Annotated in this window: 407 protein-coding genes, 23 tRNA genes, 1 other RNA gene and 1 riboswitch (2 of these 432 only partly in view); of the genes, 195 read left to right on the top strand and 236 right to left on the bottom strand. The window is 47.0% G+C overall.

The window, feature by feature from the left end; genetic code table 11:
* Together uvrC and uvrY are read right to left on the bottom strand one after the other, a co-directional pair.
* Positions 1-178 carry the 5' portion of an excinuclease ABC subunit UvrC gene (gene uvrC / locus AAA946_RS06010; protein ID WP_338164046.1) on the bottom strand. The gene continues 1,658 nt to the left of window position 1, outside the view, so 178 of the gene's 1,836 nt are visible here — the first part of the coding sequence; the start codon lies at positions 176-178; the stop codon falls past the left edge of the window.
* A gap of 13 nt (positions 179-191) precedes the next feature.
* On the bottom strand, positions 192-836 hold the full coding sequence (uvrY, locus tag AAA946_RS06005; RefSeq protein WP_006075673.1) for a UvrY/SirA/GacA family response regulator transcription factor: 645 nt from the start codon (positions 834-836) through the stop codon (positions 192-194).
* A 484-nt stretch (positions 837-1,320) separates the two neighbouring features.
* On the opposite strand from uvrY, the gene AAA946_RS06000 reads away from it, so the two are divergent.
* Entirely contained in the window at positions 1,321-3,699 is a 2,379-nt protein-coding gene (locus AAA946_RS06000; RefSeq protein ID WP_338164045.1) for a DNA polymerase II, read from the top strand.
* A 931-nt stretch (positions 3,700-4,630) separates the two neighbouring features.
* On the opposite strand, the gene AAA946_RS05995 is transcribed toward AAA946_RS06000, so the two are convergent.
* The gene (locus tag AAA946_RS05995; protein WP_338164044.1) at positions 4,631-5,410 is read right to left on the bottom strand and encodes a nucleotidyltransferase domain-containing protein; all 780 of its coding nucleotides are present in this window, start codon (positions 5,408-5,410) and stop codon (positions 4,631-4,633) included.
* A gap of 160 nt (positions 5,411-5,570) precedes the next feature.
* On the opposite strand from AAA946_RS05995, the gene efpL reads away from it, so the two are divergent.
* Both efpL and AAA946_RS05985 read left to right on the top strand, forming a co-directional pair.
* Positions 5,571-6,137 (top strand): elongation factor P-like protein EfpL, encoded by a 567-nt coding sequence (gene efpL / locus AAA946_RS05990; RefSeq protein ID WP_338164043.1) that lies wholly within the window; start codon positions 5,571-5,573, stop codon positions 6,135-6,137.
* A 3-nt stretch (positions 6,138-6,140) separates the two neighbouring features.
* Positions 6,141-6,458, top strand: a complete 318-nt coding sequence (locus tag AAA946_RS05985; protein WP_338164042.1) for an HI1450 family dsDNA-mimic protein — start codon at positions 6,141-6,143, stop codon at positions 6,456-6,458.
* Between the two features lie 57 nt (positions 6,459-6,515).
* On the opposite strand, the gene AAA946_RS05980 is transcribed toward AAA946_RS05985, so the two are convergent.
* From AAA946_RS05980 to AAA946_RS05970, 3 genes are all read right to left on the bottom strand, one after another.
* Positions 6,516-7,049, bottom strand: coding sequence for a phosphatase PAP2 family protein (locus AAA946_RS05980; protein ID WP_445206061.1), 534 nt, complete (start codon positions 7,047-7,049; stop codon positions 6,516-6,518).
* Between the two features lie 101 nt (positions 7,050-7,150).
* Positions 7,151-7,537 carry a DUF2750 domain-containing protein gene (locus AAA946_RS05975; protein WP_338164041.1) on the bottom strand — a complete coding sequence of 129 codons (387 nt, stop codon included), beginning with the start codon at positions 7,535-7,537 and terminating at the stop codon, positions 7,151-7,153.
* Positions 7,538-7,667: 130 nt separating this feature from the next.
* Positions 7,668-8,573, bottom strand: coding sequence for a manganese-dependent inorganic pyrophosphatase (locus AAA946_RS05970; protein ID WP_042477482.1), 906 nt, complete (start codon positions 8,571-8,573; stop codon positions 7,668-7,670).
* A 220-nt stretch (positions 8,574-8,793) separates the two neighbouring features.
* Here AAA946_RS05970 and AAA946_RS05965 point away from each other — a divergent pair, with 220 nt between their 5' ends.
* The gene (locus AAA946_RS05965) at positions 8,794-10,029 is read left to right on the top strand and encodes a putative manganese transporter (protein ID WP_338164040.1); all 1,236 of its coding nucleotides are present in this window, start codon (positions 8,794-8,796) and stop codon (positions 10,027-10,029) included.
* An 8-nt stretch (positions 10,030-10,037) separates the two neighbouring features.
* Here AAA946_RS05965 and AAA946_RS05960 read toward each other — a convergent pair whose 3' ends face one another.
* The 4 genes from AAA946_RS05960 to torE form a co-directional block, all read right to left on the bottom strand.
* A complete protein-coding gene (locus AAA946_RS05960; RefSeq protein WP_338164039.1) occupies positions 10,038-11,792 on the bottom strand; it encodes a glycoside hydrolase family 36 protein in 1,755 nt (584 codons plus the stop codon).
* Positions 11,793-11,895: 103 nt separating this feature from the next.
* Entirely contained in the window at positions 11,896-14,358 is a 2,463-nt protein-coding gene (gene torA, locus AAA946_RS05955; protein ID WP_338164038.1) for a trimethylamine-N-oxide reductase TorA, read from the bottom strand.
* 23 nt (positions 14,359-14,381) lie between these two features.
* Positions 14,382-15,563 (bottom strand): pentaheme c-type cytochrome TorC, encoded by a 1,182-nt coding sequence (gene torC / locus AAA946_RS05950; protein WP_112478214.1) that lies wholly within the window; start codon positions 15,561-15,563, stop codon positions 14,382-14,384.
* Between the two features lie 43 nt (positions 15,564-15,606).
* Positions 15,607-15,783: a trimethylamine N-oxide reductase system protein TorE gene (torE, locus tag AAA946_RS05945; RefSeq protein ID WP_042499363.1), complete on the bottom strand. Its 177-nt coding sequence runs from the start codon at positions 15,781-15,783 to the stop codon at positions 15,607-15,609.
* Between the two features lie 427 nt (positions 15,784-16,210).
* Here torE and AAA946_RS05940 point away from each other — a divergent pair, with 427 nt between their 5' ends.
* A complete protein-coding gene (locus AAA946_RS05940) occupies positions 16,211-17,005 on the top strand; it encodes an ABC transporter permease (RefSeq protein WP_338164037.1) in 795 nt (264 codons plus the stop codon).
* A 230-nt stretch (positions 17,006-17,235) separates the two neighbouring features.
* Entirely contained in the window at positions 17,236-17,409 is a 174-nt protein-coding gene (locus AAA946_RS05935) for a hypothetical protein (RefSeq protein WP_338164036.1), read from the top strand.
* 50 nt (positions 17,410-17,459) lie between these two features.
* Here AAA946_RS05935 and focA read toward each other — a convergent pair whose 3' ends face one another.
* Both focA and AAA946_RS05925 read right to left on the bottom strand, forming a co-directional pair.
* Entirely contained in the window at positions 17,460-18,302 is an 843-nt protein-coding gene (gene focA / locus AAA946_RS05930; RefSeq protein ID WP_338164035.1) for a formate transporter FocA, read from the bottom strand.
* A 231-nt stretch (positions 18,303-18,533) separates the two neighbouring features.
* Positions 18,534-19,718 carry a hypothetical protein gene (locus AAA946_RS05925; RefSeq protein WP_338164034.1) on the bottom strand — a complete coding sequence of 395 codons (1,185 nt, stop codon included), beginning with the start codon at positions 19,716-19,718 and terminating at the stop codon, positions 18,534-18,536.
* Between the two features lie 260 nt (positions 19,719-19,978).
* Between AAA946_RS05925 and AAA946_RS05920 the strand changes: the two genes are divergently transcribed.
* Together AAA946_RS05920 and AAA946_RS05915 are read left to right on the top strand one after the other, a co-directional pair.
* A complete protein-coding gene (locus AAA946_RS05920; protein WP_338164033.1) occupies positions 19,979-20,212 on the top strand; it encodes a TIGR02647 family protein in 234 nt (77 codons plus the stop codon).
* Between the two features lie 228 nt (positions 20,213-20,440).
* Positions 20,441-20,866 (top strand): hypothetical protein, encoded by a 426-nt coding sequence (locus AAA946_RS05915; protein ID WP_338164032.1) that lies wholly within the window; start codon positions 20,441-20,443, stop codon positions 20,864-20,866.
* Positions 20,867-20,886: 20 nt separating this feature from the next.
* Here the strand turns inward: AAA946_RS05915 and AAA946_RS05910 are convergent, their stop codons facing one another.
* Positions 20,887-21,333: a PACE efflux transporter gene (locus AAA946_RS05910; RefSeq protein WP_338164031.1), complete on the bottom strand. Its 447-nt coding sequence runs from the start codon at positions 21,331-21,333 to the stop codon at positions 20,887-20,889.
* Positions 21,334-21,430: 97 nt separating this feature from the next.
* Between AAA946_RS05910 and AAA946_RS05905 the strand changes: the two genes are divergently transcribed.
* Positions 21,431-22,315: a LysR family transcriptional regulator gene (locus AAA946_RS05905; protein ID WP_338164030.1), complete on the top strand. Its 885-nt coding sequence runs from the start codon at positions 21,431-21,433 to the stop codon at positions 22,313-22,315.
* 1 nt (position 22,316) lies between these two features.
* Positions 22,317-23,159 (top strand): NAD-dependent epimerase/dehydratase family protein, encoded by an 843-nt coding sequence (locus tag AAA946_RS05900; RefSeq protein ID WP_338164029.1) that lies wholly within the window; start codon positions 22,317-22,319, stop codon positions 23,157-23,159.
* A gap of 68 nt (positions 23,160-23,227) precedes the next feature.
* Here AAA946_RS05900 and AAA946_RS05895 read toward each other — a convergent pair whose 3' ends face one another.
* Together AAA946_RS05895 and cysS are read right to left on the bottom strand one after the other, a co-directional pair.
* The gene (locus AAA946_RS05895) at positions 23,228-23,806 is read right to left on the bottom strand and encodes a thymidine kinase (RefSeq protein WP_338164028.1); all 579 of its coding nucleotides are present in this window, start codon (positions 23,804-23,806) and stop codon (positions 23,228-23,230) included.
* Between the two features lie 60 nt (positions 23,807-23,866).
* Complete coding sequence (cysS, locus tag AAA946_RS05890) at positions 23,867-25,249, bottom strand: cysteine--tRNA ligase (protein WP_338164027.1); 1,383 nt, start codon at positions 25,247-25,249, stop codon at positions 23,867-23,869.
* Between the two features lie 239 nt (positions 25,250-25,488).
* Between cysS and AAA946_RS05885 the strand changes: the two genes are divergently transcribed.
* From AAA946_RS05885 to AAA946_RS05870, 4 genes are all read left to right on the top strand, one after another.
* Positions 25,489-25,983, top strand: coding sequence for a peptidylprolyl isomerase (locus AAA946_RS05885; RefSeq protein WP_042474457.1), 495 nt, complete (start codon positions 25,489-25,491; stop codon positions 25,981-25,983).
* Between the two features lie 39 nt (positions 25,984-26,022).
* Complete coding sequence (gene lpxH, locus AAA946_RS05880) at positions 26,023-26,754, top strand: UDP-2,3-diacylglucosamine diphosphatase (RefSeq protein WP_338164026.1); 732 nt, start codon at positions 26,023-26,025, stop codon at positions 26,752-26,754.
* Between the two features lie 90 nt (positions 26,755-26,844).
* Entirely contained in the window at positions 26,845-28,077 is a 1,233-nt protein-coding gene (locus AAA946_RS05875; protein WP_338165777.1) for an EAL and HDOD domain-containing protein, read from the top strand.
* 29 nt (positions 28,078-28,106) lie between these two features.
* A complete protein-coding gene (locus AAA946_RS05870; protein ID WP_338164025.1) occupies positions 28,107-28,595 on the top strand; it encodes a YchJ family metal-binding protein in 489 nt (162 codons plus the stop codon).
* Between the two features lie 53 nt (positions 28,596-28,648).
* Here AAA946_RS05870 and AAA946_RS05865 read toward each other — a convergent pair whose 3' ends face one another.
* Positions 28,649-28,849 carry a DUF4250 domain-containing protein gene (locus AAA946_RS05865; RefSeq protein ID WP_338164024.1) on the bottom strand — a complete coding sequence of 67 codons (201 nt, stop codon included), beginning with the start codon at positions 28,847-28,849 and terminating at the stop codon, positions 28,649-28,651.
* A gap of 77 nt (positions 28,850-28,926) precedes the next feature.
* Positions 28,927-29,610 (bottom strand): hypothetical protein, encoded by a 684-nt coding sequence (locus tag AAA946_RS05860; RefSeq protein ID WP_338164023.1) that lies wholly within the window; start codon positions 29,608-29,610, stop codon positions 28,927-28,929.
* Between the two features lie 200 nt (positions 29,611-29,810).
* Here AAA946_RS05860 and AAA946_RS05855 point away from each other — a divergent pair, with 200 nt between their 5' ends.
* From AAA946_RS05855 to AAA946_RS05770, 18 genes are all read left to right on the top strand, one after another.
* Positions 29,811-32,117, top strand: coding sequence for a YgiQ family radical SAM protein (locus AAA946_RS05855; RefSeq protein ID WP_338164022.1), 2,307 nt, complete (start codon positions 29,811-29,813; stop codon positions 32,115-32,117).
* Positions 32,118-32,371: 254 nt separating this feature from the next.
* On the top strand, positions 32,372-34,039 hold the full coding sequence (locus AAA946_RS05850; protein ID WP_338164021.1) for an asparagine synthase-related protein: 1,668 nt from the start codon (positions 32,372-32,374) through the stop codon (positions 34,037-34,039).
* A gap of 9 nt (positions 34,040-34,048) precedes the next feature.
* Positions 34,049-35,236: a glycosyltransferase gene (locus AAA946_RS05845; protein WP_338164020.1), complete on the top strand. Its 1,188-nt coding sequence runs from the start codon at positions 34,049-34,051 to the stop codon at positions 35,234-35,236.
* Complete coding sequence (locus AAA946_RS05840; RefSeq protein ID WP_338164019.1) at positions 35,233-36,651, top strand: lipopolysaccharide biosynthesis protein; 1,419 nt, start codon at positions 35,233-35,235, stop codon at positions 36,649-36,651. Before AAA946_RS05845 ends, AAA946_RS05840 begins: the two co-directional genes overlap by 4 nt.
* A gap of 11 nt (positions 36,652-36,662) precedes the next feature.
* Positions 36,663-37,598, top strand: a complete 936-nt coding sequence (locus AAA946_RS05835; protein WP_338164018.1) for a glycosyltransferase family 2 protein — start codon at positions 36,663-36,665, stop codon at positions 37,596-37,598.
* A 276-nt stretch (positions 37,599-37,874) separates the two neighbouring features.
* Entirely contained in the window at positions 37,875-38,207 is a 333-nt protein-coding gene (locus AAA946_RS05830) for an STAS domain-containing protein (RefSeq protein WP_338164017.1), read from the top strand.
* 46 nt (positions 38,208-38,253) lie between these two features.
* Positions 38,254-39,129: an OmpA family protein gene (locus AAA946_RS05825; RefSeq protein WP_338164016.1), complete on the top strand. Its 876-nt coding sequence runs from the start codon at positions 38,254-38,256 to the stop codon at positions 39,127-39,129.
* A 38-nt stretch (positions 39,130-39,167) separates the two neighbouring features.
* Positions 39,168-41,231: an SLBB domain-containing protein gene (locus AAA946_RS05820; protein ID WP_445206094.1), complete on the top strand. Its 2,064-nt coding sequence runs from the start codon at positions 39,168-39,170 to the stop codon at positions 41,229-41,231.
* On the top strand, positions 41,231-41,947 hold the full coding sequence (locus AAA946_RS05815) for a chromosome partitioning protein ParA (protein WP_338164014.1): 717 nt from the start codon (positions 41,231-41,233) through the stop codon (positions 41,945-41,947). Before AAA946_RS05820 ends, AAA946_RS05815 begins: the two co-directional genes overlap by 1 nt.
* A gap of 130 nt (positions 41,948-42,077) precedes the next feature.
* Positions 42,078-43,589, top strand: a complete 1,512-nt coding sequence (locus AAA946_RS05810; protein WP_338164013.1) for a sigma-54-dependent transcriptional regulator — start codon at positions 42,078-42,080, stop codon at positions 43,587-43,589.
* The gene (locus tag AAA946_RS05805) at positions 43,579-44,640 is read left to right on the top strand and encodes a glycosyltransferase family 4 protein (RefSeq protein ID WP_338164012.1); all 1,062 of its coding nucleotides are present in this window, start codon (positions 43,579-43,581) and stop codon (positions 44,638-44,640) included. The genes AAA946_RS05810 and AAA946_RS05805 overlap by 11 nt, the downstream gene beginning before the upstream one ends.
* Before the next feature lie 189 nt (positions 44,641-44,829).
* Positions 44,830-46,239 carry an O-antigen ligase family protein gene (locus tag AAA946_RS05800; RefSeq protein WP_338164011.1) on the top strand — a complete coding sequence of 470 codons (1,410 nt, stop codon included), beginning with the start codon at positions 44,830-44,832 and terminating at the stop codon, positions 46,237-46,239.
* Positions 46,240-46,350: 111 nt separating this feature from the next.
* Positions 46,351-47,079: an acyltransferase gene (locus AAA946_RS05795; RefSeq protein WP_338164010.1), complete on the top strand. Its 729-nt coding sequence runs from the start codon at positions 46,351-46,353 to the stop codon at positions 47,077-47,079.
* Between the two features lie 12 nt (positions 47,080-47,091).
* A complete protein-coding gene (locus AAA946_RS05790; RefSeq protein ID WP_338164009.1) occupies positions 47,092-48,213 on the top strand; it encodes a glycosyltransferase in 1,122 nt (373 codons plus the stop codon).
* Complete coding sequence (locus tag AAA946_RS05785; protein ID WP_338164008.1) at positions 48,210-49,634, top strand: GumC family protein; 1,425 nt, start codon at positions 48,210-48,212, stop codon at positions 49,632-49,634. Before AAA946_RS05790 ends, AAA946_RS05785 begins: the two co-directional genes overlap by 4 nt.
* 173 nt (positions 49,635-49,807) lie before the next feature.
* Positions 49,808-50,929, top strand: coding sequence for a glycosyltransferase (locus AAA946_RS05780; protein WP_338164007.1), 1,122 nt, complete (start codon positions 49,808-49,810; stop codon positions 50,927-50,929).
* A 30-nt stretch (positions 50,930-50,959) separates the two neighbouring features.
* Entirely contained in the window at positions 50,960-52,165 is a 1,206-nt protein-coding gene (locus AAA946_RS05775; protein WP_338164006.1) for a glycosyltransferase family 2 protein, read from the top strand.
* Positions 52,152-52,793: a sugar transferase gene (locus AAA946_RS05770; protein WP_338164005.1), complete on the top strand. Its 642-nt coding sequence runs from the start codon at positions 52,152-52,154 to the stop codon at positions 52,791-52,793. The genes AAA946_RS05775 and AAA946_RS05770 overlap by 14 nt, the downstream gene beginning before the upstream one ends.
* A 26-nt stretch (positions 52,794-52,819) precedes the next feature.
* Here AAA946_RS05770 and arnF read toward each other — a convergent pair whose 3' ends face one another.
* The 7 genes from arnF to arnB all read right to left on the bottom strand — a co-directional run bounded on the left by arnF (position 52,820) and on the right by arnB (position 60,396).
* On the bottom strand, positions 52,820-53,245 hold the full coding sequence (arnF, locus tag AAA946_RS05765) for a 4-amino-4-deoxy-L-arabinose-phosphoundecaprenol flippase subunit ArnF (RefSeq protein WP_338164004.1): 426 nt from the start codon (positions 53,243-53,245) through the stop codon (positions 52,820-52,822).
* Complete coding sequence (locus tag AAA946_RS05760; RefSeq protein ID WP_338164003.1) at positions 53,245-53,592, bottom strand: 4-amino-4-deoxy-L-arabinose-phospho-UDP flippase; 348 nt, start codon at positions 53,590-53,592, stop codon at positions 53,245-53,247. The genes arnF and AAA946_RS05760 overlap by 1 nt, the downstream gene beginning before the upstream one ends.
* The gene (gene arnT / locus AAA946_RS05755) at positions 53,592-55,244 is read right to left on the bottom strand and encodes a lipid IV(A) 4-amino-4-deoxy-L-arabinosyltransferase (RefSeq protein WP_338164002.1); all 1,653 of its coding nucleotides are present in this window, start codon (positions 55,242-55,244) and stop codon (positions 53,592-53,594) included. The genes AAA946_RS05760 and arnT overlap by 1 nt, the downstream gene beginning before the upstream one ends.
* 68 nt (positions 55,245-55,312) lie before the next feature.
* Positions 55,313-56,227, bottom strand: coding sequence for a 4-deoxy-4-formamido-L-arabinose-phosphoundecaprenol deformylase (gene arnD, locus AAA946_RS05750; protein ID WP_338164001.1), 915 nt, complete (start codon positions 56,225-56,227; stop codon positions 55,313-55,315).
* Positions 56,227-58,209 (bottom strand): bifunctional UDP-4-amino-4-deoxy-L-arabinose formyltransferase/UDP-glucuronic acid oxidase ArnA, encoded by a 1,983-nt coding sequence (arnA, locus tag AAA946_RS05745; protein WP_338164000.1) that lies wholly within the window; start codon positions 58,207-58,209, stop codon positions 56,227-56,229. The genes arnD and arnA overlap by 1 nt, the downstream gene beginning before the upstream one ends.
* Before the next feature lie 24 nt (positions 58,210-58,233).
* Entirely contained in the window at positions 58,234-59,232 is a 999-nt protein-coding gene (gene arnC, locus AAA946_RS05740) for an undecaprenyl-phosphate 4-deoxy-4-formamido-L-arabinose transferase (protein ID WP_338163999.1), read from the bottom strand.
* A 3-nt stretch (positions 59,233-59,235) separates the two neighbouring features.
* On the bottom strand, positions 59,236-60,396 hold the full coding sequence (gene arnB, locus AAA946_RS05735) for a UDP-4-amino-4-deoxy-L-arabinose aminotransferase (protein ID WP_338163998.1): 1,161 nt from the start codon (positions 60,394-60,396) through the stop codon (positions 59,236-59,238).
* Positions 60,397-60,841: 445 nt separating this feature from the next.
* On the opposite strand from arnB, the gene AAA946_RS05730 reads away from it, so the two are divergent.
* Positions 60,842-61,765, top strand: a complete 924-nt coding sequence (locus AAA946_RS05730) for a 1-aminocyclopropane-1-carboxylate deaminase/D-cysteine desulfhydrase (protein ID WP_338163997.1) — start codon at positions 60,842-60,844, stop codon at positions 61,763-61,765.
* A gap of 84 nt (positions 61,766-61,849) precedes the next feature.
* Here the strand turns inward: AAA946_RS05730 and AAA946_RS05725 are convergent, their stop codons facing one another.
* Positions 61,850-62,629, bottom strand: a complete 780-nt coding sequence (locus tag AAA946_RS05725; RefSeq protein ID WP_338163996.1) for a tetratricopeptide repeat protein — start codon at positions 62,627-62,629, stop codon at positions 61,850-61,852.
* Between the two features lie 300 nt (positions 62,630-62,929).
* Between AAA946_RS05725 and AAA946_RS05720 the strand changes: the two genes are divergently transcribed.
* The 3 genes from AAA946_RS05720 to AAA946_RS05710 all read left to right on the top strand — a co-directional run bounded on the left by AAA946_RS05720 (position 62,930) and on the right by AAA946_RS05710 (position 65,845).
* The gene (locus AAA946_RS05720; RefSeq protein WP_338163995.1) at positions 62,930-63,367 is read left to right on the top strand and encodes a dCMP deaminase family protein; all 438 of its coding nucleotides are present in this window, start codon (positions 62,930-62,932) and stop codon (positions 63,365-63,367) included.
* A gap of 119 nt (positions 63,368-63,486) precedes the next feature.
* Entirely contained in the window at positions 63,487-64,839 is a 1,353-nt protein-coding gene (locus AAA946_RS05715) for a DUF4397 domain-containing protein (RefSeq protein ID WP_338163994.1), read from the top strand.
* Between the two features lie 145 nt (positions 64,840-64,984).
* Positions 64,985-65,845 carry a TonB-dependent receptor gene (locus AAA946_RS05710; protein ID WP_338163993.1) on the top strand — a complete coding sequence of 287 codons (861 nt, stop codon included), beginning with the start codon at positions 64,985-64,987 and terminating at the stop codon, positions 65,843-65,845.
* 23 nt (positions 65,846-65,868) lie between these two features.
* On the opposite strand, the gene AAA946_RS05705 is transcribed toward AAA946_RS05710, so the two are convergent.
* The 3 genes from AAA946_RS05705 to AAA946_RS05695 all read right to left on the bottom strand — a co-directional run bounded on the left by AAA946_RS05705 (position 65,869) and on the right by AAA946_RS05695 (position 70,307).
* On the bottom strand, positions 65,869-68,280 hold the full coding sequence (locus AAA946_RS05705; RefSeq protein WP_338163992.1) for an MMPL family transporter: 2,412 nt from the start codon (positions 68,278-68,280) through the stop codon (positions 65,869-65,871).
* A 136-nt stretch (positions 68,281-68,416) separates the two neighbouring features.
* Positions 68,417-69,106, bottom strand: coding sequence for a YccT family protein (locus AAA946_RS05700; protein WP_338163991.1), 690 nt, complete (start codon positions 69,104-69,106; stop codon positions 68,417-68,419).
* 172 nt (positions 69,107-69,278) lie between these two features.
* Entirely contained in the window at positions 69,279-70,307 is a 1,029-nt protein-coding gene (locus AAA946_RS05695) for a porin (protein WP_338163990.1), read from the bottom strand.
* A gap of 534 nt (positions 70,308-70,841) precedes the next feature.
* Between AAA946_RS05695 and dinG the strand changes: the two genes are divergently transcribed.
* Genes dinG through rsmS form a run of 4 tightly spaced genes read left to right on the top strand, consistent with a single transcriptional unit; the run spans position 70,842 to position 74,387 of the window.
* The gene (dinG, locus tag AAA946_RS05690) at positions 70,842-72,917 is read left to right on the top strand and encodes an ATP-dependent DNA helicase DinG (RefSeq protein ID WP_338163989.1); all 2,076 of its coding nucleotides are present in this window, start codon (positions 70,842-70,844) and stop codon (positions 72,915-72,917) included.
* A 15-nt stretch (positions 72,918-72,932) separates the two neighbouring features.
* The gene (locus tag AAA946_RS05685; RefSeq protein ID WP_338163988.1) at positions 72,933-73,703 is read left to right on the top strand and encodes a sulfite exporter TauE/SafE family protein; all 771 of its coding nucleotides are present in this window, start codon (positions 72,933-72,935) and stop codon (positions 73,701-73,703) included.
* A gap of 25 nt (positions 73,704-73,728) precedes the next feature.
* Positions 73,729-74,232, top strand: a complete 504-nt coding sequence (priC, locus tag AAA946_RS05680) for a primosomal replication protein PriC (RefSeq protein ID WP_338163987.1) — start codon at positions 73,729-73,731, stop codon at positions 74,230-74,232.
* Positions 74,232-74,387: a pleiotropic regulatory protein RsmS gene (gene rsmS, locus AAA946_RS05675; protein WP_042474394.1), complete on the top strand. Its 156-nt coding sequence runs from the start codon at positions 74,232-74,234 to the stop codon at positions 74,385-74,387. Before priC ends, rsmS begins: the two co-directional genes overlap by 1 nt.
* Before the next feature lie 262 nt (positions 74,388-74,649).
* Here the strand turns inward: rsmS and pdxY are convergent, their stop codons facing one another.
* From pdxY to cmoM, 5 genes are all read right to left on the bottom strand, one after another.
* Complete coding sequence (gene pdxY / locus AAA946_RS05670) at positions 74,650-75,504, bottom strand: pyridoxal kinase PdxY (protein WP_338163986.1); 855 nt, start codon at positions 75,502-75,504, stop codon at positions 74,650-74,652.
* A gap of 167 nt (positions 75,505-75,671) precedes the next feature.
* Positions 75,672-80,120: a chromosome partition protein MukB gene (mukB, locus tag AAA946_RS05665; protein ID WP_338163985.1), complete on the bottom strand. Its 4,449-nt coding sequence runs from the start codon at positions 80,118-80,120 to the stop codon at positions 75,672-75,674.
* On the bottom strand, positions 80,117-80,860 hold the full coding sequence (mukE, locus tag AAA946_RS05660; protein WP_338163984.1) for a chromosome partition protein MukE: 744 nt from the start codon (positions 80,858-80,860) through the stop codon (positions 80,117-80,119). Before mukE ends, mukB begins: the two co-directional genes overlap by 4 nt.
* The gene (gene mukF, locus AAA946_RS05655) at positions 80,841-82,178 is read right to left on the bottom strand and encodes a chromosome partition protein MukF (protein WP_338163983.1); all 1,338 of its coding nucleotides are present in this window, start codon (positions 82,176-82,178) and stop codon (positions 80,841-80,843) included. Before mukF ends, mukE begins: the two co-directional genes overlap by 20 nt.
* A gap of 11 nt (positions 82,179-82,189) precedes the next feature.
* Complete coding sequence (cmoM, locus tag AAA946_RS05650; RefSeq protein WP_338163982.1) at positions 82,190-82,972, bottom strand: tRNA uridine 5-oxyacetic acid(34) methyltransferase CmoM; 783 nt, start codon at positions 82,970-82,972, stop codon at positions 82,190-82,192.
* Between the two features lie 114 nt (positions 82,973-83,086).
* Here cmoM and elyC point away from each other — a divergent pair, with 114 nt between their 5' ends.
* Complete coding sequence (gene elyC / locus AAA946_RS05645) at positions 83,087-83,995, top strand: envelope biogenesis factor ElyC (RefSeq protein ID WP_338163981.1); 909 nt, start codon at positions 83,087-83,089, stop codon at positions 83,993-83,995.
* A 64-nt stretch (positions 83,996-84,059) separates the two neighbouring features.
* Here the strand turns inward: elyC and AAA946_RS05640 are convergent, their stop codons facing one another.
* Together AAA946_RS05640 and torR are read right to left on the bottom strand one after the other, a co-directional pair.
* Positions 84,060-86,534: an Ig-like domain-containing protein gene (locus tag AAA946_RS05640; RefSeq protein WP_445206093.1), complete on the bottom strand. Its 2,475-nt coding sequence runs from the start codon at positions 86,532-86,534 to the stop codon at positions 84,060-84,062.
* Positions 86,535-86,929: 395 nt separating this feature from the next.
* Positions 86,930-87,640 (bottom strand): two-component system response regulator TorR, encoded by a 711-nt coding sequence (torR, locus tag AAA946_RS05635; RefSeq protein ID WP_338163979.1) that lies wholly within the window; start codon positions 87,638-87,640, stop codon positions 86,930-86,932.
* A 282-nt stretch (positions 87,641-87,922) separates the two neighbouring features.
* Here torR and torD point away from each other — a divergent pair, with 282 nt between their 5' ends.
* From torD to AAA946_RS05610, 5 genes are all read left to right on the top strand, one after another.
* Positions 87,923-88,576, top strand: coding sequence for a molecular chaperone TorD (torD, locus tag AAA946_RS05630; RefSeq protein ID WP_338163978.1), 654 nt, complete (start codon positions 87,923-87,925; stop codon positions 88,574-88,576).
* A gap of 329 nt (positions 88,577-88,905) precedes the next feature.
* Complete coding sequence (gene purR, locus AAA946_RS05625; RefSeq protein ID WP_338163977.1) at positions 88,906-89,910, top strand: HTH-type transcriptional repressor PurR; 1,005 nt, start codon at positions 88,906-88,908, stop codon at positions 89,908-89,910.
* Between the two features lie 179 nt (positions 89,911-90,089).
* Positions 90,090-90,179: riboswitch (cyclic di-GMP riboswitch) on the top strand.
* 115 nt (positions 90,180-90,294) lie between these two features.
* The gene (locus AAA946_RS05620) at positions 90,295-90,885 is read left to right on the top strand and encodes a TfoX/Sxy family DNA transformation protein (protein ID WP_338163976.1); all 591 of its coding nucleotides are present in this window, start codon (positions 90,295-90,297) and stop codon (positions 90,883-90,885) included.
* Positions 90,886-91,005: 120 nt separating this feature from the next.
* Positions 91,006-91,689 carry a TVP38/TMEM64 family protein gene (locus tag AAA946_RS05615; protein ID WP_338163975.1) on the top strand — a complete coding sequence of 228 codons (684 nt, stop codon included), beginning with the start codon at positions 91,006-91,008 and terminating at the stop codon, positions 91,687-91,689.
* A complete protein-coding gene (locus AAA946_RS05610) occupies positions 91,690-92,022 on the top strand; it encodes a DUF2007 domain-containing protein (RefSeq protein ID WP_338163974.1) in 333 nt (110 codons plus the stop codon). It abuts the gene before it with no gap.
* Here AAA946_RS05610 and AAA946_RS05605 read toward each other — a convergent pair.
* From AAA946_RS05605 to bioB, 7 genes are all read right to left on the bottom strand, one after another.
* Entirely contained in the window at positions 92,003-92,800 is a 798-nt protein-coding gene (locus AAA946_RS05605; protein ID WP_112462002.1) for an alpha/beta fold hydrolase, read from the bottom strand. The two genes, AAA946_RS05610 and AAA946_RS05605, sit on opposite strands and share 20 nt — an antisense overlap.
* A 148-nt stretch (positions 92,801-92,948) precedes the next feature.
* Complete coding sequence (gene glgA / locus AAA946_RS05600) at positions 92,949-94,406, bottom strand: glycogen synthase GlgA (protein ID WP_338163973.1); 1,458 nt, start codon at positions 94,404-94,406, stop codon at positions 92,949-92,951.
* A gap of 1 nt (position 94,407) precedes the next feature.
* Complete coding sequence (glgC, locus tag AAA946_RS05595; RefSeq protein WP_445206060.1) at positions 94,408-95,625, bottom strand: glucose-1-phosphate adenylyltransferase; 1,218 nt, start codon at positions 95,623-95,625, stop codon at positions 94,408-94,410.
* A gap of 568 nt (positions 95,626-96,193) precedes the next feature.
* Positions 96,194-96,871: a dethiobiotin synthase gene (bioD, locus tag AAA946_RS05590; protein WP_338163972.1), complete on the bottom strand. Its 678-nt coding sequence runs from the start codon at positions 96,869-96,871 to the stop codon at positions 96,194-96,196.
* Positions 96,868-97,671: a malonyl-ACP O-methyltransferase BioC gene (gene bioC, locus AAA946_RS05585; RefSeq protein ID WP_338163971.1), complete on the bottom strand. Its 804-nt coding sequence runs from the start codon at positions 97,669-97,671 to the stop codon at positions 96,868-96,870. Before bioC ends, bioD begins: the two co-directional genes overlap by 4 nt.
* Positions 97,672-98,826, bottom strand: coding sequence for an 8-amino-7-oxononanoate synthase (locus tag AAA946_RS05580; protein WP_338163970.1), 1,155 nt, complete (start codon positions 98,824-98,826; stop codon positions 97,672-97,674). It abuts the gene before it with no gap.
* Entirely contained in the window at positions 98,810-99,862 is a 1,053-nt protein-coding gene (bioB, locus tag AAA946_RS05575; RefSeq protein WP_338163969.1) for a biotin synthase BioB, read from the bottom strand. Before bioB ends, AAA946_RS05580 begins: the two co-directional genes overlap by 17 nt.
* Before the next feature lie 120 nt (positions 99,863-99,982).
* On the opposite strand from bioB, the gene bioA reads away from it, so the two are divergent.
* The gene (bioA, locus tag AAA946_RS05570; RefSeq protein WP_338163968.1) at positions 99,983-101,260 is read left to right on the top strand and encodes an adenosylmethionine--8-amino-7-oxononanoate transaminase; all 1,278 of its coding nucleotides are present in this window, start codon (positions 99,983-99,985) and stop codon (positions 101,258-101,260) included.
* A 51-nt stretch (positions 101,261-101,311) separates the two neighbouring features.
* On the opposite strand, the gene AAA946_RS05565 is transcribed toward bioA, so the two are convergent.
* The 6 genes from AAA946_RS05565 to lrp all read right to left on the bottom strand — a co-directional run bounded on the left by AAA946_RS05565 (position 101,312) and on the right by lrp (position 108,949).
* Entirely contained in the window at positions 101,312-101,578 is a 267-nt protein-coding gene (locus AAA946_RS05565; RefSeq protein ID WP_338163967.1) for a DksA/TraR family C4-type zinc finger protein, read from the bottom strand.
* A gap of 210 nt (positions 101,579-101,788) precedes the next feature.
* Positions 101,789-103,096: a serine--tRNA ligase gene (gene serS, locus AAA946_RS05560; RefSeq protein ID WP_042499271.1), complete on the bottom strand. Its 1,308-nt coding sequence runs from the start codon at positions 103,094-103,096 to the stop codon at positions 101,789-101,791.
* Between the two features lie 103 nt (positions 103,097-103,199).
* Complete coding sequence (locus AAA946_RS05555) at positions 103,200-104,489, bottom strand: replication-associated recombination protein A (RefSeq protein ID WP_445206092.1); 1,290 nt, start codon at positions 104,487-104,489, stop codon at positions 103,200-103,202.
* 77 nt (positions 104,490-104,566) lie between these two features.
* Positions 104,567-105,184, bottom strand: coding sequence for an outer membrane lipoprotein chaperone LolA (gene lolA / locus AAA946_RS05550; protein WP_445206059.1), 618 nt, complete (start codon positions 105,182-105,184; stop codon positions 104,567-104,569).
* 35 nt (positions 105,185-105,219) lie between these two features.
* Positions 105,220-108,294: a DNA translocase FtsK 4TM domain-containing protein gene (locus tag AAA946_RS05545; RefSeq protein WP_338163965.1), complete on the bottom strand. Its 3,075-nt coding sequence runs from the start codon at positions 108,292-108,294 to the stop codon at positions 105,220-105,222.
* Positions 108,295-108,454: 160 nt separating this feature from the next.
* Positions 108,455-108,949, bottom strand: coding sequence for a leucine-responsive transcriptional regulator Lrp (gene lrp / locus AAA946_RS05540; RefSeq protein ID WP_338163964.1), 495 nt, complete (start codon positions 108,947-108,949; stop codon positions 108,455-108,457).
* Between the two features lie 156 nt (positions 108,950-109,105).
* Here lrp and ald point away from each other — a divergent pair, with 156 nt between their 5' ends.
* Both ald and AAA946_RS05530 read left to right on the top strand, forming a co-directional pair.
* The gene (ald, locus tag AAA946_RS05535; RefSeq protein WP_042499269.1) at positions 109,106-110,230 is read left to right on the top strand and encodes an alanine dehydrogenase; all 1,125 of its coding nucleotides are present in this window, start codon (positions 109,106-109,108) and stop codon (positions 110,228-110,230) included.
* A gap of 133 nt (positions 110,231-110,363) precedes the next feature.
* A complete protein-coding gene (locus AAA946_RS05530) occupies positions 110,364-111,800 on the top strand; it encodes an IS1182 family transposase (protein ID WP_338163492.1) in 1,437 nt (478 codons plus the stop codon).
* Positions 111,801-111,922: 122 nt separating this feature from the next.
* Here the strand turns inward: AAA946_RS05530 and AAA946_RS05525 are convergent, their stop codons facing one another.
* Complete coding sequence (locus AAA946_RS05525) at positions 111,923-113,134, bottom strand: methyltransferase (RefSeq protein WP_338163963.1); 1,212 nt, start codon at positions 113,132-113,134, stop codon at positions 111,923-111,925.
* Between the two features lie 77 nt (positions 113,135-113,211).
* Entirely contained in the window at positions 113,212-114,186 is a 975-nt protein-coding gene (gene cysB / locus AAA946_RS05520; protein ID WP_338163962.1) for an HTH-type transcriptional regulator CysB, read from the bottom strand.
* Between the two features lie 264 nt (positions 114,187-114,450).
* Here cysB and AAA946_RS05515 point away from each other — a divergent pair, with 264 nt between their 5' ends.
* Together AAA946_RS05515 and miaE are read left to right on the top strand one after the other, a co-directional pair.
* Positions 114,451-115,212, top strand: a complete 762-nt coding sequence (locus AAA946_RS05515; RefSeq protein ID WP_338163961.1) for a DNA repair protein — start codon at positions 114,451-114,453, stop codon at positions 115,210-115,212.
* A gap of 56 nt (positions 115,213-115,268) precedes the next feature.
* Positions 115,269-116,039 (top strand): tRNA isopentenyl-2-thiomethyl-A-37 hydroxylase MiaE, encoded by a 771-nt coding sequence (gene miaE, locus AAA946_RS05510; protein ID WP_338163960.1) that lies wholly within the window; start codon positions 115,269-115,271, stop codon positions 116,037-116,039.
* 69 nt (positions 116,040-116,108) lie between these two features.
* Here the strand turns inward: miaE and pyrF are convergent, their stop codons facing one another.
* The 25 genes from pyrF to tagH form a co-directional block, all read right to left on the bottom strand.
* Positions 116,109-116,804 (bottom strand): orotidine-5'-phosphate decarboxylase, encoded by a 696-nt coding sequence (pyrF, locus tag AAA946_RS05505; protein ID WP_338163959.1) that lies wholly within the window; start codon positions 116,802-116,804, stop codon positions 116,109-116,111.
* Between the two features lie 69 nt (positions 116,805-116,873).
* Positions 116,874-118,043 carry a lipopolysaccharide assembly protein LapB gene (lapB, locus tag AAA946_RS05500; RefSeq protein WP_338163958.1) on the bottom strand — a complete coding sequence of 390 codons (1,170 nt, stop codon included), beginning with the start codon at positions 118,041-118,043 and terminating at the stop codon, positions 116,874-116,876.
* Between the two features lie 30 nt (positions 118,044-118,073).
* Positions 118,074-118,355 (bottom strand): LapA family protein, encoded by a 282-nt coding sequence (locus tag AAA946_RS05495; RefSeq protein WP_338163957.1) that lies wholly within the window; start codon positions 118,353-118,355, stop codon positions 118,074-118,076.
* Between the two features lie 206 nt (positions 118,356-118,561).
* Positions 118,562-118,846, bottom strand: coding sequence for an integration host factor subunit beta (ihfB, locus tag AAA946_RS05490; protein WP_338163956.1), 285 nt, complete (start codon positions 118,844-118,846; stop codon positions 118,562-118,564).
* Between the two features lie 195 nt (positions 118,847-119,041).
* Positions 119,042-120,712: a 30S ribosomal protein S1 gene (gene rpsA, locus AAA946_RS05485; protein ID WP_042499254.1), complete on the bottom strand. Its 1,671-nt coding sequence runs from the start codon at positions 120,710-120,712 to the stop codon at positions 119,042-119,044.
* Between the two features lie 119 nt (positions 120,713-120,831).
* The gene (cmk, locus tag AAA946_RS05480; protein WP_112461990.1) at positions 120,832-121,512 is read right to left on the bottom strand and encodes a (d)CMP kinase; all 681 of its coding nucleotides are present in this window, start codon (positions 121,510-121,512) and stop codon (positions 120,832-120,834) included.
* A gap of 120 nt (positions 121,513-121,632) precedes the next feature.
* Positions 121,633-122,496 carry a hypothetical protein gene (locus tag AAA946_RS05475; RefSeq protein WP_338163955.1) on the bottom strand — a complete coding sequence of 288 codons (864 nt, stop codon included), beginning with the start codon at positions 122,494-122,496 and terminating at the stop codon, positions 121,633-121,635.
* 54 nt (positions 122,497-122,550) lie between these two features.
* Positions 122,551-124,359 carry a type VI secretion system Vgr family protein gene (locus tag AAA946_RS05470; protein ID WP_338163954.1) on the bottom strand — a complete coding sequence of 603 codons (1,809 nt, stop codon included), beginning with the start codon at positions 124,357-124,359 and terminating at the stop codon, positions 122,551-122,553.
* A 130-nt stretch (positions 124,360-124,489) separates the two neighbouring features.
* On the bottom strand, positions 124,490-124,969 hold the full coding sequence (locus AAA946_RS05465; RefSeq protein ID WP_112461986.1) for a type VI secretion system tube protein Hcp: 480 nt from the start codon (positions 124,967-124,969) through the stop codon (positions 124,490-124,492).
* Between the two features lie 210 nt (positions 124,970-125,179).
* The gene (gene tssH / locus AAA946_RS05460) at positions 125,180-127,771 is read right to left on the bottom strand and encodes a type VI secretion system ATPase TssH (RefSeq protein WP_445206058.1); all 2,592 of its coding nucleotides are present in this window, start codon (positions 127,769-127,771) and stop codon (positions 125,180-125,182) included.
* Positions 127,772-127,791: 20 nt separating this feature from the next.
* Entirely contained in the window at positions 127,792-128,778 is a 987-nt protein-coding gene (tssG, locus tag AAA946_RS05455) for a type VI secretion system baseplate subunit TssG (RefSeq protein ID WP_338163953.1), read from the bottom strand.
* On the bottom strand, positions 128,775-130,601 hold the full coding sequence (tssF, locus tag AAA946_RS05450; RefSeq protein WP_338163952.1) for a type VI secretion system baseplate subunit TssF: 1,827 nt from the start codon (positions 130,599-130,601) through the stop codon (positions 128,775-128,777). The genes tssG and tssF overlap by 4 nt, the downstream gene beginning before the upstream one ends.
* A gap of 2 nt (positions 130,602-130,603) precedes the next feature.
* Positions 130,604-131,056, bottom strand: a complete 453-nt coding sequence (gene tssE / locus AAA946_RS05445) for a type VI secretion system baseplate subunit TssE (protein WP_338163951.1) — start codon at positions 131,054-131,056, stop codon at positions 130,604-130,606.
* Positions 131,056-131,865: a type VI secretion system accessory protein TagJ gene (locus tag AAA946_RS05440; protein ID WP_338163950.1), complete on the bottom strand. Its 810-nt coding sequence runs from the start codon at positions 131,863-131,865 to the stop codon at positions 131,056-131,058. Before AAA946_RS05440 ends, tssE begins: the two co-directional genes overlap by 1 nt.
* Before the next feature lie 3 nt (positions 131,866-131,868).
* Positions 131,869-133,269, bottom strand: coding sequence for a type VI secretion system contractile sheath large subunit (tssC, locus tag AAA946_RS05435; RefSeq protein WP_338163949.1), 1,401 nt, complete (start codon positions 133,267-133,269; stop codon positions 131,869-131,871).
* 31 nt (positions 133,270-133,300) lie between these two features.
* On the bottom strand, positions 133,301-134,794 hold the full coding sequence (gene tssC, locus AAA946_RS05430; RefSeq protein WP_338163948.1) for a type VI secretion system contractile sheath large subunit: 1,494 nt from the start codon (positions 134,792-134,794) through the stop codon (positions 133,301-133,303).
* A complete protein-coding gene (gene tssB / locus AAA946_RS05425) occupies positions 134,791-135,306 on the bottom strand; it encodes a type VI secretion system contractile sheath small subunit (protein ID WP_112461980.1) in 516 nt (171 codons plus the stop codon). Before tssB ends, tssC (AAA946_RS05430) begins: the two co-directional genes overlap by 4 nt.
* A gap of 47 nt (positions 135,307-135,353) precedes the next feature.
* Positions 135,354-136,472: a type VI secretion system protein TssA gene (tssA, locus tag AAA946_RS05420; RefSeq protein WP_338163947.1), complete on the bottom strand. Its 1,119-nt coding sequence runs from the start codon at positions 136,470-136,472 to the stop codon at positions 135,354-135,356.
* Between the two features lie 11 nt (positions 136,473-136,483).
* Complete coding sequence (locus tag AAA946_RS05415) at positions 136,484-137,287, bottom strand: PP2C family protein-serine/threonine phosphatase (protein WP_338163946.1); 804 nt, start codon at positions 137,285-137,287, stop codon at positions 136,484-136,486.
* A complete protein-coding gene (gene tagF, locus AAA946_RS05410; RefSeq protein WP_338163945.1) occupies positions 137,287-137,973 on the bottom strand; it encodes a type VI secretion system-associated protein TagF in 687 nt (228 codons plus the stop codon). The genes AAA946_RS05415 and tagF overlap by 1 nt, the downstream gene beginning before the upstream one ends.
* Positions 137,955-141,482, bottom strand: coding sequence for a type VI secretion system membrane subunit TssM (gene tssM / locus AAA946_RS05405; protein WP_338163944.1), 3,528 nt, complete (start codon positions 141,480-141,482; stop codon positions 137,955-137,957). The genes tagF and tssM overlap by 19 nt, the downstream gene beginning before the upstream one ends.
* Positions 141,483-141,501: 19 nt before the next feature.
* Entirely contained in the window at positions 141,502-142,791 is a 1,290-nt protein-coding gene (gene tssL, locus AAA946_RS05400) for a type VI secretion system protein TssL, long form (protein WP_338163943.1), read from the bottom strand.
* A 20-nt stretch (positions 142,792-142,811) separates the two neighbouring features.
* Complete coding sequence (gene tssK / locus AAA946_RS05395; protein ID WP_338163942.1) at positions 142,812-144,137, bottom strand: type VI secretion system baseplate subunit TssK; 1,326 nt, start codon at positions 144,135-144,137, stop codon at positions 142,812-142,814.
* A gap of 19 nt (positions 144,138-144,156) precedes the next feature.
* Positions 144,157-144,618 carry a type VI secretion system lipoprotein TssJ gene (gene tssJ, locus AAA946_RS05390; protein ID WP_338163941.1) on the bottom strand — a complete coding sequence of 154 codons (462 nt, stop codon included), beginning with the start codon at positions 144,616-144,618 and terminating at the stop codon, positions 144,157-144,159.
* A gap of 2 nt (positions 144,619-144,620) precedes the next feature.
* Positions 144,621-145,904: a type VI secretion system-associated FHA domain protein TagH gene (gene tagH / locus AAA946_RS05385; protein ID WP_338163940.1), complete on the bottom strand. Its 1,284-nt coding sequence runs from the start codon at positions 145,902-145,904 to the stop codon at positions 144,621-144,623.
* A 488-nt stretch (positions 145,905-146,392) separates the two neighbouring features.
* Between tagH and AAA946_RS05380 the strand changes: the two genes are divergently transcribed.
* Positions 146,393-148,444: a serine/threonine-protein kinase gene (locus tag AAA946_RS05380; protein WP_338163939.1), complete on the top strand. Its 2,052-nt coding sequence runs from the start codon at positions 146,393-146,395 to the stop codon at positions 148,442-148,444.
* 67 nt (positions 148,445-148,511) lie between these two features.
* On the top strand, positions 148,512-149,237 hold the full coding sequence (locus AAA946_RS05375) for a peptidoglycan-binding domain-containing protein (protein WP_338163938.1): 726 nt from the start codon (positions 148,512-148,514) through the stop codon (positions 149,235-149,237).
* A gap of 74 nt (positions 149,238-149,311) precedes the next feature.
* Here AAA946_RS05375 and AAA946_RS05370 read toward each other — a convergent pair whose 3' ends face one another.
* Together AAA946_RS05370 and msrB are read right to left on the bottom strand one after the other, a co-directional pair.
* The gene (locus AAA946_RS05370; RefSeq protein WP_338163937.1) at positions 149,312-149,887 is read right to left on the bottom strand and encodes a hypothetical protein; all 576 of its coding nucleotides are present in this window, start codon (positions 149,885-149,887) and stop codon (positions 149,312-149,314) included.
* A 208-nt stretch (positions 149,888-150,095) separates the two neighbouring features.
* Positions 150,096-150,512, bottom strand: a complete 417-nt coding sequence (gene msrB, locus AAA946_RS05365; protein WP_338163936.1) for a peptide-methionine (R)-S-oxide reductase MsrB — start codon at positions 150,510-150,512, stop codon at positions 150,096-150,098.
* A 338-nt stretch (positions 150,513-150,850) separates the two neighbouring features.
* On the opposite strand from msrB, the gene gap reads away from it, so the two are divergent.
* From gap to AAA946_RS05335, 6 genes are all read left to right on the top strand, one after another.
* Positions 150,851-151,846: a type I glyceraldehyde-3-phosphate dehydrogenase gene (gene gap, locus AAA946_RS05360; RefSeq protein ID WP_004748683.1), complete on the top strand. Its 996-nt coding sequence runs from the start codon at positions 150,851-150,853 to the stop codon at positions 151,844-151,846.
* Between the two features lie 138 nt (positions 151,847-151,984).
* On the top strand, positions 151,985-152,869 hold the full coding sequence (locus tag AAA946_RS05355) for a D-hexose-6-phosphate mutarotase (protein ID WP_338163935.1): 885 nt from the start codon (positions 151,985-151,987) through the stop codon (positions 152,867-152,869).
* A gap of 88 nt (positions 152,870-152,957) precedes the next feature.
* Positions 152,958-153,776, top strand: a complete 819-nt coding sequence (gene rlmA, locus AAA946_RS05350; protein WP_338163934.1) for a 23S rRNA (guanine(745)-N(1))-methyltransferase — start codon at positions 152,958-152,960, stop codon at positions 153,774-153,776.
* A 126-nt stretch (positions 153,777-153,902) separates the two neighbouring features.
* Entirely contained in the window at positions 153,903-154,847 is a 945-nt protein-coding gene (locus AAA946_RS05345; protein WP_338163933.1) for a ChaN family lipoprotein, read from the top strand.
* A gap of 148 nt (positions 154,848-154,995) precedes the next feature.
* A complete protein-coding gene (locus AAA946_RS05340) occupies positions 154,996-155,382 on the top strand; it encodes a hypothetical protein (protein ID WP_338163932.1) in 387 nt (128 codons plus the stop codon).
* An 89-nt stretch (positions 155,383-155,471) separates the two neighbouring features.
* Positions 155,472-157,346, top strand: a complete 1,875-nt coding sequence (locus tag AAA946_RS05335; RefSeq protein ID WP_338163931.1) for a BCCT family transporter — start codon at positions 155,472-155,474, stop codon at positions 157,344-157,346.
* Positions 157,347-157,422: 76 nt separating this feature from the next.
* Here the strand turns inward: AAA946_RS05335 and AAA946_RS05330 are convergent, their stop codons facing one another.
* Positions 157,423-157,860, bottom strand: a complete 438-nt coding sequence (locus AAA946_RS05330; protein ID WP_112461964.1) for a YcgN family cysteine cluster protein — start codon at positions 157,858-157,860, stop codon at positions 157,423-157,425.
* Between the two features lie 137 nt (positions 157,861-157,997).
* On the opposite strand from AAA946_RS05330, the gene AAA946_RS05325 reads away from it, so the two are divergent.
* Positions 157,998-158,246, top strand: a complete 249-nt coding sequence (locus tag AAA946_RS05325) for a YkgJ family cysteine cluster protein (RefSeq protein WP_338165773.1) — start codon at positions 157,998-158,000, stop codon at positions 158,244-158,246.
* Positions 158,247-158,356: 110 nt separating this feature from the next.
* Positions 158,357-159,052, top strand: a complete 696-nt coding sequence (aqpZ, locus tag AAA946_RS05320; RefSeq protein ID WP_338163930.1) for an aquaporin Z — start codon at positions 158,357-158,359, stop codon at positions 159,050-159,052.
* Between the two features lie 78 nt (positions 159,053-159,130).
* On the opposite strand, the gene recR is transcribed toward aqpZ, so the two are convergent.
* The 6 genes from recR to AAA946_RS05290 all read right to left on the bottom strand — a co-directional run bounded on the left by recR (position 159,131) and on the right by AAA946_RS05290 (position 164,874).
* Entirely contained in the window at positions 159,131-159,730 is a 600-nt protein-coding gene (recR, locus tag AAA946_RS05315; protein WP_338163929.1) for a recombination mediator RecR, read from the bottom strand.
* A 23-nt stretch (positions 159,731-159,753) separates the two neighbouring features.
* A complete protein-coding gene (locus AAA946_RS05310) occupies positions 159,754-160,083 on the bottom strand; it encodes a YbaB/EbfC family nucleoid-associated protein (RefSeq protein WP_042474318.1) in 330 nt (109 codons plus the stop codon).
* Positions 160,084-160,203: 120 nt separating this feature from the next.
* On the bottom strand, positions 160,204-162,381 hold the full coding sequence (gene dnaX / locus AAA946_RS05305) for a DNA polymerase III subunit gamma/tau (RefSeq protein ID WP_338163928.1): 2,178 nt from the start codon (positions 162,379-162,381) through the stop codon (positions 160,204-160,206).
* Between the two features lie 12 nt (positions 162,382-162,393).
* Positions 162,394-162,939 (bottom strand): adenine phosphoribosyltransferase, encoded by a 546-nt coding sequence (gene apt / locus AAA946_RS05300; protein WP_338163927.1) that lies wholly within the window; start codon positions 162,937-162,939, stop codon positions 162,394-162,396.
* 171 nt (positions 162,940-163,110) lie between these two features.
* Positions 163,111-163,470, bottom strand: coding sequence for a YbaN family protein (locus tag AAA946_RS05295; RefSeq protein WP_338163926.1), 360 nt, complete (start codon positions 163,468-163,470; stop codon positions 163,111-163,113).
* Positions 163,471-163,779: 309 nt separating this feature from the next.
* Positions 163,780-164,874 carry a response regulator gene (locus AAA946_RS05290; protein WP_338163925.1) on the bottom strand — a complete coding sequence of 365 codons (1,095 nt, stop codon included), beginning with the start codon at positions 164,872-164,874 and terminating at the stop codon, positions 163,780-163,782.
* Positions 164,875-165,229: 355 nt separating this feature from the next.
* Between AAA946_RS05290 and AAA946_RS05285 the strand changes: the two genes are divergently transcribed.
* Entirely contained in the window at positions 165,230-166,105 is an 876-nt protein-coding gene (locus AAA946_RS05285; protein WP_338163924.1) for a LysR family transcriptional regulator, read from the top strand.
* A gap of 77 nt (positions 166,106-166,182) precedes the next feature.
* Here AAA946_RS05285 and purF read toward each other — a convergent pair whose 3' ends face one another.
* From purF to fabB, 10 genes are all read right to left on the bottom strand, one after another.
* Positions 166,183-167,697 carry an amidophosphoribosyltransferase gene (purF, locus tag AAA946_RS05280; protein ID WP_338163923.1) on the bottom strand — a complete coding sequence of 505 codons (1,515 nt, stop codon included), beginning with the start codon at positions 167,695-167,697 and terminating at the stop codon, positions 166,183-166,185.
* A gap of 36 nt (positions 167,698-167,733) precedes the next feature.
* Positions 167,734-168,222, bottom strand: coding sequence for a CvpA family protein (locus AAA946_RS05275; RefSeq protein WP_338163922.1), 489 nt, complete (start codon positions 168,220-168,222; stop codon positions 167,734-167,736).
* A 61-nt stretch (positions 168,223-168,283) separates the two neighbouring features.
* Entirely contained in the window at positions 168,284-168,826 is a 543-nt protein-coding gene (locus AAA946_RS05270; protein WP_338163921.1) for an SPOR domain-containing protein, read from the bottom strand.
* 24 nt (positions 168,827-168,850) lie between these two features.
* Positions 168,851-170,122 carry a bifunctional tetrahydrofolate synthase/dihydrofolate synthase gene (gene folC, locus AAA946_RS05265; protein ID WP_338163920.1) on the bottom strand — a complete coding sequence of 424 codons (1,272 nt, stop codon included), beginning with the start codon at positions 170,120-170,122 and terminating at the stop codon, positions 168,851-168,853.
* 42 nt (positions 170,123-170,164) lie between these two features.
* Positions 170,165-171,091, bottom strand: coding sequence for an acetyl-CoA carboxylase, carboxyltransferase subunit beta (accD, locus tag AAA946_RS05260; protein WP_338163919.1), 927 nt, complete (start codon positions 171,089-171,091; stop codon positions 170,165-170,167).
* 175 nt (positions 171,092-171,266) lie between these two features.
* A complete protein-coding gene (gene truA / locus AAA946_RS05255) occupies positions 171,267-172,070 on the bottom strand; it encodes a tRNA pseudouridine(38-40) synthase TruA (RefSeq protein WP_042499217.1) in 804 nt (267 codons plus the stop codon).
* A 184-nt stretch (positions 172,071-172,254) separates the two neighbouring features.
* On the bottom strand, positions 172,255-176,514 hold the full coding sequence (locus AAA946_RS05250) for a FimV/HubP family polar landmark protein (protein ID WP_338163918.1): 4,260 nt from the start codon (positions 176,512-176,514) through the stop codon (positions 172,255-172,257).
* Positions 176,515-176,763: 249 nt separating this feature from the next.
* Positions 176,764-177,777, bottom strand: coding sequence for an aspartate-semialdehyde dehydrogenase (locus tag AAA946_RS05245; protein ID WP_338163917.1), 1,014 nt, complete (start codon positions 177,775-177,777; stop codon positions 176,764-176,766).
* The gene (locus AAA946_RS05240) at positions 177,774-178,907 is read right to left on the bottom strand and encodes a 4-phosphoerythronate dehydrogenase (RefSeq protein WP_338163916.1); all 1,134 of its coding nucleotides are present in this window, start codon (positions 178,905-178,907) and stop codon (positions 177,774-177,776) included. The genes AAA946_RS05245 and AAA946_RS05240 overlap by 4 nt, the downstream gene beginning before the upstream one ends.
* Before the next feature lie 242 nt (positions 178,908-179,149).
* Complete coding sequence (fabB, locus tag AAA946_RS05235; protein WP_338163915.1) at positions 179,150-180,361, bottom strand: beta-ketoacyl-ACP synthase I; 1,212 nt, start codon at positions 180,359-180,361, stop codon at positions 179,150-179,152.
* 175 nt (positions 180,362-180,536) lie between these two features.
* On the opposite strand from fabB, the gene mnmC reads away from it, so the two are divergent.
* From mnmC to dgcA, 8 genes are all read left to right on the top strand, one after another.
* Positions 180,537-182,537 carry a bifunctional tRNA (5-methylaminomethyl-2-thiouridine)(34)-methyltransferase MnmD/FAD-dependent 5-carboxymethylaminomethyl-2-thiouridine(34) oxidoreductase MnmC gene (gene mnmC, locus AAA946_RS05230; protein WP_338163914.1) on the top strand — a complete coding sequence of 667 codons (2,001 nt, stop codon included), beginning with the start codon at positions 180,537-180,539 and terminating at the stop codon, positions 182,535-182,537.
* A gap of 199 nt (positions 182,538-182,736) precedes the next feature.
* The gene (locus tag AAA946_RS05225) at positions 182,737-183,816 is read left to right on the top strand and encodes an ABC transporter substrate-binding protein (RefSeq protein WP_338163913.1); all 1,080 of its coding nucleotides are present in this window, start codon (positions 182,737-182,739) and stop codon (positions 183,814-183,816) included.
* Entirely contained in the window at positions 183,813-185,636 is a 1,824-nt protein-coding gene (locus AAA946_RS05220; protein ID WP_338163912.1) for a GGDEF domain-containing protein, read from the top strand. The genes AAA946_RS05225 and AAA946_RS05220 overlap by 4 nt, the downstream gene beginning before the upstream one ends.
* Positions 185,637-185,779: 143 nt before the next feature.
* On the top strand, positions 185,780-186,850 hold the full coding sequence (locus tag AAA946_RS05215; protein WP_338163911.1) for a DUF4056 domain-containing protein: 1,071 nt from the start codon (positions 185,780-185,782) through the stop codon (positions 186,848-186,850).
* A gap of 3 nt (positions 186,851-186,853) precedes the next feature.
* The gene (locus AAA946_RS05210; RefSeq protein ID WP_338163910.1) at positions 186,854-187,228 is read left to right on the top strand and encodes a diacylglycerol kinase; all 375 of its coding nucleotides are present in this window, start codon (positions 186,854-186,856) and stop codon (positions 187,226-187,228) included.
* 184 nt (positions 187,229-187,412) lie between these two features.
* Positions 187,413-188,306 (top strand): LysR family transcriptional regulator, encoded by an 894-nt coding sequence (locus tag AAA946_RS05205; protein WP_338163909.1) that lies wholly within the window; start codon positions 187,413-187,415, stop codon positions 188,304-188,306.
* A gap of 108 nt (positions 188,307-188,414) precedes the next feature.
* Positions 188,415-189,419: an N-acetyltransferase DgcN gene (dgcN, locus tag AAA946_RS05200; protein WP_338163908.1), complete on the top strand. Its 1,005-nt coding sequence runs from the start codon at positions 188,415-188,417 to the stop codon at positions 189,417-189,419.
* Positions 189,420-189,450: 31 nt separating this feature from the next.
* On the top strand, positions 189,451-190,416 hold the full coding sequence (dgcA, locus tag AAA946_RS05195; protein WP_445206091.1) for an N-acetyl-D-Glu racemase DgcA: 966 nt from the start codon (positions 189,451-189,453) through the stop codon (positions 190,414-190,416).
* Between the two features lie 235 nt (positions 190,417-190,651).
* On the opposite strand, the gene AAA946_RS05190 is transcribed toward dgcA, so the two are convergent.
* A complete protein-coding gene (locus AAA946_RS05190) occupies positions 190,652-192,034 on the bottom strand; it encodes an MATE family efflux transporter (protein ID WP_338163906.1) in 1,383 nt (460 codons plus the stop codon).
* 283 nt (positions 192,035-192,317) lie between these two features.
* Between AAA946_RS05190 and AAA946_RS05185 the strand changes: the two genes are divergently transcribed.
* Positions 192,318-193,718 (top strand): DEAD/DEAH box helicase, encoded by a 1,401-nt coding sequence (locus tag AAA946_RS05185; protein ID WP_338163905.1) that lies wholly within the window; start codon positions 192,318-192,320, stop codon positions 193,716-193,718.
* Between the two features lie 121 nt (positions 193,719-193,839).
* Here AAA946_RS05185 and AAA946_RS05180 read toward each other — a convergent pair whose 3' ends face one another.
* Positions 193,840-195,276 carry an IS1182 family transposase gene (locus AAA946_RS05180; RefSeq protein WP_338163447.1) on the bottom strand — a complete coding sequence of 479 codons (1,437 nt, stop codon included), beginning with the start codon at positions 195,274-195,276 and terminating at the stop codon, positions 193,840-193,842.
* A 150-nt stretch (positions 195,277-195,426) separates the two neighbouring features.
* Complete coding sequence (locus tag AAA946_RS05175; RefSeq protein ID WP_445206090.1) at positions 195,427-195,951, bottom strand: murein L,D-transpeptidase catalytic domain family protein; 525 nt, start codon at positions 195,949-195,951, stop codon at positions 195,427-195,429.
* 743 nt (positions 195,952-196,694) lie between these two features.
* Here AAA946_RS05175 and AAA946_RS05170 point away from each other — a divergent pair.
* Complete coding sequence (locus tag AAA946_RS05170; RefSeq protein WP_338163903.1) at positions 196,695-197,978, top strand: DEAD/DEAH box helicase; 1,284 nt, start codon at positions 196,695-196,697, stop codon at positions 197,976-197,978.
* A gap of 136 nt (positions 197,979-198,114) precedes the next feature.
* Positions 198,115-198,987: an aspartoacylase gene (locus AAA946_RS05165; protein WP_445206057.1), complete on the top strand. Its 873-nt coding sequence runs from the start codon at positions 198,115-198,117 to the stop codon at positions 198,985-198,987.
* Positions 198,988-199,045: 58 nt separating this feature from the next.
* Here AAA946_RS05165 and AAA946_RS05160 read toward each other — a convergent pair whose 3' ends face one another.
* The 3 genes from AAA946_RS05160 to AAA946_RS05150 are packed head-to-tail and all read right to left on the bottom strand — an operon-like array spanning position 199,046 to position 201,928.
* Entirely contained in the window at positions 199,046-200,080 is a 1,035-nt protein-coding gene (locus AAA946_RS05160) for a CobW family GTP-binding protein (protein ID WP_338163902.1), read from the bottom strand.
* Between the two features lie 21 nt (positions 200,081-200,101).
* Entirely contained in the window at positions 200,102-201,436 is a 1,335-nt protein-coding gene (locus AAA946_RS05155; protein WP_338163901.1) for a dihydroorotase, read from the bottom strand.
* A 27-nt stretch (positions 201,437-201,463) separates the two neighbouring features.
* Positions 201,464-201,928 carry a Fur family transcriptional regulator gene (locus tag AAA946_RS05150; protein WP_338163900.1) on the bottom strand — a complete coding sequence of 155 codons (465 nt, stop codon included), beginning with the start codon at positions 201,926-201,928 and terminating at the stop codon, positions 201,464-201,466.
* A gap of 457 nt (positions 201,929-202,385) precedes the next feature.
* Between AAA946_RS05150 and AAA946_RS05145 the strand changes: the two genes are divergently transcribed.
* The 11 genes from AAA946_RS05145 (at position 202,386) to AAA946_RS05095 (ending at position 216,904) form a co-directional block, all read left to right on the top strand.
* Positions 202,386-203,741, top strand: coding sequence for an MATE family efflux transporter (locus AAA946_RS05145; RefSeq protein ID WP_338163899.1), 1,356 nt, complete (start codon positions 202,386-202,388; stop codon positions 203,739-203,741).
* A gap of 149 nt (positions 203,742-203,890) precedes the next feature.
* Positions 203,891-204,646 (top strand): ATP-binding cassette domain-containing protein, encoded by a 756-nt coding sequence (locus tag AAA946_RS05140; protein WP_338163898.1) that lies wholly within the window; start codon positions 203,891-203,893, stop codon positions 204,644-204,646.
* Positions 204,646-205,500 (top strand): ABC transporter ATP-binding protein, encoded by an 855-nt coding sequence (locus AAA946_RS05135; RefSeq protein WP_338163897.1) that lies wholly within the window; start codon positions 204,646-204,648, stop codon positions 205,498-205,500. The genes AAA946_RS05140 and AAA946_RS05135 overlap by 1 nt, the downstream gene beginning before the upstream one ends.
* Positions 205,501-205,512: 12 nt before the next feature.
* Positions 205,513-207,018 carry an ABC transporter substrate-binding protein gene (locus AAA946_RS05130; protein WP_338163896.1) on the top strand — a complete coding sequence of 502 codons (1,506 nt, stop codon included), beginning with the start codon at positions 205,513-205,515 and terminating at the stop codon, positions 207,016-207,018.
* A gap of 5 nt (positions 207,019-207,023) precedes the next feature.
* Positions 207,024-208,760 (top strand): ABC transporter permease subunit, encoded by a 1,737-nt coding sequence (locus AAA946_RS05125; RefSeq protein ID WP_338163895.1) that lies wholly within the window; start codon positions 207,024-207,026, stop codon positions 208,758-208,760.
* A 112-nt stretch (positions 208,761-208,872) separates the two neighbouring features.
* A complete protein-coding gene (locus AAA946_RS05120; protein WP_338163894.1) occupies positions 208,873-209,127 on the top strand; it encodes a hypothetical protein in 255 nt (84 codons plus the stop codon).
* 239 nt (positions 209,128-209,366) lie between these two features.
* Positions 209,367-211,502 (top strand): chemotaxis protein CheA, encoded by a 2,136-nt coding sequence (locus tag AAA946_RS05115; RefSeq protein ID WP_338163893.1) that lies wholly within the window; start codon positions 209,367-209,369, stop codon positions 211,500-211,502.
* A gap of 147 nt (positions 211,503-211,649) precedes the next feature.
* Positions 211,650-212,162: a chemotaxis protein CheW gene (locus tag AAA946_RS05110; protein ID WP_338163892.1), complete on the top strand. Its 513-nt coding sequence runs from the start codon at positions 211,650-211,652 to the stop codon at positions 212,160-212,162.
* Between the two features lie 10 nt (positions 212,163-212,172).
* Positions 212,173-215,001 carry a methyl-accepting chemotaxis protein gene (locus AAA946_RS05105; RefSeq protein ID WP_338163891.1) on the top strand — a complete coding sequence of 943 codons (2,829 nt, stop codon included), beginning with the start codon at positions 212,173-212,175 and terminating at the stop codon, positions 214,999-215,001.
* Positions 215,001-215,825 (top strand): CheR family methyltransferase, encoded by an 825-nt coding sequence (locus AAA946_RS05100; protein ID WP_338163890.1) that lies wholly within the window; start codon positions 215,001-215,003, stop codon positions 215,823-215,825. The genes AAA946_RS05105 and AAA946_RS05100 overlap by 1 nt, the downstream gene beginning before the upstream one ends.
* A 5-nt stretch (positions 215,826-215,830) precedes the next feature.
* Positions 215,831-216,904, top strand: a complete 1,074-nt coding sequence (locus tag AAA946_RS05095) for a protein-glutamate methylesterase/protein-glutamine glutaminase (protein WP_338163889.1) — start codon at positions 215,831-215,833, stop codon at positions 216,902-216,904.
* A gap of 15 nt (positions 216,905-216,919) precedes the next feature.
* Here AAA946_RS05095 and AAA946_RS05090 read toward each other — a convergent pair whose 3' ends face one another.
* The 4 genes from AAA946_RS05090 to AAA946_RS05075 all read right to left on the bottom strand — a co-directional run bounded on the left by AAA946_RS05090 (position 216,920) and on the right by AAA946_RS05075 (position 220,327).
* Positions 216,920-217,774, bottom strand: a complete 855-nt coding sequence (locus tag AAA946_RS05090; protein ID WP_338163888.1) for a DUF3626 domain-containing protein — start codon at positions 217,772-217,774, stop codon at positions 216,920-216,922.
* 158 nt (positions 217,775-217,932) lie between these two features.
* The gene (locus AAA946_RS05085) at positions 217,933-218,673 is read right to left on the bottom strand and encodes a di-heme-cytochrome C peroxidase (RefSeq protein ID WP_338163887.1); all 741 of its coding nucleotides are present in this window, start codon (positions 218,671-218,673) and stop codon (positions 217,933-217,935) included.
* 116 nt (positions 218,674-218,789) lie between these two features.
* Complete coding sequence (locus AAA946_RS05080; RefSeq protein ID WP_338163886.1) at positions 218,790-220,013, bottom strand: HlyD family secretion protein; 1,224 nt, start codon at positions 220,011-220,013, stop codon at positions 218,790-218,792.
* Positions 220,007-220,327, bottom strand: a complete 321-nt coding sequence (locus AAA946_RS05075) for an MFS transporter (RefSeq protein ID WP_338163885.1) — start codon at positions 220,325-220,327, stop codon at positions 220,007-220,009. Before AAA946_RS05075 ends, AAA946_RS05080 begins: the two co-directional genes overlap by 7 nt.
* A gap of 122 nt (positions 220,328-220,449) precedes the next feature.
* Between AAA946_RS05075 and AAA946_RS05070 the strand changes: the two genes are divergently transcribed.
* Positions 220,450-221,460 carry an AraC family transcriptional regulator gene (locus tag AAA946_RS05070; RefSeq protein WP_338163884.1) on the top strand — a complete coding sequence of 337 codons (1,011 nt, stop codon included), beginning with the start codon at positions 220,450-220,452 and terminating at the stop codon, positions 221,458-221,460.
* Positions 221,461-221,905: 445 nt separating this feature from the next.
* Here the strand turns inward: AAA946_RS05070 and AAA946_RS05065 are convergent, their stop codons facing one another.
* The 5 genes from AAA946_RS05065 to AAA946_RS05045 all read right to left on the bottom strand — a co-directional run bounded on the left by AAA946_RS05065 (position 221,906) and on the right by AAA946_RS05045 (position 228,116).
* Entirely contained in the window at positions 221,906-223,717 is a 1,812-nt protein-coding gene (locus AAA946_RS05065; protein WP_338163883.1) for a trypsin-like serine protease, read from the bottom strand.
* 1,435 nt (positions 223,718-225,152) lie between these two features.
* Positions 225,153-225,887 carry a hypothetical protein gene (locus tag AAA946_RS05060; protein ID WP_338163882.1) on the bottom strand — a complete coding sequence of 245 codons (735 nt, stop codon included), beginning with the start codon at positions 225,885-225,887 and terminating at the stop codon, positions 225,153-225,155.
* 435 nt (positions 225,888-226,322) lie between these two features.
* Positions 226,323-226,964 (bottom strand): hypothetical protein, encoded by a 642-nt coding sequence (locus AAA946_RS05055; protein WP_338163881.1) that lies wholly within the window; start codon positions 226,962-226,964, stop codon positions 226,323-226,325.
* Between the two features lie 104 nt (positions 226,965-227,068).
* Positions 227,069-227,165, bottom strand: an RNA gene (gene ffs, locus AAA946_RS05050) — signal recognition particle sRNA small type.
* Between the two features lie 210 nt (positions 227,166-227,375).
* Positions 227,376-228,116, bottom strand: coding sequence for a hypothetical protein (locus tag AAA946_RS05045; RefSeq protein ID WP_338163880.1), 741 nt, complete (start codon positions 228,114-228,116; stop codon positions 227,376-227,378).
* Positions 228,117-228,166: 50 nt separating this feature from the next.
* Here AAA946_RS05045 and AAA946_RS05040 point away from each other — a divergent pair, with 50 nt between their 5' ends.
* Positions 228,167-228,469, top strand: coding sequence for an MGMT family protein (locus AAA946_RS05040; RefSeq protein WP_338163879.1), 303 nt, complete (start codon positions 228,167-228,169; stop codon positions 228,467-228,469).
* Between the two features lie 19 nt (positions 228,470-228,488).
* On the opposite strand, the gene AAA946_RS05035 is transcribed toward AAA946_RS05040, so the two are convergent.
* Complete coding sequence (locus tag AAA946_RS05035; RefSeq protein ID WP_338163878.1) at positions 228,489-228,941, bottom strand: YbaY family lipoprotein; 453 nt, start codon at positions 228,939-228,941, stop codon at positions 228,489-228,491.
* Between the two features lie 222 nt (positions 228,942-229,163).
* Between AAA946_RS05035 and tesB the strand changes: the two genes are divergently transcribed.
* Entirely contained in the window at positions 229,164-230,024 is an 861-nt protein-coding gene (gene tesB / locus AAA946_RS05030) for an acyl-CoA thioesterase II (protein WP_338163877.1), read from the top strand.
* 64 nt (positions 230,025-230,088) lie between these two features.
* Here the strand turns inward: tesB and AAA946_RS05025 are convergent, their stop codons facing one another.
* From AAA946_RS05025 to AAA946_RS05015, 3 genes are all read right to left on the bottom strand, one after another.
* The gene (locus AAA946_RS05025) at positions 230,089-231,537 is read right to left on the bottom strand and encodes a coniferyl aldehyde dehydrogenase (RefSeq protein WP_338163876.1); all 1,449 of its coding nucleotides are present in this window, start codon (positions 231,535-231,537) and stop codon (positions 230,089-230,091) included.
* Entirely contained in the window at positions 231,538-232,713 is a 1,176-nt protein-coding gene (locus AAA946_RS05020) for an iron-containing alcohol dehydrogenase (protein WP_338163875.1), read from the bottom strand.
* Between the two features lie 157 nt (positions 232,714-232,870).
* Positions 232,871-233,332 carry an Lrp/AsnC family transcriptional regulator gene (locus AAA946_RS05015; protein ID WP_445206056.1) on the bottom strand — a complete coding sequence of 154 codons (462 nt, stop codon included), beginning with the start codon at positions 233,330-233,332 and terminating at the stop codon, positions 232,871-232,873.
* A gap of 123 nt (positions 233,333-233,455) precedes the next feature.
* Here AAA946_RS05015 and AAA946_RS05010 point away from each other — a divergent pair, with 123 nt between their 5' ends.
* Positions 233,456-234,523 carry a PLP-dependent cysteine synthase family protein gene (locus tag AAA946_RS05010; RefSeq protein ID WP_338163874.1) on the top strand — a complete coding sequence of 356 codons (1,068 nt, stop codon included), beginning with the start codon at positions 233,456-233,458 and terminating at the stop codon, positions 234,521-234,523.
* Positions 234,524-234,609: 86 nt separating this feature from the next.
* Here AAA946_RS05010 and AAA946_RS05005 read toward each other — a convergent pair whose 3' ends face one another.
* Positions 234,610-235,353 (bottom strand): methyl-accepting chemotaxis protein, encoded by a 744-nt coding sequence (locus tag AAA946_RS05005; protein ID WP_445206089.1) that lies wholly within the window; start codon positions 235,351-235,353, stop codon positions 234,610-234,612.
* A gap of 627 nt (positions 235,354-235,980) precedes the next feature.
* Positions 235,981-236,319 (bottom strand): Grx4 family monothiol glutaredoxin, encoded by a 339-nt coding sequence (locus AAA946_RS05000; RefSeq protein ID WP_338163872.1) that lies wholly within the window; start codon positions 236,317-236,319, stop codon positions 235,981-235,983.
* 299 nt (positions 236,320-236,618) lie between these two features.
* Between AAA946_RS05000 and sodB the strand changes: the two genes are divergently transcribed.
* The 3 genes from sodB to AAA946_RS04985 all read left to right on the top strand — a co-directional run bounded on the left by sodB (position 236,619) and on the right by AAA946_RS04985 (position 238,692).
* Positions 236,619-237,203 carry a superoxide dismutase [Fe] gene (gene sodB / locus AAA946_RS04995; RefSeq protein ID WP_042499104.1) on the top strand — a complete coding sequence of 195 codons (585 nt, stop codon included), beginning with the start codon at positions 236,619-236,621 and terminating at the stop codon, positions 237,201-237,203.
* A 111-nt stretch (positions 237,204-237,314) separates the two neighbouring features.
* Positions 237,315-237,818: a VC2046/SO_2500 family protein gene (locus tag AAA946_RS04990; RefSeq protein ID WP_338163871.1), complete on the top strand. Its 504-nt coding sequence runs from the start codon at positions 237,315-237,317 to the stop codon at positions 237,816-237,818.
* Positions 237,819-238,017: 199 nt separating this feature from the next.
* Positions 238,018-238,692, top strand: coding sequence for an SDR family oxidoreductase (locus AAA946_RS04985; RefSeq protein ID WP_338163870.1), 675 nt, complete (start codon positions 238,018-238,020; stop codon positions 238,690-238,692).
* 114 nt (positions 238,693-238,806) lie between these two features.
* Here AAA946_RS04985 and adhE read toward each other — a convergent pair whose 3' ends face one another.
* Positions 238,807-241,506, bottom strand: coding sequence for a bifunctional acetaldehyde-CoA/alcohol dehydrogenase (adhE, locus tag AAA946_RS04980; RefSeq protein ID WP_338163869.1), 2,700 nt, complete (start codon positions 241,504-241,506; stop codon positions 238,807-238,809).
* 657 nt (positions 241,507-242,163) lie between these two features.
* Here adhE and AAA946_RS04975 point away from each other — a divergent pair.
* Both AAA946_RS04975 and AAA946_RS04970 read left to right on the top strand, forming a co-directional pair.
* Entirely contained in the window at positions 242,164-242,802 is a 639-nt protein-coding gene (locus tag AAA946_RS04975) for a YchE family NAAT transporter (protein ID WP_338163868.1), read from the top strand.
* Positions 242,803-242,937: 135 nt separating this feature from the next.
* Entirely contained in the window at positions 242,938-243,786 is an 849-nt protein-coding gene (locus AAA946_RS04970) for an ion transporter (protein ID WP_338163867.1), read from the top strand.
* A 69-nt stretch (positions 243,787-243,855) separates the two neighbouring features.
* On the opposite strand, the gene asd is transcribed toward AAA946_RS04970, so the two are convergent.
* From asd to yejK, 4 genes are all read right to left on the bottom strand, one after another.
* Positions 243,856-244,974 (bottom strand): aspartate-semialdehyde dehydrogenase, encoded by a 1,119-nt coding sequence (gene asd / locus AAA946_RS04965; protein ID WP_338163866.1) that lies wholly within the window; start codon positions 244,972-244,974, stop codon positions 243,856-243,858.
* Positions 244,975-245,149: 175 nt separating this feature from the next.
* Positions 245,150-246,352 carry a chemotaxis protein gene (locus AAA946_RS04960; protein WP_338163865.1) on the bottom strand — a complete coding sequence of 401 codons (1,203 nt, stop codon included), beginning with the start codon at positions 246,350-246,352 and terminating at the stop codon, positions 245,150-245,152.
* Between the two features lie 153 nt (positions 246,353-246,505).
* On the bottom strand, positions 246,506-247,876 hold the full coding sequence (locus AAA946_RS04955; protein ID WP_338163864.1) for an Hpt domain-containing protein: 1,371 nt from the start codon (positions 247,874-247,876) through the stop codon (positions 246,506-246,508).
* 96 nt (positions 247,877-247,972) lie between these two features.
* Complete coding sequence (yejK, locus tag AAA946_RS04950) at positions 247,973-248,971, bottom strand: nucleoid-associated protein YejK (protein WP_338163863.1); 999 nt, start codon at positions 248,969-248,971, stop codon at positions 247,973-247,975.
* Positions 248,972-249,055: 84 nt separating this feature from the next.
* On the opposite strand from yejK, the gene AAA946_RS04945 reads away from it, so the two are divergent.
* The 7 genes from AAA946_RS04945 to AAA946_RS04915 all read left to right on the top strand — a co-directional run bounded on the left by AAA946_RS04945 (position 249,056) and on the right by AAA946_RS04915 (position 254,710).
* On the top strand, positions 249,056-249,283 hold the full coding sequence (locus AAA946_RS04945) for a YejL family protein (protein WP_042474173.1): 228 nt from the start codon (positions 249,056-249,058) through the stop codon (positions 249,281-249,283).
* A gap of 28 nt (positions 249,284-249,311) precedes the next feature.
* Positions 249,312-251,132 carry a DUF3413 domain-containing protein gene (locus AAA946_RS04940; protein ID WP_338163862.1) on the top strand — a complete coding sequence of 607 codons (1,821 nt, stop codon included), beginning with the start codon at positions 249,312-249,314 and terminating at the stop codon, positions 251,130-251,132.
* 65 nt (positions 251,133-251,197) lie between these two features.
* A tRNA-Pro gene (locus AAA946_RS04935) sits at positions 251,198-251,274 on the top strand.
* Positions 251,275-251,434: 160 nt separating this feature from the next.
* Positions 251,435-251,525 (top strand) — tRNA-Ser (locus tag AAA946_RS04930).
* 136 nt (positions 251,526-251,661) lie between these two features.
* On the top strand, positions 251,662-252,156 hold the full coding sequence (locus tag AAA946_RS04925; RefSeq protein WP_338163861.1) for a peptidylprolyl isomerase: 495 nt from the start codon (positions 251,662-251,664) through the stop codon (positions 252,154-252,156).
* Between the two features lie 319 nt (positions 252,157-252,475).
* Positions 252,476-254,254, top strand: a complete 1,779-nt coding sequence (locus AAA946_RS04920) for a S8 family peptidase (RefSeq protein ID WP_338163860.1) — start codon at positions 252,476-252,478, stop codon at positions 254,252-254,254.
* 12 nt (positions 254,255-254,266) lie between these two features.
* Positions 254,267-254,710 (top strand): hypothetical protein, encoded by a 444-nt coding sequence (locus tag AAA946_RS04915; RefSeq protein WP_338163859.1) that lies wholly within the window; start codon positions 254,267-254,269, stop codon positions 254,708-254,710.
* A gap of 102 nt (positions 254,711-254,812) precedes the next feature.
* Here the strand turns inward: AAA946_RS04915 and AAA946_RS04910 are convergent, their stop codons facing one another.
* The 4 genes from AAA946_RS04910 to AAA946_RS04895 form a co-directional block, all read right to left on the bottom strand.
* Positions 254,813-256,471 (bottom strand): PKD domain-containing protein, encoded by a 1,659-nt coding sequence (locus AAA946_RS04910; RefSeq protein ID WP_338163858.1) that lies wholly within the window; start codon positions 256,469-256,471, stop codon positions 254,813-254,815.
* A gap of 503 nt (positions 256,472-256,974) precedes the next feature.
* Entirely contained in the window at positions 256,975-257,172 is a 198-nt protein-coding gene (locus AAA946_RS04905; RefSeq protein ID WP_338163857.1) for a DUF2986 domain-containing protein, read from the bottom strand.
* Positions 257,173-257,253: 81 nt separating this feature from the next.
* Entirely contained in the window at positions 257,254-257,748 is a 495-nt protein-coding gene (locus tag AAA946_RS04900; protein WP_338163856.1) for an NUDIX domain-containing protein, read from the bottom strand.
* On the bottom strand, positions 257,745-258,656 hold the full coding sequence (locus AAA946_RS04895; RefSeq protein WP_338163855.1) for a histone deacetylase family protein: 912 nt from the start codon (positions 258,654-258,656) through the stop codon (positions 257,745-257,747). The genes AAA946_RS04900 and AAA946_RS04895 overlap by 4 nt, the downstream gene beginning before the upstream one ends.
* A gap of 72 nt (positions 258,657-258,728) precedes the next feature.
* Between AAA946_RS04895 and AAA946_RS04890 the strand changes: the two genes are divergently transcribed.
* Positions 258,729-259,415: an SDR family oxidoreductase gene (locus AAA946_RS04890; protein ID WP_338163854.1), complete on the top strand. Its 687-nt coding sequence runs from the start codon at positions 258,729-258,731 to the stop codon at positions 259,413-259,415.
* A gap of 55 nt (positions 259,416-259,470) precedes the next feature.
* Here AAA946_RS04890 and AAA946_RS04885 read toward each other — a convergent pair whose 3' ends face one another.
* The 3 genes from AAA946_RS04885 to AAA946_RS04875 form a co-directional block, all read right to left on the bottom strand.
* Positions 259,471-261,435, bottom strand: coding sequence for a DNA topoisomerase III (locus AAA946_RS04885; RefSeq protein WP_338163853.1), 1,965 nt, complete (start codon positions 261,433-261,435; stop codon positions 259,471-259,473).
* 97 nt (positions 261,436-261,532) lie between these two features.
* A complete protein-coding gene (locus tag AAA946_RS04880) occupies positions 261,533-262,081 on the bottom strand; it encodes an NAD(P)H nitroreductase (protein ID WP_338163852.1) in 549 nt (182 codons plus the stop codon).
* A 162-nt stretch (positions 262,082-262,243) separates the two neighbouring features.
* Positions 262,244-264,247 (bottom strand): NADPH-dependent 2,4-dienoyl-CoA reductase, encoded by a 2,004-nt coding sequence (locus AAA946_RS04875; protein WP_338163851.1) that lies wholly within the window; start codon positions 264,245-264,247, stop codon positions 262,244-262,246.
* Between the two features lie 290 nt (positions 264,248-264,537).
* Here AAA946_RS04875 and sppA point away from each other — a divergent pair, with 290 nt between their 5' ends.
* Both sppA and ansA read left to right on the top strand, forming a co-directional pair.
* Positions 264,538-266,391, top strand: coding sequence for a signal peptide peptidase SppA (gene sppA, locus AAA946_RS04870; protein ID WP_338163850.1), 1,854 nt, complete (start codon positions 264,538-264,540; stop codon positions 266,389-266,391).
* A gap of 106 nt (positions 266,392-266,497) precedes the next feature.
* On the top strand, positions 266,498-267,511 hold the full coding sequence (ansA, locus tag AAA946_RS04865; protein ID WP_338163849.1) for an asparaginase: 1,014 nt from the start codon (positions 266,498-266,500) through the stop codon (positions 267,509-267,511).
* Positions 267,512-267,586: 75 nt separating this feature from the next.
* Here the strand turns inward: ansA and AAA946_RS04860 are convergent, their stop codons facing one another.
* On the bottom strand, positions 267,587-268,054 hold the full coding sequence (locus tag AAA946_RS04860; protein WP_338163848.1) for a low molecular weight protein-tyrosine-phosphatase: 468 nt from the start codon (positions 268,052-268,054) through the stop codon (positions 267,587-267,589).
* A 228-nt stretch (positions 268,055-268,282) separates the two neighbouring features.
* Here AAA946_RS04860 and AAA946_RS04855 point away from each other — a divergent pair, with 228 nt between their 5' ends.
* The 6 genes from AAA946_RS04855 (at position 268,283) to AAA946_RS04830 (ending at position 275,232) form a co-directional block, all read left to right on the top strand.
* Entirely contained in the window at positions 268,283-268,912 is a 630-nt protein-coding gene (locus AAA946_RS04855; RefSeq protein ID WP_338163847.1) for a glutathione S-transferase family protein, read from the top strand.
* A gap of 363 nt (positions 268,913-269,275) precedes the next feature.
* Positions 269,276-270,727 (top strand): YfcC family protein, encoded by a 1,452-nt coding sequence (locus tag AAA946_RS04850; protein WP_338163846.1) that lies wholly within the window; start codon positions 269,276-269,278, stop codon positions 270,725-270,727.
* A 559-nt stretch (positions 270,728-271,286) separates the two neighbouring features.
* Positions 271,287-272,507: an arginine deiminase gene (arcA, locus tag AAA946_RS04845; RefSeq protein ID WP_338163845.1), complete on the top strand. Its 1,221-nt coding sequence runs from the start codon at positions 271,287-271,289 to the stop codon at positions 272,505-272,507.
* A 36-nt stretch (positions 272,508-272,543) separates the two neighbouring features.
* On the top strand, positions 272,544-273,455 hold the full coding sequence (gene arcC / locus AAA946_RS04840; RefSeq protein WP_338163844.1) for a carbamate kinase: 912 nt from the start codon (positions 272,544-272,546) through the stop codon (positions 273,453-273,455).
* An 84-nt stretch (positions 273,456-273,539) separates the two neighbouring features.
* Positions 273,540-274,550: an ornithine carbamoyltransferase gene (locus AAA946_RS04835; RefSeq protein WP_338163843.1), complete on the top strand. Its 1,011-nt coding sequence runs from the start codon at positions 273,540-273,542 to the stop codon at positions 274,548-274,550.
* Between the two features lie 199 nt (positions 274,551-274,749).
* Positions 274,750-275,232 carry an arginine repressor gene (locus AAA946_RS04830; RefSeq protein ID WP_338163842.1) on the top strand — a complete coding sequence of 161 codons (483 nt, stop codon included), beginning with the start codon at positions 274,750-274,752 and terminating at the stop codon, positions 275,230-275,232.
* A 254-nt stretch (positions 275,233-275,486) separates the two neighbouring features.
* Here AAA946_RS04830 and AAA946_RS04825 read toward each other — a convergent pair whose 3' ends face one another.
* Positions 275,487-276,032, bottom strand: a complete 546-nt coding sequence (locus AAA946_RS04825; protein ID WP_338163841.1) for a hypothetical protein — start codon at positions 276,030-276,032, stop codon at positions 275,487-275,489.
* A 287-nt stretch (positions 276,033-276,319) separates the two neighbouring features.
* Between AAA946_RS04825 and cobO the strand changes: the two genes are divergently transcribed.
* Positions 276,320-276,928 carry a cob(I)yrinic acid a,c-diamide adenosyltransferase gene (cobO, locus tag AAA946_RS04820; RefSeq protein WP_338163840.1) on the top strand — a complete coding sequence of 203 codons (609 nt, stop codon included), beginning with the start codon at positions 276,320-276,322 and terminating at the stop codon, positions 276,926-276,928.
* A 100-nt stretch (positions 276,929-277,028) separates the two neighbouring features.
* Entirely contained in the window at positions 277,029-277,295 is a 267-nt protein-coding gene (locus AAA946_RS04815; protein ID WP_338163839.1) for a hypothetical protein, read from the top strand.
* A 62-nt stretch (positions 277,296-277,357) separates the two neighbouring features.
* Here the strand turns inward: AAA946_RS04815 and AAA946_RS04810 are convergent, their stop codons facing one another.
* The 3 genes from AAA946_RS04810 to apbC all read right to left on the bottom strand — a co-directional run bounded on the left by AAA946_RS04810 (position 277,358) and on the right by apbC (position 281,530).
* Entirely contained in the window at positions 277,358-279,457 is a 2,100-nt protein-coding gene (locus tag AAA946_RS04810; protein WP_338163838.1) for an AsmA family protein, read from the bottom strand.
* Positions 279,458-279,622: 165 nt separating this feature from the next.
* Positions 279,623-280,264, bottom strand: coding sequence for a uridine kinase (gene udk / locus AAA946_RS04805; RefSeq protein ID WP_338163837.1), 642 nt, complete (start codon positions 280,262-280,264; stop codon positions 279,623-279,625).
* Between the two features lie 189 nt (positions 280,265-280,453).
* Entirely contained in the window at positions 280,454-281,530 is a 1,077-nt protein-coding gene (gene apbC / locus AAA946_RS04800) for an iron-sulfur cluster carrier protein ApbC (RefSeq protein ID WP_338163836.1), read from the bottom strand.
* A 177-nt stretch (positions 281,531-281,707) separates the two neighbouring features.
* On the opposite strand from apbC, the gene metG reads away from it, so the two are divergent.
* The 3 genes from metG to AAA946_RS04785 all read left to right on the top strand — a co-directional run bounded on the left by metG (position 281,708) and on the right by AAA946_RS04785 (position 285,690).
* On the top strand, positions 281,708-283,768 hold the full coding sequence (gene metG, locus AAA946_RS04795; RefSeq protein WP_338163835.1) for a methionine--tRNA ligase: 2,061 nt from the start codon (positions 281,708-281,710) through the stop codon (positions 283,766-283,768).
* 204 nt (positions 283,769-283,972) lie between these two features.
* Positions 283,973-284,779: a hypothetical protein gene (locus tag AAA946_RS04790; protein ID WP_338163834.1), complete on the top strand. Its 807-nt coding sequence runs from the start codon at positions 283,973-283,975 to the stop codon at positions 284,777-284,779.
* Between the two features lie 122 nt (positions 284,780-284,901).
* Complete coding sequence (locus AAA946_RS04785; protein WP_338163833.1) at positions 284,902-285,690, top strand: hypothetical protein; 789 nt, start codon at positions 284,902-284,904, stop codon at positions 285,688-285,690.
* A gap of 45 nt (positions 285,691-285,735) precedes the next feature.
* Here the strand turns inward: AAA946_RS04785 and fadR are convergent, their stop codons facing one another.
* The gene (gene fadR, locus AAA946_RS04780; RefSeq protein WP_338163832.1) at positions 285,736-286,575 is read right to left on the bottom strand and encodes a fatty acid metabolism transcriptional regulator FadR; all 840 of its coding nucleotides are present in this window, start codon (positions 286,573-286,575) and stop codon (positions 285,736-285,738) included.
* A gap of 691 nt (positions 286,576-287,266) precedes the next feature.
* On the opposite strand from fadR, the gene nhaB reads away from it, so the two are divergent.
* Both nhaB and dsbB read left to right on the top strand, forming a co-directional pair.
* Positions 287,267-288,859, top strand: a complete 1,593-nt coding sequence (gene nhaB, locus AAA946_RS04775; protein ID WP_338163831.1) for a Na(+)/H(+) antiporter NhaB — start codon at positions 287,267-287,269, stop codon at positions 288,857-288,859.
* Positions 288,860-288,939: 80 nt separating this feature from the next.
* Positions 288,940-289,482: a disulfide bond formation protein DsbB gene (gene dsbB, locus AAA946_RS04770; RefSeq protein ID WP_338163830.1), complete on the top strand. Its 543-nt coding sequence runs from the start codon at positions 288,940-288,942 to the stop codon at positions 289,480-289,482.
* Between the two features lie 61 nt (positions 289,483-289,543).
* On the opposite strand, the gene AAA946_RS04765 is transcribed toward dsbB, so the two are convergent.
* On the bottom strand, positions 289,544-290,146 hold the full coding sequence (locus AAA946_RS04765) for a YecA/YgfB family protein (RefSeq protein ID WP_338163829.1): 603 nt from the start codon (positions 290,144-290,146) through the stop codon (positions 289,544-289,546).
* 122 nt (positions 290,147-290,268) lie between these two features.
* Here AAA946_RS04765 and dusC point away from each other — a divergent pair, with 122 nt between their 5' ends.
* Positions 290,269-291,231: a tRNA dihydrouridine(16) synthase DusC gene (gene dusC, locus AAA946_RS04760; protein WP_338163828.1), complete on the top strand. Its 963-nt coding sequence runs from the start codon at positions 290,269-290,271 to the stop codon at positions 291,229-291,231.
* A gap of 6 nt (positions 291,232-291,237) precedes the next feature.
* Here the strand turns inward: dusC and malZ are convergent, their stop codons facing one another.
* From malZ to AAA946_RS04740, 4 genes are all read right to left on the bottom strand, one after another.
* Complete coding sequence (gene malZ / locus AAA946_RS04755; protein ID WP_338163827.1) at positions 291,238-293,070, bottom strand: maltodextrin glucosidase; 1,833 nt, start codon at positions 293,068-293,070, stop codon at positions 291,238-291,240.
* 138 nt (positions 293,071-293,208) lie between these two features.
* Positions 293,209-294,003: an ABC transporter ATP-binding protein gene (locus AAA946_RS04750; protein WP_338163826.1), complete on the bottom strand. Its 795-nt coding sequence runs from the start codon at positions 294,001-294,003 to the stop codon at positions 293,209-293,211.
* Positions 294,000-294,941: an ABC transporter permease gene (locus tag AAA946_RS04745; RefSeq protein ID WP_338163825.1), complete on the bottom strand. Its 942-nt coding sequence runs from the start codon at positions 294,939-294,941 to the stop codon at positions 294,000-294,002. The genes AAA946_RS04750 and AAA946_RS04745 overlap by 4 nt, the downstream gene beginning before the upstream one ends.
* A 66-nt stretch (positions 294,942-295,007) precedes the next feature.
* Complete coding sequence (locus AAA946_RS04740) at positions 295,008-295,973, bottom strand: ABC transporter substrate-binding protein (RefSeq protein ID WP_338163824.1); 966 nt, start codon at positions 295,971-295,973, stop codon at positions 295,008-295,010.
* 381 nt (positions 295,974-296,354) lie between these two features.
* Here AAA946_RS04740 and AAA946_RS04735 point away from each other — a divergent pair, with 381 nt between their 5' ends.
* The gene (locus tag AAA946_RS04735) at positions 296,355-297,449 is read left to right on the top strand and encodes a PQQ-dependent sugar dehydrogenase (RefSeq protein ID WP_338163823.1); all 1,095 of its coding nucleotides are present in this window, start codon (positions 296,355-296,357) and stop codon (positions 297,447-297,449) included.
* A 122-nt stretch (positions 297,450-297,571) separates the two neighbouring features.
* On the opposite strand, the gene yfbV is transcribed toward AAA946_RS04735, so the two are convergent.
* Positions 297,572-298,024 (bottom strand): terminus macrodomain insulation protein YfbV, encoded by a 453-nt coding sequence (gene yfbV, locus AAA946_RS04730; protein WP_338163822.1) that lies wholly within the window; start codon positions 298,022-298,024, stop codon positions 297,572-297,574.
* A gap of 335 nt (positions 298,025-298,359) precedes the next feature.
* On the opposite strand from yfbV, the gene AAA946_RS04725 reads away from it, so the two are divergent.
* Together AAA946_RS04725 and pta are read left to right on the top strand one after the other, a co-directional pair.
* On the top strand, positions 298,360-299,556 hold the full coding sequence (locus AAA946_RS04725; RefSeq protein ID WP_112462262.1) for an acetate kinase: 1,197 nt from the start codon (positions 298,360-298,362) through the stop codon (positions 299,554-299,556).
* Positions 299,557-299,682: 126 nt separating this feature from the next.
* Positions 299,683-301,827 (top strand): phosphate acetyltransferase, encoded by a 2,145-nt coding sequence (gene pta / locus AAA946_RS04720; protein ID WP_338163821.1) that lies wholly within the window; start codon positions 299,683-299,685, stop codon positions 301,825-301,827.
* A gap of 72 nt (positions 301,828-301,899) precedes the next feature.
* On the opposite strand, the gene AAA946_RS04715 is transcribed toward pta, so the two are convergent.
* Together AAA946_RS04715 and AAA946_RS04710 are read right to left on the bottom strand one after the other, a co-directional pair.
* Positions 301,900-303,063 carry a BamA/TamA family outer membrane protein gene (locus AAA946_RS04715; RefSeq protein ID WP_338163820.1) on the bottom strand — a complete coding sequence of 388 codons (1,164 nt, stop codon included), beginning with the start codon at positions 303,061-303,063 and terminating at the stop codon, positions 301,900-301,902.
* 124 nt (positions 303,064-303,187) lie between these two features.
* Positions 303,188-304,069, bottom strand: coding sequence for a Tim44 domain-containing protein (locus AAA946_RS04710; protein WP_338163819.1), 882 nt, complete (start codon positions 304,067-304,069; stop codon positions 303,188-303,190).
* 341 nt (positions 304,070-304,410) lie between these two features.
* Between AAA946_RS04710 and AAA946_RS04705 the strand changes: the two genes are divergently transcribed.
* From AAA946_RS04705 to AAA946_RS04695, 3 genes are all read left to right on the top strand, one after another.
* Complete coding sequence (locus tag AAA946_RS04705) at positions 304,411-305,001, top strand: TetR/AcrR family transcriptional regulator (RefSeq protein ID WP_338163818.1); 591 nt, start codon at positions 304,411-304,413, stop codon at positions 304,999-305,001.
* 15 nt (positions 305,002-305,016) lie between these two features.
* Positions 305,017-306,891 (top strand): MFS transporter, encoded by a 1,875-nt coding sequence (locus AAA946_RS04700; RefSeq protein WP_338163817.1) that lies wholly within the window; start codon positions 305,017-305,019, stop codon positions 306,889-306,891.
* A 152-nt stretch (positions 306,892-307,043) separates the two neighbouring features.
* Positions 307,044-307,970 carry a YeiH family protein gene (locus AAA946_RS04695; protein WP_338163816.1) on the top strand — a complete coding sequence of 309 codons (927 nt, stop codon included), beginning with the start codon at positions 307,044-307,046 and terminating at the stop codon, positions 307,968-307,970.
* 168 nt (positions 307,971-308,138) lie between these two features.
* Here the strand turns inward: AAA946_RS04695 and AAA946_RS04690 are convergent, their stop codons facing one another.
* The 7 genes from AAA946_RS04690 to AAA946_RS04660 form a co-directional block, all read right to left on the bottom strand.
* Positions 308,139-308,339, bottom strand: a complete 201-nt coding sequence (locus AAA946_RS04690) for a hypothetical protein (RefSeq protein WP_338163815.1) — start codon at positions 308,337-308,339, stop codon at positions 308,139-308,141.
* Positions 308,340-308,417: 78 nt separating this feature from the next.
* The gene (menE, locus tag AAA946_RS04685; protein ID WP_338163814.1) at positions 308,418-309,866 is read right to left on the bottom strand and encodes an o-succinylbenzoate--CoA ligase; all 1,449 of its coding nucleotides are present in this window, start codon (positions 309,864-309,866) and stop codon (positions 308,418-308,420) included.
* Positions 309,866-310,870 carry an o-succinylbenzoate synthase gene (gene menC, locus AAA946_RS04680; protein ID WP_338165770.1) on the bottom strand — a complete coding sequence of 335 codons (1,005 nt, stop codon included), beginning with the start codon at positions 310,868-310,870 and terminating at the stop codon, positions 309,866-309,868. The genes menE and menC overlap by 1 nt, the downstream gene beginning before the upstream one ends.
* A 215-nt stretch (positions 310,871-311,085) precedes the next feature.
* Complete coding sequence (gene menB / locus AAA946_RS04675; RefSeq protein ID WP_338163813.1) at positions 311,086-311,952, bottom strand: 1,4-dihydroxy-2-naphthoyl-CoA synthase; 867 nt, start codon at positions 311,950-311,952, stop codon at positions 311,086-311,088.
* A gap of 12 nt (positions 311,953-311,964) precedes the next feature.
* Positions 311,965-312,819, bottom strand: coding sequence for a 2-succinyl-6-hydroxy-2,4-cyclohexadiene-1-carboxylate synthase (gene menH / locus AAA946_RS04670; RefSeq protein WP_338165769.1), 855 nt, complete (start codon positions 312,817-312,819; stop codon positions 311,965-311,967).
* The gene (gene menD / locus AAA946_RS04665; protein WP_338163812.1) at positions 312,806-314,530 is read right to left on the bottom strand and encodes a 2-succinyl-5-enolpyruvyl-6-hydroxy-3-cyclohexene-1-carboxylic-acid synthase; all 1,725 of its coding nucleotides are present in this window, start codon (positions 314,528-314,530) and stop codon (positions 312,806-312,808) included. Before menD ends, menH begins: the two co-directional genes overlap by 14 nt.
* The gene (locus tag AAA946_RS04660; protein ID WP_445206055.1) at positions 314,527-315,834 is read right to left on the bottom strand and encodes an isochorismate synthase; all 1,308 of its coding nucleotides are present in this window, start codon (positions 315,832-315,834) and stop codon (positions 314,527-314,529) included. Before AAA946_RS04660 ends, menD begins: the two co-directional genes overlap by 4 nt.
* Before the next feature lie 228 nt (positions 315,835-316,062).
* Between AAA946_RS04660 and AAA946_RS04655 the strand changes: the two genes are divergently transcribed.
* The 3 genes from AAA946_RS04655 to AAA946_RS04645 all read left to right on the top strand — a co-directional run bounded on the left by AAA946_RS04655 (position 316,063) and on the right by AAA946_RS04645 (position 319,310).
* Entirely contained in the window at positions 316,063-317,277 is a 1,215-nt protein-coding gene (locus AAA946_RS04655) for a pyridoxal phosphate-dependent aminotransferase (protein WP_338163811.1), read from the top strand.
* An 81-nt stretch (positions 317,278-317,358) separates the two neighbouring features.
* Positions 317,359-317,943: a 5'-deoxynucleotidase gene (yfbR, locus tag AAA946_RS04650; protein WP_338163810.1), complete on the top strand. Its 585-nt coding sequence runs from the start codon at positions 317,359-317,361 to the stop codon at positions 317,941-317,943.
* A gap of 14 nt (positions 317,944-317,957) precedes the next feature.
* Complete coding sequence (locus AAA946_RS04645; protein WP_338163809.1) at positions 317,958-319,310, top strand: anti-phage deoxyguanosine triphosphatase; 1,353 nt, start codon at positions 317,958-317,960, stop codon at positions 319,308-319,310.
* 12 nt (positions 319,311-319,322) lie between these two features.
* Here AAA946_RS04645 and AAA946_RS04640 read toward each other — a convergent pair whose 3' ends face one another.
* Complete coding sequence (locus tag AAA946_RS04640) at positions 319,323-319,937, bottom strand: tRNA-uridine aminocarboxypropyltransferase (protein ID WP_338163808.1); 615 nt, start codon at positions 319,935-319,937, stop codon at positions 319,323-319,325.
* Between AAA946_RS04640 and rrtA the strand changes: the two genes are divergently transcribed.
* The gene (gene rrtA / locus AAA946_RS04635; protein WP_338163807.1) at positions 319,936-320,493 is read left to right on the top strand and encodes a rhombosortase; all 558 of its coding nucleotides are present in this window, start codon (positions 319,936-319,938) and stop codon (positions 320,491-320,493) included. The genes AAA946_RS04640 and rrtA overlap by 2 nt on opposite strands.
* Here the strand turns inward: rrtA and AAA946_RS04630 are convergent.
* From AAA946_RS04630 to tig, 7 genes are all read right to left on the bottom strand, one after another.
* A complete protein-coding gene (locus tag AAA946_RS04630) occupies positions 320,483-320,776 on the bottom strand; it encodes a ComEA family DNA-binding protein (protein WP_445206054.1) in 294 nt (97 codons plus the stop codon). The two genes, rrtA and AAA946_RS04630, sit on opposite strands and share 11 nt — an antisense overlap.
* A gap of 176 nt (positions 320,777-320,952) precedes the next feature.
* Complete coding sequence (ppiD, locus tag AAA946_RS04625) at positions 320,953-322,812, bottom strand: peptidylprolyl isomerase (protein ID WP_338163806.1); 1,860 nt, start codon at positions 322,810-322,812, stop codon at positions 320,953-320,955.
* A gap of 185 nt (positions 322,813-322,997) precedes the next feature.
* On the bottom strand, positions 322,998-323,270 hold the full coding sequence (locus tag AAA946_RS04620; protein ID WP_006075676.1) for an HU family DNA-binding protein: 273 nt from the start codon (positions 323,268-323,270) through the stop codon (positions 322,998-323,000).
* 124 nt (positions 323,271-323,394) lie between these two features.
* Entirely contained in the window at positions 323,395-325,746 is a 2,352-nt protein-coding gene (gene lon / locus AAA946_RS04615) for an endopeptidase La (RefSeq protein WP_338163805.1), read from the bottom strand.
* Positions 325,747-325,863: 117 nt separating this feature from the next.
* Complete coding sequence (gene clpX / locus AAA946_RS04610; protein WP_042474030.1) at positions 325,864-327,144, bottom strand: ATP-dependent protease ATP-binding subunit ClpX; 1,281 nt, start codon at positions 327,142-327,144, stop codon at positions 325,864-325,866.
* A gap of 123 nt (positions 327,145-327,267) precedes the next feature.
* Positions 327,268-327,891, bottom strand: a complete 624-nt coding sequence (gene clpP, locus AAA946_RS04605; RefSeq protein ID WP_042474027.1) for an ATP-dependent Clp endopeptidase proteolytic subunit ClpP — start codon at positions 327,889-327,891, stop codon at positions 327,268-327,270.
* Between the two features lie 105 nt (positions 327,892-327,996).
* Complete coding sequence (gene tig, locus AAA946_RS04600) at positions 327,997-329,301, bottom strand: trigger factor (RefSeq protein ID WP_338163804.1); 1,305 nt, start codon at positions 329,299-329,301, stop codon at positions 327,997-327,999.
* A gap of 538 nt (positions 329,302-329,839) precedes the next feature.
* Between tig and AAA946_RS04595 the strand changes: the two genes are divergently transcribed.
* The 3 genes from AAA946_RS04595 (at position 329,840) to AAA946_RS04585 (ending at position 333,256) form a co-directional block, all read left to right on the top strand.
* Positions 329,840-331,645: a sensor histidine kinase gene (locus AAA946_RS04595; RefSeq protein ID WP_338163803.1), complete on the top strand. Its 1,806-nt coding sequence runs from the start codon at positions 329,840-329,842 to the stop codon at positions 331,643-331,645.
* Positions 331,642-332,985, top strand: a complete 1,344-nt coding sequence (locus AAA946_RS04590) for a sigma-54-dependent transcriptional regulator (protein ID WP_338163802.1) — start codon at positions 331,642-331,644, stop codon at positions 332,983-332,985. The genes AAA946_RS04595 and AAA946_RS04590 overlap by 4 nt, the downstream gene beginning before the upstream one ends.
* 85 nt (positions 332,986-333,070) lie before the next feature.
* Positions 333,071-333,256 (top strand): hypothetical protein, encoded by a 186-nt coding sequence (locus AAA946_RS04585; protein ID WP_338163801.1) that lies wholly within the window; start codon positions 333,071-333,073, stop codon positions 333,254-333,256.
* A gap of 33 nt (positions 333,257-333,289) precedes the next feature.
* Here the strand turns inward: AAA946_RS04585 and AAA946_RS04580 are convergent, their stop codons facing one another.
* The 21 genes from AAA946_RS04580 to lafA form a co-directional block, all read right to left on the bottom strand.
* Positions 333,290-334,651: a TRAP transporter large permease gene (locus tag AAA946_RS04580; RefSeq protein ID WP_338163800.1), complete on the bottom strand. Its 1,362-nt coding sequence runs from the start codon at positions 334,649-334,651 to the stop codon at positions 333,290-333,292.
* A gap of 2 nt (positions 334,652-334,653) precedes the next feature.
* Positions 334,654-335,307, bottom strand: coding sequence for a TRAP transporter small permease (locus AAA946_RS04575; protein WP_338163799.1), 654 nt, complete (start codon positions 335,305-335,307; stop codon positions 334,654-334,656).
* Between the two features lie 75 nt (positions 335,308-335,382).
* A complete protein-coding gene (locus AAA946_RS04570) occupies positions 335,383-336,381 on the bottom strand; it encodes a TRAP transporter substrate-binding protein (RefSeq protein WP_338163798.1) in 999 nt (332 codons plus the stop codon).
* Positions 336,382-336,589: 208 nt separating this feature from the next.
* Positions 336,590-337,759, bottom strand: coding sequence for a S8 family serine peptidase (locus tag AAA946_RS04565; RefSeq protein WP_338163797.1), 1,170 nt, complete (start codon positions 337,757-337,759; stop codon positions 336,590-336,592).
* Between the two features lie 202 nt (positions 337,760-337,961).
* Positions 337,962-339,074 carry an ABC transporter ATP-binding protein gene (locus AAA946_RS04560; RefSeq protein ID WP_338163796.1) on the bottom strand — a complete coding sequence of 371 codons (1,113 nt, stop codon included), beginning with the start codon at positions 339,072-339,074 and terminating at the stop codon, positions 337,962-337,964.
* 5 nt (positions 339,075-339,079) lie between these two features.
* Complete coding sequence (locus AAA946_RS04555; RefSeq protein WP_338163795.1) at positions 339,080-339,937, bottom strand: carbohydrate ABC transporter permease; 858 nt, start codon at positions 339,935-339,937, stop codon at positions 339,080-339,082.
* On the bottom strand, positions 339,934-340,863 hold the full coding sequence (locus tag AAA946_RS04550) for a carbohydrate ABC transporter permease (RefSeq protein WP_338163794.1): 930 nt from the start codon (positions 340,861-340,863) through the stop codon (positions 339,934-339,936). Before AAA946_RS04550 ends, AAA946_RS04555 begins: the two co-directional genes overlap by 4 nt.
* Positions 340,864-340,982: 119 nt before the next feature.
* Positions 340,983-342,236 (bottom strand): ABC transporter substrate-binding protein, encoded by a 1,254-nt coding sequence (locus tag AAA946_RS04545; RefSeq protein WP_338163793.1) that lies wholly within the window; start codon positions 342,234-342,236, stop codon positions 340,983-340,985.
* A gap of 138 nt (positions 342,237-342,374) precedes the next feature.
* Positions 342,375-343,829, bottom strand: a complete 1,455-nt coding sequence (locus AAA946_RS04540) for an ATP-binding protein (protein ID WP_338163792.1) — start codon at positions 343,827-343,829, stop codon at positions 342,375-342,377.
* Between the two features lie 3 nt (positions 343,830-343,832).
* Positions 343,833-344,561 (bottom strand): response regulator transcription factor, encoded by a 729-nt coding sequence (locus tag AAA946_RS04535; protein WP_338163791.1) that lies wholly within the window; start codon positions 344,559-344,561, stop codon positions 343,833-343,835.
* Positions 344,562-344,710: 149 nt separating this feature from the next.
* Positions 344,711-346,168, bottom strand: a complete 1,458-nt coding sequence (locus tag AAA946_RS04530; RefSeq protein ID WP_338163790.1) for a protein adenylyltransferase SelO — start codon at positions 346,166-346,168, stop codon at positions 344,711-344,713.
* Between the two features lie 388 nt (positions 346,169-346,556).
* Positions 346,557-346,847, bottom strand: a complete 291-nt coding sequence (locus tag AAA946_RS04525; protein WP_338163789.1) for a hypothetical protein — start codon at positions 346,845-346,847, stop codon at positions 346,557-346,559.
* Entirely contained in the window at positions 346,840-347,808 is a 969-nt protein-coding gene (locus AAA946_RS04520; RefSeq protein ID WP_338163788.1) for an OmpA family protein, read from the bottom strand. Before AAA946_RS04520 ends, AAA946_RS04525 begins: the two co-directional genes overlap by 8 nt.
* A 48-nt stretch (positions 347,809-347,856) precedes the next feature.
* The gene (gene motA, locus AAA946_RS04515; protein ID WP_338163787.1) at positions 347,857-348,723 is read right to left on the bottom strand and encodes a flagellar motor stator protein MotA; all 867 of its coding nucleotides are present in this window, start codon (positions 348,721-348,723) and stop codon (positions 347,857-347,859) included.
* The gene (locus AAA946_RS04510; RefSeq protein ID WP_338163786.1) at positions 348,711-349,421 is read right to left on the bottom strand and encodes a sigma-70 family RNA polymerase sigma factor; all 711 of its coding nucleotides are present in this window, start codon (positions 349,419-349,421) and stop codon (positions 348,711-348,713) included. The genes motA and AAA946_RS04510 overlap by 13 nt, the downstream gene beginning before the upstream one ends.
* 5 nt (positions 349,422-349,426) lie before the next feature.
* On the bottom strand, positions 349,427-349,861 hold the full coding sequence (locus tag AAA946_RS04505; protein WP_338163785.1) for a flagellar biosynthesis sigma factor: 435 nt from the start codon (positions 349,859-349,861) through the stop codon (positions 349,427-349,429).
* 2 nt (positions 349,862-349,863) lie between these two features.
* Positions 349,864-351,204 carry a flagellar hook-length control protein FliK gene (locus AAA946_RS04500; RefSeq protein ID WP_338163784.1) on the bottom strand — a complete coding sequence of 447 codons (1,341 nt, stop codon included), beginning with the start codon at positions 351,202-351,204 and terminating at the stop codon, positions 349,864-349,866.
* Positions 351,204-351,506 (bottom strand): hypothetical protein, encoded by a 303-nt coding sequence (locus AAA946_RS04495; RefSeq protein ID WP_338163783.1) that lies wholly within the window; start codon positions 351,504-351,506, stop codon positions 351,204-351,206. The genes AAA946_RS04500 and AAA946_RS04495 overlap by 1 nt, the downstream gene beginning before the upstream one ends.
* A complete protein-coding gene (locus tag AAA946_RS04490) occupies positions 351,490-351,894 on the bottom strand; it encodes a flagellar export chaperone FliS (RefSeq protein ID WP_338163782.1) in 405 nt (134 codons plus the stop codon). Before AAA946_RS04490 ends, AAA946_RS04495 begins: the two co-directional genes overlap by 17 nt.
* An 11-nt stretch (positions 351,895-351,905) precedes the next feature.
* Entirely contained in the window at positions 351,906-353,228 is a 1,323-nt protein-coding gene (fliD, locus tag AAA946_RS04485) for a flagellar filament capping protein FliD (RefSeq protein WP_338163781.1), read from the bottom strand.
* Positions 353,229-353,287: 59 nt separating this feature from the next.
* Positions 353,288-354,121: a lateral flagellin LafA gene (gene lafA / locus AAA946_RS04480; protein WP_338163780.1), complete on the bottom strand. Its 834-nt coding sequence runs from the start codon at positions 354,119-354,121 to the stop codon at positions 353,288-353,290.
* A gap of 167 nt (positions 354,122-354,288) precedes the next feature.
* On the opposite strand from lafA, the gene AAA946_RS04475 reads away from it, so the two are divergent.
* The gene (locus AAA946_RS04475; RefSeq protein WP_338165766.1) at positions 354,289-356,376 is read left to right on the top strand and encodes a flagellar biosynthesis protein FlhA; all 2,088 of its coding nucleotides are present in this window, start codon (positions 354,289-354,291) and stop codon (positions 356,374-356,376) included.
* Positions 356,377-356,398: 22 nt separating this feature from the next.
* Here the strand turns inward: AAA946_RS04475 and flgA are convergent, their stop codons facing one another.
* The 19 genes from flgA to AAA946_RS04380 all read right to left on the bottom strand — a co-directional run bounded on the left by flgA (position 356,399) and on the right by AAA946_RS04380 (position 372,466).
* Positions 356,399-357,088, bottom strand: coding sequence for a flagellar basal body P-ring formation chaperone FlgA (gene flgA, locus AAA946_RS04470; RefSeq protein WP_338163779.1), 690 nt, complete (start codon positions 357,086-357,088; stop codon positions 356,399-356,401).
* Positions 357,089-357,140: 52 nt separating this feature from the next.
* Complete coding sequence (locus AAA946_RS04465; protein ID WP_338163778.1) at positions 357,141-357,560, bottom strand: hypothetical protein; 420 nt, start codon at positions 357,558-357,560, stop codon at positions 357,141-357,143.
* Positions 357,550-357,837 carry a flagellar biosynthesis anti-sigma factor FlgM gene (gene flgM / locus AAA946_RS04460; RefSeq protein ID WP_338163777.1) on the bottom strand — a complete coding sequence of 96 codons (288 nt, stop codon included), beginning with the start codon at positions 357,835-357,837 and terminating at the stop codon, positions 357,550-357,552. Before flgM ends, AAA946_RS04465 begins: the two co-directional genes overlap by 11 nt.
* 60 nt (positions 357,838-357,897) lie before the next feature.
* Positions 357,898-358,905: a hypothetical protein gene (locus AAA946_RS04455; RefSeq protein ID WP_338163776.1), complete on the bottom strand. Its 1,008-nt coding sequence runs from the start codon at positions 358,903-358,905 to the stop codon at positions 357,898-357,900.
* Between the two features lie 43 nt (positions 358,906-358,948).
* Positions 358,949-359,953, bottom strand: a complete 1,005-nt coding sequence (locus AAA946_RS04450) for a FliG C-terminal domain-containing protein (protein ID WP_338163775.1) — start codon at positions 359,951-359,953, stop codon at positions 358,949-358,951.
* Positions 359,954-359,989: 36 nt separating this feature from the next.
* Positions 359,990-361,663, bottom strand: coding sequence for a flagellar basal-body MS-ring/collar protein FliF (gene fliF, locus AAA946_RS04445; protein WP_338163774.1), 1,674 nt, complete (start codon positions 361,661-361,663; stop codon positions 359,990-359,992).
* A gap of 14 nt (positions 361,664-361,677) precedes the next feature.
* A complete protein-coding gene (locus AAA946_RS04440) occupies positions 361,678-362,055 on the bottom strand; it encodes a flagellar hook-basal body complex protein FliE (protein WP_338163773.1) in 378 nt (125 codons plus the stop codon).
* A 48-nt stretch (positions 362,056-362,103) separates the two neighbouring features.
* Entirely contained in the window at positions 362,104-362,952 is an 849-nt protein-coding gene (locus AAA946_RS04435) for an OmpA family protein (RefSeq protein WP_338163772.1), read from the bottom strand.
* Between the two features lie 8 nt (positions 362,953-362,960).
* A complete protein-coding gene (gene flgL, locus AAA946_RS04430) occupies positions 362,961-363,842 on the bottom strand; it encodes a flagellar hook-associated protein FlgL (protein WP_338163771.1) in 882 nt (293 codons plus the stop codon).
* Between the two features lie 11 nt (positions 363,843-363,853).
* Positions 363,854-365,248 carry a flagellar hook-associated protein FlgK gene (gene flgK, locus AAA946_RS04425; protein ID WP_338163770.1) on the bottom strand — a complete coding sequence of 465 codons (1,395 nt, stop codon included), beginning with the start codon at positions 365,246-365,248 and terminating at the stop codon, positions 363,854-363,856.
* Complete coding sequence (locus AAA946_RS04420; protein WP_338163769.1) at positions 365,248-365,892, bottom strand: rod-binding protein; 645 nt, start codon at positions 365,890-365,892, stop codon at positions 365,248-365,250. The genes flgK and AAA946_RS04420 overlap by 1 nt, the downstream gene beginning before the upstream one ends.
* A complete protein-coding gene (locus tag AAA946_RS04415; RefSeq protein ID WP_338165765.1) occupies positions 365,889-366,977 on the bottom strand; it encodes a flagellar basal body P-ring protein FlgI in 1,089 nt (362 codons plus the stop codon). The genes AAA946_RS04420 and AAA946_RS04415 overlap by 4 nt, the downstream gene beginning before the upstream one ends.
* A gap of 68 nt (positions 366,978-367,045) precedes the next feature.
* On the bottom strand, positions 367,046-367,786 hold the full coding sequence (gene flgH / locus AAA946_RS04410) for a flagellar basal body L-ring protein FlgH (protein WP_338163768.1): 741 nt from the start codon (positions 367,784-367,786) through the stop codon (positions 367,046-367,048).
* 38 nt (positions 367,787-367,824) lie between these two features.
* Positions 367,825-368,610, bottom strand: coding sequence for a flagellar basal-body rod protein FlgG (gene flgG / locus AAA946_RS04405; protein WP_338163767.1), 786 nt, complete (start codon positions 368,608-368,610; stop codon positions 367,825-367,827).
* 11 nt (positions 368,611-368,621) lie between these two features.
* Positions 368,622-369,356 (bottom strand): flagellar hook-basal body complex protein, encoded by a 735-nt coding sequence (locus tag AAA946_RS04400; protein ID WP_338163766.1) that lies wholly within the window; start codon positions 369,354-369,356, stop codon positions 368,622-368,624.
* A gap of 4 nt (positions 369,357-369,360) precedes the next feature.
* Positions 369,361-370,587 carry a flagellar hook protein FlgE gene (flgE, locus tag AAA946_RS04395; RefSeq protein WP_338163765.1) on the bottom strand — a complete coding sequence of 409 codons (1,227 nt, stop codon included), beginning with the start codon at positions 370,585-370,587 and terminating at the stop codon, positions 369,361-369,363.
* Between the two features lie 153 nt (positions 370,588-370,740).
* Positions 370,741-371,409 carry a flagellar hook capping FlgD N-terminal domain-containing protein gene (locus AAA946_RS04390; protein ID WP_338163764.1) on the bottom strand — a complete coding sequence of 223 codons (669 nt, stop codon included), beginning with the start codon at positions 371,407-371,409 and terminating at the stop codon, positions 370,741-370,743.
* A gap of 46 nt (positions 371,410-371,455) precedes the next feature.
* Positions 371,456-371,908 carry a flagellar basal body rod protein FlgC gene (gene flgC / locus AAA946_RS04385; RefSeq protein WP_338163763.1) on the bottom strand — a complete coding sequence of 151 codons (453 nt, stop codon included), beginning with the start codon at positions 371,906-371,908 and terminating at the stop codon, positions 371,456-371,458.
* A 210-nt stretch (positions 371,909-372,118) separates the two neighbouring features.
* Complete coding sequence (locus AAA946_RS04380; protein ID WP_338163762.1) at positions 372,119-372,466, bottom strand: flagellar basal body protein; 348 nt, start codon at positions 372,464-372,466, stop codon at positions 372,119-372,121.
* A 226-nt stretch (positions 372,467-372,692) separates the two neighbouring features.
* Here AAA946_RS04380 and AAA946_RS04375 point away from each other — a divergent pair, with 226 nt between their 5' ends.
* From AAA946_RS04375 to flhB, 6 genes are read left to right on the top strand one after another with little or no spacing between them, the layout of a single operon-like run.
* Positions 372,693-373,454, top strand: a complete 762-nt coding sequence (locus AAA946_RS04375; RefSeq protein ID WP_338163761.1) for a FliM/FliN family flagellar motor switch protein — start codon at positions 372,693-372,695, stop codon at positions 373,452-373,454.
* Positions 373,447-373,836: a FliM/FliN family flagellar motor switch protein gene (locus tag AAA946_RS04370; RefSeq protein ID WP_338163760.1), complete on the top strand. Its 390-nt coding sequence runs from the start codon at positions 373,447-373,449 to the stop codon at positions 373,834-373,836. The genes AAA946_RS04375 and AAA946_RS04370 overlap by 8 nt, the downstream gene beginning before the upstream one ends.
* Before the next feature lie 10 nt (positions 373,837-373,846).
* A complete protein-coding gene (gene fliP / locus AAA946_RS04365) occupies positions 373,847-374,602 on the top strand; it encodes a flagellar type III secretion system pore protein FliP (RefSeq protein ID WP_338163759.1) in 756 nt (251 codons plus the stop codon).
* On the top strand, positions 374,599-374,868 hold the full coding sequence (gene fliQ / locus AAA946_RS04360; protein WP_338163758.1) for a flagellar biosynthesis protein FliQ: 270 nt from the start codon (positions 374,599-374,601) through the stop codon (positions 374,866-374,868). The genes fliP and fliQ overlap by 4 nt, the downstream gene beginning before the upstream one ends.
* Before the next feature lie 4 nt (positions 374,869-374,872).
* A complete protein-coding gene (gene fliR / locus AAA946_RS04355; RefSeq protein WP_338163757.1) occupies positions 374,873-375,655 on the top strand; it encodes a flagellar biosynthetic protein FliR in 783 nt (260 codons plus the stop codon).
* Positions 375,645-376,793: a flagellar biosynthesis protein FlhB gene (gene flhB / locus AAA946_RS04350; RefSeq protein WP_338163756.1), complete on the top strand. Its 1,149-nt coding sequence runs from the start codon at positions 375,645-375,647 to the stop codon at positions 376,791-376,793. Before fliR ends, flhB begins: the two co-directional genes overlap by 11 nt.
* On the opposite strand, the gene fdhF is transcribed toward flhB, so the two are convergent.
* On the bottom strand, positions 376,774-380,889 hold the full coding sequence (gene fdhF, locus AAA946_RS04345) for a formate dehydrogenase subunit alpha (protein ID WP_338163755.1): 4,116 nt from the start codon (positions 380,887-380,889) through the stop codon (positions 376,774-376,776). The two genes, flhB and fdhF, sit on opposite strands and share 20 nt — an antisense overlap.
* Positions 380,890-381,318: 429 nt before the next feature.
* On the opposite strand from fdhF, the gene AAA946_RS04340 reads away from it, so the two are divergent.
* On the top strand, positions 381,319-381,732 hold the full coding sequence (locus AAA946_RS04340; RefSeq protein WP_338163754.1) for a hypothetical protein: 414 nt from the start codon (positions 381,319-381,321) through the stop codon (positions 381,730-381,732).
* Between the two features lie 42 nt (positions 381,733-381,774).
* On the opposite strand, the gene AAA946_RS04335 is transcribed toward AAA946_RS04340, so the two are convergent.
* Both AAA946_RS04335 and AAA946_RS04330 read right to left on the bottom strand, forming a co-directional pair.
* Positions 381,775-383,112: an IS4 family transposase gene (locus AAA946_RS04335; RefSeq protein WP_338163367.1), complete on the bottom strand. Its 1,338-nt coding sequence runs from the start codon at positions 383,110-383,112 to the stop codon at positions 381,775-381,777.
* A gap of 239 nt (positions 383,113-383,351) precedes the next feature.
* Positions 383,352-383,428 (bottom strand) — tRNA-Pro (locus tag AAA946_RS04330).
* Positions 383,429-383,685: 257 nt separating this feature from the next.
* Here AAA946_RS04330 and AAA946_RS04325 point away from each other — a divergent pair.
* The 5 genes from AAA946_RS04325 (at position 383,686) to AAA946_RS04305 (ending at position 386,732) form a co-directional block, all read left to right on the top strand.
* Positions 383,686-383,826, top strand: coding sequence for a DUF3149 domain-containing protein (locus tag AAA946_RS04325; protein WP_042473952.1), 141 nt, complete (start codon positions 383,686-383,688; stop codon positions 383,824-383,826).
* A 140-nt stretch (positions 383,827-383,966) separates the two neighbouring features.
* A complete protein-coding gene (gene smrA, locus AAA946_RS04320; RefSeq protein ID WP_338163753.1) occupies positions 383,967-384,548 on the top strand; it encodes a DNA endonuclease SmrA in 582 nt (193 codons plus the stop codon).
* A 71-nt stretch (positions 384,549-384,619) separates the two neighbouring features.
* Positions 384,620-385,747, top strand: coding sequence for a 23S rRNA pseudouridine(2604) synthase RluF (gene rluF / locus AAA946_RS04315; RefSeq protein WP_445206053.1), 1,128 nt, complete (start codon positions 384,620-384,622; stop codon positions 385,745-385,747).
* A gap of 122 nt (positions 385,748-385,869) precedes the next feature.
* Positions 385,870-386,397 (top strand): hypothetical protein, encoded by a 528-nt coding sequence (locus tag AAA946_RS04310; protein WP_338163752.1) that lies wholly within the window; start codon positions 385,870-385,872, stop codon positions 386,395-386,397.
* On the top strand, positions 386,394-386,732 hold the full coding sequence (locus AAA946_RS04305) for a hypothetical protein (protein WP_338163751.1): 339 nt from the start codon (positions 386,394-386,396) through the stop codon (positions 386,730-386,732). Before AAA946_RS04310 ends, AAA946_RS04305 begins: the two co-directional genes overlap by 4 nt.
* A gap of 5 nt (positions 386,733-386,737) precedes the next feature.
* Here AAA946_RS04305 and ybaK read toward each other — a convergent pair whose 3' ends face one another.
* The 8 genes from ybaK to hemA form a co-directional block, all read right to left on the bottom strand.
* Positions 386,738-387,214 carry a Cys-tRNA(Pro) deacylase gene (gene ybaK, locus AAA946_RS04300; protein WP_338163750.1) on the bottom strand — a complete coding sequence of 159 codons (477 nt, stop codon included), beginning with the start codon at positions 387,212-387,214 and terminating at the stop codon, positions 386,738-386,740.
* An 83-nt stretch (positions 387,215-387,297) separates the two neighbouring features.
* Positions 387,298-388,962 (bottom strand): bifunctional UDP-sugar hydrolase/5'-nucleotidase UshA, encoded by a 1,665-nt coding sequence (ushA, locus tag AAA946_RS04295; protein ID WP_112462323.1) that lies wholly within the window; start codon positions 388,960-388,962, stop codon positions 387,298-387,300.
* Between the two features lie 380 nt (positions 388,963-389,342).
* Positions 389,343-390,194, bottom strand: coding sequence for a 3-deoxy-8-phosphooctulonate synthase (gene kdsA / locus AAA946_RS04290; RefSeq protein WP_338163749.1), 852 nt, complete (start codon positions 390,192-390,194; stop codon positions 389,343-389,345).
* Positions 390,195-390,211: 17 nt separating this feature from the next.
* Positions 390,212-391,021, bottom strand: coding sequence for a SirB1 family protein (locus AAA946_RS04285; RefSeq protein WP_338163748.1), 810 nt, complete (start codon positions 391,019-391,021; stop codon positions 390,212-390,214).
* A 3-nt stretch (positions 391,022-391,024) separates the two neighbouring features.
* Positions 391,025-391,408 (bottom strand): SirB2 family protein, encoded by a 384-nt coding sequence (locus AAA946_RS04280; RefSeq protein WP_112462325.1) that lies wholly within the window; start codon positions 391,406-391,408, stop codon positions 391,025-391,027.
* Positions 391,409-391,438: 30 nt separating this feature from the next.
* The gene (prmC, locus tag AAA946_RS04275; protein WP_338163747.1) at positions 391,439-392,293 is read right to left on the bottom strand and encodes a peptide chain release factor N(5)-glutamine methyltransferase; all 855 of its coding nucleotides are present in this window, start codon (positions 392,291-392,293) and stop codon (positions 391,439-391,441) included.
* 3 nt (positions 392,294-392,296) lie between these two features.
* Positions 392,297-393,385 (bottom strand): peptide chain release factor 1, encoded by a 1,089-nt coding sequence (gene prfA / locus AAA946_RS04270; protein ID WP_112478949.1) that lies wholly within the window; start codon positions 393,383-393,385, stop codon positions 392,297-392,299.
* 26 nt (positions 393,386-393,411) lie between these two features.
* Positions 393,412-394,671, bottom strand: coding sequence for a glutamyl-tRNA reductase (gene hemA / locus AAA946_RS04265; protein WP_338163746.1), 1,260 nt, complete (start codon positions 394,669-394,671; stop codon positions 393,412-393,414).
* Positions 394,672-394,843: 172 nt separating this feature from the next.
* On the opposite strand from hemA, the gene lolB reads away from it, so the two are divergent.
* The 25 genes from lolB (at position 394,844) to AAA946_RS04140 (ending at position 403,606) form a co-directional block, all read left to right on the top strand.
* Complete coding sequence (gene lolB, locus AAA946_RS04260; protein ID WP_338163745.1) at positions 394,844-395,464, top strand: lipoprotein insertase outer membrane protein LolB; 621 nt, start codon at positions 394,844-394,846, stop codon at positions 395,462-395,464.
* 11 nt (positions 395,465-395,475) lie between these two features.
* Complete coding sequence (gene ispE / locus AAA946_RS04255) at positions 395,476-396,348, top strand: 4-(cytidine 5'-diphospho)-2-C-methyl-D-erythritol kinase (protein WP_338165764.1); 873 nt, start codon at positions 395,476-395,478, stop codon at positions 396,346-396,348.
* Positions 396,349-396,375: 27 nt separating this feature from the next.
* Complete coding sequence (locus tag AAA946_RS04250) at positions 396,376-397,326, top strand: ribose-phosphate pyrophosphokinase (RefSeq protein ID WP_042503361.1); 951 nt, start codon at positions 396,376-396,378, stop codon at positions 397,324-397,326.
* A 121-nt stretch (positions 397,327-397,447) separates the two neighbouring features.
* Positions 397,448-398,038: an aminoacyl-tRNA hydrolase gene (pth, locus tag AAA946_RS04245; protein ID WP_103882732.1), complete on the top strand. Its 591-nt coding sequence runs from the start codon at positions 397,448-397,450 to the stop codon at positions 398,036-398,038.
* An 11-nt stretch (positions 398,039-398,049) separates the two neighbouring features.
* On the top strand, positions 398,050-399,141 hold the full coding sequence (gene ychF, locus AAA946_RS04240; protein ID WP_338163744.1) for a redox-regulated ATPase YchF: 1,092 nt from the start codon (positions 398,050-398,052) through the stop codon (positions 399,139-399,141).
* 293 nt (positions 399,142-399,434) lie between these two features.
* Positions 399,435-399,511: transfer RNA gene (locus tag AAA946_RS04235), tRNA-Met, on the top strand.
* 38 nt (positions 399,512-399,549) lie between these two features.
* A tRNA-Leu gene (locus AAA946_RS04230) sits at positions 399,550-399,634 on the top strand.
* 31 nt (positions 399,635-399,665) lie between these two features.
* Positions 399,666-399,740, top strand: a tRNA-Gln gene (locus AAA946_RS04225).
* 79 nt (positions 399,741-399,819) lie between these two features.
* A tRNA-Met gene (locus AAA946_RS04220) sits at positions 399,820-399,896 on the top strand.
* A gap of 84 nt (positions 399,897-399,980) precedes the next feature.
* Positions 399,981-400,065, top strand: a tRNA-Leu gene (locus AAA946_RS04215).
* A gap of 36 nt (positions 400,066-400,101) precedes the next feature.
* A tRNA-Gln gene (locus AAA946_RS04210) sits at positions 400,102-400,176 on the top strand.
* Positions 400,177-400,354: 178 nt separating this feature from the next.
* A tRNA-Leu gene (locus tag AAA946_RS04205) sits at positions 400,355-400,439 on the top strand.
* 36 nt (positions 400,440-400,475) lie between these two features.
* Positions 400,476-400,550: transfer RNA gene (locus tag AAA946_RS04200), tRNA-Gln, on the top strand.
* Positions 400,551-400,634: 84 nt separating this feature from the next.
* A tRNA-Leu gene (locus AAA946_RS04195) sits at positions 400,635-400,719 on the top strand.
* 38 nt (positions 400,720-400,757) lie between these two features.
* Positions 400,758-400,834 (top strand) — tRNA-Met (locus AAA946_RS04190).
* Between the two features lie 84 nt (positions 400,835-400,918).
* A tRNA-Leu gene (locus tag AAA946_RS04185) sits at positions 400,919-401,003 on the top strand.
* 36 nt (positions 401,004-401,039) lie between these two features.
* A tRNA-Gln gene (locus AAA946_RS04180) sits at positions 401,040-401,114 on the top strand.
* A gap of 162 nt (positions 401,115-401,276) precedes the next feature.
* A tRNA-Leu gene (locus AAA946_RS04175) sits at positions 401,277-401,361 on the top strand.
* Positions 401,362-401,396: 35 nt separating this feature from the next.
* A tRNA-Gln gene (locus AAA946_RS04170) sits at positions 401,397-401,471 on the top strand.
* Between the two features lie 178 nt (positions 401,472-401,649).
* Positions 401,650-401,734 (top strand) — tRNA-Leu (locus AAA946_RS04165).
* Positions 401,735-401,770: 36 nt separating this feature from the next.
* Positions 401,771-401,845: transfer RNA gene (locus tag AAA946_RS04160), tRNA-Gln, on the top strand.
* A 161-nt stretch (positions 401,846-402,006) separates the two neighbouring features.
* Positions 402,007-402,091, top strand: a tRNA-Leu gene (locus AAA946_RS04155).
* A 39-nt stretch (positions 402,092-402,130) separates the two neighbouring features.
* A tRNA-Met gene (locus AAA946_RS04150) sits at positions 402,131-402,207 on the top strand.
* 79 nt (positions 402,208-402,286) lie between these two features.
* Positions 402,287-402,371: transfer RNA gene (locus AAA946_RS04145), tRNA-Leu, on the top strand.
* A gap of 221 nt (positions 402,372-402,592) precedes the next feature.
* Positions 402,593-403,606 carry a lactonase family protein gene (locus AAA946_RS04140; protein ID WP_338163743.1) on the top strand — a complete coding sequence of 338 codons (1,014 nt, stop codon included), beginning with the start codon at positions 402,593-402,595 and terminating at the stop codon, positions 403,604-403,606.
* A gap of 4 nt (positions 403,607-403,610) precedes the next feature.
* Here AAA946_RS04140 and AAA946_RS04135 read toward each other — a convergent pair whose 3' ends face one another.
* A complete protein-coding gene (locus tag AAA946_RS04135) occupies positions 403,611-404,765 on the bottom strand; it encodes a 2-octaprenyl-3-methyl-6-methoxy-1,4-benzoquinol hydroxylase (RefSeq protein ID WP_338163742.1) in 1,155 nt (384 codons plus the stop codon).
* Between the two features lie 293 nt (positions 404,766-405,058).
* Between AAA946_RS04135 and miaB the strand changes: the two genes are divergently transcribed.
* The 9 genes from miaB (at position 405,059) to crr (ending at position 414,802) form a co-directional block, all read left to right on the top strand.
* Positions 405,059-406,483, top strand: a complete 1,425-nt coding sequence (miaB, locus tag AAA946_RS04130) for a tRNA (N6-isopentenyl adenosine(37)-C2)-methylthiotransferase MiaB (protein ID WP_338163741.1) — start codon at positions 405,059-405,061, stop codon at positions 406,481-406,483.
* A gap of 117 nt (positions 406,484-406,600) precedes the next feature.
* Positions 406,601-407,695 carry a PhoH family protein gene (locus tag AAA946_RS04125; RefSeq protein WP_338163740.1) on the top strand — a complete coding sequence of 365 codons (1,095 nt, stop codon included), beginning with the start codon at positions 406,601-406,603 and terminating at the stop codon, positions 407,693-407,695.
* A complete protein-coding gene (ybeY, locus tag AAA946_RS04120) occupies positions 407,695-408,159 on the top strand; it encodes an rRNA maturation RNase YbeY (protein ID WP_338163739.1) in 465 nt (154 codons plus the stop codon). Before AAA946_RS04125 ends, ybeY begins: the two co-directional genes overlap by 1 nt.
* 65 nt (positions 408,160-408,224) lie before the next feature.
* Complete coding sequence (gene corC / locus AAA946_RS04115; protein WP_112461267.1) at positions 408,225-409,121, top strand: CNNM family magnesium/cobalt transport protein CorC; 897 nt, start codon at positions 408,225-408,227, stop codon at positions 409,119-409,121.
* Positions 409,122-409,168: 47 nt separating this feature from the next.
* Entirely contained in the window at positions 409,169-410,674 is a 1,506-nt protein-coding gene (lnt, locus tag AAA946_RS04110; RefSeq protein ID WP_338163738.1) for an apolipoprotein N-acyltransferase, read from the top strand.
* 194 nt (positions 410,675-410,868) lie between these two features.
* Positions 410,869-411,837 carry a cysteine synthase A gene (cysK, locus tag AAA946_RS04105; RefSeq protein WP_042503316.1) on the top strand — a complete coding sequence of 323 codons (969 nt, stop codon included), beginning with the start codon at positions 410,869-410,871 and terminating at the stop codon, positions 411,835-411,837.
* Positions 411,838-412,128: 291 nt separating this feature from the next.
* The gene (locus AAA946_RS04100; RefSeq protein WP_338163737.1) at positions 412,129-412,386 is read left to right on the top strand and encodes an HPr family phosphocarrier protein; all 258 of its coding nucleotides are present in this window, start codon (positions 412,129-412,131) and stop codon (positions 412,384-412,386) included.
* Between the two features lie 137 nt (positions 412,387-412,523).
* Complete coding sequence (ptsI, locus tag AAA946_RS04095; RefSeq protein ID WP_338163736.1) at positions 412,524-414,251, top strand: phosphoenolpyruvate-protein phosphotransferase PtsI; 1,728 nt, start codon at positions 412,524-412,526, stop codon at positions 414,249-414,251.
* Between the two features lie 41 nt (positions 414,252-414,292).
* Positions 414,293-414,802, top strand: a complete 510-nt coding sequence (gene crr / locus AAA946_RS04090; protein ID WP_042476521.1) for a PTS glucose transporter subunit IIA — start codon at positions 414,293-414,295, stop codon at positions 414,800-414,802.
* Positions 414,803-415,068: 266 nt separating this feature from the next.
* Here crr and yfcE read toward each other — a convergent pair whose 3' ends face one another.
* The 5 genes from yfcE to AAA946_RS04065 form a co-directional block, all read right to left on the bottom strand.
* Entirely contained in the window at positions 415,069-415,614 is a 546-nt protein-coding gene (gene yfcE, locus AAA946_RS04085; RefSeq protein ID WP_338163735.1) for a phosphodiesterase, read from the bottom strand.
* 61 nt (positions 415,615-415,675) lie between these two features.
* Complete coding sequence (locus tag AAA946_RS04080) at positions 415,676-416,080, bottom strand: CBS domain-containing protein (RefSeq protein ID WP_338163734.1); 405 nt, start codon at positions 416,078-416,080, stop codon at positions 415,676-415,678.
* Positions 416,077-416,427, bottom strand: a complete 351-nt coding sequence (locus AAA946_RS04075; protein WP_338163733.1) for a P-II family nitrogen regulator — start codon at positions 416,425-416,427, stop codon at positions 416,077-416,079. Before AAA946_RS04075 ends, AAA946_RS04080 begins: the two co-directional genes overlap by 4 nt.
* Positions 416,417-417,259 carry a DUF1538 domain-containing protein gene (locus tag AAA946_RS04070; RefSeq protein ID WP_338163732.1) on the bottom strand — a complete coding sequence of 281 codons (843 nt, stop codon included), beginning with the start codon at positions 417,257-417,259 and terminating at the stop codon, positions 416,417-416,419. Before AAA946_RS04070 ends, AAA946_RS04075 begins: the two co-directional genes overlap by 11 nt.
* On the bottom strand, positions 417,256-417,990 hold the full coding sequence (locus AAA946_RS04065; RefSeq protein ID WP_338163731.1) for a DUF1538 domain-containing protein: 735 nt from the start codon (positions 417,988-417,990) through the stop codon (positions 417,256-417,258). The genes AAA946_RS04070 and AAA946_RS04065 overlap by 4 nt, the downstream gene beginning before the upstream one ends.
* 296 nt (positions 417,991-418,286) lie before the next feature.
* Here AAA946_RS04065 and AAA946_RS04060 point away from each other — a divergent pair, with 296 nt between their 5' ends.
* The 5 genes from AAA946_RS04060 to AAA946_RS04040 all read left to right on the top strand — a co-directional run bounded on the left by AAA946_RS04060 (position 418,287) and on the right by AAA946_RS04040 (position 422,908).
* Entirely contained in the window at positions 418,287-419,201 is a 915-nt protein-coding gene (locus AAA946_RS04060) for a TIGR01777 family oxidoreductase (RefSeq protein ID WP_338163730.1), read from the top strand.
* A 65-nt stretch (positions 419,202-419,266) separates the two neighbouring features.
* A complete protein-coding gene (locus tag AAA946_RS04055) occupies positions 419,267-420,094 on the top strand; it encodes an SDR family oxidoreductase (protein WP_338163729.1) in 828 nt (275 codons plus the stop codon).
* A 370-nt stretch (positions 420,095-420,464) separates the two neighbouring features.
* Entirely contained in the window at positions 420,465-421,319 is an 855-nt protein-coding gene (locus AAA946_RS04050; protein WP_338163728.1) for a co-chaperone YbbN, read from the top strand.
* Between the two features lie 204 nt (positions 421,320-421,523).
* Positions 421,524-422,459, top strand: coding sequence for an SPFH domain-containing protein (locus tag AAA946_RS04045; RefSeq protein WP_338163727.1), 936 nt, complete (start codon positions 421,524-421,526; stop codon positions 422,457-422,459).
* Positions 422,456-422,908: an NfeD family protein gene (locus AAA946_RS04040; protein WP_338163726.1), complete on the top strand. Its 453-nt coding sequence runs from the start codon at positions 422,456-422,458 to the stop codon at positions 422,906-422,908. Before AAA946_RS04045 ends, AAA946_RS04040 begins: the two co-directional genes overlap by 4 nt.
* A 33-nt stretch (positions 422,909-422,941) precedes the next feature.
* Here AAA946_RS04040 and AAA946_RS04035 read toward each other — a convergent pair whose 3' ends face one another.
* Both AAA946_RS04035 and AAA946_RS04030 read right to left on the bottom strand, forming a co-directional pair.
* Positions 422,942-424,138, bottom strand: a complete 1,197-nt coding sequence (locus AAA946_RS04035) for a DEAD/DEAH box helicase (RefSeq protein WP_338163725.1) — start codon at positions 424,136-424,138, stop codon at positions 422,942-422,944.
* Positions 424,139-424,240: 102 nt separating this feature from the next.
* Positions 424,241-424,317: transfer RNA gene (locus tag AAA946_RS04030), tRNA-Arg, on the bottom strand.
* A 205-nt stretch (positions 424,318-424,522) separates the two neighbouring features.
* On the opposite strand from AAA946_RS04030, the gene folD reads away from it, so the two are divergent.
* Both folD and AAA946_RS04020 read left to right on the top strand, forming a co-directional pair.
* Complete coding sequence (gene folD, locus AAA946_RS04025; RefSeq protein WP_042501001.1) at positions 424,523-425,386, top strand: bifunctional methylenetetrahydrofolate dehydrogenase/methenyltetrahydrofolate cyclohydrolase FolD; 864 nt, start codon at positions 424,523-424,525, stop codon at positions 425,384-425,386.
* A 216-nt stretch (positions 425,387-425,602) separates the two neighbouring features.
* Positions 425,603-425,854, top strand: a complete 252-nt coding sequence (locus AAA946_RS04020) for an HPr family phosphocarrier protein (RefSeq protein ID WP_112461249.1) — start codon at positions 425,603-425,605, stop codon at positions 425,852-425,854.
* A gap of 85 nt (positions 425,855-425,939) precedes the next feature.
* On the opposite strand, the gene AAA946_RS04015 is transcribed toward AAA946_RS04020, so the two are convergent.
* Complete coding sequence (locus AAA946_RS04015; protein ID WP_338163724.1) at positions 425,940-426,917, bottom strand: lytic murein transglycosylase; 978 nt, start codon at positions 426,915-426,917, stop codon at positions 425,940-425,942.
* A 24-nt stretch (positions 426,918-426,941) separates the two neighbouring features.
* The gene (locus AAA946_RS04010; protein WP_338163723.1) at positions 426,942-427,217 is read right to left on the bottom strand and encodes a YcgL domain-containing protein; all 276 of its coding nucleotides are present in this window, start codon (positions 427,215-427,217) and stop codon (positions 426,942-426,944) included.
* Between the two features lie 215 nt (positions 427,218-427,432).
* Between AAA946_RS04010 and minC the strand changes: the two genes are divergently transcribed.
* From minC to minE, 3 genes are read left to right on the top strand one after another with little or no spacing between them, the layout of a single operon-like run.
* Positions 427,433-428,095, top strand: coding sequence for a septum site-determining protein MinC (gene minC, locus AAA946_RS04005; RefSeq protein WP_338163722.1), 663 nt, complete (start codon positions 427,433-427,435; stop codon positions 428,093-428,095).
* A 20-nt stretch (positions 428,096-428,115) separates the two neighbouring features.
* Positions 428,116-428,928: a septum site-determining protein MinD gene (gene minD, locus AAA946_RS04000; protein ID WP_338163721.1), complete on the top strand. Its 813-nt coding sequence runs from the start codon at positions 428,116-428,118 to the stop codon at positions 428,926-428,928.
* Positions 428,929-428,931: 3 nt separating this feature from the next.
* Complete coding sequence (minE, locus tag AAA946_RS03995; protein WP_042476441.1) at positions 428,932-429,195, top strand: cell division topological specificity factor MinE; 264 nt, start codon at positions 428,932-428,934, stop codon at positions 429,193-429,195.
* 61 nt (positions 429,196-429,256) lie between these two features.
* Here the strand turns inward: minE and rnd are convergent, their stop codons facing one another.
* The 7 genes from rnd to AAA946_RS03960 form a co-directional block, all read right to left on the bottom strand.
* Positions 429,257-430,378 carry a ribonuclease D gene (gene rnd / locus AAA946_RS03990; protein ID WP_338163720.1) on the bottom strand — a complete coding sequence of 374 codons (1,122 nt, stop codon included), beginning with the start codon at positions 430,376-430,378 and terminating at the stop codon, positions 429,257-429,259.
* Between the two features lie 72 nt (positions 430,379-430,450).
* Positions 430,451-432,151 (bottom strand): long-chain-fatty-acid--CoA ligase FadD, encoded by a 1,701-nt coding sequence (gene fadD / locus AAA946_RS03985; protein WP_338163719.1) that lies wholly within the window; start codon positions 432,149-432,151, stop codon positions 430,451-430,453.
* Between the two features lie 160 nt (positions 432,152-432,311).
* Positions 432,312-433,178, bottom strand: a complete 867-nt coding sequence (locus AAA946_RS03980; RefSeq protein WP_338163718.1) for an alpha/beta fold hydrolase — start codon at positions 433,176-433,178, stop codon at positions 432,312-432,314.
* A 2-nt stretch (positions 433,179-433,180) separates the two neighbouring features.
* The gene (locus AAA946_RS03975; protein ID WP_338163717.1) at positions 433,181-433,735 is read right to left on the bottom strand and encodes a Slp family lipoprotein; all 555 of its coding nucleotides are present in this window, start codon (positions 433,733-433,735) and stop codon (positions 433,181-433,183) included.
* 38 nt (positions 433,736-433,773) lie between these two features.
* Complete coding sequence (locus AAA946_RS03970; RefSeq protein WP_338163716.1) at positions 433,774-434,082, bottom strand: chromosome partitioning protein ParA; 309 nt, start codon at positions 434,080-434,082, stop codon at positions 433,774-433,776.
* A 43-nt stretch (positions 434,083-434,125) separates the two neighbouring features.
* Positions 434,126-434,827, bottom strand: a complete 702-nt coding sequence (tsaB, locus tag AAA946_RS03965; RefSeq protein WP_338163715.1) for a tRNA (adenosine(37)-N6)-threonylcarbamoyltransferase complex dimerization subunit type 1 TsaB — start codon at positions 434,825-434,827, stop codon at positions 434,126-434,128.
* Positions 434,828-436,786, bottom strand: coding sequence for an ATP-dependent DNA helicase (locus tag AAA946_RS03960; RefSeq protein ID WP_338163714.1), 1,959 nt, complete (start codon positions 436,784-436,786; stop codon positions 434,828-434,830).
* A 321-nt stretch (positions 436,787-437,107) separates the two neighbouring features.
* On the opposite strand from AAA946_RS03960, the gene purU reads away from it, so the two are divergent.
* Positions 437,108-437,941, top strand: coding sequence for a formyltetrahydrofolate deformylase (gene purU / locus AAA946_RS03955; RefSeq protein ID WP_338163713.1), 834 nt, complete (start codon positions 437,108-437,110; stop codon positions 437,939-437,941).
* Positions 437,942-438,028: 87 nt separating this feature from the next.
* Here the strand turns inward: purU and AAA946_RS03950 are convergent, their stop codons facing one another.
* Complete coding sequence (locus AAA946_RS03950; protein ID WP_338163712.1) at positions 438,029-438,799, bottom strand: SDR family NAD(P)-dependent oxidoreductase; 771 nt, start codon at positions 438,797-438,799, stop codon at positions 438,029-438,031.
* A gap of 59 nt (positions 438,800-438,858) precedes the next feature.
* Positions 438,859-439,461 (bottom strand): VOC family protein, encoded by a 603-nt coding sequence (locus AAA946_RS03945; protein ID WP_338163711.1) that lies wholly within the window; start codon positions 439,459-439,461, stop codon positions 438,859-438,861.
* Between the two features lie 175 nt (positions 439,462-439,636).
* Between AAA946_RS03945 and argS the strand changes: the two genes are divergently transcribed.
* On the top strand, positions 439,637-441,370 hold the full coding sequence (gene argS / locus AAA946_RS03940) for an arginine--tRNA ligase (protein WP_338163710.1): 1,734 nt from the start codon (positions 439,637-439,639) through the stop codon (positions 441,368-441,370).
* An 84-nt stretch (positions 441,371-441,454) separates the two neighbouring features.
* Positions 441,455-441,883, top strand: a complete 429-nt coding sequence (locus AAA946_RS03935; protein ID WP_338163709.1) for an HIT family protein — start codon at positions 441,455-441,457, stop codon at positions 441,881-441,883.
* A 59-nt stretch (positions 441,884-441,942) separates the two neighbouring features.
* Here AAA946_RS03935 and AAA946_RS03930 read toward each other — a convergent pair whose 3' ends face one another.
* The 4 genes from AAA946_RS03930 to AAA946_RS03915 all read right to left on the bottom strand — a co-directional run bounded on the left by AAA946_RS03930 (position 441,943) and on the right by AAA946_RS03915 (position 446,177).
* Positions 441,943-443,280 carry an IS4 family transposase gene (locus tag AAA946_RS03930; RefSeq protein ID WP_338163708.1) on the bottom strand — a complete coding sequence of 446 codons (1,338 nt, stop codon included), beginning with the start codon at positions 443,278-443,280 and terminating at the stop codon, positions 441,943-441,945.
* Positions 443,281-443,452: 172 nt separating this feature from the next.
* Entirely contained in the window at positions 443,453-443,683 is a 231-nt protein-coding gene (locus AAA946_RS03925) for a FeoC-like transcriptional regulator (protein ID WP_338163707.1), read from the bottom strand.
* Positions 443,680-445,950: a Fe(2+) transporter permease subunit FeoB gene (gene feoB, locus AAA946_RS03920; protein WP_338163706.1), complete on the bottom strand. Its 2,271-nt coding sequence runs from the start codon at positions 445,948-445,950 to the stop codon at positions 443,680-443,682. The genes AAA946_RS03925 and feoB overlap by 4 nt, the downstream gene beginning before the upstream one ends.
* Positions 445,947-446,177 carry a FeoA family protein gene (locus AAA946_RS03915; protein ID WP_338163705.1) on the bottom strand — a complete coding sequence of 77 codons (231 nt, stop codon included), beginning with the start codon at positions 446,175-446,177 and terminating at the stop codon, positions 445,947-445,949. Before AAA946_RS03915 ends, feoB begins: the two co-directional genes overlap by 4 nt.
* Before the next feature lie 574 nt (positions 446,178-446,751).
* On the opposite strand from AAA946_RS03915, the gene AAA946_RS03910 reads away from it, so the two are divergent.
* Genes AAA946_RS03910 through AAA946_RS03900 form a run of 3 tightly spaced genes read left to right on the top strand, consistent with a single transcriptional unit; the run spans position 446,752 to position 449,149 of the window.
* On the top strand, positions 446,752-447,504 hold the full coding sequence (locus AAA946_RS03910) for a 5-oxoprolinase subunit PxpA (RefSeq protein WP_338163704.1): 753 nt from the start codon (positions 446,752-446,754) through the stop codon (positions 447,502-447,504).
* Positions 447,504-448,187, top strand: coding sequence for a 5-oxoprolinase subunit PxpB (gene pxpB / locus AAA946_RS03905; RefSeq protein WP_338163703.1), 684 nt, complete (start codon positions 447,504-447,506; stop codon positions 448,185-448,187). Before AAA946_RS03910 ends, pxpB begins: the two co-directional genes overlap by 1 nt.
* Positions 448,184-449,149, top strand: coding sequence for a 5-oxoprolinase subunit C family protein (locus tag AAA946_RS03900; protein ID WP_338163702.1), 966 nt, complete (start codon positions 448,184-448,186; stop codon positions 449,147-449,149). Before pxpB ends, AAA946_RS03900 begins: the two co-directional genes overlap by 4 nt.
* 9 nt (positions 449,150-449,158) lie before the next feature.
* Here the strand turns inward: AAA946_RS03900 and AAA946_RS03895 are convergent, their stop codons facing one another.
* Entirely contained in the window at positions 449,159-452,566 is a 3,408-nt protein-coding gene (locus AAA946_RS03895; RefSeq protein ID WP_338163701.1) for a helix-turn-helix domain-containing protein, read from the bottom strand.
* A gap of 242 nt (positions 452,567-452,808) precedes the next feature.
* Entirely contained in the window at positions 452,809-453,693 is an 885-nt protein-coding gene (znuA, locus tag AAA946_RS03890; RefSeq protein WP_338163700.1) for a zinc ABC transporter substrate-binding protein ZnuA, read from the bottom strand.
* 80 nt (positions 453,694-453,773) lie between these two features.
* On the opposite strand from znuA, the gene znuC reads away from it, so the two are divergent.
* Both znuC and znuB read left to right on the top strand, forming a co-directional pair.
* A complete protein-coding gene (gene znuC, locus AAA946_RS03885; protein ID WP_338163699.1) occupies positions 453,774-454,562 on the top strand; it encodes a zinc ABC transporter ATP-binding protein ZnuC in 789 nt (262 codons plus the stop codon).
* Complete coding sequence (gene znuB, locus AAA946_RS03880) at positions 454,555-455,340, top strand: zinc ABC transporter permease subunit ZnuB (RefSeq protein WP_338163698.1); 786 nt, start codon at positions 454,555-454,557, stop codon at positions 455,338-455,340. The genes znuC and znuB overlap by 8 nt, the downstream gene beginning before the upstream one ends.
* An 80-nt stretch (positions 455,341-455,420) precedes the next feature.
* Here znuB and sucD read toward each other — a convergent pair whose 3' ends face one another.
* The 4 genes from sucD to sucA all read right to left on the bottom strand — a co-directional run.
* Positions 455,421-456,293: a succinate--CoA ligase subunit alpha gene (sucD, locus tag AAA946_RS03875; RefSeq protein WP_234494376.1), complete on the bottom strand. Its 873-nt coding sequence runs from the start codon at positions 456,291-456,293 to the stop codon at positions 455,421-455,423.
* Positions 456,293-457,459, bottom strand: a complete 1,167-nt coding sequence (gene sucC, locus AAA946_RS03870; protein WP_042476405.1) for an ADP-forming succinate--CoA ligase subunit beta — start codon at positions 457,457-457,459, stop codon at positions 456,293-456,295. The genes sucD and sucC overlap by 1 nt, the downstream gene beginning before the upstream one ends.
* Positions 457,460-457,645: 186 nt before the next feature.
* Positions 457,646-458,851 carry a 2-oxoglutarate dehydrogenase complex dihydrolipoyllysine-residue succinyltransferase gene (odhB, locus tag AAA946_RS03865; RefSeq protein ID WP_338163697.1) on the bottom strand — a complete coding sequence of 402 codons (1,206 nt, stop codon included), beginning with the start codon at positions 458,849-458,851 and terminating at the stop codon, positions 457,646-457,648.
* 29 nt (positions 458,852-458,880) lie between these two features.
* A protein-coding gene (gene sucA / locus AAA946_RS03860; RefSeq protein ID WP_338163696.1) for a 2-oxoglutarate dehydrogenase E1 component crosses the window boundary here: on the bottom strand, positions 458,881-461,373 show its 3' portion. It continues 315 nt past the right edge of the window; the window shows 2,493 of its 2,808 coding nt (coding positions 316-2,808); its start codon lies beyond the right edge, outside the window — the gene reads right to left on this strand; it ends in the stop codon at positions 458,881-458,883.

Raw genomic sequence — 461,373 nt, 5'->3', positions numbered from 1 at the left:
ATGCGCGGGTTTTTTCACTATCAACGCGTTTGCGAAAATAACTGGAAAGGCGCTTTTTGAGGTCTTTGGCTTTACCGACGTAGATAACGACCGACTCGGCGTCGTACATACGGTAGACGCCGGGTTGGTTAGTTACGGTTTTGAGAAAGGATGTTGAGTCAAAAATGGGTTCTGACACGATACGGTCTCAACTACAACGTCTCAGTATCTAGCATTCCATGTCGAATCGCTAAGTGGGTCAGTTCAACATCACCGTTGATATCGAGCTTGCTAAACAATCGATATCTGTAACTATTGACGGTCTTCGGACTCAAGCTTAATTGCTCCGAGATATCCGTTACCTTTTGCCCTTTAGTAATCATCATCATGATCTGAAGTTCACGTTCAGAGAGATCTTTGAACGGATTTTCTGATGCAGAAGAAAATTGACTTAGCGCCATCTGCTGAGCAATCTCAGGAGAGATATAGCGCTGGCCGCTGTTAACAAGACGAATAGCATTCACCATTTCGTCTGGCGCAGCACCCTTGGTCAGGTAGCCCGCGGCTCCTGCCTGCATAACTTTTGTCGGAAATGGGTTTTCCGTATGCACAGTTAACACGATGATCTTTATGTCTGGGTTGTGGCGAAGGATTTTTTTTGTCGCTTCTAGTCCACCAATGCCAGGCATATTCATATCCATTAAAATGACGTCAACATGGTTGCTGCGACACCACTTTACGGCTTCTTCACCACTGTCAGCTTCCCCTGCCACATTCATTCCACGGACGTCTTCGATAATACGTCGTATCCCTGTGCGAACCAGTTCGTGATCATCTACAAGGAAAACATTAATCAAACTTGTATCTCCACACTTATCTATTGGCTCTGCGACCACTTGAGGTTAGTGGATAGCAGCATGGCTAACTATCATACCTCATGTTACGTTTAAATGCTCCCATGCAGATCGTGCACAGGCGCAAAGTTTGCGAAACACATTACGACGAAGACTCGACGCCGTCAATCAGAAAAACTTTAAAATCATTAGGTTACAATTTAAACAACCATTAGGCATCTCTAACGTAACCCCCCGTTTTATGGGCATAAATCCGCTTTGAGTCACTATGAAACCTCTGTCACACTATGCTCTAAGTAATTGCAAAATCTCGATATAAATCACTATTCTAGAAACATCGCGTTGCCACTAAAGTTTAGTCTATATGAAGAACTTTGGCTGTGATTCGACCTTTGTTACACTTGTTTATCACTCAGAGCTATCATTGAGTAAAATCTTGCACAAATTTTACTCAAACCAATGCAAGTCATGTAGGAATTCGTTTCATTTGGATATTCATCAAGGTTTTCTGTTAACCCGTCAAGCAAGAGACACTCGGTTTGGCCCTCAAATTGAGTTGTGGCTGTCAACGCCTCAGGGACCCGCTCAGGTTCTTATCGAGGGGCAAAAGCCGGTGTTTTTTGTGCCGCTCTCAGACAAAGAGTCCGTGCAGAAAACAGCAACGGATGCCGGGCTTAGTATCACATTTAATCCAGTGGACATGAACAGCTTTGATGGCCAACCTCTCATCGCAGTTTATAGCAACACCATAGCCGCGGCTCGCTCTCTAAACGATAAACTCAAGGAACAAGAGACCTTGGTTCTGGAAGCCGATATTAAGCTGGCTGACCGATTCTTAATGGAGCGCTTCATCCAAGGCAGTTTAGCCGCAGCAGGTCGTACTGAAATCATTAACCCTGGCCAGCCGAATCAATTCCTGCGTATTACCGACGCAAAATGTAAATCGCACGACTACCAACCGGAACTCAACGTGGTTTCGCTCGATATTGAATGTTCGGAGAAAGGCGTACTCTATTCTATTGGCCTCGACAGTCAAAAAGACCGTAGAGTCATCATGATAGGCGAACCCGAAGTGTGTGAAACGCCTACTCAGTGGGTCAAAGACGAGAAATCACTGTTGCTCGCGCTCAATGATTGGTTTCAAGCGTTCGACCCCGATGTGGTGGTTGGCTGGAGCGTGATCGATTTCGACTTCAAGCTGCTCAACAAGCGCGCCGAATTTAATAACGTCGTGCTGTCACTTGGGCGTAATGCACAAAAAATCTACTTTCGAACCTTACCTTCCAGTCAGCAGAGCTTTATCACTATGCCTGGCAGAGTGGTGTTAGATGGCATAGATACACTAAAAACGGCGACCTACAATTTTCGTTCTTGGTCGCTTGAATCCGTCTCGCGCGAGCTGCTCGGAGAGGGCAAAGCGATACACAACGTGCACGATCGCATGGATGAAATCAACACTATGTTTCGCCGTGACAAGCCATCGCTTGCTAAATACAACTTACAAGACTGTGTGCTAGTTAACCGTATCTTCGACCACACGCACTTGCTGCAATTTGCCATTGAGCGCACCAAATTGACAGGGGTCGAGCTTGACCGCGTAGGCGGCTCTGTCGCCGCATTTACCAATCTCTACTTACCGAGACTCCATCGGGCTCATTATGCCGCCCCAAATCTACATCCAGAAAATTGGGTAGCCAGTCCCGGCGGCTATGTGATGGATTCCATTCCCGGTTTGTATGATTCCGTCCTCGTGCTCGATTTTAAGAGCTTGTACCCATCGATTATCCGCTCATTTTTGATTGACCCTATGGGATTAATTGAAGGTCTGAAGCTCGACATCGGCAAAAATGACGACCAAGCCGTCGCAGGATTTCGAGGAGGTCAATTCCACCGAACGCAGCATTTTCTTCCAAACTTAATCCAAGATCTGTGGAAAGCGCGTGATGCCGCAAAAATCAACAACGAAAAGGCGTTTTCACAAGCCATTAAGATCATAATGAACTCTTTCTATGGGGTGCTAGGCTCATCTGGCTGTCGTTTCTTTGATACTCGTTTAGCCTCATCCATTACGATGCGCGGGCACGAAATCATGAAGACCACCAAAAAGCTTATTGAAGCTCAAGGTTATCAAGTGATTTATGGCGATACGGACTCCACGTTCGTCTCTCTAAACGCCGCTTTTACACCAGAAGAAGCTGACAAGGTGGGCAATGAACTGGTCACATCTATCAATCAATGGTGGACCGAGCACTTAGCACAAGAATACAAGCTCACCTCAATCTTGGAATTGGAATATGAAACGCACTACCAACGCTTTTTAATGCCCACCATACGTGGATCAGAAACGGGGTCGAAAAAGCGTTACGCAGGGCTTATCGGCGAAGGCGATACTGCTCGGCTTATCTTTAAAGGTCTGGAAAGTGCGCGAACCGACTGGACTGCGCTATCACAGGAGTTTCAGCAAACGCTTTATATGATGGTGTTTAACCACCAGGATCCTGCTGACTATGTGCGCGAGTTTGTTGAATCTACCCTTCGCGGCGAGCACGATACGCAGTTGGTTTATCAAAAGCGATTACGAAGAAAGCTGCACGAGTATCAGAAGAACGTTCCGCCGCAAGTGCGGGCAGCCAGAATGGCGGATGAGATCAACCAGCAGCTGGGGCGCCCTTTGCAATATCAAAATCGCGGGCGCATCGAGTACGTTATTACCGTTAATGGTCCGGAGCCAAAAGAGTATCAACGCTCACCCATTGACTATCAACACTACATTGATAAACAGTTAAGGCCCGTTGCCGAGGCTATCTTGCCGTTCATTGGCATGAACTTCGACGATTTGACTGCGCCACAAATGGGGCTGTTCTAACTGCTAGGTTTTGTTCAAACAATAGCATTTTGCAGGAGGACAACAAACTTTGATCGGAAACGCGCCTTTTCAAGAAATTATTGGGCTATTGAAAGCGAAAGTTTGATCACTTTCTGAAACGTTTTTGGACATAAATAGTCTACGTCCGCTCGTTTTTAACATGCCCCACGTAGCCGTCATCCTCACGAAAGTGAGGATCTCTTACCGCGTGTAGGCAACTGAAAATCTTCGACTAAATCACGTAAATCAGCTTCACGATGCGCTGAATGAGATCCCCTTTTTCAAGGGGATGACAGTGATTTTTTGAGGATGGTGTGAAACACGAAAAGGGGCAAAGACGTGTTTGCCGAGATAGGCGTCAGCACGTCCTTCGACAGAAGTTCTCTACATCCCTTCATTTCTAACATACCCCCATATAGCCGTCATCCTCACGAAAGTGAGGATCTCTCACCGCGTGTAGGCAACTGAAAATCTTCGACTAAATCACGTAAATCAGCTTCACGATGCGCTGAATGATATCCCCTTTTTCAAGGGGATGACAGTGATTTTTTGAGGATGGTGTGAAACACGAAAAGGGGCATTTTTGAGCTAGAGGTGCCCGTCACGAAGGTTCTGGATAGAAATGCTCTACATCCCTTCATTTCTAACATACCCCATATAGCCGTCATCCTCACGAAAGTGAGGATCTCTTACCGCGTGTAATTGACTGAAAATATTCGACTAAGTCACGTAATTCAGCTTCGCGACGCGCCGCATGAGATCCCCTTTTTCAAGGGGATGACAGTGATTTTTTGGGGGGAGGAAGCGCGAAATGAGGCAAAGGCGTGTTTGCTCTAGTCGATTCACATAAATCTCTGCCAAGTGAACTGACAGAGCAGAAGTGACAAACTTTATTGTCTTCCGATACATTTGTCCAAATGATAGCGCTCATTCAACCAATCTTAAACTCGGTCTTTTGATACTCTTTGACAAGCCAGGGAGCAAAGTCATCCACAAGGCCGACAACCGAGCGTTTTGGTATGACCCGTCTACCAAGCAAAATACCGAGGCGCTCAACGGTTTGCTCGCGCTGTGGGTAGTACTCAAGAAATACTCGACCGCTTTCCAAAGGGTCATCTAACCAGCGCTTGGTTTTATGGAGCACCAAACCATAGGCTGCTCTGAGTAGCTTCTTTGCCAGCCTACGCTGAGCATCGACTTGCGAGGACGGTTCTTCTGCCAAGGCGACGTCCTTTCTGAGCATGGCAGCGCTTTGCTCGATATCCATATTCCACTGCTTGGCAATTTCCCAGCTCGGCACGTAATCACCAAAGCACTCTGATAAATCCTCACCATAGACATTGGTGCAGCACTGTTTGAGCAAAAATCCCCAAGTGAATAGCGCAGAAAGTGAGGCCACTTCACTGACTAATGCCGTTCGAACTGCTAGGCCTTTCACGAAAGGAAAGTCTTTCTGAAACCGCCAGTTTATTGAGTTGAACAGTGATTTTTGGCTCGGTGAGAAAGGCGCATGCGTAACCAACACCACATCGAGATTCGACACATGCGGGATTGCCGTTCCGTTAGCCACCGAACCATAGACATAAATGCTATGCAGGTTCTCTTTCAGTCCCGACTTTAAACACGCGATTAAGTCTTCTATGACCGGAACATAGCTCTGCTGAGGAATAGAATGATGGATTGGCGATTGGGTTGATACTTGGTTTTGCACGTCGTTACTTAGCCAGTTTGGATATCTCCCTATTCTACGATTGCCTATTTTGGGATTCAACGTTGAATTGTGGTGGTTGAGACATCATTCCCTTCTTGAGCAAACCTAGATTTCGAACGTATAATTGACTGTCTAAACAAAAAAACGAAGGAAATAGTCCATGCCTAAGGCAAGTGAGCTTAAAAAAGGTTTTGCGATTGAGTCAAATGGCAAAACGTTGCTAATCAAAGATATCGAAGTCACCACTCCAGGTGGCCGTGGCGGTGCAAAGATCTACAAGCTACGTTGTACTGATTTAGCAACAGGCTCAAGAGTTGATGAGCGTTTCAAATCAGATGACACTCTTGAAACGGTAGAAATGAACAAGCGTAACGTGACCTTCTCTTACGTTGATGGCGATGAGTACATCTTCATGGATAACGAAGACTACAGCCAATTCACGTTTAAGCACGATGAAATCGAAGATGATCTACTGTTCATCAATGAAGACACGCAAGGCGTTCAAGTTATCCTAGTAAACGGCAGTGCAGTTGGCCTTGAGCTACCATCGTCTGTTGAGCTAGTGATCGAAGAAACTGACCCTTCAATTAAAGGTGCATCAGCTTCTGCTCGTACTAAGCCAGCTCGTCTATCAACAGGCCTAACTGTGCAAGTACCTGAGTACATCGCAACAGGTGACCGTGTAGTGATCAACACTGCAGAACGTAAATACATGAACCGAGCGTAATTTATGTCAGAACTAATTTCATACGATGACGTGATTGAAGCGGCATACGATATCTTCCTAGAAATGGCACCAGATAATCTGGAAGCAGCCGACGTGATCCTATTCACTGCGCAGTTTGATGACCGCGGTGCAGCGGAGATTGTTGAGACTGGCGCGGATTGGGTGGAGCACGTTGGCTTTGACGTTGACGAAAGCTATGCAGAAGTACGCATTGGCCTTGTGAACGAAGAAAACGATGTCTTAGATGATGTGTTTGCGCGCTTACTGGTAAGCCGTGATCCTGACAATAAGTTCTGCCATATCCTATGGAAGCGTGATTAACGCTATCTCCAATCGTTTAAAAGCTCAGCTATGCTGGGCTTTTTATTGGCTGGTAGATTACCAAACATAGGTCAACGACACGCCAGCCGAACGAGAGCTAGCATAAGGCACCACCTGCAAATTTTCATCTAACTTGTCGGTAAACACCCAGCCCGTCAATACGCCAAGAGCAGCACCGGCTGCTACGTCTCGCCAATAGTGCTTATCCGCTTGCACACGCCCTACGCCAACCATAGCGGCTACTCCATAAGCTGGTAGACCCACTTGCCACCCTTGACGGATATACAGTGTTGTAGCGGAAGCAAAGGCGTTCGCAGTGTGATTTGAAGGGAAGCTTTTGTTATCACTGCCGTCTGGACGAGGGGCGTCAATGGTATGTTTACCAATAAGGCCGATAGCAGAAGCCGAGCCCACGCTGAGACCAGCTTGCCAAACACCTTGCCAATCTTTTTGATAGGCAGGCATTGCCGCTGCAAGTCCCACTAGGCCATAGGCACCAATGTCGCTGAATGTATCCCAAGCTTCTTTACTTGAAGCATGAGTAAAAGAGGAGAACACAAAGGTAGAGAGAAGTAACAAAAGTCGCGACATAACAAACAGTAAGCAGAGAAATAGAACCGATAAGTCTACCCTATGTTTTATTTTCTGCCTACTGTGTGAAATGTCTGATTACGGTTTATTCACACCTGTAATTAACGCGCTTTGCTGGCTTGCTTTTTAAGCTCAAAATCAAACTCTTCTGGGAATAGCACAACGCCTTCCTCATTTTGATTTGGGAACACCACCACCGCTAGCTCATCGTCTTCTAAGCCATATGTCCAACGGCTGTGCCATTTGTTTAGAGAAATCGCTTCAGCTTTACAGTTATCCCATTCACCAGTGGCCCATTGCTCAGCCAGCTCTTGATGTGGCCATACTGGCACGCAATCTTCATCTTCGGTGTTGAGCATCACGCAACCGTGCTCGTCCGTCAGAATCCAGATTTGACGTTCTTGCACCATGGTTTTCACACTGTACTTCAGTCTCTTCTCTTCATCGTAACGAGAGATTTCATCAATTTGATGTTGTTCTAATGCCATTGCAGCGCGCCTTTTTGATTATTTATAACTCTAGGGATTAAGTTTAACTTTAGGATAGCGGAAATAAAAAGCCCCAGCACCTATGACGTTTCGTCACGGTAACTAGGGCTCTATCAAACTCAGTGAAAGATTACACGAGCTCGTTTTGCAGCCAAGGCCAGCCTTGCTTCTTACGGCTTAGTGTATTTTCCATCATCAGCATGCCATCTTTCTCATGCTTAACCAGTTTCTCAGCCCACTCACCTTTGTAGATTAGACGAGTTTGAGCGGTTGTGATGTCAGTAAGCATCACAGCAGCAAACGCCAGACCTTCTTCTTCACAGCGACGAGTTAGGTCAGCTTCTAGCGCTTCGATCATGCCATCAACTTGCTCAAGTGTCGCAAGCTCAACCTGACCAACAACCACATCGCGACCGTTGAATGGGTAAGCTTTAAGATCTTTTTCTACTAGTTCAGCAGCAGATAGACCTTCGATGTTTGTTTTAGCGATCAATAGATCTTTGATGAACGCGTCTAGATCTTCAACACCAGCGATTTGTGCTAGCTCTAGAACCGCATCTTTGTCTTTTTGAGTACAAGTTGGAGATGCGAAACCTACTGTGTCAGATAGGATTGCAGACATCATTAGAACCGCTAGTGGGCGAGTGATCTCTGCTTGCTCCATCTTGAATAGGTTAAATAGGATGGTACAAGTACAACCTACAGGCCAGATCCAAGCTTCAAGAGGGTTTACTGTCATCACATCACCTAGACGGTGGTGGTCAACAATACCTAGGATTTCTGCTTCGTTGATATCGTCTGGTGCTTGCGCTAGATCGGTGTAATCTACTAGCCAAACTTTTTCACCAGCAACGCTTGTGCGTAGTTCTGGTTGGTCAACGCCTGCTGTTGCAAGAATGTGTTGCGTCTCACGGTTAATCTCGCCTTGACGAACTGGCTTCGCTTCAAGACCGCGAGCTTTTAGAAGTTCTGCAGCAACAAGTGCACCACAAATGCTATCACTATCTGGGTTTTTATGACCGACAACTAAAATCATTTTGCTTCCTAACTAATTCTGATCATTCAGGCGAGTTCGCCTGTATTACTCTCACAGGGGCGATACTTTACCTGATTTTCTCGATTTGTCATCGGTTGATGCGTGATTCCCATGATTCTTTCGTCCTCACATTGTGTAAACAAACCCCATAATTACAATTGAGAATTATTATCATTAATATATACTCGATAATAATTCTCATTTGACTTTGGTGACGACAATGTTTCTGGTGAAAAGTCCCACTATCCTTAATGGTCTCAACATTGACCAGTTTAAACCTAAATACAAGCGCTTAGTGCTGCCCGTTGCACTTACGGCACTGCTTATTAGCAGTGCAACTCGTGACGCCACTATGAATGCCCTCGCCGATGCCTTCTGGGCAGTCTCTTGCTATGTCGCTTTCACTTTGGTTGTGTATCACCAAGTTGCGCGGATGATGTCGAGCAAAAACCGAGTTGTCGAACTCTATCATCAATCCCCTAGCTATCAGGTCTTGTTCTCCTCAATGTTGGGTGCATTGCCAGGTTGCGGCGGGGCAATTATTGTCACCACTCAGTTTGTTACTGGCCGAGTCGGGTTTGGCTCTGTCGTCGCGGTGCTCACAGCAACGATGGGCGATGCCGCCTTCTTACTGATCGCGAGTCAACCTGGGGTTGGTGCAGGTATGATGGTGCTCGGTGTCATCGTTGGCGCGATAACGGGGCTTGTCGTCAACCGCATCCATGCTGAAGATTTCCTAAGACCGCCTTCAGAAAGTCATGTCAGCACAATGGTGAGCCGTTTTACCTCATCCCAGAGCTGCTGCTCAAACGCTAGCAGCGACGCGACTCCGTTACAAAACAGAGCCATCAACTTGCAAGGTCTATTTTGGACCTGGCTCATTGTGCCTGCTACCGTGATAGCGTTTGCAATGTCATTTCAAGTCGATATCAACGCAGTACTTGGTATCTCCGACGGTAGCATTGAATGGACTGGCGCTATTCTCGCGGTCGTGATGATGTTTTTATGGGCATTTACCAAAGAAATCCATGACTATCAAAGTACGGTAGCCGAAGATGACAAAACCCCCACGTCACATCCTATGCAAAAAGCAGCGCAAGATACGCACTTTGTTAGCGCTTGGGTGATTGTTGCATTTCTCGCTTTCGAGCTGTCGATTCACTTCGCGCACATTGATATGGCAGCGTCGCTATGCGGATACGGCGTGTATATGCCATTGGTCGGCATGCTGGTGGGGTTACTTCCTGGCTGCGGGCCGCAAATACTGGTTACCAGTTTATATATTTCTGGTGTCATGCCAATGTCTGCGCAAATCGCCAATGCGCTTTCTAATGATGGTGATGCACTATTTCCGGCTATTGCATTAGCGCCAAAAGCAGCGCTGGCAGCGACCTTATATTCCGCACTACCAGCACTTATTGTTGGATACAGTTACTACGGCTTATTTGAAATGTAAGCCTGCATTCATGCTTGCGGCAAATGCACGATCGACACAACAGCTCGGCTACTTAAGCCTTGGCTTATGGGCACTATCTGTATTTGTACCGGCTCTTGATTGAGTTTCTCTCCTGTCCAAAAATCATACCAATCACTTGGAAACTCCGTGGTGAGGGTGTACTCACTCACCACGTCATTGTAGTGAAACAAACAGTGCAAACGGCGCTCTTCAGACAGTTTAAGCGTCGCATGATTAAGTGTCAGTGAACTGAATACCGAGGCGCGACTGGTTTGCTGCTGTCGAGTAATAAGGCGCGCTAATGTTTCTTTAGCAAATGGCGTCAGCTCTGGTAGCGGGTCTCCAGAAAGCAATAAACCACCAGCAGCAAGCAAGACATCACGATGGAACTCATACGCACTGCGATCGGCACCTTGATTCGCAAGCGAGGTGAACGTCGCACAATCAGGATCAATCAACCATAAACGCTGATGTTGCCAACTACGATAAAACGTCTCTTTGGCTATCTGTTCAAAACGGTGAACGTGACGCTCGACATCGTCAGAAACACGCATCGCATCCACCAAACCCAAAGATGGCCACATCGGCGCGTTGCACCCAAGCACTAGCGCATCGCCTGCCCCTTCATTGATCGCAGCCATACCAAGACGATAGGCTTCAATACCTGTCGCTCCTTTTTGATATCGACAGCCTTTCAACGTCCCCCAGTAATTGGCATCCAGCTTAAATAGTTCAACACCCCACTCCTCGCGCATGACTTTAACAACACGAGTGAGGTGTGCTTGTACTTCTGGATGAGTCGCATCCAAAATGTACCAAGGTGTGCAGCGCCAGCCGCCATAGGTGATGTCTTCCGCTTTCAACAATTCACCAGATGGGTGTCTTAAAAACCAATCAGGGTGCTGCTGAAAAACCTCCGATTCGGCTTGAGCAATAAATGGCGCCAGCCAGATCGCAGGTTTCTTACCGTTAGCACGGATCTCTGCGATCAGTGATTGCACGCCACCATCAAACTTATCTGAAGGTGACAGCCAGTCGCCCATAAACGCCTGATAGCCGTCATCGAGTAACACCCATTGCAGATCATTGAGTTGTTGGCTCATGATGCGTGTATTGTCGATAACATTCTCTTTGGTCACCTCAGCGTAATAGGCATACCAAGAGCACCAGCCGATGGGACTATTTTGGTTTGCACCATTTCGAACGGGATGATGGTTAGCAATTCGCTGCGCGTACTGTTCATAGACGCTATCTAAGCTACTACCATGAATGACCGTCAGTGATTCAAGCTGGTTGGTTTCCCAATACTGGGGCTCACTCTCTTCGCCATCCAAGTACGCCACGACATCTATTCCATGGCGTGTAGGTTCAATTAGGAAGTAACCCGCGAAGCGATGGCAAGAGGTAAAGCCGTAAAGCTGAAAGCCAGTTGACTGCTCCACCACCAAATAGTTGTAGAACCGTTTTGGAGCCTCTGATGGGTAGAGTCGGTAGCTGGCATTGTTGTCAGGACAACGACCCACATCCACTAAGGCATTTGGCGAGCCAGCGGTTTGGCACAACATTTGAAACCCATCACCCAATAACTGTGCGCGAGTCTCTACTTGATTTTCAAAGCGCAGTAATGCGGTTTGAGAAGACAAAGGTCGAGTTAGTACGCTGTGATAACAGCAAGTCAGCTCGCCGCTATCCAGTTTTATTTCAATGTCGGGGTTGATCGCTAGTGCATCTAGCTCTGGTAAAACAGAAATATACTCAGTCATAGGGTCTCGATATATTAACCAATTACCTAATGAGTATATTGTTAGGTATAAAAAAACCCATCGTTTCCGATGGGTTTTGTGTACTAGTTAGCACTTACTTGCGTTATACCACTTCGATAGGACCACCGAACGAGGTCACTGGTGGAAGTTTGCCTACAAACTTCTCAAAGTCGACCAAACAAGTGTTCGCAGACGTTGCCTGTGCAAGCTCCGAAGATGGAATATCTTGCGTCAACGTGTTTGGATCGCCATAGGTATCCAATGCGCCAATTTTCTCGTTAAGTGGGCCATACCATGCACCCTCTTCAATTCGAACCACGCCAGGTGCAAAGCTATCAGTGACAACCGCACCTGCTAGTAGCTGACCGCGATCGTTGTATACACGCACCACATCACCGTCTTTAATGCCTTTTGCTTTGGCATCTTTCGGGTTGATGTAAATCGGCTCACGACCTTGCACTGCGTAAGTCGCACGGAACTCTTCTGATTCACACATTTGTGAGTGCAGACGCTTATCCGGGTGACAAGACTGTAGCCAGTACGGATGTTTGTCTGAGCCTGGGCCGCCATGTGAACGCTCTGACTTTTCAAACCACATTGGGTGCTCTTGGCAGTGTTCGTAGTTCATGTTACCGATAGTACGGCTCGTGATCTCGATAAAGCCAGACGGTGTACCTAATGCATTGATCTCTGGGTCTTCACGGAAATCTGCGTGACGTACCCAAGGTTTACCTGTACCGAAATCTAAGAAACCTTTTTCCCAGAACTCAGCAAACTCTGGAAGTTCAAACTTGCCTTTGTTGGCTTCTTTACAGTTGTCGTAAAGTGATTTCACCCACTCCATTTCTGTCATGCCACGCGTGTAGTCTTCAGAGCGACCCCAACGACGAGTTAACTCCGTCATGATTTGGAAGTCAGTTTTAGACTGGAATAGCGGGTCCACCAGCTTATGCATCGCAATCAGACCACGGCCTGAGTACGCACCGTAACCGTCAATATCGTTACGCTCCCACTGAGTACATGCTGGTAGCACGATGTCAGAGTGGCGGCACGTTGCAGTCCACGCAAAATCAATCGCCACAACAGTATGAAGGTTGCGGAACGCTTTCTTCATGCGGTTGCGATCTTGGTGGTGGTGCCAAGGGTTATTACCACTAAATACCATCATCTTGATATCAGGCAGTGTTACAACCGAACCATTTGAGTTGATCTTCTTACCAGGCTCTAGCAGGCTGTCCACCCAACGAGCAACTGGGATTACACGGCTGTAGCCTTTAAAGTCTTGGTTGGTGTACTTAGGCGTTTGGCCTTGGTCGATGTTCAACGGGAATGAACCAGGAGCGGCAAAACCTGTTGAAGGAACACCGATACCTGAGTAGTGGTGACCATAAGACACACCACCACCTGGTAGACCGATCTGACCAATCATTGAAGCCAGTACTGCGCCCATCCAGTATGGTTGCTCACCGTGTTCTTGACGCTGAACACACCAGCCGAACAGGATTTGCGTACGACCGTTAACCAGCATACGAGCAAACTCGCGGATCTTATCCGCTGGTACGCCACAAATCTCAGCAGCCCATTCCGGCGTTTTCTCGACGCGGTCTTTGGTTTCACCTTGAACATACTTAATGAAATCTTCGAAACCTAGGCAATACGTCTCGATAAATTTCTTATCGTAAAGATCTTCGTTGTACAACACATGAGCCAGACCTAGCATAAAGGCTACGTCAGTTTGTGGGTTCACATACATGTGGTCGTTTTCTAGGTAACGCTGCGTTTTGTTTTTAACAGGGTCAACCGAGATTACGTTGATCTCTTTTTTAGCGACTTTTTCTTTAAGCTGCTCTAGGTATGCAAACGACTCATGCGTTTCACATGTCCAACCAACTTGAAGGTTTTTCACTGGGTCGTTTGCCCAAAGAATGATGTTGTCACTGTTCTCTAGGATAAGCTCCCAAGAGGTACCTTGAGCGTAAACTTCTGTCGAGCCCAACACGTATGGCAGGATGGTTTGACCCGCACCTGTTGAGTAGTCACCCACTTTCTTAACTGAGTAACCGTGCAGTCCCATTGCACGCATCATGTGGTTAGTACAGCTGTGCATTTGACCGGTTTGACGCCAACCCGTTTGACCGGTGTGCAGCGCAGACGGACCGTAGTCTTTTTGCACGCGCTCAAGCTCACGGTAGAAAAGATCTAAGGCTTCGTCCCACGTCACACGCACGAAACGATTGTTACCACGCGTTTCAGCTGCGTACTTGTGCTTCTTCAGCCAATCAAGGCGAACCATTGGGTAACGAACACGAGATGGGCTGTAGATAATGCCTTTAATACCGTTCAACATGTCTGTTGGGTATTTGTCCACTTCTAGCGGTTTGATCTCTTGAACTTTGCCGCCCCACACTCGGGCGCGAAACGCACCCCAGTGTGAACCAGATACTTTCCAAGTGCCGTCTGTTTCTGCTGCACTTGCCGTCGCTGATGCCAGTAGGCTCGGACCAATCAGTGTTGCTGCACTCGAGCCCGCCACGCCTTTAAGGAAGCTTCTTCTTGTAATTGCCATTTTTTAACTCCAATTGACGTTTATTAGTGGTGGCCTTCAGAGTAATCTGAAGAGTGCTTCTGTAGATACTTCAGAACCAGTGCTTCTGTATCTGTATCGAAGTTCACAAACGCGATCATACCGTCTAGCATGCCTACCCAGCCGTTTGCACTGAAGTGCGCAACGTCAGGTTGTGTATGACACGTAGAACAGTTGGTTTGATACGCTTCACCAGCTGCGTTCCAAATTGGAGTGAAGTCGGTCACCATAGACTCTTGTTTCATCCATAGGTCAACGGCAACTTCTTCCCAAGGAAGACCCGTTAGCTCGTCTTCTTTCTTCTCGCCCACATGCACATCAGCGCCTTGTGATACTTCACGAGAAAGAATAGCTGTTGAGATGTTCTTACCAAAGTCTTCTTGAATCACGCGACCAAAGCCTTTCGCTTTACGCCAGCCATCGATTTCAACTTTGATCATGTCACCTTTAACATCCAAGATTTCAACTTTACTTGCAGGGCTAAGTAGACCCGCTTCCGTTGAACCTGTTTCGTCGGTGTAAAGTGGTAGGTGACGAATAGAGACTACGCTCTGACCTTTCGAGTAAGATGTGCTGCTTGCTACTTGCTCTAGGTCACCAACAATACCGCTTGCCGCTGCCATATCTTTAGGCAGGTTATGTGCGATACCTTTGTGGCAGTCTACACAGCTTTGATCACGCTCTGCCGCAGACTTCATTTGAATGCGCGCTGTTGGTGACATTTGCTCGAAGTCCATAGACTCGTAGTTGTGACAGTTTTTACACTCTAGAGATTTGTTGGCAGAGAAACGGTCCCATTCATGGCGTGCTAGCTCTAGACGACGCGCTTCGAATTTTTCTGGGGTATCTAAATCGCCAAAAACCTGTGCGAATACTTCTTTTGAAGCCTGCATTTTACGTGCAATCTTATCTGTCCAGTTATGTGGAACGTGGCAATCTGGACAAGTTGCGCGAACACCTGAGTGGTTTTTCCAGTGAACGGTTTCTTGAAGTTCTACGTATACGTTGTCACGCATGGTGTGACAGCTGATACAGAACTCTTCTGTGTTAGTTGCTTCAAGCGCGGTGTTAAAACCACCCCAGAAAACCACACCAGCAACGAAACCACCCGCAGTCAGCACACCAAGGCTGATGTGTACGGCAGGGCGGCTGATGGTGCGCCAAAGTTTAATAAAAAAGGATTTCATGACTAACTCTCTTGAAACTTGTTGATTGGGTATTGGCTACGACTTAACCATGCACGCCTGGAGGGCCAAAAACGAACATTTGGAGCATCCAAACGATAAATCCGTAACCACCAACGATAGCCACACTCAACAGAGGGAAGAATACGGCACAGATGAAGAAAAACGACTTCCACTCCATCCCGTGCTTTTCCGCACTTTCTACTTTGTTAACATCACTCATACATTTGCCTATTTTGTATGTTGTCCAGACCGCGAGTAGTCCTTGACGGACACTCAATTATTTAAAACATCTATGGGAAAATGCTAAACCATACTATGAGTAGGGTTCAATCAATTCCGCACCTCCACCCCTTGTTAATCAACAGTTTTTTGAGTTCATCCAGAGTTGTATTTAATTAAAAATTGATGTGTAAAGTTATGAACAGATATGACAAATTAATACTGTTATCCACCTGTAAATATAGCTACATATCCACAACATTTACACGTGGGGAATGATCAAGCAAAGGATAAGTTTGATGTATTTTTCCCTTATTAAGAAACAATGATGTAATTTTTTTGTTAATCAACATGCACTTAAAGCGCGTGATTGATAACGTTAATTTGAGTACACTTTCAGTCTGGCTTTCACAAAAATAGAGCACGACATGCAGCAGGTTATCGATATCAGCTGGTGGCATATCATGCTGTTTGCTACCACCTTGCTCATCCCCTACGCCATCAACTACTACTACAAACTCGACATAGGTAGAGATGCGACCATTGGCCTGATCCGAATGGCGGTCCAGCTTGTCTTAGTCGGGCTTTACCTAGAATACTTGTTTTATTTAGACAGTTTAGCCGTCAATCTCGTTTGGCTATTGGTGATGATTGTCGTGGGAGCTAATGCCATTGCTTCTAAGGCAAAGCTCCCCAAAAAGCCTATCGTGGGATTTTTAATGGTGGCGTTATTTATTGGACTGTTTCCAGTCCTCGCGCTACTTTGCCTCGTGACCGTTCAACCCGATCCCTTTTACAGTGCGCAGTATGCCATTCCATTGTCAGGTATGCTGTTGGGTAATAGTTTGGGCGGCAACATCGTCGCTCTGCAAAACTTCTACAGCGCCCTTGAAGACCGGTGGAGTGAATACCAGGCCTCCATTGCACTTGGCGCGCCAATATCAATGGCCACACTGCCTTTCGTCCGCCTATCTTTACAAAAATCCCTCGCGCCTATTCTGGCAACCATGGCCACGACAGGGCTCGTTTCCCTGCCGGGAATGATGACTGGTCAAATTTTAGGCGGCGCGAGTCCCGTGGTTGCCGTCAAATATCAGTTAGTGATTATGATGGCTATTTGGGTCATGATGAGTATCTCTATCGTCGTCTGTTTGAACCTAGTGGTCTATCGAGGTTTTGACGCGAGCGGCAAGCCAACAATTCGCCCAAAAAGCACCTCATAATTTCACTGTTTTCTTGGTTACTCACTAGGTTTGAACCAGGTTATCCACAAGATATGTGGATAACCAAGTCACTGAAGTTACGTAATTTATCAATACACAAGCCTGTAAACGACCACTTGACGCTAAACGTCATCCTATTGTCATTAATAACGGATAATTTATCAGCAGAGCCGAGAGGCCGGAGATTTGCTCGAATTAACTATGTTGGTGAAACAGCAAGGATGATGAATATGATGGATGGATTGTACGTTGTGCCCGCGCAAGAAGATGTCGCTCGTAACTGGCTCATTGACACCCCTGAAGCATTGAATGATAGCAACGAGCAAGGTGAGTTCTGTCCACCCTACATGCACGCACAAGGCTGCAACCCTAGAGGTGAGACAGTAGCAGTGTATAGAGACTAAAAAAGGGCGCCACCGCCCTTTTTGTTTGCTATCTAGACGCGCGAGCTGAATTAGTCACGCAGATAGATAAGCCAGTACAACATACCAACAAACACGCCGCCACCAATGATGTTACCTAACGTCACTGGGATCAGGTTGTTGACAATAAATGTCATGAGGTTTAAGTCAGCAAAATCAGTTGGGGTTGAACCAATGGCCTGCCAAAATTCCGGTGACGCTAGGTTTTTAATCCCAATCGCCATAGGTACTTGGAACATGTTCGCAATGCAGTGTTCAAAACCTGCCGAGACGAACATGGCTACCGGCAGCACCATCACAATGATTTTGTCGGTCAACGTGCGACCACTGAAGGTCATCCAAACCGCCACGCATACCAGTACATTACACATAATGCCGAGCGCCACCGCCTGCCAAAAGTCATGATGCAGTTTGTGTTGAGCGATTTGCATGGTATTCAGGCCAACCTGACCACCGTCAAACATGTATTGCTTCGCCGTCAGCATGATGCCAACTAAGAACAGAGCTCCTAGCATGTTGCCAAGGTAAACCACGAACCAGTTTTTGAACAAGGCGCGCCAGGTAATTTTGCCACTCGCTCTTGCCACAAGGGTGAGAACAGAGCTGGTGAACAGTTCACCGCCGGTAATAATAACCAGAACCAAGCCCAAACTAAACGCAAGGCCACCGAGGAATCGTGTTAACCCCCAAGGTAAATCACCAGCCCCAGTCGTAATGGTGGTGTAAAAAATAAACGCAATACCAATGTGCAGACCCGCCGTGATGGCCAACAGGAAAGACTTCATTGGATCTTTTGTTGCTTTGCCTACGCCAGCTTCTGCCGCACGCTCTGCCATCTGTGGAGGCAGTAACGCGTCAAATTGATTGATTTCCATTTTTCTCTTACATATTTTGTGACAATTAAAACGGGCGCGGATAATCACTCCAATCCATCAATAAATCAAGACTTATTTGCCAGTAAAATGTTATTTACCAAATATGGTGGTATGCACAATGGGAAGAATAGGAAAAGCGCCACCCCATCTTTGTGGTAATGGCGTGATTAACGAAATGGAAAACTGGATCTCAGATACAAAAAACGCCGCATTTAGCGACGTTTTTGAGAATTATTCAGCTTGCTCTTGAAGGGCGGAGACCAACTTTTTCAGCGTCTCAATTTCAGCTCTGTTCCGCTCGGCAACATCCTGCGCAACCTGAGCGTCTTCTAGAGGCACGACGCTGTCTTCACGCTGTTGCTTAAGCAGCACAATTTGCTGTTTTAACAGTGCGTTTTCCTTTTTAAGCGCTTGGGTATTGTCTGCCGCTTTTAAACGCTCTACATCGTGAGCAATACGATTCGATTGTGCTGATAAAGACTGGTCTCGATAGTCGTTCCCTTTTGCAGCTGAAGAGATGCGATACATTCTTGATTCCGCCTCAAGTACGAAGGGTTCAAATTGAGACTTCTCAACATTGATCAGCTTAGTCACTTCTTGTACTACCGACTCTAAACGACGAAACTGAAAATCAATTCGCTCAACCTGCTCATCGATGTCAGTAAACGCACGCGGAGACTGTACAACAAATTCAGACAACTCGTGAATACCCTGCTCCACATAACCAAAGCTAACTGGTGCCAACACGTTATAACGTGCGGTCGCAAGGGTCGCGAGTCTCTGCTCTAATGGCTTAACATATTTAGCATCGATAACACGTACTTCTAACGCCTTTGCATGATCTAGAAAGCGCTCCTGATAACTGGTCGCCAAGTCGACTTCGGACACGACCAAGTGCTCGAATAAACGTCGATAGTCACGGTTTAAGGTATTCATAGCATGCTTAAAGTAGCGACCAGCTTCTATACTGTTTAAGTAGGCCATTTCTACCATCGCAGGAGCCAACAGCTCATCGGCTTGTTTTTTCAAGCCTTGTATAGCGCGGTAGTTGTACTCCACGGTGTTGATTCGGTCACGAAATCCTACCGCATAGGTTTCGCTAGAAAATACCGAATGCTTCTTGTCAATTTGATTGGGATCTTTGCGGATCTCAATAAACAGATCATGTGCGCTTTTCCAAGAAGACATCATTTCTCGGTAATTCTCTGGCGCATAAATACGTAACGACTCCGCTCCTTCTAAAGCCTTTGACCAATGAGCATAGGTCGCCGTTAACTGTTCAAATTCCTTATTACGCGTCAACTCCAGCTCTTCAGGGCTTAAATTCGCCCGAGCATCATTGACCGGTGGGGTACTCGCACAAGAGGCCACGCCCAAAACACACAGCAGTACCACAATTAATTTGCGCGTAGACATCTACTCTCCTAATTTGGGACACCACGTCCCCTCAAACCAGCTCAGCGCTGGTAACAAGCGAAAACAACTCACTATATTCAAATTCATCACTAAATACATCTCAGCGGCTTCTAATCGGTTATAATTCATTCACTTAGTAGCGAATTTTTACCATTTCTTACCAGAAGGCAGCGCAAGCTAACACTTTGCTCACTCAGCGATTGTCAATCTGCGGTTTCCACACTATGTTGATTGAAGAAACTCAACCAAGAGGCAAATCTATGAAATTCACGCCTGAGCATCTCGCAGAGATGAACCTACTACTGCAATTTGATATCAGCAGTGCGGCAACCGGTATAAAAGTGCACAATGATGCTAGTGAAGATATGCAAAAAGCAGTCCAAAGACTTTATGACAAAGGACTTTGTACTCTACCGGATGGTGGATACCTGACGGATGAAGGGATTGAAACCGCTGAGCATGCGGACAGAATCTTGCGAGTACTAAGCTCTTAGTCAATAAATAGGTTGCGGCGGCGACGAGCTGCCGCCATATTTCCGCTACTTATTATAAGTAACAGTAAGAACAAAAGCCGTTGACTGCCTACGAGGCTCCCTTCCAAACCATGCAGAGTGGATTTACAACGTAACACCATGTTTATATTGAGTATCTTCTAGTTTGTTACTTTCTACTCTTACGTACTAGGTTATGATAAGAGCAGATAAAACGTTGGAGGAAGATAAATGGATAACAATCAGTATAACCGTGAAACACTGACCGCAGGCTATTGGGTCTTACACAACTTTCATTATGGGCACGTAGCGGAAGCGCGTTGTAACCTTAAGCTAGTAAAGAGCGTTTCTATTCACAAAGCGCCGAGTGCGGAAAAGATCAACATTTCACTCGACTTGGTTGCCGAGCAAACTGTAGACGCAAACAAGATAGAACTGATACTCAATGATGGCGAGACTGTTACTCTGTCAGAATACATCGACTACCAATGCACTCGTGGATTAACAAGACTGGTTCGTTGCCTGATCCCTGCGACATTCGCACCCTCACTCATTAATGATCAAGGTTTCATTGTGCGTATTGATGGCGTCGATAACGTTATTAACACTCAAGATGCCGCAAACATCATCGACAATGCCATCCGCCACGCTCACTAGTTTGCCCGATATCCAGCACACTAATGTGCTGGATTTTTTACAAGCGCATTCCACCAAGCGGTGAAGCGCTGATAAGGCGCCCACTTGTCATACGCCCAATTAAATGCAGCGGTAAAGAAGAAAAAGAACACTAAAAAACCAGCTTCAATCATAAGTGCTGTCCAAAGCGTCACACCCAATGCCCATGCAATAGCAGGAATCGTAAAGAAAATCAGCCCACCTTCAAAGCCCAGTGCATGCCCGACTCTTACTGCAAACGTTCTTTGCGTTCGACACCCTGGAACTAGCTTGTCGAAAAGTACGTTATAGAAATAATTCCAAATAACGGTGAACACGCTCATACCAATACCCACGGCAATCATCGACGTTGACTTAACACCTGCTAGCATCAATGCAGCAGAAAAAATGATGGTTAAAGCCGTCACTTCAAACAACACGGCGTGGAAAACTCTTTCTTTCACATTCATATAATTACACCCTAACCTTGCCATAAGGACTAGCAATAGGCGTATTATCAATTATGCTTAACGTCCTAGACAGTTAGATAACATCAGGATAACTGATATGTTGAGTGTGGAACAAATAGAAGCCTTCATCACCACTGTGGAAACTGGGTCGTTCTCGAGCGCAGCGCGAAAATTAGGCAAGGTACAATCTGCCGTGAGTCAAAATATTATGAACCTAGAAATTGACTGCGGGGTTGAACTGTTTGATAGAAGAGGTCGTTACCCAGTTCTTACCGAAGAGGGAGAAAAGCTACTACCCTACGCTAGAGCCGCCATGGTTCAACACAGTCGGCTTGCCGAACGCGTCGATAGTTTGACGCAAAAAGAGATCCAACCTATCGTCCTGACCATTGACGAGGGCATTCCTTTTGGGTGGGTTACGCCTATCATTCGAGCGCTATCAGATGAGTTTCCAAGACTCGAGTTAGAGCTGTTGTTTGCTTCCAGCTGTGATGCGGTCGAAATGGTACAAACCGGAAGAGCCACTTCCGCCATCATTCATGAAGATCTTTCCGTGCCTTTTTCGCTCGATTTCGAGAGCATCGGGTCACTTCAGTTTGATGTGTATGTCTCAGCGTCTCATCCGCTAGCGAAAACCGTCGCCCCTCATCTTGAGATTTTGAGCTTACATCGTCAGTTGTCGATTAGTTCTCGCAACAACAAAACCAGCAGCTTACATCATGCGTTAAGTCCAGACATTTGGTATTCGGACAGCTACCAAATGCTACTCGAGTGGTGTATTGCTGGGTTTGGCTGGACATACATACCCACTTACCTTGCAAAGTCGGCGCTTGAGCAAGGAATCATCGTCCCTGTTCCGGTAGAGTTTGAGAAGATCTCTGCCATGATTAACGTCAGTATTATTCAGCATTCTAGTAAAAGTAATGATCTCGGCCATCGCCGTTTAAGGGAATTACTAAAACAGAATTTCAAGGAAGGTTAACATGAACCAAAATAATGTCGTCATCGTTGGCGCTGGTTGGCTTGGTTTACCCCTAGCAAAAGCGCTCAACAACAAAGACTACCGTGTCACCGCTACTCGTACTACGGAGCAAGGAGTCAGCGAGCTCGCTCATCATGGTATCGACGGCTTTGTGCTCGATTTGGCCGAGCTTACCAATGACGATAAAAAGCTCGCTACCCTAGACCACCTAAGAGGGTTGAATGCCAATACGCTGATTGGCTGCTTCCCGCCCGGTTTTCGCACCGGTGGCGGTGCACTCTACGCTTCTCAATGGGATACGCTTTGCCAGCTCGCCAAGGCAGCGGATGTCAGCAAAATCATTATGGTCAGTTCCACCTCAGTGTATCCAGACAGAGCTGAACTGATGACCGAAGACATGGCTCGCCTGCCCATTGCCAAAGGACGCGACGATTTTAGTGCGAAGGCCATTATCATGTTAACAGCGGAAGAATATGTCCGAAACTCCACGCTAGACTACGTCATCGTGCGCTGTAGCGGCTTATTTGGCCCCAATCGTCACCCATCACGTTTTGCTTCGAAGCTAAAAAGTGTCAGCGACCAAGCCACTGCCAACATGCTCCACCTCGACGATGCTATTGGTTCCGTGCTGTTTGCGCTTGAGAACATCAGCGCGAGTGTCGTCAACGCGACCACTCCTACATCCTGCGACAAGGTGACGTTTTATCGCGCTGCGCTGCGTGCGGCTGGCCTTGATACGTCATTGAATCTAGTCAACTCTACGCCAGATAAAACCATCTCCAGTGATAAGCTGCAAAGTCTTGGCTATCACTTTAAATATCAATCTACGCTCGACGCACTATAAGTCTTCCATGAAAAAAGGGAGCCACATAGACTATGTGGCTCCCTTTCCTATCTATTGAGTGACTTGGGTTACTTACCAAGTGCCTCTTTATAGTGCTGGCGACAAACAGACACATATTTGTCATTGCCACCAATAGACACTTGGTCACCCTCAGCAATCGCATTGCCGTGTTCATCGGTACGGATAACCATATTGGCTTTTCGGCCACAGTGGCAGATAGTCTTGAGTTCGACCAGTTTGTCAGCCCAGGCTAAAAGGTGCTTACTGCCTTCAAAAAGTTCGCCCAAGAAGTCGGTACGCAAGCCATAACACAGCACAGGGATATTCAACTTGTCGACAACTTCGGTTAACTGGTACACCTGCTGCTTGGATAAGAACTGGCATTCGTCGATAAGGATACAGTGCCTTGGTGTTTCGGCATTAATCGCAGCAATCTCATCGAACAAGTTAGTGTCCGGACGAAACAACTGGGCTTCTGACTGTAAACCAATGCGCGAACTCACTTTACCGACACCATAACGGTCATCCAATGCCGCGGTATAGATGAGTGGCGTCATACCACGTTCTTGATAGTTAAAAGAAGATTGAAGAAGAGTCGTCGATTTACCCGCATTCATTGCTGAGTAATAGAAGTACATCTGAGCCAAAACGTATCACCAAATTAGAAACTAAAAAGAAGCCCTAGCAAGCTAGGGCTATCAAAACGGTTATTTACGACGCCACGTCGTGCCTTCTGGACCATCTTCTAAGATGATGCCCAGCTCGTTCAGCTTATCGCGTGCCAAATCAGCATTCGCCCAATCTTTCGATGCACGAGAGTCGTTACGAAGCTTGATCAGCGCTTCGATTTCCGCCACTTCGTCATCATCACCCGCGTCACCTTTGAGGAACGCTTCTGGATCTTGATGCAAAATACCAATGATATCGGCCAATTCACGCATTAGCGCACCAAGCTGGCTCGCTTCTGCCATATCAACAGTCTTCAGACGGTTAATTTCACGCGCCATGTCAAACAGCACTGAGTACGCTTCTGGGGTATTGAAGTCATCATTCATCGCTGTCGTAAAGCGAGTCACATAGTCTTCACCGCCCGTAGGCTCAGCGTTGACATCCAAACCACGTAGTGACGTGTATAGACGCTCAAGAGCTGAACGTGCTTGGTTTAGGTTGTCTTCACTGTAGTTAAGCTGGCTACGGTAGTGGCCCGACATTAGGAAGTAACGAACCGTTTCTGCATCGTAATGACCAAGAACGTCTCGGATAGTAAAGAAGTTACCTAGTGACTTAGACATTTTTTCTTTGTCTACCATCACCATGCCACTGTGCATCCACGTGTTTACATACTGAGTGTCGTGTGCGCAGCAAGACTGAGCAATCTCATTCTCGTGGTGTGGGAACTGAAGATCCGAACCGCCGCCATGAATATCAAAATGGTCGCCAAGGATCGATGAGTTCATTGCAGAACACTCAATGTGCCAACCTGGACGACCTGCGCCCCATGGCGATTCCCATGTAGGTTCACCCGGCTTAGACATTTTCCAAAGTACGAAATCAAGTGGGCTACGTTTCGCGCTTTCTACGTCAACGCGAGCACCCGCTTGTAGCTGGTCAAGATCTTGCTTAGATAGCTTGCCGTATTCGTCAAATTTACCCACTTCGAACATCACGTCGCCGTTATCGGCCACATAAGCAAAGCCACGCTCGATTAGCTTCTCAACCAAAGCAATGATCTCTGCGATAAATTCTGTCGCACGCGGTTCAATGTCAGGACGCTTCATGTTTAGTGCGTCGAAGTCTGCGTGCATTTCACCAATTAGGCGCTCGGTTAACGACTCACAAGACTCGCCATTTTCGTTCGCGCGCTTGATGATTTTGTCATCGATATCGGTGATGTTACGTACAAATGTTAGGTCATAGCCGACGTAACGAAGGTAACGAGATACCACATCGAATGAAACAAAAGTACGACCGTGACCAATGTGACAGAGATCGTAAATAGTGACCCCACAGACATACATGCCGACTTTGCCTGCATGGATAGGTTTGAATTCCTCTTTTTGTCGTGTCAGTGTGTTGTATATTTTTAACATGATCTCTATCTGAACTATTACGTTTGAAATGTATCGGCGATTATAACCATAAAGCTTCACAGAATGGAGCCAATAAGCGAAGAAATCTCGGCTTTTTGCGGCAGTTTTTGCAGCTAACGGCATCCGTTGTACAAAAAGCGTTCCTTTTATTGCAGATATCCCGCTTTCTGCTATTGCTTGTACAGGGAGTTAGGCTAGAATCATGGCTTCAAAATAGAAAAATGGAATAGGTATTCATCATGATCACCCTTCACACTAATTTCGGCGACATCAAAATCCAATTGAATGAAGAAAAAGCACCAGAAACAAGTGCAAACTTCCTACAATACTGCCGCGATGGTTTCTACGACAACACGCTATTCCACCGTGTTATCGACGGTTTCATGATCCAAGGTGGTGGCATGACATCTGGCCTTAAAGAGAAGGCGACTCGTGCACCAATCAAAAACGAAGCAAACAACGGCCTAAGCAACAAAGTAGGTACTTTGGCTATGGCACGTACTATGGAACCGCATTCTGCGAGCTCTCAGTTCTTCATCAACGTAAACGACAACACGTTCCTAGATTTCCGCTCTGAGAGCCTAGACGGTTGGGGTTACTGTGTATTTGCTGAAGTTGTTGAAGGCATGGACATCGTTAACAAAATCAAAGGTGTGAGCACAGGTTCTATGGGTATGCACCAAGACGTACCTCTAGAAGAAGTGATCATCACTGGTTCTACGATTCACGAGTAATCGTTAAAAGGGAGGGCTTGCCCTCCCTTGCTGTATATTATGACAACACTATTCATTTCTGACTTACACCTTTCCCCTCAGTTACCCCAAACAACGGATTGCTTTGTTAAGTTCATGCGCGAAGAAGCGGTTCACGCCGACGCCGTGTATGTCTTGGGTGACCTGTTTGAATTTTGGATTGGCGACGACGACCCTTCTCCATTCGCAGCCCAGATCCAGCAAGAGTTCCTGACCTTGACCCAACATGGCGTCAAAACCTACTTTATCCAGGGTAATCGTGATTTTTTGCTTGGCCAACGTTTTTGCAAAGCAACCGGCGTCACTCTGCTTGATGAGCACACCGTCATCGACCTATATGGAAGAAGAGCGGTGATATTGCATGGAGATACTCTGTGTACCGACGATGTTCGCTACCAGAAGTTTCGTGCCAAAGTGCACCTGCCATGGTTACAGTGGCTATTCAATCGCCTCCCCTTCTTTACAAGACGCCGTATTGCAAATAAAATCCAGGGCGATATTCGTGAGGTGAAATCAAGTAAGTCGCTGGACATCATGGACGTAAATCAAGGTGAAGTGAAAGCGTTGTTGCGCGAAACCAACACTGATCTTATGATCCATGGCCATACACATCGTCCTAACACACATCAATTCATGGTTGAAGGCAAGCCTGCAACACGAATTGTATTGGGAGATTGGTACCAACAAGGTTCCGTTTTGGTGTGTAAACCAGGATCGCAGCGCTTAGAGGCTCGTTTTTTCAACAAACCATGAACTACCCCTCGAAATTCCAATAGTTTCATAGTCAAAGAAAGTAATTAAACGTTACTATGAGTCAACGTTTTTGAGATAACAATGCAAAATTTGAAATACTCGTACATCGCTAGACAACCGATATTGGATAGCGAACAAAAAACTGTTGGCTATGAGCTGCTATTTCGGGATGGGCCTAACAACACCTTTCCAGATATCGACCCAGAACTGGCAACCAACCGACTGCTGTCTGAGCATTTTCTTGCAACACATTACAGTACGATAGGCGATAAACTAGGCTTTGTTAACTTTCCTTACCAAAGCTTGGTGAACTTGGTTCCGACGCTGTTTCCAAAAGAAAACTTAGTCATCGAGATCTTAGAAAGTTGCGAGCCAACCGCTGAATTACTCTCTGCTATCAAAAAAATGTCGCAAGCGGGTTACACCATCGCTTTGGATGACTTTGTGCCACGCAAAGAATGGCTCCCCTTCTTGCCTTACACATCGATCATCAAAATTGATATTCGCCAGTACTCCCTAACCAAGGCGAAGGCGCTGATCGAAAGACTAAGACCACACAACATTACTTTCTTAGCCGAGAAGGTTGAAACTTATGATGAGTTCGAGCTTGCCAAGCAAGTTGGTTTTGATCAGTTTCAAGGTTACTTCTTTAGCCGCCCACAATTGATCCGCCGTAAGCAAATCAAGCCGTCTTTTTTGACTGTGGTCCAACTGTGTAAAGAGATTGCCAACCAAGACATCAATTACGACGAACTGGAGCGACTGATCTCTCTCGACGTCACTTTGTCCTATAAACTGCTTACGTTTGTGAACGCCTCTTACCTGATCCGCTCAGAGATCAAATCGTTCAAACAAGCTTTGGTATATCTGGGTGAAGAGCGATTACGCAAATTCATCTCACTCGTGGCCATTACCTCAACTCAGGATGACAAGCCAGACAGTCTCTATAGCTTATCGATTCAACGAGCTCGTTTTTGTGAATTGCTGTTAAGTGACATGAATACCAATCTTGATGAAGGCCTTGGCTTCCTGACCGGTATGTTCTCACTACTTGACTCCTTGTTTGACCAGCCTCTGGAAGAGCTGGTCGAGAAAATGCCGATAGACCATATGGTGAAATCAGCACTCGTCACAAAGCAAGGGACACTTGGCAACATACTTTCATTAGTCAAAGCCTACGAAAGTGCGGATTGGACCTCAGTTATCGCCTATCGTGATAAGCTGGAAATCAGTGACGAGAAGCTCGCTAAGTACTATGATGCCGCGATTAAGTGGACTGAAGACCTACTGGCCATCGAGTCTGAATATCACGCTCACATTTGAGCAACTGAACATCAAATCTAAGATCAAACATGAAACCATGCTATTGCGGCAGTGATCATAGCTATGAAACATGCTGCCAACCCATTCACCAAGACGTGACGTTAGCAACACGTCCCGAGCAGCTAATGCGCGCTCGTTACAGCGCTCACTTAACTAAAAACGTGGACTTTGTGGTGGCGACCTACCATCCAAGTTGTCACGCCGAAAACGAGCGCGATGCCATTGCGGATTCTATTAACAGCGACTGGCTCAAGCTCGAAGTGTTGAGCAGCGAAAGTGGCAGCCATGAAAACGAGGGCTACGTAAGCTTTCGAGCTTTCCTTAAGGACAACGGCTTTGAATATTGTCTGGCGGAGCGTTCACGCTTTCTGTTTGAACAAGGGCAATGGTTTTACGTCGATGGTGAAATCGATGACAGTATTCCACCTAAGCCGCTTACCGCCGAGTCAGTAAAAGTTGGCCGTAATGATCCCTGTCCTTGTGGCAGCGGTAAAAAACACAAAAAGTGCTGTGGCTAGAGGTTAAAGACAAAAAAGGTCGCTATGTGCGACCTTTTTCTATGGCTGTCGATTCAGCGTTCGTACGACTTAAACTGATTGGTAAGAGGGTCGTACTGGTAGCCAAGCATATCCAACTTACCCACGACGCCTTCGACGTCCATTTCATACATGCTCACCAACTCATCAAACGAGTCACACTCTAAACGCAATTTTTCGTTTACGATACCAAGCAAAATAATACTATCAAAGCCGCTGACATTACTTAGATCCATAATCGTACTCCATAAAAAAAGCTAGCCTTTAAAGACTAGCTCTAATTTACAGAATAGAAAGTGACTCGCGTGGCAAATCAGGCAAGCCAGTAGAGCTGTAACAAACCGACATTCGTCACCAACAAGCTTAAAAATGCCACGGCAAGCTGACCTTTAGCTGGTGTTTGGTGGCGAATAATGTGCCAACTCCAAATCACCACTCCCAGCATAAGCATGAACAGTGAAATTATTACCGCAGGCGTATATTCCGCGACTATTTTTTGATCCCACTGATAAGCATTAAACACAAAGCTCAGTGCCAGTAACATGGCAAACACGACTCCCGATACAGGTAGAATTCGATGGAAGGCTTGAAGTCGCGTTTTAGCGATAGTCAGAAGTAGATGAGCGAATACCGCACCCAACAATAAACCGGCACAGGCCAACGAAAGCGACTGAGCTAAGTTAGGCTGTTGAGCGACCAGAATCAGTGAAAAGGTACTTGCCATACCATTGGCCAAGTGCAGCGCCCAAAAAGGCCCTTTTTCGCGGGTTTTACCTGTTTGAACTTTGGAATAGAAATAAAACAGCGAAAATACGACCAAAAAGGCTTCAATTCTCAGCGAGGCAATCGCGAGCCAAAGTATACCGATGGCCGGAATTAGCTTATGAATACGCCCCCTTTGCCCTGGGCAAATATCGCCTTTTGCTAAAATGAGAGTAAGCACGAGCATGGCAACGGCCAGCGCCGGTGCAAGTAAAGTCAAAACAGCGGTAATCATGGGTATGAGGTCAAAGCAAAAAACATTGGCGCTGATGATATATCAGCTTGAAGAGGATTGCCATTGACTCATGATAAGCCCAGATAACCTTTAGTACTCCCTTAAGCGCGTTTACTTGGCTATACCCACACTTTGTTTGGGCTTTGAAGTCACTGGGATTGAAGTATATAATGCCCGCCTTCAAAACTAGAGGTTAAAATATGCACAACGACATTACCCCAATCCACGAGCACAAGAAATACTGGGCGGAATGCTTTGGTGTTGCTCCTTTTTTGCCCACCAGCAGAAAAGAGATGGACGCCCTTGGATGGGATAGCTGTGACATCATCATTGTCACGGGGGATGCGTATGTGGATCACCCTAGTTTTGGCATGGCAATCATAGGTCGTCTGCTAGAAGCACAAGGGTTTCGCGTCGGTATTATTGCTCAGCCTGAGTGGAGCAACAAAAACGACTTCATGAAACTGGGTAAGCCGAACCTGTTCTTTGGCATTACCGCCGGTAACATGGATTCGATGATCAACCGCTACACGGCAGACAAAAAACTGCGTCACGATGATGCCTATACCCCAAACAATGAAGGTGGTAAGCGCCCTGATCGTGCAACGCTTGTCTATTCACAGCGCTGTCGAGAAGCCTACAAAGAAACCCCTATCGTTCTAGGTGGTATCGAAGCCAGCCTGCGCCGTATTGCTCACTACGATTATTGGTCAGATAAAGTTCGCCGCTCAGTTCTATTTGATGCCAAAGCAGACATCCTACTGTTTGGTAACGCCGAGCGTGCACTCGTAGAGGTCGCACACCGTCTGGCTGATGGTGAAAGCGTCGCTAACATGACCAATATTCGTGGCACAGCCGTTAACTTAGCGGCAGAGCCAGAGCAATACACCATCATTGACTCATCGCGTATTGAGAAACCAGGTAAGGCATTCGTGCCACAAAACCCATATAAGGTGGAATCAAACTGCGACACCAACAAGTCAGAGACTGAAGCTGAAGCGAAGCCGATTAACATTCGCCCATCTCGTCATGATGCTGCCTCGACGGCTGTGCGCTTGCCACCATTCGAGAAGCTCAACAATGACCGTATTCTTTACGCTCATGCCAGCCGCGTGATGCACCTTGAGACCAACCCATACTCGGGCCGCGCACTGATTCAGCGTCATGGTAACCGTGAGCTTTGGGTAAACCAGGCACCGATCCCGCTCACCACAGAAGAGATGGATTACGTGTTTGGCCTGCCATACGCGCGTGTACCTCATCCTAAATATGGTAAAGCCAAGATCCCTGCCTACGACATGATCAAAACCTCGGTTAATATCATGCGCGGCTGCTTTGGTGGTTGTTCATTCTGCTCGATCACGGAACACGAAGGACGAATTATTCAAAACCGCTCCCAAGAGTCCATCATTAGTGAGCTGGAAGAGATCCGCGACAAAGTACCGGGCTTTACAGGCACCATCTCTGATTTGGGTGGTCCAACAGCTAACATGTATCGCTTAGGCTGCTCGGATCCAAAAGCAGAAGCGAACTGCCGACGTCCTTCTTGCGTGTTCCCTGGCATCTGTAACAAACTCAACACAGACCACAAACACACCATTGATCTGTATCGTGCCGCGCGTAAAGTCGACGGTGTGAAAAAAGTGATGATCGCTTCTGGTGTGCGCTATGACCTAGCGATTGAGTCCCCTGAATACGTACGTGAGCTCGTCACTCATCACGTGGGTGGCTACCTTAAAATTGCTCCAGAGCACACTGAAAAGGGGCCGCTGGATCTGATGATGAAGCCGGGTATGGGCACCTATGACCGCTTCAAAGAAATGTTTGAAAAATACAGCGCTGAAGCAGGTAAGAAGCAATATCTGATCCCGTATTTCATTTCTGCTCACCCAGGAACAGAAGATGAAGACATGCTGAACTTGGCATTGTGGCTGAAAAAGAACAACTTCGAGTGTGACCAAGTTCAGAACTTCTATCCATCTCCAATGTGTAATGCCACTTCGATGTATTACTCAGAAACGAACCCGCTTAAGCGCGTCAAATATAAAAAGCGCGAAGACTTACCCGTTGCAAAAGGGGAACGTCAGCGCCGCTTGCATAAAGCTTTGCTACGCTATCATGATCCAGATAACTGGCCAATGATCCGCGAAGCCCTAATCAGTATGGGCAAACAGTACCTAATTGGTGACAAGCCAAGCTGCTTAGTTCCTGCTGAAGACATAGACTCTCGCACGCCAGCACAGCGCCGAAAATCCGGCCGTCACGGTGCGAATCGATTTGCCACCAAACACACTAAAGGACAGCCGGATATTCGCACTGACGGTCAGCGCCGTAAAAAGCCAGGCCAGCGTCCGACAGGCGGTAGTCAAGGCGGCCAAGGTGCTAACAAGCAAGGCAACGGTGGTAAACCACACGCGAATAAGCCAAATGGCCAACAAAGGCCGGGCGGTAAGCCTAGTGGAAAAGCCAACGGCAAAGGTGCTCCAAAGCGACGTGCACGCGCTTAATCCCCACATCCACTACTTCTAGCGTTTCACTCATCGTTAGTATCATTAAAAAGAGAGTCAGTTTTTGACTCTCTTTTTTTATCTTCTCTTACAGCCTTTGTCTTTATTATTTCTCAATCCAAAATTGATTGTCAAAATGAAAAAAGCCATTCTCTCATTTTCATTTAACCTTTAACCCACTGTATTGATTAGACTTTTAAATTAGGCATGCCTGTTGCAGTGAAAGAGTATCAACCCAACTCTGAGGCAAGGTTATGGCACATTATCTCATTACAATTCCTAAAACGACGAGCCAGACAATCACGGTTAGCAACACCGCCAATGATAACGACGTAAACAGTGCGACGGTGTGGGAACTGGGATGCAAAACCGTCATTTGTTGGGGTGACCCGGCCTGTAGCTCAAGCGATGCGGACATTATCGCTGATGTGAGCTTAGAGCGTATTCAATCCTATTGGGGCCGCAGTTGGATTGTAATAGATAATGAACTTCGAAGTGTACAAGGTTGCACGGATCGCCTGGGTTTGTTTCCCATTTGGCTTGGCGAGCATGAACACAATACGTCGCTATATACCAGTCGCCAAGCGCTCAGCACCCATACCCAACACCAAGAAAAAAACCCCAGCGCCCAACGTACTTTGGTGGCTTTTGGTCAGTTATTCGATGAGCAGACACTATGGGAAGACGTACGTTGCCTGAATGGACAAACAAAAATAATACTCGACCCACAACACAATCAGGTCGAATCGCGTCAAGACTCCCCTATTCTCGGCAATGACGTCACCCGCTTTGATGATGCGCTGGAAGCCTTTGTTGAAGCCGTTCGAGAAGCATTTAACAATGATAGCGACCCAATAGTGTCACTTAGTGGCGGCCTCGACTCTCGACTCATTCTCTCCGCTGCAACCGCTCTAGGTAAGAAACCCACTACGCTAACATATGGCTCACCTCTTTCTAGTGACCACCAAATTGCTAAAGCACTTGCCGAGTGTGCGGAACTACGTTTGATCACCGGCAACGAATCCGCCACACCAACCGATCCGAGCACCATTCAGCGCGTGGCAGATTTAGGCAATGGAGAAGTCCCCTTGCACCACGCTCACTCTATACTTGACTCATCACTGCTGTCACAAACTTCAGGGCGCATGCTTCTTACTGGTACTGGCGCCGAAGTTGCTCGAGCGTTCTATTATGATCGTGGATTTCCAGGGTTTAGCGTATTTGGTCAAGGCATTCTCGGTCATGCATCGCTAATGGATCGCGCTAAGCGCTATATCCGCGAAGAGTATTCAAAATCAGCAACGCCGTTCTTTAATTATGCGCCGCAATATAGAGAACCAATGCTCAACGACCTCAAACAGATCATTGAGCGTCACGCTCAGCATTTCGACACAGCCGCGCGCTTTTTGGACAATTTCTATCTACAAAACCGAGTGGTTAGATTCGTAGCCTGTGGCCAACAAATGTTGGACTCACACTATCTTCGCAGCCACCCATTTCTAAATAAAGATGCACTTTATCAAATTGCCCATTTACCAGTGCGCTACAAACTGGCGAGTCGTTTCCACAGAAAAGCAATTCAAGCTTTATCGCCAAAACTGGCCAACATTCGCTGGGATAAAACGGATCAGCCCCTTAGCCAAGGCTTACCCCTAAGCTACCGTTACCCAGCTTTGACCAGCCGATTAGGTATGGAGAATTGGGGCAAAAACAACACCCCTATGTACAACTACAGTGAGCTGGCAAAACACTTATCCAGAGCTACGCTGGAGCGCAGCTTACGCCAAATGAACTGTCTCAACAGCATCAAAGACGATCAATCTTGGCAGCGAGTTCAGCAACACTTACCAACACTAGGTTTTAGCGCAGTATGGTCACAGGCGATGCCCCTCAACGCAATTCAATCCATCACCGGCGCATAGGAGAGCACAATGAAAACGTTAGGTTATGTACTCAGTGATTTTCCAGTTCTTTCGGAAACCTTCGTCGGTACAGAGATACGCGCCATGGAAGCGTTAGGCTATCAAGTCAAACCTTTTGCCTTTAATATTAATTACGAAGGCGGTCAGCCTGTAGACAAACCACTGCTTGATAAAGCCGTAGCACTTTCTACTGTCAACAATTTGCGTGCTATCGCCATTTGGCTACGAAACCCGCTAAGAAGCGTAAAAGCACTGTCGTTTATCCTGCGCCAAAATGGCTTACCGAAAAAATCACTGATACGTAGCGCGGGACAGCTGGCACAAATCACCCTTGCCCATAAGTGTGATCACCTCCATGCTCATTTTGCCCTCCATACGGCGGCGACAGCCATTGCCGCGAGTAAACTGTCTGGTTGCCAGGTTTCCTTTGTTGGCCATGGCTACGATGTATACGCTCGTCCGGCTGATCTGGCGCTCAAACTCGAATCTTCTGACTTTTCCGTCTGCGTTTGCGAAGACATGTGCGATCAATTCCTAGAGCTTGCCCCAAACCATCGCGTTCATATCGTTGAATGCGGTATTGAGCTTAGCCGTTACCCCTTCCACCCTCGCCGCCAGCATAATGGTCGTCTGCTTTTTGTTGGCCGCTTAACAGAGAAAAAGGGATTAGTTGATCTGCTCCAAGCCATCGCCTTACTTCCTGACGACGAGCGGCCAATGTTAGATCTGGTGGGGGATGGTGAGCAAAAATCACTGCTCATCGCGTTGGCTATCCAATTGGGCATACACAACCAAGTTCACTTTCTTGGCAGCCGCCCTTCTGAGTGGATCATCGACAATGCAGCTCACTACCTAGCACTCTGTACGCCCTTTTGCGAAGCGCGTGATGGTGATAGAGATACGGGCCCAGTGGTCGTCAAGGAAGCAATGGCTCTGGGGCTACCCGTCATTTGCAGCAACTTTATGGGATGTAAAGAAATGATTGTAAATGGAACAGGGCTGCTGGTACCTCCAAACGACCCACAAAGCTTAGCTGCCGCTATTGTCAGTACTTATTCAATGAGTACGCAGCAGCGAATGGCGCAGCTTGAAAAGGCACGTACTCGCGTCACTCGCCTTTACAGTGCACGCACCTCAGCCAAAAAGCTGGCCACCGCTATCGAAGGTAGCTACTGCTTTGAAGAGGCGACATTATGAACCGCGCCATCCAACAATCGCTCTACTATGCTGCTGGCCTAGTGTTAATGAAAGGGGTGTCTTTCATCATGCTCCCCATTGTCGCGGGGGCATTGTCTACCACCGACTATGGTCAACTTGACCTCTGGCTTTCGGTGTTAAACGTTGGGGGCATCATCCTTGGTTTTGGTTTAATCGAGGCACTCTATAAACAAGCCGGAGACGCCAAAGGCAACGCGTTTGATGTCCTCAATACCACTGCGACCCTTCAGCAACTCATCATTGCAGCTTGGGCACTGATTGCCGCACTTCCAATTGGTGTATTTGTACTCTCCACGTGGACAGAAATAAGCACGGCCGATTATGTCTTGGTCACATTGACTCTCATTGTCAGCTGCGCCATCAATATGCCGCTTACTTGGTTACGCCTTATTGATAACGCTCGGTTGTTTTTCTTACTTACCAGTAGCAAGGCGGTCATTCAAGCAGTGCTCACCTTTGTATTTTTGCAATACGGCCTCGGGCTCACTGGCGTTCTGCTATCTGGCTTCATTTCCTCGCTTTACCTCGCTGCGCTGTTATTAATCAAACAACGTCGCGCCCTGCGTTTTAACTGGGATGCCCAAATAGCCAAGCAAATGAGACACTATGGCCTACCGCTTATATTCTCTGGCTCACTATTATTTGTCGCAGCAGGCGCTGAGCGCTGGATATTAGCGGCAACTGTCGGCCTGGACACGTTGGCTCAATATGCCATCGCGATGCAGTTTGCTCTGATTATCGCGTTTCTCTGCGAGCCGCTCACCTTGTGGTGGTTCCCTAAACGTTTTCAGATACTCAATGAGCAAAATGGCAAGGCGAAAACTGTTCGCATCGCCGAAACCATCTGTCACAGCACCATTTGGTTCGCGATGAGCGTTGCACTGATCGCACCGGTGATCATTGAACACTGGTTCCCTGTTCGCTATCACGAGGCCTCTCAATGGATCCCATGGTTGGCACTAGGTATCGCCTTTAAGCAGATTTCTCACACATTGACCACGGGATGCTACATAGAAAAACAGCCCAAAGTCGTCCTTAAGATCAACAGCATTATGGCCATTGCAGCACTCGGACTGTTCACGTTAGCCAGTTTATTAGTCGGCATCCAAGGCGTTGTTATGGCATTTGTGATGCTTTACGCTCTGCGCGCCTTGCTTTTTGACCGAGCCAGCCAACAGCGTCTAGCACTTAAACATCGTTACTCGCAACTCATTATTCATTTGCTCTTGGTCATAAGCTTCATCGCTCTCAATCAGCTATCGCCGCTTTATCTGCTTGTTGGTTGGTTGATACAAACCGTCTTATTTAGCCTTTGGCTGGCGCAAAACTGGCGTCCACAGACTACGCAGGGCGGCAAATCCATCCTCGCGCAAACACTCGCTAAACGTTTATAAGGAATTCCAACATGACTTCACATTCAAACCCATCCGTCAGTATTGTCATTCCAAACTACAACTGTTTGGCGTACCTGCCTCAATGTTTGAAAAGCATCGAGCAACAAACCTATGTTGACTATGAGATCCTGTTTATTGATGATGGTTCGACAGACGGTTCGCGTGAATACCTTACTGACCTAAGCAATACCTATCCCCATATCTCACTCATTTTAAGTGAACGCACAGGGCCAGGTGCAGCGCGTAACCTTGGCGTCAAACAGGCAAAAGGGGAATGGATTGCATTTTTAGACGCCGATGATTTGTGGACCCACAGCAAACTTGCCGAGCAAGTGGCGTTTATGAATAACTATCCTGATTGTGTGTTGAGTTTCACCAATTATGAACACATTAATGAAGCAAACGAATTTATCATTCCTTGCTTCCAGTACTGGCCAGAGTTTCAACGTCATATTGAATCGCAACCTGACACCAAAAACTATCAGCTACTCAATAACGCCACTGCCATGCTATTTAAGGAAAACATTGTTGGTACTTCATCCGTGATGTGTCGACGTGACGCTTACCTGCAAGTGCACGGGTTTGACTGCGAACTGCCGAGTGCCAGCGATTGGGATTTGTGGCTTAAACTGAGTGAAGTGGGTGACGTCGCCTTTACTAATGAAATCCGCATGCATTACTTAATGCGCCAAGGCAGCGTCTCTTCCAATGTACCAAAACGCATTGAAGCGATGAAGATCATCGCCGAACGCCACGTAGCCTTCGCTCAAGCACAGTGCTCGAAGGCCAAGAGGTTTGTCGATGAACGTTTGATGGACGCTTATTGTGAATACGCTTCACAGCACAAGGGTTATCTACATCGCACCGCAAAGCACGTACAGACCTTTATCACCTACCCGAGTATTCGCCGTTTTAAAGCCATGGTGAAGTCAGCCATTATTTACTAACCATATCGCTCTGCCACTTACTCAGTGGTAGAGCTGATTCCCTAGCTCCACTTTTGGTTTGGTTACCGCCCTCTTCTCTACCACTACGCAACGCCTCTAACGCCCCACCTCATCTGCAAATTGAATTATCAAATTGAGAATCCTATCCTCATTATAAAAAAAACACACCCCATAACAGATTAAGACATTGAAATATAACAACTAAAAATCTTGGCACACTCCATGCAACCCTTTCAGTGTAGAAATACTTTGGCCATTAAGGACGAGGACAACATCATGGAACTACTTAGAGCTGAAACCACCCCCCATACCCTTCAAGTAAAAGTCTTAGGCGATTTCGACGCACGTGGAAGTCGATCTGCTCAAGCACAAATTGATGACATCATTCACAATGATGGTCACCAAGAAGTAGAAATAGACCTTGAGCAAGTGCGCTTTATGGATTCTTCTGGCATCGGTGCTATTGTTTATTTGTATAAGCGACTCGTTGAACGTGAACGAAAAATGCGTCTGGAAAATGTCACAGGACAGCCCCTGCAAATCATAAAGTTACTTCGAATTGGTCAGGCGATTCCAGTCAATACTCACGCCAGTAACGAGTACTTATAGCCTCAAAATATTAGACTATAAAGTTGGCAAAATAGGTGGTCACTACATGGAAGTAAACACGGGTATAAAACAAGCATTAACCTGTATTTTGGCAAGTCTTCTGGTTGCATGTACCAGTTATCCTGATGATGGAACCGGAGGCATTGCCGAACAATATGTAGGCTCCGATTTTTCACCTGTCATGCCAGACGAACCACTCGGCCCAGAGCATGGGCTACGCTTCGATTGGAAGCTGACCAAACTCCACTTAGATTCGCTAATACAAGAAGGTGCTCAATGGTGCTTTCCCGCTGCAGTATTGCAAGCTCAGGAGAAGCAAAACCGCATCGCACGAGAGCTTGAGGGAGGACTCTGGATTGACGCCGCCAACGACATCGTTATTCAGCGAAAAAAATTGAACGACCTAGAGCTACGACTAGACTACGTATTGAGCCAAGCAACCTGCGCGCCACCAGCAAAAGGGGCGGCATTTGATGACCAAATGTCGGTAGTAAGACGCATCTACAACCTTTTAAATGTCGACAATCAGTTTGCCTATGACTCTATAGAAGTGAACCCCAAGTACATGGGGCACTTAGCCGAGGCAGCGAACATTTTAAAACAGTACCCGAACATTCGATTGTCGGTCACGGGCCACGCAGATGCGACCGGAACGAAAGAATACAACGAGCGAATCGCCAAAGGACGCGCGCAACAGGTAAAACGTTACCTAACCATCTTTGGATTAGCACCAAATCGCATCGACACACACTCCTTAGGCGAAGAGTTGCCCTTATATGAGGGAAACACACCGGGCGTCATGCTCACCAACCGCCGCGTAAGCGTTGATGTCATTGCTGATAACTATAGCGCTACAGAAAGTTATAGCGCCACAGAAAGTAGCCGTACTGGACATGGAGCTGCTGACAAAGGAGCACAATGATGAAGCTTCTCAATACCCTAGCAACACTGTTATTAGCAATGTTCGTAGTTGTGTTCAGCCCTCCTGCACTCGCCGACGAAAAAAATGTCCAAGTTGGTGACCTCATCCAAGTTGATCTGCCCGGCGAGTCTAGCCTTAACCGAGCGTTTCAAGTCGACAAACGCGGTCGCATTAATCTTCCTGAAGTGGGACAAGTCTTCGTTGCAGGGTTTGATGAAACCCAGCTCGAGTCTGTTGTGGTTGATGCCCTTGGCACTATCTTTCGCGATACCAGCAACGTCAAAGTATTCATCGCCCAGCGTCAGATCCTGATTTCCGTGCAGGGTTACGTTGAGGCGCCTGGCGAATACACCATCCCTTACAACTCGAATGTACAAATGGCGCTACAAGCCGCTGGCGGCCTAAGAGCCGGGGCTCAACTCAATAAAATGATTCACCGAAGAGGCGCAGAGCGCAGTGAGTTTGATTACAAACAGTTCCTTGATACTGGAGATGACCGCGACTTACCCGCTTTGGAGTCCTTAGATATTCTCTTTGTACCAGCTTCGCCGCTTGTCGGTAATGTTGAGCAAGAGTTTGATGCGGCAAAGCTCGCTGACTCTGGTGACAGCGCCGATTCTCGCCAAGCGATCAAGGTGTTTGGTGAGGTCAATGCACCAGGCTCATTTTCTTACAAAGCCAATACCGACCTTGTCGATGTACTCATGCGCGCAGGGGGAGTTACGCGTTATGCCAGCGTCGAGCAAATTCGCGTTATCAGTAATAACTCCCCTATTCTATTCAACTTAAAACGCTACTTAGACAGTGGTGATACCTCACTACTGCCACCATTGCAGCCGGGTGCAACCATATTTGTTCCTAAACAAGAAGAAGAAATCAAATCCGGCTCGAACACCGTTTATGTTATGGGTGAAGTGGCTGCACCCGGTGCGTTCGAGGGTAAGCCCGGCGCGACATTTATGGATATACTCGCCAATGCCGGCGGTCCAACGCGTTTTGCCGAATCTCGTCAGATGCGAGTGATTAAATCTGACGGTTCAATCATACCTTTTGATATGACCGCTTATACCGAAGGCTTAAGCACAGCTCAAGCGCCACTTATCGAAGCTGGTGACGCGATTTTTGTACCTGAGAAGACAGATATCAATGAAAAGTCATGGTTAAAAATCTCACCTGACCGCGCAGTGAATGTCATTGGCGAAGTCGTCAGGCCCGGCCGTATCGAATGGTCAGATGAAATGGATTTGATGGATTTGCTGGCGCACGTTGGTGGCCCTAAGGGGCGTGCAGATACCTCTAAAATCGAAGTGGCAAACGGCGGAAAAACCGTGGTGTTTAACCTCGATGAGTTCATTAAAAAAGGCGCACCACAATCTGAGCTGCCTTTTATTGGCGCGGGCGCGGTAGTAAGGGTACACGATCTTCCGCAAGATCCGTCAGACAACAAAGCGCAATGGGTAAGACAGAGCTCTGATGCGTCCATTTACGTATTTGGTCAAGTCAATGCGCCTGGACGCTATCGCTTTACCAATGAGATGCATTTCCTAGACATTCTCTCAGCTGCAGATGGACCAACCAAAGACGCCGACATTCACAACATTCGTGTCACACATCGTGACAAACCTTATGCAAAAGTCAGTAGGCTCAATTTGTCGACTTACTTTGAAACAGGTGATGAGTCCATTCTACCGCTAGTGAAACCGGGGGATACTATCTATGTCCCGGAGAAAAACAAAAACTGGCTTGATACACCAAAAGAAAAAACGGTTCGAGTACTTGGCGCAGTGAAAAGCCCAGGCCGCTATGTGTTTAATGACAACATGACCATTTTGGATATTCTAGCCGAAGCTGGCGGCCCGGATGAGCGTGCTTACATCAGCAAAATAAGTATCGTCAATATGTCCTGCTGCCAAGGACAGGCTCGCTCATTTGATTTGGTTGAGTTTAGTAAAACAGCAGACATTCGAATGCTACCTGTACTTCGCGCTGGCGATACCGTTTATGTACCCGATCGCCGCAACAGCTTTGCTGAACAAGCACGATTGGGTCTCACCGATATTTTCCGAATCGTTTCGACCATTGCTATTATCGGAGCTCTGTGATGACGATACCTGCCACTCATGCTGAGATTGAAGAGCTGTATCTAAATGCTGAGTTAAAGCAGTGCCGCTCAATTTGCCTGACCGCTTGTAATAGTGGCGAAGGTACGACAACACTAGCAAAAGCGCTGACCGAACGTTATCTCTTGGCTGGCTACAAAACGCTGCTCGTCGACTTAAATATGTTTCGACCGAGTTTAGTACCCCTCGATTTTGATATGCCTTCGGACAACACTGATACCGCTAGTCAATTGCTTCAGGAGCAAGACAGTGATTCCTCGTCTCCCAAAGTGTTTTTGGGTGTCAGTGTGCCGAGCGACCCGAAAACACGTTTGCGGTTTAAAGACCCAATCCAACTTCGCAAGCAGACAGAGCGTTGGTTGGAAGAATATGACCGAGTCGTGTTTGATACTTCCCCCATTCTCAACGTCAATCAAAACAACATACCTGCTCAAGTGGTAGCTAATGCCTGCGACGGTACCTTTTTAGTGGTGCTTAGCGGCGTCACTATGACCAATCAGGTGACAGAAGCGACACAAATTTTGAACGACGCCACGTCCGTTCAGCTGCTTGGTTCCGTGCTCAACTATCGAGATCAACCTTCGCTTGCCAGCGAGATCTGTCGAGAAATCGATCGCTTGAGCTGGCTACCCAATCGTGTAACCAACTGGATGAAAACCAAAGTTCGCAACAACCGCTTCCTATCTCAATCGATTTAAGTCCTCATTTTGAGAGGTTCCTTGTCAAATTGTTATTATTCAGTACCTTAACAGGCGATACTTTGTTGCAAATTGACAATCTGTACTATCATTAAAAGAACAACGTCGAATAAAGCAAAGGATTGTAAGTATGACACCCAAGGTACTCTTGGTAGAGGACTCGTCTTCTCTCGCCGTTCTCTACAAGCAATACTTAAAGAATGAGCCGTTTGACCTGCTTCATGCCGCAACGGGCGGTGAAGCAAAGCGCATACTTGAACGCACGATCCCTTCTCTTATTATCCTCGACCTTCAGCTTCCCGACATGCAAGGCGAAGACATTTTGGAATGGCTTGAGGAGAAAAACATCAGCATTCCCGTTGTCGTTGTCACCGCACACGGCAGCGTAGATACCGCCGTTAAGCTGATACAAAAAGGCGCTAAAGACTTTCTAGAAAAACCAATCCGCGCCGACAGACTCAAAACCTCCATTCAAATCCACCTTAAACAGGCTGAACTCGAAACCATGCTGGACGATATTCAGCAAAAAATGGATCGCGAGCGTTTTCATGACTTTATCGGTGCGAGCATCCCGATGCAGGGGGTATACAAAGTCATTGATGCGGTGTCAAACACCAATGCCAGTGTGTTCATTATTGGCGAAAGTGGTACCGGTAAAGAAGTCTGTGCCAATGCCATTCACAATGAAAGTAACCGAAAAGACAACGCCTTTATTGCCATCAACTGCGGCGCGATCCCCAAAGACTTGATGGAAAGTGAAGTGTTTGGCCATGTTAAAGGGGCGTTTACTGGTGCAGCGACCGACCGAAAAGGGGCTGCGTCTCTTGCCGATGGCGGCACACTATTCCTCGACGAATTGTGTGAAATGGACTTAGAGATGCAGAAAAAGCTGCTGCGTTTTCTGCAAACCGGCACCTTTACTCCACTTGGCGCCACGAAGGAACAAAAAGTGGATGTCCGTATTATCTGCGCAACCAACCGCGACCCACTGTTAGAGGTACAAGAAGGTCGCTTTAGAGAAGATCTCTACTATCGAGTGCACGTTGTCCCCATCCACATGCCACCACTTCGCGAGCGCGACCGTGACATTGTCACACTTGCTGAGCACTTTCTGCGGATCTACTCTAAACAAGATGGACGCCGATTTGAAACCATCTCTAAAGACGCTCAACGCTACCTAAAGCGTTATACTTGGCCTGGTAACGTGCGTCAGTTGCAGAATATCATCCGCAATATCGTGGTGCTTAATGATGAGAAATCACTTGGTGTTCCCCATTTACCACCCGAAGTAATGGCATCCACAACCACAACATCTCCCGCAACACCTGTGTCTAAAAGCGTGCTATCGGTCGTACAGGAAACTCATTCTCCCACCATTACGGGCGCTGAAGTGACGCCAGAACTTCCCGCATCGTCGATGCCCACGGACAATGTCAATCCACCTCCATCAGTATCGATGGAGTCAACAAGCGGCCAATCAGTGACCATTCGCCCTATGTGGCAAATAGAGCGCGAAGCCATTCAACAAGCGATCGATTATTGCGATGGCAATGTGCTTAATGCAGCGGTTCTATTGGAACTCAGCCCATCCACCGTCTATCGTAAGAAACAAGCTTGGGAAGCCGAAGACAGTGCCTCTTAACCCGATGATTTGGTTGCTGCTCGATAGCCGCTCATTTGGCGGCATAGAGACCCATGTCTTGGAACTGGCCAAAGGATTACTAGCCCATAACTGCCAGGTGAAAGTGGTTTTTTCTAACGAATACCATCCGACGCCGCCGCTTGAAACTGCGCTGAACCAGTGTTCAATCGCGACGATGACACTAAGCCGTGACTATCCCAACATCCACCCACTTCTACGTCTAAAAGAGGCCATATCTAGCGCTGCGCACAACCAACGCCCTGCCGTCATTCACACTCATGGTTACAAAGGCAGCCTCTTAGCGCGAGTCACCCGCCTTCTTGGCTACACCGACTCAATCCGTATTGTCTCTAGCTTTCACGCTGGCGAAACGCCAAAAGGTCGCGTCAAATTTTATGATGCTCTCGATAGATTCAGTGCGTTCCTTAGTGAGCAGCGGATCTGCGTCAGTCGCACTATCCAGTCTAAGCTTCCATATAACAGCATACTGGTTAAAAACTTCGTCCCGAAAGCCTCTCTCGTCTCACTCTCCGCGCGCAACGTAGCCTTTGTCGGTAGATTAAGTGAAGAGAAAGGACCGGATACCTTTATTGAGATGGCCACTCACTTTCCAAACCATACTTTTGATATCTATGGCTCGGGTCCAATGGAATCGCTATTGAAAGAGATGGCCTCTGACAATGTCCATTTCCACGGCCACCAGTCCGACATGAATAGCGTATGGCAAAATGTCGACTTATTACTGATCACCTCTCGCTATGAAGGACTTCCAATGGCGGCTCTCGAAGCCATGTCACGAGGTATTCCGGTGGTAAGCTTTGAACTTGGAGAGCTCCCCAGCGTCATCGATACCGGTAGCAACGGCTGGATCGCGTCATCAAGAGAAGAGATGATCACCATTCTAGGCTCCTGGTTCTCCCTCTCGGAAGCCAAACGCTCGCAAATCAAGTATCACGCCCAGCAAACCATCGAACTCAATTACTCCACCGATGTGGTGATTCCAACGATGCTCGGCGTGTATGGTCTTAGCAACGCAAACGAAACACCATAAGCGCCACTTTTCAGCGGCTTACTATGCCATTCAATTTGATTCCCATAATGAGAAACGCGACCAGTCGTTAGTCGTCACTCTGCCCAATGCCACGCTAAGCCCTTACAGACAAAGGGGCTGGCGGTATTTGTCTCTTTGGCACTCTATTTGCGTAGTCATTACCAAGGATGCCCACTATGACAGGTAATCATGACGCACTTAACGAGTCAACCTTCACTCAGCCAAACTAAACACAGTAACCATATCGTACTGAGTTTAGTGCTGTGTGGGTTCGTCGGTGCGGCCTGGATGCTGGTTCCCCACCCTGTTATTGGGCTGGTGATTGCGTTGCTACCCATCGGGATTTTAGTGGTTCTTAGTCAAACGTTTTGGCTGGTGACTCTATTTATCGTCTTTTCCTTCTTTAGAATTCATGAAGTTTTCCCCGTGCTCTATCCTCTAAAAATCCCTTTGATGCTGTCAGCAGGAGCGTTAGCCGCTCTTATTTGGCATACGGTCTTCAGTCAGAAAATTAAGCTTTACTGGCACCCCACGTATTTTTGGTTATTGGTGTTTTGGGGGCTGGTGATTGTCGGGATCCCCCTTGCCTCAAATAAGGGGGTGGCCATCTCAATGTTTACTGGCAATTACGTTAAGATCATTATCATGACATTAGCGGTCTCTTGGCTAATCACATCATCAAAAGAGTTGTCTCGTTTTTCTTTTGCCATCGTTATCGCCGGTCTCATTGTCGGCTGCAAGGCAATTTTCAATTCGATCAATGGTATTGGATTGGTGGAAGGTTCACGTGTCACTATCGGACGCAGCTTTGGCTCCATGTTAGGCGACCCTAACGATCTGGCACTTGTACTCATGTTTCCCCTAGCGTTTACTGTTGCCACCGCAACCACGCGCGGAGTCGGGATTCCAATGCGATTGCTCGCAGCAGGCACCTCCATTCTCCTTTTTTTCGCAGTTCTAGCCACCCAAAGCCGTGGGGGTTTGCTAGGCTCTCTCGCGGTGTTTGGCGTATTTGGCTGGCGGTTTATCCAATCGAAAACCTTATTCTTCTCGCTAGGTATCATTGGTGCGGCCGTGCTGTATGTGGTGGCCGGGATTTCTAGCCGTTCTTCAGGTGGCGCTGCCGAATCGGGTATTGATGAGTCGGCCATGGGACGAGTTTATGCATGGGAAGCAGCCTTCAAAATGGCACTCGATAACCCCCTTTTTGGGGTCGGGCTGGACAATTTTTACTACAACTACTTCTTTTACAGCCCTCACTGGGATGGGTTGAACCACGCAGTACACAGTACTTGGTTTGGCGTGCTCGCTGAGTCTGGGTTTCTTGGTTTAGCGGTATTTCTGCTGTTTATCGTCAGTTTAATAAAATGCGCCAGGCATACCCTCAAAAACCTAGATGGCAACAAAGATATCCCTCCTTACCTTCGCTCTATGGCGATGGCGGTCTATAGCGGCCTTGTTGGCACCTTTGTATCAGGCACCTTCTTAACCCAAGGGTTTGTCTGGCCTATCTACATTCTTGCCGCCCTTACGATTGCCGTTTCACAAATCGCTTCTCAATTTGAGAAATCAGCAAACCCACAACAAGACAAACAATAAGCCACTGTTTTAAAAGAACATTAATTCTGGCTCAGTTCTTGAATTGCTTAACGTAACCACTTGGAACTGGCGGTATCTCACCCAGCCTTGGAATGCAAAAGGAACACGACTATGGCCACTGCAACTTCATTTGATTTTAAAACCTGGCTACGCAGCCATCCAAACCCAAAAATGCGACAGCTATTTGTGATGTTAAAAAGAGCGCGTGCGATGGGCATTCCGACACCTAGCATCTATAACAAGTTGATGTATCGACTCATCACCACCATAAAAGCTGGCTTCGATACTCTTACTCGACTGTTTATTTATACGCCTGCGTTCAAAGGACGTCTCGCAAGCTGTGGTCACTCACTTTACTTATACAGTGGTCTGCCCTTGGTCACCGGTCCACTCAAAATTGAACTCGGCAACGAATGCCGCATATCTGGCCACACAACATTAAGTGGTCGTACTACACCGCACCCAGATCCCAATGTAACCCCAACGCTCAAAGTCGGTAGTAATGTTGATATTGGCTGGCAAGTGTCCATCGCAGTGGCAGGAAAAGTCGAAATTCAAGATAACGTGCGTCTTGCGGGGCGATGCCAGCTCTTTGGCTACTCTGGTCACCCGTTAAATGCTGAGCAGCGCGCGCTTGGCGCGCCTGATGAAGACCACAGATTAGGTGATATCGTTTTAGAGCGTGACGTATGGCTAGCCACTGGCGTCACCGTTCAGCCGGGTGTCACCATTGGTCAAGGTACTATAGTCGCGGCTGGCAGCGTGGTAACGCACGACTTACCGGCTAATGTCATCGCCGCGGGTTCGCCCGCCAAAGTGGTTAAAAAGATCACTCAATAAGAGGACATGGCTATGCGAGACCTGATTGTTTTTGGTGAAGATTACGGAGCGTTGCCGTCAAGCACGCAGCACCTAGTAAAGCGTTTAGCGACAAAAAGAAAAGTACTTTGGATCAATTCTATCGGACTGCGACAGCCCCGCCTGAACACCAATGACTTCAAGCGTGCGCTAGGCAAAATACTCGGCAAAGGAAAAGCAGAACACTTTCAATCACACCGAGTAGAACATCCGCCCTCTATGACGATTGCAAATATTCACACCCTGCCAGCACCTCGCGCGACTTGGAGTCGAAAACTGGCGGCAAAAGCGATGGCCTACCAACTAAGGCCAATGATTGATGAACTCAATCTCAACGATCCGATTGTGTGGACCTCGCTGCCAACAGCTGCGGACGTATGCGCACTGCTCGAACAGCGTTCTGTCGTGTATTACTGCGGTGACGATTTTGGTGCATTAGCCGGAGTCGATCACGCGACCGTCCTCGACCACGAAAAAGGCTTAGTCGCCCAAGCGGATTTAGTCATCACTGCCAGCGAAAAACTCTGTGCTCGATTTCCTAGCCATAAGACGCGTCTACTTAGTCACGGCGTAGACAGCAAGCAATTCTCTACACCAGCTCCGCGCGCGACCGACCTCCCCGATCGCGGCAGACCTATTGCAGGTTTTTACGGAAGCCTTTCGAATTGGCTCGATTACGAGTTGCTTAATCAAACAATCGCGGCACTGCCAAACTGGGATTTTGTATTCATTGGTCAACTTGAGCTAAGTCGACTACCAATAACCGCTGCAGACAACGTGTTTTATTTGGGGCCTAAGCCGCACCACGAACTTCCTCGCTATAGTCAGCACTGGACCGTTAGCCTTCTACCCTTCGTTCTCAATGAGCAGATTAAGGCCTGCAACCCGCTAAAGCTCAAAGAGTATTTGGCGGCAAGACGACCTGTGGTGAGTACCGACTTTCCCGCCCTGTCAGGCTATCGTCAACATGTCAACGTCATCAGTGATGCTGATACTATGGTTGTAGCACTTAACCGCATTGCTCAGGAGAGCAAAATTTTACCAAAAGGGTTAGTCGACAACGAAAGCTGGGATAACAGGGCGAGTACCTTAGAGCTGTACTTGGAGGCACTATGAGTGAACTTAAGATACGCCTACTGGTGATGTTAACTGCGGCGTGGCGTCGCCGCTATGCGATTATCATCCCTATTTTGGTGATGCCCGTCATCGCCTATACCATTGGCGCCATGACGCCACCAAAGTATAAATCGCATACCAGTATGTTGATTCAAGAGACAGCGAAAATGAATCCATTTCTTGAAGACATCGCCGTATCTACCATGCTCAAAGAACGTTTATCAGCGTTGAAAACCTTACTCAATAGTCGTCACGTCCTTCAATCCGTCGCACGGGATTTAAATCTAATCAACGACACCATGAGTCCCTACGAGCAAGACTCTGTGATTGCGAACATTTCCTCCAATTTAACGGTCAGTCAGCTTGGCAAAGACTTTATTAAGATTGAGCACTCAGCGTCATCCCCCGATGGGATGAAAGCCCTGCTTGAGTCAGTCAGCGTGCACTTTATTGAAGAGCTGCTCGCCCCCGAACGATCGTCCATTCGTGACTCTAGCGAGTTTCTGACTATTCATATTGAGAAGCGCAAACAAGCTCTGGAACTGGCTGAACAAGCGCTGGCGGAGTATTACAACGCACACTCTGCTGCCACCCCTGAAATGCAAAGTGAAAACCTAAGTCGTCTGGCGAAACTCAAACAAAAACTGGCTGAGAAGCAAGCTGAGCTGGCGGGTATCGAGAAGAGTCTTGGTACTTTAGACCAACAGCTTTCGAAGACTAACCCGATTGTTGGGCGGTTAGAGGAACAAATTATTGAGATCCGCAGTGAACTGACGCTTCTCAAGGCAAAGTACACAACCTCTCACAGCGCTGTACAAGCAAAACTGCGTGAGCTGCAACGACTGGAGCAAGAGCGGTCGGTATTGTTAAGCAGCGAACAAACCGGACTGGATTCCGACCAACTATGGGACATTGCCAGCGCTGCGGGTGCAGGCAGCAGTCGTGAGTTTCAGCCACTGTTAATAACACAATTACAAAACCTTCAAGTCGTAAGAGGGCGCTATGAGTCACTGAAACAAGAAACATCCAGCTTGGAATCAATGATCTCTGAGCTCACTGCCAATGCAAAAAGCTACGGCAGCAATGCAAAGCAACTGCTGCGTTTACAGCGTGACGTAGCACTAAAGCGAGAGCTCTATGATGAGCTGGTAGAACGCTATGAAATGGCAGAGCTCACTGGCTCATTGGGTATCTTTGAGCAAAACAAGCGCGTTAAAGTGATTGATCTTCCTTACACACCAAGCAGCTCAACCAATCTACCAGCTATTGTCTTTGCCATAATAGGTGTGGTCGCAGGGATCGCTCTGGGTATCGGCACCGCTATTTTTCTTGAGCTGTTTGACACCACCATTCGCCGCCGACAACAGCTTGAAGATGCGAAATTGCCCGTCATCACAGCGATTCCTAAAATTACCTACTAGATTTTCAAAATTGCATGTCATTTCGAGAAATGGCATGCAACTAAGCTTAACCAATTGTATTTATTTAGCTTTTATTTCTGGCACGCTAAGTGCAATTCTCTTACTAACTACTGCTGCCATCGTTACTTTTAATCACAACGAGAACGGCGCAACTAATCAGTAAGGAGACTGTAATGATGGCGACTAAGCACAACACCCACAAGGCTCAGCATAACAAATCAACGCTCACTACCGTGCATATCGTCCAGCATCTCGCGCCAGGCGGTTTAGAAACCATGGTGATTGAGCTTCTAAAGCAAACGCCAGCTCATGAACGCTGCTACATCATCAGTTTAGAGGGCTCGCGAGAAGAAGCGATCCAAAACTGGTCAATCTTAAGACACTACCAACAGCAATTAGTGTTTCTTAATAAAAGCGAAGGCTTACAGTTATCCCTTATCAAACAACTTAGCACAGAGCTCAAACGCCTAAGTGCCGATGTCGTTCACACTCACCACATTGGTCCCCTTCTCTATGGTGGCATTGCAGCACGATTGAGCCGCGTGGCAACTTGTATCCATACCGAACATGATATGTGGCACTTGCAAAATACTAAGCGTCGACGTGTTGAAACTCTGGCATTAAAACTGGTTAATCCAATACTGGTTGCCGATGCAGACGAGGTGAGTAAACAACTTAACGAATTGTTTCCATTTACCGAATCAAAAGTGATCAAGAACGGTGTCGATTGCAACCGATTCGTACCAGCTAATCAAGCAGCAGCGAGACGCATTTTAGGCCTACCAGAGGACGCACTGCTGATTGGTGCTGCTGGCAGACTGGTTCCTGTTAAGTCTCATACCACACTCATCAAAGCGGTTTCACGCTTACCAAATACTACACACCTCGCTATTGCTGGTGCCGGGCCGTTAGAGCACGAGTTAAAGCAGCTTTGCCATCATTTGGGTATCAGCCAGCGAGTCCACTTTTTAGGGCTAGTCAGTGATATGCCAACCTTCTATCAGTCGCTGGATGTGTTCTGTTTGCCATCCAGTTGCGAAGGTTTCCCACTATCCCCCCTTGAGGCGCAAGCGTGCAATATTCCCGTCGTCGTTACCGACGTAGGTGCTGCGCGCGAAACACTCTGCCCTCTCTCAGGGCTAACAACCAAGTCCAAACGGGTATTTTCACTACTGGCAACATTAGAAAAAGCGATTGCCACCCGTCACCTATTTACACCGCGAGATTTTGTTGTCGAACACAACGATGTACGCACCATGAGCCGCGCCTATCGTGACCTCGCGATTAAGGCATAAAAAATGACTCACGCTACTCAAGGAATAGATATGCAAACACTACTTATGGCCTTATTTTGGACTTGCGCCTTCTTTATCGTCTACCATCACGCCATTTACCCTATGCTGCTCAAATGGTGGGCATCGCGCCACCCTCTGCCAAAGGCAAAACAGGTCAAACTCTATCAAACCGACAGTTGCGCTGCGTTACCATCAATAACCATCGTCATCCCTGCTTACAATGAAGAGAAGTGGATCGCCGACAAGATCCGTAATTGTGCGGTACTCGATTACCCTCGCGACAAACTTGAAGTAGTAGTCATTAACGATGGTAGTACAGACCACACGCTGACCATCGCCGAAGAGACCATTCAAGAGGCGATCTGCTGCGATACACTGTTCAGAATCATCGACAATAAAGACAATCAAGGAAAAGTATTTCGCCTCAATCAACACTTAGCAGAAATCACCAGCGATATAACATGTATCTCCGATGTATCCGCGCTGATTTCTATCGATGCTCTCAAACTCGCCGCGCACCACTTTCAGCGCAGCGATGTGGGTGTGGTTAATTCAACCTATCAGCTCTTGGAGCAAGACGAGCGCGGTGAATCCCTTTACTGGCGCTATCAGAATCAAGTGAAATATAGCGAATCTACCTTCGGCTCGACCATTGGCGCACACGGTGCACTCTACTTCATTCGAGCTGAGTTATTTGAAGCTCTGCCCTATAACACGATTAACGATGACTTCATCATTCCCATGAACATCGTTCGCCGCGGCTACCGAGCAGTATACGAACCTCACATGAATGCGGTTGAAATGGAAAGCAGTAGCACCAATCAGGATTTCAAACGTCGACTACGTATCTCTGCGGGTAATATGCAGCAAATCATTGCACTGCTCCCTCTGTTTGCACCGCAACATAAAGGCACGGCACTGACCTTTTTTTCCGGCAAAGCGCTTCGTGTCTTGACCCCTTATTTGATGCTTACCTGTCTAATAACGTCAGCGATATTGGCACCGACGAGTACGCTGTTTACCAGTTTTCTATTCCTGCAAGTCGCATTATATGGCTCTGTCACCATTAGCGTACTTGTTCCTAAACTACAGTCCTTCAAGCTTGTTCGTGCTTTCACTTACCTGGTCGTTGGACACACTGCAAATTTAATTGGTGGTCTTCGCTATTTAATAGGCTTAGAAAATGGCGCCTGGAAGCGTCTACCACAACAGGAGAATGAACATGAAAAAGGTTAATATGGAAAAAACACTGATCCGCATCTCTAAACGAATCTTCGATTTAGTTGGAGCCAGTGTAGGCATGCTCATCCTCGGGATCTGTTTTATTCCTGTCGCTATTGCTATTAAATCGACGTCAAAAGGCCCTATTTTTTATCAGCAACTGCGCGTCGGCAAATGGAGCCCAACTAAAATGGACTTTATTCATGTGCTTAAGTTTAGAACCATGTACATTGATGCCGAGTCTCGAACTGGCGCAACGTGGGCTACTGAAAACGACCCTCGAATTACGCCTGTAGGCCGATTTCTGCGCAAAACACGCCTAGATGAATTGCCTCAATTTATTAATGTACTGCGTGGCGATATGTCGCTTATCGGCCCACGACCGGAGCGTCCGGACTTTTACCAGAAGCTAGAAAATGACATCCCGTTCTTTGTTGAACGCACCTACGATGTACTTCCTGGTATTACTGGCCTTGCCCAAGTCAACCAAGGTTATGACACTTGCATTGAGGATGTACGCAGTAAAGTAGGCTTCGACCACAGTTATGCTCTGTCTTTGTCATCTTACAAATCTTGGTTGATGACAGATGTTCATATCGTGTTTAAGACATTGAAAATCATGGTTGATGGCAGAGGTCGATAGAGCTGGATACCAATAAAAAATCCAGCTTACGAGCTGGATTTTTTTGCGGTAAAAATGAGCGTTAGGCCAAGGAGAATGCAAGCAATGCCCGAAAGTTTAACCCAACTGAACGGCTCATTAAGCCAAGGTAACGTCACCGCTAATGCATAGACAATGACGTAACTGAGACTAAGTAGTGGATAAGCAACACCAAGCGGTAAATGTTTAAGCGCCATGACCCAACAGCCCATAGACAAAGCGTAACAGCCTAGACCTATCACAACACAGAGCAGCGCTGGCCAAAACTCACTCACTATCGTCAGTAAATCGATAGCCAACAACGCAGGTTGCAATGTCGACCAATGGTCGGATAACGCGCCCATGCCCCACTTCATCGCAAGTTGCGCGATGGAGATCAACATGACACTGACAAGAGCAATAGGAAGGCCTGCTTTCAAGTCTTTTAACACCATTAGTTCGCCCCTCCAATGATGCCAATACCAACCATAATCATCATCACACCAAGCCACTGCCTTGGCACAATCACTTCACCAAAAGCAAACTTAGACACCAACAGCATAATAACGAAGTTGACACTGAGCAGTGGATACGCCACGGAGACATCCCACTGGCTCAAGACACCTAGCCAAGTGATAGCACTGGTGCCAAGAAACCCAATCCCTAAAATCATAGGAAAGCTCAGAAGCTTGCCCACCATAGAGAGCTGTGGGTTCTCCTCGAAGTACATAGCAGCTCGCTTTTGCCAATATTGACTCAGCGAGCTAGCCAGTACAGAAATGATGTACAACAGTACCGTCATTACTCTGCCGTAACTTGGTTGAAGATCAAAGCATGGTAACGTCCGCGATCAAGGTGATCATCCGCTACTGGGAAATCGGCTGGCAAAGCAGGTAGATTTCTAAAGTGGAGAAGAACTGGTGCCGTCTTCTGTTTTTCTTTAATGAAATCACCAAGCTCGGCAAAGGGTACCCAACGATGATTGGCATCATCATAAGCCAAACCATAATCCACCTCACCCATGCCTTTTGTTAAGTAGACATCGGTACGTTTTAGGTACCAGTTAAGTGCAGACATGGTGTCTGGATAGTCAGCAATCAGCACCATTTCATCCGTGACTTTCGGTGCCAACTCTTCCATAAAGCGACCTGGCATTTTTGAATCAATGGTCGTATTTGGTACCACGGTTGAGAACAGCGCAAACAACGCCAATGGAGATAGCATATAGGCTGCAAATTTGTGCTCAAACGTCTTAGCTTTAGCGGCAAAAAATGCGCACGCTGCCCAGAAACCTAAAATAAACAATGCAACCCAAGGGCGGTACGATTCCGTCTCATCCAATGGTAGCTTGCCCATAAAGAACATAACCATCAGAGTGATCGCCACAATCGAGAAGAATGCACCGTTAATCAGAGAACCGATCTTTAGGCCTTTCGCTTTTTTGCTATACGCTTTAAGAATGCCGTGTGTCAGCAAAATCGCAATCGGTGCCATACAAGGCAGAATGTAGGTCGCCAGCTTACCACTTGCATAAGAAAACAATAGAAACGGCATCAATGCCCACAAAATTGAGTAACGGATCAGCGGCTTGCTAAGCTCGCCTTTCAACTGAACAGTCGCTGATGGTGCCCAGAATACCCAAGGAAGCGTGCCCAAGAATAGGAACGGGACGTAGTACCAAATCGGTGCTGCGTGCTGTGCATCTTCTGCCGAGAAACGGTGGATATGCTCTTCCCAGAAGAAGTAGTTCCAGTAGTCAGGTTCAGCCGCATGGATCGCAAGTGACCAAGGTAGGCAGGTGAGAAATGCCACCAGCATCACCCACCAGCCCCAACGAAGGATCTCTAGGAACTGCTTTTGCAAAATCATGTAAGGCACAACCACAATCACTGGTAGTGCTAGGGCAAGGAAACCTTTAGTCAAAACCGCACAACCACAGAAGAAACCTGCGAGACCATAGTGCAGCCAACGCTGCTTGGTGCTCGTTGCTTCTGTCGCAAAATAGAACGCGGCATAACAAGCCGTGAGCCAAAATGCCAGCATGCCATCAAGTACGCTGTAGGTACCAATCGCAGCCACCATGAACATGCTCAAGAACACGCCTGCAGTTAACCACCCTTGACGGCGATCAGCCATACGGCTTACAAGCGATACGAGGAACAGCGCACCACCGAGTGTCGCCAATGCAGATGCAATACGCACCGCGAAATTGGTATCACCAAATACAACTTGAGCAATGGCATTAAACCAGTAGCCCATGATCGGCTTTTCAAAATAGCGCAGGTCGTTGAAGGTAGGAACAATCCAGTTTCCAGACGCGACCATCTCTCGAGAGATCTCACCGTAACGCAGTTCATCAGGAGACCACAAAGGACGCAAGTCGAGCGGTAATATGTAAAGCGCAATAAAAAACAGCGGTACCCATACCGCCCAGTTAATTCGTGATTGTTGCATTCTTCATCCAATTGAATAAAAGCCCATGAAATCATGGGCTAATGTGTGACGAGCCATTTAGAGTGTAGTTATAGCCCCATGCGTTCTACAAAAGACGCTTGGTGCGTTAGCCACCCTTCTCGCCCTTCCATCTCGATGTTTTTTATCGAATCTTTAGGAAGTGGCGTCTCTGCTTCATGAAGCAGATCTATCATAGGCACGAATTCTATATTCTGTTGCTTAGCTCTGACAATCAATTCTTCGAACATGTCAGCACAAACAATCCCTTCTACTTCTGCATGAATAGTATAGACATTAAGAGCATCACGCTTGATAAGCCTAAGGATAGCGTCGTTGTAGTTGCTATTGTCGACACCATCTTGGCCGACTAACTCATCATAAGTAGGAAGTGTAACAGGAATTTGCGGTGCCATTCCCTCACCAGGAGAGAAGATAGAATCACCACGACAGTCGCTGTTATATTGGAAAGGAAACGCGTCTTTTTCGACCAAGGTTTGGTCTGTACAGCGCCAACCAGCTACCGCACTGCAAGGCAAATCACGACCGGTAATCGCCTTCAGCATTTCATAGCCTTTCCTGATCTCACCACGCAACTGCTCTGCTGACATAGTCTCAGTTTTCATCTGCCATTTGTGGTGATCCCAAGCATGAAGACCAATCTCGTGACCCGCAGTATCGGTCGCTTCAATGATGTGACGAAGCTTTTTGCCAATCACTGGCCCTGGCCAAATAGTGCCACGGATCAGGATATCGTAACCGTATAAGCTCGCCGCTTTTGAGCGAAGCATCTTCTTCAAAAATGCAGGACGCAAAAGGCGCCATATATGGCGCCCCATGTTATCAGGTCCAACAGTAAAGAAGAATGAAGCCTTCACTCCGTGCTTCTCGAAGATCTCGAGTAGCTTAGGTACACCTAATTTTGTACCTCGAAACGTGTCTACATCGATACGAAGACCGACTTTAGTGACTTCATTCTGTTCCATTACTTATCTTCTGCTACTGCACCTTTAAGGAAGAAATCTAGTGTCTCTTCGATTGTGTCGTTCATGTGAACTGTTGGTTCCCAATCAAGCAGTTTCTTCGCATTTGCGATGCTTGGTTTACGGTGTTGAACGTCTTGGTAGCCGTCACCGTAGAACGCTTTGCTTTCTACTAGGTTGTAGCCAGCAAATGGAGGGAACTGATCACGCAATGGGTGGTTCTCAAACTTCTCAACTAGTGTCTCAGCAAGCTCTTTGATGCTCGCTTCGTTTTCCGGTGCACCGATGTTGATGATTTGACCGTCACACAGACCTTCTTTGTTCTCGATGATGCGGAATAGCGCTTCAATCGCTTCAGAGATGTCAGTGAAACAACGCTTCTGCTCACCACCGTCGATAAGCTTGATTGGCGTACCTTCAACTAGGTTTAGGATAAGCTGAGTGATCGCGCGGCTAGAGCCGATACGTGCAGAGTTCAAGCTATCTAGACGTGGGCCCATCCAGTTGAACGGACGGAATAGTGTGAACTTAAGGCCATCTTTCTTACCGTAAGCCCAGATTACACGGTCAAGTAGCTGCTTAGATACAGAGTAGATCCAACGCTGACGGTTGATAGGACCAACGATCAGTGGTGATGTATCTTCGTTGAACTCAGGATCCGTCGACATACCGTACACTTCAGACGTCGATGGGAAGATGATGCGCTTGTTGTATTTCACACACGCACGAACGATCTTCAGGTTCTCTTCAAAGTCGAGTTCGAATACGCGAAGTGGGTTACGCGTGTATTCGATTGGTGTTGCGATAGCCACTAGTGGAAGAATGATGTCACACTTCTTAACGTGGTATTCGATCCACTCGTTATGGATGGTGATATCACCTTCAACGAAGTGGAAATCTGGGTGGCTTAGGTGCTCTTCGATTTGGTTCGAGTTCATGTCCATTGCATAAACTTCGTAACCGCCATCGTCTAGAAGACGCTTAGTTAGGTGAGTACCGATAAAGCCGTTAGCACCAAGGATAAGGACTTTTTGACGCTTCTTCGCGTTAATAAGTGCACTCGCTTGAGGACCGAAACGCATACCTTCAACAAGGTGAAGCTCAGCCGCTAGCTGCTCACCACCTAGGTAAAGACCGTTTTCCGCTTCACCAGACTTAACAATCAATGAGCCTTGAGCACAAGCGATTGTTAGTGGCGATGTTGCAACGATTGTACCTGGGGTTACATCGTAAGTTTTGTCGCTTGCTTCTGCGCTCCAGATGATAAGCTTGCGCTCACCTAGGAAAGTGAATGCACCAGGGAACGGTTCAGTCACAGCACGTACTAGGTTGAATACGGTGCGAGAATCGTTTGACCATTTGATTTCACCGTCAGCAGGCGTACGGCGACCAAAGTAAGTTGCTTTGCTCTCGTCTTGCGCTGTCGCTTTGAAAGAACCGTCAACGATAGTCGGTAGTACTTTGCTTAGCAGGTCGCTTGATGCTTGGTTCATACGCTTGTGTAGCGTTTCTGCTGTGTCTGCGTCAGTGATAGCGATCTTTTCTTGACCTACGATGTCACCAGCATCCGCTTTTTGAACCATTTTGTGTAGCGTCACACCTGTTTCTGTCTCACCGTTTACTAGTGCCCAGTTGATTGGCGCACGACCGCGGTATGTTGGAAGCAGAGAACCGTGTAGGTTAAAGCCGCCTTTTGGCGCAATATCCAGCACTTCTTGGCTGATCATGTTGCGGTAGTAGAATGAGAACAGTGCGTCTGGTTTCATTGCACGGATCTTTTCAACCCATAGTGGGTGGTTCACGTCTTCTGGTGCGTAAACTGGAATACCGTTTTTCGCTGCAAGTTTTGCTACAGACTCAAAAAACACATTCTCGTTGCTGTCATCAACATGGGTGAATACCGCTTCGATTTCCACACCTGCTTCTAGCAAGCTACGAACGCCAGTACAACCAATATTGTGGTAGGCAAACACGACTACTTTCATGGAATATTCCTCTGGATATAAATCTTATTCTTTATTCTTTAATTCATCAGTTTCACGTGCTTGCTTGGTGGCATCACCCACCAACACATCTTGCACGTAGAAACGCGGGCGCGCTCTAACATCCGAGTAGATGCGGCCAATGTACTCACCGAGTAAACCTAGACCGACAAACTGCGCACCCACAAATACAAATAGGATAGCAAATAGTGTAAACAAACCATCGCCTGCCCACTCAGAACCAAACATAATGCGCATCAGCATCAAAATGATACCAAACGCGATACCTGCCGCAGCGATACCGCCACCAACAATGCTCAGCAAACGCAATGGAGCGGTTGTCATACTGGTGATCAAGTCAAACATTAGGCTAATAAGCTTCATAAAGCTATATTTCGACTCGCCATCTGCACGCTCATCATGGTGAACGTCGATTTCTGTCGTGTGACGAGAAAAACCGTTCGCCAGAACAGGAATAAAGGTACTGCGCTCGTGACACTCAAGCATCGCATCAACAACATGACGGCGGTAAGCGCGTAGCATACAGCCATAGTCGTTCATCTCAACGCCTGTTGAACGTTTAACCATCTTGTTGATGAGTTTAGAAGGGTAACGACGAAGTGCACTGTCTTGACGGTTCATACGCACCGTGCCTACAGAGTCAAATCCTTCTTCTGCTTTGGCAACAAGGTTAGGAATTTCTTCTGGTGGGTTTTGCAGATCGGCATCAAGAGTAATAATCAAATCACCACGAACTTGCTCGAAACCTGCCATGATCGCATTGTGCTGACCATAGTTGCGGTTAAGAATAACGCCAACCACGTGGCTACCCTCTTTCGCTGACGCTTGCTCAATGATCTCTGCACTGCGATCACGGCTACCGTCATCAACCAGAATAAGCTCATAGTCTTTACCCAGACTATCACTGGCTTTAGTTGTACGATCGATCAGTTCTTGCAGACAGTTTTCTTCGTTGTATACCGGTATAACGATAGACACGAAGTTAATGGCTTCATTGTGTTTCATGGTTTATCCAATTATCTCTGACACGGCACTCACTACACGCTCAACATCATCCTGAGTCATATCAGGGAAGAGCGGCAACGAGCAGATTTGATTACTGTTTCGTTCGGTATTTTGTAGATTTGGGTTGATGTCCCCAAACAGCTTAGCGTAATTCTCGCGGTAGTATTTTTGAGTATGACAAGCTTTGAAGTGAATTCCAGCACCAATGCCTTTCTCTTTTAATGCTGCAATAAGATCATCACGCGTCAAACCCGCAACCGCAGGATCGACTCTAATAATCATAAGGTGCCAGCAGTGTTTGTGATCGTGAGAAGCTAAACCAAGAGGAGTGATGCCTTTGATCGACACTAGTTTTTCGCGGTACGAAAGCGCAAGTGCGGTGCGCTTAGCGGTGATCTCATCAATGCGATCCATTTGTCCCAGAGCAAGTACTGCACAAATGTCTGGCATGTTGTACTTAAAGCCAGGCTCCACCACCTCAGCTTGAGGAGCACGACCTTGTGTTTCGCGATCAAACGCATCCACACCTAGACCGTGGAATTTAAGACGACGTACTTTATCAGCCAACTCAGCATCGTGAGTGGTAAAGATCCCACCTTCTGCGGTCGTCACATTCTTAATTGCGTGTGTTGAAAACAAGCACGAGCCGCGGTGACCAATTGGCTGACCTTTGTATTCGGTACCAAGTGCGTGCGCCGCATCTTCAATTACCGGGATATTGTACTTATCACCTAAAGCATAAATAGGGTCTAGATCAAGCGCAGCACCCGCATAGTGTACAGGGATGATAAGCTTAGTCTTATCAGTAATAAGCGGCTCGATCTTCTCGGCGTCGGTCATTAACGTATCAGCATCAACGTCAACGAAAACTGGCGTCGCGCCAACCAAGGTGATCATGTTAACGGTAGATACCCATGTTAATGACGGTGTGATCACTTCATCGCCAGGTCCAATACCCATAGCAAGAAGAACCAAATGCATACCGGCAGTGGCACTGCTTAGCGCTACACTGTGTGGTGCGCCTGTGTGCTGAGATATCTTGGTTTCTAGTTCTGCGTTTTTAGGACCGGTGGTAATCCAACCTGAACGAAGGACATCGACAACAGACTGGATGTCTTGCTCGTCGACGGCAGGTCGACACAATGGAAGAAAGGACTGGCTCATTTTTTAAACTCACAGTTAGTTCGTGACGCTGTGCACGAAAATTTGACACTAAAGTTTACTAGGGCGTTCAAAGAATTAAAAGGCTTCATATCGACTTACGACACAAAACATTGACATTCTGTACATATATTCACCTACCATTAGCAGAATGAATTATTGTTCACCTATTTTCATTAGCAAATTAGCGCTAATAAAGCGTTTCGTCCAAGAAACCCCCACAACTGACCGTTTGCTCCGCAGTTTTTCAGTAAAAAACCGACTAATTCACGCAACGTCAAGTTTGTGTCAATTTAGCGAAAGTACAAGCTATCCGTATATCGGCTATTCTGGCACAGCAACCTGTTCGACTATGTAACGGTTTGTCATCTCTTCGTTTGTAACTATCGACATCAAAGAGTACACTTTCGCCCCTTTCTTCCACCAGTGTCCTTTGAAGGTAACGCTCATGAAACTTAATGACAGCCCTGTCACCGAACATCACTTTCTGGGCCATCACTTCTTTTTAAAACGCGATGACCTGCTGCATGGACACTTTAATGGCAATAAAGCACGTAAGTTTATGGCGACACTCGAGCAGCCGCTTACAGGGAAAACTCGGCTTATTGGCTGGGGGTCAGCGCAAGCCAACTCACTGACTTCACTTGCCGCCCTCGCGAAAATAAAAGGGCTTAAGCTTACCTACTATGTGGCACACAAACCTGCGTGGTTAGACCAAAAGCCGATGGGAAATTATCGTACTGCATTGGAACTTGGCGCCGACGTGATTTCACTTAAAGAGTTATTTGGAGAGTCAGCCCCACATCCTTCCGAGTTTATCGCGGAGCAACACGACAACGATCCTCAATGCTTGATCATTCCTGAAGGCGGACACTTTCAACAAGCCAAACAAGGCATCAACAAGCTAGCCAATGAAATACTCTCTTGGTCAAGGTTCGAAAAAGGCCGTGACATCAAAGTAGCATTACCATCCGGTACGGGAACAACGGCACTGTATTTAAGTCAACAACTCAAACCACAAGGCATAGAAGTTCTCACTTGCCCCTGCGTATCCGGTAAAGAATATCTGTTGTCACAGTTTAAAGATCTCGATGAAACTGAGCACTACCCAACCATACTTGAACTGCCGACCAAGCATCATTTTGGGAAACTGTACAAAGAAGATTATGATCTATGGCAAGCGCTACAAGAAGAGACGCACATCGAGTTCGACCTGCTTTATGACCCTATGATGTGGCGCTGTTTGCTGCCCTGGCTAAGTAATAACCCCGATACAACCATTATCTATGTGCACCAAGGTGGGCTACTCGGAAACGAAACGATGTTGGCGCGTTACCGACGTAAATACGGCGATCAACAAGCGGGTTGGTAGATACATTATTCGACAGTGCCCCTTTCCCCAAATAACAAAAAAGGAAGCAGTTAGCTTCCTTAGACGTCGTTTTAATCTTTTGATTTATTGATGCGAAGAGTACTCTGCCAAGTACTGAGCGGCTTTTTGCTGAGCAGTCGCAAGTTCCGCTTCAGAGAGCTTTGCAGCCAGATCATCGCGAAGCTTGTCAGCCGTAGTGTAGCCATTGGTTGATGCGACTGATGCCCATGCGTACGCTTCAACATTGTTCAGTTCCACGCCCTCACCGAGTGAGTATTTGTATGCTAAGTTGCGCTGACCGTATGCGTAGCCATTTTCAGCCGAGCGACGATACCACTTAACCGCCTCGTCATCATTTTTCTCAATACCCAGCCCTTTAGCGTACATAACGCCTAAACTGTTTTGAGCAACATCGAAGCCTTCTTCTGCCGCAAGACGATAGTAATCAACGGCTTTTTCGTTACTTTTCGGTACACCTCGACCCCACTTATACATACCAGCTAAGTAGTACTGTGCTTTTACGTTGCCTTTTTGTGACGCTTTTTCAAACCAAGCCGCCGCTTCTTTCGCATCGTAAGGTACACCATGACCGTTGTCGTACATCATGCCAAGTTTGTACATCGCAGTTTCGCTCTCTTGAGCCGCCGCTTTTCTGTACCATTCGACTGCGGTAGTGTCATCTTCTTTGAAGCCATTTCCGGTGGCATAACGATCACCTAACTCAATTTGAGCAAACAGATCGCCGCGTTTAGCTTCTAATGTCACTTCTTGGTTGCTTCGCTTTGACCAATCCTGAACAAACGCAAAGCTACTTGCACTAAAACACAGACCACATAGTGAAACCGCTAACAGTGTTTTTCGCATTATCTTTTCCCATCCTTAAAGAATTCATCAAATTTTGCCATATGATGGTTAATGTTCTCAGCAAATTATTGAGAATTGTCGATACTCTGACACAGAATTTCGACTAAGTCACAAAATCTCATCCTAAAGGTTACATTATAGTCAGCATGTTCCGCTTTTACTGCGCGATGCACGGAGCGTAGCAGCAGAATTGGCTGCAGCTGTAATCGTTTACAAATAGGACTCGTTTTCACTAGTGTTATTTTGTAGACTTACCCCTTCATTGGTCGTTACAGTAAACACAACAATATTGGAGAGATTATGGCGTCTAAATGGGCAAAACGATTTATTCAAATGGCTGAATTAGTCGGCTCATGGAGTAAGGATCCGTCTACGCAAGTTGGCGCAGTCATTACTAAACAAAATCGCATCGTCTCTGTTGGTTTTAATGGTTACCCACACGGTATTTCCGACAGTGCAGAGATCGACGAGAGAGAAACCAAATATCTTAAAACACTCCACGCAGAAGAGAACGCTATTCTTTTTGCTAAACGTGATCTCGATGGATGTGAAATATGGGTTACTCACTTTCCATGCCCAAACTGCGCTGCGAAAATAATACAGACGGGTATTTCTGTCGTGCACTGTCCTGCTCAAACAGATGATTTCCTATCACGCTGGGGTGAAAAGATTTCACTCAGCCAAGATATGTTCGACCAAGCAGGGGTAGCTGTAGACTGGTTACCGATAGAAAACTAACTCATTATTAATATGCAATATAATGCTTTACCAATAGTTTATTTTGCAATCAACTTTGAACTTATTTTATTTTGACGCCGTAAGCCTTTTTGCGAATAACATGAGCATAGAGGCTTACCATGAATATCATAAAAACATCAGTTATCGCAGCCGCAGCAATCACAATTGTCGGCTGTGGCAGCGACTCCGACCACCCTTCTGATCCATCTACTCAAGTACGTGTGACTCATGCCAGCTCTGATGCCCCACTGGTAAACATCAAAGCAAACGGCGCCATTTTGAGTGGTTTGACAGACGTAGACTACCAGCACGGCAGCGGTCTGATAACTGTCGACTCTGGAACGTATGACCTGTCAGTAGAGGCTATCGGTACGGACGGTAGCGCTAGCGAAGTACTTCCCGTACCCGGCGTAAACTTTGCCCCAGACATGCAATACGATGTTTTTGCACTCAACAAAACGTCTGCACTGCAGGGAATCATTTTGTCACGCTCTGGAATTAAACCTGATAGTAATTCAGTCCGCATTGATGTCTTACATGCGCACCCTGATGTTGGAGCGGTAGATATTCACCTGACCACCGATGCCAGTATCAGCGCTGCTACGGTAGGCGTTTCAGGTTTGGCATTTGCGATAGATTCGGCCGACCTACCGATTACAGTCCCAGCCAGCACCTATCGTATCCGCATAACCCCGACTGGCCAAAGTACTGATGCAGACGTCGTTTTCGACAGTGGTGATTTAGATTTACCTGGCGGCACAGATTTGATGGTCACTGCTGTTCCCAACGTAGTGAATAGCGCTATGGGTGACTCACCTGTGAATCTGTTAGTCGCGGACGGCAGTTCGATCACAGTACTCAGAGATACTGATGAAAAAGCCATTGTGCGTGCCGGCCATGCCATTCAAGATGCGCCAGCTGTAGATATCCTAGCCAATGACGCAGCCGTTGCAGGACTAACCAATCTGACGTATGAAAACGTGGCTGGAACAGCGATTGCACCGGGAACGGTGGACGTTGCCGTTGCACCTACTGGTACAACATCACCACAAGTTATCACCGTCCCGGGCGCCACCTTCTCCGCAGGTTCAGAAACCACCATTTTTGCTGTGGGACGTTTAGACGATAGCTCTCAGGAAGCATTAATTATTGAAGACGACCTTCGCGGCATTGCAACCTACGCGAAAGTTCGAGTAGTGCATGCCAACCCTACTGCAGCGGCAGCGCTCGTGGACATCCATGCTGTTGCCGACGGTGGTACGTTTTCAGCGGATACAGCAGTGCTCAAAGGCGTATCATTTAAAGATAGTGCTGTTCTCAAAATCGCGGCCGGTACTTACGACCTAGCAGTGGCAGAGGCTGGAACAACCAACATACTGCTTATTAACACAAATGTGCCAGCGCTAGCCAACGGCAATGTCGTTACGGCGTTCGCTACCGAAGATTCTATTGCGTTGAACATCGATAAATAATAGACGTCCTATGGTCTAAAGGTCGTGGTTTCAACCGCGACCTTTTCATAGTTAAAACTTCTTTCCATCAAGACTTTGCTCATCTACAATCCGCCAACCTATAATCTTGATGTATATCTTCAACTCTTTTAAGTAGACAACACCTATGACATTTAATGCCAAATTTTCCCTAAAAGCGCTCTCATTGGCAGCGCTGTTGCTACCTAGCCTAGCTTCAGCGATAGAGCTACCACTATTCAAAAAAGAAGCAGAAGAGCGAGGCTACACCCTGCCTGAAGCTTTTGGATTGAGTCTTGGCTATATGAATGTGTCTCAGGGTATCAATGTTGATTCTATCAAACTTTCTGGATTCGATTCATTTCTAGGGCCAATCATTAATAATCTAGACATAGCTACAAAAGGTGGATACCAAGAGAGCGAAGTTCTTACCCTTAAAGCGGACGTGTGGGTCTTACCATTTTTAAACTTTTACGCAATTGGCGGAAAGCTAAATGGATTTTCGGAAACAACTATAACCGACGTTAAGCTTGGTTCCACGACTCTACTCAGCGAATTAGCAGTGCCATTTCGCTTAGATCTGGATGGTTATACCTATGGTGCAGGTACAGTTATCGCAGGTGGCTATGAAAGTGTATTTGCATTAGTGGATGCTAGCTATACCAAAACCAGCTTAACCGTCATAAATGGGGAAATTGACTCTATCGTAGTATCGCCTCGTATCGGCTACGACTTTTCCCGCAATACTGATTGGCCGATAAGAGCATGGATTGGTGCACAGTATCAGAACATAGAACAGACTCTAACTGGAAACGTTAGAGATCTTCCGATAACTTTGCCTAGTTGGATAGGAGATAATGGCACTTTCACAGTGAACCAGTCTCTCGCCAACAACTGGAACAGCCTAGTCGGCGCGCAATATGAGTTCACCCCCAACTGGGTGCTAATAAGCGAGCTCGGCTTTGGTCAACGAAAGAGCTTCTTCGTCACCCTAGATGCTCGCTTCTAACCTTCTAAGAGTTATCAAGCCCATTATTCAATGGGCTTTTTCTTTGTCACTTCAAGCAATAGTGGCAATAGCGTGAGACTAAACACCAAAATACAGCTTAGTGCGATAGTGAGTACCAGACCAATGGAGTGCATCCCTTGGTGATCGGCAACAATCAAAGCTCCAAACGTTGCCAGCGTCGTTAAACAACTCACCAGCGACGCCTTCGGCGTTGACGTTTTAAAAAATGCCGTCAAACTTCTCACCGCACGAAAACGCTTCACAATGTGTATGCCATTATCTACGCCCAGACCAAAGATCAGAGGAATGACGATGATATTCGCCATGTTCATTGACAATCCTAGCCAATGCATAAGCCCCAGCGTCGTCAGTGATGCTAAAGAAAGTGGGATAAAGATAAGTAATACGTCACGCTTTTTTTCAACAGTCCATATCAGTATCAATGCAATGGCAAACACCGACATCATGATTGCTGCTTGAAAGGCACTGACGATAATGGCGCCCACTTCTTGCTCCGCAACCGCTCTGCCAGTTGCATTGGGTGCAATTTGTTTGCTTTCGCGGATAAATGTCTCCAATGCATCGACATTAGTCATGTCTTCTCTTGGAGAGATCACGACCAACCATTCACCTTTCTCGCTGATGTAACGTTCACTCAAAACCGTCGGTAATGCGTCAATGGTGACTAGCTGCGATTGAGTGAGATTACTTAAACTTCCTGACAAAGCTTCGAATAAGCGCGCTGCCACCGTCTGCGGTTCAATCACATCGGGTAAGCGCTCGCTACCTTGCCAATGACTTGCCTTAGCCTGAGCCACAAATTCAGAGTAACTCATCGGTCGCACATCCCCAGAACCAGTAAATAACGATTGGATCTTTTGCGTCCTTTCTTCAAGGTGTTTCGGCAAGAAATCGCTAACGACTCGCACCGAAGCCACTGAAGGTTGTTTGGTTAAACTTTGTTGCCACTGCTCTGCTTGCTGTTGGTTTTTCGCAACAGCGTATAATTGGTAACTGGAACCCAGCCCTTCTTGTTGCAACTGATTCAATGCCAATACAGATTCCGACTTAGGGTTCTTCAACACTAACGTTGAGAAGTCGAACTTGAACTGGGTCGCACCGTACCCCATCACTATCATCAACGCGATGGCTGCTGCGAACACCCCACTCTTATAACGTATTAACTGCATCCCGAACCAAGCGAAACGATGTGTATCTGCTTGATGGCGCACTCGCGGATAACCAAATAAGGTAAAGAAAAGAGGAATGACAATAAAGGTCGCAACAAGCCCAAGCACCATACCTAATGCAGAAACCACTCCTAGCTCACCAAGCCCTGTATAAGCCGTAGGATAAAAACTTAAAAAACCAAGCGCAGAAGAAAGAGCGCATAAAGAAAGAGGACGAACCGAATGAGCAATGGCATCACGCATCGCTACTATATTGCTCTCGCCTTTCAGTCTCAGCTCTTGAATATGAAGACATAGGTGAATCGAAAAGTCGACAGCCAAACCGATGAACATCACCATAAACACGATAGAGATGGTGTTGTAATGGCCGATGACAAGAAGACCTGCGGCAAACGTCCATGCCAAACCGACTAACACAGTCAAGTAGCACGCAACAATCACCCTCAACGAGCGAATACCAATCGCCAAAATTAGAATTAAACCAAGTAATGAAGCACTTCCTGCTATCGCAATACTGCTGTTGGCATCAACTATCTCATCAAAATCGAGGGCGGCTTGACCTGTCACTTTCACAACGACATCTGATGGTAAGTTGGCATTATTGATACTGGTATTAACCGCCTCAATAATCGCACGGTTAGGCTCTGTTGCCGATGCATCCGCTTCAGCGACTAAGGTGATAGCGTAGGCGGTCGGCGTTGTCAGATTATTCTGAACCAGTAGCTTCCAATCGACCACTTCATTGTCGGTCGCACTCAGAAGTGGTGCTAAATTAGGCTGCTTGCTAGTGGCGAGTTGCCCAAAATAAAGCTCAAGACTGTTCGCTTGTGCCGCTATTGCTGCTGGCTTAATGGTATCGCGCGTCACTGCCTCGACACGCTCAAACTCATCTTGGTTGATAAAACCGAGCGGGTATGTTTCAAACCAAGGCAGTAATTGCGGGACAAATATTTCTCGAATTATGGTCTGTTTCCGTAACTGTTCAACAATAGAAGCGACATGGCTTTTAAGCATAGAACCATCTACGCTCGTGACTAACAACGTTACGTTACCCGACTCGGGAAAGGTATCGCTTAAGTAATCAAGATCATCAACCCAAGCACCTTGTTGCTCAACTAATGAGGACAAGTCAGCATTCATTTTAAAATGCTGCTGCCCATACCAGCTAGCAACACCAGTAATGAAGACGACAAAGAGAAGAACAAGCTTTGGAAAGCGTTGAATCAGAGAAAATAGACGGTTCACAGATTAGACGTTAACAACAGGACAATAAGAGTAATGATAACCTAGTTCTGAGCAAACTAGGGTTAGTTTCCTGTTAGTTAGATACAAAAAAGGGGCATTTAGCCCCTTAATAAATAATTGAGATTCGACCGATCAATTAGTCTTGATCAATCATCCACTTACGAAATTCTTTACGTTCAGCTTTAGAGGCTTTTAGATACAGTGCTTGAAGCTGTTCCATATTCGTTGACTCAGCACTGGCCACTGCTGTTTTAGACTTAGAGACTTTCACAGCTTCAGCTTTAGGTGCTGACGAGGCAACTGCTGCGGTTGTAGCTGCTGCGGTGGTCGCGGCTACCCCTTCATTTGCTGGCTGGCCTGAGAATGTGATTCCACGTTGCTCATTGTAATCAGCAATTAGCTCACTGATCCCCGAATAAGGGAACGCTCCGTCACGACCTTTAAGCTTTTCGACGGTATAAGATAAGGTATTGCCATCTTGAGTAATGCGCCACTCTGGCTCAGGTAAACGAAATGCTGCGCTTGCTTCTTGCTTGCTGCGTGCCACAGGGTGGTTAATCTTAACTTCGTCACCACTGATATTAAAAGTGATGACATAAGGAGCGGACGTGTAAACCGATTGACTGCTTCCGCGTCCCACTTTTTTATCCATACGCACCACCACTTGAGTAGTGCCAGATTCAACGTCATTCGAACGTATTTTCGATTCAGCTTCCTGTCCATTGACATACAGCAACGACACACCATTCATTGGCGTTAAAGTGGCAGCGCTTACACCGAAAGCAGAACTTGCTGCCAATAAAACCGTGATAACAGACTTTTTCACGTGACTAACTCTCCTTAATTAGGCCTTTGCACCTACAAACACTCGGTACGCCTCCAATCATGCCACAGCATTTTTTTAACTAAAGCTTTTTTTAGCTTTATTGAGACATTTTATTCAGCGATCAAAAAAGCCACCCAATAGGGTGGCTTAGAGTATCTATATTAAAGCTGGATTAGAATTCAGCTTTAAGACCGATAGCGATACCAGTTTGGCTGTTGTCTGCATCGTTACCACCAACTTCCGCGTAAGCTTTAGTTGAAGGAGCTAGAGAGTAAGCTGCGTTTAGGTACCAGTTGTTTTGGTCTTCAGAGTTAGCAAGGTCCGTAGAAGAGCGGCTGTAACCAGCGCCTACAGTTACTGCATTGAATGTGTAGTCTGCAGATAGACCGAATGTATCAGTTTTAACGTCTACACCAGGAACTTTTGCGTCACCGTCTAGTGAGTAGTAACCTGCTGCTAGGTTTAGGTTCTCAACACCAGCGTAACGAGCTTCTAGAGCGTATAGAGTTTCGTCTGCGTCAAATGGAGTAGTTACAGTTTGGTTAATGATGTTACCTGTAGCATCACCGTTAGCGTCAAGCTCTACTTTTTGAGTCGTTTTAGAAGTAGTGCCTTTGAACTTAGCTTTACCTACGAAACCAGTAAAGTCAAAGTCAGCAACACGTGCACCTAGTTTAGCATCAAAGTAAGTGCCGTCTTCACCAAGACCGTTGTTTTGGTTCTTATCTTGTAGGAATGCAACTGTACCGTAGAAAGTGCCTTTGTCGATGTCGTAGCGAACTGCTTCGTCACCAGAGAATGGAGTACCATTGCTGAAGAAAGAGTTGATGCCGAACTGGTAGTCGCCGCCGATACCTGCATCATCAAGTGCAGTAGCAGTCTTACCAAACTTGATAGAACCTACAGACTGAGAGTAGAACGCCATGTAAACGTCACCAGTGTCCGCTTGGCCTTTGTCGCCAGAGAATTCCCAGTATGCGCCGATTTGTAGATCGTCGTTTACTGCGTAACGAGTGTCAAAACCGAAGTCTGCGTCTTGAATTTCTTGTTGGAATTCAGCGCCTTCAGTTTCAGCTTTCTTGTAAACAACCTCAACGTCACCTGTCATGTTAACAGTTACTTTGTCTTGGTTGTAAAGTTCGATACCTGCTTGCGCAGAACCAGCTGCTAGTACAGCTAAAGCTACTAGAGTTTTTTTCATGATAATCCACTGCCTTTTCTTAGATGGGAATTCCTTTTCGGTTCCCTTTTTTAATATATGTGACGTCTAAATCTTCCATAAGAACGACAACCTTTTGTCCTTTGGTTGACTTAGCGTCTTTAAATCTCGGAACCAAGAATGCAAAAGTTATAAGGACTTGTCAAACACTCTAAACAAAAAACTCAAAATTATATAAAACCTTAAATTTCATCAACTTAATAAAAACCCCGTGACTGAGCGCAAGTTTTTTGAACACCTTTCAATTACAAGCTCAGCAAGGATTTCAAAGCCCAAACCTATACAACACTCCAACAACACCTACTACAATAGCGTCAATTTAGAATAAATCACTAGCAAGATATATTTTTTGGAGTTTTATATTTTTTACAAAATGAAAAATATCCTCATCAATGAAAGTTCACTTAGATTTTGTGATTTCGATCTAAATATCCGCCGTAAATGTGCACTTACTTGCTGATATTTTTCGCACCTCGAAGTGTGGTACACTCGCCGCTCGTCTACATAGGGCTCATCATGCTGACCAGTAAAATCCAAACATCCATTCGCCAGAGTTATCAAAACTTACAAAACCAGTTAGATAACTTTGTTCCTAGGCGTGCCCAGAACTACCTTGTTTCAGAAATCGCTAAAACACTTTGTGGCCAATACCACAAATCGACACGCATGATCGTGGCCGAAGCCGGCACAGGAATTGGTAAAAGTCTCTCTTATTTAATGGCTGCGATTCCTGTTGCGGTTCAGAACAATCGTAAAGTGGTGATTTCTACCGCTACAGTGGCACTGCAAGAGCAATTACTGAACAAAGATTTGCCGCTATTCCGACGTATCACGGATCAAAACTTCTCTTTTATCATTGCTAAGGGTAGGCAACGGTATTGCTGTGCTGAGAAGCTGGCAGTCGCATGCGGTGCTGATGGTGGCCAAATGGCGATGTTTGAAGCTAAACCGAAAGCATCAGATATTGCTCAATTGCAGCTTATGTATGAGAAATTATCGCAAGGTAAATGGGACGGTGACCGAGACTCCTGGCCAAAACCGATTGATGATGCCATATGGCAAACCATCGTCAGTGAAAAGCATAGCTGCAATAACAGCTTGCCAGCACATCGTAGTTGTCCTTTTTCCAAAGCTCGCTCCGAGCTAGACAAAAACGATGTGATTATCGCTAACCACAGTTTGGTCATGGCCGATGCAGACCTAGGGGGTGGCGTTATTCTTCCCGAGCCAGAAAACACCATCTTCATCTTCGATGAAGCACATCACCTCCCTCACGTGGCAAGAGACCATGCCTCTGCATCTGCAACGTTAAAAAGTGCCGGCAGTTGGCTGGAAAGACTCAATCAGTCTGCTAGCAAGTTTTCAGGGTTAGCGGATGAAAAGCGCGTGAGTCGATTCAGAAACGAGCTACAAGATGCAATCCAGCAACTGATTCCACTACTTGGGGAGGTCAATACCTACTGCAGCGGCTTACCCTTCGAAGAAGGCAGCTGTCGATTTGAAAATGGCGAGCTGCCTTCATGGCTAGAAGAACAAGCGAAAGTACTTAAGCAATATTCGCAAAAAGGGGCTCAAGCCTCGGCCAAAATAGCCGACCTCATATCAGAGCGTCTAAAAGATGGTGAAGTCAGCGCTAAACTTGCAGAGCCAGCATTGGCCGAACTCGGCTTTTATATCCAAAGATTCGACAATCTCGCAGCTGTTTGGCGTTTAATGGCGGAGCCACAAAAAGAAAAAGGCGCCCCACTGGCGAGATGGATTGAGAAAAGCAAGGAGCGAGAAGGCGACCACCTCGTGAGTGTTGCGCCTCTCGAAGTGGGCTGGCAGTTAGACCAACAAATTTGGTCACGCTGCATTGGTGCTGTGCTGGTTTCAGCAACCATGCGTGCCCTTAACTCTTTCTCTTTTTTCTGTCACCAAGCGGGAATCAGCCAAAAAGACGACGATGGCGTGCAGTTCTTAGCCTTAGCGTCGCCGTTTAACTACGCAGAGCAAGCCGAGTTGATTGTGCCAAAAATGAACAATGAGCCACAAGCACCTCAGTTTACCGATGAACTGGTAGAAAAAATACCTACTATCATCGAAGAGGGTAAAAGCAATCTCGTACTGTTCTCTTCATATTGGCAAATGAACAAAGTCGCGGACGAACTCAAAACCAAATTCGCTCTCAAGGGTTGGCATTTGCAAACTCAAGGTGAAAAATCACGCTCAGAAATCCTAAATAAACATAAAACCCTGACTCAGTCAGGAAAAACCAGCGTACTTTTTGGAACAGGGAGCTTTTCAGAAGGACTGGATTTGCCTGGCGAACTACTAGAGAACTTAGTGATCACCAAAATACCGTTCGCTGTACCCACCTCTCCTATCGAGCAAGCTCATGCGGAATATATCGAAAGCAAAGGTGGTAATGCATTTCTCCAGATTACAGTTCCAGAAGCCAGTAAAAAGCTGATACAATCGGCGGGCCGTTTGCTGAGGAAAGAAAGGGACTGTGGCACCCTCTATATTCTGGATAGGCGAATCGTCACTAAAAGGTATGGCAAATCTTTGCTTGATTCCCTACCCCCATTTAAAAGAACAATAGAATACTAAGGGTCTTTCGTCTCGATGGAATTTATCGAACCAAGTATGTTGGTTATTTTGGCTATCGTCGCTTTTGCTGCGGGTTTTATTGATGCCGTCGCCGGTGGCGGTGGCATGCTCACTGTACCAGCATTGCTGTCTTTAGGCCTGCCTCCGCATATCGCCCTTGGCACCAACAAACTCGCGGCGACATTCGCTTCATCGACCGCGGCTTTTACTTATTACCGTAAAAGACTGTTTAGACCTGAGTGCTGGATGCGGGCTTTTGTGGCAACCTTAATTGGTGCCACGCTTGGAACTCTTGTCGTCGATATGATCAGCACCGAGTGGTTAGAAAAAGTTCTTCCGCTTGTGATTCTAGCTGCAGCGCTTTACACCGTTTTCCATCGCTCTCCTCAAGGGGAGCATAGCAAAGTGAACGTTGGATGCCCTAAATTCAATCGTAAGCAGTACCTTCAAGGGTTATCTCTTGGCTTCTATGACGGCGTAGCTGGCCCCGGTACAGGCGCGTTTTGGACGGTAAGCTCGATGGCACTTTATCGCCTAAACATCCTGTTTGCTTCTGGCCTATCCAAAGCGATGAACTTCACCAGTAATTTTACATCGCTTATCACCTTTGCGGTGCTTGGCCATATTAACTGGGTGCTTGGCCTAACCATGGGTGTCTGTTTAATGGTTGGTGCGTATATTGGCGCACATTCGGCCATTAAATTTGGTGCTAAATTTATAAGACCTATCTTTGTAACGGTAGTGAGTATCCTAGCAATCAAACTTGCCTATGACGCATGGCTATAGGCCACGGCATTAGAGTATACGGCGGATGAAACTCGAGCAACTCAAGTCACGATTACACATTCTCAAGCAAAAGGCCAAAGCATTTGATGAATCAAATAAGCAGGTAAAGGTACGACTGTTTGATGAACATCTATTTCAATCCAGTGGTTTTCGTATCTTACCTTGCGTCATTGAAACCGAGTCCTTACTGAATAAAATTGTTACGCTTAGCCAGATTTCAGCAAGCCATAGTACATCTGAAACACTCGTTGATAAGTTTTCATGCCAGTTAGAAGCGCTAGAAAGAGTACTCGCAACAACTCCTAATATTAAACAAGATTCGGCTCAGCAAAAATCATTGGCTGAACTTAAAGCGTCACTTGCTCAGCATAAGGTATGGGAGCAAAAACTTTGTCAGTTAGTTCGCGATAAAGAACAGAACCCACAAGATCAGCAATCACTGATCGAGACAGAGCAAAGACTGCAACGCTGCCGCAGTGCTATGAACCAGATTCAATATACGATCAATCAAAGGATGAAATTTATCTAATGTCGAATGAAACGGGCTTAGACAGTGCTCCAGAGGAAATCAAACTCGCTGTGGATCTGATCTTCTTACTGGAGAGCAATGAGATCGATCCGAAAGTGGCCTTAGAGGCACTTGAGATAGTGAAAGGTGATCTCTTAAAAAAAATTGAGAGCTAGTTTTCTACAAGTACCTTCCTCAACTGATCACTTTACATCGCGTCATCCTCACTGCCCATCGCATCATCCTCACGAAAGTGAGGATCTTCCACAGCGTGTGGAAAACTAAAAACATGTGACTAGTCGTTCAATTAAAGTACACAGTGCGCTGTGAAAGATCCCCTTTTTCAAGGGGATGACGATATTGTTGTCCTTCTGGTTGAAGAACAGATTGAAGTTCACTAAAAGCCCAGCTTTAAGCGATCAACAACGTATACCAGTTCTACACCTCTACAATGGGAAATCGCTCCGTTGGTGCCACTAACTCTCCCTGCGCCGCTATGGTCTGAAGTTCCCACTCTCCTCTTTGCTGTGTTTCCTTAAGCACTGCATAGCTCGCATTATTGGCATGCTCAAACGCTTGCTCGGCCGACCAGCCTTTTAAAAGTCCCGCAGTAAATAGCGCAGAAATAAGATCCCCTACCCCAACTGGCTGCTTTGCAAATTTGAGGTGTGGACGCTGCGCAATAAAACATCCCGATTCTGTCGCCAGCATCATGGTAAACTTGTCATCAGAAACACTATGTAGATGTTTGACCAACACCACTTTAGGACCCAGAGACAGGGCCTTTTGGCAAGCAACGACCGCACTCTCTAAGTCCGTAATTTCCATATTGGTAAACTGAGCCAGCTCAAATTGATTCGGCACAATGACATCGGCACTTGGCATCACATCGTTGACCAAGTATTCAGTCGTCCCTTGCGGAACAATGCAACCCTTCTCTGGATCGCCCATGACAGGGTCACAGACATAAATTGCGTCAGGATTTTGAGCTTTGACTTGGCGCACTGCATCAAGAACTGCGAGACATTGATCTGCACTCCCCTGATAACCAGACAATAGCGCTTGGCAGTTTTTGAGCTGCTCAATACTGGCAATGCCTGAAATTAACTCGGATATGTCATCTGCTGAAAATGCCTTACCCTTCCACCCTTGTTGATATTGGGTATGATTCGAGAACTGAACAGTATGAATTGGCCATACCTCAAACCCCATTCTTTGCATTGGGAAAACGGCCGAACTGTTGCCTGCATGCCCATACACGACATGAGACTGGATTGAGATAATACCTTTCATGAATGCTCCTCACTGCACAATAAATTATTTTGACTACCACTTTAATATGGGGAGAGTCCTACCTGCAGACAAGTTGTAAACTAAAAATAGAACCGTTAGTCCAGAACCAAAAAATCCGATATTGGAAACCAATATCGGATTTTACTTCATGGCTTAAACCTTGCTCACTAAACCGTTGCCTGTTCGACTAACTGCTCAGCTTGTTCCAATCGCTTGTTTTCACCAAAGCCTCGTAGACCGACAACGTGTACATGCTCATGGTCTTTGAACACCTTACGCACTAGCTTATACGTGGTCCCTTTCTCTGGACTGATGTTCTCAGGCGCTGCAATCAATAATTGCATACCCTGACGGTCACAAAGCTCAAACAAGGTCGCAATTGACTTCGCATCAAGACGTGCTGCCTCATCAAGGAACAACAGACGACATGGCAAAATGTCTTTGCTGCGCAAGCGTCGAGATTCTTCTTCCCAGCTCTGAACGACCATCAATAGAATTGACTGACCAGTACCGATCGCTTCACCTGTTGACAGCGCGCCTGATTCCGCTTGTAGCCAACCATCGGAACCACGGTTTACTTCGACGCTTAGCTCTAGGTAATTACGGTAATCCAACAGCTCTTCACCCAATACTTGTGGAGAGCGCTGACCCATATCGATATGTGGGTTTACACGTTGGAACAGTTTTGCCATTGCTTCAGAGAAGGTGTAGCGCGAAGTTTCAAACAGATCTTTGTGCTCATCAGTAAGTGCCACCAGCAACTGCTCATGACTTTCACGGATCTTCACATTCAGACGAACGCCCTTAACCTGACCGAAGTGAATGTTCGACAAACCTTGGTTAAGCATACGAATGCGGTTCTGCTCACGCTGAATCGTTTTCTTGATGATGCTCGACACCGACTCAGAGCTGATTGCTAGGCGGTTTTCGCGTTGAGTCAGCTCTTCCGTCAGACGAGCCAACTCCACTTCCATCTCTTCAATCGCTTCTACTGGATCGTCAGTACGGATGATATCTTGACGAATACGCTCACGAAGGTGCTGATAGACGGCAATGTAGAACAGAACCTTACGCTCAGGCTTCGAGGTATCTTCGGACTGACGCAGTGAATCGCGAAGATCTTCATTGTCCGCCACTGCAAGTCGCAATGCACCTAGAGATTTATCCGACATAGAGCGCAGTTCACCCGCACTCATGTACGCCAATTCACGCTTATGCAGACGGCGTTCAACATCGTTTGCTTTCGCCAAACGCAGTACGCTACACCAACCGGCTTTCGCGGCAACCACATAGGTGCGAAGCTCAATGTACTCTTTCTGTACCTTCTTAAGACGCTTCGCCAAACCTTTCATTTCAAGCTCAGTCGACGTCATGGTCTTCTCGTACTCAGACTTGCGAGTGCGAGAGGTTTGCAGTGCTAGGTGCAACTCGTCGCGACGCTTCTCAGCACGTTCTAACGCTGAGTCATCCGGGACAATGCCGTACTCTTGCAGTTCAGCTTTAAACTCTTGAACCGTTTCAAGCTTCGCTTGATGTGAACTCTTAAGTGACGCAAGCACTTGGTTATATTGGTTTGCTTGTTCTTGAACCTGCTTCAGACCTTCGCGAAGTCGTGCGCGAGTCGCTTCCGCTTGTACCAATTTGGCTTTTAGCTGCTCACTCAGTTCACTGCTTTGGTTAAGCATGTCCATGGAATCAGCATAGGCGAAGTAAGGACGACGCTCAGCCAGATCTGCAACGGCAAAGATCTGTGCTTTGAGTGCTTGCAGCGCTTGGTCTGCGTTTTGGTATTGATTGGTTAACGCATCAAACTGCTCTGGGTCACTGTCTAGAACATTGACGACAGTCGCAAGCTTATCCGCCGCTGCACCATACTGCTGAATGTAGCGCTTCGCACCGTTCAGATCGTCAATTTGTGCCTGAAGCTCTTGATGACGCTCAATGAGTGTCTCATCAAACAATACGTTCGCTGAAATCGATAGACGATCCAGAAGTGTCACACACTGTTTAGATTTCGAAAGCTGCGCACTGGCTTGCTGCTCGCGCTGTTTGTTGTCGTTAAGCTCACGCGCTACTTGACTACGAAGCTCACGTAAACGTGCCAATTCCACTTCAGGATCGGCCTCAAACGCTAATTGCATGTGTTCTGCGGCAAATGCATTGAACGCTTGATATAGACGCTGAAGTTTCTGCGCGTCAAACGCCGCTTTGGCATGCTTTTCAACGGTTTCTTCACGCTGCTCGCGAAGTAGCTCTAAACGCTGCTCGCGCGCTGCACGGCCAAACAATGGGATCGTAGGAAAACGCGAGTAACGTAGCTGGCGATCATTCAGTTGAACGCATACCGCCCCGTCCAGCTCATCGGCATCAAATGAACTGTCATCAAAGGCATCGATATCACCTTCAATGATATAAAGATCCTCTGGACAATCATCAAGCTCAACCAGCTTTTCTTTGATGCCGTCTAGGTTTGATACCACGATAGCATGACGCGCTGGGCCATACATAGCACTGAAGTAAGGGGCGTCATCGATGGTGATATCGTCATAAATTTCAGACAGAAGAACGCCGCCAAGCGTATCCGCAAGACCCTTTAAGCGCGGATCGTTGGAGCCACCCGGTGATGCTAGGCGCTCAATCTCAAGTTCTAGCTCTTCACGGCGTTTCGCCAGCGAGTCACGCTCGAAAGAGGTCTTACGCTCATTGTCATTCGTGGTTTGCATTGAACTAATGACATCTGCACGATCCACCAGCTCCATTCCGCTCTGCTCACGAAGATCTTCCAGAACATTGAAAGACTTGATCCATTTCGGCGCGTAACTCTCTAGCTTGCTGATCTCAGACACAAACTCTTGTTCGCGCTGTTTGATTTCGCCAGATGCTTCACGAAGAGCTTCCAACTGCTGCTCACACTCAAGGACGCGTTCGCGTTGGCTCTCCGCTTCCATTTCTAGATCAGCTTCGCTATCCACACGGATACCAGCCTCACCTAGATCATTTGCAAGCTTCTGCGCTTGCTGCTGGCGCTCAATGTTTTTCTCAAGTTCACGATATTGAGCGCGAAGCTGAGATTCATTTTTAAGTCGCTGACGATGCTCGTCCGCTTGCTTGATCGCTGCTTTCGCAACTTGGCTCGCTTCACTGCGCGCTACATCACCGGCAATCTGCTTCACCAACGATAACGCTTGTTCAAACTGCTGCGCCGCAGCCGATGACATGTCAAGGCGATGTTTCAGCTCAAGAAGCTCGGTTGTGCTTTGTGATTCTTGCGATTTTAGTTGGCTCAGCGTTTCAGTTGCGCCGTCTTGATTCAATGAATCGTTTTCAAGCAGGTTACGGGCTTTCTCAAGGGCTTGTACCGCTTGTTGATATTGAAGTGCACGAGTCTGCTGAACATCCAGCGCTTGCTGGTAATCGGCGAGCTGAGTCTTAAGGCTATCCACCTCTTCTTCAGCAAATGTTGCCTGCTCTTCAGCGGCAAGCTTACGCTCACTCGCTTCTTCCACAACCATCATCTGCTCTTCAAGACGCTCGTTTAGCTCTTCAAGATCTTCTTGGTAGCGCTCAATCTTCTCTTGCTGACGCAGCGCGTTTTGCACCAATAACAGGTGGTCTTGTGCTGCTTGATGGTCTTGCTCTAAACCTGATTCATTCTCAACCAACAGCGTCAGCTCTTGCTGAACCTTGTTAAGTAGTTCGTTTTGAGCGATAAGCGTTTGACGAGAACCAAACAGCTCGCCACGAAGCTTCATCGTTGTCTCAAGCTTATTGCGACGCTCGTTTGCATGGCGCATGTAATCAGCTGCCACGTAGTTAGTCGACTCGGTGATCAAATGCTTAAACAGATCACGGTCCGCTTGAGTGGTTTTGATCGCTTCTAGCGTTAAACGGTTTTCACGTAGTGCGGATTCCATATCTTGGAACGCTTTCTTCACGCCGCCGTTTTGTGGCAATAAGTAGTCACGAAGTGAACGGGTAATCGCACTTGAAATACCACCGTAAAGTGAGGCTTCAATTAGGCGATAGAACTTAGAGCGATCGCTGCTGTTACGCAGTTTCTTCGGTAGCACACCAAACTCAAACATCTGTGCGTGGTAATCCACAATTGAGTTGAAGGCTTTAAAATGTACGCCTTCCATTGCGCTTACTGCGTCTTTTACTTCATTGATTGGACGTACGCGAGCGTGGTTATCCGATACCGCTTCAATCAGAATGTCGGTTGGTTTTACGTTGCTTGGCAAGCCCTGAACAATGAATGGCTTGATATCCACTTTTTTATCACGACCCGCGACTTGTTGTAGCTTAACTACAAACAAAACGCGTTGGTTACGTGAGTTCACCACATCCAGGGCAGAGTAACAGGTACCCGGCTGCAGCTTACCGTACAAACCTTTGTCACGAGAGGCTTGAGAGCTCCCCGCTTCGGTCGTGTTTCTAAAGTGCAGCAGACTTTGGTCTGGAATTAGCGCGGTAATGAACGAAGCCATGGTGGTCGATTTACCCGCACCGTTACCACCAGAAAGCGTGGTGACTAGTGTGTCGATGTCAAAGGTACGTGCAAAGAAGCCGTTCCAGTTGACCATCGTCATCGATTGATACTTACCTCTTTCAATCATGCGTCAGCCTCCTGTTGATTGTTCTCTGTATCGTTGTCATTTGACTCAACTGAGTCGCTGCCTTCATCTGTTGGGATCAAGCTGCCTTGCGATGGGGCTTGTGTATGCACCACGGCTTCACCGTCACGGATGAGACGAAGCTGCGCTTCACGCATATCGTCACCAACACGAACGTCAGCACCAAAGCGGAACACAGCTTCACTGATGCGGAATTTGTCGGTATCGCCAATTGAGATCGTCATACCTAGGCGACGTAGACGGCGCAGTGAAGTACGCACTTTTTCAAACAGCTTTTCTTTGTCTAAATCAGAACCCGTTGCACGGTTAGTCACTAAGCGCATCAGCTTCTTTTCATCTGCTAGTGCTAGGATTTCTTCATAAAGCTCTTGGTTAGTAAAGATACCTTCATGGGCAAGACGCTCAGGGCTGAGGTATAGGAAACACAGAACCTTACCTACCAGCATATCAAGCTCTGATAACACACTTCGACCAATCAATGTCGTTGAGCGGGGGCGCAGATAGAAAAAGCCTTCCGGCGCTTTCACCAGCTCGGTGTTGTAGCGCTGATAGAAACTCGCCAGTTCAACCTCAAAATCACAAAGTAGTGCGTGATTATCTAGGTCTTCAGATGAAATATGCCTTCCCGCGCGCAGTGCACTATCCAGTGCTGGAAACAGCGGGTTGGTGATCGCTTTTGCCAGTTTCTCTGGCATGTATTCGTCAATATTTGTCGATGACATTTGCTTGTACCTTTGCGCCAAAATCGTTGATAGCTTGCCAGTCTGGCTGAATAGCCGAGTAATCGGACTGGGAGTAACCCAATCGAACGGCTTGGTCTACAACAATTCTTGCGAGATCAAAATGGTGAGTATGTGGGTGTGACGCGAGGTAATCGCGTAGCACCAAGCCAAGATCGATTGGAGTGCCTTGCTCTTTATGTACTTTCAGCATGTCTCCAATGCGCTCAGCGAGCTCATCATTTACTTGTTCAAATTCTTCGTATTCCACTTCAAGTGGTACGGCACCGGTCACTTCTGCATTTCGAAGCACAAGGGCTTCATCACGAAGGTCGGTGAGCTTCTCAGCATCGGCATAAGTGAGATACCAAGGAGCGTCAAAATAGTCTGTGACCGATTGGCGCAATCTTTGGCTAAAGGCGCGGTTTTGATCCATATCGATCGCAGTACGGATGAATTTGTGCACGTGACGGTCATAACCGATCCACAAATCAATCGCTTGCTGACCCCAGCTAATGATGCGATCGAGTTTCATCTGCAAGCCAAACAGCGCTTCACCAACGAACTCGAGTTCGTCATCGCCATAGACGATTTCTTGAATGTCTAAAATCTGGGTTTGCAGCTCATCGCCCGCCGCTTGCAACGTATCTTGCAGCTCTCGTAGCGTGGCTGAGGTTTCCGATAACAGCGTTTCACAATTATTGATGGCATCACGCCAATCTTTGTTAAGCAACTCAGCAATTTGAAGTTTCACCGATTGCTGCTGTTCATCCATTACACGCTGGTTAAGATCGATCTGGTCGAAAATCTCGCCCACGGAGTACTTCAACACGCCAAATACATTTTTGCGCCAATGGGCCACTGTCCCGCCTTCTTGCGCGGCTTCAATGGCTTTTGCCATCTCACCTGCCACCATTGAAAGCTGGATAGAGAGTCGTAACTTGGAAAATTCGCGATGTCTGACGTAATAATCGGTGATACCAATGGCAAGAGGGCTTAGCCTGTAAATGCTCGCCCCATCATTGATTTCACTGGTAAAGCGGCTCAATAGACGCTGCTTGACCAGTTCATTAATCGCATTGTTCGCACGAAACGCGGTGGCTTCGCCTGTTTGCTCAAACTGCCCGGTGACGATCTTAAATGCATCATGCAACTCGCCCTCGCCCAATTCTTCATCAAATCTTTCATTACTCAACACCGCGATGGAGATGAGAAACGCCAACCGTTCAGTGGAAAGATTCAACGCAAAGTCATGCTGTTTGACCCATCCGACTAGCTCGTCTATCGGTCGGTCGTCAGCATTGAGAGTGTTATCACTCATGGTCTTTCCTGTTATTGTTTTTTCCTAGCCCATACATGAATGTATCGACCCATGGAGAGATAAGGCTCTTGGCGACACAGCTGTTGTTCCAGTTTTAGAACATCCTCAGCGGTGTAATCTCCCATGTATTGCATATTGCCAATGTAATCACTGAATGAGCGAATGCCAGATTTGCCACAAATTTCAAACCCAGACTCTTCAATCCACTGATACACATCCTCAGGCTTCAACCCTTTTTGTGGTTGAAGCTTAAATCTTTTTCTATGTGGCATCCCATCCAATACATGAGGAATGTTGCCACAAATGACATTCTTAAATACCAACCCATGATGATTGTAAAACATGACAGAAGCGATACCGCCAGGTTTCACTTGCTGTAACACGGCTTCAAGTGCAGGCCTAGGGTCTGCTAGCCATTCCATCACTGCATGGAACAAAGTGAGATCAACCTGTTGTTCCATGTGCTCAGCAATACGCTGCACTGGACTGTGGATCCAGCGATATTGCGAGAGTAACCCGTTTTTTTCAACCTCTGCTTTGGCTAATTTGAGCATTTCAGAAGAAAGGTCACACAAGGTGATATGATGGCCGCGTTCAGCAATCCGCTGCGAAACTTGACCTAATCCACCACCAGCATCTAATACTTTTAGCGCTTTTTTAGTATCATCCAGCTCGGCAAGAGCCTGGGTTAAATCTTCCCAAACAATAGTTTGGCGGATTTCTCCCTTCTCGGAGCCGTAAATATTTTTTGCAAATTTGTGGGCGATATCGTCGAAATTACGGTCTTGCATCACGGTTTATTGAGTTAAGATAACCAGTCGTACAGCTATTCTGTCATATAAGTGACAGGAATAAAGGGGCAACTCCCTTTTTTAGCGTTAAGTGGTGTTTTTTCGGACTATTATTCTATGTTTGAGCTGAAAAAGCTGGTGTCTGCATTACTAATGCCTTTACCCGCTATGCTAATCCTTGGCTTTTTGGGATTGCTTCTTATCATGTTTACCGCAAGACGTAAGTTTGGCAGCTTGTTGGTTCTCGTATCGCTGTGTGGGACATTTCTTATTGCATTCCAGCCGCTCTCTAGTCGTTTATTGATGCCGCTTGAGCGTCAGTACAGCGCCTTTTTACCGATTAATGAATCTATTGACTATGTTATGGTACTTGGCGGCGGCCACGTGGTCGATGACGATATTCCTCCAACGTCAGAGTTATCTCGTACTTCTTTGATGCGCTTAACCGAAGGCATTCGCGTCATGCGCATGTATCCAGGAAGTAAACTGATTTTATCTGGCTATGCAGGTGGCACTGATGTCAGTCACGCTAGAGTCATGGCAAAAGTAGCGCTCGCGCTTGGAGTAGCCAAACCCGATATTATTTTGCTTGAAGCTGCAAAAGATACTTGGGAAGAAGCAAGACAAGCATCGGCGTTTGTGCAAAGCAAAAAGCTGGTTTTGGTGACATCGGCCAGTCATATGCAGCGAGCAATGTATGAGTTTGAGGCTGCCGGGCTCAAGCCTTACCCGGCACCAACAAACTTTTTAGCACATGAAAATGTTGAACAAGCTTGGCATCGCTATACGCCACAAGCTCGTTATCTTGAACAAACCGAGCGCTACTGGTACGAAACACTGGGCTCACTATGGCAACGTTTACGCGATTGGGTCGCGAACGAAAGCATGCAAGATCTGTCATTTTCAGTATCGGAGTTTGAGCCAGAGCAATCAAAACCCACTCAACTTGACCAACAAGAGTTAGAGCAGCAACTGGCGCCAAATGAAGATCCTGAGCAATCCAGTAATGGCCCCAGCTCTCAATAGAGTCAATCGCAACAAAAAAGAGCCTCACATATGAGGCTCTTTTTCGTTTTATTGCTCAGTGAAGTTATCGTGCGTTCAACTGATCAAGCTTTGCTTTCACCGGCACGGAGAAATTGAAACCATCATGCTGATCCCAGTTGATCGACCAGGTCATCACACCTCCAAAGTTCGGTGAAGTCTTCGCCGGTACCACAGTGTCACAGCGAGTGATTGAAATCATACAATCTAACGCAGCTTCAATATTGGCAATGGGTGCTTGCCCTGAGTTTGCACTGCTTGGGCCTGATGGCAACCCAATAGCAACTTGGTCATCTCGAAGTGGCAAGAACTGGCTACCATCTGCAAGCTCAAAACCTTCAGTGAGCATTCGGGATGCCGCCACCATCATATCCACCGACCCTTCAGGCGCGGCTCCTGTGGTATAAGGGTTGGCAAGCCCACCGTTGTTATAAAGCTGAACATGCAACAAATCGAGCGTGTCGCGCACTTCATTGATAAGGGGAATATAGGCCCCCCAGATCCCAGAATAAGCCACCATACCGCCTTGAACGTAAGGGTGCTCCGGAGCCATTGTCAAATACATGTCGCCACCAATGTTGGCTTCAATCGCTTTTAGCGCACGCGGTAAGCGAGCTTGGATTTCGCTACCATGGACGAGATTCGAACCGCTTTCGTAGTCGACGTCTAATCCATCAAATCCCCACTCTTTAATGATGGCCGTCAGACTCTCTACAAAAGCAGCTTCGTCGGCGTCCGTATTGAGCGTGATGGTCCCCTCAGCACCGCCAAGGGACAAAACAAAAATCTTCCCTTCCGCTTGCAGCGCCTTAATGTCTTGCTTGAACTGAACAGGATCGATAGGCGCACAACTCGAGCGAATATCGCCATTGTAGAGGTTGAAATGGACTCTGCCGGTACTGTTGCGATCGTTGTCAGCAAACGCGATATCAATGATGTCCCAATCTTTCGACATTTGATTAAGTGGAATTGGACAACCCGCACCATTAACGAAGTTATGCCAGTAACCGATCAGTTTGTGCCTAGGCTGCACCACTGATTTAGCTGATACCGTCGCGCTAGTTGAAGATACTGAGTTACCCTGTGCATCTTTACCAGTCACACTGAGCTGATAAGAGCCTATCGCTGCTGGTGTCCAGCTAAATTGATAAGGGGCCGCGTTATCCGTCGCAACTAACAAGCCATTGACGAAGAGCTCAGCACTGGTGACATCACTTTGTAGCGCGCTGACATCAGCATTCACCGTGACCGCTTTGCCTACCGCGACAACATCGCCTGAAGTCGGTGACGTGATCTCGGCAACCAAAGGCTGGTCAGTTATCGACAAAGTACGCTTAACTTGACTGGTATTACCCTCATTATCTGTCGCCGCAACCGTAACGGTTGTTTCTCCAGAGCCGATGGCATTCCACATCCACTGATAAGGCGCAGTGGAAATTAGACCCAATGAAGCGCCATTTACGCTCGCTTCGGCACTGACAACAGTACCATCAGCATCATTTATGCTAGCTTGAATGTTTACATCTGCACCTAGCAATACCGTTTGACCTTCACTTGGCGAGACCAGCGTAATTTCTGGAGCGGTTGCACAAGCTCCAAGGCTGTTCCACGCATCTTGCCAGTAAAGACCAGCTCCAGGCTCATACGCCCATGCCGAGTCTGATGAACACCATCCAGCCACCGAACATTGATACAAGCTGCCATTGTTGGTGACATTCTGTCCAGTTTGATAACTGTTACCTGCAACATACACAGCAGCGTCGGAACATTTACCACCTGCCACGGCTGTTGCTGTAACCGTTATCGCCGGCGATTGCGAACTCGCTCCGGCGTCATCCGTCACAACAGCTTCGATAACATAGTCACCAGCAGAAGCCGCACTCCAGTTCGACTGCCATGGCGGCGTGGTCAACGAGTCAACCACAGCGCCGCTGACCACAAAATCAACCTGTGCAATGGTGCCATCGCTATCCAGAGGCGAAGCCGTCAAAGTGACCGACTCTCCAACACTGATTTGAGAGCTCGAACTTTGCAGTGTCACACTAGGTGGCTGATTAGTCACATCAACAACACTAAACAGCTGAGAAACGGTTGTCGCGGCCCCGTCATCGTCTGTAGCGGTCACGGTTAACTGATAGTTACCCAGCTCGGTTAGCCACTCGGTGGTATAAGGTGCACTGGTTAACGTTGCAATCGACACACCGTCTAACGCAAAGACCACCTGGTTAACTGTGCCATCGGCATCACCTGCCGTCGCCGAAAAGGTGACCACATTTCCCACAGCGAGCTGCGCGTAGTTAGCAGGGGAAGTGATGGAAACGGACGGCGCGACATTGGCACCACCGTCGGTACAATCACCTACTTTCGACCATTCTTGATAAGGCGCGGAGTGTTGCTGAGGATCAACATTCACATTCCACCAATTTGCGTTGTAAGCAACAGACTGCCATTGAACTTGGTTGCCGCCATTGTAAGTCGTAGCCGGGTCCCAAACCGACAAAGTGCTGCACTGAACTGCCATGGCGGGTGCCGTATAAAAAGAGCTTGCTGCCAAAAATATAGCAGTGGGTAGCGCAGCGCGCCGTGCCCCGTTCAGGGACTTGGGTAGAGAAATCACATTGGTCATAGAACTTCCTTTTATTGAACCAAGTTTTAATGAGGTTGAATTGAGCTCGATAACACAAGCCAGCTGTCAATCAGCCTGCCATTATCGAAACAGCCAATTTCAAATTAGTTCAACTACAGGGGCAGCTTGGAAGTCCTAAAAGGGAAGAAAACGCTACGCGAGTCACCTAACAAAATTAATCGGTAACGCCGCAATTCGTTACTAAAGAAAGTAAACCTGCTCCCATAAAACAGCTCCAGTTACCTTTTTGGTAACTGGAGCTAATACAGGATTTTAACTGTCTATTAATCTTAGTCGCCAGCGAACATGTAACCTTCACCATGGACGGTAATGAAAATTTGCGGATTCTTAGGATCCACTTCCATTTTGGCTCTCATACGACGGATCAATACATCAATCGTTCGATCGTTTGGCGCATCAACGCGATGGCTGATCATATTCAAAATACGTTCACGACTGAGCACTTGGTTTGGGTAGGTGGAAAGCGCCACGAGAAGCTCGTACTCCGCCTTAGTCAGTTTCACCGGATCGCCACTGTTTGTTAGTGAACGTCGTTGTTTATCAAACGTCCATTCTCCAAAGTGAATAACGTGTTCACTCTCAACCGACTGCTCTAGCACCGGCTGTTTGCGCGCCAATGAGATGCGCCATAGTAAATTCTTAACTCTAACCAACAGCTCACGCAGCTCAAAAGGCTTAGTTACATAATCATCCGCGCCCATCTCAAGCCCAACGATACGGTCAATACTATCGGTGCGACCAGTGACGAGAATAATGCCAATATCAGACTGACTACGCAGCTCTCTCGTCAGCATTAGGCCGTCTTCTTTTGGCAGGTTAATATCAAGCATAACTAGGTCAATACTCGACTCTTGCAAAACTTGACGCATTTCATTGCCATCTTGGGCTTCACTAACCAAATACCCTTCATTTTCGAAATAGCCAGCGAGCTTACTGCGAGTGACTACGTCATCTTCTACAACCAAAACGTGATATTTCATATCGGTACTATCTCAATCTGTAATGACTGGGGCATTCTATTCATAACCATTCACAATTCTAGTCTACACCGCCGTCAATAAGCACAAACCTACTTTTTTTTTGATTCAAGACAACCAAAACCATCGAACGCCATATGCAACAAATACCCAAGTACAATTTGGGCGCGTAAATTAATTTTTATCATATTTTTTAATAAATTAACTTATTTATTCATATTATCCGTTATTGCTGTTCATCTTTATTGGCTAGAATAGAAGGTATCATTTTTGGAGACGATACAAATGCAAGAAATCAAAGCATTTAATGAACAACGTGCGGAAATCTATTGGTGGCTGTCCAGCCTATTTGCTTCAGAGCTGACCGAAGATGAGCTAAACAAATATCACAGCCCAGAGATACGTTCGTTTCTAACAGGCCTAGGTGAAAACCCATCCCTCTCTGAGCCGATAAAAACTTTCACCGATGCACTAAATCGCTTACAAGTTCGTGAAGATGCCCAGCTAGAGCTCTCAGCAGACTTCTGCGATCTCTTTTTGAAGTCCGATAAACATGGCGCACTGCCTTATGCCTCTATGTATATTGGTAAGTCCGGCTTGCTTAATGACCAACCAGCACAGGACATGACAGACCTTCTGACAAAGCACGGTGTTGCCGTTAATCAAGATCTGAATGAACCCGCTGACCATCTCGCAATTGAGCTCGACTTTTTGGGCAATCTCATAATCCGCTCCAACGAGCTGGAAAATGAAGCGCACATGAACACCGCGATGACCGAGCAAGCAGACTTCATTAATACCTATTTAATGAGCTGGTTGCCTCAGTTCGTTCAAAAATGCCAACAGTTTGATGAATTTGGTTTTTACGCAGCTGCGGCAAGTTTATTGCACGCTTTCTGTCAGCTCGACCTTACCTATCTTTTGGATGAAAACGACTAGCTAACATGTGGCGCAAAAGGGTTTTCCGCTCTCTATGAGTCAATTTTGCGCCTTAGTTATAAATTTCTAGGATAAATGATTGCCAGCTCACTAAGCTGCGACTACAATTCGCCGTTTAAATGCAATCACCCAACGGCATTACAATTAGACGCCCCTTTCCGGTGCCGACTTTGAGCCATACGCTCAAACTTTGCCTTGGCTTGCATACACTTGCCGGTTCCCGCCTTTAAATTCGTATTTTCACAAAAGTGCTGGAACCACTAAAATGAAAGCGGCACAAACGTTAATTCAACGTTAAACCTATAAGCCGCGACTAATAGGATATCACTATGGCAACCATTAAAGATGTCGCCCGACTTGCTGGCGTTTCAACGACCACAGTATCCCATGTAATTAATAAGACTCGCTTTGTTGCAGAAGCAACACAAGAAAAAGTGATGGCGGCGGTTAATGAGCTCAATTACGCCCCAAGTGCGGTTGCTCGTAGCTTGAAATGCAACTCGACCAAGACCATTGGCATGCTGGTTACGCAGTCGACCAACTTATTTTTCTCAGAAGTCATCGATGGTGTGGAAAGTTACTGCTATCGCCAAGGCTATACTCTCATTTTGTGTAACACAGGCGGTGTTTACGAGAAGCAACGTGACTACATCCGCATGCTTGCCGAAAAGCGTGTTGATGGCATTTTGGTGATGTGCTCAGACTTAACCGAAGAGCTCCTTGAAATGCTTGACCGCCATGCTGATATTCCTAAGGTAATCATGGATTGGGGCCCAGAGAGCTCGCAAGCAGATAAGATCATCGATAACTCGGAAGAAGGTGGCTATCTAGCAACTAAGTTCTTGATTGAAAAAGGTCATACCGATATTGCTTGCCTAAGTGGCCACTTAGAGAAAGCTGTCTGCCAAGAGCGCATCATTGGTTACAAGCGTGCACTGGTGGAAGCCGGTATCGAAATGAAAGAAGATCGCATTTTAGAAGGTAACTTTGAATGTGATACCGCTGTAATCGCCGCGAACCGAATTGCAGCAATGGAAGAAAGGCCCACTGCAGTATTTTGCTTTAATGACACAATGGCATTCGGACTAATGAGTCGCCTTCAGCAGCTTGGCGTTCGTGTCCCTGACGACATTTCTGTTATTGGTTATGACAATATCGAACTGGCTGAATACTTTTCACCTCCGCTCACAACGGTTCACCAACCGAAGCGACGCGTCGGTAAAAATGCCTTTGAGATTCTACTAGAACGAATCAAAGATAAAGGTCACGAAAAACGCATTTTCGAAATGCACCCAGAAATTGTAGAACGTGACTCTGTCAAACCTCTTACCTAATGCTGACAAAAGTGCCGATTTCGGCACTTTTTTTTGATCTCTATTCAAAGTTTTCCCTGCCCACTGTCAATTTTTTATTCACCTCTAGGCACAAATAGTCAACCATTATTTGAACCAGTGTCACATTTTGAAAAAACAGTAATCAATAACTTACATAGTTTTCCTATATGCTATATGTGTCACGCACAGGGCAAACCATCTGAAAGGGTGGGACGCAAAGCCTCCGGCCTAAACCAATTTTTTAATTGATAGGTAGCGGGGTTGCCGATGGCAAGGGGTAAGACTCAGTTATAGCAGTGGCTTAACAGAGCTCTGACACCCGTTTGCTATACTCTCGGACCTGATTTTGGTGACACAATCAATAACACCGAGAAAAGAATAAGCATGGATAATCCTATACTAAAAGATTCAATGCAGTTATTCGCTCAGCTTGGAAGAGTAAAGTCTCGCTCCATGTTCGGCGGATTTGGCATCTTCGTAGATGATACGATGTTTGCATTAGCAGTGAACAACAAATTACATATCAGAACAGACCGCAAGACCATATCTACCTTTAAGAAACTGGGTTACAAACCATACGTTTACAAAAAGCGTGGATTTCCTGTCGTCACTAAATACTTCGCATTACCAGAAGATTGTTGGCAAGACCAAGAGGCTATCTTGGTTCACGCTAAACAAGCGCTTGAATTTGCTAAAACAGAAAAAGCGCAGCAGTCTGAGGCAAAGCCAAACCGACTAAAAGATTTACCTAACTTACGTCTGGCAACGGAGCGTATGCTCAAAAAAGCCGGTATTGAATCTGTCGGTGATTTGCAGCAGCACGGCTCTGTTGAAGCGTTCAAAGCCATTCAAAGAACCCATTCTAGCTCAGTTGGTCTGGAGTTATTGTGGGCACTTGAAGGTGCAATCAACGGAACTCATTGGTCAGTGATCCCGCAAACCAAACGTGAAGAGCTCGCTAGCTCAATCAACTAACCTTTGGTTTTAATGAGAAAAAATCAGCCTTATGGCTGATTTTTTTCGTATTAGTTGAAAGGAAAAGTTCACTGCTCCTTTCTACTAAACTAATACTAAGACATCTCAAAGGATACCGTCATGAGCAAGAAGCTGATATTGGGGCTGGTACTGGTTGCCGTCATCGTATTTTTAGGCATTAATTTTGGTCAACACCTCACGCTCGAGAACGCCAAAGCGCAGCAAGCCGCGCTCGCTGAGTACATCGATGCTAATTTTGTAACGGCTGCACTCACCTACTTTTTTGCCTACATCGCGATTACTGCGTTTTCGATCCCTGGCGCTGCCGTTGTCACCTTACTAGGTGCTGCTTTGTTTGGTTTTTGGACCAGTCTACTGCTGGTTTCTTTCGCAAGTACTATTGGTGCAACATTGGCATTTTTGAGCAGCCGATTCCTGCTTCGTGATTGGGTGCAAAGTAAATTTGGTTCTAAACTCGACACCATTAATAAAGGTGTGGAAAAAGACGGCGCCTTTTACCTATTCTCACTCAGACTCATCCCGGTATTCCCGTTCTTTTTGATTAACCTATTGATGGGTCTGACACCAATCCGTGCATCAAAGTACTACCTAGTTAGCCAACTTGGTATGCTGCCTGGCACTGCCGTCTACCTAAATGCAGGTACGCAACTTGCCAACATCGATAGCCTTTCTGGCATTGTGTCACCAACTGTATTGGCGTCATTTGCACTGCTAGGTTTGTTCCCGCTCATCGCTAAATGGATCATGGCTCGACTGTCTCGCTCACCGCAGGTACAAGAATAGATGAAGATTTTTATCGGCAATAACCCACCAGAGACTCACATCGTGCAGCAACAACTGGCTTCAGAGGGTATCCACTGTGAAGTGCGCGGTGAGGGTGTGTTTGGACTTAGGGGGGAAGTGCCTTTTGACGAAAGTTCACTGCCTTATGTTTGGCTGTTCGACATCGAACAATCCATGATGGCAAAAGCCATTATTAAGCAGTGGGAGTTAAAAACTCAAAATGCCAATCACGCTGATTGGCATTGCTTTGCATGTGATGAACTCAATGAGGGACAATTTGAGGTTTGCTGGAACTGTCAAACCCCAAAACCAATTAAGATGCCACTGACTTAATGAAATCTATCGAATGCTTATTGAACTCATCTGGCCTTTCAACGTTGCACACGTGACCACAATCTTTAATCTCTAAAAGTCGGCTGGACTTGTGTTCAGCCACCATCTCTTTGACCGGCTTGATAAACATATAATCTTTATCACCCATCAGATACAAAGTCGGAATTGGCAGTTCACGATCTTTGAAGTAGCGATTAAGTGGGTTCACTTCTGTTGTCAGTTGATACCAGCGCTTAAACTCTTTCTGACACAGCTTTTTCGCTTCACGAACGAATAAGTGACGAGATTCTTTTTGACCCGGCTGCGGCATCACAATATAAGCAAATAGGCTGTATAACCACATGTAAGGAATCATGTGCTTACTCCAGTTACCTATCTTCACCAAGATCTGTGAACGAGTGTTAAAACGCGTTACAGCGCCGCCTAGTACCATAGAGCGAACTCTTGAGTGCGCGAGCTCAGCTATATTGCGAACAATGATGGTACCTAAAGACATGCCAACAAAATGCGCTGACTGAATTTTCAAATGATCCAGCACGCGCACTATGTCCATGGTTACCTCTTTAAAGGTGTACTTATTGGACATGATGTCTTTTAAAAACTGATTTGACTTGCCATGACCACGAAGATCAATAAACAACAGATTGAAGTGCTCACGGTAAGCACGGATTTGCTTGAACCAGATATTTGAGCTGCCGCCTGCACCATGCACAAAAACCACCCACTCGTTGCTCGTTGGATGCTGATAAGTTTTATGGAATAACAGACTTTCTGACATAGTACTCAATACGCAAAACCTAGATGAACGATACGTTACCATAATTCCCCTGGCGACAGTCAAAAACTATCACGAATTTTGGTAAAAATGATTAATAAGTGTAGCCAAAAATGAAAAAAAGCGGCTAACGCCGCTTTCTGTATCAGTCTTATTGCTCATTGAGCGCCAAGTCGTACATCTTGATGTATTCTTTTGCCGATTCAGTCCAGCTAAAGTCTTTACGCATCGAACGCAGCTGCATTTCCTGCATCTGCTCTGGGTGCTGAAGATAAAACAGTAGTGCACGTTGAAGAACAATCAGTAACGCGTCATGGCAAGGTTCATCAAAACCAAATCCTGTTGCGTTGCTCGGATCATCATCAAAGTCTATGACCGTATCTTTAAGCCCCCCTACCTTACGTACAATAGGCAGTGTGCCGTAGGCCATGCTGTAGATCTGATTGAGGCCACACGCTTCAAATTCCGATGGCATCAAAAAGAAATCTGAGCCCGCTTCAACAAGGTGAGCAAAGCGGTTGCTGTATGCTTCAACAAACTTAAGCTTATCCGAGAACTCTTCACCAAGATCATTGAGATGAGAAGCAATTTGTGGCTCGCCAGTACCAATAATGACCACTTGAACGTCATTCTTTAAGAACTTATCCAGAATAGGCAAGATGTAATGGAAACCCTTTTGATGGGTTAAACGACATACCATCCCCACCATAGGAATATTACGCTCAGGTAAGCCAAGTTCTTGTTGCAGCGCAGTTTTGGAGGCCAGCTTGCCCGACAGCATGCTCTCTAGTTCGTCGCCATAATTGACCGGCAAAAACTCATCATGTGTTGGATTCCACTCTGTATAATCACAGCCATTTACGATGCCATGCAAGTCTTTGGAGCGGTGTACAAAGTCATCAACGAGACCATGCGAGCCAAGTGGCGTCACCAACTCAGCAGCATAATTTGGGCTCACTGCATTGATTTTATCCGCGAAGGCAATACCGGCACGTAATGTGCTCACCCAACCGTCACCATATTGCAAGAACTCCATCCCAGAAAGATGCAGCTCAGGAATAATTTCTAGCTGGCTGTATGAGAAAATACCTTTGAAGATGGCATTGTGAACCGTGAGCACTGACTTCGTACCCTGAAAGCGCGCGTCTTCGGCGTAGCGTGTTTTGAGCAGGAATGGGATGAGTCCGGTATGCCAATCGTTGGCATGGACCACCGCCGGCTTAATGCCAAGCTTTGGTAACACATCCAAACTCGCCGCAGCAAAGAAACCGAAACGTTCGCCGTTGTCGGCATAAGCTCGGTTGTGCTCAGCGTATAGCTCGGCACGATCGAAATAACGATCGCACTCGATCACATACACTTCGACCCCATCGAGATAGGTTTTTTTGACTTGATAAGGGGTATGAGGCCAGTGCTCCAGCTCAGTCGCAAGAACAAACTCATACTGATCCTTATTAGGTAATTTTTGATAGCCTGGTAGCGTGATCGCTACCTCCTTGCCAAGTTCTTGGAGCGCTTTCGGCAGAGCCTTGGCGACATCCGCCAAGCCTCCACTTTTAATCAGCCCTTGAACTTCTGAAACTGGAAACCATACGTCTATGTTTCTCATTCTAGAATCCAACTTTTGTCCCTTTTTTGATGACAACAATGCCACCTGGAGACACATGGAAACGCTTCGCGTCTAGCTCGAGATCCTCACCGATCACTGTTCCAGGGGCAATTTCAACATTTTTGTCAATGATTGCGCGCTTGATGGTACAACCCGCACCAATCTTAACGTCACCTAGAATAACAGATTCACTCACTACAGAACCAGCAGCAATATTACTTCTAAAACCCAGTACCGATTTGTAGATAGAAGAACCACGAACGTAACTACCACCAGCAATTAAGCTGTCAGTCACTTTGATTTTTTGGTGCTCTGCATCAACGAAAGTCGCAGGTGGCAAAGGCGGGTAATAAGTATGCAGAGGCCACTTACGGTTATAAAGCGAGAACTCAGGGTCTTCATGGAGTAGATCCATATGCGCCGCCCAGTAAGAATCAATGGTACCTACATCGCGCCAATAGGTTGTCGCTTTCTCGCCGCTGATTTTGTTCGTCGAGAAATCATAAACATAGACTTCACCTTCTGGGAACATCTTAGGAATGATGTCTTTACCGAAGTCATGGCTTGAATTTTCATTCTCTGCATCGATGCGAAGCTCATTACACAAACTCTCTGCTTCGAAAATGTAGTTACCCATAGATACAAGCGCCATGTCAGGGTGACCTGGAATCGATTTAGGGTTTGCTGGTTTTTCTTCAAAGCCGATCATTTTGCCATTTTCGTCCACTTCGATAACACCAAACTCCGATGCTTCAGCCAGTGGCATACGAAGCGCAGATACCGTAAGTTTCGCTTCTGTACGCTTGTGGAAATCTAACATCTGACGAATGTCCATTTTGTAGATATGGTCAGAGCCGAAAATACAAACGTGTTCAGGGTTAGCAAGTTCAATAAAGCGAACATTTTGATAAATCGCGTCCGCAGTACCTTCATACCAACGCTTACCATCACGCATCTGAGCGGGAATCGGGTCGATAAATCTGTCGGTAATACCGGTCAGATTCCAGCCCTTTCGCATGTGTTGATAAAGAGATTGAGATTTAAATTGGGTAAGAACGTAAATTCTCATCAAGTCCGCATTAATAAAGTTATTAAGCGCAAAGTCGATAAGACGGTAACTGCCTCCAAAAGGCACTGCAGGCTTACTGCGAGATTCCGTAAGAGGACGTAGGCGAGAGCCTTCGCCACCAGCAAGGATCATTCCTAAAACACCAGCCATTGATTTCTCCGTTTTTATTTCAGCTTTCCATTGTGTTAGATACGTAAGTAACGCTTATTGTTTTGGGGGGTATCTAACGTCGTTGTTAACGGATGACAATGTCGATTACTACACCGATCATTCAAACGTTGAATCTTGTATATAATTCGTTTGACAGGCCTTGTTTTGCTTGTTTTTTGGCCTTATTAGCTCCATACCTTTCGTATGGTTTTTCACTAAATTATCGTTTTATAGGGAGATTACAATGCACTATCCCTCAATATTAAGCATTGAACCCAATTGCATTGAAACTCTTGTACTTCGTCACAGAATGCCATACTGAGATCACCCGTTCAACACATAGAGTTAACATTGATTTTACAAAACTGGATGAATTGATAAAACTTACTAAAAATCAGGAGGGTAAAGTGATACGACCAGTTAAAAAGTCTGAAAAGTGTTGCATTTGATTAAAAAGCAGACTGGAGTTGATAAATTATGTATGAAATGAATACAAAAAAGCCCCGAGCGCTAATGAATACACAAGGGGCTTTTTAGAGCGCAAAGCGCCTAATTTGTTACTCGTTGATTAACGAATGACTTCAAGATTAATGTACTTGCCTAAATCTCGTTTCTTGCAGCCAGGTACATAAGGAATTTCACCCAATTTCGGCGCGCCCATCGAGCCTTCCAGCATCTCGATGATCTCAGCATAATGCTCAACGCCCGGATTAACGCGATTCGCGACCCACCCGACAAGTTCAAGTCCATCCGCTTTGATGGCTTCAGCCGTTAGCATCGCGTGACTCAAGCAACCCAGTTTGATACCCACAACAAGCACGACTGGTAACTTTTCTTGCTTAACCCAAGTCGATAGGCAATCGTCTTTTGATACAGGTACACGCCAACCGCCTGCGCCTTCTACCAACACAAAATCACTGTTTTGTTTATGTTGCTCTAGCACGTTGGAGAGCACTTGGTAATCCACTTCAACGTCATCAGCAATCGCCGCAATATGAGGGGATGCTGGCAAAGACAACGCATATGGGTTAACGAGATCGTAATCAACATCTAGATTCGCTGCCTGCTGAAGATGCAACGCATCCGAGTTACGTAAACCTTGCTCAGTCTTCTCACACCCTGCCGCTATTGGCTTATACCCTATCGTCGTTTTTCCTTGTGCACCAACAGCACTTAATATCGCTTTTGATACAACGGTTTTCCCAACTTCAGTATCCGTACCTGCAATAAATAGTGCTTTCATCATAATGCAACTGATCCTAAACAAATTTGATAACTGGCGGGTAATAGGCCGCTTTGATTCGCGTACTGCTTGTATTCCAGTTCGAGCGTCTTCAATGAACGTCGACTGGTAAACCCTTTAGAGCGACCTTCAACATGCGTTGCTCCAATTCCTTTAAGGTCTTTCATCAAACCAAAAGCGGTCTCATACCACATAACTATTTTCGGCAAGTCTAGTTGATGGCGGATACACTCAGATTGCGCTAACGCAATTTTTACCTGATTGAGAGAGGTAAAGTCGTTGACATGTTGATATGCATCAATTTTACCCCACGAGCGCTTTAGCTCCAATAAGGAACCATCGAGAAGCGTTGAAAAATGCAAGCTTCCACCGAGTTTTGTTACTCGCTTCATCTCACTAAGCGGCACGGCTAAATCACTACACCACTGCAACGCTAGGCTTGATATCACGACATCAAAACACTTGTCTTCAAATGGCAGCGCTTCTGCATCCGCCACTTGATAGGAAACTCGCTTGGTACCGCAGCGCTGTTTGGCAACAGTAAGCATCTCACTGGACAAGTCAGCACATACAACATTCGCTCCCCGCTCCAGCAACGCCAAGGAACAATATCCGGTGCCACAACCTAAATCGAGAATACGGTACCCCGCCAAATCGGCTGGTAGCAAGGCCAACAAACGATCCGCAACGAGGCGCTGAAGTTCGGCGTGCTGATCATAGTGTTTTGCAGCGCGGCCAAACGACTCAGATATCGCCGCTTTGTTAGTCTGATAATCCACAAGATTTGCTAATACCTCTGACATTTAGCATCCCTCCGAATGTCGTTTTAAACTGATAGCGAGTTTTTGGACAGCTGTCGCTTCGTGGGCTGCTGACAGCGTAATTCTGAGTCGCGCTGAGCCTTTGGGTACCGTTGGTGGTCGAATGGCTGTCGTCCAACTCTGCTCGCGCTTTAACTCAGCGCACAGTGCTAAAACATCACTTTCCTCGCCCACCAACCAAGGTTTAATGGGTGTTTTGGTGGCAACAAAGCCCGCAGTTCCACTTAGCGTTTCATCATAGATAGCGCCAAGTTCAATCAGCTTTTCTCGGCGCCATTGTTGAGTTTGAATCATCTCGACTGCTTTGGTGATCGCCACAGCATGAGCAGCTGAAAACGCTGTTGAGTAAACATAGTGACGTGCAAATTGAGTTAAGTAATCTTTCATTTCTCGTGAGCACAAGATGGCGGCACCATTAAGGCCAAACGCCTTACCAAAGGTCACGACCAAAATATCTGCGCGTTTACTTGTCATTCCGACTGCGCCATTGCCCTGTTCGCCAATCACGCCGATACCGTGAGCATCATCAATCATGGATAATGCGCCCGCTTGCTCGCACAACGAGACAAAACCATCAAGGTCGGCAATATCGCCATCCATACTAAACACACTTTCTGTCACTGCCATCGTTGGCTTTTCAGCTTGCAGCAACTGAGTAAGGTGTTGTTGGTTACAGTGACGATAACGTTTCATTTCCGCGTCGCACAGCATCCCAGCTTCCATCAATGATGCGTGGTTTAGCTTGTCTTGAAGCAGCAAGTCACCCTTTTTCAGCAAGGCAAAAACCGCAGCTTGGTTGGCGGCAAAGCCGGAAGAAAAGAACAGAGCACTCTCATACCCTAGCCATTCCGTTAAAGCAGACTCGAGGCTTTGATGCTGATTTGAGTAACCCGTAACCAGCGGTGATGCTGCGCTGCCAACGCCATAGTCACTCACGGCTTGCTGATAGCAACGCTTAAGCTCATCACTCGCGGCCAAGCCTAGGTAATCATTGGACGAGAAATTATCAAACTGTTGACCACTGTTTTGAAAAACTGCTTGGTTGCCTCTTTCTAAGGCGATGACAGAGCGTAATAAGTCGCTCTGCTTTCTCTCTTCCAGCGCCTTTTGAATGCGCTGATTAAACGCTAGCGTCATAAAATAGGTCGTCTTTGGTAGGACGTGCAGCAACTCGGCTTACCACTTGGTCGAGAAGGTCATTTTCTTGCACCTCATCCGGTTTTTGAGAGGTTTCTTCTCGGTTGATCCCGAGCTTTTTGAACAGCTGAAGATCTTTATCTTCATCTGGGTTTGGTGTGGTAAGCAGCTTACAGCCATAGAACACAGAGTTCGCACCTGCCATAAAACATAGCGCCTGCATTTGCTCATTCATGTCCTCGCGCCCTGCAGACAGGCGAACCGCTGATTTAGGCATCATGATTCGTGCGATGGCAATAAGACGAATAAAGTCAAAAGGTTCGACATCATCCACTTCTTCAAGCGGTGTGCCTTTCACTTTAACCAGCATGTTGATTGGAACACTTTCCGGCTGGACAGGAAGGTTGGCAAGTTCCATAAGCAAACCCGCTCGGTCATTGGCGCTTTCACCCATACCAATAATGCCGCCTGAGCAGATTTTCATACCAGCATCACGCACGTGACTGAGTGTATCCAAGCGGTCTTGGTAGGTTCGGGTCGTAATGATATTGCCGTAAAATTCTGGAGAGGTATCAAGGTTGTGGTTGTAGTAGTCAAGACCAGCATCTGCAAGATGCGTAGCCTGATCTGGCGTCAACATACCTAGCGTCATACAGGTCTCTAGTCCCAAATCTTTGACGCCTTTGATCATGTCGGTAAGCAAAGGCATATCACGCTCTTTGGGGTTCTTCCACGCCGCACCCATACAAAAACGTGTCGAACCAGCGTTTTTGGCTTTTTGCGCCGCATCTAGCACACGTTCGACTTCCATCAGACGCTCTGCTTCAACATCGGTTTTGTAGCGTGCGCTTTGTGGGCAGTACTTACAATCTTCAGGGCAAGCACCGGTTTTAATCGATAACAGGGTGCTAACTTGAACATGGTTGGTTTGCTGATGTTGACGGTGCACAGTTTGCGCTTCGAACAACAGATCCATAAATGGCTTGTTCATCAGCTCTTGCACTTCGGCATGCGTCCAATCGTGTCGTACTTCCACAGTTAAATCCTTTGCTCTCATTGTTTTTAGTCTTGGCTAGTGTACCGACAAGCGATACACTGTCAACACCGACCACAAGAGCAAGTTTACACTTGGTTAATTTTTAAGCGATCATTATCCATGGATTTAGATTTCGACAGAAAACACATTTGGCACCCATACACTTCCACCCTTAATCCCCTTAGTTGTTATCCCGTAGTCTCAGCTAATGGCGTTCACCTCACTTTGGAGGATGGCACAGAGCTTGTCGATGGGATGTCATCTTGGTGGTCGACCATCCATGGCTATAACCACCCAAAACTCAACGCAGCGCTACAATCTCAAAGTGAGAAGATGTCACACGTAATGTTTGGTGGTATCACCCACCAGCCTGCCATTGATGTCAGCAAGAAGCTTCTTGAGCTTGCACCCGATAATATGGAACACATTTTCTTGGCCGATTCGGGATCGGTTGCGGTTGAGGTGTCACTGAAGATGGCGCTGCAATATTGGCACGCTCGAGGTGAACGTAGGCCAAAGTTTCTCACTCTCTCCCACGGCTACCATGGCGATACGTTTGCTGCCATGTCGGTCACCGACCCTAATAATTCCATGCATAGTTTGTACAAAGGCTTTTTGCCAGAGCATATCTTTGCTGACTCCCCAGAGATTGGGTTTTGGGACGAATGGGATGAAGCGGACATCAGTGATTTCAAATGCAAAATGGAAACTCATCACTCCGAGGTCGCTGCAGTGATCCTTGAGCCTATTGTTCAAGGGGCTGGCGGAATGCGTTTGTACCACCCTACGTTCCTAAAGCGTGTAAGAGAGCTTTGCGATCAATATGGTGTCTTACTTATTCTTGATGAGATTGCGACTGGCTTTGGCCGCACTGGGAAACTGTTTGCCAGCGAACACGCCAACATCCAGCCTGACATCATGTGCGTTGGTAAGGCGCTCACTGGTGGTTACATGACACTGTCAGCTACCTTAACCAGTAAGCACGTCGCAGATACGGTATGTGGCGGTGAAGCAGGATGCTTTATGCATGGTCCTACTTTTATGGGTAACCCGCTGGCCTGTGCTGTAGCAAGTGCGAGTTTAGATATCGTCGCAAGTAACGAATGGCAGTCTCAAGTGAGCAGTATTGAGTCCCTATTTGCGGAACTGTTGCCTAAACTTACAAGCTGCTCGAACGTGAAAGATGTACGTTGGTTGGGGGCAATCGGTGTAGTCGAAACTCATACGGCAGTTAACATGGAAGTGATTCAAAAGCACTTCGTTGAGCAAGGAGTCTGGATTCGCCCGTTTGGTAGGCTCATTTACATGATGCCTCCCTACATTAGCCAGCCAGAGCATATTGAAAGGCTGGTGACAGCAATCGAGACAGCTCTAGAAAATGAAGGGTGTTTTAGCTAACAGCAAAAGCGGCTGCTAAAGCAGCCGCTTTTCAATGTCCCCTGAGAAAAACTACCTGAGTTGGCTGTCCTTGCTTCCTCGGCGATTGAACAAAGCCTGACGGTAACTCTGATGTTCTTGGTTAGACTGACACTCAATACAGAACCTCACACCTTTGATAGCAGTTCGCCTCGCTAGTGGAATAGGCTCTCCACATTCTTCACAAAACTCGGCACTCACCCCCTGGTTTGAAAGACTGCGAACTCTTGAAATTTCGTCGTCTATGGTATTTTGAATTTGTTGGCTGACACTATCGTCATTTGCCCACCCTACGGCCATAACATCCCCTCCTCATTATGTTGAGAAACAAACACGCTCCGCAGCAGAGGTGGACATTATAATTGCTCAGGTTGGCTTGATAATCACATAAAATACATAAAGACTATTACAAATTGGTAATAATCCCATTGGTGCTCGTCGAGAGATAAGAATCACAAGGCAAAAAAAAGCTCGGCAATGCCGAGCTTAGAAACTTGTGTATCGCTAACATTAGCCGATGTGCGTAGCGCCGCCCATGTACTTCTGTAGCGCTGTTGGGATAGCAATACGGCCGTCCGCTTCTTGGTTGTTCTCAAGAATGGCTACCATAGTACGACCCACTGCAAGACCAGAGCCGTTTAGTGTGTGAACAAGCTCAGGCTTCTTCTCGCCTTTACGACGGAAACGAGCTTGCATACGACGAGCTTGGAAATCCCACATGTTCGAGCAAGAAGAGATCTCACGGTATGTCTCTTGCGCTGGAACCCAGACTTCAAGGTCGTAAGTCTTACGAGCACCGAAGCCCATGTCACCCGTACAAAGAACCACTTTACGGTATGGAAGTTCTAGTAGTTGTAGAACTTTCTCTGCGTGACCGGTTAGCTCTTCAAGCGCATTCATTGAATCTTCTGGCTTAGTGATTTGAACCAGTTCGACTTTGTCGAATTGGTGCATACGGATAAGACCACGAGTGTCACGACCGTAAGAACCTGCTTCTGAACGGAAACATGGTGTGTGAGCCGTCATCTTAAGCGGCAGGTCTGCCTCTTCAGAGATGGTATCGCGCACGAGGTTAGTCACCGGTACTTCTGCCGTTGGGATCAGAGACAGTTTACGTGGCTCTTCATCGCTTGCTTTTTCTGTCAGTGGCTCAGTGTGGAATAGATCTTTACCAAACTTAGGTAGCTGACCTGTACCAAATAGGCTGTCAGAGTTCACTAGGTACGGTACGTACATTTCTGTGTAGCCGTGCTCTTCAGTATGAAGATCTAGCATGAACTGTGCGATAGCACGGTGTAGGCGAGCGAACTGACCTTTCATTACGATAAAGCGAGCGCCAGTGATTTTAGTTGCGCTAGCGAAGTCTAGACCGCCACCCATCTCACCTAGGTCAACGTGGTCTTTTACTTCAAAATCGTAAGTCTTAGGCTCACCCCAACGAGAAATTTCTACGTTGTCATTTTCGTCTTTACCTTGCGGTACATCATCCGCTGGCAAGTTAGGCACAGAAAGCGTGATGTCTTCAAGCTGAGCCATTACCGCTGCTAGCTCTTCTTTCTTCGCTTCAAGATCGCTACCTAGTGTACCGATCTGCTTTTTGATCTCTTCAGCGCCTTCTTTGTCGCCGGCAGCCATCTTCTGGCCGATCTGCTTAGAAATGGAGTTACGCGTGGATTGTAAATTCTCAACTTCTACTTGAATCGACTTACGTTGCTCTTCAAGTTTACCGATAGTTTCTACGTCTAGCTTGAAGCCACGACGTGCTAATTTTTCAGCTGTTTCATCCAGCTCTGTACGAAGTAATTTAGAATCCAGCATTGCCAATCCTATGCTTTATAGTTGTGAAGAACTCTATCCTTGGGCGTTTTTTAACCAAGGACAGATATTGATTTGTTAACCGAGTAAAGATAACGAAAAGCCACTACTTTTCATAGCGCTTTTGTGGGCTTTTTGCGTCTAAATCCGCCAGATAATCTAACTTTTCACCAATTTTGGTTTCAAGCCCGCGATTTGTCGGCTCATAGTAGCGCGTGCCCGCCATTTCGGGTGGTAGATAACGCTCGCCTGCGGCGTATGCACCTGGCTCATCGTGTGCATAACGATACTCAGCGCCATAGCCCATATCTTTCATTAATGACGTTGGCGCATTTCTTAGATGGTGAGGGACTTCATACTCAGGGAGGTTATGCGCATCTCGCAATGCCTGCTTCCAAGCGGTGTAAACAGCATTGCTCTTTGGTGCACAGGCAAGATAAACAATAGCTTGAGCGATAGCACGTTCACCTTCCGCAGGACCAACTCGAGTAAAGCAGTCCCACGCAGATAGCGCGACCTGCATTGCTCTTGGGTCTGCGTTACCGATATCTTCCGATGCGATCGCGAGTAAACGCCTTGCGATATAAAGCGGGTCGCACCCTGCGGCAATCATCCTTGCGGACCAATAAAGTGCCGCATCGGGATTAGAGCCACGAATCGACTTATGAACCGCCGAAATAAGGTCGTACCAAATGTCGCCTTTATTATCGAAACGATTAACCTTCTCTCCCGCAACCTCCGCGAGCAGAGGCAGTGTTATCTCTTTCTCACCTTGAGCGTTGTCTTCTGCCATGTCATAAAGCAGCTCAAGATAATTGAGCGACATTCTCGCGTCACCATTGACCAATTCAGCAAGACGCTCAAGAACGTTGTCATGAAAGTTCGCGCTAATGGCGCCCAGGCCACGCTGCTCATCATTTTTCGCTTGTTCGAGTACCAGCAGGATATCTGACGTATCCAACGAGGTGAGCTTGTACACCCTAGCGCGTGAAAGCAGTGCGTTATTGAGCTCAAATGACGGGTTTTCAGTGGTGGCGCCAATAAAGGTGACCGTGCCGTCCTCGATGTGCGGCAAGAACGCATCTTGCTGGCTTTTATTAAAGCGATGCACCTCGTCAACAAACAAGATCGTGCGCTTGCCAGCAAGCTTGTTCTCTCGAGCTCTCTCAATCGCTGCGCGGATCTCTTTGACGCCAGACGTTACCGCAGACACTCGTTCCACTTCTGCATTGGCATAGTTGGCCGCGACTTCCGCCAGTGTCGTCTTACCGGTGCCGGGCGGCCCCCACAAAATCATTGAGTGCAGTTGCCCTGCCTCAAGCGCTCGCCTTAGAGGTTTCCCCGCCCCCAGAATATGCTGCTGACCAATATATTGCTCAACAGTTTCTGGGCGCATTCTAGCAGCAAGGGGACGAAAATCTTCGTCCCCTGAAAAATCAAAACTGAAATTACTCACGATAACGTCCTAGCTACCTAGTTCCGTTGGTCATCAATTTCGACACCATCCGGAACAACAAAGGTAAATCGGTCTGAGGCAGGTTTGCCCACTTTTATGTTGTCGAAAACAAAGCGGCCTTTTTGGCCATCTTGTTCAATCACGTTAAAGCCGTGAACAATGCCTTTACTATCGATGTTAATTTGAAATTGGCCTTGCGTTGAGTCGACTGCCGTTGGGATTAAGGTAAAGACATCGCCTTGTTGGTTGACGCTGTAATTGTCCCAATCACTAGCGCGATTTCGTGTCAGTAGCACGAATGGCGTCTGTTCTGTTGCTTGCTCTTGATTGTAAATACTGACCTGTTCAATAAATGGGCTGTAGTACCACAGATTTTGACCATCCGATACCAGCACATTTTCATCAGGCAGCGTCGTCACCCAACGAAACATACTTGGGCGTGAAATCTCAACATTGCCTTCCCCTTCCATAACGACGTCCCCATCAGGGCTGGTTACTTCTTGAGTAAAAGTAGCGCTAAATCCATCATTGAGCTGTAGCCTGTCACTCAGCTCTTGTTGCGGCGTTGCAAAAGCTAGGGCTGAAAAACCCATTGCTGAAACACTTAACATCGCGGCATTAAACCATTTCTTCATTTGATTTCCTCTTACCTCTTAAGGCGAATCGAATTCTAATCTTTCGGTGGCGCTGGCGCGAGAACTTCGCGGTTACCGTTATGACCCGGTGCACTCACAATACCTTGAGCTTCAAGCTGCTCGACAATGCGCGCAGCGCGGTTATAACCAATCTTAAATCGGCGCTGAACGCCTGAAACCGAACCTCGACGTGACTGCACAACATGTTCGACAACTTGATCGAACAATGGGTCCATTTCTTCGTCGCCTTCCATCTTCTCACCTGGCAACAGAGTCTCTGGAGACTGCTCGCCATTGGTGATTTCATCAATATAGTTCGGCTTACCACGTGCTTTCCAGTTGTTCACCACAGCATGCACATCATCATCAGACGCAAATGCACCGTGTACACGAGTTGTATGGCTAGAGCCAGGTGGCAGATACAACATATCACCCATACCAAGCAGGGATTCGGCACCGCCTTGATCGAGAATCGTGCGCGAGTCTGTCTTAGTCGAAACCGTAAAGGCCACACGAGTCGGAATGTTGGCTTTAATTAGACCGGTGATCACATCTACCGAAGGTCGCTGAGTCGCAAGTATCAAGTGAATACCCGCAGCACGGGCTTTTTGTGCCAAACGTGCGATCAGTTCTTCAACCTTCTTGCCCACAACCATCATTAGGTCGGCAAACTCATCGACCACCACCACGATGTATGGAAGTTTCTCAAGCAATGGCGGTTCTGGGTCCATGCTGTCGCCTTCTTGCCACAAAGGATCATGGATAGGGTGACCTGCTTCCGCCGCCATTTTCAGTTTGTCATTAAAGCCCTTAATGTTACGAACACCAAGCGCGGACATTAGCTTGTAGCGGCGTTCCATCTCACCCACACACCAGCGAAGTGCATTCGAGGCATCTTTCATGTCGGTGACGACCTCAGAAAGAAGATGAGGAATACCTTCGTAGATGGACAGCTCCAACATTTTTGGGTCGATCATGATAAAGCGCACATCTTCAGGTGTTGCTTTATAAAGCATGCTCAAGATCATCACGTTAACGCCAACAGACTTACCAGAACCGGTCGTACCCGCGACAAGCACGTGTGGCATTTTCGATAGATCCGCCACAACCGCTTCACCAGCGATATCCTGACCGAGCACTACTGTGGTTGGTGATTTTGAATCGATAAACGCTTGGCTACCCACCACATCAGAGAAGAACACCGTCTGACGCGTCATGTTCGGCAGCTCAAGACCTACATACGGCTTGCCTGGGATCACTTCCACGACACGTACCGCCATAGCAGACAGCGAACGTGCTAAGTCCATTGAAAGGCCAGAAATGCGACTAACTTTCACGCCTGGCGCAAGATCAAGTTCGAAACGGGTAATCACTGGACCTGGGAAAATATCCACCACTTCCGCTTTAATTTTGTAGTCCGCCAGCTTAGATTCGACCAAACGCGCGATGTTTTCCAACGCTTCTCGGTCAATGAAGTTTTCACGCTTCTCAGGGTGGTAAAGCAGCTCCAGCGTGGGCATCGGCTCTGCTGGTTTTGGTAGATTTTGCTCCTGCTGAACCAAGAACGGGTTCATTTTCGCCACCTGCGCTTTTTGCGCATCGGCCACCATGTTTTGGAACGCTTCGACGTCTTGATCAACGGGTTCGCTTTCCACTTCTGCATCGAGAGCATTCAGGTCAACCGTAGGCTCGATGTGTGATGTTGAAGGCTCGATTTCTATATCAGCGCTATCGACCCATGGAGGCGTAAAGTCTTCGACCTCTTCAACTTCTTCAAATACCTGAGGTTGTGTCTGCTGCACTGAGTCATCCACAGAATAGGCTGCTGATTCTGTCTGTGTGGTAGCTGGCTGCTCACTGCTTTGAGGCTCAGGTTGAGGCTGAGGATCAAACATTGTCTCACTATTAACTGGCTCGACAAATGGTTCAGAGATAGTAGGCTCCGCGTTTGCCATCGCTGCGCCTGACGTGGCAGCAGCCATTGGCGCAGAAATGCTTGACGCTGGCCACTCCGGCTCTTCTCCCTGATTCGCATAGTCATCACTTGAGCGAGCCGCATTTTCCAGCTCTTCAATCGTCGCGCCGAGCTGACGAGTGCGCTCAACCTGAGGTTGCTGAGGTTGCTGAGGTTGCTGAGGTTGCACAGTATTCTGTACGGCTGCTTCAACTTGCACTGGTTGAGACAACTCTTCGACAGGCTGTGCAGATTTAGCCACATTTACTTGTTGTGGAGCCTGCGTATCTAGTGAAGCGTCGTCTTCTGGTTTTGCAAACAGCGGGTCATAAGCAGTTTCAGGCTCTACGTCTGAAACTGAAGGCGTCGAGTCTGGGACATGGATGTTGTACTGCTTCTTGCTCGCTGGCGGTGCCTCTTGCACAGCGCTGTCTGCGCTAAAGCGAGGGAGCTCATCTGTGTCGTCGGATTCTTGGTCGTCAAGTACAGGCTCATACACTTCTTCTTTAGTACCGCGAACCTTATTTACTAGCGCTGCGCTCATCGATAGCACACTGTCACCAATCCACTCTACGATTCGCAGCCAAGAAATACCCGTTAGTAAGGTAAAGCCCGCCCCCCAAAGAAATAGCAGCACCAAAGTCGTACCAAGCACATTAAGCGTTGGTAAAGACAAGCTGGTTAGCACATCACCAATCACACCACCTGATGAGAAATACCAGATATCATCAAAGTTTATGTCAGCGAGACCACAGCTCGTTAGGATAAGTACGGTTAGGCCAAGTAGACGCGTACCCCAGATCATCAAATCAATAGGGTCATCTTCGTCACGATTACGAAAGAACACCCACGCACTGAATGCGGTAATGAAAGGAATGGGATAAGCCAGAGAGCCAAAAACAAAAAATAAAGTGTCTGCTAGCCATGCACCGACAAAGCCACCCGCATTTTGGATATCGCTGCCCCATGAAGTCTGCGACCATGATGGATCAGCGGGGCTAAAGGTGAACAAGGCAATAGCTAGTAGAATAGAGGTAAGTACAGCTAAGATAAAACAACATTCTCTTAACCGTTGAAATCCGTTCAGACGAATCGCTTGAGGCTCTTCGCTCGTCTTAATAATCGTTTCGACTCTTTTTTTGTCCTGTTTGAACATAACCAACATCTAATTATTGAAAACAGTCCGAGCGGCAAAAGCCGCTCGGTGTATTCATTGATTTAACCACAATGAGGATTAAAACCCAATCTGACTGGAGAATAAAGCATGCTTTATCATAACTTTAGTCAACTTCTTGTCAGAGTTGGAAGCGCTCTCTCTAGCGCGTTTTAATCACTAGCTGGTTAGTTTGTTTCACTTCTTCCATCACCACGTAGGTTCGTGTGTCGTTCACACCAGGAAGGCGAAGCAAAGTATCCCCTAAAAGTTTACGATATGCGCTCATATCCGACACCCTTGTTTTCAAAAGATAGTCGAAATCACCAGACACAAGATGACACTCTTGAATATCGTCCAGTTTTTGTACCGCTGTATTGAACTGCTCAAACACATCAGGTGCACCACGGTTTAGCGTGATCTCTACGAACACGAGTAGTGAAGCATCTAAGTACTGCGGATTGAGGAGCGCGGTATAGCCCGTAATATAACCCTGTCTCTCTAGGAGACGTACACGTTCTAAACACGGTGTAGGCGAGAGACCTACGCGTTTAGACAGTTCTACGTTTGAAATACGACCATCTTTCTGCAATTCATTAAGAATGTTGCGATCAATTCGGTCTAGTTCCTTGGACGGCTTCTTATAGTTGTCTGCCATTTTTTATTCCACCTTGTTACTTCCTTGCAAAAAAATATACTACAACTCTGTAATATACAGTATCAAATTTTGTTCATTAGCTTCTATACTAGATATTAATTCGACAATAACACCCTACAAACAGTTAATACAACCACAATATAATGAGGAGTCAGGATGATAATTGGCGTACCTAAGGAAATCAAAAACCACGAATACCGTGTTGGTATGGTCCCAGCAAGCGTTAGAGAGTTAATCTCACACGGCCATGAGGTTTACGTTGAAACTAACGCAGGTTCTGGTATTGGTTTTTCAGACGATGATTACATCGCTGTAGGCGCATCCATTCTTCCTACCGCTGCAGACGTCTTCGCGAAAGCAGAGATGATTGTAAAGGTCAAAGAACCCCAAGCTGTCGAGCGTGCTATGCTACGTGAAGGACAAATTTTATTCACGTATCTCCATCTAGCACCAGATTTTCCACAAACTGAAGAGCTAATCAAAAGCAAAGCTGTCTGCATTGCCTATGAGACTGTAACAGATAATATGGGTCGTTTGCCACTACTAGCACCAATGTCAGAGGTCGCTGGGCGAATGTCTATACAGGCTGGTGCACAAACACTCGAAAAGTCCAATGGTGGACGTGGTCTACTACTTGGTGGCGTACCAGGTGTTGAACCGGCGAAAGTCGTCGTCGTTGGTGGCGGTGTAGTGGGCTCTAACGCTGCTCGCATGGCTGTCGGTATGCGTGCAGACGTCACTATCCTCGACCGCAATATTGATACATTACGCGTTTTGGACGAAGAATTCCAGGGTCGCGCAAAAGTTGTTTATTCTACAGAAGACGCACTTGAGAAGCATGTTCTAGAAGCAGATCTCGTTATTGGTGCGGTTTTGGTTCCTGGTGCTGCGGCTCCGAAGCTAGTCACCAAAGAGCACATCGCTAAGATGAAGCCTGGTGCGGCAGTGGTTGACGTTGCAATCGACCAAGGTGGTTGCTTCGAAACCTCTCACGCTACAACGCACGCAGAACCAACTTACATCGTTGATGACGTAGTTCACTACTGTGTTGCTAACATGCCAGGTGCGGTTGCTCGTACATCTACATTTGCACTTAACAACGCGACGCTTCCTTACATCATCAAGCTTGCGAACAAAGGCTACCAGCAAGCACTGACTGAAGACAAAGGCTTCTTAGACGGTCTAAACGTGATTCACGGTAAAGTGACCTGTAAAGAAGTGGCTGAAAGCTTCGACCTTGAATACGTAGAGCCAGCAACGGCGATTGCGATGTTCAACTAATCAATGTTCTCGCAGAAACAGTCACATACAAATTGAAAACGGGCTTATTGCCCGTTTCAGACTGCTGACAAAGGTCTAGCTTTCAAGCTAGACCTTTGATCTAATAGGAGTATCGAAATATGGATACTCCGATATGCTTCAAAAACCTTCTCCTCAGCAATACGAACTCGAAATGGTAACCATGGAACAGCTCGTTCCACAGAATCATCTCGTTCGTAAAATTGATAATGCCATCGACTTCGAGTTCATCAGAGACGAAGTGGCACATCTATACTGCAAAGATAATGGCCGCCCACCCGTAGACCCTGTGCGTTTATTCAAAATCATTCTGCTTGGCTACCTATTCGGCATCAAAAGTGAGCGCCAACTGGTCAAAGAAATTGAAGTGAACGTCGCTTATCGTTGGTTCTTACGAATGTCACTGACCGAAAAAGTTATCCATGCTTCGACGTTAAGCCAGAACCGAATTCGACGCTTCAATGGTACTGACGTCTTTGAGCGCATCTTCAACAACATAGTGCTTCAAGCGATGGAGAAAGGCTTAGTCGCAGGACAGGAGCTCTTCACTGACAGTACACACCTTAAAGCCAATGCTAACAAGAACAAGCACATGAATCGTCTGCGTCCAGTTAGTGCAGGCGCTTATCTTGATATGCTGAATGAAGATGTGGCTGCAGACCGAGAATCTGAAGGTAAAAATCCATTCAAAGAGACGCCACCAAAGACAGACGTCAAAAACACTAAAGTCAGCACCACCGACCCTGAAAGTGGCTTTATGACACGAGACAATAAGCCTCAAGGCTTCTTCTATCTTGACCACCGAACCGTGGATGGTAAGCACGGTATCATCGTAGACACATACGCAACACCGGGGAATGTGAATGACTCACAGCCCTATATCCGTCGTCTCGATCACACACTAGAGCAGTTCAACCTCAATCCTATCGCAGTTGGTATCGATGCAGGTTACTTCACTGCGCCTGTTGCTGAATCACTCGAGCGCCGCAGTATATTAGGTGTGTTCGGGTATCGCCGCCCATCAAGAACTAAGAACAAATTTAAGAAGAAAGACTTCAAATACCAAAAAGAGACCGATACCTATCGCTGTCCAGAAGGGCAAGAACTTATCTATAAAACCACAACACGCGCAGGCTATCGCTCATACGCTTCAGACCCGAAACAATGTGCGTTTTGCCCCGTTCGGGACGACTGTACTAAGAGTGAAAATATGCAGAAGGTCATAACGCGTCACCTTTATAGTGAGACGGTGGAGCGAGCCAATCAAATGCGACTCTCTAGCTACGGAAAGAAGACGTATCGGAGGCGAAGTGAAACAGTAGAACGAAGCTTCGCCGATGCAAAACAACACCATGGCCACCGTTACGCGCGCTACCGCGGTCTCGCAAAAGTGCAAATGCAATGTTGGTTAGCCGCTGCCGCTCAAAACATCAAGAAGATAGCGTTGGTGGTGAGCTATCTGCGAAAAATGGGCCTAAATAAGGCAGAAATAAGTCAAATACTAGTCTCTGTATGCCGATTTAAGCCTTACTCACTTCAGAACGCTATCTAACAAAAAATATCGCGATCGCGGCCTACGGCCGCTCCGAAAAAAGAACCCCGCTTGAAAAAGCGGGGTTCGTCAGCAATCTGAAACGGGCTTATTGCCCGTTTTTTTGTGCCTGCGTTTTACGCTTAACTTATCAGATGTTTTGACTTAAACGCGTGCAGCAGTATGTTACGCGGAGTCGTTGCCGTATCGCAAAAGGTCGACAAACTCACCTGATAGCCGTGAGACTCCAAAAACAAAGCTTTGTCCAGCGCGAGCCATACCTCTAGTGGACGACGAAACACGCTTTGCACCAAGCTAAGCGCTTCCATCTTCCAAAAACGTGCCTGCCCTACCTGTTCATAATGCTCGAAATCGACGTGAGGTAAAGTGAGTGATTTCTGCGCCGCAGCCCAGTGACAGAAATGCTCAAACCCTTCAGAAAGCTGCGACTTTTTAATACTCGGTACAGGCTCATAGCCTTCGGTCACCTGATTTTGCTGACAGAGCGCATCAAAGCCAAGCCTAAACACCATCTCTTGCTCTCTGTGACGTTTAACGCGCTCGCCACCGGTGACGGTTTCCTGAAGCGGAATGCGCAGCTCTTGCTTAGTTAATGACAGATTGGCTTGTCTAGCTAGCTCAGATAACGGCTGGTATTGTTCATCTTGAATTAAGTGATAGCAACACGGCGATAGAGTGAGTGCTGGAAGCTTGGCATCTACCGTTCGCTGAATCAACGTAACGTGCAGATCACCACATGCATGCAATGCCACCGCATGTTGATTGGCATTGAATACCTGTTTTGAGCTCTCATCAAATGCATCGCCTTGTACGAACTGCATGGTTAAACCACGTTTATCAGCTTCGTGCTGCCCTGCATCACATAGAGCTTGCTGATACTCAAAGCTTGTCACTTTCTGATCGGTTTGAGAGGAAAGAATACGCCCAAGGAATCCCTTACCAGAGCACCACTCCAACCACTCATTGCCTTGATGATTATGAATACACGCAGAGCCCATTTGGCGAATTTGCTCAAGCTTACGCCCCGGAACGCCAGAGTCGAGGCCACGAGGAAGAATTAAAGGGGTCGCTTTCCCAATCGAATCAATCACAGCGGCCTGTTGCAGGTCATGCAACTCAGGTATGAACGGACTCAACGCCTCAACACACTTTGTCGGTGACTGCTTTAATGTTTGAACTTGCTCTGGAGAGCAGTCAGAAAGCCAGTCAGCCATGGCAGGATGTTGAGTTTGCCACGGGTAATGGTCACTAACTATTTGAATAAAGGGATCATGCCGCCAGTAATCTTGGTAGGCTTTGAGTATAGCGGTAAGTTGTTTGAATGGCTGACGCACGTCTCCCCCTATTCTTCATGCAATGCGAGACTGCATGGATTGTAGGGGGAAGTGAGTACTAACAAAAGTATTTTGTGTTAGCGAATCGGTAATTCGATGTCTCTGAACATCTCTTCTATTTCAGTATTCGACTTTAATGAGATGGCCTGTTCAACAACAGGGCGAGTTAAATGAGGGGCAAATCGCTCCATAAAGTCGTACATGTAAGAGCGTAAGAAGGTCCCTTTTCTGAACCCGATACTGGTGGTGCTGGCTCCAAAAATATGACTAGCATCGATGGCCACAAGATCAGTATCTTGCGAATTATCCATCGCCATACTCGCGATAACGCCAACACCAATACCCATGCGCACATAAGTTTTAATGACATCCGCATCAGTGGCGGTAAAGACAACTTTCGGTGTCAGTCCAACTTTGTTAAAGGCAGTATCAAGCTCAGAACGTCCAGTAAAACCAAACACGTATGTCACCAACGAATAGGCGGCAAGATCTTCAATCGATACATGATCTTTTTGAGCCAATGGGTGATCTTTAGGTACCACAATAGAGCGATTCCAGTGGTAACAAGGTAGCATGATCGCATCTTGATACAGGTGCAATGCTTCTGTGGCTATCGCAAAGTTCGCTGTGCCTTTTGCGATAGCTTCAGACATTTGTGAAGGCGTCCCTTGGTGCATGTGAAGCGAGACTTTCGGGTAACGCGCGGTAAAGCCTTTAATCACTTCTGGCAACGCGTAGCGCGCTTGGGTGTGTGTCGTTGAAATGTTCAATGTGCCCATTTCAGGGTGCGTGTGCTCACCCGCTACGGCTTTGATGCTTTCGACTCGAGAGAGAATTTCTTGAGAGATACGAACAATGTCCTCACCGGCATTGGTAACCTGAGTTAGGTGTTTACCGCTACGCTCGAATATTTGAATTCCGAGTTCATCTTCCAACAAGCGAACTTGTTTACTGATACCTGGTTGAGAGGTATAGAGACTTTCTGCGGTCGCTGACACATTTAGGTTGTGATTGACCACCTCGACAATGTACTTTAACTGCTGTAACTTCATCTGCTTGTCTTCATCCTTGTCAAAATTCTCGGCTCAGCTCACCACTGCCAGCCAAAGCATATAATCAATAGTTATAACGAATTACTAAACAGATTAACAGTTTTTTTGGATAGGAATTGTTCTAGCTCTCAAACCCGCTCAGAAAGTTTCCACGTTTTCCTCAGATTATGACCAAATCAACAACTTTGCTGTGTTGGTCAGATAGCCTTTGGTGTATCCTGTGCTATTAGACTGTAGGGAAACTCACTGTAGATACAAAACGTTATGAATATTGGTTTAATTATTGCGCTGGTCGCCCTTCTGCTGGTTTTGGTACTGGGCTATAACATCATGCTGCAATACAAACTAAAAGCCGAAGCTACTAGAAGGCAAGAATCGGCCAGATATGTCGCCTTGATAGATGCCACTGAAGAGCTTATCAGTGGTGCGAGCTATTTGCCTTACAGCAAAGAGCTGATGCTGTGTCTCCATAACCGCATTTTAGATGCCGTTACGAATATGCATGAGTTGGATCCTAAGAACAAACATTTGGCACAACGTGTCGAAGCAGCAAAAACGCAGATTCAGCATCTTCAAGAAAGCTACGAAGGCAGTGAAGCAACATCGTTCAAAGTACCAACCAGCGACAAACAAGCGATCATTATGTTGAAACTGGTCAAACGCCTGCGCGATACCGTTCGAACCGAGCACAACAAAGGACGTATGGATACCCAGTCCTACATGGTTGAAAATGCGCGCCTCGAAACAATCCAGATCCGCATCAACATCGAGAACGTCGTTAAACGTGCTCATGACTCTATGGCAAAAGGGCAGCCTGGTACGGCGGCACAGCTACTGAAAAAAGGCATTGATGCGCTTAGTTCGAAGAACGACAACTACTCTATTCAAGCGAAAGACAAGCTCACCGAGATGCTCGACAAGCTGCAAAACTCTCGACAAGCTAAAGCAGAAGAAAAACAGCAACAAGCCAACAGTGAACGCGACGATGACATCAATGCTCTGTTTGGTGAGAAGAAAAAATGGTAGAGTTAACGAAGGTCGCAAGCGCGGCCTTTTTTAATTCAACAACAACGAAAATAGCCATGATCAGTCCTTCTCAAATCGACGCCATTTTAGAACCTATCAATCAGTTTTTGCACTGCTCAACGCCTGATGCTTGGGTAGAAAAAGCCAAACACCCAGAAAACCTACCAGTGATCTTGATTGATCACCTATTGTGCGAGCTTAAAGCCGGCCAATCTGCAATGTACTTAATTCGCAAATATGCCGTGGATAAGCAGAGCAGCTCAGCACTGTTTGAATGGTTCAAACCCTATGAAGACTTTGCGTATCGCAACATTGGTGATATGACTTCTTTAAAGGGCAAAAGCAATATTTCGAAATCGATCATTGCCAAATCAGACTCACCTTACAGCCAAGATTTGATCGACAAAATGGTTCTACTGATCAAAGAAGAATTACATCATTTCTACCAAGTGTTAGAGATCATGGAGAAAAAAGGCATTCCCTACGAATCAATACCCGCGAGCCGCTATGCCAAGGGGCTGCTTAGCCACATGACAACACATGAACCAAACACACTCATCGACAAACTGATCATTGGGGCTTATATCGAAGCGCGCTCTTGTGAACGATTTGCCAAACTGGCACCGTTTATGGATGACGATATCGCTAAGTTTTATGTGTCCCTGCTGCGCTCTGAAGCTCGTCACTATCAAGACTACTTAACTTTGGCAGAGCAAGTGGCTGGCAAAGACATCAGTGAAAGAGTGGCTTACTTCGGCAAAGTAGAAGCTGAACTGATTTCCTCGCCAGATACCGACTTTAAGTTCCATAGTGGTATTCCCGCTTAATACAAAAATGCCAGAGCTATTAGCTCTGGCATTTTTAGTTTTACCCTATCGATTAACGTAGAGAGGCAATTAGCTCAAAGAAGCATTAATCTCAGCAAGCACCTTTGCCGGATCCGCTGCTTGCGTGATCGGACGGCCAATCACGAGATAGTCAGAACCTGCTTGGATCGCCATATCTGGCGTCATGATACGCTTTTGATCGCCCACTGCAGCGCCCGCTGGACGAATGCCTGGCGTCACCAGCTTGAACTCTGCTCCCAGCTCTGCTTTTAGCATGCTTGCTTCTTGCGCTGAACATACCACGCCGTCAAGACCTGCATTCTTGGTTAGGTTCGCCAAACGCAACACTTGCTCTTGAGGTGCCACGTCAATGCCGATACCTGCAAGATCCGACTGCTCCATACTTGTTAAAACAGTCACACCAATCAATAGTGGACGATCTTTGCCATAAGGCTCCAGGATCTCACGAGACGCAGTCATCATGCGCTCACCGCCACCTGCGTGTACGTTTACCATCCAAACGCCCATTTCCGCTGCAGCACGAACCGCTTTAGAACACGTGTTAGGGATGTCATGAAACTTAAGATCTAGAAATACTGAGAAGCCACGCTTGTGTAGCTCTCGAACGAACTCAGGACCAAATAGTGTGAACATCTCTTTGCCCACCTTTAGTCGGCAAGAGCTTGGGTCAATTCTATCGACAAAAGCTAATGCATCGGCTTGGTTATCGTAATCCAGTGCAACAATCACTTTTTGGTCAATCATTTTCGCTCCTCGTTTTACTCAAAAAAAGCAGCACCTAAGTGCTGCATTGCAATTCTATTTTGGTTATGGCTACTCGCCGTCCAACCCTCGAATGGGCTTGATCGTACCCCATCCCTTACATGAAGGACAATGCCAATATAATGAATGGGTTGAGAAACCACATTTGCGGCATCGATAGTGCGGTTTAGTTTTTAACTGCTCACCCACCAGCGACTGCAACGTAGTTAAACTCTCTTTCGCTTTACCCTCTTCAGCATTCGCTAGGTGGTAATCCATCAAGCGATAAAAGCCTTTCATCGTTGGGCTGCGAACCAGTTGTCTTGTTAGCAGCGCTTGGGCGGCCTCTGTACCGTCGTGCTGCGCAACAAGCTGAGCAAGCATTAGCTCTGCCGAAACACCAGCGCCTTTGTCAATACTGGCTCGTAGAAACTCTACTAAGCCCTGCTCTTGTCCCAGATGGTGATAACACTCAGCTAAGGTTGGCAGTACTTCACTGATAAAATCTTTATCTTGCTCCAGCACTGACTCAAGGTAGGAGATCGTTTTCGAGTAATCCTCGTCCTCCAAACAAAGCTTACCCAGTGCAATACTCGCTCGAGTACAACGCGGATCCACTGACAGTGCCTTCTTAAAATTCTGAACTGCTTTGTTGGTATTACCATCCGCTTTTTCGATCATAGCAAGCTCACACCAAAAGTGGGCGATGCTATTTCTGATGCGCTTTTTACCCATTTTGAACAGGGCATTTGCGACCTCGATGGCTTTGTGCCATTCACTGGTCTGTTGATAAATGGCAAGTAACTGAGTTAATGCGGCATCACGATGTTCAGGCTCATCAACAAGCTGGACAAATATCTTCTCGGCACGATCAAGGAAGCCCGATACCATGTAGTCTTTGGCCAGTTGCTGCAACGCAAGATTTTTCTGATCGATAGTTAAGCCCGATCGCGAGATAAGATTCTGGTGAATTCGGATAGCACGGTCTACCTCGCCACGAGAGCGGAATAGGTTACCGAGGGCAAGGTGAGTATCAATGGTTTCGTTGTCGACCTGAAGGAGCTCGATGAAGTGATCGACCGCTTTGTCTGACTGATCGGACAACAATAGGTTAAGGCCCGTCATATACTGACGAGAGATTTGATGCGATTGCTCTTGTCGATCATGCTTAGCGCTTCGCTGACCCATGTACCATCCATAGGCTGCTGCGATAGGCAAAAGCAAGAATAATAGCTCAAGCATTAATTAAATCGACCTTAACCCTTAATCTAATTAGTTGCTGCTAGTAACGACTTCTTTTGATTCAGAAGGCGTCTGTTTAGCCAGCTGCTTCTTTAGCTTACGTACCGTCATTTGAGACTTAAGGTGTAAGCTACCAAAAATTAGCCAAGCAACGACAAAACCAACAACGAATACACTGCCCAGCAGCGTCGATAGATGGAAGTCACCTTGCGCTAACAAATAGTTGAAGGTTACCACTTCCTGGTTTTGCGAACCCAGTGCTAGGGTTACCAGGAACAATGCGATGAGTACAATTATTTTTAGAATCTTCATATGCTCGTGCCACAGTTATTGGATAGCTCGATTATGCAGGAATTTGCCTCGGCACACCATCGTCTTAGGCAATTATCTTGATAATCTAAGTGATATTTAGAGCAACTAGCCTATTCTTTATCCAGCAGGTGAACCTCATCACTGCCACTCGCCTAAACGTAAAACGGCACACTAAAAAAGCATGCCGTTTCATTAAGATAGGGGCTCTACAGACTTTCGTTCACACGTTCACGAAGCTCTTTGCCTGGTTTAAAGTGCGGTACGTACTTACCATCCAGCTCCACTTTATCACCCGTTTTCGGGTTACGACCCACACGTGGCTCGCGGTAGTGAAGCGAGAAACTACCAAATCCGCGGATTTCAATACGGTCACCACTTTCCAGTGTAGAAGCCATATGTTCCAAAATATCTTTTACCGCATCTTCAATTTCCTTTGCGGATAAGTGAGTTTGCTCCGCGCAGAGTCTTTCTATAAGTTCAGACTTAGTCATAGGTAGTTACCCTCATTACTCTTAATCTTCAGTGTCTCTATCTTCGATGTCTCATACTACAGCGGACAGCGGTTTACATATATTCTATATCAACAATGCACTAACTGCCTGTATAAATTGATAATAGTCTAAATTTCTCAAAGATAGAAACAAAAAAAAGGAGCCTTACGGCTCCTTTTTCTCTAATGGCGTAAATTATTCGCCTTTAGCAGCTTTGAATGCGTCAGCCATAGCATTACCGAACGCGCCTTCTTCTTGCTTGTTCAGTGAAGCCATTGCTTCTTGCTCTTCAGCTTCATCCTTAGCTTTAACAGATAGGTTGATTACGCGGTTCTTACGGTCAACACCTGTGAACTTCGCTTCAACGCTGTCGCCAACGCTTAGGATTAGAGACGCATCTTCAACGCGGTCACGTGATACTTCAGAAGCACGGATGTAACCTTCTACACCTTCTTCTAGTTCGATAGTAGCACCTTTAGCGTCAACTGCAGTAACAGTACCGTTAACTAGAGCACCTTTCTTAGTGTCTGCAACGTAAGCATTGAATGGGTCATTTTCCATTTGCTTAACGCCTAGAGAGATACGCTCACGCTCAGCGTCTACAGCTAGAACAACTGCAGAGATCTCGTCACCTTTCTTGTACTCACGAACTGCTTCTTCACCAGCAACATTCCAAGAAATGTCAGATAGGTGAACTAGACCGTCGATGCCGCCTTCTAGACCGATGAAGATACCAAAGTCAGTGATAGACTTGATCTTACCAGTAACTTTGTCGCCCTTAGCTTGCATTTCTGCGAATGACTGCCATGGGTTAGCTTTACACTGTTTCAGACCTAGAGAGATACGACGACGTTCTTCGTCGATATCAAGAACCATAACCTCAACTTCGTCGCCAACATTAACAACTTTAGATGGGTGGATGTTCTTGTTAGTCCAATCCATTTCAGAAACGTGTACTAGACCTTCAACGCCTTCTTCGATTTCAACGAAGCAGCCGTAGTCAGTTAGGTTAGTTACGCGACCAGTTAGCTTGTGACCTTCTGGGTAACGCTTAGCGATTGCTACCCATGGATCTTCACCTAGCTGCTTAAGACCTAGTGATACGCGAGTACGCTCACGGTCGAACTTAAGAACTTTAACTAGGATCTCGTCACCAACGTTAACGATCTCAGATGGGTGCTTAACGCGCTTCCACGCCATGTCAGTGATGTGTAGAAGACCATCAACACCGCCAAGGTCAACGAATGCACCGTAGTCAGTAAGGTTCTTAACGATACCTTTAACTTCAGTACCTTCTTGTAGAGTCTCAAGAAGTTCGTCACGCTCAACACTGTTTTCAGATTCGATAACAGCACGACGAGAAACAACAACGTTGTTACGCTTCTGGTCTAGCTTGATAACTTTGAACTCTAGCTCTTTGTTTTCTAGGTGAGCAGTGTCACGGATAGGACGTACGTCAACAAGAGAACCAGGAAGGAAAGCACGGATACCGTTTAGTTCAACAGTGAAACCGCCTTTAACTTTACCGTTGATGATACCAACAACAGTTTCAGCTTCTTCGTAAGCTTTCTCAAGAACGATCCAAGCTTCGTGACGCTTCGCTTTCTCACGAGAAAGTTGAGTTTCACCGAAACCATCTTCAACAGCGTCTAGAGCTACGTCAACTTCAGCGCCAACTTCAACTTCAAGTTCGCCAGCAGCGTTCTTGAACTGTTCAGCAGGGATAGCAGACTCAGACTTAAGACCAGCGTCAACAAGAACGAAACCGTTCTCGATAGCTACTACAGTACCTTTAACGATGCTGCCTTGTTGGAATTCTGTTTCGTTTAGAAACTCTTCAAAGAGTTGAGCAAAAGATTCAGTCATTATTTAATCTTCAATAAGTAAACGTCCATGGGCATCCTACCGCATGGGGTTGATAATTTAGTCGGTCATCATCCTTGCGACCAACGGCTCAAAGCTCACCAAGTGTGTGCCAATAGAGGCTACTTAGTGAGTTTAGATTCGATATATTGTAGCGCTTTTTCCAACACTTGCTCGATGTTTAGCGAGGTTGAATCTAACACTAGAGCGTCATCAGCCGGACGAAGAGGGGCAACCGCTCGGTTGCGATCTCGGTAGTCTCGTTCTTCGATCTCGCTCAAAAGGTCGTCAAATCTAACATCTAAACCCTTTAGTTGCAACTGCTTAAAACGCCTTTGCGCTCTTTCTTCTGCGCTCGCATCAAGGAAGATTTTAACTGGCGCTTCAGGAAAAACGACCGTACCCATATCACGGCCATCGGCAACCAATCCAGGTTCAATGTTAAATGCACGTTGACGACGCAGTAACGCCTCACGTACTCGAGGCAAAGCGGCGATCTTAGAAGCAGCATTGCCCGTTTCTTCTTTACGAAGCTCACCGGACACATCTTCCCCTTCCAAAATCACTTTAACTAGATCGCCTTCAGCGACAAACTGGACATCAAGGTGCATTGCTAGCGGCACCAGTGCATCCTCTGACTCAAGGTCAACACCATGATGAATCGCTGCCAAAGCCAACACGCGGTAAATCGCCCCAGAATCCAATAAGTGATAGCCTAACTTTTCAGCCAACAGCATACACAGTGTGCCTTTACCAGCACCACTTGGTCCATCCACAGTAATCACTGGTGTACTTAAGGACATGTTCTACTCCACGTTGTCACATTATTGTTGTTAATTTTACGGCGCAGAATTATATACCCTATGGCCCTAAGTTGCTATGTCTTTGCTCGTTTGACTGTATGTTCTCATGCAATCCATTGATTACTGTGACCATCCTATAAGCAGAACACTTCGATAGCGCCGCTCAGCCACGTCGAGCTGCAAAGTGTACCCACTGTAATCGCATTTTTGGTACTGCTCCGACAAATGACACAAGCTATAGAGTCCCGCACAAGCCCCCAGATTGCCCAGCAATATATCGAGAAACACAAATTCCGTTTTTGAGGTGATCATAGACGAGAGCTGGTTAACATTACTCAAGATGCTTTGCTTTAGCTCATCATCAAAGGCGATGGGTAGGTAGCAATGTGCAAGAGCATTAATCCCACTTTGGTTTACTCGATTTAATAGCGACGCGATCGGCACACTTAGCGTTTTGTCTTTCGTATGTACTTCATAACCATTCCAATAGACTTGCAATCCATGGTCGCGTTTCGTCAATGTGGCGACGATAAGAGAATCACTAATGATACCTTCAACATTGTTTTTTATCTCGAATTGATTTTTGAGATGAATGCTCACAAAAGCAATACGACTTGCCTCTTTCTCGAACTGTTGTTTGGCGTGTCGCAGCGCCATCGCTATTGACGCACTGCCAAACGGAAACAAAAGCACATTCGAGTGCTCAAATATTTGAGGGGCAAGATCTTGTAAATACCGCACTTCAGCACAAAGACTTGGCTCTTCATCGCACTCTGGAAGCAAAATGAAAATACTATCGACATCTAACTGTAGATGTCTGAGCTGCTCAGCATGCCCCCCATCGAAACCGTATTCACGATAGCTTCGCTTATCATGATTAGCGACATGAGGTCTTAAAGACCAGTCTTTCGTGCTCGACAACGTTCCTTGCGCCAGACCGTACTGACCTAGCATGACTATGTTGGGCTCAATTGAGAAAATCATTTCAGCTCACCACCAGCTTCACATCGAAAACTCACGAAATAAGAAAACCACACGCTAATTCAATGCAATCGAGCCAGCGCTCAACGCAATGTCACTACCATTAATCTTGATTGATGAGCCCTTAATGTCTATCTCGCCCCCACTCGATAACGTAATTGAGGCGCTGCCAGTTTTGATCGTAATCGACTCTCCCGCCAACAGTTCTACTGACGATCCCGTCTCTACTTTCGAGCTATCACCCACGTTCAACGTCCAATTCCCGCCAACCCTAGATTGAAGATCCTTCTCTATCTGTTCAATACAACTCTCTTTTACTTGAGTTTGCATCGTTTTTTCAGCCTGAAGATAAAGTAATTCCTCTCCTTTTTTATCAACAAATCGAAGTTCATTGAAATTGCTTGCAGAGCCCTCAGCGGATCGAGTTTTGATCCCTGATGTAAACTTTTGGCTGGGCAGTGAGTACGGAGGATGCTGATTACCGTTGTGCAAAGTACCAGTGATCACAGGTTGATCCGGATCCCCTTCTAAAAAGCTCACTAATACTTCGTGACCAACTCTAGGCCAGAAGCTAGCCCCATAACCATTGCCTGCCCATGATTGAACCACGCGCACCCAACATGAGCTCTGATTGTTGGCGTTTCCTTCCCTATCCCAATGAAACAGCACTTTGATGCGGCCATACTCATCGACACACACCTCTTCGCCTTCTTCTCCGGTTACTAAGGCTGTTTGTACGCCCATAATCGTGGGCTTAGAGCACGTTGGAGTCGAGCGAAACAAAGTATCTGCGGGTATGCATCGAAAGTGATTCTCTATCACCTGCTTACTTGGCTTGTTAGCGCCAACTTGATTGGCAATTTCTACACGCAGGTTAAGGCTCGTAATCAGATAGCTGCGACCAACCAAACTTCTGTCTTCGTGATCAGAAAAGGTAAAATGGTGTCCCACCGCAAATGAACTGCAACTGCTCTTACCCTCAAAAATTTCATGCTCCAGTCGCAACCCTGCCAACTCAATATCCGATGCATGATTCAAGTCAGCCTTTTTTTCAGACTCAGCAACATAGCTAAACACTTCTGTCGAAGTTTGTTGCGAGGCCAAGGAAGAGTTGTTGGCATCGCCACTTGGCTTTACATCCGGATTTAAAAAGTCGTAGGCCTGGTGGGTGTTTTTTCCCGGGGGGATAGTTAAGGAATCAGACCAACTATGGATATGGTTCTCTGCAAGCGTCCCTGTAGTATAAGCAACGTAGCTTTCTTCTGCCTGCCGATACGCTGTCACAGAATCAGCCAAGACCAATATATGGTCCGTTTTCTTATGCTCAAAGAAATAGAATAAGCCCGCGTCCCTCAGCAGACGCTGAACAAAATCGAAATCCGATTCATCGTACTGTACTTTGTACTCAAGCTTTGGGTACATCGCTTTGGTATCTAGGGCAAATTTAACTCCATGCTCAGCCAAAAGCTCGGATACGATATCAATCACCGATTGCTTCTGGTAAATACGACAGTTTTTTCTCTGTCTTAGAAAAGCAAGCTGAGGCTGAATAACAAACTCATAATCCCGAAACTCAACACCTCCCGATCCACTTGGCGTGCGTCGCCCTAACCCTCGCACTTTATGAATCACTCCATGGAAATATCGCTCCACTGGAAGATGTCCTTGCTGATACTTGAGCGTGATATGAGCGCTTTTCCCGATAATGTCTCTTTGGTTAATCTCTACGCCACTAGTGAAGCATGAGACCGTTATTGAGAAAGGTGCTGACATTTGTTCGACAAGGTCAAACTTTGATAAGTAAAGCCTATCCTTTCCTAGCGACGTTTCAATTTGGATAGTATTAGCATCTTGGGTAAGTAGCATTGCCGAACCTATTACTGATAAACAACCGAAGTTTTGTAGAACGCCTCAAAATGCAGAGTGCGAAGTCACACCCTGCAGTTTGAGGACTTTTAGAGACAACAACGTTACCGAAGTGTCTCGTATTTATGACTTACATTTGTTGACCTTTCACACCGCTGTAGCCGTATACCAGTGGCGCTTGAACATTGTTCTGATCGTCCGTTGGCGTCACCGTCATCATCATCTCGGTATAAGAAATAGTGATGCTCTCCGTTGGACGATCATCTTGAATCGATACTGAATAGTTAGAAATCATTGCATCAGTTAGCTCGATCTTCATGATTTCTTCTACTTTTTCACCCTGCTTGGTGATATGAAAAACCGCTGGCTTGCCTTTACCAATTGTTGCTTCTTTAAACAGGTCAGGTGACGCTTTGTCCTGTAGTTTAGTAATGGTAATGTCACCCAAACGCGTAGCGCTGGCTTCACGATCTTGCGCTGTACCTGTGTACGACGTAATTTCACGATTTACGGCCCAATCCACTGACAACAAAGTGATAAGATCTTTATATTGCTCAGCCGTTGCTTCGCCTTTAATGTCACCGTACTTCAAATAAGTATTAGCTTGCATGCTAATCTCCTTTAGCTGCTATATTTAAATTAACTATCCATTACGGATATTTCATCATAAAACACAGACGTGTTTAATCGCTGCCCTACGTCTTCAACTAATAGCATCAGCATTCGACCTAGAACATAATCTTTAATATTGACTTGTATATTTATAAAACCTAAATTAGGCCTACGCTACTTCAACAACAGCATTCGATATTATTAACAATTAAGTATTTACAGAAACGTAAGTATCACCCTCAATTGATAATTGAATTGCAGGCATGTCTTTCTCTTCTACTAACCTTTCCATTAATAGTTCCGATAAAAATGGTAATAGTACATTCTGTATATGTAGTTGAATCGCCCTAGCTCCAACTCCCACATTATTTGTAGTTTTATTGATATGTAATATGACACTCTCATCAAAAGTAAGATCAGCCTGGTAGTGCTCTCGATATCGATTCGCCACTCTATCAAGTTGCAACTTAGTAATGGCCTCTATGTCACTTTGGCTTAAAGGCACATAAGGGATAATGTTCAGTCTTCCCAAAAAAGCAGGCTTGAATGCTTCCAGAAGATCGTTCTGCAACGCTTCGGTCAGTCCTTCTGCTCCCGGTGCTGTTTCTCTATCTTCAAATAAATTCTCCGTTGTTTCAGAACCAACATTCGAAGTAATGATAATAATGCAATTTTTAAAATCTATATCCGTCCCTTCGCCGTCCTTTATTATACCTTTATCGAAGATCTGGTAAAAAACATCTTGTACACTAGGATGCGCTTTTTCCATTTCATCGAGAAGTATCACACTGTAAGGCTTACGTCTAACCGCTTCGGTTAATACTCCTCCTTCTCCATATCCAACATATCCTGGAGGGGAGCCAAGCAATAAAGAAACTTTGTGCTCTTCTTTAAATTCAGACATATTAATAACAGTGACACTATCATCACTACCATAAATTTGCTGAGCGAGTGCTAACGCCGTTTCTGTCTTACCCGTACCACTTGGTCCTGTTAACAAAAATACCCCGTCAGGTTTATTTTCATCGCTCAGTTTCATGCGGGCAGTTTTAACCACTTGGCTAATTCGATCCAGAGCATGATCTTGACCTATGATGCGCTGTTGAAGGCGCGGCGTCAGTGCTCGTAGCGCTGCCAACTGGTCGACTCTCATTCGCCCAAGTGGTATTCCAGTCCAGTCTGAAATCACTTGCGCAACTAAGTTTTCATCAACCTCCAGATGAACCATACTCTGCTCGAACTCATTCAGTGATGCTTTCACTTCTGTCAGTTGCTGACAGACATCGGTTACGTCTGTATCTGCAGCAGATAGAATTTGATGCTTTAGGGCAATTGCCGATTCCAACTGCTCTCGTTGCCACTGCCAATTTGCATTAGCTAATTTTCGTTGCTTGCTAACCTCATCAAGCTGCTCAGTTAACACCGCAATTTTCCCACTATGATTTGAACCAGTAGCTTGCTCTTGTTCCAGCAAGCTTCGCTCTGCAATTAAGGCATCATATTGTCTATCGAGGCATTCAACATTGGCAGGGGTAGCAACTTGACTAATCGCGACTCTGGCGCACGCCGTATCGAGCAAGGCCACTGCTTTATCGGGAAGTTGACGACCATTAATATATCGACTCGACAGTTTGACCGCAGCTTGCAACGCTTCGTCTGTAATCGCGACGTTATGATGTGCTTCCATAACAGGAAGCAGTCCCCTGAGCATAGTAATCGCTAGCTCTTCACTCGGCTCTTCCACTTTTACGACTTGGAAACGACGAGTCAATGCCGCGTCTTTTTCAAAGTATTTTTTGTATTCCGCCCAGGTCGTTGCTGCAATTGTTCGAAGCTCACCTCGAGCTAATGCCGGCTTAAGAATATTTGCCGCATCATTTTGACCCGATCCACCTCCGCTACCAATTAACGAATGTGCTTCGTCAATAAAAATGACGATTGGTGCAACCGACGCTTTCACTTCTTTGATAACGTTTTTAAGCCTATTCTCAAACTCACCTTTCACACCTGCGCCAGCCTGAAGCAGAGCTAAATCTAGCGACAATACTCTGACATCACGCAGACTTTCTGGCACATCACCTTTTGCAATCCGCTGCGCAAAACCTTCGACTACCGCTGTTTTACCCACACCAGCTTCACCAGTGAGAATAGGGTTATTTTGACGTCGACGCATCAACACATCGATGATTTGCCGTATCTCATCATCACGGCCAAGTATGGGATCAAGGCCCCCTTCTTTAGCTATCTGTGTCAAATCAACGGTAAACTGCTCAAGGTTTGGAGACGATGAAGTCGCACTTAAAAGCGAAGTATCTTTTAGTGATAAATCGGAGCCCGTGTGACTACCTTGCCAGTTTTTAACCAGCTCCCCGGGATCAATCACAGACAGTTTCTGTAAGTAACCCGGGGTAAAAGGGATCAAGCTTTCATCGCTGAGCAAAGCATGAATCACGTGGATAGGCTCAATAGCAGTTTCACCAAATGCCAACGTTGAGCTCACCCAAGCCGATTCAATCAACGAGACCAACTGCTTCGATAAGCTAGGCGCGCTATCATGACCCGACTTTAACGATTCAAGATCCTGATTAAGGGCAAAAACGAGCCTGTCGACATTCACTTCATACTGCTCACACACAACCAACAAGTCACTACTCGACTGCTGGCACATAGCCAAAAGCCAATGTTGTATTTCAACGCTGCTATGACTTCGACTATTACAAAGCGACGCCGCCGCTTCGAGACTCACCGTTGCGGTGGGTGACAATTTTTCCACTAACGTTGTTAGGCTCATTGTTGACATAATTACGTCCTGTTTTCCTTTTAATGCCCAGTTCCAATTGAAATATTAATAATTTGATGTCCACGCTTAGCAGGGTAAGCCAGCAAAGTGCCGTGCCCTAAGCCAACGTCTGTCGCTCCGACAGTCGACACTGGCAAATCCCCTGTTTTCACCGCCAGTTGCCAAACAGAATGAATGTGGGTTGGCAAGTAGGCTTTGGTTATACCCTTAAGAATCTTCAAGGCAGGAGATTGAGGCATATAACGCTCAGCTTTAGCGCGACTATGGGGACGTAATGTAATGGCAATGGTCGAATTCACATCCCATACGCGCTTCCCCACCAAGACTCCTTCACCTAAACATGCAAACTGCCCGCGTTCCTCAATTCGACTAGCAAGCCGACTTTGCTGATCAGGTTCGACGTGCAACCATCGTCCCACTCGCTCCTCTATATCAACATCACACCCCGACATATGCTCAAGGATTTGTTTGAGGCTTTTAGTGTTTCGGTTAGGATGGGCCAAAAGCCCTGCATAACGTGCCTCAAGATCACTTTGGGCACCCGAAATAACAAATAACATTCGAGTAATCGCATCTGGCACGCCAGTTTGTAAATAATGCTGATACAGCGTTGGATGGTGATATTTTTCCCAGGCACGGTGATACAAAGCGATCAATCGGTGATGAAAAATGTCGAGAAAATCAGCGGTGGCCGCATCTCTCTTTTTCGTTTCCCGCAACACTCTCTCACTAAAGTGCCTTGGCATTACGCCGCTTGGACCGATCAGCCCCAAGAAGCCGACTAAGAGCTCATATTGGCTTCGCTCGCCATTCGGTTCGACAATTTTTTCAACCGCTTTGCCTGGGAAGCCTAAATGGGTACAAGATCGAAAATGCAGTAACTCAGAGCTTGGCAATGCATCTGTACCCACTCGACCCTCTTTGCCCGCTAGCGCATTTTCAAGTGCTGCGACATAGTGGTGAAACTGCTCAATGGTTTCCAGTCCTTGACCATTCAGTGCACTCACAGTAACTCCTGCGTACCCGACATTGCTGGCCAGCAGTGCACTGGCTCATGAGCTCCGGTCAATGTAATCGTTAACCGACAAAAACTATTTACCACCACATACTGTGCTAAAAAGTGCGCCAGTACTTGCCCGAAGAAAAACAACTGACTCCCAGACACATCTCGACCTGAGAACTCAACCACCATCTCGTTTCCTTGGCATATGCCAACTCTTCCAGACTGCCTTACTCTTGCTGTAGCACTTCGCAACTCAATCTTGCGAATAGATTCAACCAGAACTTTGGTTTGCGGCGCGTGAGTGAAATCATAGAGCTGCAATACTGTTTTCAGCATTGTCCCATCCGGATCATTAGCAAAGTGATTGAGGGATAGTTGACTGACCAATTGCCAACGCGACGACTCAAACATCTTCGGTCTCACCGGTTTACTAAAGGACTTCAAGCAACGTGTATTGGTTTTCAAAAGGTCTTGGTAACTAGAAATCAATAGTGTGAGCTGCTCTTTACGGGTCGGCAATTGGCTAGGCAGATTGCGGTTGCTGCACGTTGCACTCACATTCACCAACCAACGCTCTTGTCGATCCAGTTCTATAGGCTTAGCCGTGCTGCTTACCATTGAAAGAAACGAATCAGTACCCTGCTCCCCCCCCTCCTCGCTGCCATTTGTCACCTCTCGGCGCAACGACCAATACAAAGCTGAGGATTCATCATGACAAGCAGATCCATAGAAAGGCGATACATCAACTTGACTATCATGTTGGTCATAGGCCTCCACATGTCTTATAGAGATAATTTCCGAACTGTTAGTATCTTGATTGCGTGCCACCAACTTGTGCTCGAAGTAAGCCGGATTCAACCGAATAGGCTCAAGCTCAGTATCGAAGGTGTTCACTATCGGTACGCAGCCGAGCAGCACATTTTGAGCGGTCAGCTGTTTGACTAGCACTTCTGAATCGCGATCAAAATACAGATAAATATCGACCTCACTTTCATCGCCAAACCAATCCGGTTGCAACTCATTTAAATCGACAAATAAGAACTTTTCAGGACAAACAAAATACTCAACCAATAAACGGTAGCCATCAAACGACTTATCACCATAAGGCACCACTTTCTGGTTGCTTTCAAACCCAACTGGAGCGATATGTTTCGGAGAAAGATACGTAATAGGCTTTAAGCTGCTTACTGACGACAAAGCAATGCCGACCAATGATTGATTAAGCAGCTGATAGAGCTCATAGCTAAGCTGAGGCTGCCCATTTAAGTAGAGCCTCAGCCTATCTATACCAATATCTTTGAGTTTAATATCGGAATAATTGCTGCTTAGTCGCAGCTTGAGTACGGATAAAGCCGCAGCATCAAACGCAGGTTTAGGCGCCTCAAAAGGCGCACCTCTGAACTTTGCCAACGAGATTTCAGCTGGCCAAAGCTTAGTATCGTAACAAGTCTTAAATAAACAGTTTTTATAACCATCGGCTATAGACTCGACCTTTGTACCCGAAGGAATCGTTAGGCCGTTATCGGTCATATTTTCAGTCGTCAGCTTAATAATCGAGCTAGACGGAATGGGTGCGTGATAATCAGGAAAGAGTTTTCCGACTAAGGCCTCCGTTAACTCAGGAAAACTGTCATCCAATTTTTGCCTTATTTGAGCCGTCAGTAGAGCGACGCCTTCGAGTAATCGAGATACATGGGGATCCTCAATATGCTCACCGCTAATCTTTAGATTGCCAGCAATCTTAGGGTGTCGCTCAGCAAACTCACTTCCCATATGTCTTAGATAGGCGAGCTCTCGATTGTAGTACTTCAATAGTTCATCACTCATGACTACTCCGACACCGATATGCCAAGGCAAACTGGCTCCACTTGAGAATCGAACACAATGGGTTCCGCTTCATACTCCCCTACACATAGAGCATGAATTTTTATTTTTAGCACCCGCTCTAACGATGCTTCATCATCCACAGCTTCAACTGAAACCTCCGTCAGGCGAGGCTCAAACTTGGCGATCGTTTCTTCGATTGTGGCACACAGACGTTCACGACCATCCTGACTACTCAATGGCATCGAGGAAAAATCGGGCAGCCCAAAGCTCAGTAACGATTGGTCAAGTTGGTGATACCATTCAGGCCAAGTTAGCCAACTCACCTTGGCATTCAATAACCCTTCAAGGTCGCGTCGAATCGCATTGCGAAGTCGCTGGCGATGAGACTGTTCACTTCTGTCGGTGTGACTTTGTTCCAGTCGGTCAAATAACGGTGAACTCAACAGACTCGCCATTATTCCATCGCCTCAACAGTTTCTGATCTCAAAATCGATTTCAGCTCAAAGAGCTCCATTGCGCCATCATCGACCAACCATAGCTTTCGCCCTCTGCCCTGATAAACATCGGTATCTAGTACTTTCTGCCAGTCCGTCTCTCTAGCTAACTTCTCTGCCTCACTGTGACTCGCAACGTAAGTCAACGGAACAAAGACCTCTCCACAATCGCCGCTACTTATCTCAACCTTCGCTTTGCGCCAAATGAGCTCAAAAAGCGACTCCGCGGGCAACATCTCCAGATTCGAAACTTCCGAAATAGGGATAAGGTAATATTTGCCATTGGTACCAAACATCTCTATAAAACCAGCTAAGGTGTCATCCACATCCCGAATCAAATACCGGTGCAAGCCATTCACCTTTAGCGAAACATTGTCACGGGTTTGTTCCATCCTTTGAGTGCAGCTTTCCACCTCATCAGCGTTGTTCTCTCGCAGTGCTACCCTAAGCTTCAATAACGCGGAAAAACTCTCACCGGGGTTGCCGATAGTCGCTGCTGTATCTCCACCTTCGGCAAAGTCGAGTCTTGCTTGCGCGGCTCTCACTATTTGTCGGAGGTTTACCACACCCGGCAACATCTCTGGAGCTTGTTTGACAATCAGATCCAGCTGCTGGTCAGCGCGCTCTAGTTGGCCATCAATGCACAGCAACTCGATAAAAATGCTGCGTAACTCATGATTACTGGGCTCATGTTTGAGCTGCTCCGTAACCACTGATAACGCTTGGTTCAACTGCCCATCTTGAATGAGCCGATTAATGGTATTTTGCATCCTTTATCCTACTTGGGTAAAAATGGGTGATAACTCCGTAATCAACCGGATGTTGGAGACCATATGCTCCAACTGAAAATGGGGGCGAAGATGAATAACAGAGTAGTAATGACCGGGCTTTGCTTGCTGCTCTTTGACCTGAATTTTGGCCTCATTTAAGGGATACTTGGCTCGAATCTCATCCGATGCTTCATCTGATGCCGCAGTGTACTGATGCAGCCAGCGCTGCATTTCGTTCTCGATCTGCTGCGCCGTGTTGTACCCCCCAACTTTGTCGCGCCCCATAACCTTGAGGTAATGAGCAAAACGCGCCACACAAAGCATGTATTGCAACATGGAGGAAAGGCGGGCATTGACCGAAGCGCTTTGCTTATCGAAAGAGACGGGTAAGTTAACTGTGGTGTTGCTGTACAACACCAAATGAGGCGTATGAGGTAACGTCGAAATAGCGATAAAGCCATTGTCGGAGAGTTCTGCTTCCAGTCGATCGCCAATTTGTAAATTGACACTCGGCCTTGGCGAATGCGAGCTTCTCGAGTGCTCAAAGCCGCTGCTCGGGATTTCAACCATTAAGCCATGCTTCAGCTTACTGGGTTGCATGCCTCGTATTTGGCTAAACCACCCTGACTCTCGAAATGCTCGCACTGCAACGCCTGCCACCCCATAAGCCGCATTTCCCCAAAGATAATCTCGCTCGGAGCAACCAACCGTTTCTCTAAACTGAAAAGCCGTTAAACCAGAGCCACTTTGCTTGTGTGGCTCTCGCATCAATATATTTGGGGCAGCAATGGCAAGAAACCTTGAATCTTCCATCGCTCGAAGTGCTTGCCACTGACCGTATTCAGGCTGCGAGAACTGTGCACCGATATCTTGTACAGACGCAAGCTCACTGAAATGATTCACTCCAAAAAGTGATGCTTGCGCTGAGGTAATAAACGGGGCAAATGCCGCCGCGCAAACATGACTTATAGTTCTTAAAACTTGTAAATCAGCCGCTGGGTAGCCTTTTCTTGGACGGTGCGTTATTTGATAATCACCAATGACTAACCCAAACGGCTCGCCACCTGGCGTACTAAATTCAGCGGTGTAAAGGTGACGAAAGAGATCACTTTGATCAAAATCTATCGCCCGCGCAGAATCTCGGCACAAATCACGCCAGCTCACATTAAGTAGCTTAACTTTGCAAGTAGAGTGATTATCTTGCGTCCCAGCTTGACCACACAAATAACGTAATCCGCGCCAACTTGCTTCAATTTGTTGAAAGCGCTCATGATGCAAAATAGCGTTGATTTGCTCGTTGATCGCTTCATCTATATCGGCAATGGCTCGCAGCAGCAAGGCCTTGGCGACATTAGGCTTTACTGCGTTGGAGTCGTTAGCACTTCGATGTTTATGCATAGTCATCACGGCGAACTCTTTAGAGCTCGCCTACCCCTTAGCCGCCAATTTCCGGAATTTTGGCGACCAGTCTTAGCGACGTAGTCAGCTCTTCCATTTGCAACCATGGGCGAAGCCATGCGACCGCATTGTACGAGCCCGGAGCTCCAGGTATTTCTCGAACTTGAACTTTGGCATCAGCTAACGGGTATTTCGCCCTGATCTCTTGGCCGCCACCTTCAGAGGCATTCACATAACTCAAAATCCAGCGATTAAGCCAGTTTTCGACGTCTTCTGCTTCCATATAGCTGCCGATCTTGTCGCGAGCCATTACTTTCAAATAATGCGCAAATCGAGACGTGGCCATGATGTATGGAAGTCGCGCCGAAATAGCCGCGTTTGCCGTTACATCAGGGTTGTTGTATTTCTGAGGTTTTTGACAGGTTTGCGCACCAAAGAACACGGCATAATCGGTATTTTTATAGTGACACAGAGGTAAGAAACCAAGCTTACTCAGCTCTGCCTCTCGTCTGTCTGTGATACCGATTTCCGTTGGACATTTCAGATCCGGATCTCCGTCATCTGACACAAATACGTGAGAAGGAAGGTTGCTGACCTTACCGCCCCCCTCTGCGCCGCGAATTGCTGTACAGAATCCATAAGTAGAAAATGCTTCTGTCATTCGCGCTCCTAGCACATAAGAAGCGTTCATCCAGCAATATTTGTCATGTTCGGTGTTCTTCGCCATACCCGATTTGTCATCAAGGTCGAACTCTTCATATCGAAACTCTTCGATAGGTGTGGTCGATTCGCCATATGGCAGACGCGCAAGCACGCGAGGCATGGCAAGAGTGACAAAACGTGAATCTGGGCTTTCTCTGAATGAGCGCCACTTGGTGTATTCCAATGACTCGAAAACTTTTTCTAAGTCGCGCGGTTTAGACAGTTCAGTCCAATTATCAAACCCGAATAGCGCAGGCGACGCTGCTGACAAAAATGGGGTGAATCCGGCAGCGGCAACGTTGGACATCAAGCTTAGCGACTCAATATCTTCAGGGTGATTGGTAAATTCATAGTCGCCGACTAAGGCGCCATATGGCTCGCCTCCAGGCGTTCCAAACTCAGATTCGTACACCTTTTTGAATATTTGGCTTTGGTCAAACTCAACGGCTTTACTGAGATCTTTATAGAGCTCAGATTTGTTCATGCTTAGCACACGAATTTTGAGTGTTTGACTGGTATCAGAATTAACCGTCAAGTACTGCAACCCGCGCCAAGAGCCTTCTAACTTTTGAAAACTGGCGTGGTGCATAACTTCTGCCAGCTGTTTGGAGATCAGCTCATCAATCCCTGCAATCGCTTCACGGAATGTGACGGTTAAGTTCTTGTTCCAAGTAACAGTGCCATTGAGCGCTTCTTCGGTCAGAGTGCGAAGTAGCTCTTCAGAGCGAGAGGTATCGGTTTGCTTAGTCGCCACAATGGCCTGCTGCAATATCGTGGTGCTGGTTTCTTCAACTGTCGGTTCGAGAGTGGCTTGTGCTTCTGTACTCATTCGCTCGGCTCCTTCTCTTGTTTAGTGTCTAGCTGACTAGCAAGATCGTTCAGCGATTCGGTGTTGTTCAGTACTTGTTCGAGGATATTTTCCAGATCTTCTGAACGATCCACTTTGGTCATCAGATCTCTAAGTTTATTGCGGGTGTCCATCAGTTTACGAAGGGGCTCGACTTGGTTAACGACCGCAGCTGGGTCAAAATCGTGCATTGCGCTAAATTCCAAATCCACTTCAAGCTCAGTACCATCATTCGCAAGCTTATTGTCCACCGCGAATTTCAATTTTGGGTTCATACGTTTGAGCACATCATCGAAGTTATCGCGATCAATTTGAATGAAGCGACGCTCTTTTAAGGGCTTCAAAGCGGCTTGATTGTCGCCAGCAAAGTCTCCCATCACGCCAACCACGAAGGGCAATTCCTTTTTTACCGCTGTTCCTTCGGTTTCTACATCATAAGTAATATGAACTCTCGGCTTGCGCACCCGAGATAGTTTGCCGTGGATACTATCCATTACGTTCTCCTTTATCTTCACTTTCACGCCTTACTATCAGCGCCACGCTATTCTTGTTGCTCTGCACGAATTCCCGTTAATCGGAAGTATCCTGTGCGAGCGTCCTTATCAGAAATCAACTCTTGAAGCAGATCGGGCAGCGTCATCTCACTCCAGCGAACGACTTGTTCGATGCCATAAGCCATGGGGGAGTGAGGCTCTGTTTGCTTAAAAAACGAAGCAATTTTCTCGAGCTGCGCAATCGCGTCCATGCGGTTTTGGATCGCTGCATTGACCGAGACTTGTCCACTTTCGTTGTCTGGATTTGGCTCAGTCGTTCCTTCGCCAGTAAGCTCACTGCTATCATTTTGCTTGGCGTGTTCCACCAGCTTATCTTCAGCAAGAAATAACACCGCATCCTTGCATGCAGTTAACCGCCGGGTGATATGAGTGCTGGGTTGGGGCGTGCCTACCGCGCCATCTATGGCCATAGTCAAGCGCTGATAGGCACGCTGTGCTTGCTCAATATCTTCCAGCAACGAAGAAAAATAGTGGGCCGAGCTAGCCTTAACGTTGGCCTTGATGTCCTCAAGACTGACAGCGCCCGCGCTGTGTTTTTGCTCTCGTTTCTCTTTGTCTAAACGTTCAATGTCAGAGGCTTGTTCAAACTCCCACAGCGAATACTGTCGATCTTCAATAAGTTCCGTGAGAGGCAGCGATGCAATCGGCATCAATAGCGTCCCCTCTCCGTCCATGCCATTGAGCCCTAATAACGGCAGCACCTTACTTACCGGCCCATCTTCGTCTTGCTCTGGATAGAGCTCGTGCCAATGGTTTTCGATCAAGACACTGGCAACGTCACATCCAAGTGCCAAGCCTTTAAAACTTGAGCGGCGAATACTGGCTTCAATCAACCAAGCTGCTAGTTCAAGATCTCGACAATCATCGACTAAAGCGTTGGGTACTGACTCCATGATCGGATCCCATAAATGAGCAAGGCTCAATAAAGGCTCGTTGTCCACCAGCGCCGCTCTCTCCGCGCTGCGGGCGTGGCTGCGTACATCTTTCAATGAGAAGTAAACCGACAGCGGCGATAAATCCGTTCTAGGGTCAATTCCACACGGTAAGTCATTAGAAATTGGCGCTTTTAACTGCTCAAGGTCGATACTTGGCGGTTCAATAAACATCCTGTCTTCCTCTAGCTACGGTGAGCAAACACGGGTACCGTGTCGTCATCGCGGTTCCTTGTATTTGGCAGTGGTTCAAGCTCGACTTTAGTGACAACACACGACACATTGTCACTGGCTCCTTTTACCAATGCAGAATGCATCATTGCCAACCCTGACTCAGTAATATCATTTGCCGATAAGCACTTAGCTATTTCGTTATCCGATAGCTCTTTGGTTAATCCATCTGAACAAAGCAAAAAAACGTCGCCAATAAGCAACTGACCTGACACTTGTGACACCACCAAATCGCTTGATACGCCTAACGCTCGAGTAATCACATTTGAAAGAGGGTGGTTTTCTGCGTCTCGTTCCTGTATCAGCCCTTGATCTACCATCTCCATGACCTGGCTGTGATCTCGCGTTTTTCGCGCAAAGTGGCCGTGCCTCATCAAATACATTCTGCTGTCACCCAGCCACAAACAATGAAACAGTCCCTCTTTGATCAGCAGTACAACCACCGTGGTGCCCACAGTTTTTCCCAAGTGACATCGCTGCGAGTATTCAAGTATTGAAAGATTGATGCGCTCTAACGCTGCTATCAGTCCATCACTATCGACGAGTGAACTTGGTGTGAAATCTAAATATTCCTCTATCCCGTCAACCACCATTTGACTCGCAATATCACCAGCTTCGTGGCCTCCCATTCCATCAGCGACGACCCAAACACCAGATTCATCCCAACCGCTAGCGCGGTCTTCATTGTGTGGACGAACCTTGCCCGGGTGCGACTTAACAAAACTGGAAAACACGACGCCTTGATGTTGATTCCCCACTACCACCCCCACTGTGACCAATTGCCATCCAACATGGCTGAAAACTGGCTCACCATAGGCAAACTCTCAGAAACTATCGTGCACGCAGGAATGTGCTCTGAACCTTGAGTCCACCAGACACAAGGGCGCTGAAACCGTGACTTAAGCAGTTGACGATTTAGCTGGGACACTGTTACTGATTGATTGGCCACCAATATCATTTGCTCTGAGGCAGAAGATAAGTCTTGTACTGAGTCGCACTCTTCTATGTTCTCGACCCAGTCGACAGTTTTTAGTCCATCAGCCCACCGAACCACATCGGTATCATCTTCTAAAAGACGCAAGATTTTGCTTTCCGAGCTTTCGCTCCATTGCCTGTCTTCCCAAAACGCCAAATGATCACCTTGTACTGGCTTAGCAATCGTCATATAAAAATGCCGGCCAACCTGATCAACACTTGGCATCAAAGTGCCTATCACCGCAGGTTCACCACACACTTGTGGTGCGAGCGAAAAGTGCCAGATGGGGCTGATTAAATAGATCTCAAGCCAGTTTTCTGCCAATTGTTCACGACTGACCGCCGTCACCGCTTGCAACCACTCTCGCCAAGCGGAGACAAACTCTTCTGGTAACTGACTTTGAATAAAGTCACCACGAGTGGGCACTTTTCCAAAATAACCAAAGCCTTTCATAGCTTGCTGGGACATACAAACCTCGTTAAATCTGACGACCAAAATGGGTGTTGTGTCGTCGCTGGAATCAGTACTAGCTTGGCGCGATTACCTTTAATAACGATATCCAACACGTTGTCTGAGCGAGACTCCGGACGCTGCGCTGCAAGTTGGTCAAGCATCTTAAACAAGCCCCAATCTCCACGATAAGTTTCTGAAACTGCATGACCTGACTTAGGAGGAACAAACGACAATCGAGTATCCGATTTAGAGGGTGTTGGCCAAACAAATTGAGATACGCGCCGGGGACCGTGTCGGTAAATCAACGCTTGCTCGCCAACCTCGACACGTAAATTATTGATGTGCCCATCTAAGTAGAGAGGTTTAAGGCCAAATTCGAGACGCAGCTTTTGGGTTCCTGGCTCAAAAAACATGTTTCTAATTCGACGTGCTTGCTGAAACAAAGTGAGTGACGCTTGATCAATTCCGACGTTTTTTTCCAGCACCCAACGCTTACCCGTGGTGTCGACAGAAGCTTGTAAGTACTGATTAAAGAACTGATCAAACTTGCCACCGTAGCCAAAGAAACGAGCGAAGTCTTTGATATTCACTTCTTGTTTTGCTTTTGGGCTGAAGGGATACTTGCCGTAAATTGCACTCTGGTATTCTTGATAGATGGTCTGATGCCAAAGCTTGTTCACATGTACCTGAGCACCTCGGCTAGCCAATGCCGAAGTTTGAGCCGTCAACTGCGCAGTCCACTGTGAAAACGGCTTAGGCAATGATCGCTGGACACTTCGCATATCACTCATCACTCGAGAAATACTGCCGCCTTCGGCCAAACTCGCAAATGCGCCCTTCTGCCTAGATTCGGATAGCCCCTCTAAGTAATTGTCCACGGATACAATCGACTTAGACAACAACGCGAGATCGTCATCCGAGACGCTTAGCAAGTCGACAAATGCATCTTCAACTTCTTGCCCTGGTAAAGCCAATCTCAATTTGGCGGTATCGTTAGGGATAAAGCGATTGAGACGTGCTTTTTGGTTTCGAAGCGCCACATCTGCCACATTGCCTGCGACTTCTGCGGCCGCTTCAATGTTTTCATCCACCGACACTTGAGTTAGGCGAAGTTCTTTTTGCGCCGCAGTAATGACGCTTTGGATTGGTTGCTCCGAACTAGTAAGGGCTTGAGTGACTTCAAGGCCTTGCGGCACACTGGAAAAAGAAGCCAAACGAACGCCGCTTAACAGCTGTAGCCAATGATGAATATAGTCTTTGAAATAACGTTCATTAACCGAGTCAATCACCGCCTCACGGGTAGATTCATCTATCGTTAATTGATCGCCATATACCCAACTATCCTCCATCAAGCGTTTGACCACTCGACTGTTTTCTAGACGAAATATTCCGTGGTAACCGTTATAGGTATAGAAACCAGGAATCGTTTCAGGAACATCGTTATCAAGTGACAATACTTGACGTCCACGACGCCCTAATACATCTCGTAAGCTAAAATCAGGTAGATGACTTGATAAGAACTCTAACTTCAAGCGTTGATAGGCGCGCTCAGATAAGGACATGGCGGTAAGTACACTGCGTGCTTGAGCAACAGCGTCGTCATCGCGATTCACAGTGTTGGTTGGCAATGCTAGCAAGCTACGCACGTGTAAAAGCAGGTCACTGCGCAACACTTGATTGACCTCGCCGGTGTAGGCTCTTTCAAAATACACTTCGAACCAACTCATGATGACGTCTTCGTTGCGATGAGTGGTATCCACCAACATTAGGTAGGTTTTAAGCGTTTCGTAAAGATACTCAAGATAAGACTCATTGTGTCGCATCTCTGTGACCAGCACATCGGTCAGGTATTCAGAGAAGAACACCGACAAAGCGCGCTCGTAAGCAAGCTTTGAAGGCAGACCGATTTTGTCACCTTGGTATAGCCCCATATTAGCCACGCCCTCTTCGGGCATTTTATTCGAATATCCCGCAGGCAAATCACGAAGCGTATTCAATGCTTGAACAAGCGTAAAAATATCAGTTTGAGGCGTAAGTTCAGGCTCAACCAAATGTTGATACTTGTCGATAGCTGACGCAGAGCTATCAACCAATCGTTTGTTCCATTGGTAGCTGTTATACCAAAGCGCACTGCAGATGATTAAAAGCGCACTACATACAGCAATAACCGATCGCTGAGCCAATAAGGTAAATTTCTGGTGCTTGCGGTTTACCGTCCCGACAAACTGCTCTTTAAAAATGATGTTTTCAAACGCATCCTTTAGGAAAAAGCCCTTCGTAGCAGTGGCTTGCTGGGGCGTCACAACCTGCCCTAGCCCTAGGTGGTTTGATGTACCTTCTGCGACCTGATCTATCGGCTTACCTTGTTGAGCGGCACTGACTAAAAACACCCCACGAAGCATTGGCGCTTCTTCAAATGCATTTGGAATGAAAATCTCTTTTAAAAAGTCATCAATCACAGGCTGTAGCAACTGAAGCTGCTTGGGAAATTCAAAAATAAGGCTGCGTTTATCTACCACGCGCTCTTGATGTAACCGCTGGTTCAAGCGCGCCTGAATTTGCTCAAGTAGCTTTCGAAATTCACTATTAAACTCGCCGACCACACCCGCCTCTGGACTGTTTGCTTCCATTGGGAATGTCACGCCCCAAAGTTGCTCACGCTCCTTCGCACCTAGGTCATCAAAGTACTCGCTAAATCCAGCAACCAGATCCGCTTTAGTTAACATGACATAGACCGGAAACTGCAGCCCTAGTTGGTTTTTGAGCTCTAATATGCGCTGTTTAATCGTCCGAGCGTGAAGGTTTCGTTCAGTGCGAGTCTGCTGGATTAGGTCAACGAGGCTGATAGTGACAATCGCACCATTAATAGGTCGACGAGTTCGATATTTTTTAAGGAGCCCCAAAAATCCAAGCCAGGCTCTAGAATCTCTGACACTGTGACTATCTTGGGTGGTATAGCGGCCTGCTGTATCAATGAGCACGGCTCTGTTGGTAAACCACCAATCACAAAAACGAGTACCGCCAACACCCGATAGCGGGTCAGTGCCCAATTTATCTTTGAGTGGAAATTCCAATCCCGAGTTTTGCAAAGCCGTGGTTTTTCCGGTCCCCGGGGGGCCTATCATCACATACCAAGGAAGTTGATATATGCCAAGCCCACCGGTCAACTTCGACTTTTTCAAAACCTCTATAGCGGCTTGAATACGCTCACGTAGCGTATCTACCTCATGGACGCTGGCCTCATCCGTACTCTCTCCATCTTCCCCTTCGAGCAAGGTTTGTACCGCCGCTTGTTGATGCTTTTTATCTACAGCATGGCGCCCCCATTGATAGCCAACAACCAGCACTGCAAATACAGCAATAACAAACCAACGAGTTGCCGCATCTGCGAGTGGCGTTTTGCCAGCAATAGCGACAAGTGGGCCTCCAAACCAAATGATGAAAGCAAACGCGAAAAAACCTAATAGCAAAAGCGTCCACTTCGAACGAAGCACTAGCGCGATTTTTTTGAATACCAATCCCATCAACAACGTCCGCCCTTACCTAGTTCAACAAATCAATTTCAACACGACGATTCTGAGCACGCTCAGACTGCGTCGAATTACCCTGAACCGGCTCTGATTCGCCTCTGCCTTCCGGCCACAGACGCCCTCTCAATAATGTCCCAACAGACATGGTGTCAGCGACCGCGGTTGCTCTTGCAAGTGAAAGGTGCCAGTTTGAAGGAAAATGACTGGTGATGATCGGCTGACTATCGGTATGACCGGTAATGAGAATCCGTCCATCTGTAGACTCCAGCGCGCGTGATAACTTCTGCAGTATAGGGATAAAGGATGCTTTGATATCCGCACTTCCCGGAGCAAAAAGTTCATGTGAAGCAATAGTGAAACGCACTCTGTCTCTCATCGGCTCGATCCGAATAAGCCCTCTTTCCACTTCCGTGTTAAGACGCTGCTGCAGTAATAGCAACTCAGCTTCATCAATAAGACTCTCTGTCTCCTGCGCTGGCGCCCACTGAGCTAAAGATTGGATTTGATTAAACACGGGATTAGAGTGTTGATTGATGGTGTAACGACTGAATAGAAATAACGACAAAAGCAAAGCCCCAAATACACTCACAACTAACCATGTGGGTATGCCAATCTCACCCTCATTTTTGATTTCAACAACCGGATAGGTTTGGATGGACAAGCTTTCTTCGACTTCTCCATTTACCTGCTCTAGGGATGAAAAAACATGCTGTCGGTACTCCTCCAATTTTTGCTGCCCAACTTGCTCAAACTTATACTTACCAACAAACCCTAAGCTCAAACACACATATTGAAGCTCAAGCAATTGTGCATGTTGGAAAGGCGCACAAAGATGATCATCCAACAGCGTAAAAAAGTACTCACCACCTGATGTTTGTGAATGCAACATGGACAGCAAACTCTCTTGTCCCCACTCCGATTCTCCTCCCCACTGAGTATTCAGCACGGTTTCGTCAATCAAGCAGCACAAGCAAAACATCGCAGCATCCAAACTTGCTTGGTTTATCTGTGCATATCTAAGGCTCGACTCATACTCGTTCAAACGATCATTAAACGCTTGCTTGAGAACCTTGGTGTCTGCATGAGTCGGTGTACAACGAACCTGATTCACCATCGATAAAATGGTGCTCGCGCTCTCAAGTAGTGGGTTTGAACCCAACATCGGTAGCGGCATCAGCGTCGTCTTATTAGTTGTCGGTGTCGCGACCACCGTTGCATCAGCAGATATTTGTGGACTGGGAGCTGCCTTATTTTTACCTGTTCTCAAGCCAGGGCGCGGTTTGATAATGGTTGCGTCTGTCATACTAGTTATCCTGGCTCACACTATTGACGAATGGCCCACAGCTGCATGTCCAGCTCTGGATACAAACCTGAAAGATGAATGGCAATACCGCCGCTTGTTTTAAGTCGAGCCCAATACTGGCTCGTCTTGTCTAACTTGAAGTAGTGATAGCCTGCATGATATGGAACTTGCCTTGGCGCGGCTGGCAATGAAGCCACGGGCACACCTGAAAGCTGGTTATTAATAAGATCACGAATGTGCTCAACCGGTCCCACTTTGACTTGATTTGGGAATCGAGCGCGAAGCTCTTCGGTAGTGACGTCTGCTCTCACCGCAATAACGAACTCAGCTTGCTCAAGCAACTGCTTATCTTCTAGTCGACTGAATCTGATGCCATAGTGCGAACTCTCAAGTGGTAATTGATGCGCGGTTTGTTCAAGGACAGTGCCCATACTTTGGCTCAACGTCGTAAAGAGCTCACCAAGCGTTTGGCTGAGATTGTCGTGCTGATAAGATGGAAGTGTCGGCGTGCGCTTACTTTGATTGGAAAAGGTCGCTAGCTCACCCGCTAGCGCAGCGCACTGGGTATACAAAGATTCTGGATGAATCTGTTTGGTCGAAAGCACGTGTGACAGCACACCATCAAAGCGGTTAAGCACCTGTAACATGAGAAAATCAACGATAGAACTGGCACTACTTTGACTCGAACCAATACGACCAGCCAAAGAGTCAGCTCGCTGCTTTAACGTTCCATGTAAGTCGTTAAGCGAGCGCATGACTTCTTGATGAGCAGAACAGTTGAGCAACGGTGGGATATAGCGTTTATCGAGTACAACTGCTCCTTCTTCCGATACAGAGTGTATTCGTGCAATGGCAATAGTATCAAAACCTGCCAACGGCTCAGACTCTAACTTAAGCTCAGCATTCAGTCTTGCTATCTGAATGATTTCATTCGTATCCTCATTCAAGCTGGTATCGTTAACGCTCACCTCATCAACATAATATCGACATCGTGCTGTTTCGCGCTCTGCTAAGTTCTGCCCTGACGCAGTGGCAGACGGTACCGCTAAATAGATTACTTCATCGCGTACCTCACTCGTTAAAGACTTAGGTTTAGGCAATGAGTCACGCTCTGGCGACAGGACGCCCGCACCAGTTGGTAAGTAGCCATGAAAGCGGGTCAAAGCAAACTGGCCATTGGACAACAATGAATAGTCGATATCCAAATCATAGACCCCCCAAAAGTAAGGGTTCACAACTGCCAGACTTTGATAAAGGCGAGAATAAATGCTTCTCTCTTGCTGTTGAAAATGTTGAGGACGCAGAAACATACCTTCGTTCCATGCGACGCGGCAAAATTCACTCATACTGAAACCTAGTCAATGTTTAGTTGCTAATAAATACTGATAAATCACCGACATTTACGGTCACAGTGGAATAGCTAGTCGGGGATATCTCTACAATCTCTCTCCAACTCGCATTATCGATATCTTGATAAGCCACCAATATTCCGGCATATCTCACACCTGGTCTTAGAGAAATCGAATGTTTATATTCTTGCCCAGGTTCAAACTCAAACTCAGATTTTAAGATTAACTCCGGACCTAGAACACCGCTAGCATCATCAAATAATGTAAAGAAATCTTGGCTTTCAAACAGAGTCCTAGAAGAAAGCTCAAATACCCGCACAACAACAGGGGACGCTCGGCCATTAATATTAGGGTTCACATTTTCAGATACTTTAAAGTCCAATGTAGTATATGGATCGACCACATAATTAGCGACAGAGCAAGCGGATATAAAGTTCAAAGTTAAAATACAGATTACAAAACTTACTAGCTTATTCATTTTTATTCCTTTAACTCCGAGCTTTTAAGATATTGCTCATAGAACTTAGCAAAGTCTTCCATGTAGAAAGCATTAGTTTGATTTTCTATATCCTGCGTTATTTGCAAGTATGTTTTTTTGTAATACAACCATTGTTTGTTGCCTGAAAACAACGGCCAGCGATTAACACTCGATGACGACGAACTCAGCTTAGTATTGGCTTCGAGCTGCTTAGGATCGAGCAATTTCATCAATGCTGAGATTGCTCCGGTTACTCCGGCATGGAGCGCCTCTTCGTGACGTTCAAGATCGCGAAAGGCGGCTTTAATCGCTTTTTCAGGTGGTAGAAAACCGGTCGTTCTTCGAAGCAGTAAGTTATGCATTGCATCTTCAAAGTCTGAAGAGAATTTGAGTGGGTTGTTTTCTACTCTACGAAAGGTTGTTTGGTTGATCCTAGTGCTTTGTTTGAAAACAGAACGATTATGCAAAGTCGACATAATGCCCTCAACAGAGTCCCTAGTCACCACACCAAGTTGAAACCACCAACGCTCAGGGTTATCACTTGAAACGACACTTGGATCTATGCCTAGTCCTTTAAAAAACGCAGCTTGCGTGCTTTCTAATGTATGGTTTTCGGGTGACGAGATAGACTCAGCACGCCTTTGCGTTATGGGCGATAATAAAGTCATAGATTCCGACGCTACAGAGCTGTTATCTATCGAAGGCTCAAAATCTGGAAAACTGAACGCGTCGTCCGGAGCTGAATTGAGTACTGAATTTAAGCTCATCGTATCTGCGCACTCAAGCTCTTGCGGCTTCGGTTGGTCATGAACGTAGTGAGCTCTTTCATGGCAAAAAGGCTCATTTTTAGCCAACAAGTTGCTATCCGCCGCTGGTATAAATGCTTCATTGAACGGGATAGGCTGAATCGCCTGATCATTCCTCAAATGGTCAGTAGCACTGGCACTTTGATGCTGTGAAATAGCGGCTTCTATTTCGTAGTCACCAATCGCAATCACATCACCATGGGTAATGAGCTGTGGAAGGCCTTTTTTTATTGGCTCAACGGAGCGATTGAGAAAAACACCATTGGTCGACATATCATAGATATACGCACTATTATTAACGAGTTCTATTCGGGCATGATAAGAGGAAATAATCTTTTCTGGATCGCTCAACACCCAATCACAATTTTCACTTCGTCCCAATGTTAATTCCAGCTTTCCATCTAGAGCATTGAGAGTTTCACTTTCTACCACATTTGACGTGAAGCGATGATAACTCGTCACCGACAACCTTAATATCATTATTATTTTCCCATTCTGATAGTACACTGCTAGAAAGCATTAGCATGAAGTAATTAATGCAATACTAAATAATATTTATCTCGAAAAGCCCCTTAGATAATCAGCAGCGGCGACATTATTACATCAAGAATCTTTGCCAATCAACAATTGAATAACCTCTTTCATGCTGCTAGCATTTCCTTTAAATAATAATTCCAAGTTCAAATTACGAGTAGAACCTAAAAGTTGTAGAACTTAAAAATTGAAGCTAGACGACTTAAATCAATCATTAATATTTACCATTATAAATAGCACGCCAAATAGAGCCATAAATAACAATTTAGACATTTAAGCGCCACGGATAAAACGTCTAAATATTCATTATTGCTGATAATAAATTATGCGAAGTAAATCGCATTATTGCGTCCACAACTCACTATCGAGTCTAGGACAGCATCGAGGATTTTTGCCATTGACTAATAAGTGGCTAATTAAGTTGGATGTGAGGCATGGAAAAAGAAGAGACAAAAGCAACCAGTAGCGTTGGCTCAAATGAAGAGGCTAACAATATCAGTAAAGATAACAGCGATGAATCAACCCAGATACAATGCAGTACTAACACTCATGACACTTCCCCTCCCGTACACACGAGTACGAGTCAATTAGTAGGAAGAGTCATAAATGGGCGTTATGAACTGCTTGATTTAATTGGGCATGGCGGAATGTGTGATGTATACCGAGCAAAAGACTTGGTGCTAGAGGAAATGGGAGAAAACGACCCATATGTGGCGATAAAATTGTTGCAGCCCTCACTTCACGAATATGCTGATGCGACATCATTGCTCATTCGAGAAGCTCGAAAGACCCAACGCCTTAGCCACGACAACATCATTCGGGTCTTTGATTATGGGTTTGACGAGGAGTTGTGTTATTTAGTAATGGAATGGTTAGATGGTCAAACACTAGACAATGTGATCAAAAGCCATCGACCGAATGGACTTCCTTATCAGCAGGCTATGGCAATTCTCAGCCAAATTCTGTCTGCACTGATCTATGCCCATAAACATGGCGTGATCCACGCCGACCTGAAACCAGGCAACATAATGCTTAGCCGTGATGGAAGTATAAAGATCTTTGATTTTGGGGTATCTCACACAGTTTCCAATCCCGTTCACCCCTCATGCACTAACGATTCAGTACCTTCTGATGTTAGCGGCTATACCCCTATATACGCGACTCCCGAATTACTTAAAGGGCAAACCCCGTGCTCTGATGATGATGTTTTTGCATTTTGCTGTATCGCCTATGAATTACTATCGAGTCGCCATCCCTTTGGCCGAAAAACCATCGAACAAGCGAATCGTGAACAATGGATCATTTCCAGGCCCAAACATATATCACGTCTCAAATGGCGAGCTCTTCGTTCTGGTCTCGAATACACTAAGAACGACCGTGAACGTTCACTTGATGCGTTGCACTCCGAGCTTACCAAACGACGCCTACCTAAATCATTAGCTATATTGGTTATGGCTGCTGTTTTGGTTGGTGGGGGATACGTCTACTCAGTTCAGCAAAAAACCGTTGGTGCACTACAAGCTAAAGTCAATCAGCAAGCAGGCCATTTAACATCGCTCGTTAATGTCTTTGATATGCCTACAGATGCCTTTTTTGCATCCTACTCGACAATGAGCGAAGCATTCACAATGCCAAAACAAGCATGGCTGCGTCAAAATCAGGCGACGGTCGTTGAACACTACGAAAGACTCGTTGAACAGCAACTTCGTAGCCGTGAGTCTCGATACCCGAATTATTACGCTATCGAAGATATCCTAACCGAAGCCAAGCAGTTTTATCCTGATTCGCACATGCTTAATAAGCTTACTAACTCCATCAATCAAAGTCTGCTGCGTACATTAGAAAGCCTGAAAAACAAACTTAACCAAGCGCTTGAACAAGGTGAGTTCCAATCGCAAGGTACTACCAACATCTATCAACTTCTCGATGACTTAAAGACGCTGCGCCATGATTACGTATTTGCACCTTCGTTATTGGCCCAACAAACCTTCGAGCAACAACTGGATAAAGCACTGTTAGAACGTAATGCGGAGTCTTTGGCAGATCTGATCCCAGCCGGTGAAACGTTTTTTAATCATAGCGAGCAGCAGCAGTCCTCACTTGCTGGCGCATTAGCATTAAAACAAGCCATCCTAGATTTGTCGGACTACAAATCAAACGTATCGAAGGGAGAGCAGCCCTTATTTCCTCATCACTCGGCATATTTGGTTTATCGCCCTCAATTAGAGACTTTCCACAAGCGTCTAGCTGAGCTGACACTCGTTTCACAGCTTGACGCTTTGGCCAGTGACGTTGAACGATTCGCCGAAAAAGTCCCTGATAATTTCTCACATCTCATCGATCTCAAACAAAACATGGCCAATCAATATCTCGCATTTTCTGAGTTACTGATTAAGAAACGCCTGACCAGAGAAGCGGCAAAGACGATGCAAAAAGCCCAAACATTACTCACTAACGTGCAGCAATCAAGAGTCAATGTTTACTGACAGTAAGGATTCGATTGCCACACAGCGAGCACTAACAAATACCTATGAACCACAAGGAATGATCTTCATGAAACTGTCACCGCTCTTTCTTACCCTGACAGCCTTAACTGTTGTTGGCTGTGCCAGCGACTCTAACACACTGACCTATACCGACCGATGTCTCACGCAAGACGCTTATGAAGCTCAGCTACCTGAACTTGTACTCTATGGCAGCCAAGCCGGACTCGTCAGTGACTACAGACAAACCAACGAAGCGCTTACCTCGATTTACAGTTCGCAAATTGATGATGCGACGCTCAACATTCAGTTTGATCAGCAAAGCAAGCAACTCTTTACGCGTAGTTACCAAAACCAATATGAGAGAGTTCTCGAACGTACTTATGCCGTTACTTGTAGCGATAAGGATTCATATTACGGAACCGGGTTTGTGGCTCGGAAAGTAGAGGGGGGATTACTAATATGGGAAAAAAGCTCTGAGATGACGGCTTTGCCAAACGACATGTGGGTGTTCTACCAGAGTGGCTACTTCCCTATCCCGTCAGCCAAACTATCTCGCTCACTCTTCAAAGAAAGCAAAGGTGCCGATGTTGCCGAACTTCAACGAATACTCAACTTAGTTCTAAACTCTGAAAAGAAACTCACCCCAGATGGCAGTTTCGGTTGGCAAACACGACAAGCTGTAAAGGAATTCCAGCAAACACATGAGCTCTACCAAGATGGTGTTGTTGGTCAAAAAACCTGGGAGGCCATCGTTAATGAGATAGACAAGCTTTCCAATTCCGCTATCGATTGATGGGGTTCTTAATCGACCAGACGAATGAGGGAATGCCACCTTTTAAAGCACGCTCATAAAGGTGGCAGTCAAACTTAGAAGCTATAACGAACGCCAATACCCGCGCCAATGCCTAACTTAAGATCGCTGTTATCAAACATTAGGTTTGGTGTGAGCTGTGCGTAGCCGTCCCAGTTTCTGGCGAACGGAAGTTCCACACCGAGTGCGATACGAGGACCAAATTTATCTGAACGCTTGATCTGACCACCGACACCGGCATACCAATTGAATGGTACGTCACCACCGAAACTGCCACGGTTAAAGATATAGTCTGCTGCGATGCCATCGTTGCCTACAGCAAAATTAACCGTGTTATTAATCTGACCTACGATACTCAATCCTTGGTCAAATCCCATACCTAGCTTAAAGCCAGAGCTGCCACCACGACGAGAGGACGATTTAGCACTTGATTTTGACTTCTGAGCAGACGCCGTTTGCTTCGGTGCTGATTGCTTTGATGTTGACGTCGTCGTAGACGTTGTAGCTGGCGCTTGATCTTCTTCAACGATTTGCCATTGCTCTTCACCACCCGCGGTAGTATTAGCAGAAGCAAAAGAGGGGCTAAGGATAAGCATTGCAACGGTCGCTACAATACATGCTGTGTTTTTCATACTCGTAATCTTATGTTTGCTGCTCTTAGTTCTGGTAAAGAGCTTGTGAATGTAATGTTGGCCGCATTCTAGAAGCTAGAAACATTGCTATGTCAACGTAGAGCAAATATAGAGCAAGAATAATGAAGAACAAGTTGGGCACGTACAGCACCCAACTGATACGGTCGAACAAACCAATATGAAAGAATGGTACAACTGACTTTAATATTTAACAGTCTTGATCGGTTTTGTTGAAAATTAACGACACTGAATTGACACAGAAACGCTGTCCAGTAGTCTGTGGTCCATCCTCAAAAACGTGACCTAAATGACTATCACAGGCACTGCAACGTATCTCTACACGCACCATACCGTGACTGTGATCATCTAAATAGCGAATTGCGGACTCACTTACTGGTGCATCAAAGCTCGGCCACCCACACCCAGAGTCGTACTTATTAGCAGAGTGAAACAAAGCCGCCTGACAGCAAGTACAGTGATAAAGCCCGGTATCCTTATTGTGGAGCAGCTTACCGGTAAATGGGGCTTCGGTACCTTGCTGACGACAAACACGATATTGCTCTTCGGTAAGAGTCTCACGCCAGTGTTGGTCTGGCTTAGCTCTGTTTTTGTTTTCCCCAGTCATCTCCTTTACACCCTCTTTTTTATTGTCTACATTTTAATCAGTGCACACTTATTACGCGAAATAAACTTGGTTGTAGCACATTGTTGTCAATTACCAACGCAAGTGTGTCTAACATGTTAACCCACCTTGTCCCCAAGGTTAAATACATCAAGCAAATCATTACAGAGTCACGGGCTAAGTTCAAAAAAACGTCATTTAATACCGAATGTTAAGAAAAGCGACACTTTTTTTTGACTTTAGACAAATTAATTTCGATTATCTATTGAAGTTAGTGACTGGATTCTGTAATTTTACTACCAGTTATCTTTAAACAGAAATTAAGTTGTGGAGCAACTATAATGACTATCAAAGTAGGTATTAACGGTTTTGGCCGTATCGGTCGTTTCGTATTTCGTGCAGCGCAAGAGCGCAACGACATCGAAGTAGTAGGTATTAACGATCTAATCGACGTTGAGTACATGGCATACATGCTTAAGTACGATTCAACTCACGGCCGTTTCAACGGTACTGTTGAAGTTGAAGGCGGTAACCTAATCGTTAACGGCAAAACTGTACGTGTAACTGCAGAGCGCAACCCAGAAGACCTAAAATGGGACGCAATCGACGTTGACGTTGTAGCTGAAGCAACTGGTCTTTTCCTAACTGACGAGACAGCACGTAAGCACATCACTGCTGGCGCGAAGAAAGTTGTACTAACTGGCCCTTCTAAAGACGCTACTCCAATGTTCGTAATGGGCGTTAACCAAGACACTTACGCTGGTCAAGACATCGTTTCTAACGCTTCTTGTACTACTAACTGTCTAGCGCCTATCGCTAAAGTTCTTAACGACGAGTTCGGTATCGAATCTGGTCTTATGACTACAGTTCACGCTACTACAGCGACTCAAAAAACTGTAGACGGTCCTTCTGCTAAAGACTGGCGCGGTGGTCGTGGTGCTTCTCAGAACATCATCCCATCTTCAACTGGTGCTGCTAAAGCTGTAGGCGTTGTTCTTCCAGAACTAAACGGCAAACTAACTGGTATGGCTTTCCGCGTACCAACTGCTAACGTTTCTGTAGTTGACCTAACTGTTAACCTTAAGAACGGTGCATCTTACGAAGCTATCTGTGCAGCTATGAAAGCAGCATCTGAAGGCGCTCTTAAAGGTGTTCTAGGTTACACTGAAGACCAAGTTGTTTCTCAAGACTTCATCGGCGAAGTTCAAACTTCAGTATTCGATGCTAAAGCTGGTATCGCTCTAACTGACAACTTCGTTAAAGTTGTATCTTGGTACGACAACGAAATCGGTTACTCAAACAAAGTTCTAGACCTAATCGCTCACATCTCTAAGTAATGTAAGCTTTTAGCTGAATATTTGTAATAAAGGCGACTCATAGGGTCGCCTTTTTAGTATCTGTTTCTGGGTCCATTCGACACCTGGGAGCTATCCCCTCTCCCTAGGAACCAGAGACTTAACCTAGGAAGTTACACTATGGATTTGTCTGTTTTACCTACCCTGACCGTTCTCTCTGACTATGTCACTATCACTCAAATTGGTGACAATAAAGTGGTTCGCGTTCTTCATCCTAAAGCTTCAGCTGCCATCTCTCTTCACGGCGGTCATGTCATTTCATTTAAGCCAGAAGGCCAAGAAGATCTGATTTGGATGAGCAAAGACGCTATCTTTGATAACAAAGCGGCCCTACGCGGCGGTATTCCAGTTTGTTGGCCTTGGTTCGGCCGAGCGGCAGCACCGGCTCACGGTTTTGCGCGCAACAGTACTTGGGAGCTCATCGAGCACCGCGAAAATGAACAAGGCGTGATTGTTAGCCTTGGCCTTACCGACAGTGACGCTACCCGTGATATCTGGCCACATAAATTCCAGCTAGTCTTAAACGTGGAAGTGAGCGATTCATTAAATGTGTCTCTAAATATCACCAACACTGACTCCACTTCATGGCGTTTCTCAGGCGCTCTGCACACCTACCTCAATCTAGGTGATATCGAAAAGATGGAAGTCACGGGTATGGGCTCTAGCTACATTGACGGTCTACTTGATGGCAAAGTGTGTGAAGGCCAAGAGGTGCTGACACTTACCGATACCATCGACCGCGTTTACACCGCCCCATCTGATGAAATCGTACTGCATGACAACGCATTTGATCGCAAGCTGGCAGTCTGCAATAGCGGAGACAACTCAGCAGTACTTTGGAACCCTTGGAAACAAGGCGCGGAGTCTATGGGTGACATGAACAACGATGGCTACCTCAACATGTTCTGTATCGAGTCGACGCTTCATGCTGACTCGCTCGAAGCTGGCAAAGAGCTCGCACCGGGCGAAAGCCACCAACTAGCAACACAGATTTTCATCAAGTAATCTGCGAACCTGAAGGAATTCAGACGACTGAATTGCTTCCCTTCCTTGATATGGTTAGACTTACGAAAATTTTCGTTGAGTCTAACCTATGTCTTATCAATGCCCGCTGTGTCAGCAGCCGCTCGCTCTAGACGAGCGCAGTTATCGCTGTAGCAATAATCACCAGTTCGACAAAGCCAAAGAAGGTTATGTCAATCTTATGCCCGTGCAACACAAGCGTTCAAAAGATCCTGGTGACAACAAAGAGATGATGCAAGCAAGACGCACCTTTTTGGCTCACGATTTCTACGCGCCGATGAGAAACAAAGTCGCCGACACATTACGCGCATCGTTGAACGTAACCAAAGGTAATATTCTCGATATCGGTTGTGGCGAAGGGTACTACACCAGCTACTTTGCCGACGAGCTAGCTGGCGATAACCCTGAGTTTTCTGTCTATGGTCTCGATATTTCCAAAGTCGCGGTTCGCTACGGAGCAAAGCGCTACGATAAGGTTAACTTTTGCGTTGCCTCCAGTCATAAGCTACCTTTTTCTGAAGAGAGTCTTGCCGCGGTGATTCGTATTTACGCGCCGTGCAAACATGAAGAGTTGCGCCGCTGTATCGAAGCTGATGGGCTGATGATCACCGTCACTCCGGGTAGCCATCACCTATATGAGCTGCGCGAACTAATCTATCAAGATGTGAGACTTCACGATGAAGCCGCTGAAGTGATTGAGGGTTTCGACCTAGTTTCTGAAGCTAAGCTCGACTACACAATGAACCTTAACGGCCAGCAAGCGTATGACCTTTTGCAAATGACACCATTTGCTTGGAAAGCTAACCAAGAGTTAAGAGAGAAGCTGAAACAAACCGAGCACTTCGACTGTCGTGCCGATTTTATGGTAAGAGTATATCGCAAGGGTTAAACTAAAGACGCCAATTGGTAATGATATTAATTTTCAATTGCATTGAGTCACATGTGGATCTCGTTTACCATACTGCTTCCAAGATAGCCTTCCATTGAAGGCTATTTTTTATTAAAGAGAGTCCCTATGAAAGCTTACCCTATCGCACTGTCACTCGCTCTGCTCGCCGGTTGTAGCAGCGCGCCCTCAAATGACCTGTCCAAACCAGCTCAAACCGTTGATTCCTTCTACGATTATCAACTGTATTCTCCACAAGGTTTAGCTGTGTCGCTTTCATCATTGCCGGACCAACTAACAAACGCCGATGTTATCCTCGTTGGCGAGTGGCACACCCACAGTGGCGTGCACCGCTTTCAGACCGATCTTCTAAAGCAGCTTGTAAATAATAACGAAAAGCTTGCGCTTTCGATGGAGCAGTTCACGCGCGATAAGCAGCCTATCGTGGATCAATATTTGAAATCGGAAATTGGCGAACAGATGCTGATCCGCGAAGGAAAGGCTTGGCCAAACTACGAAAGCGATTATCGCCCGCTTGTGGAATTTGCCAAAAACAACCAACTCGACATTATTGCCAGTAATGCCCCCAAAAACTTTGTCCGTTGTATTGGGCGTGAAGGTCTTAACTACTTGGAAAAGTTAGACGCTGACGAGCGAGCGTTTGTTGCAAAACGCATTGATACCTCTTCTTCAGCATACAAAGACAAGTTCATGGCCTCGATGCACCATGGCGATAGCGAGCAAACCGAGCGCCAATATGCCGCTCAATTGACATGGGACGCGACGATGGCTGAGAGCATCGTCAACTACATCAGCCAGCACCCTGGCACGCAAGTCATGCACATTGCTGGTAAATTTCACACTGAGCAGGGACTCGGTACGGCAGCGCAAATACAAGCGCTAGCGCCAAATCTTAGCGTCGCTGTAATAACCCCGGTCGCCGATATAAACGGTGAATCAAAAGACTTTCAGCTAGCGGTTCTTGCTCCACCTGTACGTTACGTCCAAAAAGAGAATCAAATGCAAGCCTACAAGCACCTATATAAACGCAGCGACACACTGACTTGCGACTAGCTCATATGACTCAATAGGCACGCTTTTTGGCGTGCTTATTGCTTGGCTATCAATGATAAACAGGTTCTATGTCTCAACCAGAGAAATTTTTATAAAGATTTTGCCATGAATGACGACATAGTAATTGATAGCACTAATGGAGATAGCTATGCAGAGCGTCAATTCCGGCATGTCTGCGCCAACCAGCCAGCTTGGCAATGCCGCAGCAAACACCATCAAACCAGCAGACTCAGATGGCAATGCTTTGCCGACACCGCAGGGTGAGCGCGGCAGCGACAGTGTATCTATCTCACCTCAAGCCAAGGCACTGTTTGCACAAGAAAAGTCAGCGCCAGAAAAACCAGTGGCGGGCGACAAACCAGTTAAGGAAGACCAAGACGAAGGGATGAGCAAATCTGTCACCTCTTTTGCTCACGGTGCGTTGGGTATGGATCACCCTGATGATCTGGAAGAACAAAAAGACACATCCTATTCTGCAGGTCAGTATGCCTCGGCAGCCGTTACCATAGGTGCGTTGATACTTGCATTGGTATAACCGACGTTTGTGGTCACGATAGAGAAGTCGATTTGAGCGTTCGATGTTAGTCAAATGATAATGATGTTATTTGACTTAGAAAACATCGAATGGAACGTTACTTTAAACTCATTGATAAGCCGACCTTTTTTGGGGCTATCGCTCTTTTACTCGCAGTCATCATTCCGCTGATCCTCTTCCCAGAGCAAGGCGCTGACATCATTGCACAAGCAAAACTGATTATGACCGACAAGTTCGGTTTCCTATATCTAGCACTTGGTCTCGCTGCCCTCTTTTTCATGATATTCATCATTTTCAGCGATATTGGCCAAATCAAACTCGGTGATCCTGACGAAGCTCCGGAGTTTAAGACCTCATCTTGGGCTGCCATGCTGTTTTGTGGCGGTATCGGTGCCAGTATCCTGTACTGGGGCTGCATTGAATGGGCATACTACTATCAGTCCCCACCCTTTCAACTAGAGCCAGGCAGTGAAGAAGCGATCCGCTGGGCTGCAACCTACGGCATCTTCCACTGGGGGCCTATCGCTTGGGCAATCTACCTGATCCCTGCACTGCCTATCGCTTACTTCTTCTATGTTCGTAAGCAGCCTGCACTTAAGGTATCGAGCGCACTTATTCCCGTCATTGGCGAGAAACATACCAATGGCGCGCTGGGTAAATTGATTGATGTGTTGTTCATTTTCGGTCTTCTTGGCGGCGCAGCAACGACTTTGGGTCTGGCGGCACCGCTTATCAGTGAAGGTCTGAGTGTTCTGTTTGGCTTGCCACAAACGACTTATACCCAAATTGGTGTGTTAGCTATCTGTACTGCAATTTTTGCTTACTCTTCGTTCGCGGGTATGGAAAAAGGCATCAAGATCCTCAGCAACATCAACTTCTGGGGGGCGATGCTATTGCTCGCTGTCGTTTTGCTGCTGGGTCCAACCATTTTCATCCTGGAGACTGGCCTAGACTCAATCGGCCGCATGATGTCGAACTTCTTTGTGATGGCAACATGGGCGGAGCCTTTCGGTGGCTACGGCAGCTTTGATGATACCCATTTTCCACAAGACTGGACTATTTTCTATTGGGCTTGGTGGTTAGTATTTGCACCAAGTATGGGGCTGTTTGTGGCCAGAATTTCACGAGGACGCACCATCAAGCAAATGGTCGCAGGCTCGCTATTCTTTGGTTCATGCGGCTGCTTCTTGTTCTTTATTATCCTAGGCAACTATGGCTTGTCGCTGCAGCTTTCTGGACAACTCGACATTGTCAGTATTTTGAATGAACACGGCGCAACTAAAGCGATCTTCTCGATGCTTTCGGAGCTGCCATTCTCTTGGTTCATCATTCTACTATTCACGCTGCTGTGTATAATTTTTACCGCAACCACGTTCGACTCTATCTCTTATATTCTGGCGTCTGTGGTGCAAAAAGATGTGACCCAAGAGCCGATGCGTTGGAACCGTCTATTCTGGGCATTCACGCTAAGCTTTATGCCTGCGGTACTGATGTTCTTAGGTGGATTAAGTACACTGCAAACCGCTGCCATTGTTGGCGGTCTGCCGCTACTTGGTATCGCTGTGATGCTGATGATTTCTGCCGTGAAAGCCACGACGCTGGACATTCGTCACCAAGAAGATTACGTCGAGCCAACCATCAATATTGAAGATCTGCCTGAGTTTGATCCTTGGTCTCATGAAGGTGTTGCGTTGGCACATTTTGAGAAATGCCGCGACGTTGCACAAGTCGCCGCCGACGAAGAGCGCGCGGCAATGCAAACACTGTTTAAAGTGAAAAAACGCATCCGCGCCTACGCACTTGAGCATTCTTCAGACGAAAACAAAGCGATCCCTGAAGAACTCCAACAACAGCTCGAAGAAGCGCTATGTGCACTCACTGAAGCACAAGACCACAAAGAGCAATCATCGCTAGCGGCGCAAGATGCTCGCTCACGCTTTACTGAAGTGTGTGCTGGTGCTTAAATTATCGATGACTAAAAATCAAAAAAGCAGGCTGTCTAGCCTGCTTTTTTATTGGATGAAACCTCACCATCGACAACTAGCGTGAAGGGTGATTGATAATGTGGTCTTCCCAGTCAACAACATCAATTTCATACACGACTTTGTTGCGAACACTTTCGCCTGCCGCGTGCATCGCTGACTTAGAACCGGTGATCAGAGGGTGCCACTCAGGGATCGACTTACCTTCTGAAAGCAAACGGTAAGAGCAGGTCTCTGGTAGCCAGTTGAACTCACTGATTTTGTCGCGAGTGAGCTTCAAGCACTCTTCGCCTGATTCAAAACGATTCGGGTAGTCTTTGCACGAGCACGTTTTGCTGTTAAGCCAGCTACAAGCAACATTGGTGTAGTAAACTTCATCGCTATCTTCATCCATGAGTTTATGCAGGCAACATTTACCGCAACCGTCACATAGAGATTCCCATTGTGATTCGCTCATTTCTTCAAGTGGCGTGGTTTCCCAAAACGCATTGCTCATTCGTGTTACCCTTTTCATCATTGGACGCGTTTTATACCTCTAGAGGCTAAAAACTGCAAGCATTGATGCATGATTCACATATGTACAATTCTAGCGCATCTGGTAAACTCGCCGCCTTCATTATCGAGGGTGTTAAGATGGATTGTCGATTAGGCTGCGGTGCGTGTTGTATCGCCCCAAGTATTTCTTCTGCTATTCCTGGTATGCCAAATGGCAAACCGAGTGGCGTACGCTGCGTTCAACTTGATGAAAACAACCTTTGTAAATTGTTTGGTAAGCCTGAACGTCCCGACGTTTGCTTGCGCTTCAAAGCCTGCCCTGACGTCTGCGGAGACAATGATCGTAAAGCGTTAGAAAACATTCTAGAGTTAGAGCGTTTGACTTAGCGCAGCCTCGCTTTCGCTTCATTTCCTAGGGACTTCCCCCTCTATCCGATTCGCGATTTTCGCCAAATAGACTATGGTCAGATAAACCTCCTAAGCATAGGGTATCTGAGATGAACAAATATTTGGCAGAGCTGTTTGGCACATTTTGGTTAGTACTTGGCGGCTGCGGCAGTGCTGTATTAGCAGCAGCCTTCCCTGACGTCGGCATTGGCTTACTTGGCGTCTCGCTTGCGTTTGGCCTCACCGTATTAACGATGGCATTTGCCGTAGGCCACATTTCAGGCTGTCACCTCAACCCAGCTGTGAGTATCGGTTTGTGGGCGGGTGGTCGCTTTGATGCCAAAGAGTTGTTGCCATATATCATCGCGCAAGTGATAGGGGGTGTCTTAGCCGGTGGCGTGCTTTATGTAATAGCATCAGGCCAAGCTGGCTTTGATGCCGTCAGCTCAGGGTTTGCATCCAATGGCTACGGTGAACACTCCCCTGGACAATATTCTTTAAACTCAGCCTTGGTTACAGAAGTTGTCATGACTGCTATGTTTCTGCTGGTCATCATGGGGGCCACCGACAGCAGGGCACCGCAAGGCTTCGCCCCTATTGCCATTGGTCTTTGCTTAACGCTTATTCACCTTATCAGCATTCCAGTGACTAACACTTCAGTAAACCCAGCAAGAAGTACCGGCGTTGCTCTCTACGTAGGCGATTGGGCCATCGCTCAATTGTGGCTATTTTGGGTAGCTCCAATTATTGGTGCCATCATTGGTGCTTGGGTGTATCGCTCTCTAATCAGCAATAACAGTGACTAAGCCCACTTCTGCGCAGCCAGAAACAATAAAGGCGCGATAAATCGCGCCTTTGACATTGCTGTTCGTCTGCACAAGAGCTTAGATCTTTTGTCGCCCCATCAAAGAGTGTGACAATGTTGTGCCATCGACTAATTCAAGCTCACCGCCAACAGGCACACCGTGAGCAATTCGACTGGCCGACACTTGGTGTTCATGACAAAGCTCAGCAATATAGTGTGCCGTCGCCTCGCCTTCTACCGTTGGATTGGTGGCGAGAATCACTTCTCCGATGTCACCTTGTCTCAAACGGTAATCCAAAACATCTAAGCCGATATCACTAGGACCGATACCATCGAGCGGTGACAAATGCCCCATTAAAACAAAGTAACGACCAGAAAACTGACCTGTTGCTTCAACCGCTGCAATATCCGCAGGGCTTTCCACCACACACAATTGACCGTTCTCTTTGCGTTTTGGGTTGTTGCAGATGTGACAAATTTCTTCTTCCGTAAAGGTTCGGCACTGCTGACAATGACCTATCTCGGTCATGGCACTAGAGAGTGCGTCGGCCAGCTGTAGGCCACCTTTTCGGTCACGCTGTAACAAATGAAAGGCCATGCGTTGTGCTGATTTGGGACCCACCCCAGGTAAGCATCGCAAGGCCTCCATCAAATGCTCCAGCATATGGCTAGTTCGCATTAATTATGTCTCTAATCTTCCAATTAGAAAGGCATTTTCATGCCTGGTGGAAGTTGCATACCACCAGTTACTGACGCCATTTTTTCCTTTTGAGTTTCCTCAACACGACGAGCTGCGTCGTTGAATGCTGCTGCAATCAAGTCTTCTAGCATCTCTTTGTCGTCTTCCATTAGACTCTCGTCAATTTCGACACGACGCGTGCTGTGGCTACCAGTGATAGTCACCTTAACAAGGCCAGCACCAGACTCGCCAGTTACTTCCATGTTCGCGATTTCTTCTTGAAGCTTTTGCATGCGGTCTTGCATTTGCTGGGCTTGCTTCATCAGGTTGCCCATACCACCTTTACCAAACATAGGTTTCTCTCGGTTTATTCATAGTTCAATTAATAACATGGGGTCTCATTCATCAAATGCAACCCCTACCCACCGACAAAGCCGCTAGCCACAAGGGCATTGGCTCTGTCCGCGAGCGGCTTATAGCGGTCTAATACTCTCTTCGTCCAGTTGCGCTGCAAAGCGCGTCAACATGAACTGCACGTTGGGATCGGTGTGCAAGCTTTGCGCCGCATCGGTAAGCTTTTGCTGATACAAATGCTCACGTAGCTCCAGTGGCGTTGTGCCTTGCTCAGAGATCTCAATCGACAAATGACACTCTTGTTGTAATAAGACATTTAACCCTGCGAGTAGTTCGGATTGGTTTTTATCCGAGTTTAAATGCGCGTGGGTCGGTCTTAATCCAAGTTGAATTGAAGTGCCATCTATATTGTAAATCGAGTTAAGCGCAAGCTGCTGAACCAGCTTACCCACTTCAAGTTTCTCAATCATTTCCGCCCACATATCTTGTGCGGCGGCCTCAGCGGTCAAGCGTTTCGCCATCTCTGGCGTTTTCTCATGCTCTAACGCTTTTTTTAGCGTCGACGGTTTAATCGTCGGTTCGCTCTGCTGCAAAGCTGCATTGTTCGAAGGGCGCCATTGATATGGCTCATTCGAGGTCGGTTGTTGCGCTTGTTGCGCCGCGACATCTGACACCTGAGCCGAGCTTGGTGCTCGCCCCTGAGTGCGCATAGCAACTCGCTCTAATACAGAGCTTGGTTCAGATGACGCTTTAGGCTTTTTTCCAGGGGTCGCTCCAGAGCTTGACGTATTTTGCCCTGTCGACTGCCTGCGAGAACGAAGTTGATGACGCAAACCACCTGCAGGGCGCGTTGGTGCGCTTTGCGGCTGACCCGTAGACGAAGTCTGAGTGGGTTCAACTTGGTGCTGCGGCGCTTGGTTCTGCGGCGGGTGAGCGGCTGGTGCTGAGCGCTGAGGTGCCCCTTGCGATGCTCTTAACGGTGCGTGACCAGATGCACTTGGCGGCGCACTCATTTGCGAAGTATCAATGTACGGTTCAGGACTCTCCTCGTACTGAGGAATTGAACCAGCGTACTGCGGCGCACTTTGCGTATGTGACATTGGTGGAGTCGACATAGTTTCAACCGGTGCAGGCTGCGGCGGTACGTGATTCGTTGCCGCTACTGACACCGCTTGTGAAGGCGCAGCTGTAATTTCGCTCGCTTGAAGTTGGGCGACAGGTCTAAAGGCCAACATTCTGAGCAACGTCATTTCCACCGCAACTCGTTGCGACGGTGAAAATGGCAAATCTTGGCGACCTTTCAACGTAATCTGGTAGTAGAGCTGTACATCTGTCGCAGGCAATACACTGGCAAGATGGCGCACTTTGTCACCATCTGCGACGTCTCCGTCAATACTGGTTGGAAGCGCTTGAGCCATAGCGATACGATGTAACTGCGTCGCTAACTCGGACAGCAAAACATCCCAATCAACGCCGTTATCCGCTAATGCCGATAACGTCGTCATCACTTGCTGAGCATCGCCCGTTACGATGGCATCAAGTAATTGCAATGCTTGAGCAGTATCGAGGGTGCCTAGCATTTGGCTCACAACCTCGGTGTTCACATGCCCGTTACCCAGTGCAATAGCTTGGTCGGTCAAACTTAATGCATCACGCATACTGCCGTCAGCGGCATGAGCCAGTAGCGACAAGGCTCTGTGTTCCTGCGCGACGTTTTCATGGCTCAACACATGCTCGAGCTGCTGATGAATGTTATCAACCGTAATCGGCTTGAGATGAAACTGCAGACAACGCGATAAAATGGTCATCGGCAGTTTCTGAGGATCGGTCGTCGCCAACAAGAACTTCACATACTCTGGCGGCTCTTCTAGCGTTTTCAGCAGTGCGTTAAAGCTATGACGAGAGAGCATGTGCACTTCGTCGATCAGGTAAACCTTAAAGCGCGAACGCGCAGGCTTGTACTGAACATTGTCCAGGAGCTCACGAGTATCCTCTACCTTAGTGCGAGAAGCGGCATCAATCTCTAACAGATCAACGCTGCGCCCTTCATCGATTTCCTTACAACTCGAACATTCGCCACACGGCGTCGCAGTGATACCGGTTTCGCAATTCAAGCCTTTAGCAAACAATCGGCCTATCGTAGTTTTACCCACACCACGCGTACCACTGAACAGATAAGCGTGATGAAGTCGATTTTGGTCTAAGGCATTCTCAAGAGCAGTAAGCACATGCGCTTGCCCTACTACTTCAGAAAATTTCTTTGGTCGCCATTTTCTGGCTAACGCGAGATAACTCATGAGGCGTCCTAATTAGTGACCTTCAAATTCACACAGGCTGTATACATCGATACCTAGCGCTTCAAGTCGCTTATCACCACCAATCTCTGGCAGGTTAATAACAAATGCAGCGTGTGCGACTTCACCACCTAGCTGACGAATCAGCTTAGTTGTTGCTTCAATCGTGCCGCCAGTCGCCAGTAGGTCGTCCACCATCAGCACTTTATCGCCTTCAACAATAGCGTCTGTGTGAATTTCCAGGGTGTCCATGCCATACTCTAGTTCATAAGACTGTCCTACCGTTTCGCGCGGCAATTTACCTGGCTTACGAACCGGAACAAAACCCAAACCTAGCTCAAGCGCTAACGGTGCACCAAACAGGAAGCCACGCGCTTCTGTACCAACAATTTTAGTAAAGCCTTGGTCTTTGTATTTCTCTACCATTAGCTCAATTGTCGCTTTATACGCCGCCGCATCTTCCATCAGACTGGTCACGTCACGGAACAAGATCCCCGGTTTTGGGTAATCTGGAATGCTTTTGATGCTTGCTTTGATAAGGGAAATTTTATCGATAGTCATAGTATTGATCTCTGGAAAGGTCTTTGGGTGCCTGTCGTGCAGAGTACGGGTCTAAGCTTGTCGCGTGTCAAATCAACGGCAACTAGCTAGATACGTTCATTCTGTAGGTATTAAGTAAAACGCCCACATCTAAGGTGGGCAGACAACCTTCTAATGTTAGTGATTTTCGCGCTATTCAGCAACGGGCGGTTTCACAGGAATCCGCAAAAAGAAGGTAAAAGTAACAACAAACAGCGTTAACAGCATAAGTTTTAACCAAAGCGGTTCAACGACAAAAATGGACAGGGAAAAACTGGCGATAATAAGCAATGCACCTCGGCGCTTAACCGTTTTGGTCACGCAGCGGTCTTGCTCCCAGTCGGTAATCACTGGCCCAAGTTTGGGGTGCGACTGTAGCCATTGATGAAAGGCGGGACTACCACGAAAAAAACACGCACTAGCCAGTAGGAGAAAAGGTGTCGTTGGTAACAGAGGAAGAGCGATGCCAACCACACCTAAAACAACAGAAATACCACCCACTGTATTCCACATTAGACGCTTTACAGTGGTTAAATTCGTTCTGGTCAAAAACCTGCGTACCCGTTCATTACTCTAATCCATGTCAGAGTAGCGGGAAGCGTTGGGATTAGCAATGCAGCAATAAAGCCTAAAAAGTAAAAAATGTTGTAAGGTTCTTTGAATTCTTGATCGGACATGACTTTAACTCTTGGGTTGGGCTGAAAAAGTGTACTAAAAAGGGAGGCAATTGCCTCCCAAAGCGTTAACATTTTCACTATAACTCAATTACATTCCATCAAAAACCGATTAATTGTGGGGGTATTATCCCTCGTGTCGTGGCATTCAAACCATCAAGCTGATGTCCCAACTGAAACTGCTAGAACCAATACGATTCAGGGTCAGTTTGCCCGCCTCATGTAGCGCTAGATCTTTAGTCATAAAGTTACTCAAGCAGTTATCTCCCAGTCGCTTGCCTCCAGCGATATTAAAATGCGCCTGGCCATTATCCCAGCGACAATCGAGTCCAGCCGGCAAAATAGACACGGAACCCTCGGAGAGATCAATGGTACCAAACAGTGCCTCAACAGTACTTGTTCCATTAGAACATGCCATGCCCTTTTCTAGGTTTCGCGCCAACCCTTTGAGATCCACTGTGTTGTGCTGCAAACGACGCACATAATCATCAAACAAAGTTCGCACTAGAAGTGTACTGGCTACTCCGCCTTGGTCGGCCGAATCAGCATCAACTAAGTAAAATGCCAATTGCCCACTCATCAGCCAGCTATAGTCGAATACCAATGGCAAGCTACTCGCCGATTGCAATAGTCGGTAGCTGCTGCGCCAAGCCCCTAGCGAAGAATCTTTTTCTGGTAGAAGCGCCGTCAGTAGCTCTCTCGCTGCGTTGGGGTTTTGCTGTAAGTACTCCAGATGCCAATGAAGCTCTTGCTCTTGCTGCTCTCCATCGTTACTTTCATCATCCAATCGAAACCAACGGCTCACAAAGTCCGATTGTTCGGCCGCGCTCGAGCTCTCTTCAAGCACAACCTCTATGGCCTCTGCCAAATAGCGATAGTCACTTAGTGGCTTGGTTAGGAAGTCTTTCACCCCCATTCGCAATGCTTTTGCTACATCGCCCATATCCCCAGTTGCTGAAATCACGATCACTGGCAGCGACGGATACTCCACTCTCACCTCTTCAGTAAACTCCATGCCGGTCAAAAGCGGCATCGCCAAATCACAGAGAACAAGATCAGGCTGAACTTCACCAAGCATTTTGAGGGCTTCAAGGCCATCACCGGCCTCAACAACTTGGTGACCAATCGCTTCCAGGAACTTTCTGGTTACACTTCTAAATACTGGGTCATCGTCAACGACCATCACCCTAGCACTGTGTTGCTGCTCGATAGCCACAGCAACTTGACTGTCAGTTTTAGACATAAGACTACGCCTCACAAATTCCATTGAGCGTGTAATTGTTATTATTTTTGGTTTACATCAAACGTCGTATCGTAAGGAAACGCTACAATGATGCAATTCATTGACTATTGAAAACAGGACATACTCCATTCCTGAGTACTTTAACTGTAGGCAGAAATCCATTTTTATACAAATGCCCCCAATTGTGGCATTATCTTGTGCTCTCGGTTTTGCTATAAAAGTGTTCAATTCGCTGATTTCCCAATATTTACTGCCTGAATAAGCGAATGAACTTGAGACGGTCTGACTGGAAAACAGAGGGCTTTTTCAAGTTTTGGGCTATATTGAAAACCAATAATTACAAATAGTTGAATATATGAAACTCGATGATTTAAATCTGTTCCGACTTGTTGTGGAAAATGGGAGTTATACAGCAACTTCTCGTAAGACCATGATACCTGTTGCAACAATTACTCGACGCATTCAGGCACTAGAGGATTCGTTGAACCTTCGCTTGCTTAATCGTCATGCGCGCAAACTGTCACTCACCGAAGCGGGCGAGCGCTTTTACAATGAGTGCTCACCTTTACTGCAACGACTAACGTCTACGTCAGAAGAAATTGCCGACGAGTGTAAAGGGGCATCGGGTAAACTGAAGATTTCCTCACCATCAAACCTCACCAAACGTTTGATGATGCCTATGTTCAATGACTTTATGGCTCAATACCCTGATATCAGTCTTGATTTGACGATGAGCAACCACGCCGATCAGCTAGACCCAACCGAGTGGGATGTCATCTTCCGCGTTGGACCGCAGCGCGACTCTAGCCTTATTGCCCGCAAACTCAGCACAGTCAAAGATGTTTTGATCGCAACCCCAGAGTACTTAGCAAAGCATGGCGAGCCAAAACATGCTGAAGAGCTTTCGTCTCATCGACTACTCAAAGGTGCGCCACTGATTAAATGGCAACTTAAGAACGTCAGTGGCGAGTCTATCATCAACAATACTAAGGCACGATTTGAAGCCAACAGCCTCAATGTTGTGCGCCGCGCCTGCTCGGCTGGACTGGGTATTACCTTGATGCCAGATGTGATGATTCAAGAGCACATCGACAATGGTGATTTGGTGCGAATTTTACCAGAGTGGAGCGCCAACCCGCGTGACATCTACATGCTCTACAATCATAAAGATCATTTGCCAGAAAAAGTGCGTTTGTTTATCGATTTTGTCATCGACTACGCACTTCATTAATTCGCTAGATAAGAAAAACCAGAGCCGAGGCTCTGGTTTTTTTGTGCGTGCTTCTTTGCTTCTCTTAGAAAAGCGGCTTAGATACCTTCGTTATGAAGCTCTAAGTTAGCCAAGTCTTGCTGAATATCGCGCTGGACTTTCGCATCATCGTTACGCAATGAATCAAGGTAATCCAAGTAGGACTGATCGATATCGCCAGTCACATACTCACCATTGAACACTGAAGCTTCGAACTGTTTAACATCTGGATTGCCCAGACCCACCGCTTCCAAAAGGTCTGGAACTGTTTGGTAGATAAGCGCATCAGCACCAATTTGCTTACAGATTGCATCATTATCGCGGCCGTGTGCAATAAGTTCATTAGCACTTGGCATATCGATACCATATACGTTCGGGAAACGAACTTCTGGCGCAGCCGATACCATGTACACTTTGTTAGCACCAGAGTCACGAGCCATCTCAATGATCTGCTCTGATGTTGTGCCACGAACGATAGAATCATCAACGAGCAGTACGTTCTTACCTTTAAACTCAGAGCGGATAGCATTGAGCTTGCGACGTACTGACTTCTTACGCTGTTGTTGACCAGGCATGATGAAGGTGCGGCCTACGTAACGGTTCTTAACGAAACCTTGACGATAAGGTTTATCAATCGCTTGAGCAATTTGCAGTGCGATATCGCAAGATGTCTCTGGAATAGGGATAACAACGTCGATATCTAGATCTGCGAATTCATCTTTAATGCGCTCACCAAGCTTCTTACCCATTTCAACGCGAGCACTGTATACCGAAATCTTATCGATGAATGAATCTGGACGCGCAAAGTAAACGAATTCAAAGATACAAGGGTTTAGTGAAGGGTTGTCTGCACATTGGCGTGTGAATAGCTCACCATCAAATGTCGCGTAAATCGCTTCACCTGGCGCAACGTCACGTACAAAATCAAAACCTACCGCATCAAGTGCAACCGACTCTGATGCCACCATGTACTCAGTTTTGCCTGCTACTTCACGTTTACCCAAGCAAAGAGGACGAATGCCATTTGGATCACGAAATGCAATCATACCGTGCCCGATGATCATCGCTGCTACGGCGTAAGCACCTTTAATGGCACGGTGCACGTTAGTCACTGCACGGAACACGTCATCCGATGTCACATTACCTTTGACGGTATCAATTTCGTGCGCAAGAACGTTCAGCAGCACTTCTGAATCCGATGTCGTATTGACGTGACGACGATCTTTCTCAAACAACTTTTCACGAACTTCGTGTGCGTTGGTGAGGTTACCATTGTGTGCCAGGGTAATACCAAACGGAGAGTTTACGTAGAATGGCTGCGCTTCAGAAGCGCTAGAGCTGCCAGCTGTCGGGTAGCGAACATGTCCAATACCTACGTTACCTTGGAGGCGCTGCATGTGCTTCGCTTCAAAAACGTCTTTAACTAGACCATTCGCCTTACGCAGACGAAAACGATTGCTTTCTATGGTAACAATACCAGCGGCATCTTGGCCACGATGCTGTAAAACGGTCAAAGCGTCATAGATAGACTGATTCACAGGCGTAGAGCCAACGATTCCAACAATACCACACATGTCCTAATCCTCGATTTGCGACATTAGCTGGCGCCGCTAAGCGCCAGACAAGAAACTAGAAGTTGCTTCGATGTGTTCAAAAAACGGCTCAATGACCAATTTAAAGTGTGGAACCAGTTCTGAGGTTTCCCACCACTCGCTGTTGTTCAGCGTGGTAAAGGTATCAACAAAGAACAGTACCGCTGAGACGATAAGCACTCCTCGCAAACCGCCAAATACGATACCCAGTACTCTGTCTGTACCCGAGAGTCCCGTTTTCTGAACCAACTGCCCTATGACATAGTTAATGAGAGCTCCGACAATCAAAGTCGCAACAAACAAGGCAGCGATTGCGGCGCCATTACGAAACATGTCGTCTTCGATATTAGTAAAGTACACCGCAAGTTTTGCGTAGTACTGGCTGGCGATAAAGAACGCGCCAAACCATATCAAAAGCGACATTGCCTCTTTGGCAAAACCGCGAACTAAACTGATCAAGGCCGATAGCCCAATCACACCCAAAATGACAAAATCTAACCAATTCATGAATTCTTCATCTCAAGTTGGCGCGCATTTTAACAGAAAAATACGCGACGCAAACGTTTTCTTATGGATTTAGTGGTTTAAATTTGAGCAGTTGACCTCTTGAGCCGGTAATTTGCTCCAATTCAATCAATTGCTTCTCTAATTTACTTTTTGAAACATCAGGACCAATAATTACTCGAGTAAAGGTCTCCTCCTGCTTCACGTGAGCTTGATAACCGCGCTTTTGCAGATCTTTCACTAAGGCGTGTGCATTGTCGGCGTTTTTTAATGCCATCAATTGAATGATCCAAGCACTATCGGCGTAATCGTTGCGCTCAGGAACCTCTTGTGCCTTTACTGCCACTACATCGGCCTCTGGCTCTTCGACCACGTCTTCACCGACTGTCGCTTGCACAGGCGCTTCTGGAAGCACTGAGATGTCCTCTTCGGGCTCTAGCACCTCAAACGATTCCACATCGGCGTTGATTTCTGGCTTTAATGGAATGCTGGCAAATTCTTCTTTGTAGTGCAGCTTTTTACCATCAAGCAGGTCAGGCAGGATAATCACCCCGACCGCCACCAGTACGATGGTACCCACTAAACGGCTTTGGAATTTACTCGCCATGATTTCTCCTAGATTCGTATTTGCTTAGCAGCCTGATCCACTGCAGTGTGCCAGCACCTCACCAACCGTATGGAACGACCCCACAACCAGAATCAGATCGTCTGATTTGGCGTCCGATTTGGCTGCCTCATAGGCTGAAACTGGCGAATCATATCGGGTTAAAGTTTGGTTGGAATCAAGATGCGTGCATAGCTCATCCGCAGAGGCCGCTCTTGGGCCGCTTAATGATGCAGGATACCAATGCTCTGTCAGGGGATTCAAAACTCGAATGGTTTCGGCAATATCTTTGTCGTGCAGCATACCTATCACGACTTTAAATCGAGTGTTGGGATGCAAGCGATTAAGCTGAGTAACAAGGTACTCTGCCGAATGCGGGTTATGCGCGACATCGAGAATAGTTGTCGGTGTACCTTCCATTACCTGCATACGCCCTGCCAAGCGAGCGTTTTTAAGACCGTTGACGATGTTAATATCGGTAATATCAAGATTGGCTGTACCCAGTGCCATCAACGCGGTATTCGCATTCATCAGGGGTAATACTGGGATAGGCAAGTCTTCTAAAGCAAAGGTGCCGTGTTGCCAGCTCCAAGTGGAGTCTGAAGTTTGCGTGTAGTCAAATTGAATGCCAGTTTGATAGAACTCTGCACCAATATCGTCAGCATGCGCTGGCACTGTTGCTGGTGGCTTTGGTTGACCACAAATCGCTGGTTTACCCGCGCGATAAATGCCCGCCTTTTCAAAACCGATAACGTTAATGTCATCCCCTAACCAGTCAACATGATCCACTGCAAGACTCGTAATCACTGACACATCATGGTCGACAACATTCGTCGCATCGAGTCGACCACCAAGACCAACCTCTAAAAGTACGACTTCAACTTTCTGTTCTTGGAACTGCTTGAGAGCGGCCAAGGTCGCATACTCAAAAAAGCTCAGGCTAACATCACCACGCAGCTGTTCAATATAGGCAAAAGCCTGAGTGTGAGACTCATCTGGCAGCTCTTGGCCGTTAATACGAACACGTTCGTTGTAGCGAATTAAGTGCGGTGAGCTGTATACACCCACGGAGTAGCCTGCATCAAGCAAAATGGCTTCCATCAATGCACAAGTCGATCCCTTGCCATTAGTGCCGGCAACGGTGATAACAGTAGGAGCAGGTTTGGTAAGTTGACCTTTTTGCGCCACGACGGACACTCGGTCTAGGCCAAGATCAATGGCACTGGTATGGATACTGGTTAAGTAATCAAGCCACACCTGTAGTGAAGATGTGGCTTGTGGAATGGATTGTGAACTCATTTAGCCGTCAATATGTTAACGTTTGATAACTTAGTGAGTACTTTACCCTTTTTCGTCCGCTTCTGGTACTTCATATGTAGGTTCTTGTGGAGAATCTTCCACAGAGACCACAAGTGGTGACGCTTGGTTGGTCATTTTCGCTAGCATGCTGCCAACGCGCTGACGCATTTCACGACGATCAACAATCATATCAATCGCACCATGCTCTAGCAGGAACTCACTACGCTGGAAGCCTTCTGGAAGATCTTCACGAACCGTTTGTTCGATAACACGACGACCCGCAAAACCAATCAGTGCTTTTGGCTCACCGATGTTGATGTCACCTAGCATGGCTAGACTCGCTGATACACCGCCCATCGTTGGGTCTGTCATCACTGACACAAACGGCAGGCCTTTTTGCGATAGACGCTCAAGTGCAGCACTGGTTTTCGCCATCTGCATTAGCGACATTAGCGCCTCTTGCATACGCGCGCCGCCACTTGCTGAGAAACAGACAAGGCCACAGTTGTTTTCCATTGCAGCTTCTACGGCGCGTACAAAGCGAGCACCAACTACAGAACCCATCGAGCCACCCATGAAGGAGAACTCAAATGCACACGCCACAACAGGTTGACCTAGTAGTTCACCTTGCATGACAACCAGCGCGTCTTTCTCGCCACTGTTTTTCTGTGCGGTAGAAAGGCGCTCTTTGTAACGCTTAGAGTCTTTAAACTTAAGCTTATCTTGAGGCTCAAGCTCAGTTGCCAGTTCAACACGGTTACCTTCGTCTAAGAACGTTTCTAGACGACGACGTGCTTTCATTCGCATGTGGTGGTTACACTTAGGGCAAACCTCAAGGTTACGCTCTAGTTCTGCGTGATAAAGTACTTGCTCACATGAAGTACATTTAGTCCAGATACCTTCTGGGATAGATGCTTTGCGCGAGCTAACGATGTTGCTTTTTTCTAAAATCTTTTCAAGCCAACTCATGGAAGACCTTTTCTCTTGTTACCCCCGCCAATATGGCGAAAGTGTGAAATTCTAATTAATGCCGTGGGATTAAACCATATTACAGCCAAACTGTAGATAAAAAACTGGTTGTACCTATCCTTGTGACCAAGCCATAACTCTTGATCACGCTAACTTTTCACTGTTTGGAACCTAGTTACCAACCAGAGTTCAAATCATTCGGCAAAAATAGCGGACCAATTGGCATTTCTGGGAGCTGGTACTCATCTGGATAGTCGACGTCGACCAAATACAGACCGTCAGCTTTAGCCGTAGCGCCAGCCAGTTTGCGATCTTTTTGTGCTAGTAACCACTCTATCCACTCAGGTGGCTGCTCACCTCTACCGACCACAATCAAGCTACCGGTAATGTTTCGCACCATATGATGGACAAAGGCGTTCGCTTTAATATCAATCACCACGTAAGGGCCGTGGCGAGTCACGTTTAAGTGCATGATATTGCGCCAAGGGCTACGAGATTGACACTGCACGGCACGAAAGGACGTGAAATCATTTTCACCAAGTAGGTACTGCCCTGCTTGATGCATTTTTTCTACATCCAAGTCGCCATGATAATGACTGATACCAGAAGATAAAATTCCAGGACGTAAATCGTGATTGAAGATCACATAACGATAGCGACGAGCGGTTGCAGAAAAGCGTGCATGGAACGCTTCTGGGACTTCTTTTGCCCAGCGTACCGCAATGTCTTTAGGTAGGTTTGCATTAACGCCCATCGTCCAAGCAACAGGCTTTCGGATCGCAGATGTTTCAAAGTGCACCACTTGCCCTGTACCGTGTACACCGGCGTCGGTACGCCCCGCACACTGAACCTCTATAGGTTCATTGGCAACAATAGATAGCGCCTTTTCCAGTTTTTCTTGAACACTGGTAACTTCGCGCTGTCTTTGCCAGCCGAAGTATTTTTCACCGTTATATTCAATACCTAATGCAACTTTCATAGTTAACTCTGCATCTGTGATTTGTCAAAGGGGGCAAAGTATATACGCAACTCTACTTGGTATAAAGTCACAGCCTGTGAAAGCTTGGTCATTTCTTGATGCTTTGCGCCTTTAGGATTTAACCTTTGATTGACGCAGCAAACGCTTGAGATAAAAAAACGGTGGCAAGCCACCGTTTTCGATTCTATTGATGCTCTGAGAGTTTACTCAATAGCTGCCTCGCTTCTTGCTCAATCTGGCCTGAACCCTCGAGCAGAACTTTCTCTAGCAGCTTAACCGCTCCCTGGTAATCATTCATTTCAATATAGATTTTCGCCATATCAAGATTACCTGCCGCTTCTGAGTCGCAATCCACATCCACCTCAGAAATAGGCCCAATAACATCAGGAAACTCATCAAGGCCGACATCCAGCTTAAGCTCTTCCTCTTCTTGATCAGCCGCATCTCCATCATCGACTTGGGCCATGAGCTCATCGATGGTCATAAACGACTTCTCTTGACCATCAAAATCAGCCACAGGATCTTGTGAAGACCAATCTTCATCCGATGCATTCGCAAGTGATCCAACGTCTTCACCACTCCAAATCGCCTGCTCTTCATCAGGAATATCGTTGTTGATGGCAGCGCGCTGCTCATCGGTCAGCGTAAATCCATTCCAATCTTCGCCAGCATCAGAGTTAGAGGTTTCTTGCAGCATTGCGTCAATATCTAGGCCTGCGCTGTCTGCCGTCGTCTGATCTACAGGCGAGATGTTTGAGAATGTTGCACCGTCACTGTCTTGTAAAAGCTCGTCAAGATTGCCTTCTTGTTCAATCGCTGACATGTCTACCATGCTAAAGGCATCGGCAAGCGCATCTATTTCCGAATGATCCAGCGTTTCACCAATCATTTCTGACGTCGCGGCCACCGGCTCCTGCATCGGCGCCAAGTCCATCGCAGCTTGTTGCTCATCGTACTCTGGCAGTGATTCTAACGAGAGAGCTTCTTCAAACTCTGCGCTGTGAACCGCAGGCTCCATTGACTCACTTGACGGCTCAACATCGCTCTCATCGAGATCAAGTAAGGCGTCTTGCTCGGTAAACTCAGGGAACTCAAAATCTTCTAAAGGAGCGTCAGGTGCCTCCAATGAGGCTGGCTCCGCACTCTCATCTGCAGACGCATGACTGTCATTCGTTTCTTCGGTGCCATTTGCGCCCGGCTCCGTAACAGAATCAAACGTTAAGTCATGTTCTGTCTCTTCACTAGTTAGCTTGCTTGCCGGTTCAGCCGTCAGCTCAGGTTGCACGTTTTCCTGAGTGAGATTGGCATCGGCAAACGCGTGTTCTTCGCTGTACTCTGGCAGTTCAGCATCGTCAAACGTTAACTCGCTATCCGATGAATCCTCAGACATTGGCTGATCATCGTTATCACCCTCTGCATCAGCAAATGCTTGCTCTTCACCGTACTCACTTTGCAGTGCATTGGCGAGAAACTCCGCATCCTCTTCATCATCTGGCGTTTCAACAAGCGTGTCCAAACTGCTAGGTCCGGCATCATCCGCCACTGGCTCATCTACTAGCCAATCATCATCTGACGGCACTCCAAATTCATTGGCAACCAAGGCATCAAGCTCTTTACGCGCCTGTTCGCTGTCATCTCCTTCGTGAGAAAGTTGACTGCCACCTTCAATTTCTGGAACAAATTCAAATTCAGAGTTAGACGCTATATCTGACTCCGCGCTTTTTTCTGCCTGAGGGTCGACAGTATGAGGCTCAGTGGCGGCCTCAAGACCGGCGGCTACCTGCGCGTCAAACATTTCGTCTTCTTGTGCTGACGCGAGCGATTCAGGTTCAATATTAAACTCTGACGGTATATGGTCCTCAAACGCAGGCAGCTCAGGGTCAAGCGCATCGGATATAAGCGGTTCAAGTTCGGTATCTAGCGCCTCGCTTGCCTCCAGCTCCGGTTGCTGCACATCCAGTTCAGCATCACTTACAGCCGCTGCCACTTCATCTGTTTGAACGTCAGGCGCGATGTCGGTTTCATCACTAAGATCAAACGCATCGTCCACCTGCAGTTCATCATCAAGATTAGGCTCATCATCAAGGCGTAGCTCATCTCCTGACAGGAGCTCGTCATCAAGGTCAGTATGTTCAGAAGAAATGACATCTTCATTATCTAGCTCTGCCAATGTTGACGTACCCACCTCGGCAGCACCCTCTAGCGACACGTCCTGCATTGGCGTATCTGCTAGTTCCTCATGGTTGGTGTCTTCAGGTGATGATTCTAGTGCTGTCTGCTCTGGCGCATTCGCCGCAAATAGAGCGTCCATTTCATCATCACTGATTTCAGAGCCTAATAAGTTATCCGCACTGAATGGGTCAAGGTCGAAGTCATCCTCAGATGGTTCATCACTGCTACTTGATAGGCTGCTCTCAAACAGCACCTCATCCAAGAGCTCTGTACTGTTTTCATCCAGTTCAGTTTCTTCATCCGCTAGAAGCTGAACCTCATCGTCATCCCCAGCAGCGGGTGGCTCTGCAGATAGCATTTCATCCAGCGTTAGATCGGAGTCGTCAAGCTCCGAGAGCTCAAAGTCATCCGTGAGCATCTCGTCGAGTAACTCGACATCGTCACTCTCAGTGTCTGGTTTAATTGAGTTCTCAGCCTCGGCATCAATTTGCGAGAACTGCGCAAACAGATCATCAATATCGTCATTATCGACGTTGTCAGAAACCGTGCTATCGGAAACAGCACTCTCTAGTGAAGTGTCAAAGCTTGTTGTCGCATCGTCACTTTCCTGTGCATTGTTGACCTCTTCCTCTGCAATCAGTTTTTCCAGCGATGCTAATGGCGAATCAGCAGACAGATCGTCTAAATCGATCTCCCCTTCATCAAGATCAAAATCGTCACCCGCTAGGAGCTCATCCATTTGCGCTTGGTTAAGGGCGCTATCTTCATCCAACCCGCCTTCAGCAACATTCTCTTCAGCTGCACCTTGAGTGTCTAAACTAAAGTCAGCAAACAAACTATCAAGGTCGTCTTGAGACACGACATCATTGCTGCTGTCTGTATCGTCATCGGATAGGTTTAAATCCAACTCTTCGTCATCACCAGGAACCGCAACGTCATTCAGAGCGCGCTCCATTTCTTCAAGACCAAGTGCTTTCTCACCATCTTTGACGCTGATGCCATTGTTACTGGTGTCAAGATCAACAACACCAATGTCCAACTCACCATCGTCATCGATACTCGCAAACGGGTCGTCCTCATCATCAAGGTTGAAGTCAAAGTCCGCTTCATCAAGATCAGCAAATACATCATTCGCATCACTCTCTTCGTTGTCACTTTGTTCGGTTTCATCGTCAAGACCAGCCAGAAGATCATCTGAAAACAGATCATCTTCTTCGCTAGCAACTGCGGCAGCGGCCATAGCGGCGCCACCACCAGCAGCAGCGGCAGCCATGTCAGACTTATCTGTCGTCTCCGTCTGAGAGTCCGTTAGTTGCTGCTTAGCAGGCTCATCATTGCGGCGTTTACGCGAACGTAGTAGCGCCATAACAAGTAGGCCAAGGAGCAGAGCAGGGACAAAAGCAAGTAATGCCACAAACCAAGGCTTAGCAAGCCATACATCGAGCTGGCTTGGTGCCAGTCGTGCCATTTCTACTTGCTTACGCTTTTCCTCACTGAGCTGACGCTCAACTTCCGTGCGGATGCGCTCTTCATTATCAACTTCTGTTTTTAACGCTTCCACTTCATGCTGAACTTCAGACAGCATAAGTCTTAGTTGGTGGTTGCGCTCTTCTAAAGACAGGAGTTCACTCTCTGAGCGACTCAGCTCTTCGCGAAGTGCCTCAGTGACATCGGGGGCTTGAATTTTCGGCGCTGACACTTCAGGTGTCGAAGGTTGCGGCGATGTTTCTACGGCAGGCGTAGGCTCAGCTTTCGCCACTGGAGGCGCTGTCACTACTTCTGTTGGTTTTGGCTGCGGTTTTTTCGGCTCGGGACGTGGCGGAGCTTCCACCACTGGCGAAGGTTGATTCAGTTTGTTCTGATGTGCCGCCAACACCGCCAATGCTTCTTGCAAGTCAACGCGATTAATCAATGCATTGGATGGAATTCGCAGCTCACTACCTGGCAATAATTGATGGATATTGCCTTTTTCAAACTGCCCTGGGTTTAGCTCATAGAAGGCATAAATGGTTTGCTGAACACTCGCACCTGCTGGCTTAAAACGAGATGCTATTGACCACAAGGTTTCATTTTGCGCAGTCGGGCCATAATAACGCGAGGGTGCGCTACTCTCATCGTTAGCGAGTTGACGGACAGGTTGCGAATATTGCGGAGCCGAGATGACCTCGCCGTTAGGACCGGTTAATCGAATAGTATCAGCGCTGATAGATAAAGATGTTGTCGCTCCTGCTAGTGCTAACGTCACTAGCAAAGGCTTTAAAATTTGATGCATGGAAGGCTCAGCTGTCTGCGATATAGATTACAAAAATTATCTCGTTACTATATCGGATATTGAGTCCAAAACTATAGTTCAGCCTTTAAAAAACTTGATTCAAGCATGATATCGGTACCAATTTTACATTGGTTAACAGCACAAAGGCCCCTAAAAAGGAGCCTTTGATTAAAAAGTAACAGCAACGGTGTATAAAGCACCACTCTTGCCCAGCAGAGGCCGCTGAACAAGAGTTGAGCAAGCTACCGTTTAGAAGTAGTCTCGGATAAGTACTTCTGCAATTTGTACCGCGTTGGTTGCCGCCCCTTTACGGACGTTATCTGCTACCACCCACAAGTTCACACCACTGTGGTGACTAATGTCATTGCGAATACGACCTACCATTACGTGGTCTTTGCCACCTGCGTCACGAACTTGCGTTGGCATATCTTCACCGTGGAAAACTTCGACGCCTTCCGCTTGTTCGAGTAGTTGCACCACTTCCTCAGCAGAGATTGGCGAGCTAGTTTCTAGATGCACGGCTTCCGCATGTCCGTAGAATACTGGCACTCGAACGCAGGTTGGGTTAACCATTAGATTTGGATCATTGAAGATTTTTTGCGTTTCCCACACCATTTTCATTTCTTCTTTGGTGTAGCCGTTATCCATAAATTGATCAATTTGTGGAATACAGTTAAATGCAATTTGCTGACCAAACGCTTTTGGCTCAACAGGTTTACCATTTAGCAGCATCGCCGTTTGACCTGCGAGCTCATCAATGCCGCTCTTACCCGCACCAGAGACGGATTGGTAAGTGGTTACGTTGATACGCTCAATGCCTACTGCATCATGAATAGGCTTAAGCGCCACCAGCATTTGAATGGTAGAACAGTTTGGATTAGCAATAATGTTGCGGTTTCTAAACTCCGCGATTGCCTCTGGGTTCACTTCTGGCACCACTAACGGTACATCGTAGTCGTAACGGAAATTAGAAGAGTTGTCGATAACCACCACACCTTCATCAGCGGCGATAGGTGCCCATTTGGCCGACTGTTCACCACCTGCAGAAAACAGAGCGATGTGGACTTGTGACCAATCGAAGTTTTCTACGTTCTCAACTTTCACTGTTTTGCCGTTGATACGATAGGTCTTGCCCTCACTGCGCTCACTCGCTAGCAGGTAGATATCACCCATCGGAAACTCACGTTCTTGCAGCACTTCTACCATAGTTTCACCTACAGCGCCTGTTGCTCCAAATACAGCGATATTAAATTGTTGGCTCATTTAGTTACCTCGATTTGAAATCCTAATTCTGCTAAAGGTGCTAAGTTACATGACTCATCACCTTTAACAAGGACAGCGCCATATTCGCGTCTATCCCAATAAAACTTACGCATTTTGTCGAAGCCATTTTCGTTGTGGATCTCACGACGGAAAATTGCATCGTCCTTGCGTACATCATAGATTATCTGCGTCATACTGTGCAGCGCAGCTTCATCCCAAGCTCGATCCAGTTTCAGTTCTGGAATAGGGGCGACCGGAAGAAGTGCATCTGGATTTGCACGTTCAGACAACCCTAAGAACTCACAATAGCTATTGAAAATCATGGTGGTGCCACGGGCTTTACCTTCCAAACCATAACCCGCTATGTGGGGGGTCGCGAACGTTAACAGAGGTAGCAACTCAAAATCAACTACTGGTTCAAACTCAAACACATCCAGCACAGCAGTAAAGCCATCTTTTTTAAGCAGGCGTTGCTTTAACGCTTCGTTGTCAACAACAGGTCCACGAGCAGCGTTAATCAGGATCTGATCGCTTCGGAAGTTTGCAAGACGTGCTTCGTTAATTAAGTGATGAGTCGGATAATCACCGTCGCGAGTGATCGGTGTGTGCGTCGTCACTACATCCGACTGCTCAAGCAGAGTATCCAATTCGGTGAAGGTCCTTGTATCGCCCTCGTTTTGCTTAATCGGATCATTGAGCAAGACTTTGATGCCAATACCTTGCAGACAAGTTTGTAGGTAACTACCAACCTGACCACAGCCGACAATGCCAACCGTCTTGTCGAAGATAGAAAAACCCTGTTGCTGAGCAATCACCATCAAACTGCTAATTACATACTCAGCGACACCTACTTTGTTACAGCCAGGAGCAGCGGTAAAGAAAATGCCGCGCTGCGCTAGCAGAGCTTGGTCAACATGATCCATACCCGCAGTCGCGGTACCAACAAACTTCAATTTGTTCGCTTTTGTCAGTAGCGCTTCGTTAACCTTAGTGATGGAACGGATCATCAATGCATCCACATCAACAAGATCGTCAGCCGTCAGTTCACGACCAGGTTTTGCGACGACTTCACCTAGCTGACTAAACAGCTCGACAGCATAAGGCATTGCCTCATCTACAATAATCTTCATGGGAGTATCCAAAGGGGTTGTCCTTACAATAGGCTGAATTGTGCAAGATATAGCACCATGTGTCGAGTGGGCGATACATAAAGATAGCGTAAGGCAAAATTCAGGTACAAAAATGCCCAGCCATTTGGCTGGGCAAGATCCAGAACAAAAGGATTTTAACCCGCTCTCCAGGGATTAAAACTTGCGTCTGCGACTGGTTTTCACCAGTCAGCTCTGGAAATCATAGAACTGATTAACCAGGATTAACCTTGGTACTTTTTCAGTACTAGCGTTGCGTTGGTGCCACCGAAACCAAAGCTGTTAGACATCACTGTGTTTAGCTCTTGTTCACGAGTTTCAGTTACGATGTCTAGACCTTGTGCCGCTTCATCTAGCTCATCAACGTTAATGCTTGGAGCAATAAAGCCGTGGTGTAGCATTAGCGTTGAGTAAATCGCTTCGTGTACACCTGCCGCGCCCAGTGCGTGACCGGTCATTGCTTTGGTTGCTGAAATAGCCGGGCTGTTGCCGCCAAAGACTTCTTGGATAGCGCCAAGCTCTTTAACATCACCTACAGGTGTTGAGGTACCGTGCGTGTTCACGTAATCGATCACTTCAACGTCTTGCATTGCCATCTTCATACAACGTACTGCGCCTTCACCAGATGGTGCTACCATGTCGTAGCCGTCTGATGTCGCGCCGTAACCTACGATTTCACCGTAGATCTTCGCACCACGTGCAAGCGCGTGCTCTAGCTCTTCAACAACAACCATACCGCCGCCGCCAGAGATTACAAAACCATCACGGTTCGCATCGTAAGTACGAGACGCTTTTTCTGGAGTCTCGTTGTACTTAGTAGACAGTGCGCCCATGGCATCAAACATCATTGTTTGCGACCAATCTAGCTCTTCACCACCACCAGCAAATACGATGTCTTGCTTGCCTAGTTGAATCAGCTCCATCGCGTGACCGATACAGTGAGCTGACGTTGCACACGCAGAGCTCATTGTGTAGTTCACACCGCGGATTTTAAATGGTGTTGCCAGACACGCTGACACAGTTGATGACATAGTACGAGGTACCATGTAAGGACCAACACGCTTCACGCCTTTTGCGCGTAGTGTATCCACTGCAAGCGTTTGGTTAAGTGCCGATGCACCACCAGAACCAGCAACGATACCTGTGCGGTCATTTGAAACTTGATCGTCTGTCAGACCTGCGTCTTCGATCGCTTGCTCCATTGATAGGTAAGCGTACGCAGCTGCGTCGCCCATGAAGCGCATTTTTTTACGGTCGATATGCTCAGCTGGGTTAATTTTCAAATCACCCCATACTTGAGAACGAAGGCCCATCTCTTTGAATTGCTCAGAGGCGTTAATACCAGACTGGCCTGCTTTAAGAGACGCTAAAACTTCTTCAACGTTGTTACCGATGCTCGAAACAATACCCATACCGGTAATTACGACTCGTTTCATGTGACATTCCTATAAATTCAAAAACGGCTAAATGATAACGAAGATACAGGATAAAAGTGGTCAGCTTTCCCATAAATTCGTACAATTCGCATCAATAAATGCTACTGATGCCCCACTAAATGTAGTTGTGTTAATTTTCTACCTAGGGGTATAACACGAGATAAGTGTCAAAATTATGACTTCCATCACTCATGCGCAACTCGACTGGAATGAGTCGGGCACCCCGGTATCCGATCAATTTGACGACGTTTACTTCTCCAATGTCAATGGTTTAGAAGAAACTCGTTACGTATTCTTGAAGCAAAACCGACTTCCAGAGCGTTGGCATGACTTTGAGCAGCGCCGTTTTGTCATTGCAGAGACAGGATTTGGCACCGGACTGAACTTTCTTGCCGTCTGGCAGTGGTTTGATCAATTTCGACAACAGAATCCAGACGCCACGTTACAAGAACTGCATTTTGTCAGTTTTGAGAAGTATCCCCTATCACAGCAAGATCTGATCAAAGCGCATCAATCATGGCCCGAACTTGCGACCTACGCAGAGCAGTTGCAAGCCCACTACCCTATCGCCGTACCAGAATGCCACCGCATTGTGCTTGCTGATGGCGCTATCACACTCGATCTCTGGTTCGGTGACATTAAAGACTGCCTACCAAATGTTCCGACACCAGAGCAAGGTGTCGTCGACTGTTGGTTCCTCGACGGCTTTGCACCAAGCAAAAACCCTGAAATGTGGAATCAGGAGCTGTTCAATGGCATGGTGAAACTTGCCAAGCAAGACTGTACTTGCGCTACGTTTACCGCCGCTGGATTTGTGCGTCGTGGACTTATCGAAGCGGGTTTTGAGATGAAAAAAGCCAAAGGCTTTGGCACCAAACGAGACATGATTGTTGGCCATGTTGCTAATAAGCAGCCGTATAGCAATTATGCCCCGCTCTATACCCGAACCAGCAAACCACGCCCTAAACACGTTGCCATCATTGGTGGCGGTGTTGCCAGCGCAACGTTAATTGCCGCTCTCGATCAGCGAGGCGTTAAAACAAGCTTATACTGCAAAGATCCCGAGCCCGCACACGGCGCATCAGGAAATCGTCAAGGTGCGGTTTACCCTCTTCTCAACGGCGAGCATCGCGGCGTCTCTCGCGTCTTTGCTCCTGCCTTCCTTTACGCCAGACAATTTGTCCAGCAAGCGGCAACACGATTTAAGTTTGATCATGACTGGTGCGGTGTCACTCAATTAATGTGGGATGATAAGTCCCAACAAAAACTCGAGCGTATGTTAGAAGCTGACTTCCCAAGCCAGCTCATTCATAAACTCGACGCCGAAACAACCAGTCAAGTAATTGGGGTAACGTCGCCGCACGCCAGTGTCCACTACCCGCTAGGCGGATGGCTCTGTCCTGCAGAGCTCACAAAGGGCCTGATCGATTATTACACCAGTAACGGTAATCTTAGCGCCCATTTTAACGCTGCTATTACCACCATAGAGCAAAGCGAGGACGGTCTGTGGACGCTAAACGGCGTCAATCTCGCTGCTGAAGGATTTGATGCCGTCATCGTTGCGAATGGCCATGAATTTAGCCAATTGGCACAAACCAAGGCACTGCACCTGACGGCAGTGAAAGGACAAGTCAGCCATATTCCTACGACAGCAGCACTCCAAGACATCAAATCGGTGTTGTGTTACGACGGCTATATGACACCGCATAACCCCAACACCATGACTCACTGTATCGGCGCTAGCTACGATCGTAAACATATCGATACTGATTTCGACTCAAAAGCCCAGCAAGAAAATGGGGATAAACTCAAAGCCTGTGTGCCTAATGTGGCGTGGGTAGATGAGGTCGACACCAGCGGCAACGAGTCACGTCAAGGTATACGTACCGTCAGTCGAGACCATTTGCCTTTTGTTGGCCAAGTTGCGGACTTCGACGCACTCAACCACGCCTATGAGGAGCGAGGCAACAAACTTGAACAGTTAACGCAATACTCAGGGATATATTGCTTGTTGGGTCTGGGCTCCCGTGGTCTAAGCTCGGCACCACTGCTTGGCGAACTGCTTGCGTCAGAAATCTGTGGTGATCCGCTGCCATTACCCGTCAATCTGTTGTCTGAGCTCCATCCTTCAAGAACTTGGATTAAGCGCATCAATAAAGCTAAGCCATTGAACTAGCTGCACAATATAAGAGAGTGTACCCTGCACACTCTCTTAGCCTGCAAAATAGGTACAAAAACGTGCTTCCTTCCCCTCTGCAGCCTACGCCACCGTTTTATAAATGAGAATCCTGACTCATTTGTGTGATTTAACTCACAACTATTCGACGTTTTAACGAATCACTTCCATAATTTTTCTTAACACAGGGAGTGTTGATATGAAAGTGATTTGGGCGCTTTGCGTCTGCTGTTTATGTTTGTTGTTGACCCCAGCCATCGCGTCAGAAGACGGTGATACACCTCATGCGACTAATAGTCGGGTGCTCTTCGTCAGCCCTGGCTTTGCAACTGAAAGCTTTTGGCACGATGTCGATCTCTACGCGCAAGCTGCGGCGCATTCGCTGGGCTTACAACTCGAGATCATTCACGGTGATCGTGACCGACTGTTGACTCGCCAAAAAATCGCCGAAAGGATGCAACAACAGCCTGAGCCAGACTTTGTTATCCTCGTAAACGAGAAAGGCATTGGGCTGACTTTACTCGAGTCCATTAACTCACCACACATCAAAGTCACTTTTGTCCTCAACGATTTATCGCCCCTCGACAAAAGGACAGTCTACAGCAACCCCAAATGGACACATCGCCTGTTACCCGGCGTCTTTGCTGATAATTACCACATCGGCTATTTGAGCGCCCAAAACTTATTCATCGAAGGAGGTGAGAAAGCCGGTGACTTTTTGTTAATTTCCGGCGACAAAAACACCCCAGCATCTATTAACCGTGAAGCGGGTGCGACTTCGTTTATTATGCAACAAGATAGCTTAGCAATAGCCCAACGCGTGCATGGTGACTGGAACGAGTCAACTGCTTATCAACAAACTAAAGTGCTCATAAAACGCCATGACAACATTCGCTATATTTGGACCGCGAATGATCACATGGCATTTGGTGCTATCGCGGCGCTAAAAGAAGCCAATAAAGCGATCGGTAAAGAGGTGTTTGTCGGCACAGTAAATACCTCGAATCAAGTACTAGATGCGTTGGCAAAAGGTGAAATATCATCCTTAGCGGGAGGACACTTCACCGCCGTTGGTCTTGCGTTAGTCAAAATTCATTACTACTTGCACAATGAATCTTGGCCACAGCGCACTAAGTACAACTTATTTCGACCTATCTCTTACCCATCTGAGTTCTACGACACGCTGAAAGTTAAAGACTGGCAACAGATTGATTTCCGCGACATTGATATACGAGCTAACCCTATCGACCCGTTTGCCCGCAAAGAGGAGCTCAAGTGACATCGCTCCCCATGAAGACGCTACGGCACAAAATCATCGCCATCATGGTCGTCGCCACGGGTGTATTGGCCATAGTAAATATCTCCATTCAGGCTTACGTCGACTATCAGCAGGAAATGGCGCAAGTCGAAGACAACACTATGCGTCACGTTCGCTCCCTCTACTACCCCATTTCAGAAGCACTGTGGGATCTGGATTTGCGCCAGCTAGAACAGCTATTAATTAGCATTAGCAAGGACAGCAATATTCAAAACATTCAACTTAATGGCATCGAGGGCACTCAACTGAAAGCTAACGTCACGGAGCCATTGGATGTCATGACACACAGCTATGACTTACGCTACAACGGACGTCTGCTTGGGACACTGTCGTATCAAATAGACGATTCGATGATTCAAGAAGAAGTGTTATCGAGACTGACATTGGGGTTTGTATTAAACACTATCGAGGCTCTAGTGATCATCTCAATTGTGGTTATCGTGGTGTATACATTGGTCACCAAACCCCTTAACGAGCTCTATACGATATCTAAAACCATCAACCCCAAAGCATCGAGCAAGCTAAAATTGCCCGACAGCCTAACTGAAAGGCAAGACGAGTTATCCTACGTCGCCAAAGCGCTACAAAACCTCAATAACGCCTCACGCCGTGCCATCGCTGCACAGCGGCGAACCGAGCGACAATTGCTCCATCACCAGAATCAACTGGAACAAAGTATCGACATTCAGACCAAGGCCTACAAAACCCAAAGTAAGCTACACAGAATATTGGCCGATATGTCACTTAACATACTCACCTGTAACGAAGAAAACATGGCGGTGGTCATGTACCGTGCCTTTGAACCGATAGGCCGCCTACTCAATATTGATAGGCTTAGCGTGTTAACAATAGAGAACGACGTCGCCCGTTATCAGTATTCTTGGCGAGCAGACGGCAGCGATAATCCCTACCCCCAAGGCATTAATATTGAATCTATGGTGCTACTGCAACGTCGTTTGCTCTCTTTAGAGCCCATCGTCATTCACGATATTGAAATCCTTAAGAGCCAAGCCGACCCCGAATATAGGATGATGAAAAAGCTTGGTATTGCCTCAGTCGCTATCTTTCCTCTTATCGATGGAAAATCGATATTTGGTCTTCTTATCGCTTCAATTACGGATGGCGCACACGCGTGGAGCGATACTCAAACCGCCATATTAAGCAGGCTATCAACGACGGTCAGCGAAATGCATCTAAGGATTCGCAATCAGAAAGAGATGACAGCACTTCAAGAAGAGTTAATTGAAGCGAACCAGCGCTTACATATCGCTGCAGAAACTGACGAGCTTACGGGCCTACCGAATCGCCGTCCTTTTATGAGCGAACTCGAACATCATACTCATAGCCTGTGCGTCAGTACTATTTCTACCATGATGATCGATGTCGATCACTTTAAGCAATACAACGACCTATATGGGCACGTTCAAGGCGACTTCGCTCTGCGCTACGTGGCCAACACCTTAAAGCAGGTACTGGCTCCGTGTGGCCATTTAGTTGCGCGGATTGGCGGTGAGGAATTTTGTGCCTTATTAGTCAATATTTCTGCTCAAGAAGCGATGACGCTAGCGGAGAAAATGCGTCAAGAGATCATTGCACTGAACATTCCCCACTCAGGAAACGAGCCATTTGGCGTGCTCTCAATATCCATCGGCGTAACACATCAGGTCATCGAAGAACAAGTGACAGCACAACAACTATTAGAAAACGCCGATTCCGCCTTATACCGAGCCAAACAACTCGGTCGCAATCAAGTTCAATCGGAGCCTCCAGAGCTCGATTAGCCTCATGGCGGAAAAAGGTAAATGCAGCTTATACAAACCGTTATTATCGAAACGATAAATTATTGCATTGTTTTGACAAACTGCAGATGCGTACACTGCACAATCTTGCGCTTTTTTGTTCCACTCACTGATTTGGTTCACTTATGAAAAAACTACTATTGCTACTTAGTCTTGCTCTATCTGCAGCACCCAGCTTCGCGGAATCCGAGACTGTACCAGTAGGGATCAGACCATGCTGCGCCTTTGGAACGGGCCTTAAAGCAGAGCTAGGAAGCGTCCCTGTTCCTTTCTACTCCATTAAGAACGTCCTCAATACCGAAGATGTGGATGCACATGTATTCAATGATGGTTCTGCAAGTGTTGTCGGCAGCCTGTTTGGCGCATCCGATGAAGTGAATGGACTCATTTTTACCAATAAAGGCGGCTTTATCGATACGGCGCACGTCAGAGACACCGCGGATTTCGCCTTTTATCTGTATCACTCTCTCAAACAGCGTGACAGCGACAATTATCAAGTTAGCCTGACACCTGAGCTACGTGACCGTCGCATTGTGTTTAGCAACCTCGACAAACTCAATACGGAACAAGATGACGAAGCTAAGCTAGCGGCACTATTGGCGTTTCGTCTCGCCCAGTGGCATGAGATCGCTCAATGGTACGGTCTGGTATCTGTCGGTGGGTTCAAAGAATACCCATCTGCTTTTTCGCCAGAAGATCTGTATTCCAACATGCTTGGTGCGCTTATCGCTTATGAGATCTTCAGAATTAACCCAGACATCACCCAAGATGCATTCGTAGTATTGTTCCCGCAATATTTTCGCAAGCATCTCAACATGCTTGATGCACAAGACGATGACACCAGTATCGAAAAACTCGAAGAGCTTGATGGCATTTGGTGGGACAGCGACAAGCGTCTGCCGAACAAATGGGTAGTAAAAACTCGTGACTATCACTTCAGCCTCGATTTGATACCAAATGTCGTTTCTAATGGTACGCCACTTAGCTTGTCAGCCTTTGCTGATCTTGAACAATACGGACAATTGCAGTTAGTAAAAGCTGACAAGATCCAATCGTTTGATATACTGCCAGCCACATTGACAGACAAAGCTGTGTGGACTCATGAGGAGTTTCAAGCGATTGGCGATATTTCCAAGTCTGTTGACGATAAACACGAGAATAATCGCAACGATGCGCTCACTTTAAAGTTGAACTAAACCATGACTGAGATCCAAAAAAATACCGGCATTAAACGAGTTATTTATGCTGCTCGCTACTCTTGGTACGGCCTTATCGCAGCTTGGAAAAACGAGGCAGCCTTCCGCCAAGAATGTGCTGCACTTGTGTTGGCGGTTATCGTCGCAGCAATGTTAGACGTATCTTTGTTTGCCAAAGCCGCCCTAGTCGGCAGCGTCATCTTTGTCATGATTGTTGAATTGATGAATTCAGCCGTCGAAGCCGTGGTAGACCGCGTTGGTCTAGAGCGCCATGAACTCTCTGGCCGCGCCAAAGATCTTGGCTCTGCAGCGGTATTTCTCGCCATTGGTTTGGCGATGATGGTTTGGGGCTCAATTCTTTGGGTTCACTTTAGTTAGGCATAATTGCCCAGCTTGCAAACAGTTATTGACCTTCGATAGATAGGCTTGAGCATACTTTGTTCAAGCCTTTTTTCATCCTAGCGCCCTATTTTCAATCTCGCTTTTCATAGACTCTGCCAATTTTCATTGACCTCATTTTGCTATACAGTGGCGATTCCAACTCACCGTTACTGGAGCCACTGTGAACCTTCGACAATTGGAAGTCTTCTACGCCATCATGCAAGCCGGAACGGTATCGGGAGCGGCGAGAAATTTACATGTTTCCCAACCCAATGTGACACGTGTATTGGCTCACACCGAACAGCAGCTCGGCTTTTCACTGTTTGAGCGCATCAAAGGGCGGCTGGTTCCGACCCTAGAAGCACAGACACTGCTGCCAGAAGTTGAAAAAATCTATCGCCAGCTTGGCCAGTTCCAAACCTTGACCTACAAAGTCAAAGCTGGGCATCAACACATTCGTATTGGCGCACCTCCCGTGTTGGCCACTAAGTTGCTCACCCCTTTAGTATCTGAATTTGCCCAGCGAAACGCCTGCTCTATTGACCTGACTACCGGTAATCACGCCGAACTATGTCAGGCACTGCTAAATAATGAGCTCGATCTCGCGGTCACGTTTGGTCGTGAAACACCTGCGGGCATATCACATCGCCTATTACTGCAGCAATCGATGACCGTCCTCCTTACCCGTGAGCATCATAAAGCGCTGAGCCCTGAGCTTTCCTCACTCTCACTTTCAACATTGCTTAGCAGTGACATCGGCCTAATCGCACTCGATGAACGCGACCCACTGGGCATGCGCTTGCATGATGCGATAACCGCTCTTAGGGATGACTTTGCACCGACGTTTCGCGTCAGAAGCTACAGTGCAGGCGCCGAACTTGCCAAACTCGGCAGCGGCATCGCCATTGTTGATCCTTGGACTGCGCAGCAATACGCGCTAGAACCCAATTTGGCGCGTATCGCGTTAACTGACGACATTGATTGCTCAATCTCGTTGCTTACCAGCGACGTTCACCCTATGTCTATAGCAAGTAAGCAGTTTCTAGAAACGCTCACCACGACCACCAGCCCATAACCTAATGTTATAGGTTACGCACATTTGAGTATTCGATTGTGCTCGTCGTCCCCGCTATCTTGATAATCCTGATTTACCAATCATTTATCCAGATTCATGAGGGACGATATGAACATTGCTCAGCCTTATCTACTTTTCCTTGGGGACGTGACCGACCCTCTCGCAGCAAAAACAGCACGCGGCATCGTTAAATGGCGACCGGATGCCTGTTTGGGTGAGTTGCGACTGACTGAGCAAACCGTGTCGCTCGGCCTTGAGCCTCTATCATTGGCAGACGCCAAAGCGATGGGGGCCAAAACACTGGTCATTGGTACCGCAAATGCTGGCGGTGTTATCCCGCCAAGTTGGGTCGAGACGCTTGTGCACGCGGCGCAGCTTGGATTTAATATTGCTTCTGGTATGCATCAACGCCTTGATAATATTCCCGAACTAGCGTCACTAGCTCCCCAAAACGCCATTGAGCTGTTTGATGTCAGGCATTACGATGCGCCGCTCGACGTTGGCACTGGCAAAAAGCGTCAAGGAAAACGTCTCTTGACCGTTGGCAGCGATTGTTCAGTTGGCAAAATGTTTTCCGCACTTGCGATCGAAAAAGCTCTCATCGAGCAAGGCTGCCAAGCACGCTTTAAAGCCACAGGTCAAACCGGCATTCTGATTGAAGGTCACGGTATTTCAGTCGATGCTGTGGTCGCAGACTTTATTTCTGGCGCCGTTGAAACGCTTAGTCCAAGCTTTACTGAACATGAGTGGGACATTATTGAAGGCCAAGGTTCGCTGTTTAATCCTTCTTTCGCTGGCGTAAGCTTAGGTTTACTGCATGGTGCTCAACCTGATGCGCTGGTACTGTGCCATGAAGTCGGACGCGAGCACATTCGCCATTTACCTCACGCAGCACTGCCAAGCATTGAGCAGACCATCGAGGCCAACTTAATGGCAGCGCGAGTCACCAATCCATCGGTGCAGTTTGTTGGCATTTGTCTCAATACCTCAAACATTTCTGACAAAGAAGCGAAAGCGCTGTGTCTAAAATGGAGCGAAGAGTTCGGCATGCCCGTCACCGACCCTGTTCGATTTGGTGTCGATGCAATCGCAGATCGTGTTCGCTCACTTTAACCTTGGCCACAGTAAGGAAGCTCACCACATGCTGTCTATTAGCGCTCATCATCACTCAATTAAACTGGAACGACCGTTTAGCATCTCTCGCGGTACGAGAACACATGCAGAACTAGTTCGTGTCACCGTGCGCTATCAAGACTTTGAAGCAGAAGGGGAATGTACGCCTTATCCAAGGTATGGTGAGTCTGTCGATTCTGTCATCAGTCAAATAACGGAGTTTGCTAAAACGCTGACTTTAATGACGCCAAATGAGGCAAGACTTAGCCTGCAATCTTTTCCAGCCGGTGCTGCTCGTAATGCCGTGGATTGCGCATTGTGGGCTCTAGAGGCTCAACTTGCCGACAGTCACTTTCCTTCCCCACTATTTAGTATCGCTCCAAGCATAGAAACAGCAATGACGGTGTCGGTAGCAGAGCTGTCCGACATGGCTGAGCAGGCGAAGGGCTATGTGAGCCAAGGGGCAACACTGCTTAAAGTAAAACTTGACGATCAAGCCGTTGTAGAGAAGATCGCTGCGATCCGTGCTGTAGCGCCAAACGCAAAGATCATCGTCGATGCAAATGAAGCTTGGGCTCAGCTTGACCTTAATACACTGTTTGCTTCACTGAAACCGTTCAATATCACCATGATTGAACAACCAGTGCCAAGTGGCCAAGACCATCTACTCAAAGGGATTGAGCACCCTATTCCTTTGTGTGCTGATGAAAGCTGTCATACCCGAGAGCAACTCTCCGACTTGGTTGATTGCTACGAGATGATCAATATTAAACTCGATAAAACCGGCGGCCTTACCGAAGCACTGGCGCTAGAGAAAGAGGCTCGTACAGCAGGGCTCAGTATTATGTGTGGCTGTATGCTGGGCTCATCACTGGCCATGAAAGCGGCATTACCAATAGCGACCAACGCGGAAGTTGTTGACTTAGATGGCCCGGTGCTACTTGGGAGTGATGTGGAGAATGGTTTAACCTATGATCACGGTCAGTTGAAGTTGTAATTGAATATTTACTTCCACACCGTCATCTTCACGAACACCCGTCATCTTCACGTAAGTGAAGATCTCCCAAAGCGCGTAGCCAACTGAAAAATAATGACTAAGTCACGTGAATCCAATTCGCGGCGCGCATGAGATCCCCTTTTGCAAGGGGATGACGACACTTTTGATACATATTTATAAACAAATCGGGCGCGATAAATCACTTTATCGCGCCCGTTTTCAATCAAAAAATGGTCTATACATCACTTGCCAATTGCGCATCACGACGCTTAATCACAGAGCGTAAGCGCAGCAGCATCAATATGGCCGCAACCGTCAATCCAGTCAGGATGCCGATCCAAAAACCTTTCTCGCCCATCGCTGGCACTATATGATCGGTCAGTCCTAGCACCACACCAAGCGGCAGTGCTAAACCCCAATAAGAGGCAATCGCCAAAATCATTGGCACCTTGGTATCTTTATAACCGCGCAGCGCACCGTTAGCAGAAGTCTGCAGCGCATCACTAAATTGATACATCGCCGTAAAGACTAGCAAGGTAGCCGCCGTCGCACTCACCGCCGGATCCGTGGTATAGAGGCGAATGATCCAGTCCGGGAACAGCAAGAACATCGCCACCGAACACAGTGACAACATCGCCGCCACCACGATACCAATTTTACTGCGTTCCACCGCGCCTAAATCGTCTTTAGCTCCTAACGCGTGACCAACACGGATAGTAATACCAAACGAGATACTCATCGGGATCACATAGGTCATGCTCGAAATGTTGAGCGCAATCTGTGCCGCTGCGACGTTTTCTGCGCCAATGCGACCAATCAAAAGTGCAATCACGGCGAAGATGCTGCCGCACACCGCAATGTTCATCCCAATCGGCAGGCCTAACTTTAATAGGTTGAAGATCTCAGCAATTCGTGGCTTTGCATCGCTAAAGCGAATGATGGTTTTGAAATGATGATGACCGCGAATATAAGAGTACAGTAATCCCGACATCAACCAATACACAAGGCTTGTCGCCCAGCCGCAGCCCACAGCACCAAGTTCAGGGAAACCGAATTTACCGTAAATTAGCACATAGTTAACTGGTATGTTCACCAATAGACCAATCACTGAAATGATCATGGGTGCCTTAGTGTTGTTCATACCTTCACAAAAGCCGTTTAAGGTATAAAACAGCGCAATCCCCGGCACGCCAAACGCCAATGCGTAAGCGTAGTCACTGGCAATCGGGATGATCTCCGATGCCACACCTATCCACTCTAAAATTGGTTTCGCGCTCACCAAATAGGCAATCAATAATGCACTGGAGGTAAGTGCTAACCACACCATTTGAAAGAACTCGATAGAGATACTATCAAAATCACGAGCACCACGATGAAACGCCACCACGGGCGTTAAAGCCATTATAACGCCGCGCAAAAGCAGCAATACAGGGATCCACAAGCTCGCACCAAGAGCAATAGCAGCAAGGTCGGCGGCACTAACTTGGCCAGCCATGGTGGTATCAACAAAACCCATCGCTTGAGTTGCGAGCTGGGTAAGAATAATAGGAACCGACAGGTTCATAAGCGCCCCCGATTCACGGGTAAAGCGAGTTAAAGGACGGATTGTCGTTTGCATGGGAAAGTTCTAACACCAATATAAATGCACCAATATAAATGCACCAATGGAGGCGGGATGGCGAGTGTGCATTTTAGGGTGTGCCTGTCTAAGGCGGCGACAATATAAACACCTTAACGGGTAAATTCAATACTGCTTTAGCCCTAAATCGCTGAAATAATGCAACCAAAATTGTATTGAACTTCATCACAAAAGCACGCAGAATAGCGCGCCTTGCCCTATCCTAGGGTTTACGGCACGTCACGGCGATCTGCCCTCCTCTTTTCTTAAACTGAGTACCACTATGAGTTTTGATTCTTTAGGTCTTTCCCAACCTATTCTTCGCGCAATTAAAGAATTAGGTTATGAGAAAGCATCGCCTATTCAAGAGCAAGCAATCCCAGCTGTCATCGAAGGTAAAGATGTCATGGCTGCTGCTCAAACAGGCACAGGCAAAACTGCAGGCTTTGCTCTGCCATTGATCCAAAATCTCGATTCCGGTACTCGTGTAAAGAGCAACCACATTCGAGCACTCATTTTGACGCCAACTCGTGAGCTGGCAGCTCAAGTTCACGAGAGTGTGTTCAAATACAGTGTCCACCTGCCAATCACATCGCAATGCGTGTATGGCGGTGTGAAAATCAATCCGCAAATGATGAAGCTTCGCAAAGGCTGCGACATCATGGTGGCAACACCAGGCCGCCTTCTGGACTTATATCAGCAAAACGCGATCAAATTTTCTCAGCTCGAAGTACTGGTACTGGACGAAGCTGACCGAATGCTAGATATGGGCTTTTATCGTGACATCAAAAAGATTCTGGATCTGCTGCCTGAAAAGCGTCAAAACCTATTATTTTCAGCCACCTTCTCAAACGAGATCCGTGACCTAGCCAAAGGCTTAGTCAACGATCCGGTAGAAGTATCAGTGACGCCGCCAAACTCAACCACAGCATTAGTTGAGCAAAGCATTTACCTTGCCGACAAAAAGCAAAAGCCGGCTATGCTTGCCAAGCTTATTCACGATGGTAACTGGAAGCAGGTACTGGTATTTAGTCGAACCAAGCATGGTGCAAACCGTCTTGCTCGTTACCTAGAAGGCCAAGACATTACGGCTTTGGCAATACACGGTAACAAGAGCCAAAGTGCTCGTACAACCGCGCTGGCTAACTTTAAAAGTGGTGAAGTCCGCGTATTGGTCGCAACCGATATCGCCGCGCGCGGTTTAGACATCCCTCAGCTGCCACAGGTTGTGAATTTCGACTTACCCAACGTATCTGAAGACTACGTGCACCGTATCGGCCGTACTGGCCGCGCTGGTGAAACGGGTAACGCTTACTCACTGGTTTGTGCAGACGAAGCAAAAGAGCTGTTTTCTATCGAGCGTTTGATTGGTAAGTTGCTACCAAGACATGAGCTGGAGGGCTTCAAACCCGTTCATGAACTGCCAGAATCAAAACTCGATACTCGCCCAATCAAGGCGAAAAAGCCTAAGAAGCCGAAAAAGCCTAAGCCGCAGCAAGCACAAGGTCAGCAAAAGCAAGGCAACAGCGCAGCTTCAAAGGAAAACAAAGGTTCAGACAAGCCACGCAAGCCAAGAAAGTTCAATTTCAAGCGCAAACCAAATAGTGGTGGTGAACAAGCAGCGAACAAGTCTCGCAAACCAAGACCAAATCGCTCTCGCCCTAATAAAGCGAAACCAAGTTAATTCGCGAAATACAAAAAAGGCTCACAATATATGTGAGCCTTCAGATTGCTGACGAACCCCGCTTTTTCAAGCGGGGTTCTTTTTTCGGAGCGGCCGTAGGCCGCGATCGCGATATTTTTTGTTAGATAGCGTTCTGAAGTGAGTAAGGCTTAAATCGGCATACAGAGGCTAGTATTTGACTTATTTCTGCCTTATTTAGGCCCATTTTTCGCAGATAGCTCACCACCAACGCTATCTTCTTGATGTTTTGAGCGGCAGCGGCTAACCAACATTGCATTTGCACTTTTGCGAGACCGCGGTAGCGCGCGTAACGGTGGCCATGGTGTTGTTTTGCATCGGCGAAGCTTCGTTCTACTGTTTCACTTCGCCTCCGATACGTCTTCTTTCCGTAGCTAGAGAGTCGCATTTGATTGGCTCGCTCCACCGTCTCACTATAAAGGTGACGCGTTATGACCTTCTGCATATTTTCACTCTTAGTACAGTCGTCCCGAACGGGGCAAAACGCACATTGTTTCGGGTCTGAAGCGTATGAGCGATAGCCTGCGCGTGTTGTGGTTTTATAGATAAGTTCTTGCCCTTCTGGACAGCGATAGGTATCGGTCTCTTTTTGGTATTTGAAGTCTTTCTTCTTAAATTTGTTCTTAGTTCTTGATGGGCGGCGATACCCGAACACACCTAATATACTGCGGCGCTCGAGTGATTCAGCAACAGGCGCAGTGAAGTAACCTGCATCGATACCAACTGCGATAGGATTGAGGTTGAACTGCTCTAGTGTGTGATCGAGACGACGGATATAGGGCTGTGAGTCATTCACATTCCCCGGTGTTGCGTATGTGTCTACGATGATACCGTGCTTACCATCCACGGTTCGGTGGTCAAGATAGAAGAAGCCTTGAGGCTTATTGTCTCGTGTCATAAAGCCACTTTCAGGGTCGGTGGTGCTGACTTTAGTGTTTTTGACGTCTGTCTTTGGTGGCGTCTCTTTGAATGGATTTTTACCTTCAGATTCTCGGTCTGCAGCCACATCTTCATTCAGCATATCAAGATAAGCGCCTGCACTAACTGGACGCAGACGATTCATGTGCTTGTTCTTGTTAGCATTGGCTTTAAGGTGTGTACTGTCAGTGAAGAGCTCCTGTCCTGCGACTAAGCCTTTCTCCATCGCTTGAAGCACTATGTTGTTGAAGATGCGCTCAAAGACGTCAGTACCATTGAAGCGTCGAATTCGGTTCTGGCTTAACGTCGAAGCATGGATAACTTTTTCGGTCAGTGACATTCGTAAGAACCAACGATAAGCGACGTTCACTTCAATTTCTTTGACCAGTTGGCGCTCACTTTTGATGCCGAATAGGTAGCCAAGCAGAATGATTTTGAATAAACGCACAGGGTCTACGGGTGGGCGGCCATTATCTTTGCAGTATAGATGTGCCACTTCGTCTCTGATGAACTCGAAGTCGATGGCATTATCAATTTTACGAACGAGATGATTCTGTGGAACGAGCTGTTCCATGGTTACCATTTCGAGTTCGTATTGCTGAGGAGAAGGTTTTTGAAGCATATCGGAGTATCCATATTTCGATACTCCTATTAGATCAAAGGTCTAGCTTGAAAGCTAGACCTTTGTCAGCAGTCTGAAGGCTCACAATATATGTGAGCCTTTTTCTTACTAATCAATAAATTAAGATATTCAACTAGACGATTTATTATATTAAGCACTTGCGTAAATAACGCTTCCGCCTTTAATCGTGTCGATGATTTCTCGTGACAAATGCTCCGGCAATGCAGGGCAACCCCAACTGCGTCCTAGATAGCCGTTTTGTTTGAGAAACGACTCATTCGCGTAATCTGCACCATGAACAACAATATAGCGCTCACGAGCATTATCGTTAACCCCTTTGCTCAATCCATCTAGGCGTAAAGAGTAACCGTTCGAACCATAGTAAGTAGAATCAGTCAAAAAGGTGCCCAGCGATGTCTTGCGAGAATTAATAATATTAGAGAACTTAGTCGCTGTTTTCTCACCACTATTAACACCGTGCGAGACGTAAGTGTTGAACACCAATGATTTCTTATCCATATCAATGACATAAAAACGTTTTTCTGTCGATGGCTTAGAATAATCAATAATGGTTAACAGCGATTTACTGCGGTTAGTGGTTTTCTCATAAGCAAGGTATGCATCCTTAAATAATTGAAAATCCAGCACTCCCTCTAATTGTGCACTGCTATACATACGTTTAATCGTACCTGATTCTAATTTTACTTCGCTACGTGCGCTGTGGGAAAACAGTACAATGGCCATTAATGCCAACACCCACAACGGCGAAAAAATACTTTTTACCATTATTACAACAAGTTAAGCTAAGTTAAATCTATTTACTGGACGCCAATGTCCCTAATAAGCTGCCAATAATAGCTTAATCATTCGCCAAATAGAAACGCATTTAATGATTTTTACATCATTATTTGAATGTGATCGTGAAACTAATATAGTCTAAAAAATTAAAGCCTTTCACATCAATTGTTTACTAAATTCCATTAAACAATTTCATTAAATGAAAGTAGTTAAATACTCATCCAATTTCAGACATTACATTTCCTACATCATAAATTTAGCAAGGGAATATAGTCGCTAATATCTTTTATCTTCAATAACTTATTTAAACTTTCTGCTAGCGATTACAACAAGTGCTAGAACACGACTCAGTGACTTTGATTCACTTCGACTGCTTTGAATGGCGTCACCCAAGCGTTTGCTTACAGCAAGCCGATGATCAGATCCCGCTTTAGCGTAACAACAAGCCCCACTCACCCCCCTTCTCTGAGTCGTTAGATTCTATGAAGAACAAAAGATCCGAAATTAGTCCCACACGAGCACAGATTTCCCTTATAATCAGCGGCCATCTTTGCCACGACACCCTAAACTTACATTGTTGTGGTCAAGAGAACACGGTCATCTGCTTTTAGGAACATAGAATGTCATTTTCATCACAAGGTTTTTCACCAGAGATAGCACAAGCCCTCACTGAGTGCGGCTATGAAAAACTCACCCCTGTTCAGCAACAGGCGATCCCTCATGCACGTCGCGGACACGATATCCTAGCTCATGCACAAACGGGAACGGGTAAAACGGCTGCATTCTCTTTGCCAATCATCCAACAGTTGCTGGATGCACCAAAGCAAGTTGGCCGTGCAACGACTCGAGCACTGATTCTGGCGCCTACGCGCGAGCTCGTCGATCAAATTGCTAATAATATTGCGGACTACACTAAGTATGTCGACCTCACGGTCACTGCTGTTTACGGCGGTGCTAAAATGTCCTCTCAAGAGCGTAAACTTGAGAATGGTACCGATGTGTTAGTGGCCACACCGGGTCGTCTGATTGAGCACATTGAACTAGGCAATCTCAACCTCGCAAACCTTGAGTTCCTGGTTTTCGATGAAGCTGATCGCATGCTGGACATGGGCTTTATTAGCGCTATTCGCACTATCATGAGTGGTGTGTCTGGTCACCCACAAACTATGCTGTTCTCTGCTACTTCTTCAGCGCAAATGAACGCGTTGGCACAAGATCTTCTTCGTAAGCCGAAGCGCGTTATTGTTAATGAAGAAAACTCAACGGCCGCGACGGTTTTCCACGTAGTTTACCCTGTTGATGAAGAGCGTAAGCTAGAGCTTCTTTCTGAACTTATTGGCCGTAAAAACTGGCAGCAAGTTTTGGTATTCGTAAACTACAAAGAAACCGCAAACGAAGTTGTTAAAGAGCTTAAGCTAGATGGTATCAAGGCGGTTCTTTGCCACGGTGATAAAGCGCAAAGCTCACGCCGCCGTGCTCTGGAAGAATTTAAATCTGGCAAAGCCCGTGTCATGGTTGCGACAGAAGTAGCAGCGCGCGGTCTTGATATCCAAGGTCTGCCACACGTTGTGAACTACGACATGCCGTTCCTTGCAGAAGATTACGTTCACCGCATTGGTCGTACCGGTCGTGCTGGACAACAAGGCCATGCTGTTTCTTTTGTAAGTCGCGACGAAGAGTTGACGCTGGTACAAGTTGAAAACCTCATTCAGCAGCGTATCAAACGTATCCAACTTGCCGGCTACGAGCCAAAAAGTCGTGATGCCCTGCTGACTAAGATGCACAGCAAACCGGCTTACAAAGATCGTCAAGGTCGTAAGAACAACCCTCAGCAAGAGCAAAGTTCTGCCGAGCGACGCCTGAAGATGATGCGTGCAATCCGCAATAAATCGAAAGGCGCGTAATAACGCCGCTGTCTTTTAAAAACGCCGCTGACGTGATACGTCAGCGGCGTTTTTTTATCGTTACTAAGCCAACGCTAGATCTTGCTTTTATTGTTATGTTATAACATCTTATTATTTGAATTTGGCAGATATCGATATGACAATTCCCTCAATCAATCAGGTACTTCTGGTTGCTGGAACACATGGCAACGAGCTTTCAGGCCTTTACTTACAAAAACTCATTCGAGATGGCGTGTACCAAGCTGACCGCTCGACCTTTCAGGTCAAAAGCACAGTGGGCAATCCTCCAGCAGTAAAGAACAATACCCGTTTCATAGACATAGACCTAAATCGCGCCTTCTCATCTGCGGACTTAGAATCGGACACCAACGAAAGACGTTTAGCGGCGGAATTTGTTAAGCAACATGCCAACAACGAAAATCAATTGATTATCGACCTACACAACACCACCAGCAATATGGGTGCAACGCTGATTCTGCTGTCAAACGACCCTTACTACACAAAGATGGGTGCCTACGTCAAACAGCGCATGCCAGAAGCGAATATCCTGTTTGAAGACCGTAAACCTTGGCAAGACCAACCGTATTTGTGTACGACTGGTCAGCATGGACTGATGCTAGAGGTCGGTGCGCAAGCCCATGGCTCACTCAAGTACGAGACTCTAGAGCTAATGAAGAACTTGCTCACCGCAGTACTCGACTATATTGAGAACAGAAACTTAAACAATACAGTCCAGCTCAACGATTACGAGGCTTATGGCTATATCGAAGAGGTCATGTTTCCTCTCGATATCGATGGAATGCGCCTTGCGACCGTCCACCCAACGCTTTGTGGTAGAGACTTTGTCGCCGTTGAGCCAGGCGAGCCTATTCTAGCCACCTTCCTTGGCTACGATGTGCACTGGCAAGGTAAAGACACCGTCTATCCACATTTCATCAATGAAAGTGCTTATTGTCAGAGTAATATTGCTATGGCGGTGGCAGAGAAACGCCTCGTTCGCGTGAGCTAGAGATCAAAAAGGCGGGACTAGAATCCCGCCTGTTTAGTTAATTAGAGAGTGATTACGTTTAAACACTGGTGACACAAGCAAGGAGTCGCTGTTCGATGGTCTCATCAAACTTATGCGCAATAAGCTCAATTCGACTTTCCGCACAATCATCCAGCTCCATTTCGGTTATCCCATCTGATGTCAGGTTATAACCAAAAATCCCCATATTGGTAATAAACACCGCCTTCATGCGCTCGACGTCCAAGTCTAGAAGAAGCAGCGCGAGTTTTTGGCGATCAAACACTTTGTCTGGGGCAAATCGCCAGCCGATACTCTTAAACCCTTCCCCTTCATTTTCTGCCTTGATTATACCGCTCTCCGGCATTGGCAACTCTGAGGCTAGCGGTTTTGACGAATGATGATGGTGATGATGGTGGTGATGCTGTTCATTGGCTAGCGTCGCTCCTTCAAAGGCTGAAAACGGAATATTGCCGTGCTCTGCAAATATCACCTGAGCATCGGGGTGGCCGACCTGCTCAACATATGCTTTCAGCAACTGCTTCTCATCAGCTTGATACAAATCGATTTTGCTGCCGACGATGGTATCCGCAATCGCAATCTGCTGATTGAATGTCTCATGGTTGGTATAGCGAGTATCGGAGAGCTTTCTGGCATCAACCAACGTCAGTGTCTTTTGCAACGATAACACTGTTTGATAATGTTCAGAGGACAGCACTTCGAGTACTTCTTTTGGATGCCCGAGGCCTGTTGGCTCAATAAGTAAACGATCTGGCCTTGCCTCGTGCAATAGCTGGTTGAGTGCAATTTGCATTGGAAGTCCCGCAGCACAGCACATACAACCACCAGGAACCTCGCGAATGAAGACCTGTTCGGCCTCACCGGATTGTCCTTGTACTAAGCTGCCATCGACTCCAATCTCTCCAAACTCATTGACGAGCACTGCCCAGCGCTCATCGGCAGGTTTATCCTTGAGTAGATGTAAGATTGCCGATGTTTTTCCGACACCAAGAAATCCAGTGATGATGTTGGTTGGTACCGCTTCAATACGATTGCTCTTTTCGTTCACTGTGAAATTTTCCTCAAACTGGTTCATTTACTGTCGCGTCTTTAAAGACTATCGTCTAAAGCACAGTCGCATCGCGTTACTATCAATGAAAGCGGGCTTAGTATCATCAAACACCATTTGACCGTTAACCCAAGTGCGCTTCACTCGAGAGGCAAATGAATGACCTGCAAATGGCGACCAGCCACAGTGATAAAAAGTGTTGTCATGAGTAACCGCAGTCACTGAATCATTGTCTATAAGCACAAGATCGGCAAAATAACCTTCACGGATAAAACCTCGACTCTCAATACCATAGCGCAGCGCGGGGTTATGCGCTGTTTTCTCTACTACATCAGTGACGCTCAACCTGCCGTAATGGACATGATCCATCAGTGTAAGCAGTGCGTGCTGCACCAATGGCAAACCCGCTGGTGCTTTGTCGTATTCAACTTGCTTCTCTTCAAACGTATGTGGGGCATGGTCGGTCGCGATGATATCGATTTGACCCGTTTTGATCGCTTCAATTATCGCATCACGATCGCTTTGATATTTTACCGCTGGATTGCATTTAATCAGGTTACCCTTCTCTGCATAGTCTTGATTAGTGAACCACAAATGATGCACACAAGCTTCTGCTGTAATACTTTTGTTTGCTACCGCTCCGGCCTCGAACAAGCTCAGCTCTTCTTCTGTTGTGATGTGCAAAACATGCAGCTGACTTTGATGTTTCTTAGCCAGATCGACCGCATAAGATGAAGAGGCATAACACACTTTGTCATCACGCAGTATTGGGTGATCGTGAATAGTGAACTCAGAACGAGACTCAAGCAAACGCGCGCGATTCTCAGCGATCACCGCGCCACTTTCACAGTGCGTCACAATCAATACTGGTGAATCTCGGAAAATCTTATCTAACGCTTCCGGATGCTCCACCAAGAGGTCACCGGTCGATGCCCCCATAAACACTTTTACCCCGCAGTGTTTAGTAGGATCCAGCCTTTTTATTTGCTCCAAGTTGTCTTCTGTCGCACCAAGATAGAAGGCGTAATTGGCAGCGGAGCTTTTGGCCGCAATGGCATACTTCTGCTCAAGCGCCTCAATGGTTGTTGTGGATGGACTCACGTTTGGCATCTCCATATAACTCGTGATACCACCAGCGACAGCCGCGAGCGACTCTGTTGCAATTGAGCCCTTATGAGTTAGCCCTGGCTCTCTAAAATGTACCTGGTCATCAATCATGCCAGGCATCAAGTAGGCCCCTTGTGCGTCAATCACTTGCTCGTTAGGCAAAGCACTAAGATTTGGCGCTACCTGCTCGATGCGTAGTCCTTTAATACGCACGTCCGTCTCTCGAACTTCGCCTTCGTTGACGACTTTTGCGTTGATGATTAGTGTTGATGACATGGGGTTACTTAATCTCCTTGGTATGTTCTATTTGTCTGGTTTCACGAAACAGTCATCGCAAACACAGTTAATTTCCAACTGAGGGCTCACGACGGTAAAGCCCTCTTGCTCGGCATTGGATTCCAGATTAGTGATCGTCGAGGGGGGAATAGTTTGCTCAACAATTTTGTCGCATTTACAGCAAATCAAGAACTGTGGAACTCCATGTTCGCAGTCGCGATGAATGTGGGCACAGGCGATAAACTTATTTGAGGTGTTCAGCTTGTGAACTAAATGTTCACTCTCCAAAAACTCGAGAATACGATAAACAGACATGGCCTGAAGGGTTTCTCCAAGCTCGGTTTTGGCATAATCGATGAGCTCGTAAGCGGACAACGCACGTTTTGAATGAAGTAGAGTCAAAAGCACCTGTTTACGTTTTGTCGTCAGACGCTTCCCTTGCTGCGAGCAATGCAGCTCTGCATGCTGAATCAAACTGTCAATGGTGTTCATAGTTCACTCGAGATAACACTGGAAATCACACAAATGTTATAACATAACATTTGTGTAGTGCAATCTTTACTAGTGCAGCGTGAAAAGCATAGTCACTCAAGCGTAACATTTGTCACGTACGCTTCTTTGATAATCAAGGAAGAACTATGCTCAAAAACGCCCGCATTCAAACCAATGAACTGATGAGTTACTTATGTGAGTCTGTGCTCGCAGGCGAAGAGTATGCACGTGTCACTTTTGGGCGGCTACTGGTTTAAAGGTTAATTTCGCCCCTAACGTATTGAGTACCATCGCAAACACCGCCTAATGCCAACGCTTAGGCGGTATTCTGCTTGCTGGTTTTTTAACCTTTCGACCAATCCCCACAATTATTTTAATGACACCGTTCATAGAAACCACTACCATTCACTATCGCAAATCAATCTCATTATCACCGCTGCACGCTCTGTTTTCTACTATGACTATCTCTCACAAAGACTATTACAAGATTGCCCTACCCTTCATTATCTCGACTGTCACGCAACCACTGCTTGGGGCAGTTGATACTGCTGTCATTGGCCAACTCGGCGTTGCAGAGCTTATCGCAGGGGTCGCCGTCGGTACGGTGATTATGAACACCTTGTATTGGTTGTTTGGCTTCTTTCGTGTCAGCACGACGGGTCAAAGTGCGATGGCATTAGGTAAAGGTGATCAAAGCCTGCTGGCAAGCAGTCTGATGCGGCCATTTGTGCTCGCAGCGTCTGTTGGACTGATATTTATCCTGTTGCAATCTTTGCTCTGGCAAGGGGCCCTTTGGATCATCGAACCCGAAACGGACGTAGCCCAACAAGCAGAAATCTATTTCTCGATTCTTATATTTGGTGCCCCATTTGTTTTGCTCAACTACACCGTTATCGGCTGGTTGATGGGGCAAGCAAAAGCGAAAGAAACGCTCTACACCCAAGTCTTTGGCAACGCTCTGAACATCGTACTAGATGCCGTTTTTGTGCTCTACTTTGACCTTGGCGTTGCAGGGGTTGCCTATGCAAGCTTGATCTCTCAAGTCGTGATGTTCGCCATTGGTATGAGCTTGGTTTTGAGAACATCAGGAATATCGTTGTCATCACTTATGACAGCTTCAAAGATGACCAAAAGCGATCTTTCGACCATAATCTCATCAAACACCGACCTGCTGCTGCGCACGGTGTGCTTGCTGACATTCTTCAACATGATGGCACGAACGGGCGCTCAACTTGGTACTGATACACTCGCGACCAACGCTATCTTGATGCAGATTACATTTATCGTCAGCTACCTTTTTGACGGGGTGGCGAATGCATCGAGTGTCTTTGCTGGCAAAGCCGTCGGGGAGAAAAATCCATCAATGCTGGAGCGCGTTTTGACCCTCAATTTCCAATGGACTGCGGGTTTAATCGTTTTGCTCACGCTCGTTGTCGCTCTATTTCAAGCTCAATTGGTTTACCTATTTACAAGCCTAGAGACCATCGTAGACTTGTATCAGGAGATGACACCGTGGCTATTGGTGTTCCCTCTTGTGGCAGGGTTCGGCTTGACTGTTTACGGCATCTTTACCGGTACCGGAACGACAAGACCTGTGAGAGATTCGAGTATTGCGACGCTAATTGTGTTTCTTGCCGTGCAAGCATTGAGTGTCGATTTATGGGGTAATCACGGGCTGTGGCTCGCCTTTACACTGTTCTACTGTGGCCGTATTGGCTTCTTGTATCCATTTATTGGTCAAGTAAAAAAGAAGTGTATTGAGTCTAAAACGCCCATCAACCTATCCACAGTAAAAATGGCTAAAGTACATTGATAAAAGCGCTCATTAAGAGCGCTTTTTAATTAAACAGTTAGCTTATTTGATGCTGAGAAGAGGCAAAATCAGCTTGGGATCCCACTTCTCATCGAACGGTGTCGATGTTACTATTGTTACGTTATAACATCAGCAATTAGAGCCGTTCTGTGAACACCCCAATCCTTACCGTTAATCAGCTTTCCATCCAGTCGCAAGAACGAACCTTGTTCCAAGATATTCAGTTTGAAATCGCCTGTGGCGAAATACTGGCGGTTATGGGACCTTCTGGTATTGGTAAGTCTATGCTTTCAAAAGCGATTGCTGGGTTTACTCCGAAGTCGATGTCGGTCTCTGGTGACATCTTCTTGGCGAATGTCAACGTATGCAATGTGCCTTTGATCGAACGCCCACCAGAGCAGCGCGCTGCCTTTATTTTTCAAGATGCGCTCCAAGCACTCAATCCACTTGTAACGGTTGAAGCTCAACTGACGCTAGCGCATACCCGTTGGCGAACCAAGCCTAAAGCAGACGACCGAGACACCATCGTAGCCTTACTCACACGACTAGGTTTTTCTGATCCTTCAGCAATCCTCAAGCTATTGCCAAGCCAACTTTCTGGCGGTCAAAGGCAACGAGTCTGTATTGCGATTGGCTTGTTAAGCAAAGCATCACTGTTGATTGCTGATGAACCAACGAGTGCACTGGACCCTGTGACTGAACAAGAGATCCTGACTTTGATCCGAGAAAGTGTGCGCGAGGCTAACATGGCTGGCATTCTCATTACACACGACCTCCATAGTGCACTCGCTTGCGACAAAATGGTGGTTATTGATGAAGGTCGCGTGATTGCTTACGGCGAACCACGGCATGCCCTAGAGTGCAGTACTCATGATTTCTGTAAATCTCTGAGAGGGCTGATGTAATGCAAGTCTGTACTTTAGAGTCTACAGACTCGCCTGAAAATACTACGACATTGGATATCGAGTTTGTTCACGTTAGCGTGCACCACTACTCACTACCCAAATGGCTGGGTGGCAAACCATTTAAAGCACTAGAAAAGGTGTCACTCAAGGTTGCTGATCGCAGCGTCGCCATAGTCGGGCCTTCTGGCGCAGGCAAATCAACCATGATTGAGCTCTTGTTTGGACTGCGAGCACCACAAGAGGGGCACATCAATGTATTGGGACACACTCTGCCAATCGCCTCGAGCAAAGAGCGCCTTGAACTATGTAAGCAGATCCAACTGATTCCACAAGAGCCGCATACCAGCCTGAACCCTTATTACACCGTCGCTCAAATATTAGTTGAGCCGCTAGAAAGTCTAGGTGTTAAAGGCCACCATCAACAAAAAGCAACAAGAGCACTGGAAGAAGTTGGACTTAGACCTGAACTTTTGACTCTAACGCCAAGCCAGCTTTCCACGGGTCAAGCTCAGCGTGTCGCCATTGCACGAGCGCTTATTGTCGAGCCCGAACTACTGGTTGCCGATGAACCAACCAGCAGCCTTGACCCTGTCAACCGCCAGCGGCTTATTGACCTGCTCAACACGCTTAAGCAGCAAAGAAAATTAAAACTTATTTTAGTTACGCACGACCTTGGCGCAGCCAATGCGTTGTGTGATGACATTATGGTCTTAGACCGGGGTCAGGTAGTGGAGCATGATGACGCAAAGCGCATTATGAACTCCCCTACTCACCCAACAACCCAGGCGTTAATCCACGCACAATCGCTGTCCTCAGCGGTAAATAAACACAACACCAACTCACAAATACTATAGAGAACACTCACAATGCGTATCCATTCCATTAAATTAGCCTGTGCGCTTGCTTTAGCTTTGCCATTAACAGGCTGTTTTGATTCTAAACAAGAAGCTCAAGATACAGCAGCTAACACCGAGGTAAAATCAGAGATTCGTGTTGCTATGATGCAGCCGCCGCGCACTGGCCTATCGCCACTTTCAGACGATGCTTTTAAACTCTCTCGTTGGAGCACGGCGGAAACGCTTATCAACCTAACGCCAAAATCAGAAGCCGAGCCAATGCTGGCAACGGCATGGGAACAAGTTGACCCACTAACGTGGCACTTTACGATTCGTGAAGGTGTTAAGTTCCACGACGGTTCAATGCTGGATGCCAATGCAGTGGTAAACTCACTTCAAAAAGCACTCGATGCTGCGCCTAAGCCGCGCATTCTTGACGGTGTCGACCTCGAAGTGACCGCATTGGATGCAAACCACGTTGAGATCAAAACGACCTTTAACGATCCACTGCTTCCAAGCCGACTATCAAGCCCTCAGTTGGCAATTCTGGCAACCAGTGCATATCAAGATAACGGTCGCGTCATCCCAACGGGTGCGGGTACCGGTCCATTCGAGCTAGTAGAAATCAACGGTACCACCAGCGCGAAACTAGAGCGCTTCGATGGTTACTGGGGCGAGAAAGCCAACATTGAAACCGTTATCGCAGAATACGTACCAAACGGCTTCGCTCGTGCAGCAGCACTTCGCACCGGTACTGCAGATGTGGTAGAAGCCGTGCCAGTTTCTCAAATCGCGACACTGGATGAAAACCTGCTACACGAAGTAGCTATGCCGCGCACCAACACTCTATACCTCAACAACAAGTCTCAGGTATTCAGTCAGCTTGAGCTTCGTAAAGTAGCGGCGGCTGCCGTTGATCGCGAGCAGATCATCCGTACCGTTTACGAAAACCATGCTGATATCGCAGAAGGCCTACTAGGTCCTGCTCTCGCTTGGGCTGCACCAATCCGTCCAGAAGTGACACCTCTCGAAGAAGGCAAAAAAGCCAACGGTGAGAAAATCGTTATCGGTACCTTTACCGACCGCGCAGAGCTGCCAGAAGTGGCGGCACTACTGAAGCAGCAACTAGAAACAGCAGGTTTCCAAGTTGAGCTTGATATCCGTGAATACGCGCAAATCGAAAACGATGCACTGTCCGGCAAATTCGATGCGTTCATCTTGTCACGTGCAACTGTATTAGACTCGGGTGACCCGGTTGCTTACATGCAAAGTGACTTTGGCTGTAAGGGTTCATTCAACCTAGGTCAATTCTGCTCTGAAACCGTAGATGAAGCACTGACTCACGCAGACTTACAACCTCTTGGTGAACAGCGTCAAAAGGCTATCATTGCTGCCGAGCAAAAAATTCTTGGTGAGTTCGCTGCGATCCCACTGCTGCACGAGCGTGTGGTTCAGGGCGAAAGCACAAGAGTAACGGACGTGGTTCGTGACCCAAGCGAGCGCCGTCTAATCAACGCTCAAACCAAGGTAAACTAAACCCAATGATGTCTGTTGGTGCCCCTAGACTGTCGTTGAGCGCGATTGCCCCTTGGCTATCGCGTTTAGCTTCTCTTATTGTCGTTGTGATTCTTGTTGGCTTGATGCCAGATATTGCCGGTATCGATCCAAGCCAATCCATTCTCCGAGCGCGAGCAGGTCAGCAGCATATGTTGACGCCTGAAGCACTTGCGGCGGTTAGAGAGGATCTTCAACTCGACCGTTCTGCCACAGAAAGGCTACTCGATTGGCTGGGAGAGGCTCTTCACGGCAACCTCGGTGTGTCCTGGATAGATGGCACATCGGTCTCAGACGGCATTCAGCAGACATTGTCCACCTCTCTTCTCTTAATGTCAGTCGCACTTGGGCTGACGTTTTTACTGTGCGGTATTGGTTTACTGCACACGCTCTATCGATGGAAAGCGAATAAGCTCAATCAAACCCACAATAGCTTAAGCACGGTACTCATATCGCTGCCAGAGTATGTGGTAGCCTCAGTGCTGATCCTTATTCTATCTATTTGGTTAGGTCTTTTCCCGCCTTATGGATGGCAAAGCTGGCAACACATTTGGCTACCTAGCTTCGCATTAGCGCTGCCGGCAAGTGGACTGTTTAGTCGATTGCTTAGAGACAGCTTGCAGCGGGTACTGAATGAACCTTGGGTCATTACTTGGTTGAGCGCGAATGTGAGTCCAAACCAAATTTTGCGGTTTGCAATAAAGCGAGCCATAAGCAGCCTGATTCCACAGATTTCGATGATCATGATTGGTTTGACTGGCGGGGCGGTTGCGGTTGAGCAGATTTTCTCAATTCCCGGTATTGGTCGGCTGATTCTTGGCGCGGCAAAAGCACAAGACTTACCGATGCTACAAGGTGGGCTTTTAGTCCTTCTCCTTATCTCAATCTTTATCAGCAGTGTCGGCCTGCTCATCCAGCAATGGCTTCTTGGTCACAGCGTAAAGAGCGGAAAATTAATTAGCAGCCACTCAACGTTCTCGTTTACTTCGAGTAAAGGAAAGCGCCTTACTGCCTACTCAATTTTTGCCGTGCTGACCCTTATTGTCTGTTGGTCACTGGTTGCTGACCCTTTTACCAGTCAATACGTCAGGTTAGCCGCGCCGAGTTTTGAAGCGCCACTCGGTGCCGATGGTATCGGAAGAGACTTAATGGCGCGCATTGGCGCAGGCATGTTATCGACCTTCAAAGAAGGCTTCATTGCCACTTTACTGAGCCTACTCGTTGGTATTCTATTAGGTTTCAACACCCGTATTAGCCAAGGCCTTATCGAGATTACCAAAGGGATACCGTACATCATTGCGGGTCTGCTGGTTGCGGGTTTGACCGGGATGCATCCGAGTAGCGCCATGATCGCCATCGTCTTTGTATCTTGGGCTCCGCTAGCGGCACATTGTTCAAGCCTCATTACCGAAGCCAAAGCACAACCCTACACCCACTTAGCACCGATTTGGGGAACAGGGCGCGTAAAAGTGTTGAGACACTACATTTTACCTTACGTTCTTCCGCCACTACTTAGACACGCATTGCTAAGACTACCAGTGATTACCTTAAGCCTGACTGCACTTAGCTTCATTGGTCTTGGAGCCAAGCCTCCTTCACCAGAGTGGGGGTTGATGATTGCTGAGAATTTGCCCTATATAGAGCGAGCACCCATGGGTGTGATGGGACCGATAGCAGGCCTTGTTATGATGGGCGTTGCCATCAATTTGTTGTTTGATGATTAAGCTGTCCATGATCCGAATCAAGGTAAAAGGCGTGCAACAAGATTAACATCTCGCAACACGAAATCTTGAGATCATTAAGATCTAACATCGCTCTCAATATAAAAGCCTGATAATGAACAATAACAACTCTCACATTACCCTCGAAATGATCGACGGTGCGATCGCTAAAGTCGAATCAGCGAACCACATTTCCCTAGACGCTTTGAAAGCGCTTCTCAGCCTGCAGCCAGAGCAAACGGTGGAAATGTTTGGAGCGATGCGTGCTCTTGAGTCCATAGATGACAAATACAAACAATTGATGACCAAGTATCCACAGCTACTGGACAATGCCCAGCACGTTTTGGAAACCTCCATCCTGCTTGGGTAAGTTGACCAACACATAGATTCTGCGCGCCGTACTCTCTTAAATGGCGCGCTCAATTGCCTCCATTTTGCCGCCATACTAGCGTAACTCCAACGCCCTCGCCTACCCCTTGATAATGAACGCAATTGAACATCTCCCTATTGCCAACCATACTGATATGTAACCTTTTTCCTTTTTGCTGAAGACTGTTCATCACTATTTTGAACGCTCACAGACTCTCAGAATGCAGGAAGCAATGTGCGATGTCAGAATCTAACCAACAATTCGAACTCATTTTCTTTGAAGAAATGGCTGAACATCTTGAAGAGATGGAATCCCTGTTACTTGAAATGAACCAAAATGATGACGAGTCTGACTTGGCAGATAAACTCAACGCTATTTTTCGGGCAGTTCACTCGATAAAAGGTGGCTCTGGTATTTTTGGTTTTGACGATATTACTCACGTCAGCCACGTTCTCGAAAACTTACTTGATAAGCTACGCAATCATCAAATTACCCTCACCCAAGCCGTTGTTGATGCTCTGCTCAATGCCCGTGACTTGCTCGACGTACTCAAAGGCTCATATCAAGCCGATCACGACTCAGCGTCATTCAAATCGCAAATCGTTACTCTGTGTGATGAGCTGCAACGCGCAACCGTGTCGCCAGAGACTCCACCAGCAAATTCAGAAGCCGCCCCTTTCTCCACCAACGCCCCCTTGTCCGCGGCGGAGAAATCGACCATCAAAATCCTGTTGGTTGAAGACAGTAAGGTGATACAAAAAGTCGCCAGTTTCACTTTAAACAAGATTGGCTTTAGTTCCGTCGAGGTTGCAGAAAATGGCGAGCATGCTCTAGAGATCTTAAAGGCCTCGAAAGACAAGCCTATCCAACTGATTCTCCTCGATTGCCAAATGCCGGTTATGGATGGATATCAAGCGACTGAAAAGATACGACAAGGCGCGGCGGGAGAGACACACAAGAGCGTAACTATTATCGCCATGACCGCAATGACGGGAGAGGAAGAGCAGCAAAGATGTATAGAAACAGGAATGGATGATTACCTGTTAAAGCCAATGAAAGCCGAACTCGTGGAGAAAAAAATAAACCAATGGCGCGGCAAAATACTCCCTAACCCTGAACCAGCACCGTCCCCTACGCCCTCCTCACAGCCGAAAAAAACCGCCAGCAATCAACGCGCAATCCCTGCGACCAAATCTCTGGAGTCAACCTCAATTCGGGTGAGCACGCAAAAAGTCGATCAGCTCATCAACCAAGTGGGAGAGCTCATCATCACTCAGTCTATGTTGCAAAAGCTGACCTTCGATTTGGGGCTAAACAGCAACGAACTGCTCGCTGGTAGACTCAACCAACTAGAAGCAAACACCAGAGATCTTCAAGCCACCGTCATGTCGGTACGCATGATGCCTATCGGCACCGTATTTGGCCGCTTTCCACGTATCGTAAGAGATCTTTCCCACGCCCTGAATAAAGAGATTCAGCTCATTATCGAAGGTGAGCAAACACAGCTCGACAAAGGCTTGCTCGAAATGCTGGTCGATCCGCTCACTCATTTGGTTCGCAATAGCATTGACCACGGCATCGAGGCGCCTGAGCAAAGAGCAGCACTCAACAAGGCCTCCCATGGCACGATTACCTTGTCTGCGGTGTATCGCGGCGGTGACGTTATTGTCCATGTCGATGATGACGGTACAGGCATCGATCCACAAAAAATCCTCGCCAAGGCCAAAAACAACGGGCTGACACTGCCTCAAAACATGAGCGAGCAGGACATATTTCAACTGATCTTTTCTGCCGGTTTTTCAACAGCAGAACAAGTCACCGAAGTCTCTGGTCGAGGCGTCGGTATGGACGTAGTCAAACGTAATATCGCGAGTATGGGGGGCACAGTAGAAATAAGCTCAACTCTAGGGGTGGGTACCAGAATGTCGATCCGATTGCCGCTCACCCTTGCCATACTCGAAGGGATGTCGATCAGTGTCGGTGAGCATGTCTACATCATTCCATTGTCGAATATTGTCGAGTCGCTGCAACCGAAACAGCACGATCTCAAAAAACTTAATAGCGGCGAAACCATGATCAAAGTACACGATGATTACATCCCAGTGCTTCGATTGCATAACTTCTTCAATCTAGACACCGACATCACCGAACTTAGCGATGGCATTATGGTGCTGCTCGAACACGGAAGCAAAACCATTGCCTTATTTGTTGATAGCCTACTCGGGCAGCAGCAAGTGGTGGTTAAAAACCTAGAAAACAACTTTCGCAAAATCCCTTGTGTTTCCGGCGCCACCATCATGGGGGACGGGCGAGTCTCGCTTATCTTGGATGTCGCCGATTTGGTTCGCCAGCCCGATACCTTGCACAGCAAATAACCGCTATCAACAAGTTAACTTGGTATAAGCCAACTATTTCCTAGACTATTTTCAACACTATCCGTTCATTGCTCATAATGTGCTCGCCTAAAGAGTGACATTCGCCCAATGCAACAGATAACCACTTTGGAGATAGGAGCGAAAATAGTGAACGGCGCCTCCGACAACGACAACCAATCTGACGCCAAAGGCTACTTAACCTTTTGGCTTGGTGAAGAATATTACGGCATCGATATTCTCACGGTTCAAGAGATCATCACATACAGTCAAGTGACTGCCATCGCCAACATGCCAACCTACATCAAAGGGGTCATGAACCTCCGTGGCGTGGTGATACCCATTGTGGATATGCGGATCAAGTTTCAGCTTGAAGACGTACGCTATCACGACATGACCGTCGTTATTATTCTCAATATCGGAGAGCGTATCGTTGGCATTGTGGTCGATAGCGTCGCCGATGTGGTTGCCATTGATGCCAACGACATACAACCCGCCCCAGACTTCGCTGGTGCGCTTGATACCAAATACATTCAGGGGCTCGCTTCGCAAAACGAGCTCATGCTTATTCTCATTCACATCCAAAAACTGATGACCAGCCGTGACATGGCACTGTTCGAACAACTCGATAGTGACGCTTCGCTTGTCCACGACAATCAGTAAGGTTATGCCCATGAGTAACAATGACCAAGAATACCTTATCAAAGAAAACGAGATACTGGTGTCAACCACGGACATGTCTGGGCGCATTACCTTTGCCGATGACAATTTTGTCCGCGTCAGCGGTTTCTCAAAAGAAGAGTTAATCGGAAGTCCGCACAACATTGTTCGCCACCCAGACATGCCGAAAGAAGTGTTTGAAGATCTTTGGCGCGAGATCAAAGCCGGAAACTGCTGGTCAGGGATCCTCAAAAACAAACAGAAAAATGGCGGCTTCTACTGGGTAAAATCCGATGTAACTCCCCTTTACAAAGACGGGAATCAACTTGGTTTCATGTCTGTTCGCTCCATGCCCGATAAAGCCGAACTCGATAATGTCAAAGCGCAGTACGCAAAATTCAAAGACGGCGAACAAGATGACCACGTCATACAAAGTGGCAAGGTGGTGAAAAAACACCGAACCAACCCACTGCGTGCACTTACCATTAAGCAGCGTCTGTTTGGCTTAGTCGCCATAGCTACCGTTGCCCTGCTTACTGTTCTCGGTATCGGCATACACAGCTCCTACACCGAAAAAGAAGCCGTTGAGCATCTTTACAACAACCATATAGAGTCCTATAGCCGACTACATAGCATGGACAAACTCTGGATAGAGAATCGTTTATTGCTGCAATCTCTACTGCTACCCAACAGCTTCGACTATCACGTCACCGCGGGGCAACAGCTCAAGCAAAACACGACCGAGTTAGAGCAGCTAAGCGCAGCACTGATCAACAAATTTGATACTGAACACGCCTCCACCATTGAGAAGTATCGAGCTATCGCCAACCAAAGCACTCAGCTTGCAACCACAACCCTACCTGAAATTTACAGCACTCTGATGTCAAGCGATGCCAGCCTTCACGACAGTGAACTGTTCAGAACTCGCGTTTCTGTCGCCATTTCAGAAATTGCCAGCTACGAAGACAATCTCGGCGCTCTGATTAGCGAGAATCGTGTTCAGTCTGCTGACATCTATGATCAAAGTAAGCAGGTGTTCTGGTTTGAGGTCGCCTTGGCCTCGGCTATCACCCTGCTGTTTATCGGCATCTACTTAGTGTTTGCGTATCTGTTTAGCCACGATATCAATCGTCGACTCAAAGACATCCGCCGTTACTTTAAACGACTCGTCAAGCAAGACTATCTGTTTGATATTGATGTCAAAAACAACGACGAAATCGGCCAAGTTCTCCATTCTCTGAAAGTCATGAAAGTACAACTCGCCTATAGTATGGAAAGCGTACGCCAAAAAGCAGTCTCGGCAACACGAATCAAAATCGCGTTAGACAACGTGAGTACTAACATGATGATCGAAGACAGTGACCACACCATTATCTACGTTAACCCAGCCATCGAAGGCATGTTTGAGCAAGCTGAGCAAGAATTCCAAACCTTAGCCCCTGATTTTGATGCAACAAAGCTTGTGGGAACCAAAATCAAAGATCTGAATATCCCAGGGCTTTGTGCTCCACACCATCAGCTCAGCCCTGTGAGTGGATTCGAGCAAGAGCCGCATTCTGCCAATAAAGAGCTAGTGCAGGAGGTGGATATCAACGGCCGCATTTTCCGCATCGTCAGCAATCCCGTCATCGATGCGACAGGCCAGCAAATTGGTTATGTCACCGAATGGTCGGATCGCACCACAGAGATCGCGGTCGAGAAAGAGATTGAGCATGTCATTGCCTCTGCCGTTGATGGTGACTTCACCAAACGCATGGCGCTTGATGGCAAGAACCCGTTCTTCACCATGCTGTGTGGCAACATGAATCGCTTGCTAGAAATTAGCGAAGTGAGTTTGGCTGACATTGTTTCCGTGCTGTCTGCGTTAGCCAAAGGCGATCTTACCGCGCAAATTGGCGCCGATTATTCAGGTGCGTTTGGCGAGCTTAAAACTAGCTCGAACCTTACTGTCAGCAAGCTCAAAGAGATGATTCAGCACATCAAAATCTCGGCAGACACCATCAATACTGCGACCAAAGAAATTGCCATTGGCAACATCGATCTCGCGCAGCGTACTGAAAAGCAAGCGCGCAGTCTTGAAGTGACTTCATCCAGCATGGAAGAGTTAACCATCACCGTCAAACAAAACTCCGAGCACTCCAAACAAGCCAACCTACTAGCGAAACAGACCTCAGACAATGCACGTAAAGGCGGCGAAGTTGTTAAGCAAGTGGTTGATAACATGTCAGAGATCCATACCAGCTCACGAGAGATCATGAACATTATCTCCGTCATCGACAGTATTGCTTTTCAGACCAATATTCTCGCGCTTAATGCTGCCGTCGAGGCTGCTAGAGCGGGAGAGCAAGGACGTGGATTCGCGGTTGTTGCTACCGAAGTTCGTAACTTAGCACAGCGCTCTGCCGCGGCGGCCAAAGAGGTAGAGAGCCTGATTAATTCTTCAGTGAATAAGATTGAGACTGGCTCGAAGCTGGCCTCACAAGCCGGTGATTCTATCTCTGGCGTGGTCAATTCCATTCAAGATGTGGCACAGCTGATTGAAGAAATCACCCAAGCCTCAGTTGAGCAAAGCACGGGGATCGATCAGGTGACTCAAGCAATACTGGAAGTCGATGATGTGACCCAGCAAAACTCCGCTTTGGTGGAAGAAGGCTCTGCGGCAGCCAGTTCGCTCGAAGAACAGGTGGCTAACTTAGCGCTTTATGTCTCGGTGTTTGATACCGGGGATCAAAATGTCAGTGACATTGGAGAGGTGCAACTTCCCGCTCAGGAGAGCCATTTAAGACCCGTCAGCCCTCGTCTACTTTCTAACAGTGACAATGAGGACTGGGCCGAGTTTTGATGATTGTACATACTCATTTTGAATATACTGATGATGACTTTGCTGCGATCGCTTCCCTTATCTACAAAAGAGTGGGTATTGACCTTCACAGCAACAAAAAAAAACTGGTCTACAATCGGTTAGTCGGAAGATTAAGAGCACATCAACTGAGCCGTTTTGCTCAGTATATTGCCTTGCTCAACGACCAGTACCACGTTGAGTGGGAGTACTTTGTCAACGCGCTCACCACCAACTTAACCTATTTCTTCCGCGAGCCTTATCACTTCACGCTTCTCAAGCAGCATGTTCGTGACCATTACGTTGGCAATAGAATCACAGAGCCAATTCGGATCTGGTGCAGTGCCTGTTCAACCGGTGAGGAAGCTTACAGCATCGCCATCACCATGGCAGAGGCATTTGAAAGCTATCAGCCTCCGGTCAAGATATTGGCGACGGATCTCAACACGCAGGTACTCGCGACCGCAAAGCATGGACGCTATACATTGGAGCAATTAGGCAGCGCGAGTGAGGAGCAAAAAAAACGCTTCTTTCACTTTAATAAAGCATCAAAGATGTATGAAATAAAACCAGAGATACAAGCGTTAGTACACTTTAAACGACTGAATCTTATGGATCATCAATGGCCGATGCAAAAGCAGTTTCACGCCATTTTTTGTCGCAATGTACTGATCTATTTCAACAGGGAGACCCAGCACTCTATCCTGACTAAGTTCGCGAATTATTTACCGAAAGACGCCTTGCTGTTTCTCGGTCATTCTGAAAGCTGCCCTGCGGAGCAAACGCCGTTCAAGCTACTAAAACAAACCGCTTACCGACGAGTATAACAACGATGCTAAAAGTACTGATCACCGATTCTAATAATAGTACCTGCCAAAATCTAAAAAGCATCATCAGCAGTCAGAGCAACATGACGGTGGTTGGCGTCGCCCATGACGCTCACCAAGCCAGAGCGTTGATTAAAGAAGTCGAGCCCGACGTGGTCACGCTCGCCATCGAACTGGTTGGCATGAACGGTCTTGCGTTTCTTGGCAAAATTATGGCCCTGCGCCCTATGCCAGTTGTCGTCATTTCTCAGCTTTTCTCCAATAACCCATTGCTCGCCAAGCAAGCCATCAAACTGGGCGCTGCGTCCTACATTCAAAAGCCAAATTTATCCGCAGTGTCATCAAGCCATTTTGATTCCTTCGCCCGAGAGGTAATCAAAAAGCTAAGAGAAGCGGAGTCTCAGTTCAAACGCGCGCAACAAACAACGCTTACTCAAAGCCACTCATCACCGCTAAGACCGACATTGCAGCAAAAGCCAGCATCAGTATTGACAGGGCAAGTATCCCATCGACTCATTGCCATTGGCGCTTCAACCGGGGGAACCGAAGCCATTACCACACTACTTCGATGCCTGCCCGAAAATAGCCCAGGCATTGTCATTGCTCAGCACATGCCTTCAGGCTTTACCAGTTCATTTGCTGCACGGCTACAAGGTCTATGCTTGGTTCAGGTACAAGAAGCGCGCCATGATGAAGTGATCAAATCTGGCCACGTCTATATTGCGCCCGGCGGCTACCATCTAAAAATACAAAAACGCGCCGGCTGTTTTTACACACAGCTCAACGATGACGAGCCAGTCAATCTCCATAAACCTTCGGTTGACATTCTATTTGAGTCCGTTGCTGAGCAAGCAGATAAAAGGGGCATCGGTATCATTCTTACCGGGATGGGAAAAGATGGTGCGCGCGGCCTATTAAAAATGAAGCAAGCAGGCGCTATGACCTACGCGCAAGATGAGCAGAGCAGTGTGGTATACGGCATGCCTAGAGCTGCCAAGAACTTGGGAGCCGTGTCGAAAATACTGTCGCTTGAGGCCATCACGGCTGAGCTGATTAATATTGAACCGGTAGCCAGTTAATAGTGAATACCTCGGTTACCGATCTACGCCGCTATAGCCCTTGTAACCAAAGCGCGCTAAATAGTGCCAAACTTTCTTGACGTCTTGTTCATCATAACCATCATGCACCACAGCATGCCCCAAAGCTCTGGCATTGATCATTCCATCTGTAGCAAGCTGTTTCGCCAGTTCAACAAACTGTGCGCCTCGATAGTCTGGATAAAAACTCATGGTTTCGATGCTGAGCTCAAAGCCTTCGTGCCATAGTATTGGTACGCCAAGTTCTCTCGCATACTGTTCCACATCGGTGGCTTTAAATATTGGATCGAGCACTAAGCTTTCAATATCCTCGATTAACTTCAGCTCTCCATGGATGTGCGCTTCAATATAGTCATCCAGCATGTCAACGTTGGCACTGCTGGCTTTATCGATCAAATCACTTAAGCGGTCATTGGTAGCAAAATCGTCCGGTTGAAAGAAGCTATCCGGATAACAAAATGTGCTGCGCTCTAAAACATGAGGTTTGAGTTTGAAATAGGAAGAGCCAAACCTCGGCGAAGCTCCCATTGGGTATTGACGGTAGTTGAGCGCGCCGTATTTAGGTCTGAGTTGATTAGGTGCATCGTCATAAGCTCCATCAAATACTCTCTGTTCCCATTGCCAGCGAGCACCGCCTTGAAAAGCCGTTAATCCACCATTACTCGTTTGGGTTTCAAACTGGGATTTGATGAGACCTGATTTCGCCATCGCCAAAAGCAGCGGCGTGTTGTCTTCGGTAAGTCTATCAGGATGGAAATTAATCGTGATGGAAAGAGGTCTCTGCAAGGGGCCTCCTGTCGCTTTTCGACGTATATTGCTGAGGGCTAAATCGACCGAATTCATGCTGCTCATCTACTGCTCCGTAGCCTACTCTGAAACTTGCTAGAGCCAATTAGTCTCTGATATTTCTACAAGCAACGCAACGCATACGCCACCTATGACGAGCAGTTTTCCACCACTAAAAGGTAATATTGTAATTGCGAGCCCCCTAAGGAGCCCGCCTAGTTGTATTACAGCGTCTTCATATACTCCACTAACGCTTGCTTTTCCTGCTCTGTCAGTTGGGTGCCATAGTCATGTCCCCAATTGCTGTTTCCTAGCAAAGTAGTATCCAGTAGCGTTGAATTTTCCGTCTCTTCGTTCATCAAGCCGACATTGACGGGATCAAGCTCTCTGCTGCCAACATAGAAACTTTTCAATCGCTCCTCCGACGGTTTGAGTAACTCCATCAAACTGAGTACCGAACCATTGTGCAAATATGGCGCCGTCGCCCAAATGCCATTTAATGGCCTCGCTTTGTAAACCTGCCCTGTGGCTTGCTCCGCGTCGACCAACTGCTGCTCAGGTGACTTAAAGAACTCATCAATTTGACGGTCGATGTCTTTGGCTAACGTGTTAGCTTCAAGGAGTTTAACCAAAAGATTAAAAGCGCCTACACACTTTAACTCACTCGCTTTGTAGGCATGACATTTGTCGTACAGCTTTATTAACTCATTATACGCAAGCGTTAAGCCAGCAAATGCTTCGGCATCTTCCTTGATTCGCACGTCACGCGGGACATTGATGCCATTATTTGGCTGCGCGGCGAGCTCGCCTCCCATGTATTGCTCGTAAGCGGCTAACGCGGATTCATCCAGCTTTTTAACCGCACTGCCAACAACCGAGTTCACCAAAGGATCGAGGCCCTGAGTGGTATAGCCATTGGTTGGCCCATCGATAATCGCTACGCTTGTACAAATAGCCGTTACCACCTTTTTGTGACAGAGTCTCTGATGATAATTGAGCCAGCGGTTTTAATACGCTCGGGGATATGCATGCGCTAAAAGTAAGCCAAGAAAGCAAACTTCTAACGCATGTATCTGCGTATTTAGATTGAATAGAAAAAGTACAACTGCGACTTCATTCTCAGAATAATTCCACGAATCACATCAAGAAATGCTAGAAAACCAATCGGCTTATCACCACTAACCCAGGCCAGCCCCACTGCCCCAACCGGAATGTCGTAGCCATCTGTTTCATGGATCTTCAAACGTACAAAATGATGCTTGTTGTTGACGTTTTGACCCGTCGTTGTGCGCACCGATTGATCCAGCGCTAGCAGTGTCCCTTGTGACTCACCTGTCGCTTCAACAATACCTTCCACTTCTGCTGCAAAGACATGTCCAGGGTAGACCGAAGTTGAAAACTCGGCTGCTTGTCCTTGATGAATATTACGAATGGCCTGATGGTTGACTCGCATCAGCACGTACTTCTCATTGGTGTACATCTGCAAGCGAGGCACTCGCGACAAAAGCTGACCTTCTCGCAGAATGAAGTTAGTTACAAAGCCATCTGCTGGCGCATAAACCTTGGTGCTGTCCAAGTCCCATTGAGCTCGTTCTACATTTTCTTGAATGTTACGAAGCTCTGCACGTTTACTCTCAACAGCAAGCGCTGATTTATTGATAGCCAACTTAGCTTTATCGGAATCAACACGCTTCTTCTCAAGTTGAGCTTCGATAGTCGTCACCTTATGACGTGCGACTTCCACTAAGCTCATCTGCTTATCTATATCGCTCTCCGTGATGGTGTTGCTCACCACAGAGTTCTGCTCTTGAAATCGCTTGAGCATTTTTTGCTGCAACTGATAGTCGACAACGGCTGCATTAAGCTGACTCTGAGAAGTCTCTACCGCTTTAAGTGATGATAAGTAAGTCGACTTAGCAATTTCAACATCTTGAATGGCGCTGTCGAGAGACACTTCAGCGGCATCGTGTTGAATAACCGCTTGATCTAAGGCAATCTGGTAAGACTTTGGATCGATCTCATAGATAAGCTGACCTTTGCTAATCTGCTGATTAGGCTCAATGTGAAGTTTGATGACCTTGCCTGAAACATTGGATGAGTCTGGGCGTAAATGGATATGCGGCGCCTGAACCAAAGACCCTCCAGAGAGATCCATCGGTGTATAGTTAATTAGGCCGACCCAAACAAACATTAACCAACCTACACCACCAACATACGCAAAGCTCTTGGAGAACTTATTCCAAGGCATGCCGATTAGCCTAAGTAAGTAGATGAACAGAGCCCAAACAGCTAAACCTTCTAACATGCATCACTCTCCGATTTTTCGCTGTCACTGCTCCAAATATCGCGCAGGCGAATAATGGCTTTCTCCATATCTACAAATGCGATAATCACAGCCAACACCCATACCCAATGCCAGATAAAGCCAATCCAAGTGAGTGCCGTGATCAGCCCAAGCTGGTGATGGTCTCGACTGTGGGCTTTATTGATAGGAAGTTCATGGATTCGCCAAAACCCATAAATCGCAGCACCAATACTGGCGACTAACACAACGGCTGACACGACGTGAAGTGCCGTATCTGCCCCCGTTCCAACGAAAGGGACACTCACTAAACTCATTGCTTGCTCTCATAGATAAATCGAGCCGGAAGTGTAAACAAGGATGAAACAATTGGTTACAGTGTGATAGATTCAATCATAAATCAGTGATTTTTGATCGAATCAGTACCAAAGGAAATGCCATGTTTCACAACGTTCACTTTGTAAGAGTAATGGGAATCAAAGGATTAGTTGACCGCCTGCAGCTAACTTACGGTATTTCATCCGATGTACTCGGCATACCGCGTTCTGTACTGGAGTATGATATGAACCTGATTCCGGTCTCAGTACTCAACCAATTTTACGAAAACCTTGAGCACATCACTGGAGATCCTGATGCAGTGTTAACGCTTGTTCGACAAATGGACCTCAGCAAGCTAGGGTCATTGAGTCACTGGTTCTTCGCAGGACATGACTTGGCTACAACGATTCGTCGTATTAACTCCGGTATTACCTGTATCCAGTCAGGGGCCTTTTTGGGTGGAGAAATTGTCGGCCCTATCGTCAAATGGACTTACAGGAACGACTCGATCACGGCTAACGCGAAAGCGCAAGATGGCGTGCGTGTCGCCAACTTCATGTTCAATGTGCTCAAACATTACTTAGGGCAAGACTTTACGCCCAACAGAGTCTGCCTTCCTGGCTCCCTAACCAACAAAGCTAAGTACGAAGAGTATTTTGGGTGCCACATTGAGTGGGGACACAATAAAACCGAAGTGTGGCTGCCGAATCGCTTGCGTTTACAAGGCAATAGAGCGCCCAAACTGCCCGCAGAAAAACTGTCAATGAGCTTTGCTGACTTAGATGGCTATCTCGACATGCCCGACCCGCAAGATGAGATGAAAGTGCTTTACGAAGTCGTTAATTACTCTAGACATTTTGGTCTGCCAACACTTGCTAAAGTATCGCAGCTTTTGGGCCTCTCGGAGCAGCAACTACAGCGGCGGCTACAATCTTCTGGGTTAAATTTTACTTCTATCTTAGGGTTTGTACTTTCCGGGGAAGCTGTAAAGCAAATTGTCTTGGGTGTGCCATTAGAGACCGTCGCAAAAAGAATGGGCTATACCAACACAACAAGCTTTAGTCGCATGTTTAAAAAATACCGTGGAGTGACGCCAAGACAGTACGCTCAAAATTACGCTGACGCTTATTGATTTGATGAGATTTGGATAGCAAAACCTTACCCCAGATAGGAGTGTTTAATCTCCGTTCAATGGTGCCCCAACCTTTCAGATAGCCTTTGCGAACACGTAGGACCAGAGCCTTTGCTTGCTGAAAAGTCATCGACAGTTTATTTACTATAAATTGATAGTGCGCCTTCCCGTGGGAAATCTCAGACTGAACGGAACAGGGAACACCGACCCTGTTCAAATAAAGATTGATGCTCTGGATCTGTGCGTCGTTTTCCCATTTCAAATCTCCTCATCATTGGATGACTTGATCTTATTATTCGTGATAGGCAACTAGAGTGCGGAGTTTATGACGCACTTACGATTTTAGACAATGTCAAACTAGATAAGCAACTGATTTACTAAGTTAAAATGGGGGGCTGAGTCAAGCTCAGATCCCCCATAACTTATCGGCATCGTTTTGTATTGGTTATCTCTTACGGTACAAACCAAACAGACCTAACACAAACAAACCAAAGATTCCAAATGAGCCGCCTGAGCCACCGCCTGAACCGCCATTTAAACCTGAGTTTGCATTACCGTCAGTACCATGATCGGTGATGAAGCTAATAGTAGTTTCAACGATCATTGTTTCTTGGTCGGCAAGTTTGAAGGTTAACGTCGAATCAGTTTGAGTAAGCTCAGAGATTGCGAAGTTACATTGAACAAATTCCTTATTCACAGGGTTGGTTTCACACGTGTTTAGCATATTGCCATTCGCGTTGTAAATACCGCCCGTTTGTTGTGAAACGTTCACGTTGTCCATATTGATGACATCGGATAGGTAGAACTGAATGACCATGTCATTGTCAGTTTTAACCACCTCGATATTACTATTGATGCTTTGGAAAGTTACTTCCATACCATCTTTAGTAATTGTGTCGCCTTCAACAATCGGTGTTACGTCAGAAGCAGGAATATCAAGTGTGATAGTTCTTGCTTCTCCGTTGATTTCAGCTACTTCGAACGAATGTTCGCCGTCGTAGTTGAAATAACCGTCGTTTGCCGAAAGTACTTCAATGTCAACAAGGCACTGCTCGAACGAGCTCAGTGTGTTTCCACAAGAGTGTTCAATACGAGCGAAGCCATCTGCAATGATGGTGCCGGTCTCAACTAGATTGAGTGTGGCATCATTGTGCGTTAGGTTTTGGATGTTGTAATGAATAGTTTCACCAAAGCCTGTTGCAGGTACATCGATAACCGGTAGATTTGGGGTCACAACCGTGTTGATTGTGTCCAAAATAAAGTCTTTGTGCGGGCCGAACTCATAAAAGTTCGAATCTGCAGTTTTGACTGAACTACCACGGCTAACGAATGACGCTACTCCATAGAACGTGTGATCGCGCTTGAGTGGTGTGCCAGAGTCCCCTGGTAGCACGCTCATCAAGTTGTCGCCTTTATTTTGAAGTGAAAACGTTGGTTCATAAGTAATGTCACAGTTTGTGACAAACTCTTCATCACAACGATCACGGAAATAATGAGCTTGAAGATCACTTCTGTAAAACTTGAAATCACCTTGTTGGATGTATCGAGGGGTGCGTCCATCGCCGTCCTGTCCCCATCCTTGGAAGGTAAATTCACTGCCTTTTACGATTGTTTCGTTAAAGTTGTTGTCACGTAAAAACCCAATAGCTGAAGAGTTTTTATGTGTTATTGATGACTCCAACTCTAGAATCGCAAGGTCCGTCCAATTGTCAACATAGCCACCGCGGTGGTCCGTTTCGCCGTGAAGATTACTGCCGATAATGGTATCTGAAGGTAAAGAAAGTACCTCTTGGATATACTCATCAGTGATCTGTTCTTCATGCTTGCGGTAAACCGGTTTGCCGTACGTGTCATCGGTAGGAGTATAATGTTGGTAATACGCCTGTAAGTACTCAAGACGCTCAGCGAAGCGCTGAGGATTTCGAGTGGTGTGGTGAGTAACGTTGTGGAACGACTGCTTGTCGTAATTGTTACGGTCATGACTTTGTGTCAGAGTGACCGTGCCGTTACTGTCGTCAAGACAGTGTTCCGCAGTTACTAACCATTTACCGCCGATAACACCTGCACCGCAGTAGATGGTGTAGGTGTAGCCATTTTCATCGTAATGCACTCGAAGGTGCAGAAGCGAGTCATCGTACTCGTGCTCTGGAACAGGTTCCACAAACTCGCCGCCAATCATTGGGGCTACGTCTGCTGCTGTTACTGAAACTGAAGTAGTTAGAGCTAGTGCAATTGCCATTGAAAGTGTAGTTTTCATAATATGCCTCTGTATGTGCTGTTAAGCGTTTAATTTATGTGAAAAATTCACGGTCAGAATTAGTATGGCAATGCGACATTGATTATTAGTAAGGGTTGTAATTTCTATGCGGGCTAGATTAAACATGCAATTTCTTAAGACTTGTTACTAATTTACCAGAATAATATTACGTTATTTTTGAACAAATAATTTTAATGGAATTTGAAAAATTGATCGTATTGAAGATTAAGTCGAATATAATCCATAGCGCGTTTTCCTTTTTATCCATATCCCCTATATTAGTTACAAAGCAAATCATTTATTTGTTAACTTAATCTAAGTGTTAAACATGGAAATTATTTCAATAAATAATACCGTATTGTACAAGAGTAGTTTTAATCAGGTGGCAATGACAATCCTTTAATGGTTTCTGACGTAAAGGGATCTATATATCATAAAGATAGTAATATCTGGATACTGCTTCATCACGGCCAACACTTGTTTAAGGTTAAACCACTTATCGGTATTGTCATCGAGCTAAAGCTGACCCACCCACTTAATACCTTAGTGTTTCTAAATTCTCTGGAGCTATCTCGCAGAATGTTTGCTCACTAATCCCCAAAACATTTCCCTACGCTCTCTTTCGGCTTGAGTTTCCCTGACCTAGGTACTTGAACATTGGAATTGTTTGCAGTATCACCGGATATCCACTTCAATCGCACTCACTTTACTAGTGCTACCTTTTCTTTCATGTGCCTTCAAAGTAGTTATGTCGGTAGTGGGTATCAACAACAATGTTGTTTTAAGGGGGGATGTTGCTCATACTCCTCAAAACATTCCAAACTGTTGCGAGCTTCCAGCATTAATTTATAGTGGCGAACAAGCGTCTACATGAATAGCCACCGATTCAGTAGACACTAGTTATTCTTCTCTCATATCGCTTCTCATACTCTACAAGCGACAATTAATTATTGGAACCGTGCCTGCGTTTTACATTAGGGGTAAACAACAAGTTCAAGAAACAGTGGACAAGTGTTTAGAAGTGGATAAGTACATTGAGATAAATCAACTAACGCAAGTTAAAGCATGCGAACTCGCTGGCGTTTCAATCTCAACGTGGAGACGATTTAAAAACCGTTCCGCATCTTCTTCATAGACCGCATCTAAAAATCAAGCATGCTGACTAGCGCTGACATAGTGTGAGTTATGCTCGTGACTTGTCAGCATGCTTGACCTATCGTAAGCAAAACAAACAGTATCCAAAAAGTCTCGGGATCTTAATTTAAATAAAGATGGAGTTGCCCACTAGCTGTTTTATGGCCTAGCTCATTAGCAGATACCGTATTGGTACTGCAGTTAGCAAGATCATTACCACATAGTAAAGGTAGCAGTCGACAATACAGAGGTGGCAAATGAGAATTTATGCTTTAGCTAAATACATTCCTGATAAATATCGTTAAAGAATCGAAGTGGCTGTAACCTGCCCAATTGAATCCTTTAGTTGATGAGTAAGTGTTATCCCCCCATAACCTAGTTGTTCCGTATAAGTTATCATTCCAACAGCATTTGGGTTAAACTCACATGTTGAATCAGTTACGAACAAATCAAAGATTGCTACCTGTTTGGTGCTCAAACCACTTTCCTTTACATTTGCTTCTGTCTCACACCCATCTGAATCGGTGTATCTAACGTTGCCACTTGAAATATATTCAAAGCTATATCCAGATCCAATATAACTAATCTCATTATCTAAAACATCAATAGAGTGAGATGGCTCTTCAACCTTGTAATAAACCGCTAGCTCATTCAAATTCAATCCTATATCGGGGATATTGAGTTTAAACGGCACCATTTCAAAGCTAACTTTACCAAGCTGAACCAACGACAGGTTAGCTTCAAGAACACCGTTGTTAGTAATAAAGTTAATTACTCCATTAGCGCTAGAGGACGAGATGTCAAAATGTTGATACCCTTGTCCTGTTGTCGATGAAGCTGAATTATTTTGACTTAGCAGAAGTACACCATTCTTACTCAACTGCACGTTGTAGCCCGACTCTGTTACGTATATTCCGTATCCAGAATTTACTAAAGAAACGCTACCACTATTACTACCACTCTCTGTGTCGCCGCCACCACAAGCAGTTAAACCAAGCGTCATTGAAACCAACGCTGCACAGTACTTTAACTTCATATTATTGATTACCAATGTATATCTGATATATTTTAAGCCAAATAAACCACTACATTACGAAGTGGTCAAAAATAGCCTTACATAATAATTATTTTTTAACCTTCAAACAGTTAAGTCTGAATGTCTATTTAAAATTCTATCAATTAACAATCTCTTTTATCAATAGAGAATTATATTCACCATGTGAATATCTTGAGGTGGATATAGATACCCTAAAGGGGCAACTATGGTCACTCTTATTACTAACTTATTGATAATGCAAATAAGTGGTCCAAAAGAGGTACGTCGAATATATTAAAAAGGTGACATTCATCAAAGACTGTGTAGATTAAAAGTATGTTTATCTAATCACACGTACTCACTAGACAAAGAGAACATACCTGTCTCTTGATCATATCTCGGTCTAATAATTCAGCAGTGATGCTGTTTCTTTGCTCAACTAGTAGCTATGTCAGCAGGGGTATCAAACGAAATGTTTTTTAAGGGGGGATGTTGCTCAAGCTCCTCGAAACATTCCAGACTTTTACGAGCTTCCAGCATTAATTTATAGTGACGAACAAGCGTCTTTTTCACTTTAACCTTAAAGGACTCCTGACAGGTCAAACATTCGTCGTAAATCAGTGCCCACATTTGCTGGGCTCTTGTATCAGGTGATGTGGTGCTTGGATACAGCTTATGAATGCACTGTAGGTCTCTGGATGCGGATAAGGAGAGGGTCTGCTTGTTATCACCTGACATCAACCTTCGCAGTGCGCCTTGAAGCTTTTGTGAAGCTGAAACCCTTTTGTATGCGTCTACAGCTAGGAACATATCCACTTTCATTCTGGCGGCCAGTTGGCAAGTGACAAGCTCTTTTCCTTCACAAGACGACGGTCGATCTATCGCGTCTTCTACCCTGCAAATGACGTCAACAAGCCGTTTTTCAAGCTCTAGAGCTTTCGAACGAGCCTCTCTTGGCGTCACTTTACCCAACGAATATTTATATTCAAATTGACCATAAAAATAGTCACGAACACGCGGAGGAAATTGGAAACGGAAAGTCCAAGAATGATTACTAGATTGAGTGAGATAGCGCATAGCTCAGTACCTAAGTTCAGTACCAGTCGCGTTTTCTATGCTATTTGAAAGGTGTGGTGCGTTATAACTCGTTGATTACAAATTACTAAACGCTAGATGGGTGGAAGCCCCAGCCACATCCCGGCACACAAGTCACTCGCTGCGGCTGCTTCCTTCCGGACCTGACCGAGTTCACGAGCTATTGTTGCGGGAGGACCAGGGCCTCCATAGATTTTGTTGCTGTTGCGCGGTGAAGGGTCACTGCTGCAAAGCGTGGGAGGATTATCTGGTATCGGGGCGATGATTGCAAGGGCTTGCGAGTAAAACTGTTTGCTTTATCTGTTAAGTGCTTACAGATTAAACAAAGCGCCCAACTTTCCTGCATTTGAAGCAGGCTTGGACGCTTTGGGAAAGAGTACGGGCTATGGAACGTTACACTTGTTGCTGCTCGTCTTCGATGTTGAGGATGTAATCGGTGATCCAGGCGGTACCGAGCAAACAGAGCCAAACAACAAACACAGGTTTAGGCACATCGATAGTGGGTACCACCACAAGCGCCGCAAATCCTACGCTGGGCAATGTCCAACACAATAACTTGTTCCATTTAAAACTGGTGAGTCTGCCAAGACTTTCCATTGAGGCCAGCATACCGGTCATGCACAGCGCCATTAATGCAGCGTAAGGCAAACCCGCAGCCCACAAAGGCAAGATCAGAAACAGTGACCACCAACTGTGCTCCGTAGAGCCTTTCCAGTTTTTAGCCGCAAACCAAGCCACAAAGACTGCAAACGCTTGGACTAACGTCACCATAGGGGTGCCACCAAGTTTACCAGCAGATTGAGTCAGCATAATGCCGACATTGAGTGTCAGCACAATCAGACCAACAATACTGACGATCCAAATGTTGCTTCGCTTTGAAAACGCCACCATCAACACGGGCACCAAAATCCACACCGCAACGGACATAGCGATTGATTGCAGCGGTAAGGTTAAGCCATACACTATCATTGATGCCAACAGCATCAAGCCAGCGATACCACCCTGAGGCAATATCCACAATGCGGGGATCATCACCGCTAGCACGGGAATTTCCCCTTCTGTAACACCAATGGTTCTGGCACAAATCATCGCCAGCACACTTGTGATTACGAATTGAAACACCGAAAATACCATAGCTCCCCCTCATACCTTTCCGTGGCAAATAAAACTGGGACAGTTTCAGTATGGATCAATTCAAAGCGCAAATCTTTGCAGTAATTCACCAAATTCCTCTTGGGAAAGTCGCTACTTACGGCCAAATTGCAAAAATGGCGGGTTATCCCGGTTATGCCAGACATGTTGGAAAAGCGCTTGGTAACTTGCCACAGGGGAGTTCGCTGCCTTGGCATCGAGTGATTAATAGCAAAGGGGAAATCTCGCTTAAGGGAGAAGCGTTTTTGAGACAGAGATCGATATTAATGGAAGAAGGCGTGGAGTTTTCAGTGAAGGGGCGAGTACGCTTAAAAGTGTTTGGTTGGCAGCCCTAAGACTGCCAACGCTTGTTCGTTATCTCACGCCCACCAGCAGCAAATTTACTTGCTCAGTGCTGTTCGCATCGGTAATCACTGGGTAAGAGGTATCAGAAATAAAACGCAGCTTACCTTCCACTTCGATTCGTGCGCTCACACTGTAAGTATGCTTTGGATTGATCTCTTGTGTGTCGTAGCTGAGCTCAAAATCGAACGGTACTTGAGCCCCATCCGTTGTGAAGGTTTGCTCACTGATAACTTTCGCCGCCACGTCTTGCAGCGATACGTCTTGAATTTTCACTGTCACTACTGCATCAGCAGGTAATGCAATTCTTTCTCGGTAAGCAATGGTGCCTTTGACTGATGCCATTGTCTCTTGCTCCGCAGCAGCCACTTCTTTGCTTTCAGTTTTCGTGTCGGTTTGCGGCGCAGTTTGGCAGCCAGCTAAGCCAAGGATCAGCGCCAATGCGCCAAATTTTAATAGTTTCATGAAACCTCACTTGATGGGGCGATTAACTCTTTTAGCGATAGTTTTATTAAAAGCACATCGCTAAGTTATGCAATAAAGATAACAGAATTCTACAGTTACGATGCCTCAGCTCGGTCATTTTGCGGAAAAAACCACTCAATTCCTACAAACCATCGTATCCCTTGACGAATCCATCAGTAAAATCCACACTTTGCCCATTACGTACCAGAAAAAGACCGATATATGAGCAAACCATTAACTGAATTACTCGATCTGCTGCAATTGGAGCAGCTAGAGCAAGGGCTATTTCGAGGTCAAAGCCAGCATTTAGGCTTGCCTCAAGTCTACGGCGGCCAAGTCATTGGTCAGGCGCTGTCTGCTGCGCGTTATACAGTGGCGGAAGACCGCACCGTGCACTCCTTCCACAGCTACTTTCTCTACCCAGGTGATCCGCTAAAACCTATCATCTACGATGTCGAGAATTTAAGAGATGGCCGCAGCTTTAGCACCCGCCGCGTCAAAGCGATTCAAAATGGTCGCCCTATTTTCTATCTCACCGCGAGCTATCACTGCGAAGCCCCTGGTTTTGAACATCAAAGTACGATGCCTGAAGTGGCGGGGCCGGAAAATTTCGCTTCTGAGTCTGAACTGGCGATGCGCATTGCTGACTTCTTGCCAGAACAAATCCGTGAAGTGTTCTGCAGCGAAGAAGCGATTGAAGTGCGTCCGGTGCACGTTGTTAACCCGTTGAAACCTGAGAAGATAGAGGCCAAGCAGTATCTTTGGATCCGTGCCAATGGTGAGGTTCCAAACAATGAACTCATTCACCAATATGTGCTTGGTTACGCTTCTGACTGGCGCTTCCTCACTACCGCCCTGCACCCTCACGGCGTCTCTATCTTCGCGCCTAAATTCCAAATGGCAACGATTGACCACTCCATGTGGTTCCATCGTCCAGTGAATACTAACGAGTGGCTGTTGTATGCGATTGAAAGCCCGAACGCGAGCAACTCACGTGGTCTAGTTCGAGGCGAGATCTTTAACCAGAAAGGTGAACTCGTCGCCTCGACGATTCAAGAAGGCGTGCTGCGCTTTAACGACTAAAACTAACAAGCGCCTTATCGACTCACTCGATAAGGCGCTTTTTATTGGCTGAAATATATGATGATTATTTCTTTGGATTCGGGTATTTACTGAACTTACGGTTGATCAGATAGTTAATCACACGTCGTGCAAACCCTGAGTATGGAGAATAGAGCGCGCCCGTTGCCGCCCACTTACCTTGTTGCATCACAGGGCGCATTTTCGAGAATGTCTCAAACCCCTCTCTGCCGTGATAGTGTCCCATCCCACTTGGTCCAACACCGCCAAATGGCAAATCGTGCTGGGCAACATGCATCATCACTTCATTAATGGTAAATGCACCGGACATGGTATTTTCCATCACCGCATTTTGCAGCTCTTTGTCATCAGAGAATAGGTACAGTGCCAGCGGCCTATCGCGCTCACCAATAAAGTGATACACATCGTCCATCGACTTATAGGTAATGACCGGCAAAATAGGCCCAAAGATTTCACGGGTCATGACCGCTTCATCGGCATCAGGTGACACCACCAAATGCAATGGGAAGCGACGTGTTTCTGGGTCGGGTTCACTCGCGGGAATCAGGTTAATCACCTCACCCTGCCCCTCTTTCGCTAAAGCGAGAGTTTGTTGCAAACGCTCAAAAGAGACCGTGTCGATGACGGCCGTGTAGTCTGGATGGTCTATGGTTTTGAAGCGGCTTTTCATCACCGATTTCGCGGCTTTCACCACTTGTTTGAGCTTATCTTCTGGCACCAACAAATAATCGGGAGCAACACACGTTTGCCCTGCGTTATAAACCTTACCTCCCAGAATACGTTTAATGGCTTTTTTGACATCGTAGTCCGGACCGATAATGGTTGGTGATTTACCGCCAAGCTCAAGCGTCACTGGTGTTAGGTTTTCCGCCGCCGCCGCCATCACTTTACGGCCCGTCCCACCGGATCCGGTAAAGATAAGGTGATCGAATGCAAGCTTAGCGAATGCCTGCCCTGTGTCGCCGGTTTCGGCGATAAAACAGATTTCATCTTGAGTAAACGCCGTTGCGAAAATCTGCGCGAGCGTTTCGCATAGGTGTCTGGAGTTTTCGGACATTTTCACCATCACCCGGTTGCCCGCAGCAAGCGCAGCCGTCATTGGACCTATAGCCAAATAAAGCGGATAGTTCCAAGGCACTATGATGCCGACCACACCCAGCGGCTGTGGCACCACTTTATTCTTTGCTGGCCAAAACCAAATCGAGGTGTGACGCTTTTTTTCTCGCATCCACTTTTTCAGTTGTTTGCGCGCATCCACAATGCCTTCAATAGATGAGAAGATCTCCAGTAGCGCAGTCTCTGTGGATGAGCGGTGACCAAAGTCTTTACCAATCGCCTCACAAATGGCTTCTTGGTTATCTCGCAGTACTTTTTCAAGCTTGAGTAAGTTCGCCCTTCTTAGCTCACGGCTGATAAACGGCGCTTCTTTAAACGCTGCTTGTTGCTCTTTCAGTCGTGTACTCATTTGCTGTTCATTTAGGGTAACCATACTCATTTATTGTGCTCCTTTAACAAGTAACGCTTTTAATAGTTGTTGGCATTGATGAACGTTCATCTCTTCGGGAACCGGGTATTCTCCGAAGGCTTCTTTAATTGCTTGCTGGGCAAGGGCCGGAATGTCCTCTGCTCTCAACTCTGTAATGTGTTTTGGAATGCTCAGTAAATCCAAAAGCGCTTCGACATCTTGAATGAATGCCTGACTGTTTTTATAACCGAGGGTGCGCGCCAGCATTGTCAGCCTTTGGTTATCTCTTTGTGCAATAAACTTGAGCACATGCGGCAACACCATGGCATTAGCTCTGCCATGAGGTACGTGATAAAACGCACCAAGCTGATGGGCGATGGCATGCACGTAACCGATATACGTTCGAGTAAACGCGAGGCCTGCTTCAAAACTCGCCACGGCCATTTTCTCTCTAGCTTCGCTGTCTTGGCCATTTTGATATGCGCGCGGCAAGTATTCAAAAATGGCTTTGATGGCGTTTAGCGACAAGGTTTCAGTTTTGGCGTTTGCGTATTGACTCAGATAGGATTCAATCGCATGTGTCAGTGCATCTATACCGGTTTCTGCAGTGATTTGTGGTGGAAGGCCTAGCATGATCTGTGAATCTAGCACCGCCGCCTTAGGTACCAAAAACGGATCGGTGATGGCTCGTTTGGCTTTAGACTCTATGTCACTGACAACCGCAGCGACCGTTCCTTCAGAGCCAGTGCCCGAGGTTGTCGGAATCGCAATTAACGGCATGATTGGGCGGTGCACTTTTAGCAAGCCAGGAAGCTTTGCGACATCTTTCTTGGTCTTTACACTTGCCGCAATGGCTTTAGCACAATCGATAGGCGAGCCACCGCCAAACGCAATGATGCCATCACAGCCAGAGTGACGATAACGTTCTGCCCCAGCGCGAACCGTCGCATAGTCAGGATCGGGCTGTACTTCATCAAACACGGTAAACGGCATATTGGCTTGTTTTAATGCCTCTAGCATACCATCAAGCAATCCCAGTCCACGCAGTACGCTGTCAGTAACGATAAAGGGTTTCGTCACAGAAAGATCTCGGCAATAGCTTGCAACATCCAGCACTTTACCACTCCCAACAATGCACTGAGGCTCGGGAACCGGCACCATTTTGATAAACGGTTTTTTTACCGAGACCAACACCTGATGCAACATAAAAACACTCCTTTGTTTTTACCAATCACCCTATATGGTGAGCCGCCACTACTTATAAGTACGCTCGACCGTCTATAGGTTATAGAGTGATTACTCAGAGCTGGCAAGACTACCAAGCTCAAGTTGAGAACTCTCACCAAATCAATATATTGGTAAATCAGCGGATGGGTAATGCCGTGGTGTACTTCAATGGCTCCATGGCAAACGTTGAAGTGACGTTAGACAACCCATCAATACTGTTCACCAGTCGCTTGTAGAACTCATCAAAACACTTCATGTCTTTAACGAGCACTTTCATCATATAGTCATACTCTCCCGCCATACGATAAAACTCCATCACTTCAGGGAATAGCGATACCGTTTCGACGAACGCTTGATACCATTCATGGGAGTGATTCGTCGTCTTTATTTGCACGAACGCGGTGAACGACAACCCCAATGTTTCCGGATTTAAAAGCGCGACACGCTTATCAATCACACCACTCTCTTCAAGCTTCTTTAGGCGCTTCCAACACGGCGTTGTCGTGAGGTTTACGGCTTCAGCAAGGTCGTTCAACGATAACGTGCCATCTTGCTGAAGCAGCGACAACAGCTTCTTATCTGTACTATCTATATCCAAAATCGCTCCATTGTAGAAAATTTTTCTATCAATTAACAAAATCAAAGTAAATATAGCAAAGTTTTTCTCCCGGTTAGTAGGTAAATTATCATCATCGAAATCGTGAAGCAGGAAACCGCCACCATGTGTACTGACCATCAATGGATTAATAACGCTGTTCGTAAACTTGAAGCTGACTTTCAACGCTCAGCTGACACACACCTAATCAAGCTGGATTTGCCAAGCATTGATGGGATTGATGTCTATCTGAAAGACGAAAGTACGCATCCAACAGGCTCACTAAAGCACCGTTTAGCACGCTCCCTGTTTCTGTATGCGATTTGTAATGGTTGGATTGGCCCAGAAACAACGGTCATTGAATCTTCTTCTGGCAGTACCGCAGTATCCGAAGCATACTTTGCGCGCCTACTTGGTTTGCCGTTTATTGCCGTGATGCCAAAGTGCACCGCGCGAAAAAAGATCGAACAAATTGAGTTTTACGGTGGTAAAGCACACCTGGTTGATCGCTCAGATCAAATCTATGCCGAGTCACGTCGACTGGCCGAAGAGTTGGACGGTCACTACATGGATCAGTTTACTTACGCTGAGCGTGCAACTGACTGGCGTGGTAACAACAACATTGCTAACTCTATTTTCAGCCAAATGAAGATGGAAGATCATCCGGTGCCAAGCTGGATCGTGATGAGCCCGGGTACGGGTGGCACGTCGGCAACCATTGGACGCTTTATCCGTTACCAGCAACACAACACCAAACTGTGTGTGGTTGACCCTGAAAACTCAGTGTTCCATGACTACTTCAAGACAGGCAACGCCAACATCACTGGTGACTGTGGCAGTAAGATTGAAGGCATTGGTCGCCCACGTGTTGAACCAAGTTTTATCCCGGGCGTGGTCGATGAAATGCGCACTATTCCGGATGCGGCAAGTATCGCAACAATTCATTGGCTAGAAAAAACCTTGGGTCGCAAAGTCGGCGCTTCTACGGGTACTAACCTCTATGGTGTGCTGCAACTCGCGAGTGAAATGAAAAAACGTGGTGAGACGGGATCGATTGTGACTCTGCTGTGTGACAGTGGCGAGCGCTATCTAGATACTTATTACAACCACGAGTGGATTAATAACAATATTGGCGATCTGCGCCCATACCTGGATAAGCTCGAAACATTCGAAGCGACCGGTGAGTTGGCCTAGCCGCTGTCATTTGGCTTGATGACGAATATTTAAAATAACAACAATCTGTTGGCAGGGAGTGATTCGTCACTCCCTTTTTTTATCCCTTACTTATGCTCGTAAGACGTCTTCACTTTGTCTTGTGCCAACGCGATATAAGACACTAAATCGCGATAGGCGATATCCATTTGCTCGACAATTTCAACATCCTGATTGCCCTCAGCTACCAACCTCAGCCCATCGTGCAAGGCCTTAGCCTTAACATGAAAGTATTCCAGTGGCCCGCCCACAGAGGCCAATTGTTGTGTCTCCCCGTGACCAGCTATCACCTGACCAAAGATCGTATCGTGTTCACCTAACGTCAGCAGTGATGCATCAAAGTCAGCACCAATCAGTTTAGAATGCGCTGTCGCCCACATATTGGTGTATTGCGCGATGGCGCTTGAGGCATAAATATCGACGGTGGTGGTGTAAATCACATCAACGGTGTCAGAAGATAGCGACAAAATCGATTGAGTATCACGGACAATATCTGAAGCACCTGTAGAAGCATCCGCTACTTGCTCTGACACCAATTCAATATTTTCACCCGCTTTATTGGTACTGCTTTCGATTCGCTCTACTAAGCCCGAGATCTCACTGGCTGCTTCGTTCGCTCTCCCCGCCAATGAGCGCACTTCATCTGCAACCACAGCAAATCCACGGCCATGCTCACCCGCTCGAGCCGCTTCAATGGCAGCATTTAGCGCAAGCAAGTTGGTTTGCTCTGAGATCTGGTGAATGATGCTAATAAATTGCGTAATATCGCCCGTCAGCACTTGCAGCGCCGCGACGGTTTCTTTACTCGCCATCGCCGATTGCGACACTTGATCCAAAGATTGGTACATTTCTTCCAATTGCTGCTGAGTGCTATCAAACACACCCAGATTCGCCTGCAATTGGTCGCTTTGGTTAATCAACTGGTTATTGGCCTGCTCAATATTGGCAGTGGCGCCGACAAGCTGTGACGTCACGCTGCTTAAAAACAGTCGAGAGCGCTGTTTTTGCCTCTCGAGCTGAGCCTCTAGACGATGTATCTGCAGCTCTTTGTCAGCAAGTTCTTGTTGCAATTGGGCTAGATGGCAAGCGAAGGCATCTTTCTGTTCGGTTTCTAACTGCAACTGCTGCTGAAGTTGTTGTACTTGTTTTTTTGATGCAAACATAAGACCACTTTTCGATTTGTGATTTTTTATCGTTATTGTCTTCTAACGGTAACATTGATGGTGAAAATGAAAATGCCGAGAAGAGTAAGTTGTGATAGGGGGATGGTGGTATCACCCTAATAGGGTATGGACTTGGAGCGGGTTAAGCCGTGACTAGGATGACAACAGCCAAATGAAAGAGGGGGGAAAGTGACTTGGTTCGCTTCCCTCTCTCGACGCTGATGTGACTGAGCAGCCGAGAGAGGTCTAGCATAGCGTGCTTAACAAATGAAAGGACTAAACGTCACCCTCTTCTGCATTGCGTGCTGCTGCTTCTTTAATGATTGGTTGAAGCTCACCCTTCTGGAACATTTCCACGATGATGTCACAGCCACCAATTAGCTCACCTTCAACCCATAGTTGTGGGAAAGTTGGCCATTGTGCGTATTTTGGAAGTTCAGCGCGGATGTCTGGGTTTTGTAGAATGTCTACATAAGCGAATTTTTCGCCACATGCCATCAATGCCTGAGCTGCTTGAGAAGAGAAACCACAGCTTGGTAGCTTAGGTGAACCTTTCATGTAAAGAAGAATCGTGTTCTCTTCGATTTGCTGCTTAATTTTGTCGATCGTTTCCATTACGTCCTCGAAATACTTGTACTGCGAATGTGTTCACATTCTAGCGAATCGCCGCAGAATAAAAAGCACATTAATAGTGTGGTTATATCTTTGTTACTAGGTTGTGATGTAGTATACCCAAATACCTTGCAAACAAAGGTGATGTAAACAAATCATCACAATTATTTTATCACGGACTCTTTTAATAAAGTAAAAACTTGCTAAAATAGCAAGCAGTCGGTCATCACATGACTCAACAATAAATATACTTGGAAGCAATCAGGGTAAAAACCCGCTAATAATCAATGGAGAAGCGAGCAATGGCATTCGAACTACCAGCACTTCCTTATGCGAAAGATGCTCTAGAACCACACATCTCAGCAGAGACACTAGATTTCCACCACGGTAAGCACCACAACACATACGTGGTTAAGCTAAACGGCCTAATTCCTGGTACTGAGTTTGAAGGTAAAACTCTAGAAGAGATCGTTAAAACCTCTTCTGGTGGCGTATTCAATAACGCAGCTCAAATCTGGAACCACACGTTCTACTGGCACTGTCTAGCGCCAAACGCGGGCGGCGAACCTACAGGTGCAGTAGCGGACGCAATCAACGCAGCATTCGGTTCTTTCGAAGAGTTCAAAGCAAAGTTCACTGATTCAGCAATCAACAACTTCGGTTCTTCTTGGACTTGGCTTGTTAAGAAAGCTGACGGCTCTCTAGACATCGTTAACACGTCTAACGCAGCGACTCCACTAACAGAAGAAGGTGTGACTCCACTACTAACAGTAGACCTATGGGAACACGCTTACTACATCGATTACCGTAACGTTCGTCCAGACTACATGAACGGTTTCTGGGCACTGGTTAACTGGGCATTCGTAGAAGAAAACCTAGCTAAGTAATTAGCGCTTCCCAAGTTTCGCTTAAAGGCCTGTCTCGACAGGTCTTTTTTTATTTCTAGGCTAAAGCTCCCAACTCTCTTGCCGATAAAGTCTTTGTAACCAGAGGGCTTTATGCAAATTCATCACTTAGACAAAGCAAATTTAATCAACGAACTGCAATGTGGTACGTCGCTGAATCGCGCCGTAGAACAAGGCAGACGTGCCGACTTTGCTCTAATGCTCTCTATGTTCTCCCAAGACTCGCGTGAAACGGCCATCACCGAGGATGTCGATACCAGTATCACGGATGAAGCGGTATTAAGAAAACGCTTTGACGTCCCAACGGCTCAGAAGCTGCAAGGTGAGCTTGATGACTACGCTGTGTCTGCCTCTATCGCTAAACAATTTCATGATGGCGGCCTCTCCAGCGCGAAGCTTCAGCACTACAGCACACCAGAACCTTTGAACTACAGCCCGACTGACACTCATGGTCTTGCTGAAGAGGTGTATCACAACCTTTCAGGTCATACGCGACGTCAGCTTGGTCAAAAGTCAGTGCCTAAACCAACAGTGGACATCCTCTACAATCAACTGACCACCGCAAACAGAAAAGACGCCTTGTCCATTCAGCTTTAACCCTTATTTTTTAGTGGTTTCTAATGTAACGGAGTCCACTCTTTCGGTTCAGAGTGTGACTCACCCCAAAGTTACTGCTCTCTACTTATTTCTATCCACAAAAACTTGAAGTTATTCACACTTGAGTCACAGTTTTTCTACCAAGTTATTACTTTAGGCGGACGGCATACGCAATCCGAACCGACTTTCGGGGATAGACATGATCATTAAAAATTCAGTCGTGTTGATAACATCAGCAGGTACAAGTCTTGGCGCTATGATCGCCCTTCACTTTGCAAGGCTTGGCGCCTATGTGGTGCTATGCGATGTTGAAGAAGGCAATTTGACGGCAGCCTATCGACGCTGCCTAGAAGTCACTGAGCAAGTGGAAAAAGTCCATGTTAGCGATTTGTCACTGAGTACGATTGAGCAACTCTTTTCCTCTATAGAGTCCAAGCTAGGCCGCGCCCCGAACGTTCTGGTCAACCATTGGACTTCACTGCCTAAACAAACCCTCACTGGTGGGTATGCTGATGGTAAGTTCATTACTCAATTTTCCCTGCTGGCATCCAATCTATTTTTGTTTGGCCAAGTGGCTGCAGAGCGCATGTCACAAAGCCAATCTGGCGTTATCGTTAACGTAGTCGCACAAGAGCCAGACCAATATTACAGTGACTTAGACAACACGACGTCTATGGTAACTGGATTTACCAAGAGCTGGGCCAAAGAGCTCAAGCAACACAATATTCGTGTTGGTGGCGTTATCCCGGTCAGCAGTCATAGCCATCATGCCAACAGTAACTGGTCGCAAATTCAGGATGAACTCACCCGAACCACTGAGTACATCGTCAGTAACGACTACTTCAGTGGCCGTGTGGTGTGTGCAGAAGCATAATCAGCTTGCGAGTAGCCAAGCACTTTCCCTAAAAACGTAAAAAGCCCCTTCATTTCTGAAGGGGCTTTGTCATTTTTCCCGTAAATTTCGTGCTAGCGAAAATCTACTACTGAATTAAGCTTCAGCTTTCTCTTTTTTAGCTTTAGCAGCTGGCTTCGCTTCTTGGTCTGCTTTCTTCTTGATAACAGTTGTACCTTCGAAAGTTTCGCCTTCAACGAATGCGTTACCGTAGTAAGCCGCTTTCAGAACTTCTTTAAGCTCAGAGATTAGTGGGTAACGTGGGTTCGCACCAGTACATTGGTCATCGAACGCTTCAACCGCTAGCTCATCAAGCTTAGCTAGGAAGTCAGACTCAGCAACACCTGCAGCTTGGATAGAAGTTGGGATGTCTAGGTCTTGCTTAAGTTCTTCCAACCATGCTAGTAGACGTTCAATCTTCTGAGCAGTACGGTCACCAGCTTGGCTTAGGCCTAGGTGGTCAGCTACTTCAGCGTAACGACGACGTGCTTGTGGACGGTCGTACTGAGAGAACGCAGTTTGCTTAGTTGGGTTGTCGTTCGCGTTGTAACGAACAACGTTAGAGATTAGTAGTGCGTTCGCCAAACCGTGTGGTAGGTGGAACTCAGCACCAATCTTGTGCGCCATTGAGTGACAAACACCTAGGAATGCGTTCGCAAATGCTACACCAGCGATAGTTGCTGCGTTGTGTACTTTTTCACGAGCGATTGGGTCGTTTGCACCGTTCGCGTAGCTTGAAGGTAGGTACTCTTTAAGCATCTTAAGTGCTTGTAGAGCCTGACCGTCAGAGTATTCGTTCGCTAGAACTGATACGTAAGCTTCTAGAGCGTGAGTTACTGCATCGTAACCACCGAATGCTGTTAGAGACTTAGGCATGTTCATAACAAGGTTCGCGTCAACGATAGCCATGTTAGGAGTGAGTTCGTAGTCAGCTAGTGGGTACTTAGCACCAGTCTCGTCGTCTGTAACAACTGCGAATGGAGTAACTTCAGAACCAGTACCAGATGTTGTAGTGATACATACAAGCTCAGCTTTTTGACCCATTTTAGGGAACTTGTAGATACGTTTACGGATGTCCATAAAGCGCATTGCAAGCTCTTCGAAGTGAGTTTCTGGGTGCTCGTACATTACCCACATGATCTTAGCAGCATCCATCGGAGAACCACCACCTAGAGCGATGATTACGTCTGGTTGGAAGCTTTGCATTGCTTCAGCACCTTTCTTAACAACAGATAGCGTTGGATCCGCTTCTACGTCGAAGAAAGTTTGAACTTCCATGCCTTGAGCTTTAAGTAGCTTCACTACTTCGTCACTGTAACCGTTGTTGAATAGGAAACGGTCAGTTACTAGGAATGCGCGTTTCTTACCTTCTAGGTCGCTCATTGCGATTGGAAGGCTACCACGACGGAAGTAGATAGACTTAGGTAGTTTGTGCCACAACATGTTTTCAGCTCGCTTCGCTACAGTTTTCTTGTTGATTAGGTGCTTAGGACCTACGTTCTCAGAGATAGAGTTACCACCCCAAGAACCACAACCTAGAGTTAGAGAAGGCGCTACGTTGAAGTTGTAAAGGTCACCGATACCACCGTGAGTAGTAGGGATGTTTACAAGGATACGTGCAGTCTTCATCTTGTCACCGAAGTAACGGATGCGGTCAGCGTTTACGTCTTGGTTTGTGTACAGACCAGACGTGTGACCGATACCACCGATTTCAACCATAGTTACCGCTTGAGCAACTGCGTCTTCGAAGTCGTCAGCGCGGAATAGACCTAGAGTTGGAGATAGTTTCTCGTGAGCAAATGCGTCATCGATCGATACTTTACCTAGACCTTCACCAACTAGAACTTTAGTGTCAGCTGGAACTTTAACGCCTGCCATCTCAGCGATTGCTGGAGCTGGTTGACCTACGATCTTAGCGTTTAGGTTGCCGTCGATTAGAAGCACTTTACGTACTTTCTCAGCTTCAGCTTTGTTTAGAACGTATGCTTTGTGAGAAGCGAAACGCTCTTTAACTTCGTCGTATACAGAGTCAACAACGATTGCAGCCTGCTCAGAAGCACAAACTACGCCGTTATCGAATGTTTTAGACATAAGGATAGAAGCAACTGCACGTTTAACGTCAGCAGTTTCGTCGATAACTACAGGAACGTTACCTGCACCTACACCAATTGCTGGCTTACCAGAAGAGTAGGCTGCTTTAACCATGCCTGGACCACCAGTTGCAAGGATAAGAGCGATGTCATCGTGCTTCATAAGAGCGTTAGAAAGCTCTACAGATGGTTGGTCGATCCAACCGATGATGTCTTTTGGAGCACCCGCTGCTACTGCTGCGTCTAGTACTAGTTTCGCTGCGTCGTTAGTAGAGTTCTTCGCACGTGGGTGTGGCGAGAAGATGATACCGTTACGAGTCTTCAAAGAGATTAGAGATTTGAAGATTGCAGTAGAAGTTGGGTTAGTTGTTGGTACGATACCGCAGATGATGCCTACAGGCTCAGCGATAGTCATAGTGCCTAGGTTATCGTCTTCTTCAAGAATGCCACAAGTTTGCTCGTCTTTGTATTTGTTGTAAATGAACTCAGACGCGAAGTGGTTCTTGATAACTTTATCTTCAACGATACCCATACCAGACTCTTCAACTGCTTGCTGTGCAAGAGGAATACGAGCTTGGTTAGCTGCTAGAGAAGCTGCACGGAAGATCTTGTCTACTTGCTCTTGAGAGTAAGTAGCAAATTCCGCTTGCGCCGCTTTAACGCGTGCAACCATTGCATCTAGTTCAGCCATATTTGTTACAGGCATAATGAATCTCCTAAAATAAAAAAACTAAAAACTTTTTAGTAAGTTAGCTACTTCTGCTAATGAATCTCTTAACTACAGAACAACTCTACTTAGTAAACTGCTTTCAGAGCTGAGTATAATCTTTCACGGTTTGAAAAAAATTGACTCAGATCAGTTCTGAAAAGTAATTTACCTACATAGTAGTAACCCCAAAGGGTTGCGTAGCATAAGACTTTGTTTTTAAAGGTGTTACTCGGGTAAAATACCAAGGTTAAAAAAACACCGATCAGTATTTTTTTTTCATAACCCTAGCTATTTGTGTAAAAAAGTTTCACTTTTGTTCCCGAAAAACAAGTAAAACGTCCCTCTCGTGCTACTAAGTATATGCTGGTGACATTAGTTTCTTTCAACCCATAACACAAAAATAATTAAATTTTGACTGCGGCAACAATTTGGAAACAAAAAGGTATGTTACCTAGGTTGTGGCACGAAATTTTCCTTCATATATCATTCATATTCTCACATCAGACAGCACACCTAATTCACCGCTGTTATACGTTGAAAATAGTCATTAAGTTTTAGTCGATTCTCCGCCCACAATGTCGTACATTAGCCGCACTTTTTACCCGGGCATTGATGTGTCGCATTGTGTCCTTTTTCTATCATTGAGATTCTTCTATGAGTAGCATCGAATTTGCAATTTACTTGCAGTTTTTCTTAGGTTTGGTCGCTGCAGTAAACCCTGTTGGTATCATGCCAATTTTTGTTTCGTTAACTAGCCACATGTCTCCCGAAGACAAGAACAAAACTGCCGCCACCGCCAATATCGCAGTAGCCGTTATTCTGATCACCTCGTTACTGGCAGGTCAGGTTCTATTGGACATGTTCAGTATTTCCCTTGATTCGTTCCGTGTGGCGGGCGGATTGCTGCTTTTGAGCATCGCGTTTTCGATGATGTCGGGCAAGCTCGGCGAAGATAAACAGAATAAGCAAGAAAAGTCGGAATACGTCAGTAAAGAGCAGATCGGTGTTGTTCCGCTGGCGATGCCATTAATGGCTGGACCTGGTGCTATCAGTTCGACCATCGTTTACGGTGCCCGTTATCCAACCATGGTTGAAACCGTCGGAATCATCATCAGCGTGATCTTGTTCAGTTTCTGCTCATGGCTACTGTACCGCTCAGCCCCACTTATCGTGCGCTTTTTGGGACAGACGGGGATCAACGTCATTACTCGTATCATGGGCCTTATCTTAGGTGCGCTTGGTATTGAGTTTATGGCCAATGGCCTCAAAGCCCTCTTCCCTGGTCTCGCCTAGGCATTCAAGCCCTCCCAACTATATTTACCTAGCTAATCGTCTCGAAAGGACGCTTAGCTAGGTAAAGCAATCCATCTGCCCCTTCAAGCGACTTGGGTATATACTAGCCATATCAAACGCTTTTAGATTCATGCTATGGAAAACAACCGCTTAAAGCACAAGCTTTACATCATTATCTTTGGTCATCACACGCGTGCAGGCCGAATCTTTGATATCGCCCTTATCATCGCGATTTTGATTTCACTGACCGTTTTAGTCCTGCATTCCATTGAAGGGCTGGCCACAGAGTGGGATCAAACCTTTGTAATGCTCGAATATTTCTTCACGGCCATCTTTACGATCGAGTATGTATTGCGCCTCTACTGCTCGCCTAAACCGAAGGCCTATGCCACCAGCTTCTACGGCGTGGTGGATTTACTGTCGATTCTGCCTACTTACCTAGCGCTGCTTTTCCCATCGGCAACCTTCATGGGCGTCATTCGTTTGCTCCGTGTGATGCGAATCTTCCGTATCCTCAAGCTCGTGCGTTACCTTCAAGACTCTAATATTTTGCTACGCTCGCTACTCATGTCGCGTCGTAAAATCTTTGTTTTCTTTAGTACCGTCGCGATTTTGGTGACGATCTTTGGCGCTCTCATCTATGTGATTGAAGGCCCTGAAAATGGGTTTACCAGCATTCCGCAGAGTATTTATTGGGCCATTGTGACCATTACTACCGTCGGTTATGGCGATCTTGTACCGAGCACCCCATTAGGTAAAGGGCTTGCATCATTAACCATGCTCCTTGGCTACTCTATTCTCGCGGTTCCAACAGGAATCATCACCGCAGAGCTGAATCAGGAGATGAAGACACACCGTAACTTGGTCAAGTGCCCAAATTGCTCCAAAGCAGGCCATGAAAGTGATGCTCTGCACTGTAAGCATTGTGGAAGTGAATTAGCGACGCCAGAAGACAGGGTAGTAGAAGGCGACACAGAACAGTAAAAAGTAGCAGAGACAAAAAAGCCCTCATCCGAGGGCTTTAGCTTCATAGGGCCTCAAATTGCTGAAAAATTAACCTGCCTTCTCAGCCAAGATGATACGTAGCGTGCGACGCAATGGCTCTGCAGCACCCCATAACAGCTGATCACCTACAGTGAAGGCATTAAGGAAGTCATTACCCATCGCCATTTTTCTCAGACGGCCCACAGGGATAGACATAGTACCCGTCACTTTCGCTGGCGTTAGCTCTTGTGCGGTGATGTCGCGATCGTTTGGAATCACTTTCACCCAATCGTTGTGCGTCGCGATGATTTCTTCAATCTCGTCCATAGGAACATCTTGCTTTAGCTTGATGGTCAGCGCCTGTGCGTGACAACGCATTGCACCAATACGCACACATGTGCCATCAATCGCAATTGGGCTATCTTGCAAACCTAAGATCTTGTTCGCTTCAACGCCCGCTTTCCACTCTTCTTTGCTTTGGCCATTTTCACGCTTCACGTCAATCCATGGGATGAGCGAGCCTGCTAGTGGAACACCAAATTGATCCGTTGGGAACGAAGAAGAACGGATAGTCTCAGCGACTTTACGGTCGATATCGAGAATAGAGCTTGCAGGGTTGGCGAGTTCAGAAGTCACACAGTCATTTACTACACCCATTTGAGAGATAAGCTCACGCATGTTCTTAGCACCTGCGCCAGAAGCCGCTTGGTAGGTCATCGCGCTCATCCACTCAACCAAACCCTTCTCATACAGGCCGCCAAGACCCAATAGCATCAAGCTAACGGTACAGTTACCGCCAACGAACGTGTTGGTGCCTTTAATTAGACCGTCTTGAATTTGACCAAGGTTAACTGGATCTAAGGTAATGATTGAGTCTTTGTCCATACGGAGAGTAGAAGCCGCATCAATCCAATACCCTTTCCAACCAGCTTGGCGAAGTGCAGGATACACTTTCTCGGTATAGCCACCACCTTGACAGGTAATCACCGCGTCCAGCTGTTTCAAGCTTTCGATATCAAAAGCATCTTGCAGAAGACCTGCATCCTTACCAAAGTTTGGCGCTGGAATACCTACTTGCGACGTGCTGTAGAATACGGGTTCGATGACATCAAAGTCTTTTTCTTCGACCATGCGCTGCATCAGTACCGAACCCACCATGCCACGCCAACCGACTAAACCTACTCTCATTGAATTACTCTCCGTGTGAATTGAAATAAAGGCTCCCCCATCTATAAAATTTTCCGAGCCATAACACAAGAGCTAATTCACAAATTCAAGCAACTTTTTTCACAAACCCAACCAGTTAGCACGCCATAATCGATTGATGCATAGTAAAAAGGCTCCTTTCGGAGCCTTTTTACTATTAGTTTGGAGTTTTCGTTTCTTTTCTCAATTGAGCTCTTTTACCTAGAGCATAACCAAGCCCTAGCGGAGCAAAGAAGATGACTAAAATGAACAAGATGAAGTAAACAATCGTGCTCTTAATCAACTGAATGAGCTTTTCTACTGCAAGAGTTAATACATCTTGAGATATCTTATCGAGATCTTGAGCAAACAGTTCTCGCTCACTGTTAACGATGACCGCAATTTCCTTGCGTTCACGTTCCACCATCTTGATCAACTCCTCTCGCTCACGCGCGACCATATCATCCAACGCTTGACGCTCAGCACTGAGTTGCGTCAGTTTATCTTGAGTCTTAACATCTAAATCGTTAAGCAATGGTTGGAGTTCGATTGCCATTTTTTGTGCCAAATCGCGCATGTATTCAGGGTTATTCTCAACAAAGTCTTTAAAGGCGTCAGCACTGATTTGGAAACTCTGTATAGCGCCGCGAATATCATCGCCACTCACATTGCTATTGAGCGCAATGAGCTGGGCTTTCCAAGTCATCAGTTTCGGTGTCTGTTCCGACATCAATGACAATCTATCAGAAACATCAGAAAGGGCCTCTGGCATGGTCCCTAACGTCGTGGTTACTTCGCTCTCATCGATGCCTTGTGCCTTCAACCATTCGCGATATGCAGGGACGCGGGTAAAGCTGAGGTTTTCGAACGGATGCAGTGCAGCAAACTGGTCGACAAACACTTTGGTAGTCCCGTAGCTTTCTGATTTAAACAATGACTTGGCAAGCTTATCAATTTCCTGATTCAGCTTACTGGCGGTTTGTGCCGCGTCTTCTGTCACAAAGAGGCTCTTGCCTGCTCCTGTCTTGAAAAACTGATCCATCTGGACAGTAAACACCCAAGTATCAATAAGACCAGCCGTTGGTGAAACTTGATAGGCCGACTGCCCTAGCCCCTCTTCTGCATGAATTTTCCACAGCAAAATATGTGACTGATTGATGACATCAGTTTCATCATACTTAGCCGACAAAGAATCGGCGGTCGCTTCAACTTGGGTAAAAAACTCACGACTAAACTCACGCGTCATAAGACGCATGTTAAGCTCTTGCTTGGTTAACGGTGTAGTCTGGCTATCGATCTGAATTTCCAGTAGCGAACAGCCAGAAATCAGCGAAATAAAGAACAGTAAGAGTGCGCAGCGCAAGCGGTGCAGTTGTTTCATCAGAGGCCTCAACATCGGAAAATAGCGATACTCCGTAGCCTACACTGCATCTTGAGGCTACTAAGTCGTATAATATCGCCACTATAAATCACTCAAGTAAAATTCACGTTAACTATTGATATTTATAGCCTAAATTTCGCGATTTACTAGACGTTATTGTTGGGTCTGAGTGGAGATGTAGTCCTCAGCCGACACAATCGCTTGCTTAAGCTGTTGTTCGAGCTCATCAATTGCAGCAGACTCAATCGTCTGGGTCTGTTTTAATTGTAGCTCGGCAGTGATGGCCGTCTGACGTAGCTGTTCTGCAAATATACTGCCCGAGACCCCCTTGAGAGTATGCGCGACTCGGGTCGCTTGAGCGATATCACTACCGACAAGTTGGCGCAGTTTGTCGGCATCTTGACTGTGTTCCGAAACAAAGACACCAAGCAGCAGCAACATCGACTCCTTATCTCCATCTAAGGTATTAAGCATCTCGGCAAATTGAATGGCAGCGGCCTGCTGTGAATTTTCGGTCGCCTCGGGCTGTTCTGATGCACGAGCATCGGAGGCGCCCTCCAACGTTTCACACTCAGCATCAGGGGTCGCCACCGCACTTAATGTGCGCGCGGCGGCAATCGGTGGCTGATCGACAGATTCAGGATTGGTACCTTGCTGCGATGAGGCATCTCGCGTCTCGCTCTCTTGTTCTCTTGACGGCGCGGTGGCTTCGTCCGCTAACTCAATAGGTTGCAAAGCATTCTCGTGAGCTATCGACAAGGGCTCGCCTTGCTTACGAAAACTCGACAAAAACAAACAAATAATCGCAATAAAACTGATCAGCACAAGTACCAGAACCTGTCCATCAACCAGACGTTCTGTTTGCATTTCACGAAGTGACAATTCGGTCATAACCGGATGATTGACCACCCGTTCCACTAAAAACTCAGTATTAGCAACTTGCGATAGCAATACAGACGCCTGCGAATTGAGCTCTAAGATGTGCAAACGGTCGCGACCGGACAATCCGTAGGCTTCGCGTTGAATATCCTCAAGTTTTAAATACACTTGGCGCGGCTCAACGGCGTCATTAAACAAGGTATCCAGTACGACAGCAGACAGCTGGTTACTCAATGAGATCGCCGACTCACTCAAACTCGTGGGTTTATCGTTGATACTTGCAATAAAGGTATCCATACGAGCCTCATCGTGCACAAGAAGCTGCGCTTGCTCAACAAACCGCTCCAACAAATACACGGTATGAGACACATCTGAGAGCAAATCAGACTGAGTTAAAGATTTGAGCTGCAGGGTTTGGGCATAAATCAGTTGGATTTCGAGCTCAAGTTGCTCAGAAAACTGGGAACGATAGGGCTGGGCAAGAAACAGGGGTTGGCGAAGTTTATCGATACTAAACGATATCTCATCAATAAGATGCGTGATTTTCTCTTCTTGCGACGACATATAGACTACCGTGGCCACAGAAATAGACCAAAGCAAAACAATGGACACTGCAAAACCATTGAGGCGTTTTAATAAATTCAACCGTCGCTCCCTTTCGATACGGAATAAAGCTTGTCCCTAACCTTTTCATTGTCGCACTTACAAAAAAAGCGCTACAGGGTAGCGCTTTTTTTGTGATTAACGATTGCGATTCAGTTGCTCTCTTAAATTTGGCGGCGTGCCTTTAATTGTAAGAGTGTCTGTATCGGGATCGTAAAACACGCGCTCACCTAACAGCAGACTATCAAAACTGAGATTCAATCCGCCACCCGCACCAACAAACTTTGTGAGCTTGCGTACAGTCGAGCGATCGGCTGGGAAACTCTCTTCCAATTCATAGCCTTGCTCTTGAGTGTAATCCAAAAAGCTCGAGCCTTCATTGCTAGGTAGTTCACCAGACAGCTCTTTGATTTGGACTTCATCGCCCGTTTTAAGCTGGTCGTTACAGTAATCGTAGACCTGCTTTTTATAATTAACGGTTTCATCTTTATCTAGCTGCGCGTCGGTACAGTAATCTTCTACTGCTTGCATCAACAAAGAGTTCTGCTGCTTAGTATCCAGCCCCACTTCCGCTTGCAAAAAGTCTAAGAAGAAGTCCGCAACCTTACGCCCTACACGCCCTTTGATGTACGTTAGGTAGCGATTTGAGCTTTTGTCTAAGTCATAGCTGGTCAGGTCAATGCGAGCAGCAATATCCATCTTCGCAATGTCGAGATAATCAATCGCGCCGATGTTTAGCCCCTCTGTCACTTGCAAGCTGTTGTACGATGGCAGCAAACCGATGAACAAATAGTCCGTTGCTAGCGATTGATACTGAGCCATCACCAGCGTACCTGCTTCTGCAAATGGGTACTTGGCAAGTTCTGTTTTAAGGCGCTCAGCACTTTGCTGAGAGAAGCTATAAAAGTCTTTGTCACCTTTTAATAGATCGCTTAGCCAAATTTGAAAATCACTCTCGCTGGTAAAGGAACCAAATCCTTTTCCTGCTTTCGAATTAAAGACACGATGCAGTTCAGCCACTAAGGTTTCGGTTGAATTATCGTTTTGCAGCATCTCTTGGCGATACTGAACGACAAGCTCTTCCTGCTCATTTATTGCCAACTGGTGTAAAATTACGTTAGATAGGTTCAAACTCATTGTGAATTTATCATGGTTGCTGTTTCGTTTGTGATGCAGAGTAGGGTATCATAAGCCGCTTTCATTATCATTAGCAGAGTCTTTATGCCAATTACATCTAAATACACCGATCAACAAGTTGAAGACATCCTTGCCGAAGTAGCCGCTGTTCTAGATAAGCACGGCGCAAGCGCAGAACTTTCACTGATGATTGCAGGTAATATCGCAACCAATGTCTTAAATCAAAACGTTGCGCCTTCACAACGCCAAGCAATTGCGGAAAAATTCTCTAAAGCTTTGATTTCGTCATTAGAAACTAAAGATCAACACTAATCTCGACAACGGATAGATTACACGGCAGATGGTAGATAGCGAAAATTCATACGGAGAAAAGGTCTCTCGCCTAGTGGGCTGGGGACACTGGTTTGCGTTCTTTAATATTATTGCGGCTATGCTCATTGGTACCCGCTACATCGCTGCCTCTCCATGGCCAGATTCGCTGCTGGGACAATTCTATTTGTTCGCATCTTGGATCGGTCATTTTGGCTTTTTGGTATTTGCCCTCTATCTGTTAGTGCTGTTTCCGCTGACCTTTATTGTTCCCTCGCGCAAATTATTTAGATTAATAGCGGTCTGCTTTGCTACTTTTGGCCTCACCGTCCTATTAATTGATACCCAAGCATACCAAACCATCAACCTGCATCTATCGCCGGTGGTTTGGGATCTGCTGTTTAGCGACGAAAACAGCACCGTTAGCTCTGATCTGCAGCACTTGTTCATTGTCCTGCCGCCCATTTTCTTGGCTGAGCTAGCACTCGCTGAATGGGTATGGCGCAAACAGCGTAAACTGTCCCACAAGCATGTTGGACGTCCACTCGCAGCCCTGTTTTTCGTGTGCTTCATTGCCAGCCACCTGATTTTCATTTGGGCGGACGCGTTTTTCTATAACCCTGTCACCGTGCAAAAAGCCAACTTCCCACTCTCCTACCCTATGACCGCGAAGTCATTCATGGAGAAGCATGGCTTATTAGACAGAGAAGAATACCTACAAAAACTCAAAGATAACGAAGGTGGTGCGGATCTGGTTCGCTATCCTCTCTCTGAAATTGAGTTTAATCGCCGCTCAGAGAATTTGAATGTCCTGATTGTCAGTATCAATAACCTGCGCAGCGACATGCTTAATCCAGAGACCATGCCTGTGTCGTACGGATTTGCACTCAACAATCAAAACTTTATTAACCACTACAGCTCAAGCAATGACGACTTTGGCGCCTTTGGCTTGCTGTATGGGATCCCAAGCAGCTATGCCAGCAGCATCAAATCCCAAGGGACAGAACCTCTGCTGATGTCAGTGCTTGCTAATCAAGGTTATCGATTTGAGCTTTATAGCGGTGACAACTTTACAGATGACCTCTATAGCGAGACCATTTTTAGAAAATTCCCAATGGTTGATCTCACTGCGACCAAATCTGAAACAGTAGATAAGACCATTTCAGACAACGCGGCGATCGAACAATGGAGCGAAGCGATTATCAATGGGTCGAATCAACCATGGTTTGGCTTTATTGAACTGACTACCGTAGACAACTTTAGCGACTACCAGCCGCAAGCCAATGCACAAACGGCGGAAGAGCGCTTTGTGAGTGCCTACTCAGCGGCGGCTACCGCAGCAGATGCCGAATTTGGCAAAATACTGCAAACATTGGTAGACCAAGACTTACTCGATAGCACCATTGTTATCTTAACCTCAAACCACGGTACTGAGTTTAATGAAACCAAGACCCGAAGCTGGGGCTCTAACACAAACTACAGCCAGTATCAGCTGCGCGTGCCTATGGTCATTCACTGGCCTGGTAAACTCGCTGCAGACTATGGACACATGACCAGCCACCTCGATCTTGCTGCGACTATCTTAGAAGACCTGAGCGGCGTATCGACTAACGCGAAAAACTTCAGCAGCGGCCGTAACCTGTTTGATGAGAGAAAGCGCAAGTGGATCATCGCAGGTGATACAAGAGAGCTAGCCTTAGTGACAGCCAATGACACGACAGTAGTCGATAAATTTGGTAACTACAGCCTGTATGACAAAGATTACGAGAAACTGGATAACAAAAATCCCAAGCTGCCTATCTTGATGCAAGGCTTTACTGAGCTACAACGCTTTTACGCTAAAAGTCAGTAAATCAAGCAGTTAATCACATTATTAGCTCTTGACCAGTAAAACGCTCTGGTTTAGATTAATCCCATCGGACTGTAGCGCAGCTTGGTAGCGCACCGTCATGGGGTGTCGGGGGTCGCAAGTTCAAATCTTGTCAGTCCGACCATATTCAAGCCCTAAGACTCGTCTTGGGGCTTTTTACTGCTTAAATGTGTAGTTTTTAGACACCCAAACCATTATTTTGAACCAATTGCTTATAAATAAAGCAAACAGTAAAAATAAGGGTTTACAAACAGTAAGATGCCCATTATTATGCGCATCAACACGGAGAGATGGCTGAGTGGTCGAAAGCACCGGTCTTGAAAACCGGCAACCGTTAATAGCGGTTCTAGGGTTCAAATCCCTATCTCTCCGCCACATTCTAAGAAGCCGCTGATAATTCAGCGGCTTTTTTCGTTTCAATGCCCGACGAACCTTCCCTGTGGCGACTTCAACTTCTACTCAGCCATAAACTGCTACAATCAGCGTAATTCAACCATCCAAGGCGACTCACATGATTATCCTAACCACAACTTATGGTGACATTGAAATTGAACTTAACATGGACAAAGCGCCTGTCAGTTCGAAAAACTTTCTACGCTATTGCCAAGAAGGCTTCTATGAAGACACCATTTTCCATCGTGTTATTGACGGGTTTATGATCCAAGGTGGTGGTCATACCGAAGACATGACCGAGAAAAAGACCCACGCACCTATCGTCAATGAAGCAAACCGCGGTCTTAAAAACCTAACCGGCACCATTGCCTTTGCTCGCACCGATGCGCCGCACTCGGCAACAGCCCAGTTTTTTATCAACTTAGATGATAATGATTTCTTGGATCATACCGGTAAGACAAACTCCGGTTGGGGCTATGCGGTGTTTGGTAAAGTGACCGCGGGAATGGATGTGGTCAATAACATTGGTAAAGCCATGACTGGCATGAAAAAAGGTCATGAGGATGTGCCGCTAGATACGATAAAAATCACCAAAGTCACCATTGTTGACTAACGACAAAACATATCACGCTGGCCTACAGCAAAACTTCTGTTGTGGGTCAGCATGATAAAAAATGAAGCGCGTTTTCGACGCTTAATGACCAACCGCTAAATTTACCACCTATCGCACTCCCCCCTATCTAAACTGCTGATTTCAAGCAACCCTTATATGCAACAAAGCACATTTCAACAAAATACAATGTGATGCCTCGAAAAACGAATGTAAACACAATGTGAACGGTTTTCGCTGCGCTATTTCCTCGTTAATTTAGTCTCGCCTGTTTTAAGGAGTTTCAGACAGGAACATTCTAAATAAAGACATGAGGTCACAAATGAAAATTCGCATTAGTCGTCTATTTGCTGCGATGCTAACCGTAGGTATTGCTCCCGCAGCATCCGCATACGATCCACTCTATTCTGAACAATGGCATTTAAATAACACAGGGCAAACCTCCTTTGCTGCCAACCCAGGCGTTATTGGTAATGACCTAAATACACAGCTTACTCAAGCCATGGGAATTGCGGGTGTTGGTGTGAAGATCGCGGTAATAGATACTGGGGTACAAATTGATCACCCCGATCTTGCCGCTAACGTGGTTCCAGGCAGCCGAAACCTCGTTGAAGACTCGGAATACCCAATTGACTACCCGATTGACGAGAACGGACACGGCACGGCAGTCGCAGGCTTGATCAGCGCAGTGGGCAATAATGGCGAAGGCGGCCGCGGTGTTGCTTCTCGCTCTTCCCTAGTTGGCTTTAACTGGCTGGATAGCCAAACCGTTGAAGGCTGGCTGATTTCTCACGGCGCTGACCCTTCCACCAACGATGTTCGCGTATTTAACCAAAGCTATGGCTTTAGCCCTACAACACCGATTCCATTCGATGAGACTGATCCTGAGTTCAAACTTGAACTGGACGTGATGAAAGACGTCAGCAGCTATAACGCGTGGGGGCGCGGCGCGATATTTGTTAAATCATCGGGTAATGGTTATCGCTACTTCAACACCGGTCGCTTCTTTGTTCTGCCTGGTGATTTCTTTGCCGGAGGCAATAATCTCGGACTGCCAATGCACAACTCGCAGCAGTCTTACGACAACGCCAACTACTATAACCTCGTTACCAGTGCGCTAAGAGCGGATGGCACTCGCACTAGCTACTCTTCTGTCGGTACTAACGTCTGGGTTGCAGCTCCTGCTGGTGAATACGGTCAAGACTACCCTGCAATGGTCACCACAGACCTAATGGGTTGTGAGCAAGGACAAAACACCAGCAGTGACTTGGGCATCAACGGCCTGCATGGTGGAACTGAGTTCGACCCAAACTGTAACTACACCAGTACCATGAACGGCACCTCTTCCGCAGCGCCGAATACTTCAGGTGCAATTGCAGCCATTATGTCGACTAATCATGCATTAACAGCACGCGATGTTCGCGCTTTGCTCGCAGAGACCGCTAGCATTACCGACGCCGAGAACCCAGGCGTGTCACTGGATTTTATTAATAGCGAAGGTCAATTGGTCAGCTACGAAGCGATCTCCCCGTGGCAGAAAAACGCAGCCGGTGTCGATTTTCATGCTTTCTATGGATTTGGGGCGGTTAACTTAGACGAAGCCATGAAACGCGCTCGCATGACCAACAATGTGTTACCGCCACAAATCGTCACACCATGGGTTAATAATGCCGCTAAGGTGACAGTGCCAGATGCAAGCCTAACGGGTGGCGAATCATCAATTACCGTTGCTGATGACATCACCGTTGAGTCAGTCCAGGTCAAACTTACTCTCGATCATACTCGTTTGCCTGATTTGGCGATTGAACTGATTTCACCTTCGGGCACTCGCTCAGTACTGCAAACCCCTCGTAACGGTCTCGTCGGGCAATCTCTAGAGCCAGATGTCTCTGGCTACGATAACCAACTAATGCTATCGAACCAATTCTATGGTGAAAGTGCCAAAGGCGAGTGGACGCTGCGCGCTATCGATACCAACGGTGATGAAGTGTTCTCTTACCTAGCCTACTTCAACTCTTCCACTATTTTTGAAGTGCCAATGGCCAATAACACACAACCAGGCGTTCTCAAAAACTGGTCTATGCGTATCTTCGGTCATTAAGGAGCCTATCTCATGAAAACTATTACATTCTCTATTCTTGCGCTGTCGATGGCTGTCTCTAGCGCGAACGCAAAACAGTTAGCCGAGCAAGCAACACCCGAACTCTTTGCTCCTTCTAGTGCGGTAGAAGTCAATGGCGAACAATATCGCAAACTATCTGTCGACGACATTGCTAACGTGGCCGAGCTACACGTGGGAGATGAGGTATTTAAAAACCCATTCAGTAACGTCTCTAAGGCAACTGGACTGGTGTTTATTACCGTCGACAATGCGAAAGATGCCAAGGCGGTTGCTAACGAGTTAAAGCTTGATGTGGTGTTCGCTCAAGGTGAGTCAGCAGTGCTTCGTGCATCACAAGGGCAAGATCTACTGGCGATCAGTGATTATCTCAATGCGGATAGCCGAGTGAAAGCGTCGAAGATTGAGCTCAATAGTGGTAAGTATTTGCAGCAATAACGCTTGATCGACCAATCAAAAATGCCTCACGGCAGTGAGGCATTTAAACCAACAAAAACCTCGATATTATCGAGAAGGAATATTACAAAGCTCTACTTTCATTTACTGACAAGCCCCCACAAGCGTCCACACATCCCACTGCGCTGAGTTATCAGTCGGATTTTCACCGCGTGTCCACCACTTAGCTTGATACTGCGAACCTTGATGCTGCACGTTATCACCGCCTAAATAAGTTTGAGAAGCCGACCACGAAGTGAGAGCCTCACAAGTGCCACTAGACCCATTTTGTACGCTAACCACCTGAGTAGCAGTGTCTGACGAACCTTGATCGTCGGTAACAGTTAGCGTCACAGTGTATTGCCCCGATGATACATAGCTATGGCTAGCGCTTACGCCCTGGTTGCTCGCCCCATCTCCAAATCGCCAGCTGTAAGTGGCAATGTTACCATCAGAATCACTGGATTGACTGGCGTTAAACTGACAAGAGAGAGCGGTGCAGTTCACATCCATTTGAGCGATGGGAGCCTGATTACCACCCGATGGGCTGCCGACATTGCTAGTAGGGACACCTGCCGGAAAGTGTGAGGAGACTAATGGCCAGATTTTGCTAATGTGGGCGCCTTTGTTGTAGCAGCCGCCCAAATGGTGCAAAGCGACGACGCGGTGGCTGTTCGCTGATAGCACTGGTGAACCCGACGAACCGCCCTCAGTATCACAAAGATAGCCAGAGTCTGTGTTACTGCCACGACCATTGGTCACCGGTCTATCTACCACGCAATGTGCACCGCTATCGGTCTCTACGCCCAGCTCTTTCAAGCGTCCACCTGGGTGCTGAGGAATGTAAATAGTCTCCAGCAAGCTTGGAATGCGTGGGTCGAGGCCAAGATAACCAAACGATTGAATGGTCGAAAAGTTTTTGACCGTAAACAGACTAAAGTCCAAATCGTAGCCCGTTTCCAATAGCTTATCGGCTTGCACCTTCACTACAGTACCTCGGCTACCGCCACATTGACTGAGCTGGTAGTTAAACCAAACTTCGGTATTGGCAGCCTCACTCGCCGACTCAATACAATGATTATTGGTCATCATGTGGTTATTTGGGCCTACTCGCCACGCGGTACATAAACTTCGACCACCAATGAGAATGCGCGCGACCGGTTTACTGTGTGCCACCTCTTTTCCATATTGATTGTCAAAACACGCCACCGCTTGTTTGTTGTCCGAGCCACAAATCGACTCTTCTCCCGAAGGACTGGCGTTAATCACCTGCTCCAGTTGACCTTGCGGCAACCCCACTTGTACATAGTCGACGACCGCACTGCCGTTCCCTATCAGCGTTACTTCTACTGCGTCACCCGCTATCGACATAGCAGAGAACTGCGTTAGGCCATCATCACCTTGGCTGCTATCGATGGTCATTGGAGAGTTGTGCTGCGCGCTATAGACGTAACGTTCACTACCGTCACTGCTAACAACTTCAATTGCTGCACCAGCAGGCAGTGCGACATCGCGAAAATGCACTTTGATAAAACTCGCGCCTGGCTCAGAAAAGCGAAACACCTCGGACGTAACAAGAGTCGATTCCGTTTGTTCAGAACTCACGCTTAGGGTGTGATTGGTTGTACTTATACTAGAAACGCTAGGCAGCTCAGTTTGGCCATTAACCAGTGCGTGGGAAGAAAAACTCAAGCTAGCGCTGGCTAGCAGTAGGCTCATTCCTTGCCAAAAAGGCAAGCGTGAACCAATTTGTGGTCGATCCATGAAAGGTTCCTTACTGTGAATTAGTTAAACACCTAGGTGTTACTCATTCACAGTAGTCAGGCTTATTGGAACCTAGCGGACGATTTGGTGGTGAGTATGAGGTTTTACGAGTTGATATGAGCTAAGCCGTAACTGATATGTTTCTCGAAGTACAGACACTGAGATTTGAATCTCGCTACGGTCACCCAAAGCGATGTCATTCTCGTGAAAACGAGAATCTTCTGTAGCGTGAGCCTTAGGTTATGGTGATACGGTGAGTGAGTCACGTGTTGTGGCAGATCCTCACTTTCGTGAGGATGACGAGGATACTGAGGATGACAAGGATAAGTGGGGATTACCCCACACTGTGTCATCCCCTTGAAAAAGGGGATCTCGTTCGGCGGGTGACTCACATAATTTGAGCGTAATACTCGCGGAAAGAGATCCTCACTTTCGTGAAAATGACGAGATAAAGCTAGGACGTCGGTAAGGTATGAGTGAGAAAAGTAGGATAATTGAAACACCTACGACTCTGCAGTTCCTTCCGTAACTTCTACCGTTTCAACCGCTTCAGTTCGCTCAGGATTCGCCGCTTGCTCCGCTTCCATTTTGGCGCGTTCAGCTTTTGAGATATAGCGCGGCTTGTTACTCTTCTGCTTTTTAGCGTTGCCTTTTTTCGCTTTCGCTTTCAGGATCTGGATGACCTTCTTCTTTCTGTTCATAAACGGCTCTATTCTCTAGCGGGTTTTCATGGGCTGCGCATGATAGCGCTCTCTTGGGTGTTAATCCACTGCTAAGCACGATTACTCGCCATCGAGAACATTAATCTCATCCCCTTTGCCTTGTATATAACTGCCTAGGTGCGTTGCAAAACGCTGCTCTTTAATTATCGGCAGCACATCTTGCGCCAAATTTGCTGGAAAAACTTTGAACGTCGACAGTTCATCAATAGCAAGCCACTTCACTTCTTGAACATAGCTTTCATCATTAAGTCCCACTAGATTTCCAAGACCGGGTTCGCCTTGCCAATCACGAATATGATAAAACAGCTCTACGTGGTAGCGCTCCGCCGACGTTTCATAGAACTCACGAACACAAATGAGCTCACCAACTTCGACATCCAAGTTCGTTTCCTCTTTGAATTCGCGCACCAAACTCTGCTTAGTACTGACATCCCCTGCCTCAAAACCGCCACCAGGTGGGATCCAGTATTCGCCGGAGTAGGGATCTTTTACGCGCAGCATCAAAATGCGATTGTCTTGAACCGCTATCCCTGCGGCGCGAATACGATGTTTCATGTTAACTCCTTTAACGTAGCGGCTGCTTCAATCAGCGACATGTGAATCGGCACTAAATCGGCATGATTACTGCGATAACCACCACCAATCACACACGCAATTGGAATTGCACGTTGCCGACAGGTAGCAAGCATCCAACGGTCTCGCTCGCGAATGCCATCAAGAGTGACATTCAAAAAACCAAGTTCATCATCTTGGTGGATATCAACGCCAGCATCAAAGATCACCAAGTCTGGCTGATGAATATCAATCGCAAACTGAACGACTTGCTTGAAGCTCTGTAAAAAGTCAATGTCAGCGGTGCCTTTGATTAGGGGGACATCGAAATCTGAGTCGGGTTTTCGCGCTGGAAAATTTTTATCGCAATGCAGTGAGAGTGTGATGATTTGTGAGTTTTGTGCCATCAGTGATGCCGTGCCATCACCGTGGTGCACATCGCTATCGATGATCAGTACCTTGTCGACACCCTGAGAAATCGCGTGCTGCGCGGCGACCGCCAAATCATTAAACAGGCAAAAACCACTACCATAATCAAAATGGGCGTGGTGATAACCACCACTCAAGTGAATGGCTAAGCCATTTTCGAGTGCCTCTTTAACCGCCAGTACCGTGCCACCCGTTGAAGTCAGCGTGCGCTCAATGAGCTTCTCACTCCACGGAAAGCCGATGCGGCGCATTTTCGCAGCCGGCAAAAGCCCCGAGACCAAATTATCGGTGTAGGTATGACAGTGGGTCTGTTTGATTTCATCCACGCTAAGTGCGTTAGGTTCCACAAATCGAAACAGCGACGAGTTGGAATAGCGCTCAGAGACCGCCTCATAAAGCAGCTCGTATTTACGAATTGGGTAACGATGCCCATCAGGCAATGGCAGCGCGGAGTAAATAGGATGATAGATGAGTGGAATCAAAGTATTCTATTCTCAGTTAAATCAAAGACACAAAAGCATGACACAACAGCATAGTAGCGTTAGGAGAGCAACATGAAAACCGTCTTCATAACCGGAGCCAATCGAGGTATCGGCCTCGCTTTGACCAAAAAGTACTTAGAGTCCGGCTTTAGGGTTCATGCCACCTACCGCAGCGCCAGCTCCGCTCACGAACTGCTTTCTCTGGAAGTAAGCGAATCTCACCTTACCACACACTCGCTGGATGTGACTGATTACGGCTTGGTCGCGAAATTAGTGCAAACTTTGCCGGACATCGACATCTTCATCAATAATGCAGGTTACTACGGCCCGAAAGGCTACGGCTTCGGTAATACCGATGTTGATGAATGGCGCAAAGTATTTGAAATCAACAGTATCGCACCGCTTAAACTGACTGAGCTGCTGTATCCAAAACTCATCAACTCGTCGGTGAAAATCATTGCCTGTTTGTCGTCGAAAGTCGGCAGCATGACAGAAAACACCTCCGGTGGCGGTTATATCTATCGCTCCTCGAAAGCAGCGCTGAACTCGGTGGTGAAAAGTTTGAGTAACGATCTCACTTCACAAGGTTTTACCGTTCTGGCGCTGCACCCTGGTTGGGTACAAACCGAGATGGGTGGGCCAAATGCGCTAATTCCTACCTCAGCATCAGCAAGCGGCTTATACACGGTAATCCGCAATGCGTCTCTGGATGATTCGGGTAAGTTTTTGAACTTTGAAGGTGAGGAGCTACCTTGGTAACTCTTCACCTTACTAATTCTATTTACAACTGAAAACACTGGAAGCGGGCACTGAATTAGCTCGCTTTAGGTTTACTACGGCGCTTTCCGCTAGAGCTAGCTGCGGTGCGGCGTTTTTTGTACTTTTTGAAGGCTGGTTTTTCCACTTTCGGTAGATTGCGAAGCGACTCTGGCACTGGGCCTGTTTTCACCTGTCCCATCAACTGATCCAGCTTTACATTCAAATCCGACATGAACGGCCCATAAGACTGAGTCTTTTCCGCCATACCTTGCAACTGAAACTCCCAATGCGCCGTCATATCTGGGTACGTTGACTCATCAGGCAATGCGTGAATAAGGCCTCGACCTGCTGGCGTTGACATCACAGACTTACCCTGACGGCTTAGCAGCTGGCGTTTAAACAGCGTATCTAGAATGCCAGCACGAGTCGCTTCCGTACCGATACCATCGGTGTCACGCAAAATCTTTTTCAGTGACTTATCTTCCACAAATCGGCTGATGCCAGTCATCGCTTGCAGTAAGGTGGCTTCGGTAAAGTGGCGCGGCGGCTCGGTTTTCTTCTCGCCAATTTGGCCTTCACGACAAGTAAGAACGGTGCCGACTTCGAGCGGTGGAACGGCGTCTACCCCTTCTTCTTGATCATTGGCACTATTGCCCAGCAGTACTCGCCAGCCAGGCTCTTGCAGTCGTTTGCCTTTTGCAACGAACTGGCCACCTTGAATATCAAATTCCAACATGGCCTCTGCGTATACTGCCGCAGGGTAAAACTGCATCACATACTGTCGTGCGATCAAGCCATAGACTTTTTCTTCAAATCCAGAGAGCACCATGCTGGTTTTCTTAGGCGTCGGGATAATCGCGTGGTGAGCATCGACTTTACTGTCATTCCACGCTTTGGACTTACGACTACTGTCTGCACCACCCACCGCAGCGGCGTACTCTTGGCTGTTGTTTTTTATCGCCGCTAGCACGTCACCGGCCTGGTAGAAATGGTCTTTAGGGAGGTAGCGGTTATCTGAACGCGGGTAAGTAATCAGCTTATGTTTCTCATACAACGCCTGACACACATCCAGCACCTGTTGAGCACTCATGTTGTAGCGTTTGGCGGCATCAATTTGCAGCGCCGACAACGAATACGGCAGCGGCGCGTTTTGTTTGGTCGACTTGTGCTCCGACTTAACGACTTTGGCAGGCTGTCCTTGAATACGCTGCGCCACATTCTCGACCAGCTTGCGATTAAGAACCCGTCCTTCTTCATCTTGCCATGGTTTACACGCTTCGCTCGGACGCCACTTGGCGCGAATATCGAATGCGGGACCGTTGTCTTGGTATGGGATCAAGGCATGCAACGTAAAGTAATCACGAGGAACAAAGTTCTCTATCTCTTCATCACGGCGAACGACTAATCCCAATACTGGCGTTTGCACACGTCCAACTGACAGTACGCCCTGATAACCGGCCTTTTGACCAAGCAAAGTGTATGCTCGAGACATATTCATGCCATAGAGCCAATCGGCACGTGAACGCGCCAATGCAGAGACGGACAAAGGCACAAAATCTCGGTTCATACGCATGTTATTCAGCGCTTTTTTCACTGCAGGCAGGTTTAGGTCGCTAATTAGCAGACGCTGCGCCGTCTCTTTCTTCGATTTAGGCACTTTGCAGTAATCAATAACCTCGTCCACCAGCAGTTGCCCTTCTCTATCCGGGTCTCCGGCGTTAACAATTTGCGTCGCGGTCTTGAGCAGTTTCTTCACTGCGGTAAGCTGCTTAGAGGCACTTTTTCTTGGTCTCAGTTGCCACTGGTCGGGCACAATCGGAAGGTCAGCAAGATTCCATTTTTTGTAACGCTCGTCATAAGCGTCTGGCTCAACTTGCTCCAGCAAGTGTCCAATACACCAAGTGACGACATCTCCGTTACCACATTGAATAAACCCATCCCCTTTTTTCTGAGGATTAGGTAAGGCGGCGGCAATCGCACGGCCAAGGCTGGGTTTTTCTGCAATGAAAAGGCGCGTCATAACATGAGATGAGTCGAAAAAATAAAGGTAAGCTTAACTAAGCTTACCTTTATGAATCAAGAAAAAACTGTATAAATAGCCAGTTATTGAAGCACCGTTATAAAAATTGCACAAATTTTCCAAGCTCGCGCTCTGGTACTTTCATTGGTGTGCAGCCAGGTGTGCCTACATAGAGAAAACCAACAATCTGATCGTCACCTTCAAGCTCGAAAGCCTGACGGACATTGTCATCAAACATCCATTTACCTGAACGCCAAAACGCTTGAAAACCCTGCGCTACCGCGGCCATTTGCATCGCTTGTACCGCGCAGCCTGCTGACAAGTGCTGCTCAAACGCAGGCACTTTTTCATGCGGCGTTACTTTGGCGATAACAGTAATCACCAATGGGGCGCGAAACGGCGCTTTTTGTGCTTTTTCTATAACAGCGGGTTCACTGCCTGCAAGAGTAGCAGCGTTGGCAAGTATATTGGCGAGTTTCTGGCGACCCTCTCCTTGAGCGAGAACAAATCTCCAAGGCGTCAATCCAGCATGATCGGGAGCTCGTAGTCCCGCTTTAATGATGTTTTCTAGAGCAACCCCTTCTGGTGCGGGGTCGGAAAGTTTGGCTATTGAGCGTCGGTTGAGCAACAGGTCTAAAGCATCCATAACACATACCTCTTATTATCGTTTCGCCATAATAACAAAACGTTAACCTCTGCGCATCAACAATGAGAAGCGATCTCATTTAGTGGCTCTGGTTTGACGTGCCAGTTGTGGAGCAGCAAGCACGTCAGCCCAGAAGTTTTGGTTTAGACTCTATTAGTTTACTTACAGCTTGGCGGCCAATTCGACACCTTGACGAATCGCTCGCACAGCATCGAGTTCCCCCGCATAGTCCGCGCCACCGATGACGTGCAATTTGTCACCAAATTCTGGCCATTGGTTTTCAAACGGTTTCACCGACTCCTGACCAGCACAAATCACTACCTTATCTGCAGGGATGAGCTTAGACTCTCCCTTCACCGTGATGTGGAGACCTTCAGCGTCAATCTTGTCGTAAGTGACGCCACCAAGTAGGTGGACGCCGCGCTTCTCAAGCGTCTTCTTATGGATCCAACCTGTGGTTTTACCTGGACCCTTGCCGACGCGACCTTCTTTACGCTGCATCACCCATACATTGGTGTTCGTTGTCGAATCTGGGAACGGGTACAAACCACCAGGGTGTTCGATGCTTTTATCAATGCCCCAATCGTGTAGCCAATCGTCCAGTGTTTGACCGTGCGGCTCGGTAATCATGCTTGCGATATCAATACCGATGCCGCCAGCACCCATGATAGCAACGTTCTCACCGAGGTAAGTCTTGTCACGAATCACCGTTTGGTAATCGATGACTTTATCTGCATTATCAATACCTTCCAGTTTTGGTATGCGTGGTTTAACACCGGTTGCCATCACCACTTCGTCGTATTCTCTTAACAGATCGGCTGTCGCTTCGGTTTCAAGGTGGAGCTTAACGCCAGTCTGCGCAATGCGGTTGGCAAAATAGCGGATCGTTTCTCTAAATTCTTCTTTGCCCGGGATCTGCATCGCAAGTCGGAACTGGCCACCAATACGATCGCTCTTTTCAAATAAGTCAACCGAGTGCCCTTTTTCGGCCAACATCGTCGCACAAGCCAGTCCGGCAGGACCCGCACCAACCACCGCGATATTTTTACTGTTCACAGCCTTCTTGATGATCAAGTCCGTTTCATAACACGCTTGTGGGTTCACTAAACACGTTGCTCGCTTACCTTTGAATGCGTTATCCAGACATGCTTGGTTACAGCCAATACAGGTATTAATGAAATGGGCTTCGCCTTGCTCCGCTTTAGCCACAAAGTTCGGATCGGCCAAGAAAGGTCGCGCCATGGAGACCATATCGGCATGCCCAGACGAGAGAATGCGTTCCGCCTCATCCGGGGTATTAATTCTGTTGGTCGTGATAACCGGGATCGAAAGATGGGGACGGATCTTCTCGGTCACCCAAGTAAATGCTCCGCGTGGCACTTGGGTCGCGATCGTTGGCACCTTAGCTTCGTGCCAGCCAATACCTGTGTTGATAATGGTTACGCCTGCTTGTTCAAGTGCTTTACCTAGCTGAATGACTTCCTCGAATGTACTGCCCTGTTCCACAAGATCCAGCATCGAGAGACGGAAGATGATAATGAAGTCTTCGCCAACGGCTGCACGCACCGCTTTAACAATTTCTAACGGCAAGCGAATGCGATTGTCATAACTGCCACCCCACTCATCGTAACGTACATTGGTACGCTTACAGATGAATTGGTTAATGAAGTAACCTTCTGAGCCCATGATTTCAACGCCGTCATAACCCGCTTCTCTTGCCAACGAGGCACTGTTGGCGTAAGCGTCGATGGTTTTCCAAATCTGACGACTACTCATTTCACTTGGAGCAAAGGGGGTAATCGGCGATTTAATCTTAGAGGCACTTTGAGAGAACGGGTGATAACCGTATCGACCTGCGTGAAGGATTTGCAGTGCGATTTTACCACCATGTTTATGAACCGCTTCTGTGACCACTTTATGCGCTTTCGCATGCTTAGGTTTACTGAACTCTGCGGCAAATGGCGCAAGGCGACCACGAAGGTTAGGCGCGAAGCCGCCTGTCACAATCAACCCAACTCCGCCTTTAGCTCGCTCTTCATAGAACGCAGCAAGCTTATGGAGACCTTCTTTATGCTCTTCAAGACCAGTGTGCATTGATCCCATCAGCACTCGGTTTCTAAGTTGAGTAAATCCTAAATCCAGTGGCTTAAGTAAGTTCGGGTACATGGCAGATCCATTTATTGTTGTTGTGGTCTGACCAGAATATTATGTAAAGGTTAAAAAATCAAACTGCCGTTTACATTCTTACAACATAAACAGAAAAACTTTCTGATTCTTTGAACTTCATCTAGTATGGTAAGTCTCTAATTTATATTCAGTTAACCCTCAGGCTGATAGAAGTCAGCGTCACATACGTACAATTACATAATTGATACTGCGAATTGTTAACCTCAGCGCTACACTAGTAATTGATGTTAAAGGACATAAACACTCACACTTTGTGATGTGGAGAGATGATGAAAAAAGTATTTCGTTTTATAGGTATGATTTTCAAAGGCATTTGGAAGCTGATTAACTTCACTCGCCTTGCTATTGTGAATCTGTTTTTCTTTGCGGTGCTCGCCACACTGTACTTTGCGTTTACCCAGAGCGACGCGCCACCAGCGGTTGAGAAAAAAGCCACAGCGCTGGTGATGAACCTGTCTGGCCCTATTGTTGAACAAAGCACCTACGTTAACCCAATGGACTCGTTCACTGGATCTTTGTTTGGCCAAGAGCTGCCAAAAGAGAACGTTGTCTTTGATATTGTCGACACCATCCGCCATGCCTCTCAAGATGAAAAAGTCACGGGACTGGTTCTCTCGCTGCGAGAAATGCCGGAAACCAGCCTGACCAAACTACGTTACATCGCTAAAGCCATCAATGAGTTTAAAGCAACAGGCAAACCGGTTTATGCCTATGGCGCGTTTTACAACCAAAGCCAATATTATCTCGCCAGTTACGCCGACAAGGTCTACCTTGCTCCTGACGGTGCGGTGCTGATCCGTGGCTACAGTGCATACTCAATGTACTTCAAAACCTTGCTTGAAAAACTCGATGTCACTACGCACGTGTTCCGCGTGGGTACCTACAAGTCGGCAGTCGAGCCGTTCCTTCGTGACGACATGTCTGAAGACGCGAAAGCCAACGCAACGCGCTGGGTAACTCAACTGTGGGACGCGTATGTCGATGATGTCGCAGCAAACCGAGAAATCGAGCCAAGCATACTCACGCCGAGTATGGACGATTTCTTAGCATCGCTGAAAAACGTCGATGGTGATCTTGCTGCTCTATCTAAAGAGCTAAGGTTAGTTGACGAGTTAGTCACTAAGCCACAAGTCAACGAAGCCATGATCGAAGCCTTCGGCAGTGACGGCGATGGTGGCTTTAATGCCGTGAGCTACTACGACTACCTGGCAAGCGTGCCGTTTGATATGCCAACAGAGCCTGACAACCAAATTGCCGTTGTTGTGGCAAGTGGTTCCATCATGGATGGCGAACAGCCACGAGGCACTATTGGTGGTGACACCATTGCCGCGCTTCTAAAGCAAGCTCGCGAAGATGACAGCGTTAAATCGGTTGTGCTGCGTGTAGACAGCCCGGGCGGTAGCGCTTTCGCTTCTGAAGTGATTCGCAATGAAGTTCAAGCACTGAAAGATGCTGGCAAACCTGTTGTGGTATCGATGTCGAGCGTTGCTGCATCTGGCGGCTACTGGATTTCAATGAGCGCGAATGAAATCATGGCTCAGCCAACAACCATTACCGGCTCAATTGGTATCTTTAGCGTTATCACTACATTTGAAAAAGGGCTCAACAACATTGGCGTCAACACAGATGGCGTTGGCACTTCACCGTTCTCAGGTGTTGGCGTAACTCGTGGCATCAACGAAGGTGCATCGGCTGCCTTCCAGATGGGTATTGAGCACGGTTATAAGCGCTTTATCACTCTAGTCTCTGATAACCGTAACATGAGCCAAACAGAAGTAGATAACGTCGCTCAAGGCCGTGTATGGACAGGCCAAGATGCGCTAGACCACGGTCTTGTTGACCGAATTGGTGACTTTGATGATGCTATCGCTCGCGCCGCAGAGCTGGCTAACTTAGAAGCGTACGACGTGTACTGGGTAGAAGAGCCACTGAGCCCTGCACAGCAGTTTGTACAGGATCTCATGAAGCAAGTGAAAGTCAGCCTAGGGCTTGATATTTCAGCCTGGGTTCCACAAAGCCTATTGCCTGTTGCAACAGAGCTTCAGCAGCATGCAAGTCTTATGGAGAGCTTTAACGATCCAAAAGGCCACTACGTTCTCTGTTTGACCTGTAATGTCCAATAGCGGATAACTCTGCAAAACCCGACTTTAGAGCCACCAATCGGTGGCTCTTTTGTTTGATTTGGTTATAATCGCCTCACCTGTTCCCAGTTTCAAAGTAATGTCTGTCATGACGCGTAAACACATCTACATCGCCTACACCGGCGGCACTATCGGCATGCAAAAGTCCGATCATGGTTACATTCCTGTCGCGGGCTTCATGGAAAAGCAACTGGCAAGCATGCCAGAATTCCATCGTCCTGAGATGCCAGAGTTCACGATTCATGAATACGAGCCGCTTATCGACTCTTCAGACATGACACCTGCCGACTGGCAACAGATCGCCGACGACATTCGTGACAACTACGACAACTACGACGGTTTTGTGATCCTCCACGGTACCGACACCATGGCGTACACCGCTTCGGCATTGTCGTTTATGCTGGAAAACCTTGGCAAACCTGTGATTGTTACTGGCTCACAAATCCCACTGGCAGAGCTGCGCTCAGATGGCCAAGCAAACCTGCTAAACGCGCTTCACATAGCAGCCAACTATCCAATCAACGAAGTGACGCTGTTTTTCAATAACCAGCTGATGCGCGGTAACCGCAGCACAAAATCACATGCTGATGGCTTTAATGCCTTTACCTCACCGAATCTTCAGCCTCTGCTAGAAGCAGGGATTAATATCCAGCTGAGCAGCGGTGTGGAAATCAACAAACAGCCGGAAGGGAAATTCAAGGTACACGACATCACGCCGCAGCCTATTGGCGTTATCACCATGTACCCAGGCATTTCACACGAAGTAATCCGCAATACCTTGCTGCAACCTGTTAATGCGATGATTTTGCTAACGTTTGGTGTAGGTAATGCACCGCAAAACCCAGAACTTTTAGCGCATCTGAAAGAAGCGTCAGAGCGCGGCGTATTAGTGGTCAACTTAACTCAATGTTTGGCGGGTAAAGTGAACATGGGCGGTTACGCGACAGGCTGTGCCCTAGCTGATGCTGGTGTTATTAGTGGTTACGATATGACGCCAGAAGCAGCACTTGCCAAGCTGCACTATCTGCTGAGCCAGAACCTAAGTTATGAGCAGGTGAAAGCGAAGATGCTGGAAGTACTTCGCGGTGAAATGAGTAAGTAACCGCAAAGCTCATTCGCACTCACAGACATTTCAAGGCCGCAGAGATTTCGTCACTGCGGCCTTATCTTTTGCTCTTCAACTTACAAATTTCGCCAATACGCTATCCGATGCATCCTCAATTAAATCCAGCACCAACTCAAACCCTTGATCACCACCATAATAGGGATCCGGTATCTCAGTGTGACTCGATGAGCCATGGCTCAGAAAAAGCGACAACTTGTATTGCAAATGTGCCGGGCAACGCTGTTTTAGATCGGCCAAATTATCTTTATCCGCTGCCAAAATCATATCAAACGCTTCAAAGTCATCATCCGTGACCTGCCGTGCTCGAATACCTGAAAATGAATAGCCTCTCGCCTCCCCTGCTTTTCTAGACCTTGGGTCTGGCGTATTTCCTTGGTGATAACCAATCGTACCCGCCGAGTCTATCGTCACCGAGACGCCGCTTTGCTCAGCACGTGCACGAAGTACGGCTTCACCGGTAGGAGAGCGGCAAATGTTGCCCATGCATACAACTAGGATTGATAGTTTCTTTTTACCCATCTGATTCGCCCCTAACTTGGATAAGTTTTCCGATTGAAGACACTATAGTTAGCGGATTCCCCAATCATTGTCATGGATGTTCACCTCAAAAAGCGGATGCACACAGCTATTATCCCCTTCAATTTAAATTGCGCACAATTAAATTTATTGCAATTTAAATTACAGCTTGTTACTGTGCTACGTAAACAAACGGAAGCAAAAACTCACAATACAAAAGGTTGGCGACTCATGATTACCCTACATCACCTCAACAAATCACGCTCCAAGCGCATCATCTGGCTACTAGAAGAGCTTAACGTTCCTTATCAAGTCAAAGCGTATCAACGTGACTCAGTGACCAACTTGGCGCCTCCCGAACTTAAAGCGGTTCACCCGCTTGGTAAGTCACCTGTAATTGAAGAGAATGGCCAAGTATTGGCGGAGTCCGGCGCGATCACCGAATATTTGGCGCAGCTTTTTCCAACGGCCTCTCTTGCCCCTGCGCAAGATTCAGCGGAGTATCCGCTTTACTTACAGTGGCTGCACTTCGCGGAAAGCTCGGCTGCGTTGCCGCTTCTACTTCACTACTTCCTAAAGGTTGACGGCAGTGAAACACGCTTTCTTGATGGTTACAGCAAACAAGAATTGGCGCTGATCTTGGGTTACCTCAACGATCACCTAACAGCCAACACATGGTTGGTTGGCGAGCAATTTACCGCGGCCGATATTCTACTGTCTTGGATTGTTGAGGTGGCTGCTCAGCTAGAGCTTCTTGGTAACTATTCTGCATTGCAGGCTTATCTTGCGAAACTTCAACAGCGCCCTGCCGCTCAAAAAGCCGCAGAGCTTGAAGCCCAATACGACAAATCAAGCGCTTAAATGCGCTTACAGTCGACATAGCGAATATTCTAAACCAAGTTGTTTATTGACCAACGTCAATAAATGAACAATTTGCATAAATATCTGTTTTTTGCATAAATATCCGCACTAAAGGGTGACTTAATAGTCTATCAATTACGTCACCCCATATTTTTTCATCCCGTTGCGTTTAATATCCCCGTAAAAAACACTCGCTATTTTCATCAATAATTTTTTGTGAGCAAGTCTAAAGTTATTCTCGCCTATCCATAGTACATTTTAACCACAGTTTAGATTAGTAATTCTTATAGCTTCAATGTGGTAATTGAACGTTAAACGTACAGCTAAGCGGGAAGAGAAGCACTTCCTGCTAAGGAGAATGCTATGACCGCCCACGTCGTCCAAGAACCGAAAAAGTCAGGCGGCTTTTTTACTCGTTTCAAGTTCCCTTCTGCCTACACCATATTATTTGCGCTGATCGCCATTGTGGCGTTGATGACCTGGATCATTCCTGCAGGCCAATATGAGCGGGAAATGAATGAAGACCTAGGTCGAGAAGTCCCAATTGCTGGCACTTACGCCAGTGTAGAAAGCAATCCACAAACCCCTATTGATGTACTACTCGCACCGATTGACGGCTTTTACGACCACAACAGTTATGAAGCTGGCGCCATTGATGTGTCGCTGTTTGTACTTGTCATTGGTGGTTTCTTAGGTCTGGTGACCGCAACCGGCGCCATTGACGCCGGTATTGAGCGGGTAACTCGCCGCCTTGAAGGCCGTGAAGAGTTAATGATCCCCATCCTGATGGCGCTGTTTGCCGCAGGCGGTACTGTGTATGGCATGGCGGAAGAGTCACTGCCATTTTATACCCTGCTTGTGCCCGTCATGATGGCTGCGCGGTTCGACCCATTAGTAGCGGCAGCGACTATTTTGCTTGGCGCGGGTATAGGCGTTTTGGGCTCAACCATTAACCCCTTTGCAACGGTCATCGCTGCCAATGCCTCCGGTATCCCTTTTACTGATGGCATTATGCTGCGTCTGGCGATGTTGGTTGTTGGCTGGGTGATTTGCGTCGCTTATGTGATGCGTTATGCCAAGATGGTTAAAGCAGACCCGACCAAGTCCATTGTTTATGATAAGTACGAAGAAAATAAAGCGCACTTCCTTGGTAATAAAGGCGATGAGTCATTAGAGTTCACCACTGCTCGTAAAGTCATTCTTACCATATTTGGTGGCTCATTTGCCGTGATGATTTATGGCGTGTCGGTTGCTGGGTGGTGGATGGCCGAGATCTCCGCCATGTTCCTAGCCGCATCAATATTGGTGGGTCTCGTCGCTAAAATGAGTGAAGAATCCTTTATCGATAATTTCATTGAAGGGGCGCGCGATTTGTTAGGCGTGGCGCTGATTATCGGTATTGCACGGGGGATCGTGGTGGTGATGGACAGAGGCATGATCACCGATACCATATTGAACTCCGCCGAACATATCGTTACCGGCCTCTCGTCCGTGGTGTTTGTTAACGTCATGTTCTTCTTAGAAATCCTATTGTCCTTCTTAGTGCCGTCAACGTCTGGGTTAGCGGTACTCACCATGCCAATTATGGCGCCGTTGGGTGACTTTGCGGGTGTGGGACGTGATCTGGTTATTACCGCCTATCAATCGGCGTCTGGGCTGGTCAATCTGATTACCCCAACCTCGGCTGTTGTGATGGGCGGGCTCGCAATAGCGCGGGTACCGTATGCGCGATGGCTCAAGTGGGTTGCACCGCTTATGGCGATTCTAACCGTGTTCTGCGTTGTCATGCTGAGCCTAGGTACCTTACTCGGCTAACTTAGCTCAATTACCCCACTCTTTTGCCCGCTGCTTGTCAGCGGGCTTTTTGGTTTTATAAGCGGTCCTTGGTCCTTGGTCCTTGGTCCTTGGTCCTTGGTCCTTGGTCCTTGGTCCTTGGTCTTCAGTGTAGGAGCCCAAAAACAAGACCTGCATCACATATTTGAGTGAAATTCTGTTAACAAATGGCATTTTGGTGTGAGAAAAAGCGCTAACTAGTAGATGGGAATGCATATTTTGTCGCATTAGTTATAAGCATTAATTTATCTAATGCGAATTGTATTTCCCTTATGCTTCCTAAATTCAATATGTCGGTAAAAAACTCTGCATATTATTCCCTTAAAAGCCCTGTTTTAACCCATTATCTATTCAACTAATTCCGAATATATATTGTTAACAGCCCCCTTGATAGCCCTAAAATGCAAGCGAGAATATGTGTGATCGCGATCTAATACGACGTGAATATTTTGCTTCATATTATAACCACCACAGCGAAGCTAATAATAAATACCCTACATAAAACTCGATGAGTTTTAATAAATATTAGAGAGACTTGATTATGAATAAACTCTATGTTGGTTCTGAAGTTGGTCAGCTACGTCGCGTGTTAATTCACCGTCCACGTCGTGCTCTCACACACTTAACTCCATCAAACTGCCACCAGCTCCTTTTCGATGATGTGCTTGCTGTCGAGAAAGCTGGCGAAGAACACGATGTGTTTGCAAAAACGCTAGAGTCCCAAGGTGTGGAAGTGTTACTACTGACTCACTTACTTGCAGAAACACTTGCGATTCCAGAAGCGAAAGATTGGCTGCTAAACACCCAAGTGTCGGATTTTCGCTACGGTCCAACCTTCGCCAATGACGTGAGATGCTACCTAGGCGACTTGCCAAACCTTGAGCTTGCGAAAGTGTTGACTGGCGGTTTGTCGTTCGGAGAAATGCCGCTTGAATCATCTTCAATGCTGCAATCACTGTACAAAAAGAATGACTTTATTATCGATCCGCTACCGAACCATCTATTTACCCGCGACACCTCATGCTGGGTTTATGGCGGCGTGTCCATTAACCCTATGGCAAAAGTCGCGCGTCAACGCGAAACCAACCATCTTCGTGCTATCTACCGCTGGCACCCAACGTTCGCTGGCCAAGACTTCATTAAGTACTTTGGTGATGAACCTTTGGCGTATGACCACTCCACTATTGAAGGTGGTGATGTACTGGTCATTGGTAAAGGCGCCGTTCTTATTGGCATGTCTGAGCGCACCACACCACAAGGCGTTGAGCATTTGGCTGCAAGCCTATTTAAGCACGGCGAAGCGAAACAGGTGATTGCACTGGAGCTGCCAAAAGATCGCTCTTGCATGCACCTCGATACGGTAATGACGCACATGCGTGAAGATACCTTCTCGGTCTATCCGAATGTGATTCCAGATGATGTGAAGTGCTGGAGCTTAACGGGTGATGAATCGGGCCGCGTCAAAGCCACTCAGCAAAGCTCGTACATCTCAACCATCGAGAAAGCGCTGCAAGTCGACAAACTCAATCTTATTACCACCGGTGGCGATAACTTTGAGGCCGAACGTGAACAGTGGAACGACGCCAACAATGTGCTCACCGTGAAACCAGGTGTGGTCATTGGCTACGAGCGCAATACCTACACCAACGAGAAGTACGACAAAGCCGGCATCACAGTATTGCCAATACCTGGCGATGAACTTGGTCGTGGCCGTGGCGGTGCTCGCTGTATGAGCTGCCCTATTGAACGTGATGGTATCTAACCATTCCCTAAGACTTAACTGCTCTGGATAAAGACTATGAAAAAACAAACCATTGTCGTCGCTCTTGGCGGTAACGCACTGCTCAAAAGAGGCGAGCCACTCGAAGCGGAAGTGCAAAGACACAATATTGAAGTCGCGGTTAACACCATCGCTAAAATTGCTGAGCAATACAATGTCGTACTGGTGCATGGGAATGGCCCACAAGTTGGTTTACTGGCGCTTCAAGGGCTCGAGTACAAAAAGGTCAACCCGTACCCACTCGACGTACTTGGCAGCGAAACGCAAGGCATGATCGGCTACATGTTGATGCAAGAGTTCAAAAACCAAATGCCGGAGAGAAACGTCACCTGCATGCTGACACAAATGACCGTCGATCCTAAAGATCCCGCATTTCAAGATCCGACTAAGCCGATAGGTCCGATTTATGAGAAGCAAGAAGCTTGTGAGCTCGCAGAAAAATACCACTGGACAATTAAGCCCGACGGCCAGCACTTTCGCCGCGTGGTACCAAGCCCACAACCGACAGGCATCATTGAGCACGAAGCGATTACTTCGTTAATCGAGCAAGGTCATTTGGTCATTTGTACTGGCGGCGGCGGTATTCCAGTTACGCGCAAAGAAGGAAAATTGGTAGGCGTAGAAGCGGTGATCGACAAAGACATGTCGGCAGCCTTCCTAGCCAAACAACTCAACGCAGATCGTCTGTTGATTTTGACTGACGCCGATGCGGTTTACCTCGACTGGGGCCAACCAACACAGCGTCCACTGCACGCCACGACACCAGCAGAGCTCTCCCAATATCAATTTGATGCGGGCTCAATGGGACCAAAAATCGACGCCTCATGTGAGTTCATTCAGCAAGGCGGACAAATGGTGGGCATTGGCGCACTAGAAGACGGCCTTCGCATCCTAGAAGGCAATGCAGGCACAGTTATTACCAAACGTTAATTCACATTCCATCACTATGCTATGACGCGCTGGCTTAATTTAAGCGGTATGAGCCAGCGCTAAGACAAAAAAAAGGACACTATTATGGCTTTCAATCTTCGTAATCGTAACTTCCTAAAACTTCTTGATTTCACACCTCGTGAAATCGGTCATTTGTTAGAGCTGTCTATTGAGCTTAAAAAAGCTAAGTACAACGGCTATGAGCAGCCACGCCTTAAAGGTAAAAACATCGCACTTATCTTCGAAAAAACCTCAACTCGCACCCGCTGTGCGTTTGAAGTTGCCGCATTCGACCAAGGCGCGCAAGTCTCCTATCTTGGTCCAACGGGCTCTCAAATTGGCCACAAAGAATCGATGAAAGATACCGCTCGCGTGCTGGGCAGAATGTATGACGGCATCGAGTACCGCGGGTTTGGTCAAGAGATTGTGGAAGAGTTAGGTCAATACGCCGGCGTGCCTGTTTGGAATGGTTTAACCGATGAGTTCCACCCGACACAAATTCTGGCTGACTTCATGACCATGATGGAGCATTCACCAAACAAACCGCTAAGTGAGATTACCTTTGCGTATCTTGGTGATGCGCGCAATAACATGGGTAACTCACTCATGGTAGGTGCGGCGAAAATGGGTATGGAAATCCGCCTTGTGGCGCCAAAAGCATTCTGGCCTGAAGCGTCACTGATTGAGCAATGCCAAACCATTGCAGCAGAAACCGGAGCGAAGATTGTCCTTACCGAAGACGTGCAAGAAGGCGTGCAAGGTTGTGACTTCCTTTACACCGACGTCTGGGTCTCCATGGGTGAAGCCAAAGAAGCGTGGGCAGAGCGCATCAAACTGATGCTGCCTTACCAAGTTAACATGGATGTGATTAAAGCGACGGGCAATCCAAACGTTAAGTTTATGCACTGCCTTCCAGCATTCCATGGCGAGGATACCACCGTAGGTAAAGGCCTAGCCGCCGACTATCCAGAGCTATCACAAGGATGTGAAGTGACCGATGAAGTGGTTGAGTCTCCATACTCTATCGTGTTTGATGAAGCAGAGAATCGCATGCACACCATTAAAGCCGTGATGGTGGCGACATTAGGTCAATAATCCATTGAAGCGAGTGCACGGACAAAAGCGAGGGGTTTCTCTCGCTTTTGAGTGATTGAACAATTACCTGTCATTAAAATGAGAAGTGGGCATATATTTTACTTTTTAGTAATTTGCTAGTGTATGAGATGCAATTTATTAAATATAACGACATATAAAACCACCTCAAGGATGAGTTTTACTATTTAGTAGGTGACACATGTACGACACTCCTGATTTAGACAACCCTACTGTCGATGAGCAAAAGCTTACCGAAGTGTGCAAAAAGCTGCTGCAACAACAAAGCTTCACCACCCAGAACAAACTCAGACAAGCGCTTGTCGATCTTGGCTACCACGGGATCAGCCAATCCACGGTCTCACGTCTGCTCGCCCAACTCGGCGTCGTAAAAATGCAAAACGCGTGTGGTAAAAAAGCTTACTGCCTGACCTCAGAAACCAGCTCGGTTCGCGTAGACTCCTCTATCTCTTCCCAGATCGAACTCATCACCAATAATCAGTCGTTAGTGGTGATAAAGACGCACCCTGGCAGTGCTCAATTGATAGCAAGACTCATCGATATCGATCCTCACGCCGACATCCTCGCCACTATTGGCGGTAACGACACCATTTTAGTGGTGCCAAAACATGTCAAAGACGTCGACCGTTGTGAGCAAGTCGTGCGGGCGCGATTGGGGGCATAATAGTAAAGGGAAAGAGGTTTGTTCCCGCTCTTTCCCTATTCTAAATGACGCCAATTCTCCAAAAGATAACTCGCTGCTTTGAAAAAAGAGGGATTTATTTAGTACTCTTATTCCTGAGTTCTCGATAAGCAAAAGTACCCAAAGTTAAAAAAAACGCGATGTCTTTCATTGATTCATCTAGATGAACAAACAACCACATAAGCCCGCACAGTATCAAACCACCTAAAAGCCTATTCAGATTAAAGTTACTCATACTAATACCGACTGGAAGTGTTAATAGTTGTACGATTGGATAGCTCCTCTTTCGCGCTATTTAGTTCATGTTGAGATTGAGATAACAGTAATATAATTGCTAAAGCACCCAAGCTTCGGATAGCAGCTTTAACCGTTGTTGCCTTAACCAAGGTCTTTAATCCATCTAGGCCGGAGGATAATCCAGCAGTAAAGCCAAATGCCCCACCTACATATAAAACAATTTCTGACTTGGTAATGACAGCATTTAACTCTGAGTTCGAGCGCGACCACATTCCCCAAGACGGATTTACAAAAGTGGTGTCTAGCAACTTAGTCAAAACAATGTTCATCAAATTCTTATTTTCTAAGGAGCGCACGTGCTTGAGTGCAGTTTGCTTTTCTAAGTGCCCCAAATGACGATACATCACCATATATGACAATGCCAATAACTCAGCCTCATCTTTCTTTTCCAGATACTTTGGATTCACTTTTGTAATGTTCGCCAACAACTTCACTTTATCAGGAATAGATGTGGGAAGTTTATAGGGTAATTGTTCTGATATCATTGCATGCTCTCAGTTTCTACTTATTGCTCAAGACTCTAAACTGATTTTTTGGAGTGTTACAACACTCAATACGGCTTAATAAACAAGCTATCAATTAAACATCAAACAATTGCGAAGTACTCTAAGGTTCTCATCACGTCTCTCCTCATCGCTCTAACAATGAGCTTCATGCGGTACCCTTAAAAATATCGAACTTAACTGTGAAATTCCCCTAAGATTTATCCCGTTTTTTTCTTTTAGGTTTGCTTTATGATGGAGCGTAGACACAACAAATTTAAGGAATCCCTATGTCAATGTCGGAAGAGTCTAAGCAGCAGCGTCATAAAGAGCGCCAACAGAAAGTTAAAGAGAATGTCGATAAGAAGATCGCCAATGCTCAAATTGAGAAAGGCCTGCTACTTGTTATTACCGGAAACGGTAAAGGAAAATCGACATCAGGGTTTGGCACGGTCGCACGCGCTGTCGGACACGGCAAAAAGTGTGCAGTGGCACAGTTTATTAAAGGTACTTGGGATAACGGTGAGCGAAACCTGCTCGAAAAGCTGGGTGTTGAATTTCAAGTAATGGCAACGGGCTTTACCTGGGAAACCCAGAACAAGACGGCGGACACCGAAGCAGCGCAAGGCGTCTGGCAAGAGTGCAAGCGTATGCTGCAAGATGAGTCTATTGATGTCGTCTTGTTTGATGAGCTGACCTATATGGTGAGTTATGGCTACATTGAACTTGATGAGGTGGTCGAGGCGCTCAATAATCGCCCTGCAATGCAGTCTGTCATTATTACCGGACGTGCCGCGCACCGAACATTGATTGAGATGGCAGACACCGTTTCTGAGGTGAAAAACGTTAAGCATGCTTTTGAGTCGGGCGTTAAAGCGCTTAAAGGCGTCGACTGGTAACCTTCTTGGGGTACAAAATAAACTAATTCGTGCATGACAATGGTTTGCATTTCGTTTAAATTAAACATATATGCAACATAACGGTAACATGGAGAGTTTTATGGAAAGTTGTACTCTGACCCTTTGGATGCACACCAGCGAGCATCAGTTTGTCCTAGGATGGGGACCAATACAAAGCATGCAGGACTCCACAGCGTGTTGGGACTCAATAGCGCCTAGCACACAACCATCGAGCGTCTCACTGACCATTCGCAGACCCAATGGTGTTATCGATAGCAAAATGATCGACATGGCAACGGTAACTCGTTTGATTGGCCAATGGGAAACCATCGCCGAGCCAGAGCAAGATCTCGACCTGCATTGGTAACCACATACCGTTAACAAAAATGCCAGCCTCAAAGGCTGGCATTTTTTGCTTAAAAAGACAGATTAGTTAAAGAGACCTTTCAGCAGGCTATCTACTGCTTTTTTCGTCTTTTCATCTTTAATGCCTAGTCGCTCAGTGGCACGCTCGACTTCTTTTTTCGCTTTCTCTTTGAGCACATCGTCAAACACCAAAGCAAATTTTGGATCCGTCCACGCGCCAGTAATTCGAATTGGAATCGTTACATCTCTAAGCTCATCGATACTCTGACCACCCTGCCCTTCAAGGGTACCAACAACCGACGTGCTCACCACAAAGTCAGCGGTCTCATTGATATAGTTCGCCGAGCCTTGACCTTTGACACGCAATAGCGGTGACTCAGCCGTCATATCATTGGTCGATACCACACCGTTGGCAAGTTTGAGCGTTGCTTTCATCGCGCTGAAGTCGGTCTTTTTCGGACCTGTTTCGCCCTCTACAGGCTTCCCTGTAAAGCGAGCGTAGTTGTCACGAATAAGCTGCGCCACGTTGATACCATTGACTGCGCCATCGGCAAAGTTAATTTTCACCGTACCCGACAGGTTTTTCTTCATCGCGGTAGGTGCTAGACCTTTGCCTTTGACATTCACATCAATATTACCCGTACCTTCCAACATATCGTTGTTGGCCACATCAACCAGCAGTGGTTGTACTTTGACGCCTTTAATACGCTTCACTGCGCTGTATGACGCTGGAGATTTACGTGCATCTAACTTGCCCGTTGCAGTAATCGAACCACTGTAAAGCTGCGAGCTGAAAGAGTTCAGCGTCGCCACGCCACGATTCACAGCAAAATCGGTCTTCACTTGCTGCATATGAGCATTGCCCGCTTTGAACTTATCGATGGTGATCTTACCTTGAACATCCAAACCGCCAAGCGCTGTTAAATCAGGTTCAACTTCTTGTGAAGGTGCACTGGTGCCCGAACCACCTGTTCCAGATTCACCACCTTTAGAGTCAGTGCTAGCTGCCGCTTGGTTCAAGCCCAAAAACTCATCTAAATCGATATTTGGGCTGTGCAGTGAGAAGCGCACCTGCGGAATGTCCGCCAACTGCACCGTTGCCTTACCATCAAGCTCAATCTTATTAACGGTCAGTTTCTGCAACACAAAGTCTAGGAAGCTTTTGTTCATATCAAAGCTAAGATCAGAAGCCATCACCACCTTCATCGGCGATTGCGGAAGCGTTGCTCCTTCTAGTGTCGAATCTAAAGACAATCCACTCAACGTAACAAGAGTCATCGCTTTATCGACGGTAAACGTGGTGCCACCTTTAGCCTCAAAGGTGAGATCGGCAGCATTGCCTTTCATTGAAAAGTCGATGGCATTTGGCTTATCAAACTCAAACGTCGCCAGTTTTAACTGCGCTTGTTGAATCTGGTTTACCGCATCTTTATAGGTCGCATCAAACTCGATGTTCTTGAGCGCGTATTCTGCAAAGCCCTGCGCCAGTTTGAAATCAGCAGTACCCTTCGCTGTGAACTGCTGATCGTTGTTTTGGCCTTTAAGCTCAAAGCTCGCCGTCGTCCATTGGTCAACGGCAAACTCCGTCACATTCAAGCCCACATCATAAAGCTTAGTGAAAGCGCCCGTTTGCGCGTTTGACACCTCAAGCAGCGCATTTGACACGGTGACACCAGAGAGAGAAATCTGCCATCCATCGGCGGCTGATGTGGACGTTTCAGCTGGCGCATCGCTGGTTGCTTCTGGCTCTGCCGTGGTTTCTGTTTGCGGCGCTGCCGTTAAGGCATCAAGATTTGAGCGGCCGTCTTTCAGAGTTTCTAAGTAAACCTGCGCACCATCTAACGTTATCGAGCCAATCTCCAACGTTTTATCGAGCAGCGGCATCACAGCCACACTCACGCCGACTTGGCTAACACTAAATAAATTTGGGTTTTGAAAACCTTGCGGGTTTTTAAGGCTGGTTTGGCCAAGCTCTAAGCCTACCGACGGGAAGAACTGCCAACTGATATCACCGCTAATTTCAAGCTCAAGACCCGTTTGAGTTTTCACTTGTTCAGCAAGCATTGGTTTGAACTGGTTGGGATTAACCAACATCACCAGTGCCGCGATACCTAACACGATGACAAATACCGGGATGGCAAGAATGAGGAGGAATTTTTTCATTAGCAACTTCCTTGCAAGGCTGAAAACCTAAAAACAAAAAGTGGCACATAAAGTGCCACTAATTAGTTAAAAAATAAAGCAATTTAAACGCCGTTCGAGCACCTATCTATTATAGGACATTCTCACTGAGTTCATTGTGCGCTTTCAATCCGAACTGAGTCAGGATTATGCACGAAGTAACTTAGCGATGTGCGCTTTTAACACGTCGATTGCGATACGGTTTTTACCGCCACGTGGGACAATAATGTCCGCGTGTTGCTTTGATGGTTCAATGAACTGCATAAACATAGGACGAACTGTCGATTGGTACTGAGTCAGCACAGATTCCATTGTACGACCACGTTCTTCAACATCACGCTTAACGCGGCGCAGTAGACAGATATCAAGCGGCGTATCCATAAATACGGTCGCGTGCATCAGTTTACGTAGGCGAGGATCTGTCAGCAGAAGAATACCTTCAAGGATGATCACTTTCTTTGGTGTCATCGTGGTGCTGTTTTCTGTACGAGTGTGCTCGGTGTAGCTGTACTCTGGCACTTCAACCGCTTCACCATTGATCAGTTGCTCTAGGTGTTCGCAAAGCAGATCGTGGTCAAGGGCATTTGGGTGGTCGTAGTTCGTTTTAACACGCTCTTCCATGCTCAAGTGACTTTGATCGTTGTAGTAACAATCTTCCGTGATGACACCGATTTGATGATCGCCAACCTTCTCGCGAAGTTCGTTATAGATAGTGCTCGCAATGAGGCTTTTTCCAGAAGCAGAAGCGCCAGCGATACCGACGATGACACATTGATTATTATCAGACATTCTTTGCACCTAGTACATATATGGTGGTGAGGACAAAACCGCGTAATTATATGGACATCATTCAATAGATACTAGTCGATATCTCACTTATTTGACGTTCAATTTTGTCTCAGATCGAAGAATGAAAAAATGCAATCGATTACCCACTAGCCCACTGTTTGCTTAATAACCAACCATACTCATATCGAGTTATTCGACCATCTTAAACAAGATTGAGTCTGGTTTCGCTTTGCCGCCCCAAAATAGATCCGAGCAAACTCTTTCTGCAAGCTCTCGATAGATAATTGCGTGTTCACTATCTGGGTTTGACACCACCGTTGGAGCACCATTATCAATCGACTCACGAATGTCGATATGAAGCGGCACTTGACCAAGCAAATTAAGCCCAAACTTCGACGCCATCCACTCAGCACCACCCGCACCGAAGATATGCTCTTTCGAACCACATTGGCTACAGATGTGATAGCTCATATTCTCAACAATACCAACTACAGGTACCGAGACTTTCTCGAACATCGCAGCGCCTTTAATCGCATCAGCCAAAGCAAGGTCTTGCGGCGTGGTCACGATAAGTGCGCCGGTTACCGGTATTTGCTGTGATAGGGTCAATTGAATATCGCCTGTGCCCGGCGGCATATCAATAACCAAGTAATCTAAATCTGGCCATTCCGTTTCATTAAGAAGCTGAGCCAACGCTTTGGACGCCATAGGGCCGCGCCAAATGGCCGCGTCATCAGTACTCATCAAGTATCCGATGGATTGCGTGTAAATACCATGAGCAGGTACGGGTTGCATCCACTTGCCATCACGCACTTCTGGGTGCGCATCGATTTGGCCGAGCATGATAGGAATTGATGGGCCGTATACATCGGCATCTAAAATACCCACTTTTGCGCCTAGCTGACTGATCGCCAATGCAAGATTAACTGCGGTGGTCGATTTGCCTACCCCGCCTTTGGCAGAGGTCACCGCAATGACGTTTTTCACACCTTTGATTTCCGTCGCCACTGTAGTTTCAAGTGCTTTGGTACTGACAGAGACTGAGAAAGGAAACTGAGCGACTTCGCCAGAAGCTTGTTTGCCTTCAATCCAGCTAGCTAATGCCTCTCGCGCCGAGAGGTTGGCAAACGGCAGAGCAATTTGAAACTCACCCGAGGCTGCAACCTTAACCACATCAGGGACTTCACTCCACCCAAGCTTAAGATTTGAATCACTAAACTCCCCTAGCCATTGGCAAAAATCTTGTTTCGATTCGAACGTGCGCATCTTGCATTCCTTATTATTGTTAGTCTTTTGCTAATCTTCCTAAGATTAGCACTCACTTGGCCGAACCAGAACCCTAAAAAAGTTGGGGAGATTGGTGTCGGATATCTTGGAGTCATGCCATGCATCATGTAGTATTAGCCAATATTTTTACTCTGAATAAAGAAAGCGAAACAAAGTATGGCAAACGATCCAAGAAAACTGTTGGTCACTTGTGCACTACCGTACGCTAACGGCTCTATCCACTTAGGTCATATGCTTGAGCATATCCAAGCGGATATTTGGGTGCGCTACCAACGTCTACGTGGCAACGTAGTAAACTTCATTTGTGCTGATGATGCTCACGGCACACCAATCATGCTGAAAGCTCAGCAGATGGGGATCACGCCGGAAGAAATGATCGCAGCAGTTAGCGAAGAGCACCAAAAAGACTTCGCTGGCTTTGATATCAGTTTCGATAACTACCACAGCACGCACTCAGATGAGAACCGCGAGTTGGCATCTCACATCTACCTTGAGCTGAAAAAGAATGGCTTCATTTCTAGCCGTACTATTTCTCAGCTGTTTGACCCAGAAAAAGAGATGTTCCTACCAGATCGCTTCGTTAAAGGTACTTGCCCGAAATGTAAGTCTGAAGATCAATACGGCGACAACTGTGACAACTGTGGTGAAACCTACAGCCCAACTGAACTGATTAATCCTAAATCAGCAGTATCTGGCGCGACGCCTGTAATGAAAGACTCTGAGCACTTCTTCTTCGACCTGCCTCAGTTTGAAAGCATGCTAAAAGAGTGGACTCGCTCTGGCTCGCTTCAATCAGAAACAGCGAACAAGATGCAAGAGTGGTTCGAGTCAGGTCTGCAGCAGTGGGATATCTCTCGCGATGCGCCTTACTTCGGTTTCGAAATCCCAGGCGAAAAGAACAAGTTCTTCTACGTTTGGCTAGATGCCCCTGTTGGCTACATGGCGTCATTCAAAAACCTGTGTGGCAAGCGTGACGATCTCGATTTCGACGAGTACTGGAAAAAAGACAGCTCGACTGAGCTTTACCACTTCATCGGTAAAGACATTGTTTACTTCCACAGCCTATTCTGGCCAGCAATGCTAGAAGGCAGCGGCTTCCGTAAGCCAAACAACGTATTCGTTCACGGCTACGTAACAGTAAACGGCGCGAAGATGTCTAAATCGAAAGGCACTTTCATCAAAGCGGCAACGTACCTTAACCACCTAGATCCTGAGTGTCTACGTTACTACTACGCTGCGAAGCTAAACAGCCGTATCGACGATCTAGACCTTAACCTTGAAGACTTCACGCAACGTGTTAACGCTGACGTCGTCAACAAGATTGTGAACCTAGCATCTCGTAACGCTGGTTTCATCAGCAAACGTTTCGAAGGCAAGCTTTCTGACAACTTTGCAGAGCCTGAGCTATACAACGAATTCGTTGCAGCCGCTGACCGCATCGCAGAGCTGTACGAGTCTCGTGAGTTTGGTCGTGCAATCCGTGAAATCACGGCACTGGCTGACAAAGCGAACCAGTACGTTGACGAGAAAGCACCTTGGGTTGTTGCTAAAGAAGAAGGCAAAGACCAAGAGCTTCAAGACATCTGCTCTGTGGGTATCAACCTGTTCCGCGTTCTGATGACTTACCTGAAGCCGGTTATGCCAGCTTTGGCTGCGCGTACAGAAGCATTCCTAAACGAAACGCTAACTTGGGAAGGTATTGCCGCGCCACTGACGGGTCATGAGATCACTAAGTTCAAGGCGCTGTTTAACCGTATCGATCCTAAGAAAGTGGAAGCGATGATCGAAGCTTCTAAAGAAGATGCAGCAGCAGAAGTCGCGGCGAAAGAAAAAGCGGAAGCAGAGAAGAACAAAGCAAGCCAAACTGAGCTTGATAAAGATCCTATCGCTGATGAGATCGAGTTTGACGACTTTGCCAAAGTAGACATGCGCATTGCTCGCATCATTTCTTGTGAAGAAGTGCCAAAAGCGAACAAGCTACTTAAGTTCCAGCTAGACATCGGTGGCGAAACTCGCCAAGTGTTCTCTGGTATTAAGTCGGCATACAAACCTGAAGAGCTAGAAGGTAAGCTGACCGTTATGGTAGCAAACCTCAAGCCTCGTAAGATGAAGTTTGGTATGTCTGAAGGCATGATCCTAGCCGCAGGCCCTGGTGGCAGCGACCTATGGATCCTTGAGCCACATGACGGTGCTCAGCCAGGCATGCGTGTGATGTAACACGCTAATATCGTTAGACTAAAGCCAGCATTCTTGCTGGCTTTTTTTGTGATTTAATTCACAAATAATGTGCAATTGCACCAAAACATCGCACCATCCTCTACCAAAAAAGTATTAAGTTACTGTTTTATATAAAAATTCCATATTGGCATTCCCTTTGCTCTATGTCTCTTGAAGACATTAGACGACGTAAAGGAGGTCGTTATGTTTGTGTTGATATCTCTAGTCTTATCTATTGCTATTTTGGCTGCCATTTATCATTACGCCAAAATCACCGAAGCTAAAATAGAACGAAAATACCAATTGGTTGTACAGCTTCGCGATCTGATCACCTTGATTCGCCAGCACCGCACCGCCACTCACTATCAATTGATGTTTGATCAGAAAAAGGGAAAGCAGCTCGAAAAAATTGAATCCGCCATGGAAGAATGCTGCATTCGGCTTATTAATATCGCTCACTTTGATAACAAGCCGCTGTATCGCGTGCTGCACAGCAACGTCAAATTGCTTTCTCGTTCTTGGAAAAAGCACAGCGTCAGCAAAAACCAGATTGTGCACGGCAAGCTGATCCGTCAAACCTTGTTCCTGGTCGATGAAATATTTGTCGCCTGGCTAATGGACGTTGAGCGCGAAGAGCTGGATCAAGAGTATCGCAATGTTTGGCAAGGCGTTATTGACTCTCTCGACTGTCTAACTCAGCTACGTATTTGCATCGATGGCGCGGATTCTGAGCTTGGAAGACAGCGTATCCTTCACTACTGTAAACAAATGCACCGCAAAGTGAATCATCTCAGTCTCGTGGGACCACTTAGCGTACCCTCCCCCATGTACAGCACGACAGTAAGCAAAATAGAAGCCTTGATTGAAGAGCCAGATACAGCTCTGGATAAAGAGTTCCTATACCAACTAACGTCAGAGCTATCGGAACTGATTTTTTCTAGCTACGACGGTCTGGTGAATGAAATTGCGAGTGACCTCTATCAGCCAGTACCAAACATTATGACGGTCTAATTTTGTCATTTATTGTTCATAATCAATACGTAAGGTAACACGAATATAATCCAAGCCACTGCTCTGTCATTCAAACAAGTGAAGACAATGGCTTGGTTTAACAAGTTCGCAAGGAGGCGACGATGACATCTTCTTTAGGCAAAACATCCAACGCGGTTCGCCGCCTGTTCGCTATGTCACCGGAGGGTGGCGTGAGCCATGAATGCTATTACCAGAGATTGGCGGATCTGAGAAAGCTGATTGCGCAGCTCAGAATGCACCGAGAAGCAACCCACTATAGCTTGCTGTTTGGGCATAATAACCAAAGACAGCAGACTAGTGCGCGTACCCAATTGCAGCAACTACTCACCAGTCCAGCCTTAAATCGACTAGATGGGTTTGCCGATATTAAAGCTTGCGTGAGCGAACAGCTAAGTCATTGGCAGCAGCAAAGTGTTCGCGACAATCAGTTGGTACATAGCCAATTAATCAGGGATGCATTAATTTTGGTTCAAAGCACCATCTCTATTTGGGCGAAAGCGGATGGTCAGACGCACCTATTACCGACACAACGAAAAAGCTGGCAGGCAATAGTGCCCTACATGGACACACTGACCACATTAAGACTGCACATTGAAACCCTTGAAAAACAAGATAGCCAGCATGAAATCCGCAGCCTCATTCGTCAATTAAGTCATCAATTGTCTGCACTGCACATCAGCCAAGATTTGAGCTTACAGCAGCACCTGCATGAAGACCTGCTTGAGCGCATTGCCGATGTTGACGCCGATGACTCTGCTGGTGAGTCGAAACAGCGCTTGTATCGCATTACGTCCCAGCTATCAGAGCTGATTTTTCACTGCTACGACCGTTCGGTCACGACAGTGGCGCAGTCTATTTACTCGACACTGCCGAAAATTGCGGTGGCATAAAAAAACCGCCCATCGGCGGTTTTCTCTATGTGTTATCAACCTCTATTAGCTGTCGTCTTCTGTAAAGTTGCTCGGCAGTGTGGTCTTCATCTGGGTCCAGATTTGGCCACTTTCCATACCGTATTGACGAATAGCGTTAGGCAGTCGGTCACGATCACCCGTGCGACATACCTCTAGCAGCTCTTTGTAGAAGTTAAGTGCCAAAGTACGTGCTTCTGGGTTTGAGAAGTAGTAAGAACCGACACGGTCATACAGTTTCTTCAGACCATTGAAGATCAAACCGTAGATTTGGTTTCCAGAGTGGAATGCCAAACGCTGGAACAACGAGTAGTCGTAGAAATTAAAGGTTTGAGCGATCAGCGATGCTTGGCGCGCCGCTTCGTCTTTATCGCCATCGTCTTTAACGTGTGCCTTGAGTTTATCGGCATACGGTGATGATTCAATGAACGCGTCCCAAGACTCTGCATTTAGCAAGCTTTCACACGATTCGATAATGCCTTCGATAGTACGTTCAGCATTTTCTTTATTCGCTTTGAATGCGTAACGCATGAAAATCGGACTGATATTAGTACGAGCAGCGAGCAAGTCTTCAACGATTGATGTTGCGTTATCCGCATCCAACGTCATCAGCGTATCCAAAATATGTAGGCCAGAGGTCTCCATAAATTGGTTTACTTTGGTCGGTTTACCATGTTGGATAGTTAACCAGCCATCACGCGCAAGTCGCTGCAACACTTCTCGTAGCGTAGTTCGTGTGACCCCAATGAGTTCTGACAGCTCTCGCTCAGCCGGGAGAATTGAGCCTGGAGGAAAACGGCCATTCCAGATACTCTCAATAATATACTTTTCAGCGAACCCTGCTGGGCTCTTCGCCTTTATTACCATTATGGGGTGTTTCCAATCTATTGTATTTATCGTTACATGAAACTCATCATACCACTACTTCAAGATTTTGGTAAACCTACACTACTTATCAATGTAACAATAGCAAGATGGAGTAATTACTCTATTTTAACATTTACGCGACTATAATCATTAATGGGTATGAAGCATGAATACCACCCAATTATTTACCTTTCATTAATATCCCAAGCTACTGAATCACATACAAAACACCAGTAACATTCACAAGAATAATTAATAAGATATTTCCGAGTCTTTGGTAAGAATAAGCCTAAAAAACATACTTTTTTGACGGTTGTGATTGGCATATCATCGTTACGCAGTGTTTCATCCAGAACACTGTCAACAAAGAAAAAAATCAACTATTGATCGCGGCTATGCTTGGCTTATTTCGTATAGATCGCGTTTTTGGCAAAAAATACCTTTTTCCTTTTTTGAGAACGGTGTTTTTTGTTGACTAAATCTTACCGAGGAGTATCGTTGCGGGCGAAGCAAGGAGTGCTTAGCAGCTGAGGGACTTGGCAAGTGAACAGTATCCCCACTCCATGTGTGTGGTGTGTAATTTTTGTTCGTTTTCTAAGTTTTTTAAGTCTGCCGATTTATTTGGAAGCCCACTCAAATACTCTTCGTACCCTTTGCTACTGTCGATTAATAACAACATAAGAGTATTACTATGCCGATGTCTCTTGGAAATGCGTTTATCAAGAACTTTCTTGGTAAAGCACCCGATTGGTATAAACTAGCCATCATCTCGTTCCTAATTATCAACCCTATTGTTTTCTTCCTCGTTGACCCGTTTGTTGCAGGTTGGCTACTTGTGGTGGAATTCATCTTCACCCTAGCTATGGCACTTAAGTGCTACCCGCTACAACCTGGTGGCCTTCTCGCCATTGAAGCGGTTGCGATGGGAATGACTAGCCCAGACATGGTTATGCATGAGCTTATCAACAACATTGAAGTGTTGTTGCTTCTAGTGTTCATGGTTGCCGGTATCTACTTTATGAAGCAGCTTCTGCTGTTTATCTTTACTAAGATACTGCTTGGCATTCGCTCAAAAGCGGTGCTCTCTCTGGCCTTCTGTTTTGCAGCAGCATTCCTATCCGCATTCCTAGATGCACTAACGGTTATTGCCGTGGTTATCAGCGTATCGGTTGGTTTCTACTCTATCTACCACAAAGTGGCATCAGGCAAGACCTACGGTTCATCTCACGACCACACTCATGACGGTGAAATCACCGATCTTACTCGTGACGACTTAGAAGATTACCGTGCATTCCTACGTTCACTCTTGATGCACGCAGGTGTCGGTACGGCGCTAGGTGGCGTAATGACTATGGTTGGTGAGCCTCAAAACCTGATTATCGCAGGCCAAGCGGGTTGGGAGTTTGGTGAGTTCATTATTCGTATGTTGCCAGTAACGGGCCCTGTTCTTGTCTGTGGCCTAGCAACCTGTTTTCTTGTTGAGAAAATGGGGGTATTTGGCTACGGTGCAAAACTGCCCGAAAACGTTCGCAACATCCTAATTGAGTTCGACCGTGAAGAGCGTAAATCACGCACTAAGCAAGATATCGCGAAACTTTGGATCCAAGGCGCGATTGCAGTTTGGCTGATTGTCGCTTTGGCAATGCACCTTGCAGCGGTTGGTCTAATTGGTCTATCCGTTATCGTTCTAGCAACGGCATTCACAGGTGTTATCGAAGAACACTCAATGGGTAAAGCGTTTGAAGAAGCGCTGCCATTTACTGCCCTGCTTGCCGTATTCTTCTCGATCGTTGCTGTGATTGTCGACCAAGGTCTATTTAAACCAATCATTGATGCGGTACTACACATTGAAGACAAAGGCACTCAGCTTGCCCTGTTCTATGTGGCAAACGGTCTGCTATCGATGGTATCGGATAACGTATTCGTTGGTACGGTATACATCAATGAAGTGAAAACAGCATTGATTGAAGGCGTGATCACTCGTGACCAATTCGACCTTCTGGGTGTGGCTATCAATACTGGTACTAACCTACCATCAGTAGCAACGCCAAATGGTCAAGCGGCGTTCCTATTCCTACTGACTTCAGCATTGGCACCGCTTATCCGCCTTTCTTACGGTCGCATGGTTATCATGGCACTGCCATACACCATCGTACTGTCAATTGTAGGTCTACTTGGCATCATCTACTTGGTTGAGCCTATGACTGCATGGTTCTATGAAGCGGGTTGGATTGTCGAGCACACTGGTGCCGTAGTTGAGAGCGCTATCTCATCTGGACACTAATTTTTAGTTGATTGTGAAACTATTCCACGTTAAAAAGCTCTGAGTATTCAGAGCTTTTTTTATTTATCAAGGACGTGACAGTGACACTTCTAGCCAACATTAAAGCATTTTCACAGACAAGACTGTCTTGGGGATTGCTGCTTCTAGCGATTATCTTCTTCGAACTCTGCGCCCTTTTCTTCCAGCATGTCATGCAGTTGGCACCTTGTGTTATGTGTATCTATGAACGGGTTGCGATGTTTGGCATCAGCGGAGCAGCATTAATTGGCCTGATTAATCCTCAGAACACCTTGTTGAGATGGCTTGGTTTAGGCACTTGGGGTGCTTCTTCCATCAAAGGTCTCACACTCTCACTTGAGCATGTAGACTATCAGTTCAACCCTTCCCCATTTAAGACCTGTGATTTGTTTGTTACTTTCCCGGATTGGGCACCGCTGAACGAGTGGGCACCGTGGCTGTTTGAAGCCTATGGAGATTGTTCGAAAGTGGTATGGCAGTTCTTGTCGCTATCCATGCCTCAATGGCTGGTGATCATTTTTGCGGGTAACTTGGTGGCGTTGGCTATTGTGGTGATTTCACAAGGTGCGAAGGTATCATCAGCGCGTACGCGTGGATTTGAATAGAATATAGGCTTAACGTTTACCTCTTCCAAAGTCCGTTAGAAGAGGTAAACGCATCCTGTCATTATTTGCCGCAGCACTTCTTAAACTTGTTGCCACTACCACAAGGGCAAGCATCATTACGCCCTACGTCTTTAAACGGGTTTAGCGTCTGCGATTGATGACCAATCATCATCTCATCTGCCGCCATCGCCACCTCATTCACCATCGCATCAAGTTGCGGCGCTAAATCTGCGTACGTTGGCAACTGTTCAAAGCCTGCTTCACGCATTTGAGCGTGGGTTTGTTCTTCATCCATCGCTAGCATCAGCGCCGTCAGTAGAGCTTGAAGCATGCGTTCAGTACCGTCAGATAGAGCCTTGCCTTGCCATTGAACCTCTACGACCGGCCAAACCGTCATGAAACCTTCTGCAAAGTCTGCCGCTCGCTCTTGGTTATCATCAAGCAAAGCCAGCAATGCGTATTGATTGGTTTTAAGAAGTGCATATTGAGCATGTAGGTGCTCAACGACCCAAGTTTCTTGCTCTGATGTGAATTCGCCGATTACTGAAGATAACCAAGCCTCTGGTTTTAGCGGCTCAGCCGCAAAGTTAGCCGCTAGGATTGCGCCTTCAATAAACGCGCTAGATTCGCCTGTCCAGTCGACAGGAAGCTCAATGAATTTCATTTGTTCATTACACCAATCAAAATTTGTCGCAAGTATATTTACCTCGCCCTAGAAACACAATGGTCGATTCTTTGTTCTATAACGGGTAGAATCCCCGCTCCCTGACTATGATGAGAACTGGTATGCGTGTTGTTTTGGGCCCAATGGAGGGTGTGTTAGATCATTTAATGCGAGAAATTCTTACTGAGATCAACGACTACGATCTTTGTGTCACTGAATTTGTTCGCGTTGTTGACCAAGCTTTGCCTGATCACGTGTTCTATCGCCTATGTCCTGAACTGGCTCAGGGTTCAATGACCAAGTCCGGCACTCCCGTTCATATTCAGCTTCTTGGCCAAGATCCCCGTTGGATGGCAGAAAACGCTGTTAAGGCAGCGTCCCTTGGCGCGAAAGGGATTGACTTAAACTTTGGCTGTCCAGCCAAATTGGTCAACAAGAGCAAAGGTGGCGCGGCGCTACTGCAACACCCAGAGCTCATCCATAATGTGGTTAAAGCCTGTCGCGAAGCTGTAGACCCTTCTATTCCCGTTACGGCTAAGATTCGTTTGGGCTGGGAAAACCCAGACGACTGCTTTGAAATTGTCGATGCGATTGAGCAAGCGGGCGCTAATGAGCTCACGGTGCACGCGCGCACCAAAACTGGCGGTTATAAAGCTAGCGAGATCAAGTGGGAATACATCAATGCGATTCGCAGCAAAACCAACTTGCCTCTGATCGCGAATGGTGAGATTTGGAACTACGCCGATGGCCAGCGCTGCATTGACACCACGGGCGTGGATTCTTTGATGGTGTGCCGCGGCGCGTTCAACGTGCCAAACCTCGGTAACGTGGTCAAACACAACCATACGGTAATGCCTTGGCATGAAGTGGTTGAGCTGCTTTTGGTCTATTCAACCTATGAAATCAAAGGCGATAAAGGACTCTACTATCCAAACCGCGTGAAGCAGTGGTTCTCGTATCTTCGTCAGCAATATCCGCAAGCCGCTGAGCTATTTCGTGAGATCCGCACCTTTAACAAAGCGGCACCGATTGTCGAACATATCCAGCAGTACCGCGACAAGATGCTCGCCACCTTGCCGCAGTAATACTCGTTAGCAAGTCAGCAGCAGAGAGCCCTCTGCTGCGATATTGACGTCTAAAGTACCGTTAAGCGATTCAGATTTGCTGCCCGTCAGTGCACATTCAAAACTGACACGTTCAAGCCCTAGTTTCCAAACCGGCAGTGAAATCTGCACAACGTCAGCCCCTAGGTTAAAGCCACTAATCACCACTTCATCGTCTAGTTGACGTGCAAACACCAAGCTAAACTCATCAACATGAAGCGGAACAAAACTGCCTCGCTGCAAGGCTTTTGAAGCTCTACGAAGCGAAATCAATTGCTTGCAGTACGGTAGCCACGAACTTGTCTCAACTCGCTCCCACGGGAAGCAGCGACGATTATCGGGATCATGTGTCCCCTCAAGCCCTACTTCCACACCGTAGTACAGGCACGGAGTGCCAACATAGGTCATTAGAAGCTGTAAAGCGATGGCAAGACGATTCTCATTGCCAGCCAACGTGGTGATAAAGCGTTCGGTGTCGTGACTATCGAGTTGGTTTAACTGAGATAGCTGATTGCTCCATGGCACCTTAGCACTCGCCTCTTGAAGCCAGTTTAAAAACTCGTGGCAGTCAATCTCGATAGGGTCGAACGCAATGTCTTTGCTCGCGAGAAGCGCGCGTAATGGATGAGCAAAACCATAGTAGTTCATGGCACCATCTTCTTGGTCACCTTGCAGCCACTGGGTCGCCTCAAAGAAGTGCTCACCCAGCATGTAAGAGTCAGGATTCACCGACTTCATCGACTCGCGAAACGCTCTAACATAATGGGCGTTATTGGCCGCACCTTCGCCTTCCCCCAGCATATGAATCACATCAAAACGCCAGCCGTCGATGTTATAAGGTGGTTTTAACCAATGTTTGATCACCGAATCTTCACTGCGATAGATATGATCGCGCACTTCCTCATTGTGGAAGTTAAGAACCGGTAACGTATCTATCCCTTTCCAGCCGACATACTGTTTAGAGTCACCATTAAAGAAGTAGTAGTCCCGGTAGGGACTGTCTGCAGAGGTGTAAGCACCGTTACTCTCCTCTAACACGTCAAACCATGGATGAGAGACAGAGGTGTGATTGAGCACGGCATCAAGCACCACTTTCATACCTCTTCGATGCAGGTTGTCGGCGAGGTCTGCAAATTGTTGATTGGTGCCAAATTTTGGATCGATGGAATAGTAGTCCACAGTGTCATACTTGTGATTACTGTAAGAGGTAAAAATCGGGTTGAGATACAGCGTCGTGATACCAAGATCTTGCAGATAATCCAGCTTTGATTCGATACCAGCAAGGTCACCGCCATAAAACTCAACCGCCCCAGAGTTACCATGATTACCCACTGGCTCTCCCCACTGCTTTTTCACAGACTCACGATTGCGATTTGGGTATTGGTACTCGCCTGTCTCAACGCCAATGCTAGGGTCTCCATTACAGAAACGATCAGGGAAGATCTGATAGAACACTTGCTCGGCTACCCAACTTGGTGGCTGGTCTGCGCGATTATACTTAAAATGATACTCTCGCCCTGGCATGCGGCGGTGAGTGCCGCGCGCATCAAGCCAATATTGCCCTGTAGCCGTCAACGCTTTGAACACATAATAGGTGACATCTTTGTCCGCACTGAGTGGTAATGTTGCCTGCCAAATATCAAGCATGCCTTTGGTACCAACCTTACTAAGCGCGATTAGATACTCTTCATTGTCCGGCTCGTGGCGAAGCTGAATCGATTCAAATTTGTCTTGCTCAGAAAATAGGCGAATGGTGAGCTTATCGCCTTCTCGCACTACCCCATCTTGGGTTTGTGAATGATATAAAAGTGGCTGGTTCATTATGATTCTTCTGTTATAGGGAACGAGGAAGGATCATTGTAGAAGAATCGGATGCAGAAAAAATCCCCCTTCAAATTGAAGAGGGATCACAGATTGTAGGCTTAGTTGGGGAGGTTGAGACCTAAGTCATGGTGACGGTTAGCTAAGTAACAAGCTGTCGTCAGCAAGCTCTTCGCCACGTACTTTTGAGAACATCTCCAGTAAGTCTGGTACTTGCATGTTGGCACGCTGCTCGCCTGCAACATCAAGCACAATTTCTCCTTGGTGCAACATCACCGTTCGGTCACCACAAGCCAGTGCATCTTTCATTGAGTGGGTTACCATCATGACCGTGAGATTGAACTCCTGAATAACCTTTTTGGTGAGATCAATAACGAACGCCGCCATGCGTGGATCGAGTGCTGCAGTGTGTTCATCCAGTAGCAGCAGTTTACTGTCTGACAGAGTTGCCATAACTAGGCTTACCGCCTGACGCTGACCACCAGATAGCAAACCAATGTTGTCCCCGAGCCTATCCTCAAGTCCAAGTCCAAGGATGCTGATGCGTTCTTGGAACAGCTTGCGACGTTTACTCGATAGCGACAAGCTCCAGCCACGCTTTTTACCACGCATATAGGCCAGTGCCATGTTCTCTTCGATAGAGAGATCGCCACAGGTCCCTGCTAACGGGTCTTGGAACACGCGTGCACATTGGTTAGCACGCTGATCCACGGTTTGGCGAGTCACATCCATATCATCGATCAGAACACGTCCACCAACCATTGGCGTTTCACCGGTTACCGCACCTAGCAAGGTTGACTTACCGGCACCGTTAGAGCCAATCACCGTTAAAAACTGATGCTCAGGTACCTCTAAGTTCACCCCTTTCAATGCACGATTTTCCAAAATTGTCCCTGGGTTGAAGGTGACTTGAATATCTTCTAATCGAATCATGCTGTATTCCCCGTGTTGCCTGATTGAGAGACCGCTTTACTCTTAGCAGGCTTTACGACCTTTTTTGCTTTGAGGTTTCCTTTAATTTTTGGCGCAATTAGTGCTGCTGCCACCAGCACGGCGGTGACCAAGTTAAGATCAGACGCTTGCAAGCCGAACATACCTGTACTCAAGGCAAAGGCGACCGCCAAACGATACAACACCGAACCAACGATAACGGCAGTAACCGCCACCCAGATTTTACGACCCGGTATAAGGGTTTGACCCAGAATAACCGCAGCCAGACCTACCACGATGGTACCAACGCCAGATGTTACATCCGCGAAACTATTGGTTTGCGCGAAAAGCGCACCAGCAAAGCCAACAAACCCGTTTGAAAGTGCTAAACAGAAATAGGTATAGAACGACGTGCTTGCTCCTTGCGCTTTAACCATACGGGCATTGACACCTGTCGCGCGCAGACCCAAACCAAAATCACTATTGAGCAGTCGCACCACAAACCAAGCCGAAATCAATACCAATACGCCCACCACCAAAGGGCGAACATACATCGCGTCTCCCATCATTTCGAAAGGCGTCAGTATGGTGTCTTCACCAAGCAAGGCCATATTGGGCCGGCCCATAATGCGAATATTGATGGAGAACGCAGCGATCATCGTCAGGATGGATGCCAGCAAGTGAAGGATGCCACAGCGCACCGCAAGAAAAGCGGTTACCCATCCCGTTGCCGCGCCAGCCACAATGGCCATGCCTGTTGCCACCCAAGGGTTAATACCCGCAACAATCGCCGTAGCGGCTACAGCCGCGCCCATTGGGAAGCTGCCATCAACACTCAAATCAGGGAAATCGAGAACACGGAAGGTAAGATAGACACCCAGTGCGACCAGTCCATAAATAAGACCAATTTCAAGGGCACCAAAAAATGCAAAAGCAGACATAACTACTCCTCTGCTGCTTAACAAAAAAGCTGGATCCGAAGATCCAGCTTGCTCTAAAAACGAGTGTTACTTAACGCTTGTAGCGCGATCCATAACCGTTTTAGGGATCGTAAGACCCAGTTTTTTTGCTGCCGTAGCGTTGATCACCAAGTCAGAACCTTTCGCCACTTTGACGTCAATTTTGCCAGGATCTGTACCTTCAAGAATTTGCGCTACGTAATCAGCTGTTTGCACACCAATTTGGTAGTAGTCGAAACCAAGACTCGCAACCGCACCGCGCTCAACGTACGACGTTGCTGCGCCAAATACAGGTGTTTTCGCTTGGTTAGCCGAAACGATCATGCCTTCAATGGCACTCGCCACCGTGTTATCGATAAGTGCGTAGATGATGTCTGATTTCGCCGAAATGGCTTGAGTCGCTGTTTGTACATCAGCACTTTTTAGCGCTGTCGCTTCAACAAGCTCAATACCACGTTTGTCTGTGCTCTCTTTTAGCAGCTTCATTAGGCTCACTGCATTCGCTTCACCTGGGTTGTACACCACACCAATGCTCTTCACATTTGGCATGATCTCTTGGATAAGCTCTACGTGCTGATCGACAGGTGATAGATCCGACAGACCTGTGACGTTTTTGCCTGGCTGCTCAAGCTTTTTCACCAGTTTCGCACCCACAGGATCCGTTACTGCGGTAAATACCACTGGAATATCGCGCGTTGCAGAGACCAATGCTTGCGCTGTTGGTGTCGCAATGCCAACTAAAACGTCTGGGCGCTCACCGACATATTGACGTGCAATCTGTACTGCAATCGCTGGATTACCCTGCGCGGTTTTATAATCAAACTCGAGGTTTTTACCTTGCTCATAGCCTTTTTCTTTCAGGCCATCCACCAAACCTTGGCGTGTTGCATCAAGCGCTGGGTGCTCAACAATTTGCGATACCGCGACTTTAGCGGTTTTTGCCATGATGCTGGCAGAAGACAGCAACGCCACACCGGTTAATGCTGCAGTGACAATAATCTTGCTTGCTTTCATCTTAACTCCTTGACTAAGCAACCCTAAATAAGCAGACAAAGGCAACTCATTTAAGGGGAATGAGGGTGTAATATTTAATTTACACTTCGTGAATTATTTTTTGACTCGCTGTTACTTCTACCAGTAAGCCAACCAAATTGAAAGGTATTATTAACATTCGCATTAGATAAACGTGCTATCCGTGTGCTTTCGCAACCAACATTTAAACAAATGCGTACATACAGCGATACATGCGACTAATATTTACTCAAAAATCAGCGTAATCCATTTTTGACAAAAGTGAAGCATTGTGAATGCAATTCTGTGAAAGATGTCTATATTCATACAGATAGCGTAATCGTCAATTAGTTAGCCACATCCAATCGCGAGGGAACTTCTAGCATGCGTCCATTACTTCTTTTACCACTGCTTTTCCTATTGGCAATGCCCTCGCTAGCCCGTGAGTTTGAAGGCAGTCAGCTAGAAAAAGTGACCACTGTGAAAGGAGTGCCATGGTCAATTCTGACCGTGGATGACACCAAGTTGTTAGTAACATTAAGAGAAGGCAAAATGCTGCTTGTCGATACTAAAAGTGGCAAACAGACGTCGATAAGTGGGCTACCTGCGATTTATGCGTCTGGCCAAGGTGGCCTAATGGACATTCATCCAAGCCCATCTGAAGACGACGTTTATTACTTCACCTACGCGAAACCAATAGGTAAAGGGGGAGCAACCTCCCTTGCGAAAGCGACCTTAAATGGCAACAAGCTCACAGACTGGCAAGATCTCTTCACCAGTAATGTTTCCGTTACCTCTGGTCGCCACTTTGGAAGCCGAATTGCTTTTGATGATGAAGGTTTGGTCTATATGACCATCGGTGATGCCGGTGACAGGGATAATGCTCAGCAGACCGACAACCACGCCGGGACCATCGTTCGCCTCAATCAAGATGGTACGATTCCAAAAGACAACCCATTTGTCGACAAACCTAATTTTGCTCCTGAAATCTACTCCTATGGCCACCGTAATCCTCAAGGGTTGGTGTTTGATAGCAAACGATCTCAATTGTGGACGATAGAGCACGGTCCAAGAGGCGGCGATGAGCTCAACTTGGTCAAAGCGGGGCTTAATTATGGATGGCCTATCACCTCTCACGGTAAAGAGTATTGGGGGCCAATCAATGCCGGAGAGGCACAAGAGAAAGAAGGCATTGAATCACCCAGAAAAGTGTACATTCCTTCTATTGCACCCGGGTCACTGCATCTGTACGAGGGTGAGGAATTTCCAAGGCTCAATGGTGCCTTGTTAATCGGAGCACTCAAACTCACTCATATCAACATTCTAGATATCAACGAAGCTGGTCAAGTACTCGAAGAAAGGCGTTATTACGAAGAGCTCGGTGAGCGAGTACGTGATGTGACCACCGATTCAGCTGGTCACGTCTGGTTTAGCACCGATAGTGGTGCGATTTATAAGATTAGCCGCAAGTTCAACTAGCGCCAACAACTCATTAACACTCACCTCAAGACAGTTACAATTGCATGGCCCGGAGACTAAAACGAACAAGCCCCGCTCACCGTTGAGCAGGGCTTGTGTTTAACTTTTGAACAAAGATGGGGTTAGAACCAGCGATCAAAGTCGCTTCTATCAAGCTGCCTGAATGCTCGGTTAAGCGTCATGGCAAGCTCTTTATATTTAGGCTTGGCTTTTACCGGCTCCATTGCGCCCCCTGACTCAATGATCTTTTGGTGCAGCTCTCGATACCAAGAGGCCAACGCTGGCGGCAATTGCGTGTTGTATCTGTTACCCAACCACCACATACCTTGCAATGGCATACTGATAGCAAACAATGCAATAACAATCGCTTGCGGCAGTGCATGAGCGTTATTAAACGCCATCTGTGTTAGCACACTAATGGCTGCGACCGCGGGCATCACCTTGATCCCAAAACGCGTCGCTTTAATGATGCGTTGCTCTGGAAACAGGGGCGTTAGCTCCTTGCGCATCGGCCAAAGTTCCATGTACTTTTGGCCATTTTTTAAACTCTGAGTCAGACTTGCTCTCTCGCTCATAGCTAACCTCACTAAAAAAAAGTTGAACTATTCAACTAAATCAGCAAAATATTGACGGAAGTTAAGATTCTTTCAAATTTATTTTGTTATCTTCTGCCATTATCGTTATTCTTTGCGAATCCTCAATCTCATTGTTGTCTTTATTTACAAAATAGGCAACCGTCGAGATGACCGTCGCAAGGACGCTAATGTGGTTTTCTTCGGAAAATCGCATATTATTATACGGCAATTGATGATTTTATGACCAAGAGTGATAGGCATTTTTTGCTGCCTCTCAGTCTTGAGATACGTTTACATCCTTGATCCCCGATCAGATAAAATACAGGTAACCTCTAATGTCTAAGCTGGTTTTAGTTTTAAACTGCGGCAGTTCTTCTCTTAAGTTCGCCATCGTTGATGCAGAGAACGGTGATGAGCACCTAACAGGTCTTGCAGAATGTCTTCACCTTCCTGAAGCTCGTATCAAGTGGAAACTTGATGGTAAACACGAAGCTCAACTAGGTAACGGCGCTGCTCACGAAGAAGCATTAGCGTTCATGGTAGAGACTATCCTTGCTTCTAAGCCTGAGCTAAAAGCAAACCTAGGCGCTATCGGTCACCGTATCGTTCACGGTGGCGAGCAATTCACATCTTCTGCACTAATCACAGACGATGTACTTAAAGGTATCGAAGACTCTGCAACATTTGCACCTCTTCACAACCCTGCTCACATCATCGGTATCGAAGCGGCGAAGCACAACTTCCCAGAGCTTAAGAACGTAGCGGTATTTGACACTGCGTTCCACCAAACTATGCCTCAAGAGTCTTACCTATACGCTCTACCGTACAACCTGTACAAAGAGCACGGCATCCGTCGCTACGGCATGCACGGTACGTCTCACCTATTCATCGCACGTGAAGCAGCTGAACTACTTGGTAAGCCAGCTAACGAACTGAACATCATTAACTGCCACCTAGGCAACGGTGCTTCTGTTTGTGCTATCAAAAACGGTGAGTCTGTAGATACTTCAATGGGTCTAACTCCTCTTGAAGGTCTTGTGATGGGTACTCGTTGTGGTGACATCGATCCTGCGATCATCTTCCACCTACACGACGCTCTAGGTTACTCTGTTGAGCAAATCAACAACATGCTAACTAAAGAGTCTGGTCTTCTAGGTCTAACTGAAGTGACTTCTGACTGTCGTTTCGTTGAAGACAACTACGGCGAGAAAGAAGAAGCAACGCGTGCAATGGACGTGTTCTGCCACCGCCTAGCGAAATACGTAGCGGGCTACACTGCATCTCTTGACGGTCGTCTAGATGCTATCGTGTTCACTGGTGGTATCGGTGAAAACTCTGCACCAATCCGTGAGATGGTTCTAAACCGTCTAGGCGTATTCGGCATCGAAGTTGACGGTGAAGCTAACCTTAAAGCTCGTTTCGGCGGCGAAGGAACTATCACTGCAGCAAGCAGCCGTATCCCAGCAATGGTTATCTCTACTAACGAAGAGCTAGTCATCGCTGAAGACACTGCACGCCTAGCAGGTCTTTAATGTTCAAACTGGCTAACTAAGGTTAGCCAGTTTTCTTATTGGACTCAGTATATCGCTGGCTCACCCTCAATCGAAGCCAACCCTTATTGAGTTTCTTCCCCACATATAGTTTGAGGTACTCAAAGAATGTCCCGTACTATTATGCTTGTACCTACTAGCGCTGGTGTCGGTCTTACCAGTGTTAGCATGGGTGTCCTGCGTGCAATGGAGCGTAAGGGTGTAAACGTATCGTTTTACAAACCTGTTGCTCAACCTCGCCACGGCGGCGATCAGCCAGATCTAACTTCTTCTATCGTCGGTAACAGCAGTGATATGAAAGTGGGTCAACCACTTCCAATGTCAGAAGCTGAAAACCTGATCGGTAACGAGAAGCTAGACGTGCTTCTAGAAACCATCGTTGAGCGTTACAACCAAATCAACAAAGATGCAGACGTAACCCTTATCGAAGGTCTAGTACCAACTCGCAAGCACCCATTTGCGAACGCAATCAACGAAGAAATCGCTAAGACACTTGGCGCTGAAATCGTATTCGTTGCAACGCCAGGTACAGACAACCCGAGCCAGCTTAAAGAGCGTATCGAAGTTGCATGTTCTAACTACGGCGGCACTAAGAACAAGAAGATCTCCGGTGTTATCATCAACAAGCTAAATGCACCAGTTGATGAAGCAGGTCGTACTCGTCCAGATCTCTCTGAAATCTTCGACGATGCCGACACCGCGCAGCAAGCTAACCTTGAAGTGATGCAAATCTTCAACACTAGCCCGATTCGTGTTCTAGGCTGTGTGCCTTGGAAGATCGACTTGATCGCAACACGTGCAGTAGACATGGCTGAGCACCTAAACGCTGAAATCATCAACGAAGGTGACATCGCTCAACGTCGTATTAAGAGCATTACGTTCTGTGCACGTTCACTGCCAAACATGATTGAGCACTTCAAACCAGGCTCTCTACTTGTGACTTCTGCTGACCGTCCAGACGTAATCGTTGCAGCGGCGCTAGCAGCAATGAACGGTGTGGAAATCGGCGCTATCCTACTAACAGGCGGCTACGACGTTCCTACTGAGATTGCTGACCTTATCAAGCCTGCGCTTGAAACGGGTCTTCCAATCTTTAAAGCACAAGGTAACACTTGGCAGACTTCTCTGAACCTACAGAGCTTCAGCCTAGAAGTTCCTGCAGACGATAAAGAGCGTATCGAGTTCGTAAACGAGCACGTTGCAGGTCACATCGACGGCCCTTGGATTGATTCTCTACTTGAAGGCACTGTAGGCGGCCGTAAGCTTAGCCCACCAGCATTCCGTTACCAGCTAACTGAACTTGCTCGTAAAGCTGGCAAGCGTATCGTTCTTCCTGAAGGTGACGAGCCACGCACAGTTAAAGCTGCGGCTATCTGTGCTGAGCGCGGTATCGCGGAATGTGTGCTGCTTGGTAACCCTGAAGAAATCAAACGTGTTGCAGCACAGCAAGGCGTTGAGCTAGGCGCTGGCGTAACTATCATCGATTCTGATGCAGTACGTGAAAACTACGTTGCTCGCTTGGTTGAACTACGTGGCGCGAAAGGTATGACTGAAGTTGTGGCTCGTGAGAAGCTACAAGATTCTGTATACCTAGGCACTATGATGCTTGAAGCGAACGAAGTTGACGGTCTAGTATCTGGTGCTGTTCACACAACAGCGAACACTATCGTTCCTCCGTTCCAAATCATCAAGACAGCTCCTGGCACGTCTATCGTATCGTCAATCTTCTTCATGCTTCTGCCTGATCAAGTATTGGTATACGGTGACTGTGCGATTAACCCAGATCCAACAGCTGAGCAACTTGCTGAAATCGCTATCCAATCTGCAGACTCTGCAGCAGCGTTCGGTATCGAACCTCGCGTTGCGATGATTTCTTACTCGACTGGTGAGTCAGGTAAAGGTGCTGACGTAGACAAAGTACGTGAAGCAACGAAACTGGCTCAAGAGAAACGTCCTGATCTTATCATCGACGGTCCTCTACAGTACGATGCGGCAATCATGGAGAACGTAGCGGCTTCTAAAGCACCTAACTCTCCAGTAGCTGGTAAAGCGACAGTATTTGTATTCCCAGATCTAAACACGGGTAACACAACATACAAAGCGGTACAACGCTCGGCAGATCTAGTATCTATCGGTCCAATGCTGCAAGGTATGCGCAAACCAGTTAACGACCTTTCTCGTGGCGCACTAGTAGACGACATCGTTTACACAGTTGCACTGACTGCGATTCAATCAGGTCAAGAGCAAAACTAAGTTTGTTCTAACTGAATCAAAAAAGCCTCCATTCGGAGGCTTTTTTAGTATTTGCGATTTAGTGCCAGAGAGTTAGAACACTTCATTAACGTGGAAGTAAAAGGTACCGCCGTGCTCACCATAACCAATATCGGCGCGCACATTGACCTTATCTTTGATCTTGAATCTAAAGCCAGTACCGGCGCTTGCTAACGTTTTATCCCATAGCCCGGAGACATTTTCAGAGACCGTACCTGCCGCGCCCCAGAACACAACACCGACTCGCCAGTATACAGGTAAACGATACTCCACCTGCCCCATCATCATTTGGTTATCACGATATCGGCCAAGGATATAACCACGCATCGCATCAGCGCCACCAAGATCAGGCAACTGATTCCAAGGGACATTCCCCGAGGTTAAATTGGCTTGGACTTGCCATGCGAATAGCCCAGGTACTGGTGCTAAGGTATGGTATTGAGACGCCTTAAGTGAGTACTTACCAAAATTTTCCGAATTGGTTGCATCATGGTACAAACCCAAGTCGGCTTGCAGTAAGGTGCCTTTGGTCGCGTTAGTCACGTTGTCTCGTGTATCAAAGACATTCGACACAAACACACCGTAACTGGTGTTGTCCGTCAGCTCATTAGCAAGTGGGTCTAACCCCTGGTTTTCAAACTTCTTGTCATGTGGGCGCACCGATTTTACGTTGGCACCAAAACCTAAAAAATAATCGCCGGATACGCGTGTCAGCCAGGTTGGCTTAACATCCACCACTTGCTCTTTAAAGTCGATCTTATTGCCGTCTTGCTGCCCGTTTTCATATCCTTGGCCATAGTAAACCGCCGCGTCATCAAACACTTTAATGTCGGTGTAAACGCGGTTATCACCGCCGTTATAAAAGTGCTTATTGCTGAACGTAATACCCATAGAGCCATTGGACGACGCATACGGGTTAATCACCATAGAAGAAGGCTGACCGGCACCCTCGCTTGGGTCACCATATAACCCAACATACAACAGTCCAAGTCCCAATCCTTGCTCTGGTTTGTAAAACACCGCAGGAATATAGCTCGAGTTGAGACCTTTATCTGCATCATATTCCGACTCAGCGCCAAACACACCTAAAAAGCGATCAAGCTTCTCCGTAGTTGGGTTTGGGGTGTGCTCAACAAGGGGCACAATATGATCGTCAGCGAGCGCAAGAGAAGTAACGGCAGAGCAGGCCAGCGCAGTTTGAGCAAATAAAGTTCGCATGATTTGTAATAATAAGATTGAGAGCAAAGGCTGAATTATAGAGGAAAAACGTCAAATTGCGCTGCCACAAATGTAAAAAAACTGCAGATTTTACTCTGCAGTTTTTTGTTTAACTTTGAGGTGGTTAGCCTTGAATACCAACGATCAACCATGGCGCATTTGGTTGGGTCAAATCACGCTCTAGGTGCCAGATATCTTCAATGTCTTCTTCGATGTTTTCCACTGCATCACGGTAGCGGCCAGAGAATTGAAGACTCAACTGTGCTTTGTTAGCGTCGTAATCCGCACGAACAACCTCAGCGTCAACGTACATCACGTCAGTATGCTGCTCACCTTCAAGCTTAGCGCGCTCGCTGATAAGATCTTGCAGCAAGCTTGGCGACACATACTCTTCAATCGTGTGGAGTTCGTTGTGGTTCCACGCGCCTTGAAGGATACGATAGTGCTCGCGAGCACCATTTAGGAACGCCGCTTGGTCGAAGCCCGGTGGGTAGTTGTGAGGCACTTCGCTGTGTCCAGCTGCACCAAAACCACCTGTTGAAGCCGTTGATGCTGGCTGTTCAAAGTTTTGGAAGTTTGAAGGCTGCTCAAACTGTTGGCGAGAGTGACCGCCAAACGCCGGCTGCTGCCTCTGCTGATTCATACTTCCCTGCTTTGCCCCCAGCATACCGCGCATCAGCTTGAAGATCACAAACGCGATCAAACCAAAAATCAAAATATCCATGAAGTTGATGCCTTCGAAAGCACCACCAAAGAAAGCAGCTAATAGGCCACCAGCAAGCAAACCACCTAAGATACCGCCCATCAGACCTTTCTTACTGCTTCCAGCTTTGTTTTGATCTTGACGACTGATGTTATTGGTATTTTGTTGTTGCTGCTTTGGAGCCGGAGCCGTTTTAAAGCTCTTACCAAATGATTTACCGCCACCGAATTTCTTTGCTTCGGCTACCGGATTCACCGACACTGCCAGTACTAGCAGTGCGACGAAGGAAAATAAACGTTTCATTCTCAACCTTTCGTTATTGTCACATTACATCGTAAGTCCTATTACGACTTATACCCAAGCAAATCTCACTAAACCAGCAAGTTGATAAACCTTGGGCACATTACGCATCATATACTGAGCTTAGCATTAAAGGAACGCTTCAAATGCTCGGACTTGTTTCAGAATATTGCACGTTTGTTACGGTATACACCTGCTTATGCCTGTTATTTCTCAATCAATCTGTTTTACCGACCACAATCTCAAAAGTGCGCTGCAACCTTGCAATGCCTAGCTTCATTTGTTGACGCTACCCTGTCCCACCACTAAAATAACGAACCGTGTTCAATTAAGAATCCATCACCATGGCCCGTAGAAACGATCATACCCGGGAAGAGCTTATCGACCTGACACTGACTACCGTCAGGGATTATCTCACCGAGAACTCCTATCACTCGCTGAGTCTTCGCAAGATTGCCACACTTATTGGTTATGTACCGAGTACCTTGGTGAATATCTTTGGCAGTTACAATTTACTGCTGCTTCACGCTGTTGCGCGCACCGTCGATGAATTGTCGGAAGAGTCCCGAAAAGCCGTTGAGCAAACGGATGATGCTGAGCAAGCTCTGTATGCCATGGCGATTTGCTATCATGATTTTGCCAAGAAGTACCCGTATCGTTGGCAATTAATTTTTGAGCACAACATGAATGGCGACCAACTCCCAGAATGGCAGTCACAACGTATCGACGGAATGACAGGTATGCTTGAGCATTTGTTGTCTGCGTACCGTCCAGAAAAATCCGCTGCTGACGTTATGCAAGCGAGTCGTGTGCTTTGGGCGGGAGTGCACGGTATCACTCTACTCAGTGTCGATGACAAGTTTTTCACCTCAGAGCCTGTTGATGGCAGTGTGCTCATCAAAGATCTCATTTCAAACTACCTAAAGAGTTGGTAATCAAAAGGAAAGGTAATGCCTAACACCAAAACCGCGTCTTTACTTAGCGAAAGGCGTTTTGTGCCCTACTTTATTACCCAGTTTTTCGGCGCATTCAACGACAACATTTTTAAAAACGTTCTACTCCTTTTTGTTGCATTCGCCGGCCCACAAGTATTGCCTGTATCCAGTAACTTGTTTATCAACCTTGCCGCGGGTTTATTTATCCTGCCGTTCTTCTTATTTTCAGCTTCTGCTGGGGTTCTGGCGGACAAGTATGAAAAGTCCTGGTTTATCCGCAAGGTAAAACTGGCAGAAATTGGCATCATGTGTTTGGGCGCCATTGGTTTTGTAACCGAAAGCTATGGCATATTGCTGCTGTTACTGTTTTTAATGGGTACCCAGTCGGCATTCTTTGGTCCAGTAAAATATGCACTCTTACCACAGCAGCTGAAACCAAACGAACTGCTTTCAGGCAATGCGCTGGTTGAAACGGGCACATTCCTCGCTATCCTTTTGGGTACTTTGGGAGCGGGCATTATTGCTTCCGCCGAGCAGGCTAAGTATGTCGCTGCCGCTAGCGTAGTTGTGTTTGCGGTCGCCGGTTATATTGCCAGTCGCTCAATCCCTAATGCACCTGCAGCCGATCCGCAGTTGAAATTCCGCTGGCAACCTATCAAGCAGACCAAAGAAACACTTAAGATTGCTCATCAAGATCGCGTGGTTTTCCAATGCATCATGGCCATCAGTTGGTTTTGGTTCTTGGGCGCGGCTTACCTAACTCAATTCCCGAACTTCACTAAGATCCACTTGATGGGCAACGAAGCGGCGGTGTCTTTTTTGTTGGCCCTGTTCTCTGTCGGGATTGCCCTAGGTTCTATGCTGTGCGATAAAATGTCGAAAAATCGTATTGATGTTGGCATCGTGCCTATAGGCAGCTTCGGCATCACCATCTTTGGTGCATTAATGGCATTCTCCGTGCCGCAAGAGCTTCCTCAATTTGAATCATTTGGTGAGTTCATTGCCCACTCCGCACTTTGGCCTGTATTTGGTTACCTGCTTGCGCTCGGCGCATCTGGCGGCCTATTTATCGTGCCGTTGTACGCCTTGATGCAGCAACAAGCCAAACCAACCGAGCGTGCTCGCGTGATTGCCGCGTTAAATATTTACAACTCACTGTTTATGGTCGGCAGCGCAGTGTTAGGTATCGTTGGTCTGTCGGTGCTTGGACTGACCATTGTTGAGCTTTTCATCGTATTGTCCGTGCTGAACTTCCTAATGGCGGTCTACCTGTTCTTGCAGGCGCCAATATTCGTGGTGCGCTTTCTGATTTGGATCATGACCAACATCATGTATCGCATCACCCACAAGAACCTGCACCACCTGCCTGAGAAGGGGGGCGCCTTGATTGTGTGTAACCACGTCAGCTACATGGATGCGCTGGTTATGAGCGCTGCTAGTCCGCGTTTGATCCGTTTTGTGATGGAAGAAGACTACGCCAATTTCAAACCGGTTCGACGCTTCTTAAAACGCGCCGGAGTCATCCCTATTTCTGCTAAACGCAAAGGCTCGATTCGCCGCGCATTTGTAGAGATTGAACAAGCCCTTGCCGATGGTGAGATTGTTTGCATATTCCCAGAGGGTCGTTTGACCGCCGATGGCGAAATGAATGAGTTTATGCGCGGCATTGATATTGTTCTTAAACGTTCCCCTGTACCGGTTATTCCAATGGCATTAAAAGGGCTATGGGGCAGTTACTTTAGCCGCCACAAAGGTCGCGCATGCAAAGGGCTACCATCGCGTTTTAGAGCCAGACTGGAACTTGAAGCCGGTACACCGGTTCAACCAGAGGAAGCATCTAGCCAAGCTATGTACCAGAAAGTGGCTGAGCTACGGGGTAGCTATCGATAGCTGGCGCTGAGCCAAACACCTTACTTAACGGGCGTTTAGTTTTTCTAAACGCCCGTTAAATTTTATTTAGTTTTACTGACCTTTAACTCTCGCTACACTCACTTAACTATTGACTGGCACATACGCTATTTCTGCTGTTCGTAAGGATTTCGATGTTATCCCAACTACGCTCTTACCCCCTGTTTTTCCTTGGGATCATTGCTTGTTTAACCCCTTGGGTAAGCTCTCCAATGGCGCTGATTTTTGGCTTTCTTCTCACCACTTTTAGCTTAGTGCCGCGCGATATTCCTATCGCCAAATACACCAAAAAGTTGCTCGCTTACTCGATTGTTGGTTTAGGTTTTGGTATCCACCTTGACCAAGCTCTGCAAGCGACCAGCGACGGCATCGGTCTAATTATCGCCACCATCATTGGTACGCTTGTGATTGGTTGGGTGCTAGCGAGACAGATGGGGTTGGATAAGCACACTGGCTATTTGATCTCATCCGGCACTGCAATTTGTGGTGGCAGCGCCATTGCCGCGGTTGCCCCTGCGATTGATGCCGATGACGAGAATATTGCCATTGCGCTCGCTACCGTATTTGTATTGAACTCACTTGCGCTGTTTGTTTTTCCTGTGATTGGCCATGCTTTATCGCTCGATCAACATACCTTTGGGACTTGGGCGGCTATCGCCATTCACGATACTTCATCGGTCGTAGGCGCGGCATCGGCGTATGGTGAGGAAGCATTGACCACAGCAACAACATTGAAACTGGCTAGAGCGTTATGGATCATTCCCGTTGCGCTTGTGAGTGCGATGCTGTTTCGTAACAAAAACAGCAAGCTAACTATCCCTTACTTTATCTTCTTTTACTGCGGCGCCATTTTAGTCAGTGACTACTTACCTCAGTTTGAATGGGCGTATCAAGGCATTTTTGATGTCTCGAAAAAATTATTGGTTGTGTGCCTATTTTTGATTGGAACCAGTATTTCCATAGATAGACTCAAACAAGCGGGCAGTAAGCCTATGGTGTTTGGGATCACGATGTGGCTGCTTATTTCGGTGACCTCGTTGAGCTGGTTGCTACTCGCATAATAAATACACCGTCATCTTCACGAAAGTGAAGATCTTTAAAAGCGCGCAACTAACTGAAGATAGTCACGATGTCACGTGAATTGGGTTCATAGCGCGTTGGTGAGATTCCCTTGTTCAAGGGAATGACGCTGTTCTCGAGAAGAGTTTAACAACAGGCAGGCTACTTAGCTAAGCTGAATTACTGGTATCAGTGGAAGGCGATAAAGTGCTCTTGTTTGAACTAGAAGCCGACTTTGACTTCTTGTGATTTAAATACAGTGTCGCAGTAAGCAAAAAGGCGGTGAGCTCAGCAAGTGCTTGCGGCAATCCCTCGGAAGCCAGTGCAAGTCCTATCTGCAATCCTATCGCGACCATTAAAAGCTTGTTCATTCCCTACGCTCACGCTCAGCTGTTTAGATAATGGCTATTATGGTGAGCCTTACTGGGAATGAACAATGCCGATTTGGACTATGAAATAACAATAAAATCGGACTGAGTATCTGAGAGCCACTGTTTGACATCTCGCCTCGCCACCTTAATGCCTGTTGATGCCAAGTGGCTTGGCATTCGGTAGTAAGCTATCGGGTGTTTGAATTTCGCTAACAGAGGCAGTAAACACTTCCGCATCATCGCAAGCTCTGGCTGCGTGTTGGCTTGCACAACGGCTACACATCGCACACCAAACTCTTCATCCTCAACCGGAACCACCATCGCTTGGCTGATAAACGTCAGGCTATTGAGTGCCGCCTCTACTTCTTCGCAATGCACGTTCTCACCGCCCGAAATAAATAGATTATCAGCACGGCCAACCACACACAGTTCTTGCAGAGAGTTCCAATGTCCGAGATCTTTTGTATCGAACCAGCCAGATTCAAGCGTCAATGGCACAATCTGCCCTTGCTGAAAGTAGCCACAAGCCAGTGTATTGCCTGCCAAATATATGCGTTGATGCTCTACCTTTAACGCCCGGTGTGACAATAAGACGCCTGACGAGGGGATCGAATCGACACGTTTCGCGGTCACCGTTGATGCTGTTTCCGTCATGCCATAACCCATCCACGCCTCTATGCCACGCGCCTGTGCACTCTCCACTAACGAATGCGCAATATGACTGCCGCCAAGCAGCACGCGTTTTAGTGTTGTTGGCCACTGATTGTCTATTATGCGCTTCAATTGCGTTGCGACTAACGAAGCATGAGTGACATTGGCAATATCATCGGCAAAGTCACCGGATGCGATATGTAATGTCGCTCCAACGTTCAACCAACGCCAAATGATCGCAAGTCCAGAAACATGAAACATCGGCAGACTGAGCAGCCAAGAATCTGCACGGGTAAAAGAAAAACGCTGCAATAATCCATCAGCCGATGCCTGATGATGAGAGGCGGTATGTGCGACAGCTTTAGGTTGACCGGTAGAACCAGAGGTAAAAACAATCGAAGCGATCGACTCACCCAAATCGATATTGGAAGGTGGCGCTTCATTGGTGGGCTGGTCATCACGCTGCGAGTAATCAACCATATAAAGCTCTCGCTCACCGCAGTTGGCTGTCGACCCGTCCCATTGACAATGTCCCCAGACCAACACGCGATCATCTGGTCGGTAAAGCGTGTTAAATTTCGCCATCAATTGCGGTTTGGGCTGATCGCTGAGTAAGGCGGGAATAGCGCCGTGTGCGACACAGGCAAGGTAACGTAATACTAGGCTTTGCTCTGCCCGCCCCACCAAGCACACGACGTCTCCGGCTGAGACATGATGCTCAACCAATTGCTGCCGAAGCACTTGAATTTGTTCAGATAACTGACTCCAGGTGAGCGTATCCGCAGCGGATTTTAATGCAATCTTATCCGGCGCTAACTGCACCCATCGTTCCCACAATGGGTGCTTAGCCAACAAATCTATATTGGTTCCAGCCATTAAGCGGCATCATCACTGTGTGATTGCCAATACAAGGTTTGCTCTGACAACGGTTGTACTGGCAGTAAACATGCCGGCCACGGCGTTTCAAGCTGTGCTCCAAAAAGCTGCATGGTATCAAGTCCCGGAGTTTCATCAGGAACCAACCAATTCGCTAGACGTGCGAGCTGGCCTAGGCCAACACTGGACTCAAGGCTAGAACTAATGACAACTTGAATGGCATGGTTTTTTGCTTCTTCAATGAGTGCAATACACTTATCAATGCTACCCACTAACGTCGGTTTTATGACCAGCGCTTTAACCCCGGTCAGATGTTTGACTGCAAAGTCACTCTGGTGCACGGAAGCTTGCAACGTTTCATCCCAAGCAATGGCAATGCCAGTATCAATCGCAAATGACACACTATCACCAGGCTGCTGACAAGGCTCTTCAATGAACGCAATACGCTGTCTTAGCGATGGCGCCACATACTTGGCAAACTGTTTTGCTTTATCGAGTGTCCATGAACGGTTGGCATCTAACCTTAAAGTCAGATCAGGGATAGATTCCAGTAACAAGCTGACAATCATTCCATCGCGGATCGCTTCATAAAGACCCACCTTGATCTTAGCGACCTTCTTACCTTGCATGTTATTAAGTTTAGGGATCAGCTCATCAGGATCGCCACTGCACAGCGGCGCAGCTCGATAGTTTCCTTCATTTGGTAACTGATTATCCAGCTCTAGAAGAGCCGTTGAGAGACCAAACGCCACCGAAGGGTAGCAGTTTTCAATATCTGTAGATTGATGATGAACCCACAGTTCAAGTTGAGCTTGGGCTTGAACACCAGCCGCTTCGAGCGACTCTTGACTGAATCCAGGTAACGGGGCAATTTCTCCCAGTGCAACGCGGCCGTTGTCACTGAGTTCTACAATCCACCCTTCCCTTGCTGTGAGCTTTTGCTCACGAAGAATAACACCACTGTCCATCGGCAGACTGTAGCGATAGAGTTTTGCTTGTCTCATGGTCGTTCCCACTTCATAAGAAGTCATCACAGCCACCTTGAGAAGAACGGTGACTATGAACAATACACCGGGTTAGGCCGCGGTAAGGGCTAAGAGTTCCCAAAACTATTATATTCCGAGAACTATGGGTATTCATACGCGATATTGAGCGCCCTCTCACCCACCCGAAGCCAAACGTAAATAGGCTGCCAACAGGCAGCCATTGCACGTGTGAATTATGGGTTTCTTGGGAACTTGTCAAAGTCAGGGCGACGTTTTTCGTTAAACGCGTTGCGACCTTCCTGACCTTCTTCTGTCATGTAGAACATCATGGTTGCGTTACCTGCAAGCTCCTGAAGACCTGCTTGACCATCACAGTCTGCATTCAGTGCCGCTTTCAGGCAGCGAAGTGCCATTGGGCTATGCTGAAGCACTTCACGACACCAGCGTACCGTTTCTTTCTCAAGATCCGCAAGTGGCACAACAGTGTTAACCAGTCCCATGTCCACCGCTTCTTGTGCGTCGTAGAAACGACATAGGAACCAAATCTCACGCGCTTTCTTCTGGCCAACGATACGAGCCATATAAGATGCACCCCAACCGCCATCGAACGATCCCACTTTTGGTCCTGTTTGACCAAATTGAGCATTGTCAGCCGCAATCGTTAGGTCACACATCATGTGTAGAACATGACCGCCACCAACAGCCCAACCGGCAACAGAGGCAATAACAGGCTTAGGACAAGTACGGATCTGGCGTTGGAAGTCCAACACATTCAGGTGGTGCGTACCAGAATCATCCTGATAGCCGCCGTAGTCACCGCGAACGCTCTGATCACCACCTGAACAGAACGCTTTTTCACCAAGTCCAGTTAAAATGATGACACCAACACTTTCGTCGTAGCGTGCATCAGCCAAAGCTTTAATCATTTCCTTAACGGTACGTGGCGTGAACGCATTGTGTACTTGTGGGCGAGCTATGGTGATTTTTGCAATGCCGTCTGTCGATTTGTGATATTTGATTTCTTCAAACTCACCGGTGACATCAGCCCAATCAACGGGTGCGTATAGCTCTTCTTCTGTTAATCCAACGGTTTTAGCCATGATCTATTCCAATTATTCCACTGAGCCTAGGCTCATTTGTTCTAGATAAGTACGCAACCTCTGGGCAAAGGCCTGTGGCTGCTCTTTGTGTACGTTATGGCCTGCATTTTCAATACGCTCAAAATCGAGCCCACTGTCAGTTGCAAGCTGAGTAAATTTGCTATCGAATTCACCGCAGATATACAGCGGCGTTCGATTTCCGGAGAACGACAACGCTTTCACGCTTGGTAATAAGTAAGGCTGTTTGGCTAACGAGGTAGCCAGCAGCATATCGCTCAACGAGCTTCCAAGGTTAACACTGCGTTTAGCGATCAAAAGTTGTCTTTGCTCATGATTTAGTGAGGAAAACACGCTTTGTTGATACCAATCGGCCAAAACCACACCAATATTTTCCTGTTGGAAGCGTTTTGCCCATTGGCTGTCGCTGTGCCAACGCGCCGCTCGCAACTCTGAGTCAGGCAAACCAAAATTACCCCCTTCAATCACTAAGCCTTTAATATTTAGGTTATTTATGGCTTCGTGATTGGCACGAAACTCCGTCATTAGGTACATCAGTATGCGAGCACCAAGGGAATATCCGACGAAACAAATTGGCACTGTTGCACTCAATTTATGTGCTTGAATACAGTTTAGTATTGTCGCGGTAACCATTCTGCAAACTTGATCAAAACTTACGCCTTGGATAGAGCAACTTTTTCCGTGGCCTGGCAAATCGAGTAACAACCGATGATGATCATCCAAACTATGGCTGACCGCATCCCAATCATCCCCTGCCCCCAAAAAACCATGGACAAAGACCACTAAGGGCGCTTTAGAAGATGAATGCGCGGGTAAACAGCGATACGCTAAGACATCACGCGTTGGCATAATTAAGGTCACTGGCGGCGCTTTGGCCAAGTTGGCGTATCATCTCGCCGACCTCATGTGGCTGGGTGGTCACTTCAATCAGCAAAGTGCCTTCTCCATGAGTAAGGTGATGGGCCATAGTGGACTCTAAATCTACTTTGTCTGTTGGCGTTTGATATTGAAGGCCAAATTGGGCAGCTGCATGATGAAACTGATAGCCGTGAGGCATTTGATAGTACTGAGATTTCTGCGCTGACGGTGCGGGAAGCATGTCAAAGATAGCCCCGCCATCGTTATTGGTCACGACAATCACACAAGGCTGAGTCGTGCGCGTAAACAGAGCCAATGAGTTCAAATCATACAGCAATGACGTATCGCCAATATACAGCACCAAGGAGTGTCCATTACCGCTTTGCACCCCTGCAGCAGTCGCCACTAGGCCATCAATGCCTGAAGCACCACGGTTACTGTAGGTTTCAACACATGGCACAGAGGTCAGCATATCAACCAGACGTACAATTAAGCTATTGCCAATAAACAAATCAACATTAACAGGCAACCGCTCAATGCTAGCGGCCACATCAAATTCAGTCACGTGAGGCAAACATGGCAGCTTATCAACCACCGCCTGTGATGCACCAATAAGCTCATCCGCCCAACCAGAAAACGAGGAAGATGGGAGCGCTAGTGTGGCCGAACTTAACCATGCATTAAGATTAACGTTGAGCTGCTTCTGTCTTAAATGGCTTGGGTTAAGGCACTCAAGTAGCGGCGAAAGCAGTACGTATTCACATCCGGCTTCGACCTGACGATCAATCCAACTCAGCAACCGTTTAGACACCAACCTCGCGCCTACCTGCAGGATAAAGTCAGCCTGACTCAACACGGCATTGGCGTTTGCGTTTTGTAGCCAAATATCATAGCGCTGCCAACCATCACTAGCACCCGATTGAGGGTCACAAAGTACTGGCCAGCCAAGTCGTTTGGCAAGGCTTAGAGCTTGCTGCGCTTCAGCAAGACTCACACTGCCAATAATAATGACGCCTTGACGCTCAATCAGGTTAAGTGAATCCACGCTGTGCGTGTAATCATGATGCTGTCCCCCCGCTCCATACTCGGAATAACAATCATCACTATCACGCCATGCACTCACCTGGGCGAGATAATCAGCAAACATGGTTGTGTCTTCACCGCCATAAAGGGGTTCAGGGAATGGGCAGTTGACGTGAATGCTCGCACCACGCAACCTTTGCTCAGCAAAAGCGTAATCAATAGAGGTCAGTAGCCACGACAGCGGGGCTTGTGTCGTTGGTGAAGGTAAGTTGAGCGCATGGGTAATATGCTGAGAGAAAATGCCCGTTTGCTCAATAGCTTGGTTTGCCCCGCAACCCACCAGCTCAGTCGGTCTATCGGACGTGAGCAATATTAGCGGCTCTTTAGTGAGATTTGACTCTGCAACCGCTGGCAGTAGATTCGCCACCGCTGTACCAGAGGTGACGATCACGGCCACCGGACTGTGGGTACTTTTAGCAAGCCCTAACGCCAAAAAACCGAGGCCACGTTCGTCGAAGTGCGTATGGACAGTGAGCCCGGGATGCTTCACAGCTTCTAAAGTCAGTGGCGTTGACCGTGAGCCGGGTGCAATACAGACATGCCTTACCCCCTGACGATAGCACTCCTCGAGTAAAACGTGAGTCCATACACGATTGAGTGCCGCTTGATGCTGGCTCATGATGCCACTCCAAGCGAAGGATTTTCTGAAATAAGGCTGAGCAGTGTCGACATTTTTTTGTCAAGCTCTTGCCATTCGTGTTCAGCCACCGATCCTGGCACTATGCCAGCGCCGGCAAACAGTTGAACTTCCTCTTTCATCAGCAAAGCACTGCGGATCGCGACACAGAATTCGGCGCGTTCATGACTTAAATATCCAACAGAACCCGCATACCAACCACGTGCAAAGGGTTCTCTTTGCTGAATGAACGCCATCGCTTCATTGCGAGGCAGTCCAGCCACGGCAGCGGTAGGTTGCAGAGCTTGCAACAACTGAACCGCATTAATACCTTTGTGCAACTGAGCCACAATGTTGCGTTTTAAGTGCTGCACTTTTCGAAGGCGCACCAGACGCAACTCTTGCTCTAAATGCACTTCACTGGAGTGCGGTGCCAAGCTTTGCAAAATGTCATCCACGACATATTGGTTTTCGTTGATGTTTTTCAGATCCTGCGTCAGCCAGTTAGCAAGCTCCATATCATGTGCAGCATTATCCCCTCGGCCGATAGTGCCAGCTAAGGCTTCGGTTTCTAACTGCTGCCCCACTCGGCGATAGAGCCGCTCGGGCGTTGACCCTACAAACCCCAAATCCTTAGAGAGAGCCATCATAAAATGAAAGCTGTGATGGTTTTCCCGGTAGCTCGCTTTAAGCAATTGAGCGGGCGAGATAGGCTCTTTGACATCAACCGTCGTTTTGCGTGCCAGTACCACTTTCTTAAACTGCTCGTTTTCAATTCCAGATAGCACATCACCGACAAGCTCATGCCATTGCTGCTCCGTTGGCGTGTGTGTCAATCGTGCAATTGAGGTCGCTAAAGGCGGCAGTTCAGTCACATCAACGATCAGCTGTTTAAGAGCTGCGATCGCCTTATCTGCACTCATGCTGATGTTGACCGCAAGACGCCAACTGTCATCAAAACGAATCAGTTCAATGTGTGGCAGGAAGAAGAAAGCGGACATGCAGCGGCGGTTTTTATCTGAATGACCATCAAAGGAGCGTCCACCCCATACGCGCTGATTTTCCGCCAAAATCGCATACGCTGGCGCGGCCTCAGAAAAGGTGTGCAGTTTACCCAGCGCCACAACTTCTTCTCGCGTGTCACGGGATTGCCAGTAAAACTTGGGATAATGAGGTTGCGCTTCTAGCCAGTCGATGCAGTGAAACTTAGGACGACCCTCTAGTTGTTGCTCGAGTCGTTTGCAACCTTGTGGGGCAGTTTCAAGTTTGCTGATAAGCTGAGCAATAGCTGTTGTTAACTGAGACAAATCAACCTCATAACCTTAAAATTTGTTCCTATATACACGAAATACTCTATTTCTACCAACTCTATAGATCAAGCCACAAGGCGATTAATTGCTCACGATGTCAACCAGCTCACATCTCCACCTTTTGGGTGTGTGCTTTATTTTCCAGTTTGATCAGATTTTTATTCTTTCAAAAGCCAATTTGGTGTAATTTAGTAAAGAAATTATCGAATTTTTAGGAATTAAACAATGAAAAATATCGGGATGTCGTCAAAACTCGATAATGTCTGCTATGACATTAGGGGTCCTGTACTCAAACATGCTAAGCGCATGGAGGAAGAGGGACATAAAATACTGAAACTCAATATCGGTAACCCTGCCCCATTCGGTTTTGACGCCCCTGATGAAATTTTAGTCGATGTCATCAGAAACCTGCCGACCTCTCAAGGCTACTGTGACTCCAAAGGTATATACTCCGCTCGTAAAGCGGTAGTTCAACATTACCAGCGCAAAGGTATTCGTAGTCTTGATGTAGAGGACGTTTATGTTGGTAACGGTGTATCTGAGCTTATTGTAATGGCGATGCAGGCACTGTTAAACAACGGAGATGAAATGTTAGTTCCCGCTCCTGATTACCCATTATGGACAGCGGCTGTTTCCCTCTCTGGTGGTAACCCGGTTCACTACCTGTGTGATGAGGAAGCGGATTGGTATCCGGACCTAGATGACATTAAAAAGAAAATCACTCCGAAAACGCGCGGTATTGTTCTTATCAACCCGAACAACCCAACAGGCGCCGTTTATAGCCGTGATTTCCTGTTAGAAGTCATCGAAATTGCGCGCCAGCACAAACTGATTATTTTTGCTGACGAGATTTACGATAAAGTCCTTTATGACGGTGCAACCCATACCTCTGTCGCGACCCTAACCGAAGACGTATTAGTGATGACCTTTAACGGTCTGTCTAAGTCGTACCGCGTTTGTGGCTTCCGTGGTGGTTGGATGTTCATGACTGGCCCTAAAGAGATGGCGACAGGCTATATTGCAGGGCTTGAGATGCTGGCATCGATGCGACTTTGCGCTAACGTACCTATGCAACATGCTATTCAAACGGCACTGGGTGGTTATCAAAGTATCAATGAGCTGATCTTACCCGGCGGCCGCTTACTTGAGCAGCGTGATAAAGCGTACGAGTTGATCACTCAGATCCCTGGCGTGTCATGTGTTAAGCCAAAAGGCGCCATGTATCTGTTCCCGAAAATTGACACCAAGATGTACAACATCAAAGACGACCAAAAGATGGTGCTCGATTTCCTCAAGCAAGAAAAAGTGCTACTGGTACAAGGTACTGGCTTTAACTGGCCGAAGCCCGATCACTTTAGGATCGTTACGCTTCCGCACGTGGAAGATTTGGAAATGGCGATTGGCCGATTTGAGAGATTCCTGTCAACCTACAGCCAGTAACTCTTTCATATCGATACAATAAAGCCTATTCTTAATACGCGCCCAAGCTAAACTGGGCGCGTATTAAGGGGAAAACGTTGTATGAAAGAAAGTCACTTTTTCGCTCACCTCGCTCGCATGAAATTGATCCAACGCTGGCCACTCATGCGCTCGGTCTCTACCGAAAACATCTCCGAACACAGTCTCCAAGTCGCCTTTGTTGCTCATGCACTGGCTATCATCAAAAATAAGAAGTTCGCTGGCAACACCAACCCTGAACGCATTGCCATTCTTGCGATGTACCATGACACCAGTGAAGTGTTGACCGGGGATTTGCCGACACCAGTTAAATACTACAACCCTGAAATAGCCAAAGAATACAAAAAGATAGAAGCCGCCGCCGAGCACAAACTTTTGTCCCTTCTGCCGGAAGAGTTTCAAGAAGACTTTAAGCCATTTTTGATTTCTAACGCCGCTCACGAAGAAGACGCACAAATAGTGAAGCAGGCTGACTCTATCTGTGCGTACCTCAAGTGTCTTGAAGAGCTCAGCGCTGGCAACCATGAGTACGCGCTCGCCAAAAAACGTTTGGATGAAACCCTTCAAGAGCGGAGAACCCCAGAGATGGACTACTTCCTGAATACCTTCGCCCCAAGCTTCGAACTGTCCCTAGACGAAATCAGTTAGCATTAGGAGAGATAATGACCCGCGACAATGATGCACCAAGCGCCCTATCTCTTGAGCCACTCGATGTCTGGCAAGTCCGGCACAGTGACGAGCATAAACTACGCCGAAATGACCACAGAGATCCCTATCAGCGCGATAGAGCACGCATTCTTCATTCTGCAGCCTTTCGCCGTCTACAAGCCAAAACTCAGGTTCACGGAACTGGGGTCAATGATTTTCATCGGACCAGACTGACTCATTCACTAGAGGCTGCTCAAATAGGTTCAGGCATTGTCGCTCAGCTCAAGCAGAAGCAACCTGAATTTAGCGAGTTATTACCGTGTGACGCGCTGATTGAAGCCTTGTGCCTTGCACACGACATCGGTCATCCGCCCTATGGACATGGCGGTGAAATCGCCCTCAATTACATGATGCGTGAGTACGGTGGTTTTGAAGGAAACGCGCAGACATTTCGTATTGTGACTCAGCTCGAACCCTACACTGAAGCGCATGGGATGAACCTCACTCGAAGAGCATTGCTTGGGCTGCTGAAGTACCCTGCATTTATGAGTCAAACACGCGCAGAAAAGCTGCCTCATGCGGTTGCTAACCAGCGTCAGTTGAAAGCCAAAGACTGGTCGCCAGCAAAAGGGATCTACAATAAAGACTCGGTACAATTTGATTGGGTGTTACAGCCGTTAACGCCATCCGACAAAGCCCTATTTCAAACCATGCGCGGCGAGCAAACATCCCAATTGGGGCATCGTAAAACGCGATTCAAATCTTTAGATTGCTCGATCATGGAGCTTGCCGACGATATTGCTTACGGCGTCCATGATTTAGAAGATGCGATTGTGCTGGAACTTATCGACCGGGAACGCTGGCAACAGAGTGCTGCTGAAGCATTGAGTAAGCTCGAGCCTAATTGGTTAACCAGAAATATTGACTCTATCTCAGAGCTTTTGTTCTCAGGTAAGCATTATGAACGCAAAGACGCAATCGGCGGTATCGTTAATGCTCTTCTCACCAGCATTAAGGTGGCACCGGTCGTTGATAGCCAGTTTGAAAGCCCACTGCTGGCCTACAACGCCTATCTCGAAGAGGGGATGGCCGAAGTGTTAGATGTGCTCAAACAGTTCGTCAGTCAATACGTTATTCAAGTGCCAAGGGTGCAAATTTTTGAGTACAAGGGGCAGCAAATCATCATGGATCTGTTTGAAGCATTCAGTGCCGATCCCGAAAGGCTTTTGCCAGAATCAACTTGTCAGCTTTGGAGAACGGCCTGCGGTCAGCACGACGATGGAATGCGAGTGATAGCTGACTATGTTTCCGCAATGACCGACGGATACGCGCAGAAAATGCATCAGCAATTGTTTGCGGCAAGCTAAGACAAGGGCAGCTTACTCGCTCTTGTCACCGTAATTGCGCTCAAACACACCTTGCGGCATGTGGTTGATTTGAAACCCAATCATTTCATTAAACGCGGTGAGTAGCGGGGTAAAATCGACACTCGGTTCGATCGACTCAAGTAAATGAAAACCAGCTTCAACTGTTGAGAGCGCATTACTAGAAGGGGCCTTGCGAATACGGTAGTCACCAATCAGATCATCGGCCAACTTTACTAGCGGCAGAGATTGTAAGTTGGTCGACAATTTCCACATCTTATACGCTTTCTTCCAAGTGCCATCGAGCAAAATGACTCGAAGCGGCTTACCATCTGCCTCATCAACCACCTCGGATGCAGGCTTAGCGCCCTCTCCCGGATAAAGAATTACGTTTTGATAGCGCTCATCACCGAGTAACGCATTGAGCTTGTCATGCTGACTGAAATTTTCACCAACAAACAAAAGCGCATTACCTAGGGAAAGCGATAATATACGAGCGGTACCGAGTGGGCGCTTTTCTTCGCTGCTATGCTGCAAAATGATCAATTGTGTGTCACAGTGGATGGGCTCTATCCACTGACATATACATGCCCGCTTTGCTTTGAGGCATTTTGGACAATAACGAGACATGGACACTTCTTTCGTCATAAGGCTATCGCTGTTTAGTTTACTGTGCGTTTTGCTACAAATCCCGACGCTACAAAACTGGGTTGAATGGAACAAACTGGCTATTTATTCGGGCCAGTGGTGGCGGATAGTAACAGGAAATTTCTCACACACCAACTTAGCACACCTAGGTATGAACCTCGCCGCTCTATGGGTGATTTGCTATCTGTTTCGCCCCAACTGGCGCATGCTAACACTAGTGGCCTTGTTCAGCGCTACGATGATCGGTACAGGTCTGCTGCTTAGCTCACTGAGTTACTATTTGGGGCTTTCTGGAGTATTGCACGCTATCTTCGCTTTTTGGGCACTCAGGGAGTCCCTTGAAGGACGCAAGTCAAGCTGGCTGTTAGTACTTGGCGGAGTGATGAAAGTCGCTTGGGAGCTCTATTTTGGCGGCTCAGCTGCCACATCGGCACTCATCGAAGCCAATGTAGCGGTGCAAGCCCACGCTATTGGATTAGTCGCGGGCTTGGGGCTGGCATTACTCGTTCATTATCGCAAGGCCGCCGTTAAAGCGTAATTCGGTCGCGGTTTTTCTCCACCGTGGCCGCACCAATCCCCTTCACCGCGGTTAAGTCATCGGCCGACGTAAACTTACCATGCTGCTTTCGGTAATCGACAATCTTTTGCGCCTTTTCAATACCGACCCCTTTTAGAAGCTCTGCCAGCTCCTCTGGCTCAGCTTGGTTGATGTTAACGGTAATTTCTATGCCTTCCAGTTTGTCACCGTCAGCAGCCCATACAGAGGCAGACGGTGCTACCAACAATAGAACTGCAAGCCAACATGTTGTGAGTATTTTCATGATTATCCCTATTTTTGGTTGGTTTAGGAGTGAGCCAACATAAGGGAAGCGAGTATGGAAGGAAGTCTGACTGGCAGAAACTATAACGGACTGCATAAGCAGTCCGTTATTATTGAATTATCAGTTACATTCAAATGTGAATGAACTAATGCTGTCTCAGCTTATTGAGCGCCTGATTATTGAGCGTCCAGGAAGTACTCAATCTCAGTGTTGCTGCGCAGGATAGCAATGACAGAGCTGATGTCTTGCTGAGTCGCTTCACGAATCATCTGTGCACCGATTTGCTCGTTGTAAGCACTGTTGTAATCTGACATCACTTTGTTCAGCTCAACCACCACAACATTGCCTTGCATGTCTTTGGTTTGAGCAAAGGTTGCAGCGCCTTCTTCTGGTTTAGACATTGCGAATACAGTACCTGCTAGAGGTGAACTGCGGTCGATAGTTTCTAGCTCACCAAATGCTAGGCCGTTTGCGTTAAGCGCATCCGACTTGCCTTCTTTAAGCTCATTAACCAGTTGTACACCCAGTTCCATTGCCGCTTGCTCGCCTTTCACTTTCGCTAGCTGAGTTTCAACTTGCTCACGTACCTCTTCGATTGGCAGTACAGTTTGCTCACGAAGGTCGTCAACACGAACCACAATGATGTGCTCAGGAGCCACTTCCATCACCTCAGAGTTCAGACCATCTTCTTTCACTTCTGGTGATTGGATAGCTTGCATCACTGTCGCTGACTTCAAGATTTCAGGGGCATCGATTTGCGAGATAAAGTCTGTCGTCACCACCTTCTGGTTAACCGCTTGCGCAGCGTCATCCAGTGAATCTGGGTACTCAAACGCCACTTTCTCGAGCTCATTTTGCAGGCTGTAGAACTCATCAATCGCAACTTGGTCTTTAAGCTCTGCAACAATCTCTGCCTTAACTTCAGCTAGTGGCTTAGACTCTGATGCTTTTACCGCGTCTAATTGAATGATGTGGTAACCGAAGTCTGATTTAACCAAACCAGTGCGATCGCCAACGTTAGTCAGTGCAAACGCTGCTTCTTCAAAAGCAGGATCCATCACGTCACGTTCAATCCAACCTAGCGAACCACCTTGATCCGCACTGCCGATATCTTCAGACTTTTCTTGCGCTAGCGTTGCAAAGTCAGCACCTGCATTTAGCTCATCAAGGATAGCCTGTGCTTTCGCTTCATCGTCACCTTGAACCAGAATGTGGCTAACTTCACGTTGCTCATCCGTCGAGTACTTATCTAGGTGCTCATCGTAGTATTGCTGAACGTCTTCATCTGTCACAGTAACGCTGTCTTTTAGCGTTTGTGCCGATAGCTCGATATAAGACACTTTTACTTGCTCTGGGCGAGTAAATTGAGCTGGATTTTCTTGGTAGTACTGCTGGACTTCTTCGTCTGTGATCACCGCTTTGTTGGCGAACTCTTCAAGCGATAGCGTTAGAGTTTTGATGTCACGCGTTTGAGTCAGCAGTTTGCCTTGTGTTTCAATTTCACTTGGTAGGGTGAACTCGCTGCCTTGCAGTGCGCTTAGCAATTGGCTACGCACTAAATCACGGCGAAGGTATTCTGCAAAGCTATCAGCAGTGAAACCTGCACGACGTAGCGTTGCTTGGTAAAGTTCTGAGTCAAATTTGCCGTCGTTTTGGAACTGCGGCATTTCAAGCATCATTGTACGGATTTGAGAATCGCTGATGCGAAGACCTAGAGATTCCGCGTGTTGTTCAATGAGCACATCGTCGATCATACGATCGAGTACCGACTTGCGGAAAGAAGCGACATAGCTTGGGTCGCCAAGTAGAGTAGAGAAGTACTCACCCATTTGCGACTGCATACGATTACGCTCGTTTTGATACGCCTGCTCAAACTCGCCACGACCGATCTCAACATTACCCACTTTGGCAGCTGTGTTACCGATACCGCCAGCGATATAGCTGCCAACACCTGCAAACACAAAAGACAAAATAATGAGTCCTAAGATAATTTTAACCGCGATGCTATTCACGCCCTCGCGAATTCGCTCCATCATAATTTTATTACTCTCCAGATAGGAAGGGTTATCTTCAACTGCATGGGATAATATCAGAAAAAGAAATGCGCATCAGTAAGATGCGCATATTTAAAAAAGGTTCGACTTTATTTGTCGATCAAGCTTGTTGAAAGCTTAATTTTTGTGCAGTTAATGCAAGGTTTGCGACTAACTGCAACAAAAGATTAGTTACAAGCGTCTTTAAGCGCTTTACCCGCTTTGAATGCAGGAACTTTAGCTTCAGAGATTTGGATCTCTTCGCCAGTTTTTGGGTTACGACCAGTACGAGCAGCACGAGTACGTACGCTGAATGTACCAAAGCCAACTAGAGCCACTTGATCACCCTCTTCTAGCGTAGTGCTCACTGCTTCGATGAAAGCATCTAGTGCACGACCAGCTGAAGCTTTAGATAGATCTGCGTTTTCTGCGATTTTTTCCACTAATTGTGTTTTGTTCACTGTGTTTCCCCTTTCTGTTACCAGATTATTATTTTTAAAAGGTAACGTTAGTGCCACAAAAAAACGCTGACAAGCTTTTTTTACTTATCAGCGTATTTCTTTTAGCTAAATTTGGGGCACATCACTATTTTACAGGCTCAAACGCCGCTCCAAGCGGTGCTCGCTCTAGTGCTACCTCAAGAACTTCATCAATCCATTGAACTGGAATAACTTTCAAATCAGCAATTACGTTGGCAGGAATCTCTTCCAGATCACGTTCATTATCTTTAGGAATCAATACTGTTTTGATACCACCACGGTGCGCCGCAAGCAGTTTCTCTTTTAGGCCACCAATAGGAAGTACTTCACCACGAAGGGTAATTTCACCCGTCATTGCCACTTCCGCTTTCACAGGGTTACCCGTTAAGCTGGAAACTAGCGCGGTACACATTGCGATACCCGCACTTGGACCGTCTTTTGGTGTTGCCCCTTCTGGCACGTGTACGTGAATATCACGCTTCTCGTAGAAGTCAGTGTTGATACCGAGCTTTTCAGCACGAGAACGAACCACCGTCATTGCAGCCTGAATAGACTCTTGCATCACATCGCCAAGCGAGCCAGTTTGCGTTAGCTTGCCTTTACCTACCATCGCTTCAGTTTCGATAGTCAGTAAGTCACCACCCACTTCTGTCCACGCTAGACCCGTCACCTGACCGATACGGTTGCTGTCATCAGCTTTACCGTAGTCGAAGCGCTGCACGCCAAGGTATTCTTTCAGATTCTCTTGGTTGACGGTCACTTTCTTCAGCGCTGGATCAAGCAGGATGTTCTTCACTGCTTTACGACAGATCTTCGAGATTTCACGTTCTAGGCTACGTACACCTGCTTCGCGAGTGTAGTAACGGATGATGCCGATGATCGCTGAGTCTTCAATTTCAATCTCGTGCGGTTTCAGACCATTGCGCTGCACCTGCTTAGAAACAAGGTGACGCGTTGCAATGTTGAGCTTCTCGTCTTCGGTATAACCCGACAGACGAATCACTTCCATACGGTCTAGAAGCGGACCTGGGATATTCATCGAGTTCGACGTCGCCACAAACATCACATCAGACAGATCGTAATCCACCTCTAGGTAGTGATCGTTAAATGCGTTGTTTTGCTCTGGATCGAGAACCTCTAGAAGCGCAGATGATGGATCACCGCGCATATCCGATGACATCTTATCGATTTCATCAAGTAGGAATAACGGGTTCTTCACGCCTACTTTCGACATCTTCTGAATTAGCTTACCTGGCATAGAGCCGATGTAAGTACGACGGTGACCGCGGATTTCCGCTTCATCACGAACGCCACCAAGCGCCATACGCACGTACTTACGCCCTGTTGCCGCAGCAATAGAGCGACCTAGCGAGGTTTTACCTACGCCCGGAGGACCAACAAGACAAAGGATTGGGCCTTTAAGCTTGTTGATACGGTTTTGTACCGCCAAGTACTCAAGAATGCGTTCTTTCACGCGCTCTAGACCATAGTGGTCTTCATTCAGTACTTCTTCTGCTTTAGCGAGGTTTTTCTTAACCTTAGAGCGTTTTGCCCATGGCACACCGACCATCCAATCGATGTAGCTGCGCACTACCGTTGCTTCTGCTGACATAGGAGACATCATCTTAAGCTTTTGCAGCTCTTGCTCTGTCTTCTCTTTCGCTTCCGCTGGCATTTTTGACTCTTCGATTTTCGCTTTTAGCGTCTCGAACTCGTCAGGCGCATCATCAAGGTCACCCAGTTCTTTTTGGATGGCCTTCATTTGCTCGTTGAGGTAGTACTCGCGCTGAGATTTTTCCATCTGCTTCTTAACGCGGCCACGGATTCGCTTCTCAACTTGTAGTAAGTCGATTTCCGATTCCATTTGACCCATCAAGAACTCAAGACGCTCAGTCACATCAAGTAATTCAAGTACTTGCTGTTTGTCTGCAAGCTTTAATGGCATATGAGCGGCAATGGTGTCTGCAAGACGCGCCGCTTCATCAATTCCGCCCAAAGAGGTGAGTACCTCTGGTGGAATTTTTTTATTCAGCTTGATAAAGCCTTCGAATTGGTCAATGGCACTACGCACAATAACTTCTTCTTCACGCTCTTCAAGTTCTGGAGTAATTAGGAATTCTGCATCCGCTACGAAAAAGTCTTCGTCACGGTAACTGCTGATTTTTGCTCGTTGCTGACCTTCAACGAGTACCTTCACTGTACCATCAGGAAGTTTGAGTAGCTGTAGAATGGTCGCAACCGTACCTGTGGTGTACAGGTCGTCGATTTTTGGCTCTTCAGTATCTGCTTCTTTTTGAGCCACTAGGAGTACTTGCTTGTCATTGTCCATCGCAGCTTCTAGACAGCTGATCGACTTTTCGCGGCCAACAAACAAAGGAATCACCATGTGTGGATAAACCACCACGTCGCGCAGAGGCAATACCGGGATTTCTATACGCTCGGAACGTTCCAAGTTCATATTATTCTCTCTTCCGCTTAGTATTATTTTCAGTATATGGGGGCGTATTCGTTGGATTCAATAAAGAAATAAAAAAAGGAGGTAATCAATACCTCCTTTTTGAGTGAACTTGGCAAATTACTCTGCGCTGGCCACTTGATTGTCGTTGTTGGTGTAGATAAGTAGCGGTTCTGACTCACCATTTATCACACTTTCATCGATAACCACTTTGCTCACATCGGTTGCCGATGGCAGCTCATACATGGTTTCTAGAAGCACACCTTCAAGGATTGAACGTAGGCCACGAGCACCTGTTTTACGCTCCATTGCTTTAGCAGCAATCGCACGCAGTGCATCTTCGCGGAACTCTAGCTCAACACCTTCAAGCTCGAACAAAGCACCATACTGCTTAGTCAGGGCGTTTTTCGGCTCGTTAAGGATTTGAATCAGCGCATCTTCATCAAGCTCTGTCAGAGTCGTTGTGACCGGTAGACGTCCAATGAACTCAGGGATAAGGCCGTATTTCACCAAATCTTCTGGTTCTACTTGAGTGAATAGCTCACCAACCGTTTTGGTTTCGTCTTTAGAGCGAACTTCCGCACCAAAGCCAATACCTGTACCTGTCGCTACACGTTGGTCAATCACTTTATCTAGGCCGGCAAATGCACCACCACAGATAAATAGGATTTTAGACGTGTCCACTTGCAAGAACTCTTGCTGTGGATGCTTACGGCCACCTTGAGGCGGAACAGAAGCGATAGTACCTTCAACCAGTTTAAGTAGTGCTTGTTGAACACCTTCACCAGACACATCACGTGTAATAGAAGGGTTTTCAGCCTTGCGTGAGATCTTATCGATTTCATCGATATAGACAATGCCACGCTCTGCTTTTGCTACGTCGTAGTCGCACTTTTGCAGTAGTTTCTGAATGATGTTTTCTACGTCTTCACCAACATAACCCGCTTCGGTTAGTGTTGTTGCGTCGGCCATAGTGAATGGAACATCAAGGAAACGAGCAAGCGTCTCAGCCAGTAGCGTTTTACCACTACCTGTTGGACCGATAAGAAGGATGTTACTCTTACCGAGTTCAACACCGTCTGCCGTCGTATCACCATTGCGCAAACGCTTGTAGTGGTTATATACGGCAACCGAGAGAACTTTCTTCGCATAGTCTTGGCCGATTACGTAATCGTCTAGGTGCGCGCGAATGTCTCTTGGCGTTGGCAACGCTTCAGATTCCTTCTTCGGCAGCACATCTTTGATCTCTTCGCGGATAATGTCGTTGCATAAATCAACGCATTCGTCGCAAATGTAAACAGACGGACCTGCGATTAGCTTGCGAACTTCGTGCTGACTTTTGCCACAGAAAGAGCAGTACAATAGCTTACCACTACCGCCCTCTTTGCTTTTATCTGTCATTCGCTAACCTCTTAGCCTTTACTTTCTATGTTTTGAGTGTATATCAATTTAGACTATATTGCGCCCGAGAATTCATTTTTCAAGGGCTGCAATCCAGTCTTATTTCACTCAAACGATGACGGGTTAACCGCGATGGGTTAAAACTTCGTCGATAATACCGTATTCAGCCGCTTGAGCCGCTGACATGAAGTTGTCACGGTCAGTATCTTTTTCAACAACTTCGAGTGGTTGGCCTGAGTGCTCAGCAAGAAGTTTGTTCAGCTTCTCTTTGATTGTCAGGATTTCTTGCGCGTGGATCTGAATGTCTGATGCCTGACCTTGGAAGCCACCTAGTGGCTGGTGAATCATCACGCGAGAGTTTGGTAGCGCAAAACGTTTACCCGGCGCACCACCAGCAAGCAAGAACGCACCCATTGAACATGCTTGACCAGTACATAGCGTGCTGACGTTAGGTTTGATGAACTGCATCGTGTCGTAGATCGACATACCCGCTGTTACACTGCCACCTGGTGAGTTGATGTAGAGGAAAATATCTTTGTCAGGATTTTCTGATTCTAGGAAGAGCATTTGAGCGACAATAAGGTTCGCCATGTTGTCTTCCACTTGACCAGTCAAGAAAATGATTCGTTCTTTTAGTAGTCGCGAATAAATATCGTAAGAGCGTTCGCCGCGGGAAGTTTGTTCAACCACCATAGGTACTAGCGCGTTCATAATTGGCGACATTGCATTTTTTTCTTGGTAGCTCATATTCTTATGTCCCTAAAATAAATGGCCCGGATGATAAACATCATACGGACCATTGTTAGCAGAGAAGTCGACTCTAAGTCAACCTTCTATACAAGATATTGCTTATTAAGCTGCAGGCTGTTGGTTCATTAGCTCGTTGAAGCTAACTTCTTTGTCAGAAACCTGTGCTTTAGCTAGGATCGCGTCGATCGCTTGCTCTTCTAGTGCAACGTTGCGCATGTTGTTCATCATTTGCTCGTTTTGCTCGTAGTAAGCGATAACTTCTGATGGATCTTCGTATGCCGTTGCCATTTCAGAGATAAGCTCTTTCACTTTCTCATCGCTAGCTTCTAGCTCTTCAGACTTGATCACTTCACCTAGAAGAAGACCAACAACTACGCGACGCTTAGCTTGCTCTTCGAATAGCTCACGTGGAAGCTGAGCAGCAGCTTCTGGGTTGCCGCCGAAACGCTGTGCAGCTTGCTGACGTAGAGCACCGATCTCTTGATCGATTAGCGCAGCAGGAACGTCGATGTCGTTCTCTTTAACTAGACCGTCAAGAGCTTGCTCTTTGATGCGGTTCTTGATTGCTTGCTTAAGCTCACGCTCCATGTTCTTACGAACTTCTGCTTTAAGAGCGTCAACGCCGCCTTCAACAACACCAAACTTAGCAACGAACTCGTCGTTGATTTCTGGTAGTTCTTGAGCTTCAACTTTGTTCACTTTGATTAGGAACTTAGCTGCTTTACCTTTTAGGTTCTCAGCGTGGTAATCTTCTGGGAAGTTTACGTCGATTTCGAATTCCATACCCGCAGTCTTGCCTTGGATACCGTCTTCAAAACCTGGGATCATGCGACCAGCGCCCATTTCTAGTGGGAAGTTCTCAGCTTTACCGCCTTCGAACTCTTCACCGTCGATAGAACCAGTGAAGTCGATAGTTACACGCTTGCCGTCTTCAGCTGCTTCTTCAACTTCAGTCCAAGCTGCTTGCTGCTTACGTAGAGTTTCGATCATCTCTTCAACGTCTGCGTCTTGTACTTCAGTCGTTGGTTTTTCAACAACAACGTTCTCTAGACCCTTAAGTTCTACTTCTGGGTACACTTCGAAAGTTGCAGTGAATACTAGATCTTTACCAGCTTCGTTCTCAACAGGAGCGAAAGTTGGTGCGCCTGCTGGATTGATTTTTTCAGAAACGATTGCTTCGATGAAGTGACGTTGCATAACTTCACCCATCACGTCTTGACGTACTGCTTGGCCGTACATTTTAGCAACCATCTTCATTGGCACTTTGCCTTTACGGAAACCATCGAAACGACGGTTTTTCGCGATGTTGCGTAGTTCAGCTGTCACTGCGTCTTCGATGTTAGCAGCAGGAACAGTAATGTTTAGACGGCGCTCTAGGCCCTCTAGAGTTTCAACAGTAACTTGCATTGTATAAACCTCAGTTTGGCTCAGTGTTGGCTGAGCGTATGAGCGTCGATATCACGAGGATATTTCCGCTTCATCCTTGTTAGTACCCTAAGGTACTTCTTTTAAAATGAGCATCGGTAACCAGCCAATCATGCTTTACATAGCACCCTGCTCTGGATACCGGACTAATGAGTGACGTCTTCGTTACACTGAACGAGTCAGTTTAAAGGCATCTCTGATTAGTCTCAGGACAAAATTTCAGACGCGACATTCTAGCGATCTCCACCTACCCTGTCGAGTCGAAGTCGGGTCAATCGACGCTTTTGTCGCTAATTACTCAAAGAATTGGGGAAACATGGCTGTTTTCTCCCAAGTCCACAATGAAATGGGGACAATATCGTCTTTTTCAAGAGATAGAAGGGCTTTTTTTAGTGAAAGACGAAAAAAGAGATCTTGCTCCTGTTTTGCAGCACATTCACCTCTCAGTTCTTATAACTTTTTCGCCACAAACCAGTCATATTCGTTAACCTATAACGTATTGAGCGGTAGGGGTATAGTCATGCGATTAAAACGGATTTTGGTGAGCTTTATTGCACTGTTTACTTTCATCTCCGCTACCGCTGGTCATTGGTACTGGAGCCACAGTTTGGAAGCGATGCAACTTCAGCATCAAAACTGGCTCAACCGCTTTGTCGAGACGATTGACAGTAAACTCGACAAATACCGTCATATCCCTCAACTGCTTTCCCAAGATAAAGAGTTGGTCGATGCACTCCAAGCCCCCAACAATTCTGCACAAATAGAAGTCACCAACCGCTATTTGCAGCAAGCTAACAAAATCATTCTTGCTTCCGACACTTACCTTCTCGATCGCTACGGTAATACCATCGCGGCGAGCAATTGGAACCTTCCTCATTCGTTTGTCGGTAAAAACTTTGCGTTTCGTCCCTACTTTCAGCAAGCAATTGAGGGCAACCAAAGTGCTTACTTTGCTTTAGGGTCGACATCTGGACAAAGGGGTTATTATTACTCGTTTCCCGTTACCTATGCCGCCGACCATATTGGTGTTGTTGTGGTCAAAATGGATCTGTCTTCAATAGAGCGCAGCTGGCAAAGTGACACCAGCATTTATGTGGCGACCGACAATAATCAAATTGTGTTTATGTCCAGCGATTCCGACTGGCTATTTACCAGCCTAACCGATATCGACTCAGACACGTTAACCTCCATCCGTGATTCAAGGCAGTATCTGCAAACCACGATTACAAGTCTGGGTTTCCAAGGTGACTTATTGGCCAGCTCTACGCTGCTCACCAATCCAAAAGGTAACCTGTTTACCCGGCACTATTTAGCGACCCAACGCGATTCGGGCATCCCCAACCTGATACTTCGCGTGCTCACCCCCTTGTCGACCTTGTATGTCGATGTATTTGGTTTCATTAGCGTGCTGGCTTTGGTGTTTATCTCTGTTTATTTGTTCATTGCTCTTGCTGAGAATCGTCGTTATCGACACCGGCAAATCGAACAGCTACAAGCGGAAGCAAAACAAAAACTAGAATTTCAAGTCATGGAAAGAACCGCAGAACTGCATGTCGAAATAGATGAGCGAGTGAAAACCGAAAAAGCCCTTCGCCAAGCCCAAGATGAATTGATTCAGGCAGCAAAGCTTGCCGTGCTTGGCCAGATGTCGGCCAGCATTAGCCATGAACTCAATAACCCGCTTGCGGCGATTCGTAGCTTTGCTGAAAATGGTCAACGCTTTATCGACAAGCACAAAGTCGAACGCGCGAAAGACAACCTCAGCCGCATTGTTGCCCTGACGGAACGAATGGCGAAAATCAGCCAGCAGCTCAAGTCTTTTGCCAGACGCAGTGACGCCAATGAGCTGAGTGAAGTGAAATTAGCACCCGTCATTTTCTCAACCATCGAACTCATTCAACCGCAGATAAAAAGCCTTCAGGTAAAACTGGATAGTGTCATTGCGCAGCAAGATACCCTTGTTGTCATTAACCCTATTCAGTTAGAACAGGTGCTGATTAATCTAATGACCAATGCAATGCAGGCGATGGAAAACAGTCCGCAAAAACAGCTACAACTGACTGTCGAGGAGATGGAGCACACGGTGATGATACACGTCGACGATTCAGGTCCTGGTTTAGAAGACTATTCATCCCCAACACTGTTTGAGCCTTTCTACACCACTAAGGAAAACGGTTTAGGGTTAGGGCTGTCTATTTCCCAGCAAATCATTCAAAACCTAGATGGTCAGATCCATGTTACTCAATCTGCACTAGGTGGCGCTCGCTTTAGTGTGGAGCTGCCTCTTTCTAAGCCTGCTACGACACCAACAAGGAAGCCTTCATGAGCCAAGTGTTTTTTATTGATGACGAATCGGACATTCGCATTGCCTTAGAGCAAAGCTTTGAACTCGCCGATATCGACGCGAAGTGCTTTGCCAGTGTCGAGGATGCGCTACTCGACCTCAAACAAGAAGCGCCACTTGCCATCATTTCCGATATCCGATTACCTGGATTGTCGGGGTTGGATTTACTCAATACTGTCTGTCATCATCACCCTGGCATTCCGGTTATTCTTATCACTGGCCACGGCGACATATCCATGGCAGTGCAAGCCATTCAAGATGGCGCGTATGACTTTATTGAAAAGCCATTTTCTGCAGAGCGCCTTATCGAGATCACTCAGCGCGCTATTGAAAAGCGCCAGCTCACCTTAGAAAACGAGCAGCTCAAACGCTCACTAAAGGCCAGCCAAACGTTAGGCCCGAGAATCATCGGCGATACTCCGGTAATACAAGGCTTACGAGAAACGATTGGCCTAGTTGCCGATACGGAAGCCGATATTCTCCTGTTTGGCGAAACTGGCACCGGCAAAGAGCTGGTCGCACGCTCTTTGCACGAACAAAGCCGTCGACGTGATGCCAACTTTGTTGCCGTCAACTGCGGCGCCGTGCCTGAAAACTTGATTGAGAGTGAGTTGTACGGACATGAAAAAGGCGCCTTTACTGGGGCGGAAAGCGTTCGAATAGGTAAATTTGAGCATGCCCAAGGCGGCACACTGTTTCTCGATGAAATTGAATCTATGCCCATGCAGGCGCAAATCCGCCTGCTTCGTGTACTGCAAGAGCGCGCCATTGAACGAGTGGGTTCCAATACCCTCATTCCTTTAAATATCCGCGTTATCGCCGCAACCAAAACGGATCTGAACCAAGCCTCACTGGCCGGTGAATTTCGACAGGACCTCTACTATCGACTCAACATTGTCACTCTTGATCTTCCTCCACTACGAGATAGAAAAGACGACATCGCCGCCCTTTTCCATCACTTTCAACTTGTCGCCGCCTCCCGTTATGGCAAAACGGCCAACGCTCTCTCTGCGACTCAGCTCAGCCAATTAATCAGCCATGACTGGCCTGGTAACGTAAGAGAACTAAGAAACTCAGCTGAGCGTTTTGTGCTACTCGGAAAAATTCAGGCGGGTAACCCACAAAATGATAACCAAGAGTGGGGTCAAAGCCTTGCTGAACAGGTGGGATTGTTTGAAAAAAGCGTCATTGAACAAGCATTGGTCGAAACTAATGGCAGCATCAAGCAAACGATGGAAAAACTCAATGTACCAAGAAAAACACTGTACGATAAAATGCAGAAATATCAGCTTATTAAGGAATCCTATAAAAGCGAACACTAAAATAAGCTAGAACTGTGATTGATATCTCCTATACTTGAAAGTGTAGCCATGGAGTTGCATACATAATTATTAATAAGGAGTCGTTATGGGGGAAAAAACCAAAGTGCCCTTCATTTCTGACACAGTTGAGATAGATGGCATTTTTTACGTTGAACAACGTGTCGCTAGTGGGGAGAGACGCCAGGCTAAACCAAAACGTGTGCTGTATGAAAGACGTTACCAGCCTGATCCTCGAGAAATTTACGGCAAACATATTGATGAGGAGGTCTAACGACCTCCTTTTGCTGTTAATGACTAAGTTTTTTTACTTGGTGATGATTTCAGGCCCCATTAGGGTCGTTGGCAGCCAAGTTGAAACCCAAGGCACGTAAGTAACAATGATCAAGAACAAGAACATCACTGCCACCCAAGGCAGTGCGGCTTTCACCACGCCCATCATCGACATCTTCGCTACCCCAGCCGTCACAAACAAGTTAAGGCCAACTGGCGGCGTTATCATGCCAATCTCCATGTTCACTACCATCATGATGCCAAGGTGAATAGGGTCGATGCCTAACGCGATAGCGATTGGAAACACCAACGGCGCCACAATGATAAGCAGACCAGACGGTTCCATAAATTGACCACCGATAAGCAGCAGAACGTTAACCACAATCAGGAAGGTGATAGGCCCTAAACCTGCTGAAAGCATGGATTCGGTGATCATCTGTGGAATACGCTCTTCTGTCAGTACGTGTTTCAGAATCAACGCATTCGCAATGATAAACAGCAGCATAATAGTGAGCTTACCTGCCTCAAAGAGTGTGTGCTTGGTATCTTTGTGAACAAAGGTCTGGAACACTTTTACTATCGCTGGTTTGGTGTTTTCCTTGTCCGCGAATGGCCCCATATCTTTGTAGATAAAGTTGGCAATCAAGAACGAGTAAACCGCTGCCACTGCCGCCGCTTCCGTTGGTGTAAACACCCCGCCATAGATACCACCGAGGATAATCACCACTAACAGCAGACCCCAACTCGCTTCACGAGCAGAATCGAAGACTTCTTTCCAACCGACAAAGGGTTGTTTCGGTAACCCCTTTACCTTCGCGGCAATATAGATAGCGATCATCAGCATGAGACCTGCTAGCAGCCCCGGAATAACGCCACCCAGGAACATACGCCCTACCGACACATCCGTCGCTGCCGCGTAAACCACCATAACGATAGATGGCGGAATAAGAATACCCAGCGTGCCCGCATTACAGATAACCCCTGCGGCGAACTCTTTGGTGTAGCCGTTTTTGATCATACCTGCGATAACAATACTACCGATGGCGACCACGGTGGCTGGAGACGAGCCAGACAGCGCCGCAAACATCATACAAGCCACTACCGATGCCATCGCCAGACCACCGCGAAACCAGCCCACCATTGCGATCGCAAAGCGGATAATTCGCTTCGCAACACCACCGGTCGACATAAAGCTTGAGGCGAGAATAAAGAAGGGGATCGCGAGAAGTGTGTAGTGGCCAGCAAAGGCGTTAAACAGCGTCTGCGCGACTGATGCCAATGACGCATCCGAATGCATTAACAAAAACAAAATACTCGATAGGCCAAGCGATACCGCGATCGGTACCCCGATAAGCATAAAGCCTATCACCATCAAAAAGAGTAATAGAATATCCATGCTTATTTATCCTTGTCCTTAACGTTATCAAACGCGTTGTCTTGCATCTCGGCTTTCAGCGCTTCCAGATCTTCTTCCGCTTCGTGGCCGGCAATTAAGCGATCCAGTTTTCCGGTGATAATTTGATACGCAGCCTGGGTAAATCGAAATGTCAGCATCGCCATACCAATAGGCAAAGCCATGTATGGAATAAAGCGCGGCATTTTTTCGTAGCGCTCACCTTCATTGAGCCAATCGGCTAGAAACTGCAGCATTTCTGGCATAGGGATATCATCGGTTTCATACCAAGCTCTATCCGTAACAAACGGATACCAGTAGTTCCATGAACCAATGAGTAGTAAAACTGAGAAAGTCAGACAGGCCAAAACAGAAAAGATGGCAAACAGCTTACGGTGCTTTTCCGATACCATGTTGATCACCACATCCACACCGATATGAAAATGCTTTTTCACACCATAAGACGCGCCGACCAACACCATCCAGGCGAACATAAAGACGGTAAGTTCAAGTGCCCATAAGATATTGTCGTTAAACACATAACGAGAAATAACATTAGCAAAGGTCAACAACGTCATCGCACCTAAGAAGAACGCAATCAACGTTTCTTCAAAGGCATCGGTCACTTTGCCAATACGAGAGATAAGAGACTGTTCCATGTGATACATCGCTTTTGTAATAATTGGGACAGGGAAAATGACCTCACAACCGTGAGGCCATGTGCTGCTTAGTGATTACTGTTGATTAGAAGCAAGAGCCGCTTCGATAAGATCAGAGCCGATATCCTTCTCAAACTTCTTCCATACTGGTTGAAGCGCTTCTACCCATTGTTGACGCTGTTCTGGTGTCAAAGTGCGGACAACACCGCCAGACTCGACAATGTTATTTTTGTTAGCCAAGTTAACCTTGGTCGACTCAGCGTTACGAGTGTCCGTCACTTCTTTGAGGATTTGAGCAAACTGATCACGCGTATCCTCTGGCATACCATCCCAGAACTCACGAGATGTCACGACAAGGTAATCAAGGATGCCGTGGTTGGTTTCGGTTACGCCGTCCTGTACTTCAAAGAACTTTTTACCGTAAATGTTTGACCAAGTATTCTCTTGACCATCGATAACCTTAGTTTGCAGGCCACCGTATACTTCTTTGAACGACATTTTCTGCGGGTTAGCACCGAGCTGCTCAAACTGTGCAACCAGAACATCAGAGGCTTGAACACGGAACTTCAGATCTTTCGCATCACCAGGGACCAACAGCGGCTTGTTCGCCGACATCTGCTTCATACCGTTATGCCAAAACGCTAGACCTTGAAGGCCACGACGCTTCATCGCATTCTTAAGCTTTTCACCTGACTCTGAATTTTGGAAACGATCGACTGCCTCTACGTTTTCAAACAGGAATGGTAGGTCGAAGATGCGGTACTTCTTAGTAAACTTCTCGAATTTAGAAAGTGAAGGAGCGGCAAGTTGAACATCACCGTTCAAAAGGGCTTCGAGAACTTTATTATCATCGTACAGTGTTGAGTTGGGGAACACCTGCATACACGCTTTACCGTTCATTTCGGTATTCACGCGCTCTTCAAGCAATGACGCGGCAATGCCTTTTGGATGCTTGTCAGTATTGGTTACGTGACTGAACTTAATGACAATCTCACCTGGGTCACAGTTGGCAGCCGCATTGAAGCTAACAAGCGCAAGCGCAGAGGCAGACAATAGGGATAGAGGCTTTAACATTATTATTCTCCTTTGAATGAATGCAGTCCCATCTATGGGTACTGATGTTCTACAAGGAGCAACAACAATGCCAAGTTAAAAATTAATTTTAAACTATTGATTAATAATAGATAAAATCAAGAATGTGTCATATAAGACTCAGGTAACCAAGCCTTGATGAGTGGAAACCCATACAAGGCGTTGGTTAAAATGGGTGGATTTCCACCAACTACTGGCTGGCGACTGGATCTGGATAGCTGTCTCTTGGGTCCGCAATATAACCATCAATCGTGATATTTTCGATACCGACGGCAAGCACCACACCACAAAAATGGGGCGCGGCCATGGACGTTCCGTTGTAAGCCACTACACCGCCTCCTGCTTGCGTTGACAGAACATTAACGCCTGGCATAGCAAACTCCATCGTCGAGGCAACAGATACACCATCTGAGCGAGTATAAACATTATTATTTGAGAAGTTGGAGAAGCTCGCAACGCTATCACCACTTGCAAACGCTGATATCGTATAGACCCCCGGATACTGGGTCACCGCCGGCGTGTAGCCAATAATATCGGCTCCGCTGTTACCAGCGGCAATAGCAAATGTCACCCCGGTCAACTCCACGGCATTAATTAACGCTTCATCCAAAGCCTGCGAGTACCCTGCACCACCTAAGCTCATATTAGCGCAATCACCTGGGCCAGCATTGGCAGCAACATGATCGACCCCTGCGATCACCCCAGACATACTACCACTACCGTTATTGTCAAGGACGCGAACTGGCACTACTTTGGCGCCTGGAGCCACCCCAACAACATCAATCGTATTGTCGACAGCCGCTATCGTGCCCGCAACGTGAGTCCCATGCCCATTTCCATCTTCAGTGGTGTTTTTTCCGCGAGTAAAGTTCGCTCCTCGCGCTGTATCTACGTTTAAGTCGGCATGACGACTATCGATTCCAGTGTCTATCACCCACGCCGTCGCGAACGGACCATTGCTACTCGGCCCACCGACTCGAGTCACTCCCCAAGGCGTCTGTTGCTCTTGAGGTGGACTGGTATCATCCCCTCCTCTATTAGGCTTCCCTCCTCGAGGAAGTGCTACCATCAAACGGTCTTGTTCTATATATGCGACCTCACTAAATCGAGACAATTGAGCTTTCGCTTGAGGGGGCAAATTCACTGACATCCCTTTGAGTGCATGGCGGTAATGTTGAGTGACCTTACCTTTGTTCTGTAGAACAAAATTCGCCACTTCACTGCGCTTAGACTCCGAGACTCCGCTGTTGAACACAACGATATATTGATTGGTAAAATCATGACCTTGCTTTACACCTGCTTGCAGTGATGTACTCAGTGCGATAGTGGCAATGGCCATTGTTACATTAGACAGCTTCATAAATCCTCCCATATCTTGGTTGAGTATGAATGACTGACTCGTGGTAAGAATTATAGTTAGTAAGTAAACACTCAGCCAAAAGGGACTATTGCATCTTTGAGAATCAACGTAACACGTCCCCTTGGCTATATATGTTTGAAGCCGAAGGCAATCTCGTCGATTGCCTTCGGCTTTCTTTGGGTTGATAATGAGTTACGGGTCGTTAAACGATTAATCGCTGCTCAGTCTCTGCATCGAAAAATACCGCTTTAGACATATCAAAGTAGAGTGGCGCCGTCTGTCCTACACTGGCATCAAACTCTGGCGACAAACGGCATGCAACTTCTTGGTCGTTCACTTTAACCATAGCGATGACGTCAGGCCCCGTTGGCTCAAGGACTTCAAGCTTCAAGCTAACTTGGGTCGCTACTGACGCCTCTTCTTCAAGCTTTTCGGTAATATGCTCCGGGCGCAAGCCAATAACGATTTCATTGCCGTCTTGCGGACGCAGAGCTTCAGGCAGCGCAACCACATGCCGCTGATTGTCACCAGAAACCACATAAATAATGGGCTTATCGTTCTCATCGAGGTCAACTCGAGTTTTGATAAAGTTCATCGAAGGAGAGCCCATAAACCCTGCCACAAACATATTGTTTGGCTCGTTGTAGATCTCCTTTGGCGTTCCCAACTGCTGTAACTCACCATCTTTCATCACCGCGATACGGTCGGCGAGAGTCATGGCTTCGATTTGGTCGTGGGTCACATACACAATCGTAGTCTTGAGTTGTTGATGCAAACGCTTGATCTGATGGCGCATCTCGACACGCAATTTCGCATCTAGGTTAGATAACGGCTCATCAAACAAGTAGAGCTTAGGACGACGAGCCAATGCTCGGCCCATAGCTACCCTTTGTCTCTGACCACCCGAGAGCTGCGATGGTTTGCGATCCAGTAAATGGTCAATTTGCAGCATCTCTGCAACACGGTTTACTTCGGCATCAATTTGATCCTGAGGCATCTTGCGAATTTTTAGACCAAAGGCGATGTTGCCACGCACCGTCATATTTGGGTAAAGCGCGTAAGATTGGAACACCATAGCGATATCACGATCTTTTGGCTGCACCTGAGCGACATCACGACCATCAATCACGATTTCACCTGCGCTGATATCCTCAAGACCGGCAATGGTGTTCATCAAGGTCGATTTGCCGCAGCCCGATGGCCCTACAAGGATAAGGAACTCACCGGAGTCGATACTGATATCGATGCCTTTAAGGGTTTCATTGTCCGCATTGCGATAGGTCTTACGGATCTGTTTAAGTTCTAATGTTGCCATGTTGATTATCCTTTTACTGAACCCGCAGTGAGACCGCGAACAAAATACTTCCCTGCCAGTACGTAGACCACCAGCGTTGGCAACGCAGCGATGATCGCAGCGGCCATGTCAACGTTGTACTCTTTGACGCCAGTACTCGTGTTGACCAAGTTGTTGAGCGCGACCGTTATCGGCTGCGTCTCAGAGCCTGAATAGACGACCCCAAATAAGAAGTCATTCCAAATTGAGGTGAACTGCCAAATCACTGTCACCATGATGATAGGTGTTGAGAGTGGCAGCAGGATTTTAAAGAAGATAGTGAAGAAGCCTGCACCATCCAGTTTGGCTGCTTTGACGAGCTCATCCGGCACCGCAATGTAGAAGTTACGGAAGAACAGTGTCGTAAACGCCATACCATAGATAACGTGTACCGCGACCAAACCTGCGGTTGTGTTCGCTAGACCTAGTTTGCCAAGCAGCGCCGCCATTGGCAGCAAGATGACTTGAAACGGAATAAAGCACCCGAACAGTAGCAAGCTGAAAAACAGATCGGAGCCTCGAAACTTCCACTTAGTGATAACGTAACCGTTGAACGCACCCAGCAGAGTTGAAATTGCCACCGCCGGGATCACCATCTGGAATGAGTTCCAAAAGTAGCTCTTTACCCCTTCACATTTTACGCCAGTACACGCGCTGTCCCACGCCTTGCGCCACGCATCAAACACCCACTCGGTTGGCAGCGACATTAGGTTGCCCGCTTTTATATCAGGCAGCGTCTTAAATGACGTGATGACCATGACAAACAGTGGCATCAGATAAACCAAACAGAAAAAGGTCAACGCTGAGTAGATAAAGAGTCTTGAGAGATTCATCGACGTGTTCATGATTTCTTCTCCCTAAGCTCTGAGTACAAATACGGAACCAAAATGGCCAGTATCCCTGCCAGCATCATCATGGCACTGGCGGCACCAAGACCAATCTGTCCACGAGTAAATGAGTGCGCGTACATAAATAGCGCTGGCAAGTCGGATGAGTATCCAGGACCACCTGCGGTCATCGCCGTCACCAAATCAAAACTCTTGATGGCGATGTGAGAAGTAATGATGACTGCGCTAAAGAACACAGGACGCAGACAAGGCAAAATGATTTTCCAATAAATGGTTGGCAAATTTGCACCATCGATTTGCGCTGCTTTAATGATCGATGAATCAATGCCACGAAGCCCAGCTAAGAACATGGCCATAACAAAGCCAGATGATTGCCAAACTGCTGCAATCACGAGGGTGTAGACCGCCATATCGGAGTTTACGAGCCAATCAAACTGGAAGTTTTCAAATCCCCAATCATGCATGAGTTTTTCGATGCCGAGACCTGGGTTTAAGATCCATTTCCACGCTGTACCTGTGACAATGAAAGAGAGTGCCATCGGGTAGAGGTAGATAGTACGAATTGCGCCTTCTTGACGGATATTTTGGTCAAGCAATATGGCGAGTCCAACACCGAGCACAATCGCTATCAGCATGAACAGCACGCCAAAGATACCGAGATTGGTGATGGAAGTGATCCAACGGTCGTTGTCCATCAGCTTCTCATACTGAGCAAAGCCAACAAAGTTGAACGAAGGAAGAAAACGCGAGTTGGTTAATGAGATTGCCGCAGTCCAAAAGATGAACCCGTAAATACACACTAGGGTAACGAGCATGGTGGGTGCCATGACTATTTTTGGTAGCCAATGTTGAAGGCGATCTACCAAGCTCGGTTTTGGTGCGGACTGCTTATTTGAGTCTTGTGCATTCAAAGCCTGCTCCATAACTTTTCCTTAATGATAACTGCTTTCGGAATTGAGCAAGCGCTAAGGGTGCAAGGCACCGCTCTCTCCCTAATTCAAGGGAGAGAGTCAGCTTTAACGCTTAGTTTAGGAGGAAGTGACTAGATAGCCGCTTTAACTGCTTTCGCTAGCTTCTGTGCTGCTTCTTTTGGATCCGCTTTTGGATCGTTAAAGAAGTTTGTGACTACGTCGTAGATAGCACCTTGAGCGTAACTGGTTGTCGACATACCGTGTGCCATACTCGGGACAAGATCACCGGTTTTCGCCGTGGCTTTGAAGCTCGCCATTGAGTCCAGAGCACATTGGTCAAACGCGCTCATGTCCATATCGGTACGAACTGGGATTGAACCCTTGTTGAGGTTGAACACTTCTTGGAACTTCTTATCCAAGATAGTTGCTGCTAACGCTTTTTGCGCCGCTACGTTGCTTTCATCTTTGATTTCAAAGAACGCGAAACTATCGACGTTATGCGTGAACTGGCCATCTGTACCTGGCGCTGGAGCACAGATATAGTCTTTGCCCGGTACCTTACCCGCGGCAGTGAACTCACCTTTCGCCCAGTCACCCATGATTTGCATTGCCGCTTCACCATTGATAACCATCGAGGTTGCAACGTTCCAGTCACGGCCCGGAGAGTTCGCATCGATGTAGTCATGCACTTTTTGGAACTTGGTGAAGACTTCGACCATCTTGTCACCTGATAGCGTGTCCATATCTAGGTCGACAAACGCTTTACGGTAGTCATCTGAACCAAGTACGTCCAGCGCAACGGCTTCAAATACGGTTGCGTCTTGCCAAGGCTGACCACCGTGTGCGAGAGGGATGTAACCTGCTGCTTTGATTTTCTCTGCAGCAGCAAAGAAATCATCCAGCGTTTTCGGTACTTCTACGCCCGCTTTTGCTAAAACCTCTGGGTTTGCCCACAGCCAGTTAACACGGTGAACATTGACTGGTACTGCTACGTATTCGCCGTTGAACTTCATCACGTCTGTGACCATGCTAGGTACGCTGGCATCCCATCCACCAGACTGTGCAACATCATCAAGATTCGTCAGGAAGCCCAAGCCGCCCCACTCTTGAATGTCATGGCCTTTGATTTGCGCCGCCGAAGGAGGATTACCCGATACTGCTCGAGTTTTTAGTACTGTCATCGCACTTTCACCGCCACCACCAGCTACTGCAAAGTCCTTCCATGAGTGACCTTGTTCTTCCAGCATCGCTTTTAGTGCTTGGACGGATTTTGCCTCACCACCAGAAGTCCACCAGTGAAGTACTTCAACTTCACCAGCGCTCGACAGCGAAGGTAGGGTGGCAGCAGCGAGGGATAGGGTCAGTAGGGTTTTATTCATTTTCATTATTATCTTCCATGTATTGGATTAGACGAAAGGCATTCTTGCCTCTGTTCGCTACTCAGTGTAGATAAACCCCAACTTACATACTGCAACAAACTGTTACCACAATGTAACAACTGGGTTACATTGTGAATTCTATCACTAAGCCTCCAGATTCGGCGGAAGATAGATCTTGGCCTCCAATCCACCCTGCTGCGCATTGCGGATCACTAAGTCTCCCCCCAGTCCATGCAAGATACTGCGGCAGATCCCAAGACCTAGCCCGTGACCATCTTTGTCATTCGCAAGACGAGTATATGGTTCAAATACCGCTTCTAGCTGCGCATCTGGTATGCCATGACCTTTATCTAAAATTGTGATGACGATCCAGGCGGGACTCTCTTCTATCGACACAAATGCATGTTTACCGTACTTCACCGCGTTATCAATAAGGTTAGTGAGGACTCGTTTTATCGCCAGTGGCTTGAGCACGACAGGCTCCATCGGCTGTGCGGTAAAGCTAACCTGAGTGTGGACTTGGTTATACGTTTCGGAAACATTGCGAATCATCTCGTTAAGGTCAATGAAGTCATTGTTCTCATGCAAATCCGTATCCCGCACACATTGAAGCGCCCCTTTCACCATCATTTCCAAGTCATCAAGATCTTGATTAAATTTATTGCGCTTAGTGTCATCATCAAGCAGTTCTGCTCTCAACCGTAAACGGGTGATCGGCGTTTTGAGATCGTGAGAAATGGACGAAAACAAATGTTCTCTGTCCGCAACGTATTTGCGGATCCGAGTTTGCATGCGATTGAACGCCCGAGTCGCCGTAACAAGCTCGGTAGCTCCCTGCTCCTTGAGTGGCGACTGGTCGATATCCATGCTCATCTCGTTGGCCGCTTTCGCGAGACGCTTGAGCGGCTTCACTTGAGCTCGGACCAACAAGAATGTCAGCATCAGCATCAATGAAGTAAATATCACCAAAAACACCAACTGATCTTTGGAGAAAAACTGATCGTCCAACTGCATATACGGAGATGGCAATAAAGCAGCAATATAAATCCACTCACCCGGCTTGAGCTTTAACTGCACCACCAATATAGGAGGGTCAAGCGGGCCGAGAGTCAGCGTGTGATGGGCCCAAGATCTTGGTAAGTCACTTAAGAAAATGTCGTTTTTAAGCAGCCTAAGGTTCTCTGCTTTTGAGAAGTCCACTTTGACCGCTTCAATGGTAGGCAGCTTATCGACCAACACCCTCTGTACCGACATCATTGCCGCCTCTTTAAGCGGTGTATCAGGGATAGGGTCAACCAGTAGCTCTTCATGATTAAAAGAGACAAAAAAGCGCGTACCGCCCATATTGCGGATCTGATCTAACACAATATGACGGTATTTAATCGGCAACTTTTGAAAGAAAGTGACGGTAGAAGCAAACATGGTCGCCATGCTCGCTGAGGTATCACGGATACCAGAAAGCTCATCTTGCTTGGTTTTCTGATACCAAATAGTCGTGAGTACACCTTGAGAGAAAAATACCGCTAACAAAGTAAGCAGCAGTGTGCGTGCTACCAACGAATTGGGGCTTAGCCGCTTGAACCATCGCGCTCTAACCATGAGTTACTGACCATACTCCACAGGCACTGATAAAATATAGCCGTTACCACGCATGGTTTTAATATAGTGAGGATAGGCTTTGCTGGTTCCAAGACGATTACGAATGCGGCTCAGCTGCACATCAATTCCCCGCTCATAAGGCAGCGCCTCACGGCCGCGCGTGGCAAAGGAAATCGTGTCTCGGTCGAGAATTTCGTTCGGGCGCGATAAAAACAGCATCAACAGCGCAAAATCACTGCCAGAGAGATCATGACTTCGACCGTTAACTCTATTAGTCATTCGATGTGCGATTGTATCAAGATGCCAGTCACCAAAGTCGATGGTTCTAGGTGGCGTATCGTCATGTTTATCTTCGTGAATGTGCGCTCGGCGCAGCAAGGCTTTAATACGAGCCATTAGCTGCCTTGGGCTAAACGGTTTGGCAATGTAGTCATCGGCACCAATCTCAAGGCCAATGATCTGATCCGTCTCATCGGACACCGCGGTGAGCATAATAATCGGTACCTGAGATTCACGCCTCACTCGTTGACACAATGTGAATCCATCGTCGCCAGGTAGCATCACATCAAGCAAAATGAGATCAGGATAGCCTTTGGCTTTGATGAACAGCTCCATCTCTACACCATCTTCCGCCCCAGAGACTTGAAAACCTGCCTTTGTCAGATACTCTTCAAGTAATAGACGGATTTCCTCATCATCATCCACCACTAAAATGTGCGTCTTAGCCTGCATTACGTTCCCTTAACTCTGTACTGCGATCTCTACAGTGTAAGGGTTTTGGCGAAGAGTTATTATTGATTCGTTTATAAATTTTGCCACTTAGTTTTGCTCAAGTTCACAAAAATGACATGGAGGTGACCAATTTGCGCCTGTAGCTCACACTAAGAAGAGCAACTGATCACCATTGTTTTTCCCCAATCAGGCGGCCGTTTCGCCAGATACTCATAGTCTGGTTGCTCATCGTACGGAGTTTTTAGCACCTTCGCTAAGGTATTCACGAATGCAAAGTCGCCTTGCTCCGCTTTTTCAATAGCTTGCTGAGCCAGATAATTTCGTAAGATGTACTTAGGGTTCACCGTTCGCATCTGCTTGCCGCGCTCAGATGCTGATATGGTCTCTTTGTCGCATCGCCGTAAATACCGCTTAAGCCACGTCTCGGCTTTGTTTCTGTCCACAAACAAATTTAGGAGTGAACCATTACCCTGTATGTCTAAGCACGATAACGCACGGAAGAAACGAGGATAATCAATACCCTCCGATTCCAGCAAAACAAAACTATCCTCAAAGAATGTGCCATCCTGAGGCTGCTTGGTATACAAACCAAACTTCTCGCGCATTTGAGCACTGTACTGACTTTGCAGCCGCGGAGAAAAATGCTCAAGAGCGGCCTCCAGTTCGGCCCGTTCAATCAGTGGTGTCAGCGCCTGTGCCAATGCCGTCAGGTTCCAAAGAGCGATGGAAGGTTGACGATCGAACGCATAACGTCCCTCGTAATCAGAGTAATTACACACATAGCTCGGCTGATATTCATCCATAAAGCCAAACGGCCCATAATCCAATGTTTGCCCCAAAATAGACATGTTATCGGTATTCATCACTCCATGGGCAAACCCTATGGATTGCCAGTGAGCAATCAAGTCCGCTGTCAGCGCTATGATGCGCTCAAACATCGCAAGATAGGGCCGCTTTGCTTCCTGACATTGAGGGAAGTGCCACTCAATGACTTTATCTGCAAGGTGCCGAAGCAGGTCATGTTGCTCGGTATAAAAGAAATGTTCAAAGTGCCCAAAACGAATATGCGATTCAGCCAATCGCAGCAGCAAAGCGCCTTGCTCTACCTTTTCACGATACACCGGCGTGTCACTCACCATCATGCCCAGCGCTCGTGTCGTCGGCACGCCCAGCTCTGCCATCGCTTCACTGCACAAATACTCACGAATGGTTGAACGCAGTACAGCGCGACCATCCCCCATTCGAGAATAGGGTGTTTGCCCTGCGCCTTTAAGGTGCAAATCGAAGACAATACCAGTGTCCGCCACGAGCTCCCCCAGCAAGAGTCCGCGTCCATCACCCAAATCTGGGTTATAGGTACCAAACTGGTGTCCAGCGTACTTCATGGCTAGAGGTTTAAACTTATCGGTAGGGAGACTTCCCGAGAGCACACTGAGTAACTCTGAAGATTGTGGCGCGTCACTGCTAAAACCGAAACGCTCTGCGAGTGGTTGATTCCAGCTGACCCATCTCGGGTTATCGAGGGGGGTTGGCAAAACATGATGAAAAAAGCCTGAAGGCAATGTGGTATAGCGGTGGCTAACCTTGATTTCATCTAACAACGACATATCGAGCTCATTTTTTAATCACAACAGAGTTGATATGAGTATAGCGATTAGAGGGGTTTAAAAAAGAAACGAAAAGTGTGGGTATTATGGAGAGTTTGCGCCTAGAGGAACGCCCATTTGCGATGATTGCCAAGTACGGTGTGCACTGAATCGAGGCGTTTGGGCTGTCCCCTAAGAAGTACTGTTATTAGAGCATCGCTAGAATTGCGAGCACGGTACCTAGAGAGAAAAGGCAAGTGCGGCTAATAACGCCAAGGTTGGTCGGTTGAATCATTTCTTGATGCATAGGCAATATCTCCTTTTTATTACACTATGATTACAAGATAGGCTCAAACGGGTATTTTTACAACATATGTCGCACAATTATTTGAAACTGAGTCAGGTTTTTTCACCAAAAAACCGTCAATACTACGATCACTGATCCCAAAAAAGCCGCAAAACAAATCGGCAGTACTAGGTGCTTGTCGCGGGAAAGCGTGATGAAGCCAGCAGGCTGTTTCACAACAAAAGTGACCATAAGTAGATTGTAGACCGCTATCAGTACGCCAATCATGAAAACATCAAAGTACAGCAAACTCGTCACCAAATAGACATAAAAGCCGATCAATAGGTAGTCAACGACAATGAGCCACGCTAAACACTTGCGCATGTTGGTACTGGGAATCACTAAATTAGTCATAGCGCTTCATGACCTCAAAAGGCGTAGTCGGCTGATTGCTTGTCGCTTCACGGATCGCCTGTTGCTTAGAGCTATCAAGCAGTGAGTCAAGCTCTTGCCCACCCAATGGGGGATTCGTGTCATCGAAGCTGAACGCCGCAAATTCTTTATACACCTCGTTAAGTTGGCGCAAGGTTTCTGCCGTTAAGATATACAATTCGATTCGACGATTAATACCAGATTTCGGGTTGTCGAGATCAATGGGGGCGGTATCGCTCATACCAGATACTTGGAAGATATGACGCTCTCTCAGGCCTCCTTTATCAAGATAGTAACGAGCACTGTTAGCTCGATTGCTCGACAACTCCCAATTGGTAGTGCGCCCGCCTTTGAATCGGCTTGCATCGGTGTGACCTGTAATAATCATTTTATTTTCGATATTGGCCAGTAATCGCGCCAAACTCAGTAACAAGTCTTGATAAAACGGCGTCACTTTGGCACCACCACGATAAAACATCGGGCCTTTGTCAGAATCGGCGATAACCAGCTTTAGGCCTTGAGGGGTAATAACGACAGCAACACTGCCAAGGGCATCAATACCACTAAGCTGCTGTTTAACTCGCTCGGCCAGTACCTCAAGCTCCTGCTGACTGTTGAACTCCCCAGACAATACGGACGTGTCATTAATTCGATGTAGCTCAGCATCGTAGTGCGAAGTGGCAACTGAAGGCAAAGGCAGCGGATTTACAGAATTACCGCCCGTCTCCGTAGTACCATGGTGTTGAATTGGGTCATTACCGTAAGCGAAATAATTGAGCAGTTTTTTCTGATCATCAACGTCGACCACCTGCAAAATCCACAGTACCAAGAACAAGCACATCAGGGAGATCATCAAGTCTGCCATCGCGACCTTCCAGCCACCATGCTGCAAAGGATCGCGTTTTTTGCGGCCTTTTCTGGCAAAGACAATGGGCTGCTCCATAGCGGCTCCCCCTGTGTTTGGGCTAAATTTTCAAGCGAGTCAAAACAATCAAGAAGGCTGCGAACGCAAGACTTCTACCGCTTTTTCCAGCTCGACAAACGACGGCTTGTATCGAGTTTCAATATTCTTCCTTCCCGCGTTAGCACACATATGTGCCGACTGACCTTGAGAGTAAGCTGACAATATTGATTTCACACAATGCAAAGGCGCCACCTGACTCTCTGAAACATCTTTGATGCTGCTCGACATTGGCCCAAGCACACAGTAGCAACCGAACACGCCAGTAAAGGTACCCACCAGCGCCGCAGCAATGTTTTTTCCTATTTCAGTGATTTCACCGTCTAACCCTTGCATGGTTAGAATAATGCCCATCACCGCTGCCAATATCCCCAAACCTGGCATCGCCTCGGCGGTCGCATGCAACTTCTCAGACGGTTTGGTGTACTCATCATCAAGGTGTTCAATTTCCTCTTCTAGAAACGCTTCCAACAAGTGGTGCGACTGCTTACCCGTGATGACTTGTCGAAACGAATCAATAATAAAGTTGGTGGTCAACCTATCATTGGTCACCCGACGGTACTTGTTAAAGATCTTACTCGAATCTGGATTCTCCACGTGGATGTCTAGCGCCTTAATATTTTGCACGCGAGCAGTATTAATTAGCTCAAACATCAAAGAGAGCAGCTCTTGGTAGTAGTCTTTATTGTAAGGTGTCGCTCGAAAAGCTAACCCTAGTTGCTGCGTCATTAGCTTGAGGGTGCCCGATGTTGTCGACATCAGTAAGCTGGCGAAGGCAGCACCAAAAATAATAATGATTTCAGACCACTTAAAGATGAATTCAAACTTGCCACCTAGGAAAATAAAGCCACCAAAAATGACACTGAGCACCACGACAACCCCTATCAGCTTTTGCATGCGTCACTCTCCCTCATTCTGCTTTTCAGAATGTCCAATCCTCGATGCTTTAAACGGTGCACCTTGGTTTCATTGACATCGAGCACCATGGCCACCTCTTTGGTGTTGAGACTTTTGACATACACCAGATACAAAATGCGTTTTTCCATCTCTGGTAGTGTCTCGAGCACCTCTCTGACTTCCTCAAACAGCAGTTGCCGATCGGTTTCCGGCACCGCTGTGACTACGTTTTCCAGTTCAATATCATCAAACACATCCACCAGGCTCATCGCCTTTTGAAAATCACTGTCTTCGATGCCGAGAAAGTGACAAACCTCAACGGTGGTCGGTTCTCGGTTGAGCTGCTGGACTAACTTCTGCTGAGCAAACTTAATGCGGTTGACGAGCTGACGCTTATCACGCTCCATATAATCACGCCGCCTGAGCTCATCCACCAACTCGCCTCGTATCCGCACCGCCACCGCACGCCGAAAATCATCATTAGCGACATGGTCGAACTTACGCAGCTCAATAACCAAAGTCATCATGGCAGTCTGGCGTAAGTCTTCAAACGTCCCTTCGTCAACGGCATAACGGTATTGGTACAACAACCCATTGATGAGCTTTAAGTTTTTCTGCAGCACCAACTTCTCAAGCTCTTGAATACTCGATTCTTCCTCGGTTTGGGTGTGTTGGTACTTGGGCTGCAATAACATCATGCCACCTACTGAAACACAGCCTTGGTCACGAGCACATCTCCCACTTGCAAAGAGGCGACTTCTGATAGATCGTCTTTGAGATCGTCTTGTATTACGTAGATAAACTCTTTATTAAAAAAATACTCCCGGTCTTTAACACTAAATTTCTTAATGATTCGATTCTTGATTCGACTGCGCTGCTCGTTGAGGTAGCTCTCATTGTCACTTGGCGTAAACAATGAAACATCGAGCAGCAGCAAGCTTTGTCGGTTGCCAAGGTTGATGGGTACCAGCACGTTATCCACTTGCACTTCAACCTGCTCAATAATGACTTCCGATGGCTCCTCTGAGCTAAACCAGCCGCTAATCATCTGCATTGAGATTATGTTGCTTTGGTAAAGCACGAAGCCTGCTAGGCATAAAGTCAGGGTGAGTAGAAACGTCACAGCAATTTTAATCATCACTACACCCTCGCAATATATGCTGTGTACTCAGGTACGCTAAGTAGCTCTGTCTCATCAATATCCTCAGGCTCTTGTGAGAAAAAAGATGCGTGATATTGCTCGGGATTGGCTGAGCGGCGTTGCTGCGATAATGCAACCTCGACTTCCGAGAGAGCACTATTTTGAGCGATTAACTCATGACGTAGTCGCTCTGACGTTGCCAATAAGGCCTCTCGTGTGGTCGCTGCCGAAGCGTTCATATGCACCGTCAGCTTATCCCCTTCTATTCGAAGTACCATCTCCATACGCCCAAGCTCTGGTGGGTCAAAACGTATTCGTGCCACCTGGGTATTCATATCAACCTGCAGCTGCACCTTATCCTTCACTACTTGATAGATTTGCCTTTGTGCTTCAATGGGTAGACTTTTTTCAACCGACAAGCTCAAAGAGGAGGGTCTCCCCACCCCGCTATCTAACGTGGGAGAGATAGTCTCCGTTGTTACAGGTAGAGTAACGTTATTAGTAGGTTGCAGCTGATTAACAACAGCCCTCCAGCCAGCTTCATTAACCTTGAGGCTACTCGGTGTTTGGCTTTGCATGGAGCTGGCGTACTGTGACAATAAATTTAAATCGGAACGATGTGTATTGGCGCTGTTCGCAGACACGGCTTCCGCCACTAATCTATGGATGAGTTGAACTTCTCCCGATACTGACAGCACTGGGGGCTCACTCGCCTGCATATCTTGCAAGTGACTCTCCAGTACCGAAGCAACATCGGCAGCGATCTTACTTTGTATCGGTTCATCACCCTCAACTAGAGTTCTTGTTTGCACACCTCTTTTCACTTGTTCGGACAGCATGTTCATCAAAGGGGTGGTAGTTTCGGAAAGCGTTGAATCGGTTGATACTATCTCCTCAATGTCGTGATAATCGTGGTACTTGCTACTCTCGCTAACGGACGGACTCGTCGGCAAAGAGGAAAACAACGGATTCGACTCGGGACTCAATTCCGCTTCCACACCTTCATGTGATTCGCAGCCGGTTTCTGACGTCAAAGATAAATCATAAGATTCCAATTGGTTGTCATTGGGTATCAAAGCGCTGGCTTTTACGACTTCAGGAAGAGGCTCTTTTGTATTCTCAGTAACGTCAAAGGAATAGGATAGCTGCTCTAGTGTGTTATAGAGTGTTTGAAATGACTGCGCTAACGGCGTCATTTGGGTTCCGCCGATTTCTCGGGCTGAATGCCAGCGATTGCTCTGCGCCAGTGATGAGTCATGTTGACCAGAAACCGACGTTTCTATGGCTCCAAGCAAGGCAAAAAGGGTACCTTGGGCGTGCGAATGAGTTTGTAATTGCATCATGACTCCCTAGCCCTGACTTGTGTCTGGGCGTACGCTTTATCACGCGTTTTTAAGCTGGCATTGTGCTCAATTTGTTGCTTGAGTACGCTTTGCTCGAGATCCACCAACTCAATGCACCGTCGGTGTACGTGCTTCACTTTTAGCACAGTCGCTCGATAATTCTCGTCGTGTTGATCTATATTCGGTAGAACTTGCAGGAGCACTTGATTCCACTTAGCAATCGACTCAAAGTCTTTTTGCTCCAGTGCTCGCTGTAACTTGTTTGCTAGCCCTCGCAGTTGACTAGCTTTGAGCGTCATCGAGCCACTCCATGGCACCTTCCCACCCCTCTTTAAGATCAGAGACCACCTTAATAAACTGCTCTATCAACTCCGGTTGCATCTCTTTTGAGGCTTCAAATACCGTCGCAATGCCATGCTCATAAAGAGCATGAATGTTCTGAATTAGAGGTTCAGCACTTGAGAGATCTAGGGAGGCATCCAGGCCAACCAAAATATCGATACACTTTTGTGATGACTTAGCTTTAAGCTCAAGATCCTTCGTTTCAATCGCGTATTTCACACTCTCTAACTCTTGAATTAATCGCTCATGAAGCATGCATATCAGCTCAAAACTGGATGACACCGACGCGTTCGCGTTCACTTGAACATTGCTGTAGTTTTCTTGCTGTCGTTTGCCTAATAACATGAAGTGACTCCTTACACGGTAAATAATCCAGAGACAGACTGTAGCTGGCTGCTCAAAGCGTTAAGCTGGGTAAATTGGGATAGATATCGGTTGTAATAGGTTTCGTATCTGGCATCGAGAGCCGAGAGCGCATCATTGATTCGGCTCTTTTCGGAGTTCAATGTATCGATGCGGCGGCTTAAAGAGCCATTTGAAAAGTCCAAGTAGGTCTCGAGCGTGGTATCAAACGCTTGGAATACACCCGCATCGCCAGTAAACAGCGTTTCCATATCTTGGGTTTTGGCCGCCTCTTCGAACTTGTCCCTATCGAGGCTCAGTTTTCCATTTCTATCTAGCTCTAAGCCCACTTCGTAAAGCCGAACACCGCTATAATCCTCTCTGATCACTGAGGCCAATTGATTCTTGATATTGCGAACGGTGGAATCAGAAGCAAGCACCCCTCTCGCATCACTTTCCCCCCCAGATTGAGTCAATTTAGTAATTTCACTCACTGCACTGTTATAAGCATCAACAAACGATTGAAGCGAATCTAGCGTCGCCGAGACGTCGTCACTGATCTGAACGCTCGTTGCGGTATCACCAGATGCATTCGCTTTCTTTAAGGTGACATCAACACCTGAGACCAAGTCTTCAAACGTGTTGCTATTGTTCGTGAATAAAGCGCCCGTTTCTCCACCAATGGAAATTTGCGCATCTTGCCCTGACTGCACCACAGACGCAGCCGCGACATCAGTCGCCCCCCAATCACTCGTCGCATCACTCGATAAACTAAAGTTATTTTCCTCACCATCAGAGACCGCACTAAACAGTACCTTCATCGCGCCTTGGGATTTGACGATCACAGCTTGCATCGAGTCTTCAAATTGGCTGTTGAAGTAAGTCACAAATTCGGTATAGGTCACATCACCACTGGCATCACTGTCTGCATCCATAATATTGATTGATTGAGCGTCGCCGGACTGGGTATTGGTCACGGTAAAAGAGCCATCTGACGCCATCACATCAGAAGGATCGGTTGAGCTTACATCCACCATCATTTGATGGTTTTGAGCTAGCTGGTGAACGAAAATATCGAGGTCGAGACCTGAAACTCCAGAGTCAGCAGTAACAGAAAGATAATCTTCGTTGGTTGTTATAGCACTTTGCATGAGTGTCGCACCCGCTTTGGTGAACTCATAAACCTGATCATCTAGTTTTTGCAAAGCTGACTTAATTTGATTGATTGCCGATGTCTGAGAACTTATTGTCGACAGTTTTTGACTGTAGCGCAGTTCAAAAGGCTGCACATCCAGACTGGCAAAATTACTCGCAAGCTGTACGGCATCGACATTCATAATTTGTTCCTCAACTCATTAAAGGAGGGACAGCTCAACCCTCCCGTTTCACGGTTTGATTAGCCCAATAGACTCATCGCCAATTGAGGCACCATTTTTGAGGCACTCAACATAGAGGCACCCGATTGCATGAGCATCTGCTGTTTACTCATCATTCCAGATTCCGATGCAAAATCGGTATCCATGATTCGGCCTTTTGAAGAATCTAAGTTCTCGGTCATATTGCTCAAGTTGGTGATAGTGTGCTCAAGGCGGTTAATATTTGCACCAAACTCCGCACGAGCAGTACCTAGTAGCTCAATAAGGCCACCCGCACCCGATAGCGCTGTGATATTGCCCGCAGCAGATAGACCACCACCGCCAGCCGCGAGCGCGTGGCCGGTTACAGCTGCAACTTCCGCCGATGCGTCGACAGTCAATGTCTCAGCGGCTGAAGAGCCAATCTGAAAATCTACAGAAGCTGAAAAACCCGCCGTACTCAACAAGTTAGTGCCACCAAAATTGGTGTTCGCGGCTATGTTAGATAACTCATCACTTAGCGCGTTAAACTCCACATCTATTGCAGCCTGGTCTGCAGCAGAGTTGGTTCCGTTTGCATACTGAACGGCCAAGTCATTCATGCGATAGGCGATATTGGTCATCTCATCAAACGCACCCTCAGCCGTTTGCATCATGGAAATCGCATCTTGAGAATTGCGCATCGCCACATTCATCCCACGTGACTGTGCCTCAAGTCGGTTCGCAATTTGTAGGCCTGCTGCATCATCAGCTGCAGAGTTAATACGGAAGCCCGTAGACAGTCTTTCCATTGATTTCGTTAACGCGCTGTTAGTCGACTGCAAAGTATTCTGCGTGACGAGACTTGCGTAGTTAGTGTGTACTGATATAGCCATCTGATGTTCCCCATCTGTGTTTGCTGTTCAATTACTGCTAACGACATTGGAGAAAATTCATTTCATGTTTTTTTTAAAAAATTTCGCCAATCACGAACATTGCAAGTTTCAAAAACGAGAATTGCGTGAAAAATATCCTAGGATATTACTCAACAATAACCACTAAAATGAGCTCTATGCGCAACGTACTCAAGGCGGTCATACCAAAACTCACGATACCTGTCGTGCTTCTGATGATCCTGGCAATGGTGATCCTACCGCTCCCCCCAATTTTGCTGGATGGGTTCTTTACTTTTAACATCATGCTGGCCATCGTTGTCTTGCTTGTCAGCAGTACCGTCAGCCGAGTACTCGACTTCTCGATTTTTCCGTCATTACTATTGATTGCAACATTGCTTCGTCTGACACTCAATGTCGCCTCAACTCGTATCGTCCTGCTAGAAGGTCATCATGGTGGTGACGCCGCGGGTAAAGTGATCCAGTCGTTTGGTGAAGTGGTGATTGGCGGCAGTTATGTGGTCGGTATGGTGGTCTTTGTGATCCTGATGATCATTAACTTCGTGGTTATCACCAAAGGGGGAGAACGTATCTCGGAAGTCTCAGCCAGATTCACCCTTGACGCCCTTCCCGGCAAACAGATGGCGATTGACGCCGACCTTAATGCAGGTGCTATCGATCAACAAGAAGCGAAAACCCGGCGCCTTGAAGTTGGTGAGGAAGCTGAGTTTTATGGGGCGATGGATGGTGCCAGTAAATTTGTTCGTGGCGATGCCATTGCCGGCTTACTGATTCTGTTTATTAATCTCATCGGTGGTGTACTGATTGGCGTTTTTGAACACAGTCTCTCCGCAGAAGAAGCCTTTCAAACCTATGCACTGTTAACAATAGGCGATGGTTTAGTGGCACAAATTCCTTCTCTACTGCTCGCCACATCTGCCGCTATCATCGTTACTCGCATCAGTGATAACGACAATGATATGGGCCAAACTGTGAAGCAGCAACTCCTTGCCTCACCAAGTAACCTCTACATGGCCGCGGGCGTAATGTTTGTGATTGGCAGCGTTCCCAATATGCCACACATAGCCTTTTATACATTTACCGTATTATTAGCTTTTGTTGGGTGGCAGCAATCAAAATATCGCGTTGTTGCTCCAACTGTCGAAGCAGATGTTGACGCTTTACCCCACTCTGGGCAAGAGAATGTGATTGATTGGAACATTATCCCAAACGTAGATGTCATCGCTCTCTCTTTAGGCTTCAAGCTGGTGTCTCTGACGAGCACCAAGAAAGGTGGCAACCTAATTAAGAGTATTCGTGGCAGCCGTAAAACCTTAAGTGAGCAAATTGGCTTTGTGATACCAGAAGTGGTGATCACTGACGATCTCTCTCTCAAGGCCTCTGAATATGCTATCAGTATTGACGGTGATGAAATCGAACGGGGAGAAGTCTACGTAGACAAAGCTATGGCTGTTGGAAATCGTATCAACCATCCAGACTTGGACGGCATTGTTGGCGTTGACCCTGCTTACCAATTACCCGCATTATGGATTAACAAAGAAGACAAAACCAAAGCCATCAACCTCGGATTCCAAGTCATTGAAGTACACGACGTGATCGCCACGCACGTGAGTAAAGTGTGCAGTGAACACCTAGACAACATTTTTAACTATGATGATGTGAAAGCACTCAATCGACGGCTGGCGATACAGCACCCGGAGCTCGCAGAGAACCTTGCCAGTGTCATCTCTCCCAACCTGCAAATGCAGGTTATTAGGCAGTTGCTAGCTCAACAAGTGCCTATCATTAATGTTCGAACCATTGCTAATACGATTATAGAAAGTATTGACTCGGTAAAAGATCCCATATTGCTATCATCCAATATTCGTGTCGCACTCAAACGCACTATCATGAACTTAATTACATCAAATCAAAAATCGATTAACGCTTTTATTATCGCTCCCGTTCTTGAAAACGAAATCAAAAGTGCAATCTCCCTGACTCAACAAAACGATCCGACCATTCCGCTCGATTCAATCCCACTGGATCCGACCATACTGAAAAAGTTCCAAAATAGAATGCCAACCATAGTCCAAACCCTGCAAAGTCAAAACCTACCACCAGTGTTAGTCGTACCACCGACGACAAGACCTATGCTCGCCAAGTTAGCTAAAGCCTTTGCCAAGCAGTTAATCGTATTAAGTTATAATGAGATTCCCAACGACTATGGGTTAAACGTGCTGGGTGAGATTGAGTAAAGTGCACAGCTAGTTGGTAGTGTTAAAATACTCGCACCAGGTTTTTCTCGACCACCTGGCCGCGAAGCTGTCGACCAGATTTGGCGTTCTTTATCGCAATGACATCACCAACCTGACCATCCTCCAGTGCCACTCCTTGCGTTTCCAAGCTAAACGTTTTTGAGTGGTAAATTACACTCACTGGGAGCCCTTTTTCTACATCGTAATCAAGATAAAATCGCTGGGCGCTTAGAATGTCGCCCTTCTTGACTGAACGCTTTAGTTTACTGCCAAGAACCTCATCTACCTGATAGAACAGTCTCGCATCTTTGGTCAACGTAACTTCAGAAAGTGAGGTGTCTGTGGATTGAACTCGATGTCCTTTCTTGAGCGTTTTCGATGCGGTTGCCGCTAAAACGCTGAGTTGAGAAGTGGCCATCGCCGATGCCTTCCAACCTAATTGAGGGCAACTGACAAACCATTTTTGAGACCCCAAAGCAACTTCACGCTTGGTCTCAATAATAGGCTCTATCGGGCAAGGCTGGACATGGTTAAGTGCCTTGGAAAAGCGCAGCTTAATGTTAAGTGTTGCGGATTCCGGATAGCGCCTTTTAATCGCTCTCTCGATCCTCGACTTCAAACGGTTCGAAATTCCGAGTAGTGTACTTTGACTATGCACTTCGGAGGTTGTCTCTAATGCTTGAGCCGGAAGGGTCAAAACACATGTCAGCATGCCAAAGGCAACCCCCCATCGAAGACTTGGTAAAAATACAGAGTATATTTTCTTACACATTGATCTTCAGCTGCTGTGCCCCCATCGCTTCTTCCATGGCTTGGTGTTGCATCACCATGAGACTGCCCTGACGCGCAAGCTTGTGCTTGCACATATGCACGCTACGTTCAATTTGACCATCTAAGTCCGCGACGCGGCGTTGCAGGTCTCCTTTAAGTCTCTGCTGTACTGCCTTGGCGTATTGACGATCTGTACACCCTAGATGTTTCGCTAGAGAAAAGCGTTTGGTATCCGCTTCAGCCATTTGGTATGAGAGTGACAGTATGCTGTCGTTGAGTGCTTCAAGCGTGTGGTATTCACCTTTCAATATCGCTAGCCTTACTTCATCAAGTTGCTCTGATAGTTGATGCGACAGACGTAAGATAGCCTGACCGTAATGCAGGTAGCCGACGATAACTTTCTTATTTTCCATGATCTAACCTCGCGATTACTTTGGCTAACTCATCCATATCAAACACCAACTCCCCAGAGGCGATTTGCGCCTTGATTTGTTCCACCTTGGCCGCATCGATATCGTCCATACCCTCAAACAGCGTCTTACTACTTTCCAGTAACGACACCTCATGCTGAGACAGATTGACTTGCTTGACCCTTGTCTTATGGTCTGGTTCTGTCTTTTTCTGTTGCACCGCATCAACCTGAGTGTTTGGTACGATGTACTTAATGTTATCGACCTTAATGTTGCTCATAACCCATACTCACCTCTGTTGGTCTCTACTAGGCTATAACGGCAACAAATCACTCTCATTTCAGTTTTTTCTCAATAGCTTGATAACATTATCCCGACTTGGTCCTTGAAAACTGTTGTGAATTGAACGAAGTGATTGGTGAGGACTCGACTCGACCTGCTGTTTAAAGCTGTCTATATCTCTAAGCTCCGGATGTGAGCAGAACGCGATCAATTGATTCGCCCTTTCCTTTTTAAACTTGAGAACCTTAGACAGGGCCAGATACATTTTATTTACCCGCTCAAGGACGCGCTCGATTTGAGCTAGAGCACCGGACTCATTGACCGCTAATTGAGTAATGTTCTCGACCACAGGCTGTAGCGTATTCACAGCAACGGCAATTGGAGTTCCCTCTGCATAACGCCCACCTTGGCCCGACACAAAGATTTGACCGTCCCATTGTCGCCAATCCTTGTCACTCATACCTATCACCAGCTCTTGGTTTTCATTCAATCTCAGCTGCAACTTGGCAAAAGCAAACATCATTTTGAACTGCTCAAGCAACACTTCACGATCCTCAGTACGCTCAAACGCTAAAGCAACCAGTCGATGATTAATGTAGAGCGAGACCACTTCATCCCGATAGCGTTCACGCCCCATGTCAAGACCCGGCACCGTAAACTCGATAGTGGGAGCATCAACCTGTACCGGTGCAAACGTAGAGTCCAGAACATGACGGCCAAAAAGCTGTTTGCTATTCCAGAACATGAGCGTCTTTTTGATCACATCAATTTGGTTTGCTTGTGACGGCGTATATTGTGGCAATTCAGCCAGTCGCTTGAGTTTTAGTAGCTCACTAGCGGTAGTGCGAAGTACCTCTCCAGCCAGGAGCAACTGGCTGAAGCCTTTATGAGACTCCGATACTTCAGCGATCAGTCTCGGGCGCTCGTGTAAGTTGAGGTGCACCATTTGCTGGCCGAGTACGACGGAACGATTGGGTCGATTCTCCAGTTTTTCTGGCTTACGAATGCGCCCCGTGGTTGCAGAGCTCACCTCAGACTTGCGTAATCCTATACTGGTTAACTTCATTGCCTCTCCTTAGCGTTGACCTTCAATGTGCTTATCGAGTCCGTTATGTCAGTCGCGGCTCGTTCGCGAAGTTAAGTTTGATTTCTCCTTCAGCTTGCAGCTCTTTGACAATATCTATGATCGCTTTACGAGCTTGCTCCACTTGACTCACGGGCACGGCACCAATACGCACCAGGTTCTCTTTCAGCTCTGTAGATACTCGCTGCGGCATTGAATTAATAATGTAAAGTCGGCACTCTTTATTGGTTCCCTTCAAGGCGTAAGCCCACTGCTCTAGACTGACTTTCTCATTAATCACATTGATGGTTTCCAGATCTTGATTAAACAAGGTGAAGAAATCGAACATGGCTTCTTCCACCATCTCAGCAGTCTGTTTGTCTTTGTCATGAAGATATTCAAACAGCTCATTTTTATTGCCTGAATAGCGATTGATAAGGTTCGCGACCACTTTTGAGCCTTGAAGACTCGACGAGCCGCCACTGTGGTAATTGATCTTGCACCGGTCGATCAAATCTTTCAGCGTTTCCATCAGCCCAGAGGTCAGCACCTGAGTCTTAGATATCTGCAAAATCAATTCATGGCACTCTTTTTCATCGTACTCATCCATAACCCGACCGCTGTATTCAAGGGGTAAATGGGCAATCAAAAGCGCTTGCAAGTTAACGTGCTCTTTGCGCAAATCGTTGACGAGCAAATCAGGCGGTATCCACGCCAATTTTTCCGCATGAGAGCGAATTTCATCACCATAAATCTCCGAGACCAAGTCACGCGCGAGATTACCATTGAGAGTTTTCTCCAAGACATTGGTGATGTAGTTTCGTGTTCCGCCCAAAATGCCGGAGTGCTTGCGAAAATCATCGAAGAACCCATTCAAAGAGACCATGGCATCTGCCGCTTTAATGTCTTGCATCTTACTCATGGCATGGGTGATCTGCTTAATCTCTTCATGGGTGAATCCCTTGAGCACCTCAGCGCCAATATCTTCGCCCATGCTGAGTACGAGCATCGCGACCCCATCTACCGACTGGTAGGTTTGCTTATCATCCATATTGGCTCACCCCTCTTGTTTCATAAGAAGTAATCCTTAAGCTTGAATCCATGTTCGTAAGATCTCCGCAACCCGATTGGGGTCCTCTTTAGCAATCAGTTTCAAATGTTGTATCTGCACTTCCAAAGGACTGTCGGCAGACGGCAAGTTATCATCCAGAGCCTTAATCCCCGTCGCATCAATACCCAGCGCCTCCAACTTAGACTGCATTGCCGCCTCTGCCTCACGCTCCTCTTTGGTAATGAGGTTGTCATAATCCATGCTTTCAGCATCTTGCTCTTCACGCTCTGCAGACTTCGTCAGGTATTGCGCCAGAGGTTTAAGTACAACCATGATCATCAGTCCGCTGAGCATCACGCCCAGCAAATACTTAAGCGGTTGCATGATGTTCATATTCTCAAACCAAGGCACTTGAACTTGTTCCGGAATGGCGGCAACCACAAAAGGGAAGTGAGTGATGTGAATGTTGTCACCACGCTGCTCATCAAAGCCGATGGCTGATCGCACCACATTCTCAATATTGACGAGTTCTTCCGGTGTCCAAGTTTGGTTTGGGTTGGCCATGTCATTGACGACCACAGAGACGGAGAGTTTGTTGAGTACCCCTTGCTGATGTTGCACATGGCGTACTTTGCCACTGACCGCATAGTCTCGGGAAGTTTCACTTCGATTGACTATCGAGTTGGGGTCAGGTTGTTCCTCAGCATCAGTAACGGGCGGTGTATTACTCAGCGCACCTGGAATACCCAGCGCCATGGAGGATTCGTTGACGTCATTGAGTAAGGTCTCTTTACGCACAACCGGATCGGCGTATATTTCTTCGGTTTCTTCTATTTTGGAGAAGTCGATATCGCTGGCGATCTGCACTCGGAAGTTACTGACTCCGAGAATGGGTGTCAGCATATCGGTTGCCTGTGCGACCAAGGTTTGCTCTACGTTGCGCTTGTAGTCCGTCTGTTTGCCGGACGTTACGGTGATGTCTCCTACCGTTGCATCGTTGGACAATAAACGACCGTGCTGGTCTACCACGCGAACGTGTTCTGATTTAAGACCAATCACCGCACCAGACACTAGATTAATGACCGACTCCACTTGCGAGGGTTTTAAGTCCATCCCATTAATAATATGCACGATAACCGAGGCTCTAGGCTGCTCCGCTTCTTCGCGCATGAACAAGCTTTCTTTAGGGATCGCCAAATGCACTCTCGCCAAGCTCACCGCACTCATAGTAGTAATACTTCGCGCCAATTCCCCTTCTAGGGCATGCCGATAGCGCGCATTTTCCATAAACTGACTCTCTCCTAAACCTTTGCTGCTGTCTAAAGAATCAAAGCCACTCGGTAACTGCTCTTTCAAACCTTTAGATGCTAAAACCATGCGGATCTTGGCGACATCCCGCTCCGGTACCAGGATTTGCCCATCATCTTGACTCAGTTGATAGCGTATTGCTTCTTCATCCAACATTTGCAAAATCTGGCTGGAATCATAGTTTGACGATTTGCTGTACAGCGGTCTAAAGCGCTCAGCCGAGGTCCACAACATGATAACGATGATGGCGGCAGTGATAGTGGCAAAAATGGTAATAATGATGACGTTGCGCTGCGAGCTTTGCCAAAAGCTCGACAACCAGCCCGATGCTTTACCAAGCTTTTCTTTAGCGGTGCCGAGATTATTATCAAGCGCCAGCTTATTATCAGCCTCTGTAGCCATAGAGCGTCCCTAGCCTAAATGGGCATTTTGATGATGCTTTCGAAATTCGACACCATCTTGTTGCGCACCTGCATCAGTGCATTGAATGATAAACCTGCCTTTTGCGATGCAATGGTGGCACCGAGTAAGTCATCACTGTGTCCTAGCTCTACTGCGGTTACGCGTTCTGCAGCGTGCTGCTGATAAGTGTTGACGGTATCAAGCACCCCTTTGAGTGCTCGTCCAAATTGCAGACTGTTATTTGTCACCGCGCTCTCTGACACTTTTCCTAGCGCTGATGGACTGAGCATACTCTCGGTCGGCACTGACAATGGATTGGTGGCTATTGTCGTATGCTGAGCCATCTTCTCCAGCATCTCTTGCTGAATCTGCATCACACTGATTTTGTCCATATCGATTCCACCTTCCTTGGGAGGCGATAGCGCCTGATAAACCTATGTCTATTTTCGTACCAAGCGGATTTCCACTCGGCGATTCTTATCACGGCCCTCAGGGGTCGCATTATCGTATTTAGGATACCGGTCCCCATGACCACGGATCTCTATCATCGATTTAGAGACACCATTTTCCACAAACCACTCAGCAACATCTGACCCTCTCTGTTTGGAGATCTGCAGGTTAGCCACGGAATCTCCAGAGTTATCGGTATAACCATCAATCAGCACTCTAACAATTTTGTTATCGCGCTTAATAAGCGCGCTGATGTCATTGATGATCTGTTTTTGTGTCGCCGTCAGCTGAGTCGAACCACGTGCGAATAACAGCTCCACTTGCCGTGCGTGTTGAAAATTCACTGGCGGCAAAGCAAAACGACACTGATTAAACTCACTCAAAGCTCGGTTGAAATGTGTGGTTGGGAAATAAACATCAAAGTCCATCGCATTGATGTTAAACCACGCACCGCCCGCCATATCAGCCAATAACAGGTCGGCACCATCTCGCGTCACTAATTGAGTGCCCCGCTGCTGCACATTCTCAACGGTTGTTGTCGAATACGATTTGGTGATCCCCCACACTGGTTCTGTTGTGTTGAAGGAAGTGGATTGCGGCAATGCCCGCACACCGCGCTTCTCAACGCCGACTTCTAATGGTTGCGATGCAACGAGAGAGAACTGAACCCGAAACCCTGTATGCGGATCATCAGCCGCCAATACACAGCGATCTACCTTAGACTCAAAGTGCCATTTCACCGCGTCAAATGGCACGATGTATTTCTGTGCAAAACCCGACCCCGACCACAAAAGTAAGCCAATTAAGGGGAATCGGCATAGTAAACGCCAACGTTTCATCTCTATCCCTAAATCAAGTCAAACAAGGAAATGCCAGACACTCGCGCAAAGGTCTTTTGTGTGGCCTCTAACGCAATCATGCCCTGATTCAGCTCCGTCGATGCTTGGGCATAATCGAGCTCTTCTAAACTCGTGGTCACCGTCTCAGCAAAAAACACCATGTCAATGCTGGTCTCTTTTTGTCTATCCAAAGAGTTGTACTGACTCCCAATATCGGTCAGTGTTTGCAACAGGGTTTGATGCACCTGCTGGTTACTTATTAGGGCTGTCTCAAGAGCCGTTTCAAATCCAGCGGTTGGTGATTCCAGCTCTGCAATCGCAGCATCAAGATCGGAGAAAATCGCATTGCTACCTATCACATCCGTAATAGTGAGATTACTACTCACATATTGATCGTCGCCCACTTTGGTTTTGCGGTAGTCTCCATTCGAGTTAAAGGCATAACTGACAGTATCAATCGCGGGGTTAAAAATGTCGGTGCCAGAGAATAGATAACTACCATCGTTTTTTTGATTTAAAGTGGTCAACATTTCCGCCTTAAGCGAATTAAGCTCCAATACAATCCCCGCGCGACTTTCCGTATCCAAGGTACCGTTTTTACCTTGCAGCAAGAGTTCGTTGACTTGCTGTGACAGCTCTTCAAGCGTATTCACATTGGTTTCATAGCGAGTCAGTTGAGACTGTACGTTTTCGATATTGCGCTGGTATTGCTGATTATCAGAAATGTTCTTCTTCAGCCCTTCAAGGCGCACCGCTGCAATCGGATCATCGGAAAGGTGATTGAGCTTTTTGCCCGTCGACATCTGCTCAAACACCCGATTGAGGCGAATGTTATTGTCCATCAGCGCACGCTGCATGATGGAGTTAAACTGTGAATCGGTTACGCGCATGAACTCTCTCCCTAAAAGGCTTGCAATAAGGTTTGAAACATTTGGTTTGCGGTACTAATCACCTTCATATTGGCTTCATACGCATTGAGATAGAGAAGCATGTTGGCCGCCTCTTCATCAGAATTCACCGCACTGACGCTGTCTCTGATCACCTGCGCATCATCCAAACTAATTTGGGCTGCGGTCGATTCACTTTCCGCCTGGCGAGTAAAAATACCGATGTCACCCAAGAGCCCTGAATAGGCGCTGTACAATGTTTTGCCGCTCACAGATCCCGTACTTAAGCTCTTCTGCGATAACATGGAGAGTTCGGTAAGTTTACCGCCATCCCCAGCCGAGCCAGGGCTGGTCGAAAACGCTAGTTTTTTGGGGGTGAGATCGGGATTAATCGCAATGGATGATGACTCGCTGCCTGTCGTCACAATGAACAAATCACTGTCAGGGCTGGTAAGCTGAGTGCCATCCAACACGTAACCGCCATCTAGCACCGCATTCACTTCAGTGGCGAGCGCCCCGGCCATATCATTCAATAGCGCTTTGATGGGTTCATACTGCTCAGCTTTCAAAGCTGCAATGGCTCCCATCTCGCCACCGAGTGATGCGTCCACTGGCGTGAGCATGGATTGGAACTGAATATTAAGATCGCTACTGTAGGGGTCTCCGCTACTTAAATCCCGCTCCAGCGTCGCCGAGTAGCCATTTATGACCAAAGGCTGTCCATTTGGAGTCGACACCTCAACACCGCCCGACTCTAAATAGATCACTTGGATATCCACCGACTTGGCCAACTCATTAAGGTGTTTATCCATTGAGTCTTGAAGCCCAGACACACTTTTACCCAGCAGCGCATCTTCTTGCAGCTGAGTATTGAGTTTGGCAATACTGTCTAGCTGACTGTTTACGTTGGTCACCAAGGCACCATAGCGCTCACTCTGCGCTGCTTGCTGCTGATTCAACTGGGTGGAGACCGCATTAAATTGCTGTGCCAGCGCGCTCGCATTGGTCAGTACTTGCTGGCGAAATGCTAGGCTTTCTGGTGACACACTGGCTTCATCAATGGCGGCGAAGAAGTTATTCAGACCAGACGTCAGACTTAACCCTTCTGCCCCCAGCATGTTTTCCAGATTCGACAGCCCCTCAAAATAGGTGTTCGTGTACTGCGCTAACTCATTAGACTCTCGTAAGCGGTTGATACTCGACTGCTCCGCAATACGTATCACGTTTCCAACTTCGACACCTGCTCCTAAGTTAATCCCATTAACAAAGTTGCCGGACGATGTGGCATTAAAGCTCACAATCTGTCTGCTGTACCCGGGAGTGTTGACGTTAGCGGTATTCTGCGCTGTCGTATTCAATGCCACCCGATTAGCAAGCACGCCTGATAGTCCAATATTTACCATGCCCATTAGCGCACTCCTCCATGATTAATAACGGTATGTAGGGCTGCGCTATCGTGCATTTCAGCCTGCCCTTGTTGGTGATTTGACTTTGAGAGGGAGTAAACGGCATCCGCGCTATCTGTTGGTACTTGTGATGCCAACTGTTTATAAATCATGTCCGCGAGTCCAAACTGAGACTGGCGACTGATGTTCTGTGCTAGCTGCGCATCCAACATGCCCTGAAACAGGCTGGAAGATTTCGTGGAAAGAGGGTTATCTTCATTACTCAATGCCTCACTGGAAGCACGCATTCGTTTGAGCATAGATTGTATGAAGAGCGCCTCAAATTGTTGTGCGGCTGCCATTAAACCCTGCTGGCTATTATCGTACTTGAGTGTAGATAGAGATTGCTGGTCTAAATAGAAAGAGGTTTCAGCGGTTGGCGATTGACCACTTAGGCCAGTGCCAGTTGTTGCCTGCAAAGTTCTAAACTCAGGCTTAGCTTCAACCTGCTCGACGACATCAGAAAATGGCACCGTGTTTATTTCCACTGGTGTAGCCTGTGGCGTAATAGACCTTGCGTTATTCAGCGGTACCTTAATATCTCCGCTAGGGAATGCGTCCAAAATCGAATTTTTGCTGATAATGGCCAGTGCACTGGAATCAATCATATCACCACCAGCTCCCCATTAATGGCACCGACTTCATCCAGTGCTTGTAAGATCTGCATCAGGGCTTCCGGCGTGGCTCCGATGTTATTAATCGCATCGACGATTTCTTGCAAATTGGTGCCAGGAGGCCAAACCATGGTGGTGCCATCATCTTCATCAACCGCTATTTGAGTATTTTGAACTACCGCCGTCTCACCTGCGGTGTTAAACGCCCCCCCCGGCTGTGATACCGACTCAGACTCCAAAACAGTAACGGTAATTCCCCCTTGGCTGACCGCAGCTTCACTGACGGTGACTCGTTGACTGATCACTACAGTTCCAGTGCGGGAGTTAAACACCACTTTGGGAGACTTGCGACCCTCTTCGATTTCCAGCTCCTGGATCATCGCGACAAACATCACGCGGTCTTCACTGTCGATGGGCGCCGAAATTTCCACCTGTCCTTTATTCAACGCTTTAGCCACTTGACCACCGAAGGTCTGGTTGATGGCTTTAGAAATGTTGAGCGCGGTTTCGTAATTTGGATGTCTCAATTGCAAACGAATGGTTGGGTCACGATCAACACCCGTTGAAATAGCCCGCTCTAATGTCGCCCCATTGGGAATTCGACCCACGGTAGGCGTATTACGAGTCACACTGGTACCATTCTCACCTGTCGCATTGAAACCACCGACCACCAAGCTTCCCTGAGCAACCGCATAGACTTCACCATCAATACCTCTAAGAGGAGTCAGTAATAAGGTGCCACCACGCAGACTCTTTGCATCACCCAAAGAAGAAACGGTCACGCTGACTAGTTGCCCAGGTCCCATGTGAGGCTCGATTGCTGCAGTGACACTGACAGCCGCAACGTTTTTCAGTTTAGGATTGGTCGAGTCATCAAGCTGAACACCAAATTGCTTGATCATGTTCACCACCGATTGTTGCGTGAACTTCACCTGAGACTTGTCTCCCGAGCCGTCAAGACCGACAACCAAACCGTAACCAATCAATTGGTTTTGCCTATCACCATACACATCCGCCACTTCCGATATCGGACGCGCTGCGAGTGTTTCTAATGCCATCAATAACAGCATCAAGACCATCAGCCAATGGCTTATGCCTGCTAAGCGACGCAACGTGGTGCGTGAGAAACGCATATCTGTCGTACTCATTAAAAGGGCATCCATGGTGAGTTAAAGAACTGAGTTAACCAACCCGCCGTGTTGCTGTCAGCAAATGCGCCTCGACCCGCATAGGTAATACGCGCATCAGCGATTCGCTGCGATGACAACGTGTTATCCGCCTGAATATCATCCACACGAACATTGCCTGTTAACCGGATGTACTCATCCCCCTGATTTAGCTTGAGCCACTTCTCACCACGCACTCTTAACACCCCATTGGGCAACACGTCATAGACCGTGACCGTGATTGAGCCTGTTAAGCGATTACCTTGCGTCGAAGCCGCCGCACCATCGAAATCACGCGAAGCATCCAGTGACGCCGCCCCTTCCGTATAAGTGGTGGTCCCTAAAGTAGGCGCGGCCACCGCAACACTGGAGTCCTTGCCAAACTGAGTCGAAGCACTTTTGTCCGACTCTGTCTTTTCATCGAGCACCACTGTCAAAATGTCACCAATTCGGTAAGCTCTCCGATCTTGAAACAACGTCATCGCCGTTTTTCCGGTGTATAGACTGCCTTTGCTAACACGGGTCACTTGATAGTCAAGATCCGGCGGGGCGTACGCTTCATCATCTGGTGACGGCGGAATAAACTCCTGTTGACGACCCGCACAGCCAGAGAGGTTGATCACTAATAGCGCCACCACTGCCAAAAAGTAGATGGCACCGATTGCGTGTCGCTTTTCTATCACTCCCACTCTTTTGGGCGTTTGCTCTTCGCGTTTAGCCATGCTTCCCCCGACCTATGCGCTCCCTTAAGCTCAATGCATTACGATTGCTGAGCGATGTACTGCAGCATTTCATCCGCTGCACTCACCATCTTGGCGCTCATTTCATAAGCACGCTGCGTCGCGATCATGTCCACCATTTCCTCGACGACCTGCACATTGGACCCCTCTAATGCGCCTTGCTTAAGTTGGCCTGAGCCTTCCGTCCCAGCGACCAGTTCAACGGCTTCACCAGACCCTTCGGTTTCTGCAAATAAATTTCCCCCTTGAGCAGCAAGACCCGCCGGATTCATAAATTTCACGATGGTAATTTGACCCAGAGCCTCAGGATTAACTTGCCCCGGAATAGTTGCCGTTGCTACTCCGTCAGCGGTAATGCTCACCAAGGTTGCCTCCGGCGGCACCACAATCTCAGGGATCAATGGATAACCTTGAGTGTTAACCAACTGCCCATCTGAGTTAGTGTGAAACTGACCATTACGGGTATAAAGCAGCTCACCATCGGAGTTCTCGATTTGGAAAAAACCATCACCTAAAATCGCGATATCGAATTGCTGGTTAGTGTTTTGAACATTGCCCTGAGTAAACACTTTTTCAGTACCGACCACTCGGACGCCATTACCCAGCTGTATTCCTGTTGGGTGTTCGTTGAGCTCGGTGGTTTCGGTTCCCGCTTGTTTGTCAACGCTGTAAAACAAGTCTTCAAACACCACGCGATCGCGCTTAAAACCCACCGTATTGATGTTGGCGAGATTATTGGAAATCGCGGTCATTTTGGCATCTTGCGCCGCCATCCCAGTTTTTGATATCCATAATGCGCTGTGCATAACAGCCTTCCTTAAGCTTTAAGTAGCTTGTTGCCTATTTGAGCAATTTCGTCTGCCGACGCCATGACTTCAATTTGCATCTCATACTGGCGCGTGAGTGACATAATGCTCACCAATTCTTCCAAGCTGGAGACGTTACTGGCCTCCAAGTATCCAGAGCGAACTTGTACGGTAAAATCCTCGTCTAGCTCATCACCGCTTTTCGCCACAAAGTGACCGCTGGCGTGCATGGTCATTTGCTCATATTCCGGCTTAACCAATTTCAAAGCACCGACTTCAAGCGACGCTTCACCGCCTATTGGGGTGACCGAAACCAGTCCATTGCTGCTGATAGAAACAAACTCGAAATCCGGCAGCACCATTGGCCCTTCAGTCGACATCACACGGCGACCACCAAGATAAAGCTGCCCCTGACCATCAAGACGAAAATTCCCCGCGCGGCTATACAGCTCTAGGGGCTCGTTTTCCAAACCTTCTAAAGTAAAGAAACCATCACCATTGATGGAAACATCAAGCGGCCTGTCGGTACGAATGTCCTCACCTTGACGGAAGTTGTTCACAGCAGAGTTGGTGCGCGAAGTCACCGAGGTCAAAAAGCCAGAGCCTTCAAGACGCATCGGTGAAGAGTGCTCCATCAGGGCTTTGAACCCTATGGTGTCGGTGTGGGATAAGTTATTGGCACGCACGTGCTGAGCGAGCATCGTTCGCTCAGCACCTTTAGCGGCGCTAAACAGTATTGGGTTCATCGTCCTACACCACGTTGAATAGCGCTTGAGTCAATTGATCTGACGTCGAAATAGATTTGGTGTTAGCTTGATAGTTACGCTGCGCTGTCATCAAGGCCACCAGCTCAGAGGTCAGATCCACATTCGATCCTTCCAATGCGCCTGACGTTAAATCCCCAAATACACCGCTACCTGCAGTACCTAGAACCGGCGTCCCTGAGCTAAAGCTTTGTAGCCAAGCGGTATCACTGGTTTTTATTAGGTTTTGAGGCGAGGCAAAATTAGCTAGCACAACCTGACCCTGAAGCTGAGATTGCCCATTAGTGTAAGTGGCGTAGATTTTGCCATCGTTTTCCATGCGAACGCTGGCATAGTCGCCTGAGGTGTAACCATTGGGGCTGTTTTTGGAGACTACGAAGTCACTGCCATATTGGGTGACTGATGATAAATCAATGTTTAAGGTTACAGGCTTAGATCCGTTATCAGGGTCAAAAGTAACATCATAACTATCACCAGATAACAAAGTACCATTTGCACCAAACTTGATGACTTTATTAATTTGAGTCGGAAAAGAATCTGCATCTACAAGGTCATTCGAAGCATCTATAGACTTACCGTCAACTAATACATGCACTTTCCACTCGTTCGAGTCCGTCTTAACAAAATACTGACTCACCGTATGAGAGTTTCCCAGAGAATCATAAATAGGCGTGGTGTATGAATGGTTATAAGTGGAAGAATCGCTATAATCAAAAGGTGCAGTGGGGGCTTGTTCTCGAGCGTCTAAGTTAGCCACAAACTCAATGTTGTCGGTCATTTTTGCTTTCAATGAAGCAGTACTAACTTGAATCGTACCCACAGAACCCAAAAGTAGGTTATCGTTACCATCATCTGGGTATCCTTGCAGCGCAGCCCCATTATTGGCGGTGATTACTCCATCCGCATTCATGTTAAAAATGCCCGAGCGGGTATATAAGGTTTGCCCCTTACTGTCTTCAAGCACAAAAAAGCCGTTACCACTCAATGCCATATCTAAGGAACGACCTGTCCCCGTGACCGTGCCGCTTTTTTCGAAGTTTTGCGAAACCCCTACCACTTCCACACCGCCTGCCTCACTGCCACTGTAGACTGACGCAAACTCGGTGCGTGACTCTTTAAAGCCTGTGGTTGATACATTCGCAATGTTGTTTGAGATGGTATTGAGCTCTGAGTTCGAGGCGTTTAGCCCACTCAATGCAATACTGAAACTCATAATGTCATCCTCTTCATTCCATAAAGAGGCTACCTCCTGGATCTAAGTCCTTAGGAGTACGACAGCCGTCATCTTACCTAATCGAGCGCGAAAAAAGGTGCGCCAAAACGTTAACTAAACAGCGAAAATAACCAATAGCCGCGGGGCAGTTCATCAATTCTGCGCAAACGCGGCGACTTCGTAAAAGGCAACTTTGCCTATGCCTTGAACCTGCAACTGACTGGTTCCATCAAGTGCCGGCGTGGTCACTTGTTCTACCACACCATGCTGAAAAATCGTTGGTGAATAATTTTGACCGCTGTCTACGCTCACTCGCATTTGGTAACGGCCATTAAGCTGATGCTGATCGGCATCGATGGTAAAGCCTACTTTACCTGCCGATTTTGGACCAAGCGGTATCGCGATAGCATTCCCTGCGCTGTCTAAAAGCTCAATCGTCACTGTGTTTGAGGGCGCTAGTAGCTCTATGTAACCCTGATTGCTACTGCCCGGGCTCATCTCTAGCTGATCGCTGCGCACCGTGACATTTTTATCCACCAAGCTTGCTGTGCTGAGTACCTGTAAGTTGTCCAACATCGCCGTGTTAGATTGCATCAACTGCACCAAATTCTCGGTGCTCTCAACCTGTGAGAACTGCGCTAACTGAGCCACATACTCCGTACCATCGGTTGGATTGAGAGGATCTTGGTTCTCAATTTGCGCCACCATTAAGGTGATGAACTCATTCTTTAACGCCTCACCACTGTTTGGATTGACTTGCGGTGCGGCGCTTGATGCGGACACAATGCTGTTGACCTGAGCTGCCCCTGATATCGTAGCCATGTTTTGCCTACCTATTTAATTTGCTGGTTGCTATCGAGAGCTGCGATCAGTTACGCCACAACCCAAGCAAGGATTGCTGCATCGATTTGGCATTACCCAAGACTTCCACGCTGGCCTCAAAGCTGCGTGTCGCAGACATCATATCGGCCATTTCATTAACAACATTGATTCCGGAGTAATACACATACCCCTCATCATTCGACAGTGGATTATCTGGCTCAAATCGCTCCTCGGTGACCGAAGACACCTCAATGACATCCGCAATTCGGATAGGCACTATGCCTTGATGCCTGCCTTCATGTCGGCTCTCATTCAGTGACTGTGCCGCGTCAAACTGATTGTATATTGATGAAAAGATGGGTTTTAATGGCTTGTAAACCTTAGCCGGATCGCCAGATACTGAATCTGCGTTCGCCAAGTTGCTTGATATGGTATTAAGCCGTACAGTCTGAGCCGTCATTGCCGACCCAGCCGTTTCATATATTCCGAAAAATGACATAGTATCCCTACTTAATTAGCCAATATATCCAATTGCTGACGTTGTTATATGTTGCCTTATGGCCACCAGTGCAAGACATGTCACCAGAGTAACAATCACCCAACACTCTATGATGTCTGTGGATGGTTTCGCCATTATGTTCCGTTTAGTTTCTCATTCTAGCTACGCCCTTGACCTAGCCATGTAACTATTCCTGTTTCAGGTTTGACATCACTGACCTTTAATCGCGGTCTTGAGTCCGTTAATCTTCGACTGCAAAAACGCGAGGCTCTGATGGTAGTCCATCACATTTTTAGCAAACCTCGCCTGCTCAGCCTCTAGCTCAACTGTATTGCCATCACGAGTGCGCTGCACTGGAATGCGATACAGCATTTGGCTATCAATTTGCCACGTTTTTCCAGTACCAATACCTGACAAAATGGCATCAAACGACACATCAACCGCTTTGTAATTTGGGGTGTCAACGTTAGCAATGTTCGAGCTCAGTACGGTGGCTCGCTCTAACCTAAATTGCACCATCTGCGGGTGAATCCCAAGCGCCTGATCCAAATCAATCATGTTCACTCCTTGCGTTTCCAATCGGTGATGTCGAGTAAAACCCTAACCGCGAGATCGCACATAGCTAGCCCTACGTGACGTCCATCTTCCACCTCAACGAAGCTAGTGTATTTACTCTCAACTCACGTTATATAAATTTGAAATGGAAACCCTATAACCTATAGTTAACGTTAATTATCGTGTCAAACTTGAGAACCAACTCAAAAACAATAAAGGAAAACTTGACATGGAGAGAGTTATCTACACCGAGTTTGGGAACCCCAATGTTAAAATGCGCAAGTTTTTGCTCAAACATACCAGCCATTTTTCTAATGAAGTGATTGACTTATTCAAGTTCAACTTCTCAAGCAAAAACACCAAAGTGACGTTTTCTGAAGCGAATCATTACCCAGAAGAATCCGTTCAAGCGGTACTCAACATTGAAGAGTTTGGTAATATTTTTTTCTACATCGAGCCCGAAAACCTAGACCATTTACTGCACCAACACCTCAACAGCGACACCCAAACTATCAATCATGCGCAATCGCTGTCAGAACTGACACAAACCCATTACCGATTGTTCCAAAAGTTTTCTATGGCACTTGCCAATATCATTACCGCCGATGCTCAGCACTACCTGCTCGATAGCACAGAACACGAACCATCCAACGTTGGCGTCAATGTTATTTTCCGCGTCGATCACCAAGAGATTGCCATCACCATCATGATTGATGATCGCTACGTGAAAAAGTTGCGCGAAATGTTGGGCAACAACGAAACCTTTGACAGAGACGAGATTCTTAACACGCTTCGCTATCAACCTGTAGAGCTCGGTTGTGTGCTGTTGACCGGTCAGTGCACTTTGCATGAGCTATCCAAGCTAGTACCTGGCGATGTGCTCCCATTAACTCTGTGTAAAAACCTCACTATCAAAGTCAATGGACATCCAACCTTTTTTGGCAAACTGCAAACTATAGACTCAGAGCTGGGAGTAAAGATCGATGGCTGATAACAAACCAACGAGAGACCTAGACGTCTCCATCGAAGATATGAACTTACAAGATGAACTGCCGGATCTTGATGATTTAGATTTGGATCTCGACGATCTTGAACAAGAAGAGATGCACGCCGCCGATCCTTCGCCCGCTAACAGCGTCAACCTACTAAAAAGTATTCCCGTCGACATTACTGTTGAAGTGGCTCGTAAAACGTTGATCCTTGATGAACTGCTCAATCTAAAGTCTGGCAGCGTTGTCATGTTGGAGAAACATGAAGGCGACCCCGTAGACATTAAAATTAACGGCACCTCCTTTGGTACCGGCGAAATCGTATCGAAAAATGGCCAGTATGGCGTTAGGTTGCTGAGCATAATCAAGAAGCCCAATCAGTAGGTAGGCACTCATGACTCCGTCACTGCGAATCGCGTTGAGGTTGTTGATCATTGCACTGCTACTGCTGCCCCATTTGGCGAGAGCTGAAGGGTTAACCATCTTAACCGAAACTCAAGGGGACGATGGGACAGAGTACAGCGTGAAACTGCAAATCCTCATTTTGATGACGCTACTCAGCTTTGTGCCCGCGTTTATCATCATGTGCACCAGCTTTACTCGCATCGTGATCGTTTTGGCTATCCTTCGTCAAGCTCTGGGCTTACAGCAAACGCCCCCCAACCAAGTGCTGGTTGGTATCGCGCTTATTTTTACTTTGCTTATCATGCGGCCAGTATGGACTAAGATCTACGACGAAGCGTACGTACCATATAGCAACGGCGATGCCACACTCGCCCAGGCCCTCAAAACCGCTGAAGGACCGCTGCGGCGTTATATGCTGGATCAAACTCAGCGCAAAGCTTTAGAACAAGTGACCAAAATAGCAGGTGAGACCCAAATTGCTAATGAGGAAGCAATCCCCTTTCTTATTTTGCTCCCCGCCTATTTACTCAGCGAACTCAAAGTCGCGTTTCAAATTGGCTTTATGTTGTTCCTCCCTTTTTTGGTGATCGACCTCGTCGTCGCCTCGGTTCTCATGTCGATGGGGATGATGATGCTGTCGCCGTTGATCGTCTCCCTACCATTCAAATTACTGGTCTTTGTGATTGTCGATGGCTGGGGATTGTTAATGGGAAGTCTTGCCAATAGTTTTTGGGTGAGTACATGAGTCCGGAGCAAGCGGTCACCTTAGTAGGCCATGCCATCAGTGTCATTTTGCTGATGGTATCTGTTCTGATTCTGCCAAGCCTGGTCGTTGGCCTCGTGGTCGCGATTTTCCAGGCCGTTACCCAAGTTAACGAGCAGACACTGAGCTTCTTGCCGCGCTTGCTGGTGACTTTACTGACCATCATTTTAGCCGGACATTGGCTCGTGCAAGAAATCACCGACCTATTTATGTTTGTGTTCAATGCCATCCCCACAGAGGTGGGGTGATGCCATGGCCATTACATTTACCGAGATTACACAGTGGTTGGGGCTGATTTGGTGGCCATTCGTTCGCTTAACGGGGCTATTCATAATCGCGCCATTCTTTGGTGATAAAGCGATACCTATGCGGGTGAAAATTTTATTCGCCTTCGTGTTCTCATTACTGCTCGCGCCCATGGTCGATAGCGTGCCGCCATTTAATCCGTTTTCTATAGACGCGATTATCTTCACGATTTACCAACTTGTATTTGGGTTTCTCATTGGTTTTTCAGTGATGATTTTCTTCACGATTTTTTCTATTGCAGGGCAAGCGATTTCGATGCAAATGGGACTGGCAATGGCCATTATGAACGATCCTGCCAATGGAGTAAGCATCGCAATTATAGGTCGAATCATGTTTATCACGGCGATGTTGCTGTTCTTATCTATCGACGGCCATTTGATTGTGCTGTTGCAATTAAAGAATAGCTTCACGCATTGGCCACTAGACTCTCGATTCCCATTCAGCAGCATCGATTATGTCCTCAAGATGGTGTCGTGGATGTTTGCGACGGGACTCTTGGTGGCAGCCCCTGCCATTGTCGTAATGCTGCTAAGTAACATCACCTTTGGTCTAATGAATAAAGCTGCTCCTGCACTCAACGTCTTCGCCCTAGGCTTTCCTATGACCATGTTGCTTGGGCTGTTCGCCATGATGGCCTCTCTCACCGGGATTGGGGATCACTACCTTGAATTGGCACTCGAACTCAATCGTCACCTCAACTACATCTTAAGACTCCCGAATGGCGGATAACCAAGACAGCGGTGACAAAAGCGAACTGCCCAGCCAACATAAACTGGCAAAAGCTCGTCGTGAGGGCCAGATCCCTCGCGCAAAAGATTTCGTCTCATCACTGACCTTAGTGGTGGTCGTCGCCTATTACGTATTAAGCATGGATAGGTTGGGACAAACTCTGATAGAGCTGTTTTTAATCTGCTATGAGTTTGATGCCAGTGTCATTGGACAGTTTCACTTACTCATCGAATTGGTGGGCAAAGCCTTGTTTGCAATGGTGATGCTGTTTTTTCCCCTTCTTATATACCAAGTCATTAGCGCCATCATCAGTTCCACTATGCTAGGAGGGTGGGTTTATAGCCCATCATTGCTTGCCCCAAAACTTGAACGAATCAGTCCGCTAAAAGGCATTAAACGCATATTTTCAACTCAATCATTAGTGGAGCTGGTGAAGAACAGCGTCAAAGTATCACTGTTCTTTGCCATCCTTTACTGGGTCATTAACCGCTATATGTCAGTTATTACTGGCCTGGTCAGCGCACCGTTTGATAATGTCATCGGTACTGTAAGCACCATTACCATCGAATATCTTGGCTATCTTCTTTTGCTGATTCTGCTATTTGGACTGATTGACTTCCCTTATCAGCGCTATGAGTTCACTAAGCAAATGAAAATGACCAAACAAGAGGTCAAAGATGAGCACAAAGAACAAGAAGGCCGACCCGAAGTCAAAGCGCGTATTCGGCAAATCCAAACGCAAAACGCCAAACGCGGCGCCAACGAGCGAGTCCCAAAAGCCAGCGTCGTACTAACGAACCCAACTCATTACAGTGTGGCGTTAGTGTATGACTTATCCCAAGCCGAAGCACCTTTCGTGGTCGCCAAAGGAAAAGATGACGTGGCCGTCTACATACGCGAGTTAGCGGCCAAACACCAAGTCGAGGTCGTGCAAAGTCCAGAGCTAACCCGTGCTATCTACCACACAACTCAAGTCGATCAAATGGTACCTAATCAACTATTCGTGGCCGTGGCGCATATTCTCACTTACGTCAATCAACTGAAAGCGTGGCGCCAAGGACAAAGAAGCAAGCCTAATGGCTTGCCTCCTTTCGATATACCTAAAGCTTGGAGTGATATTACACCGCCGCCTGACTAACCCGCTCTAATCGTACTGCCGATACCTTAAACTCAGGTATTTTGGCATGGGGATCGGTCGCAGTATTGGTGAGCTTGTTAGCCGCCGATTCCGCAAAATGGAACGGCACGAACACCACACCTTGCTGCATGCGTTTGGTGACGAACGCTGGTGCGGAGATCTCACCACGGCGCGATACCAGCTTAACTGGTTCACCATTTGTTGCACCTATCGCTTCTGCATCCTCAACACTGATCATAATGCGCGGTCCAGCAAGGTTATCCAGCCCTTTGGTTTTGCGCGTCATGGTTCCAGTGTGGAACTGCTCAAGTAAGCGACCTGTGGTAAGAATCATAGGGAACTCTTTATCCGGCAGTTCAGCCGCATACTCAAATGGGATCGCTGCTATAGCGCCTTTGCCACGAATAAACTGGTCTTGGTGCATAATGCGTGTCCCAAACGGTTTGACGTTATTACACGGCCACTGCAATCCATTTTTACCCACCGACTGCCAGCGAATACCATGGTATTGTGGCGTCACGTCAGCGATCTCTTCGGTGATGTCCTGCACTGACTCATATTGCCAATCGCTGCCCATTGCATTAGCGATAGATTGAATAATATGCCAATCTTCACGCGCCTCTCCCGGAGCTTGTACAGCCGGTACCAAACGTTGCACTCGGCGCTCGGTATTGGTGAAGTGCCCTGCTTTTTCGGCAAAGGAGTAAGATGGCAACACGACATCGGCTAGTTGGGCAGTTTCTGTAAGGAAAATATCTTGCACTACCAGGAAGTCCAAGGATTTCAAGCCGTGTACCGCGTGCGCTTGGTCAGGGTCGCTCAGTACTGGGTTCTCCCCCATAACATACAAAGCTTTAATCTCCCCATCACAAGCGCCATCGATGATCTCTGTCAACGTCTTGCCCCGTTCGGTCGGCAGGTTGTCACAGTCCCATGCCTTGGCAAACTTAGCTTGCACTTCTGGATCAGTCACCTTTTGATAGCCCGGGAAGTCGGTTGGCAACGCCCCCATATCACAAGAGCCTTGTACGTTTGATTGACCGCGAAGCGGGTTTATCCCGCCACCTTCTACACCCAGATTGCCGCAGAGCATTTGCAAGTTAGCTATCGAGCGAACATTGTCGTGACCTGTGGTATGTTGAGTAATCCCCATAGAATAAAACACTGACGTCACTTTAGCGGTACCAATCATCTTAGCAAGGCGCTCAATATCAAATTCAGCGACACCGGTGATCAGTGCGGCATTTTTCGGGTGATAGTCGGCTTTGCGGATCTCAGTAACAAATGCGTCATAGCCTTCTGTTCGGTTGTTGATAAACTCCGGATCATGCCAACCATTTTTATCGATCACATGCATGATGGCATTCAGTAGCATCACATCTGTGCCTGGACGATGGCGTACATAGAGCTCTGCATGATCAGCCATATCAATGCGCTTTGGATCGGCCACAATAAGGCGAGCACCACCAGCAATGGCTTGCTTGATGTGCGAGGCGATGATCGGATGCGCGGCACTGGTGTCGGAGCCAATGATAAAAATAACATCAGAGTGAGCAATACTTGGAATGTCATTGGTCATCGCACCGCTACCAAATGCGGCTTCTAGACCAGTCACCGTTGAGGAGTGACAAAGCCTTGCACAATGGTCAATGTTATTAGTACCAAGCTCTCGCCTAAACAGCTTTTGGAATGCGTAGTTGTCTTCGTTGGTGGTCTTGGCTGACGAGAACCCCGCTAGACTGTCACTGCCATACATCGACTTGATTTTGGTCAGTTTGTCCGCCACGTAACTGATGGTTTCATCCCACGAAGCTGGTACTAGTTGTCCCGCTTTACGAATCAGAGGCTTGGTGAGCCTCTCATCGCTGTGAATGAAATCAAAGCCAAATCGACCTTTGACGCACAGCATGCCTTGGTTGACCGGTGATGTAGGGTCACCTTTAACATAGCGAATTTTGTTGTTAGCCGCATCGACATACATTTCAACACGGCAACCCACGCCGCAATAGGTACAGATAGTTTTGACTGGCGTCAGCATTTCTACACGGCTGTGAGATTTGTCTCGTTTATCCACCAGCGCCCCTGTTGGACATACCTGAACACAAGCACCACATTGAACACAGTTACTGTCCCCCATAGTGGCGCCATCTGGGAATGCAGGTCTATGGGCAGATTCAGAGAAGTTCAAAATACCGTGTACTGACTCAGTCTGGCAAGCATGAACACATGAGCCACAGCTAATACAACGGTTGGCGTCAAAGACAATAAACTCGCTGGATTTGTCCACTGGGAACATTTTGCGGTCATTGGTGTTGATCTCGCGATAATCCACCTGATATTCAGTGGCGTAATCACGCAAATCACATTGAGTATTAGCCTGACAGCCGCACTCGAGGCAACGAGCGGCTTCTGCTATCGCCTCTGCGTCAGTCATACCCAGTTCAACTTCTTGATAACTGGTTTGGCACAGTTCTACGTCCAAATGTTTTGCTTTGGCTCTCGACTTGGCGCGTTCTTGTAAATACTCCGTTTGACGAACTTCAGTTAACCGCTCCGCCTTTCGGCTATTGAACGGTGCAGGCTCAGGCTTAAAGTGCCCTTCAAGAATGTAACGCTCAATCGCATCCGCCGCTTTTTTACCATCGGCAATGGCTTCAATCGCCGTCGCGGGGCCACGCCTAAAGTCACCTATACTATAGACGTTATAGCCATGGTGCATGGAATCACCATCGGCGGACGCGGTTCCCCAATCGGTCAGTGGGAGAGGTTGTCTAGCCGTTTTTAAAAACTCCACATCCGGCTTTTGTGATATAGCAGAGATAACACTATCAAACTCCAAAATCTGGGTTTCACCCGTGGCGACTGGGCGACGACGCCCCGAGCTATCCGGTTCACCCAATGCCATGATTTCTAGCTCAATCGCTTTAACCCTACCTTTTTCATCAGCCACGTTACTCTTAGGGTTGGTCAGGAACTTGAACTTCACGCCTTCAAGTTCAGCCGCTTCAATTTCATGTAGCTCAGCTGGCATCTCGTTGCGAGTGCGACGATAAATAATCGTGGTGTCTGCCCCCTCACGTATAGCGGTACGCGCACAGTCTATCGCAGTATTGCCGCCACCAATCACCGCCACCTTACTACCCAAGGTAAAGCGCTTGTCGGTCATATGATCTTTGAGGTAATCAACACCAAGAATGCAACCCTCTAAATCGGAGCCTGGATAAGGCATGTTCACCGCTTTGGTTGCGCCAACCGCGAGACAAACCGCTTCGTAATTGGCGGTCAGCTCATCGAGAGTGACATCTTTACCAAGCACAGTGTTGGTTCGAATTTGCATCCCACCGCGACACATCAGCTCAATTTCTTTATCTAGGATATCTTTCGGTAGACGGTATTCTGGGATCCCGTAACGCAGCCAACCACCCGCTTGCGGCATAGATTCAAACACATCGACAGCGAAACCTTGGTAACTGAGGTAGTAACCACAAGCTAGGCCACCAGGGCCAGCACCAACGATGGCGACTCGATGGCCGTTGTAAGGCAGCTTTGGTGGCTCGAACTGTTCTGCAACAGATAAGTCAATATCGGCAGCATGACGTTTTAGCTGTCGGATAGCTAAGGGCTCATCAACCAAACTGCGGCGACATTCATGCTCACAAAACGCGGGGCAGACTCGGCCAATGGAGATAGGCATCGGCAGTGTGTCTTTAATGACTTTCACCGCTTGATGATGATCGGCCTCAGCAATGTGGTACAGATACGTTTGAATATCGACATTAGCCGGACAAGCTACCTTGCAGGGCGCTTCGCAGTCTGCATTGTGATCGGCAAATATTTTGTTAAGTGCTTGGCGGCGTAACGTATTCAGCTGAGAAGATTCGGTAACGATGGTCATCCCGTCTTGAACTTGTGTTTCACAGGCTTTCACCACCCCTTGACCCACAACTTCAACCACACACATGTCGCACGCTTGCTTTTCAGCATGCTTACTGATCGAACACAGCGACGGAACATCCACTTTGATATCTTTGGCCACGTCAAGAATACTCTTGCTGTCACGCAGCAGATAAGATTGACCATTGATAATTACATTCATAGAGCTATCTCTTTTAGACAGATGGTACATAGCCCACTGCACATGCCGCTAGCATGACCCTAGGTCATATCAAAACGCCACAACACCAATACAGACAAGACAAGATATTCACCAAATAAATGAAACAAGGTGTAGCGGGTACGGCAAATTGTCAGCAATTAAGCTGCTTGTGATCGGCATCACAGTGGTAGAACAAATCTAAAATGAGAAATTTTGGCGCTCTCTGGGGGTCCACCAAAAGGGGGATTTACAAATAGGAGCAATACTGATTTCAGTATAACCACAACGTTATAAAGGTCAAATGACCACAGTAAATGTGTGAGTTTGACCCAAAGCAACTCACCACGATTGGCGCAAAGTGGTAAACAGCTATCGATGTCAGTTGATACCTTAGTGTGGTCAGCAACAATTACCTATTGAGGAATCAAAATGAAAATGCTTAAAGATATCGCTATTAGTTCAATCATTACTACTGTGGTAATGCTGGTTCTAAACGCTTCTTGGGACTGGGTGTTCATTGCAAGCTTGGAAGTAGCGGTACTCGCCTCTGTTATTCTGGCCGGGATGCTGAAAGGCGCGATTTCCCTAGAAAAAGTGATGGCGGCCTATTTCCTAACCCATAAGTCCTTGCCAAAACTAAAGCGCGGCGTGTCTTCATACATTATTTTGGTTGGCTCTAAATTTGTTGCTATGGGCATGATTGCGATGCTATTTGGTCAGCATGTGGCATTTACTGGCGCGTTTGGTGGTGTTGTGGCGTTTTTTGCGATTATTTTTGCTGTGCTGGGTGTTGAAGGGGTAATCACTAAAGCGGTAAGCCAATGTGAAGGCGCCACGCAATAAGCGATAAAACGCAAAAAGCCTCGCTAAATAGCGCAACGTAGTTCATTTAAGAGGAGCAGCGTTGCGATTAACAGGGTATCGGGTTTTTGATATTTTTACCGCCCTAGGCCGGTTTGGCTTAGGGCGTTTGTCTATAAAGAGGATGGATAGGTCGCCTCGAAGGCTCTTTAAGCGTTTCGGCGTGTTACCTAAGGATACCGCTTTACTCATCACTTTGAGCTGGCTGGCTATAAATTGGCAAGCATACTTAAAACTTATTTCATTAGGTAAGCGCCCGTGTTCAACTGCGGCTTGACTAGCTTCTCGTCTCACCAAGTTATAACCAAGTAGCAGTCCCCATAGCTCTTGATAGACGAGATCGACTGTTTTGCTTCTCAACACTAAAGCGTTATGTTGCATCGAACTCTTGATATCACGATAACCTAATTCTATCTCCCACCTTTCATGATAAAGCTCTGCCACGGATTGAGCGTCATACTTGTCTCTAGGAAGAGAGGTAAACACCGTCTTGGATTTACCTTGGACCTCGTAAGTGACCGCCCTGACTGTCCATTTCTCAGGAAGATTAGGGTTCTTCTTACGAGCCTGTGGAGAGGTCTTCATCTCTACTAGCATGTCACTGCTTTCTTTATCGTCCAGTAGGGTATATTTGACTCCTTTCTTTGCAGGGAGAAGCCAATGTCTATTTATTCCACTGTTGTGAAGAGAAAGTAGTAAATCTGCTCCATAAAACCCTTTATCCAGTAATGTCACAGAGTTGTCTGGTAAAGCGTTGATGAAGGGCATCGCTAGAGGGATTTCACCTCGGCGATACGGGCTTATCGCTGCATCAACGATGACATGAGAGCGAACATTCATCATTGTCACAACCCTCAATACTGGATGAGGTGTTTGCCTGTTGCTAGACGTATTACCAGAGCCAAAATGTTCTCTTAATTCGGGTGTGTCAGCTGTTCTAAAAAGAGCACCATCTACAGCAAAAACCTGTAGGCCTTGCCAAGTATCATCAGGGTATCGCTCAAGCCCCCATGTTTTTCCGCATTGCTTAAACAGCCATTCTGGTGCTGCTTTACCTAAGCGCTGTCTTGCTTGGGTTAAAGCGCTCTTTGCCAACAGTTCTTCATCAGCAAGGCCATCAGCACAGACGTTCATTCTCCGTGCGACTTCGGCAATGGGTTCATTACGGAAAAAAGCCATACCAACAATTAACCACAAAACCATATCACTCGGTAGTCGGCGTCGACGGATTGTCGCTTTATCAGACAGAGAGGCTGCTTTAGCGACCCACTCATCAGGAATATGTTCAGAGAATGTGGTGAGCTGAGCTACATCGACAGGGTTTTCTTCGAGGAAGTCGGCAAAGAAGTTTTGAATAGACATAAAAAAATCGGAAACCTATAAACAGGTTTCCGATTGTCTCTCATCAGAAGGATCGGTCAACCGATCCTTATCTGATCTACATTGCGCTAAATAGCGAGGCTTTTCTAAAAATGGTCGGTGAAGAGGGATTCGATGCGACTGGGCTTCCAGCCCCCGACCCACATGCGCATTCTTAATATCTCGTATTTCTAGAGGTCAGAATGCAAAAAACCTCGCTGATTAGCGAGGTTTTTTTAAAATGGTCGGTGAAGAGGGATTCGAACCCCCGACCCTCTGGTCCCAAACCAGATGCGCTACCAAGCTGCGCTATTCACCGAGATTGCTGAGTGGCTTATTGCCTGTCAACGGAAGCGTATATTACTGATAATTCTCAGGCGTGCAAGGCTTTTATAGCATCTTTTTACTAAAATCGACTCGTTTGGTCAGCAACTAGCCAGAAGCACGAAAAATGTGACCAAATACACACACTAACATACAGGTCATTAACAGTCTGGGTACAATTGATCCAGATCAGTGTTCATTTTAGCACCAACCGTTAACGTAACCCTGTCTTCACTACTTTTTGGAGGAAACATGGACTTTTGGCTTGATCTCCTATTTGGTAATGCAGTGGGCTTGTCTTCAATGATTGTGATTTTTGGGGCGTTTGGTCTGATGCTGTTTTACGGTGCTTTCTTCATCTATAAAGTAATGAATGACAAATCTCCTCACTAGAATCGCTTAGCTTCTATTTTGAAATAGATAACTGCTATGCACCGGAGTGGATCGCCTGTTCACTCCGGTTTTTTATGCTCTCACTTTTGTGCTGACTTCGTATATACTGCCATTAAATTGGCTTATTTCGAGATGCAGTTATGTCTCAAGACGATGACCTAGACCTATTCCAGCAAATGATGGGCGATGTGAAGCCTATTCAACACGATACCGTCGAACTGAAAAAGTCCCACCAAGTTTCCGACGCGCAGATGGCAAAGCGCCAAGCTGCACTTTGGCTGTCTGAGCAAGACCCTGAATATCTCTCTATCGACTATGCGCCCATGGTCAAACCTGATGACATCATCGAATTCAAACGCGATGGCGTTCAAGAAGGGGTATATCGCAAACTCAGACTCGGCAAGTACCCTCTGCAGGCCAAGCTCGACTTACACCGTCGAACACTCAAAGAAGCACGTGAAGAAGTGATTAAGTTCCTTCAGCAATGTATGCGCATGGATATCCGAACCGTTATCATTGTCCATGGCCGCGGCGAGCGATCTAACCCACCTGCTCTTATGAAAAGCTACTTGGCAAACTGGCTAACGCAAATCAAAGATGTCCAGTGTGTTCATAGTGCTCAACGCTTCCATGGCGGCAGTGGTGCTGTGTATGTCATGCTACGAAAAAGCCAAGAAAAGAAGCTTGAGAACCGCGAACGCCATCAAAAACGCATGAGTTAAGTGACTTAAGGCTAAGTTGGGTATAAAATACGCGACCTTTAAAACTGACCAACATAGAGTGATAACCTCGCATGTCGAACCCTGCTGACGGAAAACGTCTCAACAAATACATCAGTGAAACGGGCTTTTGCTCGCGTCGTGAAGCGGACAGGCTCATTGAGCAGCAACGCGTAACGATCAATGGCAAGGTGCCAGAAATGGGCACAAAAGTGCTACCTGGCGATGATGTTGAGATTGATGGTAAACCTGTTCGTAGCAAGGAAAAACCGATCTACATCGCGCTTAATAAGCCGACGGGTATCACTTGTACGACTGAGCGTGATGTGCCTGGAAACATTGTCGACTTTGTTGGTCACCACAAGCGTATTTTCCCTATTGGTCGTTTGGATAAACCTTCCGATGGTCTTATCTTCTTGACCAATGATGGCGACATCGTTAATAAAATCCTTCGTGCTGGCAACAACCACGAAAAAGAGTACGTGGTTCGCGTCGATAAGCCGATCACTAAAGACTTCATCAAAAAGATGGGCGCAGGAGTCGCTATCCTTGATACCGTCACTCTGCCGTGTAAAGTTGAGCAAGAGACCAAGTTTTCGTTCCGTATTACGCTGACACAGGGCCTCAACCGTCAGATCCGCCGCATGTGTGAAGCATTAGGCTATGACGTTCTAAAACTGCGCCGCGTACGCATTATGAATATCTCTATTGATGGTATTCCAAACGGAAAATGGCGTTACCTAAGCGATGAAGAAGTGGCAGAAATTCTGCGCATGTGTGAGGGTTCTGTCAGTACAGAAGAGGCTTCACGCAAAGACGCTAAGGGTCGCCATATCAATAAGGCTACCGATGCTAAGCTGCACGATGCGCGTCGTGAAGCTGAGTTTGAGAAGAACCAGCGTGATGGCAGAAATCCGCGCTCGGCTAGTCGCAATAACCGTGACAACATGAAAACGTATTCTGGTCACGGTGCCGATGAATACCGCCGTGGCCCGAGTAAGCGTCGTCACTCAGATTCCGATAACCAACGCAGTGAGGGTGGTCGTGGTGGCAAACCGAGCCAGCGCAAACCAAATCATTCTGGTAATAAATCACGCCCAGCGAAACCAGCAGCCAAAAGACCCGTTAACCCAAAATCTGGTCAGTCAGAGTCGGGTCAACGTAAGCCTCGTGTCGGTGGGACTTTGTCGCTGAAAAAGTAGTAAATCCTAAGTAACGATATTACTACTTTGATTGATACGCCTCGCAGCATTCAATTTGACAAATAGGTTAGCAAGGTAACTATAAGTTGTAATTGAGCCCTAAACTTCGATTAGGGCTCAATATGAAAAGCGACTTTCTAGCTAAGTATAATCTCCCCAAGAACAACACAGAAGCGGTTCGATATCTAAGCAACATACTCAAGATTCCTCTTCATCTAGCACAAGGCGACGCATCAAAAATATCCTTGGCTATGGCTGGTACTATCATGTATCGACAGCTTGACAGGCAATCTCGCCAACAAGCTATGCTCTCCATCCACCAGCTAGAACACAATCAATTGAAAAGCTCTCTGATCTCTAAATGCACAGACGCGTTGATAAACCCACAATGGGCTGAATGGTCACTAACAAATGAAGAACTGGCAGAGCTTCTAAAGTTTCACAATCAATTCAATCGATGGTCTAGCATTGGAGGCGCAAACCCAGGGCTATACGGTACCGCAGGCTCCGGTTGGATGATCATAAAAAATGGAGCAAGTTCTGGAAACTTAGCGACATTAATCGCTTCCATTGCATTAATGGGTGTACATGAGTTTTCATATTATGAAACTCATAGATACTCTAATGAGCTCGAGAGACGCGTTCAATGACTAAGTACATTTCAGTAATTGCGTTTAGCTATCTTATCTTAGTTACCTTCTCGGTAATATTGGGGGATGTACTCTCGCTCTCTATGCTCGAAGGAAACAATCTTGCCGCCCTAGTTTTAGCCTTTATCATAGCGAAGGAATGTACATCTATTGATGTCGGCATTACACGTTCAAAATCTGCTGTAGCGGCGTTTACGTCTCTAATTTACTGCCTGAGCTCTAACTATATTTCTTACCTTCAATGGGAAAGCCTACTTACTCTAAGAGAGAATCTTGTCGTTCTGGCTATCTCACAGCTAACCATTTACGTGCTAATGAAAGTGAAGGCAATTTAGGTAACTTAAGCTTCACATAAATTCACAAATTTCGCTCGAGTTAGTGCCGCCAAGTCGGTCGGTGCTAACTCAATTTCTAACCCGCGCTTTCCTGCACTCACACACATCATTTCTAGGCTCTCGGCGGAGCTGTGAATAAACGTCGGCAATGCCTTCTTTTGGCCTAAAGGGCTAATACCACCTAGCACATAACCTGTCGTTTTCTGGGCAATGTCTTTGTCCGCCATGTCGGCTTTTTTGCCACCAGCGGCTTTCGCTGCCAGTTTCAAATTAAGCTTTTCAGCCACAGGAATGACTGCAACTGCTAGATTCTTTGGTTCACCATTGATAGCAAACAATAAGGTTTTAAATACAGTCGCGGGATCTTGCCCTAGTGCTTCTACCGCTTCCAAGCCATAACTCTCATGGCGAGGGTCATGATCGTATTGGTGAACGGTGTGAGTGATCTTCTTCTTTTTAGCTCGGTTGATTGCCGGGGTCATCGCTTACTCCAAAACTCGCAGACCAAAAAAAAAACGGCGCCTTTCGGCACCGTTCTATTTATTGAATAAAAACCGGTTAAAGTCTAGTTTTTATAAACAATTTCGCCTTTTGGCTGATACTTGTTTACATCAATTGGGCTGTTCGCTTCTAGGTACTCTTTTAGCACTTCTGCATCAACAAAGCCTGTGTTGACGTGACCTGGGTGACCTGTCAGTTTTGGATAACCATCACCACCTGCCGCGTTGAAGCTTGGTACGGTAAAGCGGTAAGTCGCTTTAGGATCCAGCGCTTTGCCATTAATAACGACGTTAGACACTGACTCTTTACCTACTGTCATTTCAATGCCAGCGAACTGCGCGTAAGCACCTGAGTCTACTGGTTTTGTCGCAACAACATTTAGGTAATCAAGAACTTCTGCACCTGTCATGTCAGTGTAAGTAATGATGTTGCCGAATGGCTGAACGATCAGTACATCTTTATAAGTGACATCGCCTTCTGCGATAGAATCACGAACACCACCCGAGTTCATCACAGCAAAGTCCGCTTTTGCGCGTTCCATGTGTGCAGTACCAATCAAACGACCTAGGTTAGTTTGGCTAAAGCGAACCACATTACGGTCACCTTCCAGCTTGCCGTTTGTGTCAGCAATTTTTGCACCTAGCTGCTCTTGGCCTTTTTCTTGGAATGGTGATAGGAAAGCCAGTAGCTCTGCATCTTGCTTGATTTCATCTTCAACCAATACGCGCTGCTTCTTACCGTCAATTTTGACTTTCTTCTTCAGGTTGACTGGAATCAAGTCGTAGCTCACCATGTTCAGCTCGCCGTTTTTGAACTCATAGTCAGCACGACCGACGTATTTACCCCACTCGTACGCTTGAACAATCCAAGTACCGTTTTGCATGTCTGGCTTACATTCGTCGCTTGGCTTGAAGTTCTTCTTAACGACGTTTGGCCCTTCCATACATACAGGCTCTTGTGAGTGACCACCCACAATCATGTCTAGATCGCCTTCGTTCAAGTAACGCGCTAGGGCTACGTCACCTGGTGCGTTGACACCACGTTGACCGTTTTCATAGTGGCCCATGTGAGTCACAGCAAAAATAAGATCTGGTTTTTCCGTCTCTTTTAGCTCGGCGATAAGCTTTTTCGCTTCTACTTTTGGATCGCGGAATTCGATGCCACCGATGTACTCAGGGTTACCAATTTTTGCCGTATCTTCCGTTGTTAGACCGATAACCGCGATCTTGATACCTTGCTTATCAAACATGTGGTAAGCATCGAACAGGCGCTCGCCAGTTTCTTTGTCGTAGATGTTGGCAGACAGCATTGGGAAGTTTGCCCACTCTTTCTGTTTAAACAGAACTTCTAGTGGGTTATCAAATTCGTGGTTACCTAGCGCCATCGCATCGTAACCAATCATGCTCATGCCTTTAAAGTCCGGCTCAGCGTCTTGAAGATCAGACTCTGGTACACCTGTATTGATGTCACCACCAGAAAGTAGCAGTACGCTGCCGCCTTCTGCTTCCACGTCTGAGCGAATTTGGTCGATCAACGTCTTACGCGCTGCCATACCATATTCGCCATATTTGTTTTGCCAGAAACGACCGTGATGGTCATTGGTATGCAGGATGGTTAGCTTGTACGTTTCATCAGCATTCCATTCTTGCTCGGGTTGAGTTGCGCATCCTGCTAGTGACGCGATGATAGCCGCACTCAGTACGGACTTAAACATAAGGCTTTTTTTCATTGTCATACCTTTTGAACTTTGGGGATCCACTGCCTAGAGCATATTGAAATAGCTCACTTTTTGCCGATAAGCATTTTAAAATGCCAAGAAAAACATCGACAAAATTTGCGTTAGTTTAAAGTAAGCTACCAAACATAACATTCTGATTTCACTTTTATGTAATCTATATCACAAGTTGATATAAACTCGCTGGCATAATAGTCAGTAATATATGTTGCTGCTCGGAAACTGTACTGGATAGCGGCGCTACAGAGCGAGTTATTCAACCAGTTAAGATCGATTTTTCTGCGAAGAAACGATTGCCCAACAGGTTTAGTTAACATGAAAAAAGCCAGCTTGAGTGCAAGCTGGCTTTGTGTTTTCTATTGAGTCGCTAGAGACTATTTGATGTCGATATGATCGAATCCTTTAATCAAATCATCCAGCGCTTTCATTTGAGCCAAGAACGGCTCTAGTTTATCGAGTGGTAAAGCCGATGGGCCGTCACAACGCGCTTTGTCTGGGTTTGGGTGCGCCTCGATAAATAGACCCGCAATACCCGTCGCAAGACCTGCTTTCGCCAGTTCAACCGTCTGCTCACGGCGACCGCCAGAAGCAGCACCAGATGGGTCACGCATTTGCAGTGAGTGCGTCACATCAAAAATGATTGGGCTGCCGTTTGAGGCTTTTTTCATTACACCAAAACCAAGCATATCAACCACTAGGTTGTCGTAACCGTGACAAGAGCCGCGCTCACAAAGGATGATGTTGTCGTTGCCGCACTCAGCAAACTTATCAACAATGTTGCCAACTTGGCCTGGGCTCATGAACTGAGGCTTTTTCACGTTGATCACAGCGCCTGTCTTAGCCATGGCTTCAACAAGATCGGTTTGACGAGCTAGGAATGCTGGTAGCTGAATCACATCTACAACGTCTGCGACAGGTTGAGCTTGCGCTTCTGTGTGAACGTCAGTGATGATTTTCACGCCAAAGGCATCTTTCAGCTCTTGGAAGATTTTCATCCCTTCTTCAAGACCTGGACCACGGTAAGAATGCACAGAGCTGCGGTTTGCTTTATCAAATGAAGCTTTGAATACGTAAGGAATACCCAGCTTCTCTGTTACCTTCACATAGTGCTCACAGATCTGCATCGCAAGATCACGTGATTCCAAAACGTTCATACCAGCGAATAGCGTGAAAGGCTTGTCATTCGCTACTGGGATATCGCCTACGTGTACAGTTTTCATTTCCATGTTGTTATTCTCAGAGTTTAGTGAAGGGTCACAGGGGTGCGACTAATCGCTGTCACCTGTGTTTTCAGTAATTCGATTGCTGGGTCATCTGGGCATTGATCAATAAAGTATTGAAAATCACTTGCCGCAATTTGATGACAATCTAGCTGTTGATAAATATAGCCGCGATCGCGAATTTCGTATGGATCGTCTGGTACAAACGTCAGAGCCAAATCGGTACATTGCAAAGCTAAGGTGTATTTCTCTTCACGCAGCAGCGCACTTTTCAGTAGCGCTAACCAACGGCCAATCACAGTTGGATTATCAACCGTTTCAAGGTGTTTAGCTTCTAGCTTAGCAAGCGGTCCTTCATGACCGATAAGCCATGCTTGTAAGCGCTTTTTACTGACGTACTCACCATCGTATGGATTGATGTACACCGGCGCTTCATTTGGCCAGCACACTTTCACCAAAAATTGAGTTGGGAAAGTGACCGCTTCCATTGGTAAGCCAAGCTTGCTACCAAGGTAGAGCAAAATAGAGCCAAGGCTCACTGGCACGCCTTTACGGCGCTCTAGTACCTTGTCGATGAATGCATTATCCGATGAGAAGTACTCATCGTCATCACCTTTAAATTGCCATTCGGTATAAAATAGTCGAAGCAGCGCATCTAAACGCTGCTTATCATCACGTTCGTGAAATAGCTGCTGCTCAGCCTCTTTGGCTAAGCGCGCGAGTTCAAGTTCAGCCCAATGCTGCTGCGTCTCTGGATCCACTGCTTTGTTTAAGATCAGTGCACCTTCTGCTAACTCTATCGCATCAAAATCTTCGTCAAACAGTTCAATCATGGTTTACCCCATTAGGAATGGCGTTTTAAGCATGGCAATCTTCGCTGCCATCAATAGCCACCCTAGCGCACCAAAAAAGGCGCATGTTCTTAATAAATTGTTCTTTGCCAGCTTTAGCGTGAAAAACGCCAACGCGAAATAGGCCATAATGCAGGTCACTTTTTCTGTCATCCACGGCGCAGCGTCGGTAAAAGGAACAAAGCCGGTATAGGCGATGAGGCCGAAACCAGAAAGCAGTAAAAGAGAGTCGTTAATGTGCGGAAAGCGTTTTAGGAACGGTAAATTCACTTTTGGAGAATTCATCATCATCAGTCCGTATCGAACCGACAATAAGGCCACTGAAATCGCAATCGTCAACAAGTGAAAATGCTTTAATCCTTCATACATATGAGCGTCTCTCTTACTTTCTTTTGGTTGTTATGGGTGCCACTTTCCGAGTGTCACTCTATCGTTGTTGCCGTAATCTTTCTCTGTGGTGACTTCGGTAAAACCATGGCGTTCCATGGTGCGTCTCACCGCGCCCCCTTGTTCAAAGCCGTGTTCGAACAGAAGCCAGCCACCATCAAGCAAATAACTTGGTGCAGCCGCTGTGATGGTTTCTATATCGGCCAAACCGTTATTTTCTGCAACTAATGCAGAAGAGGGTTCAAAACGTACGTCCCCTTGGGAAAGATGGGGGTCGTTTTCGTCAATATAAGGTGGGTTGGAGACAATAATCGCAAACTTGTGACCATGGTCAATCGGCGCAAACCAACTTCCTTGAGCAAAGCGAACATTACGAATATTCAGTTTGTCGGCGTTGCTGTTAGCAAGCTCAACCGCCTCATGCTGGAAATCCACACCCTGAAGTTGACGTTTTGGAAGCTCCGATGCCAAAGCAAGCGCAATCGCGCCGGTTCCAGTGCCTAGGTCAAGCAGATCGCCATCGATAAGCATCGCTTTATCTAGGGCGAGCTCGACTAAACGCTCGGTATCGGGTCTTGGGATAAGCGTGCTAGGTGCAACATTGAGTGGCAATGACCAAAATTCTCGCTCGCCAAGAATATACGCGACAGGCTCACCTGCAGTGCGTTTTGCCATTAGCGCCTCGAACTGAGTCGCCTGCTCTGTAGTTAGCTCTTTTTCCGGCCATGTGAGCAGGTAGCTTCGCGGCTTTTCAAGGACATGACACAGCAATACTGCCGCATCTAGGCTTGGCGAATCGCTACCAGACTCAGAAAGAACAAGCGATGCTCGTTTGAGCACCGCTTCAATAGACATATCTAGCGACATGAATTAGTTGTTCTCTGCAAGTGCAGCCAGCTGATCCGCTTGATGCTCTTGAAGTACTGGGTCGATAAGGCTTGCCAAATCACCTTCCATGACTTCGTTCAAACGATACAGTGTTAGGTTGATGCGGTGATCAGACACACGGCCTTGTGGGTAGTTGTAAGTACGAATACGGTCACTACGGTCACCCGAACCCAGTAGGTTACGACGAGCATCCGAAACCTCTGCCGCGCGGCGAGCTTCTTCAGCTTGTACGATACGAGCCGCTAGCACAGCCATCGCTTTCGCTTTGTTTTTGTGCTGTGAACGCTCATCCTGACACTCAACCACAGTACCTGTTGGTAAGTGGGTAATACGAATAGCAGAGTCAGTGGTGTTAACGTGCTGACCACCCGCGCCTGACGCACGGAAGGTATCAATCTTAAGATCCGCCGCTTTGATTTCTGGCAGATCCGCTTCTGGGATTTCAGGCATTACCGCAACAGTACATGCAGAGGTGTGAACACGGCCTTGCGATTCTGTCTCTGGAACACGCTGCACTCGGTGACCACCAGACTCAAACTTCATTGTGCCGTAAACTGCGTCACCAGATACTTTCGCGATCATTTCTTTATAACCGCCCTGCTCTGACTCATTGCAGCTCATCACCTCAATACGCCAGCCTTTTTTCTCTGCAAACTTAGAGTACATACGGAATAGGTTGCCCGCGAAGATACCCGCTTCGTCACCACCCGCGCCAGCACGGATTTCTAGGAAGCAGTTGCGCTCGTCGTTTGGATCTTTTGGAAGAAGAAGAATTTGCAGCTCATCCGCTAGATTTTCGATCGATGCTTTTGCTTCTTTGATCTCTTCTTGAGCCATTTCGCGCATTTCTGCATCGTCTTCTTTTGCCATCTCTTCTGCCGCTTCAAGATCGTCTTGCGCTTGCTGATAGGCTTGGAAACACTTGGTCACTTCCTCAAGCTGAGAGTACTCTTTTGATAGAGCACGGAACTTGTCTTGATCACCAATAACACCAGGGTCACCAAGTAGATGTTGAACTTCTTCGTAGCGTTCAACCAGAGTTTCCAATTTTACTAAAATGGAGGCTTTCATAATTGCGTCTTTTCTCGGGGTATGGCTTATTTCGTTTGGTCTAAACCCAAACTCTGTCGGATAACAGCCAGTTTTGCAGGGTCACCCTGCTCGGCAGCATCTTGCAGCGCTTTGGTCGGCGCGTGAATAAGCTTGTTTGTTAATTTATTACTGAGCTCCAGCAACAGTTTTTCAGGGTCTCCCCCCGCTGCTAGCGCTTGTAAGCTTTTTGAAAGTATATCTTGTCTGGTGTCATTCGCTTGTTTGCGATAATGCCTAATGCTGTCTACCGCCTGTAGAGAGCGCATCCAAGACATAAACTGCGCGCTCTCTTCACTGACAATCGCTTCCGCTTGGATAGCTTCGACCTTGCGCTGCTCAATATTGCTATCAACGATCGATTGTAAATCATCGACAGTATACAGATAGGCGTCATTCAGCTCGCCCACTTGTGATTCGATATCGCGAGGAACGGCAATATCAATAAGCAACATAGGCTGGTAACGACGCTTCTTAATGGCCGTTTCCACCATCCCTTTACCAATGATAGGCAGCGGGCTGGCCGTTGAGCTGATCACGATGTCCGCTTGCGGCAGTACTTCTGGGATGTCATTAAGTGCAATGACCTTAGCCCCGAACTGGGTGGCGAGCACTTCCGCACGCTCTTTGGTTCGGTTGGCAACAATCATATTTTTGCACCCTTGCCCTTCTAAATGCTTAGCCACTAGCTCAATAGTTTCTCCAGCACCGACAAGCAGCACCGTAGAATTAGCTAAAGATTCAAAAATCTGCCTTGCTAACGTCGTCGCCGCATAAGCAACCGAGACCGCACTGCCACCAATTTCGGTTTCGGTACGAACACGTTTTGCAACAGAGAAGGTCTTTTGGAACAGCTTCTCGATACCACCTTCAACCGATTGATGGTCACGGGCGTCACTATAAGCTTGTTTAACTTGACCAAGAATTTGCGGTTCACCCAATACCAATGAATCTAGGCCACAAGACACTCTCATTAAGTGTTTAATCGCCGCTTGCTCTTCATACACATACAGAGAAGGCTTTAGCTCCTCCGCTGGCACGTCGTGAAAGCGCACCAACCAATCAATAAGTTGGGCTTTATTGGTATCACCGGTATCACAATAGATTTCGGTACGGTTACAGGTCGACAAGATAACCGAGCCATTGACTTTGGTATTGTTTCTCAGCTCATTCAGTGCTCGGTCGAGTTTTTCCGGTGGGAACGCCACCTTCTCTCTTAGATCCACTGACGCTGTATTGTGGTTAATACCAATAGCAAGCAATGACATGTAACGCGAATTCTCTGATACAGATTTGACAAATAGGCCAGAATTTTACTTGATGGCACCACTTATTGAAAGACTCTGACCAATATGTTTTCCTGAGTTTGTGGGATTGATGCTATAGTCTGTCAATATTGTATTGAATTTGCACAATAATCCATCACGTAAGTAGTTTCCTATGCACAGACTTTTTCGTCGCCTGTTTTACACATTGACGGCACTGTTTTTGTTTGGCTGTAGCACAATGCCACCTGAGCCACAAAGTGTCGAGTGGCAAGCTCACCGAGCCGAACTCAACGCCCTCACCCAATATAAGGCCAGTGGCAAACTTGGCTACATTTCGCCAGAGCAGCGCCAAACTTTGAACTTCTATTGGACATATTCCGCCAATTTGACTCAAGTTCGCCTTACCACTTTCCTTGGCCAAACGGTATTCAACCTGACATCCACGCCCAATGGCGCATTTATTGAAACTTATGACGATCAAAAGCTATCAGGCCAAGACGCTAACTTACTCATTTATCAGCTCACTGGACTCAATATTCCTATCGAGCAACTGGCAGACTGGCTCATTGGTCAGCCAAACTCTGCCGATAACTATCAACTTAATAAGTTCAACACAGTAGCAAGCCTGACCAAACAGCTTAACCAAAAGACATGGCAGCTTAACTACACCGAGTATCGCAGTTTCACGCTCGAAGATGAAACTCGCACACTGCCTATGCCAACTCGAATGCAGTTAGTGCAAGGCGATACCAAACTTAATCTCGTTGTTTCCAAATGGACTATCAAACAGTGACCGAACGTACCATGATCACCGACACCACCACTTGGCCAAGCCCAGCTAAACTCAATCTGTTTCTTTACATCACAGGTCGACAGGCCAATGGCTATCATGAGCTGCAAACCTTGTTTCAATTCGTTGACCTATGCGACTCACTAGAAATCACCGCCAACGACAGCGGTGACATTACCCTATCGCCAGAGATCGAAGGGGTAGCCACAAAAGATAACCTCATTTGGAAAGCGGCCAGTGCGCTTCAAGCGAAAGCTCAATGCACTTATGGCGCCCATATTAAGCTGGATAAAATTCTTCCAATGGGCGGTGGCATTGGCGGTGGCTCATCGAATGCGGCAACGGCACTGGTAGCGCTGAACTTCTTATGGCAAACCCAGCTCAGCGTTGATGAATTGGCGGAAATCGGTCTTGCGCTCGGTGCAGACGTGCCGGTGTTTGTGCGTGGCTTCGCCGCATTTGCAGAAGGCGTTGGTGAAAAACTCAGCGCAGCCGAGCCCGAAGAGCTTTGGTATTTGGTCGTCAAACCAAAAGTCAGCATCGCGACCGTGGATATCTTTACCCATCCCGATCTGACGCGAAATACGCCGAAGCAAGAGCTGGCAACGCTTCTAGACAGCCCTTACGGAAACGATTGCGAAAAAATTGTCCGAATGCTGTATCCAGAGGTTGATAACCAACTTTCATGGCTGCTACAATACGCGCCGTCAAGATTGACGGGGACTGGATCGTGCGTGTTTTCCGAGTTTAATAGCAAAGAAAATGCACAAAAAGTCCTAGAACTGCTTCCTGACACTGTCTCCGCTTATGTGGCGAAAGGGTGCAACCGCTCTCCTTTACTAGAGACCCTGGCTAACTATGAATTAGCCCTATTACAATCTGTTTAAACTGGACGCAACCCTGAGGTTTCCACCGTGCCTGATATGAAGCTATTTGCTGGTAACGCAACACCTGAACTAGCCCAACGTATTGCTGACCGTCTATACATCTCTCTAGGAGATGCTACTGTTGACCGTTTCTCTGACGGCGAAGTCGCTGTTCAAATCAACGAAAACGTTCGTGGTAGTGATGTATTCATCATTCAGTCAACTTGTGCGCCAACTAACGACAACCTAATGGAGTTAGTGGTAATGATTGATGCAATGCGCCGCGCTTCAGCAGGCCGTATTACTGCTGTTATTCCTTACTTTGGTTACGCTCGTCAAGACCGTCGTGTACGTTCTGCACGTGTGCCAATCACTGCAAAAGTTGTTGCAGACTTCCTTTCAAACGTTGGTGTTGACCGCGTTCTTACTATCGACCTACACGCAGAGCAGATTCAAGGCTTCTTCGATGTACCAGTAGACAACATCTTCGGTACTCCAGTGCTTCTTGAGGACATGGCTGAGCGTGGTCTAGAAGATCCAGTGGTTGTTTCACCTGACCTAGGCGGCGTTGTACGTGCTCGCGCAACAGCTAAAGCTCTTGGCGACATCGATATCGCGATCGTCGACAAGCGTCGTCCACGCGCTAACGTATCTGAAGTGATGAACCTAATCGGTGATGTTGAAGGTCGCGACTGTGTGATCGTTGATGACATGATCGATACTGGCGGTACGCTATGTAAAGCAGCAGAAGCGCTGAAAGAGCGCGGTGCTAAGCGTGTATTCGCTTACGCAACTCACGCTGTATTCTCTGGCAACGCTGCTAAGAACATCAAGAACTCTGTTCTAGACCAAGTTATCGTGACTGACTCTATCACGCTAACAAAAGAGATGGCTGCTACTGGTAAAGTAACTCAGCTAACTCTATCTAGCATGCTTGCTGAAGCTATTCGTCGCATCAGCAACGAAGAATCAATCTCTGCGATGTTTACTTCAAAGTAATTCTAGCTTAGACATAAAAAAACCACTTCCCTTCGAAGTGGTTTTTTTGTATTCACATTTTTTTGTGCCAACTTAGTGTGCTATCATACCGCGCTTTTGAGATTCAAGAGAGATCTTAACGTTGACTCAGCAGATAAAATTGCTTGTAGGCCTTGCCAACCCTGGACCTGAATACGCTCGTACGCGTCATAATGCTGGTGCTTGGGTGGTAGAGGAACTCGCTCGTATCCATAATGTCACTTTGAAAAACGAAGCTAAGTTCTTCGGTCTCACAGGACGAATCCTGGTGAACGGCAGTGACTTACGACTGTTAATCCCAACCACTTTCATGAACCTATCTGGCAAGGCTATCGCTGCATTGGCGAAGTTTTATCAGATCAAACCTGAAGAGATCATGGTCGCTCACGATGAGCTAGACTTACCTCCAGGTGTTGCCAAGTTCAAAAAAGGTGGCGGTCACGGCGGTCATAATGGTTTGAAAGATACCATTAGCAAGCTGGGCAACAATAAAGAATTTTATCGTCTAAGGATTGGTATTGGCCATCCTGGACACAAAGACAAAGTGTCAGGTTATGTACTCGGTAAAGCACCAGCTAAAGAGCAAGAATGCCTCGATGCTGTTGTTGATGAATCGGTCCGCAGTCTCGACATCTTATTAAAAGATGGCCTGACAAAAGCACAAAATCGCTTACACACCTTCAAAGCTGAATAAGGTTTACAATCATGGGTTTTAAATGTGGCATCGTTGGTCTACCAAACGTTGGTAAGTCAACTCTGTTTAACGCACTGACTAAAGCTGGTATCGAAGCAGCAAACTTCCCGTTCTGTACTATCGAACCAAACACAGGCGTGGTACCTGTGCCAGATCTACGTCTAGACGCGCTGGCGAAAATTGTTAATCCACAAAAGATCCTTCCAACAACAATGGAATTTGTGGACATCGCAGGTCTTGTTGCTGGCGCTTCTAAAGGTGAAGGTCTTGGTAACAAATTCCTAGCGAACATCCGTGAAACTGACGCGATCGGTCACGTAGTTCGTTGTTTTGAGAACGAAAACATCGTTCACGTTGCAGGTAAAGTATCACCAATCGAAGATATCGAAGTGATCAACCTTGAGCTAGCTCTTGCCGACCTAGACTCTTGTGAGCGTGCAATTCAGCGTAATGCTAAGAAAGCCAAAGGCGGCGATAAAGACGCGAAGTTCGAACTAGTCGTGCTTGAAAAACTGCTTCCAGTGCTAACTGAAGGTGGCATGGCGCGTACTGTTGATTTAGCAAAAGAAGAGCTAGCAGCAATCGGCTACCTAAACTTCCTAACGCTAAAACCAACCATGTACATCGCGAACGTGAATGAAGATGGTTTTGAAAACAACCCATACCTTGATGCTGTACGCGAGTACGCAGAGAAAGAAAACAACGTGGTTGTTGCAGTTTGTGCATCTATCGAATCTGAGCTTTCTGAGCTAGACGACGAAGATCGCGAAGAGTTCCTAGCAGACATGGGCATTGAAGAACCGGGTCTTAACCGTGTGATCCGCTCTGGTTACGAGCTACTGACTCTACAAACTTACTTCACTGCCGGTGTTAAAGAAGTTCGCGCCTGGACTATCCCTGTTGGTGCAACTGCGCCGCAAGCGGCAGGTAAGATCCACACTGACTTCGAAAAAGGCTTCATCCGTGCAGAAGTTGTTGGTTATGACGACTTCATCCAGTTCAACGGTGAGTCAGGTGCAAAAGATGCAGGTAAATGGCGTCTAGAAGGTAAAGAATACATCGTTAAAGATGGTGATGTAGTTCACTTCCGCTTCAACGTGTAATTTCTTAGCACTCATTATTGTTTAAAAAGCCAGCAATTGCTGGCTTTTGTTGTTTTACAAGGTTTATCAACTCACAATGAGATCCTGCTTCGAAGCAAATAGCTCCATTGAAAATCGACAATTATTTACCAGATTTAGATCAGAAACAGAGCGGTTTGATTAAAAAAAGTTCGAACGGCACTTTTTCGCAAATTTCTTCACAAAAAAAGTTGACGCATCACACTCAACTCCGCATAATGCGCCCCGTTCTCAGCGATAAGGCAACTTTCAAAGAGAATCAACAATATGGAAATGGCTACGTAGCTCAGCTGGTTAGAGCACATCACTCATAATGATGGGGTCACAGGTTCGAATCCCGTCGTAGCCACCATTTCCTAAGCACTCTTTTTAGAGTTTTTAGGAAATAATGCGGAAGTGGCGGAATTGGTAGACGCACCAGATTTAGGTTCTGGCGCCGCAAGGTGTGAGAGTTCAAGTCTCTCCTTCCGCACCATTATTGTTGAACAACGTTTCGTTGTTTCTGCAGGGCTATCGCCAAGCGGTAAGGCAGCGGCTTTTGATGCCGCCATTCCCTGGTTCGAATCCAGGTAGCCCTGCCACTTTTAAAGTGGCAAGTTTTTGAAAAAAAACCTTGGCACAAGAGACGAGTTTGTATTATATTCTCTCGCTCTCAAGAGTGGCTACGTAGCTCAGCTGGTTAGAGCACATCACTCATAATGATGGGGTCACAGGTTCGAATCCCGTCGTAGCCACCATTTATTACAACTTGCAGGCTCGCCTTCAAGTACAACGTTAAGATTGAGTTTTACCAATTACTCTCTTAACTAAAAAGTTTTGTTGCGGAAGTGGCGGAATTGGTAGACGCACCAGATTTAGGTTCTGGCGCCGCAAGGTGTGAGAGTTCAAGTCTCTCCTTCCGCACCATCTTTTAGATAATAACGTTTATTCGTTGTTTTCTGCAGGGCTATCGCCAAGCGGTAAGGCAGCGGCTTTTGATGCCGCCATTCCCTGGTTCGAATCCAGGTAGCCCTGCCACTATTTAAAGTGGCGCGATAGAGAAGCGGCTTTTGATGCCCCATCTATTGTCCCTAGTTCGGCTCTAGTTAGCCCACCACTATTTAAGTGGCTCTGATTTAAAATCAGGTTACAACGTTAAGATTGAGTTTTACCAATTACTCTCTTAACTATAAATTCTCTTAGAAATAAGAGCGTTGCGGAAGTGGCGGAATTGGTAGACGCACCAGATTTAGGTTCTGGCGCCGCAAGGTGTGAGAGTTCAAGTCTCTCCTTCCGCACCATCTTTTAGATAATAACGTTTATTCGTTGTTTTCTGCAGGGCTATCGCCAAGCGGTAAGGCAGCGGCTTTTGATGCCGCCATTCCCTGGTTCGAATCCAGGTAGCCCTGCCACTATTTAAGTGGCTCTGATTTAAAATCAGGTTACAACGTTAAGATTGAGTTTTACCAATTACTCTCTTAACTATAAGTTTTGTTGCGGAAGTGGCGGAATTGGTAGACGCACCAGATTTAGGTTCTGGCGCCGCAAGGTGTGAGAGTTCAAGTCTCTCCTTCCGCACCATCTTTCTTTTGAAAGAATAAATGGCGAAAGCCTCGAGTGGCTACGTAGCTCAGCTGGTTAGAGCACATCACTCATAATGATGGGGTCACAGGTTCGAATCCCGTCGTAGCCACCATTTATTACAACTTGCAGGTTCGCCTTCAAGTACAACGTTAAGATTGAGTTTTACCAATTACTCTCTTAACTACAAAGTTTTGTTGCGGAAGTGGCGGAATTGGTAGACGCACCAGATTTAGGTTCTGGCGCCGCAAGGTGTGAGAGTTCAAGTCTCTCCTTCCGCACCATCTTTTAGATAATAGCGTTTATTCGTTGTTTTCTGCAGGGCTATCGCCAAGCGGTAAGGCAGCGGCTTTTGATGCCGCCATTCCCTGGTTCGAATCCAGGTAGCCCTGCCACTATTTAAAGTGGCACGATAGAGAAGCGGCTTTTGATGCCCCATCTATTGTCCCTGGTTCGGCTCTAGTTAGCCCACCACTATTTAAGTGGCTCTGACATTGTTCAGGTTACAACGTTAAGATCGAGTTTTACCAATTACTCTCTTAACTACAAGTTTTGTTGCGGAAGTGGCGGAATTGGTAGACGCACCAGATTTAGGTTCTGGCGCCGCAAGGTGTGAGAGTTCAAGTCTCTCCTTCCGCACCATCTTTTAGAAATAACGTTAATTCGTTGTTTTCTGCAGGGCTATCGCCAAGCGGTAAGGCAGCGGCTTTTGATGCCGCCATTCCCTGGTTCGAATCCAGGTAGCCCTGCCACTATTTAAAGTGGCGCGATAGAGAAGCGGCTTTTGATGCCCCATCTATTGTCCCTGGTTCGGCTCTAGTTAGCCCACCACTATTTAAGTGGCTCTGATTTAAAATCAGGTTACAACGTTAAGATTGAGTTTTACCAATTACTCTCTTAACTATAAATTCTCTTAGAAATAAGAGCGTTGCGGAAGTGGCGGAATTGGTAGACGCACCAGATTTAGGTTCTGGCGCCGCAAGGTGTGAGAGTTCAAGTCTCTCCTTCCGCACCATCTTTTAGATAATAACGTTTATTCGTTGTTTTCTGCAGGGCTATCGCCAAGCGGTAAGGCAGCGGCTTTTGATGCCGCCATTCCCTGGTTCGAATCCAGGTAGCCCTGCCACTATTTAAGTGGCGCGATAGATAAGCGGCTTTTGATGCCCCATCTATTGTCCCTAGTTCGGCTCTAGTTAGCCCACCACTATTTAAGTGGCTCTGACATTGTTCAGGTTACAACGTTAAGATTGAGTTTTACCAATTACTCTCTTAACTACAAGTTTTGTTGCGGAAGTGGCGGAATTGGTAGACGCACCAGATTTAGGTTCTGGCGCCGCAAGGTGTGAGAGTTCAAGTCTCTCCTTCCGCACCATCTTTCTTTTGAAAGAATAGTAAGGCGAAAGCCTCGAGTGGCTACGTAGCTCAGCTGGTTAGAGCACATCACTCATAATGATGGGGTCACAGGTTCGAATCCCGTCGTAGCCACCATTTATATTGTAAGTTATACTTACCAGACAACGTTGAGATTGAGTTTTACCAATTACTCTCTTAACTATAAAGATTTGTTGCGGAAGTGGCGGAATTGGTAGACGCACCAGATTTAGGTTCTGGCGCCGCAAGGTGTGAGAGTTCAAGTCTCTCCTTCCGCACCATCATTAAGAAGGCTCGTCATTGACGAGCCTTTTTTCTTCCTATGCTTTTGTTGCTGACTCTTTGATACAGTGAGAGAACACTCAGTACCCTGCCAAAAGTAACTAACTCGTATTATCTTTCGCAACACTCATCACAGATTTTCCCATTGCCCCTATCCAAATTGCATCGCCACGCAGATCCTTGTTCCATATAGTTATTTATTGAAGTGGTGCACAGCGATATGCAGGCTAACGTATACATTGGTCAATATTCACAACAAGGCCATCTTGGCTTTTCTCAAGTCAAATTCGGAGCAAACGGTATAGCTAGTTCACCCTCCATCAAAACTGATATCGTTAACCCCTCTTACCTCGCCCATTCTCAACACGGCCTTTATGTGGTCTCTGAGGTTTTCCAAGCGGAAGGGGCTGCTTTGCACTTTCTTGCAGGCGATGAGCAATATTCTCAAAAAGTAGAGCTAGACGGGGATGCGCCCTGTCATGTCGCAATTTCCGATACTCTTGATAGAGTCGCCGTTGCCCACTACGGAACTGGAGACTTCGAACTGTTTGCATTAGAGCCAGCAGGAATGATAGGGCAACGAATAGCCAAGCTATCCAACTATGGTCAAGGTCCTCACGCTACGCGCCAAACATCACCCCATGGCCATCAAGTGATGTTTATTCCTAACACGACCCAATTGGTCACCGTCGATCTTGGTATCGATTTGCTTACCTTCTACCACTGTGAAGGCAAACAGGTTCAGCAGTCCCAACGTTTGGAATTCCCCCCAGGAAGCGGACCAAGACATGTCAGCTTTACCCAAGATGGTCAATTTGGTTTTGTATTGTGTGAACTAGACGAGTCTCTGACCGTGATTACCCAAAAAAAACAACAGTGGCAAATAGTCACCACTATCGCCGCATTTCCAGAACACACATGCCACGAAGCAGCGGCCGCGATTAAACTCTCAGCCGATGAGCGTTTTGTGTACTTAACCAGTCGTGGAGATTCAGTGATAAGTTGGTTTGATGTGAGTGAGCCTGAACGTCCTGTGTATCGAGGCTATGTCGAGGTGCAGGGGGCATTTCCAAGAGACATCAGTATCACGCCGGATGGTAAATGGTTGCTCGCAGCCAATCAGCATTCAAATAACATTGCGATATTTAAGCTCGATCTTCAAACAGGTAAGCTAAATTGGCATTCAAACTTACCTGAGGTTATTGCCCCGACGTGCCTAGTAATTAGTGCTTAGTTCATTACTTTAAGCCAATGGCGTATTTCAACACTTGTTGTTTAATTGGCCCAGAGTGCTCTGCCAACTTCAGGATAGCATTTCGTGCAAACATCAAAGGCGGCAGCGTATTGCTAAAGCCTTTATAGAACACATCCATACCAGTTTGCATGAGTAGGTTGTCTGGGCGGCGTAAACGCTCATATTGAACAAGAGCTTGTTGTGTCACTCCTCTGGATTCAAAACATTCGAGCAGCGTTTCGACGTCTTTAAAGCCTAAATTGACACCCTGTCCAGCTAAAGGATTAATCGTGTGTGCAGCGTCACCAACGATAACACAACCCTGCTTGTGATAACGTTGAGCATGACGGCGGGTCAGCGGAAATGATCCGTGCTGTAGCACTTTCACTTTCCCGAGTTCTGCCGGAAAATAAGTGGCGATCTCCGACTCTAGCTGCGCGGGATTCATATTCTTCAACTGTCGAATACGCTTGGGAGCGTCATACCAAACCAGTGAGCCTTGATTGCCGCACAGAGGCAAAAACGAACGAGGACCACTTGGTGTAAACCATTGCCAGGTAATATCTTGTTGTGGCAGCTCCGTTTCAACATTGATCAGCATACATTCTTGACGATAGTCCCAGGCCGTAATACCAATGCCCGCCGATTGTCTCACTCTCGAGTTAGCACCATCTGCGCCCACCACTAAATGTGCCTTGAGCACTCTGCCCGATTCAAGCGTGATACTGGAATCATTAGGAGCGAGCTCTAAGCTTTCTACTCCATCACCTTCGATGACTTTTAAGTTTTCAAACCGCGCGAACTGGGCCCAAAGCCCTAATTGAATCATACGATTCTCAATAATATAGCCCAGTTGCGGGAGAGAGAGCTCGCCGGCGTTAAATCGAATGCGACAGTTGTCCGCCTCCCAGGTTTCAAGTCTAGCGTACGGACAGACTCGAGTGTCTTGAATAGCGCCCCAGGCGTCTAAAGATTGCAGAAGATCCACAGAACGATGTGAAATAGCAGACACACGTAAGTCCATCGGCTGGGCTTGTTCAAATGGCTTCGGCGTGAACTTCTCAATAACGGCAACCGAACGACCCTGCTTTGCAAGGCCGAGAGCAAGCGCCGCTCCTACCATTCCACCGCCAACGACGACTATTTCATACTGTTCCATAGTGCTAATACTGTCTTTAAATCAATGTGTTCTCATTGTACGTAGCGACTTACCAAAGCGCGAGTTTTTTCCCGTCAAAATCCTTGCTTTTGTGAGGGCTAATTTCGACGTGCACCAATTGAAATATAAGCTCTCAAAGAGTTTTCTCCCTACCCCTAGTCAGGCGGTTTTTAAAGCAGTACAATACGCCGCTTACCACCCTATGGGTGGCGATAATTTGAACAATTGTGACCACGCCTTTTACGATGCGTCACGGTTCTAAAAAAGATTTAAATAACTGACGAGCGATAGTGATGAGTAAGAAACTGCTAATTAAAACCTGGGGCTGCCAGATGAACGAATACGATTCATCAAAAATGGCCGATCTGCTTAATGCTGCAAATGGCTACGAGCTAACTGAAGTGCCAGAGGAAGCAGACGTACTACTGTTGAACACTTGTTCGATCCGTGAAAAAGCGCAAGAGAAAGTTTTCCACCAACTCGGTCGTTGGAAAACACTAAAAGATAAAAAAGAAGGCGTAGTGATCGGTGTCGGCGGCTGTGTGGCGACTCAAGAAGGCGACCACATCCGTGAACGAGCGCCATACGTAGACGTGATCTTTGGCCCGCAAACTCTGCACCGCCTACCTGAAATGATCAAACAGTCGCAAAACGACGAAGTGCCTGTTATGGATATCTCGTTCCCAGAGATCGAGAAATTCGACCGCCTACCAGAGCCTCGTGCTGAAGGTGCAACGGCGTTCGTATCTATTATGGAAGGCTGCTCAAAATACTGTACTTACTGCGTTGTACCATACACGCGTGGTGAAGAAGTTAGCCGTCCAATGGATGACGTTCTATTTGAAATCGCTCAACTAGCGGAACAAGGCGTACGTGAAGTCAACCTTCTGGGTCAAAACGTAAACGCGTACCGCGGTCCAATGCACGATGGTGACATTTGTTCATTTGCAGAACTGCTGCGCCTAGTGGCGTCAATCGATGGTATCGACCGTATTCGATTCACCACTAGCCACCCGCTAGAGTTTACTGACGACATCATCGCGGTATACGAAGACACGCCTGAACTAGTAAGCTTCCTGCACCTGCCTGTACAGAGCGGTTCAGATCGCATTCTAACAATGATGAAGCGTCCACATACTGCTATCGAATACAAATCTATTATTCGTAAACTGCGTAAAGCGCGTCCTGATATTCAGATCAGTTCTGACTTCATTGTTGGTTTCCCTGGTGAGACAGACAAAGACTTCCAAGACACCATGAAGCTAATCAAAGATGTGGATTTCGATATGAGCTTTAGCTTTATCTTCTCACCACGTCCAGGTACGCCTGCGGCTGATTACCCATGTGATCTACCAGAGCAAACCAAGAAAGACCGTTTGTATGAGCTACAGCAAACAGTTAACACGCAAGCGATGCGCTACTCACGTCTCATGCTAGACACTGAGCAACGCGTCCTTGTTGAAGGCCCATCGAAGAAGAACCTGATGGAGCTGCGTGCACGTACCGAAAATAACCGTGTAGTAAACTTCGAAGGTGGCGCTGAGCTAATCGGCCAATTTGTTGATGTGAAAATTACTGATGTGTTTGCGAACTCTCTACGCGGTGAGCTCGTAAGAACAGAAAAAGACATGGATCTTCGCTCAGTAATCTCACCAACGCAGATGATGGCAAAAACCAAGCGCGAAGATGAGCTAGGTGTGGCTACCTTTACGCCTTAACGCCTATACCCAATCCACTCCGATGTGCTATTTTGGAGTGATATGGGAACAAAATGTGGAGTCCGGTCGCAATCGGACTCCGTTCATCGCCCTACAGGGGCAAAATGCGAGGCAACATTGAGTAATCAAATCGTAACTCTAGAAATCAATCTAGAACCTTCAGACAACCGCCGTCTGTCCAGCTTGTGCGGTCCTTTCGATGACAATATCAAACACTTAGAGCGCCGTTTAGGTGTCGAAATTAACCACCGAAGTAACTACTTCACCATCGTAGGTAAGCCGCACACCAGTGCTGCTGCACTCGACATCATCAAAACGCTATACGTCGACACTGCACCTGTTCGTGGTCAGATCCCGGATATTGAACCAGAACAAATTCATCTAGCAGTAAAAGAGTCTGGCGTACTTGAGCAAAACACCGAATCGGAAATTGCTCACGGTAAAGAGGTCTTTGTTAAGACCAAAAAAGGCATCATCAAGCCACGTACGCCAAACCAAGCACAATACTTGGTGAACATGGTCACTCATGACATCAGCTTTGGTATTGGCCCAGCAGGTACCGGTAAAACATACCTTGCCGTGGCTGCCGCCGTTGATGCATTAGAGCGCCAAGAGATCCGCCGCATTCTATTGACTCGACCTGCGGTTGAAGCCGGTGAGAAACTGGGGTTCCTACCTGGTGATCTTAGCCAAAAAGTTGACCCATATTTGCGCCCACTTTATGACGCACTGTTTGAGATGCTTGGCTTTGAGCGTGTTGAAAAACTGATTGAACGTAATGTGATTGAAGTCGCGCCACTTGCTTACATGCGCGGTCGTACTCTGAATGATGCGTTTATTATTCTCGATGAAAGCCAGAATACAACGGTGGAACAGATGAAGATGTTCTTAACCCGTATCGGCTTTAACTCTCGCGCAGTTATCACCGGTGACGTGACTCAGATTGACTTGCCTCGAGGCGCTAAGTCGGGCCTGCGTCATGCCATTGAAGTACTTAACGAAGTTGATGAAATCAGCTTTAACTTCTTCCAGTCTGACGATGTAGTCCGTCACCCAGTGGTTGCTCGCATCGTCAACGCTTACGAAAAGTGGGAAGCAGAAGATACAAAAGCGCGCAAAGAGATTGAGCGTAAGCGTCGTGAAGAGCGCGAAGCAGCGCAAGCCCTGCTCGACAAGGCAGCAGCGACAAGCACACCTGCGGAAAGTAAATAATGAGTATTGAACTGGATTTACAACTTGCTGTCGAATCAGAACAAGGCCTGCCAAGCGCTGATGAGTTTCAGCGCTGGTTAGACAAGACGATCATTCCGTTTCAAAAAGAAGCGGAGCTCACCATCCGAATCGTTGACGAGCAAGAGAGCCATCAGCTCAACCAAGAGTATCGTGGTAAAGACAAGCCGACTAACGTGCTTTCATTCCCGTTCGAAGCGCCCCCGGGCGTAGAGATGAACCTCCTTGGCGACATGATCATCTGCCGCCAAGTGGTCGAAAAAGAGGCGATTGAGCAGTCAAAGCCCTTGAACGCACACTGGGCACATATGGTTGTACATGGCAGTCTTCATCTGCTAGGTTATGATCATATCGAAGATGACGAAGCCGAAGAAATGGAAGCTTTGGAAACCGAAATTATGCTTGAAATGGGCTTTGAAGACCCATATCTTGCAGAAAAGGAGTAGAGGCAAATCTCGCCTTTGCACATGTGCGCTATCACACATCTGATAGCATTCTGAATTGAGAAGTCATGAACGAAGAGTCTTCTCCCTCTCAACCAGAGGGAAACAGTAAAAAATCTGAAGGTCCGAGTAGGAAGTCCTTCTTTGAGCGCCTAGGTCAAATTTTTCAAGGCGAACCAAAAGATCGCCAAGAGCTTGTGGATGTTATCCGCGACTCAGAAGAAAACGACCTAATTGACCACGACACCCGCGACATGCTTGAAGGTGTTATGGAAATTTCTGAAATGCGAGTACGCGACATTATGTTGCCACGTTCGCAAATGGTCACTATCGAACGTTCCGATAACCTCGATAAACTGATCGCACTAATGACCGATGCACAGCACTCACGCTACCCAGTCATCAGTGAAGATAAAGACCATGTAGAAGGCATCCTCTTAGCTAAGGACCTCCTCCGTTACTTGGGCTCTGACAGCGCCCCATTTGATATTGAAGAAGTGATCCGCCCTGCTGTAGTGGTTCCTGAAAGTAAGCGTGTAGACCGCCTGCTGAAAGAGTTCCGTGAAGAGCGCTATCACATGGCCATTGTTGTTGACGAATTCGGCGGAGTATCGGGTCTGGTGACCATCGAAGATATTCTTGAAGAAATCGTTGGTGAAATCGAAGACGAGTTCGATGACGACGACGAGCTAGATATCAGAAAACTGAGTAAGCACACGTTCGCTGTGAAAGCGCTCACCACGATTGAAGAGTTTAACGATACGTTCGGCTCTACCTTTAGTGATGAAGAAGTGGATACCGTTGGTGGCTTAGTCATGACTGCATTTGGTCACTTACCGACTCGCGGTGAAGTGGTTGAAATAGAAAATTACAACTTTAAGGTGACAGCGGCGGATAATCGTCGTGTGGTTCAAGTCCAAGTGACTATTCCGGACCAAGAAACCGCTTCAAGCGTTGAAGAGTAAACACCTACCTCAACCTTGAGCTCACCGAATAAGTGAGAAAATCATAAATGAAGAAAAGTCTTCGACTACTGCGGCCCATTGGGGCCGCTTTTGTTGGCGCAAGCACAACTCTTGCCTTTGCGCCGTATCAGCTTTGGCCTCTTGCCATTGTCAGCCCATTCCTTCTTATGCTACTTATCCGTGGCCGAAGCAGCAAAAGAGCACTTTGGACGGGTTACGCGTGGGGACTTGGTCAATTTGCTACCGGCATCAGTTGGGTTCATGTCAGCATTGATACTTTCGGCGGAATGCCAAAGATCGCCAGCTTATTCTTAATGGCGCTGCTTGTAGGCTATCTGTCTATCTATTCTGCGCTCTTTGCATGGTCGCTTAACCGCTTCTTCCCATCGGAAAATAAAACCCGTTACTTTATCGCCGCCCCCGCGCTGTGGTTGATTTTTGACTGGGCCCGCGGCTGGGTCATGACTGGCTTCCCGTGGCTGTGGCTCGGTTACAGCCAAATTGATTCACCACTCTCAAGTTTTGCGCCTATCGGTGGCGTCGAGCTCATCACTTTATTGCTCATCGTGATGTCGGGCAGTTTGGCCTATCTCACCAGCCGAAAACAATGGCAGTTGATACTCATCCCCATGGTGGTACTGGCGACGGGCTTTGGTCTTCGCAACTATGATTGGGTTACCCCGGCCAGCCAACGAACCAAAACGGTCGCTCTGATACAAGGTAATGTTGACCAAGCACAAAAGTGGCTACCCACACATCGCTGGCCAACCATAATGAAATACACCGACCTTAGCCGTGAAAACTGGGATGCAGATATCATCATCTGGCCAGAAGCTGCGATTCCGGCCATGGAATTCGAGCTCCCTTCGTTTCTGAGTAATTTAGATGCCGCGGCTAAGATGAATGATTCTGCCATCATAACCGGTGTCATCAACAAAACCGATTCAGGTGAGTACTACAATAGTATTCTGGTCGTGGGTCAGACACCGTATGGCGACTACGAAATGGATCTGGACGAGCGTTACCACAAACACCACTTACTGCCGTTTGGGGAGTTTGTACCGTTTGGAGACATTCTAAGACCTATTGCGCCGTTCTTTAATTTGCCGATGTCGTCATTCAGTCGTGGCGCTTATGTACAACCAAACATTGTTGCCAATGGTATGCATCTCGCACCAGCTCTATGTTACGAGATCATCTTTGGTGAGCAAGTTAGACAAAACGTTACCGACGACACCGACTATCTGTTGACTCTATCCAATGATGCTTGGTTTGGCCGCTCAATCGGTCCTTTGCAACATATGGAAATTGCCCGTATGCGAGCATTGGAGCTCGGTTTGCCATTGATCCGCTCAACCAACAATGGCGTGACAGCGGTCACCGATCATAAAGGTGACATCATTGCCCAAGTTCCTCAGTTTGAAACCGCGGTTCTGCGCACAGACGTTACCCCAACGGATGGTACAACCTGGTACCGCGAAGTTGGCAGCTGGCCACTTTATATTTGGGTAGCACTGTGTCTTGGTTTTGGCGTTTTACGTCGTAAACCTTAATCCCAGTCCTTAGTGGCTTGCCGCGCTGGCGCCTAGCCACTAAGGGACTTTCCACCATTCCTACAGCACTTCAAACGCCTGCCGATAAACTTTCTTCCATAATATATAACTATTTGGTTCTTTTACGTTGCCAAACAAAGTCATATTCTTATCAGGTAATCAATAACCACCACGGTTGAATGAAGGAACATAGAATGAGCAAGATTTACGAAGATAACTCCCTGACGATTGGTAACACCCCTCTAGTTCGCCTAAACAAAGTAAGCAACGGCAACGTTCTTGCTAAAGTAGAAGCGCGTAACCCTAGTTTCAGCGTTAAGTGCCGTATCGGTGCTAACATGATCTGGGAAGCAGAAAAAGACGGTCGTCTTAAAGCGGGCGTAGAACTTGTTGAGCCAACCAGTGGTAACACAGGTATCGCACTTGCTTTCGTTGCAGCAGCTCGTGGCTACAAACTAACGCTAACGATGCCTGAATCTATGAGTCTTGAGCGTCGTAAACTTCTAAAAGCACTGGGCGCAAACCTCGAGCTAACAGAAGCAGCAAAAGGCATGAAAGGCGCGATTGCTAAAGCCGAAGAAATTGTTGCTTCCAACCCAGAGAAGTACCTACTGCTTCAACAATTCAACAACCCTGCTAACCCAGCAATCCACGAGAAGACCACGGGTCCAGAAATCTGGGATGCGACGGATGGTGAAGTAGACGTATTCGTAGCGGGTGTTGGTACTGGTGGTACTATCACAGGTACTAGCCGTTACATCAAAGGTGAGAAAGGTAAAGCTATCGTTTCTGTGGCGGTAGAGCCAGCAGAGTCACCAGTGATCACTCAAGCGCTAGCAGGTGAAGAGATCCAACCGGCACCGCACAAAATCCAAGGTATCGGTGCAGGTTTTATCCCTGAGAACTTGGATTTAGAGCTTCTGGATCGCGTTGAGCAGGTAACCTCAGAGGAAGCCATCGAAATGGCGCGCCGCCTAATGGAAGAAGAAGGTATCCTTGCTGGTATCTCGTCTGGCGCAGCGGTTGTAGCGGCCAACAGACTGGCAGAACTACCTGAATTTAAAGGAAAAACAATCGTAACTGTACTACCTAGTTCAGGTGAGCGTTACCTAAGCTCAGCATTGTTCGCAGGTATATTTACCGACAAAGAGATTCAGCAGTAATATGTAGCCAAATCAATTTTTACACGAAAAAAGCCCCTTTAAGGGGCTTTTTTGTTGAATCTCTGTCAGCCTTTGGTAATATCAGGACAGTTTTATTTTAAGCTTAAAAATAAATAGGCTAAATACCGAATTTCGTAGAACATGCATACAGCGAAGACTGCAATCATGTCCTACAATTCTAGTCCGATACAATTCTTAACGGTTATGACTTTCGTCCAATAGCGAAGCATAACGATAAGCTTTGTTTGGTCTAGAAACTAAACATAAAATAAATCAATTGGGGTATAAAAAATGTACGAGAAGCAAGTAGAAATCACAGCAGAAAACGGCCTTCACACTCGTCCGGCTGCTCAGTTCGTTAAAGAAGCTAAAGCATTTGACGCTGACATCACTGTGACTACTAACGGCAAAAGCGCTAGCGCAAAAAGCCTATTCAAACTACAAACTCTTGGTCTAGTTAAAGGCACTACTATCACTATCACTGCTGAAGGCCCACAAGCTCAACAAGCAGTTGACCACCTAGTAGCTCTAATCCCTGAGCTTCACTAAGAACCCAGTTCTCCTTAAAGCCATTTTGTGAAAACAGAATGGCTTTATTGGAAATGGCTCGGGCTATCAGCTACATATTATAAGTGGCTAAAAAACCATCCAATCTTTGATACACTAGACCATATAAAGGTAAAGCTATGATTTCAGGCATCCTAGCATCTCCTGGTATTGCTATCGGTAAAGCACTACTACTTCAAGAAGACGAAATTGTTCTAAACACGTCTACTATTTCAGATGACCAAGTTGAAGCAGAAGTTGCGCGTTTCTTTGACGCTCGCAACAAGTCAGCTCAACAGCTAGAAGTTGTTAAGCAAAAAGCGCTTGAAACTTTTGGTGAAGAAAAAGAGGCTATCTTCGAAGGCCATATCATGCTTCTTGAAGATGAAGAGCTAGAAGAAGAAATCCTAGCACTCATCAAAAAAGACAAACTATCTGCAGACAACGCGATTCACACAGTAATCGAAGAGCAAGCAACTGCACTAGAGTCTCTAGATGACGAATACCTTAAAGAACGTGCAACGGATATCCGTGATATCGGTACTCGTTTCGTTAAGAACGCACTAGGCATCAACATCGTTTCACTAGGTGACATCGATGAAGAAGTTATCCTAGTTGCTTACGACCTAACGCCATCTGAAACAGCGCAAATCAACCTAGACTACGTACTTGGTTTTGCTTGTGACATCGGCGGTCGTACTTCGCACACTTCTATCATGGCACGTTCACTAGAACTTCCTGCGATTGTTGGTACTAACGACATCACTAAGAAAGTGAACAATGGCGACATGTTGGTTCTTGACGCGATGAACAACAAGATCATCGTAAACCCAACACAAGCTGAGATTGACGAAGCTAAAGCGGTACGTGAAGCATTCCTTGCTGAAAAAGAGGAACTAGCAAAGCTTAAAGACCTACCAGCAGAAACTCTAGACGGTCACCGTGTAGAAGTTTGCGGTAACATCGGTACAGTGAAAGACTGTGATGGCATCAACCGTAACGGCGGTGAAGGTGTTGGTCTGTATCGTACAGAATTCCTATTCATGGACCGCACTGCTCTTCCTACTGAAGAAGAACAGTACCAAGCTTACAAAGAAGTTGCGGAAGCAATGCACGGTCACGCGGTAATCATCCGTACTATGGATATCGGTGGTGATAAAGATCTACCTTACCTAGACCTACCTGAAGAAATGAACCCGTTCCTAGGCTGGCGTGCAGTACGTATCAGCTTGGATCGTCGTGAAATCCTTCGTGACCAGCTACGTGGTATCCTACGTGCATCTGCACACGGTAAGCTACGCATCATGTTCCCGATGATCATTTCTGTTGAAGAAATCCGTGAGCTGAAAGCAGCAATCGAAGAGTACAAAGCAGAACTTCGCGCTGAAGGTCTAGCATTCGACGAAAACATCGAAATCGGTGTAATGGTTGAAACGCCTGCTGCTGCAGCAATCGCTCACCACCTTGCGAAAGAAGTTTCATTCTTTAGTATTGGTACAAACGACCTAACTCAGTATACTCTAGCTGTAGACCGTGGTAATGAGCTGATTTCTCACCTATATAACCCACTATCACCTGCTGTACTAACAGTAATCAAGCAAGTGATCGACGCTTCTCACAAAGAAGGCAAGTGGACTGGTATGTGTGGTGAGCTTGCTGGCGACGAGCGTGCGACTCTACTTCTACTAGGTATGGGCCTAGATGAGTTTAGTATGAGCGGTATTTCAATTCCTAAGGTTAAGAAAGTAATCCGCAACGCTAACTTCTCTGAAGTTAAAGCAATGGCTGATGAAGCGCTACAAATGGCGACTGCAGCAGAAATTGAAGCGCACGTCGAAAAATTTATCGCAGAAAAGACAAACTGCTAATATAATTGACTAGATTAAAATCAAACCTTTAGGAGCACGACATGGGTCTGTTTGACAAACTGAAGAAGCTAGTATCTGACGACAGCGCTGACACTGGTGCAATCGAAATTATCGCACCTCTATCTGGTGAAATCGTAAACATCGAAGATGTGCCAGATGTAGTATTCGCTGAGAAAATCGTTGGTGATGGTATTGCAATCAAGCCAGCTGGTGACAAGATGGTAGCTCCTGTAAACGGTACTATCGGTAAGATCTTCGAAACGAACCACGCGTTCTCAATCGAATCTGACGACGGCATCGAGCTATTTGTTCACTTCGGTATCGACACAGTTGAACTGAAAGGTGAAGGCTTCAAGCGTATCGCTGAAGAAGGCCAAACTGTTAAAGCTGGCGACACTATCATTGAATTCGACCTAGCTCTTCTAGAAGAGAAAGCGAAATCAACGCTAACGCCAGTCGTTATCTCTAACATGGACGAAATCAAAGAGCTTAACAAGCTTGCTGGTGCCGTGACTGTTGGCGAAACACCTGTACTACGTGTAACTAAGTAATTAGTTATCTCGAAGTAGAAAAAACGCAGCTTAATCGCTGCGTTTTTTTATACCTGCTATTTGGCTTCATTCTTCAAAAAATCGAAGTCCGCCGTCATTTTCACGCACGTGAAGATCTTTTAAAGCGCGTAGCTAACTGGCCAATAAAGACTATGTCGCGTAAATATCGTTTATCACGCGTTGTGTGAGATCCCCTTTTTCAAGGGGATGACTCGTTAGTTGGGGATGGTTAGGTTCATAGGAATGGTTTAAGGCAAAGAAGAGAGTTACAGCTCTATAGACGCCAATACTTCACCATCAAAGGTTTGAACACTGAGTCTATTATCTTCCAGTAGACCAAAGCTCGCAGCAAACTCATTGCGCGGGAATGTAATCGAGCCCGGATTAAAAATGATCTGCTCGCCTCGCCACTCAGCCACTGGGATATGAGTATGACCGTGCGCAATCACATCGCCTTGCTTGAGCGGCGGACGCTTGTCACTGTTGTACAAATGGCCATGGGTTAAGAACAAACGCTGACTGGTTGGCAACATCACCCACGCATAGTCACTCATCATCGGAAACTCAAGCAGCATCTGATCCACTTCACTGTCACAGTTACCACGAACCGCAATGATCTCGTGCTTATGCGCATTGAGAAGCTCTGCAACCTTTGGTGGATTATAACTGCTCGGCACAGGGTTTCTTGGGCCATGATTGAGGACATCACCCAAAATCACCAAGTGTTCAGCCCCTGAGCGGCCGTAATGTTCTAACACTTTCTCGGTGGCTTCTTGGCTACCGTGTAAGTCCGATGCAAAGAACAGTTTCATTGATTTATCTCCAACACTTTCTATGTGTCTATTGTATCGAACTTACCAACCCGGTGCAGAGCTAATCGATCCCAAGCATGCCGTTGACCACAATGTTATTGTAACTAACCATACCAATCACGCGCCCCTCTTCAATCACCGGTGCTCTACTGATCCCAAATCGCTCAAACAGTCTCGCACAATATTTCACATTCATATTCGGATCGACACATAAGGCAGGCTTCGTCATGATTTCATAGATATTCGTGCGCTGCGGTGAGCGGTTGCGGGCCAACACTTTTTTGGCAATGTCATTCATTAGCACAATACCAAACTCATCATCGTCGCTGCGCTTTTCAACCACCAGCGCTTTCACTCTATGTTCTTTGGCCAGCACAATTCCATCATGCACCGTTTTTAGACCATCGACCATCACATACGTGTTGGCCATGACATCACGTACACTTACCTTTTTTTGTTGACTCATAGTTCGTCCTCCACAACTTTGGTCAGTGTCTCGACTTGATGAGCGACACCCACCGCGTCTTCTATATCGATTTGTACCGCAATTCCTTGCCCCGAGGTTTGGTCAAACTCTCCTACTTGGCTAATCGTCTCCAATATATGCCGAGACAAATGCTCTTCAACAACAAACAGCACCACATCTTTTTGCACTTCCAACGTCAACCCGAAAAAAGTTTGTTTCTTGTTGAGGCCCTCGCCTCTGGCATTATTAATCACCGTTGCACCGGTCGCGCCCGCTTCACGTGCAGCGTCCAATACCTGCTCCGTCTTGCTGTCTTCTACAAAAGCAAGGATCAGTTTAAAGCGCATTGTTCTTCTCCTTAGAAGTGTGATGATGTTTGTCGGATGGCTCCTCAGTAAGACCTTGGTTTGCTGAAGAACGTGCCGTTAAGAATTGAGTGAGTTGGGCATACGCCATCACAGAGATAATTGGGAATAGGCTGGCGAAGGCAATAAGACCAAAGCCATCTATCATTGGGTTCCTTCCTGGGACGGTCGAGGCGAGCCCCAGCCCCAACGCAGTCACCAAAGGCACGGTCACGGTTGAGGTGGTCACCCCGCCAGAATCATAGGCAAGGGGCACAATAAACTTAGGAGCATAGTAGGTTTGAATCACCACCAATATGTAGCCAGCAATGATGTAGTAATGGATCGGATCACCCACCACAATTCGATAACTTCCCAAGGAAATCCCTACCGCCACCCCGAGCGCAACCGCAATTCTTAGGCCGTTAACCGAAATCGCCCCCGCAGAAACTTGGTTGGCTTTTATCGCTACTGCAAGTAACGATGGCTCTGCAATGGTGGTGCTAAAGCCAATACAAAACGCAAACAAAAACACCCAGTAGTAATCCACCCAAGCCAGTGAATCCCCTACCGTAATACGAACTTGATTAAGGAAATCCGGCGCGGTGAGCTGCATTGCCATCGTCTCACCAAGCGGAAACAGCGCCAACTCCAGCCCAACTAAAAACAGGCTCAAGCCGATAATCACATAGCCAAAGCCGATCATGACCTTCATCGGGTTAGCGATGGGCTTCTTTAAGATGGCAAATTGAAAGCCGAAAATAATCACCATAATCGGTGTGACATCCCTTATGGTCATTAGCAAAGTGTGAAAAAATTCCCACAGAAAACTCATACCATCACCATCCCGTAGATCATCACAAACATCATAGGGAGCAAGGAGGCAAAAGCGATCAAACCAAAGCCATCCAGCATAGGATTACGACCTTTAATGGTACTTGCTAGACCGACGCCGAGCGCCGTCACTAAAGGGACAGTGATAGTCGATGTCGTTACCCCGCCTGAGTCATACGCGACACCAATAATGTATTCTGGTGCAAACCAGGTCAGCACCACAATTCCGATATACCCGCCAATGATCAATAAATGAATAGGCCAGCCCTTTAGGATGCGTAGTACACCAAGCACAATCGCAAGTCCCACGGAAATCGCAACCGACAGTCGCAGTCCATCGGCGTAGGTTTGCATCGATGCTTCTGTCATTGGGATAATGCCGCCTTCAGCTGCCACTTCAGCCGCCTCCGCTGACACTGCAGTCAATGCTGGCTCAGCGATAGTAGTCCCGAAGCCAAGACAAAAGGAAAAGACCATTAACCAAAATACGCTCCCTTTTCGAGCAAAAGACTGCGCCATGGTTTCACCAATGGGAAACAGCCCCATCTCTAGGCCAAATACAAAGAAAGTCAGGCCGAGTACCACGAGCAGCAAACCAAACAGAATAGAGAGAACATTGGGGAGAGGTTCTTGAAGAACAACGAGCTGAAAGAACAACACGACAAGGACGATGGGCATAAGATCCTTAAAGCTATTTATCATAGCGCCAAGGAGTGATTTCAACCCTTGCATAGCGCACCTCCCTTATCCAGCCGTCACTAATATAATCATGGCAAAGATAATTGTAAGAAAGTGTGACACGTATGACACTGTCGATGGTCGCTGCCATGAACTGTAGTTTTTGTGAACCAAACCAGTAGCAATACCCGTAAACCCAGTAGCATCAAAGCGTATTTAGAGACCAGTTGAGCAGGCCGACAGTGCATCGTCCAGTTAGTTAATTCCCTGATTCGTTGCTATATTTAAACCCAAATGCCCGACACGAGGCGTACCGTAGGTAGCAGGCCGCTACCCATAGAGGAGATACAATGAAGCTGTTATTAACCGGCGGGACCGGCTTTATAGGACGTGAATTACTCAAGCACCTCACGACACACAGCGTGACGCTGCTCACTCGCGACATCTCCACAGCTAAACGTATTCTCAACCATACCGATCTTGGCAATATTCACTATATCGACACTCTCGACGCCTACGACGACCTCAATGAGTTTGATGCGGTCATCAACTTAGCAGGGGAGCCTATTGCGGATAAACGTTGGAGCAATGAGCAAAAAAAGCGTATCTGCGATAGCCGTTGGAATGTCACAAAAAAAATTGTCGAATTGATTCACGCAAGTACTGAGCCACCCGCCACTTTTATCAGTGGCTCAGCGGTGGGTTACTATGGCGATCAGCAAGATCACCCTTTTGATGAGAGTCTAAAAGTACATCAAGATAACTTCGCGCATACCGTTTGTGACCGCTGGGAAGAGATTGCAATGCGCGCCCAGTCAGACCACACTCGCGTCTGTATTTTAAGAACAGGCGTGGTACTCGGTGAAGGTGGCGGCGCCCTCGCTAAAATGATGTTGCCCTATAAACTTGGCGTTGGCGGCCCCATAGGCGATGGCTCGCAATACATGCCATGGATCCACCTTCTTGATATGGTACGCGGCATCGTATTTTTACTTGAAACCGATCATGCCGTCGGCCCTTACAACTTATGCGCACCTCATGCAGTCTCCAATGCCACTTTTAGTAAGACCCTTGCTTATACACTGGGAAGACCGCACTTTCTCATGACGCCAAAATGGGCGTTAAAGCTCGCAATGGGCGAGTCCTCATGCTTGCTGTTTGATAGCGTTCGAGCAAAACCTAAGAAGCTCACCGAAATGGGCTTTAACTTCTCTTTCCCCCATATCGATACCGCGTTAAAAAACATCATCAGTAATACACGGTAATGCTTGCTACTTCCTATGATGTGTCGGTAAGGTAGCTAAAAACAGATCATAGGGTTAAGTTAGCAATGGTAAAGTCAGTACTCATCACCGGGTGTTCTAGTGGTATCGGTTATATCGCCGCTCACGCGCTTCAAAAGCAAGGATACCAAGTCATCGCTTCATGCCGCCAGCAAGCGGATGTGACGCGACTTCAGCAAGAGGGCTTAACCTGCATACAACTCGATCTTGCTGACCCTAAAAGCATCACTCTCGGCGTCCAGAAGACGCTCGCACTCACCGAAGGCAAGCTTTACGGTCTATTCAACAACGGTGCTTACGGGCAACCAGGAGCACTTGAAGACTTGCCTACCGAGGCTCTGCGTACTCAGTTTGAAACCAATGTCTTTGGCTGGCATGAGCTCACCAAGCAAATTGTTCCCATTATGCGTAAACAAGGCGAAGGGCGAATTATCCAAAACAGCTCAGTGCTTGGATTCGCCGCAATGAAGTATCGCGGCGCTTACAACGCCTCTAAGTTTGCGCTCGAAGGGTGGACCGATACCCTTCGCCTAGAGCTGCATCAAACAGGCATTCACGTTTCACTCATTGAACCAGGTCCGATTGAAACCCAATTCAGAACCAATGCAAAGCGAGCATTCCTACAATGGATTAACGTCGAATCTAGCCCATACCGAGCGCAATACGAGCAGCAGCTCAATCGTTTATCGGCAGATGCGTCGGGTAATCAGTTCGTATTACCACCGGAATCTTGTGTGCCACCTCTACTGCATGCACTGGAGTCCAGCTCGCCGAAACTTCGCTATCGTGTCACCACACCGACCAAAGTGTTCGCCGTACTAAAACGGATACTACCTAGCAAGTGGTTAGATCCTATTCTGCGAAAGGCTGCATAAAAAACGATCAGTTGTAATTTTAGTGTCACAATTAAACGTTATATTAACCACCGTGGTGAAACCACAATGCGCATCAATACCTTAGGTAAATAGATGCCATAGCAATATCTAACTCACAGCATTCACGTGGATTACAACGAAAATGACGCTAAATCAGCTTAACTGGTTAGCTGTGGGGGTTACACTAGCTTACTTCGTAATGTTCTAGACACCTTTGCTTGCTGCCGTTCTGGAATCCATTAACGCCGCGTTTACGACGCGGCGTTTTGGCATCTAATCTTCCCATTTCTCTGCGCATAGCCTTGAATTTTCGGTCATTGATACCAATCTTGAACTAAGAACGATAGACATCACCTACAAGGAACACTCAATGCAACCTGCGACCATTGTGGAGTTAAACGAACAAAACTTTCGCCAAGTATTAGAAGGCTCAATGACCGCGCCTGTGCTAATCCATTTTTGGGCACCAATGAGTGAAGAAAGCGCGCAAATCATCCCTGCACTAAGAGCGCTTACCGAGCAATACGCCGGAGCCTTCTCCCTAGCCCTGCTCAACTGTGAAGAGCAGCAAGCCATCGCGGGCCAATTTGGCGTACAAGCGTTACCAACCATCGCACTATTTGTAAATGGTCAGCCTGTTGACGGCTTAGGCGGTCCTCAGCCTATCGAAGCGGTGAAAGCCATGCTGGCGAAGCACCTACCAAGTGAAGATGAGCTAAACGCACGCAAAGCGCTTGAGCTATCTCAGCAAGGTGAGTACGAAGCCGCGATTGAGATTCTCAACAGCCTTTCAGATGAGTACAAACAGAAAGGCGAAATCAAACTCGCTCTAGCGCAGTGTCTACTGGAAACCAACCAGTTTGATGTGGCTGAAGCGGTGCTCGATACCATTCCTATGGAGTACAAAGATAACTTCTATAAGAGTTTGATTGCGAAACTCGAGCTACATAAGCAAGCCGCGGACAGCCCAGAAATTCAATCGCTAGAAGCCGCGCTGCAAGCCACCCCAGACGACCTTAAGCTCGTGGCAGAACTGGCGCTTCAATATCACCAAGTAAACCGTGATGAAGAGGCACTTGAGCTGATGTGGGCACCACTAAGTCGCGACCTAAATGCACTTGAAGGCGATCTGAAAAAGTCATTTATGGACATCTTGTCGGCACTCGGTCAAGGCAACCCTATTGCTGCGAAATACCGCCGCCAGTTGTATTCTTTACTGTACTAGTCGCACCATATCTCGCTATTCAGAAAAGGGACCTTTGTGTCCCTTTTCTCATATTGGTGTGACCAACACCCGTTCACTTTTCGTATAACCTACTGATACAAGTAATAATTACCAATCGCAAAAATACACTTCATTACACATAAATGTCTCAACTAAACTGTATACTGTTGAACAAACGTACATTTTTAATACAGGAAAATTGTCATGGCTATTGATGCAATGATCACTATTGGTGGGTTTATCCTCGTTGCCGTTGTCTTTATTGTCGCTGGGGTCAAAACGGTGCCTCAAGGTAACAACTGGACGGTAGAGCGATTCGGACGCTATACACACACGCTCAAACCGGGTTTAAACCTTATCATTCCCTTCATTGATAGTGTTGGCAATAAAGTTAACATGATGGAGCGCGTGCTGGATATTCCACCGCAAGAAGTGATCTCTCGTGATAACGCTAATGTCGTGATCGATGCTGTCTGTTTTGTTCAGGTCGTGGATGCGCCAAAAGCCGCGTATGAAGTGAATGACCTAGAGCATGCCATTCGCAACCTAACACTGACCAACATGCGTACCGTATTGGGCTCTATGGAGCTCGATGAAATGCTCAGCCAACGTGACTCCATCAATACCAAACTGCTTTCTATCGTTGATGAAGCCACCAACCCTTGGGGCGTGAAGGTCACCCGTATCGAAATCCGTGACGTTCAACCACCAGCCGATCTTACCGCCGCAATGAATGCACAAATGAAAGCCGAACGTAATAAACGTGCTGAAATTCTAGAAGCCGAAGGGGTACGTCAAGCCGAGATCCTACGTGCAGAAGGTCAAAAACAAGCAGAAATCCTCAAAGCCGAAGGTGATAAGCAGGCTGCTATACTTCAAGCAGAAGCCCGTGAACGTGCCGCAGAAGCAGAAGCGAAAGCAACCGAGATGGTTTCCAACGCAATCGCTCAAGGTGATATGCAGGCCGTTAACTACTTCGTTGCTCAAGGCTATACCGATGCACTGAAATCTATTGGCCAAGCGGAAAACGGTAAGATCATCATGCTACCACTTGAGGCAACAGGCCTAATGGGCTCTGTCGCTGGTATCGCGGAAATGTTCAACCAATCGAAAGCAAGCAACAATGAGGATAAAGCGTGATTGAATTACTCAGCCAAGTTAACTATTGGCACTGGTTAGCCCTAGGTTTACTTCTGCTTTGTGGTGAGCTGCTTGGCACGGCTGGGTATATGTTGTGGCTTGGCATCTCAGCGATGCTGGTTGGCATTGTATTGGCATTTGTGCCCATCAGTTGGCAGCTTCAGTGGGTTAGCTTTGGTGTGTTCTCTCTCGCGCTTACTTGGCTTTGGTGGCGTAAACAACACAAGGTCGACAAACATTCCGATCAGCAGCGTGACCTCAACCAAAAAGACAAACAACTACTTGGACAAACTGCGGTACTTGAAGAAGACATCAATCGCGGTAAATGTCGCATCAGATTGGGGGATACATCTTGGTCGGCTTACAGCGACCAACCGTTGCCTTCCGGTACGTTAGTCAAAGTCATCGACGTAGATGGGATAACCCTACTCATTGAAAAAGCCGAATAAAAAATGCCCCTGACACAAATCAGGGGCATTTTTTTATTTATCTTGCGCTTCGCGTTTATGCTTTGGCACGTAGTTCAGAATCGAGATAGGCACCGGTTTTCTGGGTGTAAACCCTTCAATCTCCACTCGATCTAGCAAATGGCCTAAACGACTCTCAATCATGCACAGGTTCTTGAAATTATCTTTAGAGACCAGCGATACAGCCTCACCTGCCGCTTCAGCGCGACCGGTACGACCAATGCGATGCACGTATTCATCCGCTGGGAATGGTAAGTCATAGTTGATAACCACAGGGAGATTTTCAATATCAATACCACGCGCGGCAACGCCCGTTGCGACTAGGTACTGGATTTCGCCAGCTTTAAACGACTCAATCAATTGCTGACGAATCTTCTGGTTACGGCCACTGTGGAACGCTTCAGCTGCGATGCCGCGCTTTTCAAGCTGGCTCACCAGTTTGGCAGCGCCATGTTTAGTCTCAATAAAAATCAGCGCTTGTTTCCAATCATTGGTTTGCAGCATGTGGCTGAGCAGCGACGATTTCATGTCTTTATCGACCGTGACAATCCACTGCTTGATGTTGCTCTTTGAAGCACTGTGTTTGGTAATCGAGATCTCTTCAGGATCGCGGATTGCCGATTTTGCTAACTCTCGAACTGGGTTAGACAGCGTTGCTGAGAAAAGGAGGTTTTGCGCATCTTCTGGTACGCGAGCAATGATTTTGTTGATGGCATCGATAAAGCCCATATCAAGCATCTTATCGGCTTCATCTAACACCAGTACTTCGAGCTCATCAAAATGAATCGCGCGCTGACCGTACAAATCAATCAAGCGGCCAGGAGTGGCAACGACAATATCAACGCCATCAATCAGCGCTTGTTTTTGCGGTGCGTAATCCACACCACCAAACATCGCCATCGACTTTAAAGGCAGATGCTGCGCGTAGGCTTCAATGCTTTGGTTTACCTGCAGTGCCAGTTCACGAGTCGGCGTTAAGATGATCGCACGCGCACGCTTCTTACGCTGGGTTTCGCTTTGGCTTAGCTTCTCTAGAATAGGCAGCACAAAACTCGCCGTTTTACCGGTACCCGTTTGTGCCGCTGCAATCAGGTTTTCACCTTTTAGGACAATCGGAATTGCTTTGGTTTGAATCGTGGTTGGCTTTTGATAGCCAAGCGACGCTACTGCATCCAATATAGGTTGGCTTAAGCCGAGGTTAGAAAAAGACATCACGAGTTCTCAGACGATTAATTGCAAAAAGTGTAGCAGATCATAAGAATTAAAACGAAAAACCCCTGACAACTCATAGAGCTATCAGGGGTCTTAAAATAATGGCACGCCCTGTAGGATTCGAACCTACGACCACATCCTTAGAAGGGACGTGCTCTATCCAGCTGAGCTAAGGGCGCGCTATAGGGAAAGGATTATACGAGTTAGGAGAGGTAAATCAATGGCTTTATTACTTTGAGTGGTTTAAACGCCCAAAAAAAAGTCAACACATCATCAAAAGACGAAAAACACACCAATGCAAACGTTTGCGTTGTAGCTTTTGAAATAGTTTTCTGGGACAATGCACACAAAAATAACAGTCAATTAACTTTCTCAAGGAAAATTATGTCTGCTCAAAACATTGATGGGAAACTCATTTCTCAAACTGTACGCTCAGAAGTGGCCGCTCGTGTTAAAGCGAGAACGGACGCAGGACTTCGAGCGCCGGGGTTAGCAGTTGTTTTAGTGGGTGAAGACCCAGCCTCGCAGGTTTATGTGGGTAGCAAACGTCGCGCGTGTGAAGAGGTAGGCTTTGTTTCTAAGTCTTACGACTTGCCAGCGAGCGCAACCGAAGAAGAGCTATTAAGCCTAGTTGATGAGCTGAACAATGACCCAGAGGTCGACGGTATCTTGGTGCAATTGCCGCTTCCAGCGGGTATCGATACGACTCACGTTCTTGAGCGCATCATCCCAGAAAAAGATGTCGATGGCTTCCACCCATACAATGTAGGCCGTCTAGCGCAGCGCATTCCTAAGTTACGCTCGTGCACGCCGAAAGGCATTATCACTCTCCTTGACCGTTACAACATTCAACTTCGTGGTAAGCACGCGGTGATTGTGGGTGCATCTAATATTGTTGGTCGCCCAATGACGCTAGAGCTGTTGCTGGCTGGTTGCACAACGACAACCTGTCACCGATTCACTAAAGACTTAGAGAGCCATGTGCGTCAAGCAGACGTGGTAGTGGTCGCTGTTGGTAAGCCAAACTTTGTGCCAGGCCACTGGATTAAGAAAGGTGCGGTTGTGGTCGATGTGGGCATCAACCGTTTAGAGAATGGTACTCTGGTTGGTGATGTCGAATACGATGTGGCTAAAGATAACGCGAGTTTCATCACCCCGGTTCCTGGCGGTGTGGGCCCTATGACAGTCGCAAGCCTGATTGAGAACACCATGATTGCCTGTGAGCAGTTCCACACTGCTAAAAAGTAATCCGCTCCAGTAAGGGAGCTCGCTCCCTTACTTTCATTACCGCTTGTCGCACGACATTTCCCTCTAAAAATCAGTCAGATAACGTTAACTCCCTCTCATTTTTCCCTACTCTTTGTCCTTGTATTAGTAACTTTGCCGCTTTGTCACAGTATTCGTCCCTCACGTTAGGTACAAACAGAGTCAGAAATATTCGTCGACTAATGAGGGGACAACGCTATGTATAAGAAAAATGCCGTAATTACAGCGGAAAGTGGCCTACACACCAGACCAGCAGCACAGTTTGTAAAACAAGCTAAACAGTATGCTGAAGATGTCGAGATTGTATCAAAAGGGAAAACCGCCACCGCCAAAAACTTGTTTAAGCTGCAAACACTGCAGTTGGTGAAAGGCACAGAAGTCACGGTTCAATCTGCCAATAAACAGGCAGTGGATGAGCTGGCGAGTTTCTTAGAGAAAGTGACTGGCTAACGATAATAAAAGGGCTCAACGTACGCGGCCTGAGTACGTTGAGCCCTTTTCTATTTACTGTGTCGGCATTGCGCCTCGGCCACGACTACTTCATCGCAATACGGTCCGCCAAATGACTCACCGCTAAAGCAAAATAGTACGAACGGTTCCACTTCATCAACACGTTGTAATTGTTGTATACCAAGTAAACACGACCATTTTCATCGTCGGGCATGATAAGCCACGCTTTAATGTCTTCATCCAACTGCGGCAATGGGCGACCATCGTATTTAGTTACGCCTAACTTGCTCCACTCTTGCAGTAGTTTGCCTTTTTCAGACTCACGACCTTGCAGTTCCGGTGAAAACCCTTTTGGTACTTTGACTTGGCGACCCCAGGTGTATTTGTCATCCCAACCTGATTGCGCTAGATAGTTCGCGGTAGAAGCAAACACATCGGCTTCCGTATCCCAAATATCTTTCTTACCATCGCCATTGCCATCGGCAGCAAAGTTTAAGAAAGAGCTTGGCATAAACTGGCTTTGCCCCATTGCCCCAGCCCAAGACCCTTTCATGTTTTCTGGTGCAATATGGCCCTGCTCTAGAATAGTCAGAGCGGCAAGCGCTTCACTGCGGAAGAAAGCTTCGCGTCGCCCTTCGTAAGCCATGGTCGACAGCGCATCGATGACGCGGTAATTCCCCGTGAAGCGGCCAAAGTTACTTTCCACACCCCAAAGCGCCACAATAAAGCGCGGCTGGACGCCGTACTCATCACCGATACGTTTCAGTTCAGCGTAATGTTTATCGTGCAGCTCTTTTGCCTGTTTAACTTTCCAGTCTGGCACCGCTCTTGGAATGTATTCATCCAAGGTGAGCTTTTTCTCGGGCTGATTGCGATCGGCTTTCACCGCTCTAGGCTTGTATTCAACCCCGGCAAAGGCGTCTGTTAAAATTTGCTCGGAAATCCCTTTGGCACGTGCTTCTTGCTTGAGGCCTGCAACATACTCCTCAAAGGATTCCTTTTGTTGCGCGAACGCGCTTGTGGCTAGGCTAGCTCCTAGCATCACTGACAATATCGTTTTCACCGTGCCCTCCCCTGAGCATTCGGATTACTTCTGTTGAGCTTTTTGCTCTTTATATTTATCGAGTAAGTTTTCTGGCGGTGGTGGCAGTTGTAAGAAAAAGCCCTCCTCGCTAATCGACGCTTTCACTTTATCAACGTCTACCAAGGCCAACTTACGGCCAGCGAGATTGACGACCATGACAAACTGCGGTCGGCCAAACATCTCCATTAGAGCGTCTGGTACTGGAGTAAAGTCGTCTTTCTTAGCAATGTACAGGTATGCCCCGTCTTTTTTAGTGCTTTTATAAATTGAACAAAGCATGGTTGTATCTCTTGTGGTTGCCTATCTTCTCAAGTCGAAGAAATAATTAAGTTAGTTTATGGAAAATTGAGAGTTAATTATCCATTTAAGAGCAAGATAGCTTGCTGTATCTAGTGTTGAAATATAACATGATTATTCCCAAGTAACCTCTAGATACGGTTACATTGGCAAACCTAATCAAAAGCAATGTCATTGGCACAAGGATTTGATCATTAATGTCTCAATCCCCAGATCTGAAAGGCAGTAGCTTCACCTTATCGGTGTTGCATCTTTCTGACAACGATGTTTCCAAAGCAGTTCAATTTTTACAACAAAAAGTCTCTCAAGCACCGACCTTTTTCGCCTCAGCACCTGTGGTGATCAACGTCAGCCAAGTAGAGGGCGACCTCAACTTTATCGACTTAAAACTTGGTATTGAAGAGATAGGCATGATTGCAGTGGGCATTACGGGCTGTCAGGATAAACGTATTCAAAACCTTGCCTCAGAAGCCGGTTTTGCGGTAATGACGGCGAGTAAAGCGCCCGCTCAAGCGCCTGCCAAAATGGAACCGACTAAAATCGTTCGCACTCCAGTGCGCTCCGGTCAGCAGATCTATGCCAAAAACAGTGATCTTGTCATATTAAGCCATGTGAGTGCGGGCGCCGAAGTCATTGCCGACGGCACCATTCACATCCATGGCAAATTGCGTGGAAGAGCCATCGCCGGAGCCAGTGGCTCACGCGATGCAAAAATTCTCTGCAACGACTTACAAGCTGAACTAGTCTCCATAGCAGGGAACTACTGGCTCAGCGATCAGATTGAACGTGAATATTGGGGTAAAAAGGTACTGTTCGGCATGACCGACGACCAACTCGTATTCGAGATCCTCACGATTTAGAATTTTAAGGAAAACAATAAATGGCACGCATTATTGTGGTAACGTCGGGTAAAGGCGGCGTAGGTAAGACGACTTCTAGCGCGGCTATCGCGTCGGGTCTTGCGCTAAAAGGCAAAAAAACCGCTGTGATCGACTTTGATATCGGCTTACGTAACCTTGACCTTATCATGGGTTGTGAGCGCCGAGTGGTCTATGACTTTGTTAATGTCATCAATGGCGAAGCAACGCTTAACCAAGCACTGATTAAAGATAAACGCACCGACAACCTATTCATTCTGCCTGCCTCACAAACTCGCGACAAAGATGCACTGACTAAAGACGGTGTGCGCCGCGTGCTCGACGACCTTGATGAAATGGGTTTCGACTTCGTGATTTGTGATTCACCAGCTGGCATTGAGCAAGGCGCGTTAATGGCGCTTTACTTCGCTGACGAAGCGATTGTCACGACTAACCCAGAAGTGTCATCGGTTCGCGATTCAGACCGTATTCTTGGCATTCTTGACTCTAAGTCTCGCCGTGCAGAAGAAGGCAAAGAGCCTGTTAAGCAGCACTTATTGCTCACTCGCTACAACCCAGCTCGCGTTACTCAAGGTGAAATGCTGTCGGTTGAAGACGTGGAAGAGATCCTGCACATTTCACTGCTGGGTGTCATTCCAGAGAGCCAAGCAGTACTGAATGCCTCAAACAAAGGCGTACCAGTTATTTTTGATGATGAGTCTGATGCGGGTATGGCGTATGCAGATACTGTTGATCGTCTACTCGGTGAACAAGTCGACTTCCGCTTCTTAACAGAGCAGAAGAAAGGTATCTTCAAACGTCTATTCGGGGGGTAAGCTATGTCTTTACTTGAGTTTTTCCGCCCACAGAAGAAGACCTCAGCAAACCTAGCGAAAGAACGTTTGCAAATCATCGTTGCAGAGAGACGCAGTGAAGGCTCGCCTTCTCCGTCTTACTTACCGCAATTAAAGGAAGATATCCTTAAAGTGATCGCTAAATACGTCGACGTTGACCCATCTATGGTCGATCTATCGTTCGAACACAAAGACGATGACATTTCGGTTCTCGAACTCAACGTGCAGCTTCCAGAAGACGAAAAATAGATGAGAAAAGGCTCGCGATTGCGAGCCTTTTTGTTGTTTAGCGCTTTATTGGCTGTAGATGTTACACATCCATAACCTTGTCGAGCTGACGACCAAATAATTCCAAGCGCCAGCCTTGCATCACATCTGGTAACTTAGCTGGGTCACGTTGATGCTTCCAAACCCAAGATAGGTACTGGTTTAGCTGCTTTTTAGACGCTAAAAACTCAGTTGCTAAACCGCTATGCTGGGCAGCCTTTTTCACTTCGTCTTTGAGCGTTTTAAAGACTTGTTTGTAGCCAGGAAAATCCATCAGACGTTCGATTTTCTCTGGATAATCTTCTTCCGGTGTTTCTTGAGCACGTTTGACGATAGCTGCAATACGCTCACCGTGACGGCGAATCGCTCTTGGGTCGATGCCCTCTTGTTCCATCTGCTTTGGCTTTTTCAAACCATATCGCGCAACCGTCCACAGCTCTTGCTCTTTGATGATAAAGTTCAACGCTAAATCGCGTTTGAGCGCTTCATTAAAACGCCAAGTTGCCAGAGGCTTTAGTACCGCTAGCTGCTTGCGTTTAAGCTGCCAAGCTCCTTTGATATCTAGGTAGGCATTCTCAGGATTAGGCGTTCGTCCGCGCTTTTGCATCAACAGATCAGATTCTTGCTGCGCCGCTTCCCACCACTCTTTGGCTTCCACTTTTGCAAACAGCTTAAAGTAAAGCGGCCATAGGTAGTAAACATCGGCTGCCGCGTAGTCGAGCTGCTTATCCGTCAGTGGACGCGCAACCCAGTCGGCGCGAGACTCACTCTTATCAAGCTCAACATCAAGATACTCTTGCACTAAGGCAGCGAAGCCTGTCGACAGGCCATGCCCCAAGAATGCTGCCATGATCTGCGTATCCACCATAGGGTAAGGCATGCACTTGAAGCTGTTAGCAAACACTTCTAGGTCTTCACCACAAGCGTGCAGCACCTTCAATACTGATGTGTCTTTAAGAAGCTCAATGAACGGAGTGAAGTCACTGATTGTGAGTGGGTCGATAAGAGACAGCTGTTCACCATCATAAAGCTGAATCAAACCCAGCTTAGGATAATAAGTACGAATGCGCACAAACTCAGTGTCCAACATCACGACATCAGATTCACGAGCCTTGCTGCATACCGACTCTAGCTCGGCAAACTCTGTTACTATTTGGTATTCCACTCAATCTCTCTTCATAAAAAATGCCAGCTTTGCGGGCTGGCATTTTAGCACTGATTGTAATCAAACGTTAACTTAAACTGTCTTCTCTGAGGTCTTGAGCAGTTTTGCGTCATTTTCTTCACGCAGCACACGACGTAAGATCTTACCGACGTTAGTCTTTGGTAGATCATCTCTAAATTCAACACGTTTCGGGATCTTGTAACCCGTTAGATGCTGACGACAGTGCTCGATGATCTCTTCTTTAGTTAACGAATTGTCCTTCTTAACCACGAAGATCTTAACAATCTCACCAGAGGCTTCGTTCGCTTCACCAATCGCAGCGACTTCCAGTACCTTGTCATTGAGCGCCACAACATCTTCGATTTCATTTGGATAGACGTTAAAGCCTGAAACCAAAATCATGTCTTTCTTACGGTCAACGATGTGCAAGAAGCCATCATTATCGAACTCAACGATATCGCCTGTCGACAACCAACCTTCTTGGTTGATCACCTCTTTTGTCGCTTCAGCACGCTGCCAGTAGCCTTGCATGACTTGTGGGCCGCGAACTTGCAGCTCACCTTTGCCGTCACCTTCCACTGGGTTGCCGTCTTCATCGACAATTCGCACTTCCGTTGATGGTACCGGTAAGCCAATAGATCCATTGTATTCTGTGAGATCGTGCGGGTACGCCGCCACCAATGGAGAACACTCGGTGAGACCATAACCTTCCAATAGGAAACAGCCCGTGGTCTTTTTCCACTGCTCTGCAACGGCGCGCTGTACCGCCATACCACCACCTACAGCCAGTCGAAGGCCGCGGAAATCGAGCTCATGGAAATCTTCATTGTTGATGAGTGCGTTAAATAGCGTGTTTACACCGGTAATCGCAGTAAATGGGTACTTTTGCAGCTCTTTCACAAAGCCCGGGATATCGCGCGGGTTGGTGATAAGCAGGTTTTGTCCACCCATTTCAATAAACAGCAAGCAATTCACCGTTAGCGCGAACACGTGGTACAGCGGCAGTGCAGTGACCACCAGCTCACGGCCTTCGTTCAACACAGGCGCGTACATCCCCTTCGCCTGCATCACGTTAGCAATCATGTTGCGGTGTGTCAGAATCGCCCCTTTTGCAACCCCTGTGGTACCGCCGGTGTATTGCAAGAAGGCAATATCATCACCGGTCATAAACGGCTTCACGTATTGCAAACGGCGACCTTTACTCAGCGCTTTCTTAAATGAAATCGCACCTGGTAGGTCATACTTAGGCACCATGCCTTTTACGTACTTAACGACGAAGTCGACAATCGTCCCCTTCGCGGTTGGCAACATTTGACCAAGACTTGTCAGTACTACATGCTTGATTGGCGTTTTATCAACGACTTGCTCAAGCGTATTGGCAAAGTTTGAAACGATAACGATGGCTTTCGCATCGGCATCATTCAGTTGGTGCTCAAGCTCACGCGGCGTGTAGAGAGGGTTCACGTTCACAGCGATAAGGCCAGCACGCAACACACCAAATAGCGCGATTGGGTATTGCAGCAAGTTTGGCATCATGATCGCAACGCGATCGCCTTTTTGCAGTTTTAGCTCATTTTGCAAGTACGCTGCAAACGCTCGGCTACGCTCTTCCAGTTTGCGGAATGTCATTACCGAACCCATATTCACAAACGCAGGTTGGTCTGCATATTTGTGAATCGACTGTTCGAACATTTCGACTAGAGAGGGGTACTGATCAGGATTGATTTGCTCAGGCACATCGCTTGGGTATCGAGAAAGCCAAGGTTTATCCACAATTCTACTCCTTGCGTGTAAGGTCACTCTTTCGTTTCATAGGCAGATTTCAGTGTTGTTTTAAAATATTGTTAACACTTTATGGGACTATGAATGTTTTATTATTCCTGCTATTACAACACAGCAGACCAGTTAGCGCACGAAAGACTCAAACACTTGTTTAATTTTTGTTAACTCGTCCAAGTATTAGTTCAAATACCTGCTCAGGTGATTCCAAATGGCAATGGTGATCACCCTCTACCAACTCAATCTGCGCGTTACGAAGCGGCTGTAAACACTCTGGGCGCTGCAAATACGCGTAACCACGCTTGCCAAGTATGATCAGGTGAGGCACCGTGACTGCCTCCATAATCGCCAAGGCTTGCGGCTCACTCATCCGATAGACCGACTCGCATTTGAGCTTACTGTCATGTCGCCAGACCCACTTATCTCCCAATTGTCGGAGATCGCGCTCGACAATCGGTAGTACCGCTTCAGTTGGGAGTTTGGTCGCGCGTTTACGCATCGCAATCGCATCTTGTTTTGAAGGGATGGATTTGGCCGTTTTATTGCGCCAGCGCTCTCGGCTTTCGATGCCTTTTCTCAAACGCTCAGGGCTCAGCTGCGGCAATTCCGAAAGTGGAATATGCGCTTCGATTTGAACTAAACAGGACACTTTTTCTGGAAAGGCTGCACTATAGCAACTCGCAATCAATGCACCAAGTGAATGACCCACCAGGCAGACATCAACCGCGTGAAGTTTAACCAAAATGCGGTGAAGATCGTCAACGTAGTCATGAAAGTTATAAAAGTGATGCTCGCTCTTATGGCTCGAGTGACCATGACCGGGCAAATCTATCGCGATGACTCGCCAATCAGGAGCATACTGCTCAATAAGCGGAAAGAGTGCGTGGAAGCTGGCGGCGTTATCCATCCAGCCATGAATAAAAACGACCGTCTTTGCGGCCGTTTTTGTTGCGCAGCGCTCAAGATAGGCAACCGTTCTGTCATCGATCTTGACCAAATGTTCTTTGAAGCTAGAGTCCAATCCTACTTCACCTCTTTGATGACTCTGCCGGTACTTGGGCCGCCATGATAGTAGAAGCCGTCACAGTAGTAGCCCCAACAAGAGCTATAGCCGCCAAAATCTCGGTTGATGATTAAGCGCTCTTCAACGCGCCACAAGTAATTGCCGTACGCTTTGATAACAGGGAAATCAGCTTCGTACTCGCCAATTTTGCCACGTTCCAGCCCCTCTTTATGACCACCGACTGTGATTAGACGCCCTTGAGCATAGGTAATCGGGTCAACAAAACCGTCTACATAGGCAATAAAGCGGCCATTAGGCTCTTCACTGATGTCAGGTTTTCCGTACTTATCAATTGGAAGGTTGACCACTTCGATACGCGTTCGATCAGCGAGGTTTTTCACCGTATCAATAACACCGCCCAGACGGACTTCGGTGTTATCACTGGTATCCAATACACCTTGATAGGTCGCCACTACATTGTCATTCGTGGTCGCTAAGGTATCGGGAAGGCTCCCACATGCACTCAAAACGGCACTTAAGGCCAAAATACTGCTGAGTTTCAGAAGTGTTTTCATAAATAGGATACTCTAGTTAAAGCAAATAACTCTTATTATCATATATAGATATCGACACCAAGCAACTGTTGGAGTTCCTCGCGCTTAGCTCGATTCATGACATTCATATATTCTTCCAGTGCCTTTTTCGAACGGCCCTCTGGCAAATCATACTGAACTTGCGCTTTCGCCATGTCAGCATCGGATAAGTGTTTAACTGAGTGCGCTACCGCTTGAGCGACTTTGGTGACCTGAGTAGATTGGCTTGTTGGTTGAGACGTGGAGGCTTTCGACACTGCCTTTTTTGAATTGGCTTTTTGTGTCTTACGCTGGTTGGGTATGGAAGGTAAGCCGTTTATCGAAACCATAGTCTAATCGGGCTAGCCATTAACAAACTAGCCCTCTCCTTGATTACTCTCTGCCCGGCAGCTTTTTCCAAGCGACTGTATCACGTAGATACACTGGGCTGGCTTCTTCAGCAGGAACCGTATTGCCTTTTGCCAGCTCAAACTGAGCAAGAAAAGCGATATCTTGCGCTTCTGGGAACTGAACCTGTGAGGCTTGAGTGTCGATGGCTAGCGTTGATAGCGTGTCCGCGTATGCTTCCCAACCCGTGCCAGCAGTTGTCCACGTGTGCTCATCTTTCACTAAGTTCTCAACTAACACGCTCGGCGGGACAACTTGCTCTTGATCCACATCCTGCCAGTCACCAGACTCAAGACGCTCAAAGCGCCCCCAATACACCTCGTTCATACGAGCATCAATCGCGCTTGCGACCGTGGTTGCTCCGCCGACACGATACGCGCCTTGCGCCATTGCTTTAAGCGTCGAAATACCGATCATCGGCAAATCAGCACCAAAACCTAGGCCCTGTGCGATACCAATACAAATACGTACGCCAGTAAAACTACCAGGACCACGAGCAAACGCTAAAGCGTCAAGCTCAGCCAAAGTCAGGCCTGCTTCTTTAAGCAGCTCATCCACCATTGGCAGTACTTTCTTAGTGTGGTCACGCGGAGCCAATTCACTGCGTGAGTATGTGGTGTCACCCACCAGCAAAGCCACTGAGCAATTTTCGGTTGCGGTATCGATCGCGAGTATTTTGTAAGTCATTTATTTCTCAATTTGTTCTTCTGTCGCTTCAGGCGCCATGTCCTGAGCTAAAAACTGTTTTATTACACCAAGATCACGAGTGCGTGGGATCGGCGGCAAACTGGATAAGAAGGTCGCACCATACTCGCGAGTCACCAAACGGTTATCGCATATGATGAGGGCCCCTCGGTCTTTCTGGTCGCGAATCAAACGCCCCACGCCCTGTTTCAGGGTAATAACCGCATCCGGTATTTGTACCTGCTGGAACGGGTCACCGCCCTGCAATTTACAATCTTCGATCCGAGCTTTAAGCAAGGGATCATCGGGTGCGGTAAACGGTAATTTGTCGATGATAACACAGCTCAAGGTGTCACCTCTAACATCTATTCCTTCCCAAAAAGCGCCTGTCGCCACTAGCAGCGCGTTGCCAAGCTCCATAAATTCTGCCAACGTTTTTTGCTTGCTGGTCTCACCCTGAAGCAAGACGGGCAGTGACAAGGTTTCGCGAAACTTCTCCCCCAACTCTCGCATCATGCTGTGCGAAGTACACAAAAAGAAACATCGCCCTTGGTTTTGCTCAATCACAGGCGCCAGCATGCTCACCAGCTTATTGGCGAGTCCCGGACTGTTTGGCTCAGGCAAGTAACGCGGTACACACAGCCTTGCTTGCTCGGGATAATCAAACGGACTTGGCAGAGAAAACTGCTTCTTAGGCACTAAGCCGAGACGTGACGTGAAATGCCCAAAGTCATCGGAAACTGCGAGAGTTGCTGAAGTGAATATCCACGCACCGCCTTTCATTTCGACCTGTTCATGGAACTTGTCAGCGACGGTGAGCGGCGTGATATGTAGGCTGAAATGTCGCGGAGAGGTGTCATACCAATAAGAATAGCCGGTGATGGTCACATCGCAGACACGCTCTAGGCGTCCTTTTACTAAGTTGGCACGTTCGAACGCGGTATCCAGCAGTTGGCTGCGGCCTAATGCCAGCTTTAGCACCTCAATCACGAACTCTAGTGCGTCCATCAGGCGTTCCATTTCACGCTTAATGTTCGGCGATGCAATGGCGTCTCGCCAGTTGCCTCGAAATCCGGTGTCGCCTAGGATGATTCGCATCTCCATAGCAGCTTGTGATAGGCGCTCTCCCGCTTTTTGTAGCTGACGCATATCACGGGCTTCGGTGCGATAGCCTATCTCGATATCTTTGCACAAATCCTGAATTTGGCGACTAGAGATAGACTGACCGAAGTATTGACTGGCAATGTCTGGGATCTGGTGTGCTTCGTCGAAGATGAACACGTCCGCTTCGGGGATCAGTTCTCCAAATCCGGTCTCTTTGATCGCCAAGTCAGCCATAAACAGGTGGTGGTTCACCACCACAACATCAGAGTCCAGCGCGCGTCGTCTTGCTTTGAGTACAAAGCAATCTTCATAACTTGGACACTCTTTGCCTAAGCAATTGTCGTTGGTTGATGTGATGGTTGGAATAATCGGGCTATCTTCAGCAATAGCATCACACTCACCGAGATCTCCAGATTTGGTCTCCGATGACCACGAACGCACTTTCACCAGTTGTGACAACAAATCGGTCTGAGTTTCAGTGGTATGACTTTCCACCATTTGGCGGCTCAGCCTATCAAGACACAAATAGTTAGAGCGCCCTTTTAGTAGCGATACCTGCCCATGAAAGCCAAGTGCTTCAACCATCAAGGGTAAATCGCGGTGGAACAACTGCTCTTGCAGGTTCTTTGAGCCGGTGCTGATGATGGTTTTCTTGCCGCTGAGCAGTGCTGGAACCAAATAGGCAAATGTTTTACCCGTTCCCGTTCCCGCTTCAACCACCAGCTGGGTTTGATGCTCAATCGCCTGTTCGACGGCATTGGCCATATCGAGCTGAGGCTGACGAGGTTGAAAGCCCGGTATAACCGTGCCCAAAGCACCATCGGAGGCAAAAGCTTTATTGATTGTACGTGAACCCATTTGGCACCGCTGCTTACGAAGAATTGGCCTAGTATACCCAAACCCTCAACAGTTCAAAAATGGAAATGGTCCTAGATAGGGCCGAGTCAACGGCCATCCGACGGCGCTCTAGCAAGCCTTGGCCACTTCTTTTGTTGAAACCTTGCTCAGAATAGATTAATAATGTCGGTTAGATTGCGTACAACCTTCATAAAGCGCACCCAGAATTAAACCCTCAGGTGAGCCTGATGCGAGTTAACCGCTTGTGTCTATGCTTAAAACACTCCTGTGCTTTAAGCGCATCTCGAGGTAAAAACAGTATTTTCACGGAAGCAGTAAATCATGGAAAAGAAAACCCTATTAACGCATTGCAGCGATGCACCTGGCCTGATCTCAAAGATCACCAACATCTGTTACAAACACCAGCTGAACATCATTCACAACAACGAGTTTGTGGATAACACCAGCGGCCATTTCTTTATGCGTACTGAACTTGAGGGTTATTTCAATGATGAAACCTTCTTAGCCGACCTAGACCAAGCACTTCCTCAAGGCACTAAACGTAAACTGGTCGATTCATCTCGCAAGCGCATTGTGATCTTAGTGACGAAAGAAGCTCACTGCCTTGGTGATATCTTAATGAAAAACTTCGATGGCAGCCTTGATGTTGAAATTGCAGCTGTGATCGGTAACTACGACATCCTGCAAGGTTTGACTGAGAAATTTGATATCCCTTACCACTGTGTGTCTCACGAGGGCCTCAGCCGCGAAGAGCATGAAGCCAAAATGCTTGAAGCCATCGACCAGTATGATGCTGACTATCTCGTTCTGGCAAAATACATGCGTGTACTTACTCCAACCTTTGTTGAGAAGTACCACCATAAGATCATCAACATTCACCACAGCTTCTTGCCAGCCTTTATCGGCGCGAAACCTTATCAGCAGGCTTATGACCGCGGTGTAAAAATCATCGGTGCAACGGCGCACTTTGTGACCAACGACCTCGACGAAGGGCCGATCATCAAGCAGGACGTGATTCCTGTGGACCACAACTTTAGTGCAGCCGATATGGCGCAAGCCGGTCGTGACGTTGAGAAAAACGTATTGTCAAAGGCACTGAACAAAGTGGTTAATGATCATGTGTTTGTTTATGGAAATAAAACGGTGATTTTGTAGATAATATTGAATTCGGTTTGACACGCCTTAAAAAACAGGGTGTTGCATAGCTCCACCCTGTTTCATCCTAGTAAGTAAAGGAGATACTCAAAGCGAACGCAGTAGGTGGCCACCATCAACTGGTGTACAAGTACCAGTAATAAAGCTAGAGGCATCACTGGCTAAAAATACGAACAAACCATCAAGATCAGAGAGTTTTCCTTCACGACCAATAGGAGGAAGTGGTGTAAACTGATTGTTACCCTCTTCATCATACTCAGCTGCGGTCATTTCTGTTTGAAATGTTCCTGGGCTAACACCATTAACCCGAATTCCATGCTCTGCCACTTCTAACGCGAGGTTTTTGGTAAAGGAAAGCAGCGCTGTTTTAGACATCGCATAACTGGAAATTCCCGCGGCATGACCATGGGCGGCAATAGAAATCAGGTTGATAATGCTACCTGGCATGTTAGCTTCAATAAGCCTATCACAGGCTATTTTCGATACTCTCCATGCACCCTTAAAATTCACGTCAAACACTTGGTCCATAGCGGCTTCATCAGTGTGACTCACAGACTCAAACTGCCCACTTATACCCGCATTGTTGACAATGATGTTTGGTACACCAAATTCACACGTCGCGGCATGCATCGCACTCTCAACCGACTCGGTGCTACTCACATCCATTTCAATGGCAAACGCCTGCCCACCTTGAGCTTGAATGTCACTAACCAGTTGATGCAACCGTTCGCTTCGTCTTGCTGCTAGCACCACACGACATCCCGCAAGGGCAAAGGTTTTCGCGATGTGAGCACCGATCCCACTCGATGCTCCAGTTACCAAAGCCGTTTTCCCTTTTAAACTAAATCTATCTTTCATGCTTCTGATCCGTAACAGCTCTGTTTCTCAATTGATTCTTCTTATTTGCCTCTAAAAACTCACTCTCGTTGATTTTCTGATTCAACAATCTGTTTGAGCGCGTAGGGGTGAAGCTTAATGCAGATATTGTCATGTGTAAACGCAACCGTCGGATTAGCCAATCGCTCCCCTTCACCTTTCGGGCTCGATAATTTCACTTTCACACCTTGCGCTTTGGCCCTCTCTAACTTGGTTTCAAATTCAGGGAACTTCGCATACAAGTCCAGCAAAAATTCGTCTGCTGTCTGCGCCTCGGATGGCACCACAAACTCGACATGCTCCCAATCTTCAACCGGATGTTGTTTACCGATAGCAGGGTAAGGCAGCTCTAAACACTCAATCGACCAGCCATGGCTTGCAATTGGGTTATCAAACTCAAGAACAATAATTGGGCGGCCATTAATTTGTGCCTCGGAGATCACTTTGCCATAGTCGAGCCATGCGTGATGCGCAGCTTTTGCCAACTCCCCATCGTTGATACGCAGCGCAATGTGGTCCGCTTGATAAGCAGATAAATCGATAGCTAACAGGCTGCATAAAGCCTGAATATTATCCAGAAAATCATCGATTTTATTCAACATTGCAGAAGGCACTAGACCTTTTTCTATCAGGGTTTGTTGCATTTTTTCGTGCTCACTTTGATCATCAAACGCCAAATAGTAGCAGGATTGAGCTAGAATCAGAAAAAATACAAACTTTCCCCCTAGGTGAGCGGCGCTAAAGTTGCTATTATGTGCGCCAATTTACTAGATTAAATCCAATTCCAAGAATTGAAGCCAAGTTTTGAAGGAAATGCGTGTGAATATCCAAGCACTGATCAACGACAAAGTATCTCAGGCTCTCGAAGCCGCTGGCGCACCTGCAGGCAGTCCTGCGGCTGTTCGCCAATCTGCAAAACCACAGTTTGGTGACTACCAAGCAAACGGTGTAATGGGCGTTGCTAAGAAGTTGGGTACTAATCCACGAGAATTCGCACAAAAAGTTCTGGACGTTTTGGACCTAGATGGAATTGCAAGCAAAACTGAAATTGCTGGTCCTGGTTTTATCAACATCTTTCTAAGCGAAGAATTTCTTGCGCAGCAAGCTGACGAAGCACTTGCAGACGCTCGCCTAGGCGTAGCGACACAAGCGCAACAAACTATCGTTGCTGACTACTCAGCACCAAACGTTGCTAAAGAAATGCACGTTGGTCACCTACGTTCAACCATCATCGGTGATGCGGTTGTTCGTACTCTAGAGTTCCTTGGCCACAAGGTTGTTCGTGCAAACCACATCGGTGACTGGGGTACTCAGTTCGGTATGCTTATCGCAAACCTAGAGCGCGTTCAAAAAGAGTCTGGTGAAGTTTCAATGGAGCTTTCTGACCTAGAAGCCTTCTACCGTGAATCTAAAAAGCTTTACGATGAAGACGAAGAGTTCGCAGTACGCGCTCGTAACTACGTAGTGAAACTGCAAAGCGGTGATGAGTTCTGCGCTGAGATGTGGAAGAAACTAGTTGATATCACCATGATTCAAAACCAGCGCAACTACGACCGTCTAAACGTATCACTCACTCGTGAAGACGTCATGGGCGAGAGTATGTACAACGACATGCTTCCAGCTATCGTAAAAGATCTTCAAGAAAAAGGCCTAGCGGTTGAAGATGACGGCGCACAAGTTGTATTCCTTGATGAATACAAAAACAAAGATGGTGAGCCAATGGGCGTTATCATCCAAAAACGCGATGGCGGTTTCCTATACACCACTACTGATATCGCATGTGCTAAGTACCGTTACGAGCAGCTTGGCGCCGATCGCGTACTTTACTTCATCGATTCACGTCAGCACCAGCACCTGCAACAAGCGTGGACTATCGTTCGCAAAGCAGGCTACGTGCCAGAATCAACAACGCTTGAGCACCATGCGTTCGGTATGATGCTAGGTAAAGATGGTCGTCCATTTAAGACTCGTGCTGGCGGCACAGTTCGTCTTGCGGATCTTCTGGATGAAGCGGTAGAGCGTGCAAACGCGCTTATCGAGTCAAAGAACCCTGAACTTGCGAGCGAAGAGAAAGCAAACATCGCAAACACGGTTGCAATGGCAGCGGTTAAATACGCAGACCTTTCTAAGCACCGTACTACAGACTACGTGTTCGACTGGGACAACATGCTTGCGTTCGAAGGTAACACTGCACCATACATGCAGTACGCTTACACGCGTGTTGCATCTGTATTCGCGAAAGCTGGCGTATCTATGGATGAGCTTACTGGCGACATCAAGATCACTGACGAAAAAGAGAAAGCACTGGTTGCTAAGCTTCTACAGTTTGAAGAAGCGGTTGAGTCTGTGGCTCGTGAAGGTCAGCCTCACATCATGTGTAGCTACCTATTCGAACTAGCAGGTCAATTCTCTAGCTTCTACGAAGCTTGCCCAATCCTAGTTGCAGAAGACGAAGCAGTTAAGCAAAGCCGTCTACGTCTTGCTGCACTGACTGCTAAGACTATCAAGCAAGGTCTTGAGCTACTGGGTATCGAGACTCTAGAAAGAATGTAATTTATTGAATTACCGTTCATAATAGAAGGCGAGATGCGAAAGTAACTCGCCTTTTTTGTATCCCTTTTGATGTGAGCAACTGCAATGAGCTTTGAACTGCACCCACAACTAAAAAAAGACACCACCCTGCTTGGTGAGTTTCCATTGAGTCTGGCGCTACTGCACCGCGACAACTCCGTGCCTTGGGTTATCTTAGTCCCGAAAAAAGCCGATCTAACCGAACTGCACCACCTCCCAATGCAAGAGCAGCAACAATTCTTGGTGGAGTCGGAACTGGTTAACCGAGCATTAGAGACACTGTTTACTCCAGACAAACTCAATTTCGGCGCGCTAGGAAATATGGTACCGCAACTACATGTTCACCATATTGCAAGGTACAAAGATGACTTGGCGTGGCCAGGGCCACTTTGGGGGAATGCAAAAGGTGAGTATCGCAGCGATGACGAGCAGCAAGGTTTGGCTGAACGCATTCAAGCACAGCTTTTGAATAGTGAGCAGTTCAAAAAGGCGTAATAGTTCAGACGTACTTAAGTATCACCCAATAAAAAGCTCCGACAGTGTCGCAACGTAGTTCATTTAAGAGGAGCAGCGTTGCGATTAACAGGGTATCGGGTTTTTGATATTTTTACCGCCCTAGGCCGATTTGGCTTAGGGCGTTTGTCTATAAAGAGGATGGATAGGTCGCCTCGAAGGCTCTTTAAGCGTTTCGGCGTGTTACTTAAGGATACCGCTTTACTCATCACTTTGAGCTGGCTGGCTATAAATTGGCAGGCATACTTAAAACTTATTTCATTAGGTAAGCGCCCGTGTTCAACTGCGGCTTGACTAGCTTCTCGTCTCACCAAGTTATAACCAAGTAGCAGTCCCCATAGCTCTTGATAGACGAGATCGACTGTTTTGCTTCTCAACACTAAAGCGTTATGTTGCATCGAACTCTTGATGTCACGATAACCTAATTCTATTTCCCACCTTTCATGATAAAGCTCTGCCACGGATTGAGCGTCATACTTGTCTCTAGGAAGAGAGGTAAACACCGTCTTGGATTTACCTTGGACCTCGTAAGTGACCGCCCTGACTGTCCATTTCTCAGGAAGATTAGGGTTCTTCTTACGAGCCTGTGGAGAGGTCTTCATCTCTACTAGCATGTCACTGCTTTCTTTATCGTCCAGTAGGGTATATTTGACTCCTTTCTTTGCAGGGAGAAGCCAGTGTCTATTTATTCCACTGTTGTGAAGAGAAAGTAGTAAATCTGCTCCATAAAACCCTTTATCCAGTAATGTCACAGAGTTGTCTGGTAAAGCGTTGATGAAGGGCATCGCGAGAGGGATTTCACCTCGGCGATACGGGCTTATCGCTGCATCAACGATGACATGAGAGCGAACATTCATCATGGTCACAACCCTCAATACTGGATGAGGTGTTTGCCTGTTGCTAGACGTATTACCAGAGCCAAAATGTTCTCTTAATTCGGGGGTGTCAGCTGTTCTAAAAAGAGCACCATCTACAGCAAAAACCTGTAGGCCTTGCCAAGTATCATCAGGGTATCGCTCAAGCCCCCATGTTTTTCCGCATTGCTTAAACAGCCATTCTGGTGCTGCTTTACCTAAGCGCTGTCTTGCTTGGGTTAAAGCGCTCTTTGCCAACAGCTCTTCATCAGCAAGGCCATCAGCACAGACATTCATTCTCCGTGCGACTTCGGCAATGGGTTCATTACGGAAAAAAGCCATACCAACAATTAACCACAAAACCATATCACTCGGTAATCGGCGTCGACGGATTGTCGCTTTATCAGACAGAGAGGCTGCTTTAGCGACCCACTCATCAGGAATGTGTTCAGAGAATGTGGTGAGCTGAGCTACATCGACTGGGTTTTCTTCGAGGAAGTCGGCAAAGAAGTTTTGAATTGACATAAAAAATCGGAAACCTATAAACAGGTTTCCGATTGTCTCTCATCAGAAGGATCGGTCAACCGATCCTTATCTGATCTACATTGCGACAGTGTCGGAGCTTTTTGCTATTACCTTTTTACCACTACGTTGTTTTTGAGATTACGTTGTTTTTGAGATTACGTTGTTTTTGAGATTACATAGTTACGTTCAAAGAGAGGCCATCTGTCTGATTCACGTGATACCTCACACGAACCACCTGCCCTTTCTTATCACAGTCTTCCGTCCTTGAAAGCTTTCCTTTTCGAATCCAGATCGCCAGCATCGCATCCACACCATCCTCACTAAGAGCAAACTGCTTTGCTAAGTCCTGACGACTTACACCTGGGTTTTCTTCAATATGCGCTTTCAACTGGGACAGGATCATACCACTTGGATCTCCAACTCGGTCTGTTTCTTACTTTGGCTTTTAAGCAGCTTCCAGACGATGGCACAAATAGCCAAGATAGCGACAATCCACGCTGCGCTGGTCATTGGGTGCTGAGCAAAGTGAGTCACTTGGTAGTATAGCGTTGCGCCACCGTAGGCTAGACCCATAGTCCATACCGCAATAAAGCGCGCGTACTTTTGCCCAAACTCTTTCACGTAGGCGCCCATCGCTGCTACACAAGGTGTGTACAGCAAGATGAAGATAAGGTAAGCAAACGCGGCATTACTGGTAACAAAGTAGCCTTTAAGATTACCGAAGATAGACGTGTCTACTGCTTGCTCCTCTGCCACAGCAGTTGAATCAGACAAATCACCGACATCAACGCCCAGTGGATCGGAGTAGCTCAAGTCCGCAAGGTTTGCAGGGATAGATGCTACCGCTTCTTGTAGGCTAGCCACTAAATCGTACTCACCCTCTTCACCTTCACTTGAGGTGTAAAGGCTATTTAACGTGCCAACCACCGCTTCTTTAGCAAAGATACCCGTGATAATACCGACCGTTGCAGGCCAGTTGTCTTGCTGAATACCCATTGGCGCGAAGACTGGTGTAACAATTTGAGCAGCTTTAGACAGAACAGAATTTTCGCTGTCTTCGTTACCAAAGGTGCCATCAGTACCCACTGAGTTTAGAAAGCTTAGAATGGTGACAACCAAGACAATGGTTTTACCTGCACCTAATACGAAGCGCTTCAGTTTCTGCCATGTCTTAATCATAACGTTCTGGAACGTCGGCAGCTCGTAATCTGGCATCTCCATCACTAGGCTATCACTCGAACCTGGATAGATGGTGTGTTTAAGGACTAGGCCGGTAAAGACGGCAGCAACAATACCGAGTAGGTAAAGCGCAAATACAACATTCTGGCCACTTTCTGGGAAGAACGCCGCAGCAAACAGCGCGTAAACCGGAAGTCTAGCGCCACATGACATAAATGGCGCCATAGACGCAGCGAGCTTACGCTCACGCTCTTGGTCTAGTGTACGTGTCGCCATAATTGAAGGCACGTTACAACCGAAACCAAGAACCAGCGGTACAAACGCTTTACCCGGAAGGCCGATTTTTTGCATCACTTTATCAAGCACAAACGCTGCGCGGGACATGTAACCGGAACTCTCTAGTACCGCTAAGAATAGATAAAGCGCAGCGATAACTGGAATGAAAGTCGCAACGGTTTGGATACCGCCACCCACACCGTCAGCAATAAGGGTTACTAACCAAACCGGTAAGTGATCATCAAGAAGGTAGTGTCCACCATCAACCAATAACGCACCGACACCGATATCGAAGAAATCGATGAACGCGCTACCGATGTTAATAGAGAACATGAACATGAGATACATGACCACAAAGAAGAAAGGAACACCCACATATTTATTGAGAATGAAACCATCCACTTTTTCCGTAAAACTGCGACTTAATTTGCCTTCACTACGGCGCAGCTTTTTACACTGCTCATGCAAGAAAGTGTATTTGGTGTCAGCGACTTGCAGATCGATATCGAGACCACTTTGCTTACCCACCAACTCAATCTCGTCTCTTTGCTCAGAGCTTAACGCGTTAAGCACCATCACATCATTCTCGAGCGCACGAATAGCCAGAGCACGTGGGCTCACAGACTCAGCGGCAAATGTCGGCTCAACTTTTGCGATCGCCTGTTCCATCTCAGTGCCATAATTAATGGCAAGTGCGTCAAGGGTAAGTCCTTGAACGACTGTTTTATGCAAACGCTCTTTTAACGCACGAACCTGATCTCTGTCTGTGGCCGACAGAGTAAGTACAGGGCAACCCAGCGCCTGCTCTAGACCGACTACATCCAGCTTTAGACGCTCTCTCTTCAGTGCGTCCATTTTATTTAAGACTACAACCATTGGGCGGCCAAGCTCACGAAGCTGCAATGTCATATAGAGACTGCGCTCAAGACTTGTCGCATCGACAACATTAATAATTAAATCCGCTGGGTGTGTAAGCACTGCACGTGAGGCAATAGATTCATCGATACTGTTGCCATCATTACCACTATCTAGCGCATAGATACCCGGTAAGTCAGTCAGCTCAAACTGGTCACCGGCGTGGCTATATTGGCCTGTTTTTTTCTCAACAGTAACACCGGCCCAGTTGCCAACTTGCTGTTTAGCGCCCGTCAGACCATTAAACAAGGTCGTTTTACCGCTATTTGGGTTACCGACAGTCAGAATGGTGTAGTTCATGACAATGACTCCACTTCGATAGATTGTGCAATGGCCTGACGAACGGCTAACGATACACCACGCACTTCAATTTGCAGTGGATCGCCCATAGGAGCACGGCGAATCACTTTTACTTCTGTATCTGGTAATAACCCCATTACCATCAATTTCTTACGGACATCATTGGAGAGCCCCGTCAACGCAGTGATTTTACCACTGCTTCCGATGTTCAAATCAGCAAGCTTCATTCTATTCACCCAAACTATGATTGGTAATGAGAAATATTAACATTAACAGTCATTTTAAAGGCGTAACCTTATTTTCCGCTTTGCGTTATGTCAATTTAAACCGAATTGCAAACGTATTATTTGTCAAAATATGTCCGTCAATTACGTCAAAATGTCGAGTAGAACTCTACCTTGGTGACAAAACAATGACATAGATTGAATCTGAATAAATATAAAATCATTAAAATACAACAACTTATTAAACCATCTATAAAATGGCGCGATCTTCATGGTAAGTTGCCGTTATTTTTATAAGGAAATTAAGTCGAATTACTTATAGTTAATCCCAACAGAGCAACCTGCTCCTGTTAATCGAAATTCCAGAGGTGATGTGGGCGACCACATCACTCCGGCAGCAAGCGAAGGTGTCATTGACACCCGCGGTATGGTCCCCCGGCTATGCCGCGATTTTTTTTGTCTGCTCCAAACTGCCTCACAATCCCATCACTGCAAATTGTAAATATTTTTCCCTCACGACATAATTTATAGCTAAGTAGCCTCCGCTACATATTCTGCTCGGAAAAGGAATGGGTCTATGTTGACGTTAAATGGTGATGTGGGAGAAAGTTTTGGCCACTGGAAAATGGGCAGCGATGACGCTCTCATCCCGCTATTGGATATGGCGAACATTGCTTGTGGTTTCCACGCCTCAGATCCCCAACATATGTCAAGAACCGTCGCATTATGTCTAAAACATAATGTCACTATTGGCGCCCACCCAGGTTACCCTGATCTACAAGGTTTTGGTCGACGTTCTATCGCTATGGAAGAAAGTGCGATTACGGAATCGATTTTGTATCAGGTTGGTGCTTTACAAGCGATTACCCAACACCACGGTGGTACGGTCAGCTATATCAAACCTCATGGCGCACTTTACAATGACATGATGTCATCTCCCGCAGTATTTACCGCCATATTGTCTGCTGCACATTCCTTGGCGCTGCCTTTGATGATATTGGCGACCAATGAGCATCAACAGTATGATGATTTAGCCGCAGAAGTTGGAGTCCCGCTCATCCTGGAAGGCTTTGCCGATCGCCGTTATTTAAACTCGGGTTTATTAGCTCCACGAAGTCTAGACAACGCAGTTCTTCATCAACAAGATGAAATTTTAGCCCAAGCTGACGCATTTATTGGCCATGCCCCTATCGAAACCATAGATAAGCAGCCACTGACCCTTTATATCGACACACTTTGTGTTCATGGCGACAATCAAGCTTCGATTAACGTGGCAAAGGCTCTACGTACTCGCATCTCCAACGCAACAGCCAAAGGAGAGAGCCAATAATGATTAAGCCTGCTATACATTCTGTTGGTGAGTCAGCGATTCTGCTTGAGTTTGGTCATGCTATTGACTTGGAGCTGCCTGCTATCATTGGCCAATATGCGTCCGTCATAGAGCGAGCATTTTCCAGCACTATCACCAACTGTACACCTTCATACACGACGTTACTTATCGAGTTTCACCCTCTTTCCTGCTCTCCAGAAGCGCTCACGGAATACATTCAAAACATTGACCTTAACTCTCTGCCATCACACAACCACCTTAAACCCATCACGCTTCCCACCTATTACGCTTCAGAAGTCGCGCCCGACTTAGCATCACTCGCCAAGCGCCATTCGCTTTCGGTAGAAGAAGTGATCACCCTCCATTGCCGCTCAACCTATACGGTTTGTGCTATTGGTTTTGCTCCCGGCTTCGCCTTTCTGGCTGAACTGCCCAAAGCGCTGCACACTCCAAGACATCAAACCCCTCGAACTCGGGTGCCCAAAGGGAGTGTCGGCATTGCCAACAATCAAACCGCCGTGTATCCCAGCGACACACCAGGTGGCTGGCAAATCATAGGAAACTGCCCACTGACTTTGTTTGATCGGTCCGCTCCAGAAAAGTCATTACTTCGTATTGGAGACAAAGTGCAGTTCGAGCCCATCGATCGAAGCACCTTTTTAACCTTAGGAGGTGAGCTATGAGCGCTCTTGTCGTGATTAACAATGGTCACCATGTAACAACACAAGATTTAGGTCGCCGCAATGCGTCACGATATGGGCTAACTCAAGGTGGCGCTGCTGACTGGCATGCACATTGTTGGGGACAAAAATTGCTGGGAAATCCGATGACCGCGACCAGTTTAGAGATCTTGCTTGGGCGCGTGAAGTTTCGTGCCCAGCGCGATCTGGTTTTAGCGCTAACTGGTGCCGATTGCCATGCTGAAATACACGCACGTTTCGCAGCTGATCCTATTGAAAACTGGCGTGTTTTTTCTTTAAAGGAAGGGCAAGAGTTACACCTTAAGGTACCTCGAAGCGGCTGTCGAACTTACTTATCCGTGGCGAGTGGATTCGATGTCGAACCTTTCATGGGCAGCAGTTCAACCGTAGAACGTGACGGCGTAGGAGGGATTGCTCCAGGCCAACCTCTCTCTTGTGGTGATAAGCTAAACATCAATAGAAGTGAGCGGCTACATCAGAGCGTTGAGGCAAACCATCATCCAATGCCTAGATGTGCTATCCCTCGTTATGTCGGAGAGCGCACCTTACACCTGCTCCCCTGTTTTCAGTTCGAACAAATTGAACCCTTGCTGAGAAACAAGCTGCTAGAACAAAGCTATACTGTTTCGGCAAACAGCAACCGTATGGGGATCCGACTTGAATCCAGCGATAGCAGCATTGCTAACCACTGTCAGCATCTGCCTTCATTGATATCAGAAGGTATTGTAACCGGATCGGTGCAAGTGCCACCCGACGGTAATCCAATCCTCATGCTCTGTGACCATCAAACATTAGGTGGCTATCAAAAACTTGGGGTGATTGCCTTCCGTGATTTATCGATTGCAGCACAGCTAAGACCAGGTGAAAAGCTTCGCTTTAAGCTAAGCCCTGCACCACTTGAGCGACTTAAGCAACAAGCCTTCTATCGACATTTTTCGCTATAACCATGCTGCCTAGTCGCTGTCACTCATGTCCATCATGGCAAACTTAGATGGCGGGACACCGAAATAGACCTTAAAGCGCTGAGAGAAGTATGACGGGTCATTAAAGCCACAAGCAAACGCGACTTCCGAGACTTTCTCACCTTGAAGCAACATTTCGCACGCTTTCTCCATACGCACATCGGTCAAATAGTCAGTAAAGGTACAGTCAAACTGAGACTTGAAGCGTCTTTGGAAGCTCCTCTCAGAAATAAACAGTGCTTTCGCAGCCGATGCAGTGCTTAGCTCGGCATCGTGATATTGCTCTGCCACCAGTTGGGTGACTTGTCGCTTCCATTGCTCATGTTTATCTGGTTTTACATCCGGCATCTCTTTTTCCGTCACTAAGCTGACAAGTTGCCTATCGACGTCTTGTGACCGCTGAACAGGCGTGGATGGCGATCCCGATTGTGAAGGCTGAATTGATAGCATCCACCGCAATGTAAGACGATTGATGTTGCCGCGCTCCACTGGTTGAAGCTCCCCACCAGAACGATGTATATGAGCAGGTAAACTCGACGGACTGAAGTCGAGTTGACTCTCTTTTCCATCAAATGATTGCGGCGAGTTCTGCGAATTGAAGTTCGGTAACGGTAGTCCGTTGTCCTCGAAAGTAACATTGAGCTTACTGGCGTCATCGTCAACGATGATACTAATCACTTGTCCTCGCACCATTCTTCGCAGCGCGTTGGCAATAATAGAGTTGAAAATAATATCCAGATTGCAGGTGTCCAATACAACGTTATCGCTGCTCGCTAGCATTTTTAAATCAACTTTAATACCGTAGCTGTCCAGCTCTTTTCGCCAAGCTTCGACGGTAAAATTCAAAATACTCGACACTGAACAAACGAGAGGATAAGAGCTTTGCTCATCAAAAATGGCTTTCACATTGTCCAACCCATCAAAACTGGAGACAGAACCTGGATTGCCATTGGATAAAGATTCCAATTTGAAGTTTGCGCTGTGCTGTGCCGCTTGCTCGACCAACTCTCGGATTAGCTGTTGACGAATTTTAAACGCCTTACGAAGCTGCTGGTTGTTCCCAACTAAAACCCGACTTTGATGTTGTAGCTGCTCAGTCTTTAGAGCGACTTGTGTTTTTAACGCGCGGTTCATAAAACGAATGCGTCGTGAACGCCAGTAAATGACCGCTCCGATAAGCAATAAACTACTGATGGTAAGTAAAAGGTAGAACATGCCCGTCATATACCAGGGCGTTCTCACTTGGTAGCTAAACGTAGTGATCTTGTCTAACGCTCGGTCCCCTTTTACCGCAACCTCAATGGTATGTAGCCCTGGTGTGGGTTTGTCGATATTAAGTTGAAAACCTTGCATATCTTGCCATTCGCCGTCGGAACTGCGATACACCAAACTATGCCCTTGAGCAGAAGGCCACAAGCTAAATTGAATGGCTACCGAATCACCATAGCCAACATCGGGCATCAGGTTCTGTATGTCTCCGAGGTGTCGTGCTGAGTTGTTAACAGACACTTGGGAGACCAGAACTGACGGTGTCGGCACAGGGTTGTCGAGGATACGTTCAGGCGCAAATTCGACAATGCCATAACGCGAGCCGATGACAATCAAGCGACTTTGGTCGCTATAAGCACAGCTGCCATTAATGAATTCGTTACTGATCACTCCATAAGGCGCACCAAGATGACTAACAATATCCCCTGAACGAGTATAAGCAGTAAGACCTGCAGAGCTGACCAGCCAAAACACACCTTCACTTTGGGTAACACACACAGGACGCGTACTATCTTGAAATAACTCCAACCTTTTAAACGACTTTTGTTGATCATCATACAAAAAGGCGCCATAACTGCTGGCAGCCCAAATACGGTGCTCATCGGCTACCAGCTCAGTAACGCTGCCAAATGGCTCACTATCACCGATGTAGCGACTGCGTCCCTCATCAATAATGTACAAGCCGTGATCGGTACCAACCAATGCCCTGTTGTCCGCCATGGCATAAATTTCAGTGACCTTAGCGGGTAAGTGTTCACTCACTACCCAGTCATCACCATAATCATTCACTCGTTCAGTCGTCACATTGAGACTGAGTAAACGTAAGCCATCACTGATCCAAAGCGTATCACCACTGCCTAAAGAGATGTGTTCGACTTGGGCAGGCATATTATCTATCGTTTGCCGCATTGCGGTGATTTGATAAGCGTCGAGGTCCAAGTGCATCAAACCTCGCGCCGTCGCAATCCACAAATTTTCGTCACGCTGCGCCAGTGAAGAGACTTTACCCCAGTAAATCATGGCAGACTCGCCATTTTCATCTACTGAATAGAGCGCGCTGCTGGTAATAACCCGGTAGCCACCCAGGGGGTTATCCATTACTTCAAGCTTCGGCTCAAGACGGTTGAGGTTTTCATCGATTGATACAGAAATACGTTCAAAGAACTTGCCGTACTCCGAGAAGTATCGGACGCCATTGTTGGTGGCAATCCACATTCCTAAAGCACCATCGGCTACCAAAGCATAGATTTTATCGCCCGCAAGTCCAAACTCGTCGTGAGGATTAAATTCGACTTGTTCAAGGGTAAGATCATCCTGCTCAAGCCAGTACAGCCCCTGCTCAGTACCAATCCAGAAATGGCTAGCAGTACTCTCTAAAGACAGAACATGCTGACCGAGAGGAAAAAAGGTTCTTAACGTTGGCTCATCGATTGGGTAGATCTCTACACCAGATTGATAGCCAATGACTAAACGATTTGAGTAAGGCTCAAGCAGCAATGTGGATATCGCGCCACGATGTACTGTACCGACATAATCCAACTCACCATGCTGCCATCGATAAAGGCCGACGTTTGTCCCAATATACCAAGTGCCGCGAGTTTCTATCGCTGCGGTAATTTCGACCCCAACACCACCATAAAAACGTTCAAACTCATCCATTGGGATGACCTCAAACTTTGAGGGATGATCATTGCCAAGGTAGACCTGGCTACCAGTCGCGAACCAAATATACTCGCCACCATGACCAAGTGATTGAATATGCTCAGTCAGTTTCGTGGTATAAATTTGGTTAATTTGACCAAGTGGTCGCTGCGAGAACAGTTTATTGGCTTTGGCGTACCAGAACTGTCCACGAAAAAACGTGACGTCATTGTCATCAAAAGAGAGGCTATCTAACTCGATAAATCGAGTGCCATCATAAAACCGCACACGATTGTGGACATCAATAGACCATAGCCCGCCTTCAACACCGGGAAACAATTGCTTCGCCGCAAGAAACTGTCCATTCGCTTGTAAAGACAAGGGATAAAAAACAGGTGGCAGTTCTTTACTCACCACTAACTGAGGCATGAGTAATAGAAAAAATACGCAGAGCTGAAAATAACGACTGATTGCCTGACTCGCACGCACACCAGAACTCATTGCTTTAGAGCAAGCAGTGACAACAGAGCAGTGTGAAAGAGAAAAAGAATACGTCAAAAGCAACCCAGTTAATTTGCGGCGATAATTATCGTAAATTTACTGGATTTATCTGGGTTATGAAAGGAAAAAGGTGAAACTAACCATCTAAATGACTCATCGATCACAGGCAAAACCCAAGTGAACACCAATGAAATACTCGATATTCATATTGAGTTTCGCCCGTTCAGAGTTTATTGTGCCAAGCAATCGTTAAAGCTGTAAGCCATTGATTTTATGAACGTAAAGTAACTTCCATCTTCAACTACGATGTCGCTACCTAATGGGTCAAGCTGCCCAACTTTGGTACCCGTCCCTCGGGTCACAGAGTTCACAACCGCTGGCGTGAATTGCGGCTCCGCAAACACACACTTGACCTGCTGTTCACGCAAGGTGGTTTTTATTGAAATCAATGTCTTAGCACCAGGTTTACGCTCAGGACTCACGGTAAAGTGGCCTAGGTTGTTCAGAGCAAAAAACTCTTCATAGTAGCCATATGCGTCATGGAACACATAGTAACCTTGGCTTTTAATCGGACCAAGCATCGTCTGGACTTCGTTGATCGTTTGATCAAGTTTAGCTTCAAAAGTCTTCAGCTTGTCTTGATAAGCCGCTTGATTGTCTGGGTCAATCGTTTGAAGCTTGGCAGAAATCGTACGCGCGACCTGGCGGCTTTGCTCAGGCCCCAACCACACGTGTGGATCGTAACTGCCGTGGTCGTGACCTTCATGCCCATGATCATCGCCGTCGCCACCAAACTCCCTTAGAGCAAGACCTTCAATATCTTGTATTGCGAGTGAGTTAGGGTTGCCTTCTACTGACTTAGCCAGAAAGCTTTCTAGATCATCACCAAACCACACCACGACATCACTACCGCGGATTTTTTTCACATCTGACGGCTTAAGCGCATAGTCATGAGGAGAAGCGTTCGCGTTCAGAATCGACGAGGTAGACTGCCCTTCAATGATCAACTCATGGGAGATCATCTCAAAAGGCTTTATACTATTCAGCACTTGCAACGCTTGCGCTTGAAACGAAAGCAGCGAAGTAAGGGCTACAACTGGAATGTAACGATACATGGGGCTTAAAAATCCTTCTGGCTTGGAATAGTTCAAGATGTTACATTATAACACGACGTAATTGCAAATGAGTTCTATTCATGTCCGAACTGATTACACTCGACCAAGTCTCGGTTGAGTTCAGTAAACGTAAGGTTCTAGATAACATTAGCCTAACCATTAGCCGCGGGGAGATTTTAACTCTCATCGGCCCAAATGGTGCTGGCAAATCAACCTTAGTCAAAGTCATTCTTGGGTTACAAAAACGCTACAAAGGCGCGATTCGCCGAGCAAACAAACTCAGGGTTGGCTATGTTCCTCAAAAGCTTAAGCTCAACGATTCTTTACCATTGAACGTCGAGCGCTTTCTTGCACTTGCAGGAAAATACAGTGCCCAAGAGCGGCTAGACGCCCTGAAACTGGTCGGTGCCGAGCATCTAATTTCCAGTAATATGCACCAGTTATCTGGCGGCGAAACTCAGCGCGTGCTGCTTGCGCGCGCTCTACTGCATCGACCTGATATTCTGGTTCTTGATGAGCCAGCGCAAGGAGTCGATGTTCAAGGCCAAATCGATCTGTACGAGCTTATCGATACACTAAGGCATCGATTCAACTGCGCAGTATTTATGGTTTCTCACGACCTGCATTTAGTCATGGCTAAGTCAGATAATGTCATCTGTCTTCACCATCATATTTGCTGCCAGGGAACGCCACAGACTGTCAGTCGCCACCCTTCGTATATGGCGCTATTTGGCAGTGCGACCCAAGAAACACTGGCCTTCTATCAACATCAGCACGTCCATCATCATCATGACTTAGCAGGCGATCCTGTAGAAGGCAGTGCTGCACAATGTTCACATCATAAACATGGGCACTCGCATCATGATTGAGTTTTTGCTTCCATCCATTATCGCTGGCATCGGTATCGCTCTAATTGCCGGCCCACTCGGCTCTTTCGTGGTTTGGCGCAGAATGGCGTACTTTGGCGATACACTCGCTCACGCCTCACTGATGGGGCTGGCACTCGGGTTCTTGTTTGATATCAACCTCTACCTTGCTCTAGTCATCTGTTGCATGGCCTTGGCTGTCATTCTCGTTACTTTGCAAAAACAACAGCTTGTTGCCACCGACACACTACTTGGCATCCTTGCACACAGTGCTCTGTCGCTCGGCTTAGTGGCGGTGAGTTTCTTAGACAATGTGCGCGTTGACCTGATGAGTTACTTATTTGGCGACCTATTAGCGGTGTCTCCGACCGACCTGATCTACATTTATGCGGGTGTTACCCTAATCGGCGCTCTGCTATTTGTATTTTGGCGACCACTACTTTCTACAACGGTTAACGAAGATCTTGCCGCTGTCGAAGGCGTGAATGTCGACTTAATGCGTTTGGTCATCATGCTTATGGTTGGTTTAGTGATTGCGCTCGGTATGAAATTTGTCGGGGCGCTTATCATGACCTCACTACTTATCATCCCAGCAGCGACCGCACGTAAGTTTACCACCACGCCGGAGCAAATGGCCTTCACGGCCTCTGCAATCGGTATTATCTCGGTATTCTGCGGCCTAAGTCTGTCTTGGTTCTATGACACTCCAGCTGGACCATCAGTGGTGATTAGCGCAGCAGGCTTTTTCTTGCTCGCCCAGCTCGTTCCATCACGTGACTAGACTTTAGCTAACCCAAACAAAAAAGCTCCGATCGTTAGACCGGAGCTTTTGTTTAAATACAAACGGTTAATGTCGAGTCATTACCAACCAGTAATTTCTCGTAGACCTTTACCGATGTCAGCAAGGCTCTTCACTGTCTTAACACCCGCAGCCTCTAGTGCAGCGAACTTGTCTTCTGCAGTGCCTTTACCACCAGAGATAATCGCACCAGCGTGACCCATACGCTTACCTGGAGGCGCTGTCACACCTGCGATGTAAGAGACAACCGGCTTAGTGACGTTTTCTTTGATAAACGCCGCAGCTTCTTCTTCCGCAGTACCACCGATCTCACCAATCATAACGATCGCTTCAGTCTCAGGATCTTGCTCGAACAACTTCAGAATATCGATGAAGTTTGAACCTGGGATTGGGTCACCACCGATACCAACACATGTAGACTGACCAAAGCCTTCATCTGTTGTTTGCTTAACCGCTTCGTATGTCAGCGTACCTGAGCGAGATACGATGCCCACTTTACCTTTCTTGTGGATATGACCAGGCATGATACCGATCTTACACTCGTCAGGAGTGATAACGCCTGGACAGTTTGGACCAATCATCACAACACCAGCTTCATCTAGACGCACTTTAACGTCTAGAAGATCAAGTGTAGGAATACCTTCAGTGATAGTAACGATAAGCTTGATACCCGCATCAATCGCTTCAAGAATCGCATCTTTACAGAAAGGTGCTGGAACATAGATAACTGACGCTGTTGCACCTGTCTCTTCAACCGCTTCGCGTACCGTGTTGAACACCGGCAAACCAAGGTGAGTTTGACCACCTTTGCCAGGAGAAACGCCGCCGACCATTTGTGTGCCGTAAGCGATCGCTTGCTCTGAGTGGAACGTACCTTGACCACCAGTGAAGCCTTGGCAGATAACTTTTGTATCTTTATTAATTAGTACAGACATTATTTGCCCTCCGCTGCAGCAACTACTTTTTCCGCTGCTTCTGTTAGCGAGCTTGCAGCAATAATATTAAGACCACTTTCCGCGAGTTTTTGTGAGCCTAGAGGCGCATTGTTACCTTCTAGACGAACCACAACCGGTACTTCAACACCGACCTCTTCAACCGCACCAATGATGCCGTCTGCAATTAGGTCACAACGTACGATACCACCGAAGATATTAACCAGTACGGCTTTCACGTTGCTGTCCGATAGAATGATCTTGAACGCTTCTGTTACACGTTCCTTAGTTGCGCCACCACCTACATCAAGGAAGTTTGCAGGTTGACCACCGTGTAGGTTTACGATGTCCATTGTACCCATTGCAAGGCCCGCACCGTTTACCATACAGCCGATGTTGCCATCTAGTGCAACGTAGTTAAGTTCCCACTGCGCTGCATGCGCTTCACGCTCATCTTCTTGAGACGGATCGTGCATTTCACGAAGTTTAGGCTGGCGGTAGAGTGCGTTTGAATCGATGTTAATTTTACCATCAAGACATAAAAGATTGCCTTCGCCTGTAATAACCAGTGGGTTGATCTCTAGCAGTGCAAGGTCGTACTGGGCAAACATGTTGCCTAGACCCATGAAGATTTTTACAAACTGCTTAATTTGGTCGCCTTCAAGACCTAGCTTGAACGCAAGCTCACGGCCTTGGTAAGCCTGTGGGCCAACAAGTGGATCAATCGCCGCTTTATGAATCAGCTCCGGCGTTTCTTCCGCCACTTTTTCAATCTCAACACCACCTTCTGTTGATGCCATAAACACGATACGACGTGTTGCGCGGTCAACCACTGCACCAAGGTACAGCTCGTTAGCGATGTTAGATGCTTCTTCAACTAGGATTTTAGTCACTGGTTGACCATTCGCATCTGTTTGGTAAGTCACTAGGTTTTTACCTAGCCACTTCTGAGCAAATTCTTTTACACCATCTTTGGTGTCGTGAAGTTCCACACCGCCCGCTTTACCGCGGCCACCAGCGTGAACCTGACATTTAACTACTTTCTTTTCAGTACTGATACGACCAGCAGCTTCGAACGCTTCCTGTGGGGTGTCACATGCGTAGCCTTCTGGTACAGGCAATCCGAATTCTGCAAACAGCTGTTTGGCTTGATATTCATGCAAATTCATTGTGCGATTCCATTTGTTATATCCCTGAGGGATTTTTTATTTCCATATACCGAGAGTCGGTAATACGTCTGTAGGAGTACTCGTTAGAGTCGCCTCTTAAGGGCTTACTAAGGAGCTAGACGTTGAGCTAGTCTAGCTCCATTTATTTTGGACGTCTATACATCCAAAACAAAAAGCAACGCTTGGTTACACATCCAGTAGCAAGCGTGCTGGGTCTTCCAGTAGTTCTTTGATAGTCACTAAGAAGCCTACTGATTCACGACCATCGATCAAACGGTGGTCGTAGGATAGTGCTAGATACATCATTGGTAGGATCTCTACCTTGCCATCAACCGCCATTGGACGCTCTTGGATCTTATGCATACCCAAGATAGCCGCTTGTGGTGGGTTAATGATTGGCGTAGACATCAATGAGCCGAACACGCCACCGTTCGTGATGGTGAAGTTACCACCCGTTAACTCTTCAACGGTTAGTTTGCCATCACGACCTTTGATCGCGAGTTCTTTGATGCCTTTCTCGATATCAGCAAAACCCAGTGAATCACAATCTTTCAGGACTGGAGTTACCAAGCCGCGTGGCGTTGAAACCGCCATGCTGATATCAAAATAGTTGTGGTAGACGATGTCATCACCGTCGATAGACGCATTTACCTCTGGGAAACGTTTTAGCGCTTCCGTCACAGCTTTCACGTAGAAAGACATGAAACCAAGGCGAGTACCATGACGCTCTTCGAACTGATCTTTGTACTGTTTACGAAGATCCATGATTGGCTTCATGTTCACTTCGTTAAACGTGGTTAGCATTGCTGTGCTGTTCTTAGCCTCAAGTAGACGCTCAGCAACACGCTTACGTAGACGAGTCATAGGCACACGTTTCTGGCTGCGTGCCAGTACTGGAGTCACCGGAGCATCCGCTTCCGCCTTCGGAGCCGCTTTCGCTGCCGCCAAGTGTGCTTCAATGTCTTCACGAGTAATACGACCGCCAACACCCGTGCCTTTCACGTCTGCTGCCGTTAAGTCGTTCTCAGCCAACAAGCGACGAACCGCTGGGCTCAGTGCGTCATTTGACTCTTCAGTCAGTGCCGCTTTGTGACGCTTGTCTGGAGAAGCTTCGGTAGATTCCGTAGTGTCTGTTGTTGGTTCACCTGCAACAGCACCTGGCTTAAGCTTAGCAATCAGCTGTTTAGACAGAACTGTTGCGCCTTCTTCTTGGACAATCTCCTCAAGAACACCTTCTTCTGGTGCTGGTACTTCAAGCACAACTTTATCGGTTTCGATATCAACGATAACTTCATCACGCGCTACCGCTTCGCCTGGTTTCTTGTGCCAAGTTGCAACTGTCGCGTCTGCAACTGATTCAGGTAAGTCTGGAACCAGAATTTCAATAGTCATATCTGTTTCTTCCTTTTTTCTTCTAGTTCTTAATCTAGGGTCAACGCGTCAGAAATTAACGCTTTCTGTTGTTTCAAGTGTACCGACATATAACCAACTGCCGGTGATGCAGATGCTGGTCGACCAGCGTATTTCAAGTCAGCGCCCGCAGGAATAGCCGCGCGGAAGTTGTGTTGACTTGAATACCAAGCGCCTTGGTTTTGAGGCTCTTCCTGACACCAAATGAAATCTTGAGCATTGGTGTATTCAGCAATCTTGGCTTTTACATCATCCAATGGGAATGGATACAGCTGTTCAATACGCACAATAGCAACGTCCTCTTGGTCGTTGTTGCGACGTTGCTCGAGTAGGTCGAAATAGACTTTACCTGAGCAGAACACCACGCGTTTGACGTTTTCTGGTTTCAGATCATCAATCTCACCAATCGCCGGTTCAAACGTACCTTCAGACAAATCTTCAATGCTAGAGACACACAGTGGATGTCTTAGCAACGATTTTGGCGACATAACGATAAGCGGACGACGCATCGGGCGAACCACCTGACGACGGATCATGTGATAAACCTGAGCTGGTGTAGACGGGATCACCACCTGCATGTTTTGCTCAGCACACAATTGGAGGTAACGCTCCAAGCGAGCCGATGAGTGCTCTGGACCTTGACCTTCATAACCGTGTGGTAACAGCATCGTTAGGCCACATAGACGGCCCCACTTCTGCTCACCAGATGAGATAAACTGGTCAATAACCACTTGAGCACCGTTAGCAAAGTCACCAAACTGCGCTTCCCAAATAGTTAAACCACTTGGTTCAGCTGTCGCATAGCCATATTCAAACGCCAATACCGCTTCTTCAGATAGTACGGAGTCGAATACTTGGAACGGACCTTGTTTATCATGAAGGTTACAAAGTGGGATATAGGTACTCGCGTCTTCTTGGTTATGCAGCACTGAGTGGCGGTGGAAGAACGTACCACGACCAGAGTCCTGCCCTGAGATTCGAATACGTTTACCGTCATCAAGCAAGGTCGCGTAGGCCAGAGTTTCGGCCATACCCCAGTCAATCAGCTTTTCACCGTTCATCATCGCCGCACGGTCGTTGTACAGCTTGTTAACTCGGCTTTGCAGCTTGTGGCTTTCTGGATACTGACCAAGCTTATTACCAAGACCGACAAGACGGTCGGTGCCAACTTGGCCTCCCCACTCTTCATCCCAGTCACGGCCGAGATATGGCGACCAGTCGACTGAGTGCAGTGCCATAGGACGCCACTCTCTACACACGACTTCGCCACGATCGAGTGCATCACGATACTCATTGATCATCTGCGTCGCAGTTTCAATATCGCTTTCATCACGCTCAATCAAGACATCCGCATACAATTTGCGAGGCGTCGGGTGTTTTTTGATCTTTTGGTACATCAAAGGCTGAGTCGCATTTGGCTCATCCGCTTCGTTATGACCATGGCGACGGTAACAAACCAGATCAATCACCACATCTTTACCAAACTCGTTACGGAAATCGAGCGCGATTTGCGTAACAAAAGCAACGGCTTCTGGGTCATCGGCATTGACGTGGAAAATTGGTGCCTGAACCATCTTAGCGATGTCGGTACAGTACATGGTTGAACGAGTATCGCGAGGGTTTGAAGTGGTAAAACCAACTTGGTTATTGACCACAATACGAATCGTACCGCCAACCTTAAAGCCGCGAGCTTGCGACATATTAAAGGTCTCTTGTACCACACCCTGACCCGCAATGGCTGAGTCACCATGAATCGTAATTGGCAGTACCATGCTACCGTCTTTGTCGCCTAAGCGATCTTGACGAGCACGTACTGAGCCGATAACTACTGGGTTTACAATCTCTAGGTGAGATGGGTTAAATGCCAATGCTAAATGCACATCACCACCTGGTGTTGCAAAGTCGGCAGAGAAGCCTTGGTGATATTTCACATCACCCGTGCCCCAAGTCTCATCGTGTTTGCCCGCAAACTCATCGAACAAGTCCTGTGGTTTTTTACCCAAGACATTGACCAACATGTTTAAACGACCACGGTGCGCCATACCAATCACCACTTCACGCATGCCTTGGCTACCAGCATGGCGAATCAGTTCTTTGGTCATTGGGATTAGCGCGTCACCACCTTCTAGAGAGAAACGCTTTGCACCTGGGAATTTCGCGCCAAGATAACGCTCAAGACCTTCTGCTGCAGTCAGCTCTTCTAGGAAAGTGTGTTTATGTTCGATATCAAAGGAAGGTTGGCCAACCACAGACTCTAAACGCTGCTGAATCCAACGTTTTTGAGCGGTGTTTGTCATGTGCATGTATTCTGCACCGATTGAGCCACAGTAGGTTTTTTGAAGAGCTTTATGAAGATCACGAAGCGTCATGCTGTCTTGGCCAATCGCAAAAGAGCCGACATTGAACGTTTCGTCTAAATCATCTTCCGTCAACGAGTGGAACGCAGGCTCCAACTCATCAACCGTTGGGCGTTTCCATAAACCTAGAGGGTCCAGGTTTGCAGC

The organism is Vibrio sp. 10N, assembly GCF_036245475.1.
Lineage (GTDB): Bacteria > Pseudomonadota > Gammaproteobacteria > Enterobacterales > Vibrionaceae > Vibrio.
This window is presented reverse-complemented; position numbering and strand designations above follow the sequence as displayed.

Coding starts and splice junctions, on each gene's coding strand:
- efpL (WP_338164043.1), top strand. CDS start 5,571: ATGCCTAAGGCAAGTGAGCTTAAAAAAGGTTTTGCGATTGAGTCAAAT.
- AAA946_RS05985 (WP_338164042.1), top strand. CDS start 6,141: ATGTCAGAACTAATTTCATACGATGACGTGATTGAAGCGGCATACGAT.
- AAA946_RS05980 (WP_445206061.1), bottom strand. CDS start 7,049: ATGTCGCGACTTTTGTTACTTCTCTCTACCTTTGTGTTCTCCTCTTTT.
- AAA946_RS05975 (WP_338164041.1), bottom strand. CDS start 7,537: ATGGCATTAGAACAACATCAAATTGATGAAATCTCTCGTTACGATGAA.
- AAA946_RS05970 (WP_042477482.1), bottom strand. CDS start 8,573: ATGATTTTAGTTGTCGGTCATAAAAACCCAGATAGTGATAGCATTTGT.
- AAA946_RS05965 (WP_338164040.1), top strand. CDS start 8,794: ATGTTTCTGGTGAAAAGTCCCACTATCCTTAATGGTCTCAACATTGAC.
- AAA946_RS05960 (WP_338164039.1), bottom strand. CDS start 11,792: ATGACTGAGTATATTTCTGTTTTACCAGAGCTAGATGCACTAGCGATC.
- torA (WP_338164038.1), bottom strand. CDS start 14,358: ATGGCAATTACAAGAAGAAGCTTCCTTAAAGGCGTGGCGGGCTCGAGT.
- torC (WP_112478214.1), bottom strand. CDS start 15,563: ATGAAATCCTTTTTTATTAAACTTTGGCGCACCATCAGCCGCCCTGCC.
- torE (WP_042499363.1), bottom strand. CDS start 15,783: ATGAGTGATGTTAACAAAGTAGAAAGTGCGGAAAAGCACGGGATGGAG.
- AAA946_RS05940 (WP_338164037.1), top strand. CDS start 16,211: ATGCAGCAGGTTATCGATATCAGCTGGTGGCATATCATGCTGTTTGCT.
- AAA946_RS05935 (WP_338164036.1), top strand. CDS start 17,236: ATGATGGATGGATTGTACGTTGTGCCCGCGCAAGAAGATGTCGCTCGT.
- focA (WP_338164035.1), bottom strand. CDS start 18,302: ATGGAAATCAATCAATTTGACGCGTTACTGCCTCCACAGATGGCAGAG.
- AAA946_RS05925 (WP_338164034.1), bottom strand. CDS start 19,718: ATGTCTACGCGCAAATTAATTGTGGTACTGCTGTGTGTTTTGGGCGTG.
- AAA946_RS05920 (WP_338164033.1), top strand. CDS start 19,979: ATGAAATTCACGCCTGAGCATCTCGCAGAGATGAACCTACTACTGCAA.
- AAA946_RS05915 (WP_338164032.1), top strand. CDS start 20,441: ATGGATAACAATCAGTATAACCGTGAAACACTGACCGCAGGCTATTGG.
- AAA946_RS05910 (WP_338164031.1), bottom strand. CDS start 21,333: ATGAATGTGAAAGAAAGAGTTTTCCACGCCGTGTTGTTTGAAGTGACG.
- AAA946_RS05905 (WP_338164030.1), top strand. CDS start 21,431: ATGTTGAGTGTGGAACAAATAGAAGCCTTCATCACCACTGTGGAAACT.
- AAA946_RS05900 (WP_338164029.1), top strand. CDS start 22,317: ATGAACCAAAATAATGTCGTCATCGTTGGCGCTGGTTGGCTTGGTTTA.
- cysS (WP_338164027.1), bottom strand. CDS start 25,249: ATGTTAAAAATATACAACACACTGACACGACAAAAAGAGGAATTCAAA.
- AAA946_RS05885 (WP_042474457.1), top strand. CDS start 25,489: ATGATCACCCTTCACACTAATTTCGGCGACATCAAAATCCAATTGAAT.
- lpxH (WP_338164026.1), top strand. CDS start 26,023: ATGACAACACTATTCATTTCTGACTTACACCTTTCCCCTCAGTTACCC.
- AAA946_RS05870 (WP_338164025.1), top strand. CDS start 28,107: ATGAAACCATGCTATTGCGGCAGTGATCATAGCTATGAAACATGCTGC.
- AAA946_RS05865 (WP_338164024.1), bottom strand. CDS start 28,849: ATGGATCTAAGTAATGTCAGCGGCTTTGATAGTATTATTTTGCTTGGT.
- AAA946_RS05860 (WP_338164023.1), bottom strand. CDS start 29,610: ATGATTACCGCTGTTTTGACTTTACTTGCACCGGCGCTGGCCGTTGCC.
- AAA946_RS05855 (WP_338164022.1), top strand. CDS start 29,811: ATGCACAACGACATTACCCCAATCCACGAGCACAAGAAATACTGGGCG.
- AAA946_RS05850 (WP_338164021.1), top strand. CDS start 32,372: ATGGCACATTATCTCATTACAATTCCTAAAACGACGAGCCAGACAATC.
- AAA946_RS05845 (WP_338164020.1), top strand. CDS start 34,049: ATGAAAACGTTAGGTTATGTACTCAGTGATTTTCCAGTTCTTTCGGAA.
- AAA946_RS05840 (WP_338164019.1), top strand. CDS start 35,233: ATGAACCGCGCCATCCAACAATCGCTCTACTATGCTGCTGGCCTAGTG.
- AAA946_RS05835 (WP_338164018.1), top strand. CDS start 36,663: ATGACTTCACATTCAAACCCATCCGTCAGTATTGTCATTCCAAACTAC.
- AAA946_RS05830 (WP_338164017.1), top strand. CDS start 37,875: ATGGAACTACTTAGAGCTGAAACCACCCCCCATACCCTTCAAGTAAAA.
- AAA946_RS05825 (WP_338164016.1), top strand. CDS start 38,254: ATGGAAGTAAACACGGGTATAAAACAAGCATTAACCTGTATTTTGGCA.
- AAA946_RS05820 (WP_445206094.1), top strand. CDS start 39,168: ATGTTCGTAGTTGTGTTCAGCCCTCCTGCACTCGCCGACGAAAAAAAT.
- AAA946_RS05815 (WP_338164014.1), top strand. CDS start 41,231: ATGACGATACCTGCCACTCATGCTGAGATTGAAGAGCTGTATCTAAAT.
- AAA946_RS05810 (WP_338164013.1), top strand. CDS start 42,078: ATGACACCCAAGGTACTCTTGGTAGAGGACTCGTCTTCTCTCGCCGTT.
- AAA946_RS05800 (WP_338164011.1), top strand. CDS start 44,830: ATGACGCACTTAACGAGTCAACCTTCACTCAGCCAAACTAAACACAGT.
- AAA946_RS05795 (WP_338164010.1), top strand. CDS start 46,351: ATGGCCACTGCAACTTCATTTGATTTTAAAACCTGGCTACGCAGCCAT.
- AAA946_RS05790 (WP_338164009.1), top strand. CDS start 47,092: ATGCGAGACCTGATTGTTTTTGGTGAAGATTACGGAGCGTTGCCGTCA.
- AAA946_RS05785 (WP_338164008.1), top strand. CDS start 48,210: ATGAGTGAACTTAAGATACGCCTACTGGTGATGTTAACTGCGGCGTGG.
- AAA946_RS05780 (WP_338164007.1), top strand. CDS start 49,808: ATGATGGCGACTAAGCACAACACCCACAAGGCTCAGCATAACAAATCA.
- AAA946_RS05775 (WP_338164006.1), top strand. CDS start 50,960: ATGCAAACACTACTTATGGCCTTATTTTGGACTTGCGCCTTCTTTATC.
- AAA946_RS05770 (WP_338164005.1), top strand. CDS start 52,152: ATGAAAAAGGTTAATATGGAAAAAACACTGATCCGCATCTCTAAACGA.
- arnF (WP_338164004.1), bottom strand. CDS start 53,245: ATGGTGTTAAAAGACTTGAAAGCAGGCCTTCCTATTGCTCTTGTCAGT.
- AAA946_RS05760 (WP_338164003.1), bottom strand. CDS start 53,592: ATGACGGTACTGTTGTACATCATTTCTGTACTGGCTAGCTCGCTGAGT.
- arnT (WP_338164002.1), bottom strand. CDS start 55,244: ATGCAACAATCACGAATTAACTGGGCGGTATGGGTACCGCTGTTTTTT.
- arnD (WP_338164001.1), bottom strand. CDS start 56,227: ATGGAACAGAATGAAGTCACTAAAGTCGGTCTTCGTATCGATGTAGAC.
- arnA (WP_338164000.1), bottom strand. CDS start 58,209: ATGAAAGTAGTCGTGTTTGCCTACCACAATATTGGTTGTACTGGCGTT.
- arnC (WP_338163999.1), bottom strand. CDS start 59,232: ATGAAACACAATGAAGCCATTAACTTCGTGTCTATCGTTATACCGGTA.
- arnB (WP_338163998.1), bottom strand. CDS start 60,396: ATGAGCCAGTCCTTTCTTCCATTGTGTCGACCTGCCGTCGACGAGCAA.
- AAA946_RS05730 (WP_338163997.1), top strand. CDS start 60,842: ATGAAACTTAATGACAGCCCTGTCACCGAACATCACTTTCTGGGCCAT.
- AAA946_RS05725 (WP_338163996.1), bottom strand. CDS start 62,629: ATGCGAAAAACACTGTTAGCGGTTTCACTATGTGGTCTGTGTTTTAGT.
- AAA946_RS05720 (WP_338163995.1), top strand. CDS start 62,930: ATGGCGTCTAAATGGGCAAAACGATTTATTCAAATGGCTGAATTAGTC.
- AAA946_RS05715 (WP_338163994.1), top strand. CDS start 63,487: ATGAATATCATAAAAACATCAGTTATCGCAGCCGCAGCAATCACAATT.
- AAA946_RS05710 (WP_338163993.1), top strand. CDS start 64,985: ATGACATTTAATGCCAAATTTTCCCTAAAAGCGCTCTCATTGGCAGCG.
- AAA946_RS05695 (WP_338163990.1), bottom strand. CDS start 70,307: ATGAAAAAAACTCTAGTAGCTTTAGCTGTACTAGCAGCTGGTTCTGCG.
- dinG (WP_338163989.1), top strand. CDS start 70,842: ATGCTGACCAGTAAAATCCAAACATCCATTCGCCAGAGTTATCAAAAC.
- AAA946_RS05685 (WP_338163988.1), top strand. CDS start 72,933: ATGGAATTTATCGAACCAAGTATGTTGGTTATTTTGGCTATCGTCGCT.
- priC (WP_338163987.1), top strand. CDS start 73,729: ATGAAACTCGAGCAACTCAAGTCACGATTACACATTCTCAAGCAAAAG.
- rsmS (WP_042474394.1), top strand. CDS start 74,232: ATGTCGAATGAAACGGGCTTAGACAGTGCTCCAGAGGAAATCAAACTC.
- pdxY (WP_338163986.1), bottom strand. CDS start 75,504: ATGAAAGGTATTATCTCAATCCAGTCTCATGTCGTGTATGGGCATGCA.
- mukB (WP_338163985.1), bottom strand. CDS start 80,120: ATGATTGAAAGAGGTAAGTATCAATCGATGACGATGGTCAACTGGAAC.
- mukE (WP_338163984.1), bottom strand. CDS start 80,860: ATGTCATCGACAAATATTGACGAATACATGCCAGAGAAACTGGCAAAA.
- mukF (WP_338163983.1), bottom strand. CDS start 82,178: ATGAGTGATAACACTCTCAATGCTGACGACCGACCGATAGACGAGCTA.
- elyC (WP_338163981.1), top strand. CDS start 83,087: ATGTTTGAGCTGAAAAAGCTGGTGTCTGCATTACTAATGCCTTTACCC.
- AAA946_RS05640 (WP_445206093.1), bottom strand. CDS start 86,534: ATGGCAGTTCAGTGCAGCACTTTGTCGGTTTGGGACCCGGCTACGACT.
- torR (WP_338163979.1), bottom strand. CDS start 87,640: ATGAAATATCACGTTTTGGTTGTAGAAGATGACGTAGTCACTCGCAGT.
- torD (WP_338163978.1), top strand. CDS start 87,923: ATGCAAGAAATCAAAGCATTTAATGAACAACGTGCGGAAATCTATTGG.
- purR (WP_338163977.1), top strand. CDS start 88,906: ATGGCAACCATTAAAGATGTCGCCCGACTTGCTGGCGTTTCAACGACC.
- AAA946_RS05620 (WP_338163976.1), top strand. CDS start 90,295: ATGGATAATCCTATACTAAAAGATTCAATGCAGTTATTCGCTCAGCTT.
- AAA946_RS05615 (WP_338163975.1), top strand. CDS start 91,006: ATGAGCAAGAAGCTGATATTGGGGCTGGTACTGGTTGCCGTCATCGTA.
- AAA946_RS05610 (WP_338163974.1), top strand. CDS start 91,690: ATGAAGATTTTTATCGGCAATAACCCACCAGAGACTCACATCGTGCAG.
- AAA946_RS05605 (WP_112462002.1), bottom strand. CDS start 92,800: ATGTCAGAAAGTCTGTTATTCCATAAAACTTATCAGCATCCAACGAGC.
- glgA (WP_338163973.1), bottom strand. CDS start 94,406: ATGAGAAACATAGACGTATGGTTTCCAGTTTCAGAAGTTCAAGGGCTG.
- glgC (WP_445206060.1), bottom strand. CDS start 95,625: ATGGCTGGTGTTTTAGGAATGATCCTTGCTGGTGGCGAAGGCTCTCGC.
- bioD (WP_338163972.1), bottom strand. CDS start 96,871: ATGATGAAAGCACTATTTATTGCAGGTACGGATACTGAAGTTGGGAAA.
- bioC (WP_338163971.1), bottom strand. CDS start 97,671: ATGTCAGAGGTATTAGCAAATCTTGTGGATTATCAGACTAACAAAGCG.
- AAA946_RS05580 (WP_338163970.1), bottom strand. CDS start 98,826: ATGACGCTAGCGTTTAATCAGCGCATTCAAAAGGCGCTGGAAGAGAGA.
- bioA (WP_338163968.1), top strand. CDS start 99,983: ATGGATTTAGATTTCGACAGAAAACACATTTGGCACCCATACACTTCC.
- AAA946_RS05565 (WP_338163967.1), bottom strand. CDS start 101,578: ATGGCCGTAGGGTGGGCAAATGACGATAGTGTCAGCCAACAAATTCAA.
- serS (WP_042499271.1), bottom strand. CDS start 103,096: ATGCTGGATTCTAAATTACTTCGTACAGAGCTGGATGAAACAGCTGAA.
- AAA946_RS05555 (WP_445206092.1), bottom strand. CDS start 104,489: ATGCGCCCAGAAACTGTTGAGCAATATATTGGTCAGCAGCATATTCTG.
- lolA (WP_445206059.1), bottom strand. CDS start 105,184: ATGAAGAAATGGTTTAATGCCGCGATGTTAAGTGTTTCAGCAATGGGT.
- AAA946_RS05545 (WP_338163965.1), bottom strand. CDS start 108,294: ATGTTCAAACAGGACAAAAAAAGAGTCGAAACGATTATTAAGACGAGC.
- lrp (WP_338163964.1), bottom strand. CDS start 108,949: ATGGCAGACAACTATAAGAAGCCGTCCAAGGAACTAGACCGAATTGAT.
- ald (WP_042499269.1), top strand. CDS start 109,106: ATGATAATTGGCGTACCTAAGGAAATCAAAAACCACGAATACCGTGTT.
- AAA946_RS05530 (WP_338163492.1), top strand. CDS start 110,364: ATGCTTCAAAAACCTTCTCCTCAGCAATACGAACTCGAAATGGTAACC.
- cysB (WP_338163962.1), bottom strand. CDS start 114,186: ATGAAGTTACAGCAGTTAAAGTACATTGTCGAGGTGGTCAATCACAAC.
- AAA946_RS05515 (WP_338163961.1), top strand. CDS start 114,451: ATGAATATTGGTTTAATTATTGCGCTGGTCGCCCTTCTGCTGGTTTTG.
- miaE (WP_338163960.1), top strand. CDS start 115,269: ATGATCAGTCCTTCTCAAATCGACGCCATTTTAGAACCTATCAATCAG.
- pyrF (WP_338163959.1), bottom strand. CDS start 116,804: ATGATTGACCAAAAAGTGATTGTTGCACTGGATTACGATAACCAAGCC.
- lapB (WP_338163958.1), bottom strand. CDS start 118,043: ATGCTTGAGCTATTATTCTTGCTTTTGCCTATCGCAGCAGCCTATGGA.
- AAA946_RS05495 (WP_338163957.1), bottom strand. CDS start 118,355: ATGAAGATTCTAAAAATAATTGTACTCATCGCATTGTTCCTGGTAACC.
- ihfB (WP_338163956.1), bottom strand. CDS start 118,846: ATGACTAAGTCTGAACTTATAGAAAGACTCTGCGCGGAGCAAACTCAC.
- rpsA (WP_042499254.1), bottom strand. CDS start 120,712: ATGACTGAATCTTTTGCTCAACTCTTTGAAGAGTTTCTAAACGAAACA.
- cmk (WP_112461990.1), bottom strand. CDS start 121,512: ATGTCCTTAAGTACACCAGTGATTACTGTGGATGGACCAAGTGGTGCT.
- AAA946_RS05475 (WP_338163955.1), bottom strand. CDS start 122,496: ATGATTTTCTCAATTGAGCCCAACATAGTCATGCTAGGTCAGTACGGT.
- AAA946_RS05470 (WP_338163954.1), bottom strand. CDS start 124,359: ATGCTACTTACCCAAGATGCTAATACTATCCAAATTGAAACGTCGCTA.
- AAA946_RS05465 (WP_112461986.1), bottom strand. CDS start 124,969: ATGCAAGCTAATACTTATTTGAAGTACGGTGACATTAAAGGCGAAGCA.
- tssH (WP_445206058.1), bottom strand. CDS start 127,771: ATGTCAACAATGAGCCTAACAACGTTAGTGGAAAAATTGTCACCCACC.
- tssF (WP_338163952.1), bottom strand. CDS start 130,601: ATGAGTGATGAACTATTGAAGTACTACAATCGAGAGCTCGCCTATCTA.
- tssE (WP_338163951.1), bottom strand. CDS start 131,056: ATGGCGAGTCTGTTGAGTTCACCGTTATTTGACCGACTGGAACAAAGT.
- AAA946_RS05440 (WP_338163950.1), bottom strand. CDS start 131,865: ATGCAAAATACCATTAATCGGCTCATTCAAGATGGGCAGTTGAACCAA.
- tssC (WP_338163949.1), bottom strand. CDS start 133,269: ATGACTATGCATAAACATCGAAGTGCTAACGACTCCAACGCAGTAAAG.
- tssC (WP_338163948.1), bottom strand. CDS start 134,794: ATGAGTACAGAAGCACAAGCCACTCTCGAACCGACAGTTGAAGAAACC.
- tssB (WP_112461980.1), bottom strand. CDS start 135,306: ATGGATAGTATCCACGGCAAACTATCTCGGGTGCGCAAGCCGAGAGTT.
- tssA (WP_338163947.1), bottom strand. CDS start 136,472: ATGTTTATTGAACCGCCAAGTATCGACCTTGAGCAGTTAAAAGCGCCA.
- tagF (WP_338163945.1), bottom strand. CDS start 137,973: ATGTCCCAGCAAGCTATGAAAGGCTTTGGTTATTTTGGAAAAGTGCCC.
- tssM (WP_338163944.1), bottom strand. CDS start 141,482: ATGGGATTGGTATTCAAAAAAATCGCGCTAGTGCTTCGTTCGAAGTGG.
- tssL (WP_338163943.1), bottom strand. CDS start 142,791: ATGACAGACGCAACCATTATCAAACCGCGCCCTGGCTTGAGAACAGGT.
- tssK (WP_338163942.1), bottom strand. CDS start 144,137: ATGAGTGAATTTTGCCGCGTCGCATGGAACGAAGGTATGTTTCTGCGT.
- tssJ (WP_338163941.1), bottom strand. CDS start 144,618: ATGAATAAGCTAGTAAGTTTTGTAATCTGTATTTTAACTTTGAACTTT.
- tagH (WP_338163940.1), bottom strand. CDS start 145,904: ATGATATTAAGGTTGTCGGTGACGAGTTATCATCGCTTCACGTCAAAT.
- AAA946_RS05380 (WP_338163939.1), top strand. CDS start 146,393: ATGGAAAAAGAAGAGACAAAAGCAACCAGTAGCGTTGGCTCAAATGAA.
- AAA946_RS05375 (WP_338163938.1), top strand. CDS start 148,512: ATGAAACTGTCACCGCTCTTTCTTACCCTGACAGCCTTAACTGTTGTT.
- AAA946_RS05370 (WP_338163937.1), bottom strand. CDS start 149,887: ATGAAAAACACAGCATGTATTGTAGCGACCGTTGCAATGCTTATCCTT.
- msrB (WP_338163936.1), bottom strand. CDS start 150,512: ATGACTGGGGAAAACAAAAACAGAGCTAAGCCAGACCAACACTGGCGT.
- gap (WP_004748683.1), top strand. CDS start 150,851: ATGACTATCAAAGTAGGTATTAACGGTTTTGGCCGTATCGGTCGTTTC.
- AAA946_RS05355 (WP_338163935.1), top strand. CDS start 151,985: ATGGATTTGTCTGTTTTACCTACCCTGACCGTTCTCTCTGACTATGTC.
- rlmA (WP_338163934.1), top strand. CDS start 152,958: ATGTCTTATCAATGCCCGCTGTGTCAGCAGCCGCTCGCTCTAGACGAG.
- AAA946_RS05345 (WP_338163933.1), top strand. CDS start 153,903: ATGAAAGCTTACCCTATCGCACTGTCACTCGCTCTGCTCGCCGGTTGT.
- AAA946_RS05340 (WP_338163932.1), top strand. CDS start 154,996: ATGCAGAGCGTCAATTCCGGCATGTCTGCGCCAACCAGCCAGCTTGGC.
- AAA946_RS05335 (WP_338163931.1), top strand. CDS start 155,472: ATGGAACGTTACTTTAAACTCATTGATAAGCCGACCTTTTTTGGGGCT.
- AAA946_RS05330 (WP_112461964.1), bottom strand. CDS start 157,860: ATGAGCAATGCGTTTTGGGAAACCACGCCACTTGAAGAAATGAGCGAA.
- AAA946_RS05325 (WP_338165773.1), top strand. CDS start 157,998: ATGGATTGTCGATTAGGCTGCGGTGCGTGTTGTATCGCCCCAAGTATT.
- aqpZ (WP_338163930.1), top strand. CDS start 158,357: ATGAACAAATATTTGGCAGAGCTGTTTGGCACATTTTGGTTAGTACTT.
- recR (WP_338163929.1), bottom strand. CDS start 159,730: ATGCGAACTAGCCATATGCTGGAGCATTTGATGGAGGCCTTGCGATGC.
- AAA946_RS05310 (WP_042474318.1), bottom strand. CDS start 160,083: ATGTTTGGTAAAGGTGGTATGGGCAACCTGATGAAGCAAGCCCAGCAA.
- dnaX (WP_338163928.1), bottom strand. CDS start 162,381: ATGAGTTATCTCGCGTTAGCCAGAAAATGGCGACCAAAGAAATTTTCT.
- apt (WP_338163927.1), bottom strand. CDS start 162,939: ATGACTATCGATAAAATTTCCCTTATCAAAGCAAGCATCAAAAGCATT.
- AAA946_RS05295 (WP_338163926.1), bottom strand. CDS start 163,470: ATGTGGAATACAGTGGGTGGTATTTCTGTTGTTTTAGGTGTGGTTGGC.
- AAA946_RS05290 (WP_338163925.1), bottom strand. CDS start 164,874: ATGTCTAAAACTGACAGTCAAGTTGCTGTGGCTATCGAGCAGCAACAC.
- AAA946_RS05285 (WP_338163924.1), top strand. CDS start 165,230: ATGAAACTCGATGATTTAAATCTGTTCCGACTTGTTGTGGAAAATGGG.
- purF (WP_338163923.1), bottom strand. CDS start 167,697: ATGTGTGGTATTGTTGGAATCGTTGGCTCTACGCCTGTGAATCAGTCT.
- AAA946_RS05275 (WP_338163922.1), bottom strand. CDS start 168,222: ATGAATTGGTTAGATTTTGTCATTTTGGGTGTGATTGGGCTATCGGCC.
- AAA946_RS05270 (WP_338163921.1), bottom strand. CDS start 168,826: ATGGCGAGTAAATTCCAAAGCCGTTTAGTGGGTACCATCGTACTGGTG.
- folC (WP_338163920.1), bottom strand. CDS start 170,122: ATGAGTTCACAATCCATTCCACAAGCCACATCTTCACTACAGGTGTGG.
- accD (WP_338163919.1), bottom strand. CDS start 171,091: ATGAGTTGGCTTGAAAAGATTTTAGAAAAAAGCAACATCGTTAGCTCG.
- truA (WP_042499217.1), bottom strand. CDS start 172,070: ATGAAAGTTGCATTAGGTATTGAATATAACGGTGAAAAATACTTCGGC.
- AAA946_RS05250 (WP_338163918.1), bottom strand. CDS start 176,514: ATGCATCAAATTTTAAAGCCTTTGCTAGTGACGTTAGCACTAGCAGGA.
- AAA946_RS05245 (WP_338163917.1), bottom strand. CDS start 177,777: ATGAGCCAACAATTTAATATCGCTGTATTTGGAGCAACAGGCGCTGTA.
- AAA946_RS05240 (WP_338163916.1), bottom strand. CDS start 178,907: ATGAAGATTATTGTAGATGAGGCAATGCCTTATGCTGTCGAGCTGTTT.
- fabB (WP_338163915.1), bottom strand. CDS start 180,361: ATGAAACGAGTCGTAATTACCGGTATGGGTATTGTTTCGAGCATCGGT.
- mnmC (WP_338163914.1), top strand. CDS start 180,537: ATGACTTCCATCACTCATGCGCAACTCGACTGGAATGAGTCGGGCACC.
- AAA946_RS05225 (WP_338163913.1), top strand. CDS start 182,737: ATGAAAGTGATTTGGGCGCTTTGCGTCTGCTGTTTATGTTTGTTGTTG.
- AAA946_RS05215 (WP_338163911.1), top strand. CDS start 185,780: ATGAAAAAACTACTATTGCTACTTAGTCTTGCTCTATCTGCAGCACCC.
- AAA946_RS05210 (WP_338163910.1), top strand. CDS start 186,854: ATGACTGAGATCCAAAAAAATACCGGCATTAAACGAGTTATTTATGCT.
- dgcN (WP_338163908.1), top strand. CDS start 188,415: ATGAACATTGCTCAGCCTTATCTACTTTTCCTTGGGGACGTGACCGAC.
- AAA946_RS05190 (WP_338163906.1), bottom strand. CDS start 192,034: ATGCAAACGACAATCCGTCCTTTAACTCGCTTTACCCGTGAATCGGGG.
- AAA946_RS05185 (WP_338163905.1), top strand. CDS start 192,318: ATGAGTTTTGATTCTTTAGGTCTTTCCCAACCTATTCTTCGCGCAATT.
- AAA946_RS05180 (WP_338163447.1), bottom strand. CDS start 195,276: ATGCTTCAAAAACCTTCTCCTCAGCAATACGAACTCGAAATGGTAACC.
- AAA946_RS05175 (WP_445206090.1), bottom strand. CDS start 195,951: ATGTATAGCAGTGCACAATTAGAGGGAGTGCTGGATTTTCAATTATTT.
- AAA946_RS05170 (WP_338163903.1), top strand. CDS start 196,695: ATGTCATTTTCATCACAAGGTTTTTCACCAGAGATAGCACAAGCCCTC.
- AAA946_RS05165 (WP_445206057.1), top strand. CDS start 198,115: ATGACAATTCCCTCAATCAATCAGGTACTTCTGGTTGCTGGAACACAT.
- AAA946_RS05160 (WP_338163902.1), bottom strand. CDS start 200,080: ATGAACCAGTTTGAGGAAAATTTCACAGTGAACGAAAAGAGCAATCGT.
- AAA946_RS05155 (WP_338163901.1), bottom strand. CDS start 201,436: ATGTCATCAACACTAATCATCAACGCAAAAGTCGTCAACGAAGGCGAA.
- AAA946_RS05150 (WP_338163900.1), bottom strand. CDS start 201,928: ATGAACACCATTGACAGTTTGATTCAGCATGCAGAGCTGCATTGCTCG.
- AAA946_RS05145 (WP_338163899.1), top strand. CDS start 202,386: ATGACTATCTCTCACAAAGACTATTACAAGATTGCCCTACCCTTCATT.
- AAA946_RS05135 (WP_338163897.1), top strand. CDS start 204,646: ATGCAAGTCTGTACTTTAGAGTCTACAGACTCGCCTGAAAATACTACG.
- AAA946_RS05130 (WP_338163896.1), top strand. CDS start 205,513: ATGCGTATCCATTCCATTAAATTAGCCTGTGCGCTTGCTTTAGCTTTG.
- AAA946_RS05125 (WP_338163895.1), top strand. CDS start 207,024: ATGATGTCTGTTGGTGCCCCTAGACTGTCGTTGAGCGCGATTGCCCCT.
- AAA946_RS05120 (WP_338163894.1), top strand. CDS start 208,873: ATGAACAATAACAACTCTCACATTACCCTCGAAATGATCGACGGTGCG.
- AAA946_RS05115 (WP_338163893.1), top strand. CDS start 209,367: ATGTCAGAATCTAACCAACAATTCGAACTCATTTTCTTTGAAGAAATG.
- AAA946_RS05105 (WP_338163891.1), top strand. CDS start 212,173: ATGAGTAACAATGACCAAGAATACCTTATCAAAGAAAACGAGATACTG.
- AAA946_RS05100 (WP_338163890.1), top strand. CDS start 215,001: ATGATTGTACATACTCATTTTGAATATACTGATGATGACTTTGCTGCG.
- AAA946_RS05095 (WP_338163889.1), top strand. CDS start 215,831: ATGCTAAAAGTACTGATCACCGATTCTAATAATAGTACCTGCCAAAAT.
- AAA946_RS05090 (WP_338163888.1), bottom strand. CDS start 217,774: ATGAGCAGCATGAATTCGGTCGATTTAGCCCTCAGCAATATACGTCGA.
- AAA946_RS05080 (WP_338163886.1), bottom strand. CDS start 220,013: ATGTTAGAAGGTTTAGCTGTTTGGGCTCTGTTCATCTACTTACTTAGG.
- AAA946_RS05075 (WP_338163885.1), bottom strand. CDS start 220,327: ATGAGTTTAGTGAGTGTCCCTTTCGTTGGAACGGGGGCAGATACGGCA.
- AAA946_RS05070 (WP_338163884.1), top strand. CDS start 220,450: ATGTTTCACAACGTTCACTTTGTAAGAGTAATGGGAATCAAAGGATTA.
- AAA946_RS05065 (WP_338163883.1), bottom strand. CDS start 223,717: ATGAAAACTACACTTTCAATGGCAATTGCACTAGCTCTAACTACTTCA.
- AAA946_RS05060 (WP_338163882.1), bottom strand. CDS start 225,887: ATGAAGTTAAAGTACTGTGCAGCGTTGGTTTCAATGACGCTTGGTTTA.
- AAA946_RS05055 (WP_338163881.1), bottom strand. CDS start 226,964: ATGCGCTATCTCACTCAATCTAGTAATCATTCTTGGACTTTCCGTTTC.
- AAA946_RS05045 (WP_338163880.1), bottom strand. CDS start 228,116: ATGGTATTTTCGGTGTTTCAATTCGTAATCACAAGTGTGCTGGCGATG.
- AAA946_RS05040 (WP_338163879.1), top strand. CDS start 228,167: ATGGATCAATTCAAAGCGCAAATCTTTGCAGTAATTCACCAAATTCCT.
- AAA946_RS05035 (WP_338163878.1), bottom strand. CDS start 228,941: ATGAAACTATTAAAATTTGGCGCATTGGCGCTGATCCTTGGCTTAGCT.
- tesB (WP_338163877.1), top strand. CDS start 229,164: ATGAGCAAACCATTAACTGAATTACTCGATCTGCTGCAATTGGAGCAG.
- AAA946_RS05025 (WP_338163876.1), bottom strand. CDS start 231,537: ATGAGTATGGTTACCCTAAATGAACAGCAAATGAGTACACGACTGAAA.
- AAA946_RS05020 (WP_338163875.1), bottom strand. CDS start 232,713: ATGTTGCATCAGGTGTTGGTCTCGGTAAAAAAACCGTTTATCAAAATG.
- AAA946_RS05010 (WP_338163874.1), top strand. CDS start 233,456: ATGTGTACTGACCATCAATGGATTAATAACGCTGTTCGTAAACTTGAA.
- AAA946_RS05005 (WP_445206089.1), bottom strand. CDS start 235,353: ATGGCGAGTAAAGAAACCGTCGCGGCGCTGCAAGTGCTGACGGGCGAT.
- AAA946_RS05000 (WP_338163872.1), bottom strand. CDS start 236,319: ATGGAAACGATCGACAAAATTAAGCAGCAAATCGAAGAGAACACGATT.
- sodB (WP_042499104.1), top strand. CDS start 236,619: ATGGCATTCGAACTACCAGCACTTCCTTATGCGAAAGATGCTCTAGAA.
- AAA946_RS04990 (WP_338163871.1), top strand. CDS start 237,315: ATGCAAATTCATCACTTAGACAAAGCAAATTTAATCAACGAACTGCAA.
- AAA946_RS04985 (WP_338163870.1), top strand. CDS start 238,018: ATGATCATTAAAAATTCAGTCGTGTTGATAACATCAGCAGGTACAAGT.
- adhE (WP_338163869.1), bottom strand. CDS start 241,506: ATGCCTGTAACAAATATGGCTGAACTAGATGCAATGGTTGCACGCGTT.
- AAA946_RS04975 (WP_338163868.1), top strand. CDS start 242,164: ATGAGTAGCATCGAATTTGCAATTTACTTGCAGTTTTTCTTAGGTTTG.
- AAA946_RS04970 (WP_338163867.1), top strand. CDS start 242,938: ATGGAAAACAACCGCTTAAAGCACAAGCTTTACATCATTATCTTTGGT.
- asd (WP_338163866.1), bottom strand. CDS start 244,974: ATGAGAGTAGGTTTAGTCGGTTGGCGTGGCATGGTGGGTTCGGTACTG.
- AAA946_RS04960 (WP_338163865.1), bottom strand. CDS start 246,352: ATGAAACAACTGCACCGCTTGCGCTGCGCACTCTTACTGTTCTTTATT.
- yejK (WP_338163863.1), bottom strand. CDS start 248,971: ATGAGTTTGAACCTATCTAACGTAATTTTACACCAGTTGGCAATAAAT.
- AAA946_RS04945 (WP_042474173.1), top strand. CDS start 249,056: ATGCCAATTACATCTAAATACACCGATCAACAAGTTGAAGACATCCTT.
- AAA946_RS04940 (WP_338163862.1), top strand. CDS start 249,312: ATGGTAGATAGCGAAAATTCATACGGAGAAAAGGTCTCTCGCCTAGTG.
- AAA946_RS04925 (WP_338163861.1), top strand. CDS start 251,662: ATGATTATCCTAACCACAACTTATGGTGACATTGAAATTGAACTTAAC.
- AAA946_RS04920 (WP_338163860.1), top strand. CDS start 252,476: ATGAAAATTCGCATTAGTCGTCTATTTGCTGCGATGCTAACCGTAGGT.
- AAA946_RS04915 (WP_338163859.1), top strand. CDS start 254,267: ATGAAAACTATTACATTCTCTATTCTTGCGCTGTCGATGGCTGTCTCT.
- AAA946_RS04910 (WP_338163858.1), bottom strand. CDS start 256,471: ATGGATCGACCACAAATTGGTTCACGCTTGCCTTTTTGGCAAGGAATG.
- AAA946_RS04905 (WP_338163857.1), bottom strand. CDS start 257,172: ATGAACAGAAAGAAGAAGGTCATCCAGATCCTGAAAGCGAAAGCGAAA.
- AAA946_RS04900 (WP_338163856.1), bottom strand. CDS start 257,748: ATGAAACATCGTATTCGCGCCGCAGGGATAGCGGTTCAAGACAATCGC.
- AAA946_RS04890 (WP_338163854.1), top strand. CDS start 258,729: ATGAAAACCGTCTTCATAACCGGAGCCAATCGAGGTATCGGCCTCGCT.
- AAA946_RS04885 (WP_338163853.1), bottom strand. CDS start 261,435: ATGACGCGCCTTTTCATTGCAGAAAAACCCAGCCTTGGCCGTGCGATT.
- AAA946_RS04880 (WP_338163852.1), bottom strand. CDS start 262,081: ATGGATGCTTTAGACCTGTTGCTCAACCGACGCTCAATAGCCAAACTT.
- AAA946_RS04875 (WP_338163851.1), bottom strand. CDS start 264,247: ATGTACCCGAACTTACTTAAGCCACTGGATTTAGGATTTACTCAACTT.
- sppA (WP_338163850.1), top strand. CDS start 264,538: ATGAAAAAAGTATTTCGTTTTATAGGTATGATTTTCAAAGGCATTTGG.
- ansA (WP_338163849.1), top strand. CDS start 266,498: ATGACGCGTAAACACATCTACATCGCCTACACCGGCGGCACTATCGGC.
- AAA946_RS04860 (WP_338163848.1), bottom strand. CDS start 268,054: ATGGGTAAAAAGAAACTATCAATCCTAGTTGTATGCATGGGCAACATT.
- AAA946_RS04855 (WP_338163847.1), top strand. CDS start 268,283: ATGATTACCCTACATCACCTCAACAAATCACGCTCCAAGCGCATCATC.
- AAA946_RS04850 (WP_338163846.1), top strand. CDS start 269,276: ATGACCGCCCACGTCGTCCAAGAACCGAAAAAGTCAGGCGGCTTTTTT.
- arcA (WP_338163845.1), top strand. CDS start 271,287: ATGAATAAACTCTATGTTGGTTCTGAAGTTGGTCAGCTACGTCGCGTG.
- arcC (WP_338163844.1), top strand. CDS start 272,544: ATGAAAAAACAAACCATTGTCGTCGCTCTTGGCGGTAACGCACTGCTC.
- AAA946_RS04835 (WP_338163843.1), top strand. CDS start 273,540: ATGGCTTTCAATCTTCGTAATCGTAACTTCCTAAAACTTCTTGATTTC.
- AAA946_RS04830 (WP_338163842.1), top strand. CDS start 274,750: ATGTACGACACTCCTGATTTAGACAACCCTACTGTCGATGAGCAAAAG.
- AAA946_RS04825 (WP_338163841.1), bottom strand. CDS start 276,032: ATGATATCAGAACAATTACCCTATAAACTTCCCACATCTATTCCTGAT.
- cobO (WP_338163840.1), top strand. CDS start 276,320: ATGTCAATGTCGGAAGAGTCTAAGCAGCAGCGTCATAAAGAGCGCCAA.
- AAA946_RS04815 (WP_338163839.1), top strand. CDS start 277,029: ATGGAAAGTTGTACTCTGACCCTTTGGATGCACACCAGCGAGCATCAG.
- AAA946_RS04810 (WP_338163838.1), bottom strand. CDS start 279,457: ATGAAAAAATTCCTCCTCATTCTTGCCATCCCGGTATTTGTCATCGTG.
- udk (WP_338163837.1), bottom strand. CDS start 280,264: ATGTCTGATAATAATCAATGTGTCATCGTCGGTATCGCTGGCGCTTCT.
- apbC (WP_338163836.1), bottom strand. CDS start 281,530: ATGCGCACGTTCGAATCGAAACAAGATTTTTGCCAATGGCTAGGGGAG.
- metG (WP_338163835.1), top strand. CDS start 281,708: ATGGCAAACGATCCAAGAAAACTGTTGGTCACTTGTGCACTACCGTAC.
- AAA946_RS04790 (WP_338163834.1), top strand. CDS start 283,973: ATGTTTGTGTTGATATCTCTAGTCTTATCTATTGCTATTTTGGCTGCC.
- AAA946_RS04785 (WP_338163833.1), top strand. CDS start 284,902: ATGACATCTTCTTTAGGCAAAACATCCAACGCGGTTCGCCGCCTGTTC.
- fadR (WP_338163832.1), bottom strand. CDS start 286,575: ATGGTAATAAAGGCGAAGAGCCCAGCAGGGTTCGCTGAAAAGTATATT.
- nhaB (WP_338163831.1), top strand. CDS start 287,267: ATGCCGATGTCTCTTGGAAATGCGTTTATCAAGAACTTTCTTGGTAAA.
- AAA946_RS04765 (WP_338163829.1), bottom strand. CDS start 290,146: ATGAAATTCATTGAGCTTCCTGTCGACTGGACAGGCGAATCTAGCGCG.
- dusC (WP_338163828.1), top strand. CDS start 290,269: ATGCGTGTTGTTTTGGGCCCAATGGAGGGTGTGTTAGATCATTTAATG.
- malZ (WP_338163827.1), bottom strand. CDS start 293,070: ATGAACCAGCCACTTTTATATCATTCACAAACCCAAGATGGGGTAGTG.
- AAA946_RS04750 (WP_338163826.1), bottom strand. CDS start 294,003: ATGATTCGATTAGAAGATATTCAAGTCACCTTCAACCCAGGGACAATT.
- AAA946_RS04745 (WP_338163825.1), bottom strand. CDS start 294,941: ATGTCTGCTTTTGCATTTTTTGGTGCCCTTGAAATTGGTCTTATTTAT.
- AAA946_RS04740 (WP_338163824.1), bottom strand. CDS start 295,973: ATGAAAGCAAGCAAGATTATTGTCACTGCAGCATTAACCGGTGTGGCG.
- AAA946_RS04735 (WP_338163823.1), top strand. CDS start 296,355: ATGCGTCCATTACTTCTTTTACCACTGCTTTTCCTATTGGCAATGCCC.
- yfbV (WP_338163822.1), bottom strand. CDS start 298,024: ATGAGCGAGAGAGCAAGTCTGACTCAGAGTTTAAAAAATGGCCAAAAG.
- AAA946_RS04725 (WP_112462262.1), top strand. CDS start 298,360: ATGTCTAAGCTGGTTTTAGTTTTAAACTGCGGCAGTTCTTCTCTTAAG.
- pta (WP_338163821.1), top strand. CDS start 299,683: ATGTCCCGTACTATTATGCTTGTACCTACTAGCGCTGGTGTCGGTCTT.
- AAA946_RS04715 (WP_338163820.1), bottom strand. CDS start 303,063: ATGCGAACTTTATTTGCTCAAACTGCGCTGGCCTGCTCTGCCGTTACT.
- AAA946_RS04710 (WP_338163819.1), bottom strand. CDS start 304,069: ATGAAACGTTTATTTTCCTTCGTCGCACTGCTAGTACTGGCAGTGTCG.
- AAA946_RS04705 (WP_338163818.1), top strand. CDS start 304,411: ATGGCCCGTAGAAACGATCATACCCGGGAAGAGCTTATCGACCTGACA.
- AAA946_RS04700 (WP_338163817.1), top strand. CDS start 305,017: ATGCCTAACACCAAAACCGCGTCTTTACTTAGCGAAAGGCGTTTTGTG.
- AAA946_RS04695 (WP_338163816.1), top strand. CDS start 307,044: ATGTTATCCCAACTACGCTCTTACCCCCTGTTTTTCCTTGGGATCATT.
- AAA946_RS04690 (WP_338163815.1), bottom strand. CDS start 308,339: ATGAACAAGCTTTTAATGGTCGCGATAGGATTGCAGATAGGACTTGCA.
- menE (WP_338163814.1), bottom strand. CDS start 309,866: ATGGCTGGAACCAATATAGATTTGTTGGCTAAGCACCCATTGTGGGAA.
- menC (WP_338165770.1), bottom strand. CDS start 310,870: ATGAGACAAGCAAAACTCTATCGCTACAGTCTGCCGATGGACAGTGGT.
- menB (WP_338163813.1), bottom strand. CDS start 311,952: ATGGCTAAAACCGTTGGATTAACAGAAGAAGAGCTATACGCACCCGTT.
- menH (WP_338165769.1), bottom strand. CDS start 312,819: ATGCCAACGCGTGATGTCTTAGCGTATCGCTGTTTACCCGCGCATTCA.
- menD (WP_338163812.1), bottom strand. CDS start 314,530: ATGAGCCAGCATCAAGCGGCACTCAATCGTGTATGGACTCACGTTTTA.
- AAA946_RS04655 (WP_338163811.1), top strand. CDS start 316,063: ATGAAAAATATCGGGATGTCGTCAAAACTCGATAATGTCTGCTATGAC.
- yfbR (WP_338163810.1), top strand. CDS start 317,359: ATGAAAGAAAGTCACTTTTTCGCTCACCTCGCTCGCATGAAATTGATC.
- AAA946_RS04645 (WP_338163809.1), top strand. CDS start 317,958: ATGACCCGCGACAATGATGCACCAAGCGCCCTATCTCTTGAGCCACTC.
- rrtA (WP_338163807.1), top strand. CDS start 319,936: ATGGACACTTCTTTCGTCATAAGGCTATCGCTGTTTAGTTTACTGTGC.
- AAA946_RS04640 (WP_338163808.1), bottom strand. CDS start 319,937: ATGTCTCGTTATTGTCCAAAATGCCTCAAAGCAAAGCGGGCATGTATA.
- AAA946_RS04630 (WP_445206054.1), bottom strand. CDS start 320,776: ATGAAAATACTCACAACATGTTGGCTTGCAGTTCTATTGTTGGTAGCA.
- ppiD (WP_338163806.1), bottom strand. CDS start 322,812: ATGATGGAGCGAATTCGCGAGGGCGTGAATAGCATCGCGGTTAAAATT.
- lon (WP_338163805.1), bottom strand. CDS start 325,746: ATGAACTTGGAACGTTCCGAGCGTATAGAAATCCCGGTATTGCCTCTG.
- clpX (WP_042474030.1), bottom strand. CDS start 327,144: ATGACAGATAAAAGCAAAGAGGGCGGTAGTGGTAAGCTATTGTACTGC.
- clpP (WP_042474027.1), bottom strand. CDS start 327,891: ATGAGCTACCAAGAAAAAAATGCAATGTCGCCAATTATGAACGCGCTA.
- tig (WP_338163804.1), bottom strand. CDS start 329,301: ATGCAAGTTACTGTTGAAACTCTAGAGGGCCTAGAGCGCCGTCTAAAC.
- AAA946_RS04595 (WP_338163803.1), top strand. CDS start 329,840: ATGCGATTAAAACGGATTTTGGTGAGCTTTATTGCACTGTTTACTTTC.
- AAA946_RS04590 (WP_338163802.1), top strand. CDS start 331,642: ATGAGCCAAGTGTTTTTTATTGATGACGAATCGGACATTCGCATTGCC.
- AAA946_RS04585 (WP_338163801.1), top strand. CDS start 333,071: ATGGGGGAAAAAACCAAAGTGCCCTTCATTTCTGACACAGTTGAGATA.
- AAA946_RS04580 (WP_338163800.1), bottom strand. CDS start 334,651: ATGGATATTCTATTACTCTTTTTGATGGTGATAGGCTTTATGCTTATC.
- AAA946_RS04575 (WP_338163799.1), bottom strand. CDS start 335,307: ATGGAACAGTCTCTTATCTCTCGTATTGGCAAAGTGACCGATGCCTTT.
- AAA946_RS04570 (WP_338163798.1), bottom strand. CDS start 336,381: ATGTTAAAGCCTCTATCCCTATTGTCTGCCTCTGCGCTTGCGCTTGTT.
- AAA946_RS04565 (WP_338163797.1), bottom strand. CDS start 337,759: ATGAAGCTGTCTAATGTAACAATGGCCATTGCCACTATCGCACTGAGT.
- AAA946_RS04560 (WP_338163796.1), bottom strand. CDS start 339,074: ATGGCAACATTAGAACTTAAACAGATCCGTAAGACCTATCGCAATGCG.
- AAA946_RS04555 (WP_338163795.1), bottom strand. CDS start 339,937: ATGAACACGTCGATGAATCTCTCAAGACTCTTTATCTACTCAGCGTTG.
- AAA946_RS04550 (WP_338163794.1), bottom strand. CDS start 340,863: ATGGAGCAGGCTTTGAATGCACAAGACTCAAATAAGCAGTCCGCACCA.
- AAA946_RS04545 (WP_338163793.1), bottom strand. CDS start 342,236: ATGAAAATGAATAAAACCCTACTGACCCTATCCCTCGCTGCTGCCACC.
- AAA946_RS04540 (WP_338163792.1), bottom strand. CDS start 343,829: ATGGTTAGAGCGCGATGGTTCAAGCGGCTAAGCCCCAATTCGTTGGTA.
- AAA946_RS04535 (WP_338163791.1), bottom strand. CDS start 344,561: ATGCAGGCTAAGACGCACATTTTAGTGGTGGATGATGATGAGGAAATC.
- AAA946_RS04530 (WP_338163790.1), bottom strand. CDS start 346,168: ATGTCGTTGTTAGATGAAATCAAGGTTAGCCACCGCTATACCACATTG.
- AAA946_RS04525 (WP_338163789.1), bottom strand. CDS start 346,847: ATGACTAATTTAGTGATTCCCAGTACCAACATGCGCAAGTGTTTAGCG.
- AAA946_RS04520 (WP_338163788.1), bottom strand. CDS start 347,808: ATGGAGCAGCCCATTGTCTTTGCCAGAAAAGGCCGCAAAAAACGCGAT.
- motA (WP_338163787.1), bottom strand. CDS start 348,723: ATGCAAAAGCTGATAGGGGTTGTCGTGGTGCTCAGTGTCATTTTTGGT.
- AAA946_RS04510 (WP_338163786.1), bottom strand. CDS start 349,421: ATGATGTTATTGCAGCCCAAGTACCAACACACCCAAACCGAGGAAGAA.
- AAA946_RS04505 (WP_338163785.1), bottom strand. CDS start 349,861: ATGATTAAAATTGCTGTGACGTTTCTACTCACCCTGACTTTATGCCTA.
- AAA946_RS04500 (WP_338163784.1), bottom strand. CDS start 351,204: ATGCAATTACAAACTCATTCGCACGCCCAAGGTACCCTTTTTGCCTTG.
- AAA946_RS04495 (WP_338163783.1), bottom strand. CDS start 351,506: ATGACGCTCAAAGCTAGTCAACTGCGAGGGCTAGCAAACAAGTTACAG.
- AAA946_RS04490 (WP_338163782.1), bottom strand. CDS start 351,894: ATGTTATTAGGCAAACGACAGCAAGAAAACTACAGCAATGTTCAAGTG.
- fliD (WP_338163781.1), bottom strand. CDS start 353,228: ATGAATGTCGATGCCGTACAGCTTGCGAGTAATTTTGCCAGTCTGGAT.
- lafA (WP_338163780.1), bottom strand. CDS start 354,121: ATGGCTATATCAGTACACACTAACTACGCAAGTCTCGTCACGCAGAAT.
- AAA946_RS04475 (WP_338165766.1), top strand. CDS start 354,289: ATGAGCTCTATGCGCAACGTACTCAAGGCGGTCATACCAAAACTCACG.
- flgA (WP_338163779.1), bottom strand. CDS start 357,088: ATGCTGACATGTGTTTTGACCCTTCCGGCTCAAGCATTAGAGACAACC.
- AAA946_RS04465 (WP_338163778.1), bottom strand. CDS start 357,560: ATGGAAAATAAGAAAGTTATCGTCGGCTACCTGCATTACGGTCAGGCT.
- flgM (WP_338163777.1), bottom strand. CDS start 357,837: ATGAGCAACATTAAGGTCGATAACATTAAGTACATCGTACCAAACACT.
- AAA946_RS04455 (WP_338163776.1), bottom strand. CDS start 358,905: ATGAAGTTAACCAGTATAGGATTACGCAAGTCTGAGGTGAGCTCTGCA.
- AAA946_RS04450 (WP_338163775.1), bottom strand. CDS start 359,953: ATGGATGATAAGCAAACCTACCAGTCGGTAGATGGGGTCGCGATGCTC.
- fliF (WP_338163774.1), bottom strand. CDS start 361,663: ATGGCTACAGAGGCTGATAATAAGCTGGCGCTTGATAATAATCTCGGC.
- AAA946_RS04440 (WP_338163773.1), bottom strand. CDS start 362,055: ATGGACAAAATCAGTGTGATGCAGATTCAGCAAGAGATGCTGGAGAAG.
- AAA946_RS04435 (WP_338163772.1), bottom strand. CDS start 362,952: ATGAAACGTTGGCGTTTACTATGCCGATTCCCCTTAATTGGCTTACTT.
- flgL (WP_338163771.1), bottom strand. CDS start 363,842: ATGCGCGTAACCGATTCACAGTTTAACTCCATCATGCAGCGTGCGCTG.
- flgK (WP_338163770.1), bottom strand. CDS start 365,248: ATGGGCATGGTAAATATTGGACTATCAGGCGTGCTTGCTAATCGGGTG.
- AAA946_RS04420 (WP_338163769.1), bottom strand. CDS start 365,892: ATGATTGATTCCAGTGCACTGGCCATTATCAGCAAAAATTCGATTTTG.
- AAA946_RS04415 (WP_338165765.1), bottom strand. CDS start 366,977: ATGGTCTTGATGCTGTTATTGATGGCATTAGAAACACTCGCAGCGCGT.
- flgH (WP_338163768.1), bottom strand. CDS start 367,786: ATGGCTAAACGCGAAGAGCAAACGCCCAAAAGAGTGGGAGTGATAGAA.
- flgG (WP_338163767.1), bottom strand. CDS start 368,610: ATGCACAGCGCATTATGGATATCAAAAACTGGGATGGCGGCGCAAGAT.
- AAA946_RS04400 (WP_338163766.1), bottom strand. CDS start 369,356: ATGAACCCAATACTGTTTAGCGCCGCTAAAGGTGCTGAGCGAACGATG.
- flgE (WP_338163765.1), bottom strand. CDS start 370,587: ATGAGTTTCAGTATTGCATTGAGTGGGCTAAACGCCTCGAACTCAGAG.
- AAA946_RS04390 (WP_338163764.1), bottom strand. CDS start 371,409: ATGGCTACGATATCAGGGGCAGCTCAGGTCAACAGCATTGTGTCCGCA.
- flgC (WP_338163763.1), bottom strand. CDS start 371,908: ATGTCATTTTTCGGAATATATGAAACGGCTGGGTCGGCAATGACGGCT.
- AAA946_RS04380 (WP_338163762.1), bottom strand. CDS start 372,466: ATGATTGATTTGGATCAGGCGCTTGGGATTCACCCGCAGATGGTGCAA.
- AAA946_RS04375 (WP_338163761.1), top strand. CDS start 372,693: ATGGAGAGAGTTATCTACACCGAGTTTGGGAACCCCAATGTTAAAATG.
- AAA946_RS04370 (WP_338163760.1), top strand. CDS start 373,447: ATGGCTGATAACAAACCAACGAGAGACCTAGACGTCTCCATCGAAGAT.
- fliP (WP_338163759.1), top strand. CDS start 373,847: ATGACTCCGTCACTGCGAATCGCGTTGAGGTTGTTGATCATTGCACTG.
- fliQ (WP_338163758.1), top strand. CDS start 374,599: ATGAGTCCGGAGCAAGCGGTCACCTTAGTAGGCCATGCCATCAGTGTC.
- fliR (WP_338163757.1), top strand. CDS start 374,873: ATGGCCATTACATTTACCGAGATTACACAGTGGTTGGGGCTGATTTGG.
- flhB (WP_338163756.1), top strand. CDS start 375,645: ATGGCGGATAACCAAGACAGCGGTGACAAAAGCGAACTGCCCAGCCAA.
- fdhF (WP_338163755.1), bottom strand. CDS start 380,889: ATGAATGTAATTATCAATGGTCAATCTTATCTGCTGCGTGACAGCAAG.
- AAA946_RS04340 (WP_338163754.1), top strand. CDS start 381,319: ATGAAAATGCTTAAAGATATCGCTATTAGTTCAATCATTACTACTGTG.
- AAA946_RS04335 (WP_338163367.1), bottom strand. CDS start 383,112: ATGTCTATTCAAAACTTCTTTGCCGACTTCCTCGAAGAAAACCCTGTC.
- AAA946_RS04325 (WP_042473952.1), top strand. CDS start 383,686: ATGGACTTTTGGCTTGATCTCCTATTTGGTAATGCAGTGGGCTTGTCT.
- smrA (WP_338163753.1), top strand. CDS start 383,967: ATGTCTCAAGACGATGACCTAGACCTATTCCAGCAAATGATGGGCGAT.
- rluF (WP_445206053.1), top strand. CDS start 384,620: ATGTCGAACCCTGCTGACGGAAAACGTCTCAACAAATACATCAGTGAA.
- AAA946_RS04310 (WP_338163752.1), top strand. CDS start 385,870: ATGAAAAGCGACTTTCTAGCTAAGTATAATCTCCCCAAGAACAACACA.
- AAA946_RS04305 (WP_338163751.1), top strand. CDS start 386,394: ATGACTAAGTACATTTCAGTAATTGCGTTTAGCTATCTTATCTTAGTT.
- ybaK (WP_338163750.1), bottom strand. CDS start 387,214: ATGACCCCGGCAATCAACCGAGCTAAAAAGAAGAAGATCACTCACACC.
- ushA (WP_112462323.1), bottom strand. CDS start 388,962: ATGAAAAAAAGCCTTATGTTTAAGTCCGTACTGAGTGCGGCTATCATC.
- kdsA (WP_338163749.1), bottom strand. CDS start 390,194: ATGGAAATGAAAACTGTACACGTAGGCGATATCCCAGTAGCGAATGAC.
- AAA946_RS04285 (WP_338163748.1), bottom strand. CDS start 391,021: ATGATTGAACTGTTTGACGAAGATTTTGATGCGATAGAGTTAGCAGAA.
- AAA946_RS04280 (WP_112462325.1), bottom strand. CDS start 391,408: ATGTATGAAGGATTAAAGCATTTTCACTTGTTGACGATTGCGATTTCA.
- prmC (WP_338163747.1), bottom strand. CDS start 392,293: ATGTCGCTAGATATGTCTATTGAAGCGGTGCTCAAACGAGCATCGCTT.
- prfA (WP_112478949.1), bottom strand. CDS start 393,385: ATGAAAGCCTCCATTTTAGTAAAATTGGAAACTCTGGTTGAACGCTAC.
- hemA (WP_338163746.1), bottom strand. CDS start 394,671: ATGTCATTGCTTGCTATTGGTATTAACCACAATACAGCGTCAGTGGAT.
- lolB (WP_338163745.1), top strand. CDS start 394,844: ATGCACAGACTTTTTCGTCGCCTGTTTTACACATTGACGGCACTGTTT.
- ispE (WP_338165764.1), top strand. CDS start 395,476: ATGATCACCGACACCACCACTTGGCCAAGCCCAGCTAAACTCAATCTG.
- ychF (WP_338163744.1), top strand. CDS start 398,050: ATGGGTTTTAAATGTGGCATCGTTGGTCTACCAAACGTTGGTAAGTCA.
- AAA946_RS04140 (WP_338163743.1), top strand. CDS start 402,593: ATGCAGGCTAACGTATACATTGGTCAATATTCACAACAAGGCCATCTT.
- AAA946_RS04135 (WP_338163742.1), bottom strand. CDS start 404,765: ATGGAACAGTATGAAATAGTCGTCGTTGGCGGTGGAATGGTAGGAGCG.
- miaB (WP_338163741.1), top strand. CDS start 405,059: ATGAGTAAGAAACTGCTAATTAAAACCTGGGGCTGCCAGATGAACGAA.
- ybeY (WP_338163739.1), top strand. CDS start 407,695: ATGAGTATTGAACTGGATTTACAACTTGCTGTCGAATCAGAACAAGGC.
- corC (WP_112461267.1), top strand. CDS start 408,225: ATGAACGAAGAGTCTTCTCCCTCTCAACCAGAGGGAAACAGTAAAAAA.
- lnt (WP_338163738.1), top strand. CDS start 409,169: ATGAAGAAAAGTCTTCGACTACTGCGGCCCATTGGGGCCGCTTTTGTT.
- cysK (WP_042503316.1), top strand. CDS start 410,869: ATGAGCAAGATTTACGAAGATAACTCCCTGACGATTGGTAACACCCCT.
- AAA946_RS04100 (WP_338163737.1), top strand. CDS start 412,129: ATGTACGAGAAGCAAGTAGAAATCACAGCAGAAAACGGCCTTCACACT.
- ptsI (WP_338163736.1), top strand. CDS start 412,524: ATGATTTCAGGCATCCTAGCATCTCCTGGTATTGCTATCGGTAAAGCA.
- crr (WP_042476521.1), top strand. CDS start 414,293: ATGGGTCTGTTTGACAAACTGAAGAAGCTAGTATCTGACGACAGCGCT.
- yfcE (WP_338163735.1), bottom strand. CDS start 415,614: ATGAAACTGTTCTTTGCATCGGACTTACACGGTAGCCAAGAAGCCACC.
- AAA946_RS04080 (WP_338163734.1), bottom strand. CDS start 416,080: ATGAGTCAACAAAAAAAGGTAAGTGTACGTGATGTCATGGCCAACACG.
- AAA946_RS04075 (WP_338163733.1), bottom strand. CDS start 416,427: ATGCGCTTTAAACTGATCCTTGCTTTTGTAGAAGACAGCAAGACGGAG.
- AAA946_RS04070 (WP_338163732.1), bottom strand. CDS start 417,259: ATGAGTTTTCTGTGGGAATTTTTTCACACTTTGCTAATGACCATAAGG.
- AAA946_RS04065 (WP_338163731.1), bottom strand. CDS start 417,990: ATGCAAGGGTTGAAATCACTCCTTGGCGCTATGATAAATAGCTTTAAG.
- AAA946_RS04060 (WP_338163730.1), top strand. CDS start 418,287: ATGAAGCTGTTATTAACCGGCGGGACCGGCTTTATAGGACGTGAATTA.
- AAA946_RS04055 (WP_338163729.1), top strand. CDS start 419,267: ATGGTAAAGTCAGTACTCATCACCGGGTGTTCTAGTGGTATCGGTTAT.
- AAA946_RS04050 (WP_338163728.1), top strand. CDS start 420,465: ATGCAACCTGCGACCATTGTGGAGTTAAACGAACAAAACTTTCGCCAA.
- AAA946_RS04045 (WP_338163727.1), top strand. CDS start 421,524: ATGGCTATTGATGCAATGATCACTATTGGTGGGTTTATCCTCGTTGCC.
- AAA946_RS04035 (WP_338163725.1), bottom strand. CDS start 424,138: ATGTCTTTTTCTAACCTCGGCTTAAGCCAACCTATATTGGATGCAGTA.
- folD (WP_042501001.1), top strand. CDS start 424,523: ATGTCTGCTCAAAACATTGATGGGAAACTCATTTCTCAAACTGTACGC.
- AAA946_RS04020 (WP_112461249.1), top strand. CDS start 425,603: ATGTATAAGAAAAATGCCGTAATTACAGCGGAAAGTGGCCTACACACC.
- AAA946_RS04010 (WP_338163723.1), bottom strand. CDS start 427,217: ATGCTTTGTTCAATTTATAAAAGCACTAAAAAAGACGGGGCATACCTG.
- minC (WP_338163722.1), top strand. CDS start 427,433: ATGTCTCAATCCCCAGATCTGAAAGGCAGTAGCTTCACCTTATCGGTG.
- minD (WP_338163721.1), top strand. CDS start 428,116: ATGGCACGCATTATTGTGGTAACGTCGGGTAAAGGCGGCGTAGGTAAG.
- minE (WP_042476441.1), top strand. CDS start 428,932: ATGTCTTTACTTGAGTTTTTCCGCCCACAGAAGAAGACCTCAGCAAAC.
- AAA946_RS03975 (WP_338163717.1), bottom strand. CDS start 433,735: ATGAAAACACTTCTGAAACTCAGCAGTATTTTGGCCTTAAGTGCCGTT.
- AAA946_RS03970 (WP_338163716.1), bottom strand. CDS start 434,082: ATGGTTTCGATAAACGGCTTACCTTCCATACCCAACCAGCGTAAGACA.
- tsaB (WP_338163715.1), bottom strand. CDS start 434,827: ATGACTTACAAAATACTCGCGATCGATACCGCAACCGAAAATTGCTCA.
- AAA946_RS03960 (WP_338163714.1), bottom strand. CDS start 436,786: ATGGGTTCACGTACAATCAATAAAGCTTTTGCCTCCGATGGTGCTTTG.
- purU (WP_338163713.1), top strand. CDS start 437,108: ATGGAAAAGAAAACCCTATTAACGCATTGCAGCGATGCACCTGGCCTG.
- AAA946_RS03950 (WP_338163712.1), bottom strand. CDS start 438,799: ATGAAAGATAGATTTAGTTTAAAAGGGAAAACGGCTTTGGTAACTGGA.
- AAA946_RS03945 (WP_338163711.1), bottom strand. CDS start 439,461: ATGCAACAAACCCTGATAGAAAAAGGTCTAGTGCCTTCTGCAATGTTG.
- AAA946_RS03935 (WP_338163709.1), top strand. CDS start 441,455: ATGAGCTTTGAACTGCACCCACAACTAAAAAAAGACACCACCCTGCTT.
- AAA946_RS03930 (WP_338163708.1), bottom strand. CDS start 443,280: ATGTCAATTCAAAACTTCTTTGCCGACTTCCTCGAAGAAAACCCAGTC.
- AAA946_RS03925 (WP_338163707.1), bottom strand. CDS start 443,683: ATGATCCTGTCCCAGTTGAAAGCGCATATTGAAGAAAACCCAGGTGTA.
- feoB (WP_338163706.1), bottom strand. CDS start 445,950: ATGAACTACACCATTCTGACTGTCGGTAACCCAAATAGCGGTAAAACG.
- AAA946_RS03915 (WP_338163705.1), bottom strand. CDS start 446,177: ATGAAGCTTGCTGATTTGAACATCGGAAGCAGTGGTAAAATCACTGCG.
- AAA946_RS03910 (WP_338163704.1), top strand. CDS start 446,752: ATGTTGACGTTAAATGGTGATGTGGGAGAAAGTTTTGGCCACTGGAAA.
- pxpB (WP_338163703.1), top strand. CDS start 447,504: ATGATTAAGCCTGCTATACATTCTGTTGGTGAGTCAGCGATTCTGCTT.
- AAA946_RS03900 (WP_338163702.1), top strand. CDS start 448,184: ATGAGCGCTCTTGTCGTGATTAACAATGGTCACCATGTAACAACACAA.
- znuA (WP_338163700.1), bottom strand. CDS start 453,693: ATGTATCGTTACATTCCAGTTGTAGCCCTTACTTCGCTGCTTTCGTTT.
- znuC (WP_338163699.1), top strand. CDS start 453,774: ATGTCCGAACTGATTACACTCGACCAAGTCTCGGTTGAGTTCAGTAAA.
- znuB (WP_338163698.1), top strand. CDS start 454,555: ATGATTGAGTTTTTGCTTCCATCCATTATCGCTGGCATCGGTATCGCT.
- sucD (WP_234494376.1), bottom strand. CDS start 456,293: ATGTCTGTACTAATTAATAAAGATACAAAAGTTATCTGCCAAGGCTTC.
- sucC (WP_042476405.1), bottom strand. CDS start 457,459: ATGAATTTGCATGAATATCAAGCCAAACAGCTGTTTGCAGAATTCGGA.
- odhB (WP_338163697.1), bottom strand. CDS start 458,851: ATGACTATTGAAATTCTGGTTCCAGACTTACCTGAATCAGTTGCAGAC.